The organism is Brevundimonas sp. AVps5 (assembly GCF_058681515.1).
Map to the genome: position 1 here is coordinate 853,113 of NZ_CM178740.1, position 439,354 is coordinate 1,292,466.

The 439,354-nt window shown below is 67.1% G+C and carries 459 protein-coding genes, 7 tRNA genes and 3 pseudogenes (2 of these 469 only partly in view); 264 read left to right on the forward strand and 205 right to left on the reverse strand.

Going from position 1 to position 439,354, the window contains the following annotated elements:
• From ACW18A_RS04250 to ACW18A_RS04280, 7 genes are all read right to left on the reverse strand, one after another.
• A protein-coding gene (locus tag ACW18A_RS04250; RefSeq protein WP_492023564.1) for an exopolysaccharide biosynthesis protein crosses the window boundary here: on the reverse strand, positions 1-113 show its beginning. The gene continues 523 nt to the left of window position 1, outside the view; 113 of the gene's 636 nt are visible here — the first part of the coding sequence; the start codon lies at positions 111-113; its stop codon lies beyond the left edge, outside the window.
• 241 nt (positions 114-354) lie between these two features.
• Complete coding sequence (locus ACW18A_RS04255; protein ID WP_492023565.1) at positions 355-819, reverse strand: hypothetical protein; 465 nt, start codon at positions 817-819, stop codon at positions 355-357.
• Positions 820-1,200: 381 nt separating this feature from the next.
• On the reverse strand, positions 1,201-2,361 hold the full coding sequence (locus tag ACW18A_RS04260) for an isovaleryl-CoA dehydrogenase (protein ID WP_492023566.1): 1,161 nt from the start codon (positions 2,359-2,361) through the stop codon (positions 1,201-1,203).
• A 55-nt stretch (positions 2,362-2,416) separates the two neighbouring features.
• Positions 2,417-3,937 (reverse strand): lysozyme, encoded by a 1,521-nt coding sequence (locus ACW18A_RS04265; protein ID WP_492023567.1) that lies wholly within the window; start codon positions 3,935-3,937, stop codon positions 2,417-2,419.
• A 126-nt stretch (positions 3,938-4,063) separates the two neighbouring features.
• On the reverse strand, positions 4,064-5,467 hold the full coding sequence (mgtE, locus tag ACW18A_RS04270) for a magnesium transporter (protein WP_492023568.1): 1,404 nt from the start codon (positions 5,465-5,467) through the stop codon (positions 4,064-4,066).
• A gap of 65 nt (positions 5,468-5,532) precedes the next feature.
• Positions 5,533-5,617, reverse strand: a tRNA-Leu gene (locus ACW18A_RS04275).
• A 42-nt stretch (positions 5,618-5,659) separates the two neighbouring features.
• The gene (locus ACW18A_RS04280) at positions 5,660-5,911 is read right to left on the reverse strand and encodes a FliM/FliN family flagellar motor switch protein (RefSeq protein ID WP_492023569.1); all 252 of its coding nucleotides are present in this window, start codon (positions 5,909-5,911) and stop codon (positions 5,660-5,662) included.
• A 76-nt stretch (positions 5,912-5,987) separates the two neighbouring features.
• On the opposite strand from ACW18A_RS04280, the gene lipB reads away from it, so the two are divergent.
• The 3 genes from lipB (at position 5,988) to ACW18A_RS04295 (ending at position 8,816) form a co-directional block, all read left to right on the forward strand.
• Positions 5,988-6,797 carry a lipoyl(octanoyl) transferase LipB gene (lipB, locus tag ACW18A_RS04285; RefSeq protein ID WP_492023570.1) on the forward strand — a complete coding sequence of 270 codons (810 nt, stop codon included), beginning with the start codon at positions 5,988-5,990 and terminating at the stop codon, positions 6,795-6,797.
• 51 nt (positions 6,798-6,848) lie between these two features.
• Entirely contained in the window at positions 6,849-8,429 is a 1,581-nt protein-coding gene (locus ACW18A_RS04290; protein ID WP_492023571.1) for an ATP-binding protein, read from the forward strand.
• Positions 8,430-8,573: 144 nt separating this feature from the next.
• Positions 8,574-8,816 carry a hypothetical protein gene (locus tag ACW18A_RS04295; protein ID WP_492023572.1) on the forward strand — a complete coding sequence of 81 codons (243 nt, stop codon included), beginning with the start codon at positions 8,574-8,576 and terminating at the stop codon, positions 8,814-8,816.
• Here the strand turns inward: ACW18A_RS04295 and ACW18A_RS04300 are convergent.
• The gene (locus tag ACW18A_RS04300; RefSeq protein WP_492023573.1) at positions 8,813-10,597 is read right to left on the reverse strand and encodes a PHA/PHB synthase family protein; all 1,785 of its coding nucleotides are present in this window, start codon (positions 10,595-10,597) and stop codon (positions 8,813-8,815) included. The two genes, ACW18A_RS04295 and ACW18A_RS04300, sit on opposite strands and share 4 nt — an antisense overlap.
• 15 nt (positions 10,598-10,612) lie before the next feature.
• Positions 10,613-10,801, reverse strand: a complete 189-nt coding sequence (locus ACW18A_RS04305) for a hypothetical protein (protein WP_492023574.1) — start codon at positions 10,799-10,801, stop codon at positions 10,613-10,615.
• Positions 10,802-10,914: 113 nt separating this feature from the next.
• Here ACW18A_RS04305 and ACW18A_RS04310 point away from each other — a divergent pair, with 113 nt between their 5' ends.
• Positions 10,915-11,814: a LysR family transcriptional regulator gene (locus ACW18A_RS04310; RefSeq protein WP_492023575.1), complete on the forward strand. Its 900-nt coding sequence runs from the start codon at positions 10,915-10,917 to the stop codon at positions 11,812-11,814.
• Positions 11,815-12,603: 789 nt separating this feature from the next.
• Positions 12,604-13,455, forward strand: a complete 852-nt coding sequence (locus ACW18A_RS04315) for an alpha/beta hydrolase (RefSeq protein WP_492023576.1) — start codon at positions 12,604-12,606, stop codon at positions 13,453-13,455.
• 166 nt (positions 13,456-13,621) lie between these two features.
• On the opposite strand, the gene ACW18A_RS04320 is transcribed toward ACW18A_RS04315, so the two are convergent.
• A complete protein-coding gene (locus tag ACW18A_RS04320; protein ID WP_492023577.1) occupies positions 13,622-13,930 on the reverse strand; it encodes a hypothetical protein in 309 nt (102 codons plus the stop codon).
• Between the two features lie 652 nt (positions 13,931-14,582).
• Between ACW18A_RS04320 and ACW18A_RS04325 the strand changes: the two genes are divergently transcribed.
• On the forward strand, positions 14,583-15,416 hold the full coding sequence (locus ACW18A_RS04325) for a flagellin (RefSeq protein WP_492023578.1): 834 nt from the start codon (positions 14,583-14,585) through the stop codon (positions 15,414-15,416).
• 340 nt (positions 15,417-15,756) lie between these two features.
• A complete protein-coding gene (locus ACW18A_RS04330) occupies positions 15,757-17,598 on the forward strand; it encodes a terminase large subunit domain-containing protein (RefSeq protein WP_492023579.1) in 1,842 nt (613 codons plus the stop codon).
• On the opposite strand, the gene ACW18A_RS04335 is transcribed toward ACW18A_RS04330, so the two are convergent.
• A complete protein-coding gene (locus tag ACW18A_RS04335; protein WP_492023580.1) occupies positions 17,595-19,052 on the reverse strand; it encodes an alpha/beta fold hydrolase in 1,458 nt (485 codons plus the stop codon). The genes ACW18A_RS04330 and ACW18A_RS04335 overlap by 4 nt on opposite strands.
• 111 nt (positions 19,053-19,163) lie before the next feature.
• Between ACW18A_RS04335 and ACW18A_RS04340 the strand changes: the two genes are divergently transcribed.
• A complete protein-coding gene (locus ACW18A_RS04340) occupies positions 19,164-20,591 on the forward strand; it encodes a LytR/AlgR family response regulator transcription factor (RefSeq protein ID WP_492023581.1) in 1,428 nt (475 codons plus the stop codon).
• Here ACW18A_RS04340 and ACW18A_RS04345 read toward each other — a convergent pair.
• Positions 20,588-20,854: a type II toxin-antitoxin system Phd/YefM family antitoxin gene (locus ACW18A_RS04345; RefSeq protein ID WP_492023582.1), complete on the reverse strand. Its 267-nt coding sequence runs from the start codon at positions 20,852-20,854 to the stop codon at positions 20,588-20,590. The two genes, ACW18A_RS04340 and ACW18A_RS04345, sit on opposite strands and share 4 nt — an antisense overlap.
• A gap of 328 nt (positions 20,855-21,182) precedes the next feature.
• Positions 21,183-23,165: an ATP-binding protein gene (locus ACW18A_RS04350; RefSeq protein ID WP_492023583.1), complete on the reverse strand. Its 1,983-nt coding sequence runs from the start codon at positions 23,163-23,165 to the stop codon at positions 21,183-21,185.
• 162 nt (positions 23,166-23,327) lie between these two features.
• Here ACW18A_RS04350 and ACW18A_RS04355 point away from each other — a divergent pair, with 162 nt between their 5' ends.
• Positions 23,328-24,818, forward strand: a complete 1,491-nt coding sequence (locus tag ACW18A_RS04355) for a hypothetical protein (RefSeq protein WP_492023584.1) — start codon at positions 23,328-23,330, stop codon at positions 24,816-24,818.
• Between the two features lie 90 nt (positions 24,819-24,908).
• Here ACW18A_RS04355 and ACW18A_RS04360 read toward each other — a convergent pair whose 3' ends face one another.
• A complete protein-coding gene (locus ACW18A_RS04360) occupies positions 24,909-25,442 on the reverse strand; it encodes a MarR family winged helix-turn-helix transcriptional regulator (RefSeq protein ID WP_492023585.1) in 534 nt (177 codons plus the stop codon).
• Positions 25,443-25,569: 127 nt separating this feature from the next.
• On the opposite strand from ACW18A_RS04360, the gene ACW18A_RS04365 reads away from it, so the two are divergent.
• The 3 genes from ACW18A_RS04365 to ACW18A_RS04375 all read left to right on the forward strand — a co-directional run bounded on the left by ACW18A_RS04365 (position 25,570) and on the right by ACW18A_RS04375 (position 27,759).
• On the forward strand, positions 25,570-26,484 hold the full coding sequence (locus ACW18A_RS04365; protein WP_492023586.1) for a CPBP family intramembrane glutamic endopeptidase: 915 nt from the start codon (positions 25,570-25,572) through the stop codon (positions 26,482-26,484).
• Between the two features lie 107 nt (positions 26,485-26,591).
• Positions 26,592-27,083 carry a peptide-methionine (R)-S-oxide reductase MsrB gene (gene msrB / locus ACW18A_RS04370; protein WP_492024330.1) on the forward strand — a complete coding sequence of 164 codons (492 nt, stop codon included), beginning with the start codon at positions 26,592-26,594 and terminating at the stop codon, positions 27,081-27,083.
• A gap of 73 nt (positions 27,084-27,156) precedes the next feature.
• Positions 27,157-27,759 (forward strand): hypothetical protein, encoded by a 603-nt coding sequence (locus ACW18A_RS04375; protein WP_492023587.1) that lies wholly within the window; start codon positions 27,157-27,159, stop codon positions 27,757-27,759.
• A gap of 65 nt (positions 27,760-27,824) precedes the next feature.
• Here ACW18A_RS04375 and ACW18A_RS04380 read toward each other — a convergent pair.
• Positions 27,825-27,899, reverse strand: a tRNA-Thr gene (locus tag ACW18A_RS04380).
• A 94-nt stretch (positions 27,900-27,993) separates the two neighbouring features.
• Here ACW18A_RS04380 and ACW18A_RS04385 point away from each other — a divergent pair.
• The 15 genes from ACW18A_RS04385 to ACW18A_RS04455 all read left to right on the forward strand — a co-directional run bounded on the left by ACW18A_RS04385 (position 27,994) and on the right by ACW18A_RS04455 (position 36,684).
• Positions 27,994-28,170: a hypothetical protein gene (locus ACW18A_RS04385; protein WP_492023588.1), complete on the forward strand. Its 177-nt coding sequence runs from the start codon at positions 27,994-27,996 to the stop codon at positions 28,168-28,170.
• 135 nt (positions 28,171-28,305) lie between these two features.
• Positions 28,306-29,610 (forward strand): UDP-N-acetylglucosamine 1-carboxyvinyltransferase, encoded by a 1,305-nt coding sequence (gene murA, locus ACW18A_RS04390; protein WP_492023589.1) that lies wholly within the window; start codon positions 28,306-28,308, stop codon positions 29,608-29,610.
• Positions 29,600-30,100: a DUF2948 family protein gene (locus ACW18A_RS04395; protein ID WP_492023590.1), complete on the forward strand. Its 501-nt coding sequence runs from the start codon at positions 29,600-29,602 to the stop codon at positions 30,098-30,100. Before murA ends, ACW18A_RS04395 begins: the two co-directional genes overlap by 11 nt.
• Complete coding sequence (locus ACW18A_RS04400; protein ID WP_492023591.1) at positions 30,097-30,561, forward strand: UPF0262 family protein; 465 nt, start codon at positions 30,097-30,099, stop codon at positions 30,559-30,561. Before ACW18A_RS04395 ends, ACW18A_RS04400 begins: the two co-directional genes overlap by 4 nt.
• A gap of 76 nt (positions 30,562-30,637) precedes the next feature.
• A complete protein-coding gene (locus tag ACW18A_RS04405; protein ID WP_492023592.1) occupies positions 30,638-31,003 on the forward strand; it encodes an endonuclease domain-containing protein in 366 nt (121 codons plus the stop codon).
• Positions 31,004-31,179: 176 nt separating this feature from the next.
• Positions 31,180-31,398 (forward strand): translation initiation factor IF-1, encoded by a 219-nt coding sequence (infA, locus tag ACW18A_RS04410; protein WP_008261544.1) that lies wholly within the window; start codon positions 31,180-31,182, stop codon positions 31,396-31,398.
• Between the two features lie 13 nt (positions 31,399-31,411).
• A complete protein-coding gene (locus ACW18A_RS04415) occupies positions 31,412-31,987 on the forward strand; it encodes a Maf family protein (RefSeq protein WP_492023593.1) in 576 nt (191 codons plus the stop codon).
• Complete coding sequence (locus tag ACW18A_RS04420; RefSeq protein WP_492023594.1) at positions 31,984-33,015, forward strand: ribonuclease E/G; 1,032 nt, start codon at positions 31,984-31,986, stop codon at positions 33,013-33,015. The genes ACW18A_RS04415 and ACW18A_RS04420 overlap by 4 nt, the downstream gene beginning before the upstream one ends.
• Before the next feature lie 4 nt (positions 33,016-33,019).
• On the forward strand, positions 33,020-33,187 hold the full coding sequence (locus ACW18A_RS04425; RefSeq protein WP_492023595.1) for a DNA gyrase inhibitor YacG: 168 nt from the start codon (positions 33,020-33,022) through the stop codon (positions 33,185-33,187).
• 74 nt (positions 33,188-33,261) lie between these two features.
• Positions 33,262-33,337, forward strand: a tRNA-Phe gene (locus tag ACW18A_RS04430).
• A 522-nt stretch (positions 33,338-33,859) separates the two neighbouring features.
• Complete coding sequence (locus tag ACW18A_RS04435) at positions 33,860-34,765, forward strand: MotA/TolQ/ExbB proton channel family protein (protein ID WP_492023596.1); 906 nt, start codon at positions 33,860-33,862, stop codon at positions 34,763-34,765.
• A gap of 5 nt (positions 34,766-34,770) precedes the next feature.
• Positions 34,771-35,220: a biopolymer transporter ExbD gene (locus tag ACW18A_RS04440; protein WP_492023597.1), complete on the forward strand. Its 450-nt coding sequence runs from the start codon at positions 34,771-34,773 to the stop codon at positions 35,218-35,220.
• A gap of 2 nt (positions 35,221-35,222) precedes the next feature.
• Entirely contained in the window at positions 35,223-35,942 is a 720-nt protein-coding gene (locus ACW18A_RS04445) for a TonB family protein (protein WP_492023598.1), read from the forward strand.
• Positions 35,943-36,121: 179 nt separating this feature from the next.
• Entirely contained in the window at positions 36,122-36,325 is a 204-nt protein-coding gene (locus ACW18A_RS04450) for a hypothetical protein (protein ID WP_492023599.1), read from the forward strand.
• Positions 36,326-36,607: 282 nt separating this feature from the next.
• A tRNA-His gene (locus ACW18A_RS04455) sits at positions 36,608-36,684 on the forward strand.
• A 158-nt stretch (positions 36,685-36,842) separates the two neighbouring features.
• Here the strand turns inward: ACW18A_RS04455 and ACW18A_RS04460 are convergent.
• On the reverse strand, positions 36,843-38,600 hold the full coding sequence (locus ACW18A_RS04460) for a patatin-like phospholipase family protein (protein WP_492023600.1): 1,758 nt from the start codon (positions 38,598-38,600) through the stop codon (positions 36,843-36,845).
• A 122-nt stretch (positions 38,601-38,722) separates the two neighbouring features.
• The gene (locus tag ACW18A_RS04465; RefSeq protein ID WP_492023601.1) at positions 38,723-39,223 is read right to left on the reverse strand and encodes an FKBP-type peptidyl-prolyl cis-trans isomerase; all 501 of its coding nucleotides are present in this window, start codon (positions 39,221-39,223) and stop codon (positions 38,723-38,725) included.
• A gap of 329 nt (positions 39,224-39,552) precedes the next feature.
• On the opposite strand from ACW18A_RS04465, the gene rpoB reads away from it, so the two are divergent.
• The 6 genes from rpoB to ACW18A_RS04495 all read left to right on the forward strand — a co-directional run bounded on the left by rpoB (position 39,553) and on the right by ACW18A_RS04495 (position 51,742).
• Positions 39,553-43,668 (forward strand): DNA-directed RNA polymerase subunit beta, encoded by a 4,116-nt coding sequence (gene rpoB, locus ACW18A_RS04470; protein ID WP_492023602.1) that lies wholly within the window; start codon positions 39,553-39,555, stop codon positions 43,666-43,668.
• Between the two features lie 134 nt (positions 43,669-43,802).
• Positions 43,803-47,996, forward strand: coding sequence for a DNA-directed RNA polymerase subunit beta' (rpoC, locus tag ACW18A_RS04475; RefSeq protein WP_492023603.1), 4,194 nt, complete (start codon positions 43,803-43,805; stop codon positions 47,994-47,996).
• Positions 47,997-48,127: 131 nt separating this feature from the next.
• The gene (locus ACW18A_RS04480; RefSeq protein WP_492023604.1) at positions 48,128-48,958 is read left to right on the forward strand and encodes a LytTR family DNA-binding domain-containing protein; all 831 of its coding nucleotides are present in this window, start codon (positions 48,128-48,130) and stop codon (positions 48,956-48,958) included.
• Positions 48,959-49,065: 107 nt separating this feature from the next.
• Positions 49,066-51,285 carry a CocE/NonD family hydrolase gene (locus tag ACW18A_RS04485; protein WP_492023605.1) on the forward strand — a complete coding sequence of 740 codons (2,220 nt, stop codon included), beginning with the start codon at positions 49,066-49,068 and terminating at the stop codon, positions 51,283-51,285.
• Between the two features lie 119 nt (positions 51,286-51,404).
• Positions 51,405-51,569 (forward strand): hypothetical protein, encoded by a 165-nt coding sequence (locus ACW18A_RS04490; RefSeq protein WP_492023606.1) that lies wholly within the window; start codon positions 51,405-51,407, stop codon positions 51,567-51,569.
• Positions 51,569-51,742, forward strand: a complete 174-nt coding sequence (locus ACW18A_RS04495) for a hypothetical protein (protein WP_492023607.1) — start codon at positions 51,569-51,571, stop codon at positions 51,740-51,742. The genes ACW18A_RS04490 and ACW18A_RS04495 overlap by 1 nt, the downstream gene beginning before the upstream one ends.
• Positions 51,743-52,490: 748 nt before the next feature.
• Here ACW18A_RS04495 and ACW18A_RS04500 read toward each other — a convergent pair.
• The 4 genes from ACW18A_RS04500 to ACW18A_RS04515 form a co-directional block, all read right to left on the reverse strand.
• Positions 52,491-53,279 carry a hypothetical protein gene (locus ACW18A_RS04500; protein ID WP_492023608.1) on the reverse strand — a complete coding sequence of 263 codons (789 nt, stop codon included), beginning with the start codon at positions 53,277-53,279 and terminating at the stop codon, positions 52,491-52,493.
• A gap of 60 nt (positions 53,280-53,339) precedes the next feature.
• Positions 53,340-53,741, reverse strand: coding sequence for a DUF5990 family protein (locus tag ACW18A_RS04505; protein ID WP_492023609.1), 402 nt, complete (start codon positions 53,739-53,741; stop codon positions 53,340-53,342).
• On the reverse strand, positions 53,734-54,474 hold the full coding sequence (locus tag ACW18A_RS04510; RefSeq protein ID WP_492023610.1) for an NUDIX hydrolase: 741 nt from the start codon (positions 54,472-54,474) through the stop codon (positions 53,734-53,736). The genes ACW18A_RS04505 and ACW18A_RS04510 overlap by 8 nt, the downstream gene beginning before the upstream one ends.
• Positions 54,475-54,615: 141 nt before the next feature.
• Positions 54,616-55,257, reverse strand: a complete 642-nt coding sequence (locus ACW18A_RS04515; RefSeq protein ID WP_492023611.1) for a hypothetical protein — start codon at positions 55,255-55,257, stop codon at positions 54,616-54,618.
• 159 nt (positions 55,258-55,416) lie between these two features.
• On the opposite strand from ACW18A_RS04515, the gene ACW18A_RS04520 reads away from it, so the two are divergent.
• Positions 55,417-55,932 carry a TetR/AcrR family transcriptional regulator gene (locus ACW18A_RS04520; RefSeq protein ID WP_492023612.1) on the forward strand — a complete coding sequence of 172 codons (516 nt, stop codon included), beginning with the start codon at positions 55,417-55,419 and terminating at the stop codon, positions 55,930-55,932.
• A gap of 17 nt (positions 55,933-55,949) precedes the next feature.
• On the opposite strand, the gene ACW18A_RS04525 is transcribed toward ACW18A_RS04520, so the two are convergent.
• The 4 genes from ACW18A_RS04525 to ACW18A_RS04540 all read right to left on the reverse strand — a co-directional run bounded on the left by ACW18A_RS04525 (position 55,950) and on the right by ACW18A_RS04540 (position 59,937).
• Positions 55,950-56,816 (reverse strand): hypothetical protein, encoded by an 867-nt coding sequence (locus ACW18A_RS04525; protein ID WP_492023613.1) that lies wholly within the window; start codon positions 56,814-56,816, stop codon positions 55,950-55,952.
• Between the two features lie 74 nt (positions 56,817-56,890).
• Positions 56,891-59,221 carry a ribonuclease R gene (gene rnr / locus ACW18A_RS04530; RefSeq protein WP_492023614.1) on the reverse strand — a complete coding sequence of 777 codons (2,331 nt, stop codon included), beginning with the start codon at positions 59,219-59,221 and terminating at the stop codon, positions 56,891-56,893.
• The gene (locus tag ACW18A_RS04535) at positions 59,222-59,677 is read right to left on the reverse strand and encodes a type II toxin-antitoxin system VapC family toxin (RefSeq protein WP_492023615.1); all 456 of its coding nucleotides are present in this window, start codon (positions 59,675-59,677) and stop codon (positions 59,222-59,224) included.
• Positions 59,674-59,937: a type II toxin-antitoxin system Phd/YefM family antitoxin gene (locus ACW18A_RS04540; protein ID WP_492023616.1), complete on the reverse strand. Its 264-nt coding sequence runs from the start codon at positions 59,935-59,937 to the stop codon at positions 59,674-59,676. The genes ACW18A_RS04535 and ACW18A_RS04540 overlap by 4 nt, the downstream gene beginning before the upstream one ends.
• A gap of 126 nt (positions 59,938-60,063) precedes the next feature.
• On the opposite strand from ACW18A_RS04540, the gene ACW18A_RS04545 reads away from it, so the two are divergent.
• The 3 genes from ACW18A_RS04545 to ACW18A_RS04555 are packed head-to-tail and all read left to right on the forward strand — an operon-like array spanning position 60,064 to position 63,425.
• Complete coding sequence (locus ACW18A_RS04545) at positions 60,064-61,467, forward strand: pyridoxal-phosphate dependent enzyme (RefSeq protein WP_492023617.1); 1,404 nt, start codon at positions 60,064-60,066, stop codon at positions 61,465-61,467.
• A gap of 4 nt (positions 61,468-61,471) precedes the next feature.
• Positions 61,472-62,233, forward strand: a complete 762-nt coding sequence (locus ACW18A_RS04550; protein WP_492023618.1) for a dienelactone hydrolase family protein — start codon at positions 61,472-61,474, stop codon at positions 62,231-62,233.
• 13 nt (positions 62,234-62,246) lie between these two features.
• Positions 62,247-63,425: a trans-sulfuration enzyme family protein gene (locus tag ACW18A_RS04555; RefSeq protein WP_492023619.1), complete on the forward strand. Its 1,179-nt coding sequence runs from the start codon at positions 62,247-62,249 to the stop codon at positions 63,423-63,425.
• Positions 63,426-63,467: 42 nt separating this feature from the next.
• Here the strand turns inward: ACW18A_RS04555 and ACW18A_RS04560 are convergent, their stop codons facing one another.
• The 4 genes from ACW18A_RS04560 to ACW18A_RS04575 all read right to left on the reverse strand — a co-directional run bounded on the left by ACW18A_RS04560 (position 63,468) and on the right by ACW18A_RS04575 (position 66,580).
• The gene (locus ACW18A_RS04560) at positions 63,468-64,046 is read right to left on the reverse strand and encodes a fasciclin domain-containing protein (protein WP_492023620.1); all 579 of its coding nucleotides are present in this window, start codon (positions 64,044-64,046) and stop codon (positions 63,468-63,470) included.
• Between the two features lie 112 nt (positions 64,047-64,158).
• On the reverse strand, positions 64,159-64,830 hold the full coding sequence (locus ACW18A_RS04565) for a TorF family putative porin (RefSeq protein ID WP_492023621.1): 672 nt from the start codon (positions 64,828-64,830) through the stop codon (positions 64,159-64,161).
• A gap of 84 nt (positions 64,831-64,914) precedes the next feature.
• Positions 64,915-65,619: a TorF family putative porin gene (locus ACW18A_RS04570; protein ID WP_492023622.1), complete on the reverse strand. Its 705-nt coding sequence runs from the start codon at positions 65,617-65,619 to the stop codon at positions 64,915-64,917.
• Positions 65,620-65,647: 28 nt separating this feature from the next.
• Positions 65,648-66,580, reverse strand: coding sequence for an NAD(P)H-dependent flavin oxidoreductase (locus ACW18A_RS04575; RefSeq protein WP_492023623.1), 933 nt, complete (start codon positions 66,578-66,580; stop codon positions 65,648-65,650).
• 242 nt (positions 66,581-66,822) lie between these two features.
• Here ACW18A_RS04575 and queF point away from each other — a divergent pair, with 242 nt between their 5' ends.
• Genes queF through ACW18A_RS04595 form a run of 4 tightly spaced genes read left to right on the forward strand, consistent with a single transcriptional unit; the run spans position 66,823 to position 69,671 of the window.
• The gene (gene queF / locus ACW18A_RS04580) at positions 66,823-67,284 is read left to right on the forward strand and encodes a preQ(1) synthase (RefSeq protein ID WP_492023624.1); all 462 of its coding nucleotides are present in this window, start codon (positions 66,823-66,825) and stop codon (positions 67,282-67,284) included.
• A 35-nt stretch (positions 67,285-67,319) separates the two neighbouring features.
• The gene (locus ACW18A_RS04585; protein ID WP_492023625.1) at positions 67,320-68,090 is read left to right on the forward strand and encodes a hypothetical protein; all 771 of its coding nucleotides are present in this window, start codon (positions 67,320-67,322) and stop codon (positions 68,088-68,090) included.
• Positions 68,062-68,961, forward strand: coding sequence for a DUF817 domain-containing protein (locus tag ACW18A_RS04590; RefSeq protein ID WP_492023626.1), 900 nt, complete (start codon positions 68,062-68,064; stop codon positions 68,959-68,961). The genes ACW18A_RS04585 and ACW18A_RS04590 overlap by 29 nt, the downstream gene beginning before the upstream one ends.
• Positions 68,958-69,671 carry a class I SAM-dependent methyltransferase gene (locus tag ACW18A_RS04595; protein WP_492023627.1) on the forward strand — a complete coding sequence of 238 codons (714 nt, stop codon included), beginning with the start codon at positions 68,958-68,960 and terminating at the stop codon, positions 69,669-69,671. Before ACW18A_RS04590 ends, ACW18A_RS04595 begins: the two co-directional genes overlap by 4 nt.
• Here ACW18A_RS04595 and ACW18A_RS04600 read toward each other — a convergent pair.
• Positions 69,668-70,276 (reverse strand): nitroreductase family protein, encoded by a 609-nt coding sequence (locus ACW18A_RS04600; RefSeq protein WP_492023628.1) that lies wholly within the window; start codon positions 70,274-70,276, stop codon positions 69,668-69,670. The two genes, ACW18A_RS04595 and ACW18A_RS04600, sit on opposite strands and share 4 nt — an antisense overlap.
• A gap of 46 nt (positions 70,277-70,322) precedes the next feature.
• Between ACW18A_RS04600 and ACW18A_RS04605 the strand changes: the two genes are divergently transcribed.
• From ACW18A_RS04605 to ACW18A_RS04615, 3 genes are all read left to right on the forward strand, one after another.
• Positions 70,323-70,973 (forward strand): NUDIX domain-containing protein, encoded by a 651-nt coding sequence (locus tag ACW18A_RS04605; RefSeq protein ID WP_492023629.1) that lies wholly within the window; start codon positions 70,323-70,325, stop codon positions 70,971-70,973.
• An 18-nt stretch (positions 70,974-70,991) separates the two neighbouring features.
• Positions 70,992-71,813: a serine O-acetyltransferase gene (gene cysE, locus ACW18A_RS04610; RefSeq protein ID WP_492023630.1), complete on the forward strand. Its 822-nt coding sequence runs from the start codon at positions 70,992-70,994 to the stop codon at positions 71,811-71,813.
• Between the two features lie 118 nt (positions 71,814-71,931).
• Positions 71,932-72,129, forward strand: a complete 198-nt coding sequence (locus ACW18A_RS04615) for a DUF3126 family protein (RefSeq protein ID WP_492024331.1) — start codon at positions 71,932-71,934, stop codon at positions 72,127-72,129.
• A gap of 76 nt (positions 72,130-72,205) precedes the next feature.
• On the opposite strand, the gene ACW18A_RS04620 is transcribed toward ACW18A_RS04615, so the two are convergent.
• Positions 72,206-72,679: a hypothetical protein gene (locus tag ACW18A_RS04620; RefSeq protein ID WP_492023631.1), complete on the reverse strand. Its 474-nt coding sequence runs from the start codon at positions 72,677-72,679 to the stop codon at positions 72,206-72,208.
• A gap of 101 nt (positions 72,680-72,780) precedes the next feature.
• Between ACW18A_RS04620 and ACW18A_RS04625 the strand changes: the two genes are divergently transcribed.
• The 6 genes from ACW18A_RS04625 to ACW18A_RS04650 all read left to right on the forward strand — a co-directional run bounded on the left by ACW18A_RS04625 (position 72,781) and on the right by ACW18A_RS04650 (position 77,776).
• Entirely contained in the window at positions 72,781-73,650 is an 870-nt protein-coding gene (locus ACW18A_RS04625) for a 50S ribosomal protein L11 methyltransferase (RefSeq protein ID WP_492023632.1), read from the forward strand.
• 55 nt (positions 73,651-73,705) lie between these two features.
• Positions 73,706-74,167 (forward strand): hypothetical protein, encoded by a 462-nt coding sequence (locus ACW18A_RS04630; RefSeq protein WP_492023633.1) that lies wholly within the window; start codon positions 73,706-73,708, stop codon positions 74,165-74,167.
• A 53-nt stretch (positions 74,168-74,220) separates the two neighbouring features.
• Positions 74,221-76,032 (forward strand): aminopeptidase P family protein, encoded by a 1,812-nt coding sequence (locus ACW18A_RS04635; RefSeq protein ID WP_492023634.1) that lies wholly within the window; start codon positions 74,221-74,223, stop codon positions 76,030-76,032.
• Positions 76,033-76,066: 34 nt separating this feature from the next.
• Entirely contained in the window at positions 76,067-76,324 is a 258-nt protein-coding gene (locus ACW18A_RS04640; RefSeq protein WP_492023635.1) for a type II toxin-antitoxin system VapB family antitoxin, read from the forward strand.
• The gene (locus ACW18A_RS04645) at positions 76,321-76,722 is read left to right on the forward strand and encodes a type II toxin-antitoxin system VapC family toxin (RefSeq protein WP_492023636.1); all 402 of its coding nucleotides are present in this window, start codon (positions 76,321-76,323) and stop codon (positions 76,720-76,722) included. Before ACW18A_RS04640 ends, ACW18A_RS04645 begins: the two co-directional genes overlap by 4 nt.
• Positions 76,723-76,786: 64 nt before the next feature.
• Positions 76,787-77,776, forward strand: coding sequence for an aldo/keto reductase (locus tag ACW18A_RS04650; RefSeq protein ID WP_492023637.1), 990 nt, complete (start codon positions 76,787-76,789; stop codon positions 77,774-77,776).
• Between the two features lie 133 nt (positions 77,777-77,909).
• Here the strand turns inward: ACW18A_RS04650 and ligA are convergent, their stop codons facing one another.
• A complete protein-coding gene (gene ligA / locus ACW18A_RS04655) occupies positions 77,910-80,231 on the reverse strand; it encodes an NAD-dependent DNA ligase LigA (RefSeq protein WP_492023638.1) in 2,322 nt (773 codons plus the stop codon).
• A 114-nt stretch (positions 80,232-80,345) separates the two neighbouring features.
• On the opposite strand from ligA, the gene ACW18A_RS04660 reads away from it, so the two are divergent.
• From ACW18A_RS04660 to ACW18A_RS04675, 4 genes are all read left to right on the forward strand, one after another.
• The gene (locus tag ACW18A_RS04660; protein ID WP_492023639.1) at positions 80,346-81,323 is read left to right on the forward strand and encodes a M20/M25/M40 family metallo-hydrolase; all 978 of its coding nucleotides are present in this window, start codon (positions 80,346-80,348) and stop codon (positions 81,321-81,323) included.
• A gap of 97 nt (positions 81,324-81,420) precedes the next feature.
• On the forward strand, positions 81,421-82,050 hold the full coding sequence (locus ACW18A_RS04665; protein WP_492023640.1) for a methyltransferase family protein: 630 nt from the start codon (positions 81,421-81,423) through the stop codon (positions 82,048-82,050).
• 11 nt (positions 82,051-82,061) lie between these two features.
• Positions 82,062-82,610, forward strand: a complete 549-nt coding sequence (locus ACW18A_RS04670) for a hypothetical protein (protein WP_492023641.1) — start codon at positions 82,062-82,064, stop codon at positions 82,608-82,610.
• Positions 82,611-82,655: 45 nt separating this feature from the next.
• On the forward strand, positions 82,656-83,219 hold the full coding sequence (locus tag ACW18A_RS04675; protein ID WP_492023642.1) for a hypothetical protein: 564 nt from the start codon (positions 82,656-82,658) through the stop codon (positions 83,217-83,219).
• A 44-nt stretch (positions 83,220-83,263) separates the two neighbouring features.
• Here the strand turns inward: ACW18A_RS04675 and ACW18A_RS04680 are convergent, their stop codons facing one another.
• Positions 83,264-83,713 carry a peptidylprolyl isomerase gene (locus ACW18A_RS04680; protein WP_492023643.1) on the reverse strand — a complete coding sequence of 150 codons (450 nt, stop codon included), beginning with the start codon at positions 83,711-83,713 and terminating at the stop codon, positions 83,264-83,266.
• A gap of 70 nt (positions 83,714-83,783) precedes the next feature.
• On the opposite strand from ACW18A_RS04680, the gene ACW18A_RS04685 reads away from it, so the two are divergent.
• Both ACW18A_RS04685 and ACW18A_RS04690 read left to right on the forward strand, forming a co-directional pair.
• A complete protein-coding gene (locus ACW18A_RS04685; RefSeq protein ID WP_492023644.1) occupies positions 83,784-84,512 on the forward strand; it encodes an RlmE family RNA methyltransferase in 729 nt (242 codons plus the stop codon).
• Positions 84,509-85,504 carry a hypothetical protein gene (locus ACW18A_RS04690; RefSeq protein WP_492023645.1) on the forward strand — a complete coding sequence of 332 codons (996 nt, stop codon included), beginning with the start codon at positions 84,509-84,511 and terminating at the stop codon, positions 85,502-85,504. The genes ACW18A_RS04685 and ACW18A_RS04690 overlap by 4 nt, the downstream gene beginning before the upstream one ends.
• Here the strand turns inward: ACW18A_RS04690 and ACW18A_RS04695 are convergent, their stop codons facing one another.
• On the reverse strand, positions 85,505-86,026 hold the full coding sequence (locus tag ACW18A_RS04695; protein WP_492023646.1) for a DUF2061 domain-containing protein: 522 nt from the start codon (positions 86,024-86,026) through the stop codon (positions 85,505-85,507). It lies immediately after the preceding gene.
• A 159-nt stretch (positions 86,027-86,185) separates the two neighbouring features.
• On the opposite strand from ACW18A_RS04695, the gene guaB reads away from it, so the two are divergent.
• From guaB to guaA, 5 genes are read left to right on the forward strand one after another with little or no spacing between them, the layout of a single operon-like run.
• Positions 86,186-87,643, forward strand: coding sequence for an IMP dehydrogenase (gene guaB / locus ACW18A_RS04700; protein WP_492023647.1), 1,458 nt, complete (start codon positions 86,186-86,188; stop codon positions 87,641-87,643).
• Between the two features lie 3 nt (positions 87,644-87,646).
• Positions 87,647-88,048, forward strand: a complete 402-nt coding sequence (locus ACW18A_RS04705; protein ID WP_492023648.1) for an MAPEG family protein — start codon at positions 87,647-87,649, stop codon at positions 88,046-88,048.
• 8 nt (positions 88,049-88,056) lie between these two features.
• Positions 88,057-89,475: an RsmB/NOP family class I SAM-dependent RNA methyltransferase gene (locus tag ACW18A_RS04710; RefSeq protein WP_492023649.1), complete on the forward strand. Its 1,419-nt coding sequence runs from the start codon at positions 88,057-88,059 to the stop codon at positions 89,473-89,475.
• On the forward strand, positions 89,472-90,128 hold the full coding sequence (locus ACW18A_RS04715) for a 5'-methylthioadenosine/S-adenosylhomocysteine nucleosidase (protein WP_492023650.1): 657 nt from the start codon (positions 89,472-89,474) through the stop codon (positions 90,126-90,128). The genes ACW18A_RS04710 and ACW18A_RS04715 overlap by 4 nt, the downstream gene beginning before the upstream one ends.
• Positions 90,125-91,687 carry a glutamine-hydrolyzing GMP synthase gene (gene guaA / locus ACW18A_RS04720; RefSeq protein WP_492023651.1) on the forward strand — a complete coding sequence of 521 codons (1,563 nt, stop codon included), beginning with the start codon at positions 90,125-90,127 and terminating at the stop codon, positions 91,685-91,687. The genes ACW18A_RS04715 and guaA overlap by 4 nt, the downstream gene beginning before the upstream one ends.
• A gap of 10 nt (positions 91,688-91,697) precedes the next feature.
• On the opposite strand, the gene ACW18A_RS04725 is transcribed toward guaA, so the two are convergent.
• Positions 91,698-93,035, reverse strand: a complete 1,338-nt coding sequence (locus ACW18A_RS04725) for an acetyl-CoA hydrolase/transferase family protein (RefSeq protein WP_492023652.1) — start codon at positions 93,033-93,035, stop codon at positions 91,698-91,700.
• Positions 93,036-93,199: 164 nt separating this feature from the next.
• On the opposite strand from ACW18A_RS04725, the gene trhA reads away from it, so the two are divergent.
• The 5 genes from trhA (at position 93,200) to ACW18A_RS04750 (ending at position 98,138) form a co-directional block, all read left to right on the forward strand.
• Complete coding sequence (gene trhA / locus ACW18A_RS04730; RefSeq protein WP_492023653.1) at positions 93,200-93,865, forward strand: PAQR family membrane homeostasis protein TrhA; 666 nt, start codon at positions 93,200-93,202, stop codon at positions 93,863-93,865.
• Positions 93,866-94,149: 284 nt separating this feature from the next.
• Positions 94,150-95,205 (forward strand): NAD(P)-dependent alcohol dehydrogenase, encoded by a 1,056-nt coding sequence (locus ACW18A_RS04735; protein WP_492023654.1) that lies wholly within the window; start codon positions 94,150-94,152, stop codon positions 95,203-95,205.
• A gap of 104 nt (positions 95,206-95,309) precedes the next feature.
• Positions 95,310-95,684, forward strand: a complete 375-nt coding sequence (locus tag ACW18A_RS04740) for a BlaI/MecI/CopY family transcriptional regulator (protein WP_492023655.1) — start codon at positions 95,310-95,312, stop codon at positions 95,682-95,684.
• The gene (locus ACW18A_RS04745) at positions 95,681-97,423 is read left to right on the forward strand and encodes a M56 family metallopeptidase (protein WP_492023656.1); all 1,743 of its coding nucleotides are present in this window, start codon (positions 95,681-95,683) and stop codon (positions 97,421-97,423) included. Before ACW18A_RS04740 ends, ACW18A_RS04745 begins: the two co-directional genes overlap by 4 nt.
• A gap of 76 nt (positions 97,424-97,499) precedes the next feature.
• Complete coding sequence (locus ACW18A_RS04750; protein ID WP_492023657.1) at positions 97,500-98,138, forward strand: glutathione S-transferase family protein; 639 nt, start codon at positions 97,500-97,502, stop codon at positions 98,136-98,138.
• Between the two features lie 273 nt (positions 98,139-98,411).
• Here ACW18A_RS04750 and ACW18A_RS04755 read toward each other — a convergent pair whose 3' ends face one another.
• From ACW18A_RS04755 to ACW18A_RS04765, 3 genes are read right to left on the reverse strand one after another with little or no spacing between them, the layout of a single operon-like run.
• Positions 98,412-99,167 carry a pseudouridine synthase gene (locus ACW18A_RS04755; RefSeq protein WP_492023658.1) on the reverse strand — a complete coding sequence of 252 codons (756 nt, stop codon included), beginning with the start codon at positions 99,165-99,167 and terminating at the stop codon, positions 98,412-98,414.
• 7 nt (positions 99,168-99,174) lie between these two features.
• The gene (locus ACW18A_RS04760; protein ID WP_492023659.1) at positions 99,175-99,666 is read right to left on the reverse strand and encodes a GlcG/HbpS family heme-binding protein; all 492 of its coding nucleotides are present in this window, start codon (positions 99,664-99,666) and stop codon (positions 99,175-99,177) included.
• 14 nt (positions 99,667-99,680) lie between these two features.
• Positions 99,681-100,379 carry a DUF938 domain-containing protein gene (locus ACW18A_RS04765; RefSeq protein WP_492023660.1) on the reverse strand — a complete coding sequence of 233 codons (699 nt, stop codon included), beginning with the start codon at positions 100,377-100,379 and terminating at the stop codon, positions 99,681-99,683.
• Between the two features lie 148 nt (positions 100,380-100,527).
• On the opposite strand from ACW18A_RS04765, the gene ACW18A_RS04770 reads away from it, so the two are divergent.
• Positions 100,528-102,390, forward strand: a complete 1,863-nt coding sequence (locus ACW18A_RS04770; RefSeq protein ID WP_492023661.1) for a phosphoenolpyruvate carboxykinase (GTP) — start codon at positions 100,528-100,530, stop codon at positions 102,388-102,390.
• Between the two features lie 54 nt (positions 102,391-102,444).
• Positions 102,445-103,467 (forward strand): NAD(P)/FAD-dependent oxidoreductase, encoded by a 1,023-nt coding sequence (locus ACW18A_RS04775; RefSeq protein ID WP_492023662.1) that lies wholly within the window; start codon positions 102,445-102,447, stop codon positions 103,465-103,467.
• On the opposite strand, the gene ACW18A_RS04780 is transcribed toward ACW18A_RS04775, so the two are convergent.
• Positions 103,448-104,191: a TonB family protein gene (locus ACW18A_RS04780; protein ID WP_492023663.1), complete on the reverse strand. Its 744-nt coding sequence runs from the start codon at positions 104,189-104,191 to the stop codon at positions 103,448-103,450. The two genes, ACW18A_RS04775 and ACW18A_RS04780, sit on opposite strands and share 20 nt — an antisense overlap.
• Before the next feature lie 192 nt (positions 104,192-104,383).
• On the opposite strand from ACW18A_RS04780, the gene ACW18A_RS04785 reads away from it, so the two are divergent.
• Together ACW18A_RS04785 and spbR are read left to right on the forward strand one after the other, a co-directional pair.
• Positions 104,384-105,175: a transglycosylase SLT domain-containing protein gene (locus ACW18A_RS04785; protein ID WP_492023664.1), complete on the forward strand. Its 792-nt coding sequence runs from the start codon at positions 104,384-104,386 to the stop codon at positions 105,173-105,175.
• Positions 105,176-105,250: 75 nt separating this feature from the next.
• Positions 105,251-106,396, forward strand: coding sequence for a SpbR family protein (gene spbR / locus ACW18A_RS04790; RefSeq protein WP_492023665.1), 1,146 nt, complete (start codon positions 105,251-105,253; stop codon positions 106,394-106,396).
• 401 nt (positions 106,397-106,797) lie between these two features.
• Here spbR and ACW18A_RS04795 read toward each other — a convergent pair whose 3' ends face one another.
• From ACW18A_RS04795 to ACW18A_RS04805, 3 genes are all read right to left on the reverse strand, one after another.
• Complete coding sequence (locus ACW18A_RS04795) at positions 106,798-107,277, reverse strand: RNA-binding protein (protein WP_492023666.1); 480 nt, start codon at positions 107,275-107,277, stop codon at positions 106,798-106,800.
• A 115-nt stretch (positions 107,278-107,392) separates the two neighbouring features.
• The gene (locus ACW18A_RS04800) at positions 107,393-108,172 is read right to left on the reverse strand and encodes an NAD kinase (protein ID WP_492023667.1); all 780 of its coding nucleotides are present in this window, start codon (positions 108,170-108,172) and stop codon (positions 107,393-107,395) included.
• 51 nt (positions 108,173-108,223) lie between these two features.
• Positions 108,224-109,360 (reverse strand): DUF2336 domain-containing protein, encoded by a 1,137-nt coding sequence (locus ACW18A_RS04805; protein WP_492023668.1) that lies wholly within the window; start codon positions 109,358-109,360, stop codon positions 108,224-108,226.
• Between the two features lie 158 nt (positions 109,361-109,518).
• On the opposite strand from ACW18A_RS04805, the gene ACW18A_RS04810 reads away from it, so the two are divergent.
• The 7 genes from ACW18A_RS04810 (at position 109,519) to ACW18A_RS04840 (ending at position 118,604) form a co-directional block, all read left to right on the forward strand.
• Complete coding sequence (locus ACW18A_RS04810; RefSeq protein ID WP_492023669.1) at positions 109,519-110,283, forward strand: class II aldolase/adducin family protein; 765 nt, start codon at positions 109,519-109,521, stop codon at positions 110,281-110,283.
• Positions 110,283-111,068 (forward strand): hypothetical protein, encoded by a 786-nt coding sequence (locus ACW18A_RS04815; RefSeq protein WP_492023670.1) that lies wholly within the window; start codon positions 110,283-110,285, stop codon positions 111,066-111,068. Before ACW18A_RS04810 ends, ACW18A_RS04815 begins: the two co-directional genes overlap by 1 nt.
• 120 nt (positions 111,069-111,188) lie before the next feature.
• The gene (locus tag ACW18A_RS04820) at positions 111,189-112,337 is read left to right on the forward strand and encodes an efflux RND transporter periplasmic adaptor subunit (protein ID WP_492023671.1); all 1,149 of its coding nucleotides are present in this window, start codon (positions 111,189-111,191) and stop codon (positions 112,335-112,337) included.
• Positions 112,337-115,579 (forward strand): efflux RND transporter permease subunit, encoded by a 3,243-nt coding sequence (locus ACW18A_RS04825; protein WP_492024332.1) that lies wholly within the window; start codon positions 112,337-112,339, stop codon positions 115,577-115,579. Before ACW18A_RS04820 ends, ACW18A_RS04825 begins: the two co-directional genes overlap by 1 nt.
• A 90-nt stretch (positions 115,580-115,669) precedes the next feature.
• Positions 115,670-115,942: a FeoA family protein gene (locus ACW18A_RS04830; RefSeq protein WP_492023672.1), complete on the forward strand. Its 273-nt coding sequence runs from the start codon at positions 115,670-115,672 to the stop codon at positions 115,940-115,942.
• Positions 115,943-117,829 carry a ferrous iron transporter B gene (gene feoB, locus ACW18A_RS04835; protein ID WP_492023673.1) on the forward strand — a complete coding sequence of 629 codons (1,887 nt, stop codon included), beginning with the start codon at positions 115,943-115,945 and terminating at the stop codon, positions 117,827-117,829. It begins immediately after the preceding gene.
• A 16-nt stretch (positions 117,830-117,845) separates the two neighbouring features.
• Complete coding sequence (locus ACW18A_RS04840; RefSeq protein ID WP_492023674.1) at positions 117,846-118,604, forward strand: prepilin peptidase; 759 nt, start codon at positions 117,846-117,848, stop codon at positions 118,602-118,604.
• Here ACW18A_RS04840 and ACW18A_RS04845 read toward each other — a convergent pair.
• Together ACW18A_RS04845 and ACW18A_RS04850 are read right to left on the reverse strand one after the other, a co-directional pair.
• Positions 118,601-119,233: a TetR/AcrR family transcriptional regulator gene (locus ACW18A_RS04845; protein WP_492023675.1), complete on the reverse strand. Its 633-nt coding sequence runs from the start codon at positions 119,231-119,233 to the stop codon at positions 118,601-118,603. The genes ACW18A_RS04840 and ACW18A_RS04845 overlap by 4 nt on opposite strands.
• A 343-nt stretch (positions 119,234-119,576) precedes the next feature.
• Positions 119,577-119,653, reverse strand: a tRNA-Asp gene (locus tag ACW18A_RS04850).
• A 258-nt stretch (positions 119,654-119,911) separates the two neighbouring features.
• Between ACW18A_RS04850 and ACW18A_RS04855 the strand changes: the two genes are divergently transcribed.
• The 27 genes from ACW18A_RS04855 (at position 119,912) to ACW18A_RS04985 (ending at position 142,598) form a co-directional block, all read left to right on the forward strand.
• On the forward strand, positions 119,912-120,289 hold the full coding sequence (locus tag ACW18A_RS04855) for an NADH-quinone oxidoreductase subunit A (protein ID WP_492023676.1): 378 nt from the start codon (positions 119,912-119,914) through the stop codon (positions 120,287-120,289).
• Complete coding sequence (locus tag ACW18A_RS04860) at positions 120,259-120,894, forward strand: NuoB/complex I 20 kDa subunit family protein (RefSeq protein ID WP_492023677.1); 636 nt, start codon at positions 120,259-120,261, stop codon at positions 120,892-120,894. The genes ACW18A_RS04855 and ACW18A_RS04860 overlap by 31 nt, the downstream gene beginning before the upstream one ends.
• Positions 120,895-120,905: 11 nt before the next feature.
• The gene (locus ACW18A_RS04865; protein WP_492024333.1) at positions 120,906-121,556 is read left to right on the forward strand and encodes an NADH-quinone oxidoreductase subunit C; all 651 of its coding nucleotides are present in this window, start codon (positions 120,906-120,908) and stop codon (positions 121,554-121,556) included.
• Positions 121,557-121,562: 6 nt separating this feature from the next.
• On the forward strand, positions 121,563-121,991 hold the full coding sequence (locus tag ACW18A_RS04870) for a hypothetical protein (RefSeq protein WP_492023678.1): 429 nt from the start codon (positions 121,563-121,565) through the stop codon (positions 121,989-121,991).
• Between the two features lie 82 nt (positions 121,992-122,073).
• Positions 122,074-123,294 carry an NADH-quinone oxidoreductase subunit D gene (locus ACW18A_RS04875; RefSeq protein WP_492024334.1) on the forward strand — a complete coding sequence of 407 codons (1,221 nt, stop codon included), beginning with the start codon at positions 122,074-122,076 and terminating at the stop codon, positions 123,292-123,294.
• A complete protein-coding gene (locus ACW18A_RS04880) occupies positions 123,294-123,641 on the forward strand; it encodes a hypothetical protein (protein ID WP_492023679.1) in 348 nt (115 codons plus the stop codon). The genes ACW18A_RS04875 and ACW18A_RS04880 overlap by 1 nt, the downstream gene beginning before the upstream one ends.
• Positions 123,638-124,036: a hypothetical protein gene (locus tag ACW18A_RS04885; protein ID WP_492023680.1), complete on the forward strand. Its 399-nt coding sequence runs from the start codon at positions 123,638-123,640 to the stop codon at positions 124,034-124,036. The genes ACW18A_RS04880 and ACW18A_RS04885 overlap by 4 nt, the downstream gene beginning before the upstream one ends.
• On the forward strand, positions 124,033-124,695 hold the full coding sequence (nuoE, locus tag ACW18A_RS04890) for an NADH-quinone oxidoreductase subunit NuoE (RefSeq protein ID WP_492023681.1): 663 nt from the start codon (positions 124,033-124,035) through the stop codon (positions 124,693-124,695). Before ACW18A_RS04885 ends, nuoE begins: the two co-directional genes overlap by 4 nt.
• Positions 124,692-124,964 carry a hypothetical protein gene (locus ACW18A_RS04895; protein ID WP_492023682.1) on the forward strand — a complete coding sequence of 91 codons (273 nt, stop codon included), beginning with the start codon at positions 124,692-124,694 and terminating at the stop codon, positions 124,962-124,964. The genes nuoE and ACW18A_RS04895 overlap by 4 nt, the downstream gene beginning before the upstream one ends.
• Positions 124,965-125,384: 420 nt before the next feature.
• The gene (gene nuoF, locus ACW18A_RS04900; protein ID WP_492023683.1) at positions 125,385-126,698 is read left to right on the forward strand and encodes an NADH-quinone oxidoreductase subunit NuoF; all 1,314 of its coding nucleotides are present in this window, start codon (positions 125,385-125,387) and stop codon (positions 126,696-126,698) included.
• Positions 126,699-126,701: 3 nt separating this feature from the next.
• Positions 126,702-127,241, forward strand: a complete 540-nt coding sequence (locus tag ACW18A_RS04905; RefSeq protein WP_492023684.1) for a hypothetical protein — start codon at positions 126,702-126,704, stop codon at positions 127,239-127,241.
• On the forward strand, positions 127,241-127,489 hold the full coding sequence (locus ACW18A_RS04910; RefSeq protein ID WP_492023685.1) for a hypothetical protein: 249 nt from the start codon (positions 127,241-127,243) through the stop codon (positions 127,487-127,489). Before ACW18A_RS04905 ends, ACW18A_RS04910 begins: the two co-directional genes overlap by 1 nt.
• Positions 127,489-129,534: an NADH-quinone oxidoreductase subunit NuoG gene (nuoG, locus tag ACW18A_RS04915; protein WP_492023686.1), complete on the forward strand. Its 2,046-nt coding sequence runs from the start codon at positions 127,489-127,491 to the stop codon at positions 129,532-129,534. Before ACW18A_RS04910 ends, nuoG begins: the two co-directional genes overlap by 1 nt.
• A 4-nt stretch (positions 129,535-129,538) precedes the next feature.
• Positions 129,539-130,609 (forward strand): NADH-quinone oxidoreductase subunit NuoH, encoded by a 1,071-nt coding sequence (nuoH, locus tag ACW18A_RS04920; RefSeq protein ID WP_492023687.1) that lies wholly within the window; start codon positions 129,539-129,541, stop codon positions 130,607-130,609.
• The gene (locus tag ACW18A_RS04925) at positions 130,606-130,824 is read left to right on the forward strand and encodes a hypothetical protein (protein ID WP_492023688.1); all 219 of its coding nucleotides are present in this window, start codon (positions 130,606-130,608) and stop codon (positions 130,822-130,824) included. The genes nuoH and ACW18A_RS04925 overlap by 4 nt, the downstream gene beginning before the upstream one ends.
• Positions 130,821-131,312 carry an NADH-quinone oxidoreductase subunit NuoI gene (nuoI, locus tag ACW18A_RS04930; RefSeq protein ID WP_492023689.1) on the forward strand — a complete coding sequence of 164 codons (492 nt, stop codon included), beginning with the start codon at positions 130,821-130,823 and terminating at the stop codon, positions 131,310-131,312. Before ACW18A_RS04925 ends, nuoI begins: the two co-directional genes overlap by 4 nt.
• Before the next feature lie 278 nt (positions 131,313-131,590).
• Entirely contained in the window at positions 131,591-132,217 is a 627-nt protein-coding gene (locus ACW18A_RS04935) for an NADH-quinone oxidoreductase subunit J (RefSeq protein ID WP_492023690.1), read from the forward strand.
• A complete protein-coding gene (gene nuoK / locus ACW18A_RS04940; protein ID WP_298161784.1) occupies positions 132,217-132,525 on the forward strand; it encodes an NADH-quinone oxidoreductase subunit NuoK in 309 nt (102 codons plus the stop codon). Before ACW18A_RS04935 ends, nuoK begins: the two co-directional genes overlap by 1 nt.
• Before the next feature lie 2 nt (positions 132,526-132,527).
• Complete coding sequence (gene nuoL / locus ACW18A_RS04945) at positions 132,528-134,624, forward strand: NADH-quinone oxidoreductase subunit L (protein ID WP_492023691.1); 2,097 nt, start codon at positions 132,528-132,530, stop codon at positions 134,622-134,624.
• Between the two features lie 3 nt (positions 134,625-134,627).
• Positions 134,628-136,115, forward strand: coding sequence for an NADH-quinone oxidoreductase subunit M (locus ACW18A_RS04950; protein ID WP_492023692.1), 1,488 nt, complete (start codon positions 134,628-134,630; stop codon positions 136,113-136,115).
• 7 nt (positions 136,116-136,122) lie between these two features.
• Positions 136,123-137,568 (forward strand): NADH-quinone oxidoreductase subunit NuoN, encoded by a 1,446-nt coding sequence (gene nuoN, locus ACW18A_RS04955; protein WP_492023693.1) that lies wholly within the window; start codon positions 136,123-136,125, stop codon positions 137,566-137,568.
• Positions 137,569-137,718: 150 nt separating this feature from the next.
• The gene (locus ACW18A_RS04960; RefSeq protein WP_492023694.1) at positions 137,719-138,480 is read left to right on the forward strand and encodes a biotin--[acetyl-CoA-carboxylase] ligase; all 762 of its coding nucleotides are present in this window, start codon (positions 137,719-137,721) and stop codon (positions 138,478-138,480) included.
• Positions 138,477-139,259 carry a type III pantothenate kinase gene (locus ACW18A_RS04965; protein ID WP_492024335.1) on the forward strand — a complete coding sequence of 261 codons (783 nt, stop codon included), beginning with the start codon at positions 138,477-138,479 and terminating at the stop codon, positions 139,257-139,259. The genes ACW18A_RS04960 and ACW18A_RS04965 overlap by 4 nt, the downstream gene beginning before the upstream one ends.
• On the forward strand, positions 139,256-140,932 hold the full coding sequence (locus tag ACW18A_RS04970; RefSeq protein ID WP_492023695.1) for a ribonuclease J: 1,677 nt from the start codon (positions 139,256-139,258) through the stop codon (positions 140,930-140,932). The genes ACW18A_RS04965 and ACW18A_RS04970 overlap by 4 nt, the downstream gene beginning before the upstream one ends.
• A gap of 4 nt (positions 140,933-140,936) precedes the next feature.
• On the forward strand, positions 140,937-141,872 hold the full coding sequence (locus ACW18A_RS04975; protein ID WP_492023696.1) for a hypothetical protein: 936 nt from the start codon (positions 140,937-140,939) through the stop codon (positions 141,870-141,872).
• Positions 141,873-141,897: 25 nt separating this feature from the next.
• Complete coding sequence (gene mce, locus ACW18A_RS04980; protein ID WP_492023697.1) at positions 141,898-142,335, forward strand: methylmalonyl-CoA epimerase; 438 nt, start codon at positions 141,898-141,900, stop codon at positions 142,333-142,335.
• Positions 142,335-142,598 (forward strand): DUF1467 family protein, encoded by a 264-nt coding sequence (locus ACW18A_RS04985; RefSeq protein ID WP_492023698.1) that lies wholly within the window; start codon positions 142,335-142,337, stop codon positions 142,596-142,598. Before mce ends, ACW18A_RS04985 begins: the two co-directional genes overlap by 1 nt.
• On the opposite strand, the gene ACW18A_RS04990 is transcribed toward ACW18A_RS04985, so the two are convergent.
• Positions 142,595-143,119, reverse strand: a complete 525-nt coding sequence (locus tag ACW18A_RS04990; RefSeq protein ID WP_492023699.1) for a DUF2306 domain-containing protein — start codon at positions 143,117-143,119, stop codon at positions 142,595-142,597. The genes ACW18A_RS04985 and ACW18A_RS04990 overlap by 4 nt on opposite strands.
• On the reverse strand, positions 143,119-143,532 hold the full coding sequence (locus ACW18A_RS04995) for a DUF2141 domain-containing protein (protein WP_492023700.1): 414 nt from the start codon (positions 143,530-143,532) through the stop codon (positions 143,119-143,121). Before ACW18A_RS04995 ends, ACW18A_RS04990 begins: the two co-directional genes overlap by 1 nt.
• A gap of 263 nt (positions 143,533-143,795) precedes the next feature.
• Here ACW18A_RS04995 and proS point away from each other — a divergent pair, with 263 nt between their 5' ends.
• The 9 genes from proS to era all read left to right on the forward strand — a co-directional run bounded on the left by proS (position 143,796) and on the right by era (position 151,754).
• Positions 143,796-145,109 (forward strand): proline--tRNA ligase, encoded by a 1,314-nt coding sequence (gene proS / locus ACW18A_RS05000; protein WP_492023701.1) that lies wholly within the window; start codon positions 143,796-143,798, stop codon positions 145,107-145,109.
• Positions 145,106-146,407, forward strand: a complete 1,302-nt coding sequence (locus ACW18A_RS05005) for a lipoprotein-releasing ABC transporter permease subunit (protein ID WP_492023702.1) — start codon at positions 145,106-145,108, stop codon at positions 146,405-146,407. The genes proS and ACW18A_RS05005 overlap by 4 nt, the downstream gene beginning before the upstream one ends.
• On the forward strand, positions 146,400-147,101 hold the full coding sequence (locus ACW18A_RS05010; RefSeq protein WP_492023703.1) for an ABC transporter ATP-binding protein: 702 nt from the start codon (positions 146,400-146,402) through the stop codon (positions 147,099-147,101). The genes ACW18A_RS05005 and ACW18A_RS05010 overlap by 8 nt, the downstream gene beginning before the upstream one ends.
• Before the next feature lie 54 nt (positions 147,102-147,155).
• A complete protein-coding gene (gene pyrE, locus ACW18A_RS05015) occupies positions 147,156-147,740 on the forward strand; it encodes an orotate phosphoribosyltransferase (RefSeq protein ID WP_492023704.1) in 585 nt (194 codons plus the stop codon).
• A complete protein-coding gene (locus tag ACW18A_RS05020) occupies positions 147,737-148,492 on the forward strand; it encodes a pyridoxine 5'-phosphate synthase (protein ID WP_492023705.1) in 756 nt (251 codons plus the stop codon). Before pyrE ends, ACW18A_RS05020 begins: the two co-directional genes overlap by 4 nt.
• Positions 148,489-148,890: a holo-ACP synthase gene (gene acpS / locus ACW18A_RS05025; RefSeq protein WP_492023706.1), complete on the forward strand. Its 402-nt coding sequence runs from the start codon at positions 148,489-148,491 to the stop codon at positions 148,888-148,890. The genes ACW18A_RS05020 and acpS overlap by 4 nt, the downstream gene beginning before the upstream one ends.
• Positions 148,891-149,365: 475 nt before the next feature.
• On the forward strand, positions 149,366-150,091 hold the full coding sequence (lepB, locus tag ACW18A_RS05030) for a signal peptidase I (protein ID WP_492024336.1): 726 nt from the start codon (positions 149,366-149,368) through the stop codon (positions 150,089-150,091).
• Positions 150,091-150,804, forward strand: a complete 714-nt coding sequence (rnc, locus tag ACW18A_RS05035; RefSeq protein WP_492023707.1) for a ribonuclease III — start codon at positions 150,091-150,093, stop codon at positions 150,802-150,804. The genes lepB and rnc overlap by 1 nt, the downstream gene beginning before the upstream one ends.
• Positions 150,801-151,754, forward strand: coding sequence for a GTPase Era (gene era, locus ACW18A_RS05040; protein WP_492023708.1), 954 nt, complete (start codon positions 150,801-150,803; stop codon positions 151,752-151,754). Before rnc ends, era begins: the two co-directional genes overlap by 4 nt.
• Before the next feature lie 395 nt (positions 151,755-152,149).
• Here the strand turns inward: era and ACW18A_RS05045 are convergent, their stop codons facing one another.
• The 3 genes from ACW18A_RS05045 to ACW18A_RS05055 form a co-directional block, all read right to left on the reverse strand.
• Entirely contained in the window at positions 152,150-152,716 is a 567-nt protein-coding gene (locus tag ACW18A_RS05045) for a hypothetical protein (RefSeq protein ID WP_492023709.1), read from the reverse strand.
• Between the two features lie 1,089 nt (positions 152,717-153,805).
• Positions 153,806-154,510, reverse strand: a complete 705-nt coding sequence (locus tag ACW18A_RS05050) for a hypothetical protein (RefSeq protein WP_492023710.1) — start codon at positions 154,508-154,510, stop codon at positions 153,806-153,808.
• Between the two features lie 308 nt (positions 154,511-154,818).
• On the reverse strand, positions 154,819-155,298 hold the full coding sequence (locus ACW18A_RS05055) for a hypothetical protein (RefSeq protein ID WP_492023711.1): 480 nt from the start codon (positions 155,296-155,298) through the stop codon (positions 154,819-154,821).
• A 453-nt stretch (positions 155,299-155,751) separates the two neighbouring features.
• Between ACW18A_RS05055 and ACW18A_RS05060 the strand changes: the two genes are divergently transcribed.
• On the forward strand, positions 155,752-156,990 hold the full coding sequence (locus tag ACW18A_RS05060; protein ID WP_492023712.1) for a serine hydrolase domain-containing protein: 1,239 nt from the start codon (positions 155,752-155,754) through the stop codon (positions 156,988-156,990).
• On the opposite strand, the gene ACW18A_RS05065 is transcribed toward ACW18A_RS05060, so the two are convergent.
• The 6 genes from ACW18A_RS05065 to ACW18A_RS05090 are packed head-to-tail and all read right to left on the reverse strand — an operon-like array spanning position 156,987 to position 159,805.
• Positions 156,987-157,373, reverse strand: a complete 387-nt coding sequence (locus ACW18A_RS05065; protein WP_492023713.1) for a DoxX family protein — start codon at positions 157,371-157,373, stop codon at positions 156,987-156,989. The genes ACW18A_RS05060 and ACW18A_RS05065 overlap by 4 nt on opposite strands.
• A gap of 3 nt (positions 157,374-157,376) precedes the next feature.
• Positions 157,377-158,015 carry a glutathione S-transferase family protein gene (locus tag ACW18A_RS05070; RefSeq protein ID WP_492023714.1) on the reverse strand — a complete coding sequence of 213 codons (639 nt, stop codon included), beginning with the start codon at positions 158,013-158,015 and terminating at the stop codon, positions 157,377-157,379.
• Positions 158,012-158,452, reverse strand: coding sequence for a VOC family protein (locus tag ACW18A_RS05075; protein ID WP_492023715.1), 441 nt, complete (start codon positions 158,450-158,452; stop codon positions 158,012-158,014). Before ACW18A_RS05075 ends, ACW18A_RS05070 begins: the two co-directional genes overlap by 4 nt.
• Before the next feature lie 22 nt (positions 158,453-158,474).
• Positions 158,475-158,969 (reverse strand): SRPBCC family protein, encoded by a 495-nt coding sequence (locus ACW18A_RS05080; RefSeq protein ID WP_492023716.1) that lies wholly within the window; start codon positions 158,967-158,969, stop codon positions 158,475-158,477.
• A gap of 1 nt (position 158,970) precedes the next feature.
• Positions 158,971-159,474 carry an SRPBCC family protein gene (locus ACW18A_RS05085; protein ID WP_492023717.1) on the reverse strand — a complete coding sequence of 168 codons (504 nt, stop codon included), beginning with the start codon at positions 159,472-159,474 and terminating at the stop codon, positions 158,971-158,973.
• A complete protein-coding gene (locus tag ACW18A_RS05090; RefSeq protein ID WP_492023718.1) occupies positions 159,458-159,805 on the reverse strand; it encodes an ArsR/SmtB family transcription factor in 348 nt (115 codons plus the stop codon). The genes ACW18A_RS05085 and ACW18A_RS05090 overlap by 17 nt, the downstream gene beginning before the upstream one ends.
• Positions 159,806-159,952: 147 nt before the next feature.
• Between ACW18A_RS05090 and ACW18A_RS05095 the strand changes: the two genes are divergently transcribed.
• From ACW18A_RS05095 to ACW18A_RS05105, 3 genes are read left to right on the forward strand one after another with little or no spacing between them, the layout of a single operon-like run.
• A complete protein-coding gene (locus ACW18A_RS05095; protein ID WP_492023719.1) occupies positions 159,953-160,438 on the forward strand; it encodes a nuclear transport factor 2 family protein in 486 nt (161 codons plus the stop codon).
• The gene (recO, locus tag ACW18A_RS05100) at positions 160,438-161,169 is read left to right on the forward strand and encodes a DNA repair protein RecO (RefSeq protein ID WP_492023720.1); all 732 of its coding nucleotides are present in this window, start codon (positions 160,438-160,440) and stop codon (positions 161,167-161,169) included. The genes ACW18A_RS05095 and recO overlap by 1 nt, the downstream gene beginning before the upstream one ends.
• Before the next feature lie 49 nt (positions 161,170-161,218).
• Positions 161,219-162,751, forward strand: a complete 1,533-nt coding sequence (locus ACW18A_RS05105) for an acyl-CoA carboxylase subunit beta (RefSeq protein ID WP_492023721.1) — start codon at positions 161,219-161,221, stop codon at positions 162,749-162,751.
• Positions 162,752-163,026: 275 nt separating this feature from the next.
• On the opposite strand, the gene ACW18A_RS05110 is transcribed toward ACW18A_RS05105, so the two are convergent.
• The 4 genes from ACW18A_RS05110 to plsY all read right to left on the reverse strand — a co-directional run bounded on the left by ACW18A_RS05110 (position 163,027) and on the right by plsY (position 168,212).
• A complete protein-coding gene (locus ACW18A_RS05110) occupies positions 163,027-163,383 on the reverse strand; it encodes an endonuclease domain-containing protein (protein ID WP_492023722.1) in 357 nt (118 codons plus the stop codon).
• 360 nt (positions 163,384-163,743) lie between these two features.
• Complete coding sequence (gene topA / locus ACW18A_RS05115) at positions 163,744-166,392, reverse strand: type I DNA topoisomerase (protein ID WP_492023723.1); 2,649 nt, start codon at positions 166,390-166,392, stop codon at positions 163,744-163,746.
• A 102-nt stretch (positions 166,393-166,494) separates the two neighbouring features.
• On the reverse strand, positions 166,495-167,577 hold the full coding sequence (gene dprA, locus ACW18A_RS05120) for a DNA-processing protein DprA (RefSeq protein WP_492023724.1): 1,083 nt from the start codon (positions 167,575-167,577) through the stop codon (positions 166,495-166,497).
• Complete coding sequence (plsY, locus tag ACW18A_RS05125; protein WP_492023725.1) at positions 167,574-168,212, reverse strand: glycerol-3-phosphate 1-O-acyltransferase PlsY; 639 nt, start codon at positions 168,210-168,212, stop codon at positions 167,574-167,576. Before plsY ends, dprA begins: the two co-directional genes overlap by 4 nt.
• Positions 168,213-168,245: 33 nt before the next feature.
• Between plsY and ACW18A_RS05130 the strand changes: the two genes are divergently transcribed.
• On the forward strand, positions 168,246-169,262 hold the full coding sequence (locus ACW18A_RS05130; protein WP_492023726.1) for a glycerophosphodiester phosphodiesterase family protein: 1,017 nt from the start codon (positions 168,246-168,248) through the stop codon (positions 169,260-169,262).
• Positions 169,263-169,283: 21 nt separating this feature from the next.
• Here ACW18A_RS05130 and gatB read toward each other — a convergent pair whose 3' ends face one another.
• Positions 169,284-170,786 (reverse strand): Asp-tRNA(Asn)/Glu-tRNA(Gln) amidotransferase subunit GatB, encoded by a 1,503-nt coding sequence (gene gatB / locus ACW18A_RS05135; protein WP_492023727.1) that lies wholly within the window; start codon positions 170,784-170,786, stop codon positions 169,284-169,286.
• Between the two features lie 101 nt (positions 170,787-170,887).
• Between gatB and ACW18A_RS05140 the strand changes: the two genes are divergently transcribed.
• Positions 170,888-171,223: a hypothetical protein gene (locus tag ACW18A_RS05140; RefSeq protein ID WP_492023728.1), complete on the forward strand. Its 336-nt coding sequence runs from the start codon at positions 170,888-170,890 to the stop codon at positions 171,221-171,223.
• Positions 171,224-171,414: 191 nt separating this feature from the next.
• On the opposite strand, the gene ACW18A_RS05145 is transcribed toward ACW18A_RS05140, so the two are convergent.
• Positions 171,415-172,920, reverse strand: coding sequence for a D-alanyl-D-alanine carboxypeptidase (locus ACW18A_RS05145; protein WP_492024337.1), 1,506 nt, complete (start codon positions 172,918-172,920; stop codon positions 171,415-171,417).
• Between the two features lie 315 nt (positions 172,921-173,235).
• Here ACW18A_RS05145 and ACW18A_RS05150 point away from each other — a divergent pair, with 315 nt between their 5' ends.
• Positions 173,236-173,727: a phasin family protein gene (locus ACW18A_RS05150; RefSeq protein ID WP_492023729.1), complete on the forward strand. Its 492-nt coding sequence runs from the start codon at positions 173,236-173,238 to the stop codon at positions 173,725-173,727.
• A gap of 64 nt (positions 173,728-173,791) precedes the next feature.
• On the opposite strand, the gene ACW18A_RS05155 is transcribed toward ACW18A_RS05150, so the two are convergent.
• Positions 173,792-174,280, reverse strand: coding sequence for a nuclear transport factor 2 family protein (locus ACW18A_RS05155; protein WP_492023730.1), 489 nt, complete (start codon positions 174,278-174,280; stop codon positions 173,792-173,794).
• A 177-nt stretch (positions 174,281-174,457) separates the two neighbouring features.
• Between ACW18A_RS05155 and clpS the strand changes: the two genes are divergently transcribed.
• Together clpS and clpA are read left to right on the forward strand one after the other, a co-directional pair.
• Complete coding sequence (gene clpS, locus ACW18A_RS05160; RefSeq protein ID WP_303694323.1) at positions 174,458-174,790, forward strand: ATP-dependent Clp protease adapter ClpS; 333 nt, start codon at positions 174,458-174,460, stop codon at positions 174,788-174,790.
• Between the two features lie 17 nt (positions 174,791-174,807).
• Positions 174,808-177,120 (forward strand): ATP-dependent Clp protease ATP-binding subunit ClpA, encoded by a 2,313-nt coding sequence (gene clpA / locus ACW18A_RS05165; protein ID WP_492023731.1) that lies wholly within the window; start codon positions 174,808-174,810, stop codon positions 177,118-177,120.
• 203 nt (positions 177,121-177,323) lie between these two features.
• On the opposite strand, the gene ACW18A_RS05170 is transcribed toward clpA, so the two are convergent.
• Positions 177,324-177,632: a CsbD family protein gene (locus ACW18A_RS05170; RefSeq protein WP_492023732.1), complete on the reverse strand. Its 309-nt coding sequence runs from the start codon at positions 177,630-177,632 to the stop codon at positions 177,324-177,326.
• Positions 177,633-177,781: 149 nt separating this feature from the next.
• Here ACW18A_RS05170 and ACW18A_RS05175 point away from each other — a divergent pair, with 149 nt between their 5' ends.
• Both ACW18A_RS05175 and ACW18A_RS05180 read left to right on the forward strand, forming a co-directional pair.
• Complete coding sequence (locus ACW18A_RS05175) at positions 177,782-178,144, forward strand: phage holin family protein (protein ID WP_492023733.1); 363 nt, start codon at positions 177,782-177,784, stop codon at positions 178,142-178,144.
• A gap of 67 nt (positions 178,145-178,211) precedes the next feature.
• Positions 178,212-178,766, forward strand: a complete 555-nt coding sequence (locus ACW18A_RS05180) for a DUF2239 family protein (RefSeq protein WP_492023734.1) — start codon at positions 178,212-178,214, stop codon at positions 178,764-178,766.
• Between the two features lie 8 nt (positions 178,767-178,774).
• On the opposite strand, the gene ACW18A_RS05185 is transcribed toward ACW18A_RS05180, so the two are convergent.
• The 4 genes from ACW18A_RS05185 to ACW18A_RS05200 form a co-directional block, all read right to left on the reverse strand.
• On the reverse strand, positions 178,775-179,611 hold the full coding sequence (locus tag ACW18A_RS05185) for a DUF2971 domain-containing protein (protein WP_492023735.1): 837 nt from the start codon (positions 179,609-179,611) through the stop codon (positions 178,775-178,777).
• Complete coding sequence (gene cobS, locus ACW18A_RS05190; RefSeq protein ID WP_492023736.1) at positions 179,608-180,612, reverse strand: cobaltochelatase subunit CobS; 1,005 nt, start codon at positions 180,610-180,612, stop codon at positions 179,608-179,610. The genes ACW18A_RS05185 and cobS overlap by 4 nt, the downstream gene beginning before the upstream one ends.
• A 59-nt stretch (positions 180,613-180,671) precedes the next feature.
• Positions 180,672-181,100, reverse strand: coding sequence for an organic hydroperoxide resistance protein (locus ACW18A_RS05195; protein WP_492023737.1), 429 nt, complete (start codon positions 181,098-181,100; stop codon positions 180,672-180,674).
• A 189-nt stretch (positions 181,101-181,289) separates the two neighbouring features.
• Positions 181,290-181,967, reverse strand: a complete 678-nt coding sequence (locus ACW18A_RS05200) for a J domain-containing protein (RefSeq protein ID WP_492023738.1) — start codon at positions 181,965-181,967, stop codon at positions 181,290-181,292.
• Positions 181,968-182,012: 45 nt separating this feature from the next.
• On the opposite strand from ACW18A_RS05200, the gene ACW18A_RS05205 reads away from it, so the two are divergent.
• The 7 genes from ACW18A_RS05205 (at position 182,013) to ACW18A_RS05235 (ending at position 189,998) form a co-directional block, all read left to right on the forward strand.
• Positions 182,013-182,312: a BolA family protein gene (locus tag ACW18A_RS05205; protein WP_492024338.1), complete on the forward strand. Its 300-nt coding sequence runs from the start codon at positions 182,013-182,015 to the stop codon at positions 182,310-182,312.
• Between the two features lie 79 nt (positions 182,313-182,391).
• Complete coding sequence (locus ACW18A_RS05210; protein WP_492023739.1) at positions 182,392-184,218, forward strand: response regulator; 1,827 nt, start codon at positions 182,392-182,394, stop codon at positions 184,216-184,218.
• Positions 184,219-184,312: 94 nt separating this feature from the next.
• Positions 184,313-184,858, forward strand: a complete 546-nt coding sequence (locus tag ACW18A_RS05215; RefSeq protein WP_492023740.1) for an RcnB family protein — start codon at positions 184,313-184,315, stop codon at positions 184,856-184,858.
• Between the two features lie 159 nt (positions 184,859-185,017).
• Positions 185,018-186,715: a cisplatin damage response ATP-dependent DNA ligase gene (locus ACW18A_RS05220; RefSeq protein ID WP_492023741.1), complete on the forward strand. Its 1,698-nt coding sequence runs from the start codon at positions 185,018-185,020 to the stop codon at positions 186,713-186,715.
• Between the two features lie 40 nt (positions 186,716-186,755).
• Positions 186,756-187,049: a hypothetical protein gene (locus ACW18A_RS05225; protein WP_492023742.1), complete on the forward strand. Its 294-nt coding sequence runs from the start codon at positions 186,756-186,758 to the stop codon at positions 187,047-187,049.
• Positions 187,050-187,055: 6 nt separating this feature from the next.
• The gene (locus ACW18A_RS05230) at positions 187,056-188,072 is read left to right on the forward strand and encodes a threonine aldolase family protein (protein ID WP_492023743.1); all 1,017 of its coding nucleotides are present in this window, start codon (positions 187,056-187,058) and stop codon (positions 188,070-188,072) included.
• A 72-nt stretch (positions 188,073-188,144) separates the two neighbouring features.
• Positions 188,145-189,998, forward strand: a complete 1,854-nt coding sequence (locus ACW18A_RS05235; RefSeq protein ID WP_492023744.1) for an ABCB family ABC transporter ATP-binding protein/permease — start codon at positions 188,145-188,147, stop codon at positions 189,996-189,998.
• Between the two features lie 3 nt (positions 189,999-190,001).
• On the opposite strand, the gene ACW18A_RS05240 is transcribed toward ACW18A_RS05235, so the two are convergent.
• The 6 genes from ACW18A_RS05240 to ACW18A_RS05265 all read right to left on the reverse strand — a co-directional run bounded on the left by ACW18A_RS05240 (position 190,002) and on the right by ACW18A_RS05265 (position 196,302).
• Positions 190,002-190,436, reverse strand: a complete 435-nt coding sequence (locus ACW18A_RS05240; protein WP_492023745.1) for a chemotaxis protein CheE — start codon at positions 190,434-190,436, stop codon at positions 190,002-190,004.
• A 35-nt stretch (positions 190,437-190,471) separates the two neighbouring features.
• Complete coding sequence (locus ACW18A_RS05245; protein ID WP_492023746.1) at positions 190,472-191,038, reverse strand: response regulator; 567 nt, start codon at positions 191,036-191,038, stop codon at positions 190,472-190,474.
• Between the two features lie 75 nt (positions 191,039-191,113).
• A complete protein-coding gene (locus tag ACW18A_RS05250; RefSeq protein ID WP_492023747.1) occupies positions 191,114-192,061 on the reverse strand; it encodes an acetyl-CoA carboxylase carboxyltransferase subunit alpha in 948 nt (315 codons plus the stop codon).
• Between the two features lie 60 nt (positions 192,062-192,121).
• A complete protein-coding gene (locus ACW18A_RS05255) occupies positions 192,122-193,732 on the reverse strand; it encodes an ABC-F family ATP-binding cassette domain-containing protein (RefSeq protein ID WP_492023748.1) in 1,611 nt (536 codons plus the stop codon).
• 115 nt (positions 193,733-193,847) lie between these two features.
• Positions 193,848-195,329, reverse strand: coding sequence for a ComEC/Rec2 family competence protein (locus ACW18A_RS05260; protein WP_492023749.1), 1,482 nt, complete (start codon positions 195,327-195,329; stop codon positions 193,848-193,850).
• A gap of 70 nt (positions 195,330-195,399) precedes the next feature.
• Complete coding sequence (locus tag ACW18A_RS05265) at positions 195,400-196,302, reverse strand: site-specific tyrosine recombinase XerD (protein ID WP_492023750.1); 903 nt, start codon at positions 196,300-196,302, stop codon at positions 195,400-195,402.
• A 178-nt stretch (positions 196,303-196,480) separates the two neighbouring features.
• Between ACW18A_RS05265 and ACW18A_RS05270 the strand changes: the two genes are divergently transcribed.
• Positions 196,481-196,984 (forward strand): shikimate kinase, encoded by a 504-nt coding sequence (locus ACW18A_RS05270; protein WP_492024339.1) that lies wholly within the window; start codon positions 196,481-196,483, stop codon positions 196,982-196,984.
• Positions 196,981-198,084, forward strand: a complete 1,104-nt coding sequence (aroB, locus tag ACW18A_RS05275; protein ID WP_492023751.1) for a 3-dehydroquinate synthase — start codon at positions 196,981-196,983, stop codon at positions 198,082-198,084. Before ACW18A_RS05270 ends, aroB begins: the two co-directional genes overlap by 4 nt.
• Here the strand turns inward: aroB and ACW18A_RS05280 are convergent.
• Both ACW18A_RS05280 and tadA read right to left on the reverse strand, forming a co-directional pair.
• Complete coding sequence (locus tag ACW18A_RS05280) at positions 198,081-198,488, reverse strand: MliC family protein (RefSeq protein WP_492023752.1); 408 nt, start codon at positions 198,486-198,488, stop codon at positions 198,081-198,083. The genes aroB and ACW18A_RS05280 overlap by 4 nt on opposite strands.
• A 22-nt stretch (positions 198,489-198,510) precedes the next feature.
• A complete protein-coding gene (gene tadA / locus ACW18A_RS05285) occupies positions 198,511-198,969 on the reverse strand; it encodes a tRNA adenosine(34) deaminase TadA (RefSeq protein ID WP_492023753.1) in 459 nt (152 codons plus the stop codon).
• Between the two features lie 12 nt (positions 198,970-198,981).
• Here tadA and ACW18A_RS05290 point away from each other — a divergent pair, with 12 nt between their 5' ends.
• On the forward strand, positions 198,982-200,553 hold the full coding sequence (locus ACW18A_RS05290) for a pseudouridine synthase (protein ID WP_492023754.1): 1,572 nt from the start codon (positions 198,982-198,984) through the stop codon (positions 200,551-200,553).
• On the opposite strand, the gene ACW18A_RS05295 is transcribed toward ACW18A_RS05290, so the two are convergent.
• Positions 200,530-201,474 (reverse strand): CPBP family intramembrane glutamic endopeptidase, encoded by a 945-nt coding sequence (locus ACW18A_RS05295; RefSeq protein WP_492023755.1) that lies wholly within the window; start codon positions 201,472-201,474, stop codon positions 200,530-200,532. The two genes, ACW18A_RS05290 and ACW18A_RS05295, sit on opposite strands and share 24 nt — an antisense overlap.
• Before the next feature lie 93 nt (positions 201,475-201,567).
• On the opposite strand from ACW18A_RS05295, the gene ACW18A_RS05300 reads away from it, so the two are divergent.
• Positions 201,568-202,227: a TMEM175 family protein gene (locus tag ACW18A_RS05300; RefSeq protein WP_492023756.1), complete on the forward strand. Its 660-nt coding sequence runs from the start codon at positions 201,568-201,570 to the stop codon at positions 202,225-202,227.
• Complete coding sequence (gene rsmD, locus ACW18A_RS05305) at positions 202,224-202,799, forward strand: 16S rRNA (guanine(966)-N(2))-methyltransferase RsmD (protein WP_492023757.1); 576 nt, start codon at positions 202,224-202,226, stop codon at positions 202,797-202,799. The genes ACW18A_RS05300 and rsmD overlap by 4 nt, the downstream gene beginning before the upstream one ends.
• On the opposite strand, the gene ACW18A_RS05310 is transcribed toward rsmD, so the two are convergent.
• Entirely contained in the window at positions 202,782-203,057 is a 276-nt protein-coding gene (locus ACW18A_RS05310; RefSeq protein ID WP_492023758.1) for a YjhX family toxin, read from the reverse strand. The genes rsmD and ACW18A_RS05310 overlap by 18 nt on opposite strands.
• A 448-nt stretch (positions 203,058-203,505) precedes the next feature.
• On the opposite strand from ACW18A_RS05310, the gene ACW18A_RS05315 reads away from it, so the two are divergent.
• Entirely contained in the window at positions 203,506-204,561 is a 1,056-nt protein-coding gene (locus ACW18A_RS05315; protein ID WP_492023759.1) for a hypothetical protein, read from the forward strand.
• Complete coding sequence (locus tag ACW18A_RS05320) at positions 204,558-204,911, forward strand: hypothetical protein (protein ID WP_492023760.1); 354 nt, start codon at positions 204,558-204,560, stop codon at positions 204,909-204,911. Before ACW18A_RS05315 ends, ACW18A_RS05320 begins: the two co-directional genes overlap by 4 nt.
• A gap of 467 nt (positions 204,912-205,378) precedes the next feature.
• On the opposite strand, the gene mutL is transcribed toward ACW18A_RS05320, so the two are convergent.
• Entirely contained in the window at positions 205,379-207,220 is a 1,842-nt protein-coding gene (mutL, locus tag ACW18A_RS05325; protein WP_492023761.1) for a DNA mismatch repair endonuclease MutL, read from the reverse strand.
• A 121-nt stretch (positions 207,221-207,341) separates the two neighbouring features.
• Between mutL and ACW18A_RS05330 the strand changes: the two genes are divergently transcribed.
• Complete coding sequence (locus tag ACW18A_RS05330) at positions 207,342-207,683, forward strand: hypothetical protein (RefSeq protein WP_492023762.1); 342 nt, start codon at positions 207,342-207,344, stop codon at positions 207,681-207,683.
• A 131-nt stretch (positions 207,684-207,814) separates the two neighbouring features.
• Here ACW18A_RS05330 and ACW18A_RS05335 read toward each other — a convergent pair whose 3' ends face one another.
• Together ACW18A_RS05335 and ACW18A_RS05340 are read right to left on the reverse strand one after the other, a co-directional pair.
• The gene (locus ACW18A_RS05335) at positions 207,815-208,972 is read right to left on the reverse strand and encodes a GNAT family N-acetyltransferase (protein ID WP_492023763.1); all 1,158 of its coding nucleotides are present in this window, start codon (positions 208,970-208,972) and stop codon (positions 207,815-207,817) included.
• Positions 208,969-209,427, reverse strand: coding sequence for a RidA family protein (locus ACW18A_RS05340; protein ID WP_492023764.1), 459 nt, complete (start codon positions 209,425-209,427; stop codon positions 208,969-208,971). Before ACW18A_RS05340 ends, ACW18A_RS05335 begins: the two co-directional genes overlap by 4 nt.
• A 99-nt stretch (positions 209,428-209,526) precedes the next feature.
• On the opposite strand from ACW18A_RS05340, the gene ACW18A_RS05345 reads away from it, so the two are divergent.
• The gene (locus ACW18A_RS05345; RefSeq protein ID WP_492023765.1) at positions 209,527-210,453 is read left to right on the forward strand and encodes a hypothetical protein; all 927 of its coding nucleotides are present in this window, start codon (positions 209,527-209,529) and stop codon (positions 210,451-210,453) included.
• A gap of 382 nt (positions 210,454-210,835) precedes the next feature.
• Here the strand turns inward: ACW18A_RS05345 and ileS are convergent, their stop codons facing one another.
• A complete protein-coding gene (gene ileS, locus ACW18A_RS05350) occupies positions 210,836-213,796 on the reverse strand; it encodes an isoleucine--tRNA ligase (RefSeq protein ID WP_492023766.1) in 2,961 nt (986 codons plus the stop codon).
• A gap of 348 nt (positions 213,797-214,144) precedes the next feature.
• Here ileS and ACW18A_RS05355 point away from each other — a divergent pair, with 348 nt between their 5' ends.
• From ACW18A_RS05355 to ACW18A_RS05370, 4 genes are read left to right on the forward strand one after another with little or no spacing between them, the layout of a single operon-like run.
• Positions 214,145-214,702: a DUF3828 domain-containing protein gene (locus tag ACW18A_RS05355; protein ID WP_492023767.1), complete on the forward strand. Its 558-nt coding sequence runs from the start codon at positions 214,145-214,147 to the stop codon at positions 214,700-214,702.
• A 14-nt stretch (positions 214,703-214,716) separates the two neighbouring features.
• A complete protein-coding gene (locus tag ACW18A_RS05360) occupies positions 214,717-215,280 on the forward strand; it encodes a DUF3828 domain-containing protein (RefSeq protein WP_492023768.1) in 564 nt (187 codons plus the stop codon).
• Between the two features lie 42 nt (positions 215,281-215,322).
• Positions 215,323-215,565 (forward strand): hypothetical protein, encoded by a 243-nt coding sequence (locus ACW18A_RS05365; RefSeq protein ID WP_492023769.1) that lies wholly within the window; start codon positions 215,323-215,325, stop codon positions 215,563-215,565.
• Positions 215,546-216,232 carry an ATPase gene (locus ACW18A_RS05370; protein WP_492023770.1) on the forward strand — a complete coding sequence of 229 codons (687 nt, stop codon included), beginning with the start codon at positions 215,546-215,548 and terminating at the stop codon, positions 216,230-216,232. Before ACW18A_RS05365 ends, ACW18A_RS05370 begins: the two co-directional genes overlap by 20 nt.
• On the opposite strand, the gene ACW18A_RS05375 is transcribed toward ACW18A_RS05370, so the two are convergent.
• Genes ACW18A_RS05375 through ACW18A_RS05385 form a run of 3 tightly spaced genes read right to left on the reverse strand, consistent with a single transcriptional unit; the run spans position 216,180 to position 218,528 of the window.
• Positions 216,180-217,151, reverse strand: a complete 972-nt coding sequence (locus ACW18A_RS05375; protein ID WP_492023771.1) for a bifunctional riboflavin kinase/FAD synthetase — start codon at positions 217,149-217,151, stop codon at positions 216,180-216,182. The genes ACW18A_RS05370 and ACW18A_RS05375 overlap by 53 nt on opposite strands.
• Positions 217,152-217,164: 13 nt before the next feature.
• Positions 217,165-217,617, reverse strand: coding sequence for a MaoC family dehydratase (locus ACW18A_RS05380; protein WP_492024340.1), 453 nt, complete (start codon positions 217,615-217,617; stop codon positions 217,165-217,167).
• A gap of 41 nt (positions 217,618-217,658) precedes the next feature.
• Complete coding sequence (locus ACW18A_RS05385) at positions 217,659-218,528, reverse strand: TIGR01459 family HAD-type hydrolase (protein WP_492023772.1); 870 nt, start codon at positions 218,526-218,528, stop codon at positions 217,659-217,661.
• A gap of 79 nt (positions 218,529-218,607) precedes the next feature.
• On the opposite strand from ACW18A_RS05385, the gene lspA reads away from it, so the two are divergent.
• From lspA to ACW18A_RS05455, 14 genes are all read left to right on the forward strand, one after another.
• Positions 218,608-219,135 carry a signal peptidase II gene (gene lspA / locus ACW18A_RS05390; RefSeq protein ID WP_492023773.1) on the forward strand — a complete coding sequence of 176 codons (528 nt, stop codon included), beginning with the start codon at positions 218,608-218,610 and terminating at the stop codon, positions 219,133-219,135.
• A 74-nt stretch (positions 219,136-219,209) separates the two neighbouring features.
• Positions 219,210-219,776, forward strand: a complete 567-nt coding sequence (locus ACW18A_RS05395) for a DUF3035 domain-containing protein (RefSeq protein WP_492023774.1) — start codon at positions 219,210-219,212, stop codon at positions 219,774-219,776.
• A 222-nt stretch (positions 219,777-219,998) separates the two neighbouring features.
• A complete protein-coding gene (locus tag ACW18A_RS05400; RefSeq protein ID WP_492023775.1) occupies positions 219,999-220,220 on the forward strand; it encodes a hypothetical protein in 222 nt (73 codons plus the stop codon).
• 75 nt (positions 220,221-220,295) lie between these two features.
• Positions 220,296-221,732 (forward strand): serine--tRNA ligase, encoded by a 1,437-nt coding sequence (gene serS, locus ACW18A_RS05405; protein WP_492023776.1) that lies wholly within the window; start codon positions 220,296-220,298, stop codon positions 221,730-221,732.
• 233 nt (positions 221,733-221,965) lie between these two features.
• Positions 221,966-222,334: a hypothetical protein gene (locus tag ACW18A_RS05410; protein WP_492023777.1), complete on the forward strand. Its 369-nt coding sequence runs from the start codon at positions 221,966-221,968 to the stop codon at positions 222,332-222,334.
• A gap of 198 nt (positions 222,335-222,532) precedes the next feature.
• Positions 222,533-223,405: a 5'/3'-nucleotidase SurE gene (gene surE, locus ACW18A_RS05415; protein WP_492023778.1), complete on the forward strand. Its 873-nt coding sequence runs from the start codon at positions 222,533-222,535 to the stop codon at positions 223,403-223,405.
• A gap of 58 nt (positions 223,406-223,463) precedes the next feature.
• Entirely contained in the window at positions 223,464-224,108 is a 645-nt protein-coding gene (locus ACW18A_RS05420) for a protein-L-isoaspartate(D-aspartate) O-methyltransferase (RefSeq protein ID WP_492023779.1), read from the forward strand.
• Between the two features lie 221 nt (positions 224,109-224,329).
• Positions 224,330-225,385, forward strand: coding sequence for a peptidoglycan DD-metalloendopeptidase family protein (locus tag ACW18A_RS05425; protein WP_492023780.1), 1,056 nt, complete (start codon positions 224,330-224,332; stop codon positions 225,383-225,385).
• A gap of 113 nt (positions 225,386-225,498) precedes the next feature.
• Complete coding sequence (gene yajC, locus ACW18A_RS05430; protein ID WP_492023781.1) at positions 225,499-225,816, forward strand: preprotein translocase subunit YajC; 318 nt, start codon at positions 225,499-225,501, stop codon at positions 225,814-225,816.
• Between the two features lie 31 nt (positions 225,817-225,847).
• Positions 225,848-227,443 carry a protein translocase subunit SecD gene (gene secD / locus ACW18A_RS05435; protein WP_492023782.1) on the forward strand — a complete coding sequence of 532 codons (1,596 nt, stop codon included), beginning with the start codon at positions 225,848-225,850 and terminating at the stop codon, positions 227,441-227,443.
• Entirely contained in the window at positions 227,443-228,411 is a 969-nt protein-coding gene (gene secF, locus ACW18A_RS05440; protein ID WP_492024341.1) for a protein translocase subunit SecF, read from the forward strand. The genes secD and secF overlap by 1 nt, the downstream gene beginning before the upstream one ends.
• A gap of 197 nt (positions 228,412-228,608) precedes the next feature.
• Positions 228,609-229,226: a hypothetical protein gene (locus ACW18A_RS05445; protein ID WP_492023783.1), complete on the forward strand. Its 618-nt coding sequence runs from the start codon at positions 228,609-228,611 to the stop codon at positions 229,224-229,226.
• On the forward strand, positions 229,219-229,851 hold the full coding sequence (locus tag ACW18A_RS05450; RefSeq protein WP_492023784.1) for a squalene/phytoene synthase family protein: 633 nt from the start codon (positions 229,219-229,221) through the stop codon (positions 229,849-229,851). The genes ACW18A_RS05445 and ACW18A_RS05450 overlap by 8 nt, the downstream gene beginning before the upstream one ends.
• Positions 229,851-231,449 carry a phytoene desaturase family protein gene (locus tag ACW18A_RS05455; protein ID WP_492023785.1) on the forward strand — a complete coding sequence of 533 codons (1,599 nt, stop codon included), beginning with the start codon at positions 229,851-229,853 and terminating at the stop codon, positions 231,447-231,449. Before ACW18A_RS05450 ends, ACW18A_RS05455 begins: the two co-directional genes overlap by 1 nt.
• On the opposite strand, the gene ACW18A_RS05460 is transcribed toward ACW18A_RS05455, so the two are convergent.
• Positions 231,421-231,798: a response regulator gene (locus ACW18A_RS05460; RefSeq protein ID WP_492023786.1), complete on the reverse strand. Its 378-nt coding sequence runs from the start codon at positions 231,796-231,798 to the stop codon at positions 231,421-231,423. The genes ACW18A_RS05455 and ACW18A_RS05460 overlap by 29 nt on opposite strands.
• Positions 231,799-231,837: 39 nt before the next feature.
• The gene (locus ACW18A_RS05465) at positions 231,838-232,098 is read right to left on the reverse strand and encodes a hypothetical protein (RefSeq protein WP_492023787.1); all 261 of its coding nucleotides are present in this window, start codon (positions 232,096-232,098) and stop codon (positions 231,838-231,840) included.
• A gap of 100 nt (positions 232,099-232,198) precedes the next feature.
• Here ACW18A_RS05465 and ACW18A_RS05470 point away from each other — a divergent pair, with 100 nt between their 5' ends.
• The gene (locus tag ACW18A_RS05470) at positions 232,199-233,725 is read left to right on the forward strand and encodes a carboxylesterase/lipase family protein (protein WP_492023788.1); all 1,527 of its coding nucleotides are present in this window, start codon (positions 232,199-232,201) and stop codon (positions 233,723-233,725) included.
• Here ACW18A_RS05470 and ACW18A_RS05475 read toward each other — a convergent pair.
• Complete coding sequence (locus tag ACW18A_RS05475; protein ID WP_492023789.1) at positions 233,722-235,068, reverse strand: GH1 family beta-glucosidase; 1,347 nt, start codon at positions 235,066-235,068, stop codon at positions 233,722-233,724. The two genes, ACW18A_RS05470 and ACW18A_RS05475, sit on opposite strands and share 4 nt — an antisense overlap.
• Positions 235,069-235,335: 267 nt before the next feature.
• Here ACW18A_RS05475 and ACW18A_RS05480 point away from each other — a divergent pair, with 267 nt between their 5' ends.
• The 8 genes from ACW18A_RS05480 (at position 235,336) to ACW18A_RS05515 (ending at position 247,704) form a co-directional block, all read left to right on the forward strand.
• Positions 235,336-236,415, forward strand: a complete 1,080-nt coding sequence (locus tag ACW18A_RS05480) for a LacI family DNA-binding transcriptional regulator (RefSeq protein ID WP_492023790.1) — start codon at positions 235,336-235,338, stop codon at positions 236,413-236,415.
• Positions 236,415-239,384 (forward strand): TonB-dependent receptor, encoded by a 2,970-nt coding sequence (locus ACW18A_RS05485; protein WP_492023791.1) that lies wholly within the window; start codon positions 236,415-236,417, stop codon positions 239,382-239,384. The genes ACW18A_RS05480 and ACW18A_RS05485 overlap by 1 nt, the downstream gene beginning before the upstream one ends.
• Before the next feature lie 93 nt (positions 239,385-239,477).
• Positions 239,478-240,923, forward strand: a complete 1,446-nt coding sequence (locus tag ACW18A_RS05490; RefSeq protein WP_492023792.1) for a glucoamylase family protein — start codon at positions 239,478-239,480, stop codon at positions 240,921-240,923.
• On the forward strand, positions 240,920-242,197 hold the full coding sequence (locus ACW18A_RS05495) for an extracellular solute-binding protein (protein WP_492023793.1): 1,278 nt from the start codon (positions 240,920-240,922) through the stop codon (positions 242,195-242,197). The genes ACW18A_RS05490 and ACW18A_RS05495 overlap by 4 nt, the downstream gene beginning before the upstream one ends.
• A complete protein-coding gene (locus ACW18A_RS05500; RefSeq protein WP_492023794.1) occupies positions 242,194-243,084 on the forward strand; it encodes a carbohydrate ABC transporter permease in 891 nt (296 codons plus the stop codon). Before ACW18A_RS05495 ends, ACW18A_RS05500 begins: the two co-directional genes overlap by 4 nt.
• Positions 243,081-243,896, forward strand: coding sequence for a carbohydrate ABC transporter permease (locus tag ACW18A_RS05505; protein WP_492023795.1), 816 nt, complete (start codon positions 243,081-243,083; stop codon positions 243,894-243,896). The genes ACW18A_RS05500 and ACW18A_RS05505 overlap by 4 nt, the downstream gene beginning before the upstream one ends.
• A 77-nt stretch (positions 243,897-243,973) precedes the next feature.
• A complete protein-coding gene (locus ACW18A_RS05510; RefSeq protein WP_492023796.1) occupies positions 243,974-247,231 on the forward strand; it encodes a discoidin domain-containing protein in 3,258 nt (1,085 codons plus the stop codon).
• A 38-nt stretch (positions 247,232-247,269) separates the two neighbouring features.
• The gene (locus tag ACW18A_RS05515) at positions 247,270-247,704 is read left to right on the forward strand and encodes a hypothetical protein (RefSeq protein WP_492023797.1); all 435 of its coding nucleotides are present in this window, start codon (positions 247,270-247,272) and stop codon (positions 247,702-247,704) included.
• 9 nt (positions 247,705-247,713) lie between these two features.
• Here ACW18A_RS05515 and ACW18A_RS05520 read toward each other — a convergent pair whose 3' ends face one another.
• Positions 247,714-248,988 (reverse strand): lytic murein transglycosylase, encoded by a 1,275-nt coding sequence (locus ACW18A_RS05520; RefSeq protein ID WP_492023798.1) that lies wholly within the window; start codon positions 248,986-248,988, stop codon positions 247,714-247,716.
• 383 nt (positions 248,989-249,371) lie between these two features.
• Between ACW18A_RS05520 and ACW18A_RS05525 the strand changes: the two genes are divergently transcribed.
• The 4 genes from ACW18A_RS05525 (at position 249,372) to ACW18A_RS05540 (ending at position 251,776) form a co-directional block, all read left to right on the forward strand.
• On the forward strand, positions 249,372-249,794 hold the full coding sequence (locus ACW18A_RS05525; protein WP_492023799.1) for a cupin domain-containing protein: 423 nt from the start codon (positions 249,372-249,374) through the stop codon (positions 249,792-249,794).
• Between the two features lie 15 nt (positions 249,795-249,809).
• The gene (locus ACW18A_RS05530; RefSeq protein ID WP_492023800.1) at positions 249,810-250,928 is read left to right on the forward strand and encodes an acyltransferase family protein; all 1,119 of its coding nucleotides are present in this window, start codon (positions 249,810-249,812) and stop codon (positions 250,926-250,928) included.
• 5 nt (positions 250,929-250,933) lie between these two features.
• Positions 250,934-251,347: a DUF1801 domain-containing protein gene (locus ACW18A_RS05535; RefSeq protein WP_492023801.1), complete on the forward strand. Its 414-nt coding sequence runs from the start codon at positions 250,934-250,936 to the stop codon at positions 251,345-251,347.
• A gap of 87 nt (positions 251,348-251,434) precedes the next feature.
• A complete protein-coding gene (locus ACW18A_RS05540) occupies positions 251,435-251,776 on the forward strand; it encodes a leucine zipper domain-containing protein (protein WP_492023802.1) in 342 nt (113 codons plus the stop codon).
• A 16-nt stretch (positions 251,777-251,792) separates the two neighbouring features.
• On the opposite strand, the gene ACW18A_RS05545 is transcribed toward ACW18A_RS05540, so the two are convergent.
• Both ACW18A_RS05545 and ACW18A_RS05550 read right to left on the reverse strand, forming a co-directional pair.
• Positions 251,793-254,000 carry a methyl-accepting chemotaxis protein gene (locus tag ACW18A_RS05545; protein ID WP_492023803.1) on the reverse strand — a complete coding sequence of 736 codons (2,208 nt, stop codon included), beginning with the start codon at positions 253,998-254,000 and terminating at the stop codon, positions 251,793-251,795.
• A gap of 75 nt (positions 254,001-254,075) precedes the next feature.
• On the reverse strand, positions 254,076-254,306 hold the full coding sequence (locus ACW18A_RS05550; RefSeq protein WP_492023804.1) for a hypothetical protein: 231 nt from the start codon (positions 254,304-254,306) through the stop codon (positions 254,076-254,078).
• 91 nt (positions 254,307-254,397) lie between these two features.
• Here ACW18A_RS05550 and ACW18A_RS05555 point away from each other — a divergent pair, with 91 nt between their 5' ends.
• On the forward strand, positions 254,398-255,393 hold the full coding sequence (locus tag ACW18A_RS05555; RefSeq protein ID WP_492023805.1) for a helix-turn-helix transcriptional regulator: 996 nt from the start codon (positions 254,398-254,400) through the stop codon (positions 255,391-255,393).
• A gap of 60 nt (positions 255,394-255,453) precedes the next feature.
• On the opposite strand, the gene ACW18A_RS05560 is transcribed toward ACW18A_RS05555, so the two are convergent.
• Positions 255,454-256,140: a DUF2306 domain-containing protein gene (locus tag ACW18A_RS05560; RefSeq protein ID WP_492023806.1), complete on the reverse strand. Its 687-nt coding sequence runs from the start codon at positions 256,138-256,140 to the stop codon at positions 255,454-255,456.
• A gap of 183 nt (positions 256,141-256,323) precedes the next feature.
• Between ACW18A_RS05560 and ACW18A_RS05565 the strand changes: the two genes are divergently transcribed.
• Positions 256,324-257,535, forward strand: a complete 1,212-nt coding sequence (locus ACW18A_RS05565) for a helix-turn-helix domain-containing protein (RefSeq protein ID WP_492023807.1) — start codon at positions 256,324-256,326, stop codon at positions 257,533-257,535.
• Here ACW18A_RS05565 and ACW18A_RS05570 read toward each other — a convergent pair.
• Positions 257,514-258,941 carry a helix-turn-helix domain-containing protein gene (locus ACW18A_RS05570; protein WP_492023808.1) on the reverse strand — a complete coding sequence of 476 codons (1,428 nt, stop codon included), beginning with the start codon at positions 258,939-258,941 and terminating at the stop codon, positions 257,514-257,516. The genes ACW18A_RS05565 and ACW18A_RS05570 overlap by 22 nt on opposite strands.
• 161 nt (positions 258,942-259,102) lie before the next feature.
• Here ACW18A_RS05570 and aceA point away from each other — a divergent pair, with 161 nt between their 5' ends.
• Together aceA and ACW18A_RS05580 are read left to right on the forward strand one after the other, a co-directional pair.
• Positions 259,103-260,383: an isocitrate lyase gene (aceA, locus tag ACW18A_RS05575; RefSeq protein ID WP_492023809.1), complete on the forward strand. Its 1,281-nt coding sequence runs from the start codon at positions 259,103-259,105 to the stop codon at positions 260,381-260,383.
• Between the two features lie 20 nt (positions 260,384-260,403).
• Positions 260,404-260,622, forward strand: coding sequence for a hypothetical protein (locus tag ACW18A_RS05580; protein WP_492023810.1), 219 nt, complete (start codon positions 260,404-260,406; stop codon positions 260,620-260,622).
• Between the two features lie 101 nt (positions 260,623-260,723).
• Here the strand turns inward: ACW18A_RS05580 and ACW18A_RS05585 are convergent, their stop codons facing one another.
• Positions 260,724-263,012, reverse strand: a complete 2,289-nt coding sequence (locus ACW18A_RS05585; protein ID WP_492023811.1) for an ATP-binding protein — start codon at positions 263,010-263,012, stop codon at positions 260,724-260,726.
• A 173-nt stretch (positions 263,013-263,185) separates the two neighbouring features.
• Here ACW18A_RS05585 and ACW18A_RS05590 point away from each other — a divergent pair, with 173 nt between their 5' ends.
• From ACW18A_RS05590 to phoB, 6 genes are all read left to right on the forward strand, one after another.
• Positions 263,186-264,586, forward strand: a complete 1,401-nt coding sequence (locus ACW18A_RS05590) for a sensor histidine kinase (RefSeq protein ID WP_492023812.1) — start codon at positions 263,186-263,188, stop codon at positions 264,584-264,586.
• 146 nt (positions 264,587-264,732) lie between these two features.
• Positions 264,733-266,172, forward strand: coding sequence for a phosphate ABC transporter permease subunit PstC (gene pstC, locus ACW18A_RS05595; protein WP_492023813.1), 1,440 nt, complete (start codon positions 264,733-264,735; stop codon positions 266,170-266,172).
• A complete protein-coding gene (gene pstA, locus ACW18A_RS05600; protein ID WP_492023814.1) occupies positions 266,165-267,478 on the forward strand; it encodes a phosphate ABC transporter permease PstA in 1,314 nt (437 codons plus the stop codon). Before pstC ends, pstA begins: the two co-directional genes overlap by 8 nt.
• 118 nt (positions 267,479-267,596) lie before the next feature.
• Positions 267,597-268,400, forward strand: a complete 804-nt coding sequence (gene pstB, locus ACW18A_RS05605) for a phosphate ABC transporter ATP-binding protein PstB (RefSeq protein WP_492024342.1) — start codon at positions 267,597-267,599, stop codon at positions 268,398-268,400.
• Positions 268,397-269,134: a phosphate signaling complex protein PhoU gene (phoU, locus tag ACW18A_RS05610; protein WP_492023815.1), complete on the forward strand. Its 738-nt coding sequence runs from the start codon at positions 268,397-268,399 to the stop codon at positions 269,132-269,134. The genes pstB and phoU overlap by 4 nt, the downstream gene beginning before the upstream one ends.
• A 29-nt stretch (positions 269,135-269,163) precedes the next feature.
• On the forward strand, positions 269,164-269,853 hold the full coding sequence (gene phoB / locus ACW18A_RS05615) for a phosphate regulon transcriptional regulator PhoB (protein WP_298161553.1): 690 nt from the start codon (positions 269,164-269,166) through the stop codon (positions 269,851-269,853).
• Here the strand turns inward: phoB and ACW18A_RS05620 are convergent.
• Positions 269,829-270,710: a bile acid:sodium symporter family protein gene (locus ACW18A_RS05620; protein ID WP_492023816.1), complete on the reverse strand. Its 882-nt coding sequence runs from the start codon at positions 270,708-270,710 to the stop codon at positions 269,829-269,831. The two genes, phoB and ACW18A_RS05620, sit on opposite strands and share 25 nt — an antisense overlap.
• Positions 270,711-270,882: 172 nt before the next feature.
• Between ACW18A_RS05620 and ACW18A_RS05625 the strand changes: the two genes are divergently transcribed.
• Entirely contained in the window at positions 270,883-272,688 is a 1,806-nt protein-coding gene (locus ACW18A_RS05625; protein WP_492023817.1) for a gamma-glutamyltransferase family protein, read from the forward strand.
• On the opposite strand, the gene ACW18A_RS05630 is transcribed toward ACW18A_RS05625, so the two are convergent.
• Positions 272,682-273,617 (reverse strand): Hsp33 family molecular chaperone, encoded by a 936-nt coding sequence (locus tag ACW18A_RS05630; RefSeq protein ID WP_492023818.1) that lies wholly within the window; start codon positions 273,615-273,617, stop codon positions 272,682-272,684. The genes ACW18A_RS05625 and ACW18A_RS05630 overlap by 7 nt on opposite strands.
• A gap of 171 nt (positions 273,618-273,788) precedes the next feature.
• On the opposite strand from ACW18A_RS05630, the gene ACW18A_RS05635 reads away from it, so the two are divergent.
• On the forward strand, positions 273,789-275,234 hold the full coding sequence (locus tag ACW18A_RS05635; protein WP_492023819.1) for an SDR family oxidoreductase: 1,446 nt from the start codon (positions 273,789-273,791) through the stop codon (positions 275,232-275,234).
• A gap of 535 nt (positions 275,235-275,769) precedes the next feature.
• Here ACW18A_RS05635 and ACW18A_RS05640 read toward each other — a convergent pair.
• Positions 275,770-276,069: a hypothetical protein gene (locus ACW18A_RS05640; RefSeq protein ID WP_492023820.1), complete on the reverse strand. Its 300-nt coding sequence runs from the start codon at positions 276,067-276,069 to the stop codon at positions 275,770-275,772.
• Between the two features lie 332 nt (positions 276,070-276,401).
• Positions 276,402-277,022 (reverse strand): glycoside hydrolase family 19 protein, encoded by a 621-nt coding sequence (locus ACW18A_RS05645; protein WP_492023821.1) that lies wholly within the window; start codon positions 277,020-277,022, stop codon positions 276,402-276,404.
• Between ACW18A_RS05645 and ACW18A_RS05650 the strand changes: the two genes are divergently transcribed.
• On the forward strand, positions 277,021-277,155 hold the full coding sequence (locus ACW18A_RS05650) for a hypothetical protein (protein ID WP_492023822.1): 135 nt from the start codon (positions 277,021-277,023) through the stop codon (positions 277,153-277,155). The genes ACW18A_RS05645 and ACW18A_RS05650 overlap by 2 nt on opposite strands.
• Here the strand turns inward: ACW18A_RS05650 and ACW18A_RS05655 are convergent.
• The 8 genes from ACW18A_RS05655 to ACW18A_RS05690 form a co-directional block, all read right to left on the reverse strand.
• Positions 277,148-277,420: a hypothetical protein gene (locus tag ACW18A_RS05655; protein WP_492023823.1), complete on the reverse strand. Its 273-nt coding sequence runs from the start codon at positions 277,418-277,420 to the stop codon at positions 277,148-277,150. The genes ACW18A_RS05650 and ACW18A_RS05655 overlap by 8 nt on opposite strands.
• Positions 277,417-277,686, reverse strand: a complete 270-nt coding sequence (locus ACW18A_RS05660) for a hypothetical protein (RefSeq protein WP_492023824.1) — start codon at positions 277,684-277,686, stop codon at positions 277,417-277,419. The genes ACW18A_RS05655 and ACW18A_RS05660 overlap by 4 nt, the downstream gene beginning before the upstream one ends.
• A 133-nt stretch (positions 277,687-277,819) precedes the next feature.
• The gene (locus tag ACW18A_RS05665; RefSeq protein ID WP_492023825.1) at positions 277,820-278,146 is read right to left on the reverse strand and encodes a DUF1353 domain-containing protein; all 327 of its coding nucleotides are present in this window, start codon (positions 278,144-278,146) and stop codon (positions 277,820-277,822) included.
• A gap of 59 nt (positions 278,147-278,205) precedes the next feature.
• Positions 278,206-278,676 (reverse strand): hypothetical protein, encoded by a 471-nt coding sequence (locus ACW18A_RS05670; protein WP_492023826.1) that lies wholly within the window; start codon positions 278,674-278,676, stop codon positions 278,206-278,208.
• Positions 278,676-279,425, reverse strand: a complete 750-nt coding sequence (locus ACW18A_RS05675) for a hypothetical protein (protein WP_492023827.1) — start codon at positions 279,423-279,425, stop codon at positions 278,676-278,678. The genes ACW18A_RS05670 and ACW18A_RS05675 overlap by 1 nt, the downstream gene beginning before the upstream one ends.
• 32 nt (positions 279,426-279,457) lie before the next feature.
• The gene (locus ACW18A_RS05680) at positions 279,458-280,225 is read right to left on the reverse strand and encodes a hypothetical protein (RefSeq protein WP_492023828.1); all 768 of its coding nucleotides are present in this window, start codon (positions 280,223-280,225) and stop codon (positions 279,458-279,460) included.
• A gap of 3 nt (positions 280,226-280,228) precedes the next feature.
• Positions 280,229-281,386 carry a hypothetical protein gene (locus ACW18A_RS05685; RefSeq protein ID WP_492023829.1) on the reverse strand — a complete coding sequence of 386 codons (1,158 nt, stop codon included), beginning with the start codon at positions 281,384-281,386 and terminating at the stop codon, positions 280,229-280,231.
• Entirely contained in the window at positions 281,383-286,926 is a 5,544-nt protein-coding gene (locus ACW18A_RS05690; RefSeq protein ID WP_492023830.1) for a phage tail tape measure protein, read from the reverse strand. Before ACW18A_RS05690 ends, ACW18A_RS05685 begins: the two co-directional genes overlap by 4 nt.
• Positions 286,927-287,030: 104 nt before the next feature.
• On the opposite strand from ACW18A_RS05690, the gene ACW18A_RS05695 reads away from it, so the two are divergent.
• Complete coding sequence (locus ACW18A_RS05695; protein ID WP_492023831.1) at positions 287,031-287,219, forward strand: type II toxin-antitoxin system HicA family toxin; 189 nt, start codon at positions 287,031-287,033, stop codon at positions 287,217-287,219.
• 77 nt (positions 287,220-287,296) lie between these two features.
• A complete protein-coding gene (locus tag ACW18A_RS05700; protein WP_492023832.1) occupies positions 287,297-287,704 on the forward strand; it encodes a type II toxin-antitoxin system HicB family antitoxin in 408 nt (135 codons plus the stop codon).
• On the opposite strand, the gene ACW18A_RS05705 is transcribed toward ACW18A_RS05700, so the two are convergent.
• The 35 genes from ACW18A_RS05705 to ACW18A_RS05875 form a co-directional block, all read right to left on the reverse strand.
• Positions 287,701-288,006, reverse strand: coding sequence for a phage tail assembly chaperone (locus ACW18A_RS05705; RefSeq protein ID WP_492023833.1), 306 nt, complete (start codon positions 288,004-288,006; stop codon positions 287,701-287,703). The genes ACW18A_RS05700 and ACW18A_RS05705 overlap by 4 nt on opposite strands.
• Before the next feature lie 35 nt (positions 288,007-288,041).
• Positions 288,042-288,488, reverse strand: a complete 447-nt coding sequence (locus ACW18A_RS05710; protein ID WP_492023834.1) for a hypothetical protein — start codon at positions 288,486-288,488, stop codon at positions 288,042-288,044.
• 99 nt (positions 288,489-288,587) lie between these two features.
• Complete coding sequence (locus ACW18A_RS05715) at positions 288,588-289,805, reverse strand: phage tail tube protein (protein WP_492023835.1); 1,218 nt, start codon at positions 289,803-289,805, stop codon at positions 288,588-288,590.
• 77 nt (positions 289,806-289,882) lie between these two features.
• Positions 289,883-290,287 (reverse strand): phage tail terminator-like protein, encoded by a 405-nt coding sequence (locus tag ACW18A_RS05720; RefSeq protein WP_492023836.1) that lies wholly within the window; start codon positions 290,285-290,287, stop codon positions 289,883-289,885.
• Complete coding sequence (locus ACW18A_RS05725) at positions 290,284-290,685, reverse strand: hypothetical protein (protein ID WP_492023837.1); 402 nt, start codon at positions 290,683-290,685, stop codon at positions 290,284-290,286. Before ACW18A_RS05725 ends, ACW18A_RS05720 begins: the two co-directional genes overlap by 4 nt.
• Positions 290,685-291,065, reverse strand: a complete 381-nt coding sequence (locus ACW18A_RS05730) for a hypothetical protein (RefSeq protein ID WP_492023838.1) — start codon at positions 291,063-291,065, stop codon at positions 290,685-290,687. The genes ACW18A_RS05725 and ACW18A_RS05730 overlap by 1 nt, the downstream gene beginning before the upstream one ends.
• Positions 291,062-291,214, reverse strand: coding sequence for a hypothetical protein (locus ACW18A_RS05735; RefSeq protein WP_492023839.1), 153 nt, complete (start codon positions 291,212-291,214; stop codon positions 291,062-291,064). Before ACW18A_RS05735 ends, ACW18A_RS05730 begins: the two co-directional genes overlap by 4 nt.
• A complete protein-coding gene (locus ACW18A_RS05740; protein ID WP_492023840.1) occupies positions 291,211-291,723 on the reverse strand; it encodes a DnaT-like ssDNA-binding protein in 513 nt (170 codons plus the stop codon). Before ACW18A_RS05740 ends, ACW18A_RS05735 begins: the two co-directional genes overlap by 4 nt.
• Before the next feature lie 3 nt (positions 291,724-291,726).
• Entirely contained in the window at positions 291,727-292,092 is a 366-nt protein-coding gene (locus ACW18A_RS05745; protein WP_492023841.1) for a hypothetical protein, read from the reverse strand.
• A 65-nt stretch (positions 292,093-292,157) separates the two neighbouring features.
• Complete coding sequence (locus ACW18A_RS05750; RefSeq protein WP_492023842.1) at positions 292,158-293,285, reverse strand: major capsid protein; 1,128 nt, start codon at positions 293,283-293,285, stop codon at positions 292,158-292,160.
• A gap of 129 nt (positions 293,286-293,414) precedes the next feature.
• Complete coding sequence (locus ACW18A_RS05755) at positions 293,415-294,182, reverse strand: DUF6651 domain-containing protein (protein ID WP_492023843.1); 768 nt, start codon at positions 294,180-294,182, stop codon at positions 293,415-293,417.
• 136 nt (positions 294,183-294,318) lie between these two features.
• On the reverse strand, positions 294,319-294,591 hold the full coding sequence (locus ACW18A_RS05760; protein ID WP_492023844.1) for a hypothetical protein: 273 nt from the start codon (positions 294,589-294,591) through the stop codon (positions 294,319-294,321).
• Between the two features lie 67 nt (positions 294,592-294,658).
• Entirely contained in the window at positions 294,659-294,910 is a 252-nt protein-coding gene (locus ACW18A_RS05765) for a hypothetical protein (protein ID WP_492023845.1), read from the reverse strand.
• Positions 294,911-295,096: 186 nt separating this feature from the next.
• Positions 295,097-296,218, reverse strand: a complete 1,122-nt coding sequence (locus ACW18A_RS05770; protein ID WP_492023846.1) for a phage minor head protein — start codon at positions 296,216-296,218, stop codon at positions 295,097-295,099.
• 2 nt (positions 296,219-296,220) lie between these two features.
• The gene (locus ACW18A_RS05775; protein ID WP_492023847.1) at positions 296,221-296,643 is read right to left on the reverse strand and encodes a hypothetical protein; all 423 of its coding nucleotides are present in this window, start codon (positions 296,641-296,643) and stop codon (positions 296,221-296,223) included.
• A complete protein-coding gene (locus ACW18A_RS05780; RefSeq protein WP_492023848.1) occupies positions 296,640-298,082 on the reverse strand; it encodes a DUF4055 domain-containing protein in 1,443 nt (480 codons plus the stop codon). Before ACW18A_RS05780 ends, ACW18A_RS05775 begins: the two co-directional genes overlap by 4 nt.
• Positions 298,083-298,090: 8 nt before the next feature.
• Positions 298,091-299,332 (reverse strand): phage terminase large subunit, encoded by a 1,242-nt coding sequence (locus tag ACW18A_RS05785; RefSeq protein ID WP_492023849.1) that lies wholly within the window; start codon positions 299,330-299,332, stop codon positions 298,091-298,093.
• Complete coding sequence (locus ACW18A_RS05790) at positions 299,316-299,531, reverse strand: hypothetical protein (RefSeq protein ID WP_492023850.1); 216 nt, start codon at positions 299,529-299,531, stop codon at positions 299,316-299,318. The genes ACW18A_RS05785 and ACW18A_RS05790 overlap by 17 nt, the downstream gene beginning before the upstream one ends.
• Before the next feature lie 374 nt (positions 299,532-299,905).
• Positions 299,906-299,979: transfer RNA gene (locus ACW18A_RS05795), tRNA-Gly, on the reverse strand.
• Positions 299,980-299,982: 3 nt separating this feature from the next.
• Positions 299,983-300,057: transfer RNA gene (locus ACW18A_RS05800), tRNA-Trp, on the reverse strand.
• A gap of 159 nt (positions 300,058-300,216) precedes the next feature.
• Positions 300,217-300,447 carry a hypothetical protein gene (locus ACW18A_RS05805; protein ID WP_492023851.1) on the reverse strand — a complete coding sequence of 77 codons (231 nt, stop codon included), beginning with the start codon at positions 300,445-300,447 and terminating at the stop codon, positions 300,217-300,219.
• Positions 300,448-300,449: 2 nt separating this feature from the next.
• A complete protein-coding gene (locus ACW18A_RS05810; RefSeq protein ID WP_492023852.1) occupies positions 300,450-301,259 on the reverse strand; it encodes a hypothetical protein in 810 nt (269 codons plus the stop codon).
• Entirely contained in the window at positions 301,256-302,500 is a 1,245-nt protein-coding gene (locus tag ACW18A_RS05815; protein ID WP_492023853.1) for a DNA cytosine methyltransferase, read from the reverse strand. Before ACW18A_RS05815 ends, ACW18A_RS05810 begins: the two co-directional genes overlap by 4 nt.
• A complete protein-coding gene (locus ACW18A_RS05820; protein ID WP_492023854.1) occupies positions 302,497-303,474 on the reverse strand; it encodes a YdaU family protein in 978 nt (325 codons plus the stop codon). Before ACW18A_RS05820 ends, ACW18A_RS05815 begins: the two co-directional genes overlap by 4 nt.
• The gene (locus tag ACW18A_RS05825; protein WP_492024343.1) at positions 303,471-304,955 is read right to left on the reverse strand and encodes a replicative DNA helicase; all 1,485 of its coding nucleotides are present in this window, start codon (positions 304,953-304,955) and stop codon (positions 303,471-303,473) included. The genes ACW18A_RS05820 and ACW18A_RS05825 overlap by 4 nt, the downstream gene beginning before the upstream one ends.
• Before the next feature lie 178 nt (positions 304,956-305,133).
• Entirely contained in the window at positions 305,134-305,835 is a 702-nt protein-coding gene (locus ACW18A_RS05830; protein ID WP_492023855.1) for a DNA-methyltransferase, read from the reverse strand.
• Entirely contained in the window at positions 305,832-306,191 is a 360-nt protein-coding gene (locus ACW18A_RS05835; RefSeq protein ID WP_492023856.1) for a hypothetical protein, read from the reverse strand. Before ACW18A_RS05835 ends, ACW18A_RS05830 begins: the two co-directional genes overlap by 4 nt.
• Positions 306,188-306,526, reverse strand: coding sequence for a LexA family protein (locus tag ACW18A_RS05840; protein WP_492023857.1), 339 nt, complete (start codon positions 306,524-306,526; stop codon positions 306,188-306,190). The genes ACW18A_RS05835 and ACW18A_RS05840 overlap by 4 nt, the downstream gene beginning before the upstream one ends.
• Positions 306,523-306,708: a hypothetical protein gene (locus ACW18A_RS05845; protein WP_492023858.1), complete on the reverse strand. Its 186-nt coding sequence runs from the start codon at positions 306,706-306,708 to the stop codon at positions 306,523-306,525. Before ACW18A_RS05845 ends, ACW18A_RS05840 begins: the two co-directional genes overlap by 4 nt.
• Entirely contained in the window at positions 306,705-307,043 is a 339-nt protein-coding gene (locus ACW18A_RS05850; RefSeq protein WP_492023859.1) for a helix-turn-helix domain-containing protein, read from the reverse strand. Before ACW18A_RS05850 ends, ACW18A_RS05845 begins: the two co-directional genes overlap by 4 nt.
• Positions 307,040-307,798 carry a GcrA family cell cycle regulator gene (locus ACW18A_RS05855; protein WP_492023860.1) on the reverse strand — a complete coding sequence of 253 codons (759 nt, stop codon included), beginning with the start codon at positions 307,796-307,798 and terminating at the stop codon, positions 307,040-307,042. The genes ACW18A_RS05850 and ACW18A_RS05855 overlap by 4 nt, the downstream gene beginning before the upstream one ends.
• Positions 307,795-308,331, reverse strand: coding sequence for a hypothetical protein (locus ACW18A_RS05860; RefSeq protein WP_492023861.1), 537 nt, complete (start codon positions 308,329-308,331; stop codon positions 307,795-307,797). The genes ACW18A_RS05855 and ACW18A_RS05860 overlap by 4 nt, the downstream gene beginning before the upstream one ends.
• Positions 308,331-308,945: a hypothetical protein gene (locus tag ACW18A_RS05865; RefSeq protein ID WP_492023862.1), complete on the reverse strand. Its 615-nt coding sequence runs from the start codon at positions 308,943-308,945 to the stop codon at positions 308,331-308,333. Before ACW18A_RS05865 ends, ACW18A_RS05860 begins: the two co-directional genes overlap by 1 nt.
• Positions 308,946-309,324: 379 nt before the next feature.
• Positions 309,325-309,576, reverse strand: a complete 252-nt coding sequence (locus ACW18A_RS05870; protein ID WP_492023863.1) for a hypothetical protein — start codon at positions 309,574-309,576, stop codon at positions 309,325-309,327.
• Positions 309,576-310,037 carry a hypothetical protein gene (locus ACW18A_RS05875; protein WP_492023864.1) on the reverse strand — a complete coding sequence of 154 codons (462 nt, stop codon included), beginning with the start codon at positions 310,035-310,037 and terminating at the stop codon, positions 309,576-309,578. The genes ACW18A_RS05870 and ACW18A_RS05875 overlap by 1 nt, the downstream gene beginning before the upstream one ends.
• Positions 310,038-310,117: 80 nt before the next feature.
• Here ACW18A_RS05875 and ACW18A_RS05880 point away from each other — a divergent pair, with 80 nt between their 5' ends.
• Positions 310,118-310,408 (forward strand): hypothetical protein, encoded by a 291-nt coding sequence (locus tag ACW18A_RS05880; RefSeq protein WP_492023865.1) that lies wholly within the window; start codon positions 310,118-310,120, stop codon positions 310,406-310,408.
• A 379-nt stretch (positions 310,409-310,787) separates the two neighbouring features.
• Here the strand turns inward: ACW18A_RS05880 and ACW18A_RS05885 are convergent, their stop codons facing one another.
• Positions 310,788-311,006 (reverse strand): hypothetical protein, encoded by a 219-nt coding sequence (locus ACW18A_RS05885; RefSeq protein ID WP_492023866.1) that lies wholly within the window; start codon positions 311,004-311,006, stop codon positions 310,788-310,790.
• A gap of 93 nt (positions 311,007-311,099) precedes the next feature.
• Between ACW18A_RS05885 and ACW18A_RS05890 the strand changes: the two genes are divergently transcribed.
• Both ACW18A_RS05890 and ACW18A_RS05895 read left to right on the forward strand, forming a co-directional pair.
• Positions 311,100-311,621 carry a helix-turn-helix domain-containing protein gene (locus ACW18A_RS05890; RefSeq protein ID WP_492023867.1) on the forward strand — a complete coding sequence of 174 codons (522 nt, stop codon included), beginning with the start codon at positions 311,100-311,102 and terminating at the stop codon, positions 311,619-311,621.
• Positions 311,622-312,093: 472 nt separating this feature from the next.
• A complete protein-coding gene (locus ACW18A_RS05895; protein WP_492023868.1) occupies positions 312,094-312,384 on the forward strand; it encodes a hypothetical protein in 291 nt (96 codons plus the stop codon).
• 62 nt (positions 312,385-312,446) lie between these two features.
• Here ACW18A_RS05895 and ACW18A_RS05900 read toward each other — a convergent pair whose 3' ends face one another.
• Both ACW18A_RS05900 and ACW18A_RS05905 read right to left on the reverse strand, forming a co-directional pair.
• Positions 312,447-313,301, reverse strand: a complete 855-nt coding sequence (locus ACW18A_RS05900; protein WP_492023869.1) for a hypothetical protein — start codon at positions 313,299-313,301, stop codon at positions 312,447-312,449.
• A 197-nt stretch (positions 313,302-313,498) separates the two neighbouring features.
• A complete protein-coding gene (locus ACW18A_RS05905; protein WP_492023870.1) occupies positions 313,499-313,771 on the reverse strand; it encodes a hypothetical protein in 273 nt (90 codons plus the stop codon).
• Between the two features lie 171 nt (positions 313,772-313,942).
• Between ACW18A_RS05905 and ACW18A_RS05910 the strand changes: the two genes are divergently transcribed.
• From ACW18A_RS05910 to ACW18A_RS05995, 18 genes are all read left to right on the forward strand, one after another.
• A complete protein-coding gene (locus ACW18A_RS05910) occupies positions 313,943-314,221 on the forward strand; it encodes a hypothetical protein (RefSeq protein ID WP_492023871.1) in 279 nt (92 codons plus the stop codon).
• Complete coding sequence (locus tag ACW18A_RS05915; protein ID WP_492023872.1) at positions 314,218-314,562, forward strand: hypothetical protein; 345 nt, start codon at positions 314,218-314,220, stop codon at positions 314,560-314,562. Before ACW18A_RS05910 ends, ACW18A_RS05915 begins: the two co-directional genes overlap by 4 nt.
• A complete protein-coding gene (locus ACW18A_RS05920) occupies positions 314,562-314,696 on the forward strand; it encodes a hypothetical protein (RefSeq protein WP_492023873.1) in 135 nt (44 codons plus the stop codon). The genes ACW18A_RS05915 and ACW18A_RS05920 overlap by 1 nt, the downstream gene beginning before the upstream one ends.
• Entirely contained in the window at positions 314,693-315,718 is a 1,026-nt protein-coding gene (locus ACW18A_RS05925) for a DUF7666 domain-containing protein (protein WP_492023874.1), read from the forward strand. Before ACW18A_RS05920 ends, ACW18A_RS05925 begins: the two co-directional genes overlap by 4 nt.
• Positions 315,718-315,897 (forward strand): hypothetical protein, encoded by a 180-nt coding sequence (locus ACW18A_RS05930; RefSeq protein ID WP_492023875.1) that lies wholly within the window; start codon positions 315,718-315,720, stop codon positions 315,895-315,897. Before ACW18A_RS05925 ends, ACW18A_RS05930 begins: the two co-directional genes overlap by 1 nt.
• A 79-nt stretch (positions 315,898-315,976) precedes the next feature.
• Positions 315,977-316,108: a hypothetical protein gene (locus ACW18A_RS05935; protein ID WP_492023876.1), complete on the forward strand. Its 132-nt coding sequence runs from the start codon at positions 315,977-315,979 to the stop codon at positions 316,106-316,108.
• Positions 316,105-317,097 (forward strand): PD-(D/E)XK nuclease-like domain-containing protein, encoded by a 993-nt coding sequence (locus tag ACW18A_RS05940; RefSeq protein ID WP_492023877.1) that lies wholly within the window; start codon positions 316,105-316,107, stop codon positions 317,095-317,097. The genes ACW18A_RS05935 and ACW18A_RS05940 overlap by 4 nt, the downstream gene beginning before the upstream one ends.
• A complete protein-coding gene (locus ACW18A_RS05945) occupies positions 317,094-318,077 on the forward strand; it encodes a RecT family recombinase (RefSeq protein WP_492023878.1) in 984 nt (327 codons plus the stop codon). The genes ACW18A_RS05940 and ACW18A_RS05945 overlap by 4 nt, the downstream gene beginning before the upstream one ends.
• Positions 318,074-318,694 carry a J domain-containing protein gene (locus ACW18A_RS05950; RefSeq protein ID WP_492023879.1) on the forward strand — a complete coding sequence of 207 codons (621 nt, stop codon included), beginning with the start codon at positions 318,074-318,076 and terminating at the stop codon, positions 318,692-318,694. The genes ACW18A_RS05945 and ACW18A_RS05950 overlap by 4 nt, the downstream gene beginning before the upstream one ends.
• Positions 318,691-319,161 (forward strand): hypothetical protein, encoded by a 471-nt coding sequence (locus ACW18A_RS05955; protein WP_492023880.1) that lies wholly within the window; start codon positions 318,691-318,693, stop codon positions 319,159-319,161. Before ACW18A_RS05950 ends, ACW18A_RS05955 begins: the two co-directional genes overlap by 4 nt.
• Positions 319,158-319,823 (forward strand): hypothetical protein, encoded by a 666-nt coding sequence (locus tag ACW18A_RS05960; RefSeq protein ID WP_492023881.1) that lies wholly within the window; start codon positions 319,158-319,160, stop codon positions 319,821-319,823. The genes ACW18A_RS05955 and ACW18A_RS05960 overlap by 4 nt, the downstream gene beginning before the upstream one ends.
• Entirely contained in the window at positions 319,823-320,539 is a 717-nt protein-coding gene (locus ACW18A_RS05965) for a hypothetical protein (RefSeq protein ID WP_492023882.1), read from the forward strand. The genes ACW18A_RS05960 and ACW18A_RS05965 overlap by 1 nt, the downstream gene beginning before the upstream one ends.
• Positions 320,540-320,964: 425 nt before the next feature.
• Positions 320,965-321,243, forward strand: a complete 279-nt coding sequence (locus ACW18A_RS05970) for a hypothetical protein (protein ID WP_492024344.1) — start codon at positions 320,965-320,967, stop codon at positions 321,241-321,243.
• A 20-nt stretch (positions 321,244-321,263) separates the two neighbouring features.
• On the forward strand, positions 321,264-321,974 hold the full coding sequence (locus ACW18A_RS05975; RefSeq protein WP_492023883.1) for a hypothetical protein: 711 nt from the start codon (positions 321,264-321,266) through the stop codon (positions 321,972-321,974).
• On the forward strand, positions 321,971-322,234 hold the full coding sequence (locus tag ACW18A_RS05980) for a DUF4326 domain-containing protein (protein ID WP_492023884.1): 264 nt from the start codon (positions 321,971-321,973) through the stop codon (positions 322,232-322,234). The genes ACW18A_RS05975 and ACW18A_RS05980 overlap by 4 nt, the downstream gene beginning before the upstream one ends.
• 59 nt (positions 322,235-322,293) lie before the next feature.
• A complete protein-coding gene (locus ACW18A_RS05985) occupies positions 322,294-323,148 on the forward strand; it encodes a hypothetical protein (RefSeq protein ID WP_492023885.1) in 855 nt (284 codons plus the stop codon).
• Positions 323,135-323,419 carry a hypothetical protein gene (locus ACW18A_RS05990; RefSeq protein ID WP_492023886.1) on the forward strand — a complete coding sequence of 95 codons (285 nt, stop codon included), beginning with the start codon at positions 323,135-323,137 and terminating at the stop codon, positions 323,417-323,419. The genes ACW18A_RS05985 and ACW18A_RS05990 overlap by 14 nt, the downstream gene beginning before the upstream one ends.
• The gene (locus tag ACW18A_RS05995; protein ID WP_492023887.1) at positions 323,416-323,622 is read left to right on the forward strand and encodes a helix-turn-helix domain-containing protein; all 207 of its coding nucleotides are present in this window, start codon (positions 323,416-323,418) and stop codon (positions 323,620-323,622) included. The genes ACW18A_RS05990 and ACW18A_RS05995 overlap by 4 nt, the downstream gene beginning before the upstream one ends.
• Here the strand turns inward: ACW18A_RS05995 and ACW18A_RS06000 are convergent.
• Entirely contained in the window at positions 323,552-324,766 is a 1,215-nt protein-coding gene (locus ACW18A_RS06000; RefSeq protein WP_492023888.1) for a tyrosine-type recombinase/integrase, read from the reverse strand. The two genes, ACW18A_RS05995 and ACW18A_RS06000, sit on opposite strands and share 71 nt — an antisense overlap.
• A gap of 179 nt (positions 324,767-324,945) precedes the next feature.
• Between ACW18A_RS06000 and serA the strand changes: the two genes are divergently transcribed.
• From serA to ACW18A_RS06025, 5 genes are all read left to right on the forward strand, one after another.
• Complete coding sequence (serA, locus tag ACW18A_RS06005; protein WP_492023889.1) at positions 324,946-326,835, forward strand: phosphoglycerate dehydrogenase; 1,890 nt, start codon at positions 324,946-324,948, stop codon at positions 326,833-326,835.
• Positions 326,836-326,978: 143 nt separating this feature from the next.
• Positions 326,979-328,799 (forward strand): autotransporter domain-containing protein, encoded by a 1,821-nt coding sequence (locus ACW18A_RS06010; protein WP_492023890.1) that lies wholly within the window; start codon positions 326,979-326,981, stop codon positions 328,797-328,799.
• 218 nt (positions 328,800-329,017) lie between these two features.
• On the forward strand, positions 329,018-329,626 hold the full coding sequence (locus tag ACW18A_RS06015) for a M23 family metallopeptidase (protein WP_492023891.1): 609 nt from the start codon (positions 329,018-329,020) through the stop codon (positions 329,624-329,626).
• Between the two features lie 69 nt (positions 329,627-329,695).
• Positions 329,696-330,661: an ABC transporter ATP-binding protein gene (locus ACW18A_RS06020; RefSeq protein ID WP_492023892.1), complete on the forward strand. Its 966-nt coding sequence runs from the start codon at positions 329,696-329,698 to the stop codon at positions 330,659-330,661.
• Entirely contained in the window at positions 330,658-332,043 is a 1,386-nt protein-coding gene (locus ACW18A_RS06025) for an ABC transporter permease (RefSeq protein ID WP_492023893.1), read from the forward strand. Before ACW18A_RS06020 ends, ACW18A_RS06025 begins: the two co-directional genes overlap by 4 nt.
• Positions 332,044-332,292: 249 nt before the next feature.
• Here the strand turns inward: ACW18A_RS06025 and rpsU are convergent, their stop codons facing one another.
• The gene (gene rpsU, locus ACW18A_RS06030) at positions 332,293-332,532 is read right to left on the reverse strand and encodes a 30S ribosomal protein S21 (protein ID WP_298161710.1); all 240 of its coding nucleotides are present in this window, start codon (positions 332,530-332,532) and stop codon (positions 332,293-332,295) included.
• Positions 332,533-332,717: 185 nt separating this feature from the next.
• Between rpsU and ACW18A_RS06035 the strand changes: the two genes are divergently transcribed.
• Positions 332,718-333,383: a COQ9 family protein gene (locus ACW18A_RS06035; protein ID WP_492023894.1), complete on the forward strand. Its 666-nt coding sequence runs from the start codon at positions 332,718-332,720 to the stop codon at positions 333,381-333,383.
• 261 nt (positions 333,384-333,644) lie between these two features.
• Here ACW18A_RS06035 and ACW18A_RS06040 read toward each other — a convergent pair whose 3' ends face one another.
• Together ACW18A_RS06040 and purE are read right to left on the reverse strand one after the other, a co-directional pair.
• Positions 333,645-334,661: a 5-(carboxyamino)imidazole ribonucleotide synthase gene (locus ACW18A_RS06040; protein WP_492024345.1), complete on the reverse strand. Its 1,017-nt coding sequence runs from the start codon at positions 334,659-334,661 to the stop codon at positions 333,645-333,647.
• Between the two features lie 87 nt (positions 334,662-334,748).
• Positions 334,749-335,240, reverse strand: a complete 492-nt coding sequence (gene purE, locus ACW18A_RS06045; RefSeq protein ID WP_492023895.1) for a 5-(carboxyamino)imidazole ribonucleotide mutase — start codon at positions 335,238-335,240, stop codon at positions 334,749-334,751.
• Positions 335,241-335,363: 123 nt separating this feature from the next.
• On the opposite strand from purE, the gene ACW18A_RS06050 reads away from it, so the two are divergent.
• Positions 335,364-335,930 carry a GGDEF domain-containing protein gene (locus ACW18A_RS06050; protein WP_492023896.1) on the forward strand — a complete coding sequence of 189 codons (567 nt, stop codon included), beginning with the start codon at positions 335,364-335,366 and terminating at the stop codon, positions 335,928-335,930.
• Between the two features lie 41 nt (positions 335,931-335,971).
• Here the strand turns inward: ACW18A_RS06050 and ACW18A_RS06055 are convergent, their stop codons facing one another.
• The 3 genes from ACW18A_RS06055 to ACW18A_RS06065 are packed head-to-tail and all read right to left on the reverse strand — an operon-like array spanning position 335,972 to position 337,353.
• A complete protein-coding gene (locus ACW18A_RS06055) occupies positions 335,972-336,196 on the reverse strand; it encodes a YdcH family protein (RefSeq protein WP_492023897.1) in 225 nt (74 codons plus the stop codon).
• Between the two features lie 39 nt (positions 336,197-336,235).
• Entirely contained in the window at positions 336,236-336,754 is a 519-nt protein-coding gene (locus ACW18A_RS06060; RefSeq protein ID WP_492023898.1) for a TIGR02444 family protein, read from the reverse strand.
• The gene (locus ACW18A_RS06065) at positions 336,751-337,353 is read right to left on the reverse strand and encodes a UbiX family flavin prenyltransferase (RefSeq protein WP_492023899.1); all 603 of its coding nucleotides are present in this window, start codon (positions 337,351-337,353) and stop codon (positions 336,751-336,753) included. The genes ACW18A_RS06060 and ACW18A_RS06065 overlap by 4 nt, the downstream gene beginning before the upstream one ends.
• Positions 337,354-337,491: 138 nt before the next feature.
• On the opposite strand from ACW18A_RS06065, the gene ACW18A_RS06070 reads away from it, so the two are divergent.
• Positions 337,492-337,665, forward strand: a complete 174-nt coding sequence (locus tag ACW18A_RS06070; protein WP_492023900.1) for a YdcH family protein — start codon at positions 337,492-337,494, stop codon at positions 337,663-337,665.
• 195 nt (positions 337,666-337,860) lie between these two features.
• Here ACW18A_RS06070 and ACW18A_RS06075 read toward each other — a convergent pair whose 3' ends face one another.
• Positions 337,861-338,526 (reverse strand): DUF1013 domain-containing protein, encoded by a 666-nt coding sequence (locus ACW18A_RS06075; protein ID WP_492023901.1) that lies wholly within the window; start codon positions 338,524-338,526, stop codon positions 337,861-337,863.
• Between the two features lie 215 nt (positions 338,527-338,741).
• Here ACW18A_RS06075 and ACW18A_RS06080 point away from each other — a divergent pair, with 215 nt between their 5' ends.
• On the forward strand, positions 338,742-339,449 hold the full coding sequence (locus ACW18A_RS06080) for a beta/gamma crystallin-related protein (RefSeq protein WP_492023902.1): 708 nt from the start codon (positions 338,742-338,744) through the stop codon (positions 339,447-339,449).
• A 34-nt stretch (positions 339,450-339,483) separates the two neighbouring features.
• Here the strand turns inward: ACW18A_RS06080 and ACW18A_RS06085 are convergent, their stop codons facing one another.
• On the reverse strand, positions 339,484-340,485 hold the full coding sequence (locus tag ACW18A_RS06085; RefSeq protein ID WP_492023903.1) for an NAD(P)H-quinone oxidoreductase: 1,002 nt from the start codon (positions 340,483-340,485) through the stop codon (positions 339,484-339,486).
• Positions 340,486-340,526: 41 nt separating this feature from the next.
• Between ACW18A_RS06085 and ACW18A_RS06090 the strand changes: the two genes are divergently transcribed.
• Positions 340,527-340,769, forward strand: a complete 243-nt coding sequence (locus ACW18A_RS06090) for a DUF1192 family protein (RefSeq protein WP_492023904.1) — start codon at positions 340,527-340,529, stop codon at positions 340,767-340,769.
• A 117-nt stretch (positions 340,770-340,886) separates the two neighbouring features.
• Complete coding sequence (rcdA, locus tag ACW18A_RS06095) at positions 340,887-341,396, forward strand: protease adaptor protein RcdA (RefSeq protein ID WP_492024346.1); 510 nt, start codon at positions 340,887-340,889, stop codon at positions 341,394-341,396.
• Between the two features lie 37 nt (positions 341,397-341,433).
• Here the strand turns inward: rcdA and ACW18A_RS06100 are convergent, their stop codons facing one another.
• Both ACW18A_RS06100 and rpmE read right to left on the reverse strand, forming a co-directional pair.
• The gene (locus ACW18A_RS06100) at positions 341,434-343,011 is read right to left on the reverse strand and encodes a L,D-transpeptidase family protein (RefSeq protein ID WP_492023905.1); all 1,578 of its coding nucleotides are present in this window, start codon (positions 343,009-343,011) and stop codon (positions 341,434-341,436) included.
• A gap of 194 nt (positions 343,012-343,205) precedes the next feature.
• Positions 343,206-343,430, reverse strand: coding sequence for a 50S ribosomal protein L31 (rpmE, locus tag ACW18A_RS06105; protein WP_309627925.1), 225 nt, complete (start codon positions 343,428-343,430; stop codon positions 343,206-343,208).
• Between the two features lie 139 nt (positions 343,431-343,569).
• Here rpmE and ACW18A_RS06110 point away from each other — a divergent pair, with 139 nt between their 5' ends.
• Positions 343,570-345,420: an ABC transporter transmembrane domain-containing protein gene (locus ACW18A_RS06110; RefSeq protein ID WP_492024347.1), complete on the forward strand. Its 1,851-nt coding sequence runs from the start codon at positions 343,570-343,572 to the stop codon at positions 345,418-345,420.
• On the opposite strand, the gene ACW18A_RS06115 is transcribed toward ACW18A_RS06110, so the two are convergent.
• The 3 genes from ACW18A_RS06115 to efp all read right to left on the reverse strand — a co-directional run bounded on the left by ACW18A_RS06115 (position 345,417) and on the right by efp (position 348,001).
• On the reverse strand, positions 345,417-346,445 hold the full coding sequence (locus tag ACW18A_RS06115) for a glycerophosphodiester phosphodiesterase (protein ID WP_492023906.1): 1,029 nt from the start codon (positions 346,443-346,445) through the stop codon (positions 345,417-345,419). The genes ACW18A_RS06110 and ACW18A_RS06115 overlap by 4 nt on opposite strands.
• Positions 346,446-346,486: 41 nt before the next feature.
• Positions 346,487-347,293, reverse strand: coding sequence for an inositol monophosphatase family protein (locus tag ACW18A_RS06120; RefSeq protein ID WP_492023907.1), 807 nt, complete (start codon positions 347,291-347,293; stop codon positions 346,487-346,489).
• Positions 347,294-347,431: 138 nt separating this feature from the next.
• Entirely contained in the window at positions 347,432-348,001 is a 570-nt protein-coding gene (efp, locus tag ACW18A_RS06125; RefSeq protein WP_492023908.1) for an elongation factor P, read from the reverse strand.
• A 643-nt stretch (positions 348,002-348,644) separates the two neighbouring features.
• On the opposite strand from efp, the gene ACW18A_RS06130 reads away from it, so the two are divergent.
• Entirely contained in the window at positions 348,645-349,640 is a 996-nt protein-coding gene (locus ACW18A_RS06130) for a hypothetical protein (protein ID WP_492023909.1), read from the forward strand.
• Positions 349,641-349,898: 258 nt separating this feature from the next.
• Here ACW18A_RS06130 and ACW18A_RS06135 read toward each other — a convergent pair whose 3' ends face one another.
• A complete protein-coding gene (locus ACW18A_RS06135) occupies positions 349,899-350,141 on the reverse strand; it encodes a helix-turn-helix domain-containing protein (RefSeq protein WP_492023910.1) in 243 nt (80 codons plus the stop codon).
• Positions 350,141-350,647 (reverse strand): DUF2975 domain-containing protein, encoded by a 507-nt coding sequence (locus tag ACW18A_RS06140; RefSeq protein WP_492023911.1) that lies wholly within the window; start codon positions 350,645-350,647, stop codon positions 350,141-350,143. Before ACW18A_RS06140 ends, ACW18A_RS06135 begins: the two co-directional genes overlap by 1 nt.
• Before the next feature lie 94 nt (positions 350,648-350,741).
• Here ACW18A_RS06140 and ACW18A_RS06145 point away from each other — a divergent pair, with 94 nt between their 5' ends.
• Entirely contained in the window at positions 350,742-351,686 is a 945-nt protein-coding gene (locus tag ACW18A_RS06145) for an ABC transporter ATP-binding protein (RefSeq protein ID WP_492023912.1), read from the forward strand.
• Positions 351,686-352,411: an ABC transporter permease gene (locus ACW18A_RS06150; RefSeq protein WP_492023913.1), complete on the forward strand. Its 726-nt coding sequence runs from the start codon at positions 351,686-351,688 to the stop codon at positions 352,409-352,411. The genes ACW18A_RS06145 and ACW18A_RS06150 overlap by 1 nt, the downstream gene beginning before the upstream one ends.
• A 1-nt stretch (position 352,412) precedes the next feature.
• Here the strand turns inward: ACW18A_RS06150 and bfr are convergent, their stop codons facing one another.
• The gene (gene bfr, locus ACW18A_RS06155) at positions 352,413-352,913 is read right to left on the reverse strand and encodes a bacterioferritin (protein WP_426041210.1); all 501 of its coding nucleotides are present in this window, start codon (positions 352,911-352,913) and stop codon (positions 352,413-352,415) included.
• A 144-nt stretch (positions 352,914-353,057) separates the two neighbouring features.
• Positions 353,058-353,243 (reverse strand): (2Fe-2S)-binding protein, encoded by a 186-nt coding sequence (locus tag ACW18A_RS06160; RefSeq protein ID WP_492023914.1) that lies wholly within the window; start codon positions 353,241-353,243, stop codon positions 353,058-353,060.
• Between the two features lie 119 nt (positions 353,244-353,362).
• Here ACW18A_RS06160 and thiE point away from each other — a divergent pair, with 119 nt between their 5' ends.
• From thiE to ACW18A_RS06185, 5 genes and pseudogenes are all read left to right on the forward strand, one after another.
• Positions 353,363-353,995: a thiamine phosphate synthase gene (gene thiE / locus ACW18A_RS06165; RefSeq protein WP_492023915.1), complete on the forward strand. Its 633-nt coding sequence runs from the start codon at positions 353,363-353,365 to the stop codon at positions 353,993-353,995.
• 70 nt (positions 353,996-354,065) lie between these two features.
• On the forward strand, positions 354,066-355,751 hold the full coding sequence (locus ACW18A_RS06170; protein WP_492023916.1) for a sensor histidine kinase: 1,686 nt from the start codon (positions 354,066-354,068) through the stop codon (positions 355,749-355,751).
• 122 nt (positions 355,752-355,873) lie between these two features.
• Positions 355,874-357,319: a cytochrome ubiquinol oxidase subunit I gene (locus ACW18A_RS06175; RefSeq protein WP_492023917.1), complete on the forward strand. Its 1,446-nt coding sequence runs from the start codon at positions 355,874-355,876 to the stop codon at positions 357,317-357,319.
• Positions 357,316-358,352 (forward strand): annotated as a pseudogene (gene cydB / locus ACW18A_RS06180) (cytochrome d ubiquinol oxidase subunit II). Before ACW18A_RS06175 ends, cydB begins: the two are co-directional and overlap by 4 nt.
• A 159-nt stretch (positions 358,353-358,511) precedes the next feature.
• Positions 358,512-359,615, forward strand: coding sequence for a hypothetical protein (locus ACW18A_RS06185; protein WP_492023918.1), 1,104 nt, complete (start codon positions 358,512-358,514; stop codon positions 359,613-359,615).
• Here ACW18A_RS06185 and ACW18A_RS06190 read toward each other — a convergent pair.
• The 6 genes from ACW18A_RS06190 to ACW18A_RS06215 all read right to left on the reverse strand — a co-directional run bounded on the left by ACW18A_RS06190 (position 359,612) and on the right by ACW18A_RS06215 (position 364,515).
• Entirely contained in the window at positions 359,612-360,016 is a 405-nt protein-coding gene (locus ACW18A_RS06190) for a YkgJ family cysteine cluster protein (protein WP_492023919.1), read from the reverse strand. The genes ACW18A_RS06185 and ACW18A_RS06190 overlap by 4 nt on opposite strands.
• A complete protein-coding gene (locus ACW18A_RS06195) occupies positions 360,013-360,354 on the reverse strand; it encodes a VOC family protein (protein WP_492023920.1) in 342 nt (113 codons plus the stop codon). Before ACW18A_RS06195 ends, ACW18A_RS06190 begins: the two co-directional genes overlap by 4 nt.
• A gap of 350 nt (positions 360,355-360,704) precedes the next feature.
• Positions 360,705-361,892 (reverse strand): thiolase family protein, encoded by a 1,188-nt coding sequence (locus ACW18A_RS06200; RefSeq protein WP_492024348.1) that lies wholly within the window; start codon positions 361,890-361,892, stop codon positions 360,705-360,707.
• Between the two features lie 251 nt (positions 361,893-362,143).
• Complete coding sequence (gatA, locus tag ACW18A_RS06205; protein WP_492023921.1) at positions 362,144-363,622, reverse strand: Asp-tRNA(Asn)/Glu-tRNA(Gln) amidotransferase subunit GatA; 1,479 nt, start codon at positions 363,620-363,622, stop codon at positions 362,144-362,146.
• Between the two features lie 2 nt (positions 363,623-363,624).
• A complete protein-coding gene (gatC, locus tag ACW18A_RS06210; protein ID WP_298161500.1) occupies positions 363,625-363,912 on the reverse strand; it encodes an Asp-tRNA(Asn)/Glu-tRNA(Gln) amidotransferase subunit GatC in 288 nt (95 codons plus the stop codon).
• Positions 363,913-363,987: 75 nt separating this feature from the next.
• Positions 363,988-364,515 (reverse strand): hypothetical protein, encoded by a 528-nt coding sequence (locus ACW18A_RS06215; protein ID WP_492023922.1) that lies wholly within the window; start codon positions 364,513-364,515, stop codon positions 363,988-363,990.
• Between the two features lie 72 nt (positions 364,516-364,587).
• On the opposite strand from ACW18A_RS06215, the gene ruvX reads away from it, so the two are divergent.
• From ruvX to pyrC, 4 genes are all read left to right on the forward strand, one after another.
• Positions 364,588-365,067, forward strand: coding sequence for a Holliday junction resolvase RuvX (gene ruvX, locus ACW18A_RS06220; protein WP_492023923.1), 480 nt, complete (start codon positions 364,588-364,590; stop codon positions 365,065-365,067).
• Positions 365,064-365,987 (forward strand): AEC family transporter, encoded by a 924-nt coding sequence (locus ACW18A_RS06225; protein ID WP_492023924.1) that lies wholly within the window; start codon positions 365,064-365,066, stop codon positions 365,985-365,987. The genes ruvX and ACW18A_RS06225 overlap by 4 nt, the downstream gene beginning before the upstream one ends.
• A gap of 23 nt (positions 365,988-366,010) precedes the next feature.
• Positions 366,011-366,991 carry an aspartate carbamoyltransferase catalytic subunit gene (locus ACW18A_RS06230; RefSeq protein ID WP_492023925.1) on the forward strand — a complete coding sequence of 327 codons (981 nt, stop codon included), beginning with the start codon at positions 366,011-366,013 and terminating at the stop codon, positions 366,989-366,991.
• Positions 366,992-367,145: 154 nt separating this feature from the next.
• The gene (gene pyrC / locus ACW18A_RS06235) at positions 367,146-368,423 is read left to right on the forward strand and encodes a dihydroorotase (RefSeq protein ID WP_492023926.1); all 1,278 of its coding nucleotides are present in this window, start codon (positions 367,146-367,148) and stop codon (positions 368,421-368,423) included.
• 255 nt (positions 368,424-368,678) lie between these two features.
• On the opposite strand, the gene ACW18A_RS06240 is transcribed toward pyrC, so the two are convergent.
• A complete protein-coding gene (locus ACW18A_RS06240) occupies positions 368,679-368,921 on the reverse strand; it encodes a DUF2164 domain-containing protein (RefSeq protein ID WP_492023927.1) in 243 nt (80 codons plus the stop codon).
• Positions 368,921-370,801, reverse strand: a complete 1,881-nt coding sequence (locus tag ACW18A_RS06245; protein ID WP_492023928.1) for an ABC-F family ATP-binding cassette domain-containing protein — start codon at positions 370,799-370,801, stop codon at positions 368,921-368,923. Before ACW18A_RS06245 ends, ACW18A_RS06240 begins: the two co-directional genes overlap by 1 nt.
• Before the next feature lie 149 nt (positions 370,802-370,950).
• Between ACW18A_RS06245 and ndk the strand changes: the two genes are divergently transcribed.
• On the forward strand, positions 370,951-371,370 hold the full coding sequence (gene ndk, locus ACW18A_RS06250; protein WP_492023929.1) for a nucleoside-diphosphate kinase: 420 nt from the start codon (positions 370,951-370,953) through the stop codon (positions 371,368-371,370).
• Between the two features lie 84 nt (positions 371,371-371,454).
• Here the strand turns inward: ndk and ACW18A_RS06255 are convergent, their stop codons facing one another.
• The 3 genes from ACW18A_RS06255 to ACW18A_RS06265 form a co-directional block, all read right to left on the reverse strand.
• Complete coding sequence (locus ACW18A_RS06255; RefSeq protein ID WP_492023930.1) at positions 371,455-373,515, reverse strand: M13 family metallopeptidase; 2,061 nt, start codon at positions 373,513-373,515, stop codon at positions 371,455-371,457.
• A gap of 71 nt (positions 373,516-373,586) precedes the next feature.
• Positions 373,587-374,189, reverse strand: a complete 603-nt coding sequence (purN, locus tag ACW18A_RS06260) for a phosphoribosylglycinamide formyltransferase (protein ID WP_492023931.1) — start codon at positions 374,187-374,189, stop codon at positions 373,587-373,589.
• Positions 374,186-375,562, reverse strand: coding sequence for a M28 family peptidase (locus tag ACW18A_RS06265; protein WP_492023932.1), 1,377 nt, complete (start codon positions 375,560-375,562; stop codon positions 374,186-374,188). The genes purN and ACW18A_RS06265 overlap by 4 nt, the downstream gene beginning before the upstream one ends.
• Positions 375,563-375,834: 272 nt before the next feature.
• Between ACW18A_RS06265 and ACW18A_RS06270 the strand changes: the two genes are divergently transcribed.
• Genes ACW18A_RS06270 through ACW18A_RS06280 form a run of 3 tightly spaced genes read left to right on the forward strand, consistent with a single transcriptional unit; the run spans position 375,835 to position 378,935 of the window.
• Positions 375,835-377,499: a DNA methyltransferase gene (locus ACW18A_RS06270; RefSeq protein ID WP_492023933.1), complete on the forward strand. Its 1,665-nt coding sequence runs from the start codon at positions 375,835-375,837 to the stop codon at positions 377,497-377,499.
• Positions 377,496-377,993, forward strand: coding sequence for a hypothetical protein (locus ACW18A_RS06275; RefSeq protein WP_492023934.1), 498 nt, complete (start codon positions 377,496-377,498; stop codon positions 377,991-377,993). Before ACW18A_RS06270 ends, ACW18A_RS06275 begins: the two co-directional genes overlap by 4 nt.
• Before the next feature lie 3 nt (positions 377,994-377,996).
• The gene (locus ACW18A_RS06280; protein WP_492023935.1) at positions 377,997-378,935 is read left to right on the forward strand and encodes a DUF5655 domain-containing protein; all 939 of its coding nucleotides are present in this window, start codon (positions 377,997-377,999) and stop codon (positions 378,933-378,935) included.
• A gap of 32 nt (positions 378,936-378,967) precedes the next feature.
• On the opposite strand, the gene purM is transcribed toward ACW18A_RS06280, so the two are convergent.
• On the reverse strand, positions 378,968-379,999 hold the full coding sequence (gene purM, locus ACW18A_RS06285; RefSeq protein WP_492023936.1) for a phosphoribosylformylglycinamidine cyclo-ligase: 1,032 nt from the start codon (positions 379,997-379,999) through the stop codon (positions 378,968-378,970).
• 80 nt (positions 380,000-380,079) lie between these two features.
• Here purM and rnd point away from each other — a divergent pair, with 80 nt between their 5' ends.
• On the forward strand, positions 380,080-381,228 hold the full coding sequence (gene rnd / locus ACW18A_RS06290) for a ribonuclease D (RefSeq protein WP_492023937.1): 1,149 nt from the start codon (positions 380,080-380,082) through the stop codon (positions 381,226-381,228).
• A gap of 3 nt (positions 381,229-381,231) precedes the next feature.
• Here the strand turns inward: rnd and ACW18A_RS06295 are convergent, their stop codons facing one another.
• From ACW18A_RS06295 to ACW18A_RS06315, 5 genes are all read right to left on the reverse strand, one after another.
• Entirely contained in the window at positions 381,232-381,597 is a 366-nt protein-coding gene (locus ACW18A_RS06295; protein WP_492023938.1) for a VOC family protein, read from the reverse strand.
• A 40-nt stretch (positions 381,598-381,637) separates the two neighbouring features.
• Positions 381,638-383,059: a Ppx/GppA phosphatase family protein gene (locus ACW18A_RS06300; RefSeq protein WP_492024349.1), complete on the reverse strand. Its 1,422-nt coding sequence runs from the start codon at positions 383,057-383,059 to the stop codon at positions 381,638-381,640.
• 62 nt (positions 383,060-383,121) lie between these two features.
• Positions 383,122-385,338 carry an RNA degradosome polyphosphate kinase gene (locus ACW18A_RS06305; RefSeq protein ID WP_492023939.1) on the reverse strand — a complete coding sequence of 739 codons (2,217 nt, stop codon included), beginning with the start codon at positions 385,336-385,338 and terminating at the stop codon, positions 383,122-383,124.
• Positions 385,339-385,604: 266 nt separating this feature from the next.
• Positions 385,605-385,919 (reverse strand): GIY-YIG nuclease family protein, encoded by a 315-nt coding sequence (locus ACW18A_RS06310; RefSeq protein ID WP_492023940.1) that lies wholly within the window; start codon positions 385,917-385,919, stop codon positions 385,605-385,607.
• 119 nt (positions 385,920-386,038) lie between these two features.
• The gene (locus ACW18A_RS06315) at positions 386,039-386,722 is read right to left on the reverse strand and encodes a P-loop NTPase family protein (RefSeq protein ID WP_492023941.1); all 684 of its coding nucleotides are present in this window, start codon (positions 386,720-386,722) and stop codon (positions 386,039-386,041) included.
• A 386-nt stretch (positions 386,723-387,108) separates the two neighbouring features.
• Between ACW18A_RS06315 and aspS the strand changes: the two genes are divergently transcribed.
• On the forward strand, positions 387,109-388,935 hold the full coding sequence (gene aspS / locus ACW18A_RS06320; RefSeq protein WP_492023942.1) for an aspartate--tRNA ligase: 1,827 nt from the start codon (positions 387,109-387,111) through the stop codon (positions 388,933-388,935).
• A gap of 41 nt (positions 388,936-388,976) precedes the next feature.
• Here the strand turns inward: aspS and ACW18A_RS06325 are convergent, their stop codons facing one another.
• The 4 genes from ACW18A_RS06325 to ACW18A_RS06340 all read right to left on the reverse strand — a co-directional run bounded on the left by ACW18A_RS06325 (position 388,977) and on the right by ACW18A_RS06340 (position 393,676).
• Positions 388,977-389,876, reverse strand: coding sequence for a pentapeptide repeat-containing protein (locus tag ACW18A_RS06325; protein WP_492023943.1), 900 nt, complete (start codon positions 389,874-389,876; stop codon positions 388,977-388,979).
• A gap of 74 nt (positions 389,877-389,950) precedes the next feature.
• Positions 389,951-390,382 (reverse strand): pentapeptide repeat-containing protein, encoded by a 432-nt coding sequence (locus ACW18A_RS06330; RefSeq protein ID WP_492024350.1) that lies wholly within the window; start codon positions 390,380-390,382, stop codon positions 389,951-389,953.
• Positions 390,383-390,483: 101 nt separating this feature from the next.
• Positions 390,484-390,909 (reverse strand): acyl-CoA thioesterase, encoded by a 426-nt coding sequence (locus ACW18A_RS06335; RefSeq protein ID WP_492023944.1) that lies wholly within the window; start codon positions 390,907-390,909, stop codon positions 390,484-390,486.
• A 1-nt stretch (position 390,910) separates the two neighbouring features.
• Positions 390,911-393,676, reverse strand: coding sequence for a TSCPD domain-containing protein (locus ACW18A_RS06340; protein ID WP_492023945.1), 2,766 nt, complete (start codon positions 393,674-393,676; stop codon positions 390,911-390,913).
• Between the two features lie 205 nt (positions 393,677-393,881).
• Here ACW18A_RS06340 and ACW18A_RS06345 point away from each other — a divergent pair, with 205 nt between their 5' ends.
• Positions 393,882-394,274 carry an NADH:ubiquinone oxidoreductase subunit NDUFA12 gene (locus ACW18A_RS06345; protein ID WP_492023946.1) on the forward strand — a complete coding sequence of 131 codons (393 nt, stop codon included), beginning with the start codon at positions 393,882-393,884 and terminating at the stop codon, positions 394,272-394,274.
• Positions 394,271-394,948 (forward strand): DUF2155 domain-containing protein, encoded by a 678-nt coding sequence (locus tag ACW18A_RS06350; RefSeq protein ID WP_492023947.1) that lies wholly within the window; start codon positions 394,271-394,273, stop codon positions 394,946-394,948. The genes ACW18A_RS06345 and ACW18A_RS06350 overlap by 4 nt, the downstream gene beginning before the upstream one ends.
• Here ACW18A_RS06350 and aat read toward each other — a convergent pair.
• From aat to aroQ, 4 genes are read right to left on the reverse strand one after another with little or no spacing between them, the layout of a single operon-like run.
• Positions 394,915-395,610, reverse strand: coding sequence for a leucyl/phenylalanyl-tRNA--protein transferase (gene aat / locus ACW18A_RS06355; protein WP_492023948.1), 696 nt, complete (start codon positions 395,608-395,610; stop codon positions 394,915-394,917). The two genes, ACW18A_RS06350 and aat, sit on opposite strands and share 34 nt — an antisense overlap.
• A gap of 1 nt (position 395,611) precedes the next feature.
• Positions 395,612-396,964 (reverse strand): acetyl-CoA carboxylase biotin carboxylase subunit, encoded by a 1,353-nt coding sequence (gene accC, locus ACW18A_RS06360; RefSeq protein WP_492023949.1) that lies wholly within the window; start codon positions 396,962-396,964, stop codon positions 395,612-395,614.
• Positions 396,965-396,968: 4 nt separating this feature from the next.
• Positions 396,969-397,481, reverse strand: a complete 513-nt coding sequence (accB, locus tag ACW18A_RS06365) for an acetyl-CoA carboxylase biotin carboxyl carrier protein (RefSeq protein ID WP_492023950.1) — start codon at positions 397,479-397,481, stop codon at positions 396,969-396,971.
• A 25-nt stretch (positions 397,482-397,506) separates the two neighbouring features.
• On the reverse strand, positions 397,507-397,968 hold the full coding sequence (aroQ, locus tag ACW18A_RS06370) for a type II 3-dehydroquinate dehydratase (protein ID WP_492023951.1): 462 nt from the start codon (positions 397,966-397,968) through the stop codon (positions 397,507-397,509).
• Positions 397,969-398,098: 130 nt separating this feature from the next.
• Here aroQ and thiS point away from each other — a divergent pair, with 130 nt between their 5' ends.
• The 4 genes from thiS (at position 398,099) to ACW18A_RS06390 (ending at position 401,483) form a co-directional block, all read left to right on the forward strand.
• Positions 398,099-398,296 (forward strand): sulfur carrier protein ThiS, encoded by a 198-nt coding sequence (thiS, locus tag ACW18A_RS06375; protein WP_303695557.1) that lies wholly within the window; start codon positions 398,099-398,101, stop codon positions 398,294-398,296.
• Positions 398,297-398,336: 40 nt separating this feature from the next.
• Positions 398,337-399,143, forward strand: coding sequence for a thiazole synthase (locus tag ACW18A_RS06380; protein ID WP_492023952.1), 807 nt, complete (start codon positions 398,337-398,339; stop codon positions 399,141-399,143).
• 57 nt (positions 399,144-399,200) lie between these two features.
• Complete coding sequence (locus ACW18A_RS06385) at positions 399,201-399,704, forward strand: DUF3224 domain-containing protein (RefSeq protein WP_492023953.1); 504 nt, start codon at positions 399,201-399,203, stop codon at positions 399,702-399,704.
• 69 nt (positions 399,705-399,773) lie between these two features.
• Complete coding sequence (locus ACW18A_RS06390; RefSeq protein ID WP_492023954.1) at positions 399,774-401,483, forward strand: tetratricopeptide repeat protein; 1,710 nt, start codon at positions 399,774-399,776, stop codon at positions 401,481-401,483.
• A 4-nt stretch (positions 401,484-401,487) separates the two neighbouring features.
• Here the strand turns inward: ACW18A_RS06390 and ACW18A_RS06395 are convergent, their stop codons facing one another.
• From ACW18A_RS06395 to ACW18A_RS06450, 12 genes and pseudogenes are all read right to left on the reverse strand, one after another.
• Positions 401,488-401,901: a hypothetical protein gene (locus ACW18A_RS06395; protein ID WP_492023955.1), complete on the reverse strand. Its 414-nt coding sequence runs from the start codon at positions 401,899-401,901 to the stop codon at positions 401,488-401,490.
• 155 nt (positions 401,902-402,056) lie between these two features.
• Positions 402,057-402,635, reverse strand: coding sequence for a hypothetical protein (locus tag ACW18A_RS06400; RefSeq protein ID WP_492023956.1), 579 nt, complete (start codon positions 402,633-402,635; stop codon positions 402,057-402,059).
• 340 nt (positions 402,636-402,975) lie between these two features.
• A complete protein-coding gene (locus ACW18A_RS06405; protein ID WP_492023957.1) occupies positions 402,976-403,422 on the reverse strand; it encodes a response regulator transcription factor in 447 nt (148 codons plus the stop codon).
• 84 nt (positions 403,423-403,506) lie between these two features.
• A complete protein-coding gene (locus ACW18A_RS06410) occupies positions 403,507-403,905 on the reverse strand; it encodes a response regulator (RefSeq protein WP_492023958.1) in 399 nt (132 codons plus the stop codon).
• 51 nt (positions 403,906-403,956) lie between these two features.
• The gene (locus ACW18A_RS06415) at positions 403,957-404,328 is read right to left on the reverse strand and encodes a response regulator (protein ID WP_492023959.1); all 372 of its coding nucleotides are present in this window, start codon (positions 404,326-404,328) and stop codon (positions 403,957-403,959) included.
• Positions 404,329-404,352: 24 nt separating this feature from the next.
• Entirely contained in the window at positions 404,353-404,718 is a 366-nt protein-coding gene (locus ACW18A_RS06420; RefSeq protein WP_492023960.1) for a response regulator transcription factor, read from the reverse strand.
• An 83-nt stretch (positions 404,719-404,801) separates the two neighbouring features.
• Positions 404,802-406,679: an ATP-binding protein gene (locus tag ACW18A_RS06425; RefSeq protein ID WP_492023961.1), complete on the reverse strand. Its 1,878-nt coding sequence runs from the start codon at positions 406,677-406,679 to the stop codon at positions 404,802-404,804.
• An 8-nt stretch (positions 406,680-406,687) separates the two neighbouring features.
• Positions 406,688-407,506 (reverse strand): alpha/beta fold hydrolase, encoded by an 819-nt coding sequence (locus ACW18A_RS06430; protein WP_492023962.1) that lies wholly within the window; start codon positions 407,504-407,506, stop codon positions 406,688-406,690.
• A gap of 193 nt (positions 407,507-407,699) precedes the next feature.
• Positions 407,700-407,852 (reverse strand): annotated as a pseudogene (locus ACW18A_RS06435) (ribosomal protein L7/L12); the annotation flags it as partial.
• A gap of 198 nt (positions 407,853-408,050) precedes the next feature.
• Positions 408,051-408,866, reverse strand: a complete 816-nt coding sequence (locus ACW18A_RS06440; protein WP_492023963.1) for a DsbA family protein — start codon at positions 408,864-408,866, stop codon at positions 408,051-408,053.
• Positions 408,867-408,886: 20 nt separating this feature from the next.
• Positions 408,887-410,311, reverse strand: a complete 1,425-nt coding sequence (locus tag ACW18A_RS06445; protein WP_492023964.1) for a M48 family metalloprotease — start codon at positions 410,309-410,311, stop codon at positions 408,887-408,889.
• A gap of 56 nt (positions 410,312-410,367) precedes the next feature.
• Positions 410,368-413,055, reverse strand: a complete 2,688-nt coding sequence (locus ACW18A_RS06450; protein ID WP_492023965.1) for an Rne/Rng family ribonuclease — start codon at positions 413,053-413,055, stop codon at positions 410,368-410,370.
• A gap of 522 nt (positions 413,056-413,577) precedes the next feature.
• Between ACW18A_RS06450 and ACW18A_RS06455 the strand changes: the two genes are divergently transcribed.
• From ACW18A_RS06455 to prfB, 3 genes are all read left to right on the forward strand, one after another.
• Positions 413,578-414,804: an N-acetylmuramoyl-L-alanine amidase family protein gene (locus ACW18A_RS06455; protein ID WP_492023966.1), complete on the forward strand. Its 1,227-nt coding sequence runs from the start codon at positions 413,578-413,580 to the stop codon at positions 414,802-414,804.
• 150 nt (positions 414,805-414,954) lie between these two features.
• Positions 414,955-417,381 (forward strand): penicillin-binding protein 1A, encoded by a 2,427-nt coding sequence (locus ACW18A_RS06460; protein WP_492023967.1) that lies wholly within the window; start codon positions 414,955-414,957, stop codon positions 417,379-417,381.
• A gap of 155 nt (positions 417,382-417,536) precedes the next feature.
• Positions 417,537-418,659, forward strand: a protein-coding gene (gene prfB, locus ACW18A_RS06465; protein ID WP_492023968.1) for a peptide chain release factor 2 whose coding sequence is annotated in 2 segments (ribosomal slippage) — positions 417,537-417,605 and positions 417,607-418,659 — 1,122 coding nt in all. Because the reading frame shifts where the segments join, the coding sequence is not laid out codon by codon here.
• A gap of 67 nt (positions 418,660-418,726) precedes the next feature.
• Here the strand turns inward: prfB and ACW18A_RS06470 are convergent.
• The 3 genes from ACW18A_RS06470 to ACW18A_RS06480 all read right to left on the reverse strand — a co-directional run bounded on the left by ACW18A_RS06470 (position 418,727) and on the right by ACW18A_RS06480 (position 421,112).
• Positions 418,727-419,326 carry a bactofilin family protein gene (locus ACW18A_RS06470; protein WP_492023969.1) on the reverse strand — a complete coding sequence of 200 codons (600 nt, stop codon included), beginning with the start codon at positions 419,324-419,326 and terminating at the stop codon, positions 418,727-418,729.
• Complete coding sequence (locus ACW18A_RS06475; protein ID WP_492023970.1) at positions 419,316-420,458, reverse strand: peptidoglycan DD-metalloendopeptidase family protein; 1,143 nt, start codon at positions 420,456-420,458, stop codon at positions 419,316-419,318. Before ACW18A_RS06475 ends, ACW18A_RS06470 begins: the two co-directional genes overlap by 11 nt.
• 198 nt (positions 420,459-420,656) lie before the next feature.
• On the reverse strand, positions 420,657-421,112 hold the full coding sequence (locus ACW18A_RS06480; RefSeq protein ID WP_492023971.1) for a peroxiredoxin: 456 nt from the start codon (positions 421,110-421,112) through the stop codon (positions 420,657-420,659).
• 213 nt (positions 421,113-421,325) lie between these two features.
• Between ACW18A_RS06480 and ACW18A_RS06485 the strand changes: the two genes are divergently transcribed.
• Positions 421,326-422,252, forward strand: a complete 927-nt coding sequence (locus tag ACW18A_RS06485) for a hypothetical protein (RefSeq protein WP_492023972.1) — start codon at positions 421,326-421,328, stop codon at positions 422,250-422,252.
• Here the strand turns inward: ACW18A_RS06485 and tyrS are convergent, their stop codons facing one another.
• Positions 422,253-423,509: a tyrosine--tRNA ligase gene (gene tyrS, locus ACW18A_RS06490; protein ID WP_492023973.1), complete on the reverse strand. Its 1,257-nt coding sequence runs from the start codon at positions 423,507-423,509 to the stop codon at positions 422,253-422,255.
• A gap of 191 nt (positions 423,510-423,700) precedes the next feature.
• Here tyrS and ACW18A_RS06495 point away from each other — a divergent pair, with 191 nt between their 5' ends.
• Genes ACW18A_RS06495 through ACW18A_RS06505 form a run of 3 tightly spaced genes read left to right on the forward strand, consistent with a single transcriptional unit; the run spans position 423,701 to position 426,140 of the window.
• Positions 423,701-424,207: a DOMON-like domain-containing protein gene (locus tag ACW18A_RS06495; protein WP_492023974.1), complete on the forward strand. Its 507-nt coding sequence runs from the start codon at positions 423,701-423,703 to the stop codon at positions 424,205-424,207.
• Complete coding sequence (locus tag ACW18A_RS06500) at positions 424,204-425,403, forward strand: exo-beta-N-acetylmuramidase NamZ family protein (protein WP_492023975.1); 1,200 nt, start codon at positions 424,204-424,206, stop codon at positions 425,401-425,403. The genes ACW18A_RS06495 and ACW18A_RS06500 overlap by 4 nt, the downstream gene beginning before the upstream one ends.
• A gap of 53 nt (positions 425,404-425,456) precedes the next feature.
• Complete coding sequence (locus tag ACW18A_RS06505; protein ID WP_492023976.1) at positions 425,457-426,140, forward strand: DUF6624 domain-containing protein; 684 nt, start codon at positions 425,457-425,459, stop codon at positions 426,138-426,140.
• Between the two features lie 19 nt (positions 426,141-426,159).
• Here ACW18A_RS06505 and ACW18A_RS06510 read toward each other — a convergent pair whose 3' ends face one another.
• Positions 426,160-426,810 carry an alpha/beta hydrolase gene (locus ACW18A_RS06510; RefSeq protein WP_492023977.1) on the reverse strand — a complete coding sequence of 217 codons (651 nt, stop codon included), beginning with the start codon at positions 426,808-426,810 and terminating at the stop codon, positions 426,160-426,162.
• A gap of 156 nt (positions 426,811-426,966) precedes the next feature.
• On the opposite strand from ACW18A_RS06510, the gene ACW18A_RS06515 reads away from it, so the two are divergent.
• The 14 genes and pseudogenes from ACW18A_RS06515 (at position 426,967) to ACW18A_RS06580 (ending at position 437,657) form a co-directional block, all read left to right on the forward strand.
• Positions 426,967-427,437: an Rrf2 family transcriptional regulator gene (locus ACW18A_RS06515; protein ID WP_492023978.1), complete on the forward strand. Its 471-nt coding sequence runs from the start codon at positions 426,967-426,969 to the stop codon at positions 427,435-427,437.
• Entirely contained in the window at positions 427,434-428,576 is a 1,143-nt protein-coding gene (locus tag ACW18A_RS06520) for a cysteine desulfurase family protein (protein WP_492023979.1), read from the forward strand. The genes ACW18A_RS06515 and ACW18A_RS06520 overlap by 4 nt, the downstream gene beginning before the upstream one ends.
• 4 nt (positions 428,577-428,580) lie before the next feature.
• On the forward strand, positions 428,581-430,047 hold the full coding sequence (gene sufB, locus ACW18A_RS06525) for a Fe-S cluster assembly protein SufB (RefSeq protein ID WP_492023980.1): 1,467 nt from the start codon (positions 428,581-428,583) through the stop codon (positions 430,045-430,047).
• Between the two features lie 12 nt (positions 430,048-430,059).
• Entirely contained in the window at positions 430,060-430,809 is a 750-nt protein-coding gene (gene sufC, locus ACW18A_RS06530) for a Fe-S cluster assembly ATPase SufC (RefSeq protein WP_492023981.1), read from the forward strand.
• Positions 430,810-430,984: 175 nt separating this feature from the next.
• Positions 430,985-431,998, forward strand: coding sequence for a Fe-S cluster assembly protein SufD (gene sufD, locus ACW18A_RS06535; RefSeq protein WP_492023982.1), 1,014 nt, complete (start codon positions 430,985-430,987; stop codon positions 431,996-431,998).
• 137 nt (positions 431,999-432,135) lie between these two features.
• Complete coding sequence (locus ACW18A_RS06540) at positions 432,136-433,350, forward strand: aminotransferase class V-fold PLP-dependent enzyme (RefSeq protein ID WP_492024351.1); 1,215 nt, start codon at positions 432,136-432,138, stop codon at positions 433,348-433,350.
• 5 nt (positions 433,351-433,355) lie between these two features.
• Entirely contained in the window at positions 433,356-433,742 is a 387-nt protein-coding gene (locus ACW18A_RS06545) for an SUF system Fe-S cluster assembly protein (protein WP_492023983.1), read from the forward strand.
• Between the two features lie 7 nt (positions 433,743-433,749).
• Entirely contained in the window at positions 433,750-434,169 is a 420-nt protein-coding gene (locus ACW18A_RS06550) for a HesB/IscA family protein (RefSeq protein ID WP_492023984.1), read from the forward strand.
• Position 434,170: 1 nt separating this feature from the next.
• Entirely contained in the window at positions 434,171-435,166 is a 996-nt protein-coding gene (locus tag ACW18A_RS06555; RefSeq protein WP_492023985.1) for a methionine ABC transporter ATP-binding protein, read from the forward strand.
• On the forward strand, positions 435,166-435,828 hold the full coding sequence (locus tag ACW18A_RS06560; RefSeq protein ID WP_492023986.1) for a methionine ABC transporter permease: 663 nt from the start codon (positions 435,166-435,168) through the stop codon (positions 435,826-435,828). Before ACW18A_RS06555 ends, ACW18A_RS06560 begins: the two co-directional genes overlap by 1 nt.
• A gap of 24 nt (positions 435,829-435,852) precedes the next feature.
• Positions 435,853-436,656, forward strand: coding sequence for a MetQ/NlpA family ABC transporter substrate-binding protein (locus ACW18A_RS06565; protein ID WP_492023987.1), 804 nt, complete (start codon positions 435,853-435,855; stop codon positions 436,654-436,656).
• A gap of 3 nt (positions 436,657-436,659) precedes the next feature.
• On the forward strand, positions 436,660-437,028 hold the full coding sequence (locus ACW18A_RS06570) for a TfoX/Sxy family protein (protein ID WP_492023988.1): 369 nt from the start codon (positions 436,660-436,662) through the stop codon (positions 437,026-437,028).
• A gap of 43 nt (positions 437,029-437,071) precedes the next feature.
• A pseudogene (locus ACW18A_RS06575) lies at positions 437,072-437,205 on the forward strand (MetQ/NlpA family ABC transporter substrate-binding protein); the annotation flags it as partial.
• A gap of 47 nt (positions 437,206-437,252) precedes the next feature.
• Positions 437,253-437,657 carry a hypothetical protein gene (locus ACW18A_RS06580; RefSeq protein ID WP_492023989.1) on the forward strand — a complete coding sequence of 135 codons (405 nt, stop codon included), beginning with the start codon at positions 437,253-437,255 and terminating at the stop codon, positions 437,655-437,657.
• 51 nt (positions 437,658-437,708) lie between these two features.
• Here ACW18A_RS06580 and ACW18A_RS06585 read toward each other — a convergent pair whose 3' ends face one another.
• Positions 437,709-438,488 (reverse strand): lysophospholipid acyltransferase family protein, encoded by a 780-nt coding sequence (locus ACW18A_RS06585; protein WP_492023990.1) that lies wholly within the window; start codon positions 438,486-438,488, stop codon positions 437,709-437,711.
• A gap of 66 nt (positions 438,489-438,554) precedes the next feature.
• A protein-coding gene (locus tag ACW18A_RS06590; protein WP_492023991.1) for a GGDEF domain-containing protein crosses the window boundary here: on the reverse strand, positions 438,555-439,354 show its 3' portion. 256 nt of this gene lie beyond the right edge of the window; the window shows 800 of its 1,056 coding nt (coding positions 257-1,056); the start codon falls outside the window, past its right edge — the gene reads right to left on this strand; its stop codon occupies positions 438,555-438,557.

Below are 439,354 nucleotides of genomic sequence, written 5' to 3' on the forward strand. Positions count from 1 at the left end.
AACGCCTCGACGATCTCGCCGAGGAACAGCTTCTCGCCCCCATGGGCGCCCAGCCGCTCCAGAGTGTCGGAGAAACGGCGGGGGCGGCCGGTCGAGGTCTCCGTCAGGCTCATGGAATGACCCTAGGGCCGGGAGGCGACGGTTGCGAGCCGGTCAATCGCCGCCTTCAGTCATCGACTTGCACGGGTTTGGCATCGCGCTTCGTTTGGGCGAAACCCTTGAGCTGTGTCTCGGGCGTGGACGCCTCCATTCGACTTCGGAGTATCGCCTTCGGGACGGCGACGGGGCCTTCTGCCGGGCATGACAGGCTCGTTCTCTTGAGCCTTCAACGGCAAGACGGGCGGCCGTGTTCCTTCACCCCAAGTTTGCCTGTAGCCACTCAGCGGCAAAGTAGCGTCGTTCATTGAAGGTCAGGTTATCACCGTCTTGCAACGCTGCAGCAGCCAGTTCGGGCAGATCTTCACAGAAGCGTTGGTAAAGCGCCCAGATTGCAGCTTCGCCGGGTATCAACTGCCCACGCCTTACTTGATGGGAAAGCCAAGCGCGCGTCTGGTTGGACGCCAGCTGTGGACTGCAATCATGGGCTCGGATGTCTTGCCCGGCGATGTCCGACAAGGCCCGCTGGTAACGAAACGCTTCGCGATCAAAGATCGTACATGCCTTCTTGCTGCTCCAACCTTCACCGAAGCGCTGCGCGCCAAGGAACAACCCAAGTTCAAACGGCATGTTGAAGCGTGGCAAGCCGTTGTCCAACTCCATGAACGAGATGTCGTGAACGCCCAAACGACAGTCGCGGATCAGGTCCGCAATCTTGTCCATTCGAGCTTGGCCCGCATCATCTAGTTCCCGGGCGCACCTAGGCGCAAAACCGCAAGCCTGAACCGTGAACACAATGGCGTTGAATAGGTCCCGGCGATCCGGAGTGAACGGGGCATTGATGAAGACAGACTTGCGATAGCCGTTCGGCGCTCTCGCCACGAACGTGCTACTTCTTCTTCGCGAGCGTGGCTGCCAAACGCGTTTCTTTTACGCCTTTGGGGGGAGCAAACTCAACAATCCTAAAGCCTGTGCCCGTGGTTGTTTGGCCGATAGGACCGGTGAACTGTCCTGAAACGGCACTGCGCTTCACCCATCCTGAATAGTGGTTGGCCGATTTGCTCATAGGCGAAAGATAACATCGTTGAGTTGAATATGAAATGGCTACCCCAGCAGCTCCCGCCCGATCAGGAACCGCCGGATCTCGTTCGTCCCCGCGCCGATGTCGTAGAGTTTGGCGTCACGGACCAGCCGCTCGACCGGCCATTCTTTGGTGTAGCCGGCGCCGCCCAGGGCCTGGACGGCCTCAAGCGAAACCTTCACCGCGTTCTCGGAGGCCAGCAGGATGGCGCCGGCGGCGTCATAGCGCGTTGTCTTGCCCTGATCGCAGGCGCGGGCGACAGCATAGACATAGGTCCGGGCCGAGTTCAGGGCGACGTACATGTCGGCGACCTTGGCCTGCATCAGCTGGAACGAGCCGATGGCCTTGCCGAACTGTTTGCGCTCGCGGACGTAGGGCAGGACGACGTCCAGCGCAGCCTGCATGATCCCCAGAGGTCCGCCCGCCAGGACGGCGCGCTCATAGTCCAGACCGCTCATCAGAATGCCGGCGCCGCCGCCGATCGGGCCCATGACGTTCTCTTCCGGGACCTCGCAGTCCTCGAACACCAGTTCTGCGGTGTCGGAGCCGCGCATACCCATCTTGTCCAGCTTCTTCGAGACGCTGAATCCCTTCATCCCCTTCTCGATCAGGAAGGTTGTGACGCCGCCGTTGCCGTCGCCTGTGCGGGCATAGACGACCAGGGTGTCGGCTGTCGGGGAGTTGGTGATCCAGAATTTGGTCCCGTTCAGGACGTAACGGTCGCCCTTCTTTTCCGCCCTGGTCCGCATCGACATGACGTCGGAGCCGGAGCCCGCCTCCGACATGGCCAGCGACCCCAGATGTTGGCCGGAGATCAGCCCGGGCAGGTATTTCGCTTTCTGTTCGGCGTTGCCCCAGCGGCGGATCTGATTGACGCACAGGTTGGAGTGGGCACCGTAGCTGAGGCCGATCGAGGCGGAGGCGCGGGAGACTTCCTCCATCGCCACGACGTGCTCAAGGTAGCCCATGCCGAGGCCGCCGTCCTCTTCGGGCACGGTGATCCCATGCAGGCCCAGCTCGCCCATCTCGGGCCAAAGGTCGCGGGCGAAGGTATTGGTCTCGTCGATCTCGGCGGCGCGGGGCGCCAGGCGGTCGGCGGCCCAGCGGGCGGTGGTCTCGCGGATCATGTCGGCGTTCTCGCCGAGGCCGAATTCCATCGATTGGGGTGCGTTCGGAATGCTCATGCGAGCGGGGTAGCACGATCCCGCGTGACGAGGGGAGGGGGGTGCAGAGCGGGGGTCAGTCTCCGCCCGGCAGACCGAAGCGACGGTAAAGGTTGATCGACGAGACGCCGACACAGGCCAGGCCGATCAGGGCCAGGACCCAGCCGATCAGGGTCAGCTCATTGCCCCCGGATTGCTCCGCCGCGCGCCGGAAGGCCGCCATCGAGGCGCCGAAGGACACCAGACCCACGCCGCCCATGAAGATGAAGGGGCCGGTCTCGCTCCAGTCGAAACGTGCGGGCGGCTCGAACTCGATGTCGTTGCGCAGGATCGACCCACCCTGGGTCAGAGCGAGGTCCTCGCCGAATAGATTGGTCTCTGAGGCGTCCGGTGCGTCGCGTTCCTCGGGCGTCCACAACGGGCGCTCGATGGCGGGCTCCGGGGCGTCCTCCGACGGGGTCAGGACCAGTTCGACCGGAGTCGACGGTGCCAGAACGGGCTCCGGGGTCTGCTCGGGCGCGATCAGGATCAGTTGGGGGATCGGTGCGGGATCGACGGCGGCCGGTTCTACCGCAACCGACTGTGTCTCGATGACGACAGGCGCGGACCGATCGGCGTCGGGCCTGCTGTCGGTCAACTCTGGCGCGGGGACTTCGACCACCGAACGGGCGATCGTGCGAACCTCGGGCTCGACGGGCGCTTCGCGCGGTGTCGCCGGCTGGAGGAAGGGCAGGGGGCCGACCATTGCCGCGCTGTAGGGCGCGTAGCGGGTCGCAGTCAGGACGACGGGATCAAGGACCGGGGCAGGAGCGGGAGTCGGCTCCCGGGCGGGTTCGACCTCGGCCGGGGCGTCAGCCACTGGGTCAGGGGCGTATGGCTCGTCGCTCGAATGTTCTTCTGCGGGTTCCGGCGGGACGGCTTGAACTTCGTACGGGGTATCGGCCGGAGGATTGTCGTTGGAGAGTGCCGGCGGCTCGTCGACCTCGACCAGACCGGCGGTCGGCTCGCCCAGCAGGGCTGCGACGGCGGCGCTTCGCGGGTCGATCGCGGTGGCGATCTCCACGTCCTGGGCCGGAACAGTGTCGGTCGTCGTCACGGTCTCTGCCGGGATCTCGACCTCAACCTCTGCCGGTGGCGCTGAGACAGCGGGCGGAGGCAGGGGAGCAGACAGCAGGTCGGACAGGGCGACCGGTGCCAAAGGGTTGGCCACGAACAGGGCGCGCTCGGCGGCTCGGCGGCGAAGGGCGGTTTCGGGCAGGGCTGGCTCAGGCCATCCCATCATGGCGTCCGCGGCCTCCCTGGGCGAACCGGCATTCAGGCGCTGGCGGACGTCGGAGCCGGCGAACCGGTCAATGCCGACGGAGAAGGCGAAGCTGACGAGGGCGTCGAACTGGTGTTGGTTCAGATCGCCGGGGACGGTGTCATTTACCGTCATCTCCACCGGAAGGAGATCGTAGCGGAGCAGCAGCTCGGCGTCGGCTTCCGACACCGTCGCGCCTTCGCGGGCGGACAGGGTGTGGCCGTAGCCGATGATCCAGCCGCCGTCCTCGCGCCGGATCGCCCGGGGCCTGAAACCCTCGAAGCTCTTGATCAGCACGATCCCCTCGCGGGAGACCTTCAGAGTTTGCCTGGACGCGTCGGACACCGGATTTGACCCAAATCGAGACAGGGCGCGATCGCCCCATGGGGGAGAGAGCAAAGGTCGCGCCGTTCGATGGCGTCTCTACAGCAGGACGATCGTCGCAAGGCCGAGGAAGATAAGGAAGCCGAAGAAATCCGTGGTCGCGGTGACAAAGACGGCTGACGAGACCGCAGGGTCGAACTTCAGCTTGGACAGCGTCAGCGGGGTCAGCACCCCGACGGTGGCGGCGACCATCAGGTTCAGGATCATGGCGGAGGCGATGACGCCGCCCAGCCGCCAGTCTCCCGACCACAGGCCGGCGGCCACGCCGATGAGAGGGGCCAGGACGAACCCGTTCGCCCCGCCGACGACGAACTCGCGCCAGAAGGTCCGGGGGGCGTTGGAGCTGTTCAGTTCGCGCGTGGCCAGCGCCCGGACCGTAACCGTCAGGGCCTGGGTGCCGGCGTTGCCGCCGATGGCAGAAACGATAGGCATCAGGACGGCGAGGGCCACGATCTGCTGGATCGTGGCCTCGAAGACCGAGATGACACTGGCACCCAGAACCGCCGTCGCCAGGTTGATGGTCAGCCAGGGTACGCGGCTGCGGACGATCTCGAACACGCTGGAGCCGCGATCCTCGTCGGACACGCCGGCCAGGCGGAGAATGTCCTCCCGGTTCTCCTCCTGAATGATGTTGACGATGTCATCGACAGTGATCTGGCCAACCAGCCGGCCGGCCGCATCGATCACGGGTGCCGAGATCAGGTGGTATTTCTCGAAGACGTAGGCGACTTCTTCCTGATCTGTGTCGGAGGCGATGGCGTTCACCGGCTCCATCAGGTCGGACAGCTTGACCGTCCGCGCGGCGCGCAGCAGGCCGCTGATCGGAATGCCGCCGACCGGCTTGTTGTGCGGATCGACGACATAGATGTCGAAAAACAACTCCGGCAGGTCCTCGCCCTGGGCCCGGACGTGGTCGATGGTATCGCCGACGCTCCAGAACAGGGGCGCAGCCATCACCTCGCGCTGCATCAGACGGCCGGCGGAGTCCTCTGCATAGCCCAGCGAGCTTTCGATCGCGGCGCGATCGGTCGCCGGCATGGCGGCCAGCACCTTCTCGCGCTGGTCGTCCTCCAGGTCCTCGACGACGGCGGCGGCGTCGTCGGAATCCAGTTCCTGCAGGGCTTCGGCCAGCGTGCCCGGGGCGACGCGTTCCAGCACCTCCTCACGGATGCCGTCGTCGAGCTCCGGCAAGGTCTCGGCCAGCAGTTCGGGCGGCAGCCACAGGACCACCACGCCGCGATGCTCGGCGGTCAGGAAACCCATCAGGTCCGCGACGTCGGCGGGGTGCAGATCTTCCAGCAGGGAGCGCAGCCGCATCCCGTCGCCGTCGTCGGCGGCGTCGACCACCTTCTCCACGAAGGACGCCGTCAGGACATAGTCCTCGTCCAGCGCCTCGTGGTCTTCGTTGACGTCGGGATCGAGAGTGGCGGTTCGTTCGCTCACGCGGGGGCCTCCCTCTCTCGATGTGAATCAGCCTGGTAGTGCCGGATTCTTAGTCCCTAGTCTGATGGTGCGGTCGAGAAGACTCGAACTTCCACGGGTTGCCCCACAGCGACCTCAACGCTGCGCGTCTACCAATTCCGCCACGACCGCTCGCATCGGAGGGGGGCTGATAGCGGAGAGAGTCGGCGGCGTCTAGGCCGCGCCGGCCATGAAGTCGTAGACATCGGCGGGGCGGGTCACGGTGATGGCGATCCGGTCGTCGTGGATCTCGATCTGGCCACGCGCCACCGGGTGGTTGTTGGCCAGGATCCAGACCTCGTCGTGTTCGGACGCATCGAGCGGAATCACCGCGCCCCGACCCATTTTCAGCAGCTGGGACATAGGCAGCACGGAACGGCCCAGTACGATGGACAGTTCGACGTCGACGGCTTCGATCTGGCTCAAGGAATCTCCGGATACGCTGGAGGGTACTGGCGGCAAAACTTGCATTGACGGCCCTCGGCCTCACATTGGGGGCATCATGCTTGCCGAGCCGTTAAGCCCCGCTGTTTCATCGCTGATTCGCCCCGATGGCCGCGCCGTCGAATGGGTCACTGCGCCCGGCCCTGTTCCCTATGAGGACGCCGTCGCCGGGATGGAGGCGCGGGTCGCCCTGATCGCGGCCGGAGAGGCGCCGGAACGGGTCTGGCTGCTGGAGCATCCGCCGCTCTACACCGCCGGGATTTCGGCCAGGGACGAGGACCTGATCGACGCCGGCCGGTTCCCGGTCCACCGGACGGGGCGGGGCGGGCAGTTCACCTATCACGGGCCCGGCCAGAGGGTGGCCTATGTGATGCTGGACCTGAACCAGAGGGGCAGGGACGTGCGCGGCTTCGTGCGGGGTCTGGAACAGTGGCTGATCGGGGCGCTGGGCGAACTCGGGGTGAAGGCCGATGTGCGCGAGGGCCGGGTCGGGGTCTGGGTGGAGCGTCCCCCGGTCCGGGCACCGCTCGGCCGGAAGATGACGACCGGCCCTGTCCCGGATAGGCCCCCCCTCGTCGGCTTCGCCGACACTCCCCCCGCGAGCGGGGGGAGAGAAGACAAGATCGCCGCCATCGGGGTCAAGGTCCGGAAATGGGTCAGCTTCCACGGGATCAGCCTGAACGTCGAACCGGATCTGGATCATTTCGGCGGCATCGTGCCGTGCGGTATCGTCGGGCACGGTGTGACCAGCCTGCTGGACCTGGGCGTCACCGCGACGATGGACGAGGCTGACGCGGCCCTGAAGGCCAGTTTCGTGCGGGTTTTTGGCGCCGTGGGAAATTCCTCGCCAGACGAAACACGGGCTTAACCGCTGGGGTGTACGGCTGCGGACGTCACGGTTGTATCAAAGGTGCGTGCGATGGACGGAGCGACAACGGCACAGAGGCTCGAGGCCCCCGCCTCGATCGCTCCCGCCGACATGTCGACCTTCTTCGACGTCAGCCTGGACATGCTGGTCATCCGCGATCTGGACGGCACCATCCTCAAGGTCAGCCGCTCGTGGGAGACCCAGCTAGGCTGGCGGACCGACGAGCTGGAGGGGACGCGGCTGCTGCGTCTGGTCCATCCCGACGACAGGGCCGCGACCGAACGGAGCGCGACCGAGGTTGAGGCACGCTGGCCCGGCGACCCGATCCTGGGCCAGATCAACCGCTATCGGCATCGCGACGGCTCCTACCGCACCCTGGAATGGCGGGCCCACCGGTTCGGCGACCGCATCTACGGCGTCGGGCGCGACGTGACCGACCGGGTCGCGGCCGACCAGGCGCTCATCAACGCCAAGGCGGCGGCCGAGGCGGCCAGCCTGGCCAAGACCGACTTCCTGGCCAATATGAGCCACGAGATCCGCACCCCCCTGAACGGGGTCATCGGCATCGTCGATTCCCTGCGTCGCACCGCGCTGGACCCAGAACAGCGCGAGATGGTCGATCTGATCCAGGGCGCCGGGGTCACGCTGGAGCGGCTGGTCTCCGACATCCTCGACGTGTCCAAGATCGAGGCCGGGCGGCTCGACTTCGAGTCCCGCCAGTTCGACCTCGGCGAGGCCCTGGCCGGCATCATCGACCTGTCGCACAGCCGCGCCGCCGAAAAGGGGCTGATGTTCGAGGACCGTCAGGGCTCGGGCGCGCGCGGCGTCTTCATGGGCGACAGCACCCGGATCGGCCAGATCGTCAACAACCTGTTGTCCAATGCGGTCAAGTTCACGAGCGAAGGCAAGGTCTCGGTCGACTGGGACGTGAGCGGCGACGAGGTCGGCGAGGGCGTCCTGACCCTCGCCGTGTCCGACACCGGGGTCGGCTTCGACGCCGCCACGGGCGCGACCCTGTTCCAGCGGTTCAACCAGGCCGACACCTCGATCACCCGCCGCTTCGGAGGCACGGGCCTGGGCCTCTCGATCTGCCGGTCCCTGGCCGAGCTGATGGGCGGGAAGGTCGAGGCGCGGTCCTGCCCCGGCGAGGGCTCGACCTTCACCCTGACCCTGCCGCTGCAGCGGGTGGTGGCGCTGGAGGAATACGACGGCCTGGCCGCGCCGGCGGCCATGGGGCCGGTCCCGATCTTCATGCCCGAGCGGTCGCTGCGGGTCCTGCTGGCCGAGGACCATCCGACCAATCAGCGCGTGGTCCAGCTGATCCTGGGCGCGGCGGGGGCCCAGGTCGTCACCGTCGAGAACGGCGCCCTGGCCGTCGAGGCCGTGGGCCGGTCACGCTTCGACGTCATCCTGATGGACATGCAGATGCCCGTCATGGACGGCCTCACCGCCACCCGCGCGATCCGCACGGCCGAGCGCGGCGGGCCGCGCACCCCGATCATCATGCTGAGCGCCAACGCCATGGCCGAGCACCGCTACGAGGCCCTGGCGGCCGGGGCCGACCTGCACGTCGCCAAGCCGGTGACGGCGGCCAGTTTGCTGGCCGGGATCGCCCAGGCGGTGGTGGAATAGGGGCGACGAAAGCGGACCCTGTGAGGGTCTGTTCGGGGTGGGACCTGGTCATCCCCGGCCCGCCCGCCTTGCGCCTAAGCTCCATTCCGCGAAACAGCACGGCGAGCTGGCTGACTGGCTCCTCCGCGCCTGGCCTTCCCGATCATGGCCAGCGCCTGCGCCTTCCTGATGCCGACCACGGGCTTCCGCTACATCAATGCCGAACGGATCGACCTGAGGATCGTGATTGGCATCGCCCTCGGCGGCATTCCGGCCGTCCTGGTCGCCGCCGTCCTGGTCAAGGAAATGCCGATCGAGCCGTTGCGCCGGGCGGTCGTGGTGGTGGTCCTCTACGCCGTCGCCCCGCTGCTGCGGACCGCGAGCAAGGGAGATATCACGAAGGCCTAGTGGCGAACGCGGACATAGTCGCCCGGAGCGGCCACGCCGGCCTTGAGCTTGCCTGAGCCGACCTTGCGCGCCTTGACCTTGTCGTCCTCTGCGGCGGCGTCGAGCCAGCCCTGCCATTCCGGCCACCAGGAGCCGGGCTTCTGCTCGGCACCGGCCAGCCAGGCCTCGGCATCGGCCGGGGCGTCGTCATTGGTCCAGTAGCCGTGCTTGTTGGCCGCCGGCGGATTGATCATCCCGGCGTTGTGGCCTGAACCGCCCAGCAGGAAGCGCGTCGGCCCGCCGAAGAACTGGCGACCGGCATAGGTGTTCTTCCAGGCCGAGACATGATCGTCCTTCAGGGCCACGAACATGATCGGGGTCTCGATGGCCTTGAGGTCCAGCGTCACGCCGTCGATCTGGACGCCGCCGTCCTTGAGCTGGTTGCCGCGCAGGATCTGGCGGCCGTATTCCTTGAGCATCCGCGCCGGGATGCGCGAGCCGTCGTCGAACCACCACAGCAGATCCGAGGCGCGGGCCTCGTCGCCCAGCAGATAGTGGTTCACCACCGACGACCAGATCAGGTCGTTGGCGCGCACCGCCGAGAACAGCTTGGTCAGGTCGTGCGCCTCGACATAGCCCTTCTCGTCAAGATAGCGGTCGAAGGCCTTCAGGTCATCCTCGCCGGTGAAAACCGACCATTCGCCCATGTCGCCGAAGTCGACGAGGGTCGCGATGAGCGTCGCCGAAGCGATACGGTCCGCCCGGCCCATCTGGGCGAGGTATGCCAAGGACATGGCCGACAGGGTGCCGCCGAGACAGTAGGAGACCAGATCCGCGTCCGGCTCGCCCGTGGCCGCCTCGACGGCGTCCAGCGCCGCGATAACGCCGTCCTTCACATAGGAGTCCATGCCGATGTCGGCGTGGCTCTCGTTCGGGTTGGCCCAGGAGATGACGAAGACGGTGTGACCCTGATCCACCAGCCATTTCAGATAGCTGGCCTTGGGCGTCAGGTCGAAGAGGTAGTATTTGTTCACCAGCGGCGGCACGAACAGCAGCGGGCGACGATAGACCTGATCGGTCGTCGGCGCATACTGGATCAGCTCCATCAGGTCGTTCTGGAACACCACCGCGCCCGGCGTCGCGGCGACATTGACGCCCAGTTCGAAATCATTCGGCGCGCGGCGGCTGACCAGCCCCTGCCCCGTGCCGATATCTTCCAGGAGGTTCGACAGCCCGGTCATCAGGTTCAGGCCGCCGCTCTCGATGGTGCGACGCGCGACCTGCGGATTGGTGTGAGGGAAGTTGGTCGGTGCCAGCGCATTCATCATCTGCCGGCTGGCGAAGTCGACCTGGGCACGGGTCGCGTCATCGACCGGCGCGGCGGCGACAAAATCCTGCAACTGGCGCGCGGCCAGCAGATAGGCCTGTTTCAGGTAGTCATAGACCGGCTCGTCGCTCCAGGCCGGATCGACGAAGCGGCGGTCACCCTTGGCGGGGGCCGCGATGGGGGCGGTCTCCTGACCCGTGGCCCGCTGGCCCATGGTGCGCCACAGGGCGGTCCAGTCGCTCCAGTTCTTGGCCTGGGCCTCGAACAGCGCTGCCGGCCGGATCATCACGGCGGTGTTGAAATCGATCATCGCCCGCGTCAGCGTCGTCGGATCATAGGGCAGCGCCCGGGGCGTGGCGGCCTGGACCATGGTGGTGCGCACCGCCGCGGCGGCGTTCTGCATCAGGGTGGTCAGGGTCTCGGCCACGACGGTCGGATCGGGCAGCTGGGGAACCCGCGGCTGGGAGACGGTCATGGGCAGGCTTTCCGCTTACAGCGAGACGAGGACATCGACGGCCACGCAATCGCGCGGGGCCACGAACAGCAACGCCAGGGCGCGATCCGGATTCTCGGCCGCCCAGATCGGGCAAGGAGCGTCAAACGCGTCGATCAGCGCGGCTGTCGGCGTCGGAATAGCGGTCCGGGCGGCGGGCGTATAGGCGGCGGCGTCGAAGGCCATGACAGTGTCCTCGGAACGGAGACGTTCGGATGTCGTCGTTATGTCATGGCTTTTCTGTTCTTACGATGCCACGATCTGAGCAATCATTGTGCATTTTTGCACAGGAGCGGATCGTGGCCGATTTCAACTGGAACGACCTGCGCGCCTTTCTGGCCGTAGCCCGCACCGGCCGCCTGACCATGGCGGCGGCGCGGGTCGGCATGGACCACACCACCGTGGCCCGGCGTATCGCCGCGCTGGAGGACGGTCTGGGCGCCCGCCTGTTCGACCGCAGCCCCCAGGGCTACGCCCTGACCCCGCATGGCGAGCGCCTTATGCCCACCGCCGAAAAGATCGAGAGCCTGACCCTGCTGGCCGCCAATGAACTGGGCGAGGCTGACCAGGCCCTGTCCGGCACGGTGCGGATCGGGGCCCCCGAAGGCTTCGGCAGCTATGTCCTCGCCCCCCTGATGGCGAAACTGGCCGACCGGCATCCCGGACTGGATATCCAACTGGTGGCCATTTCGGGCGTCCTCAGCCTGTCAAAGCGCGAGGCCGACATCGCCGTGACCCTGAGTGCGCCGCGCGAGGGCCGGCTGATCTCGCGGAAACTGACCGACTATGGCCTCAGCCTCTACGCGGCCCCCGCCTATCTCGACACCCACCCGGGGATCCGGACCCGCGCCGACATGGCCGGGCAGCGCTTCATCGGCTATATCGGCGACCTGCTCTATGCGCCCGAGCTCGACTATATGCAGGCGCCCGACGTCGACATCCATGTCGCCCTGCAGAGCTCCAACCTGATCGCCCAGCTTCAGGCCACGCTCGCCGGTGCCGGCCTGTGCGTCCTGCCCGACTTCATCGCCGCGCGAGAGAGCGGCCTACTGCGCGTGCTGCCCGACGCCGTGCATCTGGACCGCAGCCTGTGGCTGGTCACCCATGCCGATCTCAAGCCGCTGGCCCGGATCCGGGCCGTAACGGCGATGATCGTCGAGGCGGTCAGGGCCGACCGGGCCATGTTCACCGGCGGCTGAGGTTCTGTCAGGGTAGCTTCGCCAGGTCGAAGGGCTTCCCAACCTGCCTGAAATCAGGCAACGGCGGCCGCGCAAGCGGCGTCGGCTTGGGCGCGGAAGCGGCGACGTTTGGGTCTGCTGATCAGATGCCGTTGGATGTTGAAGGTGTTGTAGATCGCCGCGTGGGTGGTGAGGAATCTCTGGGCTCAGGCTTGGGATTTGAACCGCTGCTACTGACGTTCTCGTCGTCGGATCGGGAGGTGGGAGTTCTCGGCCCGAATGTGCTCCCGAAGCCGGCCGGGTCGATGCGGGTGGCTAACATCCAGTCGTTCACTACCGGGAGCGGACACTCCCAACCGCCGCAATGGGTTGGACCCAGCGGTTGGCGATCTGCCCCAAACCAGACGTTGGGATATCCGCCACAAGCCAGACGCGCCGAAAGGCGGGTCGGGGCGGGGAGCGGACACAATGACGGCCCCGCCGTCGCCGGCGGTGCCGTCCGCTGCGTTCATGCGACGCTACGGGCCAGAACAGCCCGGTCAGGCCCGACAGGGATGAAAGGGTCTGGTCGGAAAACAGGCCGATCGAAATCCGGACGATGACGCTCAAACAAGACCGCGCAAAACGTTTCGGTGCCGCTGAACGGGGGAAACGGACATGGCCACATTCAAGGAGAGCCGCCGGCCACGACTCTCGATGGGACAGAAGGCGATGTGTTCATACACGCACGGCCAGTGGCCGGTGGCGCAAATCGGGGTGCACAAGACGAGGGAGGCGTGAGGATAGGCACAACGAAGCGAGGGGAAATACATGACTATTCGTCTGAACCTGATCGGAACGGTCGCGGCCCTGTTGCTGGTCGGCTGCGCGCCGGCGTCGGCGCAGGGTCTGGCCCAAGGCGTTGCGGCCGGGCAGGTCGTGCGTCTTCCGGCCTCAGCCGGCCGCGAACTGGAAGTCAGGGTCTGGCCTGCCAGCAACCCGGGCGTCGTCGTCGTGTTCAGCCCCGGGGGCGGCGGTCAGCCTGCTGCCTATGAGCGGATGATGCGAGCCCTGGCACGGGAAGGATTTACGGTGATCGCACCGGTTCATGATGACGCCCTGGCGCGGGGTGATATCTCCGGTTCAGGCGGACCGACGAGCTTCATGGCCCGACTGGAAGACCTTGCGATCACCCGTGGCTATGCCCGGTCGGCCTATGCCGGACTGCCGCTTGTCGTGATGGGCCATTCGTTCGGCAGCCTGATGTCCTCACTGGCCATCGGCGCGTCGACGCCCGTCGGTGCCCAGGGCGATCCCGGCGTAAAGGCGCTTGTCGCCTTCTCCAGCCCCGGCATCATTCCGGGGCTGATGAGCCCGGAGACCTATCGAAACCTCAGCGCACCGGTGCTGGTGGTGACGGGCGAACAGGATGTCGTTCCGGGCGTCGTTGCGGACTGGCGCAGTCACCGCGCCCTGTACGATCACAGTTCAGTGCCAGGCAGCGCGCTGGTGACCGTTGCGGAGGCCGATCACAACCTGGTTGTCAGCGCCGACGATGCGACGTTTTCCGCGGTGGTTGACCTGACGGCCAGCTTTATCCGGGCGGAAGCTCTGGGTGACGCAGCGGCCCGCGCCCGGCTCTCCACGATCGAAATCAGCGGGGCGACCATCGAGCGACGCTGAATACCCGTCCACGCGGCCCGCGACCCGTGGTGTGTCAGCTCCAACAGCAGACAGCGTTGGTTCCGCCTGGAGTCCAGGCGTCGGCGGCGAGCCTGCCGGCCGGGACCGCGACCGGGCCGGCGGACGCGGTTTCGGGGGCTGGACTCCAGCCCCCGAACGCGAGGGATCAGCCGCCCTGCCAGTAGCAGTACCAGGAATAGGCGTCGTACCGGTCCTCGACCGCAGAGGCCCAGTCCTCGGCGTACTGTTGCTGGCAGGCGAGGTCCATCGAGACATCGACGTCACCCGAGCAACGCCAGGAATAGGCGTCTGCGCGATCATAGAGTTCGGCGTTCGTATTGTGGTTATACTCGCAGTACGCCTGGACATCGATCGGATTGTCCACCCGCATCGGAGCCGGCGATACGGCGAGGGACGGACCCGCCGTCAGCGCCAGTGCTCCTGCAAGACCGAGAACAAATCCCGAAATTCTCATGACAACCTCCCGTCCCTGTTGGACGATAATCCGTAACAGCGGGCCGGTGACTACGGCAATGGACATATGGCCACGCTTGCCTGTCGAATCCTGACGGTCAAAGACAAGATCCCTGCCGGAGCTGAAAATTTCTTCAGGGTCAGTCGGTTGTTCTGACGGGTTTGATTTCGCAACAACCTTTCGACCGGGCCGCAGCGACACCGAAGACAGTTGAAGCAAGATATCCGGTCAACAGCTCGAAGAACGCCGCATCCACCTCGCGGCCGGCCCCGTCTGCAATCCGGTCCGCGAGCAGCGGCATGACCGCAACGGGTCGGGGCCGGTCGAAAGGACCGGGTCCGACAGCGGACGGACGAGCCTCGCGCCTGACGCAGGGTCGATTGTCGGTCTTGATCAGCCTGGTTCCAGGGATGTCCAGCCTCGACCTGAATAACAGCTAAGGAAAAAATGCCAGAGTTAAACAGTTTTACAGTATATTTACGATAACCGATCGTCCAGATATCGTGATTACTGAAAGATTAAAGCCTCAATTTTACATTCTGTTCAGTTCTTGTTCTCAGTTGGTTAGCTGGTCGTGGATAGTCTGTCAGAGGGCAAAACGCTCACGGGGTCAAAATGATCTCCGGACACCTTGAAACAAGGACTACCTGTCATGGCTTTGAACAGCGTGAACACGAACTCGGGCGCCCTCGTCGCCCTGCAGAACCTGCAATCCACCAACACCGAACTGGCGACCACCCAGAGCCGCATCAACACCGGCAAGAAGGTCAACTCCGCCAAGGACAACGGTGCTGTCTGGGCTATCGCCCAGGGCCAGCGTTCGGAAGTCACCGCCCTGGGTGCCGTCAAGGACAGCCTGGCGCGCGGCTCTTCGGCCGTCGACGTTTCGATTGCCGCGGGCGAATCGGTCTCCGATCTGCTCCTGCAACTGAAGGAAAAGGCCCTGTCCGCGACCGACAAGTCGCTGACCACCGCGGCTCGCAGCGCCCTGAACGAAGACTTCAAGGCGATCCGCGACCAGGTCACGACCGTGGTCTCCAACGCCAAGTTCAACGGCGTCAACCTGCTGGACAACTCGACCGGCACGGGTGGCTACAAGGCCCTCTCGAACACGACCGGCTCCACCATCAAGGTGGCGGGTGAGAACCTGTCGCTGGGCGGCGCCAACGTGACCGTGGCCGCCGCGACCACGATCGGCACCTCGACCCTGGCCACCACGGCCCTGGGTCTGGTCAATGCCTCGATCAACAACGTGTCGGCCTCCCTGGCGCGTCTGGGAACCGGCGCCAAGGCGCTCGATACCCACGCCTCGTTCGTCGGCAAGCTGTCGGACGCGCTGGAAAACGGCATCGGCAACCTGGTCGATGCGGATCTGGCCAAGGAAAGCGCACGACTGCAGTCGCTGCAAACCAAGCAACAGCTGGGTGTGCAGGCTCTGTCGATCGCCAACCAGTCGTCTTCGATCCTGCTCGGCCTGTTCCGATAGGCATAGATGGAAGGGCGGGGTCTCGGCCCCGCCCGACCGTTTCCTGAAATCTGCATGGCCGCCCGGCGGCCGGACAGAACATCGATGGTCCGCCCGGAACCGGACGGCCATCCGGGTGCGCGAACGTTGACGCGCCGAATTCCGGCCAGGGGTCGGGAGCCGACGTCAGGTCCGGGTCCGTGTTCGGACGCTGCACCTGCGGCGAAGCGTGAGGGTCGGCGTTGCGCCCATCCGCCGATACCCATCAACGGATCGGCCCAGGACCCCAATGAATTCAATATCCGGCTCTAACCAGAGCCTTTAAGCGCGCCCTGCCATCCCGTGCCCCGATACTGTCGGCATGGGGAGACTGCACGACAGGGAAGACGACCGGCCGCTGAAACAGAGCCCGTCGGGCATGTCGCCGAAGCAGTGGCATGAGCTGCTCGACCGCTGGCTGGCGGGGGAGGCGACGGGGGCTCTGGCGGTCGAATACGGGGTCAGGCCGACCTCCATCCATCGCAACGCCTGTGTGCTGGGCCGGCGCAAAAAGGATCAGCCGGACGCCGTGCGGCGGCCCAAGGGACCGGCACCGGCGGTGGCCGAGGCGCGGGCGGACGGCTCGGTGCGGATGACCTGTGGCGACCTGGCCATGATCATCGACCGACGCGATCCCGGGGCGACGTGCGAGGCGGTTCTGGACAGTGTGTCCGACGCGGTCGCGGAGGGGCGGATCGCCGACGGGCGGGGACTGGTGACCCTGGGCAAGGGGGTGCTGGACCTGATGGAGCGCGGGTGCCGGAAGCCGAGGCTGCGCTGGATCGGGGAGCCGCCGGAGGACGAGGTTCCGAAAGCGGTCGCGGTGCCGGTGGAGCTGAGGACGGCGCAAAAGCCGCCCGACAAACTTCCTGACGGGGGCGACTGGGCCACCTGGCTGTTCCTGGGCGGGCGCGGGGCGGGCAAGACCCTGGCCGGGGCGATGTGGCTGAGCGACCGGGCGATGGAGGGTGCGGGAGGCCGGCTGGCGCTGATCGGCCAGACCCTGCACGACGTACGCGAGGTGATGATCGAGGGTGTGTCGGGGATCCGGTCGCTGGCGCGCTGGAGCCGGTCGGACCGGCCCCGGTTCGAGGCGTCGCGGCGCAGACTGCTGTTCTCGAACGGGGCGGTGGCCCAGACCTTTTCGGCGGAGGACCCGGACAGTCTGAGAGGGCCGCAGTTCTCGGCGGCCTGGGCGGACGAGTTCTGCGCCTGGCCGGCGGCGGGTGCGCGCGGGGCGGGGGAGACCCTGGCCCTGCTGCGGATGGGGTTGAGGCTGCCTCATGCGCCGGACCGCGCTCAAGCAGCGAGCGGCCGCGCCGGGAGCGGTAGCGCCCCACGATTGCTGGTCACGACGACGCCTCGACCGACGCGGGCGCTGATCGGGTTGCGGGACGAGGGGTCCTGCGTGACCACCCATGCGACGACGGCGGAGAACGCAGCGCATCTGTCACCCGGCTTCCTGGAGGAGCTGACGGCCCGCTATGGCGGGACGCGGCGGGCGGCGCAGGAACTGGAGGGGCGGGTCGTGGAGATCGACGGAGCCCTGTTCACCGCGGAGATGATGGCGGGGTGCCGGGTGGAGGAGGACTTCCGGCCGTGGGGGACGCTGGGGGCGCGGAGCGCGGCCGAGGGCGGCTCCCTGCCCGCCGGGTTCGAACGGGTGGTCGTGGGGGTGGACCCGACAACGACGGCGGGCGGCGACGCCTGTGGCATTGTGGTGGTGGGGCGTCGGCGGGTCGACGGGGTGACGCGGGCGGTGGTGCTGGCGGACCGGTCGGTCAGGGGGCTGTCGCCGGACGGCTGGGCGCGGCGGGCGCGGGCAGCGGCCGAGGCCTGGGGCGCCCAGGCCATCGTGGCGGAGGTCAACCAGGGCGGGGAGATGGTCCGGGCGGTGTTTCAGGCCGTGGGCTGTCGGACCCCGGTGATCGACGTGCGGGCCAAGGTCGGCAAGCGGGCGCGGGCCGAGCCGGTGGCGTCACTCTACGAACAGGGCAGGGTGACGCACGCGGCGGTGTTCGGGGCGCTGGAGGAGGAGTTGATGGCGGTCGGGGCGGAGGACGACGGGGGCCTGTCGCTCGACCGGGCCGATGCCCTGGTGTGGGCGGTGACGGCCCTGATGCTGAACGGGGCGGGCGAGGGGCCGAGGATCCGGATGCTCTAGGACAGGACGAAGGTCGGGGGCGGGAGGGTCAGGCGGGTGTCGGCGGCGGTCTCTCCGCCGAAGAAGCGGACCAGCAGGGGCGAGACGTCGGGGTGGGACTCGAAGACGTTGTGGCCGGCGTTCTCGACGTGAATCTGGGACTTGTTGTGGAACTGGGCGATGATCTCGGCCTGTTCCTCCAGCGGGGTGCGGCCGTCGAGGGAACCCGCGACGAGCAGGGCCGGGGTGTCGATGACGATCGGGCGGCGGAAGTCCTTGCCCAGATCGAGGCCGGGAATGGCCCCCAGCAGATGGGGCATGGGGTAGTTATGGGCGTCACCCATGACGGCGGTGCGCGCCTCCTGTTCGACCAGGGCGAGGCGGGCCGGGGAGATGCCCGAGGCCATGTCCATCGCCTCGTTCATGCCCGAGACGCCGAACACGCGCGAGACACCCCCGAAGTATGCCGCGGCACCGTCCGTCTGACCGGCGTCGAGGGCCAGATACAGGCCGGGGAGGCGGGCGAGGGTCGGGGGATTGGCGACCATGGCGGCGCTGATCAGCTGGACCCCGAATCCTCCGAGCTTCAGCGCGACCGGGCCGGCGGGGGAGGCGAGGGTGATCGGGGCTGGGTCGGCCTCCAGCCGGGCATGGACGCGGCGCATCAGGGCGGGCAGGTCGGGGACGGCGGCGCGGGCGACCGGATCCTGACCCAGCACGGCGTCGACCCGGTCGAGGAAGGCGTCGATATGGGCCGGGCGTTTGACTGTCTGGTCCTGACCCTCGAGGCTGGCGAGGGCGACGCGGCCGATCGAGTCCGGATGCCGCTTCAGCACCGACAGGGCCAGATGGGTGCCGTAGCTGATGCCCCACAGATTGATCCGGTCGACGCCCAGATGGCGGCGCAGATCCTCGATGTCGTCGGCGTTCTGTTCGGTGGTGTAGCCGGCCATGGCGACGCCGGACCGGGTCCAGTCGACCCAGGCCTTCTGGATGTCGTCGCGATAGTAGCCGGTCAGGCCCGCGCGGGTCAGGTCGGGGAAGGGGCCGGTCGGGTCAGGGCGCGCAGGGATATGGGCGGACAGACCTGTGCCGCGCTGGTCGAAGGCGATGACGTCAGCGACGGCGCGCAGGGCCATGAAGATGGGGAAGCGGGGGCCGGTCGCCGCGTCCGCGCCGCTGCCGCCCGGGCCGCCGGCCAGATAGACGATCGGCGGGCCGGGATTGGGCGAGGTCGAGGGGAAACGGACGTAGCCGAGACGGATCCAGCGCGAGCGCGGATCGCGGCGATCCTCGGGCACGTCGAAGAAGCCGCGTTCGGCCGGGGTGGTCTCGCCCGCGCGGCTGGTGAAGGTGAAGGGCCCGGCCGGGGTCTCGGTCCGGGTCTGGGCCAGGGTGCGGCCGGCGAGGCCGAGGGCCGGGAGCGCGAGGCCGGCGGCGAGGAGGGAGCGGCGGTTCAGGGCGATGTGGGTCATGGCGATACCCAGCCCCGGCCCGGCGGGCTTTGCAGCCCCGCTTCGGCGAACGGTGCCGCTGGATCGGTGAGCGGTGGCGAATTCCGGTGAACGGCGCGGTAGGGTGTCGGAATGGTTCGCGCGCTTCTTTTCACCCTGTTTCTGATCTGGCTACCCGGGGTGGCGGGGGCGCAGGACTGGGAGGCCTGTCGCGGGGCGACCGGCGCATCGGGGCCGGTGCTGAGCGACTGTCGTCCGATCAAGGGCGTGATCGATCCGCAGGGACGCGAACTGTGGCTGAAGGCCGTCATCGGCCGGCCCACGGGGGCGGAGCCGCAGGCCTTCTATATCGGGGGCATCGCCTCGTCCGAGGTCTGGCTGAACGGGGTGAGACTGGGGGCCAACGGACAGCCCGGCGGAACGTCGGCGGCGGAGACGCCGGGGCGCTACGAGGCCGCTTTTCCGGTCGGGACGTCGGCGTGGCGCACCACCGGCAATGTGCTGGTGGTGCGGATGTCGTCCTTCCACGGGGGGCTGAGGCTGGACGGGCCGGTCGCGGGGATGGGGGTGGCAGGATGGCCTGCACCCTCGCGGGCGGGGCCGCTGGCCCTGACTTTCCTGATTGCCGGTGCCCTGTTTGCGGCGGCGTTCGGGTTCGGGGTCATCCACGCGTTGCGGCAGACAGGGTCCAGCCTGATCCTGACGGGGATGGCGGGGGTTGCGGGGGCCCAGGCGGTGCTGGAGACCCTGAGGACGCTGGTGAACTATGCCTATCCGCTGCACGTCTGGCGGCTGGTCGGGATCTGGGGGCTGACGGCGGTCTTTGCGGTGCTGCTGGTGGCCTGGGTGGCGGGTCGGTTCTGGCCGGGGGCGCGGCGGGGCCTGATCGGGGTGGCGGTGGCGGGGGCCGCAGCGAGCCTGCTGATTCCGGGGTTCGATCTGAAGACGATCGCCGCCCTGACGGTCGGGGTCGGGCTGTCGGCAGTGGCGGCGGGTGTGGCGGTGCGGCGGGGCGAGACGGGGGCGCGGCTGACCCTGGCCTATCTGTTGGCCTTTGTGGCGGTGGGGGTGGCGCTGCCGCGCTGGCTGATTGACCTGTCCTATTTCGTGTTCGCGGCCGGTCTGGTGCTGCCGCTGCTGATGACCGAGGTGGTGCGGCTGGGGCGGGACGATCGGGGGCGGGAGGTCGCCCTGACCCGCGCTGCGGCCCGGCCGAACTGTCTGACGGTGGCGTCGGCACGCGGGGTGCTGCGCGTGCCGCTGGCGGAGATCACCGCCGTGGTCGGGGCGGACGACTATGTCGAGCTGAGGCTGGCGGACGGGCGCAGGCTGCTGCACGCGGCGCGGCTTGACCGGCTGGAGACGGAACTGCCCGCCGGCTTCCTGCGGGTGCACCGGTCGGTGATCGCCAACCTGGCCCATGTGCAGGGCTATGAGCGCGACGGCGGCCGGGGCCGGCTGCTGATGGGCGAGGGCGCGCCGCTGCCGATCAGCCGGAACCGGCTGCCGGCGGTAAGGGATGCGCTGGAGGGGGCGAGTCCGGGCGGGGTGGCGGCTTAGGTGGGCGGGTCGTCGTCGCCGTTGAACATCCGTTCGATCTCTTCGCGGCCCATTTCGTTGAAGTCGTCGGGGATGGTCATCTGACCTTGCAGGAAGCCGAGGCGGCGCTTCGGGGCCACACGGGCGGTGTCCTCAGCTGCGAGCGGGGTCAGTCTGGCGACCGGCTTGCCGTCGCGGGTGATGATGATGGTCTCGCCCTGCTCGACGCGCTTGAGAAGGCGCGAGAGATGCGTCTTGGCGGTTTTGATCTCGACGACGTTCATGCACGTAGGGGTAGTATTTCTTCAGTTCAAGAGCAACCGAGCTTGGGATGAAACGGCCGGGTCAATCAGCACGGCTGTCTTCGGACCTACTCCGCGTACCTGACCTATCTTTCGTCATTCCGAGCGGAGAGGCAAAGCCTCGCAGACCCGGAACATTCGTCATCCTCCGGCCGAGCGGAGCTCGGACCGGCGGGCGGCTCGCGTGAGCGCGAAACTGTCGCGGACACAATCGGCTGACCCATCGCCTCCGCTTCGCTTCAGCACCGCCTTGTTCCGGGTCTGCGGCGCAAGAGCGCCTTCGCCCGGAATGACGAAAGGAAGGAAGGTTCTAGGCGAACTCCACCAGCACATCATCCGCGGCCACCGGATCGCCGGCCTTCGCCCCCACAGTCTTCACCACCCCATCCCGCTCGGCCTTGAGGATGTTCTGCATCTTCATGGCCTCGATGACGGCGACGGTCTCGCCGGCCTTGACCTCCTGGCCGACCGTCACGGCGATGGAGACGACGAGGCCGGGCATGGGGGACTGGATCAGCTTCGAGGTGTCGGCCGCCTGTTTCTCGGGCAGGCGGGCGAACAGCTCGGCCATGCGCGGGGTGAGGACGCGGACGCGGGCGCGGGTCGCGCCGGTGCGGATGTTGAAGCCGTCGGCGATGCGGGCGACCTCGGCGGTGAAGGGCTCGTGATCCAGAACGGCGCGGAACTGGGCCAGGCCGGGGCGCCAGTCGATGTCGGAGAGGTGCAACGAGCGGTCCTCGCCGGCGAGATCGAGGGTCAGGGCCTCCTCCTCGTCGTAGCCGAGAGAGACGCCGTGCGCGTCGCGTTCGATCAGGACGATCCAGTCGGTGCGGTCGGACGGGTCGCCGGACTGTTCGGTGATGATCTCGTTCATCGCGGCGGCCGTGGCGATCAGGATGTCGGTGCGGCGACGGTCGGGGGCTGCGCCTTTGAAGCCGTCGGGGAACTCGTCCTTGATATAGGAGGTCGACAGGGCACCGGAGCGGAACCGCTCCTGATCCATGACGGCGGCGAGGAAGGGGACGTTGTGGCCGACGCCCTGCAGGTGGGTGTCCTCGAGCGCCCGTTTCATCCCGTCGATGGCGGCGATGCGAGTCGGGGCCCAGGTGTTCAGCTTGGCGATCATGGGATCGTAGAACATTGAAATTTCGTCGCCCTCGCGGACGCCGGAATCGTTCCGGACCGTGTAGCCGTCGTGCTGGCCCTCTTCGGGCTGGTCGTAGCGGACGAGGCGGCCGATGGAGGGCAGGAAGCCGCGATAGGGGTCCTCGGCATAGATGCGGCTCTCGATGGCCCAGCCGTTGATCTTCAGGTCGTCCTGACCGAAGGCCATCCGCTCTCCGGCGGCGCTGCGGATCATCTGTTCGACCAGGTCGACGCCGGTGATCAGTTCGGTGACCGGGTGTTCGACCTGGAGCCGGGTGTTCATCTCGAGGAAGAAGAAGCTGCGGTCCTGACCGGCGACGAACTCGACCGTGCCGGCCGAGTCGTAATTCACAGCGCGGGCGAGGGCGATGGCCTGTTCGGACATGGCCTTGCGGGTGGCGTCGTCCAGAAGCGGGGAGGGCGCCTCCTCGATGACCTTCTGGTTCCGCCGCTGGATCGAGCACTCACGGTCGAACAGGGAGACGATGTTGCCGTGCTTGTCGCCCAGCACCTGGATCTCGATGTGGCGCGGGTCGATGATGAACTTTTCCAGGAAGACCCGGTCGTCGCCGAAGGCGGTCAGGGCCTCGGCCTTCACGGCGGAGAAGCCCTCGGCCATGTCGGCGTCGGAGTGGGCGACGCGGATGCCCTTGCCGCCGCCGCCGGCCGAGGCCTTGATCATGACCGGATAGCCGATCTCGTTGGCGATCTGGATGGCGTGTTCGTCGGATTCGATCAGGCCCATATAGCCGGGGACGGTGGAGACCCCGGCTGCTGCCGCAAACTTCTTGGAGGTGATCTTGTCGCCCATGGCCTCGATGGCGTGGGGGTTGGGGCCGATGAAGGTGATGCCCTCGGCCTCCAGCCTGCGGGCGAAGACGGGGTTCTCCGACAGGAAGCCGAAGCCCGGATGGACGGCCTCGGCGCCCGAGCGGCGCACGGCCTCGACGATCCTGTCCTGGAGCAGGTAGCTCTCGGCGGCGGGCGAGGGGCCGATATGGATGGCCTCGTCGGCCATCTCCACGGCCATCGAGCCGGCGTCGGCGTCGGAGTGGACCACGACGGTCGATATGCCCATGCGGCGGGCCGTCTTGATGATACGGACGGCGATCTCGCCCCGGTTCGCGATCAGGATCTTTGAGAACATGCGGCGATCCGTAGGCGGGCCTCGCGAGCCTGTAAACGGGGGCCGCATTCGCTCGCCCAATGGACGAACCGTCACACGGGCGCCGTTCTCACTTGGCAAGATGAGGCCTCATCGGCTTTAACTCGCGGCCGAGCCATCCGCATCCCCCGCCTGGAGTTCGTTATGATCCGCTTTTTGACCGCAGTTTCGGCGGCCGCCTGCATGCTGTCGGCGACCGCCGCTGTCGCGCAGGACTTCCGCGCCCTGGCGCGCACGGACCTGCAGGCCGCGCATGACGCGCTCCGCGACAATCACCCCGCCGCCGCCATCCCCGGCGCGCCCGGCGACACCTTCCGCAGCTGGCTGGACGCCGGTCTGGCGGACGCCAACGGCCGCATCGGCCAGGTCAATTCGGGCGACGCCCACGCCTATCTGATGCGCTACTACGCCGGCGGCTTCCGCGATTCGAACATCGCCATCACCCCGTCGTTCGAAGGCCTGGGGCCCTATTTCGGTATCAGCTGGCCCGGGATCACCACCGGCTGGCGCAACGGCCACTATGTCGTGACCTATGTGAAGCCGGGCACGCGCAACGCGCCGCGCCTCGGCGAGATCGTGGTCAGCTGCAACCTGACGCCGATCGAACAGTATGCCCGCGCCAAGCTCGACAAGTGGGAGGGCAACCTCGACACCGAGGCCGGCCGCGTCACCTCGGCCCCGTATCTGCTGTGGAACCGCAACAACCCGTTCGCCGCCGGCACGCCCTCGACCTGCGAGTTCAAGCGCGACGCCCGCGCCCGGCCCCGGGCCGTGGAACTGCGCCCCGTGCCGCTGGTCGCCGGTGATCTGGAAGCCGCGTATCGCGCCACCGTCTATATGCCGCCGGTGACGCCGCTGAACGTCGAGACGGTCAACGGCCGTCCGTGGGTCCATGTCCACTCGTTCGCCGACAGCGCGGGCTGGGACGCCTTCAACTCGCTGGTCGAAGGCCAGGCCGCGGCCCTGCGCGGACCGCAAGGCTTCGTGCTGGACCTGCGCGCCGCCTCGGGGGCCTCGGCCTACACCTCCACCGCGCGCGGCTATGGCCTGGCCAACCGCATCTGGACCCCTGAGTTCACCGTCAGCCGCCAGCCGGCCGCCGGGGCCATCACCTATCGCGCCACCCCGGGCAACCGCACCTGGTACAATGACACGCTCGGCCGGATGCAGGCCGACCCGCGCTTCGTCCAGGAAGCCGGTTCGGTGATCGTCCAGACCCAGGAAGTCGTGGCGGCCTTCGACGCGGCCCTCGCCTCGGGCCGGCAGACCTTCACCCTGCCGGGACGTGCTGCCGTCGGCGACACGGGCGCGGCCAACCCGGTTCAGGGTCCGGTCGTGGTTCTGGTGGACGCGGGCTGCTCGGGTGGCTGCCTGGACACGCTCGACCTGCTGTCCAAGCTGCCGAACGTGCGCATCGCCGGGTCGACGACGGCGACCGACACCATCTTCATCGAGCCGACGCAGGCCCGCCTGCCGTCGAACTATTCGGACCTGAGCTACGGCCACAAGGCCTGGACCAGCCGCGAACGCCCGAACAACGCGCCCTTCACCCCGGCGCAGGGCCTGGCCTACACGGGCAACCCGGCGGACGAGAATGCCGTCCGGACCTGGGTCGGGACGCTGTTCGGCGGCTGATCCGGTCGCAACCAAAGACGACCATCGGGCCGGTCAGGGGAAACCCTGGCCGGCCTCCGTTGTTTGAGCCGATCTGGACAAAAATTCAGGTCAGGAAGCTGCCGTTCGGGCAGGGGCGAGCTTCGGCCCCGACTCACGATCAAGTCGTCGCAGGAGCGCGATCAGATCATCTGTCTGCTTTCCGCTGAGGCCATCCAGCGAGTCTTCGGCAAGGGCGAAGCGGCGCGATATCAGTTGGTCGACCATGTCCAGACCCTTTTGGGTCAGCGTCGCCGCCGAGCGCCGCCGGTCGTCCGCGTCCTCCGAGCGGCTGATCAGCGATTGTCGCTCAAGGCGTCCGAGACAGGCGGTCATCGCGCCGGACGTCAGCAGGACGCTCTGCTGCAACTGCGTGGGCGTCCGCGCATAGGGCGGACCCGAGCGGCGGAGCGTCGCGATCACGTCAAAGTCGGAATAGGACAATCCCCAGGGCCGAAGCATGGTCGAAACATCGTCCTGATAGGCGCGACCGAGCCGGATGATGCGGCCCACAACCTGCATGGCGTCGGCGCACAGAGCGGGATTCTCCCGCCTCCAGTCTGCGACCAGCGCATCGACCCGATCAGTGGCGATAGTCTTCTTCATTGGCGCGCTCCATCCGACCCGGCCCCGGGGGGCTTGCGGCAGGTTAAATTATCTTCATGTGAAGACAGTTATTGACACAGAAATCTTCACATGAAGATATCTTGCCAGAGTTTCACGGAGGCGGGCAATGGCGACGGACATCGTTTTGGGGAATGCCGGATGGTTGGCGCCGGGCCGGCTCCGCTGGCTGAAAGCCATCAGCTGGATGCTGGTTCTGGCGGTCCTGTGCATCCTGGCGTTCAATGTCGCGGCCGACGCCACCCTGCGCCTCTCGGCCATGGCTTCGGGCGACGTGTTCACCTCGCGCGCCGAGGCGCCGACCGGCGCGCGGTTGCTCGCCGTCATCATCGGCTCGATCGGGATGCTGGCGATCTATGCCTTGTCCGTCGGCCTGGTCGAGCGCCGCCGGATCCCAGAGCTCGGACTGCGTCGCGTGCTTCCCGATCTCGCGGCCGGCACAGTCATGGGCGGGCTGCTCATCGCTGCGATCATCGGCGTTCTGTGGGCCGCCGGCTGGGTTACTGTGGCCTCCACGCCGATGACCGAGATCGCCGAGTCCCTCAAACAGTCGGTGCAGTCCGGAGTGATCGAGGAAGTTCTGATGCGGATCATCGTGTTCCGCCTGCTTTGGCGCGCCGTGGGCGTGCTGCCCGCCCTGATCGTCACCGCATTGCTGTTTTCCGGTCTCCACCTGTCGAATCCTGATGCGACCGTGTTTTCGGCCTTGTGCTTGCTCGCCGGAGAGGGGACCGGCGCGGGACTTTACCTGCTGACTGGCCGGGTCTGGATGTCGATCGGCATGCACGCGGGCTGGAATTTCGCCCAGGGCTGGCTCTTCGGCGGCGCGGTTTCGGGGCTGGATGTTTTCGCCGGGGGCCCGCTGCTGACCCGTCCGGTCGAGGGTATCGCCGCGACGCTGAGTGGGGGCGGCTTTGGCCCCGAGTCCTCGATGGCGGCGCTGATCATATCGCTGCTGGCCAGTTTGAGCCTGCTCGGCCTGGCCTGGAAGAGAGGGCGATTCACACCGGCGGCGGATCGCTGACGGGCGTTCCCCACCCGGACCACCTGTCGCCGCTCTCCTTCCCCCGAGGGGGAGGGAGAAGATCGGGGCCTCTTGGAACCATGGGTGACGGTTCCCATTTCCCGACCATGACCGACATCACCGACACCCGCCCGAACCTGTCCGCCGCCGGCTATGACCTGACGCCGCCGTCCGAAGGTCAGCGCGTGGCGCTGGAGGCGGATCTGAACGCCGAGGAGAAGCGGGTCCTGCTGTCGCACGGCACCGAGGCGCCGTTCTGCGGCGTGCTGCTGGGCGAGAAGCGGGCAGGGGTGTTCGTCTGCCGTCAGTGCGGCCTGCCGCTGTTCAAGGCGACGACCAAGTTCGAGAGCGGCACGGGTTGGCCCAGCTTCACCCAGCCGGTCAGCGAGGACCACGTCACGGCCATCGAGGACCGCGCCTATGGCATGGTGCGCGTCGAGACGACCTGCGCCCGCTGCGGCAGCCATCAGGGCCATGTCTTCCCGGACGGGCCGCCGCCTACGGGTCTGCGCTACTGCATCAACTCCGTGGCCCTGTCATTCGTGGAGGAGGGCCGGCCTCTGCCCGATCCGCTGGGGCGCGGCGACGGGGTGGCGTGACGCGATTGAATCTTCGCCATCACGGTCCGGCCTCAATCCGGGTTAGGATGGTCGTCAGTCCGGAGTCCCGCCCATGCTGACCGCCCTCGCCCTGGCCACCCTGTTGGGTTCGGAGGACCCGGACGGCGTGGTCACGACCGCGCGGCACGGCGACGGCGCGGTGATGGTGGGGGCCGAGGCTCCCACGACCGAAGCCCGGCCCGACGCGGCCCAGGTGGTCGCGGTGACGCCGCACAACCTGACCACCCGCGAACAGATCAGCCGCTGGGTCGCCGCCCGTGCGCCCGAATCCGAGCCGTTCGCCGAAGAGGCCGGGCCGCGCGACGACCGCCAGATGCACGGCTTCGTCAGCGGTTCGATCGGGACGAACGATTATTCGTCGGTGTCGGTCGGCGTCTCCCTGCCGATCGGCGAGAACGGTCGGCTGGACCTGGCCTACAGCCAGACCAAGAACGGCTACGGCTATCCGGGCTACGGCTACGGTTACGGGGCCTGGGGTTATCCGGGCGGGTACGGGTTTGGCGACGTCGGCTACGGCGCGCGGATACGGCCCTATGGCTCCTACGATTCGCTCTATGGCGCGCCCGGTCGGTCGCGGTCGATGTCGGTGGGCTTCAGCTGGGATGAGGACAAGGAGCGGCGCGAGCGGACGCCGTTGATCACTGCTGAGGACTAGAAATTTCACGGTCGAGGTGAAAGCAAAAAGGCCCGGTCTCGCGACCGGGCCTTGTCGTTTCGGAATGGTGCCGCCGGGGGGAATCGAACCCACGACCTCAGCCTTACCAAGGATGCGCTCTACCACTGAGCTACGGCGGCCTGTTCCGAGGAAGCGGCCGTATAGCCACTCCACCGTCGGGGGGGAAGCCCATTTTCCCTTGCCCCGAAACTTTTCCCGGGGCTGAGTGAAGTCATGACCAAGCCGCCCGAGTCCCCGACGCCGACGTCCGCCGATGCGACGCCGCCCGCGCCCCGGACGCCGGCAGAGATCGAACGGGCCGAACGCACGGTACGGCTCGCCAGGGCGCTGCGGGACAATCTGAGGCGGCGCAAGGCGGTTCAGCCGAAGCGTGACAGGCCGGAGAACTGATTCTCCCTCCCCCGAGGGGGAGGGAGAAATTGTCGTCACCCAACGTGAACGTCGGCGGCCCTTTCGCGACGTGGGGCGACCGCGCTAGATAGCCGGCTCGCCGGGACAGTCGATCCTTGCGGCTTCAAGGACGACATGGACAGCATCACGGTTCACGGCAACGGCCCGCTTCACGGATCGATTCCGGTCAGCGGGGCCAAAAACTCGGCCATCAAGCTGATGGCGGCGTCGATCCTGACCGACCAGACGCTGCTGCTGACCAATATGCCGCGGCTGGCGGATACGAAGTTTCTGGGCCGGTTGCTGCAGCAGTTCGGCATCGCAGTGACCGAGAACGGGCACGGCGCCGGGCAGGAGACCCTGTTCGACGCCAAAGTAATTAGATCGACCTTCGCCCCCTATGACTTGGTGCGTCAGATGCGGGCCAGCTTCAACGTGCTGGGACCTCTGCTGGCGCGGACCGGGCACGCCAAGGTGTCGCTGCCGGGCGGTTGCACCATCGGGGCGCGGCCGGTGGACCTGCACATCGACGCCCTGACGCGTCTGGGGGCGCTGATCGAGCTGGACGAGGGCTATGTCTCCGCCACGGCGCCGAAGGGGCTGATCGGGGCCGAGATCGAGTTTCCGTTCGTCTCGGTCGGGGCCACCGAACACACCTTGATGGCCGCGACGCTGGCGCGGGGCACGACGGTGCTGAGGCGGGCCGCGCGGGAGCCCGAGATCGGCGACCTGGCCCGCTGTCTGGTGATGATGGGTGCCAGGATCGAGGGGATCGACACCGACACCCTGGTGATCGAGGGCGTGACCTCGCTGAACGGGGGAGAGTGGTCGGTGATCCCGGACCGGATCGAGATGGGCTCCTATGCCTGCGCCGCCGCCATGGCGGGGGGCGAGGTGCGGCTGACCAACAGCCGGGCCGGGCTGATCACCGCCCTGACCGACCGGCTGGTCGAGGCGGGCGTCGAGATCATCCCGACCGAAGACGGGGTGATCGTAAAGCGCGACCCCTCACAGCGTCTGAAGGCCGTCAATGTGGCGACCGAGGTCTATCCCGGGTTCGCCACCGACCTGCAGGCCCAGTTCATGGCGTTGATGACCACCGCCGACGGGGTCAGCGTGATCCATGAGAACATCTTCGAGAACCGGTTCATGCACGCACCGGAGCTGGCGCGGCTGGGGGCCGATATCTCGGTCCATGCGGGCGAGGCGCGGGTCACCGGGGTCGAGCGGCTGAAGGGCGCGCCGGTGATGGCGACGGACCTGCGGGCCTCCGTCAGCCTGGTGATCGCGGGTCTGGTCGCCGAGGGTGAGACCAATATCGGCCGGGTCTATCATCTGGATCGCGGTTTCGAGCGTTTGGAAGAGAAGCTCGGCGCGTGCGGGGCGGATATCCGGCGGGTCAAAGGCCCGCCCGTTGAAGGACCGGGTGATGACCACTGAGGCGGTCGAAAGAGACGAACAGGAGGCGATCCGGGCTGCGAACAGCGGCGGGGCGAACGAGCCCCTGCGCCTGCTGGCCGAGGACGGCGAGGATCTGGCCATCATCTCGGCCGCCTTGCAGGACGCGATCCTGAGGCCCGCGGACATCGTCTGGGAGAAGGGTGCCCGGCGGCTGACCATCGAGCTGAGCCGGTTCTGCTGGGAGTGCGGCGGGACGCGCGTCAGGGCCGCGATGCAGTTCGGCGACGTGCTGGCGGTCAAGAGCCGGGGCTTGCCGAGGCTGCCCGACGCGCCGCTGGAACTGCTGGCCATCCATTTCTTCGAAGGCGAGGCGCCGGGCGGGCGGGCGATCCTGATGTTCGCGGGCGGCGGGGACCTGAGGGTCGACGTCGAATGCCTGGACGCGGTGGTGACGGACCTGTCGGAACGCTGGCCCGCCCGGGTTGCGCCGACGCATCTGGATACTCCTCCCGATGGGGCTGAGGCGTGAGCAATCACCGGCTCGCCTCTGTCGATCTGGATGAGGCGACCCTGCCGTCGGCCACGGCCGAGATCGAGCACGAGCGCCGGGTCGCCATTTTCGACCTGATCGAGAAGAACGTCTTCGAGCCGGAAGGGTCGGAGGGCGGACCCTACGGCTTGAAACTGTCGCTGCAGGACAACCGGCTGGTCTTCGACATCACCGGCGTCGACTACACCCGGACCTATGCCCTGAGCCTGACGCCGCTGAAGAGCGTGCTGAAGGACTATCTGATGATCTGCGACAGCTACTATGAGGCGCTGCGCGGGTCGTCGGCGACCCAGATCGAAGCCGTCGACATGGGCCGGCGCGGGCTGCACAACGAAGGGGCCGAACTGCTGAGGGCGCGGCTGGACGGCAAGGTCCGGATCGACCACGAGACGGCGCGGCGGCTGTTTACGCTGGTGTGTGCGTTGTACCGGCGGGGGTAGTTTTCTCCTCCCTGTCGCGAAGCGATGGGGAGGTGGCACGGCGCTTCTTCAGCGCCGTGACGGAGGGGGCGACCGGGTGGCGGACGGGATCAGCTATCAACGCGCACGCGCTTTCAGAAGGGCGCTTACGCCGCCCGAAGCGCGGCTGTGGCGCTGCCTGAAGGGCGACCAACTCGGCGGGCTGGGTTTTCGCAAACAACATCCAGTCGGGCCGTACATTCTGGATTTCTACTGCGCGGCCGCGAAGCTGGCGGTTGAGGTGGACGGTGCGACCCACGATCAACCCGACCAGATGGCGCACGATGCGAGGCGAACGGTCTGGCTCGTGGGGAAAGGCATCCGGGTCATTCGGGTTCGAGCGCTGGACGTCCGTGACGAGCTGAATGGGATCCTAGAGTATATTCGGCGAGAGGCCGAAGCGCGGATAAACCCCTCTCTTTGATATCGCGTCGCCCCCTCCGTCACGGCGCTAAGGGGCGCCGCGCCACCTCCCCATGCTGCGCACGGGGAGGAGAACTCGACTAGCCGCCGGTTTTGGTGCATTAGCGCCGACTTCTTACGGCTCGCGCTTTCGTCCGGCGCGGGCCTTGATTCGTATTCAAGGGCGCGAGAGGCCGCATGGCTAAGGAAGAACTGCTCGAGTTTCCCGGTACGGTCAGCGAACTGCTGCCGAACGCCACGTTCCGCGTGACGCTCGAGAACGATCACGAGATCATCGCCCACACCGCCGGCAAGATGCGCAAGAACCGCATCCGCGTGCTGGCGGGGGACAAGGTGCTGGTCGAGATGACGCCCTATGACCTGACCAAGGGCCGCATCACCTATCGCTTCAAGTAAGGACGGGCTCGCAATGAGCCGTCCTGAACTGGTGCTGGCCTCGGCCAGCCCGCGCCGCATCGAACTGCTGGCGCTGATCGGGATCACCCCTGATCGTATCGATCCCGCAGACATCGACGAGACCCCGCTGAAGGACGAGACGCCCTCGCGGCTGGCCGTGCGGCTGGCCCGGACCAAGGCGCAGGCGGTCGCCGCGCGGGCGCCGGATGCCGTCGTTCTGGCGGCCGATACGGTGGTGGCCGTGGGACGCCGGCTGCTGGAGAAGCCTGCCGATGCGGCGGAGGCCGAGAAATTCCTGCGTCTGCTGTCGGGCCGGAACCACCGGGTCTTCACCGCGGTGGCCGTCGCGACGGGCCAGACCGTGAGGCATCGGGTCGTGGACACCCGCGTCGCCATCAAGCGGCTGTCGGACGCCGAGATCGCCGACTACGTCGCCGGCGGCGACTGGAAGGGCAAGGCCGGGGGCTATGGCATCCAGGGGCCCGCAGCGGCCTTCGTGCTCAGGATCATCGGCAGTCATCCGGCCGTGATGGGCCTGCCTCTGCCCGAGACCGTCAACCTGCTGGCGGGCGCCGGCTGGCGCAAATGAGCGAGGTCGAGATCTTCCTGGACGACACGCCCGGCGAGATCCGGGGGGTCCTCGTCCGCGACGGACGATTCGAACGGCTGATCATCCACAGGGACGACGATCCGCCGCAGCACCGGCTGGGCGCGCGCAGCGTCGGTCGGGTGATCGAGGCCGACGCCGCCTTCCGGGCCGTCTTCGTCGATCTGGGCTGCGACGGGCCTTCGGGCTTCCTGCCGCTGGGCAAGGGCGAGAGCCTGCGGGCGGGCGAGATCGTCGAGGTCGAGGTGACGGCCGAACGGCGCGAGGCCAAGGGGCCGGCGCTGAAGCGTCTGGGGGCGGGAGAGGGCAGGCCCCGTCTCATCGCTGCCGGGCCTGATGTCGCCGAACGGCTGCGACTCCTCGCGCCGGGTGTGGTGCCGATCACCGGCATAGAGGCGATCCAGGCGAGCCGGGACGCCGAGGCGGAGGCGCTGGATCCGGGCGAGGTCTTCGCCGGGTGGGCGCTGGACCTGGCGGTGCAGCGGACCCGGGCCCTGATCGCCGTGGACATAGACTATGCGCACCTGCCGGGGCGCGATGCACGCAAGGGCAGGGCGCAGGCCAATCGACAGGGTCTGATTCACGCCGCGCGGATGATCCGGCTGAGGGGCTGGGGCGGGCTGGTCGCCGTCGACCTGGTCGGGACGACGCTGGATCCGGCCCGGGTGACGGAGATGGCGAAGACGGCCTTCGCCGGCGATGACGCGACCCTGGGGCCCCTGAGCCGGTTCGGCCTGCTGCAACTGGCCCTGCCGTGGCAGACGCGGCCGGTGGAGGAGATTCTGCTGGAGACCGGCCGGCGTCGGTCCCTGACGACGCGGGCGATCGATGTCGCGCGGTCCCTGAGGCACAGTATGCTGTCCGACACCGCGACGCCGCGCTTCACCGCCCGCTGCGCGCCCGATGATGCGACGGCCGCCGTGCCGCTGGTCGCCCGGCTCGGCCCCCGCGCGGCGGTGAAGGCGGACCCGACGGCCGCGCCCGGGCGATTCACGGTCGAGGAGGGCTGAACGCATGGCGACCTGTCCGATCTGCCGCAAGAATCCGACCGTCGAGGCCTACAGGCCCTTCTGTTCGAAACGGTGCGCCGATGTCGACTTGCAGCGCTGGCTGGTGGGCTCCTATGTCCTGCCCGACACGGACGAGGGCATCCCCGACGCCGATCCTGAAAACGAAGACTGATCCCCACTCGATCCGGCTCTGGACACCCCGTTTCGGCTCGCCTATAGACCCGCCTCTCGCGTTTTCGCGCGGGCGCCTGGATAGCTCAGCTGGTAGAGCAATGGATTGAAAATCCATGTGTCGGTGGTTCGAACCCGCCTCCAGGCACCACTTCCCTTGTCCCTCAGGATAGATGGTCGCCCGACCGGAGCCGCCCGGCCGCGCGGGACGGTATCGTCGCGCGAACAGGGTCGCCGGGACGATGGAATCCGGATCGGGGCGGCCCCGTTCCGCAACGTAAGCCTGCAAGGCCCGTTCGGCATCGGCGGGGTCGATTAACCTAACGCCGAAATGCAGCACTGGTAAGACATTGCGGGGTTTCGGGTCGGGGGCTCGCCTGCGGGGCGAAAAGCACCTCTGAAGCCTTGACGCTCTGTTATCGGTTCGCCAAAGGAGCTTGACCGCTTTCTTTGCGTGAGCGGCCGAACGCCCCGTGAGCACCGTGCTCGAAGGCTTCGACCAACCCGCCTATGGGTGCCCTCGGGCAACCGGATGCGACAGAAGGCGTTCCGCTGTTGGCCATTCCGGCCGGACGGCGGGACACAACCGTTTTCATAGAGGGCGGAGCGCCCCTGACGCGCTCCGATCCTTGGGTTCCACGAGTCAGACCAAAAAAGCAGGAACTGGCGACACATGATTAAGACCAACACCCTTCTCGCCCTGGCCGGCGCCGCCGTCCTGATGGCGGGCTCGCCGGCTCTGGCGCAAGCCCCGGCAGCCCCTGATGCGTCCGCGGCTACCGCCGCTGCCGCTACCGCCGCTCCGGCCACCGCCGCCCCGGCTCCGGCCGCTCCGGCCGCTGAAGCCGATCCGGAATCCGTCGGCGACGCCGTTTCGGGCGGTCACGGTTCGGAAGGCATCACGCCGATCTCGATGTTCCTGGAATCGGGTATCGTCGTTAAGATCGTCATGATCGGCCTGCTGCTGGCCTCGATCTTCACCTGGACCCTGCTGCTCATCAAACTGATCGAGTTCGGCGGCCTGAACCGCAAGACCGACCAGTTCCTGGAAGCCTTCCGTGGCACCCGCACGATCGCTGACATGCGTCGTGTCGCCACCGCCGACGAGTTCGACGGCAACCCGCTGGCCGACATGGCCGCTGCGGCGACCGAAGAAATCGAACTGTCCCGCCAGGCCGGCCTGAACGTCCACGGCGACCACAGCGACTCGGCCCTGCTGCGCGCTCAGCAAGCCGTCGCCGCCGTGCAAGCCGGTCTCGCCGCCCGCCTCTCGGGTGGTCAGCAGTTCATGGCCTCGACCGGATCGACCGGTCCGTTCGTGGGTCTGTTCGGCACCGTTTACGGGATCATGAACTCCTTCATCGGTATCGCCCAGTCCAACACGACCAACCTGGCCGTCGTCGCCCCCGGTATCGCCGAGGCCCTGCTCGCCACCGGTATCGGCCTGTTCGCCGCTATCCCGGCGGTTATCTTCTATAACTACTTCAACACCCGCATCTCGGCGTATGGCACCCGTTCGGACGGCTTCAACGCCGAACTGATCAACGCCATCTCGCGTCAACTCGACAAGGGAGCGTAAGACGGATGGCCGCCAAACTTTCAGGCGGCGGCGGCGGCAAGTATCACGTCGAGCAGAACAGCGAAATCAACGTCACGCCTTTCGTTGATATCATGCTGGTCCTCCTCATCATCTTCATGGTGGCGGCTCCGCTAGCCACCGTGTCGGTGGAGGTGAAACTGCCCACCGCCGTGGCCCCGCCGCAGGAGAATCCGCCCAAGCCGGTGTTCATCTCCATCCAGAGCGATGGCGATGTCTTCATCGGCGACGGACGCAGCAGCCCCGAACAGCTCGGGGACGACCTGCGGCTCCTGATCCGGACGCGCAATCCGGAAGAGGAGCGTATCTTCATCCGCGGCGACCAGCAGACCCGCTACGGCGACTTCATGCAGGTCATGAACGCCTTGCAGGACAACGGCTTCTACTCCGTCGCCCTGGTCGGCGAAGACAACTCGCCTACGTCGACGGGAGACTAAGGATGACAGACGCTCCCGTTGAATATCATCGCAGTCGCTATGACGCCCCTCGCAAGAAGGGTTTCATGGGGGTCTCGCCCGGGATTTGGTTGATCTCTCTCGGAACGGTCACCGTTCTGTTTGCGATCATGATCTTCTACCTGCAGAAGACCAAGTTCGAGCTTCGCATCCAGGAGTATTCGGACGATGCCGTGGACGTCGAGATCGTTGAACCGATCCCGCCGCCCCCGCCGCCTCCGCCGCCTCCGCCTCCGCCGGACGCCCCGCCGCCGCCCAAGCTGCAGGTTCGTCCGCCGGTGTTGAACACCAACGCGCCTCCGCCGCCGATCACGCTTCCGATCGAGCCGACGAAGAAGGAAGACCGGGTCGAATATCGGGGTCCCCCCGTGATCGTCCCCGGACCTCCGCCGCCGCCGGCCCCGCCGGCTCCGGTTCGCCCGCCGATGATCGTCAACCCGAGTTGGGCAAGTGCGCCTCGCCCGGCCTACCCGGATCGTGCTCTCGAGCGTGGGATTTCGGGCAGCGCCGATCTGAGCTGCACCGTCAACCCGAACGGCAGCGTCAGCGGTTGTTCGATTGTTTCGGAAACGCCGTCGGGTGCCGGCTTCGGCCGGGCCGCCATGGCCGCAGCCCGCAGCGCCCGTCTGTCGCCCCGTTCGGTCGACGGCGTGGCCACCGGGGGTACGGTTCGCTTCACCGTCAGGTTCAACCTGCCGGACTAGGACATGGCCCGGAAACGGACCAGGGAAGACGCCCCGGGGGAAACCCCGGGGCGTTTTTCGTTTGGTTGGCGGAAGGAAAAATACACCAATAGCGATTTCGACACCCCTGATGGTTGCGTTGGGGGGGGGGCGAGGCGGCTAAGCTCGGCAAGCTAAATAGTTAGCACGGGAGCAAGCCTATGAAAAAATTTGTGCGTTCAGTCGTTGCCCTTCTCGGCGTGTCCTGCCTTGCGTTCTCCGCCAGCATGGTGGTGGCCCAAGAGGTGCCCGAGCAGGTGCCTGAAATTGGCAGGGTATGCGAAAATGGCCAGCAGACGGTTCACCACTACACTGTCGATCGCAAAACGGGCGAAACGATATTCCAAGGGACAACCTGCCACTAAGCGTTGCGCGGAACGGCCGACTTCGGAAGGCGCCCCTAGGGAAACCTCGGGGCGTTCTTCGTTTCAGGCTCGCGTCGGGCCCCGTTAACCGTGTTCCGGCCTTCAAGCGCTGGCCGCCGTGTGATCGATCACCGGAGTCGGCCGGCCGGGTGTTCGGGCATGCCCCCTGGAGTGAGCTGTGTTTTTCTTCGTCTGTTGGGGCTGCACGGCCCAGACTGGCCTTGATCGACGGATGCGGCGCCGCTAGAGAACGCGGCTCGCGTCGCCCTACGGGGTCGCTGCGCCGCCTTAGCTCAGTTGGTTAGAGCGCCGGTTTGTGGAACCGGAGGTCCTCAGTTCAAGCCTGAGAGGCGGTACCATCCTTTCCTTTTCATCCTGATCCCTCTCCTGGCGGGAGAGGGCTTGAGCGCACGACGCCCGGCGTCGTCCTTGCGCGAAAGGGTGAGGGGACAGCGCCAACCGTTGGGGGCGAGCCCCTCACCCTTTCGGCTTGACGCATCGCTTCGCTCTGCGAGCCTCAAGCCCTCTCCCCAAGGGAGAGGGAGTCAAGTGTCGCATCCGGCCGTCGACGTTTCAGGTCCGAGATCGGCCGGTCGAGGCTTTCCAACGCCTCGACCGCCGCAGCGTGGCCGGCCGCGACCACGGGTTCGTAGACCCTCCAGTCGCGGATGTCGGAGCCCTCGGGCTCGGGCAGGATCAGGAGGTCGGCCTCTGCCCGGGAACTCTCCATGTCCGCGTCCGTGGTGATGGTGGCTGCGCGCATCAGCACCGCGACGATCGGCGGCCCCTCCTTCCAGGCGCCCGAGACGATCCAGCGCCACCAGGACGGCGGATTGGCGAGGGTGGCGGGATCCACGCCGCGCATCTGGGACATGTCGACGCCGACAATGGGACCGGCGTTCAGCTGGCGCATGACGTCCGTGGGGAAGTTCTTGATCACCGCGCCGTCCACCAGCACCTGGCCGTCGATCACGACCGGCGGCATGACGCCGGGAATCGAGATCGAGGCGCGCATGGCCCGGCGCAGCAGGCCCCGGCGGTGCACCTCGATCCGGCCGCTGGTCAGGTTTGACGAGACGGCGAAGAAGGGCAGGGGCATGTCGGCGATGTCGATCTCGCCATAGGCCTCCTGAAGCAGGCGCGCGACCTTGCCGGCGCGGGTCATGGCGATGATCGGGAAGGCGAGGTCCGACAGCGGATCGGAGCGGACGAAGGCGGTGCGGATGCGGGCGTCCAGCTCCTCATCGTTCCAGCCCATGGCCGGGCCGGCAGCGATGACGGCCCCCATGGAGGAGCCGCCGAGGAAGTCGAACCGGACTCCGGCTTCGTGCAGGGCGCGCACGGCGCCGATATGGGCGTAGGCGCGGGCACCGCCGCCGGAGAGGACCAGGCCGACGGCCGTGCCGGTCACGATCCGGGCGATACGGGCTGCATCGGCGGCGTCGCCCTCGATGGCGTGGAACCAGCGACCGGGGTTGATCGCGTCCAGCCAGACCGAGGTATTGGCCGGGCGGCGCATGCGCGGGTCGCGCAGCAGGATCAGGTCGGTGAACTGCTGCAGCCCATGGGCCGTGCGGATCGGGATGTTCGACGGCGGCGCGGTCAGGGCGTCTCCGACGAGGAACAGCCGGTCGACCTGGCGGGCGCAGAGGTTGGCCCAGGACGGCTCGTCCAGTTCGGCGACATAGAGGACGAAGTCGTGGCTGTCCTCCATGCGCGAGAACCACTCGGAAACGGACGACAGGGCCGAATGGTCGATGACCTGACAGGTCCTGCCCTGGGCCTCCACGGCCGCGGCGACGCGATCGACGAAGGGGCGGATCGGCCGCCCGCGCACCGAGATGAAGCCGAAGACGCTGGGCTCGGTGACGCCCGGCGCGCGTTCACGGGCCCGGTGCAGCATCAGGCGCGACAGCTCGATCATGACCTCGGGCTGGGTGCGCACGGCCTCGAAGAAGACCTCGCGCGGCAGGGCCAGGATCTCGGAGTCGCGCAGGGCCACGACGCTGGCGGAGTGCGGCCTGCCGGCGATCAGGGCCATTTCGCCCACGGGCTCGCCGGGCTTGATGACGCCCAGGAACTGGGGCGGCTGGTCGTCCTCCTGACGGAAGACGCCGAGGCGGCCGGAGCGGACCAGATAGAGGCTGTCGGGTTCGTCCCCGGCCGAGAACAGAAGCTCTCCGCCGGTCAGGGCGAACCAGCTTGCCTTTGTGTTCTGATCCTCGAAGACCCGCGCCAGCGCCGCTTCGAGATTGTCGTGGCGGGAATGGGCCATGATCGCATGTCACCGCTGCTGGCGGCCGGTCAATGCCCGGCCGGCTGATCTGGATTAGCGGCGGTTCGGGGGGAGGGGCAAGGGGGAGTTCCCTCTCCCGGCGGGAGAGGGAACCGATTGCGCTACTTCACTTCCAGCAGTTCGACCTTGAACAGCAGGGTCGAGTTCGGCGGGAGCTCGTCGCCGCCGACCCAGCGGTCGCCGTAGCCGAGCGAAGCGGGGATAGCGAAATAGAAGGTCTCGCCGACGCGCATCAGGGCGACGCCCTCGGTCCAGCCCTTGATGACGCGGTTCAGCGGGAACTCGGCCGGTTCGCCGCGGTCGTAGGAGCTGTCGAACTTGCGGCCGTCGATGAAGGTCCCCTCGTAATGGACGCGGACGGTCGAGGTTTCGGTCGGCTGCGCGCCCTCGGGGTGGGCGGCGCCTTCGCGGCGGTACTGGAGGCCCGAAGCCGTGGTGGTCCAGCCGCGACGGGCACCGTTCCAGGCGAGGTAGGCGGCCTGGCCGGCGGTGTATTCCGCCGGGGTCGAGTGGGCGACCGGGGCGTCGACCGCGACCGGTTCGGGCGCGGTGGCGCAGGCGGCGAGGGCGGTAGCGGCAGCGAAGATGGGGATGAATTTCATGCCCGGACGCTAGCAGCCAGGATTGCGCTTGCGAAGCCGGCGAAAATCGGTGTGACGGCCTTTATTTCGTCGGGAAAGCGAGTATACGTCCCGGTTCCGCATCACTCCCCATGAGTCTGCGCGAAAGCGCCGAGGCCCGGTCCGTTGCCCTCCGACCGAGCGAAGGCGTGGCTCCTTCCCCCAGGGAGCTTCTCAGATTTCAGGCCTCCTGATCCTGCAGGGATCGAGGGTGGAGGCCGAAACCGATTGTCACGGCATGCCCGCTCGCATCGCCGTGGCTACTGCATTTTGCGCGTGGTCTCCCCCGGATCCGCGAATGGGAAAACAGAATGACTGACGTCCTGAACGGTCTCACCATCAATGGTCAGATCGCATCGGCCACGACCTTCACCGGAAAGAAGCGCATCCGCAAATCCTTCGGGCGTATCCCCGAAGCGGTGGCGATGCCGAACCTGATCGAGGTTCAACGCGCCTCCTACGAGCAGTTCCTGCAGCGCGAGGTTCGTCCGAACGTCCGCAAGGAACAGGGTATCGAGGCGGTCTTCAAGTCGGTCTTCCCGATCAAGGACTTCAACGAACGCGCCGTGCTGGAGTACGTCTCCTACGAGTTCGAGAACCCGAAATACGACGTCGAGGAGTGCATCCAGCGCGACATGACCTATGCCGCGCCGCTGAAGGTCAAGCTGCGCCTGATCGTGTTCGAGGCGGACGAAGAAACGGGCGCGCGCTCGGTTAAGGACATCAAGGAACAGGACGTCTATATGGGGGACATCCCCCTGATGACGGACAAGGGGACCTTCATCGTCAACGGCACCGAGCGGGTGATCGTTTCGCAGATGCACCGCTCGCCAGGCGTCTTCTTCGACCACGACAAGGGCAAGACCCACTCGTCGGGCAAGCTGCTGTTCGCCGCCCGGGTGATCCCGTACCGCGGTTCGTGGCTGGACTTCGAGTTCGACGCCAAGGACGTGGTGTTCGTGCGTATCGACCGTCGCCGCAAGCTGCCGGCGACCACCTTCCTCTATGCCCTGGGCATGGACGGCGAAGAGATCCTGCGCACCTTCTACGAGACCGTTCCCTACGAGAAGCGCGGCGAAGGCTGGGTCACCCCCTACAAGGCGGACCGCTGGAAGGGCGTGAAGCCCGAGTTCGACCTGGTTGACGCCGACACCGGTGAAGTCGTCGCCTCGGCCGGCCAGAAGATCTCGGCCCGCGCCGCCAAGAAACTGGGCGACACGACCAAGTCGCTGTCGCTGGCGGCCGACGCCCTGGTGACCCGCTATCTGGCCGCCGACGCCGTCAACTACGAGACCGGCGAGATCTACGCCGAGGCCGGCGACGAGCTGGACGCGCCGACCATCGAACTGCTGGAAGGCAAGGGCTTCACCACCATCGACGTGCTGGACATCGACCATGTCACGGTCGGTGCCTACATGCGTAACACCCTGCGCGTCGACAAGAGCACCGGCCGCGAGGACGCTCTGTTCGACGTCTATCGCGTGATGCGTCCGGGCGAGCCGCCGACCCCGGAGGCCGCCGAAGCCATGTTCAACTCGCTCTTCTTCGACAGCGAACGCTACGACCTGTCGGCCGTCGGCCGGGTCAAGATGAACATGCGTCTGGAAACGCCGGAAGTGTCCGACGAGATCCGCGTCCTGCAGAAGGATGACGTGCTGAAGGTCCTGCAGATCCTCGTCGGCCTGAAGGACGGCCGCGGCGAGATCGACGACATCGACAACCTCGGCAACCGCCGGGTCCGCTCGGTCGGCGAACTGCTGGAAAACCAGTACCGCGTCGGCCTGCTGCGCATGGAACGCGCGATCAAGGAGCGTATGTCGTCGGTCGATATCGACACGGTGATGCCGCACGACCTGATCAACGCCAAGCCGGCCGCCGCCTCGGTGCGTGAATTCTTCGGCTCGTCGCAGCTGTCGCAGTTCATGGACCAGACGAACCCGCTGTCGGAAATCACGCACAAGCGTCGCCTTTCGGCACTTGGCCCGGGCGGTCTGACCCGCGAGCGCGCCGGCTTCGAAGTCCGCGACGTTCACCCGACCCACTACGGCCGCATCTGCCCGATCGAAACGCCGGAAGGCCCGAACATCGGCCTGATCAACTCGCTGGCCACCCACGCCCGCGTGAACAAATACGGCTTCATCGAGAGCCCGTACCGTCGCGTGAAGGACGGCAAGGCCCAGAACGAGGTGGTCTACATCTCGGCCATGGAGGAATCGAAATACACGATCGCCCAGGCCAACATTGCGCTGAAAGACGGCGAGATCGTCGACGATCTGGTCCCCGGCCGGATCAACGGTGAATCCCAGCTGCTGATCAAGGCCGACGTCGACATGATGGACGTGTCGCCGAAACAGGTCGTTTCGGTCGCCGCCGCCCTGATCCCGTTCCTGGAAAACGACGACGCCAACCGCGCACTGATGGGCGCGAACATGCAGCGTCAGGCCGTGCCGCTGGTGCAATCCGACGCGCCGCTGGTCGGCACGGGCATGGAAGCCGTGGTGGCCCGTGACTCCGGCGCCGTGGTCGTGGCCCGCCGCGACGGCGTGGTCGAGCAGATCGACGGCACCCGGATCGTGGTTCGCGCCACGAACGAGCAGGACGCCGGCCGTTCGGGCGTCGACATCTACCGCCTGTCGAAGTTCCAGCGTTCCAACCAGTCGACCTGCATCAACCAGCGCCCGATCGTGCGCGTGGGCGATGAAGTGAAGGTCGGCGACGTTATCGCCGACGGCCCGTCGACGGACCTGGGCGAACTGGCCCTTGGCCGGAACGCGCTCGTCGCCTTCATGCCGTGGAACGGCTACAACTTCGAGGACTCCATCCTGATCTCGGAGCGCATCGTGCGCGACGACGTCTTCACCTCCATTCACCTCGAAGAGTTCGAAGTGATGGCGCGTGATACGAAGCTCGGGCCGGAAGAAATCACCCGGGACATCCCGAACGTCGGTGAGGAAGCCCTGCGCAACCTCGACGAGGCCGGCATCGTGGCCATCGGTGCCGAGGTCCAGCCGGGCGACATCCTGGTCGGCAAGGTGACGCCCAAGGGCGAAAGCCCGATGACCCCGGAAGAGAAGCTGCTGCGCGCCATCTTCGGCGAGAAGGCTTCGGACGTCCGCGACACCTCCCTGCGCCTGCCGCCCGGCGTCGCCGGAACGATCGTGGACGTGCGGGTCTTCAACCGCCACGGCGTCGACAAGGACGAGCGCGCGATGTCGATCGAGCGCGACGAGATCGAACGCCTGGGCAAGGACCGCGACGACGAGCTCGCGATCCTGGAACGCAACGTCTACGGCCGCCTGCGTCCGCTGCTGACCGGCAAGAACGCCGTCTCGGGTCCGAAGGGCCTGGGGCGTGGTGAAGTCACCGAAGCCAAGCTGGGCGAACTGTCGCGCGGCCTGTGGTGGCAGATCGCCCTCGACGACGAGAAGGCCATGGGCGAGCTGGAGGCCATGAAGAAGGCCTTCGAGGACCAGCGCAAGGCACTGGACCGTCGCTTCGAGGACAAGGTCGAGAAGCTGCAACGCGGCGACGAACTGCCCCCGGGCGTGATGAAGATGGTCAAGGTCTTCGTGGCCGTGAAGCGCAAGCTTCAGCCCGGCGACAAGATGGCCGGCCGTCACGGCAACAAGGGCGTCATCTCCAAGATCCTGCCGATCGAGGACATGCCGCACCTGGCAGACGGGACCTCGGTCGACGTCGTTCTGAACCCGCTGGGCGTGCCGTCGCGCATGAACATCGGCCAGATCTTCGAAACCCACCTCGGCTGGGCGTCGGCGGGCCTGGGCAAGCAGATCCAGGGTCTGCTGGAAGCCTGGCAGGGCGGCGGCCAGAAGCAGGCGCTGATCGATCACCTGACCGGCATCTACGGCGAGGACACCCCTCTGCCGCAGGAAGAGCACGAGCTGGTCGAGCTGGCGCAGAACCTGTCCAAGGGCGTTCCGTTCGCCACCCCGGTGTTCGACGGCGCGCACATCTCGGACATCGAGGACCTTCTGGAGAAGGCAGGCCTGGAGCGCTCCGGTCAGTCGATCGTCTATGACGGTCAGACCGGCGAGCAGTTCAAGCGTCCGGTCACGGTCGGCTACATCTACATGCTGAAGCTGCACCACCTGGTCGACGACAAGATCCACGCCCGCTCGATCGGCCCCTACTCGCTGGTCACCCAGCAGCCGCTGGGCGGCAAGGCGCAGTTCGGTGGTCAGCGCTTCGGGGAGATGGAGGTCTGGGCTCTGGAAGCCTACGGCGCCGCCTACACCCTGCAGGAGATGCTGACGGTGAAGTCCGACGACGTGGCCGGCCGGACCAAGGTCTACGAGGCCATCGTCCGCGGCGACGACAGCTTCGAGGCCGGCATTCCCGAGAGCTTCAACGTTCTCATCAAGGAAATGCGTTCGCTGGGTCTGAACGTGGAGCTGGAGAACAGCTGAGGTTGAAGTGGCGAGTGACGAGTGGCGAGTGGCGAGAAATCGCTCCTCCCGCCCGGTGATCACTCGCCACTAACCACTCGCTACTCGCCACTCCCTCACTATTTCGCGGCCCCCGCCGCAGCAAGGAACTCAAGATGAACCAGGAAGTCCTGAACATCTTCAACGCGGTCCCGGTCACCCCGACCTTCGACCAGATCAAGATCGCCCTGGCCTCGCCCGAAAAGATCCGCTCGTGGTCGTTCGGCGAGATCAAGAAGCCCGAGACCATCAACTACCGCACGTTCAAGCCCGAGCGTGATGGCCTGTTCTGCGCCCGGATCTTTGGCCCGACCAAGGACTACGAATGCCTGTGCGGCAAGTACAAGCGCATGAAATACAAGGGCATCATCTGCGAGAAGTGCGGCGTTGAGGTCACCCTGGCCCGCGTTCGGCGCGAGCGGATGGGCCACATCGAACTGGCCTCGCCGGTCGCCCACATCTGGTTCCTGAAGTCGCTGCCGTCGCGCATCTCGCTGATGCTGGACATGGCGCTGAAGGACGTGGAGCGGGTGCTCTACTTCGAGAACTACATCGTCACCGAGCCGGGCCTGACCCCGCTGAAGCAGAACCAGCTGCTGACGGAAGACGAGTTCTATCGCTATCAGGACGAGTTCGGCGATGACGGCTTCACCGCCGAGATCGGTGCCGAGGCCGTGCGCAACCTGTTGATGGGCATCGACCTGCATTCGGAGGCCGAGCGCCACCGCGGTGAACTGGCCGACAGCCCCTCGGAAATGAAGGCCAAGAAGGCCTCCAAGCGTCTGAAGCTGATCGAGGCCTTCCTCGAAAGCGGCAACAAGCCCGAGTGGATGATCCTGACGGTCGTGCCGGTCATCCCGCCGGAACTGCGTCCGCTGGTGCCGCTGGACGGCGGGCGCTTCGCCACCTCCGACCTGAACGACCTGTATCGCCGGGTCATCAACCGCAACAACCGCCTCAAGCGCCTGATCGAGCTGCGCGCGCCGGACATCATCATCCGCAACGAAAAGCGGATGCTGCAGGAGTCGGTCGACGCCCTGTTCGACAACGGCCGTCGCGGCCGCGTCATCACGGGCGCCAACAAGCGTCCGCTGAAGTCGCTGGCCGACATGCTGAAGGGCAAGCAGGGTCGCTTCCGTCAGAACCTGCTCGGCAAGCGCGTCGACTACTCGGGTCGTTCGGTCATCGTCGTGGGCCCGGATCTGAAGCTGCACGAGTGTGGCCTGCCCAAGAAGATGGCGCTCGAGCTGTTCAAGCCGTTCATCTATGCGCGTCTGGACGCCAAGGGCCTGTCGGGCACCGTCAAACAGTCCAAGCGCATGGTCGAGCGCGAACAGCCCCAGGTGTGGGACATCCTCGAAGAGGTGATCCGCGAACACCCGGTGATGCTGAACCGCGCGCCGACGCTTCACCGTCTGGGCATCCAGGCGTTCGAGCCCAAGCTGATCGAGGGCAAGGCCATCCAGCTGCACCCGCTGGTCTGCGCCGCCTTCAACGCCGACTTCGACGGCGACCAGATGGCCGTCCACGTGCCGCTGTCGCTGGAGGCGCAACTCGAGGCGCGCGTCCTGATGATGTCGACCAACAACATCCTGTCGCCCGCCAACGGCAAGCCGATCATCGTGCCGTCGCAGGACATCGTCCTGGGGCTCTACTACATCTCGCTGGTCAAGGACGGTGAGCCGGGCGAAGGCAAGCTGTTCGCCAACATGGGCGAGATCGACGCCGCGCTCGACGCCGCCGTGGTGACCCTGCACACCCGCATCAAGGCGCGCTGGACTGAACAGGACGCCGAAGGCAACGAGGTGACCAAGGTCATCGACTCGACCCCGGGCCGGATGAAGCTGGGTGCCCTGCTGCCGAAGAACCCGCAGGTCGGCTACCGCCTGCTGGAGAAGAACCTCACCAAGAAGGAAATCGGCAACCTGATCGACGTGGTCTATCGCCACTGCGGTCAGAAGGCGACGGTGATCTTCGCCGACCAGATGATGGGCCTGGGCTTCAAGGAAGCGGCCAAGGCCGGCATTTCGTTCGGCAAGGACGATATCGTGATCCCGGCCAAGAAGGTCGAGATCGTCGCCGCCACGCGCACCCTGGTCGAGGAATATGAGCAGCAGTACGCCGACGGCCTGATCACCAAGGGCGAGAAATACAACAAGGTCGTCGACGCCTGGGCCAAGGCCACGGACCGGGTCGCCGACGAGATGATGGGCGAGATCGCGCAACCGCGCGTCCTGGCCTCGGGTCGTACCGCCGAGATCAACTCGGTCTACATGATGGCCAACTCCGGTGCCCGGGGTTCGCAGGCCCAGATGAAGCAGCTCGGCGGGATGCGCGGCCTGATGGCCAAGCCGTCCGGCGAGATCATCGAGACCCCGATCGTGTCGAACTTCAAGGAAGGCCTGACCGTCCTCGAATACTTCAACTCCACCCACGGTGCCCGTAAGGGTCTGGCCGACACCGCGCTGAAGACCGCCAACTCGGGTTACCTGACCCGCCGTCTGGTGGACGTGGCGCAGGACTCGATCGTCACCGAGGAAGATTGCGGTTCCACGCGGGGCATCACCCTGCGCGCCGTGGTCGAGGGCGGCGACGTCCTGGTCTCCCTGGGTCAACGCGTCCTGGGCCGCTACAACGCCGAGGACATCAAGGAGCCGGGCACCGAGAACGTGCTGTTCCCCGCCGACACCTATCTGGTGGAGGACGTGGTCGAGGTCATCGACCGCGAGGGCGTGCAGTCGGTCAAGGTCCGTTCGGCCCTGACCTGTGAAGCCGAAGCCGGCATCTGCGGCATGTGCTACGGTCGTGACCTGGCCCGCGGCACCAACGTCAACATCGGCGAAGCGGTGGGCGTTATCGCCGCCCAGTCGATCGGCGAGCCGGGCACCCAGCTGACGATGCGGACCTTCCACATCGGCGGCACGGCCCAGGTGGCGGAAACCTCGTTCTACGAGGCGACCAACGCCGGCACGGTCAAGATCGTCGGCCCCACCGTCACCGGCACCACGGGAGACCTGGTGTCGATGAGCCGCAACGTCGTCGTCACCGTCATGGTCGATGGCAAGGACCGCGAGTCGTACAAGATCCCGTACGGCGGCCGTCTGCGCGTCAAGGAAGGCGACGAAACCAAGAAGAACCAGCGTCTGGCCGAGTGGGACCCCTACACCACCCCGATCATCACCGAAGTCGGCGGCATCGTCCGCTTCGAGGATCTGACCGAGGGCCTGTCGTTCCGCGAGGAAACCGACGAAGCGACGGGTATCGCCCAGCGCGTCGTCATCGACTGGCGCGCCTCGCCGCGGGGTTCGGACCTGCGTCCGGCCATGGGCATCACCAGGGGCGATGAGTTCGCCAAGCTGGCCTCGGGCTCCGACGCCCGTTACCTGCTGCCCGTCGGCGCTATCCTGTCGGTCGCCAACGGCGACGAGGTGAAGCCCGGCGAGATCCTGGCCCGTATCCCGACCGAAGGCGCCAAGACGCGCGACATCACCGGCGGTCTGCCGCGGGTGGCCGAGCTGTTCGAAGCCCGTCGTCCCAAGGACTGCGCGGTCATCGCCGAGATGGACGGCCGCGTCGAATTCGGTCGCGACTACAAGAACAAGCGCCGCATCAAGATCACGCCGGAGCCGGATGCCGATGGCAACCAGGGCGAACCGGTCGAGTTCCTGATCCCCAAGGGCAAACACATCTCCGTCCACGACGGCGATCTGATCCAGAAGGGCGACTACATCATCGACGGCAACCCCGATCCGCACGATCTGCTGCGCATCCAGGGCGTCGAGGCGCTGGCCGAGTATCTCGTGAACGAAGTGCAGGAGGTCTATCGACTGCAGGGCGTGCCGATCAACGACAAGCACATCGAGGTGATCGTTCGCCAGATGCTGCAGAAGGTCGAGATCCTCGACTCGGGCGAAACCACCCTGATCCGTGGCGACACGGTCGAAGTGGCCGAGGCCGTGCTTGAGAACGAGAAGGTCGAGAAGCGTGGCGGCCGGATCGCCACCACCCAGCCCGTCCTGCTCGGCATCACCAAGGCGTCGCTGCAGACCCGCAGCTTCATCTCGGCGGCCTCCTTCCAGGAAACCACCCGCGTCCTCACCGACGCGTCGGTCCACGGCAAGAAGGACATGCTGGAAGGCCTCAAGGAAAACGTCATCGTCGGCCGACTGATCCCGGCCGGTACGGGTGCCTACCTGCGCGCTCTGCAGAAGATCGCCAACGAGCGCGACGCGGTCCTGACCAACAACCGCGAAGCGGCGGTCGAGCCCCTGCCGGCCGATCTGCAACTGGAGCTGGCCGAGAGCGAGTAGTCGCTTTCACCAGCTGAAGACTGAAGAGGGCGGTTCCGGCAGCGGGGCCGCCCTTTTTCGTTGGCGTGTCCGGACGCGCATCGACGGGCCGGATTGTTGGCGTAAGGTCTGTCGAGGGAAACGGGGGGCGGATGAACGACCGGAGCACCAGTTCGAGGGAGCGTATTCCGCCGCTTTCGATCCGTCGGGTGACGCTGGCGGCCGGTCTGGTGTTCGCCGCCTATACGGTCGTGTTGCTGGTCGCACGCGGCGGGGGCTTTCTCGAAACGGTGGCCGGAGGCGTGGCCAACACCATTCCCACCGTTCTGCTGGGACTGGCGGCGCGAAGCCTGATCATTCGCCACGTGGCGGGCCGGTCGCCGATGCAGACCGTCTTCGGTCATGTGGTCGTGGGTTTGCTGTTCGTGGTGATGACCTATTGGTCGCTGCTGGTGCTGCTGGGTCTGATCAACGGCGTCTCGGCGACAGAGTTCGATGTCCGTCCCTTTGATCAACGCGCCATGGCCTGGCAGTCGCTGCAGAATGTGACGATCTACGGCTTGATCGCGGCGCTGACGCATCTGGAGATGCGGCCGGCGGGGGATGTCGCCGCGGAGGAGCTTCAGGTCGCAAAGGCGGCCGACCCTGGAACGGGCGATCTGTCGCGCTATTTCATCCGCAGCGGAGAGGACATCCGCCCGATCGACGTCGCCGGCATCGTGAGCATCGCCGGAGCCGACGACTATGCCGAGGTCAGGACCGTCAACGGTCGTCATCTGGCCCGCATGACCCTGGCGGAGTTCGAGGCGGCGCTGGATCCGGATCGCTTCGCCCGGGTGCACCGGTCGCGCATCGTCAACCTGGATCGCATCGTGCGGGCCGAGCCGGCGGGGAACGGCCGGCTGTTGCTCCACATGGAGGACGGCGACCTGATCCAGACCAGCCGTGCGGGTTCGAAGCGGGTCCGCGACCGGGTTCTCTAACCGCCGCAGGCGGTTCGTTCACCGACACCGGATGTCGAACCGCCGCTTTCCGGCCCGGGTTCCCGTGCCGACGCTATCCAGCGGTCAGCCATGGAGGTTTCCCGTTGATGATCCGTCTTTCCGCACTCGGCCTGGCCTTCCTGCTGGCGACGGGCCTGTGTCCTGCAGCCGCCGCCCAAACGGCCGATCCGTCCGCCGCGCGCTTCAGGCTCGCCGCCGGGCAGTTGCTCGATCGGTCCGCTGCCCCGGCGCCGACGAGCCAGCGGATGCGGCTGCAGCTGGCCGCAGGGCGCTACGCCGAGGCCGAAGAGACGGCGTTGCGGCTGGCCGACCAGTTGCGGCCGCAGCAGCCGGGGCGTGCCGCCGGCCTGACGCCGTGGCGCATCTATGCCCGGGCGCGGCTGTACGAGACCCGGGGCGCGGATCGGACGGCGGCCCTGGCCCGGGCGTTTGACGAACTCTACGCCCGGCTGCCGGACCGGGAGATGTCGGCGGTGTTGCCGACCTATGGCGCCAACCTGGAGCCGATGCGCGAGCGGGCGATCCAGACCGCCGCCGCCTGCGTGGGCGTGGTTCTGATCGACTGCGAGACTGCCGCCCAGGCCGTGGCGGCCCAGGCGACGCTGGAGGCCTGGAGCTATCTGGTACCGGCGTCAGAACCCCTGATCCGAGCGGACGCGGAGCGTCGCTTCGTTGTCGACGACGGACTATTGGTCCCGGTCGCCGACGGCGCGGGGATCGCCGTGCTGCTGGTTCGACCGCGATCGGCAGGCGGCGAGCGGCTGACGACCCTGATGAGTTTCACCATCTACAATCGCGACGACTGGAGCTTCGCCGATGCCGTGCAGATGGCGGCCAGGGGCTATGCGGGCGTGGTCGCCTATTCGCGTGGGAAGGGCCGGAGCACTGGAGAGCCGCTCCCCTATGTGAACGATGGAGCTGACGCAGCGACTGTGATCGACTGGCTGGCGGCGCAGGACTGGAGCGACGGCCGGGTCGGGATGTTCAGCGGCAGCTACAACGCGTTTACCCAATGGGCCGCCCTGAAGCACCGGCCAAAGGCGTTGCGCGCCATCGCCACCAATGCCTCGAGTGCACCGGGGATAGACTTTCCGATGCAGGGCGGCGTGTTCCAGAACTTCAGCTACCCTTGGCCCCTGTACGCGGCCAGCGGCTCGGCCCTGGATGAGACGACCTATTCCGACAACGACCGCTGGCAGCGGCTGAACCGCGAATGGTTCCTGAGCGGCCGTCCGTATCGTGACCTGCCCAGGATCGACGGGCGCGCCAATCCGGTGTTCGCCTCCTGGCTGGATCACCCGGACTATGACGATTTCTGGCAGGCGATGACGCCGCAGGGAGCGGAGTTCGCCGACATCGACATCCCCGTCTATGTCCAGACGGGCTATTTTGACGGAGGCATGGTCGGGGCCCTGCACTATTTCAGGGAGCACACTCGCCATCGGCCCGATGCGGATCACCGGATGATCATCGGCCCCTATCATCATACGGCCCAGCAGTCCGGGGTCCTGCCGTCGATCAACGGCTATGATCTGGATCGCAGCGCCATGATCGACTTGACGGAGACCCGCCTGCAGTGGTTCGACCATGTGTTCCGCGGTGCGCCCTTGCCCGAGGTCCTTGGCGACCGGGTGAATTTCCAGGTCATGGGCGCCGACATCTGGCGTCATGTTCCGACCCTGGAGGCGATGGCGGAGGACCGGTTGCGGCTCTTCCTGGGTCCGGTCGGGGAGGGCGGAGGCCATGCCCTGTCACGAACCGCGCCGGACGCGGCCGTCGTGATCGATCTGGAGGTGGATATGGCGGACCGCAGCGGGCTGGATGCGGAAATACCCCCGGGCCAACTGGACACGACGGCGACCCTGATGTTCGAGACCGAGCCCTTCCCGGAGGGGCTGGAGGTGGACGGGGCCTTCCTCGGACGGCTCGATGTCGTGGTCAACAAGCGCGACCTGGATCTGGAGGTGATCCTGTTCGAGCATCGGGCGGACGGCGGTTATTTCCGGCTGGCCTCCTTTCTGGGCCGCGCCAGCTATATGGGCGACCGGCGGACACGCAGGCTTCTGACGCCCGGAGAACCGCACCGGCTCGAGTTTGAAAGCGAGACGGTAGCGGGGATTCGACTGGCCCCCGGCAGCCGGATCGTCGCCCTGGTCGGCGTGCCCTTCCGGCCCGAGGTCCAGATCAACTACGGCACCGGTCGTGACGTCAGCGACGAGTCGATCGCCGATGCTGGAGAGCCGATGGCGTTGCGCTTCCTGCCGGGCAGCTATCTGGACCTTGGGACCAGAGAGGCGGGTCGGTGACAGGCGGGTTCGCCGCGGGACGCCTCGCGCTCGAGCGCCGATACCTGCAACCTGTCCGCGCTATTGACGTCGCCCAGACAACCGGACAGTCTCGACGCTCAGTTCAAACGGTGCGGTTCATGATCAGGACGCAGAACTCGAAGTCGTCGGCGGATCGCGCCGCGTGGATCACCTATGCCGTCATCATGGCAGGGTTCGCCTTCATCGTTCTGGCGACCGGGGCGATGCAGATGGGCGAGATGGCCCACGACGCCTACTGCCCCGAGCACGGCTGGGCTGTTTGATGACCGGTACGCGCCGCGAGACACGGATGGGGACGGGTGCCTGGATCGCCTGCGGCGTCATCGCCGCCGGGTTCCTCTATATCGCTGCGAACAGCTATGCGCTGGATCTCGGCGCCGCTCACCACGACGCCTTCTGTCCGGAGCACGGCTGGGCCTCTGACGGGTCTGCCTAAGACACTACCGCGCGGCACGCGGCGGCGCGCTGGTTGAGCGTGGAAATTTGCGCCAACTCTCGGCTCGCATAGGCTTCGCGGCCTGCACGCGACTATTGCTGTCCCGGAACGGGCCGCATGGCGTCGGGCCTTTCCTGACGCATGCCCGTGTTGCCCACGGTCCTGGCACCCTGACGGATGGCGGGATCCAGATGAGCGCCCGCGCAGCCGACACCGAGGTTTGAGCCGGGACAATCGCCGGAGCCGATGATGCTGACGCCCCCGGCAAGCCCGCGACGACGCGCCTCGTACTGGGCCAGGGCCTGTGCGCCGTCGCGGGCGAACCGGGCGTCACCTGCCAGGGGTCTGCGGAGGTCGGGGGAGGTCCGACGGGAGGACTGGCACCCATGCGCGGAACCGGGACGCTGGGCCGGTCGTCGTCGTCCTCCTCGCGCGTGCGGTCGTGGGTCAGGGACGGGATGGTTTCGCCCAGGACCGGAGCCGCCTCACGAGCGGCGGCGCTGGCGGGCATGGGCTCGCGCGCGGTCTCGCCTTCCAGGGGGGGGCGGGGCTCCATCTCGACGAAGATCGGAGCGGAGGCGGCGCCGGTGAAGACCCGCAGGTGGTCGGCGAACAGACCCCGGGGCCAGCGGCGTCAGCACTGCCGTATGCAGGACGATCGAGCCCGCCAGGACCGCCGCGCGGCGAGGGTCGGCGGGTGAGCGCCAGGACGCGATACCCGGGCCGGCGTTCGACACAGGTCCTCCGCCTATTCCATCTTGCGGTTGTTGCGCAGGCGTTCGTCGGTCATCTCGAACCCGGGCCGCAGGTGGGCACCGGCACAGGTACTGCGCAGGTTGCCGCCCGGGCAGTCGGGGCTGGACATGACGATGCCGACGCCGGAGCGGTTTTCGCGCAGGGCATCATGGGCGGCCAGGGCGGCGGCGCCGTCACGTGCGAATTGGGCGTCGCGGCGCTGTTCGGAGGCCGTCAGGGTGCGCGGGCCGAGTGGACCGGCGCGGCCGGCAGCCGCGTTGAACCGGTCGTCGCAGAGTTGCTGTTCCGAGGCGGACAGGCGGCCGTCCATGGTCCGGCAGCCGCCGGCGCCGAGGCGCATCGAACGGCCGACTGCGGCGGCCATTCCCTCGGGCGTCACCCGCCAGGGATCGACGGACGCCGGGGGAGGACCGACAAGGGGGCTGGCACCGATCCGCGGAGCCGGGGGGGTGGGACGGTCTTCCTCGTCCTCCTCACGCGTGCGGTCGCGCGTGACGGAGGGGACGACTTCGCCGAGCACCGGGACGGTCTCGCGGGCCGCGGCGCTGGCGGGCGCGGGCTCGCGGGCGGTCTCGCCTTGCAGCAGAGGGCGCGGCTCCATCTCGACGAAGATCGGGAGGTCAGGGGTCTCGGTGAAGACCGGGGGATCGCCCGCGAACAGGCCGATGGCCAGCGGCGTCAGCACGGCCGCGTGAAGCAGGATCGAGCCCGCAAAAATCGCCGCGCGGCGGCGATCTGCAGGTGAGCGCCAGGACGCGATACTCAGGCCGGCGTTCGACACAGATCCTCCCCGTCGGTCACGCCACGCTGACGGCGGACCGTGGCCGGAACAGGGCCGCAATCAGTCGATAGCACGCCATGGAGAGAGCGGACGCACGGTCGCGCAGGCGGGGGTGCCGTCCCTGCCGCGGCCGGGGAGGGTGGTCGCGATCACGGCACCGGGTTTCAGCAGGTCGGCGGGGATGTCGTGGACGTCGATCTTGGCGCGGCGGCTGACGACAGCCAGCCCCGCCATCGACCCGCCGATGGCGATATAGACGAAGCGGCGTTCCTTGCCCTCTCGCCGCACGAAGGTCCCGCCCAGCCTGCCGTCGGGGCGCAGGTCGACGGGCATGTCGAAGGTCAGGGGCGCCTCGGTCGACAGGCGGATGTCGTGAGGCGCGTTCTTGGCGTCCTGGCGCCAGTAGTGCAGGCCGGGCACCGGATCGGCGATGGTCAGGCGCAGGGTGACGGTCTCAGTCATGGCTCACCAGATGGGCCCCGCGCACCATGCGGACGAAGGGCAGGGGGCGGTCCTTCCCGGCTCGTCGCTCTGCGCCGTCCGGGATGACAATCCGTTCGGCCACCTCGGCCAGGACGAAGCGGGTGATCGCGGGCAGGTCGAGGGCGCGGGCCTCTTCGAGGGGCAGCCAGGCGATCTCGTCCAGTTCGCCCGATCCGGCGGTCGGTTCTGGGGTCAGCAGCGCCGAGGCGTCGGCCATGAAGAAGCGGGCGTCGAAGCGGCGGGTGCGGCCGGGCGGGGTGATAGCGCGGGCGATGTAGGACAGGGCGGCGAGGTCGGGTAGGGCACCGGCCTGACGGAACTCCCGCCACGGTCCGGCGACGGAGGCGGCAGGCGCGGCGTGACCGAGGATCAGGCCGGTCTCCTCGAATGTCTCGCGCACGGCCGTCAGGCACAGGGCGCGGGCGCGATGCGGCGGCAGTTCGGCCTCCAGCCGGGCGCGGGTCGGGCCGGTCGGGTCGGTCGCCGAGGCGGCGGCGAAGTCGGCGCGGTCAATGCGGCCGCCGGGGAAGACCCATTTCGACGCCATGAAGACATGGCCCGGCGCGCGCCGGCCCATCAGCACGTCGGGGGTCTTGCCCTCGCGGACGAGGATCAGGGTGGCGGCGTCCTTGGGGCGCTGGCGTGGGCCTGACGCCCGGGGGGCGTCGCGGAGGTCCTGGGCGGCGTCGAAGGGCTGGAGGGGCGACGGCATCGGAAACGGATGCCACGGCGACCCCGGCAATGAAAGCGGGACCGCCGCGCGGTCAGCCGCGAACGCGGCCGACGCGGACGAGCCTTCCGCCGGCGCCGATGTCGAGGGCGGGGAGGATGGCCGCCGCGTGATGCTGTTCCGTCATTCGATCTCTGTGTCGCGGCGGGCGAGAATCATGGTCGCGGCGACGGCCAGCGACCAGACGGCGAAGGCGGCCATGGCGGCGACCGCCACCTGCAGGCCGAAGCCGCCGTCCGTGGTCGTGTGCCAGAGGGCCAGGCCCAACAGCGCGATACCCAATACCGCCGCAACACGGCCCGCATTGGACAGGTGCCAGAGCCCGGGAGACCACGAGGCGGCACCAACTGCGAGCAAGACCGTGCCGAGGGCGGTGAGGCTCTGGTTGAGCGCCCAGAACGCTCGTCCGCCGGCTTCGCGGATGACGGGGTCGGAGGTCGAGGCCAGCAGTCGCCCGGTCGCGAATCCGTTGACCAAGGCCGCGCCGGCCAGGGCGAGGAAGCCCGCGCCGAGCAGGAGCGCGCCGGTCCGGGTCAGGATGCGGGTCTGGTCCAGCCGCCGTTTTACGCCATCGAACCCGATGGCGAGGGCGAGGAGGCAGCCGATCATGGCGGCGTGAACGAAGCCATTGCTCCAGTCGCTGAGGAACTGTCCGTCGTCGTGTGTGGTCGAGAGTGAGGTCGGATGGTGCAGCATCAGGACGAGGGCGAGTCCGGTCGCTGCGGCGATGACGGCGCCGTCGGCGCGGGTCTGGTTGGTGGTCATGAGAGTTCCCTGTTTCAGAGGCTCTCTGTGCCGGTAGGGCGCAAACCGGGCGACGGGCGAAGGCGGGCGGAGTCCGGTAACGGACGAATACGGGCAAAAGTCCGGAACCAGGGTCGGCTTCGGGCTGAACCCCGGCGGGGGATCGGCTAGAGTCCGGTCATGACCGAGGCCGTCGAGGACCTGGACCGGCGCAGCCAGAGAACCCGCAAGGCGGTGTTCGACGCCTTCACGCGCCTGGTCTTCTCGCGTCGCTACAGCGCGATCCGGACGTCGGACCTGATCGAGGCGGCGGGCGTCGGGCGCTCGACCTTCTACGAGCATTTCCGCAACAAGGACGACGTGATGGTCTGGGCCATTGACCCGATCTTTGCGCCCCTGGCCGAGGCGGCGGCCGGTCAGGCGAGCCTGCCCCGACTTGGTCTCGTGCTGGACCATCTGTGGGAACGCCGGGCGCTGGCGCGGGTGATGTTCGAGCCGCCGCTGTCGCCGAAGATGCACAGGAAACTGGCGGCGATGATCGAGGCGCGGCTGGGGGAGGGGAGCGACGGCATACCGGCGGCCATGACCGCCGCCGCCTCAGCCGCCGCCCAGCTGGCCCTGCTGCGGATATGGTTGAGTGGAGAGGCACCGTGCGAGCCGGAGGTGCTGGCGCGCAGGCTGGCCGAGGGACGCTGATCGCCGTTCAGCAGGCTTCAATCGGTGCTACGTCGCCAATAGGTGACGAGGATGACCGTCTGCGCCGTATCCGTCATCGTTCGAGTAAGGGTGCGTTCCAGGTCAAGGCCGAGAGCGTTGCCGGTCAGCGTCAAGAAGCGCAGCTCAGCCATCAAATCTTCGTCGAGGGCGAGAGGGCTGATACCCGTGACCTCGCAGAGCGTGGCGCTGCAACGGGCCTGTAAGGAGTCCGCGCCTTCGGCGAACCACGGATGGGCGCGATAGGCGGTCAGCAGGCCCGCCTCCGTGGTCGATGACCATGCCGGGTCCCTCCTTCCGGCCGCGACCTCGTCGGCAAGGGCGGCCCAATCGGGTCGGGCCGCGACCTCAGCGGCAACGGCGGCCAAATAGGGTCCGGGTGGGACATCTTCTGCAAGGGCGGCCCAATCGGATCGGGGCGCGTCCGTCGTGAACACGGAATGGGAACTATCGACGCTCTGGCCAGGTGAGGCGAGCGGGACGGCGGTCTGCTGGGCGAGGATCGCGGCGGCGAGAAGGACGGCGGCGGCCATGGGAAGTCTCCATCGTTGGGACGCACGTCGGTGTGCGTCGGGACGAGGGAGTTCTGGCGGTGTCGCGGCGGGGCGGGCGAGATCGATAAAGTCGTGACGATTTTCTCGGGCCACGATCAGGCGGGCGATCTCGCGGCTGGAGCCGATTCCGGTCTTGCGGCGGGCGGAGCGGAAGCGCTCGTTGACGGCCGCCTCCGAGACCGACCGGAGCGTCGCGATCGATTTTGCCGTGTGGCCACGGCCCAGAAGGCCCAGCAGATCACGCTCTACGGCGTTCAGCCGGTCGAGGGCGCTGTCGGTCTCCGGAATCGTTGGCGGCTGGCTCGTGGTCATGCGCCATGCTGGACCGACGGGATGACGCCGGGCAGGCGGGGGCGTCCGCTGCGGCGGGCGTCCGAGACCGGCCTCTAACGCCGCTTGCCCTTGCGGACGCCCTTGGGTGTGCCGCCGCGCGGGGGTTTGGGACCGCCGGGGCGGCCGAGGCCGCGTTTGGGCGGACCGTTTCCGCCTGTGCCGGGGCCTCGACCCCGGAGGCCGAGGCGGGGGGCGGTGGCGTTGGGGTCGCGGGGTTCGGCGTCACTGAGCATCTCGAACAGGAGGCCGCCGGTGATCGGGGTGGCCTCCTTGAGCTTGACCTCGACCGTGCGGCCCAGGGTGTAGCGCTGGCCCGAGCGTTCGCCGACGAGGGCGTGGGCGCGGTCGTCGTGGGTGAAATACTCGTTGCCCAGTGACGAGACGGGCACGAGGCCGTCGGCCCCGGTCTCGTCGAGGCGGACGAACAGGCCGAACCGGGTCACCCCGGTGATCCGGCCGGTGAAGGTCGCGCCGACGCGATCCTGCAGGAAGGCGGCGACATAGCGGTCCATGGCGTCGCGCTCGGCGGCCATCGAGCGGCGCTCGGTCAGGGTCACCTGATCGGCGATGGCCGGCAGTTCGGCGATCTCGCGGTCGGTCAGGCCGTCACTGCCGAGGTTCAGGGCGCGGATCAGGCCCCGGTGGACGATCAGGTCCGAGTAGCGGCGGATCGGCGAGGTGAAGTGGGCGTAGCGGTCGAGGTTCAGGCCGAAATGGCCGACGTTGTCCGGCGAGTAGATGGCCTGCATCTGGGAGCGCAGGACGACCTCGTTGACGACCTCGGCGTGGGGGCCGTCGCGGGTCTCGTCCAGCAGCTTGTTGAACCGTTTGGTCGTCGGGGCCTCGCCCTTGTTCCACGGCTTGCCGATGGTCGAGAGGAAGTCGGCCAGGTTGAAGACCTTCTCCTGGCTCGGCGTGTCGTGGACGCGGAAGATCAGCGGCGTCTTTTTCTGCTCCAGGGTCTCGGCGGCGCAGACATTGGCCTGGACCATCATCTCCTCGATCAGGCGATGGGCCTCGAGGCTGACGCGCCTCTCGATCGAGGCGATGCCGCCGTCGGGGGACATGCGGATACGGCGTTCGGCGCTGTCGATCTGCAGGGGCGCGCGCTTGAGGCGCCCCTTCAGCATCGTGTGGTAGGCGTTCCACAGCGGATACAGGATCGTGTCCATGATCGGGCCGGTCGCGTCGTCGGTCCCGCCACCCTTTTCAACGCCGTCGATGGCCGCCTGGGCCTGCTCGTAAGAGAGTTTGGCGTGGCTGCGCATCAGGCCGCGATGGAATTTGTGCCCCAGTTTGCGGCCGTCCCTGTCGAAGACCATGCGCACGGCCAGCGTTGCGCGGTTCTCGCCCTCCTTGAGGCTGCACAGGCCGTTCGACAGCCGCTCGGGCAGCATGGGCTCGACGCGGTCGGGGAAATAGGTGGAGTTGCCCTTGGCGCGGGCCTCGCGGTCGAGGCTGGTGTTGGGGCGGACGTAGGCGGCGACGTCGGCGATGGCGACCCAGACGATCCAGCCGCCCTCGTTCTTCGGATCGTCGTCGCGCTGGGCGAAGACGGCGTCGTCGTGGTCGCGGGCGTCGGCGGGGTCGATGGTGACGAAGGGGATGTCGCGCAGGTCGTCGCGGCCCTTGAGGGTCGGCAGGTCCTGGTTTTCGGCCTCCTGTTCCACGGCTTCCGAGAAGCCCATGGGGACGCCGTGGGTGTGGATGGCGATCAGGGAGGCGGCGCGGGGGTCGTCCTCGCGGCCGACGGTCTCGAGGATCTTGCCGCGCTTGTGACCGTAGCGCTGGTCGGACTTCTCGATAGCGGCGAGCACGAGATCGCCGTCCCGCAGATCGCCAGAGAGGATCTGCGGAATGATCAGGACGTCCTTCGAGCGTCGGTCGACGGGCTCGACACGGGTCTCCTTGTTGGACTTGCGGATGACGCCGAGGACGCGGTTGTTGTTGGTGTCCAGTTTCTTGATCAGCCGGGCTTCCCAGCCGTTCGGACCGTGTTCGAACCTGGCCAGGACGCGGTCGCCGAGGCCGGGGGCCGGGCCGGGCTTGCCCCTGTCCGGGACGAGCAGGGCCTTGGGCGCGTCGGCCGAGGCCTCGACCATACGGACGTAGAGTTCGCCGTCGATGTCCTTTTCAACTACGTCGGCGACGCCGACGGGGGGCAGGGCCCCGGCTTCGGAGAAGCCCTTTCTGCCCCGTTTGCCGAGCTTGCCGTCCGATTCGAGGCCTCGGATCATTTCGCGCAGACGACGTCGATCTTCGCCCTTGAGGCCGAAGTGGCGGGCGATATCGCCCTTTTCCGCACTTCCGGCATCGCGCAGGAAGGCCAGCAGAGTGGCCTCGTCCGGCAATCCGGCGGCGGGTTTTCCGGGTGTTTTCGTCATTCAGTCTTTCGGTTCACCGGGCGTGTCGGCCTCGGCGGGATTGAAACAGGATACGCCCAGTGAGGCGGCGGCGCGCGCCATACCGCGATCGAGCGTGAGGAGGGTGGCACCGAGGCGGTGGGCGGCGGCGATGTGGATTGCGTCGGGCACCCGGAGAGAAAGCGCCGGCGTTCGAACAAGAAGACTTGCCCTGGCGATATCGGACGGTTCGATTTCAACGGCGTCAGTCAGCAATCTCGCCCAGGCGTCGAGTTCCTCGAAGAGGGTCGTGGCCTGGTCGAAGGACCATCGCTCGATCCGGCCGAGCTTTGCCAATGCGGCCGCACTTTCCGCCAGGGCGAAGTCGCTTGCGAGCAGGGTCTGCGAAGGACTGCGCGCAAAAGTGTCAGTCAGTCGGCTGGCTTCTTGTCTCGCGACAGACGCGACGATCACGCTCGCATCGGCGTAGAGCGTCACTCAGGAACGCCGTCTCTCATGGCCGTGACCAATTCAACAGCGTCGATCGACGCCATCGGCCGGGCTTCACGTCTCTTGACGAATGCGTCGTACCAGGCCTGCCGTTCCGCGCCGCTGAGCTTTGGGGATGGTACAGGCGTCCCACGCAGCTCCGCGATCGGCTTGCCGTGGCGGGTGATGGTGATGCTTTCGCCCGCCTGCACCCGGTCCAGCAGGTGGGTGAAGTTGTTCTTGGCTTCGGCGACGCCGTAGCTGGCCATGTGCGCCCTCAGGAATTATGGCCATAAATATAGCCATAAATCGCGCCGACGGCAACAGCCCCACGGTGGGTTGTCCGGGCCGGGCGGCACGCCTAGCTTCCGCCCTCGAATCCGGAGCTCTGTCACATGTCCCTGTCCGCCCACCCGACCCTGAGCGCGCCCACCGGCTCGTTGCTGGACCTGATCGGCAAGACGCCGATGGTTGAGGTCTCGAAAATTGACACCGGGCCTTGCCGACTGTTCCTGAAGCTCGAGGCGCAGAACCCGGGCGGGTCGATCAAGGACCGCATCGCCCTGTCGATGATCGCGGCGGCGGAGGCGGAGGGATACCTGAAGCCCGGCGGAACCATCGTCGAGGCGACGGCCGGAAACACGGGCCTGGCGCTGACGCTCGTCGGTCAGGCCAAGGGATACAAGGTGTTGCTGGTCATCCCGGACAAGATGTCCAAGGAAAAAATCCAGCATCTGCGGGCCATGGGGGCCGATGTTCGCCTGACGCGGTCGGATGTCGGGCACGGTCATCCCGAGTACTACACCGACATGGCGGAACGGCTGGCGCAGCAGATTCCAGGCGGCTATTTCGTCAACCAGTTCGCCAACGCTTCCAACTCCGAAGCTCACGTCCGGACGACCGGCCCGGAGATCTGGGACCAGATGGGCCACGACGTCGACGCCTATGTGGCGGGCATCGGCTCGGGCGGGACGATCACGGGCGTGGCCCAGTATCTGAAGAGCCAGGGCTCGAAGGCGCAGATCATCCTGGCCGATCCGGTCGGATCGGTGCTCGCAGGGATCGTCAACACCGGCGTGCCGAGCCCCGAGGGCAGCTACACCGTCGAGGGTATCGGCCAGAATTTCGTGCCCGAGACGGCGGACATGAGCCTGATCGACAAGGCCTATTCGATCCCGGACGCCGAGGCCGTAGCGACGGTGCGCGAGCTGCTGCTGAAAGAAGGCATCCTGGCCGGGTCTTCGTCGGGCACGCTGATCGCCGCGGCCCTGCGCTGGTGCCGGGAGCAGACCGAGCCGAAACGCTGCGTGACCTTCGTCTGCGACACCGGGGCCAAATATCTGTCCAAGGTCTACAATGACGCCTGGCTGGCGGATCAGGGGCTGGGCGCGCAAGAGCTGCATGGCGACCTGTCGGACCTGATCTCGCGCAAATACGAGAAGGGCGACGTGGTCACGGCCGGGCCTGACGACACCCTGGACACCGTCTTCAAGCGGATGCGCGGCGCCGATGTGTCACAGCTGCCGATCATCCAGGACGGCCGCCTGGTCGGTATTCTGGACGAGAGCGATCTGGTCCATGTGATGAACACCGACGAGATCACCCGCAAGGAGCGGTTCGCCAAGCCGGTGTCCTCGGCCATGACGCGCGATCTCGACACGGTCCAGGTTTCCGAGCCTCTGGACGCCCTGATCCCCCTGTTCGACCGCGACCGGGTGGCGATCGTGCTGGACGGCGAGAAGTTCGTCGGGCTGATCGCGCGGGTCGACCTGATCAACCACCTGAGTCTGAACCGGTAGGACCATGGCCGGACGCGCTTGGGCGAGACGGCGGATGGTGGTGTTCGGCCTCGCCTCGGTGGTCGCCTGCCCTGCTGCAGCTCGAAGCCAGGAGGACCCAGCTCCGGTTGAGGCAAGCTACGAGGGGATCACCTTCGATAGCGGCGGGCGCACCATCCGGGCCATCGACTATCGGCCCGCCGGCGAAGGACGCCGGGCCGCGATCGTGATGATGCATGGCTCCGGCGGTCGGATCACCAACCGCGGCCCGTGGCACACCCTGGCCGTCCGTTTCGCCCAGGATGGCTATCGCGTGCTGACGCCGCTCTTCACAGATGCGATGGAGGACAACGGATTTCGGCCGCCACAGATGATGACCCGGTGGAGAAACGTCGGCAATGACGCCATCGACGCGTTGATCGCTGAGGGCTACGCGCCCGAACGCACAGGCCTGTTCGGCTACTCGCTGGGATCCTATGTGGCGGTGGACGGCGCATTGGGGCAGGGTCGTGCCGCCGTCGCGGTGGGACTGGCCGGGGGCGTGGATGTCTATCCGCCTCGCATCCCGCGGCGACGCATACCGGTCCTGATAATTCGTGCGGAGCATGATACCCACGTTCTTCCGAGGAACACGGCGCTGTGGGTGGAGTTTCTTCGGGACAACGGGATCGATGTCAGGGTGCGGGTTATCGGGGACTCCGACCACCTGTTCACACCCGAGAAATGGGCCGAGGTCCACGAGGTCGCGGCGACCTTCTTCAACGGCAACATCGGCCGTATCGACTAGGCACAGGATCTCCATGACCTCTATCAAGAACAGCCAGGGCTTCTCGACCCGCGCCATCCATGCGGGCCAGCGGCCGGACCCGACGACAGGCGCGGTGATGACGCCGATCTACGCTACCTCGACCTACGCCCAGGAGAGTCCGGGCGTGAACAAGGGCTATGAGTATGCGCGGGGCAAGAACCCGACGCGCGAGGCGTTTGAGGCCTGTATCAACGACCTTGAGGGCGGGGTTCAGGCCTTCGGCTTCGGCAGCGGTATGGCGGCGACCTCGACGGCGCTCGAGCTGCTGGACGCTGGCGCGCATATCATCACCGGCGACGACCTTTACGGCGGCTCGTGGCGGCTGTTCGAGCGGGTCCGGCGGCGCTCGATGGGGCTGGATTTCGCCTATGTCGACATGGCGGATCTGTCGGCCGTCGAGGCGGCGATCACGCCGAAGACGAAGATGATCTGGGCCGAGACCCCGACCAATCCGCTGATGAAGCTGGCGGACATCGCGGGGCTGTCGGCGATCGCGAAGACGCACGGCCTGCTGCTGGTGGTGGACAACACCTTCGCCACACCGTGGAGCCAGCGGCCGCTGGCGCTGGGCGCCGACGTCGTCATGCACTCGGCGACCAAATACCTGAACGGCCATTCCGACATCATCGGCGGGGTTCTGGTGGCGGGGTCTGAGGAGGTCGCGAAGGAGCTGAAGTTCCTCCAGAATTCGATCGGCGGGGTGATGGGGCCGTTCGACGCCTTCCTGGCCAACCGGGGGCTGAAGACCTTGGGGCTGCGCATGAAGGCGCACAACGAGAACGCCTTGGCCATCGCCCGCTGGCTGGAAGATCGCATCGGCAGGCCGGGCGGCGGCGTGGCGAGGGTCATCTATCCGGGCCTGATCAGCCACCCCCAGCATGAGCTGGCGACGCATCAGATGAACGGTCGCTACGGCGGCATGGTCACGATGATCATCGACGGCGACCTGGCGCGCACGAAACAGGTGCTGGAACGGGTGCAGGTCTTCACCCTGGCGGAGTCGCTGGGCGGGGTCGAAAGCCTGGTCAACCACCCGGCCATCATGACCCACGCCTCTGTGCCGAAAGAGCTGCGCGAGGCGGGCGGGGTGACCGAGAACCTGATCCGGCTGTCGGTCGGGGTCGAGGACCTCGACGACCTGATCGCTGATCTGAATCAGGCGCTGGGGTAGCCGAAGACGGAGGGGGCGAACCCCCTCCGTGAATGCGTCGAGCTACTGCGGGATCGAGACGGCGTCGGTGACGTGGATCACGCCGTTCGACTGGAACACGTCGGCCTGGGTCACGGTGGCGACGCCGCCGTTCTCGTCGGTCAGGATGACCGAGCCGCCGCGCAGCGAAGCCGTCAGCGTGTCGCCCGAGACGGTGGTGATGGCGGCGGATCCGCCGCCGGCCTGGATCATGGCGATGACGTCGGCGGCGGCCACGCGGCCGGCGACGACGTGATAGGTCAGGATCCTGGTCAGCATCGCCTTGTTGGCGGGCTGGACCAGGGTCTCGACCGTGCCGGCGGGCAGGGCGGCGAAGGCGGCGTCCGTCGGCGCGAAGACGGTGAAGGGACCCGGGCCCGACAGGGTCTCGACCAGACCGGCGGCCACGACGGCGGCCACGAGGGTAGTGTGGATCGGCGAGGCGACGGCGTTCTCGACGATGGACTTGTTGGCGTACATGGCAGCGCCACCGACCGTGACGGACTGGCTGTGGCCACCACCATGATGGTCGGCGAAGGCGGCCGGGGCGGCGGCGAGCAGGGCGGCGGCCGAGACAGCACCGGCGAGGGCGGAGAGCTTCATGAGGAGGTTCCTGGGCGGATCGCGTGGGTGCGATCGCAGACAGGAACGAAGTTTCGGCACCCCCGGATGCGGAGCAGAACGACGTGCGGCATCTGGCCGCTGGTCGAGTCGATCAGAAGGCCCAGCTGACGGCCGCCACCAGCTGACCGTCGCCGCTTTCGCCCAAGGCCGCGGCGTTATCGGTGTCGTACCAGTGCAGGTCGCCGCTGATCGACGAGGTGAAGGCATAGGTGATTCCCGCCTGCCACCAGCCGTAGTCGGGCGCGCCCTGCTGATCCTGGAAGCCGCCGCCGATATCGGCCGACAGCTTCGGCGTCAGAGCCCAGGCGAGATTGGTGTTGGCCCACACCGCGTCCTCGGCCGCGCCCTCGTAGTCGGGGGAGCCGCCGATCAGGGCGACGGCGGTGAGGGGGCCGATGGAACGGGTGGCCTGGGCGTAGAATTCCCAGTGGTCGACGTCCCCGGATCCGCCGAAATAGCTGACCCGTTTGGCGTTCAGATCCCAATCCCAGCCGGCCCAGGTCGGCTGGTAGCCGACATAGAGATCGACCTCGTAATCGCTGTCGCCGACGGCGGCGGTGTTGGCGGCCGCGCCGGCATAGATGGAGCCTTGGGTGTATTGGAGGCTGGCGGTCGCCTCGACGTCCTCCTGGCCCCTCACGGCGCCGCGCCTGACGTAGTCGGTGGTCAGGCCGAGGCTGCCGGACCAGGGCGAGGGGGTCTGGGCATGGGCCGCCCCTGCCAGGAGGCAGAGGACCGTGATTATCGGAAATCGCAAACCCATGGTCGTCTCCCGTTGCGCAGAGACGAAATGCCGCCGACCGGGGTGAAGGGTCAAGTGCGTTGGACGGCCGTCGGCGCGTCGGGTCTAGAAGGCGACCAGCACACTCGCGACCAGGGCGGATTCATACTGCCGACCCTGATCCGACGCATCGGTAGCGTGCCAGCGCAGGTCGAGGGCGGTGGTGTCGGTGACGGCCCAGGCGACGCCCGCATTGCCGCCCGTATAGTCCGGGGCATTGTCCTGCTCACGCCGCCCGAGGGTAAGGCTGGCTCTCAGCCGGTCGGCCAGCGGCCAGCGCAGCCGGGCCTCGACCCAGGTCGTGGCGCGGGTCGAGCCGAGGCCGTCAGGCGAATGCTCAAGCCGCAGCCGGGTGTCGACGGGACCGAAGTCGCGCAGGATGTCGAACTGGTACTCCCAGGCCTCGTCATCGGTGCCGGCGTCGGCCCCGAGCCGCCATTTGCGCGAGACGGAGGCGTCGAAGTCCAGGCCGGCCGCCGCGAACTGCCAGCCGGCTTCCAGTTCGGTCTCGAGGCGTGAGCCGGAGGAGTCGATGGTCTCGAACTCCACATCCGCATAGAAGCCGGCGGTGGCCCACTCGACTTCACCGAAGACATAGGGGGCGTCGCCGCTCTTGGTTGCGCCCTTGGAGCGGTTGTCGGTGCCCGCCCCGGCCTCGAACGACCAGTGGGAGGGCCGTTCGGCGCTGTAGCGCGGGTCGTCCCGGTCCTGCGCCATCGCCGGAGCCGCAGCCCACAGGAGGGCGGTCAGGGCGGACAGAACGAGACGCATCGAGGCTCCGGGAAAGGGAGCCTCTCCCTTAGCGGACGATCGCCTTGGCGGCGAATTGATCCGTCGCCTGTGCATATTCGTCGCGCAGGCGCTGAACCAGTTCCGCCGCCGGAATGACGTCGTGGATCGCGCCCGCGCCCTGGCCGGCGGACCAGACGGTCTTCCAGGCCTTGGCCTCGTCGCCCATGTCGAGCTTGTGATCGGGCAGGACCTTCGGGTCGATGCCGTTGGCCTGCAGGGACCTGGTCATGAAGTTGGCGGGGATGCCGGAGACGGCGGCGGTGTGGACGATGTCCGTGGCCCCGCTCTCGATGATCATCTCCTTGTAGGCGTCGGGGGCCATGGCCTCGGTCGTGTTGATGAACCGGGTGCCCATATAGGCGAAGTCGGCCCCCAGCATCAGGGCGGCGGCGACGTCCTGGCCGTTCGACAGGCAGCCGGACAGGATGATCGTGCCCTCGAAGAAGCTGCGGACCTCATTGACCAGGGCGAAGGGGTTGATGATGCCCGCGTGACCGCCGGCGCCGTTGGCGACGAGGATCAGGCCGTCGACGCCGCTCTCGGCCGCCTTGCGGGCGTGGCGGACGTTGGCGATGTCGTGGAAGACCACCCCGCCATAGCCGTGGACCGCATCGACCACGTCGCGCACGGCACCCAGGGAGGTGATGATCAGCGGCACCTGATGCTCCACCGAGACCATCATGTCGGCCATCAGGCGCGGGTTGGTCGGATGGACGATGTGGTTGACGCCATAGGCGGCGGCGTCGGGGTTCAGGCGGGATTTGATCTCGACCAGCCACTCGGCATAGCCCTCGGTCGTGCGGGCGTTCAGGGACGGGAAGGTGCCGATCACACCGGCGTTGCAGCACTCGACCACCAGGTCCGGCCCGGAGACGAGGAACATCGGCGCCTCGATGACCGGCAGTTTGAGACCCTTCTGGAGGGAGGCGGGGATGGCCATGGCGTTTCCTGTGCGTCTTGTTTGACTACGCTTAGCCGGGTGTCGCGGGGGAAGGCAAATGTGCAACGTCTCCTCCCCGCCGCCGCAGGCGATGGGGAGGTGGCTGCGAGCCCTTGCGAGCAGACGGAGGGGCTCTTCGTGCGGCAAGAACCCCTCCGTCACTCCTCTGCGCTGCGTGCCACCTCCCCATCGCTACGCGACAGGGAGGAGACAGGATAACCGGGCGACGCTATCTGACACCCATGACCACCGACACTTCAGGCCTCTCACAGCTCGGCCAGCATATCGTCCAGCCCGCCACGCCGGAATCGGCTGTGCTGGAGCGCGTGCCCAACCCCCATCCCGACGCCCTGTACCTGGCGCGGTTCACCGTGCCGGAGTTCACCAGCCTGTGCCCCGTGACGGCCCAGCCGGACTTCGCCCATATCGTCATCGACTATGCGCCGGGCGACTGGCTGGTCGAGTCCAAGTCGCTGAAGATGTACCTGACCGCGTTCAGGAACCACGGGGCCTTCCACGAGGACTGCACCGTCGCCATCGGCAAGCGGATCGCCGACCTGCTGGCCCCGAAATGGCTGCGCATCGGCGGCTACTGGTACCCGCGCGGGGGCATCCCGATCGATGTCTTCTGGCAGACGGGCGTGGCGCCGGAGGGGTTGTGGCTACCGGACCAGGGCGTGCCGACCTATCGCGGGCGAGGATGAGTCGGTCAGCGATAGGGTAGGCATTCAGAGGGGATATGGTGCCCTACACGCGCGAGCAGATTGAGCAGATCGAGCAAATGCTCGACGAGTGGCGAGAGCGCGAAAACGCTTTGTCACGTGCCCTATTCGCATATCGCTTTCGCGACGCTCGTGCTCGCGAGATTATGCAGCACGGGCTTAGTCGCAGGATAGCCGACCTAAAACACGGGCTTGAGCGGGTCTTCGAGATATTGCCTGCTGATGCGGTAGTGCCCACCCAGCGAGACCTGCGAGATACCACGGCTTTCCTCCAAGCCTTCGTGATCAATACATTTGGGGCGATCGATAATCTGGCCTGGATTTGGGCTTGTGAAGCCGATGTTCGTGACAATCGAGGGCTACGGCCAAGGGGCGGCAGGATCGGTTTCACGCCGGACCACCACTTGTTGCGCGACAGTGTTTCCCAGCGAACACGGGACTACCTTCAAGGAACCGACGAGTGGTTTGGATATCTCGAAGGCTACCGGCACGCTCTGGCTCATAGAATTCCACTCTACATCCCTCCAAAGACTGTAGACGAAGCGGAGGCGGCGGAATTCAGAAGATTAGAGGCTCAGGCTGAAGCATTGGGCTGGGACCCAGCAGGGTGGCCGGAAATCCTTGCCGCACAGCGCCAATTGGGCACCTTTGAACCTATGATGATGCATTCGTTCGGAGAGGGTGCCCGCCCAGTTCGCTTCCACGTTCAAATTGTTTGTGACTTTGCGACGGTTGTCGAGATCGCTGAGCACGTCGTTCATGATCTTCAGGCGCTCGTGGTCCAGTGACCCTCTCGCCGACATGATCGAGCCCGCCCGCCTTCCGCTTGAGGTTTGGGGCAGGCATTTGCTCGAAAGTGTCCAGACCGCTTCCGACCGCACACCGCTCACCCGCTTCGCCTTCGCCTTCCTGATGTTCGGGCTGAAACAGGCGTATGCTTGTCTGTTCGGCGGGGCGATGCTGGGGCTGATCCTGCTTACCTTCCTGGTCTGGCCGGACGACAGCCCGGTGTCGCGCTATGACTTTCTGGTGGTCGGGGCGGTGCTGATCCAGGCGGCGATGCTGGGGTTGAAGCTGGAGACCTGGGCCGAGGCGCGGGTGATCCTGCTGTTCCACATCGCCGGGACGATCATGGAGCTGTTCAAGACGGCGCACGGGTCGTGGCTCTATCCGGAGGACTCGGTGCTCAGGATCGGTGCGGTGCCGCTGTTCTCGGGCTTCATGTATGCGGCGGTGGGCTCCTATATCGCGCGGGTGCAGCGGATCTTTCACATCCGGGTGCGGAACTATCCGCCGGTGTGGACGACCTGGGTGCTGGCGGCGGCGATCTACATCAACTTCTTCGCCCATCACTGGCTGCCGGACATTCGGCTCGGATTGTTCGTGGCGACGGCCCTGCTGTTCGGGCAGGGATGGTTCTGGTTCACGGCGAACCGGACGCGGCTGAAGATGCCGTTGCTGGTGGGGTATTTCCTGGTCGCCCTGTTCATCTGGTTCGCGGAGAACCTGGGCACCCTCGGGCGGGCCTGGGTCTATCCGGGGCAGGAGGCGGGGTGGGAGATGGTCTCGCTGGCCAAGCTGGGCAGCTGGTTCCTGTTGATGATCATATCGGTGGTGATGGTGTCGCTGGTCCACCGGCCGGAGGAGGAACCGCGATGAGCGATGGATGGGCGGAATCGGCCGACGCCTGGGTCGCGTCCCAGGGGGACGAGGGCGACTTCGGGCGGCGCTGGGTCATGGATGCGCCGATGCTGGAGCGGGTGCGGCTGAGGCCGTTTTCCCGCGCGCTGGACGTCGGCTGCGGCGAGGGGCGGTTCTGCCGGATGCTGAGGGCCGAGGGGGTGGCGGCGGTCGGGATCGATCCGACCGTGGCCCTGATCGACCATGCGCGTCGGCTGGACCCCGGGGGCGACTATCGGGTGGAGGCGGCCGAGGCCCTGGGGTTCGAGGACGCGGCGTTCGACCTTGTGGTCAGTTATCTGTCGTTGATCGATATCCCGGATGTGCGGGCCGCGATCGCCGAGATGGCGCGAGTGCTGGCACCGGGCGGCCGCCTGCTGATCGCCAATCTGGCGGGGTACAACTCGGCTGCAGACGCCAACGACCTGGGGTGGGTCACCCTGCCGGACGGGCGGCGGGCCCATGCGATGGACCACTATCTGGAGGAGAAGGTCGGCTGGATCGCCTGGAAGGGCATCCGCATCCAGAACTGGCACCGGCCCCTGAGCACCTACATGACCCTGCTGCTCGATCAGGGGCTGACCCTGACCCATTTCGCCGAGCCGCCCGCGCACGGCGGCGATCCGGTCCGGCAGGCGGGCTATAACCGCGTGCCCTGGTTCATGATGATGGAGTGGACGAAGGTCTAGGGAAGGGTGGTCGTCAGGCTCGCGACGTTCGGCCGGTCCCGTTCCAGCAGCGGCTCGACCACCGTGCCGAGGTGGATGAAGCCGGCGACCTGCTCGCCTTCGCCCACGCCGAACAGGGGCAGGGCGTCGGTGTCATAGCTGTACCAGTCGGTGATCCAGCTGGAGGCGAAGCCGAAGGCGGAGGCCGCGTGCTCCAGGTTCATGCAGACGGCACCGGCGCTCAGCTGCTGTTCCCAGACCGGCTTCGATCCAGGCGCTGCCGTGGAGATCACCAGGACGGTGGTGGGGGCTGCGGTCAGTTTGGCGAGGACGGCCCGGGCCTTGGATGGCAGACCCTTGTCGACGGCCAGGGCGGCGAGCGTCTCCGCGATCGCGGCGCGGCTGGCCGGACCCATGACGACGAACCGCCAGGGGAAGAGTTTGCCATGGTCGGGCGAGCGGGCGGCGAGGGTCAGGATGTCGGTGATCTGCGCCGCGTCGGGGCCGGGGACCGTCAGGGCCTGGGCCGGGGCCGAGCGGCGGGTGGCCAGCCGGACCAGCATCTCGGGCGACGGCGTCGGCGAGGGCAGGGGTGCGCCGAGATCGACGGGAGGAGGCAGGGACATGGCGACTAGCTAGGCGTTCGGCCGGTGCGGCGCCATATGCGCGGGGATGAGCGACTCCCGCGACGACTTCGACGCAGACCGACCCATGCCCTCCTGGGACGTGGACCCGCCCGCGCGGCCGGCGTGGAAGAGCGACGGCGAGGCGACGGTGTTCGAGAACCCGTGGATGAGGCTGACGTCGCATCCGGCGACGGCGCCCACGGGGGCCGAGGCGACCTATGTCGTGATGCGGCCGAAGAACCTGTCGGTCGGGGTGCTGCCGATCCATTCGGACGGGACGGTGACCCTGGTCGGTCAGGCCCGGTTCGCCCTGGCCAACTATTCCTGGGAGATGCCGGAGGGCGGGGCACCCTATGATGAGGACCCGCTGGACGGGGTCAGGCGGGAGCTGGCCGAGGAGGCCGGCCTGGCGGCGAGATCCTGGCGCGAGGTGCTGCGGATGGAGATGTCGAACTCCATCACCGACGAACGGGCCATCGCCTGGCTGGCCTGGGACCTGTCGGAGGTCGAAAAGGCGCCGGATCCGACCGAGGTGATCGAACTGGCGCGCGTGCCCTTCATGACCCTGATGCGCGAGATCGACCGGGGCGCGGTGCGTGACACCTTTACGGTGGTTACAGCCCTGAGGGCCTACCATATGGCCAGGGAGGCGCTGATCCCGGGCTGGCTGGCGCACGCCATGCTGACGCGGGTATGATGACCTATGGAGCCCCTGATGCCCAAGCTTGAAGTCGTCGCCTCGCAGGACGGCGTGTGGACCCAGTTGCGGGCCTCCGCAGAGGACGCCGCGCGCAGCGAGCCGCATCTGGGGTCGCTGATGAACGCGACCATCCTGTCGCACAACGACCTGGCCAATGCCCTGAGCTTCCAGATCGCGCGCAAGATCGGCGACGCCGAACTGGCACCCATGAGCGTGCGCGAGGTCTGCGCCTTCGCCTACTGGTCGGACCCGACCATCGTGGTGGCGGCGGAGGCCGATCTACAGGCGGTGGCCGAACGCGATCCGGCGATCAAGACGCTGTTGCAGCCGTTCCTCTACTTCAAGGGCTTCCAGGCGCTGCAGGCGTCGCGGGTGGCCCACTGGCTGTGGACCCAGGGGCGCGAGACCCTGGCCTTCCACTTCCAGAGCCGGATCTCCGAACTGTTCCAGATCGACATCCACCCGGGCGCGCGTCTGGGCTCGGGCCTGTTCCTCGACCACGGCACCGGCATCGTCATCGGCGAGACGGCGGTGGTCGGCGACGAGGTGTCGATGCTGCACAATGTGACCCTGGGCGGCACGGGGGCCGAGCGCGGCGACCGGCATCCGAAGATCGGCCGGGGCGTCCTGCTGGGCGCAGGTGCCAAGGTGCTGGGCAATATCGTGGTCGGCGACTACGCCAAGGTGGCCTCGGGTTCGGTGGTGCTGAAGCCGGTGCCGGCCGGATGCACCGTGGCGGGCGTGCCGGCGCGGCTGGTCAACTGTCCGACGGACGCGACGCCCGCCCGGACGATGGACCATACGCTGGCCGACGCCGTCTATGATTTCGTGATCTGAGCCGGGTGTCCCCCCATTCGCTACGCGAACCGGGAGGAGACGTGACAGGCCGATCCGGCTTCTCTAGGGTCCGCGCCTTCCATCCAGACCACCGAGGCCCGCCGTGAACGAAGCAGATATGAAGCGTATCGAGACGCACCTGAAGCGCACCTTCAATACCGGCGGCATCATCGTGAAAGCGCGCGCCAAGGTGAACGATTCGGCCGAGGTCTATGTCGGTGACGAGTTCATCGGCATCGTCTTCGACGACGAGGACGAGGACGGCAGCTTCATGTTCGAGATGGCGATCCTGGCCGAGGATCTGCCCGCCGACTGATCCGGCGCAGGATACCAGACACGAAAACGCCGGGCGGTGCGAAACGCCCGGCGTTTGTCGTTTCAGGCCGCCGGGTTCAGCGCTTGCCGAAGATCGCGTCGGCCAGCTTGTCGAAGAAGCCCTTCTTCGGCTCGGGCGCGGCGGGCTTTGCAGCAGGGGCGGCGGCGGGCTTCGCAACCGGGGCGGCGGCGGCAGCAGGCCTGGCGGCCGGAGCAGCCTTCGCTGCGGGTTTCTCGGCCGGCGTCTTCGCGGCGGCCTTCGGAGCAGCCTTGGCCGGCGTCTTCGTGGTGGCGGGCTTGGCGGCGGCCTTCGCTGTGGTCTTGGGAGCAGCGGCCTTGGCGGCGGGCTTCGCAGCGGCCTTCGGAGCCGGCTTTGCGGCCGGTTTCGCAGTGACCTTGGCGGCCGGGGCGGCCTTCACCGCTACGGGCTTGGCGGCGACGGCGGGCTTTGCTGCAGCGGGCTTGGCCGTTTTCGCAGTCGACTTCGCGGCTGCTTTAGGCTTGGAAGCGGCGGACGCTTTAGGCGACGCAGTAGACGGTGACTTGGCCATGTATTCCCCGACCCCTCGGTTGGAACGATCGCGACCGATGCGGGAGAGCATGGGCGCAAACTCAATAGTATCGATTCGCAATGATACCGGTGTTTGAATAAATGTCCCACAACCCTGTCCAGATAATCGCGCGCGGCACTCGCGCCGCTGCCGAAGTGGCCGCCGAAGCCATCGATTCCGACATCCTGCTGGAAGGTGCGACCTATTCGATCCTCGAGGAAGACGAGGATCGTGACATCTGGCGCATCGACGCCTTCCCGACGTCCGAGGAAGAGGTCGAGGCGCTGACGACCCGTCTGGCCGAACATCCGGGCGTGACGGTGAAGGTCGAGCCCCTGGCCGACGCCGACTGGCTGGCTATGTCCTTGTCGGGCCTGCCGCCGGTGCGGGCGGGACGGTTCTTCGTCTACGGCGCCCACGACCAGGGACGGGTGCCGCCCAATGCGGTGAACCTGAAGATCGACGCGGGCGCCGCCTTCGGGACGGGGCACCACGGGACGACGGTCGGCTGTCTGGTGGCCTATGATGAACTGCTGAAGCGCGAACGGTTCGAAAAGGTGCTGGACGTCGGCTGCGGCACGGGCGTCCTGGCCATTGCGGCGGCGCGGACGGGGGCGGCCCTGGCCGTCGGGACCGATATCGATGCGCCCTCGGTGCGGATCGCCAACGAGAACGCCAGGCTGAACCAGGCCAATGCGCGCTTCGTCCACGCCTCGGGCCTGAACGACATCAAGGTGCGGGCCGGCGCGCCCTATGATCTGGTGTTCGCCAATATCCTGGCCCCGCCTCTGGTCGCCCTGTCGCAGGACATCAAGATGAGCCTGCGCATCGGCGGAGTGGCGATCCTGTCGGGTCTGCTGCGGACGCAGGAACGGCGCGTGTCGGCGGCCTATCTGTCGCGTGGCTTCAGGCTGGAACGGCGGATCCATCGGGATGCGTGGAGCGCTCTGGTGCTGAGGCGGATGGCGTAGGCGGAACAACCGGCAAGCGGCGCCGTTCCTCCAGCTTGATTGGAGAGACTGCCCCGTGACCTATGACCCCAACCTGCCGCCCGATCCCGTCGTGCGCGATCCGATCTATCCCGAGACGGTGATCGTTCAGCGCGAGTCGAGCACCGGATGGTGGATCGCGGGCGGTCTGGCCGCCGCGGTCCTGATCGCCGTGCTGTGGATCCTGGCAACGGGCGGGCGGGATGACGAAACCGACGCCCTGCTGGCCGAGGCCCAGGCGGACGCCGTGGCCGCTCAGGCCCAGGCCGACCAGGCGGTGCTGCAGGGACAGATCACCGGGGCGCAACAGAACGTGGACATCGCCAGGATGGACGCCGCCCGCGCCCAGGCCGACGCGGCTCGTGCGACCAGTCAGGCCCGTGCCGAGATCGCCCGCGCGGCCGTTCAGCCGGCCCCGGTCATCATCACCGTCCCGGCCGCCCCGGCGCAGCCCTCAGACGACCCGTCGAAGATCACGAGCCCCTCGCCGCAGAACTGACCCTGGGCGTTCGCCCCTTCCCCAAAAGCGGGAGGGGGCGCTATGCGTGCGGCATGCGCCAGTCCTTCGATGAAACCACCTCGCCGTCCTTCGGGGCGAAACATCTTCCGCTCGTACGCGCCGCCATGGCCCGGCAGGGGCTGGACGGGTTCCTCGTCCCGCACGAGGACGAGCATCAGAACGAATACCTGCCCGCCGCCAATGACCGGCTGGCCTGGCTGACCGGCTTCACCGGCTCGGCCGGCGCGGGCGTGGTGATGAAGGACGGGGCGGCGGTGTTCGCCGACGGCCGCTATACGGTGCAGGTCCGGGCCCAGGTCGATGCGGGCCAGTTCGAGATCCTCGATCTCGTCGAGGGCGGGGTGCCCGCATACCTTGAACGCGCGCCGAAAGGGGCCGTGATCGGCTACGATCCGCGCCTGCACAGCCCCGACGCCCTGGCGACGCTGAAGCGCGCGGCGGCGAAGGCCGGTGCCAGCCTGACGCCCGTCGACAGCAATCCGGTTGATGCCGCCTGGGCCGAGGCCCGCCCTGCCCAGCCGCAGGCGCCGGTCGTGCCGCACGAGGACCGCTATTCGGGCGAGAGCAGCGCATCCAAGCGCAAGCGCATCGGCGAAGCCGTGGCCGCCGCCGGCGCCGAGGCCGTCGTCCTGACCGCGCCGTCGTCGATCGCCTGGCTGTTCAATGTGCGGGGAGGGGACGTGATCCGTTCGCCCCTGCCGCTGGCCCAGGCCATCGTCGCAGCCAACGGGACGGCAATGCTGTTCCTTGATCCGGCCAAGTTGACCAACGAACTCCCCGGCTGGCTCGGGGACGACGTGACCCTGATGACCCCGGACGCCCTGCCGCAGGCGCTGGAGGGGATGAAGGGGTTCAAGGTCCTGATCGATCCGGCCCAGTCCTCGGCCTGGTATTTCGATCGGCTGGATCTGGTCGGGGCCACCGTCGTGCGGGGCATGGACCCCTGCGCCCTGCCGCGGGCGGCCAAGAACGCGGTCGAGATCGAGGGCTCGCGTCAGGCCCATATCCGCGACGGCGCGGCCCTCGCCCGGTTCCTGCACTGGGTCGATACGGTCGCCCAGGTCGAACTGCCCGACGAGCGCGGTGTGGTCGAGGCTCTGGAGCGGTTCCGCGAGGAGACCGGGGCGCTCAGGGACCTCAGCTTCGACACCATCGCCGGGGTCGGGCCGAACGGGGCCCTGCCGCACTACAAGCCCGTCACCCGCACGATCCGCAAGATGGAGCCGGGCTCACTGCTGCTTGTCGACGGCGGCGGCCAGTATCTGGACGGCACCACCGACGTGACCCGGACCATGGCCATCGGCGACCCCTCGGCCGACCAGCGCCGGATGTTCACCCTGGTCCTGAAGGCGCATATCGCCATGGCCGTGATCCGCTTCCCGGTCGGGACCAGCGGGCATCAGCTGGACGCACTCGCGAGGGCGCCGATGTGGATGGCGGGCCATGACTATGATCACGGCACCGGCCATGGTGTCGGCTCCTATCTGGGCGTGCATGAAGGGCCGCAGCGGATCGCCAAGGCGGTGAACTCGCAGCCCCTGCTGACCGGCATGATCCTGTCGAACGAGCCCGGCTACTATCGCGAAGGCCACTGGGGCATCCGCATCGAGACCCTGCAGGTCGTGACGGCGCCCGAGCCGATCCCCGGCGGCGAGCGACCGATGCACGGGTTCGAACAGCTGACCTTCGCCCCGCTGGACCGCAAGCTGATCGATGTCACGGCCCTGAGCGCCGACGAGCGGGCCTATGTCGACGCCTATCATGCGGAGACGCTGGCGAAGGTGGGGCCGTTGCTGGACGAGACGGTGCGGGCGTGGCTGGAAGGGCAGTGCGCGAGACTTTGAGAGGCAGCGCGCCTGTGGTAGACGCAGTTCTACCATGCTGAACATCAAGAACCCGCGCGCGCACACTCTGGCGGTCGAGGTGGCGGCAGTCACCGGCGAGAGTCTGACTGACGCTGTGATCCATTCTCTTCAGGAACGGCTGGATCGGGTAAAACCGAAACGCGAACCCCTGGACCTGGAGAAGATCGAGGCGTTGACGCGGGAAATCCGCGCTCGGCTTCCGCAGTCGTTCCTGGATGATCCCGATCCTACGGCCGATCTCTACGATCCCGAAACCGGATTGCCCGCTTGATCGTCGATACCTCAGCGCTCGTCGCCATCTTGCGACGGGAAGAGGACGCTGATCGCTATGTCGCCGCTCTTGCCGCCGCAGATCGTCGTGGGGAGCGACTGGCCATTGGCGCGGCGACGCTCTTCGAGTTGATGCTCGTGATCGATCGGCTGCGAGACCCGGAACTCTCCACGGCGACGGACCGGCTTATCCAGCTCTTGCGGCTTGAAATCGTCGATGTGAGTCCTGAAACAGCGGCTGAAGCGAGACTGGCGAACCAGCGCTATGGAAAGGGCTTCCATCCCGCCCGCCTGAATTTCGGCGACTGCTTCGCCTACGCCCTGGCCAGACAGACCGGCGAGCCCCTGCTGTTCAAGGGTGACGACTTCTCTCAAACGGATATCGTTTCGGCGGTCTGACCTTGCGGACCGGTCGGGCGGCACCGACGTTCCGGTCTCGGCCCAGCCCCAAGGAGATCGCCCCATGAAGACCCGTCGTCTCGGACCGAACGGTCCCGAAGTTTCGGCCATCGGCCTGGGCTGTATGGGGATGGCGTCCTTCTACGGCACGCCGTCGGACGAGACCCAGGCGACGGCGGTGATCCACCGCGCGCTGGAGCTGGGGATCACCTTCTTCGACACGGCCGAGATGTACGGGCCGCACACCAACGAGATCCAGATCGGCAAGGCGCTGGCCGACCGGCGCGACAAGGCCTTCGTCGCGACCAAGTTCGGCATCGGCTACAACGCTGACCGCACGGCCTTGAAGATCGACGGGTCGCCGGCCAACGTCCGCCGCGCCATCGAGGGCAGTCTGACGCGCCTCGGGATGGACCACGTCGATCTTTACTACCTCCATCGGGTCGATGCGGACACGCCGATCGAGGAGACGGTGGGCGCGATGGCCGAGCTGGTGACCGAGGGCAAGGTCCGTTTCCTCGGCCTGTCGGAGGCGGCGCCGGAGACGATCCGTCGAGCCCATGCGACCCACCCGATCACGGCGCTGCAGACGGAGTATTCGCTGTGGAGCCGCGAGCCGGAGGACGAGATCCTGTCGACCGTGCGTGAGCTCGGCATCGGCTTCGTACCCTACAGCCCGCTGGGACGCGGCTTCCTGTCCGGCGACATCAAGTCGATCGCCGACCTCGAGCCGGGCGACTTCCGCCTGTCCAACCCGCGCTTCCAGGGCGAGAATTTCCAGAAGAACCTGAACCTCGTCGAGGCGGTCAAGGGCATCGCCGAGACTCGCGGCGTCACGGCCGCCCAGCTGGCGCTCGCCTGGGTGCTGGCCCAGGGCGACGATCTGGTCCCGATCCCGGGCACGCGCCGGATCGCGACGCTGGAGGACAATGCCGCTGCCGCGGACATCACCCTGACGGCCGCGGACCTCGAGGCGATCGAGGCGGTCTTCCCGAAGGACGCCGCCTCCGGCCACCGTTATGCGGAGGCGGCCCGCAGTGCGCTGAACCGGTAGCTCGTAATCCTCCCCCGACGGGGGAGGGGGACCGCGAAGCGGTGGAGGGGGCCAGCGGCGGACCCCGGGTGTGGGGTGAGCCCCCCTCCGTCTCTTCGCTACGCTTCGAGCCACCTCCCCCGTCGGGGGAGGATTAGCCAATCAACGCCAGCCACTCGTCCTCGGTCAGCACCGTGACGCCGTGTTTCTGGGCCTCGGCCAGTTTGGAACCCGCGCCGGGCCCGGCGACGAGGTAGTCGGTCTTCTTCGACACCGATCCGGAGACCTTGGCGCCGAGGCTTTCGGCGCGGGCCTTGGCCTCGTCGCGGGTGAACCGTTCGAGCGAGCCGGTGAAGACCACGGTCTTGCCGGCGACGGGGGTGTCGGCCTTGGGCCGTTCGGCGTCCTCGATTCGGTCGAGCTGTCCGACCAGGGCGGAGACGACCTCGCGATTGTGCGGCTCGTGGAAGAATTCGGCGACGGCGCGGGCGGCGACGGGGCCGACACCGGCGATGCCCGCGATCTCGCCCAGCGTCATCGACGGGCCTTCCACGCGGGCGACGCGGGCCAGCTCGACGATGCTCGGCCAATCGGTCGTCAGCCCGGCCAGGGCGCGACGGGCGGGGGCGGCGACGCCGGGGAAGGCCAGGGCCAGCTTCTGGTCCAGCGGCGCCTCGGGCCAGGGATCGGCAGGCGACAGTTCGGCAGCGGCTATGACCGAAAGGGTGCGGGCGGAGACGCCGTGGCCCTCGGCCAGTTGCGTCCATTCGGACGAGGGCATGCCGGATGCGGCTTCGAGCGCGGCGGCGTGGAATGTCTTCCAGTCGCCGAAATGGCGGGCCAGCAGCAGGGAGGTCTGGTCGCCGATGTCGCGGATGCCGAGGCCGAACAACAGCCTTTCCAGAGCGATGGTGCGGCGGGCGTCGATACCGGCGACGAGGTTCTTCACGCTCAGCTCGCCGTAGCCGTCCTCGGAGCGCAGGGCGTCCAGCGTCTCCGCGTCGCGGGCGAGGCGGAAGATATCGGCAGGCTCGTGAATCCAGCCGCGCTCGTGGAAGGCGATCAGCTGTTTCTCGCCCAGACCCTCGATGTCGAACGCACGGCGCGAGACGAAATGTTTGAGCCGCTCGACCAGCTGGGCCGCGCAGATCAGGCCGCCGGTGCAGCGCCGCCGGACCTCGCCCTCGGGTCGGACAGCCTCGGAACCGCAGACCGGGCAGTGGGTGGGGAAGACGTAGGAAACGGCGTCAGCCGGGCGTCTGTCGGCGACCACCGAGACGATCTGGGGGATGACGTCGCCGGCGCGTTGCAGGACGACGGTGTCGCCGATGCGGACGTCCTTGCGCGCGATCTCGTCCTCGTTGTGCAGGGTGGCGTTGCGCACCACCACGCCGCCGACGGTGACGGGGGCGAGGCGGGCGACCGGGGTCAGTGAGCCGGTGCGGCCGACCTGGATGTCGATGCCCTCCAGCACGGTGGTCGCCTGCTGCGCCGGGAATTTGTGCGCGATGGCCCAGCGCGGGCTGCGAGAGACGAAGCCGAGGCGGGCCTGCCAGTCCAGCCGGTCGACCTTGTAAACGACACCGTCGATGTCGTAGCCGAGCCCGGCGCGGTCGGTTTCGAGACCGTGGTAGACGCCGATCAACGCCTCGGCGCCTTCGACTCGGACAGAGCGCGGATTGGTGGGGAAACCCCAGTCCTTGAGCTTGTCGAGAGCGCCAGACTGTGTCTCGCTGAAGCCCTCGACCGGCTCACCCCAGGCATAGGCGAAGAACTCGAGTGGACGCTCCGCTGTCACCTCGGGGTTCTTCTGGCGCAACGACCCTGCGGCAAAGTTGCGAGGGTTGGCGTATGTCCGCTCGCCCTTTGCTTCAGCCTCGGCGTTGAATCGGGCAAATCCGTCGTTGGGAGCGTAGACTTCACCGCGCACTTCGAGCCGCGCGGGCCAGCCGGAACCGTGCAGACGACGCGGGATATTGCGCTCACCCAAGGTTATCAGGTTGGCGGTTACGTCCTCACCGGTCCGTCCGTCGCCGCGAGTGGCTCCGACCGCCAGCTCCCCGTCGACATAGAGAAGGTTGGCGCTGAGACCGTCGATCTTGGGTTCGGCGACGAGCGCGATCACCTCGTCCGACGGCAGGTTCAGGAACCGCCGGATGCGGGCGACGAAATCGGTCACGTCGCCATCGTCGAAGGCGTTGTCAAGCGACAGCATGGGCACGCCGTGGCGCACTTCGGCGAACTGGCTGGAGACCGGTGCGCCGACCTTCCTCGACGGCGAATCCTCGCAGACCAGGGCGGGGAAACGCGCCTCGATGGCGAGGTTTCGCGCGCGCAGGGCGTCGTAGTCGGCGTCGGAAATCTCGGGCGCGGCCTCGGCGTAGAGGGCGTCGTGGCGCGCCATCCCGGCGGCGAGCCGGGCCAGCTCGGCCCTGGCTTCGGCTTCGCTCAGGGATTCGACGGACGGTTCGGTCATGGTGTCGGTTTAGCACCGCGCGCGGTCGCGGCCAGCCGGGTGGATGACACGAATTTAAGCGGACGCGGCGGTCGGGTGGGGCTATTCCGGAAAGGACGTATCCAGAGAGCCTCCATGTCCCGATTCCTTCGCGCCGCCGCCCTGGCCTCCGTCGCCACCCTGATCCTGTCCGGCTGTGCGGGCATGACAGAGACCCCGCCTGCGGCCGAAGCGCCGGTCGAGGCTTCCACAGCGGCGTCCGTCAACTACGATCAGCTCATGGCCGATGTGCGCATCCTTTCGGCCGATGACATGGAGGGCCGTGACACGGGCGCTCCGGGCGGCGAGCGGGCGCGGGCCTATATCGTTTCTCGGCTGGAGGCGCTCGGCGTCGCCGCCCCGCCCATGGGCCGACTGCAGCCGTTCGAGGCCCAGGGCCGCACGCGCGAGGGGCCCAGGACCTTTAACGGAGTCAATGTCCTCGGGTTGATCGAGGGTACGCGCGCGCCGGATCGCTACATCGTCATCACCGCCCACTATGACCACGTCGGTTCGAACGGCGGCCAGATCTACAACGGTGCCGACGACAATGCTTCGGGCGTTGCGACCATGCTTGAGATCGCCCAACGCCTGAAGGCCACCAGGCCCGAGCACAGCGTGATCTTCGTCGCCTTCGACGGTGAGGAACGTGGCCTTCTGGGTGCCGAACATTTCGTCCAGGCGCCGCCGGTGCCGCTGTCGTCCATCGCCATGAACCTGAACTTCGACATGATCGCGCGGGCCGAGACGGATGGATTCCTGTGGGTCACGGGAACCTATCAGCACCCGACCTTCCGGCCGCTTCTGGAGGGGATCCCGGCGAACGGCGCGGTGTCGCTCGCCTTCGGCAAGGACACGCCGCAGGACACCGGCGAAGACAACTGGGTCGAGGCCTCGGACCAGGGCGCGTTCTTCAACGCCCAGGTGCCCTTCCTGTATCTGGGCGTGAACTACCATGCCGATTATCATCGCCCGTCCGACGATTTCGAGCGGATCAACCCGTCGGTGTTCCAGAGCGCGGTCGAACTGTCCTGGTCTGCGTTCCGGGCGCTGGATCAGGGTCTGGACCGTTGATCGCAGGCGATTTTCACTTGCAAAGATAGTCCTTGCGCGGACTGGCGCATCGGCGCTTCGATCTCCTGATAAAAAAAGCGGGGGCTTGGAAGCGGCTATGACGACGGTGAGTACCGACGCGTTCGATCTTCAGCGAATCCAGAGGATCCGGAAATGGGCCATCGGCCTGTCCCTGCTGGTGGCTGTCGTGCTGGCCATGTTCAGCGCCACCTGGTGGGGCGACGGCCCGACCCATGAGGCGGTGGAGTCCGTGGGTCTCGCCGCGATCGTTCTGAGCATCGTCGGACGCGCCTGGTGCTCGCTCTATATCGGCGGGCGCAAGAAGGCGGAGGTGGTCTCGGCCGGTCCCTATTCGCTGTCCCGCAATCCGCTCTATCTGTTCAGCTATGCCGGAGCCTTCGGCGTCGGCGCCCAGACGGGCAGTATGGTCATCACCGGCCTGTTCGTGCTGATCGCCGTCGTCGTCTTCCACTTCACGATCGAGAAGGAGGAGGCCTGGCTGACCGCCGAATTCGGCGACACCTACAGGGCCTATACGGCGCGGACGCCGCGCATCGGGCCCGACTTCTCGAAATGGCGCGACCAGGAGGATCTCAGCATCAAGCCGCGCTTCTTCCTGACGACGATCCGCGACGGGCTTGTCTTCCTGCTGGCCATTCCGATCTTTGAAGGCGTCGATATGGCCCAGGCCGCCGGCTGGCTGCCGGTTCTGCTGCTTCTGCCCTGAGGACAACCGCCATGCGCACCGCAATCCTGTTGACCGCCGTGGGCCTGACGCTGGCCGGATGCGACCTGTTCAACACGCCGTCAAAGCCCGCCGGTCCCGGCGGCGATACGCCGGCGACCGCACCCGCCAGCGGCGGAAACTTCGCCCACAGCCAGGGCGAAGACCTGTCCGGCTACTACCAGGTCGGCGACGCCCAGGTCGGCCCGGGGGATTTCTACCTGATCCACCTGTTCGTCGGCCAGGCGCAGGCGTTCACCGACTGGGAGGCGGGCAAGCGGTCCGCGACCTTCGCCCCGGTGATGCTGGAATTCCAGGTTCCCGGCGAGACGAGCGAGCAGGTTTTGCCCGACTCCTATTCCGTCAGCGACGGTCGTATCCGCATGACCGGGACCAGTTCGAACGGCGACCGCATCACCTTCGACGGCCAGTTGAACGCCGGGACCCTGGCGACCGCGCGGCGCAATCTGGGCGGCTCCGAGGAGCCGGCCGTCACCGCGACGATCCGGATCGGCGACCAGAGCTGGTCCGGGGTCAAATTGAACTGGTACGGCGGCGACTGATCGTCGAGGCCGGGATTGCGGCCACACGGCCGGGGAAGAAACACAATGAACGTTACAAGGCTCTCCGCCCTCGCCCTGATGGCGACCCTGGGCCTCGCCGGTTGTCAGCCGGCCGACAAGGCACCGCCGGAAGCGCCCGTCGCGGCCGCTGCGACTCCAACGCCTGCGTTGCACGGGGAGTATTCGGTCAACACGCCGACCGGCGTCGACGCCGGCCGGTTCGTGTTCATGGGGCTGTCCATCCAGGAGCGGCGCGCGTTCGGTGCCTGGGAGGGTGGCGACCGCTCGGGCCCGCCGCCGATCGCCCTGCAGATTCTCGACGAACAGTCGCCGGCCATGGTCGGCTACGCGGATGGACCGTATCCGGATGCGGCCATCATCACCGTGGCGCCCAGCCGGTACGCTGTCGTCGGCAACACGGTGTCGTTCGCGGGAACGAGTCCGGCGACAGGTGAAATCCTGTTCGAGGGAGCCGTAGATCCCGCTGCCCTCGACCAGAGTCAGGCGGTTGATAATGCCGGGATGACGGTGATGACGGGCACCCTGACGCTGGGCGGCAAGGCCTATCCGGGCGTGACCTTCGGCTGGAACAACTTCAACCCGAACTGAAGACGACCGCCCTTCCCCGATCGCGTGGAAGGGCGGGACCGGTTCTAGTTGACCGTCGCCTTGACGATCTTGCCCGGCGCGCGGGGCGGCTCGCCCTTGGGCAGGGCGTCGACGTGGTCCATGCCTTCGATCACTTCACCCCAGACCGTGTACTGGCGGTCGAGGAAGGTGGCGTCGTCCAGGCAGATGAAGAACTGGGAGTTGGCAGTGTCGGGCTGGTTGGTGCGGGCCATCGAGCAGACGCCGCGCACGTGCGGCTCCGACGAGAACTCGGCCTTGAGGTTCGGCTTCTTGGAGCCCGAGGTGCCGGTGCCGGTCGGATCGCCGCCCTGGGCCATGAAGCCCGGGATCACGCGGTGGAAGACGACCCCGTCATAGAAGCCTTCGCCGGCCAGCTCAGTGATGCGGGCGACGTGGCCGGGTGCCAGGTCGGGGCGCAGCTTGATGACGACGTCACCGGTGTCGAGGGTCAGGGTCAGGGTCTGGTCGGCCATGTGGCGCTCCATTTTCGGATGATTGGCGGGGGTCATAGCCGCTGAGGGCCGCGGGCGCTATGTGGGAGCGATGAGTGACGACGAAAAGCCCACATCCCCGCCTGTAGAGCCTGCGCGCCGTCGCATGGTCCGTCCGCCGACCGGCGGCACGGCGGCCGGCCGGGGCATGGGCGGCAAGATCAAGACGGCCGAGAAGAAGTCGATCTCCTCCATCGAATGGATCAAGCGCCAGCTGGCCGATCCCTGGTCCGAGAAGGCGCGTGCCGAGGGCTGGCGTAGCCGGGCGGCCTTCAAGTTCAGCGAGATCGACGACCGCTTCCGCCTGGTGAAGAAGGGGTCGCGGGTCATCGATCTGGGCGCGGCGCCCGGCGGCTGGATCCAGGTCTGCGTCAATCGCGGCGCGACCTCGGTGGTCGGCGTCGACCTGCTGCCGATCGAGCCGATCCCCGGGTCGATCCTGATCCAGGCCGATTTCACCGAGCCCGGCGTTGACCGGCAACTGATCGAGGCCCTGGGCGGGCCGCCGGACCTGGTGCTGTCGGACATGGCGCACAACACCGTCGGACATCGCCAGACCGACCATCTGAAGATCATCGCCCTGATCGAGATCGCCTCGGAGTTCGCGATCCGGACGCTGAGGCCCGGCGGACATTTCGTGACGAAGAATTTCCAGGGCGGCGACGCGGGCCACGTGCTGGCCGACCTGCGCGCCAACTTCCAGGACGTCAAATACGTCAAGCCCGCCGCCAGCCGGAAGGGCTCGTCGGAGGTCTATCTGGTGGCGTTGAACAAGCGATGATCCTGATGGTCGTCCTTCTCGCTGTCGCCCTTCAGGGGACGCCTGAAGAAACGCGGGTCCCTCTGGACGACCTCACTGGCCTCACTGTTGCCGAGGTCGAGGCACGCATGGGGGCTGCACCGGGCGCAGTGCCGCGAGACGCCATAAGGATTGTCGAAGGCGGCCGAACTCTCGACCTCTATCCGCTGCGTCGATTCTGGCGACAACCGACCCGCGAGGATGAGGGTTGCCTGACCGGCTTCGAGGAAGGGCCGCCCGGGGACGATCCCGTCGAACGGAGCCGCAGTTTGGCGACCAGTGCCGCCGGCCTGCTTGCGTTCGAGAATGGTCGGCTGTCAGGCGTCTATCGGGATCGGCCGCCGTCCCCACTGTCATTCACCCGCCCTCCGGGCACGGTAACCGCCCTGCGGGAGCAGTTGCGCCAGCCGCGACCACCTTCGGCGCTGGCGGTCGGTCCGGGTCGTTTGCCGCTTTCCGATGGAGCGGCGGTGCTGGGGCGCCTTGAGCCATCTCCCGTCGGCTCCACACTTGTCAGCCTCTGCAGAACACTCCCGGCATCGACCTACCGCAGCGATCCGGGCATGGACCTTATCTGGGGACTCGTCGGTCTGGCTGCCTTGCCTGCCCTGCCATTCCATCGGGCCGAGGACGCACGCGCTGATCGGGAGGGCGGAGCCCTGCTGGCCTCCGTGACGGCGGGGGCTGACCTCGACATGCCGGCCGAAGTTTGGGTCGGCCGGGTGCGCGGTACAAGGGTCTATCGTGATCCGGCCGCTCCGGAATTTGCAATCATCGCGATCAGGCTCGGATCCGGTACAGACACGGTGGCGAAGGTCGGTCTGCTGGGAGTGCGCGACCGGACTGTGCTCTGGAAGGTCGAGCGTGAAGCGGCTGACCAGACCGGCCTCAGGTCCCTGATTTGCAGGGATTCGGAAAACCGGTCGACGAACGCACGTCCCGGCTGTTCGACGACGGGGTTCCTGTTGCCCTGATCAGGCGGAGGCCATCCCCGTTGATCGAGCGGCTTTCCTTGCCTCGGTTCGGCGCCAGACCCCGTCGTGGATAGCGAAGAAGACCATCTGGACCAGCGGCTCGATAACTCCGACCGTCAGGGCGATGCGCCAGTCCCGGGTGATGGCAAAGGCCACCGCCACCGCGACCACGAAATGCATCACGCCATAGGTGACCGTCTTCAGCGCGATGTTCTTCAGCGAAGGCAGGGCGTGGCTGTGGCCGTAATGGCCGTGGGCGCGGGACTGTTCCCCGGCGTTCATGACGTCGAGGCGGGCGGTGAAGGCCTCGGCGGTCTCTTCCATGCCGCTGCGCATCCGGCGGCGCTCGATCCGGTGCCAGATCCGGTCGTGGAAGGAGTAGGCGATGGTCTGGAAGAAGGGTTCGATCACCCCGATGGCCAGGGCCATGCGCCAGTCGCGGGTAATGGCGAAGGCCACCAGCATGGCGACGACGAGGTGCATCACGCCGTAGCTGGCGATCTTGAGCGCGAGGCTCCGCACGGATCTGGCAAGATTGACGACCATCTGGAGGATAGAATGTTAGCTCAGGCTGAAAGTTTCAAGTGGGGCTGAAAAAGTCTCATGACGGCCGGGGAGGCCTGTCGCGGTTGACTTCGCACCCGCGAAAGAGGATAGGCGGCCCGCAAAACGGAGACTCCCATGGAGATTCGCGAAGGTCTCACCTTCGACGATGTTTTGCTTGAACCCGGTCCGTCAGAGATCATGCCCGCAGACGCGGACGTCTCGACCCGGCTCACTCGCGACATCAGGCTGAACATCCCGCTGACCTCGTCCGCCATGGACACGGTCACCGAAAGCCGGCTGGCCATCGCCATGGCCCAGGCCGGCGGTCTGGGCATCGTCCACCGCAACATGACGGTGCAACAGCAGGCCGATCAGGTCCGCGAGGTGAAGCGGTTCGAGAGCGGCATGGTCATCAATCCGGTGACGATCCGCCCCGAGACCACGCTCGGCGAGGTTCGCGCGATCGTGGCGGCCCGCAAGATCAGTGGTTTCCCGGTGGTGGACGCCGGCGGCAAGCTGGTCGGTATCCTGACCAATCGCGACATGCGGTTTGACCGGGACCCCGGCCACACCGCCGCCCAGCTGATGACCACGGGCGACCTGGTCACGGTTCGCGAGGGCGCGTCCAGGGAAGAGGCGCGCGAGCTTCTTCGCACGCGCAAGATCGAGCGGGTCATCGTCGTCGACGAGGACTATCGCGCCACCGGCCTGATCACGATGAAGGACATCGAGAAGGCCCAGGCCCACCCGCACGCGGCCAAGGACGAACAGGGTCGCCTGTTGGTCGGCGCGGCCTCGACCGTCGGCGACGCCGGCTACGAGCGGGCCATGGCCCTGGCCGACGCCGGTTGCGACGTCGTCGTCATCGACACCGCCCACGGCCACTCGGTCCAGGTCGCGCGCGTCGTCGAGCGCATCAAGCGCGAGAACAACCGCCTGCAGATCATCGCCGGCAATATCGCCACCTATGACGCCGCCAGGGCCCTGATCGACGCGGGCGCGGACGCGGTGAAGGTCGGTATCGGCCCCGGCAGCATCTGCACCACCCGTATCGTCGCCGGCGTGGGCGTGCCGCAGCTGACCGCTATCATCGACGCGGTCAGGGCGGCGAAGGACTCCGGCGTGCCCGTCATCGCCGACGGCGGGATCAAATATTCCGGCGACCTGGCCAAGGCCATCGCGGCAGGCGCCTCGGTCGCCATGATGGGCTCGATGTTCGCCGGAACCGACGAGAGCCCGGGCGAGGTCTTCCTGTACCAGGGCCGAAGCTACAAGTCGTATCGCGGCATGGGCTCGGTGGGCGCGATGGGGGCCGGTTCGGCTGACCGCTATTTCCAAAAGGACGTCGAGGACACCCAGAAGCTGGTGCCCGAAGGCATTGAAGGCCAGACGCCGCACAAGGGGCCGATCGCGCCGGTGCTGCACCAGATGGTCGGGGGGCTGCGCGCCGCCATGGGCTATGTCGGGGCCGCCACCATCGCCGACTTCCAGGAGCGGGCCCGGTTCGTCCGGATCACCGGCGCGGGCCTGCGCGAAAGCCATGTCCACGACGTGATGATCACCCGCGAGGCACCGAACTATCGGCAGGGGTAGCAGATGTTCAACATGACGCCCGAACTGACCTATGCGGCTCTGAGCATCCTGCTGGCGGTGGTGCAGATCTTCCTGCCCGCCACCGGCCGGACGTTCCAGCATGGGCCGAAGTGGAACGCCGGGTCGCGCGACGCCGCCGTCCCGCCGTCCACCGTCATCACCGGACGTCTCGAACGGGCCCAGGCCAATCTGTACGAGACCCTGCCTCTGTTCCTCGGTGCCGTGCTGATCGCCCATGTCGCGGGCGAGGACGGATTTCTGACGCACTGGGGCGCTACGCTCTATTTCTGGGCCCGCGTCGTCTATGTGCCGCTGTACGCTTTCGGCGTGACGGGCGTGCGCAGCCTGGCCTTCCTTACATCGCTCGCCGGTCTCCTGATGATCGTCGCCGCCCTGTTCATCTGAAAGTTTAAGTGACCCCAGCCGCTCGCCTCGCCTCCGCCGCCGCCATCATCGACCGCATCAGTGCGGGCAAGGCTCCGGCCGAGGCCGTCCTGAAGACCTGGGGGACCGAGAACCGCTACGCCGGTTCCAGGGACCGCCGGGCCATCGCCGATCAGGTCTACAAGGTCATCCGCGCGCGTGGTCGTCTGGTCTGGGCCATGGGCGGGCGCGAGGACGGCCGTGCCCTGGTCATCGGCGCCCTGAGCCTGATCGACGGCCTGTCGGTCGAGGAGATCGAGGCCCTGCACAACGGCGACGGATACGGTCCCAAGCCCCTGTCCAAACAGGAACGCAGCCGCATCAGCCTGACCGACGACGAGGTGCCGGGCTGGGTCGCGGCCGGCCTGCCCGAGTTCGTGGTCGAGGATTTCAGGAACACCTTCGGCGACCGCTGGGCCGAGGAGGCCGCAGGCCTGATGGTGCCGCGCGCGCCGATCGACCTGCGCGTCAACGCCGCCAGGGCCACGGTCGACGAGGTCGTGGCCGAACTTCGCGAGGCCGGCCTGTCGCCGGAACGCACACCCTGGTCGGCCTGGGGCCTGCGTCTTTCGGCCGAGCCGCCGCCCAACGTCCAGGCGCTGGAAGCCTTCAAACAGGGCCGTATCGAGATCCAGGACGAGGGCAGCCAGATCGTCTGCTGGCTGGCCGGAGTCGAGCCCGGCATGACCGTCGTCGACTATTGCGCCGGGGGCGGGGGCAAGACCCTGGGCCTGGCGATGCAGGGCCTGGCCGTCGGCGCCTCGCGCGTCGAGGCCGCGCCTGCCGAGCCCGAACGGATCTGGACCCCGACCGGCTGGGTCGATGCGCCGAAGTCGAAGCCCAAACCGGCGACCATTGCCCAGGCCGAGGGCCGTCTGATCGCCTGCGACGTCGTGCAGAAGCGGCTCGACAACATCCGGCCCCGGCTGGCGCGCGCCGGCGTGGAGGCGGAGCTGATCCACCTCGGTCCCAACGGCGGCGGAGTCGAGGACATCGTCGGCATCGCCGATGTCGTCTTTGTCGACGCCCCCTGCACAGGCTCGGGCACCTGGCGCCGTCGGCCCGAGGACGCCTGGCGTCTGAAGCCTGAAGAGGTCGACCGCATGCACTCGCTGCAGATGGCCATCCTGGCGCGGGCGGCAAAGCTGGTGAAGCCGGGCGGGCGACTGGTCTATGTGACCTGCTCGATGCTGCGGGTCGAGAACGAGGCCACCCTGGACCACTTCGAGGAGGATCATCCATCCTTCGAGCCGGTCGCTATCGCCGACGCCTTGTCGTCGTCCGGCTTCACCGACGCCGGCCGCAACAAACTGGCCGAGCTGGCCGCCGGCGGGCATCGCCTGCGTCTTTCCCCGGCTACGGCCGATACCGACGGCTTCTTCGCCGCCGTCTATGAGCGGCAGGCGTGAGCGAGACCTTCGAACTGACGACCTTCGGGCCGCTGACGGTGCTGTGCGTCATGGCGGCCCATGCCGAATACGGCCCGGACCTGAGGGCGCGCATCAAGCCATTGTTCACCGGCGTCGGGCCGGTCGAGGCGGCCGTTGAGACGACGGCGGCGCTGGCCCGGCTGGCGGCCGAGGACCGGCTGCCGGACGTCCTGATCTCGCTCGGCTCGGCCGGCTCGCAGAAGCTGGAACACGCCCGCGTCTACTGGGTGGATGAGGTCGCCTATCGCGACATGGATGCCTCGGCGCTCGGCTTTCCCAAAGGCGTCACCCCCTTCCTCGACGAGCCCGCCAGCCTGACCCTGGCCAGCGGCCCGGCGGGGCAACCCTATGCGCGGCTGGCGACCGGCGGCAGCGTCGTCACCGGCGAGGCCTATGACGACATCGACGCCGACATGGTCGACATGGAGACCTATGCCGTGGTCCGCGCCGCTGCGAAGTTCGGCGTGCCGGTCATGGGCCTGCGCGGCATCTCGGACGGCAGGGCCGACCTGACCGGCCTGTCCGACTGGACCGACACCCTGTCGGTGATCGACGAGGGACTGGCCGGGGCGCTGGACCTGCTCAAAGCCGAATTCGAACGCCTGACCGCCGATCCCATGGAGCCCGCATGACCGCCGCGACTGATCACCAGAAGGTCCTCATCGTCGATTTCGGCAGCCAGGTGACGCAGCTGATCGCACGCCGCCTGCGCGAAGCCAGCGTCTATTGCGAGATCCATCCCTATGCGAAGGCCGAGGCCGCTCTGGCGGCCCTGAGCCCGGCGGCGATCATCCTGTCGGGCGGCCCCGAGAGCGTGCACGAAGAGGGCAGCCCACGTGCGCCCCAGGCCGTGTTCGAGGCCGGAGTGCCGGTGCTGGGCATCTGCTACGGCGAGATGACCATGTGCGAGCAGCTGGGCGGCAAGGTCGAGGGCGGCCACACCCGCGAGTTCGGCCGCGCCGGGATCACCGTGGCAAAATCCTCGCCCCTGCTGGCCGGTCTGGCCCCGGTGGGCGAGGACGAGACCGTCTGGATGAGCCACGGCGACAAGATCGTCGCTATCCCGGAGGGCTTCGACGTCGTCGCGACCTCGGCGGGCTCGCCCTATGCCGTCATCGCCGACGAGACCCGCCGCTTCTACGGCGTCCAGTTCCACCCCGAGGTCATGCACACTCCGCGCGGTGCGACCATGCTGAAGAACTTCACCCACGGCATCGCCGGGCTGAAGGGCGACTGGACCATGGCGGCCTATCGCGATGAGAAGATCGCCCAGATCCGCGAACAGGTCGGCTCGGCCAAGGTGATCTGCGGCCTGTCCGGCGGGGTCGACAGCTCGGTTGCCGCCGTCCTGATCCACGAGGCGATCGGCGACCAGCTGACCTGTGTGTTCGTCGACACCGGCCTGTTGCGCAAGGACGAGGCCACCCAGGTCACCACCCTGTTCCGCGATCACTACAACATCCCGCTGATCCACGTTGATGCGTCGAAAGAATTCCTCGGCGCACTGGCCGGGCAATCGGACCCTGAGACCAAGCGCAAGACCATCGGCCGCGTCTTCATCGAGATCTTCGACCGCGAGGCGAACAAGATCGACGGCGCCGAATTCCTCGCCCAGGGCACCCTCTATCCCGACGTGATCGAGAGCGTCTCGTCGTCCAGCGGCAAGGCCCATGTGATCAAGAGCCACCACAACGTCGGCGGCCTGCCCGACTATATGAAGCTCAAACTGGTCGAGCCCCTGCGCGAACTGTTCAAGGACGAGGTCCGGGCTCTCGGGCGCGAGCTGGGTCTGACCGACGCCTTCGTGGGTCGCCACCCCTTCCCCGGACCGGGCCTGGCCATCCGTATCCCCGGCGAGATCACGCCCGAGGCCGTCGAGACCCTGCAGCAGGCCGACGCCATCTATCTGGAAGAGATCCGCAAGGCCGGTCTCTACGACAAGATCTGGCAGGCCTTCGCCGTCCTGCTGCCGGTCAGGACCGTCGGCGTCATGGGCGACGCCCGCACCTACGAAAAGGTCCTGGCCCTGCGCGCGGTCTCGTCCACCGACGGCATGACCGCCGACTTCTTCGAGTTCCCCTGGGACGTGCTGGGCAAGTGCGCCACCCGGATCGTCAACGAGGTCCGGGGCGTCAACCGCGTGGTCTATGACGTGACGTCGAAGCCCCCGGGCACGATCGAGTGGGAGTAGGGGGCGTCCCTTAGGTCTGCGCCTGGCCGATCAGGGCCATCGCCTTCGCCTGCGCCGTCAGCTCCTCGCGGAACCGGGGCGCGGCCAGGGCGATCAGGGCGTGGGCGCGCTCCGAGGTGCTGAGCCCCTTCAGATTGGCGACGCCGTATTCCGTGACGACCTTGTGCACGTCGTTGCGTGGCGTGGTCACCGGCCCGCTGAGTTTCGACACGATGCGCGACAGGGTCCCCGACTTCGCCGTGGCATGACAGGCGATGATCGACTGGCCTCCGGCTGAGGCATAGGCGCCGCGGACGAAGTCGAGCTGGCCGCCCGACCCTGTGAACTGCAGGCCGTTCAGGTGCTCGGAACAGCAGGCGCCGTTGAGGTCGATTTCCAGCGTCGCATTGACCGAAACCATCCGGTCATTCTGCGCGATGACAGACACATCGTTGATGTAGGAGACCGGGTAGGCCTCGATCGCCGGGTTCTCGTGCAGATAGGCATAGGTCGAACGGTCGCCCATGCAGAAGGCGAAGGCGGTAACGCCCGGATGCAGGGTCTTGCGGGCGTTGGTCACGACCCCGGCCTTCATCAGCTCGACCAGACCGGGTGTCAGCATCTCGGTGTGGATGCCGAGGTCCCTATGGCCCGTCAGGGCCGCGCAGACGGCGTCGGGCAGGGCGCCGATCCCCATCTGGAGCGTGGCTCCGTCCTCGATCAGGGCCGCGATCAGGCCGCCAATGACGGTGTCGGCCGGTTGCGGCGCGGCCTTGGGGATTTCCAGCAGCGGGACCGCGTTCTCGACCACGGCCGTGACACGCGAGACGTGGACGGTCGACTGGCCGAAGACGCGCGGCATGTGAGGGTTGACCTCGAGGATCAGCCGTTTCGCCGTCTTCGACACCGGCTCGGCGTAGTCCGTATTGGTCCCGAAACTGAAGTTGCCGTCTGCATCCATCGGCGAGACTGTGGCGACGAGGGTGTCGACGCCGATCTCCTGGCACAGGACCCGCGGGGTCTGCTGGAAACCGGTCGGGATGAACTCGACCACGGGCGGGCGACCCTCGGCGAGGGCGCGAGCGTCCAGGCGGCGCTCGATGGCGCTGTGGAACAGGCTGCAGGGACGGATCCGGTCCATCAGGTCGTAGCGCAGCACCGTCTCGCCGGCGATGGCGGTGGACAGCAGGTAGTAGAAGCGAAGGTCCTCCACCTGTCCCGCCCCGGCCCGGTCGGCGATGGCCTTGAGGATGGCGGGCGGCTGGCCGACGCCGAGCGACATGACGATCCTGGCGCCGGCGGGGATCAGGGCGGCGGCTTCGGCCGGCGGCATGAGGCGGGAGGCATAGACAGAATCGAAGTCGGTCATGGCGTCTCGCGTCCGCTGGTTCGATGCTTCCTAACCCCATCGTCGGCGGCGCGCTCACAAAACGTCGTGGCCTGTCGGGCCGCCGCGCCCCATTTCGAGCACCGGGGCCGGTCATGTATAGAGAAGAACAGGCGACAGGGATCGTCTTCTGCTAGGCTGACGCCATGACACCGACGCCTCTTCCGCCCCGGCACTATCCGACGCCACGCGCGAAATGCGCGGACCTTGTGGTCCATCTGTCGGGACTGGCCTTCGCCCTGTTCGGCGGCGGGGTCCTGCTGGGTCTTTCGGTGGCGCGGGGCGATCTCGGTCTGGTGCTCGCGGTCGGGGTCTATGCGATCGGGATGCTGGCGATGCTCGGTTTTTCGACCGCCTATAATTTCGCCAAGCCCCAGTGGCGGCCCCTTCTGCGCCGTCTGGATCACGCCGGCATCTTCCTCATGATCGCGGGCTCCTACACGCCGTTCACGACCCACAACCTGGAAGGCGCCTGGGCCTGGGCGATGACCGGCGCGGTCTGGGGGCTGGCGACGCTCGGTGCCCTCGGCAAGCTGTTCCTGCCCGGCATCGGCAAGGGGTTCTGGGTCGGGGTCTATATCGCCCTGGGCTGGCTGGTGGTGATCGCGTTTCAGCCGATGGTCGCCCACGGTTCGTGGATCGCCCTGGTTCTGCTGGCGATCGGCGGGGTCCTCTACATGACCGGGGCCGTCTTCTATGTGCGCAAGAAGCTGAAGTGGTTCCGGGCCATCTGGCACGGCCATGTCGTGGCCGCGGCCAGTGTGCACTGGGCGGCCGTGCTCGTCGGCGTGGTCCTGACCACCCACCACTAGGCACGCCTTACGGCCATCGATACCGCAAGGCGTCGATCAGGGCCGTAAACGCGGGCCTCAGCTGTCGGCGGCCCATGTGAAGCGGCGCTCCCCGGCCACGGCCAGGACGGCGGCGAGGTCGCCCGGCTCCTCCCGCTTCATTCATGATTGCCATTCACAGGATCATGCCGATTATGGCGGGTAACCGGATGCGCAATCGCGGCCTGTTCTGGATCGATCGACAGGGTCGGCGCGTTCCGGACATGGGGCGCCGGATCGCGTCCGCCGTTTCAAGGACCGCTCCCATGAAGACCATCGGTTATGCCGCCCAGTCCACCACCTCGCCGCTGGTGCCGTGGGCGTTCGACCGCCGCGACCTGCGCGGCAATGACGTGGCCCTTGAGATCCAGTATTGCGGGGTCTGCCACTCCGACCTGCACCAGGCGCGCAACGACTGGGGCTGGTCGTCCTATCCGGTCGTGCCCGGCCACGAGATCGTCGGCGTCGTCACCGCCGTCGGTCCCGAGGTGACGAGGTTCAAGGAAGGCGATCGCGTCGCCGTCGGCTGTATGGTCGACTCCTGCCAGCACTGCGACCAGTGCGACAAGGGCGAGGAGCAGCTCTGCCGCAACGGCAACACCCAGACCTATAACGGCAGGGACCGTGTCACGGGCGAGCCGACCTACGGCGGCTATTCCAGACATCTGGTGGTGCGCCAGGAGTTCGTCCTGTCGGTGCCCGACGCGCTGGACATGTCGAAGGCCGCGCCCCTGCTGTGCGCCGGCATCACCACCTGGTCGCCGCTCAAGACCTGGGGGGTCAAGGAAGGCACCCGCGTCGGCGTCATCGGCCTGGGCGGCCTCGGCCACATGGCGGTCAAGCTGGCGGCCGGTCTGGGTGCCCGCGTCACCGTGCTGAGCCGTTCCGCCGACAAGGAGGCCGACGCAAAGGAACTGGGCGCGCATGAGCTGCTGGTCTCGAGCGACCGGGCGGCCATGAAGGCGGCGGCCAACAGCCTCGACCTGATCATCGACACCGTGCCGGCGAAGCACGACCTCAACCCCTATATGCCGCTGCTCGACATCGACGGCACCCTGGTCATCGTCGGCCAGCTGGGTCCGATGGAGGAAATGTCGACCCTGCCGCTGCTGGTGGGCCGTCGCCGCGTCTCTGGCTCGCCCATCGGCGGCATCCGCGAGACCCAGGAGATGCTCGATTTCTGCGCCGAGAAGGGCATCCATCCCGACGTCGAGATGATCCGTATGGACGAGATCAACCACGCCTTCGAACGGATGGAGAAGTCCGACGTCCGCTACCGGTTCGTCATCGACATGGCGACGCTGGACGCCCTGGCCGCCTGACTTCTGCACCTGTCAAAAGCTTCATCTTCGTCGCCCCAATCCCGCCCCATTCCGCTACATATGTAACGCTACAAATGTAGCGGACCGGGTCGGGAGAGGGTGCCATGATCGAAGGCTTGCCGAGGCGGGAGCGAGAGGTGTTCGAACTCCTCTGTCGCCTGGAGGTGGCGACCGCCGCCGCCGTGCGCGCGGCCCTGCCTGACACGCTGAGCGACTCCGCCGTGCGAACCCTGCTGAAGCGACTCGAAGATCGCGGGCTGGTGTCGCGGGCGGCGGGCGGGGACGGGTTCGATTATCGGCCCGTTCCCCGCACCGAGACCGTCGCCGCAGGCGCCCTGAAGCGGATGGTCGACACCTTCTTCGCCGGTTCGGCCGCCAGCGCCGCCACCGCCCTTCTGGGCATGGGCGAGCCGCTGAAGCCCGACGAGATCAGGGCGCTTGAGAAGCTGCTCGACGCCGCCCGGGAGCGGGACCAGTGAGCGCCGCCCTCATAATCGCCCTTCTGGCCAAGTCGTCGGTCGTCGCCGGCCTGGGTCTGGCCCTGTCCGCAATCGTGGCCCGCGGCGCCGTCGACCGGGTCGACGTGCTGCGCGCCACGGTCTGTATCCTCCTGGCCCTGCCGGTGCTGATGGCCTTCGGTCCGGCGCTGAGCTTCGCCCTGCTGCCGGCCATCGCTCCGGCCGCGCCGTCGCCCTTGCTGTGGAGCGGTGACCTGCAGCCGATCGAGGGGGTGACAGTCTCCGGTGCCCTGCTGCTGCCGTCGGCGGGACAGACACTGGCCCTCGTCTGGACCGTCGGGGCCCTGCTCGTCGCCGGCCGGTTCGCGGCGGGGGTCTGGACCCTGTCGCGCTGGACCGGGGCCGGCAAGCCCGTGAAGGCCGAGGTCTGGGTCGAGACCCTGAGCACCCTCGCGCCCGCCACCCGTCCGCAACTGAAGTCCAGCGACCGGATCACCAGCCCGCTGAGCTGGGGCCTGCCCCCGGGCGCCGTCCTGATCGACCCCGCCACCCTCTCGCGACCCGGGATGGCCGCCGCCGTCATGGCCCACGAGATGGCCCATATCCGCCGTCGCGACTGGCTGTTTCTGGTCCTGTCGCGGCTGGCTCTCGCGTTGTTCTGGTTCAACCCCCTGATCTGGATGCTGCATCGCAGCCTGATCGAACGCTCCGAGGAGGCGGCCGACGCCGTCGCCGTCGGACAGGTGGATCGTCACGCCTACGCCCGCGCCCTGATCGGCCTCGCCGCCGCTCCGGGGCCGCTGACCACGTCTTTGGCCGCGACCGCGATGGCGGGCGACGGCCGCTCCCTGAAACGAAGGATCGCAACCCTCATGACCGACAAGACACCCGCCCGCCGGCCCGCCGTCATCCTGACCGCCGTCGCCGTTCTCGCCGCCGTGGCCACCCCCATCGCGGCGCTGGAGCTGCATTCCCGGGCGATCCAGGTCTCTAGCGACGGCTTCATGGCCGTGCCGCCGCTTCCGCCGCGTCCTCCGCGTCCGCCGGCACCGCCTGCACCGCCGGCGCTGTCCGGGTGGGCCCTGAACGCGCCTGCCGCGCCGCCGGCTCCGCCTGCGCCACCTGCGCCCCCGGCCCCGGCCCCGCCGCAGGACGGGCGCGCAGTCCATATCTTCCGCAACTGGTCCGACCTGACCCCCGAGGAGCGGGCTCACGTCGAGGAAGCGCGGCAGTCCGCCGTCGAAGCCCGTCAGGCCGCCGCCGAGGCCCGTATCCAGGCCGGACGTGACCGCGAGGCGGCCTTTGCCGCCCGTCGTCAGGCCGGTGTCGAACGCGGCTTGGCTGACGCCGCCCGGGCACAGGCGGCTTCCGCCCGCATCGCCGCTGACCACGCCCGCGCCGCCGGCGAACAGGCACGCCAGATCGGCCTCGCCCATGCCGCCGACGGTCGTCGCGCCGCAGAGCAGGCCCAGGCCCAGGCCCGTGTGGCCGTGGAAGGTGCGCACCAGGCCCGGGCCAACGCCCGCGTCAACATGCGAACGGGCGCAGAAAACATGCGTCGCGGCGCTGACCAACTCAGGCAGGAAAGCCGTCGCCTTGCCGATCCGGCCTACCGCGCCCAACAGATCCGCCAGAACGCGGCGCGCGGCAACACCGTCACGGATGCCGAACTGCAAGCCGCAGCCCGCAGAATGCCCGGCCAGGCCGCAGAGATGGACCGGCGCGCCGACGAACTGGCCGCCCGCGCCAACGGCGTCTGAGTGACCGGCGGGCGGCCGGGCTGGACCCGGTCGCCTGCTCTCGCTACGCCGAACGCAGTGGTCTCGGGAGGGATGGATGCTGCTGATCGGTCAATACGACTCGCCGTTCGTGAGGCGGGTGGCGGTGACGCTGAATCTTTACGGCGTCTCTTGCGAGAATGCCCCGCTGTCGACCTTCGGCGATGCAGAGGCCATCGCGCTGTATAATCCGCTACGGCGGGTTCCGGTGCTCGTCATGGACGACGGCGTGGCCCTGACCGACAGCATGGTCATCGTTGAAGCCATTGACCGGATGGTCGGACCCGACGCTGCCACACTCGACCGGGCCTGGCCGGAGCGTCGCGAGATGTTGCGGCTCGCGGCCCTGACCGCCGGTGTCGCCGACAAGGGGGTCAGCCTGCTCTACGAGCGGGCCTTCCGCGAGACGGCCCTGGACATGTGGGTCGCGCGCTGTCGCAGTCAGGTCGGTGACACCCTGGCTGTGCTGGAGGGGGAGCGGGCGGCGCGGACCACGCCCTGGCTGTTCGGCGACACCCTGAGCCACGCCGACGTCATCCTCGCCACCGTCTATCGGTTCATGACCGAGGCGCTGGAGGGGGCGTTCGACATGGCGGGCCACGGGGCACTGACCGCCCATGCCGACGCCTGCGAGGCGATGCCGGCCTTCGCCTCGGTCTACAAGCCCTACACCTTGACCCGCCCCGGCGAGGGGTAAACCCGCCACGTCGGAGGGTCGGGTCGGGCCGGCTCCGTCAGGGTCAGGGGCGGCGCAAGGGAATTTATTCCGAAGAATGTCTTGCAGTCCCGCCACGCGGTCGCCATTTGCCGGAACCGGTCTTTGAAAGGTCTAGTCCTCGTCGCGCCGTCGTGAGGCCGCTCCGGCCGCTTCGGTCTCTTCGGACGCTTCGGACTGTGTTCTGGAGCCCGGGGGGCGTCCCCGACGAGACTCTACGGACTATCTGGACTCTGAATTCCGGAGTCTGAACGCTTAACCGACCAGCGCCGCCCGCTCCTCGGCGGTCAGCATTCGCCAGGTGCCCTCGGGCAGATTGTTCAGATGGATCGGCCCGATCCGCACACGGAGCAAATCAACAACATCCAGATCCGCATGCTCGCACATGCGCCGGATCTGGCGGTTCCGCCCCTCGGTCAGGATGAAGCGCAACCGCTGCTGCTCCATCCGTGACACCCGCGCGTGTTTCAACTGGCGCCCGTCCAGCATGATGCCGTGGCGGAGCAGATTGAGCTTCTTCTCGGTCACGTCTCCGGCGACACGGACGAGGTATTCCTTGTCGAGCCGCGACCCCGGCCCGATCACCGCCTTGGCCACCACCCCGTCCGAGGACAGCATCAACAGCCCCCGCGAATCTTCGTCGAGGCGACCGATCGGAGGCAGTGAGGCGTCGGCGGCGGGCGTAAGGCCCTCGCCGATCCGGTTGGCGTCGGTCAGGAGGCGCACCGCCGGAATCTTGTCGGGCTCGGGCTGGCCGGAGACATAGCCGAGCGGCTTGTGCATCACGATGGTCACTCCGGCCGCCAGCGCCGTCGTCGCATGGTCGGACAGGGTCAGGGTCTGGCCCGCCTCGATCTTGCGCCCTGCGTCGGTGACCACCTCTCCGTCGATGGAGACCAGGCCGTCGGCGATCAGGGCATCAGCCTCGCGCCGCGAACAGACGCCCGACTGGCCCAGCCATTTGTTGATCCGGCTGGGCTCGGCGCCGTCATAGATCCGCGAGAAGGCCAAGGCGTGCTCAGTCTTCCGCGAGCGCGGCAGTGGCGACGGCAGCGTCTTCGGCGGCCGAGGCCCCCGACACGCCGATGGCACCGACGATGCGGCCGTCGATGACGATCGGAATGCCGCCGGCGATCGGCAGGGAGTCGTCATTGGCCAGGATCACCGTCCGGCCGGCCAGGGTCCGCTCCTCCATTGTCGAGGTGGCCAGTCGATAGCGGGCGGCGGTCCAGGCCTTGCGCTGGGCGACGCGGATCGAGCCGTACTGGGTATCGTCCATCCGGGCGAAGGCGACCAACTCGCCGTTGGGCTCGACGACGGCGACGGCCATGCGGTGGCCCGCCGCGCGGGCGGCCGTGATCGCACGGTCGATCAGGGTTTCGGCGGCGGCGATCGAGATCGGCGCGCCGTAGGACGGAGGGCTGGCCTGTTTGGAGATCCCGGGCGTCGTCTGGGCCATCGCGGCGGGCGCAACGGCTGTTAGGGCCAGGGCGAGGATCAGGGCTTTCATGGTCGAAACTCCGGTCAGGCGCGGCGGAAAAGAAGCATCAGGTTGTTGGCGGGCATCTCGACCCGGCGGGTCAGATGCAGGCGGTGGGGCCTGGCCAGGGCGACGACATCGTCCAACTCCCGGAGGCCCCAGGCCGGATCGCGGGCCTTCAGGCTGTCGTCGAAGGCGGCGTTGGACGTTGCCATCGGGACATCGGTCTCGCGGTAGGGGCCATAGAGGACCAGCAGTCCGCCGGGATCCGGCAGGACGCGGCCGGCGCCGGCCATCAGCCCCTCGGTCGCGACCCACGGGCTGATGTGGATCATGTTGGCGCAGAAGATGACCTGCGCATCGACCTCTGGCCAGCCGTCCGGATCGGCGGCGTCCAGCGTCAGTGCCGGAGCGACGTTCGGCAGGGCGGCCTCTGCGGTCCAGGCGGCGATGCTGGCGCGGGCCTCCGGCGACGGGTCGCTGGGCGTCCAGGTCGTGGCGGGGAGGGCGCGGGCGAACGCGATCGCGTGCTCGCCCGAGCCGGACGCGATCTCCAGCACGCCGGCGCGGGCCGGCAGATGGGCGCGCAGCACCTGAAGGATCGGCGCGGCGTTGCGGGCCACGGCCGGGGAGGCGAGGGCACCTTGCGGAGCGGCGGTCTGGACGGAATCGAGCGTCTGCACAGAAGGCAGATACAGCCGCCGACGCCGTCGCGCGACCGGATTCGGCCTGCGGACGTGCATGGCGGCGCGAGGGGGGCAAAATCTTGCGACGGTTGACGTAACGTCGCGTCGGGTGTCTTTGCGGCGTTACAGCCCGTGAGGTCTTGTAACATTGGGAGAGGCCACGGCGGCGACAGACCAGCCGGGCCGACGCATCAGGAGAGTTCGCGTGGATTCCAGCACCGCCGTACCGGGCCTTCGCCCGGCCCGAACCCGTCACCAGGGGCTTATCGCCTGGGTCGAACAGATCGCCGCACTGACCAAGCCGGCGCGGGTCCACTGGTGCGACGGCTCGGAGGCCGAGAAGGCCGCGATCGTCGCCGACCTGATCGACAAGGGCACGCTGAAAGCGCTGGATCAGACCAAACGGCCCGGCGGCTACTACGCCGCCTCCGACCCCCGTGACGTGGCCCGGGTCGAGAGCCGAACCTTCATCTGCTCCGAGCAGGAACAGGACGCCGGCCCGACCAACAACTGGTCCGACCCGGTCGAGATGCGCGCCCGCATGAACGGCCTGTTCGACGGCTGCATGGCCGGTCGCACGATGTACGTGGTGCCCTTCTCGATGGGCCCGCTGGGCTCGACGATCAGTGCCCTGGGCGTCGAGATCACGGACAGCGGCTACGTCGCCGTGTCGATGGGGATCATGACCCGGATGGGTCAGCAGGCCCTGGACGTGCTGGGCGAGGACGGGGTCTTCGTCCCCGCCGTGCACACGCTCGGTGCTCCGCTGGCCGAGGGCGAGGCCGACGTGCCCTGGCCCTGCAACGCCGACAAGTGGATCGTCCATTATCCCGAGACGCGCGAGATCTGGTCCTATGGCTCCGGCTACGGCGGCAACGCCCTGCTGGGCAAGAAATGCTACGCCTTGAGGATCGCCTCGGTCATGGCCCGCGACGAGGGCTGGCTGGCCGAGCATATGCTGATCCTCAAACTGACCAGTCCCGAGGGCCAGGCCAAATACATGGCCGCCGCCTTCCCCAGCGCCTGCGGCAAGACCAACCTGGCCATGCTGCAGCCGTCCATACCGGGCTGGAAGGCCGAGACCATCGGCGACGACATCGCCTGGATGCGCTTCGGCGATGACGGGCGTCTGTACGCCGTGAACCCGGAGGCCGGCTTCTTCGGTGTGGCGCCGGGCACGAGCCGGAACACCAACCAGAACGCCCTGGCGACCCTGGCGACCAACACCGTCTTCACCAACACGGCCCTGACGGCCGACGGCGATGTCTGGTGGGAAGGCCTGACCAAGGTCGCGCCCGATGGCATGACCAACTGGAAGGGTCAGCCGCACGATCCGGCGTCCGGAGAGCCGGCGGCTCACCCCAACGCCCGCTTCGCCGCGCCGGCCTCCCAGTGCCCGACCATCGCGCCGGAATGGGAAGACCCGAAGGGCGTGCCGATCGACGCCATCCTGTTCGGTGGTCGTCGCGCCTCGGCCGTGCCTCTGGTGACCGAGGCCTTTGACTGGGAACACGGGGTCTTCCTGGGCTCGACTGTCGCGTCCGAAGGAACGGCGGCGGCGGAGAACGCCATCGGGACCCTGCGTCGCGACCCGTTCGCGATGCTGCCCTTCTGCGGCTACAACATGGGCGACTATTTCGCGCATTGGCTGGCGCTGGGCGAAAAGGCTGATCCGGCCAGGCTGCCGGGCATCTATTTCGTCAACTGGTTCCGCAAGGACGAGGACGGCCGTTTCGTCTGGCCGGGCTTCGGCGACAACGCCCGCGTCCTGAAGTGGATTTCCGAGCGCCTGGACGGCAAGGCCGAGGCGCTGGACACGGCGGTCGGCCGGGTGCCGACACGGGCAGCACTGGACCTCGAAGGCCTCTCGCTGACGGACGCCGCCCTGGCGACCCTGCTGGATGTCGATGTCGACGTCTGGTCCGAGGAGGCCGCGCTGATCCCGGAGTTCTACGCCCTGTTCGCCGAGCGCCTGCCGACCGCCCTGTGGCGTCAGCACGACGCCCTGGTTGACCGGCTGGACGAGGCAAAGGACGAACGCGAGGCGGCAGAGCTGGCCGCGGAATAGGACAAGCGCAGTCTGAGGCTTGAAATCCCCGCCCGGGCGGTCGAAGGACCGGCCGTGGCGGATCTCTCCTCTGACATCCTGGTGATCGGGGCCGGCGTGCTGGGCCTGTCGGTCGCCGCCGAGCTGGCCGCGCGCGGGCATGATGTCCGGTTGGTCGATCCGGGCTTGCCGAACACCTCATCGGTCGCGGCGGGCATGATCGCACCGGCGTTCGAGAGCCTGCTGGACGGTGTTGGTGCAGAGCGGGCGGCGTTGCTGCGGGACGCGGCGGCGATGTGGCCGGCCTTCGCCGAACGGTCGGGACTGGCGCTGGACATGACACCGGCGGAGTGGCGCGGGTCGGATGCGGGCAAGGTCGCGGCAGCACTCAGCCGTCTGGGTTTCCCGGTAAGATCAGAGGCCGATGTCGTCAGGGCCGGAACCGACGGCCGCATCGATGCGGAGACCGCGCTTGAAACGCTGCGGGCAGACCTGGGCGAGTCCTTCGTCGTCGCTGAGGCGCGGGTCGTCGAGCGGAGTCCCGAGGGTTGGCGTGTCAGGACGACGGCTGGCTGGATCGACGCTCGCCAATTGATCGTCGCCACCGGGATCGCCGCCGCCCTGCCGGGACTGCCGCAAGCGGTCACGGACATCATCAACGGGATCGAGCCGATCGCCGGCCAGATCGGTCGCACCGAAGCCTCTCTGACCGATCGGGTGGTGCGTGGCGTCGGGGGCTATGTCGTGCCGGGGGCGGCAGGGTCCCTGATCGGGGCGACGATGGTCCACGGCAGCAGGGAAACCGTGTCCGATCCTGCGGCTGCGGCGAGGCTGATCGAGATCGCCATGCGGCTGTCCGGGGGCGCAGCACCCGGGACGGTGGACTGGCGGACAGGCGTGCGCGGGGCGGCGGTCGATGGCCTGCCGCTGGCGGGGCCGGTGGGCGCAGGACTTCATCTCGCCCTGGCACCGAGGCGGAACGGCTGGCTGCTGGGGCCGCTCGTCGGGCGGACCGTGGCGGACGGGGTCGAAGGGCGGCCACGCGGATCGCACGCGGCCGCCCTCGATCCGTTGCGGTTCAGCCCTCAGGCAGGGTGAAGCGGATGCCGATGCTGACCTGCGCACCGTCAACGGCCTGGCCGTCCACCGTCTGCGGGCTCATGCGGAAGTAGCGCGAGAGCTGCTGGGCGGAGCGACCGAAGCCGTAGCCTGCCGGCGTTTCCGACACGATTTTGCAGCCCGTGACCGTGCCGGCCGCCTGAACGCGGCAGCTGAGGGTGGCCGAGCCCGCAACCTCGGCGCCGAGAGCCCGCGAGGGGTAGGCGCGGGTCAACTGTTCGCCGTTCGGGCGGCTGATCCATTGCGGCGAGCGGATGACCGGAGGACCGCGAGGCGCTTCAACGGCGGGTTCGCTGGCCGTGCCGGTCGCGGTCGTCGGATCGATGAGGACGGTCGTGTTGATCACCGTGCCGGTCGCGGCCGCCGGGATGTCGGGGATGACCGTGGTCAGGGTCTCGACGTTCGCGGGAGGCGTCTCCGGACGGTGCACCGGCGGGTTCGGGGCGAGAGGCGTCGTGGTGACGACGGGCGGCGGAGGCTCGCGGTGGAGCACGATCACGCTGCCGGCGATGACCCGCGGCTCGCTGCGATCGGGCAGAGTCTTGAGTTCGAACCGCTGATAGTAGAGCGCCGTCCCGACGCCGACATGGGCAAGGGCGACGACGCTGATCGCGATCCACGTTGAACGCGGCAGGGGCTTGCGCCGCTCGGCGAAATCGATGGGGCTGACCAGTCCGGGGCCGCCCGCGGTTTGTATCATCATGGCCGTCACTTCCCTCTCAGTGCCGCTCCCCAGCAACCCATGGGAGCATGACGCGCGCGGCTGATGGCGGGATTGGGGCGGCCGAAATCACCGTTTCTGATTGAAGATCGATCAGTCAGCCGTGGGGGCGGAAGCGGGGCCGTTAACGGACATTAACGCTCGGTTAACCATGATCTCCGAGCCTAGACCCCCATGAGCGTCAGAGCGATTCCAGCGTCGGGAGGGGTGGAGGCCGCGATCCGTCGCGCCTCGAACTCGACCGGCGTGGACTACGACTTCCTGATGCGCACGGCGCGGCGGGAGAGTTCGTTCAACCCGAATGCGCGGGCTCCGACGTCCTCGGCTTCGGGCCTGTTCCAGTTCATCGAACAGACCTGGCTGGCGACGGTCAAGCAGCACGGGGCCAAGCATGGATACGGCCAGTACGCCGACCTGATCCAACGGGGATCGGACGGGCGCTGGCGCGTCGAAGGCTCGGCGCGGAACGTGGTGCTGGACCTGCGCTTCGATCCACAAGCCGCCTCGACCATGGCGGGGGAACTGACGGCCTCGAACGCCGCCTATCTGCGCGGCCGGACGGGGCGGGAGCCGGGTGCGGGCGACCTCTACGCCGCCCATTTCCTCGGACCGGCGGGCGCGGCCCAGATCATGGAGGCCATGGCCACGCGGCCCGGGTCGAGCGCCGTCGCCATGTTCCCGCAGGCCGCAGCGGCCAACCGGTCGATCTTCTATCGTGACGGGCGAGCGGCGACGGTGGCCGAGGTTCACGCCAACCTGCAGCGGTCGGCGGGAGAGGGATCGGTCGTGGCTCCGGCCGGTCCATCGGTTCCTTTGCTGAGCGAGCAGGACCAGGCCCTGGCGGCACGACTGGACCGGTTGAAGCAGGACCAGAGCCTGCTGGCGCTGCTGCTGGGCCAGGACGGCGACGGGAAGGCCGGCGGCTTCGGCGGGGCGTTCTCGCCCGAAGCCAAATCCGGCGTCTGAGCCCATAGTAAACCGGGCGTTAAGCCTGCAGGTTCACCCTGAGGTCGTCCGACCGCGACTCGCCAGAAGAATCCCATGACCGCCCACCGCGCCCGCCTGACCGAGTTAGACATCCGCCGCCTGATCAAGGCCACCGACGATGACGAACGCGCCTCGGCCGCGCACAAGCTGTGCCGCAGCATGGACAGGGCCGATCTGACCGATGATGACCGCGAGGCCGCGCAGAAGATCATGCGTGTCCTGGCCAACGACGCCGCCGAACTGGTGCGTCGGGCCCTGGCCGTGACGCTGAAGAGCTCTGATCTCCTGCCGCGCGACGTGGCCCGGATCCTGGCCGCCGATGTGGATTCCATCGCCCTGCCGATCATCGGATCGTCGCCTGTGTTCAGCGACGAGGACCTCATCGAGATCGTTCGGGCCGGCTCGGCCGTGCGGCAGGTCGCGATCGCGGCGCGTCCGACCGTATCGCGCGACGTGGCCGATGTGCTGAGCTCCGACGGTTGCGAGACTGCCGTGCGGACCCTGGCGTCCAACGACAACGCCGACATTTCCGAAGGCGCGATGGGCAAGGTGGTCGACCGGTTCGGCCAGACGCCCGAGGTCGTGGCCGCCCTCGCCTATCGCCAGGTCCTGCCGCTGGACATCACCGAACGGCTGGTGGCCCTGGCGTCGGATGCGGTGCGAGAGCATCTGATCACCCGCCACGCCGTGGCACCCGAGACCGCGATCCGCCTGTCCAGCTTCGCCCGCGAACGCGCCACCGTGGATCTGATCGACCAGGCGGGCGCCAGCGCCGATCTGGCGACCTTCGTGTCACAGCTGAATGCGCGCAAGGCCCTGACGGCATCTCTGCTGTTGCGAGCCCTCGCTCGGGGCAAGATGACCCTGTTCGAGCACGGAGTGGCGGAGTTGTCGTCCACGCCGCACCAGCGCGCCTGGCTGATGGTGCACGATGCCGGGCCTTTGGGACTGAAGGCGATCTATGACCGGGCCGGCCTGCCGCCGCGCCTGTTCCAGGCCTTCCGGGCAGGCGTCGACACCTGGCGCCAGTTGTCGGCCGAAGGGGCGGATACCTCGGGCGAGGCGTTCCGTGAACGGATGCTGGAGCGGTTCCTGACCCAGCGCCCGAACGCACCGAGGGACGACCTGGCCTATCTGATGGAGCGGCTGGATCAGCCGGCCGCGGCCCCCGCTCGAACGACGGCGGCCAACGCAGCCTGAGGCTTTGGTCCGTGGAGTCCGGACGAAAAACACCCTGACGAAACGGACGAAACGACTAGTCGTTTGAGGAAAATCAGAGACTTAACCTAAAGCGTTTGTCGGGGTATCTTGTTCGGACGATTTTTCTCGCGGCGTGGGGCTGAGTTGTCAAAGGCCCGGGCGTGGACGTGGGTGTCGCCAAGATGACAATCAAGGCCCTCATAAGAATAAATTCCGCTCAGATCCCCCTCGTTCCCTTCTCCCCCTTGCGGGAGAAGGTGGCAGCCGAAGGCTGACGGATGAGGGGTCGTGCAGGCGGCTGAAGTGAGGAGATCGAGCGCTGACTTCAGGAGTCAGCGTGACCCCTCATCCGACCTCGCTGCGCTCGGCCACCTTCTCCCGCAGGGGGAGAAGGGAATCGGTCAGCCAGCCCTGTGCGCAGCAACCTTGCCTTCGAGTGTTTCCGACAGGACGCGGCCCGTGGGGTGGTCGTCGGTCTGGATCTGGTCGCGGACGACGGCGCGGATGGCGTCGATGTGGGCGTCGATCAGCATCATCGGGGCTTCCAACCGCTTGATGGGATCGTCCATCAGCTTGCACAGCGAGCCGGCGAGGCGGGTGACCAGCGGATACTGGTAGGTGGCGCCGAGACCCTTCAGGTCGTGGGCGCGGAAATACAGGCCCTCGGCGGTCCGGGCGTTGTAACCCTCGGCGCGAATCGCGGCCTGGGCCGCGTCGAGCTTGGTGATCTCGTCCTGGAGCCACTGGCCGAATTGGCCGGACATCGCCTTCAGGGCCTCTTCGGCCTTGGCGATGGCGTCGGCGTTGATACCTCCGAAGCCGCCGCCGACCTTGGCGCGCAGCAGGTTGGGCGGGCGGATGACCTGGGCCGGGTTGCTCACGACGACTCCTGAGAACGAACTCGCACAAGATGCACGGTGGCCCTTAAGAACCCGTGACTCGATTCAAATGCCAAGATCCGACCGGAAAACCGATTACACTGTTCCGGATCGGGCCTTACCCCGTGAACTGTTCCGCCAGCACGCGTTCTTCAAAGGAGCGGCCGGCGTCGAACAGCATGGTCAGGCCGACGTCGCGGCGTTCCTTGACCGCGACCTTCATGACCTGCCGGATCTCCAGCCCGTCCGCCACGGCACTGACGGGGCGTTTGTCGGCTTCCAGCACCTCGAACTCCACCCTGGCGCGGTGGGAAAGGAGGGCACCGCGCCAGCGTCGGGGGCGGAAGGCGCTGATCGGCGTGAGCGCCAACATCCTTGCGTTCAGCGGGATGATCGGGCCGTGAGCCGAAAGATTGTAGGCGGTGGAGCCGGCGGGAGTGGCCACCATGCAGCCATCGCAAGTCAGTTCCTCCAGCCGGACCTTGCCGTCGACGCTGATCTTCAGCTTGGCTGACTGACGGGTCTGGCGCAGCAGGGAGACCTCATTGATGGCCAGGCCCGTGTGCATCTCGCCAGTCACGGTCACTGCGTCCATCTGCAGCGGATGAATGAGTGCGCGGCCGGCGGCGGCGATCCGTTCAGGCAGATCGTCCTCGTCGTAGTCGTTCATCAGGAAGCCGACCGATCCCCTGTTCATGCCGTAGACCGGAATCTTGCGCATCAGGTTGGCGTGCATCGTCTCAAGCATGAAGCCGTCGCCGCCCAGGGCCACGATGACATCGGCCTCGGCCTCGGGAACCCCTTGGTAGCGTTCGGACAGCCGTTCGCGGGCCTGCGTGGCCTCGGGCCGGTCGCTGGCGCAAAAGGCGATCCTGAGAGAGGAAGGGTCAACGCTCACCCGGTCACGAGAAGCCGAGCCGGGCGGGGAAGTCAAATGCGACGCGGTCGATCAGGACCCGATGTGACCCATCAAGGCGCGGAACTCGCGCATCGCTGCGGACGGCGGCAGGGTCATACGACCCGCATAGCCTTCGTCGCCGTCGCCAGGCCAGCCGCCGTTCAACTTGCGAATCTCATCGAGCACGGCCGGGAAGACGGCGCGGTCGATGCCGACGGCGGCGCAGGCCAGGAACAGGGCGTCCGGGCTGGGGCGCACGATCGCGGCGCGGATATGGCTGATCGGGAAGCCGCCGAGGGCCGCGATGCCGTGTTCGAACAGGCTCAGGCGTTGCTCGCGGACGGCGCGGATCAGGAATCCGGCACGCAGCTGGCCGGCGCTCTGCAGCTTGGCGACGAGACGGCGTTCCATTTCCTCCGGATCGGAGACTTCGGCGGCCGCTATGCCGATCGGCTCGGCTGCCGCCGGAGGAGCGGGACGGACCACAGCGTCTATGGCGTCCGCGAGCGCGCTTTCGTCGACGCGGAAACGCTCGCCGATGGCTTCGCGCAGGGACTGGCCGACCCATTGATAGAGTTGCGTCGCCAGGGCGTCGTTCAAACGCGGGTGGCGGGTCAGTGGCGCGCGCAGGGCGGCGACGCGCCGCGACTGTTCGATCAGGCGGCCGAGAGCGTCTTCGCTGACCTCTGCGGTCTTGTTGCCTGCAAGTGCCGTCAGGCTGGCCGGTTCGCCGCGGTCGATGATGGCGTCAGCGACGCGGCCGCTGATGTGGGGACGACGGGCGACCTCGATCTGATGCTCGATGGTGGCCTCGACCAGCACGCGCAGGAGGTCCTGATCCTTGAGGAGCGGGCTCCGGGCGATGACAGGGCGGGCGATCTCGATCTCGTCGAGGGCCAGCATGGCGATCAGGGCGGGCGGGGCCCATTCGGCGGCAGCGAGGCTGTCTGACAGGGCCATGCGGATCTCGCGCTCGGCCTGACGGGCGATGACCATGAAGATCTCGCCGAGGATGGGGGAGGCCTCGGCGCCCGGCGGAGTCGCGTCGCACAGGGCGGCGATGCCGAGCAGCAAACGGCGACGATCGTCCACACCCTTGCCGTGCGCCAGCTCAAGCAGATGTTGCGCGGAAGACAGGGTCTCCGCCTCCGAAGAACGATGGGGCTCAAGCTGGATGACTGCGGTCACGGCGAACTCCGGCCGGATTTTGGCATCCGACTCTTCCACCTTGGTCGACGGTGGTGAAAACTCGGTTAATCAACCTTGAATGTCGTTAACCTTGACCCGACCGGACGTTGGCGCGACGGTGGCCGCCTCGCCCGGCAAGCGGCGATGGAGGAGTTAGTATGGCCGACGGTGCCGCCCAGTCCCTGAAATCGCGAGTGTCCGCCGAGGAGTGGCAGGCGCGGGTCGATCTGGCTGCCCTGTACCGGCTGGTCGCCCTGCACGGTTGGGACGACATGATCTTCACCCATGTCTCGGCGCGGGTTCCGGGGCCGGAACACCACTTCCTGATCAACCCCTACGGCTACTATTTCGAGGAAATTACGGCCTCGTCGCTGGTGAAGGTCGATCTGGAAGGGAACATCGTCCAGGAGACGCAGAGCTTCATCAATCCGGCCGGCTTCACCATCCATTCGGCGATCCATGCGGCGCGGGAGGATGCACATTTCGTCATCCACCTGCACACCGTGGCCGGGGTCGGCGTGGCGGCGCAGCAGGAGGGCCTGCTGCCGATCGGCCAGAACGCCTGTCTGCTGCAGCATCAGGTCGCCTACCATGGCTACGAGGGACTGGCGCTGAACCACGACGAGCGCGAGCGTCTGGTGGCGGATCTGGGCGACAAGTCGCTGATGCTGCTGCGGAACCATGGGACGCTGGCGGTCGGTCAGACCGCGGCGGCGGCCTGGGTCGGGATGTTCTTCCTGGAGCGGGCCTGCGCCCAGCAGGTCGCGGCGCTTTCGGGCGGACGCGAGCATGTGCTGATGGCGCCTGACGCGGCCCAGGCCGAGACGAAGGAGCAGGGCCGGGGGATCGGCTTCATCTCCGCCCTCGCCTGGCCGGGTGCCCTGCGTCTGCTGGATCGGAAATCACCCGGTTACGACGCCTGATGCTGCCTCGCTGCCTCGCTGGCCTCTTGCTCGCGACGGCGGCGACCTCGGCTTCGGCCAACGCCTGGACCCAGCCCAGGGGCAAGGGACAGGTGATCGTCAAGGCGGAGGCGATGCGCGCGAAGGAGGGTTACGATCCGACCGGCGTCGTTCAGCCCTTGCCGGCTGTGCGCGAGGATCGGTCGCTGGGGATCTTGGCCGAATACGGGCTGACCGGGACGCTGACCGTCCAGTTCAAGGGCGACTGGCAGCAGGGACAGGACGCGTTCGTCGACTATGACGGGCGGGGGCCGCTGGAACTGGGCCTGACGTGGCAGGCGTACCGCGATGACCGCAACGCCGTCAGCCTCTACGCCGGCTATTCGATATCGGGCGACGGGCGCAACGCGGGCTACGCCGCGCCGGGCGTGGGCGAACAGGACTGGGAGGTCCGTGTGTCCGCCGGCCGGTCGCTCGGCGGGCCGGGCCGAGGGCTGGCGGGTGGATGGGGGCCGGACCGGTCGTTTGTGGAAATCGAGGCGGCCAGGCGGATGCGCGACGGCCTGCCGGACGAGACGCGGGCGGACTTCACGATCGGGAGCCACTTCGGCGAAGGCTGGATGGTGCTGGGTCAGGCGTTCGGCGGGATGACGGACGGTAGTGGCGCGCGCTGGCTGTCGGTCGAGACCTCGGTGGTGCGCAATCTCGGCCAGTGGAGCCTGCAGGCCGGGTGGCGACGGACCGTCGCGGGACGGGAGACGCCGCTCGCGGAAGGCGCGGTCATCGCGCTGTGGCGAAGATTCTGATCCGCGACCTATTGGCGCGACGGAAACCGGAACAGCGGACGTTACAAGCTCTTTCAGGTTGCCTCGGGGGGCGGAACGGCTATTCCGGGCCCGCCCGCTTGCTTACAGAGACTGCGCCGCGTGATCAGACGTCATTTGTTCCTCATCATCGCCGCCGCCGTGCTCGGTCTGATGATCGTCGCGGCGGTTCTGCGGGTGGCCTTCGCCGGTGACGAAGGCGGCGCGGGCGGACCGGGCGGAGGTCGGGGCGGGCCCGGCGGCGGACGCGGCCAGACCGTTTCGGAAGCCGTGGTCACGCTGAGGCCCTTCAGCGACCAGATCAATGTGCTCGGCGTGGCGCGCGGGCGACGCTCGGTGAACGTCACCTCCAGCACCTCGGAGCTGATCACCGCCGTCCTGTTCAGTGACGGGCAGCGCGTGGCGGCGGGGACCCCTCTGGTCCAGTTGCAGGCGCGCGAGGAAGACGCCAGCATCATTCAGGCCCGTGCCCAGGTGGCGCAGGCCCAGCGCGAATACGACCGGTTCAAGGAACTGGCCGAGCGGGGGGTCGCCCCCCGGGTTTCGGCCGAAGACGCCGAGACCGCGCTGGAAACGGCCCAGGCCTCGCTGTCCGCCGCCGAGGCGCGTCGCGGCGACCGGATGATCCGGGCCCCGTTCGCGGGAACCCTGGGTCTTTCGACCGTCACGGCCGGCACGCTGATCAGCCCCGGGGCTGTGATCGCGACGCTGGACGACACCTCGGTCATCCGCGTCGATTTCCCGGTGCCGGAACGCTATCTCGCCGTGCTGCGACAGGGTCTGCCGATCGTCGCCACGGCCGACGCCTACGGGGCGGAACAGTTCTCGGGCCGGATCGCCCTGATCGACACGCGGATCAACGAGACGACCCGCGCGGTGACCGCCCGCGCCGAATTCCCCAATCCCGGCGGGCGTATCCGGCCGGGCATGCTGATGCGCGTCGGCATCCAGCAGGGCCAGCGGCAGACGCCGTCGGTGCCTGAATCCGCGATCCAGTATGAGGGCGACGGCGCTTTCGTCTATCGCATCGCGGCCGGCGAGCGCGGCTCGACCGCCCAGCGGGTGACCGTCGAGACCGGAGCGGTCGAGAACGGCTTCGTCGAGATCATCTCCGGTCTGTCCGCAAACGATCGCGTTGTCGGCTCCGGCCTGAACCGCATACAGCCGAATGCGCCGGTGACGGTTGCGGGCGGTGGTCAAGGCGGCGGCGCGGCCCAGGGCAATGCCCAGACCCCGGCGGCCGCGCGATGATGCTGTCCGACGTCTCGGTCCGGCGGCCGGTGTTCGCGGCAGTGGCCGCGATCGTCCTGTGCGTGATCGGAGCGGCGGCGTTCTTCTTCCTGCCCGTGCGGGAACTGCCGGACGTGGATCCGCCGATCGTCTCGGTCTCGACCGCCTATGCGGGCGCCTCGGCCGAGGTCATCGAGAACCGGATCACCGAGCCGATCGAGCAGCAGGTCGCAGGCATCCAGGGCGTCGAACGGATCACCTCGTCCAGCCGTGACGGCCGCTCCAACGTGACCATCGAGTTCGCCCTGAACCGCGACATCGACGTCGCGGCCTCCGACGTGCGCGACCGGGTCAGCCGGGTGCAGGGCCGCCTGCCGGATCAGGCCCAGCCGCCCGAAGTTTCCAAGGCGGATTCCGACAGCGCCCCCATCATGATCCTTTTCCTGCGGTCGTCGTCGATGGACCGGCTGGAACTGACGGACTACGCCGACCGCAACCTGCTGGATCGTCTGGCCACCGTGCCGGGCGTCGCCCAGGCCCAGATCTATGGCGAGCAGCGCTACGCGATGCGGATCTGGCTCGACGCCGCCGCCATGGGCGCGCGCGGCCTGACCGTCTCGGATGTCGAACAGGCCCTGACGAGCCAGAACGTCGAATTGCCGGCCGGCGCGCTGGAATCGACCGACAAGGATTACACCGTCCGCGTGGCTCGCACCTATGCCCGGCCGCAGGATTTCGCCCAACTGCCGATCGGGACGGCTGGTTCGGCGTCGATCGGGTCCAGCGGCGCCTCCGGCTCGGTATCGACCGGGTCCATTCCCAACGGCTCGGGAGCGACCGGCGCCCTGCAGACGCGCGCCACCTATGTGACGCGTCTGGGCGACATTGCCCGCGTCGAGGAAGGCCCCGCCGAGGTGCGTCGCCTGTTCCGCGGCAACGGCCTCGATCAGATCGGTCTGGCCGTCACCCGTCAGGCCCAGTCCAACGACCTCGAAATCTCCAAGGGTGTCACAGCCCTGGTCGAGGAGTTGCAGGGCACCCTGCCGCCGGGAACCGAACTGGTCGTGGGTTCGGACAACTCTATCTTCACCTCCCACGCCATCGACGAGGTCTGGATCACGATCGGCATTTCCATGGTGCTGGTGGCCCTGGTGAACTTCATCTTCCTCGGCAGCTTCCGGGCAGCGTTGATTCCGTCGATCGTGGCCCCGATCTGCCTCCTGGCGACCTTCATCGTCCTGGCCCCGTTGGGCTTCTCGCTGAACCTGTTGACCCTTCTCGCCCTGGTTCTGGCCATCGGGCTGGTCGTCGACGACGCCATCGTCGTGACCGAGAACATCCAGCGTCGCCTCGACCACGGCGAACCGCCGCTGGTGGCCGCAGAGCGTGGCACGCGTCAGGTCTTCTTCGCCGTCATCGCCACGACCGTGACCCTGCTGGCCGTGTTCGCGCCGCTGCTGTTCCTGCCCGGGTATGTCGGGCGGTTGTTCGTAGAGCTGGCGGCGGCCATCGCTGCGGCCGTGGCCTTCTCGGCCTTCCTGGCGCTGAGTCTGTCGCCGATGCTGGCGTCCAAGATCCTCAAGCCTGCCGCCGGCTCCGGCTGGCTGGCGCGCAACGTCGACAAGGCGATGGACGGGCTGAAGCGCTCCTACGCTCACTCGCTGGACGCCATGGTCGGCAAGCGGATCGCCGTGGTCGGGGTCTCCCTGCTGATTCTGCTGGTCGGTGCGGGAGCCGCCGGTATGTTCCTGACCCTGCCCGACGAACTGGTGCCGCCGGAAGATCGGGGCCGGGTGCAGGTTCGTGTGGCCGGGCCTGAAGGGGCCGGGTTCGATTACACGCGCCAGATCATGATGGGCCTTGAGCCCATCCTGGCCGAGTACCGCGAGAAGGGTGAGGTCGACAGCTTCCTGGTGGCCGCGCCCGGCTTCGGCGGCGGCAGCTTCAACTCCGGCAACGCTTCCCTGATCCTGAAGGACTGGTCCGAGCGTGATCGCACAGCCGACGAGATCGCCCAGGAGCTGAACGGCAAGCTGCGCACCCAGACAGGTGCCCAGGTCAGCGCCTCGGTCCCCGGGGCCTTCCAGCGCGGCGGTGGCGGCGGGGGCGGCAGCGGAAACTCGATCGAGGTGATCGCGACGGGTCAGGAGTATGAGGAAATCTACAACTGGCTGCAGCCGATCCTAGCGGCGGCGCAGGAGAACCCGGGCTTCTCGCGTCCGCGTCTGAACTATGAGCCGAATGCGCCGCGCCTGCTGGTTGATGTCGACCCGGAGAAGGCCGCAGCGCTCGGGGTGTCGTCGCAGGAGATCGGGCGGACGCTTGAGACAATGTTCGGCTCTCGACGGGCCACGACCTATATCCGTGGCGGGCAGGAGTATGACGTGATCCTGCAGACGGATCGCGCCGACCGGACGTCGATCGCCGACCTTGAGCAGCTCTATGTCGGAGCGGGTTCGGGGGCGCTGGTGCCGTTGTCTTCGGTGGTGACGACCGAGACCTCCGGCGACACGCCGGACCGGCGACGCCTGGATCGGCAGCGGGCCATCACGATCAGCGCCGACCTGAACCCGGGCACGACCATCGCCGATGCCGTCGCCTTCATGGAGGCGGAGATGGCCAAACAGCCACAGGGCGTTGTGAGCATCCAGTACGGCGGCGCGGCGCGCGACCAGCAGGAGGCCGGCGGTGCCGTAGCCTGGGCCTTCGGCCTGGCGCTGCTGCTGGTCTTCCTGGTGCTGGCGGCCCAGTTCGAGAGCTGGATCACCCCGGCTGTGATCATGCTGACCGTGCCTCTGGCGGCGGCCGGGGGTCTGTTCGGCCTGTTGATGGCGGGGTCTAGCCTGAACATCTATTCGCAGATCGGGCTGATCATCCTGATCGGGGTCGCGGCCAAGAACGGTATCCTGATCGTGGAGTTCGCCAACCAGCTGCGGGATCAGGGACGCTCCATCAAGGAGGCGATCGTCGAGAGCTCGGCGCTGCGCCTGCGCCCGATCATCATGACCTCGATCGCGACCGCCTTCGGCGCCCTGCCGCTGGTGTTGTGGTCGGGCGCGGGGGCGGGGAGCCGCCAGACCATCGGCGTGGTGATCTTCGCCGGGGCCATGTTCTCCACCATGCTGACCCTGTTTGTGGTGCCTGTGATCTATGGGGCGCTCGCCCGGTTCACCCGGTCGCCCGAGTATACGGCCCGCAAGATCGAGGCGTGGGAGGCCCAGGAAGCGACCGCCAATGATTCGATCCCGGCGGCCGTAGAATAGGTCCCGAGGCTTCTCCGGCCCGACAAGGGGGACGGGAAGGTGTGTCGTGTCGCCGCTGGACTTTCTGGTCGCTCATGATAAGCGTTCGCAATGAGCAACGTCATTTCCCTGAGCGACGCGCGGCTGGGCGACCGGGGTGTCATCACCCGGGTCGGATCTGTCGGCGGAGACGAGCACGGCGCTGAACTGGAGCGCCGCCTGCTGGAACTGGGCCTCGTCGAGGGCGCGCGCGTCCAGCTTCTTCACCAGGGCCTGTTCGGCCGTGATCCCATGGCCCTCAAGGTCGATGACATGCGTGTCGCCCTGCGTCGGCATGAGGCGCGCGGCCTGACGGTCGAGCTGTTCGCGGAAGCCGCTGAATAGATGGATGTCGCTGTTCGGCCCGTCCGGGTCGCCCTGGTCGGCAACCCCAACTCGGGCAAGACCGCCCTCGTCAACGCCCTGACCGGCGCCCATCAGAAGGTGGCCAACTACGCCGGCGTCACCGTCGAGCGTAAGGAGGGTCGCATCCAGTCCGCCTCGGGCCGGTCGATCTCGGTGCTGGACCTTCCGGGCACCTACTCCCTGCGGGCCCGCAGCCCCGACGAGGAAGTCACCCGTGACACGGTCCTCGGTCGGCTTCAGGGCGAGGCTGTGCCTGATGTGATCGTGGCCGTGGCCGATGCGACCAACCTGCGGCTGGTGCTGCGGCTGATCCTCGAGCTGAAGGCCGTGGGCCGTCCCATGGTGCTGGCCCTGAACATGTACGACATCGCCCAGCGGCAGGGTCTGCGGATCGATCTGGAGACGCTGCGGACTGAACTGGGCGTGCCGATCGTGACCACGGTGGCGACGCGCAGGCGCGGCATTGAGGAGCTGGTCGGCGAGATCGAGACGGCTGCCGGACCGGGGTGGAGCTCCGGGGCTGAGACCTGGACCGTGCCGGATGCCGAAGCCATTCGTGGCGCACACAGGCGGGCCGAGCAGATCATGCGGGCGGCGGTGCGCGCGCCGGAGCGCCCGGACACATTGACCGGCAAGATCGACAGCGTCCTGCTGCACCCGGTGGTCGGCCTGGTCATCCTGATGGCCCTGCTGTTCGTCATGTTCCAGGCGGTGTTCGCCTGGGCGACGCCGGCGATGGACGGGATCGAGGCGGGCTTCGGATTTCTGGGGGCCGGCGTCAGCGCCGTCATGCCCGACAGCGGGCCGGTGTGGCCGCTGGTGCAGAGCCTGATCGTCGATGGGGTCATCGCGGGCGTCGGCGGGGTGTTGGTCTTCCTGCCGCAGATCGTGATCCTGTTCGCCTTCATCATCCTGCTGGAAGACTTCGGCTATATGGCCCGGGCGGCCTTCCTGATGGACCGGATCATGGGCGGGGCGGGGCTGCACGGGCGGGCCTTCATTCCGCTATTGTCCAGCTTCGCCTGCGCCATTCCGGGCGTGATGGCGGCGCGGGTGATCGACGCCAAGCGGGACCGGCTGACGACCATCATGGTCGCGCCCCTGATGACCTGTTCGGCGCGGATTCCGGTCTACACATTGATCATCGGCGCCTTCATTCCGCAGCAGACGGTCTGGGGTTTCGCCAATCTGCAGGGGCTGGTGATGTTCGGCCTCTATGCGGCGGGCATCGTGTCGGCGCTGCTGGTCTCCTTCGTGATCCGCAAGATCTTCTGGCGGGGGGCGGTGGAGCCCTTCATGATGGAACTGCCGGCCTACAAGCTGCCGGACGCGAAAAATATCCTTTTCAATCTATGGCTTCGCGCCAGAATCTTCATGGAGCGCGCAGCGAGGATCATCCTGCCGCTGATGATCGTCGTCTGGGCCGCCTCGACCTTCCCCTATCCGCCGGATGGGGCGACACAGCCGGCCATCGACTATTCCTTCGCCGGAATGATCGGGCATGCGCTGGAGCCGATCTTCGCGCCCATCGGCTTCAACTGGCAGATGGTCGTGGCCCTGGTGCCGGGGATGGCGGCGCGTGAGGTCGCGGTCGCGGCGCTCGGCACCGTCTATGCGATCGCCGACGCCGAGAGCGCGGGCAGCCTTCTGGGCGCGACCCTGGCGGCGCAGTGGTCGCTGGCGACAGGGCTCAGCTTCCTCGCCTGGTATGTCTTTGCGCCGCAATGCGTGGCGACCCTCGGCGTCGTGAAGCGGGAGCTGAACAGCTGGAAGTGGATGTGGGTCATGGTCGTCTACATGTTCGCTCTGGCCTATCTGGCGTCGTTCGTGACGTATCGGCTCGCGGTGGCGCTCGGAGGGGGCTGAGGGGTAAGGGTGGACCATGACCCCCGTCGTCTTCGCCATCGTCATGGGCCTGCTGGGCCTGATCTTCGGAAGCTTCATCGCCGCGGTGACGGTGCGCCTGCCGAGGGACGAGGAGATCGTCCTGACGCCGTCGCACTGCATGAGCTGCGGCGAGACGCTCAAGCCGTGGCAGCTGGTTCCGGTGATCAGCTGGCTGGTCCAGCGCGGCAGGTGCGCCCTGTGCGGTGCGGCGGTGTCGCCGCGCTATATCCTGATCGAATGCGGGGCGGCGGCCATCGGGGTCTGGGCCGCGCTGTGGGGCTATGACGGTGGCTGGCTGCTGGTCGCTGCGACGGCGGCTCTCGGGTGGCAGCTCTTGCTCATCGCCCTGATCGACGCAGAGAATTTCTGGCTGCCGGACGAGCTGACCCTGCCTTTGATCGGGACGGGGCTGGTCGCAGCGGCATGGCTGGCCCGGGGCTGGCCGATCCTGCAGCTGATCGGCGCGGTGGCCGGGTTCGGCCTGTTGTGGCTTCTGGCCGAGGTTTATCGCCGGGTGCGGGGCAGGGAAGGGCTCGGCGGGGGTGACCCGATCCTGTTCGCCGGAGCGGGTGCCTGGGTTGGATGGACGGGGTTGCCGACCGTGCTGCTGTGGGCCTGTGCGGCCGGGTTCAGCATCGTGCTTACGTTGTTGATCACGCGCAGGACGGTGGAGATGACCCGGAAGCTGCCGTTCGGGACGTTTCTGGCGATCGGGATCTGGCTGACCTGGCTCTACGGGCCGCTTGGCCTTTAGCGCCCCGTCACCAGTTTGACGACAATATGGGCCGTGGTGTCGATGATGGCGTCGGGCGGGGTGTCGCCGCGTCGCATCAGGTCGAAGCCGGCGGCGACCGATTCTACCAGGTTGGCGACCTCATAGGAGGTCAGGCGCGGATCGAGGCCTGCCGCATGGTAGCCGGTCGCGTGGGCCACGGCGATGCGGCGTTCCAGAGACAGGTGGACCCGGCGCAGTCGGCGGATCCGCGCCTCGACGAAGCCGGCCTCGCCCTTGTCGGCCAGCATATGCTCGACGCGCAGGACCGGGCCATGGCTGCGCCAGATCAGCAGCACATCCATGACATAGGCGCGGGCGGCTCCGAAGGCCTGATCCGCCGACCAGTCGCCCTCGAGATGGCGTGACAGGGGAGCGAAGTCGACCGCCGCGGCCTCGCACAGGGCCAGAACCGGCTCCTCCACCGTCTTGAAATAGGTGTAGAAATTCGATGGCGACACGCCCGCCTCGAGGGCCACGTCGGCGACCCGGATCTCGCCCAGATGCTGGCGGTCCAGCAAACGCCGGGTGGCGTCCAGGATCGCTGCGCGCGTCTTTCCGCCCCGCGCGCCGATGCGGTGTCCCAGCTTGTTGATCGCGTGTTCGGCCATAGGGATGAGGCCCGGAAGGAAGTGGTGCCGGCTGCGGACGACGAACCGGCGACATCCTGCCCGGACGCCAGCATCATCGCGTTTCGCATGGTTGACCGGGACCGTCAAAGCCGTGCTCCGCGCCGTCGCGGGCAGGGTCCGGCTCATTCGCGAGGCGTTCGACGCTTCACGACCGGGCTTCGTCTCGCGGTCGTTTTACGGGGCGCGTCGCCCCGGGAACGGTGGGCGGCTGACAGGCCTTCCGGGATTTTCTCGGCGATCGCTGCGGCGGGACTGACTGAGCATCATGATCGTGAACAAGGTAAGGGGGGGCGGACGCGCCACTTTCTGCAATCACAGAAAGTGGCGCGAGTGACGGGACTCGAACCCGCGACCTCCGGCGTGACAGGCCGGCACTCTAACCAACTGAGCTACACCCGCATTTCCCGCCGCGGCGTTTCCGTCGCGGCGAGGGGCGTCGTTTAGGCGGGGGGTCGCCCCGGTGTCAAGCGACCTTTCGGGCCTTTGCGACAGTTTTCGGCCTGGACGTCATGTCGCGGAACAGGGGCTTCTGAAAGTCGCCTTTGTGCGAACCACTCGCAAGAAAAATCCTTTGGCCGCTTGGGTTTGAACCGGGCCAAGGTTGGGTCTAGAAAGCGCCGAATCCGCCGCCCTCCCTCGCGGCCCGGACCCGATTCTATGAACGCATTTCTCCTCCAGTATCTGCCGATCGTGATCTTCGTGGGCATCGCCACGATCATAGGTGTCGGCTTCATGGTCGCGTCCTGGGCGATGGCCCCGTCCAGCCCCGACTCCGAGAAGCTGTCGGCCTATGAGTGCGGCTTCAATGCCTTCGACGACGCCCGGATGAAGTTCGACGTGCGGTTCTATCTCGTGTCGATCCTGTTCATCATCTTCGACCTGGAAGTGGCCTTCCTGTTCCCCTGGGCCGTGTCGATGTTCGATCTGGCCCGGCCCGAGATGATCTTCGCCTTCTGGTCGATGATGTCCTTCCTGGCCATTCTGACCGTCGGCTTCATTTACGAATGGAAGAAGGGCGCGCTGGAATGGCAGTAGTTTCCTCCACCGGCCTGATCGCCCCCGCTGCTTCAGGTTTGGCGTCGCCGCTGCCGACCGCCTTCGGTCAGGGCGCACGGTCGACGGTCCAGGGCTATGACCCCAAATTGCACGACAAGTTCTTCGAGGCGGTCAACACCGAGATCGCCGAGCAGGGCTTCCTCACCGCGTCTCTGGATGACGTCATCAACTGGGCCCGCACGGGTTCGCTGATGTGGATGACCTTCGGTCTGGCCTGCTGCGCCGTCGAGATGATCCAGGCCTCGATGCCGCGCTATGATCTGGAGCGATTCGGCATGGCGCCGCGCGGCAGCCCGCGCCAGTCGGACCTGATGATCGTCGCCGGCACCCTGACCAACAAGATGGCCCCGGCGCTTCGTAAAGTATACGACCAGATGCCGGACCCACGTTACGTGTTGTCGATGGGTTCTTGCGCCAACGGCGGCGGATATTATCACTACAGCTATAGTGTCGTGCGCGGTTGCGACCGAATTGTGCCCGTCGATGCTTATGTACCCGGCTGTCCGCCGACGGCGGAGGCGCTGGTCTATGGCCTGCTGCAGCTGCAGAAGAAGATCCGTCGCACCGGGACGATCGAACGATGAGCGTTCCTTCGATGAACGGCCACCTCGCGACGGTTGCGCGCAACACCGAGACCCTGACCCCGCTGGGTCAGGAGATGGTCGCCGAGCTGCAGGTCGATGCGAGCCTGGCCTGGGGCGAGCTAACGATCACCTGTCACCGCGACCGCATCGTCGAGGTCCTGACCGGCCTTCGCGACAGATTCGGCTTCCAGCAGCTGCTGGACGTCTGCGGCGTGGACTATCCGGACCGGGCCGAACGGTTCGACGTCGTCTATCACCTGCTGTCCCTGACCCGGAACGCGCGGATCCGGGTCAAGGTGACGACCGACGAGGTCCGGCCCGTCCCCAGCGTGATCGAGGTCTATCCCTCGGCCGGCTGGTTCGAGCGCGAGGCGTTCGACATGTACGGCATGCTGTTCTCGAATCATCCGGACCTGCGCCGGCTGCTGACCGACTACGGCTTCCAGGGGCATCCGCTGCGCAAGGACTTCCCCATGACGGGCTATGTCGAGGTCCGCTACGACGAGGAGCAGAAGCGGGTGGTCTATGAGCCCGTCAAACTGACGCAGGAATTCCGTAGCTTCGACTTCCTGTCGCCGTGGGAAGGGGCCGAGTATCCGGCACCCGTCCTGCCCGGCGACGAGAAGGCTCTCGGGGCTGGCCCGGGGCCCAAGGCGGGATGATCGACCATGGCAACCTCCGCGCTCCAGTTGGCTTTCACCAGGACCGCGCTGCAATCGGCGACGTCGTTCTTTCTGGTGACCTTCTCGACGGCCTTTCTGTTCACCCTCGGCGCCCGGCTGACGGGATGGTTCACGCGTTCGCCGGTGATTCCGCCGGAACAGACCCAGACCCTCGGCATCGCCATCATGGTGGCCGTGATCTGTCTGGCCGTCGGCGCCAGCATTCGCCGGCTGTCGGCCGCGGAGCTGCAGAGTGCGCTACTGGGCGCCTCGGCCATCCTGTTGTCGACTCCTTTGGCCCTGGCCGTCCTGACAGGCGACTGGCAGCTGTCGACCGCAGCCGTGTCGGGCATGGGCGTGGTGACGCTGGCGGTCGGCTGGTTCGTGGCGATCACGCGCCGGCCCGATGCATCGGAGAAGTCCACTGATGGCTGACGGACACCCCATCGCGAACGCGACCCCCGAGAGCGCCGACCTGAACCTGGTCGCCGACGACCTGGGCCATATGTCCCACGACATGGGGGCCTTTGACGACGGCCGGACCGCGCATGCGCGCGAGATGGACGACCGCAAATTCACCATCAATTTCGGTCCGCAACATCCGGCCGCCCACGGCGTGCTGCGTCTGGTGCTGGAGCTGGACGGCGAGGTGGTCGAGCGTGTCGATCCGCATATCGGCCTGCTGCACCGCGGCACCGAGAAGCTGATGGAGGCGCGCACCTATCTTCAGAACGTGCCCTATCTGGACCGGCTCGACTATGTCGCGCCGATGAACCAGGAGCACGCCTTCTGCCTGGCCATCGAGCGGCTGCTGGAGATCGAGGTCCCCTACCGCGCCCAGCTGATCCGGGTCCTGTATTCGGAAATCGGCCGCATCCTGTCGCACATGCTGAACGTGACGACTCAGGCCCTCGACGTCGGCGCCCTGACGCCGCCGCTGTGGGGGTTCGAGCAGCGCGAGAAGCTGATGGTCTTCTATGAGCGGGCCTGCGGCGCGCGTCTGCACGCCAACTATTTCCGTCCCGGCGGCGTCCACGGGGACCTGCCGATGGCCCTGATCGACGACATCGGCCGCTGGTGCGCCGAGTTCCCGGCCGCGCTGAAGGACATCGAGAGCCTCGTCACCGAGAACCGCATCTTCAAGCAGCGCAACGTCGACATCGGCGTGGTCAGCAAGGAACAGGCCCTGCAGTGGGGCTTCACCGGGGTGATGCTGCGCGGCTCCGACATCGCCTGGGACCTGCGCAAGTCGCAGCCCTACGAATGCTATGCCGAGCTGGAGTTCGACATCGTCGTCGGCAAGAACGGCGACTGCTGGGACCGCTACCTCGTGCGCATCGAGGAGATGAAGCAGTCGGTGCACATCATGGAGCAGTGCATCCACAAGCTCCGCAACTGCCCCGGCGACCCGGTGATGGTCGAGAACAACAAGATCGTTCCCCCGTCGCGCGGCGAGATGAAGCGGTCGATGGAAGCCCTGATCCATCACTTCAAACTCTATACCGAAGGCTTCCACACCCCGGCCGGAGAGGTCTATGCCGCCGTCGAGGCCCCCAAGGGCGAGTTCGGCATCTATCTGGTCAGTGACGGCACCAACAAGCCGTACCGGGTCAAGATCAGCGCCCCCGGCTTCCGCCACCTCCAGGCCATGGACTGGATGAACCGCGGCCACATGCTGGCCGACGTCTCCGCCATCCTGGGCTCGCTCGACATCGTCTTCGGTGAGGTCGACCGCTAGTGACCAGACTGCTCGCCGACATCACCCTGGGCACTGTCATCGTCGCCGGTCTGGTCATGATCGCCGGCGTGATCTTCGTCGCCAACGTGAACGACCCTCGGAATGTCATGCATCCGGGCGGCCGCATGGGGCGGCTGAAGGATGAACTGCTGTCGGTCGGCCCCATGGCTCCGTTCCTGGTGATGATCGCGGCGGGAGGGTTCTTCCCGGATCTTCGCGATGGAGCCTGGTGGTTGCCCGTTCTCCTCGCGGTGTCGATCATGGGAGTGGCGGCCAGTTTCTGGGCGCCCCCGGTTCGCCGGGCGCGCGCGCGCGTCGAGGCCCTGCGCACGAAGGCGTTCTCATGAGCGCCTTCGCCGTCGATCCCGTCTTCACCCAGCTGCAGGTCATCGCCTTCGTCGGCTTCCTGCTTTTCGGCGTGGCCGCGCAGGTCTTCTTCTCGCCGCGTCGCCGCGAAGTGATGGGCTCTATGAAGTTCGCGCTCGCCTCGACCGTGATCGCGACCCCGGGCATCGCCGGCGTGACGCTTGTGCGCGGCGCCTATCGCGCCGGCTATCTGGCCGAGGGCAGGGGCTTTCTGGAAGCCAACCTGCGCTCGATCGTCTGGATGAGCGGCTTCATTTTCCTCAGCCAGCTGGCCGTGCGGTTCCTGCCGCCGATGTCCTGGCTTTCCCGCGACCTTTCGAACGCCGGCAAGGCGGTCTGGGGCGCGCGCCTGAATCGTTGGATGGGTAGAGCATGAGCGTCCGTCGTCTCGCCAAGGAACAACCCGCCTCGTTCGCCTTCTCGAAGGCGACGAAGGCCAAGTGTGACTGGTGGATCGCCAAATATCCGGCGGACCGCGCGCGTTCGGCCGTGATCCCGATGCTGTGGCTGGTCCAGAAGCAGGAGGGCTGGGTCTCCGAGCCCGCCATCCGCGCCATCGCCGACCGGCTGGACATGGCCTATATCCGGGTGCTGGAGGTCGCGACCTTCTACACCATGTTCATGCTGGAGCCGGTCGGCTCGGCCGCCCTGATCCAGGTCTGCGGCACCACGCCCTGTATGCTGCGCGGCTCTGGCGAGCTGATGAAGGTCTGCAAGAGCCGGATCGGGCCGAAACAGACCCTGTCGGCCGACGGCAAATTCTACTGGGAAGAGGTCGAGTGCCTCGGCGCCTGCGTCAACGCGCCGATGGCCATGATCAACGACTACTATTTCGAGGACCTGACGGCCTCGGACATGAACCAGATCATTGACGACTTCGCCGCCGGCAAGACGCCGAAGCCGGGGACGCGCGTCGACCGCGTCAACTCGGCGCCGGAGGGCGGGGCCCTGACCCTGACCGATCCGAAGCTGTATGACGGCTCGGCCGCCAAACCGATCAAGACGCTGCCGAACTCCGAGCCGGTGACGGCATGACCGACGCCCAGACCGACGCGAAAGTGGCCGCCTATCGGGCGGAGATCCGCACCGTGGGCCGCACCCAGCGGCTGGCGGGCTTCGGTCTGGTGTTGCTCGGGGCTGTCCTGGTCTGGGCCGCGAACCGCGCGGGCGGGCTCTCCGAAATCGCGCAGATGGCGGGCTATGCAGCACTGGCGGCCGGTTGGGCCCTGATGCTGGCCGCCATCTTCCTGCGTACCCGATATCATCGCCGCCGCCTGGCCGAGCTGGACGGAGGCGCCCAATGAGCGCCCTGCTTCGCGCCGACGGTGAACCGTCGCGTGTTTGTCCGACGACCCGGGCAGTATTCGTGATCTCAAGACGTTCGGGGGGCCGTCGTGACATCCAGACCAATGGGCAAACCACCGAAGCGCGGCGTCGCCGGCCTGTTTATGGCCAATCTGATGGGCGCCAGCGCCCTGCCCCTGGGCGGGGCGTCCGCGCAACCGCCCCAGCCGGCACCGGCGGGGGCGACACCGTCGCCAGCCGCGCCGTCCCCTCCGTCTCCTCCCGCCGGTTCCCCGAATGCGCCTGATCAAACACCCAAGAATTCAGGCGGCCAGCGTCCGCCGCCGCCAACCGAGCGCCAGACCGGCGATCGTCGCAGCGAACTCTCGCGCCCGCGCGGCAGGGGCGTCGGCGGCTCAGGTCGCGGAGGGCCCCCGCTGATGGCCGGCCTGTTGCAAGACAAGGATCGCATCTTCACCAACCTGTACGGGCTCCAGGACTGGGGCCTCGAGGGCGCGAAGACCCGTGGCTGCTGGAACGCCACGAAAGACATGCTGGACATGGGCCGCGACTGGCTCATCACCAACGTCAAGAACTCCGGCCTGCGCGGACGCGGCGGCGCCGGCTTCTCGACGGGTCTGAAATGGTCCTTCATGCCCAGGGAGCTGAAGGATCGTCCGCACTATCTCGTCGTCAACGCCGACGAGTCCGAGCCGGGCACCTGCAAGGACCGGGAGATCATGCGCCATGATCCCCACCTGCTGATCGAAGGCTGTTTGATCGCCTCCTTCGCGATGCAGGCCCACGCCTGCTACATCTATCTGCGCGGCGAATATGTGCTCGAGCGCGAGCGCATGGAGGCGGCGGTCAAGCAGGCCTATGAGGCGAAGCTGATCGGCACGAACAACGTCCACGGCTGGGACTTCGACGTCTATATCCACCACGGTGCCGGGGCCTATATCTGCGGCGAAGAGACGGCCCTGCTGGAAAGCCTCGAAGGCAAGAAGGGCCAGCCTCGGCTGAAGCCGCCGTTCCCGGCCGGGGCCGGCCTCTACGGCTGCCCGACCACGGTGAACAATGTCGAGTCGATCGCCGTCGTGGGCACGATCCTGCGTCGCGGGGCGGAGTGGTTCGCCGGCTTCGGTCGCGCCAACAACACCGGCACCAAGCTGATGTCGATCTCGGGCCACGTGAACCGCCCGTGCAATGTCGAGGAGGCCATGTCGATCCCGCTGCGTCAGCTGCTGGAAGAGCATTGCGGCGGCGTTCGCGGCGGCTGGGGCAACCTCAAGGCCGTGATCCCGGGTGGCGTCTCCGTGCCGCTGATCACCCGCGAGATGTCCGAGACGGCGCTGATGGACTTCGATTCCTTGCGCGACATGAAGTCGGGCCTGGGCACCGCGGCCGTCATCGTCATGGACAACGACACCGACCTGGTGAAGGCGATCGCCCGCATCAGCTATTTCTACAAGCATGAGAGCTGCGGCCAGTGCACCCCCTGCCGCGAGGGCACCGGCTGGATGTGGCGCGTGCTGGAACGCATGGCCGTGGGCGAGGCCGATCCGTCGGAGATCGACCTGCTGCTGGACGTCGCCGGACAGGTCGAGGGCCACACCATCTGCGCCCTCGGCGATGCCGCCGCCTGGCCGGTCCAGGGCCTGATCCGTCACTTCCGCCACGAGATCGAGGACCGGATCTCGGCCTACCGCAGCCGCCGCGCGAACTTCGCCGGCCACGCAATAGCGGCGGAGTAGGGGATGCGGCACTTTTCCCTCCCCATCGTCATCCTCGGGACAGGCCCGAGGATGACGATGGTTGGATTGATGGGCGCGCTCTCGCTTTCGGCGTGCGGTCAGCCTGCTGAGAAAGAAGCGCCGACGCCGACGGAGATCGTCGCCGCCGAGGCGCCGGTCTCCGACGCCGTAGCCCGGACGCCGGCCGTGCTGACGGCCGTCGACCTGCGCCGCGTGTGCAAGGCCGGCCTCGCTGCCATCCACGGCCAGGAGGTGGCCTCCATCGAACTGACCGGCATCGAAGGTCAGGTCGTGAACGCCCAGTGGCGCGCCCCGGTCGACGGCGGTCTGATGAAGGCCCAATGCCGCGCCGCCGACGGACTGGTCGTGTGGAAGCCGCTCGAACTGCCTGACCCTGCCTCCGTGCGGTGGATGAATGAATCCGGTGATCCGGTCGTGCGCTACGCCATACGCGGCGACGAGGTCGAGATCACCCAGACGCTGCCTGACGGCACGACGCAGACGGCCACCGAGGTCGTTGCGCCGAGCGGGGAGGTCGGCTGATGGCGGACGAACCCGACAACCTGGTCCTGCAAATCCTTCGACGCGTCGAGGCGCGCCTGACGACGATCGAAACCAAGCTGGATCGCGTGGGCGAGGATGTCCACGGTGTGAAGGTGCGCATGACCCATGTCGAGGAAGGTTTGGCCGGCGTGAACCGGCGGCTGGATCGAATTGAAGAACGCGTGGACCGGATCGAGAAACGCCTCGATCTGGTCGATCACCATCCCTACGGCGGAGTCCGCGAATAATGCCCGTCGCTAAAGTCAACGGCGTCGACGTCGAGTTCGAGCCCGGCATGACCGTGCTCCAGGTCGCCGAGCGCGCCGGGCACGAGATCCCGCGTTTCTGCTATCACGAGCGGCTGTCGATCGCCGGCAACTGCCGCATGTGCCTGGTCGAGGTAAAGCCCGGACCGCCGAAGCCCCAGGCCTCGTGCGCGCTTCCGGCCGCCGAGGGCCAGATGATCTTCACCGACACGCCGATGGTGAAGAAGGCGCGCGAAGGGGTGATGGAGTTCCTGCTCATCAACCACCCGCTGGATTGCCCGATCTGCGACCAGGGCGGCGAGTGCGACCTGCAGGACCAGGCCATGGGCTATGGCCGCGACGGTTCCCGCTATGCGGAGAACAAGCGCGCGGTCGAAGAAAAGCACATGGGTCCGACCATCAAGACCTTCATGACGCGGTGCATCCAGTGCACCCGTTGCGTGCGCTTCATCAGCGAAGTCGCCGGCGTGCCGGACATCGGCATGATCTCGCGCGGCGAGGACGCGGAGATCACGACCTATCTCGAGCAGGCGGTGAACTCCGAGCTGTCGGGCAACGTCAACGACCTGTGCCCCGTCGGCGCCCTGACCCACCGCCCGTGGCAGTTCCACTATCGTCCGTGGGAGCTGAAGAAGACCGAGACCATCGACGTCATGGACGCCCTGGGCTCCAACATCTCGGCCCAGTCCAAGGGTGCCGAGGTGATGCGTATCCTGCCGCGGGTGCACGAGGGCATCAACGAGGAGTGGCTGTCGGACAAGAGCCGCTACGTCGTCGACGGCCTGCAGGCGCGCCGCCTGGATCGCCCCTACGTCCGTGAAAACGGCAAGCTGCGCGCCGCCTCATGGGACGAGGCGCTGAACGCCGTGGCGTCGAAGCTGAAGGCGGCCCCGGCAGACAGGATCGGCGTCATCGCCGGCGACCTGCAGGACGCGGAATCGATGAAGGCGGCGCTGGACCTGTTCCGCGCGCTGGGATCGTCGAACACCGACTGCCGCCAGGACGGATCGGCGATGGGCTATGGCCCGCGCGAGGGCTGGCTGTTCAACACCGGCCTGCAAGGTCTGGAAGAGGCCGACTCCATCCTGCTGGTGGGCGTCAATCCGCGCACCGAGGCTCCGCTGCTGAACCAGCGGATCCGCAAGAGCTGGCTGGCCGGCAAGACCAACGTGGGCATCATCGGCGAGTCCGCTGACCTGACCTATGACTACGATGTCGTGGGTCGGGGAACGAAGACCCTCGCGAAGCTGCCGAAGGTCGCCTCTGAGGCCCTGTCGAACGCCGAACGTCCGGCCATCGTGGTCGGTGCCGGCGCCCTGTCGGGCCCGGACGGCGCAAGGGTGCTGAACCAGCTGGGCAAACTGGCCGCCAAACTCGGCGTCGTTAAGGACGGCTGGAACGGCTTCAACGTCCTGCACCACGCTGCCGCCCGCGTCGGCGGCCTGGACATGGGCTTCGTTCCTGCCACAGGCGGCCTGTCGGCCCACGCGATGGTCCAGCGCGACGCGTTGGACGTCCTGTTCCTGCTGGGTGCCGACGAGATCGAGACGGGCCCGTCGAAGGCCTTCAAGATCTATCTGGGCAGCCACGGCGACCGGGGCGCACACACTGCGGACGTCATCCTGCCGGGCGCGGCCTGGACCGAGAAGTCGGGCCTCTATGTCAACACCGAGGGCCGGGTGCAAATGGGCGAACGCGCCGTCTTCCCCAAGGGCGATGCGAAAGAGGACTGGGCCATCATTCGCGCCCTGTCGGAACGCGTCGGCCACACCCTGCCGTACGATACGCTGGACCAGTTGCGCACAAGGCTGATGTCCGATCACCCGACCTTCGGCCGCATCGACTATCTGGCCCCGGCCGGGTCGTTCGACACCTCCAGCCTGGGCCAGAAGGGCGAGCTGGGCGATGTCGCCTTCGCCTCGGCCGTGGTCGACCCCTATCTGAACAACCCGATCGCGCGCGCCAGCGCGACCATGGCCGAGCTCAGCGCCCAGCGCATGGCTCCGGCCCTGCTGGCGGCGGAGTAGACGCATGGAACCGAATTTCTGGACCACGCCTCTCGGCTGGACCATCGCCACGACGGGTGCCGTGCTGCTCGTGACCGTCGGCGTCCTGATCTCGGTCGCCTTCCTGCTGCTGGCCGACCGCAAGATCTGGGCGGCCGTGATGATGCGGAAGGGCCCCAACGTCGTGGGTCCGTTCGGCCTGCTTCAGTCCTTCGCCGACATGATCAAGTTCGTGCTGAAGGAGATCGTCGTCCCCGCCGGCGCGGACAAGGTCGTCTTCCTGATGGCGCCGATCATCACCGTGATCATGGCCTTCATCACCTGGGCGGTCATTCCGTTTGCCCCGGGCTGGGTCATCTCCGACCTGAACGTCGGCATCCTGTACGTGTTCGCGATCAGCTCCCTGGGCGTCTACGGCATCATCATGGGCGGCTGGGCTTCGAACTCGAAGTATCCGTTCCTCGGCTCGCTGCGCTCCGCCGCCCAGATGGTGTCCTATGAGGTCTCCATCGGCCTGATCATCATCAACGTCATCCTGCTGGCCGGGACGATGAACCTGTCGGCGATCGTGACGTCGCAGGAAGGCTGGATCTGGAACTGGTATGTCTTCGGCGGCGGCGCCGACACCTGGCCGCTGGTGCTCGTCATGTTCCCGATGATGATCATGTTCTTCATCTCCGCCCTCGCCGAAACCAACCGCCCGCCGTTCGACCTGCCCGAGGCCGAGTCCGAACTCGTGGCCGGCTATCAGGTCGAGTATTCGTCGACGCCCTATCTGCTGTTCATGATGGGCGAGTATGTGAACATCATCTTCATGTGCGCGATGATCTCGATCCTGTTCTTCGGCGGCTGGAGCCCTGGCTTCCCGATCGACTTCACCGCCGACTGGAACCCCTTCCTGGTCAACCTGCTGCTGTTCGGTGTGCTGTTCATCAAGATCCTGTTCTGGTTCTTCATGTTCGCGATGGTGAAGACCTTCGTGCCCCGCTACCGCTACGACCAGCTGATGCGTCTGGGCTGGAAGATCTTCCTGCCGACCTCGCTTGTCGCCGTGGTCGCCGTCTCGGCCTGGCGCGTCTTCGCGGTGGGGGCATGATCCGCATGGCCCTTCTCGCCCTGACCGCAGTCACTCTGGCCGGCTGTCTGCCGCCCGCCTATGAGGCCGAACCCGCCTCGCCCTATCAGTGGCAGCGTCGCCAGGATGACATCCAGCGCCGCGAGGCCGAACGCGTCCGCCTGTGCGCCATCATGAACAAGGATACGGATCGCTACGAGCGCGATTGCACGCGTCCGGGAGACCCTGTCCGATGATCACCCGTATCGCCCAGGCCGCGAAGGGCGCGATGCTGATCGATCTGGTCGGCGCGTTCGGCCTGACCCTGCGCGAGTTCTTCCGTCCCAAGAAGACGGTGAACTATCCGTTCGAGCGCAATCCGCAATCGCCGCGGTTCCGGGGCGAGCACGCCCTGCGCCGCTATGCGAACGGCGAGGAGCGCTGCATCGCCTGCAAGCTCTGCGAGGCCATCTGCCCGGCCCAGGCCATCACGATCGAGTCGGAACCCCGTTCGGACGGCAGCCGCCGCACGACCCGCTATGACATCGACATGGTCAAATGCATCTACTGTGGCCTGTGCCAGGAGGCCTGCCCGGTGGACGCCATCGTAGAGGGACCGAACTCCGAGTTCGCGACCGAGACGCGCGAGGAACTCTACTACGACAAGGCCCGACTGCTGGATAATGGCGACCGCTGGGAACGGCAGATCGCGAAGAATCTGGAGTTGGACGCGCCGTATCGGTGACGATTTTTCCCTCTCCCGGTGGGAGAGGGCTTGAGGCTCGGAGAGCGAAGCGATCCGCCAAGCCGAAAGGGTGAGGGGTTACGGTGGCAACCGTTGAGCGCATGACCCCTCACCCTTTCGCGCAAGGCCGATCGCCTGACGGCTCTCGGGCGCTCAAGCCCTCTCCCGCCGGGAGAGGGAGGTAGAGTAGGAATTGCTCGCTTCATTTTGGGGCGAACGCTGTCTAAGAGATGCGGCGATTCCGCCGTGCTGAATTTCGGAAAGGGCGAAAGCCTCCCATGCTGCAAGGCATAGCCTTCTATCTGCTGGCGGCGACAGCCGTGGTGTCCGGCCTTCTGGTCGTGACGGCGCGTAATCCCGTGCACTCGGTCCTGTGGCTGATCCTGGCCTTCTTCTCGTCGGCCGGGCTGTTCGTCCTGCTGGGCGCGGAGTTCCTGGCGATGCTGCTGGTGGTCGTCTACGTCGGTGCCGTCGCGGTGCTGTTCCTGTTCGTCGTGATGATGCTGGATGTCGACTTCGTCCGCCTGCGCGAGGGATATGCGACCTACCTGCCGCTGGCCGCCATCGTGGCGGGCATCCTGCTGGCCGAGATGATCATGATCTCGATCGTGGTGGTCCAGGGCGGCGCGGCTGCAGAGGCCGTGGCTCCGGCCGTCGCCGGCCCCGAAGCCTCGAACGTCGAGACGATCGGGCGGGTGCTCTACACCGACTACGTCTACTTCTTCCAGGCCGCCGGGATCGTGCTGCTGATCGCCATGATCGGCGCCATTGTCCTGACCCTGCGCAAGCGGACCTCCGTCCGTCGCCAGGATCCGGGCGACCAGACCAACCGCGACCGCAAGACATCGGTCGAGATCAAGGGCGTCGTCACCGGCGTCGGCGTGACGGGCGAGGAACTGCGCTGATGGAAGTCACCCTGCAGCACTATCTGGCGGTGGCGGCGATGCTGTTCACCATCGGGGTCTTCGGCATCTTCGTGAACCGCAAGAACGTGATCATCATCCTGATGTCGGTCGAGCTGATCCTTCTGGCCGTGAACATCAATTTCGTCGCCTTCTCGGCCTATCTGCACGACGTGCAGGGGCAGATCATGGCGATGTTCGTCCTGACCGTGGCCGCCGCCGAGGCCGCTGTAGGCCTCGCTATTCTGGTGACCTTCTTCCGCAACCGCGGCGATATCGCGGTTGACGACGCCAGTGTGATGAAGGGCTGATCGTGTCTCTCGAACTGCTCGTCACCCTGGGGGTCTTCGCCCCCCTGCTCGGCGCGGCGATCGCCGGCTTCTTCGGCCGCCGCATCGGCGACATTCCGTCCCAGACGGTCACCACCGGTCTGCTGTTCTTCTCGTGCGCCGTGGCCTGGACCGTGTTCAGCCAGTGGACCTGGGGTCATCTGGAGGCCTTCACCGTCGTCGTCTCGCCCTTCATCAATGTGGGCGATTTCCAGTCGAACTGGTCGATCCGCATCGACGCCCTGTCGGCGACCATGCTGGTCGTGGTCACGACGGTCTCCTCGCTCGTGCACCTGTATTCCTGGGGCTATATGGCCGAGGACGACTCGAAGCCGCGCTTCTTCGCCTATCTGTCGCTGTTCACCTTCGCCATGCTGGCCCTGGTCACTGCCGCCGACTTCATGCAACTGTTCTTCGGCTGGGAAGGGGTGGGTCTGGCCTCGTACCTTCTGATCGGATTCTGGTTCAAGAAATCGACCGCCAGCGCCGCCGCCATCAAGGCCTTCGTCGTCAACCGCGTCGGCGACTTCGGTTTCGCCCTGGGCATCATCACCGTCTTCTGGATGTTCGGCACGATCCAGTTCGCCGAACTGTTCCCGCTGATCGCCTCGAAGGCCGGCACGGGCTGGGAGTTCCTCGGCTACACCTGGTCTGCGCTCGATCTGGCCGGCGTGCTGCTGTTCATCGGTGCGATGGGCAAGTCGGCCCAGTTCTTCCTGCACACCTGGCTGCCGGACGCCATGGAGGGCCCGACCCCGGTTTCGGCCCTGATTCACGCGGCGACCATGGTCACCGCCGGCGTCTACATGGTCTGCCTGCTCAGCCCGATCTACGAATACGCCCCGACGGCGTCGCTGTTCATCGCCATCACCGGCGCGGTCACGGCCCTGTTCGCCGCGACGGTTGGTTTGATGCAGAACGACATCAAGCGGGTCATCGCCTATTCGACCTGTTCGCAGCTGGGCTACATGTTCTTCGCGGCGGGCGTGGGCGTGTACGAATCCGCCATGTTCCACCTGTTCACCCACGCCTTCTTCAAGGCCCTGCTGTTCCTGGGCGCCGGCTCGGTGATCCACGGCATGCATCACGAGCAGGACATGCGGAAGATGGGCGGGCTGTGGAAGCTGCTGCCGGTGACCTACGGCGTGATGATGATCGGGACGATCGCCATCACCGGTCTGGGCATCCCCGAGATCGGCGGGTTCGCCGGCTTCTACTCCAAGGACTCGATCATCGAGAGCGCTTACGCGGCTGCGACCAGCGGTCACTCCGCGGCGGGGTATTTCGCCTTCATCGTCGGCATCTTCGCCGCGGCCCTGACCAGCTACTATTCGTGGCGGCTGATCTTCATGACCTTCCACAACAAGCCCCAGTGGACGGAAGAGGCGATGGCGGCGCACGCGCATGACAATGGTCACGACGACCATGCGTCGCACGCGCAGCCCGAGACCCATTCCGGGCCGGACGCGCATGATGATCATGCCCACGACGACCACGGCCATCACGGCCCGCTGAAGCCCCACGAGAGCCCGTGGATCATGCTGGTTCCGCTGATCGCCCTGTCGATCGGTGCCATCGCGGCCGGCTTCGTCTTCGCTCCGAGCTTCATCGGCCACCACGAGGCCGAGTTCTGGCGCGGTGCCATCTTCTCGGGCCCGACCAACCACGTCCTGCACGACAGTCACGAGGTTCCGAAATGGGTGAAGTGGTCGCCGCTGGTGGTGACCCTGCTCGGCGCCTTCATCGCCTTCTACTACTACGTCCTGCGTGAAGGCCTGGCGAAGCGGATGGCGGCCAAGGAGGGGCCGCTGTGGAGCTTCCTCGCCAACAAGTGGTATTTTGACGAGATCTACGACTTCATCTTCGTGCGCGGCGCCAAGGGCCTTGGCGACCTGTTCTGGAAGATCGGGGACGTGAAGATCATTGACGGGCTGGGGCCGAACGGCTTCGCCTGGGCGTCGCTGAAGTCCGCCGCGCGACTGGCCAAGATCCAGTCCGGCTATGTCTACCATTATGCGTTTGTGATGCTGCTCGGCGTGGCCGGTCTGCTCGCCTTCGCCATCTACACCTGGGGTGCCTGAGTTATGGGTACGATCCCCAACATCCTGAGCGTGGTGACGTTCCTGCCGCTGGTCGGCGCGGCCCTGATCCTGCTCGCCAAACTGATGGCCAGGTCCAGTGAGGACACCATCGCCCGCTGGGTCGCCATGGTCACCACGCTCGTCGTGCTGGCTGTCTCGACCTTGCTGGTGCTGCAGTTCGACAGCTCAAACGCCGCCTATCAGTTCGTCGAGAACTACGTCTGGTTCGCCGGCGCGAGCTATCACCTCGGCGTCGACGGGGTCTCGATCCTGTTCGTCCTGCTGACCGCCTTCCTGATGCCGATCTGCATCCTGGCCAGCTGGAAGTCGGTCGAGACCCGCGTTGGCGACTATATGATCGCCTTCCTGGTGCTGGAGACCCTGGTCATCGGCGTGTTCACGTCGCTGGACCTGTTCCTGTTCTACATCTTCTTCGAGGGCACCCTCGTTCCGATGTTCATCATCATCGGGGTGTGGGGCGGGGCCAACCGGATCTACGCCGCCTACAAATTCTTCCTCTACACCCTGCTCGGGTCCGTCCTGATGCTGCTGGCCATGCTGTGGATGGCCAATGAGGCCGGCACGACCTCGATCCCGGCGCTGAAGGAATACGCCTTTGGTCCCTGGGCCCAGTCGATCCTGTGGCTGGCCTTCTTCGCCTCCTTCGCCGTCAAGATGCCGATGTGGCCGGTCCACACCTGGCTGCCCGACGCCCACGTCCAGGCGCCGACGGCGGGCTCGGTCATCCTGGCCGGCATCCTGCTGAAGCTGGGCGGCTACGGCTTCATCCTGTTCAATGTGCCGATGTTCCCGGATGCGTCGGTGATGTACCGGCCGCTGGTTTTCACCCTGTCGGTGATCGCCATCGTCTACACCTCGCTGGTCGCCTTCCGTCAGACAGACATCAAGAAGCTGATCGCCTATTCGTCGGTCGCCCACATGGGCTTCGTGACCATGGGCATCTTCGCCGGCAACGCCCAGGGCATGCAGGGCGCCGTCTTCCAGATGCTGAGCCACGGCCTGATCTCGGGCGCGCTCTTCCTCTGCGTCGGCGTCGTCTATGACCGGATGCACACCCGTGAGATCGCCTTCTACGGCGGCCTGACGAACCGGATGCCCTGGTATGCCGCCATCTTCCTGATGTTCACCATGGCCAATGTCGGCCTGCCGGGAACCTCGGGCTTCATCGGCGAGATCCTGACGCTGACCGGTGTGTATCAGGCCTCGACCTGGGCCGCCTTCGTGGCCACGACCGGCGTCATCCTTTCAGCCGTCTACGCCCTGACCCTGTACCGCAACGTCATGTTCGGCGAGATCACCAACCCGGCCCTGGCCACGATCAAGGACATCGACCTGCGCGAGCTGGTCATCTTCGTTCCCCTGATCGTCGGCACCATCTGGCTGGGCGTGCAGCCGGACCTGGTCCTGAACTACACCGCAGCCTCCGTCGACGTCGTCGTCAACGGCTGGCAGCTCGCGACCGGCGGGTGAGAGAATAATGCCTGACCTGTCCTACGCCCTGAACCTCGCCGCCTCCGAGCTGACGCTCGCGATCGGTGCCCTCGTGCTGCTGCTGCTCGGCGCCTTCATCGGCGAGAAGTCGGCGCGGCTGATCTCGATCCTGTCGGTGGCCCTGCTGGTCGCCGCCTCGGCCGTGGCCGCCACCGGCCCCCTCGGTCAGGCCTTCAACGGGGCCTATGTCGCCGACCCGCTGGCCCTCTACGCCAAGGTTGCGATCTACATCGCCTCGGCCTTCGCCGTCGTTCTCGGCGGCGGCTGGATGCAGCGGATGAAAATCGCCCGCTTCGAGTTCCCGATCCTGATCGTTCTGGCTGCTGTCGGCATGGGGATGATGGTGTCGTCGGGCGACCTTATCTCGCTCTACGTCGGGATCGAGCTGCAATCTCTGGCCCTCTACATCCTCGCCGCCTATCACCGCGACGACCTGAAATCGTCCGAAGCCGGCCTGAAATATTTCGTCCTCGGTGCCCTGTCGTCGGGCCTGCTGCTCTACGGCTCCAGCCTGATCTACGGCTTCGCCGGTTCGATGCGGTTCGAGGATATCGCCGCCTACGCCGCCGCCAATCCGGGGCCCGGCCTGATCTTCGGTCTGGTGTTCCTGATCTGTGGGCTGGCGTTCAAGGTCTCCGCCGCGCCGTTCCACATGTGGACGCCGGACGTCTATGAGGGCGCACCGACGCCGGTCGTGGCCCTGTTCGCCACGGCGCCGAAGATGGCGGCCATGGTCCTGTTCGCCCGCGCCCTGTCTGAAGGCTTCCTCGGCGCCCACGACCAGTGGGCCCAGGTCCTGATCCTGATCGCCCTGGCCAGCTTTGTGGTCGGGGCCTGGGGCGGTCTGGTCCAGAAGGATATCCAGCGCCTGCTGGCCTATTCGTCGATCGCCAACATCGGCTACGCCACCCTCGCTATCGCCGCCGGCACCGAACAGGGCCTGCAGGCCATGATCACCTTCATGACCCTGTACATGATCGACACCATGGGCTTCTTCGCCATCCTGCTGTCGCTGAGCCGGAACGGTCGTCCGATCCGCAAGATCGCCGACCTGGCGGGGCTGAAGAAGGACCGGCCGCTGACAACGCTGGCCATCACCATCCTGTCGCTGTCGGTTCTGGGTATGCCGCCGTTCGCGGGCTTCTGGGGCAAATACTATGTCTTCGGCGCCGCGGCCTCGGCCGGCTACTGGATGGTGGCTGCAGCGGGCCTGGTGGCCTCGGTCGTGGCCGCCTTCTACTATCTGCGCATCATCAAGCTGATGTGGTTCGACCCGGCCCCTGAGGGTACAGCGCCGACCGACAAGGCACCGGTGGAAGCCCAGTGGATCGGCTGGGCCTGCGCGGCCTTCTCCTTCCCGCTGGTCATCGTCGGCCTGACCTGGCTGGAGCCCCTGACCCGTATCGCCGCGACCGGTTTCGGAGCGGGGTAGGGGCGTGAACGCCCGCCCTGTGATCCTCCCCCATCGGGGGAGGGGGACCACGAAGTGGTGGAGGGGATCAACCCCGGACGCCGAGCTCGCGTTGGCCCCCTCCGTCTCTCCGCTCCGCTCCGAGCCACCTCCCCCGACGGGGGAGGATTTATGACGCCGCCCATTCAGGTCCTCGACGAGATCGATTCCACCAACGCCGAGGCCCGCCGGCGGGCTGAGGCCGGCGATGTCGCGAGCCAGTGGATCGTCGCCCGCCGCCAGTCCGCCGGGCGCGGTCGGCGCGGTCGGGAGTGGAACAGCGACACGGGTAATCTGTTCGCCACCCTGCTGACCCTGACGGCCAAGGCCCCGGCCGAGGCGGCTCAGGTGACCTTCGTCGCGGCGCTCGCCGTCGCCGACCTGTTCGACGCCTTCGCCGTTCCGGGCGTGGTGTCGATCAAATGGCCCAATGACGTGATGATCGGGGGCGACAAGGCCTCAGGGATCCTGATTGAATCCGGCGTCCATGCGAACGGCGCCCTGTGGCTGGCCGTCGGCATCGGCGTGAACCTGGCCCATGCGCCGAAGGGGACAGAGCGGCCCGCCACCAGCCTGGCCGCCCATCTGCGTTCGGATATCGCCTATCCGCCGCCGGTCGAGGCCGCCGCCACAGTTCTGGCCGAGGCCTTCGCCGTCTGGCAGGCGCGTTGGGAGCTGTTCGGCTTCCAGCCAGTCCTCGACGCCTGGACCGCGCGCACGAGCGGCCTCGACGGCCCCTGCGTCGCCCGGCTCGGGCATGAGACGGTCGAGGGGATCGCCGAGGGCGTGGCCCCGGACGGCGCGCTGCGCCTGCGTACCGTCGACGGGACGCTCCGCCTCATCTCGGCGGGCGATGTGTTCTTCGGCGCTGACGCTCACGAGAGGGCCGCCTGATGCTGCTCGCTATCGAACAGGGCAACACAAACACGCTGTTCGCGGTCCATGACGGCGAAAGCTGGATCGCCCAGTGGCGCACCGCCACCGAGGCCAGTCGCACGGCCGACGAATACGCCGTCTGGCTGACCCAGCTGCTGGCCATGCGGAAGATAGACCTGGCGTCGCTGAACGGCTGCATCATCTCCAGCGTCGTGCCGCAGTCGATCTTCAACCTGCGCAACCTCGCGCGCCGCTATCTGTCGGTCGAGCCCCTGGTCATCGGCGATAATGTCGAGCTCGGCATTCCCGTGCGGATCAGGAAGCCGAGCGAGGCGGGCGCCGACCGGCTGGTCAACGCCATCGGGGCGCATCTGGTCTATCCGGGCGACCTGATCGTCATCGACAGCGGCACGGCGACGACGTTCGACGTCATCGCCGCAGACGGGGCGTTCGAGGGCGGGGCGATCGCGCCCGGCATCAATCTTTCCCTGCAAGCGCTGCACGAGGCGGCGGCCATGCTGCCGCGCATCGCCATCCAGAAGCCGGACACGGTGATCGGCAAGGACACCGTCTCCAACATGCAGTCCGGCGTCTTCTGGGGCTATGTCGGCCTCATCGAGGGCATGGTCGCACGCATCAAGGCGGAGTGGGGCAAACCCATGACCGTCATCGGAACCGGAGGCGTCGCCTCCCTGTTCGAGGGGGCCACCCCCGCCATCGACCGGTTCGATCCGGACCTGACCATCCGCGGCCTGCTCGAAATCTGGCGCCGCAATACCCATCTGACGGACACATGACAAAAGTAAAACCCAACGACGAACTCGTCTTCCTGCCGCTCGGCGGCTCGGGCGAGGTCGGTATGAACCTGAACTGCTACGGCTACGGCCCCGAAGATGATCGCCAGTGGATGATCGTCGACGTGGGCGTGACCTTCGGCGACCTGTCGACGCCCGGCGTGGACATCATCGTGCCGGACCCGTCCTTCCTCGACGGCGAGAACATCCGTGGCATCGTCCTGACCCACGCCCACGAGGACCATATCGGGGCCCTCCCGTGGCTATGGGAGCGGATGAAGGCCCCGCTGTATGCAACCCCGTTCACCGCCTTCCTGATCCGCGAGAAGCTGCGTGAGCGGGGTCTGAGGGACGTCAAGATCGTCGAGGTGCCGATCGGCGGCCATGTCGATCTCGGCCCGTTCCAGGTCGACTTCGTCACCATGACCCACTCCATCGCCGAGCCGAACGGCCTGAAGATCACCACCCCCCTGGGCACGGTCTTCCACACCGGCGACTGGAAGCTGGATCCCAACCCCGTCATCGGCAAGCCGACCGACATCGCCACGATCACGAAGATGGGCGACGACGGCCTGCTGGCCATGGTCTGCGATTCGACCAACGTCTTCGTCGAGGGTGAGGCCGGGTCGGAAACCGAGGCCCAGGAAGGCCTGATCGAACTGATCGGCAGCCTGAAGAAGGGCCGCATCACGGTCGGCTGTTTCGCTTCCAACGTCGCCCGGATGGTCAGCGTCATCAAGGCGGCCGACAAGGCCGGGCGCCGCGTCGCCCTCGCGGGCCGGTCGATGCACCGCATCACCGCCGCGGCCCGTCACGTCGGCCTGTTCAATGATTCGCAGCGCATCCTGACCGAGGACGAGGCCCGTCACTGGCCGGCGGACGAGATCCTGTATCTGTGCACCGGCAGCCAGGGCGAGGACCGGGCGGCCCTGTCGCGCGTCGCCGACGGCTCGCACCCCTTCATCAAACTGGGGTTGGGCGACCACTGCATCTTCTCGTCGCGGGTCATCCCCGGCAACGAACTGGCCATCGCCAACCTGCAGGACCGGATGGCCGATCGCGGCGTGCGCCTTTACACCGAGAAGGATCACCCCGGCATCCACGTCTCCGGCCACCCCTGCCGCGACGAGATCAAACAGATGTACGCCTGGGCCCGGCCGCGCATCTCGGTCCCGACCCACGGCATGCGTCGTCACCTGATGGAGCACGCCGCCTTCGCCCGCGATCTGGGCGTCGAGGAGACGGTGACGCCGAGGAACGGCGACCTCGTCCGCCTGGCCCCCGGCAAGGCCGTCATCATCGACGAGGTTCCGAACGGCCGCCTCTATGTCGACGGCGGCATGGTCGTCACTGAGAAGGGTGAGGCCCTGCGGGAGCGTCGCCACGCCTCGACCAACGGCGTGCTGGTGGTCAGCTTCGCCATGGACAAGCGCGGCAAGATCGTCTCCGACATCGATGTCCGCGCCATCGGCCTGCCGGGCGACGAGGTCACGCCGCTGGGCGATGCCCTCGACGATCTGGCCGAGCGCGTCGAACAGGTCGTCGGCTCGCTGAAGGGCGAGGCGCGCGATGACGACGATGTGGTCGAACAGGCCGTGGCGCGGGTGCTGAAGAAGGCCAGCCAGCAAATCTGGGATCGCCGTCCGATCGTCGAGACGGTTATCCTCAGGCTGTAGGTCGATGGCGCGCCCTTCGTTCGAACGGGTTCAGGACAGGGCGCGCCGCCTCAAACACCGGATCCGCCATGCCCGCCATCCTCTCACAGGTTGGCGAAAATGGGGGGTGATCGCAGGGCAGGGGCTGGCGGGGATCGTCGCCCTGTTCCTCGCCATCAATCTGGTGCTCAGCCTGTCGACCTTCCGGGGCGAGGACCCGGCGTCGCGCACGGCGCACGAGCTGGCCGTCCTGTGGTTCAGCACCACGGGCGACCGGCCGACCTCGGACGAGGCCTTCCGCATCCTTCACGGCGGGAATCTCGGGGACGACCCGACCGCCGGCCAGATCCGGGCCCATTTCGAGCGGGCGGCTGAGGGAGGCACCTTCCTGCTGGATCAGGTGATGATCGACCGGATCCAGGCCATCAATGGCCGGGTCGACAGTCGCGTCCTGCCGCCCGGCGTCTACGTCGGCGCGCACGCTCTCGGGCCGGACGATGCGCCGCTGGTCTGGGTGACCAAATGGATGGCGCACTATCTGCTGTTCCCCCGCCACGCCTATATCCTGGTGGTGCCGGAGCAGGGTGAGGCGCTGGCCTTCTCCGCCAGCCAGGAAGGCAAGTTCCCGGGCGACACCGATGCGCCCGACCGCCTGTCGGCCCGGCTCACGCCCTATGACGACGCCGCCTACGATTTCCCGAGTTCTGGAGAGGCCCTGCATGAGATGACCATCGTCAGCCGCGATCCGGCCGTCGTGCGTGCCGCACCCGCCACCCTCGACCGGGCCCGGCGCGAGCTGGAGGCGAAGAACGCGGCCTACGGCCTGCTGGCCCCCAACTCCAACACCGTGGTCGGCTGTATCCTCGAGGGCTCCGGGCTAATGTCGGCCGAGGTGCGACGATCCACCCTGCTGGCTCTGCTGGCTCTGCGGGCTCCCGGCATGGGCGCGGCTTGCCCGTGATCGGGCGAGGGCTCATAGCGTCGGCATGATCGGCAGACTGAATCACATCGGCGTCGCCACGCCCTCGATCGAGACCAGCGTCGCCCTTTATCGCGACATGCTCGGTGCCGCGTCGGCCGGAGAGCCGTTCGACCTGCCGGCCCAGGGGGTGCGCGTCTGTTTCATCGACCTGCCCAACGCGCAGATCGAACTGATCGAACCGCTGGGCGACGACAGTCCGATCCACGGCTTCCTGGCCAAAAACCCCAGGGGCGGCCAGCACCATGTCTGTTTCGAGGTCGAGGACATCCTTGTCGCCCGTGACGCCATGCGGGCCAGGGGCGCGACCCTGCTCGGCACGGGCGAACCCCGTATCGGCGCCCACGGCACCCCCATCCTGTTCCTGCATCCGAAGGACATGGGCGGGGTGCTGGTCGAACTGATGGAAACTCCGCCCCATTCTGCTGAAAGCGAAGCCCACTGATGCCCATCGGCCCCCTGACCATGTTCGCCATCTACATCGTCGTCTGGTGGGTGGTTCTGTTCACCGTCCTGCCGCTGGGCACGTCCAGCGAGACGCACGAGCCGCCGACCGACGGCAGCCAGTGGGGCGCGCCGAAGACGCCGAACCTGAAGCGCAAATTCATCACCACTACCTGGGTGTCGTTCCTGCTGTGGCTGTTCGTGCTGTGGCTGGTCTTCGTCGGCTGGATGCCGCTGCCGGATCTGGCGCCGCCGGTTCCCTAGGCGACCGACGGGGTTGCGCGTCGGCGACGGCGCAACATCATCCGCACGATCTCGGATGCGTTCCAGCCCAGAAGCAGGATCAGGAACACCAGCATGACGATGCCGTGGGTCATGCCGATCAACTGCGGACCCTCGCGGTTCAGGATGGCCTTCAGCGCGTCGATGCGCAGATAGACCTCGTTAACCCCGCCACCGATCAGCATGTAGTAGCTCACGATCATGCTGGAGAGATGGACGTGCTTCCAGCCCCCGTGCCGTCGGATCAGTCGGGCAGCCCCCCAGCCCAGGGCGATCAGAACCAGCGTCGCGATTGCCAGCACATGGGGAAAAAAGAAGACGCCCAGTTGATAGACACCCAGCGCGGTGACGTTCAGCACCAACATCGACACCAGATACCACTGGCCGACCAGACGATGCCTGCGCGTGCCCTTGGGCGTGACGAAGATGAAGGCCCCGGCCGCCAGGGCGACAAGGCAGGCGAGGCTGTGAATCCAGCCGAGCGGGACGAGATCCAGAGTCATCAGAGCACGAGCCGGACGGGGATCACGCCGCCGGCGGCGGTGACGGTCACCGCTGCGTCGCTGAAGCTCGGCGGACCCATAACTGCGGGCGCGTCACGGCTGTAGCCCCAGGGCTCGTTCGGTCGGCCCATCATGCCGAAGCCGAGGCGGCCGTTGGAATCCACATCCTGGAAGGCGGCGACGCCCCAGCGCCCGGCCGGAACGTTTTCGAACCGGGCCACGGCCTCACCGTTGCTGACGGTGACCCGGGCGGTTCTGGCGCAGCGCATCAGACCCTCGGCCTCGGAACACAGCTGAACCATGACCGGACCGCCGGGAACGGTTCCGGTCAGGCGGACCTCGACAGTCCCCGCCATGGCGACGGCGGGCAGGGCGACAGCAGCGAGCAGGGTGGCGGCGAAAATGCGGGTCATCGATCTCTCCATGAAGAACTTTGAAAAACAAAGCACACTGCGATCATGGTGTCAAACGCGCCGCCATTGCGTTGCCAAGGTTTGCCCGCACGGGCTAGAGCATGATCGTTTCTGGTGGACCCGCTTCGCGGGTCCGGCATGAAGCGTGAATCAGGCTCTCGCTTCAATCTGGAGCCTGATTCACGGCATCAGCGGAATCGCGAAGCGATTCCTCCTCAGCCGATCAGGCTCTAGACGAGACGACCCCGAACAAGGACCGAACAATGCGCCTGTCGCGCTATTTCCTGCCCACGCTGAAAGAGGCGCCTTCGGACGCCCAGATCGTCTCGCACCAGCTGATGCTGCGGGCCGGGATGATCAAACAGGAGGCCGCCGGCATCTATGCCTGGCTGCCGCTGGGCCTGCGCGTCCTCAACCGTATCGAGCAGATCGTGCGCGAGGAGCAGGAGCGGGCGGGGGCGGTCGAGCTGCTGATGCCGACGCTGCAGCTGGCCGATCTGTGGCGCGAGTCGGGTCGCTACGACGCCTACGGCCCCGAGATGCTGCGCATCACCGACCGGCACGAGCGCGAGCTGCTGTACGGCCCGACCAATGAGGAGATGATCACCGACATCTTCCGGGGCTTCGTTAAGAGCTACAAGGCCCTGCCGCTGAACCTGTTCCACATCCAGTGGAAGTTCCGCGACGAGCGCCGGCCTCGATTCGGCGTGATGCGCGGGCGCGAGTTCCTGATGAAGGACGCCTATTCCTTCGACATCGACGAGGCCTCGGCGCGTCGGGCCTACAACCGGATGTTCGTGGCCTATCTGAACACCTTCGCCCGTATGGGTCTGAAGGCCGTGCCGATGCGCGCCGACACCGGCCCGATCGGCGGCGACCTGAGCCATGAGTTCATCGTCCTGGCCGACACGGGCGAGAGCCAGGTCTTCTGCGACAAGACCCTGGTCGAGATGCCGGCGCCCGGCCCCGACGTCGACTGGAACGATCTGCAGGCCATCGTCGACGGCCGCACCTCGCTCTATGCCGCGACCGAGGAAATGCACGATGCCGCCCAGTTCGAAAGCCAGACGGCGGAGGGCGACCGCCTGACCGCGCGCGGCATCGAGGTCGGCCATATCTTCTATTTCGGCACCAAATATTCGGCCCCGATGAAGGCGAAGGTCGCCGGCCCTGACGGCGTGGATACCGAGGTCCACATGGGCTCCTACGGCGTCGGGGTGTCGCGTCTGCTGGGCGCCATCATCGAGGCCAGCCACGACGACGCCGGCATCATCTGGCCCGACGCGGTGGCCCCATTCGACGTCGTGGTCATCAACCTGCGGGCCAATGATCCGGATGTCTGCCTGGCGTGCGAGGCGGCGGTCGAGGCTCTGGAAGCGGCCGGCAAGTCGGTCCTCTATGACGACACGGACGAGCGCCCGGGCGGCAAGTTCGCCACCGCCGACCTGATCGGCATTCCGTGGCAGCTGGTCATCGGACCCAAGGGCGTGGCCGAGGGCGTGGTCGAGCTGAAGCGCCGGGCCACCGGTGACAAGTCGACCGTGCCTCTGGCCGCCGCGCTGGAGGCCATCGGTTGACGGTCAGCACGACGACCCCGCCGCCCAAACCCGCCGGTGCCTTCTCCGCCTGGGAGATTGGCCTGGCGCTCCGCTACCTCCGGGCAAAGCGCAAGGAGGGCGGGGTCGCGACCATCGCCATCATCTCCTTCATCGGCATCATGCTGGCCGTGGCCGTGCTGATCAGCGTGATGAGCATCATGGCCGGGTTCCGGAACGAGCTTCTGGGCCGGATGCTGAGCTTCAACGGCCATATGTACGTCCAGGGCGAAGTCCTGATCGCCCCGAACCGCGACGCCATCGTCGACCGCCTGCGCGGCGTCGAGGGCGTGATCAGCGTCACCCCCCTGACCGAGTCCCAGGCCATCATCCGCGCCGGCGGCCAGACGACCGGTGCCTTCGTGCGCGGCATCGCTCCGGCTGACCTTGATACCATGTCGTATGTCTCGGCCAGCATGTCGGCCGAGGCCAGGGCCAGCTTCGGCCGCGGCGCCTACGGCGGCGACAACGTCCTGATCGGTCAGGCCCTGGCTGACTCTCTCGGTCTGCGCGTCGGCGATCCGATTGAGATCTATTCGCCCACCGGGGCGGACTCCGCCTTCGGTAACCTCGGCGGGCTGAACAAGACCTACACCGTCGGCGGCACCTATTCGTCGGGCACGGCCGACTACGACCGCGCCTTCATCTTCATGCCGCTGGAACAGGCCCAGCTGTTCTTCGGCAAGGAGGGCGTCTGGGACGTGATCGAGATGAAGGTCAAGGACCCGGATCGCGTCGGCGAATACCTTGCCCCCGTGCGCGAGGCCGCCGGGCCGGGCGGTTTCGTCGTCGACTGGCGCGACAAGCTGGCCGCCTTCTGGGGCGCGCTGAAGGTCGAGCGGGTGGCCATGAGCATCATCCTGGGCCTCGTCGTCGCCATCGCGGCCATGAACATCATCTCCGGCATCGTCATGCTGGTGAAGAACAAGGGCAGGGACATCGCCATCCTGCGGACTATCGGGGCCAGTCCGTCGTCGATCCTGCGGATCTTCTTCATGGCCGGGGCCACCATCGGCGTGGCCGGGACCCTGGCCGGGCTTACGCTGGGCCTGCTGTTCTGCCTGAACATCGGCGCGATCCAGCATTTCCTCGAGGCGATCACCGGGGTCCAGCTGTTCAACGCCGACGTCTATATGCTCGACGCCATCCCGGCCGAGGTCGATCCGGTCGACGTTATGTGGGTCGCCTTCTGGTCCCTTCTGATGAGCTGTTTCGCCAGCCTGCCGCCGTCGTGGAATGCGTCGCGGATCGATCCGGTGGAGGCCCTGCGCTATGAATAGCCCGGTCCTGTCCCTGCGCGGCGTGACCCGCACCTACACCACCGGCACCGGCGACCTGACGGTGCTGAAGGGTGTCGACCTCGACATCTTCCCTGGCGAGCTGGTCGGACTGATCGGGCCGTCAGGTTCCGGCAAGTCGTCCCTGCTGCATGCCGCCGGCCTGCTGGAGCGTCCGACCTCGGGCGAAGTCCGCATCGACGGCGAGGACGTGGGCCAGCTCGACGAACGCGCCCGCACGCGGCTGCGCCTCGGCCGCGTCGGCTTCGTCTACCAGTTCCACCACCTGCTGCCGGAGTTCGACGCGCGCGACAACGTGGCCCTGCCGATGCGGATCGCCGGCTATTCTCTGGATCAGGCCCGCGCCCGCGCCGAGGAGGCCCTGGGCGCGCTCGGACTGTCCGAACGCATCCTGCACCAGCCGGCCCAGATGTCGGGCGGGGAGCAACAGCGTGTCGCCCTGGCTCGCGCCCTGGCCAACAGGCCGCGCCTGTTGCTGGCCGACGAACCGACCGGCAACCTCGATCCCGCAACCAGCCAGACGGTGTTCGAATCGCTGCAAAAACTGGTCAAGGAGACCGGCGTGGCCGCCCTGATCGCCACCCACAATATGGAACTGGCCGGCCATATGGACCGCGTCTTCGCCCTGAAGGACGGCCATCTGGAAGAGCGCCAGGCCGAGAGCCGGGAATACTGACGCAGGCGCAAGGCCACGCTTCACCTGACGGGGTTCACGTCCTAGAACGGCGCCATGAACACCGAAGACGTCCTGAACGAGTTCCGTGCCGCCGGTGCCTTGCGCGAAGGCCATTTCGTGCTGTCGTCCGGCCTGCACAGCCCGGTCTTCCTGCAGAAGAACCTGGTCTTCATGGACGGCGCCCGCTGCGAGCGGCTGTGCAAGGCCCTGGCCGAGAAGATCGTCGCCACCGTCGGGCCGGTCGATGTTGCCATCTCTCCCGCCGTGGGCGGCATCATTCCCGGCTATGAGACCGCGAAACACCTGAATGTCCGCTCTATGTATGTCGAGCGCGAGGGCGGGGCCTTCAAGCTGCGTCGCGGCTTCCATGTCGAGCCGGGGGAGAAGGTCGTCATGGTCGAGGACATCGTCACCACGGGCCTGTCGAGCCGTGAATGTATCGCCGCGATCCAGGAGGCCGGAGGCACGGTGGTCGCTGCCGCCTGTATCGTCGATCGGTCCGGCGGCAAGGCCGATGTCGGGGTGCCGCTGATCGCCCTGGCGTCGCTGGAGGTGCCCGCATACCCCGCCGACGCCCTGCCGCCCGAACTGGCAGCCCTCCCGGTCGAGGACCCGGGTAGCCGGCGGTTGAGCAAGTGAGCCACCCGCCCGTCCGCCTCGGCGTCAATATCGACCATGTCGCAACGGTCCGGAACGCGCGTGGCGGCGTTCATCCTGATCCCGTGCGCGCTGCCAGGGAGGCGATCGGCGCCGGTGCGGACGGCATCACCGCCCACCTGCGCGAGGATCGTCGGCACATCGGCGACGCCGACATCGAGGCCCTGACGGCCCTCTGCAAGACCGCGGGCAAGCCGCTCAATTTCGAGATGGCCGTGACCGACGAGATGCTGGCCATCGCCCTGCGCCATCGTCCCCATGCCGCCTGTCTGGTGCCCGAGCGGCGCGAGGAGGTCACGACCGAGGGCGGGCTGGCCGTGGCCGGTCACGAGGCGACCATGGTGCCCGTGGTTCGGGCTTTAAGCGACGCCGGCATCCGCGTCAGCCTGTTCATCGATCCCTCGGCCGACCAGGTCGAGGCCGCCGCTGCCGTCGGTGCCCAGGTCGTGGAGTTCCATACCGGCCGCTACTGTCACCTGCCGGCCGGAGAGCGCGGCGTGGAGTTCGATCGCCTCGCCGCCGCCTGCGCCCAGGCCGACATGCTCGGGCTTGAGGTTCACGCCGGCCACGGCCTGGACTACGAGACGGCCGCCGAGGTGCTGGCCATCCCGGAGATCCGCGAGCTCAACATCGGCCATTTCCTGATCGGGGAGGCGGTGTTCGTGGGGCTCGAGGCCGCGATCCGGCGCATGCGCGGGGCGATGGAAGCGGCCCGGACCGCAACAGACAAGTGATCATCGGCGTCGGCGCGGACCTGTCGGACATCCGGCGCATCCAGGCGTCGATCGACCGCTTCGGCGACCGCTTCAAGACCCGCTGTTTCACCGAGATCGAACGCACCCGTTCGGAGCGCAAGCCGGACGCTGCCTGGAGCTATGCCAAGCGGTTCGCGGCCAAGGAGGCCTGCGCCAAGGCCCTGGGCACCGGGATGCGTCGCGACGTCTACTGGAAGGACATGGGGGTGGTGAACCTGCGCTCCGGCCAGCCGACCCTGGCCCTGACCGGACCGGCGGCGGAACACCTCAAACGCCTGACGCCGCCCGGCCACACCCCGCATATTCACCTCACCCTTTCCGACGAACACCCCTACGCACTCGCCTTCGTGGTGATCGAAGCCTTGCCCACGGCGTAATCGGCCTATACCGCTGCGCGTATGCGAGCCGCGTTCGGCGGCCGGGGACGAGCTTCACACGATGAGCGACAACAAGCCCGAAGACGGCGAAAAACCTGTGGTCGACGCGGCGGACGGCGAGTCGTCCGCGGTCGTGAGCCATGACGTCTCGCCCGACGATGTCGAGCTGGCCCCCGCCGAGCCCGAAGCGGACGCCGGTGCGGTGACTCCCGAGGCCGAATTCGCCGCCTCCGAAAGCGATCAGCCGGTCGCGCCCGAACCTGAGGCTGAGCCCGATCCCGATCACGCGCCCGAGCCTGAGCCCGAGCCGGAGCCGGAGCCTGCCCCCGTAATCGCCGCCGCGGCGGCCGCAGCGTCACAGCCCATCTGGAGCGACGCCGGCGACGCGCCGTTCGACGACCGCAAGGTCAAGATTCCCGGTGCCGCCAAGGTTCGCGTCAAGGATGACGACGACGGGGGGTCGGCCGCCTCGGAGATGCTGGAGATCGTCAAGACGGTCGTCGTGGCCCTGGCCATCGCCTTCGTCCTGCGTGTTCTGCTGTTCCAGCCCTTCACCATCCCGTCGGCCTCGATGGAGCCCAACCTCTATGAGGGCGACTACATCGTCGTGTCGAAGTGGGCCTACGGCTATTCGAAATTCTCGTCGGGCCTGCCGATCAACCTGCCGCTGGGCGACGACCGGGTGTTCGGCCGCGCGCCGAACCGTGGCGATATCGTCGTGTTCAAGCTGCCGCGCGACGACAAGACGGACTACATCAAGCGCGTGATCGGCCTGCCGGGCGACACGATCCAGATGATCCAGAACACGCTCTACATCAACGGCCAGGCGGTCCAGGACGTCGTCGTCAGCGCCGGCGAGGTCAACGACATCTTCGGCCCGCGTCCGGTGACCGAGGTCCGCGAGACCCTGCCGGGCGGCAAGACCATCACCATCCAGGACTTCGGCCCCGGCGGCGATCTGGACGATACCCCGGTCTACGAGGTTCCGGCCGGCCACTATTTCATGATGGGCGACAACCGCGACAACTCGATCGACAGCCGCGTGGAACAGTCGGCCGGCGTGGGTCTGGTTCCGGATGAGAACCTGGTCGGCAAGGCCGAGATCATCATGTTCTCGTGGGAGCCGGGCGCCTCGCTGTTGAATCCGGTCAGCTGGTTCGCCAACGTCCGGCCCAGCCGCTTCTTCCGCGTCCTCGACTGATGGCGAATGCACGGGCCGAGGCGGTGGCCGCGCTGGTCGACCGCATCGGCCACGCGTTCCGCGACCCCGCCCTTCTGGAGCGGGCCCTGACCCATTCCAGCGTAGGGGAGGGGGCCGACAAGGCCGCCGGCAAGCCCGCGCGCCACAACGAACGGCTGGAGTTCCTCGGCGACCGCGTCCTCGGCCTGCTGGTCGCGCGGCGTCTGCACGAGGACTATCCGTCCGCCGACGAGGGTGAGCTGTCGTCCCGTCTTCATGCCCTGGTCGACAAGCACGCCTGCGGGCGGGTGGGCGACCGTCTCGGCATCGGCGAGGCCCTGCGTCTCTCGCCCGGCGAGACCAGATCGGGCGGCCGCCGCAAGGAAGGGGTCGTCGCCGACGCCGTGGAAGCCCTGCTGGCCGCCGTCTTCCTCGATGCAGGGCTGGACGCCGCCCGGACCGTGTTCGATCACGCCTGGGCCGAGGAACTGGCGACGCCGGCGCCGCGCGCCCTGAACAATCCCAAATCCGCTCTGCAGGAGTGGGCGCAGGGGGCGGGCCGTCCCCTGCCGACCTACCGGGTCGTGGGCCAGACCGGCTCCGACCACGCCCCGACCTTCAAGGTCGAGGTTTCCATCGAGGGCGTCGAACCCTTGACCGCTGCCGGACGTTCCCGTCAGGACGCGGAGAAAGCGGCCGCCATGGCCATGCTCCAACGTGAAGGCGTGATTTGACCGATACCAACCCCCAGCAGCACCGCGCAGGCTTTGCCGCCATCATCGGCGCGCCGAACGCCGGCAAGTCGACGCTGGTGAACCGGCTGACGGGGTCCAAGGTCTCCATCGTCACCCAGAAGGTCCAGACCACCCGCTTCCCCGTGCGCGGCATCGCCATCGAGGGCGACGCCCAGATCGTGCTCGTCGACACGCCCGGCATCTTCACCCCGCGCCGACGGCTGGACCGGGCCATGGTCGCTTCCGCCTGGGGCGGGGCCCAGGACGCCGACGTCGTCGTCCACCTGATCGACGCGGCCTCCCACATCGCTTCGGAAGGCAAGGACGGCACCGGTGCCGATCGCAAGTCGGCCGAGGACACCGAGACCATCATCGCCAACCTGACGTCCACCGGGACCAAGGTCATTCTGGTGCTCAACAAGATCGACGGCATGCGCCGCGACACCCTGTTGGCCCTGTCGCACAGCCTGTTCGAAACCGGCGTCTATTCCGAGGTCTATATGATCTCGGCCCTGAGCGGCGACGGCGTCGACGATCTGAAACAGCGGCTCGCCCTCGGAATGCCTCTGGGCCACTGGCTCTATCCCGAAGATCAGTCCGCCGATGTGCCGATCCGCGTCCTGGCGGCCGAGATCACGCGTGAAAAGGTCTATCTGCGCGTCCACGAGGAACTGCCCTATTCGGCGGCCGTGGAGACCACTGCCTTCGACGAGAAGGCCGACGGCTCGGCCCGGATCGAACAGACCATCTATGTCGAGCGCGAAAGCCAGCGGCCGATCATCCTCGGCAAGGGCGGCCAGACCCTGAAATGGATCGGCCAGAAGTCGCGTGAGGAGCTGACGGAACTGCTGGACCGTCCGGTCCACCTGTTCATCACCGTCAAGGTCGATCCGAAGTGGCAGGACAGCCGCGCGCTGTATGCGCAGTTCGGCCTGGACTTCAACGCCTAGGGTTTCCGCCCTCTGTCATCCTCGGGGCGCGTCGCGAACCCGGGACTCCGGCCCGTTGCAACCCCAGCAATGCGTCCGTGACGGGCTGATCCCAACAACCAGGGCTGCGCAGAGCGGACGGCCGACAGGTCTGGGAGGGGTGGTTTTCTGACATTACCGCACCCGGTCTAAAGACCCTGGACTGACCGCACCCAGCCGTCTCACCACCTCGGCCCGGTCCGCCGCTGACAGGTCCATGCGCGAGGCTTCGGTGTATTTCTCGCGGGTCTGATCGCGCCGTCTCTCGGGTTGAAACCCACGGCCCCACGAGGGATGCAACCAAGGAGACCGGTGGCGCGGAAACGAAAACGGCGGCCCCCGCAGGAGCCGCCGCTATCTGGCTTACGAAGGAGCGATCACTCGTCCTCGTCGTCCTCGTATTCCTCGTCTTCCTCGTCGTCCTCGTATTCTTCGTCTTCCTCGTATTCTTCGTCGTCCTCGTATTCTTCGTCGTCCTCGTATTCCTCGTCGTCCTCGTAGTCTTCGTCGTCCTCGTATTCCTCGTCTTCGTCCTCGTATTCCTCGTCTTCGTCTTCGTCTTCCTCGTCTTCGTCTTCGTCTTCCTCGTCGTCTTCCTCTTCCTCGTCAAAGTCATCGTCCTCGACGGTGAGGTTGCTCAGTCGGCAGAGATCGACGTTGAACACCTCTTCGGTGTCGCCGTCGTCATACACGGCCTGCACGTCGTATTCGCAGTCTTCCAGGTCGTCCTCGACCGAGATGTCGGCGGTCTCGCCCGGGTCAATCGACTCGCCGTCCAGAATGTCTTCATCCCAGGTCTCGTTCGACGATTCACCGACCATCAGCTCGACCAGGGTGGCGTCACTGTTGTTGGTCAGAGAGAAGGCCATGTCCTGGGCGACCGAGCTGGTGCCGAACAGGATGGCGACCACCGAGGCCGCCGCAAACAGTCTGGTTTTCTTCATCCTATAGTCCCCCGTGGCGGCAGAACGCCGAGCTGAAAAGCAGTGATTGGTCAGGTTGGCCCGACGTGTCCCGGTGACGTTGCCCGCACGCCCTCGCGATCGTTCCTGACGCCTTACTCCGGCTCGGCCGGATCACTGTCGTAGGTTACCTGGCTCCGCCGGATACCGGTCTCACCCTCGTCAGCCTCGGCCTGGGGTTCATCCGCAGACGGCGCTTCGTCCGTTGCGGGTTCGGCCGTTTCCTCCTCAGTCGCGGCTTGGTCCGTAAAGTCACTTGCAGGCGCGTTGCGGAGCGAGCCGCCCGGGGATAGTGCACCACTGTCTCTCAGCGAGCCGCCCGTGGATGATCCACCAGTGAGGCTCCCTGCGCCAAGAGAGCGGCCTGTCAATGTGCCTGTCTGGGCGTAAGCCGACCCGCCGAGTGCCATGACCGTGACAGCGACCGTGAGGCTCAAGGCAACCCGTGAGGATTTCGGCAAACGCGAGGTCATAAGTCCGCTCTTTCCTGAAAGCGCCATAGAGGTCTGACCCGTCGAGGCGTCGCTTGGTTAGGTCACACTGATTGCCCGCAAAGTGCGCGTCAAGGTGATCGGCCTGACGGGACCTGTCAGCCCGCTGTCGGCCGGGCGTACAGAATGACCGCATGGGTCGAACCACGACATCGGCACCAGGCCGAAAACCAGACATTCACTGCCAGGCCCAAGAGCAGACCTTCCGCAGGTCTCTTTCGGGTGGAGGCTGTGTAAAAACTCACTGCACCGAAAAACTCGGGCAAGGTCCTTCGGCGTGACCGCCACTCTGGATAAAAATTTTCCAGTCAACGAGGCCTTCCTGCCTCTAATTGGGATAGAATTACATGTAATTTCAGCGTCGTGGGGTTTTTACACAGCCTCGGTGGACATCAGACATCGGTGAGGCTGACGTCCAGAGCCTGACGCCAGGCCGCCCCCTTGCCCTCGCACTACTTCGGCCCGGCCCGACGCCCGCCCTTTTCCCGGACGGAGAGGAACAGCGCCGAGGGGGCGACTGCATGGGCGGTCGCTGTTGCCTGATTTCAATCGGGGCAGGGTCGCTTGAGTGGGTGCCGCCTCAGTCCGGCTCGCCCGCCTCGTCGTCGAGATCAGGGTCATACCCTTCGTCGAGATCAGAGTCATAGGTCGCCCGGCTCCGCCGGATCCCGGTCGTGCCCGCGTCTGTCGCGGGTTGGCCCGCGGCTGCGTTACCGGGCACGTTGCGGGGCGCGTCGCAGCCGTCCGGCAAGCCTAGCAAGTAGCAGCTGGGCTGCGTTGGGGGGCGGCGACCGCCGGAGCCGCCGCGGTTGCTCCTTTCCGCACGCGATTCGGCATCCCACGAGGCCAGCAGGGCGGAAACGGCAAGGTCGCCGTCACTGCCACGCCTCAGATATTCACCTTCGGCATCGGGACCGGCGATAAGGGACCGATGCGCCAAAGCAAGGGCAAAATACTTTTCCGATTCCTCCCCCCCTATGGATACGAAAACCGGGCCGATCCCTGTTCGGATAAAGCGTTGCAGATCACCCCTGATGCGCTGTTGCGCGGCCTCTCCGCTCAAGCCAGCAGCCTCGGCTGCTCTCACAGCCCCAAGGATTACGTCATAAAATTGTCTCCTGAACATCAGCTCCCTATTTGCGGCTGCTTCCACGGACAGCCGCTCGCGCCCGTCGTCTGAATTCTGACGATGAGGCTCAATGACAGGCAGTGCGGAGGCCGCCACTGTCCCCGCCATGGCCGCCATCGCGATCACGGCAGCGCTGACCAGACCGATGTTCCGCATCCCAGGCTCCTGCAAAGTTGACCAACGATACACGGCGCAAGCGCAGAAGATAGCCACAGGGGGTCTGTTTCGCCGTGGAGTCTGGCCCCCTTGACGGCGCGTTTCGCGGGTCACAGGGGCCCGTCAGTCCCGGCACAGCGCGCCGGCGGTGCCGGGGTCGGGGGGCGGACCGTCAGGGTTCCGGATCTTTCAGGCCTTGCAGCGAGCCGCGCGGGAGCGGATGCCGGCGACCTGGCCGCCGGTGCCGGCACCGAGGATCAGGAGTTTGGTCCACTGGGTCCGGGACAGGCGACCCTGGACGTTTGAGGTCAGGGTTGGGCCGCCGTCGCCTGAGCGATCAGGGCCTCGAACTCGGGCGTGGATTGCAGGATGGCTCGAACCTCGGCGCTAGGGCGCTGGGTGACGCCGTCGCCGATCAGGACGACCACGACATCGCCGACGACCGGGGTCCAGCCCACGTCGCACAACGGCTGGGTATTCCAGTCGACCACGACCGGAGTCTCGACGAGTTCCTCGCCCTTGGCGACCAGGATGGAGTCCAGGGTCGCCTTGCCGAACGCCTCGCAGCTCCGGCTGCCCGGCATGCCGTCCTGGATACCGGCGCGACGCAGGTCGCGCTCGCAGGGCGCTGACGGCAGCCGCTCGGTTTCGGTGACACGCGCCACGAAGACCGCCCTGGCCCGCTCGATCTCGGAGGCACCATGCGGCATCATGGGCATGCAGGCCCAGGCGGGGGCGGCGGCGAACAGGGTCGCGGCGGCTGTCATGGTCGTCAGGACGCGGTTCATGGCCTTCTTCCCTCGCGGATCGGAGGTCCATGAACGCCATCCGGCGCCGGGCCGCAAAGCATTTTGTCTGACGAAAGCCGCCATGAGGTCACGCCCTGGAAAGCAAGGGTCGCCTGAACGCGGTTCGGCGTCAAACCCCAAGGCGTGCCTCTTTCCTCAGAGGCCACAGGCAGGCCATCGCCTGATCGCGTCTGTCCTCAAGGCCGTTGGCGGGTGCCCGAAAGCAGAGGTTGCCGACGGCTCCAATGGGTCGGTTTGCGAAATCGGAGCCTTGCCCCGGCGCGGACATCGCCACCCTTGCAGGTTCCTCCGGCATGTCAGGTGAGGGCGACCAATCTCGTCCGCCATCCACGCCGTACCGCCACGCCGGCGGCCTCTGATGAAATTGGAGGATGACGCAAACGGGATCGGCCGATGGGGTGACGAATCCTCCGGACCCGTTACCAAGCCCCGATGTTTGACGTTCCGCGTACCGCCGGGAACCATCCCCGGCTCTTCCTCGGCCTGATCGCCGCCGTCGTCCTGATCGGCGGCGCGGGTCTCGCCGCCGTCCTGACCTCACAGCCTCAGCCGGTGGCCTCGTCGCGTCTCGCGCCCCTGCCGCCACGCCCGCCGCTCGAGGTCGTGGAGGCCCTGCCGCAGCTGACCGCCCGCCTGCAGCGCGAAGCCGGGGCCGGCCGGTTCATGGGGGCGGTCCTGGTCGCGCGCGGCGACGAGATCCTGTTCCGCCAGGCCTATGGGACCGCCGATGTCGCCACCGGCGCGCCGCTGCGGATCGGCTCGCGCTTTCGCCTCGCCTCGATCTCCAAACAGTTCACGGCCGCCGCCATTCTCAAGCTGCAGGACGAGGGGAGGCTGACCGTCGACGACCCGGTCTGCCAGTGGATCCAGCCCTGCCCGGCCGCCTGGGGGCCGCTGACGATCCACCACCTGATCTCCCACACCTCGGGCATTCCGGACCTGATGGCCCGGCCCGGCTGGGGGACTCGCCGCGTCACCCCCGCGACGCTCGATGAGCTGACGGAAGACTCGAAACTGTTCCGCCTGTCGTTCGAGCCGGGAACGGACCTCCGATACAACAACGCCGGTTTCAACCTGGCCGCCGCCATCGTCGAGACGGCCAGTGGCATGGCCTTCTCCGACTATCTGAAGACCGCCTTCTTCCACCGGTTGGGGATGGCTGACACCGGCTTCGAAGGCGAAGGCGACCACGGCATCGTCACCGGCCATGCCAACTTTCCCGAAGGTCTGACGGCGCAGCGTCAGCCCAATGTGTCGATCGTCGCCGGCGCGGGAGCCCTGTATTCGACGCTCGATGACATGCTGGTGTGGGAACGGGCGCTGCACGGCGGACATGTCCTGAGCCCGTCCAGCTATGCCCGGATGACCATGGACCATTCGCCGCCGGAGCAGCCGAAGATTCGGGACGGCCGCCGCCGCCGCGACTGGGGCTACGGCCTGATGGCCAACCGGCTGGGCGAGCGGGTGGTGCCGGCGTTCCAGGACTGGGAAATCTACCACACCGGCAGTTGGTCAGGATTCCGCAACCTGGCGGCCTGGCAGCCGGACGCGAAGGTCGCGGTCATCGTCCTGTCGAACAACTATCACCAGCAGGAAGAGGTGCTGCTGATCTCGCAGCAGGCCATGGCCGAGGCCCTGGGGCACCCGTTCCCGACGGGTCTCGCCGACTAACGCAGGACCGGAAAGACCGCCCGAACGCGCGCGTCTCTGAGCCAGAGCCCGCCCCACATGACCAGACCCAGGTAAACGCTGAACAGGGTGAAGCCGAACAGCGGGTTGTCGACCCGCAGGTTCGTGGCCAGCGCCCCGCCGAGGTAGCCCATCATCAACACGGCACCGAACACGGCCGTACGAGGGATCAGATAGAGCACCAGACAGGTCAGTTCGATGATCCCCAGCAACAGCGTCTTGTCCGGTGTCCACCCGGACCGGCCCATGTTCGCCGCGACCATGTCGGGCATGAAGAATTTCGGGTAGATCGACGCTCCCAGCATGAACACAGCGAACAGGCCGGTCAGGACGCGACCGGACCAGACCATGGGCGAGGCCGTCATCGTTCAAACTCCTCGAGCGGCATCGGCACCCGCGAAATGAGCCATCTGGTCAGCGTGGGCCTTTTCGAAAGACGGTCGCGCGGTGATCCGGGTCACATAGGCCTCGGTCGCGGGTCGGTCCCCGAACGCGCGGACGTCCGGGACGCGCAGGACGTCCGCCATGAGCAGGTCGGCGGCCGTGAACCGTCCGGCCGCCAGCCACTCCCGGTCCTTCAGAACCGTCTCGAGGTGGCCGAGACGCTTGCTCAGCCAGTCCGTCAGTCCGGTCTCTGCGGCTCCCGTGATTTTCAGGAACCACCAGGGCAGGCTGACCATCTCGACGGAGTTGAGCGCGGCGAAGATCCATTGGACTGTCGCCGCTTCTCCCGCCGCATCGCGCGGCATGAGGGCGTCGCTTTTTTTCGCCAGATGCAGCAGTCCGGCTCCGCTCTCGAACACCTCCAGTTCACCGTCGCTCAGGAACGGGATCTGGCCGAACGGCTGGTGAGCCAGGTGTTCGGGCCCTCGGCCGTCGAAAGGCACGGTTCCCGTCGCATAGGAGAACCCGGCCTCCTCGCACGCCCACCTCAGTCTGAGATCGCGCACGAAGCCTCGCGGCATCGCTGGAACCCAGTCATAGGTCCAGATCGTCAGGCCGCTCATGCCCCGGGTTTCCAGCCTTCAGCAGGCATGACATTGACCATCCAGGGAATACCGAACCGATCCGTCAAACTGCCGTAGCCGGGCGACCAGAAGGTTTCGCCGAAGGCCATCCCGACCTTGCCACCCTCAGCGAGGGCGTCGAACACCCGACGCCCCTCGGGCGCGTCCGCGATGTGGATCGTGACGTCGAAACCGTTCTTGGGCTTGTCGATGTTGGGCGCGAATTCGGGCGGCAAGTCCGCGCCCATGATCGCCTGATCACCGACGTCCAGCCAGCAATGCATCAGCCAGTCCTTGTACTGGGGCGCGATCGGCATGTCGGGCGGGCCATCGCCGAAAGGCATGGCGGCGCTGATCTTGCCACCCAGCACTCTGGCGTAGAAGTCGAAGGCTTCACGACAATTTCCCTGAAAGCTCAGGCTCGTCACGATCTTCATGGTCGTCTCTCCTGCTTGGATTTCAGTCGGGGTTGGCAGCCAGCCAGGCCTCAAGCCTGTCCAGGGTGGAGTTCCAGCCGTATTCGTGGCCCGTCAGGCTGCGTTCGGACTTCAGGCCCTGGTGGGTGAACTCCATTCGGGTCCGGCCGTCCGCCGTCTCATGTAATTCGACGGTGACCAGGGTGTCGGCCGGGGGCCCGTCCTCGTGGCTTTCGTCCCACTTGAAGGTGAAGACCAGCCGCCGGGGTTCGTCGATCTCGCGGTAGTGACCGCCCTGCCAGAGGTCTTCGCCCGTCTCGACCGAGCGCAGACAGGCCCGCCATTCGCCGCCGACCCGCAGGTCGTTGGTGCCGGACGCCATCGGCCATTCGACCGGGCCCATCCAGTGAACCCGCATCTCCGGCCGGGTCCAGGCGGCCCACAGGAGCGGTCGTGGGGCATCGAACGTCCGGCTCATGTCGAGACGGCGCTCCAGCAGCGGCGGCAATGGCGGCAGGAGGGTTTTGACCTGCGCCATATCAGACCGTCTTCAGAATGGCTTCGAGCTGGTTCGTCGCCTGCCCCCAACCTTCGTGGAAGCCCATGTCTTCATGCTGCTTCATGGTCTCCGCGTTCCAGTGACTGGCCGTGGCGGTGTATATCGTCCGGCCCTCGCCGGAGGGCTCCATCTCGATCCGGCCGGTCATGAAGGGCAGGCCGGTCGGCTTCCAGTCCGGCGTGAAGGCGTCTGTAGTGATCAGCCGCCGGTTCGGGACGACCTCGAGGAACACGCCAGAATTCGGAAGACGCTCACCCTCCGGACCGTGCATGACGAAGTTGAAACGACCACCAGCGCGCGGCTCGATGACGGCGTCAGTGATGGTCCACGGTTTGGGCGCGAACCACTGGCTGAGGATCGCGGGGTCCGTATAGGCCCTGAAGACCTTCTCCGGCGAGGCGTCGAGCACGCGCTGCAACACCAGGTCGAAGGCGTGCGGCACGCCCGGCGTGTTGCAGGGGTTTTCGTCAATTGAGTTTGTCATTTTCGTTCCCTTTCTGAATCTTGCGGAGATAGTCTTCCAGACGGTCGAAGCTCTTGTCCCAGTAGCGGCGGTAGTGTTCCAGCCACTCGGCCACGCCCTTCAGGCCCATCGGTTCCAGCCGGGCGGGGCGCCACTGGGCCTCCTTGCCGCGAGAGATCAGTCCGGCCTTCTCCAGCACCTTCAGATGTTTGGAGACCGCCGGCAGACTCATGTCGAAGGGTTCCGCCAGGTCGCTGACCGAACACTCACCCTCGGTCAGCCGCGCCAGGATGGCCCGACGGGTCGGGTCGGCCAGGGCGGCGAACTTGGCGGAGAGCGGGTCGGTCTGCATGGCGGGTTTCGAATTGAACTGATCGGTTAAATGACGGGCCGGCAACCGGTTGTCAACCGCTCGGTTAAATAGCGCGGCAGAGCGCCGGCGCGGTTCCGGAATGCGGCGATCAGGGCTAGGACTGGGGCACATCCGCCGGAGGTCCCCATGTTTGCAGCCATCGCCCTTGCCGCCGCGCTCCAGGCCACGCCCGAGGCCCCCGCCGAGGCGCAGGTCGCCGCCGTCCTCGACCGGCTGAACGTCGCCTCGGCCGCCGCCGACGCCGACGCCTATTTCGGCCTCTATGCGCCCGGTGCCCGCTTCGTCGGCACGGACGCCGGCGAGCACTGGACGCTCGAGGAACTGCGCGGCTACGTCGGTCCCTATTTCGCGCGCGGTCAGGGCTGGTCCTATCCGGCGACGTCGCGAGTCATCACCATCGCCCCGATCGAGTGCCGCTGCATCGCCTGGTTCGAGGAACAGCTGACCAACGACAGCTATGGCCGCACGCGCGGGTCCGGCGTGATGCGTCTGACCGACGACGGCTGGAAGATCGAACAGTATGTCTTGAGCCTCGCCGTACCCAACGACCTGGCCAGTCCCATCGCCCGCATCATCAAGACCTACGAGACGGCGAAGGCGCCCGCGCCCTGATGGAGTTCCACGAAGAGGCCTTCGTCCTTTCGGCGCGGGCCCACGGCGACACCGGCGTGGTCGTCGACCTGCTGACCGAGACCCACGGCCGCCACGCCGCCTTCGTCGCCGGCGGGGCGTCGCGGCGCATGAAGCCCTTCCTGCAGCCGGGCGCGCGGGTCATCGCCGACTACCGCGCCCGCACCTCGGACCACCTCGGCTCGGCCCGTCTGGAGCCGGTGGGGGAGGGGCCGAGCGTCCTGTTCGATGACGGCCTGGCCCTGACCGGTCTCGCCGCCGCCGCTGCGGTGGCGCAAGGCGCATTGCCCGAACGCGAGTCCCACCCCGGCGCCTTCCTCGCCTTTGAGGCCCTGATGGCGGCGTTCCAGATCCCCGCCGTCTGGCCCGCCATCTTCGTGCGCTTCGAGGCGGGGCTGCTGGACGATCTGGGTTTCGGTCTGGACCTCAGCCGCTGCGCCGTCACCGGCACGATGGACGACCTGATCTGGGTCAGCCCCCGGACCGGCCGCGCCGTCTCCCGCGAGGCCGGTGCCCCCTATGCCGACAAGCTGCTGAACCTGCCGCCCTTCATGCTGGGGGCCCAGGCCGGCCTGTCCGAAGGCGACGTCCGCGCGGGCCTCGACCTGACCGGCCACTTCCTCGAACAGTTCGTCTTCCACCCCCAGAACAAGCCGATCCCGGCGGCCCGCGTCTGGATGGTCGACAAGCTGGCGGAGCAGGGGCGGCTCTAGCGCGCCTCTGCGGCTGCAGCTAATCCAGAGCGACACGGAGACCGCCCCCATGAAAGCCATCCTCGATCAGCTGGAAGCCCGCCGCGAAGCCGCGCGTCAGGGGGGCGGCGCCGCCCGCATCGCCTCGCAGCACGCCAAGGGCAAGCTGACCGCGCGCGAGCGGATCGAGGTGCTGCTGGACGAGGGTTCGTTCGAAGAGACGGACATGTTCGTCGAGCACCGTTCGCACCAGTTCGGCATGGAGAACCAGCGCGTCCCCGGCGACGGCGTGGTCACCGGACGCGGCACGATCGGCGGCCGTCTGGTCTATGTCTTCTCCAAGGATTTCACCGTCTTCGGTGGCTCTCTTTCGGGCGCGCATGCGGCCAAGATCGTCAAGCTCCAGACCATGGCCCTGACCAACGGCGCCCCGATCATCGGCCTGTTCGACGCCGGCGGGGCGCGCATCCAGGAGGGGGTCGAGAGCCTCGCCGGCTATGCCGACATCTTCCTCCAGAACACCCTGGCCTCGGGCGTCATCCCCCAGATCAGCGTGATCATGGGGCCGTGCGCGGGGGGCGACGTCTATTCCCCGGCCATCACCGACTTCATCTTCATGGTGAAGGACACGAGCTATATGTATGTGACCGGCCCCGACGTGGTCCGCACCGTCACCAACGAGGTCGTCAGCCACGAGGACCTGGGCGGTGCCCGCGTCCATGCCGGCAAGTCGGGGGTCGCCGACGGCGCCTTCGAGAACGATCTGGAGGCCCTCAGCGAGGTCCGCCGCCTGATCGGCTTTTTGCCTTTGTCGAACCGCGAGAAGCCCCCGGTCCGCGACTCCTACGACGACCCCGACCGCGACGAGGCCAGCCTCGACACCCTGGTCCCGGCCAATCCGAACCAGCCCTATGACATCAAGGAGCTGATCCTGAAGACGGTCGACGAGGCCGACTTCTTCGAGATCGGCGCCGACTTCGCCAGGAACATCGTCTGCGGTTTCGGCCGTCTGGACGGCCAGCCGATCGGCATCGTCGCCAACCAGCCCCAGGTCCTGGCGGGCGTGCTGGACATCGACAGCAGCCGCAAGGCCGCCCGCTTCGTCCGCTTCTGCGACGCCTTCGACATCCCGCTGGTGACCTTCGTCGACGTGCCCGGCTTCATGCCCGGCACGCGCCAGGAATACGGGGCCCTGATCAAACACGGGGCCAAACTGCTGTTCGCCTATGCCGAGGCCACCGTGCCCAAACTGACCGTGATCACGCGCAAGGCCTATGGCGGTGCCTATGACGTGATGAGCTCCAAACACCTGCGCGGCGACGTCAACTACGCCTGGCCCTCGGCCGAGATCGCCGTCATGGGCGCCAAGGGCGCGGTCGAGATCATCTTCCGCAAGGAGGCGGGCGACCCCGAGGCCCTGGCGGCGCGGGAAGCCGAGTACAAGGAACGCTTCGCCAACCCCTTCGTCGCCGCGGGCCTCGGATACATCGACGACGTGATCATGCCGCACGGCACGCGGAGAAGGCTGATCCGGGCGCTACGGACGCTGAAGAACAAACAGCAGACGAACCCGTGGAAGAAGCACGATAATATTCCACTGTAGTCGCCCAACTCTTCCTCTGCTCCCGCAACCGCCTCCGCTCGCCGACGGCGGAGCCGGTGTTCGCCGCCTGGCCGGGGGTGGAGACGGCGTCGGCCGGGTCTTGCCTCTCCCATAGGGAGAGGGCTTGAGGCTCGCAGAGCGAAGCGATGCGCCAAGCCGAAAGGGTGAGGGGTTTTGCCCTCACCGGGACGCGCCGAAACCCCTCACCCTTTCGCGCAAGTCTGATCGCTGGCGCTCTCAGGCGCTCAAACCCTCTCCCTCCGGGAGAGGGAAGGCTAGGGGCGCGCCAGTTTGGCGTGGGCCCGGATGGCATCCACCACATCGGACAGCCGCGCCATCACCTCGACGTTCGGAAACCGGAGCACGGACCAGCCGAGGGTTTCGAGATGCTGCTGTCTGAGGTGATCCTTCAAAACCTGCTCGTCGTCGTCATGCACCCCGCCGTCCAACTCGATGACGAGCATCAAGGCTTCGCAGGCGAAGTCGGCGAAGTACGGGCCGATGGCATGCTGGCGGCGGAACTTGAGACCGTCCAGACGGCTGGACCGGAGCGCCTGCCAAAGCTTGGCCTCGGCCGGCGTCTGCGCCTGTCTCAGCGCGCGGGAGAAGGCGGTTGGCGTCACACGCGGCATGCAACGTAACCCCTCACCCTTTCGCGTATCCAATCGCTTCGCTCCTGGACGCTCAAGCCCTCTCCCTCCGGGAGAAGGAGAAACAGCCCAATACCCATCAACACATCGTCCGAATCCGCCTTTGAAATCAAAGCCCGGCTCTGACGAGAGGCCTTTTGTCCATCACCCCCTGAAACGCCCGCATACTGATCCCTTTCGTGCGCAGGGGATCACCATGGGCGAACGGTTCGGACGCATCGAACGCTTCGGACGGTGTTTTCGCGTTCGGGCCGGTGGGACTCAGTGGACGATCTGTAATGAATTCTCCGGAGTCCCGAAGGCCCGGACCCCGCCGGCCGGAGCCGGCGGGGAACCCGGCGACTACTCCGCCGCCGACTTCTTCGCGGCGGGCTTCTTCGCAGGAGCCTTCTTTGCGGCCGGCTTCTTCGCTGCGGGTTTTTTCGCCGCGGCAGCCTTCGGAGCCGCCTTCTTGGCCGGGGCCTTCTTGCCCTTGGACGGGGCGGCGAGGGCGCGGGCGGCCAGCAGGGGGACCGCAACGTCCATGGTCATGTCCTCGGGCGCCGTGCCCTTGGGGAGGGTCGCGTTGATCTTGCCCGACTTCACATAGGGGCCGAAGCGGCCGGCCATGACGTGGACCGGTTCGCCCGTCTCCGGGTGGGCGCCCAGGTCCTTCAGGGGAGCCACGGCGGCACCCCGGCCCTTGAACCCGCCGGCCCGCTTTTCGGCCAGCAGGACCACGGCGCGGTTCAGGCCGATCTCGAACACCTCGTCGATATCGGCGACATTGGCATAGGTGCCCGCGTGCAGGATGAAGGGCCCATAACGACCCAGGCCCGCCGTGATCGGCTTGCCGTCCTCGGGGTGGTCGCCGACCGGCCGCGGCAGGCCGAGCAGCCGCACCGCCTGGTCCAGCGTCAGCGACGCCGGGCTCCAGCCCTTGGGCAGGGAGGAGCGTTTCGGCTTCTCCTCGCCCTCGACGGCGGTTTCGACATAGGGGCCGAACCGCCCGATCTTCAGCTGCACCGGCAGGCCGGTCACCGGATCGACGCCCAGCTCCCGGTCGCCGCCCTCGGCACCGCCGTCGGCCGCATCCGGGGCCGCCACGGGCCGGGTGAATTTGCAGTCGGGATAGCGCGAACAGCCGACGAAGGCGCCGAACCGGCTGGTCTTCAGGCTCAACTGGCCCTGTTTGCACAGGGGGCATTCGCGCGGGTCCGAGCCGTCTTCCTTCATCGGGAAGATGTGCGGGCCGAGGCTCTCGTTGAGGGCGTCGAGGATGGCCGTGGTGCGCAGTTCGCCCGCCGCCTGGGTCGCGACATGGAAGTCTGTCCAGAACTCGCGCAGCAGCACCTTCCAGTTCAGCTCGCCGGCCGAAACCTCATCGAGCCGGGTCTCCAGCGCCGCGGTGAAATCGTATTCCACCCATTTGCGGAAGAACTGCTCGAGGAAGGCCGTGACCAGCCGTCCCTTGTCCTCGGGATAGAAGCGGTTCTTGTCCATGCGGACATATTCACGGTCGCGCAGGGTCGTCAGGATCGAGGCATAGGTCGAGGGCCGGCCGATGCCGAGCTCTTCCAGCTTCTTGACCAGGGTGGCCTCGGAGAAGCGCGGCGGCGGCTCGGTGAAATGCTGTTCGGTGCGGATCGCCTCGACCTTCGCCTTCGCGCCTTCCTTCAGGGTCGGCAGGCGAGCGGTGTCGTCGTCCTCCTCGCTCTCGGCGCCCTTCTGCTTCTCGTCGCGGCCTTCCTCGTAGACGGCCAGGAAGCCGTCGAAGGTCACGACCTGGCCGGTGGCGCGCAGGCCGGTCTGGCCGTCGGGCGTCTCGACCTCGACTGTGGTCCGGTCCAGGCGCGCAGCCTCCATCTGGGACGCGACCATCCGTTTCCAGATCAGCTCATAGAGGCGCTGCAGGTCGCTCTCGAGCCGCAGGGAGTCGGGGCGGCGGGCGATATTGGTCGGACGGATCGCCTCGTGCGCCTCCTGGGCGTTCTTGGCCTTGGTCTTGTAGAAGCGGGCCTCGGCCGGGACGAAGGCCGGGCCGAAGGTCTCGCCGATGACTTCGCGGGCCTGGGCGATGCCCTCGGGCGTCGTCTGGACGCCGTCGGTCCGCATATAGGTGATCAGGCCGCCGGTCTCGTCGACGCCCTCGTACAGCTTCTGGGCCGCGCGCATGGTGCGCTGGGCGTCGAAGCCGAGCTTGCGCGACGCCTCCTGCTGCAGGGTCGAGGTGGTGAAGGGCGGGGAGGGGAAGCGGCGGACCGGCTTCTTCTCGATCGACCGGATGGTGAACTCGCCGGCCTTGATCGCGTCGCGGGCGGCGAAAGCCACGGCCTCCGACGGGATGTCCAGACGCTGGATCCGCTTGCCTTCGTGCTTGACCAGACGGGTGGTGAAGGGCGGGCTGTCGGCGGCCAGATCGGCCTCGACCGACCAGTATTCCTGGGCCTTGAACCGCTCGATCTCCATCTCGCGATCGACGACGATCCGCAGGGCGACCGACTGGACCCGGCCGGCCGACCGGGCACCGGGGAGCTTGCGCCACAGCACCGGCGACAGGGTGAAGCCGACCAGATAGTCCAGCGCGCGGCGGGCCAGGTAGGCCTCGACCAGTTCCATGTCGAGCTGGCGCGGATTGGCCATGGCTTCGAGCACGGCCGACTTGGTGATGGCGTTGAAGGTGACGCGCTCGACGTGGGTGTCCTTCAGCGCCTTCTTCTTGGTCAGGATGTCGAGCACGTGCCAGCTGATGGCCTCTCCCTCGCGGTCGGGGTCGGTGGCCAGGATGACGCGATCGGCGCGTTTGGCCGCCTCGGCAATCTCGGACAGGCGCTTGGACGCCCTGGCGTCCACCTCCCACTCCATGGCGAAGTCCTCGTCCGGCTTCACCGATCCGTCCTTGGACGGCAGGTCGCGAACATGCCCGTAGGAGGCGAGAACCTCGAAGTCCGGGCCGAGGTATTTATTGATGGTCTTGGCCTTCGCGGGGCTCTCGACGATAACGAGATTCATTACGGCTCAGTCTGGGAGGAGGGGGTTGGAACGTGGTTGGGGTTGCGAACCCTGTCAACCGACCAATCTGCACAGGCCCTCGGCGGGGCGGTCCATGTCGGCCTAGAGCGAGGCCGATCCGCCCGGAAGCAGGGTCGCCCGACCGACCAGGCTGAGCTCCAGCAGGGCGGCTGCGACTTCACCGATCGGCGCCTTCAGCGCCCGGGCGATCTCGTCGCGCGGCGTCGGCGTCGGGGACAGCAGTTCGGCGACCCGGTCGAGAAAGGCGGCGTCGATCTCGTCGGGGACGCCGTCGAAGGGATGGTCGACCGGGGGCTCGCCCAGGGTCCTCAGGGTTTCGAAGGCGCGGCGAATGTCGTCGATCCCTTCGCACAGGATGGCCCCCTGACGCAGCAGTTCGTTGGGACCTTTCGAGCGTGGATCCAGCGGCGAACCGGGCACGGCGAAGACGTCGCGCCCCTGTTCATTGGCCAGGCGGGCGGTGATCAGGGATCCCGACCGCAGTTCGGCCTCGACGACGATCACCCCCCGCGACAGGCCGGAGATGATCCGGTTGCGCCTCGGGAAATCCCGCGCCTGGGCCCGCGCGCCCATCGGGCTTTCGGAGACCACACAGCCCCGCTCGACGATCTGGTCATAGAGGCCTGCGTTCTCGGACGGATAGACGTCGTCCACGCCGCCGCCCAGGACGGCGACCGTGCCCGTCTCCAGCGATCCGGCATGGGCGGCCGCGTCGATGCCCCGGGCCAGACCGGAAACGACGACGAATCCCGCCTGTCCCAGTTGCTGGGCCAGGCCGCGGGCAATCCGCTGGCCGCCCGCCGAGGCGATCCGGGCACCGACGACGCCGACGGCCTCTCGCGAAAGCAGAGCCATATCGCCACGGGTCCACAGAAGAGGCGGGGGCGGATCGACGGCGGCCAGCATCGGCGGATAGGCGGCGTCGCCGAGCACCAGAAGAACGGCTCCGGCGCGGTCGCCGGCGGCCAGCTCCTGGTCGATCTGCTCGACAGGCGGCAGGCTGTAGCCGTGGCCGCCGCCTTTCCGGATCAGGTCGGGCAGGGCGTCCAGCGCCCGCTCTGCGCTGCCGAACCGGTCCAGAAGCTGGCTGAAGGAAACCGGGCCGACCCGCTCGACGCGCGCGAGGCGCAGGCGGGCGAAGCGCTCGGCTTCCGGCAGGCTCACGTCTTCGCGGCGCCGATGCGAGGTTCGGCCCCCTTCAGCAGGCGGCTGATGTTCTCGTGATGGCGGATGTAGATCAGGACGGCCGTGACGAACGCCAGCACGAAGATCGGCTGCGGCGCAGGCAGGCCGAGGGCGGCAAGAGGCAGGAGGGCATAGGCGGGTGCGGCCGCGGCGGCCACGAGCGCAGCCAGGGACGAGTAGCGAAGGGCAAAGGCGACAACCAGCCAGGTCGCTCCGGCCATGAGGCCCAGCGGCCAGCAGGCGGCGATCAAAAGACCGAAGAAGGTCGCGACGCCCTTGCCGCCCTTGAAGCCCAGCCAGACCGGGAACAGGTGGCCGAGGAAGGCTGCGCCGCCCGCGATGGCACCCGCGGCTTCCGATCCGAACAGGTAGCGGGCGATCAGGAGGGCGGCGGCACCCTTGCCCGCATCGAGCAGCAGGGTGGCCAGAGCCAGGTCCTTGCGACCGGTGCGCAGGACATTGGTCGCGCCGATATTGCCGGAGCCGATGTTGCGCACGTCGCCGGCACCCGCCGCGCGGGTGATCAGCACGCCGAACGGGACGGAGCCCAGCAGGTAGCCGCCGACGGCGACGGCCGCGAGCGTGCCCAAGGCTGGCGCCACAAGATCCTGCAACCGATTCTCTCCCGATGTTTCCCGGCTGCGAACATGCGTCGGCCCGCAGGCTCGGGCAAGGGATGTGCCTGTCTTACGCCGGTCGATCCGGAGGGCTATGAGGACGATCCCGATCGTACAGGCCGCCTCATGACCCGCTTCCTCGCTCCCGCGCTGATGACCGCCCTTCTGGCTTCCGGATGCGCGGCCACGCCGATGCGGAGCGCATCCGGCGATCCGGCCCTCGCAGCCTATTTCGACTGTGTGAGACAGGGCGGCGGCGTTGCCGTGTCCGCCCACCGTGCCCAGTCGGCCGATGATCAGCCGGAAAACTCCATCGCGGCAATCGAGGCGACCGGCCGGGCGATTCCGGGGGCGATCCTCGAAATCGATGCGGTCCTGACCCGCGACGGCAGGCTGGTGCTGATGCATGACGAGACGATGGAGCGGACCTCGACGGGGACAGGCCGGGTCGCGGATCTGACCTTTGCCGAGGTGCGCAGGGCGCGGCTTGAAGCGACCAACGGCGATGTGACCGACGCGCCGCCGCCGACGCTGCGCGAAGCGCTGGACGCCGTCGGGCGGGTCGGGGCGATCGCCAGCATCGACCTTAAACCCGCCGATGAGGCGGCCACGATCACCCTGGCGCGGGCCGTGATCGCCGAGGTGCGGGCCGCGGGCGCCGGAGACCGGGTCATCCTGATCACCTATTCGCCGGAGACGGCGCGCGCCGTGGCCGCATTTGCGCCCGAGATGATGATCTCGGCCGGCCTGAACGACGTCGCGGATCTGCAGGGGCTGAGTGCGCCGCAGATCCTGGCCTGGACCGGGACGCGGACAGCGCGGCCGGCGCTGTGGCGCTCGCTGGCCGAGGCGGGCGTCGAGGCCCAGTTCGGCACGCTCGGGGCGCCCGGACGGAGGCTGGACGACCAGTATGCGGCGGACGGCGATCCGTCCGAGTATCGCGACCTGTTCGACCAGGGCGCGGTGGTCATCGCCACGGATGCGCCCCTGGTGGTCAAGGCCGTGCTGGCGGACCAGGTCGCCGCCGCCGCCCGTTGTCCGCGTTGATTCCGGGCGGGCCTTGTCCCGTCAGAGCCCCAGCTTCGCCTTCAGGATGTCGTTGACCGAGGCCGGGTTGGCCTTGCCGCCGGTGGCCTTCATGACCTGGCCGACGAACCAGCCGAGGGCCTGGGGCTTCTCGGCGACGGCGGCGGCCTTGTCGGGGTTGGCGGCGATCAGTTCGTCGACGGCCTTCTCGATGGCGCCCGTGTCGTTGACCTGGACCAGGCCGCGGGCCTCCACGACGGCGCGGGGTGAGCCCTCGCCGTTCCAGACGTGGTCGAAGACTTCCTTGGCGATCTTGGAGGAGATGACGCCCTCCTCGATCAGGGCGACCAGTTCCGCGACGTAGGCGGCGGGCAGGGGGCTGGCGTCGAACTCCAGGTTCGCGGTCGCCAGACGGGCCGACAGTTCGTTGGTGACCCAGTTGGCCACCAGCTTGGCGTCACGGCCTTTGGCGGCCTCCTCGAAATAGTCGGCCTTGGCCTGTTCTGAAATCAGGACGACGGCGTCGTATTGCGACAGGCCGTAGTCGGCCATCAGGCGGCGGCGCTTGGCGTCCGGCAGTTCGGGCAGGCTGGCCTTGATGGCGTCGATCCAGGCCTGTTCCAGCTCCAGCGGCAGCAGGTCAGGGTCGGGGAAGTAGCGGTAGTCGTTGGCCTCTTCCTTGGACCGCATCGAGCGGGTCTCTCCGGCCGTGGGATCGTAGAGGCGGGTCTCCTGGATGATCTTGCCGCCGTCCTCAAGGATCTCGATCTGGCGACGGGCCTCATAGTTGATGGCCTGGGAGATGAAGCGGAACGAGTTGACGTTCTTGATCTCGCAGCGCGTCCCGAGGAATTTGAAGTCGCCGCTCGCCTTGAACTTCTCGTAGTTGCCCGCGCGGCAGACCGAGACGTTCACGTCGGCGCGCAGGTTGCCCTTCTCCATGTCGCCGTCGCAGGTGCCGAGGTAGATCAGGATGGTGCGGATCTTCTTGACGTAGGCGACCGCCTCTTCGGGCGAGCGGATATCGGGACGCGAGACGATCTCCATCAGGGCGGTGCCCGCGCGGTTCAGGTCAACGTAGGAGGCAACCGGGGACAGGTCGTGGATCAGCTTGCCCGCGTCCTGTTCCAGATGCAGCCGCTCGATGCCGACGTTGAAGAAGGAGCCGTCCTCGGCCTCGACCTCGACCACGCCCTCGCCGACGATGGGGAAGTAGAGTTGGGAGATCTGATAGCCCTGCGGCAGGTCGGGGTAGAAATAGTTCTTCCGGTCGAACTGGCTCTTCCTGTTGATTGCGGCGTTGAGGCCGAGGCCGGTCTTCACGGCCTGTTCGACGCAATGTTTGTTCAGGGTCGGCAGCATGCCGGGGAAGCCCGCGTCGATCAGGGACACCTGCTCGTTCGGCCCCGCGCCGAAGCCGACGGCGGCGCCGGAGAACAGCTTGGCCTTCGAGGCCACCTGGGCGTGGATTTCCAGGCCCATGACGATTTCCCAGTCGCCGGTGCGGCCCTGGATCAGTTTCGAGGAGGAGAGGGTGTCGGTCATCCGGCTTTCCTAGCGCCGCGTGCGCCGCAACGAAAGTTCCTGTCTTGAGCCTGTCGCGATTTCGGGGTCATCTGGTACCTCAACCCCTCCGGAGTGTTTCCATGATCAAGACCGTCCTCGCCGCCGCTGCCCTGGCCGCCCTGTCCACCGCCGCCGTTGCCCAGACCGCGCCGGCCCAGGATCATTCGGCCCACGCCGGCCACGCGGCCCCGGCCGCCGCCCTGCCGACCATCACCAGCAGCATCAAGGACCTGCTGGCGAATCCGGCAACGGCCGCCGTGCTCGAGAAGCACCTGCCCGGCGTTTCGCAGCATCCGGCCCTGCCGCAGTTCCAGGACATGACCCTGGGCCAGGTCGCCCCGATGTCGGAGGGTGCCGTCACCCCGGCGATCATTGCCGCCATCGACACCGACCTGAAGGCCTTGCCGGCCACCTGATCGAACACGGTCCCTCGCCCTCTCCCGGTGGGAGAGGGCTTGAGGCTCGCAGAGCGTAGCGATGCGTCTTTAGCCGAAAGGGTGAGGGTCATGCCTCACCGGTTGGTGCCGGCCCCTCACCCTTGCGCGCAAGGACGACGGCAAGCCGTCGTGCGCTCAAGCCCTCTCCCGCCGGGAGAGGGAAGCCGCCCTCAGCCGCCCGGGCGGACGACCATGCAGGTGACGCGGCGGGCGTCGAGGGCTTCGCAGGCGCTGCGAGCGGCGGCTTCTGTCATGCCGGTGAAGCGCGAACGATGCCAGCCGGCGGCGGTGACGACATTGCGTTCGGCACTGGTGAACTGGGTGCGGAAGCGGCGGTTGACCTCGGCCAGCCAGTCGCGGGCCACGGTTGAATTGCGGAAGGCTCCGACCTGGACCGACCAGCGGCCGGCCGGGGGCGTCGCCGCGCGCGCCGGGGGCGTTGCGGCAGGACGGGGCGGATTGGCGACGGTGCCGCGGTTAAGAGTGGAGGCCGAACCGGCGGGAGGGGCGACGCCGCCATTGAGGCTGGCAGTCAGATTGCCGGTCGCGTTCCCGGTCCCTGGAGCCGGTGCGACCTCGGCGCGGCGAACCGGCGGCGTGGCCGCGGGCGGCACGGGCGCGGCGCGGGTAAAGACCGGAGGCGAGGGGGCCGGCGTCGGCAATGCGGTCCAGGCGACGGTGCTGGAGCCCTGGCCTTCCTCGACCGGGGCTGGGGCTCCGTTCAGGGCGGCGTAGGCGACCGCACCGCCGGTGTCGGGACCGCCGATGCCGAAGCCGCGCGCCTCGAAGAAGGTCTGGGCTGTCTGGATACGCTCGCCGGCGGCGCGACGGGTCTCGACCTCGAAGCCGGTGTCCATCAGGGCGGCGACGTGGGCGTTGCGGGTCGGGCTGGAGCGGCCGCCGAGCACGATGGTGATCACGCGTTTGCCGTTGCGCACCGCCGAGGCCGCAAGGTTGTAGCCCGAGGCGTTGGTGAAGCCGGTCTTGATGCCGTCGTAGCCCTGGCCGCTCAGCAGCAGGCCGTTGGTGTTGCGGTACTCCCGGCCCTGATAGGTCCAGTCATGCAGACCGAAGTAGCTGTAGTACTGGGGGTAGTCCCGCATGATGGCGCGGGCCAGGATGGCCAGGTCACGGGCCGAGGTCAGCTGACGGCTGTCGGGCAGGCCGTTCGGATTGACGTAGCGGGTCTGGGTCATGCCCAGCTCCTCGGCCTTCAGGGTCATCATCGAGGCGAAACGGGCCTGGGAGCCGCCGACGTGTTCGGCGAGAGCCATGGCCATATCATTGGCGGATCGCACCGCGGTGGCCCGCATGGCGTCGTCCAGGCGAATCGTCTGGCCGGCGGCGAGACCGAGCTTGGACGGGGGTTGCGAGGCGGCGAGGGGGGAGATGGTGATGACATCGTCCAGGGTCGCACTGCCCTTCTCCAAGGCCTCGAAAACCAGATAGAGGGTCATGACCTTGGTGACTGAAGCCGGGTAGCGGCGGCTGTCCGCGTGACGGCCGAACAGGACCTCGCCCGTGCCGGCATCGACGACGATGGCGGCGTAGCGGCTGTTCTCGCCCGACTGGGCCTGAACACGGTTCAAGCCGAGGCCGGCGAGACCGACCAGCAGCGTCAGTGCGCAGAGGCCCGCAATGAGGCGGCGGAGTGGGGTCGATACGGTACGCATCATCGCCAAGCGAAGCCTCTTAATCCCGTGACACGACGACGGCCCCCCGGCGCGGCGCAAGTGATGAGCCTAGCATGGGGGACGCAGGTTTCACGGTGGTTAAGCAGGTATCAACGCGGATTTGAACGCTCCAATCCTGACACGCGAGCTCTGTCCGGGGCCGCTGAAGAGTGTGATCGACGATCATATGGTGCAGCGCACCAAAACTCTTGACGCTTGTTCGCACTTGCACCATAAGGGCGTCATCGAACCGGGAATCGTCCGGGGAGAGACACATTCAGGCGGGCCAGCCGGCCCATCAGGTTCAGGAGACTTACCATGGCTGACAGCGCAGAAACCGTGAAGAAGACCATCGAACAAGCCACCGCGACCGCCAAGGTCCAGGGCGAGCAGTTCAAGGCCCAGGCCGAAAAAGCCCAGGCCGCCGGTACGCAAGCCCTGCGCGAAGGCGTCGAGAAGACCTCGGCCACGATCGCCGAACTGTCGGCCCAGTCGAAGCAGAACCTCGAAGCCCTGACCGCTTCGGCCGCCGCCGCCCAGAAGGGTGCCGAGGCCCTGTCGGCCCAGGTCGTTTCCTACTCGAAGTCGAGCTGGGAAACCGGCGTCGCCGCCGCCCAGACGCTCTCGCAGGCCCGTTCGATCCAGGAGCTGATCGAGCTGCAGACCAACTTCGCCAAGTCGGCGATGGAAACCTACCTCTCGGAAGTCACCAAGATGACCGAGACCGTGACCGGTTCGGTCAAGGACAGCTTCAAGCCGATCAACGAGCGCGTCACCGCCTCGGTCGAGAAGTTCCAGGCTGCCCGCTAAGGCGACCTGAAAAACCAGTCGCGTAACGATAAAGGCCCCCCGGATCGCTCCGGGGGGCCTTTTGTCATTCCGCCGCGGCGTGATCGATGCTGAAGGCCCGCGATAGCCGCCACTGGCCGTCCTCCAGCTTCCACAGAATCGAAAACCGCGCTCGCCCGACCAGGGTCTCGGGTCCGTCGCCCTGGCGTTCATAGAAGACGTGGCTGCCTTCCTCGACCGCGCCGAAGCCCGGGATGGCGTAGACCCGCATCGATCCGGCCACGAGCGCGCGCCGCGAGCGGAAGGCGTCCGGTGCCTGCCTGGCCTCGCAGCCCTTGCGATAGTCCTCGACGAAGGCCGCCCGCGTGGCCATTCGCCCGGCCCGGTCGTGATAGAATTCGATGTCCTCGGTCACCAGCGCGCCCAGCGCCGCCGGATCGCACTGGTCGAACATCACCGCGAACAGCGCCGTGTCGCGCGCGGCTATGGCCTCGGCCAGCGCCGGTGGGTCCGGCACGACGACGGCCGTGGATTGCGCCAGGATCATCGCGGCGAACAAGGCGGTCACGGACATGGGCGGGGTCTCCGCCGTCGGGACGACGGTCCCGCCAAGCCTGTGTCCTGACCGTCTGCGAGTCCCGTGAATCTTTGGTCATGGTGTCCGCTCACGCATGCTGTGACTGGACGTCGCTTCAATTCAGGCCATCATTGCCTATCTAGCGTTACGACTCCCCCGAAATGACGGACGACGATGCCAACCAAAAGGCCAGGTGAAGGACAGGATCAGGGCTTCGGCGCTGGCACCATCACCGAGACGAAACCCAAGCTTCAGAAGCCCTCGCTCTATCGGGTGCTGATCCTGAACGACGACTACACGCCGATGGAATTCGTCGTCTATGTGCTGGAGCGGTTCTTCCAGAAGAGCCGCGAGGACGCGACCCGCATCATGCTGCATGTGCATCAGCATGGCGTCGGGGTGTGCGGCGTCTTCACCTACGAAGTGGCCGAAACCAAGGTCGCCCAGGTGGTCGAGACGGCGCGCCGTCACCAGCATCCGCTGCAATGCACTATGGAAAAAGACTAGAAAGAGGATCTGTTCGAATGCCCTCGTTTTCACGTCCTCTCGAAGAGACCCTGCACCGCGCGGTCTCCTACGCCAACGAACGCCGCCATGAGTATGCGACGCTCGAACACCTGCTTCTGGCCCTCGTCGATGACGCCGACGCCGGTGCAGTGATGAAGGCCTGCAACGTTGACCTGACCGCGCTGAAGACGGCGCTGACGCTCTATGTCGACACCGACCTGGCCGCGCTCGCGACCTCGGACGGCGAGGACGCCAAGCCGACCGCCGGCTTCCAGCGGGTGATCCAGCGCGCTGTGATCCATGTGCAATCCTCGGGTCGCGAGGAAGTCACCGGGGCCAATGTGCTGGTCGCCATCTTCTCCGAGCGCGAGAGCCACGCCGCCTATTTCCTGCAGGAGCAGGACATGACCCGCTACGACGCGGTCAACTATATCGCCCACGGCATCGCCAAGAAGGCGGGCATGAGCGAGCAGCGTCCGGCCAAGACCGCCGGCCAGAGCCCGGAGGAGGCCGAGGACGCCGCCGTCGTGAAGTCGGGCGGTGAGGCGCTGGAAGCCTATTGCGTCGACCTCAACGAGAAGTCGCGCAAGGGCAAGATCGACCCCCTGATCGGTCGTCAGGCAGAGGTGGATCGCTCAATCCAGATCCTGTGCCGCCGGACCAAGAACAACCCGCTGCTGGTCGGCGAACCCGGCGTCGGCAAGACCGCCATCGCCGAGGGCCTGGCCCGCAAGATCGTCAACCACGAGGTCCCGGCCGTGCTGGAAGGCGCGACCATCTACAGCCTCGACATGGGCGCCCTGCTGGCCGGCACCCGCTATCGCGGCGACTTCGAGGAACGGCTGAAACAGGTCGTCAAGGAGCTGGAAAACCACGAGAACGCGATCCTGTTCATCGACGAGATCCACACGGTGATCGGCGCGGGTGCGACCAGTGGCGGGGCGATGGACGCGTCCAACCTGCTAAAGCCCGCCCTGGCGTCCGGCACCCTGCGCTGCATGGGGTCGACGACCTACAAGGAGTACCGCCAGCATTTCGAGAAGGACCGCGCCCTGGTCCGTCGCTTCCAGAAGATCGACGTCAACGAGCCGACGGTCGAGGACACGGTGAAGATCCTCAAGGGGCTGAAGACCGCCTACGAGGGGCATCACAAGCTGCGGTATACCGATGCGGCGATCCGCTCGGCCGTGGAGCTGTCGGCCCGCTACATGACCGACCGCAAACTGCCCGACAAGGCGATCGACGTGATCGATGAGGCGGGGGCATCGCAGATGCTTCTGCCCGAGAACAAGCGCAAGAAGGTCATCGGCCAGAAGGAGGTCGAGGCCGTCGTCGCAAAGATGGCACGCATCCCGCCGAAGTCGGTGTCCAAGTCCGACGTCGAGGGCCTGCGCGAGCTGGAGAAGGACCTGAACCGGGCCGTCTTCGGTCAGGACGCGGCGATCGAACAGGTGGCCTCGGCCATGAAGCTGGCCCGTGCCGGTCTGCGCGATCCGCAGAAGCCGATCGGCTCCTTCCTGTTCGCCGGGCCGACCGGGGTCGGCAAGACCGAGGTGGCCAAACAGCTGGCGTCGACCCTGGGCATCGAGATGCTGCGTTTCGACATGTCGGAATACATGGAGCGGCACACGGTCAGCCGCCTGATCGGGGCCCCTCCGGGCTATGTCGGGCATGACCAGGGCGGGCTGCTGACCGACGCCGTCGACCAGCATCCACACGCCGTGGTCCTGCTGGACGAGATCGAGAAGGCCCACCCGGACGTCTACAACATCCTGCTCCAGGTCATGGACAACGGGATGCTGACGGACGCGGTCGGCAAGAAGGTCGATTTCCGCAATGTGGTCCTGATCATGACGACGAACGCGGGTGCCGCCGACAACGCCCGGGCCTCGATCGGCTTCGGGCGCGGCAAGGTCGAGGGCGAGGACGAGAAGGCCATCCAGCGCCTGTTCGCGCCGGAGTTCCGCAACCGTCTGGACGCGGTGGTCTCGTTCAAGTCGCTGCAGCCCGAGGTGATCCGCCAGGTGGTGACCAAGTTCGTCCTGCAGCTGGAAGCCCAGCTGGCGGATCGCAACATCACCATCGAACTGACCGACGACGCGGCCGACTGGCTGGCCAAGAACGGCTTCGACGAACTGTACGGCGCGCGTCCCCTGGCCCGCGTCATCCAGGAAAACATCAAGAAGCCGCTGGCCGACGACATCCTGTTCGGACGTCTGACGCGCGGCGGCCATGTGAGGGTGGAGCTGGTCGACGGCAAGATCGTCTTCGACATCAAGCCCGCCAGCGGCGGACCGGTGAAGGAAACCATCGAGGGCGTGGCGGTCTAGGGAATCGGTCTCTCCCCCATTGGCGAATGCCGATGGGGGAGTGGATCGGCGCGATCAGCGCCGAGACGAGGGGGGCGACTCCGACGGCTGGAGTGGGGGCGACAGCCCAAGCCGGAGATATCACCTCGCCCCCTCCACCACCCGCCAAGCGGCGGGCGGTCCCCCTCCCCATCGCCCAAGAGCGACGGGGAGGAGACTTTCAATCAGTACCGACGGCGGCCCGAGCCGGCCATCAGGAAGGCGATGCCGGCGAGGATGCCGGTGGTCAGAAGCGGCTTGCGACGGGCGAAGTCGAGGCCGGTCCTGACCGGGCCACGCAGGTCTTCGGGGGCGCGGTCTGACAGGGTTTCCAACTGGTCGATGGCGCGGCCGTAGTAGTCGAGGGCCTTGCCCTTGACCTCGTCGAACCTGCCCTCGAGCTGGAGCTTTGTATCGCCGGTCAGGGTGCCGAGGCCGCTTTTCAGCTTGCCGTTCAGGCCGGTGGCGGCGCCTTCGATGCGTTCGTCGGTCATGGGAGGAATCCTTGCAGAATGGTGGGCCGGGGAGGCGTTTCGGGATAGCGCACATCAACCGCTACAGTTCCCCTGACGTCGGTGGTTGCGGGCGGGGCGCGGCAGCCCGATATCTGCACCTCGAAAATGGCGAAACCGGGAACGACGAGATGTTGAGATTCATCCTTCAGGCGGTGGTGACGGCCCTTGGGCTGTGGCTGGCGGCGTATCTTTTGCCGGGGGTGGTGTTCCTGTCGACCGGGTCGTTGATCGCGGCGGCGGTGCTGCTGGGTCTGGTCAACGCCTTTGTGCGGCCGGTGCTGGTGTTCGTGACCTTCCCGCTGACGATCATCACCTTCGGCCTGTTCCTGCTGGTCGTGAACGCGGCGACAATCGGGATCGTGGCGAGCGTCCTCGGCGGGTTCGTGGTCGACGGCCTGTGGGCGGGCGTGGGCGCGGCGGTCGTGACCGGGTTGGTCAGCTGGGTCGCCGGCTCGGCCATTCCCGACGACCGGCGCGCCGCCCGGGATTAACCCGGGCGATATTGACGGCAGGATTTCGCCCGGATAAATCTGTCCTCGATTTCGAGGAGATCCCGTCATGTCCGCCGCCACCATCCAGTCCTGCACCGCCTTCGCCGGCCACCGGCTGATCGCGTCGGGAACGCCGCGCGAGATCGTCGGCGCGGTGAAGTCGGCGGTCGAGGCGGGCGAGAGCGTGCTGGTCTTTGACGATGCCGACGCCCGTCCGGTCGAGTTCGACCTGCGCGGCGACCTGGAGGCCGTGCTGGCGCGCCTGGCACCGCCGGTCGAGGAGGCGAAGCGGGGGCCGGGACGGCCGAAGCTGGGGGTGACGGCGCGCGAGGTCACCCTGTTGCCGCGTCACTGGGACTGGCTGGCCGGCCAGCCCGGCGGCGCGTCGGTGGCGCTGAGGAAACTGGTCGAGGCGTCGCTGAGGGAGGCCGAGGGGCCGGACCGGGTGCGCCAGGGCCGGGAGGCGGCCTATCGCTTCATGACCGCCGTGGCGGGGGACCTGCCGGGCTATGAGGAGGCGACGCGGAGCCTGTTCGCGGGGGATGCGGCGGGGTTCGAGGCGGCGGTGGCGGGGTGGCCGGAGGGGGTGCGAAAATTCGCTTCGCTACAAATTGCGAAGTAAATCGCCGGCTAACGATAAGGGGTTTGCGAACAGGATCCTTCTCGCCAGTCAATTCCATACGACTGGATTGCAGCCAAGATCGCATTTTGCCTGCGCGTAAGATGGTCTCCTGGTCCAGTCATGATGTGACGTAGTCCGATATCCACCTTGGATTTATCTTCAGACGAATCTGAAAGTTTCAATTTGAAGATCGGTACCAGTTCACCGCATCGAATGATAAAATCGTAGCGGCGGTCGGATTTTTTCGAAGCATCCGAGTATATTCTCCACTCTTGTTCTTCGGTGAATCCCGGATGTTTAATAAGCGGGGCGATGCTGACTATTCTCATCATCGTCTGCCAAAATGGATCGAACTTTCCGTTGTCCAGACTTATCGATGCTGGAGTCTCAAAAATTTGAATCAAGTCTTCAATGATCGGGGTGATCATGGAGCGTTGCATTTCAGGCTCGTAGCAAACAAATCCGGTTCTCATGCCGCCAGCCCGGGCAGCGGCTTTCTCCAGCGAATCTACAGAAAAGCCCATAGCATAGCCGCCTGCGCCCCCGTATCCGCGCCACTGACTGAGGACGTCCCTATCTTTGGAAAAGCTGGTTGCGAATATATGGGTCTCTTGGACTTGCTCCTGAGACTTTTCAAACCGGGCGATTAATTCGTCGCGACGAGCAGTTGAAAGACGAGCCGCCTGACTATGGAGAATGGAACGCGCGATTCTCTGAGCGTAGTGTATCTCTTGGCTATCATTCAGGTGATAGACGAGAGTCATCCAGATTTCCTTGGAGTTTAGAACTCCAAGGGCACCAGAACCGTTGGTATAGTGGAATACCAATTGTTCTTCAGCGTTCACCCCACCTTCACCCGCGTCGCGGCCTCCGGCAAGTCTTCCCCGAACGCCCGCTGGTAGAACTCCGCGATCGTCGGCCGTTCCAGCTCGTCGCACTTGTTCAGGAAGGTCAGGCGGAAGCTCAATCCGATATCGCCGCCGAAGATCGTCGCGTTCTGGGCCCAGGTGATGACGGTCCGCGGGCTCATGACGGTCGAGATGTCGCCGTTCATGAAGGCGTTGCGGGTCATGTCGGCGACGCGGACCATGGCGGCGATGGCGCGCTTGCCGTCGGCGGTGTTCCATTCCGGTGCCTTGGCGACCACGATGTCGGCCTCCACGTCGTGGTCGAGATAGTTCAGGGTGGTGACGATGTTCCAGCGGTCCATCTGGCCCTGATTGATCTGCTGGGTGCCGTGATACAGGCCCGAGGTGTCGCCCAGACCGATGGTGTTGGTCGTGGCGAACAGGCGGAACCATTTGTTGGGGCGGATGACGCGGTTCTGGTCCAGCAGGGTCAGGCGGCCCTGGGCCTCCAGCACGCGCTGGATCACGAACATCACATCGGGGCGGCCGGCGTCGTATTCGTCGAAACACAGGGCGATCGGGCGTTGCAGGGCCCAGGGCAGCATGCCCTCGCGAAACTCGGTAATCTGTTTGCCGTCCTTCAGGACGATGGCGTCCTTGCCGACCAGGTCGATGCGGCTGACGTGGCTGTCCAGGTTCACGCGGATCATCGGCCAGTTCAGCTTGGCGGCGACCTGTTCGATATGGGTCGACTTGCCGGTGCCGTGATAGCCCTGGACCATGACGCGACGGTCGAAGGCGAAGCCGGCGCAGATGGCCAGGGTCGTCTGGGGGTCAAACCTGTAGGCCGGATCGGTCTCGGGGACATGGCTGTCGACCGTGTCGAACATGGGCACGATCATGTCGGACTCGATGCCGAAGACCTCGCGCACGGAGACCTTGCGGTGGGGTTCGAACGTCAGCAGCGGATCGGGGGTCGCGTCGAGGAGAGGAGCCATGGGCCTCATCTAGAGGCGCCGCGCGCGCGGCTCAACACGCGCGCGGCCCGGTGCGTCAGTTATTCCGCCGACAGGTCCACCTCGACGTTGCCGCGGGTGGCGTTGGAGTAGGGGCAGACCTGATGGGCTGCCTGGATCAGGGCGTCGATGGTCGCCCTGTCGAGGCCGTGGTCGGTGACCTTGATGGCGATGTCGAGGTTGAAGCCTTCGCCGCGCGTGTTCGGACCGATGCCGACGCTGGTGTGGATCTTCGTGTCGGGACCGACCGGCGTTCCCGCCTTGCCCGAGACCAGACGCAGGGCTCCCATGTAGCAGGCGGCATAGCCGGCCGCGAACAGCTGTTCCGGGTTGGTGCCGGCGCCGCCCTTGCCGCCCATCTCGGCGGGGAGTGACAGCAGGACGTCGATCTTGCCGTCGTCGGTGGCCGAGCGACCTTCGTCGCGACCGCCGCCGGTCGAGGTGGCGTGGGCCTTGTAGAGGATGTTCATGGGAAAGCTCCTGAGTGTGAGGAGCGCTTACGTAGTGTCTCCTCCCTGTCGCGCCAGCGATGGGGAGGTGGATCCGTAGCGAAGCGGAGGAGACGGAGGGGGTCTTGACGGCGGCAAGGCCCCCTCCGTCAGCTCGCAAGAGCTCGCTGCCACCTCCCCGCTGCTGCGCAGCAGGGAGGAGAGCTGGATTCAGGCGGCCAGACCCGCCTTTTTCAGGGTCTTGTAGGCCTTGATGACGCGCTGGAGCTTGGCTTCGGCGCCGCGGTCGCCCTGGTTAAGGTCGGGGTGGAAGCGTTTCAGCAGCTCGTGATAGCGCGCCTTGATGCCCGGCTTGTCGGTCCGGAGGTCCAGATCGAGGTCGGCCAGGGCCTGGCGTTCCAGCTTGCCGATTCGCAGGGTGTCTTCCTCGTTGACCGCCTGTTCGCGGACACGGCGACCGAACAGGCCGAAACTGTCCTGCCACGACCCTGCGGCGCCTTCTGCCCGGGTCGTGCCCATCTTCGAGGCGAAGGCGGCGGCTTCACGCGAGTTCTTTCCGGCCTTCATCTCCCAGGTGGGACGGCCGCCGGTCATGGCCTCGTTTTCCTTGGCCGCCCGGACCTGGGCCTCGTTCATGCCGGCATAGAAATTCCAGCCCTTGTTGTACTCGGCGGCGTGCGGCTGGCAGAATTCGTAGAAGTCGTTCAGCCGCTCGCGCGACTTCGGCGCCCTGGCCGTCGCGGCCTTCAGACAATCGGGCCAGTCGCACGGCTTCTCGCCGGGCTTGAGGCGCAGGACATCGGCCTCGGCTTCGGCTTCTTCGCCGGCCTTGGGCGGTTTGATCCGCATGTCCTTGAAACGGGGTTTGTAATCGAATGACGCTGGCATTGACCCCAGTGTAGGGTCGAATTGGTCACCATCAAGGAAACCGACATGCCGGAAGGCCGTATCGCGTCGATTATGCGGGAAAAACTGACAGCCGCGTTCCAGCCGACACGGCTGGAGCTCGAAGATGACAGCGCCAGGCACGCCGGACACCATCACGAAGGCGGAATGGACGCGAAGCCGGGCGGCGAAAGCCACTTCAATCTGACCATCGTGTCACAGGCCTTCGCGGGCGTCGGACGGGTGCAGCGGCAGCGCGCCGTCACCGCCGTGCTGGCGGAGGAGCTGGCCGGACCCGTGCACGCCCTGTCGATCAGGACCCAAACGCCCGATGAAACCGGTGATTGAGGCGAAATCGGCGTTCACTTCGTCTTAGAAGGTTCGTCATAGCGTTGCGTCTGTTCGTTTTTGGGACGTTGGGGGACGTATGGTCGGGTCCGAGGATATAGGTAAAAGCCTCGACTCGGGTCGGTCGGCGGGTGTCAGCGCCAGCGAGGCCGCCCAGGCCCTGACCGCGATTCTGCAAACCCAGTATCTGCGCTACATCATCATCGGCAGCTGGGCGATCGGCCTGCTGGGCACGGTCGGCTGGGTCGAGGCCATCGTCTGGTTCATCGGCACGGTCGGCGCCGGCGCGATCCGCGGCAGGGTCGAAAAGAGCATGACGGGTCGGGTCGATGCGGGCTGGGGCCTGGTGTTCCCCGCCGTCGCCACCGTGACCACCGCCGCCTGGGCCTCCGCGCCCCTGCTGGCGTGGTTCTCGGGCCATCCGTTCGGGCATCCGCTGGCCGTGGCCCTGCTGGTCAGCGGCTATGTGCTCGTGTTCGCCCAGCTTAGAAGCTCGCCGAAACAGGCGATGGTGATCTCGTCGCCCTATACAATGGCGGCGGTGATCATCGCGGCCAGCCTGTGGGGCGGGCCGCTGTTCTGGCCGTTCGTGGCCATCCTGCCCTTCACCGGGGCCGGCATGTTCGTTCTGGTGACCATGACCATGCTGCGCGAGGAGCGGATTCGCGCCTTCCAGGAGCATCAGGCCCACCTGATCGAGGAGCTTCAGACCGCTCGCGACAAGGCCGACGCCGCCAGCCAGGCCAAGTCGAACTTCCTCGGCGTGATCTCCCACGAGTTGCGCACCCCGATGAACGGCGTGCTCGGCGCGGCCCAGTTGCTGGGCGCGACGCGGCTGGAGACGACGCAGCGGGAATACCTTTCGATCATCCGCAACTCGGGCGACAACCTGCTGAGCCTGCTGAACGACATCCTCGACATGACCAAGATCGAGGCGGGCAAGATGACGTTCGAGATGATCGACGTCTCGCTCGATGACCTGCATCGCCGCGTGACGGGCCCGTTCGTGGCCCAGGCAGCGGCCAAGGGGCTGGAGTTCCGCTCTACCTTCGTCGGCGAGACCCCGGCCGTGGTGAAGGGCGATCCCCTGCGCGTATGCCAGGTGCTCCAGAATCTGCTTTCGAATGCGGTGAAGTTCACTGACGCCGGTGTGGTCGAGTTCCGCACCGAATCAACCCGCATCAACGACCGCCGGGTGGCCTTCGCCTTCTCGGTGACCGACAGCGGTTCGGGCATCGCCGAGGGCGATCTCGAACGCCTGTTCCAGCCCTTTACCCAGGCCGACGTCTCGTCGACCCGCCGGTTCGGCGGCACGGGTCTGGGTCTGACCATCGCGCGGCGCATGGCCAACATCATGGGCGGCGACATCACCGTGACCTCAACGGTCGGGCGGGGCTCGACCTTCACCCTCGTGGTCGAGGCGGACGTGGTCGAATGGGACGCGGTGATCGAGGCCGAGGCCCTCGACGCCGAGGTCGGCGACGGGCAAAGCCTGAACGTGCTGGTGGTCGAGGATCACCCGGTCAACCGCATGATCCTGGAAGCCTGGCTGGGTTCGGCCGGCCACTGCACCGCCACCGCCGAGAATGGCCAGATCGCCGTCGATATGGCGAGCCAGAACCGGTTCGACCTGATCATCATGGACGTCAACATGCCGGTCATGGACGGTCTGAGCGCGACCCGGCTGATCCGCACCAGAGGCGTCAACGCCGATACGCCGATCGCCGTCCTGTCCGCCTCGGCGCGGAATGAGGACCACGAGGCGGGCCTGGAAGCCGGGGCGGACGCCTATCTGAACAAGCCGATCGACTTCGCCGGCCTGGCCCAACTGATGCAACGCGTGCGCGGCGGCCGGTCCGGCCTGCGGTCGCCGGCCGAAATCGACGAAACTGCGGCGGCCGCATGAACCTGACATGAGCGGCGTCGTTCAGACGTGGCTCAAACGCGAGATCCTAGTGTGGGGGCAAGTCGGAAGTCCCCGACCACCAGGAGAGTTCGCCTTGAAGACGTTCACCACAGCCGCACTGGCCGCCCTGATCGCCGCCGGTTCCATGGGCGTCGCCTCGGCTGCCGACGCCCAGTCGCGCTACGAGCGCAATGACCGTCAGGAGCAGCATCACGACCGCCGCGATGATCGGTCGGACCGCCGTGACGACCGTCAGGAATGGCGTCAGGACAATCGCGACAACCGCCGCGATGATCGCTGGGACCGTCGTGATGACCGTCAGGAATGGCGCCGGGACAACCGGGACGACCGTCGCGAATATCGTCAGGAAGTCCGCGCCTACGAACGCTGGCAGCGGTCGGAGCGTCGCTACAACGCCGGCCGCTACAGCCCGCCGCGCGGCTATCAGGTCCGTCAGTGGAGCTATGGCCAGCGCATGCCCGGCTACTATTCTCGCGGATATGTCTTGAACGACTACAACCGATACGGCCTGCGCGCGCCGCCCCGTGGATACCAGTATGTCCGCAGCGGCAATGACGTGGTCCTGGCCGCCGTCGCCGGGGGTCTGATCACCGCCGTCATCGCGGGACTGTTCAACTAGGATTCGCCCTGCGTCGGCGTTCGGCACCGCGTGGTTTTGGTACTGGCCTGCCGCGCTTTCGCGCGACTTAGGGCCGGTGCGCCGGTCACCGAATTCGCCCCGGGGGGAGACCTCCGGGGCGTTTTCGCGTTTGGTGTTGGCCCACCCCTACGAGGATGAATGCGCGCCTTCGCCGAACTGCTGGACCGCCTGGCGCTGACCGGGTCGCGGAACGCCAAGCTGGTGTTGCTGAGGGACTATCTGCGCGCCACGCCCGATCCGGACCGGGGCTGGGCCCTGGCGGCGCTGACGGGCGAACTGGTGTTCGACGCCGCCAAGCCGGCGATGATCAGGAAGGCCGTGGAGGCCCGCGTCGATCCGGTCCTGTTCGGCTGGTCCTATGACTATGTCGGCGACCTGGCCGAGACTGTGGCCCTGATCTGGCCGGCCGACCCGGCGTACCGACCGAACCGGGAGCCGGACCTGGGCGAGGTGGTCGATGCGTTGACCCGGGCGAAGCGCGGCGAGGTTCAGGGGCTGATCGAGGGCTGGCTGGACGCCCTGGTGCCGAAGGGGCGGTGGGCACTGCTGAAGCTGGTGACCGGCGGGATGCGGGTCGGACTGTCGGCGCAGCTGGCGCGGACGGCGGTCGCGATGATGCGGCCGGAAACGGTCACCGACGCGCCGGAGCCGGACGGCGGGGAGGCAACGACGGCGCTGGAGCCTCTGACCGCTGCCGACATCGTCGAGGTCTGGCATGCGGTGAAGCCGCCCTACGCAGAACTGTTCGCCTGGGTCGAGGGGCGGGCCGAACGGCCGGACACCGAGGCACCGGGCCGGTTCCGTCAGGTCATGCTGGCTGTCGCCATCGACGAGGCGGTGGACTTCGACAGGCTCGATCCCGCCGACTACGCCGCCGAATGGAAGTGGGACGGTATCCGGGTCCAGGCGGTGCGCGAGAACGGGGTGGCGCGGCTCTACTCGCGCCACGGCGACGAGGTGACGGGCGCCTTCCCCGACCTGATGAACGCCCTGACCTTCGAGGGGGCGATCGACGGAGAACTGCTGGTCTTGCGCGACGGCGTGGTCGCGTCGTTCGGGGAACTGCAGCAGCGGCTGAACCGCAAGACCGTCGATGCGAAGCTGATGGCCGCCTTCCCGGCGTCGCTCTATGCCTACGATCTGCTGGGCGAGGCGGGGAAGGACCTGCGCGGCCTGCCGCTGAGAGGGCGCCGGGCGAGGCTGGAGGCGGTGGTCGCCGGACATACCGGTGAGCGGCTGCATTTGTCGCCACTGGTCGATTTCGACAGTTGGGAAGGTCTGGGCCTGCTGCGCGCCGACCCGCCGGTGGGGGCGGCGGCCGAGGGGCTGATGCTGAAGCGGTGGGACAGCCCCTATGTCGCCGGGCGACCCAAGGGGCCGTGGTTCAAGTGGAAGCGCGACCCGCACACGGTCGACTGCGTGATGATGTACGCCCAGCGCGGGCACGGGAAACGATCGAGCTTCTATTCCGACTACACCTTCGGGGTGTGGACGCCGGAGGGGACGTTGACGCCGGTGGGCAAGGCCTATTTCGGCTTCACCGACGAGGAACTGAAGCAACTCGACAAGTTCGTTCGCGATCACACGGTGGAGCGGTTCGGCCCGGTCCGGTCAGTCAGGGCCGAGCGTGAGTTCGGCCTGGTGCTGGAAATCGCTTTCGAAGGCCTGCAACGGTCGCCGCGGCACAAGTCCGGGGTCGCCATGCGCTTCCCCCGCGTCAGCCGTATTCGCTGGGACAAGCCGGCGCGGGAGGCCAATACGCTGGACGATGTGATGGACTTGCTGGACTCGCTGGAGGGCGGCGGCGGTCGGGTGGGGAAACCGGCTCCGGAATAGGCGGGGTTTCAAATCGCACCTGAAGCGTTAGACCCCGCTCATGTCTTCAGGCGCCGCCACTCTCGACTCCCTCGTTGCCACGGTGTTCGCGGCGCGCTGGACGAAGTCCGGGGACGACTGGCAGGCCCGGGCGGATGTCTTCCAGGCCGCGAAGGAGGCGCTGGACGCCGCCGGGATCGAGATTCCGTTCCCGCATCAGGTGGCCGTGCCCTATGGCGACGAGGACGCGCCCATGCCGAAGGCGGTGGAGGGGCGGCACGGTTTGCGCGGCCGGACGAATCCCCGCAGCGCCGGTTTCCAGACCCACCCCGACGAAGACCAGAACGAGGCCTGATCCGCGATGCGCTACGACTTTGGATCGGACAATACGGCCGGTATGGCGCCGGCCGCCCTGCAAGGGCTGATCGAGGCCAATGCCGGGTTCGTCCGCGCCTATGGGGCGGATGACGTCACGGCCCGCGCGGCCGATCAGATCCGGCGCAGGCTGGATGCGGACGCCGAAATCCGGTTCGTCTTCTCCGGCACGGCGGCCAACGCCATCGCCCTGTCGATGCTGGCCTGGCCGCATGAAGCCGTGATCGCCCACAACGCCGCCCACGTCTGCACCGACGAGACCGGCGCGCCCGGCTTCTTCGGCCAGGGCGTGGGCCTGATCGGCCTGCCGGGCCTGTCCGGCAAGATCGACCAGAAGGCGCTGGAAGCCGCGCTGGAGGAACCCGAGGTCGGACATCGCCAGCCGCCGGCGGCCCTGTCGCTGACCCAGTCCACGGAGTACGGCACGGTCTATACCGAGGAAGAGCTGCGCCACCTGATCGAACCGGTGAAGGCGCGGGGATACGGCGTGCACCTGGACGGCGCCCGACTGGCCAATGCGGCGGCGGCCGGGTTCGACCTGACCCGGATCGCGCGACTGGGCGTCGATGTGCTGGTGTTCGGCGGCGCCAAGGCCGGAGGGCTGTGCACCGAAGCCATCGTGATGTTCGACAAGTCTTTGGCCCGGCGCGTGGACAACCGCCTGAAACAGGCCGGCCAGACCGCGTCCAAGGGGCGGTTCCTCGCCGCGCCCTTCCTGGGGATGCTGGAAACCAACGCCTGGGAGGACGGAGCCGCCCACGCCAACCTGATGGCCCAACGGCTGGCGGCCGGCATTGTCACGCGCTCGCCCTATGTGCTGGCTCACCCGGTCGAGGCCAACGCCGTCTTCGTGCGGATGCCGCCCAAGGCGCATGCGAAGCTCAACGCCCTGGGCTGGGCCTGCTACCGCTTCGACGACGGGTCGGTCCGGTTCGTCTGTTCCTGGGCGACCGGGGAAGCGGCGGTGGATGAAGTCATCGAGGCCATCGCAGGCCTTTCGTGAGCCACCGACGCAGTCCATATCCACGCCATGGCGCGTGGTGAACGATCGGGACAACGGGGCGGCGGTGGCGGCATGGAGGCGAAGGCGCTGAGCGCCGGCGTTGCGACCGAACCGCCGGCCGATCCCGCGACGATCCCGGCGCTGATGGATCTGATCCGGCTGGTGGGGCGATCCGGCGCGCCGCAGCTCCGACTGAGACTGGTCGTTTCGATCCTGCTGACCATCGTCGGCAAGGCGTTGGGCGTGCTGGCGCCGCTGGTGCTGGGGGCGGCGGTCAATCATCTGGCGGCCGGTCAGCCGACGGGAGTATCGATCGGGCTCGGGTTCGCCGGCTTCGCGGTCGGTTGGGCCATAGTGCGGTTCCTGTCGTCAGCGTCACCGCAGCTGTCGGACGTGGTGTTCGCCCCCGTGCGGGCGGCGGCGCAGCGGACCGCGGCGACGGAGACCTTCGCCCACGCGCTGAGCCTGTCGCTGGACTTCCATCAGACCAAGCGGTCCGGGGCCCTGTCGCGGACGGTGGACCGCGGATCCCGCTCAGTCGACTTCCTGCTGCGTATCCTGGCGTTCAACCTCGTGCCGACAGGGCTGGAACTGATCCTGGCCGCCGCTGTGCTGGGCGGCGCCTATGACTGGCGGTTCGCGGCCGTCGCCGTGGTGGTGGTGATCGTCTACACGGTCTTCACCTTCTCGATCTCCAACTGGCGGATCGAGCATCGACGGACGATGAACACGGCCGATACCGAGGCCGCCGGCCAGGTCGTGGACGCCCTGATCAACTATGAGACGGTGAAGTCGTTCGGGGCCGAGACGCGGGCGGCGCTCGGCTATGACCGGGCCTTGGGTGCCTACAACGCCGCGGCGCTGAAGGCCAACAGTTCGCTGGCCCTGCTGAACGCGGTCCAGGCCCTGATCATGAATGTGGGTCTCGGCGTCATGGCCGTGATGGCCGGGTTCGAGGCGGCGGCCGGGCGGATGGGACCGGGCGACGTGACGGCGGCGGTGCTGATCCTGATCTCGCTCTATGCACCGCTGAACATCCTCGGCTTCGCCTATCGGGAAATCCGCCAGTCCTTCATCGACATGGAGGAGATGCTGAAGGTCACGCGCCAGACGCCGCAGGTCGCCGATGTGCCGCACGCACAGGATCTCTTGCGGCCCGAGGGGCAGAACGGCGGGGCGCTGGCGTTCGAGGACGTGTCCTTCCGCCACGACGCGCGGGCCAACGGGCTGGAGGACGTGTCGTTCACGGTGCGGCCGGGGACCACGACAGCGCTGGTCGGACCGTCAGGCTCCGGCAAGTCGACGATCGTCAAGCTGGCGTTGAGGCTGCTGGACCCGCAGGTCGGACGCGTGGTGATCGACGGGTCCGACGTGCGCAACGTGACCCAGGCCTCTCTGCGCCGGGCGGTGGCCCTGGTTCCACAGGACGTCGCTCTGTTCAACGACACCCTGACCACAAACATTGCGTTCGCCCGTCCGAACGCGACGGAGGCCGAGGTCTGGGCGGCGGCCGAGGCGGCCGAACTGGCGGACTTCATCCGGAGTTTGCCTGACGGGATGCAGACGCGGGTCGGTGAGCGCGGCCTCAAACTGTCGGGTGGTGAGCGTCAGCGGGTCGGCATTGCCCGGGCGCTGCTGGCCGATCCGGGCATTCTGATCCTGGATGAAGCGACCAGTGCCCTCGACAGCCGGACAGAGGCGGCGATCCAGAAGACGCTGCGCAAAGCCAGGGCCGGGCGCACCACCCTGGTGGTCGCTCACCGCCTGTCCACCATTGCTGACGCCGAACAGATCCTGGTGCTGAAGGCCGGGCGCATCGTCGAGCGTGGAGCCCACCACGAGCTGGTCGCGCGGGTTGGCGGCGAATACGCAGCCCTCTGGCGCAAGCAGACGCGCGGGGCGCGGCCGGAAGTCACCCGGGTCTGAAGGTCAGTCGCGGGGCGACAGTTTACGCGCCAGCATGGCGTCGATCCCGTCGCGGACCTGCCGACGCTGGTCGCAGGCCTCCGCCGGCAATGCCATCAGCAGGGCCAGGGCCCCTGCGTAAACCGCCGGGACCCGCCAGTCGAACGGGCGCTCCGCAGAGACATCGACGACAAGATCACAAAGGCCCGCGGCGACGACGCAAACATCATCAAGCTCGAACAGGCCGGCCTTATTGATGATCGTGGCGGCGTGGAAGTAGACTTTCTCAAGTGTTTCGGACGGATCGTGTGGCCGCGGCTGGTCTATGATCTTAAGGGCGGCGATATGCTCCTCGATCCGCCGCACGGCCTCATCTCTATAGGGCTCGATATTCGCCGCTGCCTGTTTCAGGGCGACCTCCGCCGTCAAACCTCCGGGCATGTCGATCATGAGCGACATGCGAGAAGGCGTTTGCCTGTGCAGGCGGACGACCATCAGGGTGCGCCACCCTGGGCCTGCGAGGGGCGCGCAATCGTCTCGGCTCTCGAGACCCTGCGATCGGCCCCAGGGAACGGGATGATCCGGACCCGCCGATCCGGCCCGAAATAGTCTGTCAACTCAATGAAGGGCCGCAGATCCCGGGCTGCCCAAAGGATGCGGTTCAGAAGGGTTCGGGGACTGAAGGGTTTGATCAGGACAAGGCTGGCACCACAGTCCCGGACAAGGGTCAGGCCGGATGGGCGCATATGGGCCGCTGTCATGATCACCGGGACGAAGGCGTTGTCCTCGACAGCCGATCGCCTCAGCCATTTGACCAGGCCGTAGCCGCCGATTCCCGGAAGATCGCAATTGACGAGAACCAGATCGACGGAACGTTCAACCAGGATCGCCTTGGCCTCGTCCGGTGTCCGGCAGATGCATCGAGTGCGAATGCCCAGCCCGCCAAGGAGGCTGGACGTCAGTTCGAGGACGAACGGAGACTCCTCCACGACCATTGTGACGGCGCCCGTCAGATTGATCGTGGCGTTCTCACGCAGGACACTGCTGGTCTGGGCCGACACTCATCACCATCATAGCTGGTATACCGCACACGAATCGATTGTATTCGACTTCGTTGATCGGTGGAACCGCAGCCTTCAGGATCGGCCGATGGCGTAAAAGCGGTCGGCGCGTTGCTTCCGCAACGCTGCGGGAGTGAGCGGTACAAGGGCCTGCAGTTCATCCCATACGGCGTCGCCGACGGCCCGCATCGCAGCCTCGGGATCTGCGTGCGCCCCGCCGACGGGCTCGGGAATGATCCGGTCGACGATCTTCATCGCCAGCAGGTCGGGGCCGGTGATCTTCATGGCGTTGGCGGCGTCCTTCGCCCGCGCCCCGTCGCGCCACAGGATGCCGGCGGCGCCCTCCGGCGAGATCACCGAATAGATCGAGTGTTCGAGGATCAGCACACGGTTGGCGGCGGCCAGGGCGATGGCGCCGCCGGATCCGCCTTCACCCGTGACCGTGGCGATCATTGGCGTGCCCAGGATCAGGCCGCGCTCGGTCGAGCGGGCGATGGCCTCGGCCTGGCCTCGCTCCTCGGCGCCCAGGCCCGGATAGGCGCCGGCGGTGTCGACGAAGGTCAGGACCGGCAGGCCGAACCGGTCGGCCATGTCCATCAGGCGCACGGCCTTGCGATAGCCTTCGGGCCGCGCCATGCCGAAATTGTGGGTCAGGCGGGTGGCGGTGTCGTGGCCCTTCTCATGGCCCATGACGACGACGGCCTGGCCGCGGAAGCGGGCGAGACCGCCGAGGATGGCCTGGTCATCGCCGAATTGGCGGTCGCCCCGCAACTCGACATAGTCGCTGAACAGGGCGTCGAGGTAGTCGATAAAGTGCGGGCGCTGGGGGTGGCGGGCGACCTGGGTCTTCTTCCAGGGGTCCAGCTCGGCATAGGTCTTCCTGCGAAGCTGCTCGGCCTTTTTACGCAGGCCGTCGATCTCGGTCTCGAACGAGCCGGAGGTGGCCGACAGCAGGCCGAGCTCCTCGATCTTGGCCTCGAGTTCGGCGATCGGCTTTTCGAATTCGAGATAGTGGGTGGCCATGAGGCGTCCGGAAGGGGCGGGCGAAACGGCCCTGTCGCAAGGCGGCGGAACCTAGAGAGGTCAAGGCGCGGGGGCAAGCGGGGGTTCAGGAGAACAGAGGTCGATGCGGCGCGTTATCCCGATGGCGTCGAGGAAGGCCTCGTCGTGGCTGACGACCAGAAGCGCGCCGTCATAGGCTCTCAGGCCCGCCTCCACCGCCTCGATCGAGTCGATGTCGAGATGGTTGGTCGGCTCGTCCAGGATCAGGAAGGGCGGCGGCGTGGGCCCACCGAGCACGCAGGCGAGGCCGGCGCGGAGCCTCTGGCCGCCGGACAGGTCGGCGACGGTCCGGAGCGCGGCGTCGGCGCGGAACATGAAGCGGGCGAGGGCGGCGCGGCAGCCGTTCTCGTCCACGTCCGGGTGCAGACGGCGGAAATTGTCGCGGATCGACAGGGCAGGATCGAGCACGGCGACCTGCTGGTCCAGCATGGCAGCAGGCGTGGACAGCCGGACGCTGCCCGACGTAGGGGAGAGGGCGCCGATGATCAGGGCGAGCAGTGTGGTCTTGCCGGAGCCGTTCGGACCGGTGATCGCGACACGTTCGGGACCGGCGATGCGCAGGGACAGGCCGATCAGGACGGGGTGGCCGGGGACATAGCCGGCGATCACCCTGTCGAGGGCCAGGATCTCCCGGCCGATGGGCAGGCCGGTCGGGGGCAGGGTCACGCTCAGAGGTTGGAGCACCTCAATCCGTTCACGGACGATTGCAGCGTCGCCCTCGGCCTGTTCGCGTCGGCGTTCGACCAGGCGGGCATTCTCGCCGCCGGTGTCCTCGGCACGGTCCTTGCGCAGGCCTAGAAGGATTTTCGGCTGGCCGCCGCGCGCGGCACCCATGCGCCCGGCCCTGTCGGTGCGGGCCTTGCGTTCGGCGGTCTGCCGGGCCGTGCGGGCGAGGTCGTTCAGCCGCTTGTCGGCGTCGGCGAGGTCGCGCTGCACCGCCTGAAGCTCCAGCGCCTTGCGGGCGCGATACGCCGGCCAGTTCCCGCCGTAGCGGGTCGCGCCGAGGGTGGTCAGCTCGACGATGGCGTCCATCGTCTCCAGCAGTTCCCGGTCGTGGCTGACCACGATGGCTCCGGATCGCCACTCGGCCAGCAGGTCGATCACCGCCTGTCGCCCTTCGCGGTCGAGGTTGTTGGTCGGCTCGTCGAGGATCAGCCAGTCCGGCTCTTCGAACAGCAGGGCTGCGAGACCGGCGCGGGTGCGCTGGCCGCCGGACAGGGTTGCGAGGCGGGTCGCCGGCGTCGCGTCGAGCTTCAGCCGGCCGAGGGCCGAGGCGATACGCGCCTCCAGCGTCCAGTCGGCCTGCGCCAGGTCGTCGGCGTCGGCCAGCCCCGCCTCGGCACGGGCGAGGAGGGCGAGGGCGTCCGTTGCATCGAACAGGTCGGCGACGGTCTCGGCCTCACCGAACTGGACCGTCTGGCGCAGAAGGGCGACGCGGCCCTTGACGGTCACGGTCCCGGCCTGAGGCTTCAGACGGCCGTCGATGAGGCGCAGGAGGGTGGTCTTGCCCACGCCGTTGCGACCGACGAGCCCGGTGCGTTCAGGCCCGAAGGCGAGGTTGAGGTCGGAGAAGAGAGGCGATCCGCCGGGCGGTGCCCAGGCGAAATCGTGCAGAACGATGGAGGCGGACATGGCTTTCCCGATGCAAGGCTTCGAAGGGCGGTTGCGGTCGGGAAGGGATCACATGGTCGGCGCGGGTCTTCGTCTGGGGTTGAGCCTCACAGGCTAGGGGAGGGGCGGGGCGGGATCAAGGCTGTGGCGGATTGGCGGTCGCCGCCGGTGCACTGACCTTCGAGACCCTGCGCGCGAACGTGACCGCGCCCGTTGTGGCTACCGTGAAGCGATAGGCTTCGTTGACGCCTGCCTTGCCGGAATGGGTGAAGGCCAGCACCCGCTCGCCGTCGGTGCGGATGTGCACGATGCCGAAATTGGTGCGCTCGAAGGCGAAGAAGGTGTCGCCGGGTGGGCGGTCGAGGGTGGCGTTCCCGCGCGTCTTGAAGAAGGCGACCAACTCGGTACAGAAGATCACGGCGGGCGACGACCGCGATGCCTTGCCCAGGGCCGCCATCAGGGTGGCACGGGGATGGATGTATTCCTTGGTCTCGTTCTCGTCGCCTGACGAGATCATCGACACGACCGGCCCGACCTCATGCAGGAAGGCCAGATCGAAGTCGTGCGAGCCGTGGTGCGGGGTCTTGAAGATCTCGGCGCGCAGGGAGGCGTTGGGCAGGGCTTCCCTCAGCATCTGCATGGCCTCCTGGTTCATGTCGCCGGTGAACAGGAATCGGACATTGCCGTAGCGCAGGCGGAACGCGATGGAATGGCCGTTGATGGTGTGGGACACCGACATCGTTGAGGACGGCGTTCGGTCGGGATCGCCCAGTTCAATATTCGCGTCATTCGGCGGGGCGCCCAGTCCGAGCAGCGCGGGCTTGCCGCCGACATCCCGGGTGATCGGCCCCAGCACCTCGACGTCAAGGTTCGGCTCCCGCAGGAAATCGAAGGCGCCGTCCGTGTGGTGGTCCAGCCGATGAATGGCGATCGCAGCGCCGGGCTCCAGGGCCCCCAGTCGGGTGTTCCAGGTCTGGAGCGTGCGCTTCCACTTCAGGAACGGCGCGTTCATCTCCGCGTCCGGCACGGCGAGCAGGTCATCGTGCAGATCGACGCACCAGGTCCGGCCGTCGGCCTTGACCGTCGGCCCCAGCCTTTCCTTCTCCGGCACGCTCGAGCCCCGCTTGACCAGACCGTTGTGCAGCACGCGGCGCGTGGTGGCGAACAGGCGTTTCCTCGGTTCCGAATGGGTCTCCGACGCCAGGATTTCGCTCAGGCCGTCGAAGTGGTCGGCATCGCCATGGGTGACCAGGATGGCGTCGAACACGATCGGCTCGGTGGCGCTGGAGCCCCGGAAACGGGCGGCGACATGGCGGGCGAACAACTGGTTGTCGCCGCCGTCGATCAGGACGCGCTTGCCGCCCGGCGTCTCCAGCACAAGGCCGTCGCCCTGCTGCACATCGACCATCGACAGGCGCAGGATCGGTGTGTCGCGAAGCGCGGCCGAGCCCTTGACGCGGCCCTCGGTCGGGACGCCGTTGCGAGTGAAGCGGATGCGCCGGGTCTCTGCGCCGGCCGGTTCGAGCGGTTCGACCGCGTCGCCCCAATAGAGCTGGAAGGCCGTCCGCTCGCCGTCGATACGGACATCGACGATGTCGTCGTCAAGGAAGTGGGTCACGCGCTGTCTCCGTCGAGGTCAGGGAACGCGAACTGGAACCACCTTGGGCTGTATGTGCGACGTTCTCGTGTCAGTCCTCCCGCGCCAGGGGATGGTGCCGGTTGACCACCTGCGTCAGGCGATCGGTCGCCACGTGGGTGTAGATCTGGGTCGTGGCGATGTCCGCGTGGCCGAGCAGGGTCTGGACGACGCGGAGGTCGGCGCCGCCCTCCAGCAGGTGGGTGGCGAAGGCGTGGCGCAGGACGTGGGGGCTGACGCGGGCGGGGTCGATGCCGGCGTCGAGCGCAGCCTGATCCAGCATCTGGGCGAACCGGCGCGGGGTCAGGTGGCTGGCGGTCGTGCCCGAGGGGAAGAGCCAGGGGCTGTCGGGGGCCTTATCGGGGCGTGCTGCGTCGCGGACGATCAGCCAGGCCTTCACGGCTTCCCGCGCCGAGCTGTTGAGGGGGGCGAGCCGCTCCTTGCCACCCTTGCCGCGCACGATCAGCCAGGCGGGATCGCGGCGGACGGCCTCGACGCGCAGGGCCAGCAGCTCAGACACGCGCAGGCCGGAGGCATAGGCCAGTTCGACGAGCGTGATCATGCGCACGCCCGAGGCACCGTCGCGGGCCGCGGAGACTGTCAGCAGGCGGACGACCTCGTCGCGACCGAGCGTGCGGGGCAGGGAGCGACCCTGTTTCGGCGCGTCGAGGCGGCGGGACGGATCGTCCGTGCGCCAGCCCTCGCCGAGGGCGAACCGGTAGAACTGGCGCAGAGACGAACGACGGCGCGCGGCCGTGGCGGCGGACAGGCCCCGGGTCGACAGACCGGCGAACCAGGCCTCGATGGCGGTCTCGTCGGCGCCCATGAGGCCGCCGCCGCCGAGAGAGGCTTCCGCATCGGCGAGGTCGCGGGCGTAGGCGCTCAGGGTGTGGGGCGAGGCGTCCCGCTCGACGGCCATCATCTCCAGGAAGGCTTCGACCTGTGGCGTGGTCATGGGGGCGTGATCATCGCGTGGAAGCGGTCCCTGGGCGCTGGCGAGCGGCGACGCTTGGTGTAGAGACTGAAGCGACCATGGCTTGCCTTAACTCCTCCCGCCGAGACCGACTGTGAGCGCCAGACCTGCGGCCGCCGCGATTCCCGTGCCGGCCCGTACCATAGCGCTGGTCGGGCTCATGGGCGTGGGCAAATCGACCGTGGGTCGCCGGCTGGCGCAGCGGCTGGGTCTGCCCTTCGTCGATGGCGATGACGCGATCGAGACGGCGGCGCGGATGACCGTCTCCGAGATCTTCGTTCAGCTGGGAGAAGCCGAGTTCCGGGCGGGGGAGGCGCGGGTCATGCGCCGCCTGCTGGAAGGGCCGCCCATCGTGCTGGCGACCGGCGGCGGTGCCGTCCTGAACCCCGAGACGCGTGAGCTGATGAAGGCCCATGCGACCTCGGTCTGGTTGAGGGCCGACCTGAGTATCGTGGCGCAGAGGGTGCAGCGCCGTGACACGCGGCCCCTGTTGCGTGGCAAGGATCCCCTCGTCGCGCTGAAGGCGATGGCCGAGGTGCGCTACCCCCTTTACGAGGCGACGGCCGATGTTGTCGTGGACGTCGGCGCAGGGGCGCACGCCCAGGCGGTGGAGGCGATCCTCTCGGCGCTGAACGAGTACTGGACAAGCGGAGCGACGGCATGAAGACGGTTTCGGTCTCCGGCGCGTCGTTCGCGACCTATGACGTGGTGGTCGGACGCGGGTTGCTGGCCGAGGCCGGCGCGCGGATCGCACTGATCGCGCGCGGGCGCACTGTAATCGTCTCGGATGAGACGGTGGCGGCGATCCACGGGCCGGCGCTGCAGGCCTCGCTGGCGGGGGCGGGTGTGCGGTCGGAGATCGTGGCCGTCCCTGCGGGCGAGGCGTCGAAGTCCTTCGCCGAGCTGGAGCGGCTGATGGACCGGCTGCTGGCGGCCGGACTGGATCGCAAGGATGTGGTCGTGGCCCTGGGCGGCGGCGTGGTCGGCGATCTGGCCGGTTTGGCGGCGGCCCTCTACATGCGGGGAATCGACTTCGTGCAGGTCCCGACGACCCTGCTGGCCCAGGTGGACTCATCGGTCGGCGGCAAGACGGCGATCGATACGCCGCGCGGCAAGAACCTGGTCGGTGCCTTCCACCAGCCCAGGCTGGTGCTGGCCGATATCGACGTGCTGGCGACCTTGCCGGAGGTGCAGTTACGCTCCGGCTGGGCCGAGGTGCTGAAACACGGGCTGATCTGCGACACGGGGTTCTTCGACTGGCTGGCCGGCGAGGGCGCGGACGGCGTGCGCGGCGATCCGGCGGCGCTGGAACGGGCCGTTGTGCGCTCGGTCGAGATCAAGTCCGCCATCGTCGGCGAGGACGAGAAGGAGGCGGGCCGGCGCGCCCTGCTGAACCTCGGTCACACCTTCGGCCACGCCATCGAGGCCGAACTGGGCTTCGAGGCGGCGGCGCTGGCGCACGGCGAGGCCGTGGCGCTCGGCTGCTGCATGGCGTTCCGGTTCTCGGTGCGACAGGGGTTGTGCGCGGTGGCGGACGCCGAACGGGTCGAGGCCGTCATCGCGGCGGCAGGCCTGCCGACGCGGCTGGGGCAGGCCGGGGTGTTCGAAGCAGATCGCCTGATCGCTCTGATGGCCGGGGACAAGAAGGCCGAGGCCGGGGGGATCACCCTGGTCCTCGCGCGCCGGATCGGTGACGCCTTCGTGCAGAAGTCCGTCGATGCGGGCGAACTGGCGGCCTTCCTGCGGGAAGTGGGCGCGGCCTAGTCGATCGCCCGGCACTCCGTCGGCTGACGGCCGTCGGCGGTCCAGGTGGCGCGGATGCCCTTGCCGCGCAGCTCATGGGCGCTGGCCTTGTACCAGATGCCGTCGGCCGCCCGTTCCTGATACAGATCGACCGCTTCACCGCTGGAGTTGCGGACCGTGGCCATGGCGCGCGGATTGTCGAAATCGACCGACAGCCGCTCCCCGTTATCGCACAGATAGACGGTGCGGATCACGCGGGTCTGGGCCTGGTCCTGAAGCTCGGCCCCGGTGCGGCGCTGCGCGGTCTGGGCGTCGAGGGCGCGCTGGCGCACAGCCTCGCCGTCGTTCGGAGCCCTGGCGGGTTGTGGCTGGCTGCAGGCGGCGAGGAAGGACGCCGCGGCGGCGATCAGGATCAGGTGACGCATCAGTGTCTCTAGCGCGTTACGGTCAGGCCTGGCTAACGGGCCTGGCTGAGCGTCGTTCCCGGAAGAAGCCCCGCAGCATCGCCGCCGCTTCGTCGGCCAGCAGCCCGCCCTCGGTCGTCGGTCGCGAATGCAGGGTCGGTTGTTCGAACAGGCGAGGGCCGTGAACCACCGCGCCGCCCTTGGGATCGTCGGCGGCCCAGACCACGCGGCCGATTCGGGCATGGCTGATGGCCCCCGCGCACATGGCGCAGGGCTCCAGCGTCACATAGAGGGTCAGGCCGGTCAGGCGATAATTCCCGATCGCCAGAGCGGCCGCGCGCAAGGCCACAATCTCCGCGTGGGCGGTCGGATCATGGGCTACGACGGGACCGTTGGCCCCCGTGGCGATGACGGTTCCGGTCGCTTCATCGACCACGACGGCGCCCACGGGCACCTCTCCGGCGTCCGCCGCCGCTTGCGCCAGGTCCAATGCCATGCGCATGAACCGCTCATCATGGCCCGCCATACCGACGACAACGACAAGAAGCGCAGCACCAGTCAAGACCTGCGCGCCCACAAGCCCGGGGACAGGCCCAAGAGCGGGTCCGCGCGACCCGGCTCCGCGTCCGCCGCGCAGTTCCAGACCAGCACGAAATCGCTCGAGGGCGGTCGTGGCTCGACCGGTCGCGCCTATGCGCCCGACAAGGGCGCGCGGCCCGAGAAGCCGGTCAAGGGCAAACGCTATTCGGACGATTCGAAGGGCGCGGGTCCCAAGGCGGGCGGCAAGCCCGCCGGGGGCAAACCGGGCAAGGACGCGGCTCCGGCCGAGCCGAAACGCAGCGAGCGGATCGCCAAGGCCATGGCGCGCGCGGGCATCGCCTCGCGCCGCGAGGTCGAGCGGCTGATTGGGCTGGGCAAGGTGGCGGTCAACGGCCGCATCCTGGACACGCCGGCGACGCTTGTGACCCGCGACGACGTCATCACCGTGGACGGCAAGCCGATCGCGGCGGCCCAGGCCACGCGCGTCTGGCGCTACAACAAGCCGGTCGGGCTGCTGACTTCGCACAACGATCCGCAGGGACGCCCCACGGTGTTCGACGCCCTGCCCAGCGGCCTGCCGCGCGTCATCTCGGTCGGGCGACTGGACATCAACACCGAAGGCCTGCTGCTGCTGACCAACGACGGCGAGCTGTCACGGGCGCTGGAGCTGCCGGAGACGGCGCTGGTGCGTCAGTACCGGGCCCGGGCGCGGGGTCGCGTCACCCAGGCGGACCTCGACAAACTGAAGGACGGCGTCACCGTCGACGGCGTCCGCTACGGTCCGGTCGAGGCGACCATCGACAAGGCCACGACCAAGGAGGACGGCTCCCAGGCCGCCAACCTGTGGATCAGCGTCCAGATCGCCGAGGGCAAGAACCGCGAGGTCCGCAAGGTGCTGGAGTCGGTCGGCCTGACCGTGAATCGCCTGATCCGCCTGGCCTATGGGCCGTTCCAGCTGGGGACGCTGGCGACCGGCTCGGTCGAGGAGATCGGCCCGCGCGTGATCCGCGAGCTGCTGGGCGAACATATCCGCCCTGACAATCTGCCCGAGGGCAACACCGTGGCCACCCCGGCTCCGATCCCGGGTCGCCGGACGAGCACGCCCAAGGTGGCGGGCGTCTCCGGCTCGGCCATGTCCGACCCGTCGCGCAAGCCCAGCCGCGTGCGCGCCGCCGAGGACGCCCATGTCGAGGGCGTCGAACGCGCCAACCGGCCGCCCAAGAAGGCCGGCTGGGCCAAGGCCGGCGCTCCGAATCCGCGCGGTCCGTCGATCAAGAAGGCCTGGACGCCGCGCGAAGGCGCCGCCGACGAGCGGCCGGCGCGGGTGTTCAAGCCGCGTGAGGACAAGATCATCGGTCCGAAGTCCGCGACCTGGGCTCGCGACGGAGACAAGGCCGGCAAGGCCGGGCCGAAGCGCGAGTTCAAGCCGCGTGACGGCGCCGCGCCGCGGTCCAGCGGACCGAGAGCCGGCCCCGCCGGTCCTCGCCCTGCCGGCCCCCGGACCGGCGGCAAGCCCGGCGGATCACGCGGCCCCTCGCGGGGCTAGTCGCGCCAGTCGCCAGTCGCGAGGACCGTCGGCCAGCCGCTCGATGACGACCAGCATGACAATGGCGACGAAGACCTCGGGCGCCAGTTCGATCCAGTCCGAGTCGCGGCCGACTTCCATGGCCGAGAGGGGCTGCCAGAACAGGCAGATCATCAGGTTGTTGGCCAGATGGGCGCCGATGGCGAATTCCAGCCCGCCCAGCCGGATCGCCGCCCAGGTCCAGATCGCGCCGGACAGGGCGCGGGCGACGAAGGCCACGGGATCCGGGTCGAGATGCAGCGCCGAGAACAGCAGGCCGTTGATCAGGCACAGGACGACGGGATGCTGGGTCAGCTGGGTGGTGAGACGCAGCAGGACGCCGCGGCAGATGACTTCTTCCGCCGCCGCCGCGCCCAGCAGGCCGATGACGCCCGCGACGACGAAGACCGGCCGTGTCCAGTCGGCATAGATCGGGTTGAGAAGCGGCGGCGCCCAGTCTCCGCCCATCAGCAGATAGACGGGAAACAAGATCACGCTGACACAGGTCATGGCCAGGAAGCCGACGCCGAGATCCCGGGCGTTGAACCTGCGGCCGGGCCACAGGAAGTCCCTGAGCGGACGGAGGTAGATCATGGCCGCCGCCGCGAGAATGGCGAGCGCCAGGCCTCCGAGCACCGGCACGCTAGCGAGCATCAGCACGCTTTCGTCGATCAGTCTCACAGGCGTGTCCGGCAGAGGTTCCAGCACCTGCATGCTGTCCAGGAAGCCCGGTACGATCCCGGCCACGATGGCCAGGACGATCGTCACGACGAGCATCAGCAACAAGGCCAGGGCGATGAAGCCGCCCAGCTTGAGCCAGGGCCGTTCCGGTTCGAAGCCGGTGACCATCGGCGACCGGCGCGCGAGGGGGACGGCGCGGATCAGGGCTTCATACGGGGACATGGGTGATCGTTGCCCGGTGGCGCCGTTTCGGTCCAGAGGTTGCGTGTCTGCGACGCTTGCGCAATGGCTGCGACGAACGCCGGGGAGGGGACCATGAGCGACTTCGAACACGATCACAGCCACGCGAGGGACAACAGCCTGGACCGGTTGCTGTTCTTCTCCGACGGCGTCTTCGCGATCGCCATCACCCTGTTGTCGATCGAACTGCATGTTCCCCACGACTGGGACGGGACCTTGGCGATGCTCGTCAGCGAAGGCTGGCAGATGTTCGGGGCGTTTCTGATCAGTTTCGCCGTAATCGGAGTGTTGTGGAACTCTCACCGCCGGGCCTTCCTGCGGATGACGCGGTTTACGACGGGCGTTTTCGTGCTGAACCTGGGCGTGCTGGGCGGGATAGCCTTGATGCCGTTTGCCACCACCCTGCTGTACGTTAACGGTCCGAGAGGCGAGGCGGTCACGATATACCTGCTGTTGGTCTCGGCGGTCGGCCTGATGCAGGGGCTCGGATATGGCTATGCGGCTTTCATCGCCGATGCCGTCCGGCCCAGACAGCACTGGATGATGCGACTGTCCGCTCTTTTGATGCAGGCCTTGATGCCGGGTTTGTGCAGCGGGGTGTGCATCCTCTTCATCGGCTATCTCAATGGTCAGTTCGGGTTTGGTATCGTGGTTGTGCTGGCCGTCGCACTGGCTGCGCTGGTCACCTTCCGCATCGTCACCAACCGTCGGTTCGGGAACGCCGTCCCCACATGAGGATCGTCGCCGGAAAACTGAAAGGTCGCGCCATCGTGGCGCCGGAGGGACAGGGCACGCGCCCGACCTCGGATCGCGCGCGTCAGGCCGTGTTCAACGTGCTGGAACATGCCGCCTGGGCCGAGCCGCTTCAGGGGGCGCGGGTCATGGATCTGTTCGCCGGGTCGGGGGCGCTGGGCTTCGAGGCCATGAGCCGGGGTGCGGCCTTCTGCGTCTTCGTGGAGATCGACGACGAGGCCCGCGGCGCCATCCGCGAGAACGCCGACGCCTATGGGGTGATGGGGGCGACGCGCGTCCATCGACGCAGCGCCATCGAGATGGGTGTGCGGCCGGGCTCCGACGGCGAGGCCTTCGACATCGCCTTCCTCGACCCGCCCTACGGCAAGGGGATGGGTGAACAGGCGCTGCAACGGCTGCTGGACGGCGACTGGCTGAAACCCGGCGCCATCGTCGTGTTCGAGCGCGGCTCGGACGAGCCGGAGATCGACACGCCGGGGTATGACCGGCTGGACGCGCGCGACTATGGTGCCGCGCGCGTCCTCTTCCTCAGGCGCTCACCAGCCGCGACTTGAGACGCGGTTGTCGAACTGGCTGCGCAGGCGCGCCAGTCCCTCGCGATTGACCCGATAGGGTCCGCCGTTGAGCGAGTGGATCAGCCCCTTGGTCTTCAACTTCTTCCACACCGAGTGGGTGCAGTCGGTCAGCTGGAAGCCGTCGCGGGTGAAACAGTCGGCCTTGAGGATACGGCCGTCGGGATCGCGCTCGAGCACGATCGCGCCGCCTTGCGCCAGGGCGTGCAGCGTCCGCTGCTCCGCACGGGAGATGTTCATTTGAGAATGTCCGTGATGTCGTGAAGGCTCTCGCCGGCGCAGTCACGCCGACGGGTGATCAAAGGCTTCGACGAGGAGCCTGACCTTGGTCAGGCTCTCACGCTTGAGTGAGCAGGATCGGAGATCATGCTCGGGCGCCGTCGGCCTCAGGCCTTTCGCGCAATCTCGGACATAGGCATTCCAGGTCGGATGATCCGACGCGCCGATGATAGCGCGCCCGGCCTGGCCCCGCCAGTCCGGGTGCCTCACCCGCCATCAAGGCGAGAACGGCCGTCCTAGTTCGCGCGCCACTTGCATATCGCCGATACTCAAATATGGTCCCGCTTCTGGTTCGAGCGGGGAGGCGCCGATCATGCGTGTAGCTTTGGTTGTCATGGCGTTGGCGCTCGCAGGGTGCAGCGCAGGGGCCTACACAGAGGAGGTGACCAGTCTGGCGACGGCAGGACGGGTGCTGGCCGCCGCTCCGGCGACCTATCAGACGGCCCGGTATCAGATCGCACTGCAGAACTACCAGGTCGCGCTGATCGATGACGTCTTGAACGGTGAGGACCGGACAGGCGGACCCGACTGCATGGCGGATTCTATGGAGGTTGACACCGCCTTTCAGGAGGCCACCGCCGCAGGCGCCGAAGCTGCGGCCGTTACATCTGTTTTCGAGCGCTTCGCGAAAGTCCCGTCCTGCGGACTTGGATCGGCCGAACCCCTGCCGGGCGATTCTGAGGTTAATCCGCAGGAAGCCCTGCTGACGCGGCTTCTTGGCGAGTATCTAACCGGACTGGAGGCCATCGCGGGCGGGAAGACGGTGACCGAGATCAACACGGCGCTCGCGGAGGCGAAGACCGCCAGCAGCGCCGTGGCAGGGGCCGTCGGGGCGACCGCGCCGGTCGGGGCGGCCACGAACCTGGCCTTCGACTTGTTTGCGGCAGGCCTTGAGCACCGCCGTTACCTCGCCCTGCGCGACGCGATCACAGCGTTTGACCCCGCATGGCGCCGAGCGGCCCCTCAAATCATTCAGGCGCTTCGGGACCGGCATAGAAGTCTGATCGCCGACAGGGCGAGTGCGGCGCACACGGCTCGCCAGACCCTTTTGGCTTCGCTGGATCGGAGCGTCATCGACGGCTGCGACGAAGCGGCGGCGGAGGCCGGGCTGTCGGACGGGAAAGTGCGGACTGAACTCACCCTCGGCTGCAATGTCAGGGTCTTGGAGGCCAGGCTAATGCTCGACGGCTCTGTCGGGCGATCAGAGACGGGCTTTGCTTCGGCCGCCAGCCTGGAAGTCTTCGACAGATTGAATCCGACTTTGTCCGCCCGCAATGCGGAACTGCGCGGCGCGTTGGCGATCGATCCCGCCACTACGGTGGAGGCCTTCACCAAAGCTCATGGAAAGCTGTTCGAGGCGATCCAGGATCCCGATCGGCAGGTTGCGGGTGTTTTGCAGTCCATAGGCGATCTGGTCACCAGCGCGAGAGCGCTTGAACAGGCCATTGAAGGAGATGATGCGTGACCTCACCTAAGGAAATCACCGACACCATCGCCCAGGCCAACGCAGCTGTCCTGAAAGCGACGGAGGTGCGCGACAAGGCCCTCGCTGCAAAGCCGCGCGTAAAGGGCGTTGTGCCGGCCGCGCGTGACGCCCTCGACAAGGCCGAGAAAGCGCGACAGGCCGCCTACGACGCCAAGGTCGCGGCCGACCTAGACGTGCAGAGCGTCAAGGATTTCCTCGCCGCGCTGGCCGTGATCAACGGAAACCTCAAGGAAGTTACTGATAATCTTAAGGAAACTCTCGAGGATCTTCAGCGCTTCGCCAAGGTCGCCAAGGGTCTCGCCGGCTTTCTGAAAGCCGTCCTCGGCTGAACCGATGCCTCTTCCACCGTCCGCAAAAATCCCGGTTGACCCTCACGCGGCGTGAGACCCCCTAGGTCTGTCCATGCGGAATGACGCGCGCCACCCGATCCATACCGTCAGCCTGTTGGCCATGCTGTCCGGGACCTCGGTCCGGACGCTGCATCACTGTGACGCCATCCGGGTTCTGCTGCGAGCATCCCCGCCTTCGCGGGGATGCTCGGATACTGGCCATACCCATCAACGGATCGTCCAGATCCGCCTTTAAAATCAATGCCCGGCCCTAACGAGAGGCCTTTTGTGCATCACGCTCCAGAACGGCCCCATACTGGTGTGTCGTGAACCGCAGACTGCAAAGGATCGACCATCACCGCCGCTGAGGTCTGCGGGCGCATCTGACCTGAATGGACTCTTTGCACCTTTTGGACGGTGTTTTTTAGAGTCCAACGTCCAACCCGCCACGGGCCGGGTAAGCGTTTTCAACGTCTTCCGAACAACTTCTCAAGATCGTTGAGCTTCAGCTCCACATACGTCGGCCGCCCATGATTGCACTGACCGGAATGTGGCGTGGCTTCCATCTGGCGCAGCAGGGCGTTCATCTCGGGTGCCGACAGCACCCGCCCGGCGCGGACGCTGCCATGGCAGGCCATGGTGCCGCAGACCTCGCCGAGCCGCTCCGACAGGGCGAGCGCTGCGCCGTGCTCGGCCAGGTCGTCGGCGATGTCGCGGATCAGGCCCTGAACGTCGGTGTCGCCGAGCAGGGCGGGGGTCTCGCGCACCAGCACCGCCCCGCCGCCGAAGGGTTCGACGATCAGGCCCAGCTGCGCCAGTTCATCGGCGCGGGCGACGACGCGGTCGGCCTCGGCCGGGTCCAGTTCGACCACCTCGGGGGTCAGCAGGGCCTGTCGGGTGACCGAGCCCTCGGCCATCTGGGTCTTCATCCGCTCGTAGACGAGGCGTTCGTGGGCGGCGTGCTGGTCGACCACGACGATGCCGTCGCGGGTCTGGGCGACGATATAGGTGCCGTGGACCTGGGCCCGGGCGGCGCCGAGGGGCTGGTCGATCGGGTCGGCGGGGTTGGGGGCACCGGACTGTTCGGGCCAGGCGGCGAAGCCGGACGGCGGGGCCTCGACGCGGACGGACATCTCCGACAGGCCGGGGATGTCCTGATTGGTGGCCAAGGGCCGGTCCCAGCCGGTCCAGCCGCTGAAGCCCCGCGCAGACGGCGAAGACGGGCTGTAGGCCGGGCCGGTGTGAGCCGTGAAGCCGGCCAGCACATTGTCCGCGACCGTGGTCGAGGCGCGGTGGCCGGCGGCATGCAGGGCGTGCCTCAGGGCCCCCACGATCAGGCCACGCACCAGGGCCGGGTCGCGGAACCGGACCTCGGCCTTGGCCGGGTGGACGTTCACATCGACGAACAGCGGGTCGATCTCGAGGAACAGCACCGCCGCCGGATGCCGGTCGCGGGCGAGGAAGTCGGCATAGGCCCCGCGCAGGGCGCCCTGCAGCAACCGGTCGCGCACCGGGCGGCCGTTGACGAACAGATACTGGTGCCCGCCGTTGCCGCGCGAATACGTCGGCAGACCGGCATAGCCCGACAGGCGGATGCCTTCGCGCGACTGGTCGATCAGCAGGGCATTGGCCTCGAAGTCCCGGCCGAGCAGGGCGGCGAGCCGCTTCAACCGGCCCTCGTCGCCGGGATGTTCGGCGGGCAGGCGCAGGGTCGTCTTGCCGTCGAGGTCGAGGGTGAAGGCGACGCCTTCATGCGCCATGGCCTGTCGCCTGATCTCCTCGGAGATGGCCATGGCCTCCGACCGCTCGGACTTCATGAATTTGAGCCGGGCCGGGGTGGCGTAGAACAGGTCGCGGACCTCGACCCGGGCTCCGTGGGGGCCGGGGAAGCCGGCGGGCGCGACCGGACGCTGGTCGCCGCCCTCGACGGTGATCTGGTGGGCGTCTCCGCCGGGCGCGCGGCTGGTGATTGTCAGGCGGGCGACCGAGCCGATCGAGGGCAGGGCCTCGCCGCGGAAGCCCAGGGTCGAGATCCGCAGCAGGTCGACGTCGCCCGCGTCGTCGGGCTCCAGCTTGGAGGTCGCATGACGCTCGACCGCCAGGGCCAGCTGGTCCGGGGCCATGCCGTGGCCGTCGTCGGCGATCAGGATCCGCGACAGGCCGCCGCCGTCGGCCTGAACCTCGATGCGCGTGGCCCCGGCATCCAGCGCGTTCTCGACCAGCTCCTTGATGGCGCTGGACGGCCGTTCGACCACCTCGCCGGCGGCGATGCGGTTGACGGTCTCGGGCGGGAGGCGGCGGATGGGCATGGGATTCGTGATCCTAGCGCCTAAAGCCTGCGAGGTCGTCAGATTGCGTGGCTTGCTCCCGGCGAAAACCGGTGTAGCCATATGCGCCAGGGGTCCGCGTCGGGCCCGGGGAGACCTGATCATGACCATCAAACTTCTGTCGGCGGCCGCTGCGCTCGCCTTCACCTTCGTCGCCTCCAGTGCCTCGGCCCAGACCGGCCCGCTGGACTTTACCCTGGCCAACACCACCGACGGCGTCGTCGTCCAGATCTTCATCTCCGTCCCGTCCACGAATGACTGGGAAGAAGACATCCTGGGCAGCGAAGTCGTCGGCAGCGGTGAGAGCGTGCACGTCACGATCAACGACGGTCTGGAAGACTGCGAATACGACATCAAGGTCGTGTTCAACGACGACACCCCCGACCTGGTCGTCATGGGAGTCGATTTCTGCGCCGTCAACGGCGAGACCCTGACCATCGGCTAAGGCTGGACTTCGGACGACGGCCGGGACGGAAGTCCCGGCCGTTTTCAATTGCGAGGACGCCTGTGAAACCCGCCCCCCAACTGACCGGGCGGTTGGATGGGGGGCGGACGTGCCACGGCGGCGCCTGGCGATCAGGCGGTTCGATACGGCGACAACTCTTCCGTCATCGCCGCGATCTCCGCCTCCACCCCCGCCCGTTCCTGCTCCAGATACCGCGCCACGGGCGTCCTCAAAGCCGGGTCTGCGATCCAGTGCGCTGAATAGACGGGCGAGGGCAGGTAGCCGCGCGCGATCTTGTGTTCGCCCTGGGCACCGGCCTCGACCCGGGACAGGCCGCGCGAAATGGCCAGCTCGATGGCCTGGTAGTAGCAGAGCTCGAAATGCAGGAAGGGAACCTCTTCCAGCGCGCCCCACTGGCGCCCGTAGAGGGAGTCGCGGCCGATGAAGTTCAGGGCCCCGGCGATCGGCGTGCCGTCGCGGAAGGCCATGACCAGGGCGATACCGTCGGCCATCGTCTGGCCGATCAGGCTGAAATAGGCCCGCGTCAGATAGGGGCGGCCCCATTTGCGCTCGCCGGTGTCCTGATAGAAGTCGAAGAAGGCGTCCCAGTGGGCCTCCGTGAGGTCGGATCCGGTCAGGACACGGATGTCGAGGCCGGCCTGTGCCTCGCGGCGTTCGCGACGGATGGTCTTGCGGCGGTTGGACGACAGGGCCCCGAGGAAATCGTCGAAGGTCTGGTAGCCCTCATTGCGCCAGATGAACTGCATGTCCTGACGAAGCAGCATCCCGGCCTCGCCCATGGCGGCCCATTCGGGCTGTGTCGGGAAGTTTACGTGCAGTGACGACACCCCCAGTCGCTCCGTCAGGGTCAGGGCACCCTGAATCAGGGCGGCCCGGACGACATCTTCATCCGTGCCCGGAGCATGCAGGAAGCGCGGGCCGGTGGCGGGGGTGAAGGGGACGGCACCGAGGAGTTTCGGGTAGTAGCGACCGCCCGCGCGCTGGTAGGCCTCGGCCCACGAATGGTCGAAGACGTATTCGCCCTGGCTGTGACCCTTCAGATAGAGGGGCATGCAGCCGAGGATGCTGTCGTCCGGTCCCATCAGGGTCAGGTGGCGCTGGCCCCAGCCTTGGCTGGCGACGGCGCTGCCCGAGGCCTCGCAGGCGTTCAGGAAGTCGTAGCTGACGAAGGGATCGCCGGTCGGGGCGGCGCAGGCGTCCCAGGCCTCGCGACCGATGGCCGCGAGACTGTCATGGACCTGGAGCGTGAACTCAGGCTGTGGGCTCACCGCACCTCGACGATGGCGTCCACCTCGACGGCGAAGCCGAGGGGCAGCTGGTAGACGCCGACGGCCGAGCGGGCGTGGCGGCCGGCGTCGCCGAACACCTCGACCATCAGGTCCGAGCAGCCGTTGATGACGGCGGGGATGGCGATGAAGCCGGGGCCGGCCTGGACGAAGCCGCCGAGCTTGACGACGCGGACGACGCGGTCGAGGTCGCCGTCGAGGGCGGCGTTCAGCTGGGCCAGCAGATTGATGCCGCACAGGCGGGCGCCGGCGGCGGCCTGTTCCGGGGTGACGTCCTCGCCGACCGTGCCCTTGAGGCCGCCCGAGGCGTCGTTCGACAGCTGGCCCGAGATGTGGACCAGGTTTCCGGTGCGCACGAACGGGACATAGTTGGCCACGGCCGCTGCGGGCTGGGGCAGGTCGATGCCGATTTCGGCGAGGCGGGCGGCGATGGTCATCGTAGGCTCCATATAGGTGTTGCGGGCGGTTTAGCGCGGGGGCGACGCAGGTCGCCAGCCCTTAAAGGTTCGCCAACCGGCGTGTGCCATGATCCCGGCATGGAAACTCTGACCCAAAACCAGATCGAGGCCTTCAAGGCCATCCGGGCTCGCCTCACCGCCGAAGAGCGGGCGCGGGTCGATATCGCCTCGGTCGAGGCCGTAGATCCGGCCGTGGCCTCGGCCTCGCACTGGAATTTCGACCTGCCGGCCCACGCCGCGCAGAAGGCGATGGGCGAGGACGCCACCGATGCCATGCGCCGGGCCCTGGTCGCCACCTGGGCGCTGGAGTTGCCGGGGCGGGCGAAACAGGCGGCCCTGCCGGGCGAGGTCATGGAACTCTATCCCTACTGGATGGACAGGATGGCCGAGTTCCTGACGGGAGCCGCCGATACGGATGCCGCTTACGACCCGGACCACTGGGCCAAGGATGTGCGCATGGCTCTGGCGCTCAGCGTGCCCGGTGCCCTGACCCAGACCATCGACCTGTCGTCGCCCATGGGTCCCGGCCAGGTGGTGCGGAACGGGCGCGAGGGGCATGGCTGGTCGCAGCTGGTCTCCTATGTGCGGGCCCAGGGCTGGAAGAAGCCCTGGCTGGAGGTCCATACCGAAAGCCGCCAGCTGGCCGATTTCAACGAGGCCGGCTGGGACCGCGCCTGGGCGACGGCCGCGGCCATCTGCAAGACACGGCCGGCGCTGGCCGGGATGATCGGATCGAGCTGGTTCTACGATCCGCCGCTCGAGACCATCAGCCCGCGACTGGCCTATCTGAGACTGAACCCGCTGAAGGGCGGGGCCTTCATCATCCATCAGGGCCCGGCGCCGATCCATTCGGAACGGGCCTCGGCCTCGTCGCCGACGCGCAAGGCGCTGATCGACAGCGGTGAATACACGCCGAGCTCGTGGCTGGTGGCCTGGCCGAAGTCGACGCTGATTCCGTGGGCGGAACAGCGCAAGGCCGCCATGGAGATGGCCGAGGCGGCCTGAGGACGGCGCGACTCCAGAATAGACTCGACAGAGTCGACAGAGTCGCGCGGGGTGGATTTTGCTGTGCGCTTCCCTGAATGAGCGCGACAGTTTACGGCCGTTTCGGACCGTGATGGGTAGAAGGCGTCTCCTTAGGGTCGGGCGTTGAATTCGTTCGGCGAATTGGGGCGTCCGTTGATGGGTATGGCCTACTTTCCTTCTCCCCTTGCGGGAGAAGGTGGCTGAGCGAAGCGAAGTCGGATGAGGGGTCAAGTTGACCTCACCCATGATCGTTGAGGACGCCTACGCCAAGCGCCGGTGTAACCCCTCTCCCGCCCGCGCCAGGACGACGGCTGCGCCGCCGTGCGCGGTCTCCCTCTCCCGCAAGGGGAGAGGGGCTGAATCAGCCGTGCTTGCTGTCCCACCACCGGACGGCGTCGGCGTCGCGGGCGGACAGGTCGGGGTATTGCGGGTCGGAGCCGACGTCGGGGACGCGGCGCCAGGAGCGGGCGCACTTCGGATGTTTGGCGAGCGCCACAATGACTGTCGCAGGCCCGACGCCAAGGCTGACGTTTGCTCCAGAAGTGCGGAAAACCTCCGCCGGATCGACCGGCGTCAGCATGGTCCCGTCAGACAACCTGCCTTCGAACAAGTCGAGAAGCGGTTGGGACAACTGAATATCCGGCCAAGCGTCCAGAGCGCCGCCGATGAGCTTCTCTTTGCGCGCGGCTTCGAGCGCTTCGTTCACCACCGCTACGACGGTGTCGATGTTGGTCCAGCGCTGGGCCTCCTCGGGATTCCGCCACTCATCCGGCGTCTGCGGAATGACCCGCGCGCAGTTGGTCCCGCCGTCTGGATAGAGGGTCGTCCAGGCCTCTTCCATGGTGAAGGGTGTCAGCGGGGACAGCCATGCGGTCAGGCGCACGAAGACCTCGTGCATCACCGTCCGCGCCGCACGACGGCGGATGGCGTCGGGGCGGTCGCAATAGAGGCTGTCCTTGCGGATGTCGAAATACAGGGCCGAGAGGTCGCCGGCACAGAACTCCAGCACCGGGCGGACCACGTCCTGGAAACGATAGGTCTCGTAGGCGCCGCGCACCTGGAGATCGAGTTCCCACAGGCGGTGCAGGATGAACCGCTCCAGCGGCGGCATGTCGGCGTAGTCGACGCGTTCGGCCTCGTCGAAATCGGCGAGGGCGCCCAGCAGGTAGCGGACGGTGTTCCGCAGCTTGCGATAGGCGTCGACCGTGGTCTGGAGGATCTGTTTCCCGATCCGCTGGTCCTCGGCATAGTCCACCAGGGCGACCCACAGGCGCAGGATGTCGGCGCCGGATTCCTTGATGACGACGGCGGGGTCGGTCGTATTGCCCCGCGACTTGGACATCTTCTCCCCGTTCTCGTCCTGGGTGAAGCCGTGGGTCAGGACGGCGTCATAGGGGGCGCGGCCGCGGGTGCCGGAGCCTTCGAGCAGGTTGGACTGGAACCAGCCGCGATGCTGGTCCGAGCCTTCGAGATAGAGGTTGGCCGGCCAGTGGCTGGGGCGGTCGCCGGTGTAGCCGTGGGCCGGGTCGCGGGTTTCCAGCGCGAAGGCGTGGGTGCAGCCGGAATCGAACCAGACGTCGAGGATGTCCTCGATCTTCTCGTAACTAGCCGGGTCGTGCAGGCCGAGGAAGTCGCTGTCGGGTTTGGTGTACCAGGCGTCGGCGCCGCCTTCCTCGATCGCGGCGACGATACGGGCGTCGACTTCGGCGTCATGCAGGGGGTGGCCCGTGTGCTTGTCGACGAACATGGCGAGCGGCGTGCCCCAGGCGCGCTGGCGGCTGACCAGCCAGTCGGGGCGACCCTCGACCATCGAACGGATGCGGTTCTTGCCGGCGGCGGGGTGGAAGTCGGTCTGGTCGATGGCGGTCAGGGCTGTTTCGCGCAGGGTCGCCCCGTCGGCGTGATCCAGTGCCTTGTCCATCCGGATGAACCACTGGGGCGTGTTGCGGAAGATGACCGGGGCCTTGGAGCGCCAGGAGTGGGGGTAGGAGTGCTCCATCCGGCCGCGCGCCAGCAGGGTGCCGGCCTCGATCAGCCTGTCCATGACCGCGGGGTTGGCACTGCCGAACTTGCCGGTCTTCTTGCCCTCGGTCTCGAGCACCTTGAGGCCGGCGAACAGGGGGACGGACAGGTAGTAGGCCCCGTCGGGGTCGACGGTGTCGGGCACCTCGTGATGACCGTGGGCCTTCCAGACCTCGAAGTCGTCGGCGCCGTGGCCGGGCGCGGTGTGGACGAAACCCGTGCCCGCGTCGTCGGTGACATGGTCGCCGTCCAGCAGGGGCACGTTGAAACGGTAGCCGTCGTCCAGCTCCGCCAGGGGGTGGGCGCAGACGAGGCCGGACGGATTGATGTCGTCCAGACGGGTCCAGGTCGCGATCTTCGCGGCCTTGAAGACCTCCTCGGCCAGTTTGTCGGCGAGGATCAGCCGGTCGCCCGGTTTGGCCCAGGGGGCGAACTCCAGGCCCGTCTCCATCGACTGGACCTCATACAGGCCATAGGCGATCTCGGGGCCATAGCTGATCGCGCGGTTGGCCGGGATGGTCCAGGGGGTGGTGGTCCAGATGACGATCGACGGCGTCTGGTGGCGGAAGGCCAGCAGGTCGTCCGGATGGTCGTCGGTCGCGGCGATGACCGGGAACTTGACCCAGATCGTGGGGCTGACGTGGTCGTGATACTCGATCTCGGCATCGGCCAGGGCGGTACGCTCGACCGGCGACCACATGACAGGCTTTGAGCCGCGATAGAGCTGGCCGGAGTTCTTGAACTTGTGGAACTCCTTCACGATGGCGGCCTCGGAGCCATAGTCCATCGTGGCGTAGCGGTTCTCGAAGTCGCCGGTGATGCCGAGGCGCAGGAACTGGGCCTTCTGCACCTCGATCCAGCCGGCGGCGTATTCGCGGCAGGCAGAGCGGAACTCGGCCTTGGAAACCTCGTCCTTGCGACGCCCCCTGGCGCGGTACTGTTCCTCGATCTTCCACTCGATCGGCAGGCCGTGGCAGTCCCAGCCGGGCACGAAGTCGACGTCGTACCCGAGCAGGAAGCGGCTGCGGACCACGAAGTCCTTCAGCGTCTTGTTCAGGGCGTGGCCGATGTGGATGTCGCCGTTGGCGTAGGGCGGGCCGTCGTGGAGGACGTAGAGCGGGGCCTTCTCGGCCTGACGCCGGGCGCGCAGGGTCGAATAGAGGTCGCCCCACTGTTCCAGGATCAGCGGCTCCTTCTGGGGAAGGCCGCCGCGCATGGGGAAGGGCGTCTCCGGCAGGAAGACGGTCTCGCGATAGTCGCGGGCGGTGGGGGAATCGGGGCTCTGGGCGTCGTCGGCCATGAAGTCGGTCTTTTCGTCTGTGTACGTTCGATGTCGTGCGGCGCTTTCGAAGCCGAGCGGCTGGCGGGCGCGGTCTGCGATCCCGGCGGGCACGGGGACGAGCGTCCCTGGCGCTACGCCGGGCGGCTAATCGAAATAGGGCGGAACACGCGAGCAGTCATGATGGGGGCGGGATAGCAGAGCCCGTGCGCCCTGCACAGTCAGCAATGGTCGCTTCAGCCCGCGCAGCCTCCGAGGGCGCTGATCAGGAAGGAAATCGTCAGAGGTCAGGGGTGGGAAACGCGGCGGCTTGCGATATCGTCCTTTCCGAGCGGCGCACCGGCGATCCGCCGAGGAGCGAGACAGACCATGCGGACTATCCTGATACCAGGCGCCGCCGCGCTGGCGCTGGCGCTGGTCGGATGCGCCCAGCCCATGGAGAAGGCTGAGGCCTGGCCCGCGACAGCAGCCTCGATGGCAACCGCACAGGTTTCGATGTCGCCGGAAGCTTTCATCCGCAGTCTGTATGGAGAGTCCGGGGACAATGTGGAGTACGTCGAAGAGAGCCCGATGTGGTCGGCGCGGACACGGGCGCTGCTGGCCGAAACCGTCCGATTGACGCTGGAGGGCGATCAGGGCTTCTTCGACGCCCAGCCGATCTGCGACTGCCAGGATGGAACACCGGTGCTGGAGTCGGCGACTGCGACCTCGACAGGTCCGACGACCGCCGACGTGGCGACGGTGCAAGGCTTCGCCGAGCCGGGCAACGCCGTGCACAACAAGACCTACAGACTGGTGCTGGAGGAGGGGCGGTGGAAGATCGACGACATCACCTATCAGGACATGGGCGACGAGTTTGAACGCGAGCCACTTGTCAAGCGCTTGAACACCTGGATCGCTGAGGCCAAGGCCCAGCCGGCGGCCTGAAACGGAGAATGACGATGCACAGACTGATGATGATCTCCGCGGCCGCGATAACGCTGGCGGCCTGTTCCCAGGGCGAGGAGGCGAAGACGCCCGAGACAGCCTCAACCTCGGCGACGGCCGGAGCGGCGTCTTCGACCGGGTCGGGCACGCGCGAGGATGTCTATGCCGCCCAGAGCCAGGGGCCGGATCCCTTCGTGCGGGCCCTGTATGCCCAGTATGTGGCGGGTGGCCCCAGGGGCGAGCAGCCCGCACCGGGGCAGGAGCCGTTGTTTTCGCGCATCCTGAACGCCCTGATCGGGGCCGACTTCCGCGCGGCGAACGGGGAAGTTCCGACCCTGAACTACGACCCCCTCTGCAGCTGTCAGGACCAGGGCGATTTCGTCGTCACGGCGCTCGTTGTGGCTCAATCGGACCTGAACACCGCCGAGGCCAATGTCGCCTTCACCAATATGGGCGAGCCGAGGACGCTGAAGCTCAAACTGGTGCGCGAGGGACCAAACTGGAAGGTCGACGACATCATCGACGGCACGGACTCCCTGCACGACACCCTGATGGCGGTGGCCGAGGCGGCGGGGTAGGCGGCAGTTGTCAAAGGGCAGGCGAGGGCCGATATTGCTGTCATGACCGACGTCCAGATCATCAAAGGCAAAAATGCAGGTCGAGCCGGGAAAAAACCGGCCGGGGTCACGACTCGTCGCGTGACCACGCCGAATGGCGAGAAGGTAACCATCCGGGCGATAGACGCGAACAGTCCGGATTTCGGCAAGGACTTCCTCTACGTCTTCACCAAGAACGTTGAAGCTGCGCGCGAAGAGAACAAGCGTCTCTTCGGATCGGCGTCGGGTGTCCGGGGCGGACGCTAAGCGACCTACGCTCTGGATCATTGCGGGACCGAATGGGTCCGGCAAAAGCAGCGCCTATGGCATGTCCGCCGTCGACGAACCGCTGGGTGCTGTCTGGATTATCAACCCTGACCTTTTGGCCAAGCGAATCGGAGAACAGGAAGGTCTGGAAAGCTGGCCGGCCAACCTCCAAGCCGTACAGCGTATCGAAGACTGGCTGTACGCCTCCGTGGAAGCCCACCAGACCGTAGGCGTCGAAACCGTGCTCTCGACCCCCAAGTATCAGGCGCTGGTCCAGCGTGCACAAAGTCGCGGTTTCGCGGTGAAACTGATCTACGTCTATCTTGAGAGCGTCGAGACCAATATCGAGCGGGTCGCGACACGAGTCGAGAAGGGTGGGCACCCTGTGCCCGAGGATCGCATCCGGAATCGCCGAACCAAGTCCCTCGGCCAGTTGCCGTGGTTCCTGACGACGGCCGATTACGTCGAGATTTACGATAACTCCGGGGCCCGCCCCCGCCTGGTGTTCTCGAAATCACCGGACGAGATGATCGCCTATGGCCGAATGATCCCGGAAGTCGTGTCGGCCATCGATCAGTCGTCGCCGGGCTTCGCCGACGATTACCGAGCGGCTTTTAGGCCAGCACAGCTCTCGCCGCCGCCGCGTCGGCCGCGATCTGGGTCTTGAGGGCGTCCAGACTGTCAAAATGCAGTTCACCGCGCAGGAGGGCGACGAGCTCGGTTTCGACCGTCTGGCCGTAGAGGTCGCCCTCGAAGTCGAACAGCCAGACCTCGAGCAGGGGTTCGGCGATCTCGAACATCGGGCGGACGCCGAGGTTGGCGACGCCGTCGATGACGCGGCCATCCGGCAGGCGGGTCCGGGTCGCATAGACCCCGTAGGCCGGGCGCATGTAGTCGCCGAGGCGGACGTTGGCGGTGGGAATGCCGATGGTGCGCCCGCGCTTTTCGCCGTGGACGACCTCGCCCTCGATGGCGAAAGGACGGCCGAGGATGGCGGCGGCGCGGGCCATGTCGCCGGCGTTGAGGGCCTCGCGCACGGCGCTGGACGACAGCTTCAGGCCGCCCCTGTCGTCGACCCGTTCGGTGACGGCGACCGAGAAGCCCAGATGGCGGCCGCTGCGGGCGAGGGCCTCGGGCGAACCGGTGCGGCCCTTGCCGTAGGTGAAGTCGAAACCCACCGAGGCGTGGACCAGGCCCAGGCCATCCTTGTGGCCTGCCGCGCCTGGCGCTGTTTGAGGCCGGCCCGACAGCACATCGACCGCGAACGCCTCGTCCGACATGGCGGCCATGTCGGCGTCGAAGGGCAGGAGATAGAGTCGGTCGACGCCCAGAGGTTCGAGCGCGCGTGCCATCTGGCCGGCCGTCATCAGGCGGAAGGGGGCGGCGTCGGGCTGGAACCAGCGGCGCGGGTGCGGGTCGAAGCTGACGACGGCGAGAGGGGCCTTGAGGCGGTCGGCGGCCTCGCGGGCCGAGGCGATCACCGCCTGATGCCCCCGGTGGACGCCGTCGAACGCGCCGAGGGCGGCGGCAGCACCGCGCTGCGAGTCGGGCAGGTCGCGCCAGTCGCGGATGATCTCGATGGGCACGGTCGGGCCTCGGTCAGTCCCTGGCGGGGCGGCGGCGGCGGGGAACGCGTACGATCGCCTCGCCCCCCATGATCAGCTCGTCCCCGACATAGCCCTCGGTCAGCAGGGTGACGCGGGCCGACTCGGCATCGACGGCGGCGACGGTGATCCGGGCTGTCACCACGTCGCCGATCCGGACCGGTTTGTGGAAGGCGAGGTTCTGGGACAGATAGATCGCCCCGGCGCCGGGCAGGATGGTGCCGACCACGGCCGAGCCGAACGAGGCGCTGAGCAGACCGTGGGCGATCCTGCCGCGATAGGCGGTCTTCGACGCGAAGGCCTCGTCCATATGGACCGGATTGAAGTCGTCGGAGGCCTCGGCGAACTGCTGGATGCGGTCCTCGGTGATGATCACGTCCTTGACGGCCACCATGCCGGGCGAGAGTTCTTCGAGGATGTAGCCGCCCGAGGGGTGAGGTCCGGTAATCATCCGATGGTGTTAGACGCGCTTCGCCGATTTGGCGAGAACTACCACTTCAGATCAAGTGCAGCGTAGCGGGCCCAGGCCGTCTCGGGCGTCAGAAGGGCGGCGGCGCGGGCGGGATCGATCAGGCCGTTGTCGCCTCGCGCGGCGTCGCCGTGGATGCCCTGGGCGATGAACAGGCAGTCGAGCGCCTGCCGGTTGGCACCGAGGACGTCGGTGATGACGCCGTCGCCGATGCAGAGGACGCGGGCGCGGTCGACGGGCCTGCCCATCAGCTGTTCCGCCTCGGTCAGGGCCAGGGCGTAGATCGGGCCGAAGGGCTTGCCGGCCATGGTCACCCGGCCGCCGAGCGACTCATAGACATCGGCCAGGGCGCCGCCGCAGTAGATGATTGTGTCGCCGCGCTGGACGATGCGGTCTGGGTTGGCGCAGATCAGCTCCAGATCGCGCGAGGCGGCCTCGGACAGCTGTTCGAGATAGTGCTGGGGCGTCTCGGTCTCGTCGTCGATCATGCCGGTGACGGACAGGAAGGCGGCGTCGGCCACGCCGGTCGCGCGCTGCAGGTTCAGGCCTTCGTAGAGGATGTCGTCGCGGGCGGGACCGATGATCAGGGCGGGGCCGGGGGCGCGGCGGGCCAGTTCCATCCGGGTGGCGTCGCCCGAGGTGACGAAGGCCTTCCAGCTGTCGCGGGGGACGCCGAGATGGTCGAGCTGGGCGACGACATCGTGGGACGGGCGCGGCGAGTTGGAGATCAGGACGACGTGACCGCCCTGTTGATTGAATTTCGTCAGGGCCTCGCAGGCCTCGGGCCAGCTCTCCCGGCCGTTGTGGATTACGCCCCAGACGTCGCACAGCAGGACGTCATAGTCGGCGGCGACGGCGCTGAGGGCCGGGAGGGCAGTGGGGAGGATCATGCAGGGGTGACTAGCCCGTCCGTGCGAAAGGGTGAAGCGAGGGTTTGGCGGCGGGCGCCGGGCCTGCTAACCGACCCGCATGAAAATTCCTCGTATCGCCTGGGCGGCCTATGGATTGGCCCTCCTCGTCATCCTGCTGGACCAACTGACGAAATACTGGGTTCTCGGATCCGCCGACGTGTCGGATCCGTCGATGATCCCGTCGGGCTATCGGTTCGCCGAGGTGATTCCGGGCATCCTGGACATCACCATGGTCCGCAACACCGGCGTCAGCTTCGGCCTGTTCGGCGGCGGAGAGGCCCGCTGGGCGCTGAGCATCTTCTCCCTGCTCGTTGCGGGCGCGCTGATCTGGTGGGCGCTCAGGGCGGAACGCCGCACCCTTGTCGCGGCCATCGGCCTGGTGATCGGCGGCGCCCTGGGCAACGCCATCGACCGGATCCAGTTTGGATATGTCGTGGACTTCATCGATTTCTCGGGGACCGGCGTGTTTCCGTGGGTCTTCAACATCGCCGACAGCGCCATCACCATCGGCGTCCTGCTGCTGATTCTGGACAGCGTGATGTCGGAACGGACGCAGGCCGTTGGCGCGGCCCACGAAAAGGCGTAATCACCCGCTCTTTCCTGAACGCCTCACACTCGTCTGACCTGGGCGCTGTATCCGCGCCGGAGCCGAACCGACCCATGCGAACCGCCCGTATCCTGACCGTTTCCGCCATCGCCGTCTCGGCCGTCGCCCTGACCGCCTGTGGGGGCCTGCGCCAGTCCATCGGCCTGACCAAGGTCGTGCCCGACGAGTTCCTGACCGTGGCCTCTGCCCCGCTGACCGTTCCGCCGGAATACGGCCTTCGTCCGCCCGCGCCGGGCCAGCCGCGCCCGCAGGAGCTGGCGCCGGAAAGCGCCGCCCGCCAGATTCTTCTGGGCCAGCGTCAGGCCGTCACCCGCAGCGCGGGCGAACAGGCCTTCGTCACCGCGGCCGGCGCCGATCGCGCCGACCCCCTGGCCCGCTATGTCGTCGACGACGAGTTCGGCGACCTGGCGCACAAGGAAGAGAGCTTCGCCAACCGCATTCTGTTCTGGCGTCGCGACGACTCGGCCACCCAGGCCCCGACCCAGACCCAGACGGCCCAGGGTGCCGTCACCATCGACGCCGCCAGCGAGAACGCTCGACTGCAGGCGCTGACCGGCACGCAGGGCACCATCGTGATCGCGCCGCGCCGCTCGAGCGGGTTCAAGCTGCCGGGTCTTTAAGACACTCAATCCTCCCCCATCGGGGGAGCCATCGACCGCGTCTTCGCGGTGGAGGGGGCAGCCCCGGACTCCGGCATGTGCGGCTGGCCCCCTCCACCACTTCGTGGTCCCCTCCTTGCCGCAGCTCCGCTGCGTCTGCGTCGACCCCCAGCGGGGGAGGATTGGCTTGCATTGGTTGCGAGACAGTCCTTATTGCAACCGGACGTCTCCCGGGACCTTCGCATGATCGACCTTCGCACTCTCAGCCACCTGTCGGGCATCGAACAACTGCGGCTCGGCTTCCTGGCGGACCGGGACACCGCGCCGATCGCGCGGACGCTGGACTATCGTATGACCGAGGTCGAGGATGGGCCGGCGGGCTTCGCCGAGGCGGACCTGAAGGGTCTCGACGGCAAACTGTATGCGACGGCGACCTCGACCTGTCTGGTGATGGACCTCGGGTAGGCGGGGGCGTTTGCCCCATGCGGCGACGCCCGCTAGAGCATCCGCTTTCCTGAAGCCTGCCCCAAAGACCGCCCCATGCACGATATCCGAGCCATCCGGGACAACCCCGGTCATTTCGTCGCCGGCTGGTCGTCGCGCGGCGTGGAGGATGCGCAGGCGCTGGTCGACCGGATCCTGGGCCTCGACACCGAACTGCGGGCCGCCCAGACGGCGGGGCAGGAGGCGCTGGCCAAGCGCAACGCCGCCTCCAAACTGATCGGTGCCGCCATGGGCCGCAAGGACATGGAGGAGGCCGACCGGCTGAAGGCCGAGGTGGAAACGCTCAAGGGCGACATCGCCGGCCACGGCGAGGTCGAGGCGGCCAAAGGCAGGGCGCTGCGCGACCTGCTGGCGGCGCAGAAGAACCTCGCGGCCGACGACGTGCCGGACGGCGAGGACGAGGCGGGCAATGTCGAGACCGCGCGCTGGGGCACGCCGCGCGCCGGTGGACCGGCCAAGGATCACGCCGACCTCGGCGAGGCCATGGGCCTGCTGGACTTCGAGGCGGCAGCCCGGATGTCGGGCGCGCGGTTCGCGGTGCTGAAGGGCGGGCTGGCGCGGCTGGAACGCGCCATCGGCCAGTTCATGCTCGACGTGCAGACGACCGAGCACGGCTATCTGGAGGTCAATCCGCCGTATCTGGTGCGCGGACATTCAATGTTCGGCACAGGCCAACTCCCCAAGTTTGAAGAGGACTTGTTCGCTACTGCAACGACCGTCTCCGCTGAATCGGTCGAGTCGCTGAAGAAGGCGATGATCGAGAAATGGGGTGCCTTCGAAGGAAGTGATGCGCTTCCTGATCTCAATGACTTTTTCGACGAGTTCTTCATCGACGTCCTCCGTGGAGGAGGCGGCACCTATGCGGCGGAGCGCAACTTTTATCTCATCCCCACCGCCGAGGTCTCCCTGACCAATCTCGTGCGCGAGCAGATCACGCCGGAGGAGGAGCTGCCGTTGCGGCTCACGGCCCTGACGCCCTGTTTCCGGGCCGAGGCGGGGTCGGCGGGGCGGGATACGCGAGGGCTGATCCGCCAGCACCAGTTCCACAAGGTCGAGCTGGTCTCCATCACCACGCCGGACCAGTCCGACGAAGAACACGAGCGGATGGTCACCTGCGCCGAGGTGGTCCTTCGGAAGCTGGAACTGCCCTATCGCCGCATGCTGCTGTGCAAGGGCGACATGGGCTTTTCGGCACGGAAGACGTTCGACCTGGAGGTCTGGCTGCCGAGCCAGAATACCTATCGCGAGATCAGCTCGGTCTCGAACTGCGGGGACTTCCAGGCGCGGCGGATGGACGCGCGGTTCAAGCGCAAGGAGGGCAAGCCGGAGTTCGTGCACACGCTGAACGGCTCGGGCCTCGCGGTCGGGCGGACGCTGGTGGCGATCATGGAGAACTATCAGGACGAGGGCGGGCGGATCGCCGTGCCGGCGGCCCTGCTGCCGTATATGGGCGGGGCGACCCACGTCGGTTGAGGTTCAGTCTCCTTCTCCCCTTGCGGGAGAAGGTGCCCCGGAGGGGCGGATGAGGGGTGACTCCCGGTCTCGCCGGTGACCGCCACCGACCGCCCATTCGACGGCCCGGTGTCACCCCTCATCCGACCTCCCCCGGGTCAAGCCCGGGGTCGGCCACCTTCTCCCGCAAGGGGAGAAGGACTTGCGATGGATGGTCGGCTAATGTTGGCCTCTGAAACCAAGGGAGTCCCGAGATGAAGATGATCCTTGCAGCCCTGGCCCTGACGCTGGCTGCCCCCGTCACGGCCGAGGTCCAGCCCGCCCCGCCGATCACCTTCGAAGGCTGGATCAATTTCTCGGGCGAGGAATTCCAGTTGGTCGAGAACCAGAACCGCTATGTCGCGGGCAGGAGCAGGCCCTGCGTCTCGGGTGCCCTGCCGCGGGACCTGCAACGGATGTCGGCCGCGACCATCGGCCGCCAGAAGGTGCGCGTCACCGGCACGACGATGGCATGGTCCGACGACCTTCCGGGCGATCGCTATGAGTACGAGGGATCGGTCCTGCGCAACGAGTGCGAGGGTGCCGTCGTGATCCTGGGCACGGACATCGCCGTCATCCAGTAGTCAGCTGCCCTTGCGGATCAGCCCCGTTTTCGTCATTCCGGGCGGAGGCGCGCAGCGCCGCAGACCCGGAATCCAGCGGCGCGCGAGAGCGCGAAACTGTCGCGCACGCGCTCGCTGAGACATTTCGCCTTCGCTTCGCTTCGGCGCCGCTGGGTTCCGGGTCTCCGCTGCGCTTCGCCCGGAATGACGAAAGAAAAGATGCGCATCCTGCTGACCAACGACGACGGCATCGAGGCCGAGGGCCTGGCCTGTCTGGAGCGGATCGCGCGGACCCTGTTGGACGACCTGGGCTCAAGTCGCGCGACGCGCGATAGCCCCAACGAAATATGGGTGGTCGCGCCGCACGAGGAACAGTCGGGCAAGGGGCGGGGGATCACCCTGACCGAGCCGCTGCGGGTCAACCGGTTCGGGGACAGGCGGTTCTCGGTCACGGGCACGCCGACCGACTGCGTCGTCCTGGCCGTCAACGACCTGATGGACGCCAGGCCGGATCTGGTGCTGTCGGGCGTCAATCGCGGGCACAATGTCGGCGAGGACTGCTCCTATTCCGGCACGGTCGCCGGGGCCCTGCAGGGGATGGCCTTCGGCATCCGCTCGATCGCCCTGTCGCAGTCGCTGGAGCGGTTCCACGACGAGGTCAACGCCCACTGGGAGACGGCCGAGGCCTATGCCCCGGCGATCATCAGCCGGCTGCTGGCCGAGACCTGGCAGGACGGGGTGGTGATGAACCTGAACTTCCCGGCGCGGCCGCCCGAGGCGGTCAAGGCGGTCGAGGTGACCGTGCAGGGCTTCCGCCAGGCCGGAGAGATGCACGCGGTCAAGCGCACCGACCTGCGTGGCCGCGACTACTACTGGATGAGCTTCCGGGGGTCGAAACAGGACCATGCGCCAGGCACCGACCTGCGCGCCATGGACGACGGCAAGATCTCGGTCACGCCGCTGCATATCGACCTGACGCACCGGGCCAGCGTCCACGACCTGAAGGGGGTGCTGGGTGGGGCGCCGCCGAAGGAAATCTCCCCCCGCCGGGGGGAGACAGGACGCGAAGCGTCCAGAGGGGGGGCCGTTTGAACGGACACGCCCCCCTCGGCCTCGCCAGCGCGAGGCCTCTCCCCCCAGGGGGGGGAGAATGAACCTCAAGGATGACCGGGCGGGGCGGCTGATCCTGTCGCTGCGGCAGCAGGGGGTCACCGATCCCAAGGTGCTGGCGGCGATGGAATCGATCGACCGCGCCGTGTTCGTGCACCAGAAATTCCTCGATCAGGCGTGGGAGGATCAGGCCCTGCCGATCGACTGCGCCCAGACGATCTCCCAGCCCTATATCGTCGGCCTGATGACCCAGGCGCTGGAAGTCGAGCCGCGCCACCGGGTGCTCGAGATCGGCACCGGCAGCGGCTACCAGTGCGCGGTGCTGTCGCGGCTGGCGCGCTATGTCTATTCGGTCGAACGCTACCGCAGCCTGCTGGTCGAGGCGGAGGCGAAGTTGCGGCGGCTGGAGATCGACAATGTCATCACCCGGCACTCCGACGGGGGGCTGGGCTGGCCGGAACAGGCGCCGTTCGACCGGATCATGGTCACCGCAGCCTCGCCCAACGAACCGACCGAACTGCTGAAACAGCTGAAGCCCGGCGGGGTGCTGGTCGCGCCCGTGGGCCGGACCTCGGTGCAGATGCTGCATCGCTATACGGGGCAGGAGGACGGGAGCTTCCGCCGCGAGAGCCTGTGCGAGGTCCGGTTCGTGCCCCTCGTCGAGGGGACGGCCAAGGAGGGGTAGGCAAGGCAGCAGGCAGTAGGCAGTAGGCAGTAGGCAGTTAGAGCAAGGATGCCGGGGTCGCTGCCGATGTCTGAAACACGGCGTTGTGCCCCCTTTGCCTACTGCCTACTGCCTACTGCCTCGACCCCCGTTAACCTCTCCGCCCCACTTTGGCGCGCTTTGGCGGGTTGGCTTATGGTTGACGGCGGGGCATGTCGGGCAGGGTGAACGGGGAGCGGCGGATGAGCATTTCGAACTGGATCAGGGCGGCGGCGATCGCCTTCGCCGGGATGGCGGCCACGGCCTGCGCCAGCTATCCGGAGGCCCCGCGGTATTCGACGCGGCCGATGGACGGCTATGGCGCGACCGGCGTGCGCCCGGCCGATCCCTACGGTGCCCAGCCGCAGCCGCCGGTCTATGAGGCACCGCCGCCGATGACCGCGCCGACCGAGCGGATCGAGGGCGGAGCCCTGCCGCCGCCTTCGTCGTCGGCTTCGAACAATTATCCGCCGTCCCCGGCCTACACCCCGCTGCCGCCCGCGACCTCGCCGTCCTATGTGACGCCCGGCGCGCCGATGAGCGTCAATGCGGGCGCGGCCTATGTCATCCAGCCGGGCGACACCATCTCGGGCGTCGGGCGCCGCTTCCAGACGCCGGTGCAGAATCTGATCGATCTGAACGGCCTGGGGCCGCGCGGCGCGATCACCGTGGGTCAGTCGATCATCCTGCCCGACAGCGCGCTCGACACGGGATCCGACCCCTATGCGACCGGGCCCGCGCCGGTCGGTGTGATGGTGCCCGAGAACGGGGTGATTCCCCCGCCGCCCCCGCCGCCGTCCGGCAACCCGGCTGCGCCGCTGCCCGCGCGACAACCCGCTTCGACCGGATCAACGGGCGTAGCCCCCCCGGGACCCGCCGTGTTCCAGTGGCCGGTGCGCGGTGACATCCTCCGTCGGTTTGGCCCTGTCGGTCTGGGCGAACGCAACAACGGCATCAATATCGGAGCGGCGGCAGGCGCCCCGGTGGTCGCGGCGGCCGGAGGTCGAGTTGCCTATATCGGTGACATCGTGGAGTTGGGGCTCACCGTCATCATCACGCACCGGGATGGCTGGCGCACCAGCTATAGCCATCTGGGCTCGGCCACGGTCGATGACGGAGCCGATGTGCGGGCGGGCCAGCAGATCGGCACGGTCGGTCTGACCGCCGGCGACGGGCGTCCTTCGATGCATTTCGAGACCCGTCGGATGCAGGCCGATCAGCCGACCGCCATCGATCCATTGACCGTTTTGCCACGGTAGGGACGCCGAACCAACACGCCGCGTTGCAATCCCGGAGTCTCGGCCCTAGGTTCCGCGCCTTGTTTTAAACGGGCGCCCGGAAGCGGCTGCCTCATTCCCCGGGGAACGACCAAATGACACCCACTGGTGAAGGCGGCCTGATGGCCATGATCGTGCAGTTCCTGCCGTTCGTCGCGATCTTCGTCCTGTTCTACTTCCTGCTGATCCGTCCGCAGCAGAAGCGCGCCAAGGAACATGCGGCCCTGATCGCGGCCGTGAAGCGCGGCGACACCATCGTCCTGTCGTCGGGCCTGATCGGCAAGGTGACCCGCGTCGAAGAGACCGAGGTCAACGTCGAGATCGCCCCGAGCGTCAACGTCCGCGTGGTCAAGAGCCTGATCGCCGAGGTCCGCAACCGCACCGCCATCGCCGCCAACGACGCCAAGGCGTGAGCCTCGGCTCGCTGAACCGGAACCCCCGTCCATGATTCAGCTGTCGCGCTGGAAGATCATCCTGGTCGTGCTTGCGCTCGTCTTCGGCGTGCTGCTGGCCTTCCCGAACGCCCTGTCGCCGGCCCAGCGCGCGTCCTTGCCGGGCTGGCTGCCCAAGAACGCCCTGAACCTGGGTCTCGACCTGCAGGGCGGATCCTATCTGCTGCTGGAAGTCGACGTGGCCGCGATGCGCACCAAGCGCGTCGACAACCTGATCGAGGATGTCCGTGTCACCCTGCGCGGGGACGGGATCGCCACCAACCAGATCTCGCGCGAAGCCGGGGGCGCGATCATCACACTGGCCGACCCGACCCGTCAGGACGCGGCCTATACGGCGCTGCAGGGCCTGATCGGCCCGGTGAACGCCAGCGGTGCCGCGGAACGTCAGGTCCAGCGCGTCGGAAACGACCGCGTTCGCCTCGCCTTCACCCAGGCGACCCTGGATTCGATGGGCGCGACGGCGGTGGACCAGTCCATCGAGGTCGTGCGCCGCCGCATCGACAGCCTGGGCACCCGGGAACCCTCCATCACCCGCCAGGGTGCCGAACGGATCGTCGTCCAGGCCCCCGGCGAGAGCGATCCCGCTGCCCTGGAACGGGTCATCGGCCAGACGGCGCAACTGACGTTCCAGATGGTCGATGCCGAGAACTCGGTCGAGGACGCAGTCGCCGGCCGCGTGCCGCCGGATTCGCAACTGCTGCTGGGTCCCGACGGGATCACCCCCTATCTGGTCAAGAAACGCGTGCTGGTCTCGGGCGAGAACCTGACCCGGGCGACGGTCGACGCCGATCAGAGCGGCCGGCCCGCGATCGGTTTCCGCTTTGACAGCCGTGGTGGAGCCCGGTTCCGTGAAGCGACCACGGCGAATATCGGCAAACCCTTCGCCATCATTCTGGACGGCAAGGTCATTTCGGCACCGACGATCCAGACGCCCATTGTCGATGGATCCGGTCAGATCACCGGCAATTTCTCGATCCAGGAGGCGTCCGAACTGGTGAACCTGCTGAACGGCGGCGCCCTTCCGGCTCCGCTGTCGGTCGAGGAACGCCGCACCGTGACCGCCGAACTCGGCGCCGATGCGGTGGCCGCCGGAGCCCTGTCGACCGCGATCGGCTTCGTCATCATTCTGGTCTTCATGATCCTGTCCTACGGCTTGCTGTTCGGCGGCATCTCGGTGCTCGGCCTGCTGTTGAACGGCCTGCTGATCGTCGCTGCGATGTCCTTGACCCAGGCTACGCTTACCCTGCCAGGCATTGCGGGCCTGATCCTGACATTCGCAGTGGCGGTGGATGCCAATGTGCTGATCTATGAGCGGATGCGCGACGAAGCGCGGGCTGGGCGCTCGGTCATCGCGTCGATGGACGCAGGCTTCAACAAGGCCTGGGGCACGATCCTGGACGCCAACCTGACGACTTTGGTAGCGGCCCTGATCATGTTCATCTTCGGTGCCGGCCCTGTGCGTGGCTTCGCCTGGACCCTGACCATCGGGGTGTTCACCTCGGTGTTCGCCTCGGTGCTGGTGGCACAGGTGCTGCTGGCTTACTGGCTCAAGACGGCCAGACCCAAAAAACTGCCGATCGCGGAGTGATTGCGATGAGCTGGTGGCCCCTGATCAAGATCATTCCGATCAAGACGAACCTGCAGTTCGTCCGCTTCTCCAAACTCTTCGGTGCCCTGTCGGCGGTGCTGTGCATCGCGTCGATCGTCAGTGTCTTCTATCCCGGCATGAACATGGGGATCGATTTCCGAGGCGGCGCGGCGATGGAGCTGACGACCACGGACGGTCGGACGCTGGACCTTGAGCAGGTGCGCGGCGCGGTCGACACCCTGGGGATGGGCGATGTCGGCGTGCAGGGCATTGACGACGATTCCAGCGCCATCCTGAGATTCCAGATTCCGGAGGGCGAGGCCCAGGCCGCGACCGTGGAGCGGGTCCAGAACGCCATAAGCGCCGAGGTCGGCGAGCTCACCTATTCCGGCGTCAGCATCGTCGGGTCAAAGGTCTCGGGCGAGCTGTTCGTTTCCGGGCTCATGGCCCTGGGTGCGGCGATCGTGCTCATGTTCGCCTACATCTGGTTCCGGTTCGAGCCCCAGTTCGGATTCGGTGCCGTAGCCGGACTGATCCACGACGTGATCCTCGTGTTCGGCCTGATCGTGCTGTTCCGGCTGGAGTTCAACCTGAACATGGTCGCCGCCATTCTGACGGTTATCGGCTATTCGATGAACGACACCGTCGTCGTGTTCGACCGTCTTCGCGAGAACCTGCGCAAGTACAAGACCATGCCGCTGCGCGAGGTCATCGACCTGTCGATCAATGAGACCCTGTCACGGACCATCATCACCGGGATCACGGCGATCATGGTGCTGGCGGCCCTGGCCGTCTTCGGCGGCGTCGCCCTGTTCGGATTCTCCATCGCCCTGATGGCGGGCATCATCATCGGCACCTATTCGTCGGTTTATGTGGCCGCGCCGATCATCCTGCTGTGGGGCGTCAAACGGGGCGAGTTCGCCGAGGACGCCAAGCCGATCAAGCTGGGCATGGCATCGCGGCCGTAGACATCGTTTCCTCCCTGTTCGCTGCTTGGCAAACGGGGAGGTGGCAGCGAGTTCTTGCGAGCTGACGGAGGAGTTCTTCGTGCGGCAAGAACCCCTCCGTCTCTTCGCTTCGCTACGAGCCACCTCCCCATCGCTTCGCGACAGGGAGGAGACAGGCTAGGGTGAGCGACAAACACCGACTCGGGGGGACCGAACACATGGCCAATCTGCTTTCGAATTTCAGGAACACACTGATCCTCAGCCTCGTGCTGGCGGCGGTGATGATCTTCGCCTTCTTCCGGATTGCGGAGGTCGACGCCTTGCAGTTCTGGCAGGCGGTGGCCCGCTGGTTCCACGTCGGCTTCGGCATCCTGTGGATCGGGCTGCTGTACTATTTCAACTTCGTCCAGATCCGCGTCATGCCGACCATCCCGGGCGAGCTCAAGCCGGCCGTGACGAAATACATCGCGCCGGAAGCCCTGTTCTGGTTCCGCTGGGCGGCCCTGTTCACCGTGCTGGCGGGCGTCGCGGTCATGCTCCTGAAGGGCCACGTCTATTCGATGGAGGTCCTGAGCTTCGGCTTCGCCGGGGGTCTGGTCCAGGGCGATCAGGGCTTCGCCCTGATGGGTGTCGGCGTCTGGCTGGCCATCGTGATGTTCCTCAACGTCTGGGGCATCATCTGGCCGAACCAGAAGCGGGCCCTGGGCATCGTCGTGGTCGACGACGACAAGAAGGCGAAGGCCGGGCGCATCGCCATGCTGGCCAGCCGCACCAACCTGCTGCTGAGCCTGCCCATGCTGACCTCCATGGCGATGTACCAGACCCTGTTTGGCTGATCCGGCTACCAGTCTCGACGATCAGGTCCGCGAGGCCGATCCCGACCGCTGGCTGTCCAGCCGGTTCGTCGGCGATGCGCAGGTGCGCGCGGACCTGATCGCGCTCTACGCGTTCGAGGCGGAGCTGATGAGCATCCCCACACGGGTGACCCAGCCCCTGTTGGCCGAGATGCGTTACGCCTGGTGGCGTGAGCAGATGGACGGCGTGTTTTCAGGGACCGCGAGGAAGGGCCATCCCGTGCTGGAGGCCCTGACCGATCTGGTCGCGCGTCGCAGCCTGGACCGCGGACCGTTCGACGCCCTGATCGAGGCGCATATCGACAGGGTGAATGGCGAGCCGCACGATCTGGATGCCTTCTATGTCGGGCCGATGCAGGCTGCTGTGCGGGTGCTGGCCGGAGCGGGCCATGAGGCCTCCGTCGCCGACGCCGGACGGGTCCGGGGGCTGTTCCAGGTAGGCCGCAAGGATGAGGCAGCCGCCTTGCGGCCGGCTGCGAATAGGGCGCTCCGGAACCTTCCCGCCGTGGCCTTTCCAGCCGTGGCGCACGCGGCGTTGACGACCGGGGCACCGGATTCAGTCAAACGGCTGAATTTGATCTGGGCGACGCTTAGGGGACGGATCTGATGGCGGTGACCGGGACCGATGTCGTCATCCTCGGCGGGGGCCACAACGGGCTGGTGTGCGCCTTCTACCTCGCGCGGGCCGGTCTGAAGGTCACGGTGCTGGAGCGGCGCGGCGTCGTCGGCGGAGCGGCGGTGACGGAGGAATTCCATCCCGGATTCCGCAATTCGACCGCCAGCTACACCGTCAGCCTGCTGAACCCGAAGGTGATCGGCGACATGGACCTGGCCCGCCATGGGTTGAAGATCGTCGAGCGGCGGATGTCGAATTTCCTGCCGCTGGACGGGGACTATTTCACGGCGGGGGAGGGGCGGACCCAGGGGCAGGTGGCGCGGTTCTCGGCGCGGGATGCGGAGCGGCTGCCGGAGTATGAGGCACGGCTGGAGGCGGTGGCGGCGGTGCTGCGAGCGCTGGTGCTGGAGACGCCGCCGAATCTTCCGACCGGCGGCTGGCTTGAGGCCCTGCCGGAGATGCTGAAGTCAGCGTCGCTGGCGAAACGGCTTGGCGGGCTGGATCTGACCGGACGGCGCGATGTGCTGGACCTGTTCGCCAAGTCGGCAGGCGACTGGCTGGACGGCTGGTTCGAGAGCGATCCGATCAAGGCCCTGTTCGGGTTCGACAGCGTCGTGGGCAACTACGCCAGCCCCTATACGCCCGGGTCCGCCTACGTCCTGCTGCACCACGTCTTCGGCGAGGTGAATGGGCGCAAGGGCGTCTGGGGCCACGCCATCGGCGGCATGGGGGCGATCACCCAGGCCATGGCGGCTGCCTGTCGCGAACAGGGTGTCGAGATCCGACTGGAGACCGAGGTCACGGAAGTCCTGACCGAAAAGGGCAGGGCGGTCGGGGCGGTGACGACGGCGGGTGACACGGTGCTCGGTCGAGCCGTCGTGTCGAACCTGCATCCGCGGTTGCTGTTCGAACGCCTGGTCGATCCGGCCGTCGTCCCGGCGGATTTCACCGAGCGGATGAGCCGCTATGCCTCGGGCTCGGGCACCTTCCGCATGAACGTCGCCCTGTCGGAATTGCCCCGCTTCACGGTCTTGCCGGAGCCCGGCGATCACCACACGGCCGGCATCATCATCGCGCCCAGCCTGACCTATATGGACCGGGCCCATGCGGAGGCGCGGCTGACCGGCTGGTCGTCACGGCCGATCGTCGAACTGCTGATCCCGTCGACCCTGGACGACAGCCTGGCCCCGCCGGGACAGCATGTCGCCAGCCTGTTCTGCCAGCACGTCGATCCGATGCTGGGCGACGAACACCGCGAGACGGTGGCCGACCTGATGATCGAGACGGTCGAGGCCCACGCTCCGGGCTTCAAGGCCTCGGTGCTGGGGCGGCTGGCCTTGGGCCCGCGCGATCTGGAGCGGCGCTTCGGTCTGGTGGGAGGCGACATTTTCCATGGCCGTCTGACCCTGGACCAGTTGTTCAGTGCCCGGCCGGTGCTGGGGCATGCCGACCACCGGATGCCCGTACCCGGCCTCTATCTGTGCGGATCAGGGGCCCATCCGGGGGGCGGGGTCACCGGCGCGCCGGGCCATAACGCGGCGAAGGCCGTGCTGAAGGACCTTAAACCTGGGCGACGCCCAGCGCCTTGAACAGGGCCGCTCTCACGACGTCCTCGGTGAAGGGCTTCTGGATCGTGGCCTGACCGCGCCATTGCTCGGGCAGGCCGCCCTCGCCGTAGCCGGTCGAGAAGACGAACGGGATGCCCTTGGCGGTCAGCGCTTCGGCGACCGGGAAGACCAGCTTGCCCGCCACGTTCACGTCCAGCAGGGCGGCGTCCAGCAGGGGATCTCCGGCGACGATTTCCAACGCCTCGTCGACCGTGGCGACGGTGCCGACCGCCACCGCGCCCATGTCTTCGAGGATGGTCTCCAGCAGCATGGCGACCAGCGACTCGTCCTCGACCACAAGGATGCGGCGGCCCGTCAAACCCTCAGCCATGCTGTTGCCTGTCCCTATCGAGTGGAATGCAGAATTCTGCTATAAAACAGTCGCTTGCGTAGCCATTTTTGACTTCGCTCGCCAGATCGTGACGGACGTTCCAGGCCCGGCCCCGGTCGGTCTGCCGGTGAAGACCTCGAAGATCTGCTGCTGCATCAATCTGTCCCGCGTCATGCCGACCACGGCGAGACAGGCGGCGCTCATCCCGGCGTAGCGCCGATCAGGCGTCGGCGGCATACAGGGGTTGCTCCAGGCCTCGAAGGTCGCCGCCAGGTCTATCGTCTGATCAAGTGCCCGCACGCGTGACGTCTCCCCCAATCCGAACGAGCGCTCAGCCCGAGTTTTGGTTCCCGACCACGGTGATGATTGTTTCAAGAACCCGTGCAGTTAGGATCGCCGGATGTTCCTCGCAACTCTTGCCCTGACCGCCCAGATGACCCTGTCACCCGTCCCTCCGGCCAATCCGCAAGTCCAGGTGGCGCAAGGATGGCTGGTCGGGCTGCAGGCCGACGACATCGATTCCTTCAAGGGAATCCCGTTCGCCGCGCCGCCTGTCCGGGCCCTGCGCTGGCGTCCGCCGCAGCCGCCTGCCGGGTGGACGGGAGAGCGGGATGCGAGCCGCGTCGGCGCGATCTGCATCCAGGCGCCGGCCAACGGCGACCCGGGCGTGGGGCCGGGACCGGCGAGCGAGGACTGTCTGACGCTGAACGTCTGGCGACCGTCGGCGTGGGCCGCCGAGCCGCTGCCGGTGATGGTCTGGATTCACGGCGGCGGATACAACAACGGGTCCGGCACGCCGCCGCTCTACGACGGGGCGAATCTGGCGCGACGCGGCGTGGTGGTGGTGACGATCAACTACCGGCTCGGGCGGCTGGGGTTCTTCGATCATCCGGCGCTGGCGTTCGAGCGCCGGTCTGACGAGCCGGCCGGAAACTACGGGGTGATGGACCAGATCGCGGCCCTGGAATGGGTACGCGACAATATCGCGTCGTTCGGCGGTGATCCGGGGCAGGTCACCCTCTTCGGCGAGTCGGCCGGAGGGGTTGCAGTCGCCCAGCTGATGGTCGCGCCCGCTGCGCGCGGTCTGTTCCGGCGCGCCGTGATGCAGTCGGCTCTGGGGCGGCAACGGTCGGCGCTGTTGGCCGACGACCGTCCGGGGCGCCCCTCAGCCCAGTCACTGGGTGTCGCTTTCGCGCGGTCGGCGGGGTTGCCGGATGCGACGGCGGACGACCTTCGTGCCTTGCCCGCCGAGCGGTTGCTGTCGCCGATGCCGGCCTTGTACAGCGACAATCTCGTCGTCGACGGCACGGTCGTGCCCGAGGATGTGGTCGAGGCCTTCGCGGCCGGACGGCAGGCGCGCGTCCCTCTGATGATCGGGACCAACAGCGCCGAGTTCTGGTGGATCCGGCCGACGGACGCCGGTGCCTATGGCCGGACCGACGACGCGATGACCGACGCTGAGTATGACGCCCTGGTCGCTGCCTATTCCGGTCAGGCGGGCTATGACGCCCATGTGGTCAGCGACCTGATCTTCAACGAGCCGGCGCGACATCTGGCGCGACTGCATGCGCGAGCCGGACAGCCGACCTGGCTCTATCGGTTCGACGTGGTGCCCGGGTCGAACCCGGAGCCGAGCGGCGGCGCGACCCACGCGTCGGAGCGGCCCTATGTGTTCGACAATCTTCACACCGTCGGGCGGCCGATGGGCGAGCGGGACGAACGGGCGGCCACGGCCATGGCCGACTACTGGACCAGTTTCGCGAAGGCGGGCGATCCGAACGGCGGCGACCAACCGGCGTGGCCCGAGTTCGGCGCCGAACCCGACCGGCTGCTGGAGTTCACCAACGACGGCCCGGTCGGGAAACCGGTCCCGTTCCCCGAGCGGCTCGATCTGATCGAGCAGTTCTACGCGCGGGTCCGGCCCTAGAGGCAGGCGCCGTTGGTCCTGATCGCCTCGGCGTAGAGCAAACCCGAATCCTTGATCGTCCGCTCCTGGGTCAGGAAGTTGACGTGGGTGATGCCGAACCGCTTCGAATAGCCCAGTGACCATTCGAGATTGTCGAGCAGCGACCAGGCCATATAGCCCTCAAGCTTCACACCCTTGCCGAGCGCGTCATGGGCCGCCTTCAGATGGTTCCTCAGATAGTCGACGCGCATCGGGTCGTGGATGCGTCCGTCGATGGCGTGGGGCGGATCATACCAGGCCGAGCCGTTCTCGGTGATCATCAGCGGCAGGCCATGGGTCTGTTCGTGGAGCCAGACCAGGGTGTCGGTCAGGGCAGGGGGATAGACCTCCCAGCCGGTCTCGGTGTGAGCGTGCTGGACCTGTTTCACCGGCCGGGCGCGGACGGGCCAGGCGTCGGGCGCGTTCTCGGGCACCGCGCGGGTGTACCAGTTCAGACCCATCCAGTCGGTCGGCGTGGCGATCAGGTCGAAGTCTTCGGGCGGGAAGTCGCGCATGGCGTCGCCGTAGACTTCGTGCAGCTCCGCTGGATAGCCGCGGCCCATCAGGGGATCCAGGAACCAGCGGTTCATCTGGGCCTCGGCGCGCTTGCGCGCGGCCTCGTCCTCCGGCCTGTCGCTGGCCGGGTATTTGGGCTCGATGTTGAGGACGATGCCGATCCGGCCTTCGCCGACTTCGCGGAAGCGACGAACGGCGGCGCCGTGGGCGCGCAGGACGTTGTGGCCGGCGATGACGGCCTCGTAGTGGGACCTGTGGCCGGGGGCCAGGGTGCCGTGAAGGTAGCCGCCGTCGACGATGACCCAGGGCTCGTTGATCGTGCCCCAGGTCTTCACCCGACCCTTGAATCGTTCGAACAGGACCTGGCCGTAGTCGGCGAACCAGTCGGCGATGTCGGGGTTCAGCCAGCCGCCGCGATCATCGAGTGCCGCCGGAAGATCCCAGTGATAGAGGGTGCACAGCGGCTCGATTCCCGCCTCGATCAGGGCGTCGATGAGGTTGTCGTAGAACCGGAGCCCCGCCTCGTTCAGCCGCCCCGTGCCGTCCGGCATGACCCGGCTCCAGCTGACCGAGAACCGGTAGGCCTTCAGGCCCAGCCGCTTCATCAGTTCGACGTCCTCGCGCCAGCGATTGTAATGGTCGCAGGCCACGTCGCCGGTGTCGCCGTCCTTCATATTGCCGGGAATGTGGCAGAAGCGATCCCAGATGGACTCGCCCGCTCCGTCCGCCATGGACGAGCCCTCGATCTGATAGGCAGCCGTCGCCGCGCCCCACAGAAAACCATCTGGAAACTGGTAGTTGGCGATCATCGAAAGGCTTTCATCAGGGGTCGGAACGAAGGCTTCAGCGGGGAGCCGGGGAGCGATGCCGTGGGGTCACGCCCGGAGAATTCCGTCGCGTGACCAAACTAGGGCACTTGCGGGGTGCATTACCAGTGTGCGATGTAACCGATTACAGAATTTTGTCGACGGACCTTCGATAAAGAAGGCCGGTACGATCGGGACGTTTCAGGACACACACGTGAATCGCAACTTGACCCACAGCCCAGACGGCCGTGCGCCGATCGGCCCCGCGGCGTGAAGCCGGCGACGATCCGTGACGTGGCGGAGCGCGCCCGGGTTTCCGTGGCCTCGGTATCGCGCGTCCTGACGGGCGCCGGCGCCGTGACGGAGCCGACCCGGCTGAAGGTCCTGGAGGCCGTCGAGGCCCTGTCCTATGTCCCCCATTCCGGCGCCCGGAGCCTGTCGACCAGCCGGACGGACACGGTCGGCGTCATCCTTCCGGATCTGTTCGGCGAGTTCTTCTCGGAGTTGATCCGCGGCATGGACCTGGCCGCGCGGTCGCTCGGCTATCACCTGATCGTCTCCAGCTCGCACGATGACGCGGAAGAGGCGTCCGCCGCCATTCGCTCGATGCGTGGCCGGGTCGACGGCCTGATCGTGCTTTCGCCCCATCTCGACGCCGCCAACCTCGCCGCCGGCCTTGCGGGCCGCACGCCGATCCTGCTGATGAACGGCGGCGCTGACGCCGGCCGGGCGTCGATCGTCGTCGACAATCACGGCGGGGCGGTGCTGGCGGTCGAGCATCTGTTGGCCACGGGTCGCAGTCGTATCGCCCATATCGCCGGTCCCGCCGGCAACCTGGAGGCCGAGGCCCGACTGTCGGGCTATCTGGAGGCCATGGCGCGGGCGGGCCTGCCGACCTCGGTGGTCGAGGGCGCGTTCACCCAGGCGTCCGGCCATGCGGCAGGCGTGGAACTGGCGCGGCGCGGACTGCGCCCGGACGCCGTCTTTGCGGGCAACGACAACATGGCCGTCGGTGCGATGCTGGCGCTTCAGGACGCGGGTCTGCGCGTCCCGGAAGACATCGCGATCGTCGGCTTTGATGACATTCCGCTCGCCGGCCTTGTCCGACCCGGCCTGACCACCCTGAGAATCCATATTGCCGAAACCGGTCGGAGTGCGCTCGAGCGCCTCGTCCGCCTCATCAACGCAGCGGGCGAAGCCGTCGCCGACACCGCCTGCGAGATCGTGCGCCCTGAGCTGGTCGTACGCCCGTCAAGCCAGTCGGCGACACCGGACCAGGTCCAGACACACTCCGGCGGACGCCTTCGCGCCCTTGCCGAAACGCCATCTCTGAAGGGGGAGAATTCCTGATGAACCGCAAATCCACCGAATATCTGGGGGCCGCCTCGGCGCTCGCCATGGCCGTCTCTCTGGCCTGTGCCGGCGGGGCGTCGGCCCAGGGTGCCACCTCGACCCTTCGGGGAACGATCTATGAAGGCCAGGCGGTCGAGACCGGCGGCAGCATCACGGCCACCGAGGTCGCCACCGGCTATGTCAGCCGGGGCCGGATCGGTGCCGACGGCGGCTATGTGCTGTCGGGCCTGCGCCCCGGCACCTACCGCATCAACGCCACGTCGGCGGACGGCCAGACGGTCGAGGACCTGATCACCATCTCGCTGGGCCAGGTGGCCACGCTCGACCTTGATGTGACCCCGATTGTAACCGGTTCCACGGATGGCTCCCGAGTGGACGATGTGATCGTCACCGGCCGGCGACTGCTCGAGGTTCGCACCTCGGAAGTCGCGACCAACGTCAGCCAGGTCCAGATCAACAACCTGCCGCAGATCAGCCGCAACTTCCTGAACTTCGCGGCCCTGGCGCCCGGTGTGCGGGTGACCGAGGGCGAGACCGAGCGCACCATCTCGGCCGGTGGCCAGGGTGCATCGGCGATCAACGTCTTCATCGACGGGCAGAACCAGAAGTCGACCATCATCGACGGCGGTGTCGGCGGTCAGGACGACAGCCGCGGCAACCCCTTCCCGCAGGTGGCCATCCAGGAGTTCCGGGTCATCTCCCAGAACTTCAAGGCCGAGTATGAGCAGGCCTCGTCCTCGATCATCACCTCGGTGACGCGTTCCGGCACCAACGAGTTGAGCGGTGACGCCTTTGTCACCTACCAGGACAGCGACTGGACAGCGGAAGACTACCAGGGCCGCGCAGTCGGCGTCGAGCGGCTGCAGTACGGCGGTTCGGTCGGCGGACCGATCATTGAGGACCGGCTGCATTTCTTCGCTGCCTATGAGCGCAAGGATGAGACCCGCTACAACACCGTGCAGTTGTTCCGCGCGGCCTATGCGCCGCTGTTCGGTGCTGACACAGGCGTGTTCGAAGCTCCGTTCGAGGAAGACCTGTTCTTCGGCAAGCTGTCGTGGTCGATCGACGATCGTCAGCGGCTGGACCTGAGTGCCACCTATCGGACCGAGGCCGACATTCGCGACTTCGGAGGCAACAGCGCCTACAGCCGCGCCAACGAAATCAATACGGACGTGGCCTCGGTCGTCCTGCGCCATCAGTACCAGGGTGAAGGTTTCCTGAATGAGGCACAGTTTGATTTCTATGAGTACAACTACAATCCGACCGCTCTGAACTTCTCTGACTACGGCCGGTCCTACGTCATATTCCGGGACGACAACGGTGCTCCGGGCTTCCAGTACAATGTGTTCAACCGTGAAGACACGGTGTTCAACGCCGGCGGCCAGAGCAACAATCAGGATATCCGCCAGCGCAGCTTCACGGTCCGGGACGACCTGACGTTCAACGACATCGACTGGAACGGCCAGCACACCATCAAGATGGGCGTCAAATTCTCTGCCCAGAACATGTATGTGAACAAGCAGTTCGGCCGGAACCCGCAGTTCATGTTCGACGTCGACGCGCGTCCGGAAATCAACGGCAACCGCGACATTCCGGTCCGTGTCGAACTGGGCGCACGTGTCGCTCCCGCCGATGTCAATAACAATGTCTTCGGCCTCTATATCCAGGACGACTGGCAGATTTCCAGCCAGCTGGAGATCAACCTCGGCCTGCGCTGGGACTATGAGGATAATGCCGTCAACAACGACTATGTGACGCCGGCCGCGATCCGCGACACGCTGAACCGGATCCAGGCCCTGCCGGGCTACGACTTCCCATCCTACTTCAATCCGGCGGACTATATCACCGATGGCCGCGACGCCTTCACCGGCGCCTTCCAGCCGCGCATCGGCTTCTCGTTCGATGTCTTCGACGACGAGCGGACGGTGATCTTCGGCGGTGCCGGCCGCTACTATGACCGGGTCGGCTTCAACTTCGCCTTCGATGAGCGCTTCAAGCCCTTCCAGTTCAACAAGGAGATCTTCTTCTCCGTGGCCGGCGGCATGCGCGGCGGCGTCAACACCGTCGCCTGGAGCCCGACCTATCTGACCCCGGCCGGGCTTGATCCCCTGCTGGCCGCGACGCCGGGCTCGGGCGAGATCTTCCTGCTCAACAATGAGATGGAGCCGCCCCGGACCGATCAGTTCAACTTCGGCGTCCGTCAGAAGTTCGGCGATTTCCAGACCGCCCTGACCCTTGCCTATGGCAAGACCGAGAACCTGTTCGCCTGGTATATCGCCAACGCCGGGTCGGAGACGGGCAACCGCTTCTCCGGTCCGACCCCCGGCTCGGTCGGCCATCCCGAGTTCCGCAACCTGATCTTCTTCGGCAACAACGATGCCGAACAGACCTTCAAGGCCCTGTATCTGACGGTCGACAAGCCGTTCGACAGCGACAGCGGCTGGGGCATGCAGTTCACCTACACCCTGTCCGAATCCGAGCGGAACGGCAGCCGTGACGGCGGCCTGACCGGCTTCGACTTCGACTACAACCGTCCGGGCCTGTCGCCGACCTTCCCGACCAACCAGGACGAACGGCACCGGATCGTGGCCACGGGCATCGTCGCCCTGCCTTACGACTTCCGCCTGTCGGGCATCCTGACGCTGGGATCGGGCCTGCCCTTCCACCAGTTCGTCTGCCCGACGGCGTCCAATCCGGACATCTGCTGGAACGGTGGCCGGCCCGGGAAGGAGGATTTCATCGTCTCCAACGCCTTCTCCTTCCGTCAGATCGACCTGCGCCTGACCAAGTCGTTCGACGTCTTCAACGGCCAGTCGGTTGAGCTGATCCTCGACGCGATCAATGTGTTCAACTTCGAGAACTATTCGAACTTCGAACAGTGCCTGTGCTCGGCGCAATACGGCGAGCCGCGGGGTCAGTATCTGCCGACCCGCAGCGTCCAGCTGGGCCTGCGCTACCGCTGGTAGCGGTCTCCTGAGACTGGCGGCCGTCCCTCGATCCTGTCGGGGGGCGGCCGATTTTTTTGACGCGCGCGAGTTTTGCGTATGAGGATGGAGTCCATGGATCGTCGCCGGTTTCTTATGGGTTCCACCGCCGCCGGCGCGGCGAGGCTTGGGCTGTCCGGAATCGGGGTCGCCGGCCTGGTCGACGTCAGGGGCGGGTCGGCGCCGACTGTCGATCCCGAGATTGATGAGCTTCAGCGGCGGACCTTCGACTGGTTCGTCCACGTCACGGATCGCGAGACCGGCCTGACGCCGGATCGCTGGCCGACCGAGTCCTTCTGTTCGGTCGCGGCCGTGGGCTTTGCCCTGGCCTGCTGGCCTGTGGGGGTGGAGCGCGGCTGGATGACCCGGGCCGAGGCGCGCGAGCGGACCCTGATCACCCTGCGTTTCTTCGCCGCCCTGCCGCAGGGCCCTGAGCCGACGGGCATGGGCGGCTACAAGGGCTTCTTCTACCACTTCCTCGATATGAAGGCCGGCCAGCGGTTCGGCACGACCGAGCTTTCGACCGTCGATACCGCCCTGCTGCTCGGCGGGATGCTGTTCGCGGCGCGGTTCTTCGACGGTCGCCATGCCGGGGAGGTCGAGATCCGTCAGATCGCCCAGACCCTGTACGAGCGCGTGGAATGGGACTGGGCCATGGTGCGGCCCAACCGTATCTCGATGGGCTGGCATCCGGAGACGGGCCACATCCCGCATGACTGGTGGGTCTATAATGAGGGAATGCTGGTCCTGCTGCTGGCGATCGGCAGTCCGACACATCCGGTCCCGGCCGGGGTCTGGGACGAGTGGGTCCATGCCTACGAGGAGAGCTGGACCGACCGCTGGGGCGACTGGCACCTGCAATTCGCGCCGATCTTCGGCCACCAGTATAGCCATGTGTTCGTCGACTTCCGCGGCATCCGCGACGCCTGGATGCGGGGCCAGTCGATGATGACGAGCCAGTCGCTCGACTATTTCGAGAACAGTCGTCGCGCCGTCCACGCCCAGCGCAAATACGCCGTCGACAATCCCGGCGGCTGGGACGGCTATTCGGCCGACATCTGGGGTCTGACGGCCTGCGACGGACCGGGCGACTTCAAACAGGTCATCGACGCGCGCGAGCGCGAATTCTTCTCCTACTCGGCGCGTGGCCCGGGCGATCGCGACGACGGCACCCTGGCGCCGACGGCGGCCATGGCCAGCTATCCGTTCGCGCCGGTCGAGGTGACCGCCGCCCTGAAGGCGATGAAGACCCGCTACGGCGACGACATCTACACGCGGTGGGGCTTCCTCGACTCGTTCAACCCGACCCTGACGGAGCGGGAAGGGCGGCTGCAGCACGGGCGGATCGTGCCGGGCGTGGGCTGGGTCGACAGCGACTATCTGGGCATCGACCAGGGACCGATCGTGGTTATGATCGAGAACGGCCGTTCCGAACTGGTCTGGCGTCACATGCATGGCGAGCCGAACCTGAAGCGCGGACTGCAACGGGCCGGGTTCACCGGCGGCTGGCTGGAGGCATGATCCATCGCCGGTCCGCGCTGGGACTGATGGCCGGGGCGGGCAGTCTGGCCCTTTCCGGGAGCCTGGCCGGGTGCGGCCGCGAGGACGGGATCACCCGGTTGACCTTCTGGGCCATGGGCAATGAGGGGACCCATGTGCCCGATATCCTGCCTGCGTTCGAGGCGGCCAATCCGGGCATCAAGGTCGTGGTCCAGCCCCAGCCCTGGAGTGCCGCACACTCCAAACTGCTGACCGCCTATGCGGGTGGCTCGCTGCCCGACGTCAGCCAGATCGGCAACACCTGGGTGGCGGAGCTGGCGGCCATCGGCGCCCTGTCGCCGACGCCGGAGGCCGCCGCGGACCTTCTGACCGATCAGTTTCCAGCGGTGCTGGAGACGAATGCGATCGCCGGCCGGGCGATGGCGACACCCTGGTATGTCGATACGCGGCTGATCTTCCTGCGCACCGATATCCTGGCCCGTGCCGGTTACGACGCCATGCCGACCGACTGGGCGGCGTGGAAACGGGCGATGCATGCGGTCAAACGCGTATCGGGCGACGGAAACTTCGCAATCCTGTTGCCGGTCAATGAGTTCGAGCAACTTCTGACCTTCGGTCTACAGGGCGATCAACCCTTGCTCCGCGACCAGAACACGCGTGGCAATTTCTCCAGCCCGTCCTTCCAGGCCGCGCTCGCCTTCTACAAGAGCCTGTTCGACGAAGGCCTCGCCCCCCTGGCCTCCGCGGCGCAGATTTCCAATGTCTGGAACGAGTTCGCCAGGGGCTATTTCACCTTCTACTTCTCCGGCCCCTGGACCATCGGCGACATGAAGACCCGGCTGCCGGCCGAGGTTCAGCCGCACTGGACCACGGCCGGGGTGCCCGGTCCGACCGGCCCCGGCGCCTCGGCCCCCGGCGGGTCGTCCCTGGCCGTGTTCCGCTCGTCGCCGCATCAGGAGGCGGCCTGGAGACTGGTCCGCTATCTGTCCGATCCGGCGGTGCAGGCCGGGTTCAACGTCATCTCCGGCGACTTGCCGGCGCGCCGTTCCGCCTGGGCCGCGCCGAAGGTGGCGTCCGACCCCTATGTGGCCGCCTTCAACGGCCAGCTGGCGCGCGCGAAAGCCGTCCCCAAGGTGCCCGAGTGGGAGCGGATCGTCACCGAGATGCAGATCGTGGCGGAGCGGATGGTGCGCGGCGAGTTCACCGTGCAGCAGGCCGGCGCCGAGATCGACCGCCGCGCCGATCGGCTGCTCGAGAAGCGCCGCTGGATGATCGAACAGGGGCGTGCGGCATGATCTCTCGCCGGGAACGCGCCGCCTGGGGCTTCGTCGCCCCGTCGCTGATCGCCATCGCGGTCTTCTTTGTCATTCCGGTCGTGTCGTCGATGCTGCTCAGCCTGACCGACTTCGACATCTATGCCTTGGCCGATCTGCGCAACATGCGCTTCGTCGGCTTGCAGAACTACGAGCGGCTGCTGACCCATCCGCTGTTCTGGCAGGCGATGACGAACACGATCTGGTTCAGTGTTCTGGGCGTGCCCCTGGCCATCATCGCCTCGCTCGGGGCGGCCATCATTCTGAACGCGCGGACGGTAAAGTGGCGGCCGGTCTGGCGGGTGATGTTCTTCGCTCCCTATGTGACGACGCTGGTGGCCACGGCGGTGCTGTGGAACTATCTTCTGCACACCCGCTACGGCGTCATCAACTGGATGCTGACCAGCGTGGGCCTGCCCGCGGTCGACTGGCTGGGGAACCCCGACACCTCGATTCCGGCCATCCTGATCTTCGTCGTGTGGAAGATCTTCGGCTACAATATGTTGATCTTCCTGGCGGTCCTCCAGACCGTGCCGGACGACCTCTACGAGGCCGCGCGGATCGACGGTGCCGGCCCATGGGCGCGGTTCACCAACGTGACCCTGCCGGCCATCGCGCCGACCCTCTTGCTGGTGTCGATCATCTCGGTCGCGGGCTTCTTCCAGCTGTTCGCCGAGCCCTATGTGATGACCCAGGGCGGCCCCGCCCAGTCGACCGTGACGGTGCTCTACTTCATGTACGAAGAGGGCTTCAAATGGTGGAACCTGGGCTCGGCCAGCGCCGTCGCCTTCATCCTGTTCCTGTGCATCTTCGCGGTGACCATGGTGCAGCTGGCCGTGTCGCGGCGGCTGGGCGGAGACCATACGTGAAGCCCCGGACCCTGCTGCTGAACCTCGGCGTGGCCCTGATCGGCTTGATCGTCCTGTTCCCGCTGCTGTGGATGCTGTCAGTCAGCTTCATGGCGACGGGCGAGGCCGCCGTCTTCCCGCCGCCCCTGCTGCCCCGCGCCCCGACACTGGAGCATTACCGCGACCTGTTCGTGAACCAGGGTATGGGCCGCTACATGTGGAACAGCTTCGCCCTGGCGACCCTGGCGACCGGGCTGGCGTTGGGATTTACCGTTCCCGCCGGCTATGCCTTCGCCAAACTGACCTTCAAGGGGCGGGACCGGCTGTTCCAGCTGCTGATCGGCGCCCTTGTCATCCCGGCCCAGATCGGCACCCTGCCGCTGTTCCTGATGCTGAAGTCGATGGGGCTGGTGAACACCTATGCCGGGGCGCTGGTGCCCTGGCTGGCGTCGATCTTCGGCCTGTTCCTGGTGCGCCAGTACGCGCTGTCGATCCCGGACGAGATGCTGGAGGCCGCGCGCGTCGACGGCGCGACCGAAGGCCAGATCTTCCGCCGCATCGTCCTGCCGACCCTGACGCCGATCCTGGTGACGCTCGGGCTGTTCGTCTTCCTGGGCAGCTGGAACGACTTCCTGTGGCCGCTCATTATCCTGACCGACCAGTCGAACTATACGCTGCCGGTGGCGCTCGCAGCCCTGTCGCGCGAACATGTGCAGGATGTCGAGCTGATGATGGCGGGCGCCGTGATCACGGTGGCACCGGTGTTGGTCCTCTTCCTGGCGCTGCAGCGGTTCTACATACGCGGCATGCTGGCGGGCAGCGTAAAGGGTTGAGTATGTTCTTGTTCCTCCCCCGTTGGGGGAGGGGGACCACGAAGTGGTGGAGGGGGCTGGCCCCAGACACCGGGTTCGTGGCCAGCCCCCTCCGTCACGGCGCAAAGCGGCACCGCGCCACCTCCCCCTTTGGGGGAGGAATAGGCCTCATCGCCGCGCTTCTGATCGCCGCGCCGGCGCAGGCCCAGTCTTCGCGGACCCTGGATGCGTTCGAGGACCTCGCGCCCTGGACCGCCGACGCCTCCACCGACGTGACCTCGACCCTTTCGGCCGTGCCCGGGCATCGCGGCGCGGCCCTGCGGCTGGACTATGATTTCAACGGTCGATCCGGCTACGCCTTCGCGGCCCGCGACCTGTCATTCGAGGCCCCTGAGAACTACGAAATCAGCTTCCGGGTCCGCGGCGCGGGGCCGAGCAACACCTTCGAGGTCAAGTTCACGGACGCGAGCGGTGAGAATGTCCACTGGCACCAGACCACCCGCTACGAGTTTCCGGACGGCTGGACCCTGTTCACGATCAAGAAGCGGCAGGTCGCCTGGGCCTGGGGCCCCAAGTCGGACCGCGCCTTCAGGGGTGCCGAGCGGGTCGAGTTCGTGGTCACGGCCGGGGAGGGGGGCAGGGGCTTCATCCAGATCGACGACCTGACCCTGAGGACCCTGCCGCCGGAACCCTCTGTTCCGCCGCGCCCGGTCGCCGGGGCGACGAGCGAGGATGGAAACTCGGTCGCGTCCCTGAGTGTGGATGACGACCCACTCAGCGCATGGACCACCGTCGGAGCGGGCGAGCAGAGCCTGACGCTGGATCTCGGCTACGAGCGCGAGTTCGGTGGCCTGACCCTGCTGTGGGCCGAGGGCAGGGCCGCGTCCGCCTATCGTGTTATGGCCTCCAGCGACCGCCGACAGTGGCGAGAGATCGCCCGCGTGCGCCAGGGCGACGGCGGCACGGACTGGCTGCGGACGCCCGAGGCATCCTCGCGATGGCTGAGGCTGGATCTGACCGGGCCCCAGACGGCTTCCGGATCGGGCCAGATGGGCGCAGGCTTCGGCACGACCGGCGCAGCGGCGACGGCCTATTCGCTGGCCGATCTGCGCATCGAGCTGCTGGCGTTCGGGGAGGACGAGACCGCCTTCCTGACCGCGATCGCGGGCCAGAGCCGGCGCGGCCTCTATCCGCGCGGGTTCCGGGGGGAGCAACCCTACTGGACGCTGGTCGGGGTCGATGGGGGCGGCGAGAGCGGCCTGATCTCCGAGGACGGCTCCATCGAGCTCAAGCGCGGCGGGCCGTCGATCGAGCCGTTCGTGTTGGACAACGGCCGGCTGGTGACCTGGGCGGATGCGCGCATCGAACAGGCCCTCGTCGAGGACGATCTGCCGATCCCGACGGTGACCTGGACCCATGACGACTGGACGCTGAAAGTCACGGCGATGGCCGAGGGGACGCCCGACGCCGCCGCCCTCTATGGCCGCTACGACCTGACCAACACATCGGCGCAGGCGCGGACCCTGACGCTGGCGCTGGCGGCGCGGCCGATCCAGGTCAACGGGCCGATCCAGTTCCTGGCCGTGCCGGGAGGCGCCGCGCCCATCCCCCAGATGCAATGGACCGGCGCGGAACTGGTGTTGAACGACGCGCTGCGGGTCCATCCGCTGGTCGCACCTGACGAGGTGCGGCTGGCGACCTTCGCCGCCGGGGCTGATCCGCAGAGCCTGCTGGCGCGGGGGCCAGACGCGGCGCGTGATGCGGCGGTGGAGTCCGACCGGACCGGTCTGATGGCCGGTGCCATGCTCTACACCGTGACCCTGAGGCCGGGCGAGATGCGGACCTTCGGCTGGGTTTCGTCGCTCGACGGGCCGCGACCGGCCCTTCCGGCGACAGCCTCCGGGGAGGCGGCGCTCGACCTGATCCAGATCCGCGTCGCCGCCGGCTGGCGCGAGAAGCTGGACCGGTTCGACCTGATCACCCCGCCCGAGGGCCAGCGGATCGAGGACACGATGAAGACCTCGCTGGCGCACATGCTGATGTCGCGTCAGGGCCCGGCCCTGCAGCCCGGCACCCGCAGCTACAACCGCTCCTGGATCCGTGACGGGGCCATGATGGCGGAGGGTTTGAACCGGCTGGGCCACGCCGACCTCAGTCAGGACTATCTGCGTTGGTACGCCCCCTATGTCTTCGACAACGGCAAGGTCCCCTGCTGCGTCGACAGCCGGGGCGCCGATCCGGTGCCGGAGAACGACAGCCACGGGGAGTTCGTCTTTTTGGCCGCCGAGACATATCGCTACACCGGTGACCTGACCCAGTTGCGCGCCGTCTGGCCGCAGGTGAAGGCCGCCATCGGCTATATGGACAGGCTGCGCGCCTCGACCCGCACCGAAGCCAACCGCACGCCGGCGACGCGGCATTTCTACGGCCTGCTGCCGCCCTCGATCAGTCACGAGGGCTATTCCGACCGGGCGGCCTGGTCCTACTGGGACGATTTCTGGGGCCTGCTCGGCTATCGCGACGCCATCGAGATCGCGGAGGCCTTAGGCGAGACCGAGGCCGCCGAACGGTTCACGGCGGCGCGGGCGGAGTTCGCGGCGGATGTGACGGCCTCCATCACCGGCACAGCCATACATCACCGTATCGACTGGATCGCGGGCGCGGCCGACCGGGGCGATTTCGACGGGACCTCAACGACTATCGGCCTGTCGCCCGGCGGCCTGCAGGACCAACTCCCGCAGGATCTGCTGGTCCGGACCTTCGAGATATACTGGGAGAATTTCACGGCGCGTCAGGCCAACCGGACGGCCTGGCGCGACTACACCCCCTATGAGTTGCGCACCGTCGGGGCCTTCGTGCGGCTGGGTCAGCGCGAGCGGGCGATGCAGGCTCTGGACTTCTTCTTCGCCGACCGCCGGCCCCAGGCCTGGAACGGCTGGGCCGAGGTGGTGGGGCGCGACCTGCGCGAGCCGCGCTTCATCGGTGACATGCCGCACGCCTGGATCAGCTCGGACTACATCCGCTCGGCGCTCGACCTGTTTGTCTACGAGCGGGACGCGGATCACGCCCTGGTGCTGGCCGCTGGTCTGCCGATGAGCTGGATCGACAGCACGACGGGTGTGGGTGTCCGGGAGGTCCGTACGCCCTATGGACCGCTGACCTATGCCCTGCGTCGTCGGGCAGGTCTGACCGCCCTGACCCTGTCGCCGGGGGTGTCGCCGCCGGGCGGGTTCGTCCTGCAGTGGCCGGAGGGGCAGGACCTGCCTGCGCGCATCCGTATCGACGGACGGAGCGGCGAGTGGATGGGTCGCGAACTGGTCATCCCGGCGGGCGCGCTGCGCGTCGAGCTGCGCTGACGCTTTTCGAGGCGCAGCGGAGGGGATAGATCGTCGTCATGACCCAGACTCACCGCCGCCTTCTCGACCTCCCCGGTGTCGCCGACCTTGAAGCCAGGGCGCTGATGAAGCCCGGCTATGCCGACCCCTCGCGCCGCGACGAGTTTCCCGATGTGGACGAGGCCCTGGTCGCCGTCTTCGGCCTGACGGCCGAACAGGCCGAGGAGGCGGCCCGTCCCGACGACTGGGACGGGATCGAGCGGCTGTCTCCGCTGGATCAGGCGGACCTGTTCGAGGCGGAAGGCTGGGACGTGCGCGATGCGAAGCGGAAACCGCTGCGCATGCTGGCTGTGATGGCCGAACCTCTGGCTCTGGCAATGCGTGGCGTTGCCGGCACGCTACCGGAGGCAGCCTTCGTTCCGGAACCGGCCGAGGAGAAGAGCGACTGGGGCTCCGGCATGGCCGCCGAGGCGGCGCGGTTCAGGAAGCGCTGACCGCTCGGGTCACATTCCCCGCATCAGCTCATCGGCCAGGGCCGCCGTCAGGTAGCCGTCGGGGATGCGGCTGTGAGCGATCTGCCATTGCTTGAGCGCGCGCCGGGTGCCCGAGCCGATGACGCCGTCGATGACGCCGGGATCGAAGCCGGCGCGCGCCAGGGCGGTCTGTGCGCCGAAGCGTTGTTCGCGCGAGATCGGACCGTCGTCGGGCCAGGTCCCGACCAGACCGGGACGCCCGGCGATGCCGTCCGCGGTCAGACCGATGGCCAACGCATAGCTGACCGAGTTGTTGTAGCGCCGGATGACATAGTGGTTCGGCAGGGCCAGGAAGGCCGGACCGCGTGCGCCTTGCGGCAGCAGGACGATGCCGTTCTCCAGCGCCTCCTGCGACGTCGGCGTGCCGCTGCGGGCCAGGGTCACGCCGCGCTGGGCCCAGAAACTCCACGGACGGCCGTCGGCCTCGGCCAGGGCATAGTCGAAATTGGCCGGCAGGCTGATCTCGTAGCCCCAGGCCTGACCGCGCTTCCAGCCGGCCTGGGCCAGCAGGTTGGCGGCGGAGGCGAGGGCGTCGGCGTCCGAGCCCCAGATGTCGACATGGCCGTCGCTGTTTTCATCGACGCCCAGACGCAGATAGTTGTCCGGCATGAACTGCGTCTGGCCCATGGCCCCGGCCCAGCTGCCGAGCAGGCCCGAACGTTCGCGGCGGCCGTCGACGACGATGTCGAGTGCATTCTTCAGCTGGTCCTCGGCCCAGTCGCGGCGCCGGCCGTCAAAGGCGAGTGTGGCGAGGGAGCGGATGACGTCCTTGTCGCCCTGGATCTGGCCGAAGCTGGACTCATTGCCCCAGATGGAGACCAGGATCTCCGCAGGCACCCCGAACCGCTGGGTCACGGCCCAGGGCACGGCGTCGATGCGACGACGCGCCTCGGCGATCCGCGCGGCCGAGGCGGCATTGGAAATATAGGTCCCGGCCGGACGGCTGAACTCGGGCTGGTTGCCGTCCAGACGAATGACCTCGGGATCGGGCGTGAGATCGGCCAGCTGTTGCTCGTAGAGGGCGCGACGCGCGCCGCCCTTGCGCGACAGGAAACCCTGTTTCCAGCCCTCGAATCCGGCGGCATCGACCTGCGGCAGGGTCACCGGAGCGGGCTCAGTCGCGCGACGCTCGGGCTCGGGCTGGCCGGGCGTCGACCAGCCGGTCGCGTTCACCGGCGGCGGCGGCAGCATCGGCGCGCAGGCCGAAACGCAGGCGATCAGGGCGAGGCGGTAGTCGAAACGCATGAGCCGAAGGTTTCCCGAATAGATCCGACCGGATCAAGAGCCTGCAAATAGCGCAGCAGTATGACCGAGCGTTGCGGCGAAAGGATGAACGCCTTCTCAACCGTGTTCGATTCCACGATCTTAGGAAATCTGCGACATTCTGTCCTCGCTCTCGGACACGGCCTGGTGGCGGAGGGGCGACGCAACGGGTGTGCAAACCCGTAGACCCTCCGTTCAACTCGGAGGCCAGGCCTCCAGGCACTCTCGTCAAGTGCGCTAACGCTCGCGACGCGGTCGCTCGCTGCTTGAGCTACTCTGTAGGGCGCTACCGCTCGACGCGCGGCGTCTCGCTGCTTGAGCGCGGACTCCCTCACATTCGACGATGAACGCGCTACGGTGCGGCCATGCCCTCCGCCGCCGAGATCATCGCCCTGCTGGACCTGAAGCCTCATCCGGAAGGCGGCCACTATCGCGAGACGTTCCGCGATCCGCGCGAGGTCGACGGCCGGTCCGTCGGGACGGCGATCTATTTCCTGCTGGCTGAAGGCGAGAGTTCGCACTGGCATCGCGTCGATGCGGGGGAGATCTGGCACTGGCACGCCGGCGCGCCGCTGGAGCTCAGGATCGCCGACCCGATTGAGCAGAGGGTCGTGCTGGGGCCAGACCTGATCGCGGGACAGCGGCCGCAGGGTGTCGTGCCGACGGGGGCCTGGCAGGCGGCCCGAAGTCTGGGGGGCTGGACGCTCGTGGGCTGCACCGTCGCGCCGGGATTCGACTTCGCCGGGTTCGAGATGGCACCGCAGGGCTGGTCGCCGCAGGGAGTCTGACTGTATCACGCAGGCGTGACCGCCATCGCCCCCTCCGCCACCGCCGTACCGCGCCGTTTCGAGGCCCTGGATTCCCTGCGAGGGATCTGCGCCGTGCTCGTGGTGATGTTCCACATGCCCGTGGCCAGCCACTGGCGCGACTGGGGTCTGGTCCAGCACGGCTATCTGTTCGTCGACTATTTCTTCGTGCTGTCGGGCTTCGTCATCGCCCATGCCTATGCCGAACGGCTGAAGACCGGACGGGACGCCGGACGGTTCATGGTGCGTCGTCTGGGGCGGGTGTGGCCGCTGCATGTGCTGATGCTGGGCGCCTTCATCGGGCTGGAGCTGGCCCGGCTATGGTTCCAGATCGACTTCGCCACGCCGTTCACCCGCGACCGGTCGGTGGAGGCGATCTTCGCCAACCTTTTGCTGATTCAGGCGTGGCACATCCTGCCGTCCCTGACCTGGAACGGCCCGGCCTGGACGCTGAGCGCCGAGGTGGCCTGCTATCTGATCTTCGCCGGACTGGTGCTGGCCGCGCCGAAACGATTCCGCTGGATCGGCGCGGTGCTGGCGATCATCGGCGGGATCATGGTCGTCATGTTCGCCAAACGCTGGATGAACACGACCTATGATTTCGCTGTGCCGAGGGCAGTCTACGGCTTATTCCTCGGTTGTCTGCTTCAGGGTGTATGGATGCAGATCCCGAGGCTGAAGGGCCGGGCGGCGACCGCGCTCGAGGTCGCGACCGTCGTGGCGATCTGCATCTTCATCGGCTGGGCCGAGGGGCCGGTCACGGTCGCCGTGACCCTGTTGTTCATCGGCGTGGTCTGGGTGTTCGCGGGCGAGGACGGGGCCCTGTCGAGGGTGCTGGACCATCCGGCGCTGGTGACCCTGGGGCGGTGGTCGTTCGCGATCTATATGGTGCACATGTTCCTGCTGACGGTGATGATGATCATCGCCCGCAAGCTGGACTGGATGCCCGGCGGCCGCCGGATCGACTTCGGCTCCGTCTGGCTCAACGATCTGTTCGCCGTCGCGATGTTCGGCCTGATCGTCGTGGTGGCGGTGGCCGCGCATCGTCTGGTGGAGCGGCCGGCCCAGAGGCAGATTGATCGCTGGACCGCCGTGCAGAAACAGGGAGCGGGATGACGACCGTGCAGAAGACAAAACCGACGGCCGTGTCGGTCGAGGCGTTCATCGCCTCGGTCGAGGACCCGAAGCGTAGCGAGGATGCCCGGGCGCTGGTCGCGCTGTTCGAGGCGGAGACGGGCGAGATCGCCACAATGTGGGGCCCTTCGATCGTGGGCTTCGGCCGGTACCACTACCGGTATGAGAGCGGCCACGAGGGCGACGCCTGTCTGGTCGGTTTCTCGCCCCGAAAGGCGAACCTGGTCCTCTACATGGCCGCCGAGGAACCGACGCGGGCGGACATGCTGGCCCGTCTTGGCAAGCACAGGTCGGGCAAGGGCTGCATCTATCTGAACCGCCTGTCCGATGTGGATGAGGCCGTGCTGCGAGAGATGGCGCAGGTCTCGGTGGCGACCCTGAAAGCGCGCTACCCGGCCTAGGTGTCGAAGCTATGAAGGTTGTTCACCCGAGGGGGTGCTGAGAAGCTGGGGTTGCGAAGCCAACCAACCCTTAGCGGAGCCTCTCGGATGAACATGCACAGGAATGCCCGGCTGACGCCGTCGGGTCGAGCCTTGCTGACGGATCGGATCGAGGCGGGCTGGCGAGCAAACGTAGCCGCCGAGGCCGCGGGCGTGTCGGTTCGCACGGCCCGCAAATGGCTGAAGCGACATCGTCAGGGGGCTGGCCATGCGGATCGCAGCTCGGCACCCCGGCATTGCCCGCACCGGACGTCGGAGGAGCGCGTCGCCGAGATCGAGCGGCTCAGACGCGAGCGCCTGACCGGTCCCCGGATCGCACGGACCCTGGGCATGGCGCGTTCCACCGTCGGCGCGGTGTTGCGCCGGCTGGGCCTGAAGCAGGCGGAGTGACGGTTTGGCGTGTGGCTCAGGCCGCCAGGCGCGCCGGGCGGGACTCGATCTGGTCCACGCGGAAGCGCGACACCAGTTCGCTGAGCTGATCGGCCTCTCCGGACAGGGCGTGGCTGGCGGCGCTCGTTTCCTCGACCATCGCGGCGTTCTGCTGTGTCACGGAGTCCATCTGGGTCACCGCTATATTGACCTCATGCAGGCCGGTCGCCTGCTCCTGGGCCGAGGCGGCGATGGTCTGGATCAGGCCCTCGATACGGGTGACATGGCCTGCCACGGCCTTCAGCGTCGTGCCCGCCTGACCGACCAGGTCCACGCCGCTGGCGACCTGACTGGTCGATTGATGGATCAGCTGCTTGATCTCCTTGGCCGCCTCCGCTGACCGCTGGGCCAGGCCGCGAACTTCCTGCGCCACCACCGCGAAGCCACGACCGGCGTCGCCGGCCCGGGCGGCCTCGACCCCGGCGTTGAGGGCCAGCAGGTTCGTCTGGAAGGCGATCTCGTCGATCACGCCGATGATCTGGCTGATCTGCTGGCTGGACTTCTCGATGTCGGCCATGGCCTCGACAGCCTTGACGACCACGACGCCGGAATTTTCGGCGGCGACGCGGCTCTCGGTGACGACGCGACGAACGTCCTCCGCGCCCTTGGCCGTCTGGCGAACCGTGGCGGTGATTTCCTCGAGGGCGGCAGCCGTCTCTTCCAGGTTGGCGGCCTGCTGCTCGGTGCGGCGCGACAGGTCGTCGGTAGCGCCGGTGATCTCGCCCGCGCCGGACTTCACGGCGCCTGCGCTTTCAACGATGATCCGCATGGTGGCGCCCAGGTCGTTCACTGCCGCGTTGAAGTCCGCGCGCAGGGCCTCGTATTCCTCGGGAAAGACATCGTCGATCCGCGCGGACAGGTCCCCCGCAGCCAGTTGGCCCAGACCGGTCCCCAGCGTCGTGATGATCTTTTGCCGCGACACCTCCTGGTTCTGCCGCAACTCCTCCTGGGCGTGACGGTCACGTTCGATGGTGGCGGCCTGCGCTTCCTGGAGGCCGCGGGCCTGGCGGCGATCCAGGATGGCGTCGCGGAACACCTCGACCGACTGGGCCATTTCGCCGATCTCGTCGCCGCGCGCGGTGTAGGGGACGGGCTTGTCGTAATCGCCGGCCGCCAGTCCGCCCATGTAGCGTGTCATCATCCGCACGGGCTCGACGATCAGCCTGGAGCCGAACCACAGCAGCACACCCGCCAGCACGAGCAGCAGGAGGGCGGCAAGGAGCATCTGATTGAGGGCCTGGTTCGCCCCGGCCATCACGGCGCTGTGCGGCGCCTCGATGATCACCCACCAGCGGTCGGCCGTGCCGGGAATGACGATGGGGGCGGCGGCGCGAAGCAGCTTGCCGTTCGGGCCGGCGATGATTTCCTGCGCATAGTCGTCCTCGGCGGCCCGTGCGATCAGGGCCGTCAGGGTCTCGTCCTCGACGGGCTTGCCGAGCTTGGAGGCGTCGGGATTGGCGACCCACAGTTCGCCGCCGCCGATGATGCTGACCACACCCTCGCCGAAGGGACGCAGCTGACTGGCGCGCGTCGACAGTTCGTCCAGAGCTACGTCCGTGGTCACCACCCCGATCGGGGTGCCGTTTCGGTGCACCACTGCGACGGCCGACGTCATAAGCACCGGCTCTCCGTTGACCGGATACACATACGGTGCCGTCAGAAGGGTCCGATCCTCGGCCATGGGCGTGGTGTACCAGGAGTCGATGCCGGCCTCGGCGGTCATCACCAGCTTGTCCGTCAGCACCGTCCGGTCCGGACCCCAGTAGAAATAGGGCACGAAGCGGCCGGAGGCGTCGGAATAGGGATGGGCGGTGAAGGCACCATCGCGGCCGTCCAGACCGTTGGCCTCGAACACGGGCGTCATGCCCAGGATATCGCGATTGCTCTTGACCAGGTCGATGAAGATTCGGCCGATCTCATCCCGATCGACGCGCGCCGGATTGGCGACCAGGCTTTCGACGACGGTGGCACCCACCGACACGTTCTTCACCGCCTGACCGATCTCCTTGCCGATCCGTTCGCCATAGCCAGCCATCAGGGCCTCGCCCTGATCGGAGGCGTTGCGCTGGGCTTCCGCTCGCATGGTGGACCAGCCGACCAGGGTCACGCCGACACCGGACGCCAGGAGGACCGCGCCGACCGCCAGGACCAGAGTCAGGCGAAGCGAGAGTTTGGGCCGTTGCATCGAAATCCCTCTCAGATGTTCGACAACCCTATGGTGAAGCTGTTAACGTTGAGTATGTCGCCCGACCTGACGTGATCAGGCCGCCATGCGGAAGTCGTCATGGCAGGCGTCGGCGGCGCGGGCCTCGTCCCACAGGGCGTCCTCGTCCGAGTAGCGGGCGCTGGCGCGGGCGTCGATCACATCGACGACCTGTTCCTCCAGCCGGTCCCAGATCACGGCCAGGTCCCCGCAACCGTCGGCCTCGCACGGGACGATCAGATAGCGAGCTGCGTTGACTTGGGTCAGGGGAGCGAATGCGCGGGCCATGGGGTGTCTCCGGTCTTCTGTGTGCTTGCCGATGATCATGAGATAGGACAGTGTTGCGTCAGTTTCGGACGTATCCTTGGGAGGCAGGCGCTTGCGGCACGACAAGGCGGTGATGGTCATCGAACTGGCCCGGCGCATGGCGGCCTCGGCCGAGGGGCTGACGCTGGACGAGATGGCGCACGAATCGCGGGTTGGTCGACGCACAGCCGAGCGGATGCGCGACGCCGTGATCCTGCTGTTCCCTTCGGTGGAAGAGGTTTCGGACCCGCCGACCAAGCGCTGGCGTATTCGCGGCGGACTGTCGGCCTTCGAACAGGCACCGACGGCGACCGAACTGCTGGAACTGTCCAAGGCGGCGCAGGGCCTGCGGGCGGCCGGCGAGCCGGGACGGGCGGCGGCGCTGGAAGGGCTGGAGCGCAAGCTCAAGTCGGCGATGCGCTCGACCACCCTGAACCGTCTGGCACCCGATCTGGAAGCGCTTGTCCGGGCCGAGACCATCGCCGTGCAGGCGGGGCCCAGACCTCATGCCGACGAAGCCATGCTGGCCACCATCCGGGGTGCGGTTCTCGCGCAATCCCCGCTGGGCTTCACCTATTCACGGCCGGGGGCGGAGGCGCGCAGGCGTTCCGTCGCACCCTGTGGCGTCATGTTCGGGCGCGCCAACTATCTGGTCGCGGCGGACCGGGAGAGCGGCCGGGTGCAGACCTTCCGCCTCGACCGGATGAGCGCCGTCGAGGCCCAGGCCGGCTTTGCCCCGCCGCCGCCGGAGTTCGATCTGTCCGTCTTCGCCAGCCAGTCCTTCGGCATCTATCAGGACGAGATCGAGGACGTGGTCCTGCGCGTCTCGCCCGAAGGCGCGGCCGAGGCACGCGGCTGGCGCTGGCACCCGACCCAGACACTGGAGGATCAGGCGGACGGCTCGGTCGTGGTGCGTTTCCGCGCCTCGGGGATGCGCGAACTGGCCTGGCATCTGTTCACCTGGGGCGAACAGGTGACGATCGTGGCACCGCAAAGGTTGAAGGCGGTGATGGCGGGCGAACTGGCGGCGGCGCAGCGCGCGCTGGCGGGGCGTGGGTCGCCCGCATAGGCGGGCCTGCCTTGACTCGTCCCCGGCTCAGTCCGGGCGATCGGGGAGACCGTTCTTGCGTCAGGTCGCCGGCTTCGGCCCGCCGTACCAGCGGGTGAACAGGACCCGGGTCAGCCAGAAGACCATCAGGAGAAGGATCAGGAGGGTTGGCAGGGACAGGACACCCGACTGACGGATCAACTCCGGCAAGGCCTTGGCTCCCGGGCCCTCGAACAGGGAGCCCGCCGCAATGAACAGGGCGAAGGCCATGCGCCAGAGGTGTCGGGCGATCCTCTGTCGACCAGACACTCCGCGGCGCAGCAGCATGGCCGCGTCGAGACCCCCCGCCAGCACGGCCACGCCGCCGAGGAAGAAATAGTCGGCTGCGGGATAGCCCTTCATCAGGCCGCTATCGCTGGCCATCGCCTCGAGGCCGAGAAAGATCAGACCGGCCCCCGTGGCGACGATCGCCAGGAACAGGAACTGTTCCGCAAGGCCGGCGCGGCCTTCGGGCCGTCGCACCGTCAGCCAGGCTGTGGCCGTCAGATAGAAGGTGAGCACGCCCGCCAGGAAGGCGATGAACTGATGCGGAATGAAGAAGGCGATCCAGGCGCCGGCCGCCGCCGATGTCAGCATGGAGACGAAGAAGACATGACCCGCCGCCCTGTGCGTCGGTCGACCCTTGGGGGCCAGAAGGGCGATGAAGCCGGACAGCACTGCGATCGTTCCTGACCCGACATGGAGCATCATCAAGGGCGACATCGACATGGATTCTCTCTGGCGGCGGAGCTGGCGCTGATCCGAACTGATCTGCACGCGCGCCGATGTCCCGTCGTCCGGGCCAGACGGCACGGACACCTCCGACTGTCCTCGCCTGTGGGATCGGACAAGGCTGGTTGCCATGACGACTGCCGACCGTTCTGATGGCGAAAGCTGAAGGGATTATCGCTGTTGGATACCGCCGTCCTCGCCCTCGCGATGGCCACGCTGGGCCAGGTCGCCCTGTGCGTCACCGTCCTGCTGATGCGGGGGCTGAGAACGCAGGTCTATCTGGCCCTGACGGCCTTCTTTCTGTCCGCCGGGATCATCATGGCGGGTCCGCCGGTGGTGGCCTTTGCTCCCGGATCTGAGCCGCTGTTCGTCGCCCTGACCCTGCCGGCCTGGTTGCTGCTGGGTCCGGCCCTGTGGCTCTATGTCGAGGGCCTGACGTCGGAAACGCCGTGGCGTCTGCAGCAGCGGCACGGTCGGCACTTCATTCTGTTCGGTCTGGGCCTCGTCGCTGTCGGCCTGCTCACGGGCCTGCCGCCGGAGGCCCGCCGGACCATGCTGGTCGAGGGCCAGGAGGTCGGGACGGCCCATGCCGCCGCCGTCGTGCTGTTCGTCTTCGCGCTGATCCTGGCCTGGGTCGTCCAGTCCGGCTGGTATGTCGTGGCGATCGTCCTTCGGCTGGCCCGCTATCGCGCCCGATTGAGGGACCTGTTCGCGAGCAATGAGGACAGCGAACTGCGCTGGATCGGCGGGCTGCTGGTGGTTGTCGTTGGGGTCTGGACGCTGGCGGCGGCGACTGTGGTGAGCGAGAATTTGTTTGGTGAGGTGCTGGTCACCCGGCGCGGGGGAGCGGTCATCGCGCTGTTGCTGGTCTGGTCGCTGGCGGTCTGGGGCTTGAGACAGAAGCCGGGCTTCGAGGGCCGCTATCTGCCGGCGGCGGCCGATACGGAACCAGCGGGTCCCGGCCAGACCGGGCCGGGCCGGAAATACCAGCGCTCGGCTCTGGGGGATCATCAGGCCCGGCGGATCGCCGCCAGGATCGAGGCTGCCATGGAGCGGGACCGTCTGTATCTCGATCCCACCCTGTCGCTGCACAAGCTGGCCCGACACCTGGCGGTCTCTCCCAACCATGTGTCCCAGACGTTGAACGAAACGATCGGGACCAGCTTCTTCGACTATGTGAACGGCTGGCGGGTGTCCGCGGCCGAGCCGCAAATCCTCGCGGGTCGCGAAACCATTCTCGCCATTGCCCTGGCCGTCGGGTTCAACACCCGCTCCTCATTCTACAAGACCTTCGGCCGTGTGACGGGGCAGACGCCGCAGGCCTATCGGGCGGCCCGGTTGGCGGCGACGACCTCGGAGACCCGCCAGGATCAGGCCGCGCCGAACGGATAGGGACTGACCGATTTCGACCAGTCATCGACGCGCAGCGGCCGATCCACGGGCGGAGCGGCGCGTTCGGCGCAGGGGTGGCGGTGGCACAGGCGGCAGGCGGGACCGATCGGGGTGACCTCGGGTGCCGTCAGGTCCAGGCCCCGGGCGTAGATCAGTCGATGCGCCTCCTTGAGCTCACAGCCCAGGCCGATGGCGAGGTCGTGGGGCTCACCGTATCCGTCGTGTCCCTGGCGATCGACGGTGCGGGCCAGGGTGAACCAGCGCTGACCGTCGGGTGTCTCGATGATCTGGGTGACGAGCCGCCCGGGCGTTCTGAACGCGCTATGCAGTCGCCAGCGGGGGCAGGCGCCGCCGAAGCGGGCGAAAGGGAAGGCACCTGAGGCATAGCGTTTCGAGACGTTGCCCGCCTGATCCACCCGCATCAGGAAGAAGGGCACGCCGCGGGCGGTGGGGCGCGACAGGGTCGTCAGCCGATGGGCGACCTGTTCGAAGGAGACCGAAAACCGGGTCTGGAGGCGGGCGATATCATAGCCGGTCTGCTCTGCCGTCCGCTGGAAGGCGGCGTAGGGCATGAGGATGGCGGCGGCGAGTGTGTTGGTCAGGGACACCTTGAGTAGGGCCCGCGTCGTCTCGTCGGGCGGCCGAGCGGCGTCTGCCAGCGCCGTCAGCTCGGCCTCATGTTCCGACAGGGCCAGCTGATAGGCGATCGCGAAGGCGCGCGACGAGGAATCCAGCGTCTCGGACAGGAGCAGGCGACGGCGGTGCGGGTCGAAGCGGCGGGTCCATTCGACCATGACCTCGGCCGGCATGACACGGACCGAAAGGTTGTGGCGAACCTGCAGCCGGGCGCGGGTCAGGGCCTCGAACCCGTCGCCGGTCTGGTTCGGGTCCAGGGCGGCGTGAAGGGCCTCGCCCAGGGTGTCGAGCTCGGGGAAGTGGTTGGCACGGGACTGGATATGGTCGCGAACCCAGTCGGCGGGGGACGGGCCCGAGGACGCGTCGCCGCCGTCGATCAGCGCAGCGCGGGATCGGTCCCGCTGTTCGGCGAAGGCGCGATAGAGCCGCAGCAGGGCCTCTGCGGCGGCAGGGGCCTCATCCGTGAGCTGCAACAGTTCGTGGCGGGGAACGTCAAGGTCATGGAACAGGGGATCGGCCAGCACCTCGGCCAGTTCCGCCTCGCCGGCCGCGCCCGACTGGCCGAGCTGGCGCAGGTCGACGTCATAGGTCTGGGCCAGCCGGAGAAGGAGCTGGGCCGAGACGGGGCGCTGGTTGCGCTCGATATGGTTCAGATAGCTGGGCGAGACGCCCAGGTCGCCGGCCATCGCGGTTTGAGTCAGGCCCCAGTCGCGCCGCAGTCGTTTGAGGCGGGCACCCAGGAACAGTTTGCGATCGGCCGAGGCGTCCATGATCGCAGAATGTCACATCATGACTGAAATGCAAGAGTCATGATATGACAACATGACACGAACCGTCTGCCTGCAACTGTATCAAAAATGACAGCGACGTGTTTTCTGTCCTGACCGAACCGAAGCGACGTTCGCCTCGGTCAGACCCTGAGCAGAGCGCCATGACCACCTTCGCCGATCTCGTCCCTTCGCCCAAAGGCCGCTTTGACGGCATCGAGCGCCCGTACACGCCGGAAGATGTTCTGAAGCTGCGCGGATCGGTGCCGATCACCCACACCCTGGCAGAGCGTGGTGCCAACCGGCTTTGGGAGCTGCTGCACACCGAGCCCTTCATCAACGCCCTGGGCGCGGTCACCGGCAACCAGGCCATGCAGATGGTCCGCGCCGGCCTGAAGGCCATCTATCTGTCGGGCTGGCAGGTCGCCGCCGACGCCAACACCGCCGGCGCCATGTATCCGGACCAGTCGCTGTACCCGGCGAATGCCGCGCCGGAGCTGTGCCGTCGTATCAACCGCACCCTGCAACGCGCCGACCAGATCGAGCATGCCGAGGGCGGGGCCAAGCGCGACTGGTTCGCCCCCATCGTCGCCGACGCCGAGGCCGGTTTCGGCGGGCCGCTGAACAGCTTCGAGATCATGAAGGCCTTCATCGAGGCGGGCGCCGCGGGCGTCCACTTCGAGGACCAGCTGGCCTCGGAGAAGAAGTGCGGCCACCTCGGCGGCAAGGTGCTGATCCCCACCCAGGCGCATGAGCGCAACCTCGTCGCCGCCCGTCTGGCCGCCGACGTCATGGGCACGCCGACGATCACGGTCGCCCGCACGGACGCCGAGAGCGCCCAGTTGATCACCTCCGACGTCGACGAGCGCGACCAGCCCTTCATCGACCGCGACAACCGCACTCCGGAAGGCTTCTTCCGCCTGAAGGAAGGCACGGGCCTGGACCACTGCATCGCGCGCGGCCTGTCCTACGCCAAAATCGCCGACCTTCTGTGGTGGGAGACCAGCCATCCGTCACTGGAGGACGCGAAGAAGTTCGCAGAGGCCGTGCAGAAGGAGCATCCCGGCAAGCTGATGGCCTACAACTGCTCGCCCTCCTTCAACTGGAAGGCAAAGCTGGACGACGCCACCATAGCGAAGTTCCAGCGTGAGCTTGGGGCCATGGGCTACAAGTTCCAGTTCGTGACCCTGGCCGGTTTCCACAGCCTGAACAACTCGATGTTCGAACTGGCGGACGGTTACCGGGATCGCGGCATGGCGGCCTACTCCGAGCTGCAGCAGCGCGAGTTCGCCAACGAAGCCATCGGCTACACCGCCACGCGCCACCAGCGCGAGGTCGGCACCGGCTATTTCGACACCGTCGCCACCGTCATTTCCAACGGGCAGTCGTCCACGACCGCCATGAAGGAATCCACCGAGACCGCGCAGTTCGTCGCGGCCGAATAGCCAACTGAGGAGAGACGCATATGGAACCGTTGAGCCGCCCCCAGGCCATTATCGACTTCTGCCTGGCGCCCCTGGCGCTGGACTCAGGCACCGAGGCCGAACGTGAGGTCCGTCGCCGCCTGGAACACGTCATCAAGACCTATCAGACCAAGCTGGCGGTCGCCTCGGCCCCCACAGCCGTGGACTTCAGCCGGATGCCGTCACAGGTGATCAACGAAGCCGCCCACGGCTACGAGTAGACGGACCAGGCCGCCGACGCTTCGCAGTGTCGGCGGCTTTTGCCGTTCGGGACCGCCCGGATTGGCGCTCTCGGCGGTTCACGTCGCCGATTTTTGGCAGTTCACGCCGCCGCCGCTCTTTGCTGGTTCTCACCACCAAGCTCGGCCACCAACGCCAGGAGTTCGGCGGCGTCGAACGGCTTGGCCAGGTGGCGATCGGCACCGGCCGCCTGACCCGCCGCGATATGGTCGGGCAGGGCGTTGGCCGTCAACATCACGATCGGCACGCGGTCCAGCCCCATGGCGGCTTCATGCAGGCGAATCTCGCGTACGGCGGTCAGCCCGTCCATGACCGGCATCTGCATGTCCATCAGGACCATGTCGAAGGTCTGGGCGCGGCAGGCTTCCAGAGCCTCGGCTCCGTTCTCGACCTGAACCAGATCGATCGGTGCCTGCGACAGGATCAGCTCGACGACCTTTCGGTTGGTCGGATGATCGTCGGCGACGAGGACGCGCAGACGCTGAGCCGAGGGGTCCTGCGGTGCCGCCGCCTGGGCGACAACCGTCGCCGGGGCCTCGGCCACGAGCAGGGGCAGGGTGAGGATGAAAGCCGAGCCGCCGCCGGGCTCGCTCTCGCAGTCCATTTCGCCGCCCATCATGTCCGCCAGCTGGCGGCAGATGGCGAGGCCGAGACCCGTGCCGCCGAAGCGACGGGTGATGGTGCCGTCGGCCTGTTCGAAACGCGTGAACAGGCGCGCCTTGGCGGCGGCGTCGAAGCCTACCCCCGTGTCCTCGACCGTGAAGCGCATGATGGGCGCGCCGGCGCGGTCCTTGCCCATGCAGGCGGTCAGGCTGACGAATCCGGTGGTGGTGAACTTGACCGCGTTGGAGACGAGATTGGTCAGGATCTGTTTCAGGCGGACGACGTCCCCGCGCACCCAGACGGCGGCCTCCGGCTCGATCTCGACGAAGAACTGCAGCCCCTTGTCCGAAGCCGGTTCCCGATAGAGCTGCGCCGCGTCTTTGACGGCGCGGGTCAGGTCGAAGACCTCGTCGGCGATCTCCAGACGGCCTGATTCGACGCGGGCCAGGTCCAGGATGTCGCTCAGAAGGGTTTGCAGCGTCTGGCCCGACGACTGGATCAGATCCAGCATCTCGCGCTGTTCGGGGGCGAGATCGGTGCGGGCCAGCGCCTGCGTCAGGCCGATGACACCGTTGAGGGGCGTCCGGATCTCATGGCTCATGTTCGCCAGAAACTCGGACTTCGCCCGGTTCGCCGCCTCCGCCGCGTCCCGCGCCTCGGCCAGGGCCTTCGCGTCGCGCTTCAAGTCGCTGATATCATTGACAACTGTGACGAGGCCGCCGTTTGAGGTGCGACGGTCCTGGACGCGAAGCCAGCGATCGCCCGAGATCTGCTGCTCCGTGGTGTTCGACAGGAGACGACGGGCGGCGAGGCGTTCCTCCACCCATTCCTGTTCCCGGCCAAAGGCCTCTTCGTACAGGCCCTGATCTACCCCCAGCTGAAGCATGTCACGGAAGCGGACGCCGACGGCGGCGGCGGCGACTTCCGGGTTTACCTCCGCATAACGGGCGTTCCAGATCAGCAGGCGGTCGTCGGCGTCGTAGAAGCCAAGGCCGTCAGGCATAGCGTCCAGGGCTTCGCGCAGATGTTTGAGGGCGGTCGCACGTCCCCACAGGCCCAGGCTCGTGACGATAGAGGCGATGATGACCACAAGGGTTGCGCCGCCGACGACCCACAACAGCAGGCCCGATTCCGTGATCAGGCTGGCCGCCATTATGGAGGACGGATCAGGCGTGACGGTCATCGTTGACATACCGCCGAAATGCAGAGTGATGACGCTCAGCACCGCGAAGGTCGTGTTCGCCGGAATCCGCCACCAGCCGTCGCGGTTGATCCACAGGGCGGTGCAGAGCGCGAGAAGGATGCTTAGGCCTACGGCCGCGGCTGCGCCTCCGGTGTTCCAGGCCAGAATGCCGCCCTCGATCCGCATCGCGGCCATTCCGACGAAATGCATCGCGGCTATGCTGGAGGCCGCCAACGCAGCGACCAGGACTCTTGTCAGCCTCGAACTGCCGTTCAGGGCGACGGCGACGCCCAGGATCAGGCCGATGATGACGATGCCCAGGGACAGCAGGGTCTCGACTGCAGCATAGCGGATCGGGGCATCGGACTGATAGCCGAGCATGGCCAGGAAATGGGTGGCCCAGACCGCCAGGCCGCTGACCACGCCGGCGGCTGCGCCATAGAGCATCCGCATGCGCCGGGTGTTGTGGCGCGCCATACCGACCAGGGCGATACTGGTTGCCAGACCGACCACGCAGACGGTCGCCGCCAGCAGCGTGAGCCGCCAGTCGTGCTGCACCATCAGGCAGTTCAGGATCCAGTTCAAAGGCGCGTCTTCCCCGACACTCGGGATCACTCTGAACGCCATAGGTAAAAAAACAGGCCTATGACCGTGGCGGGCCCCGGGGGCTCGAAACCGCTCGCCTTTCCGGGGCCGCTCGGTCTAGAAAAAGAAGACGTCGGAGGGGCCGGGCGTCGGACCGGAGGCGCGACGACACCATGCCGTTCGACGAGTCTCTGTCCCCCGTCGCCCCGCTCGCCACCTCCAGGCTCTGGACAAGCGGCGCCACCGGCGGGGTCGCCGTGACCATCATGCTGGCTCTGACGTTCGTGCGCCCGGACGCGGCACCGTGGCTGCTGGCAGGGGCCGCAGTCATCTGTCTAATGACGCTGATGGGTCTGAGAGCGCCGCGCAAGGTCGCGGACGAGACCTCGGCGGTCGCCGTCGGCGCTCGCCTGTCGGCGCCCGAGGATGCAGGTCTGCTGGACAGTGTGTTCGAGGCGCTGGACGACCCGGTCCTGATCGTCAGCGGCGGGGAAGCCGACGACATTGCCGGCCGGCGCATCGTGCTGGCCAATCGCGCGGCCCGCGATCTGCTGCGGATCCAGCGGGAAGGGGCGCTGCTGGTCTCGGCCGTTCGGGATCCGAACGTACTGGAAGCGGTGGACGAGGCCCTGTTCGGCGGGGTCAGCCGGACGACGGACTACAACGCTGCGGGAGCTCGGACCCGGCACTGGAAGGCCTGGGTGCGACCGTTGCCTTCGCCGGTCGGCGCGACCATGGCCTTGCTGGGCCTGCGGGACGAGACCGACGTGCGGCGGATGGAGCTGATGCGCGTCGACTTTCTTGCCAACGCCAGCCACGAGTTGCGCACGCCCCTGGCGTCGCTGAGCGGCTTCATCGAGACACTGAAGGGACACGCCCGGGACGATCCCAAGGCGCGGGACAAGTTCCTCGACATCATGGCGGCCCAGGCTGACCGGATGGGGCGGCTGGTCGCGGACCTGCTGTCGCTGAGCCGGATCGAACTGAACGAGCACATTCCGCCCTCGGGGAAGGTGGACCTGCCCCGAGCGGCGTCCGACGTCGTCGATGCGATCAGTGTGCTATCCCAGGAGCGGGGGGTCACCGTCTTGCTGGACGTCCAGACCGGCGACGCGAGGATCATCGGCGATCGTGACGAGATCGTTCAGGTCATCCAGAACCTGACCGACAACGCGATCAAATACTCCCCGATGGGCGGCACGGTCGACCTGACGGTGCGGCATGGGCTGGACGTTGAGGCGGCGGCCGGTGCGCGGGTGCCGGGCGCAACGCGGCTGTCGCTGCTGACACCCGACCGGGAGGCCGGTGCGCGCTATGTGGTGGTGACGGTGCGCGATTACGGTCCCGGCATGGCGCGCGAACATTTGCCACGGCTGACCGAGCGGTTCTATCGCGTCGAGGGCCAGAAGAGCGGGGAGCGGCCGGGGACGGGGCTGGGGCTTGCGATCGTCAAACACATCGTCAACCGCCACCGCGGCGGAATGACAGTCGAAAGCGCGCCCGGCGACGGGTCGCTTTTCAGTGTCTACTTCCCGATGGTGACCGCAGCGGCGAGCGCATCCGGGCCAGCCTGACCTTTGAAAAACACCGGTCGGTTACGGCGTCGCAGAACTGTCATCCAGTCGTCTTAATCCGCTGACCATCCAAGGGCAGGTTCCGCGCCGAGACGGGCCGGACTTCCGAGCACGCTCTGATTCTTGCGCGTGCGCTCCGGGGCCTGATGATCTGGCTTGCTATTCCTCTCGTGGCGGTGTTCGCCGTGCTCGCCTATCTGGCCGGGCGCGGTCAGGCGCAGCGTCGTGCCGCGGCCCTGGATGGCCCGCTCGCGCATTCACGCCCGGAACAGCACGGCTATTACGCCATGATCTGGGTCGCCGTGCCTGCGCTGGTCGTGACGATCCTGGCCGGCGTCTTCTCCGATCCCGTCGCGCACCACCTGCTGGCAGCCGAGGCGCCGCCCGCTGTGCAGGAACTTGAACAGTTTCGTCGCGAAGCCTTCTTCAATGATGCGCGTCTGACAGGGGAAGGCCAGCGCGCCTTTCAGGTCTGGTCGGGCGAACTGGGTGAGGCCCTGACGACAGAGGCGGCGCGTTCGGCCCGCGTGCATCAGACCCTGACCTGGGGCGGTGTGGTCGCGGCGATCCTGGCGGCGGTGATGGGCGGCCTGTTCGCCTCGACGCAGATCCGGCCGACCCTGCGGGCCCGCAATCGGGTCGAGGACTGGATCGGCGGCCTGCTGTTCGCCTGTTCCGCCGTGGCCATCCTGACGACCATCGGCATCGTGTTCTCCTTGCTGTGGGACAGCCTTCGCTTCTTCCAGGCCGTCCCGGTGACCGAGTTTCTGTTCGGGACCCAATGGAGCCCCCAGATCGCCATCCGGGCCGATCAGGTCGGTTCGTCCGGAGCCTTCGGGGCCGTGCCGCTGTTCGCAGGCACCTTCCTGATCATGCTGATCGCCATGGTGGTGGCGGCACCGGTCGGATTGTTCTCGGCCATCTATCTTTCGGAGTACGCCAGCGCTCTGTCTCGGGGCGTGGTCAAGCCGGTGCTGGAGATCCTCGCCGGCGTACCGACCGTGGTCTACGGCTTCTTCGCCGCCCTGACGGTGGGGCCGGCGTTCCGCGAGTTCTTCAACGGCATCGGCGCGCTTCTTGTCGGTGGACCGCTGGATGGCATGGGCCAGTACCTGATGCTGGTGCAGAACCAGATGGCCCTGGTCGCCGGCGCGGTTATGGGGATCATGCTGATCCCGTTCGTCTCCTCCCTGTCGGACGACATCATCAACGCCGTGCCGCAGTCGCTGCGTGACGGCTCCTACGCCATGGGCGCGACCAGGTCCGAGACGGTGAAGCGGGTGCTGCTGCCCGCGGCCCTGCCGGGCATCGCCGGTGCCTTGCTGCTGGCTATGTCGCGGGCGATCGGGGAGACGATGATCGTGGCCATGGCAGCGGGTCTCGCTGCGAACCTGACCCTGAACCCGCTCGACACCGTGACCACGGTGACGGTCCAGATCGTCACCCTGCTGACCGGCGACCAGGAGTTCGACAGCCCGAAGACGCTCGCCGCGTTCGGCCTCGGACTGACCCTGTTCCTCGTGACCCTGCTGCTCAACATCGTCGCCCAGCGGATCGTCCAGACCTATCGGGAACAGTATGACTGACACCGGCGCGGACAAGATGTGGGCCCGTCTGGCGGCCGAGGATCCCGCGCGCGCCGCACGGCTCCAACGTGGGCTCAAGAAGCGCTATGCCCGGGAGGGACGCTTCAAGCTGTACGGTATTCTCGCCGTCTCCGTGGCCATCGGCTTCCTGCTGCTGCTGCTCGGCCGGATTATCGAGCAGGGCCACACGGCCTTCTACGCCAACCAGCTCACCGTGTCGGTCTACATGGACCCGGCGCGCATCGATCGCGCCTATCCGCAGGGCACCAATTTCCAGCAAATGGTCGCCCAGCAACAGCTGGCGCGGCTCGGAGAGACGGACGATGCACAAGGCACGAAAGCAACGGCCTATCGTTCGCTGCTGTCATCGGAGCTCAAGTTCCGCGCCGCCGACCTGATCCGCAACGACCCGTCGCTGATCGGCCGGACGATGGACATCACCGCTCCGGTCTCGGACGAGGCGGACCTCTACTACAAGGGCGAAATCACCCGGGAAACGGCCGCCGACCAACGCCGGGTCAGTGACGAGCAGATGGCCTGGCTCGACGACTTGAAGCGTCAGGGGCATGTTTCGACCACGTTCAACGCTCAGTTGTTCACCAAGGGCGACTCGACCGAGCCCGAGCTGGCGGGCGTGCTGGGCGCTGTGGTCGGCTCGGCCCTGATGCTGCTGGTCACCGCCCTGATCGCGATTCCGCTCGGCGTCGGCGCGGCGGTCTATCTGGAGGAGTTCTCGAGGAAGGGCCGGATCACCGACCTGATCGAGGTCAACATCAACAATCTCGCGGCCGTGCCGTCGATCGTCTACGGCCTGCTGGGCGTGGCCCTGTTCATCAACTGGATGCACCTGCCGCGCTCGTCGCCTCTGGTGGGCGGTCTGGTGCTGGCCCTGATGGCCCTTCCGACCATCATCATCGCCACCCGGTCGGCGCTGAAGGCCGTGCCGCCGTCGATCCGTGAGGCGGCCCTGGCCATGGGTGCGAGCCGTACCCAGACGGTGTTCCACCATGTCCTGCCGCTGGCCATGCCGGGCGTCATGACCGGCACCATCATCTCCATGGCCCATGCGCTGGGCGAAACCGCGCCGCTGCTGCTGATCGGCATGGTCAGCTTCGTGCCGGGCATTCCGGGGGCGATCGATGAGCCGGCCGGTGCCCTGCCGTCTCTGGTCTACATCTGGGAGAACGCTTCGGAGCGCGCGTTCCACGAGCGGACCGCTGCGGCCATCCTGGTTCTCCTCGCCTTCATGATCGTCATGAACGCCGCCGCAATCCTGCTGCGTCGGCGGTTCGAACGTCGGTGGTAAGTCAATGAAAATTCCTTTCTTTCGTAGCCCTGACGGGCATGAAGGCGGCGGCCCCGCCGATCCGGCCGAGCGCCGTGACGAATCCGTCCTGACGCCCGTAGCTGAAGCCGCCGGCGTCATGGCCGGGCGTGTGCCCGAGGTGAAGTCGCCGTCGGCCCCTTCCGGGCCGACCAAGATCGCGGCGCGCGACGTCTCGGTCTTCTACGGGGACAAACAGGCGCTGTTCGACGTCAGTCTGGACATCCCTGACAAGACCGTGACCGCCTTCATCGGTCCGTCTGGCTGCGGCAAGTCGACCTTTCTGCGCTGTATCAACCGGATGAACGACACCATCCAGGGTGCCAAGGTCACCGGAAAGATCCTGCTCGACGAGCAGGACATCAATGCGAAGTCGGTCGATCCGGTGCTGCTGCGCGCCCAGGTCGGGATGGTGTTCCAGAAGCCGAACCCCTTCCCCAAGACGATCTACGAGAATGTCGCCTACGGACCCAGGATCCACGGTCTGACGACATCGAAGTCCGAGCTGGACGGCATTGTCGAGAGCTCGCTGAAGAAGGCCGGTCTGTGGGACGAGGTCGCCGACCGACTGCATTCGGCCGGCACCGGCCTGTCGGGTGGTCAGCAGCAGCGTCTGGTCATCGCGCGCGCCATCGCGGTGAACCCCGAAGTCATCCTGATGGATGAACCCTGCTCGGCGCTGGACCCGATCGCCACGGCCCGGATCGAGGAGCTGATCGACGAGTTGCGTGAGCGCTACTGCATCGTGATCGTCACCCACTCGATGGCCCAGGCGGCCCGCGTGTCGCAACGCACGGCCTTCTTCCATCTCGGCCGTCTCGTCGAGCACGGCAACACCGAGGAAATCTTCACGAATCCCCGTGAACGGCGCACGCTCGACTACATCACGGGACGCTTCGGTTGAACCAACACACGGTCAAGGCCTACGGCGACGAACTGAACCAGCTGACCGCCGAGGTCGCCCGGATGGGCGGTCTGGCGGAGGCCCAGGTTGCGGACGCCGTCGAGTCGGTCGCGCGGCGCGACATCGCCCTGGCGCGTGCGGTCGTCGAGCGTGACGCCAAGGTCGACGCGATGCACCGCGACATCGAGAGGAAGGCCATCCGGCTGATCGCCCTGCGTCAGCCCGTGGCCTCCGACCTGCGCAAGACCCTGGCGGCGATGAAACTGTCGGTCGATCTGGAGCGCACGGGCGACCTGGCCAAGAACATCGCCAAGCGTGCCCTGTCTCTGGCCGAGACCGAGCCAATGCAGCCCCTGACCCGCTCGATCGAGCGGATGGGCAAGCTGGTGTCGATGCGGCTGCGCGACGTTCTGGACGCCTATACGGCCTCCGAGATCGATCGGGCCATGGCGGTCTGGGCGTCGGACGACGAGGTCGACGAGCACTACAATGCCCTGTTCCGCGAACTGCTGACCTACATGATGGGCGATCCGCGCACGATCAGCGCCTGCACCCATCTGCTGTTTATGGCCAAGAACCTTGAGCGGATCGGCGACCACGCCACGAACATCGCCGAGGTCATCCATTACGAGATCACGGGCGACGAGATGACCGGGGAGCGGCCCCGCTGGACGCCTTCTCCGGGCGACTGGGACGCCGACACCGGACATTTGCCGACCCTGCCGACGACCTGACGGCGCGCTGACGACGACGGAGACTAGACGTGCAGCCTTATATCCTGGTGATGGAAGACGAGGACGCCCTGGCGACCCTGCTTCAGTACAACCTCGAAAAGGAGGGCTACGACGTCGTCGTCGCCGCCGACGGAGAGGAGGGGCTGGTCCAGATCGACGAGCGTCAGCCGGACCTGGTCCTGCTGGACTGGATGTTGCCCAAGGTGTCGGGCATCGAGGTCTGCCGTCGCATCCGCGGGCGCCCCGAGACACGCAACCTGCCGGTCATCATGCTGACGGCGCGCGGCGAGGAGAGTGACCGGGTGCGCGGCCTGGATACCGGCGCCGACGACTATCTGACCAAGCCCTTCTCGATGACCGAACTGATCGCCCGCATCCGCGCAGTGCTGCGTCGCATCCGTCCGGGTCTGGCCGACGACCGCGTGGGCCACGGCGACATCATCATCGACCGGGTCGCCCACCGGGTGCGTCGCTCGGGCAAGGAGGTCCATCTGGGCCCGACCGAGTTCCGCCTGCTGGACCATTTCATGCGCCACCCGGGCCGGGTGTTCAGCCGCGAACAGCTGCTGGACGCCGTCTGGGGTTCGGACGTCTATGTCGAGGCCCGCACCGTGGACGTCCACGTCGGCCGCCTGCGCAAGGCCCTGAACGTCGAGGACAGCGCCAACCCGATCCGCACCGTCCGTTCGGCGGGTTATTCGCTGGATCTGGAAGGCTGAGCCCTCGCTGATCTGCGCGTGATCATCACCCCGAAGGCCGCGGCCAGCGGGAACATCAGCACACCGTAGACGGCGGCCGGCATGGACATGTCCGGATTGCGCAGCACCGACTGGGCGATGACGATGGCCAGGGTGGCGTTGTGCAGCCCGACCTCGAAGGCGCTGGCGATCGACTGCGGACGATCGACCTTCAGCAGGCGCGGAACAAGGAAGCCGATCCCAAGGCTGACCACGCAGAAGGTCACCACGACACCGGCGATCGCGGCGAAGTGGGCGGTCAGGATATCGATCTGGGCGGCGACGGCACCGATGATGACCAAGGTCAGGATCACGACCGATGCGATGCGCACAGGCTTGTCCATGGCCGCCGCGAAGGCGGGCCTCAAACTCCGCACCAGCATACCCAGAGCCACGGGGCCGAGCACGATCAGGAAGACCTCGATGGTCTTCTTCAGCTGCAGCCCGACCTGACCGCCGCCCGGATCGAAATAGGCCAGCGACAGGTTGACCACGATCGGCAGGGTGATCACGGCGACGAGGGAGTTGATCGCGGTCAGGCTGATGTTCAGCGCCACATCACCCCGGAACAGGTGGCTGTAGAGGTTCGCCGTCGTCCCGCCCGGGGACGCCGCCAGCAGCATCATGCCCACCGCCAGAACCGGCGGCAGCCGGAACAGCAGCACCAGGCCGAAGCAGACCACCGGGAGGAGAATCAACTGGCAGGCCAGGGCGATGGACACCGCCTTGGGCCGTCGCCCGATCCGGACGAAATCACCCGGCGTGAGACTGAGCCCCAGGCCGAACATGATGATCCCGAGCGCGATCGGCAGGCCGATGACGGTGATGGCTGAACCCATGCGCGTGTCCCCGAATGCGCTGTCTCGCGCGTTTGGTTCGAACCTGTCATGTCCCGCCGTCGGCACCAAGGCACGGCGCGTCGCATCGAACGACGCATACGCCTATCGGAAGCCTTTCCTCCGCTCCTGAAACCGCTACGGTCCCGGCCTCAGTCTCACGGGAGTCTCGCCCATGCGCCGCCGCACCTTCCTGTCGACCCTGCCCGCCGGGGCTTTTATGGCGGCGGCGGGGGTGCCGGCCGCCGCCGCGCTGACGAAGGCCCAGGCCTCGCCGGAAAACCCCTTCGCCGGCGTGACCATGGGCGACCGGATCACCGGCGCGCCGTTCGCGGGGCGGTCGACCGTGTGGGGCATGAATGGCGCGGCCGCGACGGCGCATCCGACCGCGACCCTGATCGGGATCGATACCCTGAGGCGCGGCGGCTCGGCCATCGATGCGGCCATCGCCATCAACGCGGCCCTCGGCTTCCTCGAGCCGACCGCCAACGGCATCGGCGGCGACGCCTTCTGCATGCTGTGGGATCCGGCCCAGCGGAAGGTCGTCGGCTTCAACGGCTCGGGGAACAGCCCGATCGGCCTGTCACTTGAGACGGCACGGGCTAGGGCGATCGACGGCTATCTGCCGCGCTACGGAGCGGTGACGGTCAATGTGCCCGGGACGGTCGACGCCTGGTGGAGCGCGCACCAGCGCTACGGCAAGCTGCCGTGGAAGGACGTACTGATCCCGGTCGCCGAGCTGTGCGAGCAGGGCGTGCCCATGCCCCAGACCATCGCCTGGTACCTCGAACGGAACATGGCGGGCTTCGATCGCTCGACTGTCATCGAGGAGAACGACAACCGCAGGGCCGTCTACGCGCCGGGCGGCCGAACGCCGCGCGTCGGCGAGGTTTTCGCCAATCCGGACCTCGGCCGGACCCTGAGGCTGATCGCCGAGGGCGGTCGCGACGCCTTCTATGAGGGGGAACTGGCCGAACAGATGGAGCGCTATTTCCGACGCATCGGTGGCTGGCTGACCCGCGCCGACCTGGCCGCGCATCGCACCGAATGGGTCGAGCCGATCCAGACCAACTATCGCGGCGTCGATGTCTATGGGTTAGGTCCGAACACCCAGGGCCTGTCGACCAATCAGATCCTGAATATTTGCGAGCAGTTCGATCTCAAGGCCATGGGCTTCCAGTCGGCCGCCTCGATCCACCATCAGGCCGAGGCCAAGCGGCTGGCGTTCGAGGACCGGGCGCGCTGGTTCGCCGACGAGCGTTTCTCGCAGACGCCGGTCGAGCGGCTGAACTCCAAGGCCTATGCCGCCGAACGGGCGCGGCTGATCCGTCCGGACCGGGTCATGGACCGGGCCTTCCCGGGCGATGCGCCGACGCAGGGCGACACGACCTATTTCAGCGTCGCCGACAGGGACGGGCTGATGGTCAGCTGGATCCAGTCCAACTACCGCGGCATGGGCTCAGGCCTGGTCCCTGACGACGGCGAACGGCCACTGGGCTTCATGTTCCAGGACCGGGGCGAGCTGTTCGCCCTGACCGACGGCCATCCGAACGTCTATGCGCCGGGCAAGCGACCGTTCCACACCATCATCCCGGGCTTCGCTTGCAAGGACGGCGAGCCGTGGATGGCGTTCGGCGTCATGGGCGGCGGCATGCAGCCGCAAGGGCAGGCCCAGATCATCATCAACATGGTCGACTACGGCCTGGACCCGCAGGAGGCCGGGGACAGTCCGCGCTGGCAGCATGAGGGATCGTCCGAACCTACGGGGCAGGCGGCCGAGGGCGTCGGAGTTCTGCACCTAGAGAACGGCGTACCGCAGACCACACGGGCCGGGCTGGAGCAAAGAGGCTGGGTTCTGGGGCCGACGAACGGCGGCTTCGGTGGGTATCAGAACGTGGTCATGCAGCAGAACCCCGGCGGCCGCTGGACCTATGGTGCAGCCACCGAGATGCGCAAGGACGGCATCGCCCTCGCTTACTGAGCTTCTGCCGCCGCTTCCACGTCGTCGGGCGCCAGTTTGTAGACTGTGGCGCAGTACTCGCACGTGACGTGGATCTTGCCGTCGGGCTCGACCATCTCGGCGCGTTCTTCGGGATCGAACGAGGACAGGACGCCGCTGATGCGGTCGGCGGAGCAGCGGCACTGGGCCTTCAGCGCACGGGCGTCCTCCAGCCGCACGCCGTCCTCGTGGAACAGGCGGAACAACAGGGTCTCCGGCGTGATCGCCGGATCGACCAGTTCGTCGTCGCCAAGGGTCTGGAACAGGGCGCGGGTGCGGTCCCAGACTTCCTCGGTCGAGCCGCGCGCATCGTCGGCGGCGATCAACTGGATCAGGGCACCGCCCGCGCGCCAGGTCGTGCCCGTCCCGTCGGTGACGGAGCCGACGGCGAGGCGAACCTTGGTCGGGATTTGCTCGGACTGGACGAAATAGTGTTCGGCCGCCAGCGACAGGCTCTCGCCCTCGATCGGGGTGATGCCCTGGGTGCGCTCGAAATCGGGGCCGCGATCCAGGGTCATGACGAAGACGCCCTGGCCCAGCAGCGTCCGGGCACCCGGACGCGCGAAGCCGGAGGAGGCGGCGGCGACTTCGTCTTCGTCGAAGCGGCAGTAGCCGCGCAGGTGGCCGGCGGTGTCGTAGTCTGCGACCACATATTTCACCGGACCGTCGCCCTGGGCCTGGACGATCAACCGGCCTTCGAACTTCAGCGCCGAACCGACCAGGGCCGCGAGCGCGCAGGCCTCGCCCAGTAACGCCGCGACAGGCTCTGGATAGGCATGGGCGGACAGGATCCTGTCGATGGCGTCGCCGAGACGGACCAGGCGGCCGCGCACGGGCCAGCCTTCGATCTGGAAGGCGGCCGCGAGATTGTCGGTCGGCGCGGAAACGGCGGCGGGCTCGTGATCGGTCACGGCGGGTCCTTGAACGATAGGCTGTGGAGAACGGTGCAAGATAGGAAACGCGAGGGCGGTTGGTAAGGGCGACCGCCTGTCGTCTCGCGCGGGCGCGTTAGCGTGCTATCTGTCGCAACCGGGCGCACGGCCAGCCCGTTCTCGATGCCGACACTGACGAAAGCCTGTCCCATGCCCGCCAAGCCGAACCTGAAACCCGTGAGCCAGCAGGCCATCGTCATCACCGGCGCCACCTCCGGCATCGGTCTGGCCACCGCCCGCCGGGCGGCGAAGGCCGGGGCGTGCGTCTTCCTGATCGCGCGCGGTGAGGGTGATCTGAAGGCCCTGGTCGAGGAACTGCAACAGGAGGGCGCGCGGGTCGCCTATGCCGTCGCCGACGTCGCCGATTACGACGCCCTGGCCGAGGCGGCGGACAAGTGCCGGCGGCTGTTCGGCGGCTTCGACACCTGGGTGAACAATGCCGGCGTCTCGATCTATGGTCCGATCCGCGAGACGACGTTGCAGGACCAGCACCAGCTGTTCGAGACCAACTACTGGGGCGTCGTGAACGGGTCGCTGATCGCCGCCGAGCATTTGAGGGCGCGTCCGGACGGCGGCACGATCGTCAATGTCGGATCGGTCCTGGGCGACGCGCCCATGCCGGTGCAGGGCGTCTATTCGGCGTCTAAGCATGCGGTGAAGGGGTTCACCAACGCCTTCCGCATGGAGCTGATGCGCGAGGGCGCGCCGGTCGCCGTCAGCCTGGTCAAGCCCGCGGCGGTGGATACGCCCTATCCGAAACACGCCCGCAACCTGACCGGATATGCGGTCCAGAACCCGCAGCCGGTCTATGCGACCCACGTCGTCGCCGACACCGTCCTGTGGTGCGCCGCCCATCCGATCCGGGAGATCACCGTCGGCGGGGGAGGGCGCGTCATAGCGTCCTTCTACGCACTCCTGCCGGGCCTCGCGGAACCACTCTTCGCCCGGTTCGCTCCTAGCCTCATGCGGGACAGGGGTTCCGCCTACCAGCCGTATGACGACGGGCTCTATGATCCGACCGACGACGGCCTCGACGAAGAGGTTCACTATCCCATGGTCCGACAGTTCAGCGCCCTGGCCGAAGTCCGCAAACATCCCGGCGTCACTGCGGGATCGCTGGCTCTGGTCGCCACGGCCGCGCTTGTTACGTATCTGTTGACCCGGCGGACCGGGTCGCGCCGGATCGAGGGACTGCGGGACCGGTTCGATCCGCGCGGCTGGATCGACGCCGACGCCCTTCGTCACAGGCTCGACGACATCTCGCGCGGCCTGACCGAGCGGGCCGGGGAGGTCAACGACCGCGCCGGTGATCTGGGGGACGATGCCCGTCGTCAGGCGAGGAAGCTGTTGAAGCGTGGCAAGCGGGCCGTGTCGGACAAGCAGCGTCAAAAATATGCTCGTGACGCGCGCCGTTACGCGGAAGAGACCGGTCGTTCGGCGCGTCGCTATGCCGGTGATGCCGGCCGCTACGCCAGGGATCACGCCCGTGAGGGCGGTGCCTTGCTGGCCGTGGCGACGATCGCGGCAGCCATCGGCGCGGCGGCTCTGGAAAGTCGGCGGCCGGACAGCCGGGTGCGTCGCCTGACGGGGCTCTAAAGGCCCACAAACCCGTTGCTGCGACTGCGAAGGTCGCGGCAGTGTAGGCGGAAGGCGCTGTATTGATTACGGAAAGTCGGGGCCGGTTTTCGTCGGCCCCACTTAGCGCCCCATCGGCTGCAATACTTGTTCCCCGTCCGTTCACGGAGCGCCTCAACGCAAAAAGGCCCTCCCCGGTGAAGGGAAGGGCCTAGCTGCACAGACTTGCCGTGCAGGGGGATCTATGACCGGTGATCAATCCGGCCAGCCTGCCGAGACAGGTCTTTCAATGCGAGGGCTTCGTCAGCAGGGCCGACTGGTTGTTCTCGTCCATACGGCAAGCCGCGTAAAACGTTGGGAACCATCCCTCTCCGCTCGCCCGTAGATTCTACGCCTTCCCCTGGTAGGATCAAGGGCTAGGCGGCGAGGCGGTCGTCATTGATCGCCCGTGGCCTGAAACGGCAAAAGGCCCCCGCCTCCGAAGAGACGAGGGCCAATGATGCGGAGCCAGGGCTCGACGCTGGAAGCATTTTCCCGATGTCGGGAAGAAGGTCGGCTAGCCCGGATCGGGTCGTTCTGGCGGCGGGCACTTGAGTCCAGGTTGTCCGAGCTCGTCGAAGAACCGGCAGAGCCGCCCGACCGCCAGCCAGCCGTCCTCACCCCAGATGAACAGGTCGGTCTCGTAGCGGTCCAGAGCGGCTTCCGAGGTCAGGCCAGAGGCGTCAGCGACCGGCCGGGGCTTGACTGTCAGGTCGGCGGCACTCGGGAAGGCCGGCCCCGCCGTTTGGCAGGCGGAGGCAGTGCCGAGCACGGCGGCGATCAGAAGGAACCGCGTCAGGAAGGGGGGCGAGCGCATCGTCGGTGGCCTTTCGTTGGAGGTTGAGGGAGGCTTGGTCGTTCAGGCGCTCAGTTGCGGCCGTTTCCCGCGCCGTGGAGGCCTGCCGTTCGATCCTGACGGCAGCGGCGGCCTGCCGGTCTCGCTCGCCCTGCGCTGCCCTGTGAGAGCAATACGCGCCAAAGCCGAGGAACAGGATCAGGACGCCGACCGCCAACCATCCCTTGAGGGGCAGCAGGCCGGGGATCGATCGGAGAAAGGCGAGGGCGGCGATCATCGCGTAAGCCTCCAGAGAGACCAGCCCCAAACCACGGCAACAGCTATGGCGAAGGCGTAGAACGCCAGCCGGGGCGTCACAGCCCGACGACCTTCTTCGCCGCTGCCGTGGCCGTGACGCGGGCCGCCAGGCCGTTCGAGCCCCCGTTGACCTTCAGGGTCACGCCCGGGACGTCATCGCGGGTCGCTGGGCCGACGCAGCCGTGTTTGACGAAGAACCCGGCGGCGGCCTTCGCAGAGGCCGCGGGATCGTTCCGCAGCGCCTCCGGGCTGTCCTCGTATCCGGCCTCCCGATAGTTGGCGCGGCCAGTGATCTGCTTGTCGCCGCCGCCCCGGTATCGCCAGCCGTCGCCCGGCTCGGTGTTGCCCAGGTTCTTCCGGCCCCACTCGCCGCCGTAGATGATGTTGGCGATCGCGTTCTGATGGGCAGGACGCCCCGGCGCCCGGCCGAACTTGCGGGCGTCGGCCTCGCTGATCCGGTGGCGGCCGAACGTCTTCAGCAGCCCCGCGACCGAATAGTTCAGGTTCTCTTCACGGGTCGCGAAGCCCGCGCTCTCGACAAACATCTGGCCCAGCCAGTGGGCGAGGACGAGACCCGAGAACCCGGCCTCGGCCGCCGCCTGTTCAAGGGCCACGCGGGTTTCGTCGGTGGCCCGAGGCGCGAACGCGCGAAAGCGATCAGCCGGGATGAGGCTCATGGTGGTCTCCGATGTTCAGGGATGGCAGGATCGGGCGATGGGCCGCGACCGCATGGAACTGATCTTGACCGGGCTTCTGATCATCGCCGTGGGGCTGTTGATCGGGCTGACGGTCTGGTCTTGGGTCAGGTAGTCGGGGGCGTGGCGTTCGTCTTGGCGATCTCGACCTCGGCCGATCGCTTGGCGGCGTTGATGTTCTCGGCGGCCCGGGCACCAATCAGGAGGCCGATCAGGACGCCCACGGCACCGAAGAAGATGGCCCCGTCGTTCCCGTTCTCGACCCGCCGGGCCACGATGACGACGCCGGCCGCAGAGGCCGCAGAGGTGACATAGATGGCGAAGGGCCGCGCCAGATTGCCCAGCGCAGTGACGACACGCTCAAATCGGGGATCGGTCATTCCGGGGCCCTCCTGCGACGGGTGTTCGGTGCGGCCTCAGCAGGCCGTTTCATCCAGTCCTTCAGTTCGTCGATCGACTGCGTCATGTGCCGGATGTCCGACTTCATGGCCGCCATGTCGTTGCCCATCGTGGAGACGGTGTCGTGGCCCTTCTCAACGGTCGAGACCCGTTGGAACAGCCGCCCCATAGCGAAGGCGATCACGGTCGTCTGAAGCAGGACGAAGCCTGCAAGCGAGGCGAGGGGGATCCAGGCGGAAGGGTTCATCAGCGGTCACTCGCTATTTACAGGGAAGGGGCGCAAGGGTCCGCCGCCGCGCGTGGCTCGGCTGCCGGGACCGTCACTGGTCGTGGGGGTCGAGGCCGGGGGAGGTGGTGAGACACCTTCTCCGGTTGCGGTTTCAGTCGCGGGTGAAGTTCAGCAGGACGGCGGCAAACGCGACGAGGCGAAGCGCAGCCGGGACGCCGTCGACGCCCATTGCCTCGAAAAAGATCAGGTCGCCCTTGAACTTCGAGATGCGGGGATCAGCACGGCAAAGGTCGTGAACGATGGCAGAGCGCGCCAGCTTGTCGGCGACATAGTCCCGGATCCAGAAAGCCCAGCGTGGGGCCCATGATGGCAGGACGGGGACGCTGGCCAGGTCCGTCTCGAAGCCTGCCCGAGCTGGCAACTTCCAGCCGGAGTCGAGATACCCGACCTCATACGCAAAAGGGGAGGTGAGCCTCACGACCACCCTCCCCCTCTGCTTTCGGGCTGTCACCTCAAAGGTGGCATCCGTGAACCGGCTCATAGCGCGGTGATTGTCTCGATCTGGGCCGGAGTGCAGCCCACGGCCTCCAGGACGCCGATCAGGCCCTCGTCGTCGAAATAGACGTTCGGCCAATCTGGCGCGAACCAGCGGGCGAAGTAGATGGCCTGACTGTTCAGCACGGACAGCACGGCGTTGAGCTTGCCGATCGCGTTGACCCGCTCCTGCACGACAGACTTGGCGATCAGGCGGCGAGGTGGTGCCGGCTCCTCGGTCAGGCCGTTCGGCTCGACCGCCCATTGCTGGACGCCTCCGACCGGCGCGATCTCCACGGCCTTCTCGTTCCAGGCAGTCGCGGGGGACGAGGCTTCTGCGTATGCTTGGAAGCCGAAGCTGGTCAGGTCCGCTGCCGCGAGGTTCTCCGGTAGCGAGTGCGCCGACAGGGCCAGCCGGACGGCCGCCTCGGACAGACCGAACTCGCTTGTGTCCGAGTTTACGTAAAGGGTCATCAGTTGGCTCCGATGGCGGTCAGGAAGGTGTTCAGGCGGTTGTAGAGGGCGGCGGCTTGGGTGTCGTCCAGACCCGACCCAATGGTTGCGGCGGCGACGCGAAGATCGGCGGCGTTGGCGCCGTTCGTGATCAGCTTGACCGAGTTATTTACGGGCGCACTCGACGACCCTGCGCTCGACGTTCCGGGCGCTCCGTTAACATACCCATTGCTGGCATTCGACGCGGTCCGCGAGATGATGCGGTGGCCCAGGTTGGTCGAGAGCCCGGTTGCGTAGGTTAGTTCTGAGCCGTTGATGGCCGCGAGGAATTCATTTCCCCCGCCCCGCGGATAGATGGAAAGGGGCGAACCGTTGACGACGGCCTGGCGCGAATAGCTCCCGGCGTTACTGGTGGCTGCGTTGAGCCACGCTGAGACGTGCGCGCTGTTCTGGACAAACTGTGGCGAGGATGCCGTCGTGGGGTTGAACCCCGTATCCATGTTTCCGCTTGCGCCCGCGCCGATGTAGCCGCGATCGGTCGTGAAAGAGTAAGCGGTCAGGCTCGTCAGCGTGAAGTTCGCCGGGGCCTTGGCGTTGATCGTAGCGGCCTGACTGTCGTGGGCGGCGACGAGCCACAACGCATCCAGCTTCGTCCAAAGGCCATCAGTTTTTAGCCCGGTGATCAGGGTGTTGATCAGGCCCTTGCGGGCGCCGCTCGGCTGGACCGACATCGCCGCGAAATAGGTAACGGCGGCGGCGTCATAGGCCACGCTACTGATCAATCCGGCCCGCGCAGCCCCTATCACGACGCCATTCCCCCGGAGGCGTAATACTCCCAGACCGAGCCGGTCCACGACGCGACCAGAGTCACGACCAGACGACCGGCGGCGATGGTTGGCGCGGCCCCGCCGATCCAGCGAGTGCTGCCCGGCCAGGTCAGGATGGGCGTGCCGGTAATCGTGGCGAGGATGGTCGCCGTCACCGTGTCGCCGGTTGAGGGCGAGCCCGGAAGGCTCGAGAGGCTGACGGTCGTATTGGCGGACCACGATGGCCGGAAGATCGTGCCCGCGTTGACGCTCAACGCCCCGGTCGTGACCGTTCCGGCGCGCTCGGTGAGGCCCAGAAGGCGAAGCGTGCCCGATACGTCGCCGCCGCCCAGCGTCGCGTCGCGGCCGATCAGCGAGATCGTCCAGGCCGTCAGGGTGCCCGAGCCGCCGATTGACAGGACCGAGGCCACCATCGCCCCGGTGCCGGAGTTGTAGGACGTGATCTGCGCCGCCATGAAGTTCGTGGTCGGCGCGGCGGTGTCGGCGATGACGATGAAGGCCCCGGCGACGAACGCTCGCCCGGTCTGGATCGTGAATGACTTAGAGCCGGTCCCGACCGCCATGCTGGTCGTTGATGTCGCGGTGAACCCGGCGACAGCCAGGATCGCCATCAGGGCCGCGCCCTCCGCGTTTACCTCGGTCGCAAAGGTCGGGAGGGCCGCCAGAAACGCATCGGCGCGGGCGGCGAAATTCGTCGGGTCGCTGGTCTGCGGAACCGGGGTCGGGAGCGCGGTGATGGGCATGAGTCAGACTTCCTCGAGTTCGAGAGCGATCATCGCGTGGTTCGGGTGGGCGAGGTTGATGCCGAAACTTTTGTAGATCCCGAGGATCAGGACGGCCTCGAAATAGTCGCTCGCTGCGTCGTCCAGCCCCGACCAGAGCGCAGGCGTGGCGTTCAGGTCGCGGCGAAGGTCGCGGACCTTGTTCACGTCCGCCTTGGCGCATTGGACGCGGCAGTTGACCCTGGGGATCGACCGACGCTTGACGAGGATCGACTCACCGAAGGCGTCCCGGTCGATGCGGGAGAAGTTCAGTTCCTCGGTCTCGGCTTCGTATTGCGTCTCGCCCAGATAGACCGACGAACCGAGGATCAGGCCGCCGCAGGAGACCATGCCCGAAGTCCGGGCGATCGTGACGGTGATGATCGCGTTGGTGAACGGCGGAAGGTCGAACAGCCCGAGGCTGGGGGCCGTCGTGAAGGGCTCGAAAAAGTAGTCATACCAGGTCGTGACCTCGCGAGTGCGGAGGTCGCGCGTCGCGGAATACACCGACGAGCCGCCGGACGTGATCGAGATCGTCACGCTGTCCGCGACCAGGCCAACGAGGCCGATGCTGTCGACCCGAACGCCCGGTGTGACGACCACGGTCAGGGGCGACGCGCCGGTCGTGGCCGTGTTCCGCAACAGGTCGAACATCGCCCAGCGGTTCGTCGGCCCGACGTCCTGCCATTTGGTCGAGGACGCCGCGAGGGCGGGGTAGTTCCCGAGGTTCGACGCGATCAGGCTTTCGTAGATCCGGTTCAGCTTCGTCGTGGCCGTCTGGGTGCCGGACTGCGAACCCGTCGTGATGATCGGTGCGCCGCCGGGTGTCGCCGAGACCGTGAACGTCCCCGCTGCCGGGCGCAGGACGTAATAGATCACCCCCGCCGTCAGGCCCGTTGGCAGGGCTCCCGAGGTGGTGAACACGACCGGCGTTCCCTCGGGCTGGCCGTGCGTTGCCCACGACACCACGGCCGGCGAAGCGATGGTGATGGTCACCGTGGACGTCGGTGCGCCCAGAATGACCTGATCTCCGACCGCATACGACGTGCCGGCGTTATAGGCGGCCTCGCCGGGGCCGGGTTCCGCCGCCGTGCTGGAGGTCAACCGGGCCGGGGTGATTTCAAGCGGCGGAATCACCCTCATGCGGCTACCTGGGTCTGCATGGCTCGGCCGCCTTCGGTGACGTTGGTCAACGTCTTCTCCATCTTCGCGTTCGTGCGAACCATCTCGGCGACCTGGGCTCGCAAGGCCTTCAGTTCGGCGACCACGGCGGCGTTGTCGTTTGATCCCATCGCCCGGACGCCCAGGCCGTTCGGACCACGGGTCAGCGGCATGATCGCTTCCGGGCCGGCCTCGCCCATCAGCCCCATGTCGAACGTGGTCGGCTGACTGACGATGCCGTTCGAGAACATTCCGCCCTTGGCAAAGCCGGAGACCCGCTGCGCCTGCCCGTTGGCTTCCAGCAGGAAGCGGGCGGTCGTCTTGGTCTGGGCGTCCTGCTGGACAATCCACGACTGCCAGCCGCCGGAACCGAAGTCGCCCATGTAGCCGGTCGCGAAGGCGAGAAGCCTGTTGACCTCGGCGTTTTCCGGGGAGCCCCAGTTGCGGCCTTGATTGAACGACAGGCCCGGGTCCGTGTAACGCCCGGCCCCGACGCCTTCAATGTAGCGGAATGGATCGCTTGACGCGCCGGCCGCACCGCCCCCCCCAGGCACGGCCGCGACACCAGAAACAACCCCCGATCCCGCTGTCGGCACAGCCGCCATGGCAGAGCCAAGCGCATTGATGGCGTCCCGCACAGAGATGACGCTGCCGTTGACGGCCAGCAGCCCGGCGACTGACGAATCCAAGGCGTCAAGCTGCCTTTCGGCAATGCTGGCCTGACGCCCGGCCGTGGTCTCTGCGGCCTCAACGGCTGCCCTGACCTGGCCGAGGTTGCGCAGGTGCTCGAGGCTGGTCTTGCTGTAGCCCTTGGACTGTTCGAGGTAGGCCTCGGAGACGCCTTGAAGCTGGCCGAGGGCCTCCTCGTTGCCGATCCGGGCCAGTGCCGACGTGCGCTCGAAGTCGGCCTTGCTGACCGTGAACGATGTGCCGGTCGACAGACCTTCCAGACCCAGGTTGCGGCGGAACGCGCCGAGGGCATCCGAGAAGCCCCGGAAGCGGTCGATCGTCGTCTTGAGCGCCCCGGCTTCCCGCTCATAGGCTTGGGTCAGGACGCCGCGCGCATCCTCGACACGGGACAGGGCTTCCTGCCGGACCTGTTCAGCCGCGGCGGCTGCCAGACGCGAAGCCTCCGCGCCGGCCACGTTCGCAGCGTTCAGGTCGGTCTGGGCATAGATCAGCCGTTGAAGCGGGACGAGGCTGGCGTCGAGACCGCCGATCAGGTCCGCCCGGCGAGCGGCCTCGGCCCCGGCGGCATTGCCCGACAGGTCCATCAGGGTGATGTCCATTTCCCGACGCTGGCGCGCGATGCCGGCCATTCGGTCGGCGTGTTCCTGAGCCAGCCGGGCGGCTTCGTCAGCGGCGGCCCGCGCGGTTGCAGCGGCCTGTTCCTGAGCGGTGGCGAGAGCGGCGCTTGCGGCGGCAAGGTCGAGGGCGGCCCAGATCGAGTCTTGAAGCGGCCGCAGGGTCGCGTCCAGCGCCAGCCGTTCGTCGTGGCGGCGGGCCGTCAGAGCGCCGATGGTGTCGCCCTGGGCTTCCATCAGGGCAATCTCCAGCGACCGGCGCTGGCGGCTGAGGTCGATGGCGTCCGCAACCTCGGTCACGACGCCCGTGAGTTCGTCGTTATAGGAGATGACCCGGTCCAGCGCGGGCGCGAGGTTCATCAGGCTGGCGAACATCGCCGCGCCGGCCGCCGTCGAGACGTCCAGACCCAGCACCAAATCGGCGAACCCGGTGCGGGTGATGTCGGACGCGACGCCAAGCCGGGCGAGTTCGGCCGTGACCGCCGCCTGAACGGGGGCGATTCGTTGGGCATCACTCAAGAAGTTTTCCGCGAAGAACGAGGCGCTCTCGGTGAAGGCCTCCAGCCCGCCGGACAGCCGAACCAGCCGGTCGCGGGCCTCGATGCTGGCCAGACCCACGGCTCCGAACGTCAGGCCGATGCTGGCGAGCGTGGTGTCGATCACCTTGTATTCGGTGGAGAGGCGCGACAGGGTCTCGAACAGCCCTTCCCCGGCCCGCTGGAAGGCGCTGAGGCCCGGCAGGATCGAGGCGGCCATGTCGTCGCCCACGGCACTGAACACGGCCGACAGGGTCTCGCTGATCTCGGAGTTCGACAGGCCCTCGAACGAGATGCGGCCGATGTTCACCTGGAAGGCGTCGAGGATCGCCTCAGCCCCGGTCACGCCGATCTCGGAGGCCGCCGTCAGGACGCCATCGCGGAGGCTGGACAGGAGCCGGGTCAGTTCGGTCGAGAGGCCAGAGCCGAGGCCCGAGGTCGTCTCGTTGTTCCGGGTCCGGGTCGAAGCTCCGATGCCGAAGAAGCCGTTGTTCGTCGAGGTGGTCTGCGTGATCTGGTAGAGGCCGCCGCTCACCCCTTGCGCGATCAGGTCCGCGAGCGATCCGCCCGACAGGTTGATGCCCTGATCCGCCAGGGTGGTGTTCCGCGTCGTCGCCCCGATCCCAAGGAACCCGCCGGAGGTCGTGGCGCCGAGGCCGAGGCTGGACGCATTGAGCCCGCCGCCGACGCCGGTCTGGCGCGCAATGGCCGTGGTGACCGAGCCGATGTTGTCCTGAATGGACCGCAGCGAAGAGACCATCTTGCTGCTGAACTCAAGGTCGCGGTTGTAGTATTTCTCGGCCATGTCGAGGCTGTTGCCGAGGCTCTGGCTCTGACCGCCCGCATCCCCGAGGACCGTTCCCGTGCCGGTGTTCGTGGTCGGGAGGGTCGGGGCCGACACTGAGCCGCCCTTGCCACCCAGCCCGCCCAGAACGGCCAGCATCGCGCCGACGACCGGGAAGGCCCACATTCCCAGCTGCGAGAACATTTTGGCCCCGCCGGCAGCGGTATCCGCCGCACCCTTGACCCCGGCCTGTGCGACCGATTGCGAGGTCTCCATCCAGCCTTGGGCAATGGCCGCCGCCGACGACGCCAGTTCGAAGGCCCGGAAGCCCATCTCGACGCCTTGCAGGATTTTGTAGCCGGCGGACTTCTCGTCGAAGAACTCCTTCGCGGATCCGGCCATGTCGCCATAGGCCTGAACCTCAAGGAGCGCGGCCTTCTTCGTGGCCTTGGCTCGCGCCTCCTCGCTCTTGCCCGCGTTGGCGAACAGTTCAGCGACCTCGGTGCGATAGCCGGTCATGGTCGAAACGATGTCGCCGATGGCCTGGCCGGAGCGGCCGAACGTGCGCGACAGGGATTGGCCGAGGCCTTGGGCGATCTCGTCGATCTCCCGCATCTTGTCCGCTACCTGCTGGAGCGGGCCGATGATGTTGTCGGGCTGCCGGTAGGGGGTCTCGGTGATGTTCAGCGGCTTGGGCTCGTCGAACACCTCGGTCAGCATCCGCTGGCGGGCGATCAGGGCCTCTGTCGCGGTGATCAAGGCGTTGGCCAGGACGATCTCGTCTTGCAGCCAGCCGTTGGCGGCGAGGGCCTGAACCTGCTGCGTGGTGCGGTAGCGCAGAAGCGCCTCATCGGTCATGCCGAAGGTCGCGGCCTCCTCGTTCAGGCTGTCGATCATCGACTGCGAGGCTTTGACGGCTTCGTCGTAGGCGCTGGTCTGGGCACGGGTCGCCGCTGTCGCTGCTGCCCGGGCGGGAACGGCCCGCGTGTCGGCTGCCGTCACTGAATCGGCCATCGCCGCGCTACGGGCCAGCGCCACGTTCAGGTCGCGGGTCGCTGCTGTCGTCGCCGCCGTCTCAATGTTCAGGTCGCGGGTTGCCTCCGCGATCCTCTCGCGTGAGATGCGGCCGCCCTCATCATTGGCCACGGCATCGGACAACCTCGCTTGGGCCTGGCGAAGGCCAAGCAGCGCCAGCTTGTTCGCGGTGTATTCCGTCTCAATGCCGAGTGCGGTCATCTGACGGGTGAGCCGTTCAGCCGCCGACATGGATTCGATCATGCCCGCCGCCGCGCCGCGCGCGTTACCGTCCAGATTGCCGTTGGCGTTGGCCGCCGCTTCGGCTTGGGCCCGCAACTCAAGATACCGCTGCCCGCCCGCGCCGGCCGCCGCCGCTGCCGCATTCATGGCGTCCTCGGCCTTGCGCCCCTCCTGGTCGAGAAGGCTCCAGCCGGTCGCCAGCAGGCCGACGGCGGTAATGGCGAGCCCGATGGGGCCGAGAGCGAACCGGATGGCCGTTCCGAGTGCAGTCGTGGCCACCGTTGCGACCGTCGCCGCAGGCCCGACCATTGCGACCGACAGGGCAAGGGCTCGGAATGTAGTCGAGGCCAGAACCGCCGGGACGATCATGGCATAGAGCGAGCGGGTCATAACGACCCCGGCCGTAATCGCGACCGCCTTCATGGCGATGTCCAGAGCGAGGGCCGGGCGCTCGGCACCGGTCAACAGGTCGGCGAGATAGGTCAGCGCCGGGTTCATCTCGTCCGCGACCGCCGCGCCGAAGCCGATGGCGTTGGCCGTGAGGGTGGCGAAGATCCGCGAGACCTGAAACGCCGAGCCGCCAGCCACCTTGGCGAAGGCCTCGTCGGTTGCGCCGGCCTTGGTCGCCATGTCGCCGAGGATGACGTTGAAGTCCTCGCCCGCCTGCCCGCTGAGGGCCAGCACAGGGACCAGCGCCTCTACGCCGCCGAAGAGTTCCGCAAGGGCTTCGGTGTTCCCGCCGGTTTTCGTGGTCAGGTCGGCGAGGAAGCCGGACAGTCCCTTGGCCTCCAGTGCGCTTGCGTTGAACGCAATACCCAGGGACGCCGCGCGCTTGGCTGCTTCCTCCGATGGGCTGGCGACGGCGGCGAGAATGGCCCGCAGGCCGGTAACAGCAACGCTCGTCTCGACACCGCCCTTGGTCAGGGCAGAAGTCGCCGCGGCCAACTCGTCGAACGAAACACCGACCTGAGCAGCGAGAGGCGACACAGCGCCCATACTCGACGACAGTTCGGCGATGGTCGTCTTGCCGCTCTTCATGGCGACGAAGAGCGCGTCAGAGACCGCCGAAGCGCCCTCGACCTTGTCGCCATAGGCGTTGAGGATCGAGGTCAGGCCGTCCGCCGCGACGGAGACGCTCGTGACCCCACCGACAGCGAGCTTGTTCGCCGCCGTCAGGGTGTCGATCGCCTCCGCAGCCGTGGAAGCGCCGGCCGAGATGATCTGATAGAGCGCCTTGGTCTGTTCGATGGGGGTCGAACTGAAGGCCCCCGCCTGCTGGATCGCAGCGGCCGAAAGCTGGTCCATGCTGACCTTGGTGGTGTCGATCAACGTCGAGATTTCGTCGAGGCTGGCGCTGTATTGCAGCGTCGCCCTTTGAAGCTGGGCGAACGCCGCCGTGGCCGCCGCCAGGCCAAGGGCGCCGATCGCAAGACCGAGTCTGCCGGCCGCCAGAACCGCGCGGTCGAGGTCCGCCCCCATCTGGGCAGTGGCGGACCCGGCCCGGCGGCTCGACCCGCCAAGCGCGTCCGTGGCCCTCTCTGCCCGGCCGGAGGACGCCGCCAGCTTTTCGAGGGAGTTCGCCGCCGGGTCGGCAGACTTGGCGTTGACCTCAATCGCGAGGGAGGCGAGCGTTTCTGACATATCTCAGCCTCCCGCATCGGGCGCAGAAAAGTGCGCCGTTTATTGTTGACTACTGGTCAGGTCAGGCGCAATAATGTGCGCATCATCTATCGGATCAGGAGCGAATGCCGAGACCAGAAACGAACCGCCGCCGCATCGTTGACCGCCTCAACCAAGAGGGATGGATCAACGAAGGTGGAAAGGAGCACGACATCTACCGCCACTCGACAATACCGGCGGTGATCTCAGTTCCCAGACACCGAGAACTATCACCGGGCGTCGCCCGACAGATCGGAAGGACGGCGGGGTGGTAAGCCCCGCCGCTACCGGCAGCGGATCGAAACAGACAGTCTGGCAGAGCGTCGGATCATTCGTATTGGACAAGAAATCTATGCATTACATCGCGCTGATCGACGGCAAGGCCGGAGCCTATGGCGTCGTCGTTCCCGATCTTCCCGGCTGCACCGCTATGGGCCGCACCCTCGCCGAGGCGCGAGTCAACGCCATGGACTCCATTCGTCACTGGATCGAGGTTACCCGGGCGGCTGGGCGCGAGGTGCCCAAAGCGCGGTCTATCGACGAGCTGAACGCTGATCCCGTTTTCATCGAGGACCGTGCCGACAGTTTGATGGTCACCGAGATCGTGGCTGTCGAGAAGTTAGGGCGGGCGGTGAAGGCCAACCTTTCGCTCGACTCTGGAGTTCTGGCAGCGATCGACGAGACGGCCGGCAAACTTGGGATCACCCGTTCTGCCTTGGTTGAACGGATGGCCCAGGAGCGGCTTCCCGAATACGCCTAGGCCTTCTTGGTCTCGGCGATGATCGTGAGGTGCAGGGCGTCCAGCGCCATGATTGCCCGCCGTTCCCAGCGTTCGAGGCGGATGCCTTCGTCGTGTTCCCATGCCTGGATTTCCAGGCGGGTCAGACGGTTCGGCCCCATCCCGTAGGAGCGGGTCGAGGCAAGGTCGACGTAGTCGTCCCAGAGATGAGCAATGCTCGGCTCTAGCGGCGGGGGGTTGTCCAGCCGCCACCTGTCCTCGACGTCTCCCTGTCGGGCCGAGCTTTCGAGGTGGACGCGGAGCGGTGCGCCGTCTTCTTGCACCGCTCCGAGTTCAAACTGTTCCCGCGCGAAGGCGATCAGGCCTTCGGCGAGGTCTTCAAAAAATGGGCGCGTTCGCCGATGAACTCGTCCACCTGATCCCGAAGCCAGCGAACGCCCGGATTGCCGTAAAGGCTCGCCGCCGCCTCGGTCGAGAACGGAGCGGGCTTTTCGTCCGTCCCGCCCGACTCCAGCCACGCGGCCGGAATGCCCGACCATGCCGTGGTGCAGGCCGCCAATGCGGCTTCGGCAGCGCGGTCTTCGTCGGCCGGCGAGTAGGGCTGGCGCTTCATGACCGCGTCGCGCTGGACCTTGCGGTTCCGCCGCTCGGCGCGGTTGAACTCTTCGCTGTCACGGCCGAGGAGCGTGATGGTGACCGGGGTTCCGTCCGCCTGTTTCAAGGGGGTGCGGTCGGTGGGGTGAAGGACGGTCAGGACGGCCCCGGCGTTGGCGGCAGAGGCGGTGTTGAGGCTTGCGAGGTTCATGGTTCAGGCTTTCGGAAAAAGCGGCGGGAGCGACCCGGCCGTAGAGTTTCGGGGGAGGAGAGAGGGGCGGGGCGGCCTGCGTGGACCGCCCCGTCAGGTTCAGGCGGCTTGCGAGTCCTGGATGGACACGATGGTCGCGTGGCTTGCCACCGCCGCACCGCCGGAGCCGTAGTATTGGGCGGTGAAGTTGTAGGAGCGAACGATCTCGGTCTCGCCGTCGTTGGCCTCGTCGGAGAACAGCTTCACGGCCGGCATCACGAAGGTCATGAAGTCCGACGTGCCCGTGGTGTTGTTCGCCACGACGAGGATCAGCACGACCGGCGTCTGGGCGAGGCGGATGGCCTGCAGGGTCGAGCCCGAGAACTTCGCCGTGAGGGTGCCGGAGACCATGACGCGCCCGACCTGGTGGTCAGAGCGGGTGCTGGACCCGACCTCGGCCTCGCCGGGGGTGATGGTGCCGTTGATGGTCAGGTTGGCGCCCGTGACCGGGGTCACGACGCCGTTGACGATCACCTTGCCCTGAACAGCCGTGAGAACTTCCGTCGCGCTTTCGGCGGTTGCGGAGGTCAGGACTTCGGCAGTGCCGTCCGTCCGGCCGAGGCCCGGCAGATCGAAGTTCACCGTTGCGTTGCCGGTGGCCGGCAGGGTCAGGGCGGCCGAGGCCACCTTGACGTCGGTGTAGAGTTCCGAGATCGCGACGTCGGGGAACCACTTCTCGACCGAGAAATAATCGTTCGTGTGGCCCGTGGTCGGCACCCACGACTTCTTGCCGACGACGGTGACGGTGTTGCCGGCGATGGGGCCTTCGGCGACCAGGGCGACGCCGTTGAGCGGCAGAACCTTGGCGGCGGTGGCGGAGGTGATCTCCGTCACGATCAGGTTCTTGGCGAGGTTGGCGGCGTTCATCGACCCGACCGAAATGCGGATGATGTCGCCGACCTTCAGGCCGTCCGAGAGCCACGAACCGGCGCCCCGGGTCAGGGGATAGATGCCCGAGGACGCTGCACCGATCGTCAGGCCCACCGAGGTCATTGCCGTGGTCGCGGCGAAGTCCTTACGCAGCAGTGCGGCCAGTTCCAGCGAGTAGGTGCCGGGGGACAGTTCGCAGTTCAGGGCGCCCGTGGTGGCGCTGACGCCCTCGGTGGCCCCGGTGGACTGCTGGTGCGAGGCGATTTCCGCCGACGTGTAGGTGTCCGACACCTTGTTGAAGGTGGCGGTGACGCGGCGGACGAGTTGGCTGCCGGACGAACCCGGAACGGCGAGGCCGGACTGTTTCACGCGCTTGATCTTGGTCTTGATACCCTGGGCGACTGCCATGGTCTTGATCTCCGATTTCTGGGGGGTTGCAGGCGGGGGACAGCCGGAGACCGGCGGTCATGACTGACGAAGGGCCGTCAGAGCTGGATTTGGGCGCGAAACTGGACGCGCACCGGGATGCAGAACCGGTCACCGTCCACGAAGCCCGGCATGATTTCCGGGGTCCGCATGATGGTGGTGGTCACGCCGCCGGACGCGAAGGTCTGGCCGCGGCGGAAGGTGGTGCGGATCAGTTCGGCCCGCGTGGTTGCGGCTCCCGGCCCGACGTTGAGCGGGTAGCAGAGCGTCACCTGCATGAACCCGACCTCGTCATAGGACGGGCTGTTCTCGGTGTTCTCCGGGGTGCCGAAGAGGACGTTGACCCGCTGATAGGCGGTGCCGGCCGTAGGGGTGAAGGCGACGTTTTCGTATGCCGTCGAGACCGGGGGCGGCATCGCCGCAAGGGCGGTCTCGAGGGCGGCGCGCACGCTGACCGAGCTCATCCGGCAACCTCCGCAACGGCGTTCCGCATGAAGTCGTTGAACTTGAGGACCGTGAGCCCGACCATCCCGGACGGAGCCTGTTTCGAGTGGCCGGTCTCGAGGCGGTAGGCGTATGGCAGATTGTTGGTGATGAAGTGGACCTGACCCATGCCGGCGGCTGAAACGTCGGGTGATGCGGGTGCCGACGAGGGGCTTTCGGTCGTGCCGTTGACCGCGACCGTTCCTCGGGCCGGGCTCATCTCGCTGTAGATCCAGTTTGCCCGGAAGCGGCCGGTGTCGACCGGCGAGCGCATGATCAGTTCACCGAACACATCAACGAGCACCTTCCTGACGACCAGATCGGCGTTGTCCTTGGCCTTCTCGGCAAAGGCGCGGATCTGGAGTTCGAACGGCCCCATCAGGTCCGCCGAAGCTGGAGGGTGTAGATCAGCGCCGTCCCGCCGGGCGACAGGGGCTCAACGGCCTTCACCGTCCAGACCGAGCCGTCCGCGAAGGTGATCGTGCCCTCAACGGCCGGCGCCGTGACGGCACTTCCCGCAACGGTCTGAACCGACAGGATCAGTTTCTTGTCGCCCATCAGGATCAGGGCGCCGTCGATCGATCGTGCGGAGTAGGCTTCCTCGACGCCGAGGCAGTTCTGCGTCGTAACGGTCGGGGATCCGGAGGTTCCGGTCGCGGTGCCGTAGTCGCCCGGGACCGAATGGGTCAGGGTCACGGCCTGTCCGAGCTCTGCGATCAGTTCTGCAGCCGTCCCGGCCATGTCGGCGTAGAAGGTCAATGCAGCGTCCTTCCCCGATGGCCCAGCACGACGAACCCGTCGTCGGTGATTTCGAGAAGCACCAGATCGCCGAAGGTGACGGGCATCAGATGGCCGGTCGGCAGTTCGACCGTTCCATCCGGGGCTTCCCAGACGAACCATTCGGTCACGCCCGGACGATCCTGAGACCGCCGCCCGCCTTCAGCACGGGGGCCAAAAGCCGGTCGATGGCGCGATAGGTCTTCGTGGCGCGGGAATAGTCCTGATAGGTGATCGACACCGGCCCAACGGTCTTGGACGCGACGGCCTGGCCCTCGTCGGGGATCAGCGGCGAACCAGCGCGGGTGGCGGCCTCGATGTTGGCGCTAACCACGACGGCCGGGACCGTGTTGTTCGGATAGTAGGAGACCGAAATGCCGGTGCCTGGTCCGTCGCGCATCGGCATCAAGTCGCGGGGGAAGTCGACGCCTTGGGTGGTCGAGACCCGCTGCCCCGCCCAAGCCTCGCGATAGGTCGCCGTCAGATAGTCCCAGCCGAGGCGGAGGCGCTGTTCGATCTGGGCATCCGACAGGGCGGAATAGGAGATGCCCCGGGCGTCGCAATAAGCCTTGTAGGCGGCGACGGAGGCACAGACCTCGCTGCTTGCCGCGCCCGAGCCGGTTTCGACGACCAGGGCCACGTCTTAGGCGTCCAGCGCGGCGGCGATCTTCGCGGCCTTGGCGGCAGGGCCGTCAGCCGGGTCGATCTCGATGCCGAGGTTTTCGCAGTCGGCGTTCAGTTCACGGATCGACTTGCCGCCCGCATCCTGGTGGGGAGCGTCAAGCAGTTCGTCGACGGCGGCCTGGAGCTTCTCAACGCCCGCCTTGTGGTGGAACGAGCCGCCCAGCGCCGTGATCTTGGCGCGGAGGAAGTCGGCCTCGTCGGTCGGTGCGCTTTCGGCGCGGGCCCAGCCGTTTGCTTCCCATGCCTCGACGTTGTCGGGGTGGACGTTGGCGTTGTGGCTGTCGGGGTGTGCGTCCGCATCGCGGATCATGGCGATCAGCTTCATCGGGTGTTCTCGCTGTCAGAGGAAAGGGTGAAGGCCCAGAGCCGAAGCCCCGGGCCTCCGGTCGATCAGCCCAGGCCGACGGCGATGAACTCGCTGTTGACGGCTTGGAAGCCCCAGGCCAGGTGCAGTTCCCAGCTGGTCTGGCCATACTGGTCGAGTTGGGCCAGCAGGTAGGTCATGCCCTTCTCATCCGAGACGAGCATCTTCTGGATCGTGGCGTTCTCCGGGAAGATCGGCGGACGCATGATGCCAACGACGGCGTTACGCTCGAAGGCAAGCGACGGGGTGAAGTCGTTCCCGATCGTGATGGCGTCGTTGTCGGCTTCCGCGACCCGGAGACCGGGAGCGCCGAAGTTGAACACGTTCGCGGCCAGCGTGGTGTTGGCGACGTACTTGTGCGCGCTCGTTCCGGCGATGGTCACGATGTCACCGGCCAGCAGGGTGCCGGAGCCGGTGTCGACGGTCGCGGTCGTTGCGCCGACGGCCAGCGCACCGTTCAACAGGTAGCTGGTGCCGGTGCCCTTGGTGACGGTCGAGATGCCCGCCGACTCGCGGATGGCGAAGCCCATCTGCGGCAGGAAGCGACCCGAGCGACGCTCTTCCTCGGAGCCCGCCTGATAGGCGTTCTGCAGCACACCGAGGTTGCGGAGGTTCAGACCCGCGTTGGTGTCGCAGACGTACTGGAGGTCCGCCAGCGGGGCGCCGTTGTCCTGCAGGATCTTGCGCAGGTTCGTCAGCATCGACAGGTCCGACGCGAACGGGGTCGTGCCGGCCGTGCCGAAAGCGCGAGAAGCGCCCCGGCGGATGGCCGCGACGCAATCGACCTCGGCCTCGTTTCGCAGGGTGCGCATGCCCTGGGCCAAAAGCTGACGGATCCAATCCTGATCGGTCGTTCCGTTCTGAAGCGACCGAAGCTGCTCGCCGGTGAGGTTCCACGAAACCTTGCGGCTCTTGGTGATTTCGACCTCGATGTTCGAAGCGGTTGCGTCCGTGCCTTCCGGGTTGGTCGCTCCGGGCGTGAAGTCGGCTCCGGCGCGGGTCGGCGCGACGGGGACACGGACCTTGTCGCCCTTGGCCACGCCCTTGTCGTCGAAGGACATGTTGATGGCGCCGATCGCGGCGGTGGGTTCGGCGGCGACTTCCTTCGCGGCGCTGTAGGCGACCGGCTGGAGGGCGGTGAGAGTGTTAGCCATGGCTGTGAAGCCCTTTCAGGATGGGGAGGGGAAAAGAGGATGTCTGGGGTTCGGAGGGACGGCTGACCTGCCGCTGTAGGGAGCCATCCGGCCCAGGCGCCCGCCCCCATCCGGGGAAGGGCAAAACTGTTAGTCGGGCACGACCGCGAAGCCGGTCTCAGCGAACTTGGCGGCGCGTTCCTTGGCGGGCAGGGCGTCGAACGCCGACTGCTTCATGGTCTTGCCGCTTCCGCCGCCGCCGGGCTGCTGAGAGCCGCCGCCGCCTTTGATGTCGCCCTTCAGGATGTGGTCCTTGTGGGGGTACTTCTCGACGAAGGCCTCCACGACCTCGTCGAAGTCAGCGAGTTCGCCGGGGCGCGAGCGGGAATAGAGTTTCTGGCCGTTCTCGTCGTAGCCGATGGGCTTGCCGCCCTCGACCTTGACGCGGTCGGCATAGAGGGTGCGGATCAGGTCGGCACCGGCCGGGGTCAGCTTCTCGGTCACGAACCTGGACCGGCCGAAGTTGCCGCCGATGACTTCACGGTTCAGGTCGCCGTTCAGGCCTTCGATGGTCTTGTTGGCGGCGAGGAGTTGCTCCTGCACCGGCTTGAGCGCGGTCGAGATCGCCGCATCCATGTCGCCGGACTCGACCAGCTTTTTGGCGTCGATCTTGGACAGCTTGTCCATGGCGTCCCGGGCGGCGGCGGGGTCCAGACCTTCGAAGGCTTTCAGCGCCCGCTTCGCCTCGTCGAGGTTCTCACGGTGGCGCATGGCCTCGCCGTTTCGGGCCGTGATTGTGTCCGTCGCGCCCTTAGCGTCGAATGGAATTTCCTTGCCGTCGTCGTGAACATAGACGGGCTTGCCGTCCTGCACTTCGGCATAGGTGACACCGTCTTTTTCAATGGTCTTGAGCTTCATGGTTCGGCTTTCTGGGCATCCGCCCTGGCTGTTGGGCTATCCCGCCCGGACGCCCCGCCGATCCCGGCTGAGGGCATGAAAACGGCGGCCAAGTTGCCCGGGCCGCCGCTCAATCGTCTCGTGGTGGTGGAGCGCTCTAGGCGGCGACGAACGCCGACGACATGGGAGCGCGGTTTCGATCCAGCCCGATACGGGCGCTGAACCGTTCAAGGAACGAACGGGTCTGGGGGCGACCCATGACGCGCGGCGCCACGATGGTCTCGGTGGCCAGCATCAGGTCGGCGCGGGCCGGGAAGGCGACGGCGATGACCGCGGAGACGATGCCGCCGACCGCTGCAGCGAAGGCGAAGAAGGCGGAGGCGATCAGAGACAGCACGCTGAGACAGCGCGCGAAGGACGGAAGGGCCATGAAAGGCTCCATTTTCAGGGTGCGGGCATCTGGCCGCCCGCGATGCCTTCAACGCTAGGCGTCGATCTCAGAGGACCGCGACGCGCTCGCCGCTGGTCAGGCAGGGGACGCAGATCAGCGCCTTTGTCCCGCCGGATGGTTTGCCGGCCCGGTTCATGATCCCGGTGCGGCTTTCGATGAACTCGTGACCGCCACAGCGACGGCACTGAACCATCTCGGCAGGGGCAGGCATGGCCTTCACGCGCTTGCGGCTCGCCGTGACCGGGGTTTCCGGCTCGGGCGTGGTCGGGACCACATGAAGGCGGGGCGGGTTCGTCACGACGAGGCGGACGGGGGCGGCGGCACGAGCGGAGGCCCGAAGGCTTTGATCCGATCGTTCCTGATATCCAGTTCGCTCCCGCAAACGAACCATGAGCCGATCGACGGGCACCAGTCGGCAGGCTCCCATCCATTGCCGAGGTCGATCCAGTAGTTTCCTGCGGGTCGCGGAGCCTCGGTCATGGTATCAATCTAACCCAGCCCGCCGAAACGCGGAAGAGTCCCGGGCTCTGAGCTGTTCGAGGGTCAGGAAATCCCCGCGGGGTGAATACAGATGGTCGGCCGGCAGACCGCCTTGGCGAAGCAACCGACCCCGAACCGGGCCGAGAATGTCATCCTGCCGGGCCGCCGACTGTCTGGCGATCCATTGCGAATAGGTGGTCTCGGCGGGGACCTGGCCGTCCATGCTGGCGCGGGTCGCGGGGCTGATCTCGTCGATGTCGAGGCCGAGCTCGCGGAAGCTCTTTGTCACGGGTGCTGAGGTGGACCGACAGGCGAAGTGGAGACGGCCGGGACCTTGCAGCCACGGCACCGAATGACCGATCGGCTTGTGCTTATCGTCCGGGGTGTAGCGGAGCCCGTCCCTGACCCGGCACATCGGCGAGGTCCGGCCGTCCAGCGTCGAGACCCAGGCCACGGCCTTGATGATGTCTTCGTTGGCCCGGTAGACCTCGTTCCGCGCCGTTCCCGCCGTATGCGAGAGGGCCGTGCGGACCATCGTCTCGACCGAACGTCTGGACCTGTCGAGAAGGCCATCCTTGAACTGCTTCGCCTTCGTCCCCGCAATGGAGCGGACGATCTGGTCCGTGGTCTTGCCCTCGAGATACCCGGCCCGGATGGCGTTGCGAACGGCCTGCATCCGGCCGGCCTCGCCGCTGGTCTGCCAGTCCCGCAGGAGACCTCCCTGGAACGGGCGCGACATCGCGGCGGCATAGGCTTGTTCGACCGACACCGCGTTGAACCGGACGAACGCCCGAGCACCCGCCGGGAAGGCCGCCCGCAGGTTCATCGCCTGCCATTCGGCCTCATACCCGGCCAGTTCCCGCATGGCGGCTGGCATCGCACCGTAGGCCGCCTGATAGGCCCTTGCGTTGATCTCCCGAACCGATGACAGCAGCGCCTCGAGCCGGGTGATGGTGAAGCTGTCCGGCTCCAGTTGAAGCAGGGCGGCGGCGATCCGATCACGAAGGTCGGCGTCAAACCGGTTCAGGGCGGCGATGATCCGACGAACGACGCCGGTCGAATACCTCTGGAGGTCGATGGCGTGATCGATCGCCGCGTCGAGAAGGCGCTCGTTGACCGTCGGCATGGTCAGCGCCGAAGGACGGTGATCTCGCCGCCGGTCTCAGGATCGATTTCGATGGCGATAGCCACGGCGCGCTCGGCGTCCGCGCCAGCCGCCAACGCACCGCGAGCGATACGTTCGCCCGAGCCCCAAGCATGGAACGGAGACGAGACCTCAATCCAGCCTTCGCCCCACCACTCACGGACTACGCCGTCGGGCGAAACGAGGACGCCGACGCCCGCTTCATCCCATCGAGCGGGAGAGCTCTGTCGGTCGCCGTTGGCCCAGGCGGCGAATGCCTCTTGGTGCTGCGTCGAGCCGCTGTAGCCCCACCAGAAACCGTCGGGCGTGACGCCGATCTTGATGACGGAGCCGCAGCGGGCGTTGTTGCCGCTGGTAATCTGGGTGTCCGCCGCGAGAACGCCGTCGCGGTATGCAATGGTGGTCACGCCGCGACCTCTTCGTCGGCCGAACCGCTCAGAGGCTCCGGCTTGTCGAGGCCCGGATTATCCGTGATCGCGCCCAAGGCCGGGCCCTGGTCTGCGATCTTCTCGCGCTCTTCTTCGGCGTCGACCTCGTTGGCCAGCTCGCCCCGGCGCTTGAGTTCAGCGATGGCCGTGTCGTGGGAGATCAGCCCGCCTTGCTCCAGTGCGACGATCAACTGGCCCGATGCGCCCGAGAGGGTTGCCGCGCCGAAGTCCTTGAACAGCGAGACATGCCCACCGGAGGGGAGCGAGGCATAGTCCGCCATCATCTGCAGGGCGGCGTCGACGCTGTCCTCGAACCCTTCGGCCATGCGTTGAAGGTCGGACTTGTTCGCCTCGGCGTCGTTCGCGGCCTCAGTGGCGCTACGGTCGCCGGGCTTCTTGACCAGCAGTTCAGCGCCGGCCTGGATCATCTGCTGCTCGAGGGCCTCGAGCGAGGTCTGCCCCGCATTGATTGCCGCTCCGGTATTCTCGACGAACTCCAGCGTCGCTCCCGTGGGGGCCTGAACTGCAGACGAGCCGCCAACGGTGAGGGTGGTCTTCTCGTCCGCTCCGGTCAGGAACAGGATCGGCACCCGGGCGACATGGAGGATCGTGTCCTGATCGCTCTGCGACTGCCAGTGCTTCACATTCAGATAGGCCAGGTCACGAAGCGGCGGGGAGCCGTTCATGTAGCCCAGCCGGTGGCCGTAGATCGGAGTAAATGAGATATAGTCGAGACCGGTCGTGCCGGAATCAATCTCTATCCAGCCATCCGTGCCGGCGCCGTCCTTCTGCTTCTCCAGCACTCGGAATGAGCCGGGCTCAAGGATGCGGACGCGCTCGACAGCCTTCTCGCCATAGTCGCCATCGGGAACGGTCGCGTCGGCCGAAAGACGAAGCTGGGCCAACGTGCGGACCCCGTTGACCACTGCGATGCGCCAGCCGAGGATCTGGTTATGCATGACCCGGACGAAATAGGGGCGTGCGCCGGCATCCCTTTGAGCCGCCTTGGTGACCACGCCGCCGATCTCCCCGACCTTGGGGGCGTCGACGAGAATGCCGCAGAGGCCGAAGAAGCTCTCCTGGAACATCTCGGCGCAGAAGGTGTGGAGGTTGACGCCCTCCCGGTCGATGTCTTCCGACCACTCGACGATCCGGGGCGGGACATCATCGCCGAGGGTCAGGGCCCTGGAGAACAGCTTGCCCGCCATGACCGAGACGGTGCGGCGGTAGGCCGGGAACAGGGTGGCGACGTTCGTGCGGGCTTTCAGGGCCTCGACATCCTCGTTCGGCCACTTCGGCAAGAACGTGGTTCCCGCCTTCCGCATCGCTGCCGTGCCGCCCATCAGGGCCTCCAGCATCGGCCATTCCTCGCCCATGGTGGAGACGGCCCCGGATTTGGTGTTCGCCTCCGCTGTCATGGGGTCTCCTACATTCGCAGCGGGGTGACGCTGACGACGCGCTTCACGACGGGGAACTTGTGGGCGATGAAGTAGCCGCCGGCGTCCAGTAGGTGATCGAGGCCGGCCGTCTTGTCCGGCTCGCCGCTCTTGGCGTAGGCCTGCTTTTCCAACCCCTCGACGAAGCCGGGGCATCCGTCGATGTTGACCCGCAGTCGGCGGCTGCCCGCGACGTGGATCATCTGGTTCATCGACAGGACGCGATCCTTGACCGCCGGGTTGGCCGGGTTGGCCAGGACCGTGAACCTGGCCTGCCGAAGCAGCGACAGATCCGACTCCGATGCGTTGTTCGACTTCCGCGCCTGACCCGACGCATCGGGATAGACAAAGATCGGATGGCCGTCGTAGCGATCCTTGAGCCTGACGATCATCGCAGGGGTATCGAGAAGCCCGGCCTGTTCTTGAACCGCGTGCGGCTCGCCGTCCCTCAGTACGAACACGACCGCCGCCATCTGGCCGACGTTGAAGTCCATGCCGACGTGAAGCGGCTCGTTCGGCTTGATCGTCTCGGTGCTGGCGTTCAGCGCCCGGTCGAAGTCGGGATAGACGCTGCCGGCCGTGAGGTTGACGAACTCGCCGTCGAGGTAGGCCGACAGCAGGTTGGTCGGGTAGGTGTTGCGAAGGCTGTCGATGTAGCCTTCAGGCAGGTTTTTGGCGTTGCTCTGGGTCGTCGCCTTGATGAGCCGATAACCTGGGGTCGAGGCCTTCTGCCATCGTTCATAGACGAAACGGAACCCTTCAGGCGTGGTGACGACGCCGACCGTGTTCAGCGAGCCATCCGGCTTCTTCTGGCGGTTCCGGGCGATGATTTTGTTCCAGACCTCCCGCGCCTTTTCGGTCGGCAGGGTGTCCAGCTCGTCGGCAATGCTGTCCGCGACCTCGTAGGCCACGATCCGCGCCGGGTTATCCATGGTCCGGCAGATGATCTGCCCGCAGCCATGAATGTCGATCAGGGCCTCGTTCTTGTTGATCGAGTGCTTCAGCCCGATCTCGTTCAGCGTCTCCTCAAACCGAGGAAACGCGGTGCGGGCGACCAGGTCATAGGTCGGCAGGTAATAGGCGACGCTCTGCTTCGGATACGCCAACTTCTTCGTCAGCGCCCGCCAGATGCCCGCGTGGGTCTTTCCGGCTCCGAAGCCCGCCACCATCGCAGGGAACTGCTCCGGCGCGGCCACGAACTCGAACTGCGGCCCGCTAAGCGGGATCTGCATCGCGGATCAGGTTGATAACCGGCGGGACGAACGCGAGGTTGCCGTCCACGTCGATCGCCTGCTTGGGCTTCCCATACGCCCGATCAAGGATGGCGTTCGCTGCGGCCACGCGAGCGGCGGCCGGCTGCGTCGCGCCTTGCATGATCAGCGCCAGCGTCGATAGGGCGGCTTGCGCGTGGTCAAGGGCCGCTGACTTCACGTCCGCAGTCGCCTTGCTAACCACTCCCGGCTTCCGGCCAGCGCCGGGTCTAGCGCCTCCACGGGCCATGTTTGATTCCGTTGATTGTTTTTCAGGCCGTCCGGCACCACTTCGGCAGCACGACTCCGAGGCCGGTCCGCCCGAGAGCCTGGGCCATCTGAACCGCTTCGCGGACGGGCAGCGTGTCGGGGATCACGATGAAGACGCGCATGGTGGTCTCCGATGTCCGGGCATGACCGCCTTCTCCGTCCAATGAACCCGGCCGAAGCCGAGCCCGCGCCACGGAGTTCACGCCTTGAGGCGTCAGGTCGATCGGTTGGTTCCCAGCCCTTTGCCGGCGATGGTCGCTGGGGGAATTGGCGCGGTGAATGAGGTGGAGCGTTCAGCGGGAATCGAACCCGCGTCCTCAGCTTGGAAGGCTGTGGCTCTGCCATTGAGCTACGAACGCAAATGGCACCCGACCGAGGACTCGAACCTCGCCAACCGGTTTTGGAGACCGGCGCTCTACCTGCTGAGCTAGTCGGATTGAAAGGTGTTGAGGTCGCTCCGCTTCCCAGAGCCAACCCTTGCCGCAGCGCCGGTATGGACGGGTGACGGGAACGAAAAACGGCCCGCTCCGGTTGGGAGGGGCCGTTCTGGGGCGCGTCTTGCGCTATGGCCTTCTGCACACGTTACCGTTCCGGTGTCAACGGGCCTCCCGCTTCGCCTTCTCGTCATCGATGATCGCGGTCATCTCCCGGACGACCCGCTCATTGTGGGCGATCGACTCGTCCGTGACGTCATTGGCCTGATTGTGAGCAGCGCCGTGGAAGACCTTCAAGACCCCGGAGCGCATTAGCTCGAGGCTCTTCTCGGCGTCGTCACGCTCGCGCTCGCACCAAGCGATGAAGCGCTGCATCGGCGTCTGATCTACCATGTTCACTCCAGTCCGTAGGCGATAGCGCACGCATCCAAGGCGAAGATCAAGTCCTCTCGGATGCGAGCCTTCACCGACCCAGAGGTGGTCATGTCTGCCAGGTTGTCCCCCCGCCCGGCGATATGGTTGAGGGCATAGATCGCCCGCATCGCAGGGTGCCCGGCCGGCAGCGAGGGTAGGGCGGCCCGCTTCCCGTCCCTAGGCGGCTCCACGTCACAAATCATGCAGTGGATCCCGAACACCCGCTCCTCGATCTCCCGGCGCTTGGCCGCGTAGCCCTCGCCGCCTCGGGAGACGTTGCGGGTCTGGTCGATCGAAGGAGGGGTGAGGCCCTTCTCGGGGTCGATGGCCTCGTAGTCAGTGCGGTAGCGGAGGCCGGCGGCGTTCTGGATCGAGCTGATCGAGTGGGTAGTCCGCAGGGTCTCCAGCCCGTCTCGCGAGGCGATGCGCTTCCGGCCCCGGTGATCCTGCCGGTCGCTGGTCTCGATGATCGATCCCCGGCCCAGCTCCAGCCCGACCAGTTCCGCTTCGTCCGCCTGACGCCGCCGCTCGGCGAGGGTCGCCTCGATCTCCGCATCCAGCGCGACCATCGCATCCCGTCCGGCCTTCTGGAGGCCGAGCTCTTTCGACTTCACCCGGGCGTCCGCGACCTGAAACCGATGGGCCTGGTTCACCGTCAGGGTCACGCCCCGGATCACCACGGGGCTGTTGTCGTTCGCGCCGTCGACGTGGTTGTCATTCGCCCCGATGACCCTGGGTGCGCTCGGGCCCTTGCGGGATAGGCGCTTCTTGCGTTGGCGGGCGGAGGTCATGCGGCGGTTTCCTTTGCGAGAGGGGCGGGGTCGTTGGCGGGGAGGTGCAGGGCAGCATAGGCCGCCTCCACACGGAGGATGGCCCGGCCTATGGCTTCGGGGATTTGCGGGAGGACGGCGTCGCCGAACGCCTCGACGACAAGGCTGGCCGCAGACTGCCCCTTGCCATCGCCGACATCAACGCGCGTGCCAGCCAGCCGGGCGGATAGCCCATCATCCAGCCGTAGGTGACGGGCAAGGTCATCGAGGGACCAGTCAGCCCGGCGTCGGAGAGCATGGTCGAGATCTGGCGCGCATAGGCCCATTTGTCCGGGGCTTCCGTCGCCACCTGCAACTGGTGCCGAACCGTCCCCATCCGGCCCGTGTCGCCGTGACCGCCCGCCTTCATGTCCGAGGCCCGAGGCGTCGACAGCATCCCAGCATGACGGTTGTTCTGGCCCTGTATTTGCGCCAGCACATCGCCCCGAAAGCCCCGAAAGCCCCGATCCGCGTCCGTCTTCCGCGGCGTGGCCAGTATTCTGCGGAACGGATGGGTCGAGCCCGCCCCGCCCCCCTTGCCGTCCGACATGCCGTCCGACGCCATCGGGGTCGGGAGCATCCCCATTGTCAAGGTCGTGACCAGCGAGACGCCAGTCGATCCGGGCGTGTTCGCCTTGGCGATCTCCGGGCCGTGCGCGGCATCCGACGCCCTGGGCGTCGGAAGTGAGTTGGTCGAGGTCGACCCCGATGATCCACGACCGCTTGCGCTGGTGGTTCGCCCCGACGTCGTCGCCACCGACCACGAACGACCAGCAGGTGTAGCCGAGGCCTTCCAGCGAACTGAGAACCCGGTCTGCGCCTCGAGTTCGCAGGTTAGAGCTGTTCTCAAGAGCGACCCAACGAGCGCCGCCCGTTCCGCGTTCGCGGCCGAGGCGCTGGACCTCCCCGATGATGCGGATGGCCTCGAAATAGAGCCCGCTTCGCTCCCCGTCGACGCCCTTCCCTTTGGTGTTGGCGCTGCTGATATCCTGGCAGGGCGGGGAGCCAGCGACGAGATCGGGAAAAGCTCCAACGTCGGCAAGCAGTCGTTCGCCGGTAAGCGTGCGGACGTCGTCATAGATCAGGACTCCGGGGTTGTTTTCGGCATAGAGGGCGCGGCGCCAAGCGATCCATTCGCAGGCGGCGAGGGTTTGAAATCCGGCCCGGTGAAGGCCAAGCGACCAGCCACCGGCCGCCGCGCTGAAAAGGTCGAGAACCTTCATGCGGCGGCTCCTTGGGCAAACAGGGGGGCGTCGTTGGCGCTGGCCAGCCGGACGGTGAATTTCCACCGGGCCGTGATGTCGGCGAGGTCTCGGGCCAGCTTGCTCTCGGCGAACGGGTTGGCGGCGAGCAGGGCGCGGTTCGCGGCATCCCATCGGGCCGGGTCGACGTAGGACCGGGCGTAGGGCTCGCCGTGCTGGGTGGCGACCCAGGCGCGGATCTCGGCCGGGCCGTCGAACACGGCTTCCGGCGCCGGGGCGGCCGGGCTTCCCGCCTCGACGAAGCTGGCCCAGCGATCCTTGTCGATCAGCCGGTGAACGCCCTTGGCCTTGTCGCCGGAATAGGTCTCGGAGCGGTAGGCGGCCAGCAGCCCGGCGAGGACGGCTTCCGGTTCGTGGCCCCGGCGCAGCGCGGCGTTGAGCGAGGTCTCGACGTCGGCGACGCTGGACCGCTGCTTGGCGATCGTAGGACAGGCGGACCAGATGGCTTGAACCTGGGCCTTCGAGACCTTCGGGCCTCCCGTCCCCCTCGGGGGGACTACAGGGGGTTCTTTATCTGGTTCTGGTTCTGGGTTTGGAAACGCGCCCGCGTGTGCTGGCAAAACGGCAGCATTGCTAGGATCAGTTTCGTTTGTTTTCAGTGCCTTGGCGTCGCCTCCCTTTTTCCCGGCTTTGGCGCGCGCGGATTTCTTACGCGAGATGTCATCGTATTCGGCCTTCAACCGCTTCTGGATGAGACGCCCTCTGGAGACCTTGAAGAACTCCTCGACGACGGGCTTGGCGACGCGCTCATAGTCGGCGGTCGAGAGGCGAACCTTGCGGGCGATCCAGGCGGCGTCGTTCGGCAGCGAGCATCCCGGGGTGCGCCAGCAGAGCCGCAGGAGGCGGTTGTAGATGCCGTCCTCTTCCGGGGTCAGGTGAGCGGTCGCGGCCTCGTAGTCATCGACGTAGAGCGGGAGGTAGGGGTGCGTGCTCATTGGTCACCGTAGGGCATGCGGGCGGTCTCATAGTCGGAGCCGCGCGCGAGGTTGCCGAACCGGGTCGTGTCGGCGTCGAAGGAGAGTTTCACCGTGCCGATGGGGCCGTGGCGCTGCTTGCCGATGATGACCTCGGCCTCGTGTTCCTTGACCGCCATCTCGGCCTGCCAGAGCAGGTGTTCCGAGGAGCCTTCCTTCGGTTCGGAGCGGCCCAGGTAGTAGCTCTCCCGGTAGACGAACATGACACAGTCGGCGTCCTGCTCGATCGATCCCGACTCCCGCAGGTCCGACAGCATCGGGCGCTTGTCATCCCGGCTCTCGACCTGGCGGGAAAGCTGCGAGAGGGCCAGAACCGGGACGTTCAACTCCTTCGCCAGCGCCTTGAGTGCGCCGGTGATCTCGCTGATCTCCTGCGTCCGGTTGCGCTGGCTGTTGCCGTTGCCGGTCGTGGCCAGCTGCAGATAGTCGATGATGATCAGATCGAGCGGCGCCTTCCGATGCTGGCGCCGGGCGATGGCGCAGAGCCGGCCGATGGGGATGCCCCCCGTGGCTTCGGTCAGGAGCGGGATCTCGGCGAGCAGGGCCTCGACCTCCTTCATCCGGCCGAACTCCTCGCGGCTGATCCTGCCCTTGCGGATGCGGTCGCCGGAGATACCGGCGGCGTCGGCGATAATCCGTAGCGCGAGCTGTTCGGCGCTCATCTCCAGAGAGAAGAACAGGACCCTGCCACCGTCGAGCCGGCGGATACCGCCCGGCGCTCCGGCGTCGGTCTCGGATCGGTAGGTCTTCGCGACGTTGAAGGCGATGTTCGTCGCCAGGGCCGTCTTGCCCATGGAGGGCCGGCCGGCGAGGATCAGGAGGTCCGACGGGTGCATCCCGCCCAGCTTCTGGTCCAGGTCGGTCAGATGCGTCGCCAGCCCGGCGAGCGCGCCATCCCTGCGGAAAGCCGCCTCAGCCATCGTCAGAGCGCCGCTCATGGCCTCCCGGAAGGATACGACGCCCCTGGACTGCTCACCGGTCTCTGCGAGCGTGAAAAGGGCCCCCTCGGCGTTTGCGAGGTGTTCGGCGGCCGGGACGTCAGGGTCGGTGGCCTTCGCAGCGATCTCGCCGCCGATACGGATCAGGTCGCGGCGCATGGCGAGGTCGTAGATCGATCGCGCATAACCCGGGGCGTTGGAGCCCGCCGGGGCGCGGTCCCAGAGGTCGACAAGGTAGGACGCGCCACCGAACTGTTCGAAGGCCGGGTCCGCGGTGAAACGGTCACGTAAGATCGTCGGCTCGGCGGTCAGGCCCTGGCTGATGGTCAGGCTGATCGCGTCATAGAGCCGCTGGTGGAAGGGCTCGAAGAAGTGGGAGCCCCGGAGCTTTTCGGGCAGCCGTTCGAACACGGCATTGTCGAACATGACGGCGCCCAGCAAGGCTTGCTCCGCCTCGAGGTTAGACGGCAGGGCGGGGGAGGTGTCGAAGTCGCGCGGGTCCATCACTCAGGCGCTCCCGAGAACAGAGGCCCACACCGGACGGTCTCAGCCCGCGCCACCGCAGCATCAGCCCAGCGGTCCAATTGATCGGCGATCCTGGGGTAGCGCGGACGTCGAGCCTTGGCCTCCCGCCGAAGCATGGAGGCGTAGTGCTGCTCGAAGGCGACCAAATCTTTTCTGTTCACGCTGCCCCCCGATCTTGGTTTGAGTCGTTGGCGGCGAAGATGTCGGTCTGAACGGGCTTGGGGATTGGCTCGGCGAAAAGCCGGGGCTGCTTGTAGGCTTCAGCGATCCGGCGGCAGGCGATGTCGAAATATGACGGCTCGCGCTCTATGCCGATGAAGGCGCGGTCGGTCAGGGCGCAGGCGACGCCAGTGGTGCCGCTACCCATGAAGGGGTCGAGGATGGTGCGGGCGCTGGGAAGGAAGCCGAGACACCACATCATCAGCTCGACCGGCTTCTGCGTCGGGTGAACCTTGCCGCCCGACTTGTTGCAGTGGGTAAACTGGCGAAGCGCGCGGTCAAGGCTGGACCATGCCAGCTCGCCATCCGCAAAGTCGCCGCCCATCAGCTTCTGCCAATAGAGCCAGCCCTTCGACGGAGGCAGGAGGTCGGCGAAGTAGTTTCCGCCCCAGATGATCTGTTCGTCTGTGCAAGCGAGCATTGCGCCGAAGACTTCGGAGGCCGGGCGCTCGCTATCCCAGCCCATCTTGGGCAGGACGCGATGTCCGCCACCCTTGCGGTCACGAAACCGGCCGCCGTCCTCACCGATCCCATAAGGCGGGTCCGTCACGACCGCATCGACCTTGCCCAGCGTGGGCAGCACGTCCCGGCAGTCGCCCAGATACAGGGTGCAGTCGCCTATGACCTCGACCCGGCTCATGCTTCACCCCGATCGTTCGCAGCGTTCGTGAAGATGCGGCTGTGTTCCTGTTCCGCCCTCGCCTTCGCGATAGCCTTTGGCAGGACGCTATCGGGCGCCGACGCGAGGGAGCCGAAGAAGGCGCAGGCCCCGGCGTCGTCCTGAACGGAGACGAACAGGGCGCGGAGCTTCCATGCGGCGGCCTTCAACCATTCCAGCCGTTCAGCGGGGTCATCGTAGCCCATGGCGGTGCAGTTGATGCGGGCCCGGGCGTCCTCACCGATCTGGAGGCGGCGCAGTTCACGGACCTTGTTCGTAGCCTTCCGTTCCCGGCGGCGATCGATGCCGTCGATGATCCGGTTCTCGGCGCGGTTCATGACAGGGCCTCGACGATGATCTCGTGCAGCTTTTCGCGCGGGACGTTGACCCCTTCGCGCTTGAGAACCCAGACGCGGTGGCAGATGGTGTTCGCAATCTGGGTCTTCGTTTTGGTCGTCGCAGCGTGTGCGACGACCTCCAAGGCGCGGGATCGGTTTTGATAGCGGCGAAGATGGCCACGGTGGACGAGGGCATCGATCATCCGACAGACGGAGCTCTTGCCGCTGATGCCGATGTGAGTGGCGATCTCCTGATAGGTCGGTGAGACTCCATCGACCGTCAGCTCGTCGATAGCCCGCAAGCAGTCGGCTTGGCGCTTGGTCAGCCCGATCATGCGACCCATCCATCATTGTCATTGGACGCCCGGCAGACCCGCTTGAGCGCGGCCTCGGCGGCAAGTTTGGCGGCGTTGAACCCGCCTAGTGATTTGATGACGCCCAGGCTGCCTTCGATCTTCACGGACTCGATCCGGATGGTGTCGGCGATGTGCTTGGCGCGCTCGTGGGGTTCGGTCATGGCGCCACCTGAATGGTCAGCTTCCCGAGCAGGAAGAGCCGCTTGACCGTTGTGGCCACCTTCTCGGGTTCAGCCCCGAACCAGTCGGTCAGAACGTCGAGGGTGATCGGCTCCCGGAACTTCGGGAGGTCGGCGATCAGCTCCTCCGCGAAGGTGCTGGCGCGTTCCCGAGGCAAACGCTGGCCACGCGGGCGAAGATCGATGCCACTGCGCTTTAGGAGTTTGCGGATGCCCTCGTGGCTGTAGCCCGAAGCTGCACCCACCTCTCGGATGCTCTTTCCCGCCTCATAGGACGTGATGATCTGGGCCGCCGTCATCTTCTTCGGGCCGGTCATGCCGCCCTCCGAACCGACCGGGTCAGGTCACGGACGGACGGGACGCCAGCCGGGGAGGCACGGAGCCGGTGCTGATCACAGTAGGTGGCCGTCGACTTGGTCCGCTCACCTATGACGCGCTGGCCGCAGCAGAGTTGATCGGCCGGGCGCTCCGGCTCGCCGACCGGCCAAGAGCATTGACCGAAGCGGCGGTCGATCAGGGGGATCGCGTCGTCATTGGCGGGGAAGGAGAAGCTCTTGATGTGGTTGGCGCCGGCAACAGCCGCCCGTTCCCGCTGCACCGTCGCCTCGGCGTGGGTGGTCGCGTGGACCTTGCCGAAAACGACGGGGATCTTGATCTGGGGGGCGGGGCGCGGCGGGGTGCGGCTGGCACCCCTGGGGCTGGCCGGGCCCTTCCGAACGGCGGGAGCCCTTGTGGAGGTCGTGAAAGTAGGTTCGGCGCGACCCAGATGCTGGAAGCCCTGCCGGTGAACGACGCCGATGATCGCCGCGCGCGTCCGGCCCGGGAAGGCTCGCGCGATGGTCGCGGCGCTCTCGCCCTCCTGCCAGCGGTGTTTGACCTCCTCGAGGTCGTCCGGCTTCCAATGGTTCTTGGCCCCCGGGATCGGGCGATCAAGCAGCCCCAGCGAGACCCGGTAGTCGTAGGTCGCTGACTTGCCCATGCCGAGGGCCTTGGCGATGTCATGGACCTTCTCGCCAGCGTGCCAGAGGCGGCGGAACTCAGCGTCGATTTCAGGCGTGCGGGGATGGGTCATGCTGCTCTCGGGGATTGGAAGTTGATGGGATCCCAGCGGCTGGCGTGGGGTCGATGTCTGAGACGGACGGTGTGGAGCCAGATGCCAAAGGCGTCGGCCTCGTCGGGAACCTGGGGGGCGAAGCCGTAGGCAACGGCGGCAGCGACCATGGCGGGCTTCTTGGCCCGGCCGGACCCGGTCAGGGCCTTCTTGACCGTGACGGGATAGACTTCGCAGCACTCAATCCCGGCGCGCTTGGCCACCATCTCGGTGATCCCGGCTTGGGCATGGAGCTTGCGGGTGACGTGGGGGGTGGCCCCGGCCGCGAGGATCGGCGCTTCCATGACGATGATGCCGGGCGTGAACTCACGGACCCGATCCATCAGCCACTCCTCGTATTCGATGAGGAAGGCCCCGACGTCCGAGCCGGTGGACTTCAGCCTCTTGTGCCCAAGGGTCGGGCGCTCATCGGCCTCGCCCACACAGAAGCCGGTGCACGTCGCCAGATCCAGCGTCAGGATCGGTCGGTAGTTGGAGACGTGCACCGCTTCCATCAGGCGGCGTCCTGCTGTTGCTCGGTGTCGTCACCGTCTTCATCCCCGGCCGGGTCGTTCGCCGCTGCCGCCGCGTTCTGGGCAAGGCGCAGTTCAAATGCGCGCCGGACCGTGGCCTGGCCCTCTTCGTGGCCCTCGCCGTAGGACTGGACACAGTCGAAGGGAGCGCCCTCGGGAGGCTGATCTGCCCAGCCGCGACCGGCGAGGCCGTCCTTGAACCCGATGTTGCGCCAGCGAAGCTGTTCCTTGACAGGGTCCGGCGTCGCGTCGGTGCCGTAAAGCTCAAGCTGCGACCCGATGGGGAAGCGCATCGCCTCGGCATACCAATCGCGCTCTGCGTAGTTCTTCTTGATGTCCTCGGGCGACCAGTCGAGCAGCTTGATCTGGGCATCGAGGACGCCGAGCGTGAAGCCCTTGGCCTTGAGCCCTTTGCGGAAGGTGCTGATCTTGGCGTTGTGAGCCTTCCTGATCTCGATCAGGGCCAGCATCTCGTTGACGGCCATGCGGATGTCGTCATGGCTGGGCATCCCGTTTCCGGGTTCGTTCGGGATTGATCCGACCGTACCCTGGATGGGCTCGTAGTCGTCGTCGACCGCTTTCAGTGTCTTGGCCATCTGGCCCTCCTGTTCGACCGGTCAACGGGCCGGTCGGTCCCGTTGGTGGATCAGGCGGCGACGGGTTGTCGGCGGCGTTTGTCGAGGTGAGGGGCTGGGGCGGCGGTCTGTAGCCATTCGCCGAGGTCACGGCGCTGGACCTTGCGGAAAGAGCAAGCCGAGTATTCCCAAGTTCCACACGGGTGTTCGTAAAGGTCGGATGGAACGCCCTCGACACGAACGCCACAGCAGCAACCGCAGTCGCCGCATCCGTATGGCGACGACACTTCAGAGATGACGTAGACCGCCCCGACCGTGAGGAGCGGAAGAGGGCAGTCAGGGTATTCGTGTCCGCCGTCATCAACGGCAACCACCTCATCTCCCGGCTTGAATTCGCACATCACGCGGCCCTCTCGACGGTCTTGGCTTGGTTGGCCCGGAGCGCGGCGTGGACGGTGTCGCGCTGGCGCTGATCGATGTCGCGGGTGCACTGGTGCTTGGCCCGGCGGGCTTCGCGCTGGCGCTTCACGTCAGCCTGAAACCGGACCCAGGCCCGGCGGGAGTAGATGCTGAGAATGATGGGATCGGTCGGCGCGGAAGCCGGGCGCGAGGAAAACAGGCGGGACAGGACGCGGCGGACGGCGGACAACATCAGGCGGCCCTCCGGACATCGTGAGCGGCGAGCATCTTGCTGCGGAGACCGGCCCGGACGATCGGGATACGGGCTTCCAGTTCGGCCAGCTCGGTTTCGCAGGCGGTGAACTCGGCGGGAGAGACCACACCGTCGGCGACCGACCGCTCGATGGCGGTGAGGGCGTCCGATGACTCTTTGATCAGGCCGCAGGCGTGGTGGAGCGGGTCGGCGCTGACGATCGCGGGCTGATCAACCTCAGCCGACAGGGCGTCCGAGTACTCAGTTGTTCCCCCGACGATCTGGAGCGCGCTGATCACGTCAGCAGGCATGATCCGGTCTGGCCGGTTGGGGTTCTGGTACAGCGACAGATCGCTCTCACCGACGCGGCAGTGAACCGCCGCCCGCTTCGGCCCACCGAGATTGTCGATCAGCCGGCGGGCAAGCGCGGCGTGCTCCAGGAAGGTCAGGCGTTCGGCCATGCTTTGTTCTCAGGCTCTATTGGAGTGACAGGGTGTCGCAGTCAGGCGATTGAAGGCGCGGGTTCAGAAGGGGCCGCGAGATGGTCGTCATTCACGGCGTCAGGATGTGGTTCGGAACCACGGCCGAAGAACCGGGAGAGGGTTGTCTGCGTCCGGTGAAAGGCCTCTGCGGCATCCGCCTGGGCAGCGATGACTTCGAGAGCAGCGAGGTATTCGGGGGTGATTTCCCGGCGGATGAGCGACAACGCTTCCCGCGCCCCCGCCTCGTTTCCGTCCGAGAAAGCCCGCTCGATGTGGACAATCCCGTTCAGGACAGCCCTGAAGTTCAGGATGGCGGCAGCCTCAGCGCGACGCATCAATGGCTCCCGTGATGGAAGGAGCCCCGGCCGGTGACACAGGGCGGAGGACCCAACCGGCCGGGGCTGACGCCGACGCGGGGGAGCGCGGGGCGTGTCTGGTTAACCAATTGAAACAATTCGACTTTACAGGCGTCACCATAGGATGCACCTCTACACGCCTGAGTGTGTGTGGGGGTGCTGGCGTTGGCGAAGTCGAAGAAGCGGAAACGCTGCTTGAAGTGCAGGCTCCGGTCGGAGATCGAGGCCGGGATATACCCGCCGAACGTGGTGCCGATCCGGCCCTTGGCCCCGACGCCTGCTGTGACGTTGGAACTGCTGGACGTGCTGAGACGATCCTGCGCCCGGTGCAGTCCGGTCGTCGCGATAGCAATGACCTTTCCGCACTGAGACATCAGGCGGCCACGTCTTGGGGTTCGGCGTCATTGGCCGGCGTCGTCATCGCGGCCTGGGCAACACGTTCAAAAGTCTGGAGCGCCTTGGGGCGCCAACCAGCCTTCCGCCACTCAACCAGCGTCGTGTACGGAACCCCGCACCGGCTGGCGAATGCTGGAAGGCCCTCGGCTTCGGCAGCCGCCTTGATGCGGTCGATGACTTGGTTCAGATCTTCCATGCGCCAAGATATACGAAAGATCGTATTTTGATGCAAGCGATATACGAAACATCGAAGTTACGGATTGTCGTATCGCATGGCACAGAATGTCCCATGCAACTCGCAGAGCGTCGCAGAGCGCATTTCCTCGATTGGCTCGAAACGTCCGACTGGAACGCCAAGTCGCTCGCGGAGCATGCGGGCATCCCGTACACGACGCTTCACAGCTATACGAAGTCCTCGGGCAGTGCGACGCGGAGCCTTCGGGGCGACACGGAAGCACAGCTGGCCAACGCGCTCGGCATTTCCATCGAAGATCTGTTCGGAAGCCCTTCGCAGGGCAACTTCATCAAGGCTTGGCGCGAGGGCAAGTTTTGGACCCAGGCCGAGCTGGCGGACATGATCGGCTCTGATGCGGGTTACGTGGCAGGCGTCGAGGCCGGCGAAATACCGCTTTCCCCAAAAGTGCTGGCTCGGTTCGCAGACGCATTTGGAGTGAAAGCTGGGCGGCTGAAAGAGAACCCAGAGGACGTGAATCGCGAAGCGGCAGAGCTTTTCTCCGACATTGCTCCGGCCGATCGGCCTCGAGCCTTGGAGATGCTGCGCGTGTTCAAGCGGACGGGGACTGACGGTTGACATCCCCGTCGTGTCTGCCGGGAAACGCTGACGTCCTGACGGGCATTCGATGGCTCGGAACCCTAGACCAACACACCCGTCCTGAGTGCGGCATTCGGGACGGCAAGCTCTATACGGCCTCACATGCTCCCGAGCCGATCGGTCATCGCTTTCCGTGGGGCGCGGGGCCGGGCGGGCATGTCGTCAAATGCCGCTGCACCTCGGTGCCCGTGACGAAAACCTTCCGTGAACTCGGCTTAGACATCGACGAGATGCCGCCTGGTGAACGCTGGACTGACAAGGGCATGGTGAGCGAGACCGTGACCTTCTCGGACTGGATTCTTATTCAGTCCCGACAGGTGCAAGACGCAGTTTTGGGGCAGCGCGGGGGTGATCGGTTGAGGGGCACCGGGCGGCTAGATGATTTGTTCGGTCTGGACGGGACCTATGACTGGGGGGACGTATGATCCGGCGTGTGACCATTGCGTCCGCCATGATCGTGGCTCTGACGGGGTGCGAAAGGCTCCCATGGACCGCCGAGCACAAGGCTGCCGAAGCGGTGCGCCAGCGCCTATCAGACCCGGCGTCGGCGCAGTTCAGGAACCTTCGTCCGGGCAAGACGGCAGGCACCATATGCGGGGAGGTGAACAGCAAGAATCGCCTTGGCGGCTATGTTGGCTTCCTGCCGTTCGTGGCGTCCGAAACTGAGGTCATCATCGCGCGAGAACCTGGCGATCTGGCATTCCAGATGACGCAACCGCTTTTTTGCGAGCTCGACCAATGACCCCCGCCTATCCGGCCGTCTGATAGCGGGGTAGGCGCCGGCCGAAGCCGACGCCCTCTCCGTCAGGCAGCGTGAACGAGGTGCAGGCGGCCTTGGCCTGTGACCTTGTCGATGTGATCACGGATCAGCGCGTCGCCTTCCAGCGCGATCCAACCGGCGACGGCGTCGACATGGAACAACCAGCGGCTCGTCTCGTGGCTTGAGCGCATGGGGAACTGCCGATCAACTGAGAAGCGGCGAAGGCGGTTGGAGACCTTGTGGGAGAAGCCCCGGCGGCCCTTGGACGGCACGCCGCGCTCGGTCAGAACCTGCAGGGCAGGCTTGAACGTCGTGGCCAGGACCCGAGGGTCGCTTTCCACCAGAGCTGTCAGGAACTCCGCCCGCATCTGCGGCATCGCCCTCTCGATCTCGGTCACCTTGTGGGACAGCATGCGCGCGATCCCGTCGGTGCGGCGCAGCAGTTCCAGCGCCTGGTCGTCGAGGCCCTGCACGAGTTGGCCGCGCCGATAGGCGGTGAAGGTGCGGATGAGAGCCGATCGGACCGACGGAGCCTTTGGCGCATTCGATAGGACCGAGACCAGCAGAGCCTGTTCCTCGTTGAGGTAGTACTCCTTCGACGGTCGCCCGCGGCCGCCGCCATGATTTTGCGCCACGGTGGCGCAAATACCCATGTCCGTGATCTCGGCCATGTTGCGCTCGATCAGCTTTCTGATGTCGCGAGTCCGATCGAAGCCGAGGCGCTCAGCGAGATCGAGGTCGCGGATCCGGGGCTCGTCGTCGATCTCGGCGACACCGAACTGGTAAACCGGGGTTGCGTCATTCGCGGCTGTTGGCGGGGCTGCCGGCGGCGGCGATCCAGCCTTGAAGGCTTTGCTTTTCTGAGGCGGCGTCTGGACGGAATCGAGGGGAGGTGTCATATGCACTTTGCCTTATGCGATGGCGGAGGGGGACGTTTCTGAGGCGAACCCTCCGCCGGATGCGCGAGCGGAATCAGACCGTCGCGTTTGCCGGGTGGCACGCAACGGAACTCCATTTTGGGTTACCGAACAAGGGTCGAGCGGTTCCGTTTCTGTTCACGGTCCCCGGAAGCCTGCAACCGTCCCCACATTTCCATCTAAGCCGCGTCCGCCTCCCAAGGGTCGGGGGCCGGCTGCCCCGGTGATCCGGGCGCTTCGCCGAATGTCGCGATCAGGACCGGCTCATCCCAGAAATCGACGTCAGGCTCGCCTGTCAGGCTGAACACGGCCGCGCCATCTGCCGCGCCGGCAAGGATTTCGCCCCCCGCCATCGCCCGGCCCTCGGTGTGGAATTCATGCACCGTCCCGGCCTCCAGTCGCCCCTGTCGGCGCCAGAAAGGCTGGGCGCAGTAGATCGTCTTTCTGGGCATCCTGGTCTCCTCTCCTGTTAACGAATCGCCAGATCGAACCCCATGTCGAGTCCCAGAGGGAGAGCCCGCGACCGAAACTGACGCATTCCGGCAATACGGACAATCGTATTTACCGCTTGCGATGATACGAAAGATCGTATTTAATCTCCTCACACCCCGAGGAGAACCCGCATGTCGCTTCACCACCTCCAGACCCCCGCCGCCGACGTCCGGTATCTGCTGTCTTATGACCGCGCGGTTCAGGTCTGCGTCCCGAACACGCCCGAGCTGTTCCGCATGGCTTGGGGCCAGAACTACTCGACGCACCCCTTCGATGCGCCGTTCATCGAGATGGACGCGGCTTCGTTCATCGCGGCCAACCGGGCGGCTCGCACTGCGGATGCCAGAGGCGTCCTGACGGCGGCCCTGACTGCCGAACTGTACGGCCAAGAACTGGCGGTGGCGGCATGAACGCGATCACCACCATCCGCTCGGACATCGGCGTCGGCGGCTTCCGTCCGCTGGCGTCCATCCTCCCCAGCGTCGTCGGCGATGTCTTCGCCAAGCTGACCAGCTTCGAGCCGCGCTACGGCGTGCAGGACGGGATGATCGTCACCCTGTCCACCGGCCGCCGCCAGACCACGGAGCAGGCCCGCCGCGCGCTGGGCCACTACCTCGAGGACGCCTTGACCGTTCCGCAGTCGGACTTGGTCGACATCGACCTGATCCATGTCGTGCATCTGGTCCGGGCGATCCGGGCCGCCGAGGGCACCGATCCGACCGAGCCCGCTTCGATGGCGAGGGCGGCTTGATGAGCCTCCACAACATCATCGGCTCCGAGCGGTCGGGCGCCCACGTCGTCATCCGGCAGGCCGCCTCCCGAATGTCCACCCGTCTCAACCGTGAAGAACGGGAAGACGCCGAAACCCAGAAGGAAGCCGCATGATGACCCGCGCAAAGAAGACGCCCGCCGCTGAACCGGTCCCCGTCACCGTCGTCGCCTATAAGGGCTTCGACAAGAACCTCCAGTGCCGGGGTTATCAGTTCGAGGTCGGCAAGACTTACGACCACGCCGGCAAGGTGGAGGCCTGCGCCCAAGGCTTCCACGCCTGCGAAAACCCGATGGGCGTCCTCGGCTATTACGGGATCGGCGACGGCAATCGCTTCGCCCGCGTGACCCTGGCTGGCGAACTGTCGCGCCACGGTGAGGACAGCAAGATTGCGGCGGGCCGCATCACGCTGGACGCCGAACTGCGCCTGCCCGATTTCATCAGCGCCGCCGTCAAGTGGATGATCGCAAACACCGCGAAGGGAGCCGGGGGCGAGAAGGTTCAAGCCGCGTCGGGGCACTCCTCCCAGCTCGCCGCGTCGGGGCACTCCTCCCAGCTCGCCGCGTCGGGGCACTCCTCCCAGCTCGCCGCGTCGGGGCGCCACTCCCAGCTCGCCGCGTCGGGGGACTCCTCCCAGCTCGCCGCGTCGGGGCACTACTCCCAGCTCGCCGCGTCGGGGCACTCCTCCCAGCTCGCCGCGTCGGGGCGCCACTCCCAGCTCGCCGCGTCGGGGCACTACTCCCAGCTCGCCGCGTCGGGGCACTCCTCCCAGCTCGCCGCGTCGGGGCACTGCTCCCAGCTCGCCGCGTCGGGGCGCCACTCCCAGCTCGCCGCGTCCGGGCACTACTCCCAGCTCGCCGCGTCGGGGCACTACTCCCAGCTCGCCGCGTCGGGGCACTCCTCCCAGCTCGCCGCGTCGGGGGACTCCTCCCAGCTTGAAATCACTGGCGCGTCGAGCGCCGCCGCCGCTGTCGGCCCCGGCTCGCTGGTCAAGGCCATCGAAGGAACGCCCATCGCTATCTGTGAATGGGTCAGCGGCAAGCCTGTGGGGTTCGCTACAGGCATCGTCGGGCAGGGCGGCATCAAGGCCAGGGTTTGGTATCGCGCCGAGGGCGGCAAGCTGGTGGAGGCGAAGTGATGGACCCCCGTTTCGACGCCGCAACGAAGACCAATCAATCCGGCGACCGGGGCTGGGCCTTTGAGCCCGATCCCAACGAGTTCGACGCCCGCGAGGAACCCGCCCGGTTCACCATGTGGATTGCCGTCGTGGCCGTCCTGCTGATCGGCCTTTCCCTCATTGCATCCGTAGGAGCCTGACTATGACCGATCAACCGATCAACGCCGCTGCCATGTTCGACCCCGGCGACGGCTTCCCCGTTGAGCCGGAGGTGCTGACGTGACCGTCGCCGAAGCCATCATCGCGATCCCTCTGTGGGTCGCCGCCGGGGCCTTCGTCGCCGTGGTCGTCGCCAAGATTGTGTGCCGCCTGGCCCGTCCCGAGAACCCTGAAAGCCCATACGACCTATGAACGTCATCCAATGGAACGGCGAGCCCATCAGCGCGCCCGGCATCTATTCGGGCGTTCCGATGGAAATCTATCATTCGGCTGACCTGTGTGTCGGGCCGTCGATCTCTTCGTCCGGCCTGCGGACCATCTTCGACCCGTCACAAGGTCCGATGGCCTATTGGGTCTACAGCCCGATGAACCCGCTTCGTCAGGAGCGTCCCGACAGCGACGCCTTCATCCTCGGTCGAGCCGCGCACCACCTGTTCCTGGGTGAAGCGGACTTCGCAAAACACTTCACCGTCGAGCCCGAGACCTACCCGGACAGCAAGACGGGCCAGATGAAGCCGTGGAGCAATAACTCCACCTTCGCGAAGGAGTGGCACGAGCACGTCGCCTCCGAAGGCCTGACGGTCCTGACGCGGAAGCAGATGGAGCAGATCAAGGGGATGGCCGGCGTCCTGCCTTGGCAGAAGGGGCTGGAGGATAGCGGTCTCGCCAACAACGCCGTCGTGGCGGCCGGCGCGCTTAAGGGCCTGATCGAGCACTCCATCATCGCCCAGGATCGCGAGACCGGCGTCTGGCTGAAGTCGCGGCCTGACGTCATTCCGACCGCCTCTTGGGAGTTCAACGACTTCAAGACCTCCGCCGACGTGTCGGACGATGCGATCCGCCGGACGCTCGACAGCTTTCGCTACGACATGCAGGCCGATCTCGCGTCGGAGTGCTTGGAACAGGCGGCGGGCCAACGGTTCGAAAGCCACGCCTTCATCTTCGCAGCGAAGGGTGTCCCGCACGCGACCAACGTCGCCGAACTCGACGACGAAGACTTGGGCGAGGCCGCCAAGGACAACCGTGTCGCGCTCCGCACATTCGCCCGCTGCATCGACTCCGGTCGTTGGCCCGGCCCGGCCGGAACGCGCGGCGACGCTGCCGTGATCGGCCGCTCCGGCTTCAACCGCACCCGCGCCGCAGATCGCCGCGCTCACCTTGAACGAGAGCTTGCCGCATGACCGAAGCCGCCACCCAACTGACCGTCGTCGAGCGCCAGCCGCGCTCGGTTCTGGTCGATATGTCCAGCCGCTACGGCATGGAACCGGCCGCCTTCGAGGCGACCCTTCGCGCCACCGTCTGCAAGGGCAACGTAAGCCGCGAGGAGTTCGCCGCCTTCCTGCTGGTCGCAAAGGAATACGGCCTGAATCCGATGACGAAGGAGCTCTACGCCTTCCTGGCCAAGGGCGGGGGCATCCAGCCCATCGTGTCGATCGACGGCTGGGCAAGGATCATCAACGACCACCCAATGTTCGACGGCATGGACTTCGAGGACGTCCGCGAGGGTGACGACATCATCGCGATCACCTGCCGCATGCACCGGAAGGATCGTAGCCGGTCCATCGAGGCGACCGAATACATGGGCGAGTGCCGCCGGAGCACCGACGTCTGGAAGACCTGGCCCCGCCGCATGCTCCGCCACAAGGCAATGATCCAGTGCGCCCGCTACGCCTTCGGCTTCTCAGGCATCGTCGATCCCGACGAATACGAGCGGATGGAAGGCGTGCGCGACGTCACGCCCCGCACGACCGGCATGCGGGCGCGTCTGGAAGCCCGCACCGATGCGTCCGAGGGCTTCGACCCGGCGCGCGTGGTCAGCGACATGGCGCCCCTCACCGACGACGACATTCCTGACTTCGAGGCGGAGGCCGATACCTCTCCATCCGACGACAGCTTCCCCGGCGACCGACCCGCCGGTGAGGGGAGCGCAGCCGGTCCCGCAGAGCCAGAAGGCGATGACCCGGGATCGGCTGACGACCTGACCATATGGGCCAACGATCTGCTGACGGCGGTCGAAGGCTACGACATGGCCGCTTTCGAGGCGCTGGAGGGTAGCCGCATCGATCTGGCGCGGTTCGCCCAGCTCAAGGTCGTGAACCTCCCCCTGGCTGAGAAGATCGAATCCGCGATGAAGGCCCGGAAGAAGGCGCTGGCGGAATGAGTGACGCCCCATCCGCCTATCCCCTCTCATGGCCAGCCGGGAAGCCCCGGACGCCCGCCGCTGCCCGCAAGGCCGGGAAGTTTAGCCATCGCGGTTCTGACCTGACCGTCGCCGTCGCGGCCGGCCGGGTTGAGGACGAACTGCAGAAGCTGAACGCCCGCTGGCCCCTGATCTCGAGCAACGTCGAACTGACTCTCTCGGGCCGTCCCCGGTCGGGCCAGAGTGAGCCGGCGGACCGGGGCGTGTGCGTCTATTTCCAGCTCGGCGACAAGCCCTTCGCCATGGCCTGCGACCGCTATCTGACGGTCGCCGACAACGTCGCCGCCATCGCTGCCCATCTGGATGCGACGCGGACGCAGGAACGGCACGGCGTGGCCACCGCTGCCGAGACGTTGATGGCGTTCCAGGCCCTTCCGGCACCCGGTGCGCAGGCCCAGGATCGGACGTGGCGCGAGGTGCTGGCCATTCCCCCCGGCCCTGTGACTACGGGCGAAGTGCAGGCCAGCTATCGACGCCTTGCCTCCGATCGCCACCCTGATCGCGACGGCGGGTCCGCCGATGCCATGGCCGAGCTTAACGCCGCCCGTGACGCAGCGCTGAAGGACATCGGCGCATGACCCGCCCCCTCTGGGAGATCGCCAACGACCTGACCCGGCTGAGGGCGGAGAAGAAGGCCGCACGGGGTTCGCAGACGTTCAAGCCGGGCTTCCAACGGTCCCGGTCGTTCAAGCCGGAAGGGGACGGGCAACGCCAGCCGCGCGAGCGTGACCCCGGCTATCTGGCGTTCCTCCGGCGCCAGCCATGCGCGGCTCGCCACGTCGGCGGATGCTCGGGCCCCATCCAGGCTGCGCACATCCGGTTCCGGGTCGCCGGGATCCAGAACAGCGCCGGCATGGGCGTCAAGAACCACGACCGGCACGCAAACCCCCTGTGTGCCGGTCACCATGCCCTGCAGCACCACGTCGGCGACGAGGCCCGGTTCTGGCAGTCGATCGGTCGGGACGCATACGCGACCGCCGCGGCTCATTTCGCTGCCTATCAGTCGGCCAACGACAACCCGGACGCCCGGGAGAAGTCCGCATGACCGCGCGCATCCTGATCGGCTGCGAGACCTCTGGAGTCGTCCGCCGGGCCTTCGCCGCGCGTGGTCATGACGTGTGGTCCTGCGACATCCTTCCTGCCGAGGACCGGTCGAACCGCCACATTACGGGGGACATCCGCGACGTCCTGCATGACGGCTGGGATATGCTGGCGGTGATGCACCCGCCTTGCACCCGGCTCTGCAACTCAGGCGTCCGGTGGCTCCACACCCCGCCGCCGGGGAAGACGGCCGATCAGATGCAGCGCGAGCTTGAGGAGGGTGCCGCGCTCTTCTCCGACTGCTGGAACGCTCCGATCCCGCGCGTGGCCGTCGAGAACCCGGTGATGCACCGGCACGCCAAGGCGCTGATCGAGAACTTCCAGCCCGCGGCCCAGACGGTGCAGCCATGGTGGTTCGGCGAGCCGGCGTTCAAGGCGACGGGGCTCTATCTGCGCGGCCTGCCGGCGCTCACCGCCACGAACCGCCTGACCCCGCCAAAAGCCGGGACGCCCGAGCACAAGGCGTGGTCGGCGATCCACCGCGCACCGCCGGGCCCGAACCGCTGGGCCATCCGGTCCCGAACCTTCCAGGGACTTGCGAACGCGATGGCCGATCAGTGGCCCGGCGAGGACCTTTTCTCCCACCCCCAACGAAAGACCGCGTGATGACAGACACCATCCCCGAGCGCCTTGAGCGCCTGCCGGAAATCACCCTCAAGCGCGGCAGCAGTGCCGAGAACGAAAAGGCTATGTGCGTTATGGAGGCCGTCGCATATGTGGCGGGCGAGCCGTGGTCCGATCATCCGGCCTGCACCTGTCCTGTCATCACGGCCTTCATGGTCTCGTGGAACGACGGGCTTCCGAATGACGAGGACCGCGCCCGGCTCCTGATGCCGCTGATCCCTCACTTGATCGGGACGAGGGGGTCGAAAGCCCTGCAGGCTCGCCGGGCAACGATGGCCGCCGACTGGTATATCCGCGTCCAGACCCCCGCATGGCTGCGCCTCGCCGGGCTGAACGACCAGGCGGACGCGCTGGCGAACTTCCCTGAAATCACCGACTTCGCCAAAACGCCCACGCTGATGCCGGTTCTAGAAGGCGTCAGAAAAGACGCGGTCGCCGCAGGGGCCGCCGCAGGGGCCGCCGCAGGGGCCGCCGCAGGGGTCGCCGCAGGGGCCGCCGCAGGGGCCGCCGCAGGGGACGCCGCATGGGCCGCCGCATGGGACGCCGCATGGGCCGCCGCAGGGGACGCCGCATGGGCCGCCGCATGGGCCGCCGCAGGGGCCGCCGCACGGGACGTCCTCGCCGAAACCACGGCCGCCTTACAAGCCGCTGCCGCCGATCTCGTCATTCGCATGTGCGCGATGAAGGATGAAGCGTGATGACCGACACCCCTGAACAGACGGTAGGGACGGGGCTGCTTGTGGCGTTCCCGACTGAGCGGACCCGAGCAGCTTGCTATGCGTGCTTTGATTTCGCGGCGGGAGACATGGCCTGCCCTGTATGTGGGCGCGGATTAGGTAGCCGCATGGCTGTCGAAAGGCGTCCAGCGCGGCCGTCGATGCTCGCCGCCATCCTTCGCGCCACGGGTGCCCAATGAGCGGGGCACAGACTGAGAGGGTGAGGCGTTCGAGCGTGACCACAAAGCACACAAAGCATGGGCCGACGACCGCTACGGCGAGGGCAAGGAAATCATGTCCCTGACCCGCCAAATCCTCACCCAATACCGCCAAGGAGACCTGTGATGACTGATCTGGAGCCATGCCCGTTCTGTGGGTCGCGCGAAATCTCGAACCACCCAGAGGGCATGAGTGGTCATAACTGGCTCCTATGCGAAGGCTGCGGCACTGAGGGGCCAACAGGCAAAACCCACGCCGCAGCCTTCGCAGCATGGAACACCCGCGCTCCTTCCCCAGCAGCCCGTGAGCGTGATGAGATGAGGGAGCGGCTGGCACGGCTTTCGAGGTTCGTATGCCACGACGACGACTGCCAACTAGTGCTGCAAGCGGGGCCGATCCCGCCGCGACGCTGCACCTGCGGGCTAGAGCAAGCCCGCCAAACCCTCAACCAGGAGCAACCAGCGTGAGCGAAGCTAAAATCAACGACATGGTCGCCCGCTTCCTGACGTGGAAGCTACCCGAGAACTTCAGCCCGGATGCGGGTATCAGCTTCAAGCGTGAGTTCAACGAAGGCACCGCGCACCAGATGAACCACGAGCCGCGCGGGACAAACCTTCTCGACGCGACCCAAGCAGAGGCGATGATCCGCCACGTTCTCGGAGATCAAGCTGCCTCCCCCTCTGACACCCCTGCGTCCGCCGTGAAGGGGGAGGGAGAACTTGAAGCGTATGACGCTGGGCTGATGAGCGACTACGGCGGCGGCGATGTCGGCTGGTGGCAGGACTATATCCGCGCCGAACTTGATCGCGCTCACGACTTCTATCAGTCGCAGGTCCAACCCCAACCCAGCCAGCAGGCCGGGACGGAGGGGGTGGACGCCTTGGCGCAGGAAATCCGCCGCGTCGATGGCTCCAATACTCTCGGAGCGGGTGCGCTTGCCGAGGCCCTGATGCCGTTCCTCTCCTCCCTCACGTCCGAAAAGCCCAGCCAGCAGGCCGGGGCGGAGGCGCTGGAGCGGTTCGGCAAAGACACGACCCTGGAACTCAGCTTCGGTTACGATGGCGCGGGCTCCGAAGGATTGTGGATGGTCCATCGCAGGCGCGGCATCGTAACCGAAGCTGAGTGGACCCTGCTGTCGTCGGAAGAGACACCTCTCGCCGCCATCCTCGCCTCCCTCGCGTCGGAGGCGAGGGGATGAGCGTCGTTCATTGCAAGGTCGCGCCCTATGACGTTTACATCGGCCGCCCGTCGAAATGGGGCAACCCGTTCGAGATCGGTCGAGACGGAACGCGCGATGAGGTGATCGAAAAATATCATCAACACCTCACCGAAAGGCCGCTGCTTATGGCCGCTCTGCCTGAGCTGGCGGGCAAGACGCTCGGTTGCTGGTGCGCCCCGCGTGCCTGCCACGGTGACGTGCTGGTGAAACTTTCTAGCCAAATCGAGGCCTCCCGATGACCCCGACAGAACCGAGGGGCGGGGAGGGGCTGAAGCCCTGCCCGTTCTGTGGAGAGGCCTTGAAAATCTCGAAAGGCCTTAACCCTAACGCGCAATGTGAAACGGAAGGCTGCTGGATGTGCGAGCGCCGCATTGCGATCTCACCCGAGATTCCGTCGAACGTCGCGGCCTGGAACCGCCGCCCCCCTGTAGTTCATGGATGGCCGGATAGGGAACAGATCGCGCGGGTGATCGATCCGCTGCTGTTCGAGCTTAAGGACGCCCTGGACAATGCCGAGGGCGAGCCGGAACAACTGCGTCGAGACGCGACCGAGCACCATGACCGCAAGGCCGTCCTCGCATACGCCAGGGCCGACGCCATCCTCTCCCGCCTAGCCTCTCAGGAAGTCGAAAACGCTCGCCTCCGCACGGCCCTCTCGCGCCAGAACGAGGACATCAGCCAGACGCTCGGAAAGGCGCTTGGCTATCCTTGGTTCGCGGACGATGCGGTCAACTTCCCCGGCTCGACCGAGGCGGATGGCGTCTGCGTCGGGGACCATGTTGCGGAGAGTATCGCAGACGAAGCGGCCCGGCGGATCAGGGCTCAGGAAGAGACGATCAGGGCGGACGGGGAGGCCGCTGCACGGTATCGCTATTTGCGCGGGCGTGATCCTGGCCCTGAGAACGAACTGCCCGACGCCGGTCCATTCATCGGGCTGGTTCCCGAGAACATGATCCTGACCGAGGAAGACGCTGACGCTGCCGTTGACGAAGCCCGCGCCCGTCTCTCAGCACGACAGACTCCCCTTACCGATGGAGAGGGGGGCAAAAGAGCCGCCGCGCTGTCCGAGTTGGCGGCGCTGGATGGTGAGACCCTGGATCTTCCCCTCCGCGACCACCCCCTGAAAGGACCGAGCCCCGATGACCGACAATAGCCGTGACGGGCACGAAGGCGCAGCCGTAGTCTCCACTGACTCCCCCGATGAACTGGCGATGGCCGTAGAGCTATTGAACGGCGTGACGACCGCTGCGGGCAAGTTCGTCTCGCTTTCGACCCGAGGACACGTCGCTGCGTGGCGAATCCACAAAGCCATCCGTCTCATCCTCTCCCGCCTAGCCTCTCAGGAAGCCGAGAACGCCCGACTGCTGAACGCTTTCGACGGGCTGGGATTTGAACCCCCTACCTCCGGGGAGAGCGGGACATGACCGCGAACGATAACAAGGTCCGTGCGCCTGCCCCCGATCCGCTGGCCTATGGGGTGAAGGATGCAGCCGCCGCCATGTCCGTCAGCGAGTCCACCGTCTGGACCTGGATCAGGGAGGGGCGGATCGTCGCCGTCAAGCTGGCGGGGCGGACGGTGATTGCGCGGACGGAGCTGCTTCGCCTGCTGGGGCAAGAGGCGGCCTGATGAAATCCGCCCAATCCGTCAGCAGCAGGCGGCGCTTCCGCAAGGCCTCGCCCCGGCGATAGGCCCGCTCGGTCGCGTCGCCGAACAGGTGCGCCAGCGCGGCCTCCACAATCTCGCGCGGGTGATCCGTCTCCTCGTAGGCCCAATCCCTGAACGTGGACCGGAAGCCGTGCGGAACGGCCCGGCCCCCGACGATGCGGGCGACCAGCGCATCCATCGTCCGCGCCGACATCGACCGGCCCCGCGCCTGCCCCGGAAAGATCAGCGCGGCCGGGTCGGCTTCCATTATGATGACCGCCTCACGCGAGGCGAGAGCCTGGGGCGTCAACGGGATGCGGAACTCGCGCGGGTTCTGTCCCTTCATATGATCGGCCGGAACCGTCCAGACGCCGTCCGCGACTTCGGCATGACGGGCCAGCAAGGTCATCCCCTCTCGCGCGACGGTGTAGATCGTCCATTCGAGCGCGCGGGCGGATGATTCCGTCTTCGCCTGCAATTCGAGCATGAACGCGGGCATCTCCTGATAGGGGAGGGCGGGATGGTGTTTGACCTTGCGGGTCTGCTTCGGCAGCAGCCGGTCAAGATGGCCCTTGAGCCTCGCCGGGTTCCTGATCTCGCCGTCGCGCCAACCCTTCACCGCCGCGAAGTCCAGCAGGCTTTCGATCCGCTGGCGCAGCTTGCGGCCGGTCTCCCCGCTTTTCCAATAGGGGCGAACCGCCTTCACCACGTCGTCGGTGTCGATCACGTCAACCGGCTTTTTCTCCAGCGATCCGGCATGGACAAGAAGCGACCGGGTCCAGAGGCTTTCCGTGTTTCCGCTCCAGCCGGACGCCATCTCGGCTATCATGACCGTGGCGGCGTCAGAGAACGTCGGAGACGGGCCGCGCGGGGCTTTGGGGTCGTCGCCGCGTCGGATGGCTTGCCGGGCGTCCTGCGCCTTCTGGCGGGCATCCGCGAGGGAAACGTCCCGCACGTTCCCCAGGCCGAACTCCCGCCGCCTGCCGTGAACCGCGATCAGCAGCGACCATCGCTTGGCCCCGCCGTCGTCAACGACTAGATAGAGGCCGTCGCCGTCAGCGTGGCGACCGGGGCGGGCGATCGTCTGCACCGACCGCGCCGTCAGCCTGTTAACCGCCCTCGCCATTCCGCCCCACTTTGAACCCCACCCGGTGACGCCCCATTGGATTGCAGGACATTGAACCGGGCCGATACGCCTAGAGCCGGACAGGCCCGCCGCGCAAGGGTTTCAGGCCAGTTGTCCGCACCGGACTGGAGTGGTTCACAGGGTGTTTACAACACTGCGAAGGTCGGCGAAAGAGGGGCATGACTGCCCTGACGCTGATTTTCGACTTCGATTCGACGCTTGTGCGCATCGAAACCCTCGAAGCCCTCGCAGATATCGCCCTTGAGGGGCATGTCGATGCTGCATCGATCCGGGCGCAGATTGCCTCCCTGACCGATCGCGCCATGGCCGGCGAGATCGATTTCGGCGAGGCGTTGCGGGCCCGCCTGGCCATGCTGCCCCTGACCCGGGCGCATGTTCTGGCTCTGGCGGACCGCATCCTCGACGAGGGCACCCCGTCGGTACGGCGGAACCTGCGCTTCTTCAACGAGAACGCGGCGAACATCATCATCCTGTCGGGCGGCTTCCGCGAGGTGATCGCGCCCGTGGCCGAGCGCCTGGGTGTGTCGCCGGACCGCGTGATCTGCAACGACCTGATCTACGACGCCGACGGCGTGGTGACCGGCGTGGACGACGCCAACCCGCTGTCGCACGAGAACGGCAAGCCGACCGTGATCAAGGCCTTGGGCCTCAAGGGCCCGGTGGTCATGGTCGGCGACGGCTGGAACGACGCCGAGGTCAGGCTGGGCGGGGCCGCTGACCGGTTCTACGCCTTCACCGAGATCGCGCGCCGCGACAAGGTCGTGGCCGTGGCCGACGGTGAGGCGAAATCCATCGACGAACTGCTGCACGCCGAGGGCCTGGCCGGGCGCTGGTCCTATCCGCGCAGCCGCATCCGCATGCTGTTGCTGGAAAACATTCACCCCGCCGCCGTCGAGCGGCTGGAGGAGGCGGGCTATTCCGTCGAGACGATAAAGGGGGCGCTCGACGAGGCAGACCTGATCGAGAAGATCAAGGGCGTCCATGTCCTGGGCATCCGCTCCAAGACCAATGTCACTGAGGCTGTGCTGGAGGCGGCGGACCGGCTGCTGGCCATTGCCGCCTTCTGCATCGGCACGAACCAGATCGACCTCGACGCCGCTGCCGCCAGGGGCGTGGCCGTCTTCAACGCGCCCTACTCCAACACCCGCAGCGTTGTCGAACTGGCCATCGGTCTGACCATCACCTTGATGCGCGACGTGGTCGACAAGTCGGCGGCCATGCACACCGGCAAGTGGAACAAGTCGGCCGACGGCTCGCGCGAGCTCCGGGGCAAGACCCTGGGCATCGTTGGCTACGGTGCCATCGGATCCCAGCTGTCGGTCCTGGCCGAGGCCCTTGGGATGCGCGTCATCTTCCACGACCTGTCAGAACGGCTGGCGCTGGGCAATGCCAAGCGAATGCGGTCGCTGGACGCCCTTCTGGCCGAGGCCGACGTGGTCACCCTTCACGTCGACGGGCGGCAGGAGAATACCAATCTGATCGGCCCGGCCCAGTTCCAGATGATGCGGGAGGGGACCCTGTTCCTGAACCTGTCCCGCGGCCATGTCGTCAACGTCGGGGCCCTGGCCCAGGCGATCCAGGGAGGCCGGATCGGCGGCGCTGCGCTCGACGTCTTCCCCGAGGAGCCACGTACCAACGCCGACCCCTTCGACAGCCCGCTGATGGGGCTGAAAAACGTCATCCTGACCCCCCACATCGGCGGTTCGACCGAGGAGGCCCAGGAAGCCATTGCCGAGTTCGCGGCCGAACGGCTGCTGGGCTATCTGAACCGGGGCGACACCACCTTCTGCGTCAACCTGCCTAACGTGCAGCTGGCCGAGGTTTCGGGCGGCCATCGCATTCTGCACATCCACAGGAACCAGCCAGGCGTCATGGCCGAGTTGAACCGTGAGCTGTCGGCGGCCGGGCTGAACATTCTCGGCCAGCACCTGAAGACCGACGAACGCACTGGCTACGTCATCACCGACGTGGACCGCGACTATGACCCGCAGGCGCTCCGTGTCCTGAAGGGTGTGGCAGGAACGCTGCGCTTCCGGCTTCTGCACTGATTTTTCGCCTGATCTGGCCGGAAAACCGCTCACACTGTTCCGGATCAGGCGCGAAGCTTCCCCGGCGGCATCTTGCACTCCCGCAAAACGGGCGCAGACTGTGGTGGAACGGTCGTGCTCAATCGACCGACGGGAGGAAGACCATGTCACGCTATCTTCGCGGCGCAGCCCTGGCTGCGTTGACGCTCGCTGCATCCGCCGCGCTCGCCACCACTGCCTCGGCCCAATCCTATGGTCGCCTGGTCGTTTTTGGTGACAGCCTGAGCGACAACGGCAACCTGTTTCTGGCGAGCGGCCGGACCCAACCCACATCGCCCCCCTATTTCCAGGGCCGATTCTCCAACGGTCCCGTCTTTACCGAACGGCTGGGCTTCAACACCTCAAACTTCAATGGCCCGGTCACGGGCAACATCAACTACGCCTACGGCGGGTCGCGGACAGACAACAACGTCGCCTTCCCGCCCGGCATGCGCCAGCAGCTGACGACCTATACGGCTGCGGGCGGGACGTTCGGCAGCCGCGACCTGGTCAGTGTCCTGGGCGGCGCCAACAACATCTTCCAGGCGCTGGGCGCGTTCGCGGTTCTGCCGCCGGCGTCGCAGGGCAATCCCACGGGCTTCATGAACCCGGTTCTGAACGCTGCCGTCGCCGACATGAGCTTCATCGTCAACGACATCGCCTCGCGTGGTGCCGGGACCATCCTGGTGACCAACCTGCCGCGCCTGGGCACCACGCCCCAGTTCCGGCCGACGCCTCTGGCGGGCCTGGCCGATTACTCCGGTTCTACCTTCAACAGCAGCCTGCAGACGGCGCTGATCGCGCTGGCCCCGACCCGGCCGGGCACCAACATCATCCTCTTCGATCTGGCCAAGATATCCGACATTCTGACCGCCGACCCTGCCCGGTTCGGACTGGCCAACACGACCGATTCCTGCCTCGTCGGAGCCACGGTGTGTGCCAATCCGAACAGCTTCCTGTTCTTCGACGGCGTTCACCCGACCTCGGCCGGGCACGCGCTGCTCGCCAGCCTTTCGGCCGACTACCTCTACTATGCCAACAGGGCTGCGGAATCGACGATCCAGGGCGAGACCGCCTATCGCCACCGCGAGGATGCGCTTGAGGCCGCGACCGATCGCCTGGCAGGCCAGGGTCCCTGGGAAGCCGGGACGTCGGTCTCGGTCGGTGCGACTTATGATGCCGGCGGCTTCGACCAGCGGGGCTTCGTCTCGCAGGGCAAGACCGAGAGCCGTGGCGTGCGCATGATGCTGGAATCCGGCACCGAGACGATGCGCGTCGGCATTGCCGGCAGCTATCGCAATGCCGAAGTCGCGGCCGGCCCCGCGAGCTTCGACCTGAACACGCTGGCGTTCGACGCCTACGGCGGCCTGCGGTCCGGCAATCTGTTCGTGAACGCGGCCGCTGGCGTGGCCAGCGAGGACTTCAACGACATTACGCGCGTCAGCTCGCTGGCGGCATTGGTGATGAAGGGATCCACGCGGGGCTTCAGCACCGGCGCGCGTCTGCAAGGCGGCCTGTGGTTCGACGCCGGCGGCATCGCGATCTCGCCGCGCGTAGCGGTCACCTATGCCAACGCCGACATCGACGGCTACACCGAACAGGGCCTGGCCGCGTCGTACGAATACCGCGACCGCTCGGTGAAGGGCACGACCGCCGAGGTGTCCGTGCGGGCCGAGGGCGACATGGGCGGCTTTGGCGTCTTCGTCGAGGGCGGCTATCGCGACAGCCTGGACGACAGCTCCGACGCTGTCCGTGTCGGCATCGCCGGCAACTCGGCCCAGGTTCTGGCGCGCAGCTACGAGGAGCCGTTTGGCGGCTCGATGCTGGCTGCCGTGGGGGTCTCCGGCCAGATGGGTCCGATCAACGTCGAGATCGGCTATCGCGGCCGCTTCGGCGACAGCGCCGACAGCCACACCGGCGCGATCACCCTCACTCTGCCGCTGTAAGGCCAAGCCTTCGAAGTCATTGGAAAGCGCGTCGGCCCCAGCGGTCGGCGCGCTTTTCGCTTGCCCGGTTCCGAGGGTGCGACTCCTTGGCACCATGCCTGCCCCAAAGTCGCCCCAGGGATCGTTAATACGGGCGTTCGCCGAAGCGCGCGCCGGTCCTCGATCTGTGCCCACTGGCGTCCATTGCTTTTCAAAAGCGCCACCGAGCCGACGACTTCATGCGCCGACTGTTTCCGACCGCCCGTGCCTTCCTGACCCACTCCGGACAGACAGCCGCCCTCATCGGCGTCGCCGTCCTGGCCATGGCCATGGCGCCTGCGGACCGGGAACCCCGGACCGAGACCCTGGTCCTGCCGGAGCTGCCGCCCGTGACGGCTGTAGCCGAGCCGGCGGGACCTCTGACCCGTCCCATGACCTTTGAGGAGCCGGTGCGTGGTTTCGCCATCAATTCCAGCTTTGGCATGCGCCGCCTGGGGGGCGAGCCAGGGGCCCGGATGCACAAGGGCGTCGATATCGCTGCGCCGCGGGGCACTGCGGTCTATTCAGCGGCCGAGGGCGAGATCGTCCGTATCGGTCATCAGCCTGCGGGCTATGGCAACTTCATCGAGATGCGCCACCCGAACGGCATGACGACGATGTACGCCCATCTGAGCCGCATCGACGTGGCGTCCGGCGACCGCGTGCTGACGGGCGAGCGGATCGGCCTGGTCGGCTCAACCGGCTATTCCACCGGTCCCCACCTGCATTTCGAAGTCCGTCGCGGTGGAGCCCAGGTGAACCCGTCCCGTGTCGTGGGCCAGACCTTCCAGGTCGTCGTCGCCGACTGACGTCGAATCCGGTTTCCATGTAAAGCGTCCTTTGCTACCCCTAGGTCTGAAGTTGACCGGGGGATGAGTATGGCGGCCTTGACGCTCGAAGGCGTGAGCAAGCGCTACGGCGACTTTCAGGCGGTGAAGGATCTGAGTTTTCAGGTCGGAAAGGGTGCCATCTGCGGCTTCCTGGGGCCCAACGGCGCCGGCAAGACCTCGACCATCCGCATGATCCTGGGCCTGCAGTCTGCGTCGTCGGGTACGATCGACATCCTCGGGGCCTCTGACGGGCGCAAGGTCCGAGATCGCATCGGCTTCCTCCCGGAGGAGCGTGGCCTCTACAAGAAGATGACACCCGTCGAGGCGATCGCCTTCTTCGGCTCACTGAAGGGCCTGCCGACGCGTGAAGGCAAGCGCCGCGCCCGTGAGATGCTGGAGGCCCAGGGCCTCGGCGCGTCTCAGAAAAAGAAGATGAAGGAGCTGTCCAAGGGGATGGCGCAGAAGGTCCAGTTGATCGCCTCGGTCGTGCATCGGCCGGAGTTCGTGATCCTCGATGAGCCTTTCTCCGGCCTCGACCCCGTCAATCAGCAGGGGCTGGAGGCGGTGATCCGCGACCTGGCGGCCAACGGCGCGACCGTCCTGTTCTCTACCCACGTGATGCAGCACGCCGAACGGCTGTGTGACCAGGTTGTGCTGATGGCGCGGGGGCGTAAGGCGTTCGACGGCACGGTGGCTGAGGCGCGGGCGACCTCGCGACGGTTCCTCGAGCTGGAAGGCGAAATCACGGCCGAGGCCGTGGCGGCCCTGCCGGGCGTGACTGGCGTCGAGGTCGTTTCGGATCAGGGCGGTGTGCGGGTGCTCAAGGGTGCCCTGGCCAGCGGGGCCGGCGGGCAGGAGGCGTTGAAGACCGCCTTCATCAGCGGCCTCGACGTGCGCCGGTTCGAGCTGAAGGAACCGACCCTTCATGACGCCTTCATCGACCTGACCGGCGACCATCCGGATCAGGACCAGAGCGTGGCCCGACCTGCCGCCAAATCGGAGGTGAGCCAATGAACCGCATCCTGCTGATCGCCCAGCGTGAGTTCCTCGCCTACGCCAAGACGGTCGGGTTCTGGCTGTCCTTGCTGGCCTTCCCCCTGTTCGCCGTGCTCGGCGGGGCCGTGCCTTTGCTGATGCGCGGCGCCGATCCTGTGCGCGCCGTGGTCCTGATTGAAGAGGGCCCGGCCGCGACCGGCCTGGCCGCCGCGGTGAAGGGTGCGCTGGCCGCCGACGCCGAACGACAGGCGGAACGCGCCCGCGAAGCCGCCGAGAAGGCCGCGGCATCGTCCGGGGCGCCTCCCGGTGCGGCGGAGAGCGCGATCGCCTCCATGACCCGGTCGCGCATCCGGTTTGTCGATGCCCCCGCCGATCTGGCGGGTGCGGAGACCGGCGCGGCCCAGGAGGTCGTGGTGCGCCGCTATCTGACCGACGAGACGCCCAAGGCGCAGCGGCTGGACGCCGTCGTCTTCCTGAGTCGATCGGACGACGGGCCGGCGGCCCGGGTCTGGGCGGCGCGGGCGACCGACGACACGGTCGAGGACTTCGTGCGCCGGACCTTGCGGGACGAGAACCGCGACACGGTCCTGCGTGAGGCCGGGATTGACCGGGCCGTGGTCGAGCGGGTCGACGCCTTCCGACCCGAGATCAACGTCTTCTCGCCCCGGTCAGCCGGAGGAGGGGAGGTGTCGTTCAAGGATCGCCTGCCCGGCATCATCGGCCTGGCCTTCAGCTTCATCCTGTGGTCGCTGATCATCACCGGCGCCTCGATCCTGCTGAACAGCGTGATGGAGGAGAAGTCGAACAAGATCCTCGAGGTCCTGCTGTCGTCGGCCTCGGCGACCGAGATCCTGACCGGCAAGGTGTTGGGCGTGGCGATGCTGACCCTGTCGGTGCTGGTCGTCTGGGGCGGAATCGGAGCGGCGGGGCTGATCACGGCGGCACCCTCGGTGGCGGGGGACGTGGCCTCGGTGCTGATGACCGACGGGCTGATCTTCTACTTCCTTGGCTATATCGTCGGCGGCTATCTGATGTACGCGGTCCTGTTCGCGGCCATCGGGGCCTTCTGCGAGACGCCACGCGACGCCCAGACGCTCATGGGGCCGATCATGATGGTGCTGGTCGTGCCCTTGCTGGTCGTCCAGATGGCGCTGGTGAACCCGGATGCGCCGGCGGTGAAGTTCCTGTCCTGGGTGCCCTTCTTCACCCCCTTCCTGATGAGCGCCCGGGCACCGTCGGGGCCGCCGATGATCGAGATCATCGGCACGATGGCGGGGATGTTCGCGGTGGCGCTGCTGATGGTGTGGCTGGCCGGGCGGGCGTTCCGGGCAGGGGCGCTGTCGGACGTGAAACTGAGCTGGAAGAGCTTCGGTCAGGCGATGAGCGGCGGGGGAAGGTAGGCCTGTAACCCTCTCCCCTTGCGGGAGAGGGAGGTCGCGCACGGCGGCGTAGCCGTCGTTCTGGCGCGAGCGGGTGAGGGGTGTCGCCGGGCGCTCACCGGTTAGGCGGGGCGACCCCTCACCCTTTCGGCTTGGCGCATCGCCGCGCTCTGCGAGCCTCAAGCCCTCTCCCGCAAGGGGAGAGGGCAAATAAAAAGGCCGCCCCGGTTTCCCGGGGCGGCCTTTGAAATCTTGACCTGCGTCGCGGCCTCAGGCGCGCGGGACGCGGGGCTTCGGAGGCGGCAGCAGGCCTTCGCGCTGCATACGCTTGCGGGCCAGTTTGCGGGCGCGACGAACGGCCTCTGCCTTCTGGCGAGCGCGCTTCTCCGAGGGCTTCTCGTAGTGCACGTGGCGCTTCATTTCACGGAAGCTGCCTTCGCGTTGCATCTTCTTCTTGAGGGCTTTCAGCGCTTGATCGACGTTATTATCGCGAACGAAAATCTGTACCAGGTTGAACTCTCCTTTGGCCGCCCGCCGCGTCCTTGAGAGGCGGGCAGACAAATAAAATCGGTTCCCGCGGGCGACAGCCCGGCGAGCGAAGGCGTGCGGATACACCAAGCCCCGGCCTCTGTCCAGATCGTCACAGCGCTTCCGTAGCGCTCGCGATCCCGCTGTGACGGGCGTATCATGGCGAAATGATCGATGCGCCACACCTGTCGAACGCGCCTGAGGCCGATTGGGCTGACCGGATGGAGCAGACCGTGCTCGATTCGGCGCTGGGCCTGGCTCCACGGCTGGGCTGGAACGGCCGGATGGTGCGCGAGGCCTGCGCGGCGAACGGGCTGAGCGAAGGCGATCAGGAGCTGCTGCTGCCCAACGGCGCGCGCGATCTGGCGGTCCTGCTGTGGCGTCGGCATGACGATCAGGCCCTGGCGGCGCTGGGCGATCCGGCTGCGCTGAAGATCCGCGAGCGGATCGCCAGAGCCGTCTCGACCCGGCTGGAGGTCGCGGCGGCGGATGCGGAGGCCGAGAAGCGGCTGTCGGGCTTTCTGGCCCTGCCGACCAATGTCGATCTGGTGCCGGGCCTGACCTGGGCGACGGCGGACCGGCTGTGGCGCTGGGCCGGGGATACGGCGACCGACTGGAACCACTATTCGAAGCGGACCATCCTGTCGGGCATATTGATCCCGGCGATGACCTTGCGCCTGTTCGACGGCAAGGATGCCGCCGACGCCTTCGTCGCCGCCCGGATCGAGAACGTCATGGCCTTCGAGAAGTGGAAGGCGGGCAAGGACTTTGATGCGCCGGTGCGCAGGGTCACCGAGATGCTGAGCCGGCTGCGGTATCCTCAGCGGAGCTAGCGGCTGCCTCTGCGGCCGCGCGGGCATCGGCTCTGTTATCCCTCAGCGCTGCGTCACGCCCCGCCTGTGAGCCGAGACTGTAGGATGCGAGATAGATCGCACCCAGACCGACAAGGCCGGCCACGATCTTCGCATGGGGGTGGCTTCTGACCGTGGAGCTCGTGAGCGAGACCGGGATCAGCAGAAGCAGGGCGAGGGAGATGACGATCGGCAACGGCATGATCGCACTTTGGCATACATCTCGACACATGCAAGGGTAGATCAGGCGAGCGGTTTCACCCGGTTCACGTGCGCCATCTTGCGGCCGGGGCGGGCCTCGGCCTTGCCGTAGAGGTGCAGGCGCTGGTCGGGTTTGGCAGCCAGTTTCGACCATTGCTCGACCTCGTCGCCGAGCAGGTTGGTCATCTCGACCCTGGCGTGGGCCTTCGTCGGTCCGAGCGGCCAGCCGGCGACGGCACGGATATGCTGTTCGAACTGGTCGCAGACACAGCCGTCCTGGGTCCAGTGGCCGGTGTTGTGGACGCGGGGGGCGATCTCGTTGACCAGAAGTTCGCCATTGCCGAGATCGAACAGCTCGATGCCCACGACGCCGACATAGGCGAGGCCTTCCAGCACGGCCGTGGCGATGGCCCTGGCGCGCTTCAGGGTTTTCGCATCGACCTGGACCGGGGCGTGGGTGGTGCGCAGGACGCCGCCCGAGTGGTGGTTCTCGCCCAGGGGATAGACGGCGATCGCGCCGTCACGGCCCCGGGCAGCAATGATCGACAGTTCGCGCGTGAAGGCGGCGCGGGCCTCGAGGATGGCGGGACGGCCGCCGAGCTCGGCGAGGGCGGCCCCGGCCTGTTTCGGTGACTTGATCCAGACCTGGCCCTTGCCGTCGTATCCGTCACGGCGGGTCTTGAGCAGGGCGGGCGTGCCGAGCGTCTCAAGCGCGGCTTGGAGGTCATCGAGGCTGTCGACGGCGGCGAAGGCGACCGTGGGGGCGCCGACGGCGTTCAGGAAGGTCTTCTCGTCGACCCGGTCCTGGGCCACGGCGAGGGCCGTCGGCCCGGGGGCGACGAGGGCACCGGCCCCGGCCAGCCGCTCGACCGAGGCGGCGGGGACGTTCTCGAACTCGAAGGTGACCACGTCGCAGACGCGGCCGAAGACGTTCAGGGCCGTCGGGTCGTCATAGGGGGCGACAATCTGGCCGCGCGAGACGCGACCGGCGGGGCTGTTCTCCTCCGGGTCGAGGATGACGACGTCGAAGCCGAGCCGCGAGGCGGCCTGGGACAGCATCCGGCCGAGCTGGCCGCCGCCGAGGATGCCGATGGTCGAACCGGGCGGGAGAGGGGCGGGCAGGGCTGATTCAGACAGAACGGACACTCAGTCTTCGACCGTCTCTTGGACCGACCCGGTCAGGGCTTCGCGGAAGGCGTCCAGCCGACCGGCCAGGGACTCATCGTTCAGGGCCAGGATCTGGGCGGCGAGGATGCCGGCGTTCTTTGCGCCTGCCTCGCCGATGGCCAGGGTGGCGACCGGGACGCCGCCGGGCATCTGCACGATCGACAGCAGGCTGTCGAGGCCATTCAGCGCCTTCGACTGGACCGGCACGCCCAGCACCGGTAGCGGCGTCATCGAGGCGGCCATGCCGGGCAGGTGGGCAGCTCCGCCGGCGCCGGCGATGATGACCTTGAAGCCCGCAGCCTTCGCGCCGCCGGCGAAGTCGAACAGGCGCTGCGGCGTGCGGTGGGCCGAGACGACGCGCGCGTCCCAGGCGACACCCAGACGGTCGAGCATATCGGCCGCGTGCTTCATGGTGGGCCAGTCCGAGCGGCTGCCCATGATGATCGCCACCGGCGGGGTCGTCGTCGCCATGCTGTGTCAGCTCTCGCGAGGAAAGCGGCCGGTTACAGCACGCGCGTTGCGCCCGCAACCAACGGCGTTAGCTTGGGCGCCGAAGGCGCACGCAGTGAGTCGCGCCCGGAGTTCCTTCTCGACGTGACCGACGCGCCGGACATCGAAGACCCCCAGGCGGAGATCGCCCGGCTGCGCGCCGAGGTGGCGGCCCTGACCGCGCGCGCCGAGGCGGCCGAGGCGGCGGCGGAGCACGACGTTCTGACGCCTGTGCTGAACCGGCGTGGCTTCGTGGCGGCCATGAGCCGGACGATGGCCTACTGCACCCGTTACAAGGTCCCGGCCGTGCTGCTGTATCTGGACCTCGACGGGTTCAAGGCGGTCAACGATGCGCTGGGCCATGCGGCGGGAGACGCGGCCCTCGTGCGGGTGGCGGAGCTGTTGCTGGAGAATGTCCGGGCGACCGATGCCGTCGGACGGCTGGGCGGGGACGAGTTCGCCGTCCTGCTGCTGAACGCCGACATGGATACGGGCAAGGAGAAGGCGGCGGGGCTGAAGGCGGCGCTGGAACAGGCTGCGTTCCAGTGGGACGGAGCCCCGGCGTCTCTGGGCGGATCCTTCGGCGTTCGGGCCTTTGCCGGGCAGGCGGACGTCGAGATATGGCTGGCCGAGGCCGATGCGGCGATGTGGGTCCGCAAGCGCGGACGTTGACCGCGAATTCCCTTCTCCCCCTTGCGGGAGAAGGGAAGGGATCAGGCGATGATGTCCGGCAGGATCCGGCTTTCGATCTGTACGATCTCGTCGCGGAGCAGGAGCTTCTTGCGCTTCAGCCGGGCGATCAGGAGCTGGTCCGGGATCGGCATATGCGACAAGGCCTCGATGGAGGCGTCGAGGTCGGCATGCTCCAGACGCAGTAGCTTCACCTCTGCGTGCAGGGCGATCTCGTCATCGGTCAGAAAGGGTTGGTCGTCGTTCATGCCGGTCCCCGCGAAGGCGGGCTTATACCCGAGGCCGGCTCAGGCCGGAAGGCATTCGGCGAGGATCGTCAGCGCCGGGCGCGGCACGACACGGCTCCAGACCCGGGCGACGGCGGCCAACGCGTCTATTGCGGGGCGGGGCGGGCCCGTGGGCGCGGGCGCCAGGGCCTCCAGTCCGGCCATCAGGTGACGTTCGGCGGCCAGTTCGACGGCCTTGACGGCCTCGCGCAGGCTCTCGCGCGCGCCGTTGTCGATGTCGGGATTGGTGTTCCTGAGCGTGCGGCGAAGGGTGCGCAGCGGCGTGACGGCGGCGGCGTCCCAGGCCCGGGCGCAGTCGCAGGCGCCCTCGATGGCGTCCTCGTCGAGCACGCGGCCGGTCTCGGCGGTCCAGCCGGCCCAGAGCAGCAGGGGGACGTTCTGGCCGGTTCCGTCCTGAAGCTGAAGGCAGGCCTCCGGTACCCCGGGGGCGGCATAGGCTTTCAACGCCCAGTCCCAGAAGCCATTCTGGTCGCTATCGCTCCCGACTCGGTCGCTCGCTGCTTGAGCGTGGTCGCTCACTCCGATACCGGGCTCCTGAGCCCCTCCCAGCGTTTCACCGGCGCCCAGTCGAGGCCGAACAGGTCCAGCGTGCGGCCCACGGACTGGTCGACCATCTCCGCGATCGAGGCGGGTCTGGCGTAAAAGGCCGGCAGGGGCGGGGCGATGGTCGCGCCCATTTCGGCCAGGGCCGTCATGGTGCGCAGGTGGCCGACGTGGAAGGGCGTCTCGCGCACCATCAGGACCAGAGGACGGCGTTCCTTCAGCACCACGTCGGCGGCGCGGGTCAGAAGGGTCGAGGTCACACCGGTGGCGATCTCGCTCATCGTCCGGACCGAACAAGGGGCGATGATCATGCCCAGGGACCTGAACGAGCCCGAGGCGATCGAGGCACCGACATCGTTGAGCTTGTGGACCACCGAGGCGCGGCCGGTCAGGTCGTCAGCGCTGAAATCGGTCTCCTGCGACAATGTGAGCAGGGCGGCGCGGGTGACGACCAGATGGCTCTCGACACCGAGCTCCGTCAGGGCGTCAAGCACCCGGAGTCCGTAGATCACCCCCGATGCGCCGGAGATTCCGACCACGAGGCGGGTTGGCGGGTTCCGTACGGCCAAGTTCACATCATGGTCCAGGTTGGGGGTCAGGGTCTGCCTTGTCCGGAGGATTTTAACGGTCTGTTGACGTCACCGAACCGTGATTTCACAGACCGCAAATCCGGGCGTTCACTGTGTGGTCCGTTAGACATGGAGGCGCAAGCCATGACCATCGAAGCTCGTATCCGCGAACTGGGAAACCGTCACCGCCAGCTGGATGAGACCATCCGCCAGGAGTTCGGTCGGCCCGCCGTGGATGAGTTGCAGGTCAGGGAGCTCAAGCGAAGGAAGCTCCGGCTCAAGGAAGAAATCACCAGTCTGGAGGCCAGGGCGGGCTAGCCCCGGTCTCCGCCAGAAAAGCGAACGGCCCCGGGAGCGATCCCGGGGCCGTTTTCATTCCTCCCCCAAGCGCAGCACAGGGGGAGGGGGACCACAGCGCGCTTGCGCTGTGGTGGAGGGAGCCGGTCCACGTGCTGTGTCCGGGGCTGGCCCCCTCCACCGCTTTGCGGTCCCCCTCCCCCGATGGGGGAGGATTTATTCGTTCGTGCCGAACACCGACGCAGCGGTCGGTTCTGCGGTGCGGCGTTCGCGTTCTTCGGGGACGAACTCCGGCTCGGCGGGTTCGGCCTCGATCGGCTGGAGGGCGGCACCGCCCTTTTTGGCGTCGTCCTTGTTCTTCTTGTCGGCGGCCTTGGAGACCAGTTCGTCCAGCACCAGCTGGCCGACCAGGCCCAAGGTGACCGGGTCGACCGGCTTGATCTGGGGGCTGTTCCAGTGGGTGCGGTTGCGCACGCTGTCGATGGTGGACTTGGTCGTGCCCAGCAGTTTGGCGATCTGGGCGTCGGTCACCTCGGGGTGATTCTTGACGAACCACATGATGGCGTCCGGGCGGTCCTGACGGCGCGAGACGGGCGTGTATTTCGGTGCCGGCTTGTGGGCCTTCAGCAGTTCAGCGTGGCGGCTTACGACGGCCTTCATCCGGTAGGCGTCGTTATCCTGGGCATTGTCCAGTTCCTCGCGGGTCAGCTGACCGCCGGTGATGGGATCCACGCCCCGGATGTCGCGGGCCACGTCGCCGTCGGCGATGCCACGCACTTCCAGCGGATGCAGGCCGCAGAATTCGGCGATCTGTTCGAAGGTCAGTGAGGTGTTGTCCACAAGCCAGACCGCGGTGGCCTTGGGCATCAGGATGTCGGTCATTGGGGCAGTCCCGGAAATGAGGGGCCCGGCGATCGCGGGCTCTGGATACGACGGCGCCCGACCTTTCGGCCGGGCGCTGATGATTTGATATAGGCCTGTTCGGAGCAAAAGAAAACGACGTCTGTCGGTGTCATACAGCAACGGTTCATGCTGATAGTTGGACACTGTCATATCGGACGCGTTCAGCGGCCTCAGAGATCATCTGGAGGAAGACCATGTCTATAGCACTCACCTCGATCGCCGCTCTGGCGATGCTCGCAGGCGGCGCTCAGGAACGCGCCCCGTCGGTGGGCGACGGCAGCGGGCCACAAAGGGTCGCTCCGCGCGGCAGCTTCGCGGACAGCTGCAGTGGATCCTATGTCAACCAGGGTCGGCTCTATGCCGACTGCCGCGACATGCGCGGCAACATCCGTGGCACCTCGATCGAACTGGCGCGCTGCTCGTCCAGCGACATCGGGAACAACGACGGCCTGCTGGTCTGCGGCAATGTGCGCGGCGAGTATGAGCGTGGCAGCGGCGGCGGAAACAACGGCGGCGGCTGGGGTAACGGCGGCAACAACGGTGGCGGCTGGGGCAACGGCGGCAACAACGGTGGCAACAATGGCGGCGGCTGGGGTAATGGCGGCAACAACGGCGGCGGCTGGGGCGGCAACAACGGCCGGAGCAGCATCACCGTCTATGCCGACAGCAACTATCGCGGCTACTCGCAAACGTTCCGCGGTGAGGTCTCGAACCTGAACAGCTCGGGTCTGAACGACCAGATCAGCTCGATGGAGCTGAATGGGGCCTGGGAGGTCTGCACCGACTCCAACTATCGCGGTGAGTGCCAGATCGTGACGAACAGCATCCGCAATCTGAACAGCACGAGCTACAACGACCGCATCTCGTCGATGCGTCCGGCTCGCGGCGGTGGTCGCTGGTAGGAGGCTTCCCCGCAAGCCCCGGCTCGTGACACGGTCACTCGCGGCCTGTGTTGATCGTCAGAACGATCTTGCCGACATGCTCGCCCGCCTCCAATCGGAGGTGGGCGAGTTTCGTTTCGGCCAGGGGGAAGGTCGCCTCGACCGGCGGACGCAAGGCTCCCGAAACGACCCAGGGCCAGACCAACGCCTCCACCGCCGCCGCCAGACGGGCCTTCTCGTCGGCCGATCGGCGGCGCAAGGTCGACCCCGTCAGGGTCGCCTGTTTCATCATGATCCGCATCAGATCGACCTGGGCGAGCGCGCCGCTGAGCGTCGCGATCACGACCCAGCGGCCGCCGGTCTTCAGGGCGTTCAGATTGGCCTCCGCATAGGCCGCGCCGACCATGTCGAGAATGACGTCCGCGCCGCCGGCGTTCCGGATCGCGGACTCAAGGTCTCCTGCCGAGGCATCGAGGCTGACGTCTGCCCCGAGAGCGAGCGCTGCCGCAGTCTTGGCCGCACCCCGCGATGTAGCGATGACGCGCGCACCTGCCGCCCTCGCCATCTGGATCGCCGTGACCCCGATGCCGGAGGTGGCTCCGTGGACCAGCAGGGTCTCGCCGGCCTTCAGCCCGCCGGCCTCGAACATATTGGCGAAGACGGTGAAGACGGTCTCGGGCAAGGCCGCCGCCTTTATGAAGTCCAGACCGTCGGGGATCGGCAGGGCGTGGCGGGCGTCGACGACGGCGTAGTCCGCATAACCGCCGCCGCCCAGCAGGGCGCAGACCCGGTCGCCGACCCGCCAGCGGGCGACGGCCCCTGGCCTGGAGTTTGGGCCGACCTGATCGACCTCACCGGCGACCTCCAGACCCATGATGTCGGACGCGCCAGGCGGGGGAGGATAGCTGCCGGCGCGCTGGAGCAGGTCGGGGCGATTGACCCCGGCGGCGCGCACGCGGATGCGGATTTCACCGACCCCGGCCTGCGGATCGGGGCGTTCGGAGAGGCGCAACGCTTCGGCGGAACCTGAGCCGCCGTCGATCTCGATGACCCGCATATCCGTCCAAGCCTTGCAATCGTCCGTGTCCGGGAGCGTAAATGGGCTTCTTCGGGGTTCTGGCCAAGGAGGCGACGATGACGTTTGAGGATCTCGAACCGCGTCCGCAACGCGGAGCGGCCGTGTCGGCCCTCGGTCGCGAGGATCTCGACCTGTATTCGGTCGATGAACTCGGCGAGCGGATAGAGGCGCTGGAAGCCGAGATCGCGCGCGCTCGTGCGGCCATCGCCGGCAAGGCCGCCAAGAAGTCCGCCGCTGACGCCCTGTTCAACTTCGGCCGCTGATGCGGTTCCGCAGAGGCCCTTTCCGTGGCATGGCGGTTGCAGGCGGACGGCGTGCGGTGCCTTTCCGGCCCGATAGACGAGCGGACCTTCCGGATCACGATGAGTATGGTTGAGTTGATGGGCGACGAGAATCACGCGCCGAACACGGCGTCGCGCGCCGGAGAGATCCGCGATTTCGCGCGCTCCGAACTGTTCGAGCGCACCTTCCAGGAGGGCATGGACCTCGTTGAGGAGACTGCCGCCTATCTGGATGGCGACGGCCGCCGGGACTCCAGGCTGTTGTCGCGCTCCGCCGCCCTGGCCTACGCCGCCGAGAGCATGAAACTGACGACGCGCCTGATGCAGGTAGCGTCGTGGCTGCTGGTCCAGCGCGCGGTGCGCGAGGGCGACATGGCACCGGAGGCGGCGTGCGAGCCGCGCTATCGCCTCAACGAACGCAAGGTCGAGGTCGAGCCGAGCCATCCCGAGATGCCGATCGCCCTAGTCGAATTCCTGGTCCGGGCCGAGAAGCTGCACGACCGCGTCCTGTATCTGGACAAGCGGATGTACCTGGATGCCGCGCCCGAGCCGGACGCGAATCCGGTGTTGAGCCAGCTGGGGATGCTGGAAGCCGCGTTCCGGCCGTAGGTCCGCTACCCTCTCCCCCTGGGAGAGGGTAGCGGACCTACGGCCCGACGTCGTTGGCGACAGCCGTCCCGTCATCCACCACGGTCGGCAGGCTGACGGCGATGCCGAGCGCCTCGGCCAGCTTCTGGTCGCGGCGGTAGACGTCCTCGCGGAAGGCGACGCGACCCTGGCCGTCGACGAATGCGGTCCAGTAGAGCAGGCGCACGGTGATCTCGCGGCCGGTCTGGATGCGTTGCGTGTCGCGGCTGATCTGGGCGTCGTCGAACTCACCGAGCAGTTGCGGATCGGGCGACAGCAGCAGGCGGGCGAACTCCACCGCATTCTGGACGCGGACGCAGCCGTGCGACCGCTGACGCATCGACAGGTTGAAGGCGGCCTTCGACGGGGTGTCGTGCAGGAAGATGGCGTAGCTGTCGCGCAGCTCGAACTTCACATAGCCCAGGGCCGCTCTCGGCCCGGCGCGCTGGATGACGGTGCCGTTGGAGACATACATGTTCTGGCTGGCCAGATAGCCGGGGCCGCGGGGCAGAATCTCGCGCCGGGCGATGCCGGCCGGCACGTACCAGGGCGGGTTGGCAACGACCGAGGCGAAGGGCTTCTCGAGGCTCGGGGTCTGGGTCGCCGGGGCGCCGCAGACGACCCGGTTGGAGTGAACCGGCCGGCCGTCCTTCCAGTAGACCATGATGGCGGCTGCGGTATTGACCTCGATCCGCTCGGGATTCAGGTCGCGCTTCAGCCAACGACGACGTTCCAGGTTCAGGGCGATCTGGCGGGCGCGGTCCTCGGCCGAGGCGCCGAGCGAACTCTGGGTGCCGGCACCGATCCGGCCGTCGGCGGCGAGGCCGTGACGGCCCTGGAAGCCGCGCATCGCGGTCTGCAGTTCCGGGCCATAGACCAGACCCTCGGCGGTCAGGCGAGCGCCGTCGGCGGCGCTGAGGTCGCCCTCGGCCACCAGACGGGCGATCATGACGGGCACGCGGTTGTCGCTGGCACCCGGCTCGATCGTGCCCGAACGGGCAGTGAAGCGCGGCCAGCCGCCCTCGCGGATGATTCGGCGATAGCGGACGTAGCCGGCCGACAGGTTGGTGTAGCCGATGTCGGTCGGGGCGAGGCCCTCGTACCATTCGACGATCTTGTTCTGGACGAGGGCGTCGTTGAGCCCCACCGGCAGATCGACCCGGTTCTTCTCCATCTCCCACAGGTCCTCGACCGTCTCGGGGCGGACGCGGCCCTCGGCCAGGACACGGGCGTAGGTGATGGCCGCGGCAGACGTCCGGATATCCGCGCTGTCGGGATCGGCGGCCAGGCCCACGAAGTCGAAGAAGTCGGAACGTGACAGGCCATGACGCTCGGCGCGAGCCGAGGCCTGGTTCAGGGTGCGCAGGCGGGCGGCGGTCCACATCGGGCGCCAGCCGTTCAGCTCGTAGAAGGTGCGCACGTCGGGCTGGATCGCGGCGGGCAGGCGGGCCAGCTGGGCGTTGAAGGCGGCATAGTAGGGGCTGGTCGGCGCGGTGACGGCGGCCTGGGGCGGGGCACCCATCGGCGCCGTCTGGGCGGCAGCCGAGCCGGCAAGGGCTGAAACGGCGGCACCGAGGGTGAGTTCGCGTCGATTCATGGTCTCTTGTCGCCTTCGTTCGACGCCTGGTGGAGCCCCGTGTCCACGCCCGTGCGTCGGACAGGGCCATGTTATCGACGTTCCGGACAAACAAAAAGCGCCGGTCGGGCGACCGGCGCTCTTCGTGTCGACTATGTCGCACCCGTGGGGTGCGCCAGCTTCCAGGAGACAGCCTGGCGGAGCCAGGCCCGGTCCTACTTCTTGATGAAGCCGCCGAACTTGTTGTTGAAGCGCGAAACGCGACCGCCGCGGTCCAGCATCTGCTGGTTGCCGCCGGTCCAGGCCGGGTGAGTCGAGGGATCGATGTCCAGGTTCAGCACGTCGCCCTCTTTGCCGTAGGTCGAACGCGTCTTGTACGTGTCGCCGTTCGTCAGGGTAACGGTGATGAAGTGGTAGTCGGGGTGCGTATCGGCCTTCATGGTCGTATTCCGGTCTCTGTACGCGGTGACGATGCCGACCGTCGGTGCGTGAAAAATGAGAAAACCCGCCAGAGTCCGGCGGGAATGAGCGACGGCGTTTACACCGCAGGGCGTTCCGGGGCAAGAGCCGCGCATGAGCATGCCCTCGCCGAGCCCTGACGCCTATTCCAGCACGGAGGCGGTCGGACGGCCTGGTGCCGGTGCCGTCCTGGCCGAACAGATGGGCGAGGCGGGCGAGCGGCGCGAGAAGCGCAAGGACGTGCGGCCTCTGCTTCGGCTCTGGCCCTATCTGATGCAGCACCGGCTGGACGCGCTGATCGCCGGGTTCTGGCTGCTGGGCTCGACGGCGGCCTCGCTGGCCCTGACGGCGACGGCGCGGGGCGCGATCGACCACGGGTTCGAGAACGGCGGTGCCGACATCAATCGCTGGTTCCTGTTCCTGGGCCTGAACGCTGTGATCCTGGGCGTCGCGACCGCGGTCCGCTATTTCTACGTCACCAAGACCGGCGAACGGATGATCGCGGACCTCCGGAAGGCCCTGTTCGACCGCATCCTGACGCTTGATCCAGCCTTCTTCGCCCGGATGCGGACCGGGGAGGTGCTGAGCCGGCTGACGACCGACATCGCGCTCGTGGAGACCCTGCTGACGACCTCGGTGTCGTTCGCATTGAGGAATTTCCTGACCCTGCTGGGCGGCGTCGCCCTGCTGTTTGTGGTCAGTCCCAAGCTGACCGGGCTGGTCCTGCTGACCGCCCCGCTGCTGATAGCGCCGATCTTCCTGTTCGGGCGCAGCGTGCGGAAACTGACCGTGAAGTCCCAGGACCGGTTCGCCAACGCCGTGGGCTTCGCGGGCGAGAGCGTCGACGCCATCGAGACGGTTCAGGCCTTCGGCCGGGTGCGCAGCGCCGTCGACCGGTTCGGGGCGGTTGTGGAGGAGGCGTTCGGGGTCTCCATCGTGCGGATGCGCGCGCGGGCGTGGATGACCGCCGTGGTCATCGTCGTGATCTTCGGCGGGGTGACCCTGGTGCTCTGGCTGGGGGCCCAGGACGTGGTGCGCGGCACCATGACCCCCGGCGCCCTGCTGCAGTTCGTCCTGCTGTCGGTGTTCACGGCCGGCGCCGTGGGCGCGCTCGGCGAGAGCTGGGGCGATGTTCAGAAGGCGTCGGGCGCCATGCAGCGGATCGACGAGTTGATGAAGGCCGTGCCCTCGATCAAGGCTCCGGAGGCGCCCGTCGCCCTGCCGAGCCCGCCTGAAGGCCGTGTCGCGATGGCGGGCGTTCGGTTCGCCTATCCGGGGCGGCCGGACTTGCCGGCGCTGAAGGGATTCGACCTGACGGTGCGGCCGGGAGAGACCGTGGCCCTGGTCGGGCCGTCCGGGGCCGGCAAGTCGACCGTCTTCCGCCTTCTGCTGCGCTTCTACGACCCGCAGGAAGGCGCGGTCAGTGTGGACGGGGTCGATGTGCGCGCGGCCGATCCCGCCGAGGTGCGCGGCCGGTTCGCCTGGGTGTCGCAGGAAGCGCCGCTGTTCTCGGGATCGTCATTGGAGAATATCCGCTTCGGCCGCGAGGCGGCTTCGGAAGACGAGGTGCGCCGGGCGGCGGAAGAGGCGCAGGCCCTGATCTTCATCGACGCCCTGCCGGAAGGGTTTGCCACGCCTCTGGGCGAGCGCGGCAAGAGCCTTTCGGGTGGACAGCGGCAGCGTCTGGCCATCGCCCGGGCCCTCGTGCGCGACGCGCCGATCCTGCTGCTGGATGAGGCGACCAGTGCGCTGGACGCCGAGAATGAGCGGCTGGTTCAGGCCGCTCTGGATCAGGCGATGGAGGGGCGCACGACGCTCGTCATCGCCCACCGTCTGGCCACCGTCCTGCGCGCTGACCGGATCGTGGTGATGGAGGACGGTGTCGCGGTCGAGGAGGGCACCCACCACGAACTGGTGGCCCGGGGCGGCCTCTATGCCCGACTGGCCGAGCTGCAGTTCCGCGAGGGTTAGTCCCGCGCCTGAACCGCCACGCCCGGGAAGTCGCTGAATACGGCGTCGACGTCGAGGTCGTAGAACCGACGGATCCAGCCGGAAAGGTCGTCGCGGTAGTCGGTCGGGACAAACATGTCCTCCGCGCGGAAGGTCCAGACGACGACCTTCAGACCCGCCGCGTGCGCATCCTCGACCAGGGTCGTCGGCGTTCCGGCGGTGTCGGCGGGCGTGCGAGGGATGATCAGGGTGGTCTCGACCCCGACGGCGTCGGCATAGGCGGCGATCCCGGCGAGGCCTTCCGGCGTGGCCATGGCGGCGTAGGTCATGTCGGGGTGATCGGCCGGGCCGCCGGACGCCGACATCAGCTGGAGCAGCGGCGCTTCGGTCTGCTGGTTCAGGGACCGCAGGCAGTCGATCTCGAAACACTGGATCATGATCGGACTGTCGGCCGACATCAGGTCGTTGGCGCGCAGAGCCTCGACCAAGGCGGGCTCCATGGGCAGGCCCAGGCCGACGAAGTAGCCCGGATGCTTCAGCTCGGGTGCCACGCCGATGATGCGGCCGGTGCGGGCCGTGGCGGTGCGGGCGATATCGACAACCTCCTGGAAGGTCAGGATCGTTTCGTCGGCCCAGGCCGTGTTGCCGGGCCGCAAGGTCGGCAGCCGTTCGCGGGCGCGCAGGGTCCGCAGCTCGGCGAGGGTGAAGTCCTCGGTGAACCAGCCGGTGGTCGGGACGCCGTCGATGGTCTTCGTCAGGCGTCTGGACGCGAACTCGGGATGTTCGGCGACGTCGGTCGTGCCGCTGATCTCGTTTTCGTGCCGCACGACGAGAGCGCCGTCCTTCGACATCACCAGGTCGGGCTCGATGAAGTCGGCGCCCTGTTCGATGGCCAGTTCATAGGCCGCAGCCGTGTGCTCGGGCCGCTCGCCGGAGGCACCGCGGTGGGCGATGACCAGGGGATGACTGGGCATGGCCAGCTCTTCAAAAGAATGGGCGTTGGCCGGGCCGGCGAGGAGCAGAGCGGCGAGGATGAACCGGATCATGCCGCAGCGGTAGGGGAGGGGTGTGACGCCCCTGTGAACCTCTACGAAGCCTGCAACACCTTGCGCAGCTGCGGGTGCAGTTCGGGGTTGGACGCCAGGACCGAGACCCCCGTCTTCGGATCGCCGTCGTTCTCGATGGTTGTGACCAGACCGCCGGCCTCGGTGACGAACAGGATGCCCGCCGCCACGTCCCAGGGCTTGAGGTTGCGCTCGAAGAAGGCGTCGTAGCGGCCGCAGGCGACCCAGGCGAAGTCCAGCGATGCGGCGCCCAGGCGGCGGATGCCGGCGGTGCGCTGGCCGATGGCGTGGATGTCCTTGATCGACTGGGCATGGCCGGTCTTGCCGATAAAGGGCAGGCCGGTGGAGACCAGGCTCTCCGACAGGTCGCGTCGGCCGGAGACGCGGATGCGCTGGTCGTTCAGATAGCAGCCCTTGCCCTTCTCGGCCCAGAACAGCTCATTGGCGATGGGGTTGTAGGTGACGCCGGCGACGATCTCCGACGAGCCGTCCGGCGCATAGCGCTGCAGGCCCACGGTGATGGCGAAGTGGGGCATGGCATGCATGAAATTGGTCGTGCCGTCGATCGGATCCACGACCCAGGTATGGGACTTGTCGGTCCCCTCGATCATGCCACGCTCCTCGCCCAGGAAGCCGTAGCCGGGACGGGCCTTCATCAGCAGTTCGTAGAGGGTATCCTCGGCCTTGATGTCGGCGGCGGTCACGAAATCGCCGGGCCCCTTGCGCGAGACCTGCAGCTGGGCGACCTCGCCGAAGTCGCGCAGCATCGGGCGGGCGGTCTTGCGGACCGCGTCGATCATGACGGAAACGAGGGCGGAGGCGAGGGCCATTGGGGGGGTGCTTTACGATGTCGGATGTCGGGAGGGACAGAAGTCAGGAGTGCCAGTGCGAGTGAGCAGGGCCGGGCTTTTCTGGCTCACCAGCACTATACACCAGCACCTCGTAGCACGCACGACCCCACCGATCGCCTATTCGGCGCGGCGGACGTATTCGCCGGTCGAGGTGTCGACGATGATGCGCTCGCCGGCCGACATATAGGGCGGGATCATGATGCGCACGCCGTTGTCGGCGAGGGCCGGCTTGTAGGACGAGGAGGCGGTCTGGCCCTTCACGGTCGGCTCGGTCTCGGCGACGGTCAGAACGACCTGGTCGGGAAGGTTGAGGCCGATCGGACGGTCGTCGTGCATCTCGATGACGACCTTCATGCCGTCCTGGAGGTAGGGGATCGAATCCTCGCCGACCCAGTCCTTCTGCAGTTCGATCTGCTCGTAGGTGGCGTCGTCCATGAAGACCAGGGCGTCGCCCTGTTCGTACAGGAAGGAGAAATCCTTCTGCTCGAGCGTGACGCGCTCGACCTTGTCTTCCGAGCGGAAGCGTTCGTTCAGCTTGTTGCCGGTCTCGAGGTTCTTGGCCTCGACGTTGGCGAAGGCGCCGCCCTTGCCGGGCTTGACGTGGCTGGCCTTGGTCACGACCCACAGGCCGTTGTTGTGTTGCAGGACCATGCCCGGCTTGATGGTGTTGCCGTTGATTTTCGCCATGGGAATCACAGGGGTTGGGGCGCTGCCGGTACGGCGCGCGAAATCGGGCGCGATCCCTAGAGGAAGCCGTCCCGGAGGGCAAGCTGAGGCGGGTGGGCGGTGCAGCCCCCTGGCGGCTAGCCGGCCATGGCCAGATGGAAGGCCGCCGCCCGCGCTTTCGCCCGAGCGGCGGCGAAGTCAACTCCGAAACGGGTTATGGATCGACGCAGTTTGCGTAGGTCTCAGGCTCGGCGCACACCCAACTCGTGCCGTTCCAAGTGCATCCGGCGATAAGCAAACAATAGGTTGGATCAGGATTGGCCTGAACCGAGACAGGCGTGAAAGCGGCGGCGAAGACCAAGCCCAGCATAATCTTCCTGAACATCGTGCTTCTCCATCAACAGCGGGATGCTGTCTGAGGAACGGAACCATCTATTGGACAGCTTCAGACAGTAAAAAATGTGATCCGCGGCTTGTTGATTTGCCTTGCGTCTCAACCAAAGGTTATAGATCAGTAATGCGGAAGGATACTCGATCGTAACCGTCCCGCTTCCTGCACGGGCTGGCCAAACACGCCTCCGCCAGTGATTGCCCAAACGGGAATCCGATCTGACCGGTAAACGGCCGTCGCCTATTCGCTCAAACGTACGTCAGGAGTCCGCCCATGTTGATTGCAGCGTTCGCCCTGCTTCTGGCCGCCGCACCTGCGGCCAATGTCATCGGCTCACAGGGGCTTTCCGGGGGTTCGGGGCAGATCGGGTCGGTCGCCCAGGCGACCGACCCGACCGCGACGGAGCTTGAGGACATCGTGGTCGAGGGGCGGCCGCTGGCCGAGGCCACTGCGGACTTCATAGACCGGATCGCAGCCCCGGCTCCGGATCGAGGAGCGGCGACCTGGCATCGGACCGTGTGTATCGGCGTGGGCAATCTGCAACGGGACGCGGCGGAGTATGTCATCGCCCGGATCTCGACCGTGGCCGACAGCCTCGGCCTGGAGCTGGGCCGGCCGGGCTGTGAGCCCCGCGTCTTCGTCGTCTTCGCCACCGACGCTGACGCGGCGGCACGGGACCTCGCGGAGGCCCGGGGGCGACGCCTCCGGATTGGCGTATCGGGCACCGATCTGGGCTCTGCAGCGGTTGACGCATTTGTGGAGTCCGACCGTCCGGTTCGCTGGTGGCAGTCGAGCATCCCGGTCGACGCCGCCACAGGTCGCGTGGTCTCGCGTCTGCCAGGCCAGCGCCCGTTTGAAGCCCCTAGAGAAATGACGAGGCCGGTCGAATTCGGTCCCCAGGGAATCACCGACAGTGCTTCCCGCCTGCGCAGCCCCCTGCGCGACGATCTGGCCCAGGTCATCATCATCGTCGATGTGGACCGGGTCGAGGGGGTCGAGATCGAGGCCCTGTCGGACTATCTGGCCATGATCGCCCTGGCCCAGATCGATCCGGAGGTCGATCCCGGCGCCTATGACAGCATCCTGTCGCTGTTCGCCCCAGCGCGAACGGCCCCGCCCGGCCTGACCGACTGGGACCGGGCCTATCTGCGGGGCCTCTATGACGCCGAACAGACCGCCGAGACCGGCAGCGCGCGGCTGAGGGATGTCTCCACCCAAATGGAGCGGGTCGTCCGGGGACAACAGCAGGGCGAGGACCAACAGGACTGAGGGCGGGCGCGGCAGGGACTTCCCGCCATTGTTAGCCGCTCGTGGTCGCCGGCGTGGGCCACGCAGGCGACCACGGCGTCGCGACCGCCCAGTTCCAGCTGCAGGTCGGCAGCGATGCGATCGATCGCCGACTCGCCGATCCACTCGTCTTGAATGATCTGGTCAAGGTGCTTTGGGCCCCAGCTTTTCGCCACTGGCAGTTCATGACCTCGCTCATCCAGCGGAGCAGGAAGGGTCAGCAGGCCGAGCGGTTCCGGTTCAGATCGGCCCATCGTCGGTGCGCGCGAGATCGGCCGGATCGTGGTCGTAGTCGAGCAGATCGCCGGGGCGGCAGTTCAGGGCCGCGCAGATGCGGGCGAGGGTGGAGAAGCGGATGCCCTTCACCTTGCCCGAGCGGAACAGCGACAGCTGGGTCTCGCTGAGACCCACCTCGGCCGCGAGATCGCGCGCCTTGATGCCGCGCGCGACGATCAGCCGGTCCAGGGTGACGCGGACCGGCATCAGATCATCTCGTCCAGCTCGGACTGGATGCGATCGGCCTGATCCACGACGCGGCCGAGCAGGAACAGGGCCCCGCCGATCATGCCGAGGGTCATCGAGGCGACGTCGAAATAGGCATAGCTGCCATGAGCGCCGCCGAACACGCGCACGATATTGGTGATCACGAAGACGCTCAAGAGGCCGCCGAGACCAAGCGCAATGCCGACTTTCCGCAAGGCCTGGGCGAGGATCGGCTGAATCAGGCGGCCCCTGGCGACCTGTCCCATCGCCGATCCGATCGACCAGACAGCGAACAGATAGAAGAGGGTCGGCGTAGCCCACAGAGCCTGCTCAAGCACCGCTTCCACACGCGCGCCCGCCGGTGCCTCTCCCCGCAGCGTCACGACGACCGGTGCGATGACGTACATCAGCACGAGGACCGCTGCCACGCTGCAGACCATGAAAAATGCCAGCCAGCGATAATGCCCGCAAAGGCGGCGGAAGCGGGTGAAGTCCTGGGTCGTCATGGATCGCTGATATCCTGTCTCATCTTTAATCTTGACTTAAAGACGCCGGTTTCGCAACTTTATATCTAAGTTAAACGAAACGAGGGGTCCGGACATGAAGGCGGCGATCGAGACCGAGGGGCTGACACGACGGTTCGGCAGGCATCTGGCGGTGGACGCCGTGTCGATGATCGTGCCGGAACGGGCGGTCTATGGCTTCCTCGGGCGCAACGGGGCGGGCAAGACCACGACCTTGAAGATGTTGCTGGGCCTGCTCAAGCCGACGGCGGGCTCGGCCCGGATCTGCGGCGTCGACGTGGCGCGGGACCGGATCGGCGCCGCGCGTCAGGTCGGGGCCCTGCTGGAGGCCCACGGCTTCTACGGCAACCTGACGGGGCGCGAGAACCTCGACCTGACGCGGGCGCTGCTCGGCCTCCCGGCGACAGAGATCGACCGGGTGCTGGAGGTCGTCGACATGACCGGGAACGGCCGCCGGAGGGTCTCGGACTATTCGCTCGGCATGCGCCAGAGGCTCGGTCTCGCGCGGGCCATGCTCGGCGCGCCGCCGGTGCTGGTTCTGGACGAGCCGACCAACGGGCTTGATCCCGACGGTATCGCCGACATGCGACGCTTCCTGAAGGACCTACCGGATCGCACGGGTGCGACAGTGCTTTTGTCGAGCCACCTGCTGGGCGAGATCGAGCAGACAGCGACCCATATCGGCATCGTCCACGACGGGCGGCTGGTGCTCGAGGGCGAACTGGCGGTGCTGAAGGCGGATCTGGTGCCGGAGATCGGCCTGCGCGTCGACGATCCGGAACGGGCGAGCCGGGTGCTGAAGGGCCACGACCTGACCCTGGCAACCGACGCCGCCGGACTGGTCGCACGGCTGAGGCCTGGCGCTGACCACGATGCGGCGACCGCCGCCCTGAACCGCGACCTGGTCGATGCGGGGGTCGGCGTCTTCGCCATCGGCCCGCGCAGCCCCTCGCTGGAGGGTATCTATCGCAACGTCACCGCGCCGCGAGACACGGCCGCACGCCAACCGGAGACCGTCTGATGCTCGCTGTCCTGTCCGTCGAAATTCGCAAACTGAACCGGTCCCTGGCCGCCGTGCTGGCGGTCGCCGCCCCGTCGCTGATCGCCGTCTTCGACTTTTTCATGATGCTGCGCGGCACCGCGCCCCAGCCGTTGGAGATGTGGATGTTCAGTTCGATCGGCATCTGGGCCTTCTTCATGCTGCCGATGAGCGTGACCGCCCTGACGGCCCTCGTCGCCCATATGGAGCACGGCCCGAAGTCATGGGACCACCTTCGCAGCCTGCCCCTGCCGCGCTGGCGCCTCTATGCGGCCAAGGCGGTGATGGTTCTGGCCGTGGTCGCGATCATGAGCGTGCTGACCCTGGTCCTGAGCTGGGGCGCGGTCATGCTGGCCGCGACGATCAAGCCGGACCTGACGCCCACGGGGCCGTTCGAGCTGGGCCGATACGCCGCGACCATGGGCAAGGTCTTCCTCGCCGCCATCCTGATGGTCTCGATCCAGCTGTGGATCGCCCTGCGGTTCGCCAGTTTCGTGCCGGCGCTGGTGGTCGGGATCGGCGGGACCTTCTTTGCGGTCGTGGCGACGTCGGCGAAGCAGGGGGTCTTCTTCCCCTGGCAGATGCCGGTGAACATGCTGGGGACCGAGGCCTGGCGCGTGAACACGGCGCTGGGGCTGGGCTGCGGGCTGGGGCTGGCCGTTCTGGTCCTCGCGGTCGCCCATCTGAGCCGCCGCGAGGTGTTGTAGGTCAGTTGCCGGTGGCGGACTTGTCCGGGGCGATCTCGGTCATGGCCGACTGCAGATAGTTCTGCTCACCCAGCTGTTCGATCAGTTTGAACTGGGCCTCGAGGAAGTCGATGTGCTCCTCGGTGTCGTTGAGAATGCGCATCAGGATGTCGCGGCTGACAAAGTCGCGGGCGGCCTCGCACTGGGCCACGCCGGCCATCACCGTCTCCCGCCCACCCAGTTCCAGCTGCAGGTCTGCGCCCAGGCATTCGACGGCGGTCTCGCCGATCTTCAGCTTGTGCAGGTCCTGCATGTTGGGCAGGCCGTCGAGGAACAACACCCGCTTGATCAGCATGTCGGCGTGTTTCATCTCGCCGATGGATTCGTCGTAGATGATCTGGCCGAGGTGCTTCAGGCCCCAGCTCTCGAACATGCGGGCATGCAGGAAGTACTGGTTGACCGCCGTCAGCTCGTTGGTCAGCACCGCGTTCAGGGTGCGGATGATCGCGGGGTCGCCCTTCATGGCCGTCTCGTCCTTGCTCTCGGTGCGGCCCCGTCGGAGCCGTTCATGTTCGGGGCATAGCACAGGGAAAACGCCTGTGTTCAGTTGCGAGTGCTTATCGGAACATTGATATTGCGAATGATTTTGGCCCGCAGGACGCCGAACCTACTCGGCGGCGAGGGCGTAGGTTTCGCGGGTCTCCGAAATCATCTGGCGCATTTCGCAGACGCATTTGGCGCACTGGGCTTCGCATTGATTGCGCTGGAAAACTTCGCGCGGGCGGGTCGCGCCCGCCTCGATCGCGCGCGCCACGTCGCGTTGTCTCAGACCGTTACAGTTACACACGTACAAGGTGGGCCGCCCCGAAGCGTCAGTTGCGATTGGTTCTCTATAGCAGGTCTTCGGGCGATTGCAACGCGTTCGCAACGCAGATGGTTGACGGCGGGCTCCGTCCGTCGCACCTGCCCCTCATGTCCGCGCCCGCCTGCCAGCTCTATCTGATCACCCCGCCCGTCATCGACGACCTGGAGGCGTTCGCCGACCGGCTGGAGGCGGCCCTGGATGCGGGACCGGTCGCCGCCTTGCAGATCCGTATCAAGCCGGCGAGCGACGAGGCGATCATGGCGGCGGTGCGACGGCTCGCCCCGGTCGCCCAGAGCCGGGGGGTGGCGGTGATCCTGAACGACCGGCCTGACCTCGCGTCGGCGCTCGGCTGCGACGGCGTGCACGTGGGGAACGGCGACGCCTCGGTGGCCTCGGCGCGCCGGATCATGGGCAAGAACGCGATGATCGGCGCGACCTGCCACGACAGCCGCCATCTGGGCATGGAGGCGGCGGAGCAGGGGGCCGACTATGTCGCCTTCGGCGCCTTCTATCCGACCCCTACCAAGGACACTGCTTATCGGCCGGAACCCGACATCCTCACTGTCTGGCAGGAGACGATGGAGATCCCGTCGGTGGCCATCGGCGGCATCACGATCGACAACGCCGCGCCCCTGGTGGCCGCAGGCGCGGACTTCATAGCGGTCAGCGCCGGGGTATGGTCGCATCCGCGGGGACCCGCGGAGGCCGTCCGCAGGCTTACGGCCATCCTGGTTGGTTGATCCTGCTTCAGGGGATATTAGGAAGCTGTGGTTAAGGGACCATCAGTCTCCCCACCCAGAGTTGCTTTCAATGCCTCAATCCCGCGCGATAACCGCGACCGATGCGGAGGCCATCGAGTCCGCCGCAACCGCGCGTTCGGGCCGGACATCCACGGCCGCTGCACTGTTCGCACAGCCTCTGGTCCCGATGCTGACGGTTCTGGCCGTCACTGCGCTGGTGATCGTGGCGATTTCGACGGCCCGCACGGCCGACACGGTCGCGGCTCTGTGGGCGGCCAACGGTCTCGCCGTCGCCGTCTGGCTCAGAAGCGGCCGGGGCGTCGGCTACGATCTGGCCTTCGGCGGGCTGATCGCCTTCGGGGTCCTCGCCGGTGAGTTCCTTGCCGGCAACGGCCCGATCCTGTCCGTCGGGTTTACGGCGATCAACATGCTGGAGATCGTACTGGCCGTGTGGCTGGCCCGGCGGTTCGCTCCCACCCTTAACCTGGCCACAGTCGAAGGCGCATGGCGGTTCATCCTTTGCACCGCGGTCGTCGCCCCCGCTGTCGCGGGACTTGCCGCCGGGGCCTTCCTCATGGTGACCCGAGGGGCGCCGTTCATGCCCACCTTCCAGACCTGGTGGTTCGGCCACGCCCTGGGCCTGGCGGTGGTCGGATCGTTCATTCTGGCCGTCGACAAGCGGGCTGTCAGGGCCATGTTCAACCCGTGGCGCGCGGTCGAGACTGTGCTGATCTTCAGTCTGCTGATCGTCGTCTGCGTGACGATCTATTTCGTGGTCGACATGCCGCTGGGCTTCGTCATGGTGCCCCTGCTCATCGTCATCGCGGCCCGACTGAGGGTCATCGGGGCGACCGCCGCCCTGGTGGTCATTTCCGTGATGTCGCTGAGCTCCCTGAAGGCAGGCGCTGGCTCCTGGCATCTGGTCACCGGTGATCTGACCGAGCGCGCCGTTCTGTTGCAACTGACGATCCTGTTCGGGTATCTGCCGATCCTGCTGGTCGCCTCGCTGCTGGAGGAACGCGACCGTCTGTCGGCGCGGGCCAGGGCGGGTCAACTGCGGGCCGAAAAGGCCTCGGCCGCCAAGTCACGCCTGCTCGCCAACGTCGCCCATGAGATCAAGAGCCCCATCGGCGGCGTCATCGGCATCGGCGACCTGTGGTCGACCGGCCAGCTCGGCCCTGTGACCGAGACCCAGGCCGAGATGGCCGCCATGCTGGTCAAGACGGCCCGTCAGGTCGAGGCCCTGTCGCACGACCTGCTGGACGTCGCGCGCGCAGAATCCGGTGCGGTCAAGGTCGAGATGCGCCCGACCGACATCCCGGGCATCCTTGAAGACGCGCGACGGACGACGGCGATGCGGCCGGAAGCCCGGATGCTGTCGATCCAGGTCATCTGCGAGGGCGACGGTCTGGTGGCCCTGGCCGATTCCCAGCGCCTGGCCCAGGTGATCGACAATCTGGCTACGAACGCCGTCAAATACGGCGCGGCCGGCGGAGAGGTGCTGTTCCGTGCCCGTCGTGTCTATGACGGCGTCCGCATCGAGGTCGTCGACAAGGGGCCCGGACTGTCTCCCGAGAAGCAAGCCCAGCTGTTCGAGCCCTTCAACCGGCTGGGGCTGGAGCGGTCGGCGATCGAGGGGCACGGCATCGGCCTGGCCCTGGCCAAACTGCTGGTCGAGCTGCAGGGCGGGTCCATCGGCGTGGAGTCCCTGGCGGGCGAAGGCGCGACCTTCTGGATCGAACTGCCCGCCGCCTGACCCCTGATATTCACTGATGGATGAAATATCGCGACGGACTGTCGCGCGTCGTGGCCTGCGCTGGACAAGCCCGCCCCGCAGGCCCACCCCGCTTCCCACATACGGCCATCAGGATACCGCCCGTGGACCTCGACGCCCTCTTGCTGTCACGACTGCAGTTCGCCTTCACCATCGCCTTTCACATCCTGTTCCCGGCCTTCACGATCGGGCTGGCGGCCTATCTGGCGGTACTGGAGGGGCTGTGGCTGTGGACGAAACGCGAGGCGTTCAAGGTCCTCTACCTGTTCTGGGTCAAGATCTTCGCGCTCAGCTTCGGCATGGGGGTCGTGTCGGGCGTGGTGCTCAGTTATCAGTTCGGCACCAACTGGAGTGAGTTCATCCGCCTGACCGGCGGGGTGATCGGGCCTCTGCTGGCCTATGAGGTGCTGACGGCCTTCTTCCTGGAGGCCTCATTCCTCGGCGTCATGCTGTTCGGCTGGAAGAAGGTCGGGCCGAAGCTGCACTTCGCCGCGACCGTGCTGGTGGCCGTCGGCACCACGATTTCGGCCTTCTGGATCCTGTCAGCCAACAGCTGGATGCAGACGCCCCAGGGCTTCCAGATCATGGCCGACGGCCGGTTCGAGGCGACCGACTATATGCAGGTCATCTTCAACCCCAGCTTCCCGACCCGACTGGCGCACATGCTGCTGGCCGCCTTCCTGACGACCGGGCTCGTGGTCGGCGGCACCTCGGCCTGGCGCCTGCTCAAGGACCGCGCCGCCGGAGTCAAGACCGAAGGCTGGAGCGAGAGCCGGATTTCGCTGGTCATGGCGGTCGGGCTGATCGCCGTCCTGGCACCGCTGCAACTGGTGGCGGGTCACGCGTCAGGTGAGGCCACGCACAAATACCAGCCGTCGAAAACCGCCGCCATCGAGGGCTATTGGGAGACCAAGGCCGACCAGCCGCTGCACCTGTTCGGCATCCCCGACCGTGACGCGCAGAAGAACCATTTCGAGGTCTCCATCCCCGGCGTCGGCAACCTGATCCAGGGCGTGGCCAGGGACGAGGTCATCACCGGGCTCGATCAATATGCGCCTGAGGATCAGCCCCCGCCATTCATCCCCTTCTTCGGCTTCCGCATCATGGTCGGCCTGGGCCTGCTGATGATCGGGCTCGGCGTCTGGGGCGCGGTGCTCATCTGGCGCAGGAAAATCTTCGACAGCCCGCTGTTCCTGCGTTTCGCCGTGCTGATGGGACCGGCCGGCTTCATCGCGGTGCTGGCCGGCTGGATGGTCACCGAGGTCGGGCGCCAGCCGTGGGTCGTCTATGGCGTGCTCAGGACCCGGGACGCGGTCTCGCCGGTGATCACCAGCCAGGTGGCGACCTCGCTGATCGCCTACATCGTCGTCTATTCCGTCGTGTTCACCGCCGGGGCCATCTTCATCCTGAGGCTGATGGCCGAGGGACCGGTCTCTGCCATCGCGGAAGCGCCGCCGCGCGGGCAGAGACCGCCGGGCACGGCCCTGGCCGGAGCGCCTGAGGACACGACCCCCGACGGACCCGACAGCGTCCCGGGAGGACCGCAATGACCCTCGACCTGCAACTGATCTGGGCCGGGCTGATCGCGACCGCCGTTCTGCTTTACGTGACACTGGACGGGTTCGACCTCGGCATCGGCATCCTGTTCCCGTTCGCGAAGTCGCCGGGCGAGCGCGACGTGATGATGAACACGATAGCCCCCGTGTGGGACGGCAACGAGACCTGGCTGGTGCTGGGAGGCGGGGGGCTGCTGGCCGCGTTCCCGCTCGCCTACTCGGTGCTGATGCCGGCCCTGTACCTGCCCATCCTTCTGATGCTGGCGGGCCTGGTCCTGAGGGGGTGGCGTTCGAATTCCGCTTCCGGGCGCGCAACAAGGGTCGCAAATTCTGGACCCAGATGTTCGCCGGCGGCTCGATCCTGACGGCCGTGGCGCAGGGGCTGGTGCTGGGCGGTTTCATCCAGGGGGTGACGGTCCGCCACGACCGGTTCGCCGGCGGCCCGTTCGACTGGATGACGCCCTATACGCTGCTGGTCGCCGCGGGGCTGGTGGCCGGTTACGCCCTGCTGGGCGGGACCTGGCTGATGATGAAGACCAGGGACAATCTGCATGGCGATGCGAAGCGCTGGACCCGTATTTCGGCCCTGATCGTGACCGGTCTGCTGGCGGCCGTCAGCGTGGCGACCCTGTTGATCCATCCCCGAGTGGCGGCGCGCTGGGGCTTCGATCTGCAGGACGGGCTCGCGCTGGAACTGGCAGATATGCTTCCGCTTTTGCCAATCCCCCTGCTGGGACTGTTCGGGCTGGGCGTCGTCTTCGTGATGAGCCGCAAGGGCTCGCATCGCTGGCCGTTCGTGGGCGCGCTGCTGGTCTTTCTGTCCGGCTATCTGGGGCTGGCGGCGGGGTTCGCGCCGTACATCGTGCCCTATGCCCTGGACTTCCGGCAGGCCGCCGCGCCGGACAACGCCCTGGGGCTGATGCTGGTGGGGACAGCAGTGATCCTGCCGCTGATTCTGGCCTACACCGCCTGGGTCTACTGGGTGTTCCGCGGCAAGATCGACGAGGAGGCCGGCTATCATCATTGATCCCGTTCCCCCGCCCGAGGCGGGCGAAGACAGCGGTCCGCTGTGGAAGAAGCTGGCCTGGTTCGCGGCCCTGTGCGTGGCCGGATCCGTGACGGTCGCAATCGTCGCCTATGTGCTGAGAAGCTTGCCGTTCTTGGGCTGAAAGGCGATGGTCGCGCCATGTCACACGCGCTCGTCCTCGCCACCCTCCTGATCGCCGGATCCGGGCAAAGCCAGACACCGGCCCCGTCCGCGCCGTCCGTCAGCAGCGCTCTGACCCGCAGCCTGAACGCGGCGCCGCCCGTGGGCACCCTCGCGCCGCGCCCGACCTCGCCCATGTCGCCCCCGGTCTTGATCCTGCCGCCTCCGGGACGGGTCGCGCCGATCCCTTCGCCTCCGGTCACGACGCCGCTGAGGACGCAGCCCCTGACCCCGCCGGCGGTCGCCAATCCGCCCCGCACCCGGCCGTTGGCGACGCCCTCGCCCGTTACGGCCGAGCCTGTCGCTCCGATTCGAGCGCCCGGCCCGGCACCGACGCCGACGCCGACGACGGCTCCGCCCTCCGTGGCCGCACCGAGACCTTCGACCCCCGTGACGGCGGCTCCGATGCCGCGCCCGACAATGCCTGCGCCGGCTCCAGCCGCGCCGACGCTCCGTCCCGCGACGGTCGCCCCGACGACGGCGGCTCCGGCTCCGCGTGCCACGGTTCCCGCGCCCGCTATAGTGGCTCCAGCTCCGGCTCCGCGCACGACGACTCCGGCGACGGCCGCTCCTGCACCGACCCCGCGCCCCGCGGCGCCGACCACGATCGCTCCGGCTCCCGTGCCGCGAGTGACGCCGTCTGTAGCGGCCGCTCCGGTCACGGCACCTCCGGTCGCAGCGCCGGTCGTCGCCCCCGCCGCGCCGCCTCCGCCGCCGGTGACGGTGCTGGACGCGCCGGCGATCCGCGCCCTGCCGTTCATGGTCGACTTGCCCGCCGGGTTCACGATCACGACCGGCAGGCCGGGGCCGAACTTCAACATCTGGACGATCCGGCGGGGGCAGCAGGCCTTGGTGATGGTCTATGCCGGACCGGCGTCACAGTTCCCGATCTACTCGGGCGAGATGGTCGAGGTCGGCCCTCGCGCCACGGTCGTGGCGACGGAGGACGGCCGTCGCGTGGCGCTGGAGCACCTGTTCACCCGTACGACCGCGCCGCAGGAGGTCCACGTCTGGATCACCAGCGTGGAGGGCACCGACCGGACCCTGGCCGAGCAGATCGGCCAGTCCGTGGATGTCCGCTAGGCTCTTCTGACAGGGGTGTCGGTCGCGCCCAGCCGGACCCCGCGCTTGCCGGCGAAGACCAGGACTTCCTGACCCTCTGCGGCGGCCCAGCGGCGCAGTTGGGCCTCATAGGGTTCGCGTCGCCAGTCATGGGGACGCGCCGCGTCGCATTCGACGATCAGCCGCGCGCCGCCCTGTTCCGAATGGAGAACGAAGCCCGAGGTGGTCGGCTTCCAGCTGTCGTCCAGCGCCTCGGTCAGCAGCCAGAGGCAGTTGAACACCCGGCAGTCGTTCGGGCGATCCTCGTAGATCGCGCAGCCGGTCTTCTTGCCGAAATGGCGGCACCAGCGACCCGCGGGCTTCTCAAGGGCAGTGACGCCCATGATCTTGCAACACAGGCCGCAGTCGCCGCAGGATTTCATCCGCCCTCGGACCAGACCGCCAGCTCGTTTCCGGACGGGTCGCTGAAGTGGAAGCGCTGGCCGCCGGGGAAGTCGAAGATGGGCTTCAGGATGGTCGCACCGGCCGCCTCGACCCGGGCGAGCATGGCCGGAAGGTCCTGGGCGTAGAGGACGGGGAGGGGGGCTTTCGGGCGGTCCGTATCGGCGCCGAAGCCGCCGTCCAGACCCTGGTCGAACGCGGCGTAGGTGGGGCCGTAGTCCTGGAAGGTCCAGCCGAAGGCGGCTTCATAGAAGGCCTTTGTCTCCGGGAGGCCGGCGGAAGGCAGCTCCAGATAGTCGAGTTTTCCGTCGCTTCGCATTGTCGTGATCCGATGAAAAAACCGCCGGACACCGGCTTGCCACGGCGCGAAAGTCCAAGCAATCTTGCGAACGGTTCTCAAAGAAGGGGTGCCCCGTGATCGTTCTGTCGACAGGACCAGAAGTCTTGATCCGCCTGATGCGGGAGGCGAAGCCGCTCCACTCGTCCATGCAGCCGAAACCTGTGGACCGCGCCTCCAGGCGCTGAGCAGTCGTTGCGGCGGCCGAACGCCAGCACCAGTTCCGGCCAGACGGCGTTGGCGGCGTTCAGGGCTTCACAGGTCGCGTCGGACCGGGCGGCCAGCAGCCTGGTCCGACGCGCCGAAAAGGGAACGACGGCCGAGATCGATCGTCAGGCCAGCTCGACCGCCAGGGCCACCGCCTCGCCGCCGCCGATGCACAGGGACGCCATCCCTTTCGACTTTCCCCGGTTTTGCAGGGCCGAGATCAGGGTCGTCAGGACGCGGGCACCCGAGGCCCCGATGGGGTGGCCGAGAGCCGTGGCTCCGCCGTTCACGTTCAGCTTCGCGTGGTCGATGCCCATCTCCTGCATGGCGATCATCGGCACGACGGCGAAGGCCTCGTTGATCTCCCACAGGTCGACGTCCTCGACGGACCAGCCGGCCTTCTTCAGCGCCTTGCGCATCGCAGGCACAGGGGCGGTGGTGAACAGGCCCGGCTCGTGGGCGTGGGCGGCGTGCGACACGATGCGGGCGACGACGGGCAGGTTCAGGGCGCGGGCCACGCTCTCGCGCGTCATGACCAGGGCGGCGGCCCCGTCACTGATCGAGGAGGCGTTGGCGGCGGTGATGGTGCCGTCCTTGCTGAAAGCGGGTTTCAGGGTCGGGATCTTCTCCGGCATGGCCTTGCCGGGCTGTTCGTCCTCGGTGACCGTGACGGTCCCCTTGCGGCCCGCGACCTCGACGGGGGTGATCTCGGCCCTGAAGGCGCCGGTCTCGATGGCCTTCAGCGCGCGGCTGAGGCTTTCCAGCGCATAGGCGTCCTGCTGCTCGCGCGTGAACTGGTACGTCTGCGCCGAGTCCTCGGCGAAATTGCCCATCAGCTTGCCGGGCGTATAGGCGTCCTCGAGCCCGTCCATATACATGCTGTCGACGATGACATCGTGGCCGATGCGGGCGCCGCCGCGGTGCTTGTTCATCAGATAGGGGGCACCGGTCATCGACTCCATGCCGCCCGCCACGATGATGTCGGCGCTGCCGGCAGCAAGGCTGTCGGACGCCATCATCACGGCCTGAAGACCCGAGCCGCACATCTTGTTCACGGTCGTCGCCTCGACATGCTGGCCGAGACCGGCGCCGATGGCCGCCTGACGCGCCGGTGCCTGACCGAGGCCGGCCGGCAGGACACAGCCCATGTAGATCTGATCGATCCTGTCCGGGGACACGCCCGACCGCTCGACCGCCGCGCGGACCGCAGTGGCCCCCAGTTCGGTCGCCTTCACGCCGTTGAAGGCCCCCTGGAAGCCGCCCATGGGCGTGCGGGCGAAGGCGACGATGACGACGGGATCGGACATGGACAGGCTCTCACGATGACGTGGAGCGGATGTAGCGTTCACCGAGCGCGATTGCGAGGGCGGGGAAATCCCTTCTCCCCTTGCGGGAGAAGGTGGCCGAGCGAAGCGAGGACGGATGAGGGGTCACGCTGACGTCGACGGTCAGCGTTTGATCCGGCCATTCCAGCTGCCGGTGTGACCCCTCACCCGACCGCGCAAGGACGACGGCTACGCCGCCGTGCGCGGGCTCCCTCTCCCGCAAGGGGAGAGGGAAGAGATCACCACCAGCGCTCCGCCCGACCCACGCCGCCAGCCGCCTGTTCCAGCGCGGCGCCGACCTGGAGCACGGTGGCCTCGTCCAGGGCCTTGCCGATCACCTGCAGACCCAGCGGCAAGCCGTTAGAATCGATCCCAGCAGGCACCGAAATCCCCGGCAGGCCGGCGAGGTTGGCCGTCACCGTGAAGACGTCGTTGAGGTACATCGTCACGGGATCGATCTGCCTGTCGCCGATGGCGAAGGCGGCCGAAGGGGTGGATGGCGTCAGGATGGCGTCCACCTGGCCCCAGACCTTGTCGAAGTCCTCGGCGATGCGACGGCGGACCTTCAGAGCCCGCACGTAATACGCGTCGTAGAATCCGGCCGACAGCACATAGGCCCCGATGACCAGGCGGCGCTGGACCTCCTTGCCGAAGCCCTCGGCGCGGCTGGTCTCATAGAGGTCGGTCAGGCTGGTCGCCTTTTCCGCCCGATGGCCGAACCGCATGCCGTCGTAACGGGCCAGGTTCGACGAAGCCTCGGCGGGCGCCACGATGTAATAGGTCGGCAGGGCGTATTTGGTGTGGGGCAGGGAGATGTCGACGATCTCGCAGCCCGCGTCGCGCAGCCAGGCCACGCCCTGGTCCCACAGGGCCTGGATCTCTGCGGGCATGCCGTCGACGACGTATTCGCGCGGCACGCCGATGCGCAGACCCTTGACCGACTTGCCGACCGAGGCGGACCAGTCGGGCGTGGGGATGTCGAGGCTGGTCGAATCCTTGACGTCGAAACTGCACATGGACTGCAGCATCAGGGCGGCGTCCTCGACCGTCTTCGTGATCGGTCCGGCCTGATCCAGCGAGGAGGCGAAGGCGACCATGCCGAAGCGGCTGGCGCGGCCATAGGTGGGCTTGATCCCGACCGTGCCGGTGAAGGCGGCGGGCTGGCGGATCGAGCCGCCGGTGTCCGAGGCCGTGGCGGCCAGGCACAGGTCGGCGGCAACGGCCGAGGCGGACCCGCCCGAGCTGCCGCCCGGTGTCAGGTCGGCGTTAGAAGCCTTTGACTTCCATGGGTTGACGACCGGACCGAAGGCCGAGGTTTCGTTCGACGAGCCCATGGCGAACTCGTCCATGTTCAGCTTGCCCAGCATGACCGCCCCGTCGCGCCACAGGTTGGCGGTCACGGTGGATTCATAGGGCGGGACGAAGCCACGCAGCATGTTGGAGCCGGCCGTCGTCTGGACGCCCTCGGTGCAGAACAGGTCCTTGATGCCCAGCGGGGCACCTTCCAGGGGGCCGGCGGTTCCGGCCGCGATACGGGCGTCGGACGCTTTCGCCATGTCGATCGCCTTGTCGGCGGTGACCACGACAAAGGCGTTCAGGGTCGGGTTGGCGGCCTCGATATTCGCCACAAAGGCGCGGGTGATCTCTTCCGAAGAGAAGGCCTTCGCCTTGAGGCCGTCGACGGCGGCCTTGAGGGACAGTTTGGTCAGGTCGCTCATGACTATTCGACCACCTTGGGCACGACGTAGAAGCCGTCGGCGGATTGCGGGGCGTTCGACAGGACGGCCTCGACCCGGGCGCCGTCGGTGACGACGTCGTCGCGCAGACGCAGGGGCTGGGCGACGTTGGAGGTCATCGGTTCCACGCCGGCCACATCGACCTCATTGAGCTGGTCGATCCAGGCCATGATGCCGTTCAGCTCGCCGGCCAGGGGCTCCAGCCGGTCTTCGGCGGTCTTGATCCGGGCGAGGTGCGCGACCTTCCTCACCGTCTCTGCGTCGATGGCCATCCGGCCCTCCGATAGTCTCAGTGCAAGCGGGCGGGATTAGCCGCCCGTGCCGCGCCGCACAAGGACCGGAGCGGCCTACTGCGCCGGGGTGATCGTCACGCCGGTTGGGGGCGCGCCGTCGTCGCCGGGCGTCCAGGACACGATCACCTTGCGGTGGCGGTCGCCGATGTTGCCGGTCGCCTCGTCCATCGTGCTCTCATGAAGGTCCAGATCGACGCTCCCGATCTCCGAGGCCAGCACAGTGTAGTCGAGTATGTTTCCCAGGCTGTAGACTACCCAGCCGTCGGAAGGCTCTCCGAAGAAGGCGATGTAGGTGTAGAGGCCGTTCATGGCCGGATCGCCGCCCGCAGTGCCGAACATCTTGGCGCTGCCGGCACCGACCCAGTCGATCCGGACGACGCTGGCGGCGTGCTGGATGTTCTCGTCGGTTTCGGCCTCGGCAGTCAGGGGCGTCGCGGGGCCCGAAGGTGTCAGTGGCGCAGCCTGGACAGCAGCCGCCGGCGCTTCCGTCGTGGTCGATTTGGCCGCCGGCATGGCGTCGCAGGCGACAAGCGAAAGGGCGGCGACGATGGTGATGCTGAGACTCGAAGAACGCGCGGACATGGACCCCTCCGTAACCGATGATAGGCCACAGTCGCCTTTGACAGGCGGAATGGCAACGCCTACCGCCCTCGAATGCCTGTTGTGGATATCGTCGACCTGCCTGAAGCCTGCCCGCCGGGCACGGCGTGGATGGGGCTGGACCTCGGCGAGGCCACCATCGGCGTGGCTGTCTCGGACACGACCCGGCTGATCGCCAGCCCGCTTCAGCTGATCCGGAAATCGAAATTCACCGCGGAGGCCCAGGCCCTGTTCAAGCTGATGGACGCACGGAAGGTCTCTGGGCTGGTGATCGGCCTGCCGGTCAACATGGACGGGACCGAGGGGCCGAGGGCGCAGTCGTGCCGGGCCTTCGCCCGGAACCTGGACAGGCTTCGACCCACAAGCGTCGCCTTCTGGGATGAGCGGCTGTCGACCAGTGCGGTCGAGCGCTTCCTGATTGACGAGCTGGATCTGTCGCGGAAGCGCCGGGCGGGCGTGGTGGACCGGACCGCGGCCGCCTGGATATTGCAGGGCGCGCTTGACCGGGTTCGCGACCAGAAGAGCTGGATATGAACGCCCTGTTCGCCGGGGTCGTCCCGGTCTTCATCCTGATCGCCCTGGGCTATGGCCTGAGGAAGTCCGATTTCCTGCCCGATGCGACCTGGCGGCCGATCGAGAAACTGTCGATCAACCTGCTCTACCCCGGCTTCCTGATCCCGGCGATCTGGAACGCGGACATCTCCGGCGGCGGAGCCAGCGCGGCAGGGGCGGCAGCGGTCAGTTCGGTGGCGATCATTGCGGCGGTGACCTTGCTGGCCCGGCCTTTGATGAGGCTGGAGGGTCCGGCCTATACCTCGGTCTTCCAGGGGGTGATCCGCTGGAACAGTTTCGTCTTCCTGCCGGTGATCCAGGCCGTCTATGGTCCTGACGGACTGGCTCTGGCGGCGGTCGTGATCGCGTCCCTGATCCCGGTGACGAACATCCTGTGCGTGATCGTTCTGGAACATTGGGGGGCCGACCGGCAGGAGATATCGCCGTGGTCCCTGGCCAAGGCGATTCTGTCCAACCCCATCCTGATCGCCTGTCTGATCGGCCTGGCGCTGAACCTGACCCACGTGCCGCCCATTCCCGGGATTTCCGAGACGCTGAAGCTGCTGGGCGGCGCGGCTCTGCCGCTGGGGCTGATCGTCGCCGGGGCCGGCCTGAGCTTCGCCGAGGTCGCGCGACGCAGGGTCACCATCACGGCCGTGTCCTTCGTCAAACTGGTCATCACCCCCATGCTGATGTGGGGCCTGTGCCGGCTGTACGGCGGGGACGAGACGGCCCAGGGAATCGCCCTCCTGTGCGGGGCGGCTCCGGGGGCGGCGGCGTCCTACATCCTGGCGCGACAGATGGGCGGGGATGCGCCCCTGATGGCCGGTATCGTGGCCCTGACCACGGTCGGCAGCGCCGTGGGCATTCCCCTGCTTCTGGCCCTCTTCCATCTGGTGTGAGCGGGACGTATAGCCGGGCGTTGATGACCCAGACCGATGCAGCCGCCGACCTGATCGCCGACCGGCTGGTCCCGTTCCCGAAACCGCATTTCCTTGCCGCCGGCGATCTGAACCCGCCGTTCGTGCTGAGCCTGCTCGATCTGGCGGATGCGTTCGTCGACCTGAACCGTCAGTCGACCAAGCAACTCGACCTGTTGCGCGGCAGGACGGTCATGAACCTGTTCTTCGAGAATTCGACCCGGACCAGTTCCTCGTTCGAGATCGCGGCCAAGCGTCTGGGCGCCGATGTGGTGACCATGCCGGTACAGGCCTCTTCGGTGAAGAAGGGCGAGACCCTGATCGACACGGCGGTGACGCTGAACGCCATGAAGCCCGACATTCTGGTCGTCCGGCACGGCGCGTCGGGCGCGGCGGCCCTGCTGTCCCAGAAGGTCGGCTGTGCGGTGGTCAACGCGGGCGACGGGCGCCACGAGCATCCGACCCAGGCCCTGCTGGACCTCTTGAGCCTGCGCCGGGCCTTCGGCGACGTCGGCGGGCTGACCGTGGCGATCTGCGGCGACATCGCCCACAGCCGGGTGGCCCGTTCGAATGTCGCCCTGCTGTCGATGATGGGCGCGCGGGTGCGGCTGATCGGGCCTCCGACCCTGGTCCCGGGCGACGCCGACCGCTGGGGCTGCGAGGTCTTCCATGACATGCGCGAGGGTCTGGCCGGCTGCGACGTGGTCATGATGCTGCGGCTGCAGCTGGAGCGGATGGATGGGGCCCTGGTCCCGTCGACGCGCGAGTATTTCCGCTTCTGGGGTCTGGACCGCGAGAAGCTGGCCTGGGCCAACGCGGGTGCCAGGGTCATGCACCCGGGGCCGATGAACCGGGGCGTGGAGATCGATTCGGACGTGGCCGACGATCTGACGGTGTCGCTGATCCAGGACCAGGTCGAGATGGGCGTCGCGGCGCGGATGGCGGTGCTGGCCTCGCTGTCGGCTCGTCTGGAGGGCGCGGCATGATGAAGATCTTCACCCGTAGGGGGAGGGGGACCGCCGCGCGCTTGCGCGGGGGTGGAGGGGGCTCACCCCAGACTTCGGCGTGTGCGGTTGGCCCCCTCCGTCACGGCGCAAAGAAGCGCCGCGCCACCTCCCCCAACGGGGGAGGATTTAAGGGATGACCTCGCTCGCCATCATCAACGCCCGGCTGCTGGACCCGGCGAGCGACTATGACGGTCCCGGCTCGGTGGTCATCGAGGACGGGGTCATCACCCGGGTCGAGCGCGGCTCGGTCGCGGTTTCGGCCACGGAGATCCTCGATGCGCGCGGCCTGTGCCTCTCGCCCGGCCTGATCGACATCCGCGTCCGCACCGGCGAACCGGGCGCGGAGCCGAAAGAGACGCTGAAGTCTGCCAGCCTGTCGGCGGCGGCCGGCGGGGTCACCACGGTGGTCATCCAGCCCGACACCGATCCGGCTGTGGATGACCCGGCCATGATTGATTTTATCCAGAGGCGGGGCGCGGCCCTGAACCTGGTGAACGTGCGCGCGGCGGGCGCGGCGACGAAGGCTCGCGACGGCAAGCGGATGGCCGAAATCGGCCTGATGCACGAGGCCGGCGCCCTGTATTTCACCGACGGCGACCATGTCATCGCCGACAGCCGGGTGCTGCAGCGGATCATGGCCTATGCCACGGCCTTCAATGCCCTGATCGCCTGTCGTCCGGCCGATCCGTGGCTGACGGAAGGGTCGGTGGCGACCTCGGGCGAACTGGCGACACGGCTGGGCCTGTCGGGCGCTCCGGCCATCGCCGAACGTATCCAGCTGGAGCGCGACCTGGCCCTGGTCGAACAGACGGGCGTGCGGTTCCTTGTGGATCAAATCTCGACCGAGGCGGCGCTGGAGGTGCTCGCGCGGGCGCGGGGCAGGGGGCTGGAGGTCGCGGCCTCGGTCTCGATCAACCACCTGTGCTTCAACGAGATCGACATCGGCGACTACCGCACCTTCTTCCGCCTCGACCCGCCGCTGCGGCCCGAGAGCGACCGGCGCGCCCTGATCGAGGCGGTGCGCGACGGCCTGATCGAGGCCATCACCTCGGCCCACACCCCGGCTCCGGCCGAGGACAAGCGCCGTCCGTTCGCCGAGGCCGCGCCGGGCGCCGTGGGTCTGGAGACCCTGCTCCCGGCCGCCCTCAGCCTGCACCACGAGGAGGGTCTGGATATCCTCGATGTGCTGCGGCCGCTGACCCACGGCCCGGCGGCCCTGCTGGGTCTCGATGCCGGCGTGCTGCAGGCTGGAGCCCCGGCGGATCTGATCCTGTTCGACCCCGGCGCGCCGGTGATCGTCGACGCGGCGACCCTGCGATCCAAATCGAAGAACTCGCCATTCGACGGGCGCAGGCTTCAGGGACGGGTCGAGATGACGATCGTCGGCGGGCGGGTCGTGTTCGAGCACTAGGCTCGCGCAGTGCGAGTGAGTTTTCGTCCGTCCGTCCGGACGAAAAACACCCTGACGAAACGGACGAAACGGACCAAATCCGGCGCTCGCCCTCTCCGCGAACCGTGATTGGGGAGTATAGGGCCGCGGCGAACCAAGGCGCGTAAGTCGCAGAGCGGGTCCCGCTGTGACTGACCAGATCGGGATTTCAGCGTCGCATAGAAAAGTTTGCGCGGCCTGATTCGGCCCCTGGCACCGATCGATCCTCCGTGGGAGCTAGGGCTTCTGCTCCAGCGCATAGAGAGCCTCGGCCATCTCGTCGGCCTTCGCTGCGATCAACGCCTGGGCGTCGTAGATCGCGCGATTGTAGACCGCATGGCCCAGCTTCTCGGCGAAGAAGTCCATCAGCATCGACGCCTGCAGGTCGCCGATCTCCAGATCCAGTTCGTCCCGCACGAAGGCCTTGATGCGCGGAATCAGGTCGCGCTGCTCTTCCTTCGAGAAGACGATCGGCTTCATCAGGAGACCTCGGCCAGGGCTTCCTCGGCGTCCATCCACGCAGCCTCGGCGGCGTCGAGGTCGGACTGCGACTTGGCCCGCGCGCGGGTCAGGCCTTCCAGCGCCTTCGGATTGGACACGGCGGCGTTGGCCAGGTCGTCGTCGATGCGGGAAATCTCTGCCGTCAGGGCGACGACGCGTTCTTCTGCCTTCTTCACAGCATGACGCAGGGTTGAGGGCGAAGGGCCGCCCTTCTGCTTCTGGGGCTTGGCAGCCGGAGCGGAGGCGACAGCCGCCTCTTCCTTCTTGATCTGACTTGGCTTCACCGCGGCCTGTTTGGCGCGGTCGAGGACGAATTTCGCATAATCGTCCATGTCGCCGTCGAACGGCTTCACCGTGCCGTCTGCGGCCAGCCACAGCCGGTCGGCCACCATCTCCATCAGGGAGCGGTCGTGGGTGATCAGGATGACGGCACCGGTGTAGTCGTTGAGCGCGTCCAGCAACGCCCGACGGCTGTCGATATCCAGGTGGTTGGTCGGTTCGTCGAGGATCAGGACGTGGGGGGCCTCCATGGCCACCATGTTCAGCAGCAGGCGCGCCCGCTCGCCGCCGGACAGGCTGTCGACCGTGGTCTCCTGCTTGTCGTAGTTGAGGCCGAACTGGGCCAGCTTGGATCGACGCCCGGCCTCGGTGGCTTCGGGCATGGCGCGGCGGATGATCTCCAGCGGCGTGTCGGTCGGGTCCATCGCCTCAATCTGATGCTGGTGGAACCAGCCCACCCGCATCTTCCTGTCGCGATGCAGTTCGCCGTCGGTGACCTTGAGCGCGCCGGCGATCATCTTGGCGAAGGTCGACTTGCCGGCGCCGTTGACGCCCAGCAGGCCGATGCGGTCGTCGAGGTCCATACGCAGGTTCAGATTGCGCAGGATCGGCCGGCCGGTCTCGTAGCCGACATTGGCGCGCTCCAGCCGGATCAGCGGCGGTGCCAGGGGCCGTGGCGGCGAGGGCAGGGTGAAGGGGGCGACGCGTTCCTCGATCGTCGTCGAGACGGGCTGCATCTTGGCCAGCCGCTTCATCCGCGACTGGGCCTGGGCGGCCTTGGAGGCCTTGGCCTTGAACCGGTCGACGAAGGACTGGAGGTGGGCGCGTTCGGCGTCCTGCTTGGCCTTGGCCGACAGCTGCAGACGGGCCTTTTCGGCGCGCGCCTGTTCGAACTGGTCGTAGTTGCCGGTGTAGATCTCCAGCTTGCGGTTCGCCAGGTGCAGGATGTGGGTGCAGACCTCGTTCAGCATCTCGCGGTCATGGGAGATGATCAGGGCCGTCGCCGGGTATTTCTTCAGCCGCGCCTCGAGCCACAGGGCGCCTTCCAGGTCGAGGTAGTTGGTCGGTTCGTCGAGCAGCAGCATGTCGGGCTGGGCGAACAGGGCGGCGGCCAGGGCTACGCGCATGCGCCAGCCGCCGGAGAACTCCGACATCGGCCGCTGCTGGTTCTCGTGGTCAAAGCCGAGGCCGGCGAGGATTTCGGCCGCCCGGGAGGGGGCCCCGTCGGCGTCGATCTCGATCAGCCGGGTCCAGATCTCGCCCATCTCCTCGGGCTCGGCGGTTTCGAGACGGCCCAGCAGGTCGTGGCGCTCGGTGTCGGCCTCCAGAATGGTCTCGACCACGCTGACGGGCGTCGCCGGGTGTTCCTGATCCACCGAGCCGATGCGGGCCGTCTTCGGCAGCGAGACTTCGTCGCCGTTGCCGGCGAGTTCGCCGAGGATGATCTTGAACAGGGTCGACTTGCCGATGCCGTTCCGCCCCACCAGCCCGACCTTGGAGCCCGGCGGCAGACTGACCGAGGCGTCGTCCAGAAACTGGCGACCCCAGGCGTTGAACGTCAGGTTGGTGATCTGGAGCATGGCGAAGACAAACGTCCGTAGGGCGAAAATCCGCTCCTCAAGCAGCGAGACGCCGCGCGGAGAGCGATAGGAGCCAACATCATGTTGGAAACCGGGGAGGCGGCGTCTATAAGCCCGCGACCTTCAAACTCCCAACAAGAAGTCTCCTCATGACCGACCGTACCTTCTCGATTATCAAGCCCGACGCCACGCGCCGCAACCTGACGGGCGCCATCAACGCCGTGATCGAGGGCGCCGGCCTGCGTATCGTGGCCCAGCGCCGCGTCAAGCTGACCGAGGCCCAGGCCAGGAAATTCTACGAAGTCCACGCCGAGCGTCCGTTCTACGGCGAACTGGTCGGCCAGATGATCGCCGAGCCGGTCGTCGTCCAGGTTCTGGAAGCCGAAGGCGCGGTCGCCAAATACCGCGACGTCATGGGTGCCACCAACCCCAAGGACGCCGCTGACGGCACCATCCGCAAGCTGTTCGCCCTGTCGATCGGCGAGAACTCGGTCCACGGTTCGGACTCCGAAGAGAACGCCGCGCTTGAGATCGCCCAGTTCTTCACGGATGCCGACATCGTCGGCTAACGCCCGGGCAGTGCGCGACCGCGTCGCGCGCGTCAGCGCCACAAAGAAGAAAGGCCCCGGATCGCTCCGGGGCCTTTTTCGTAATTACCAGATCCGGGCCCGGGCTTCGGGGGCCAGATACTGTTCGTCGCCGGGTGCCACGCCGAAGGCGGCGTACCAGGCGTCGATATTCCGGGGCGGGACGGCGGCCCGGTACATGGCGGGGGCGTGCGGGTCGGTCGTCACCTGTTGGCGCAGATAGGCGTCGCGGCTGTTGGTCCGCCACACCTGGGCCCAGCCGAGGAAGACGCGCTGATCGCCGGTCAGACCATTGATCACCGGGGCCGGCTGGCCGTCCAGCGACATGCGGTAGGCGTCCAGCGCCATCAGCAGGCCGCCCAGGTCGGCGATGTTTTCGCCCATGGTCAGGTCGCCGTTGACGGTGGCACCTTCCACCGGCGACAGGGCTGAATACTGGGCTCCCAGAACTGCTGCCCGCTCCTCGAACTTGGCCGCGTCCTCGGCCGTCCACCAGTCACGAAGCACGCCGTCGCCGTCGGTCTTGCGACCCTGATCGTCGAAGCCGTGGGTGATTTCGTGGCCGATGACGGCACCGATGCCGCCGTAGTTGACCGCCGGATCGGCGCGCGGGTCGAAGAAGGGCGCCTGCAGGATGGCGGCCGGGAAGACGATCTCGTTGCGCGGCGGGTTGTAGTAGGCGTTCACGGTCTGGGGCGTCATGCCCCATTCCAGCGGGTTCACGGGGCGATCCAGTTTGGAGAGGGCGAACTCCCACTCGAAGGCCGACGAGCGTTCGACGTTGCCGTACAGATCGCCGGCCACGAGGTTCAGTCCGTCATAGGAGCGCCATTCATCGGGATAGCCGATCTTCACCCCGAACCGGCTCATCTTGTAGAGCGCCTGCGTCTTGGTTTCCGGGCTCATCCAGTCGAGGTTCTGGATCCGGACGGTCATGGCGGCGCGCAGGTTGGCGACCAGTTCCTCCATCTGGGCCTTGGATTCGGCCGGGAAGTGACGGGCGACGTATTCGCGACCCAGCGATTCGCCCAGCGACCCCTCGACGAGGGTGACGCCGCGCTTCCAGCGGGGCTGGATCTCCTGCTGGCCGCTGAGGGTCTTGCCGAAGAATTCGAAGCGGGCCTCGATGAACGGCTGCGACAGATAGGGGGCGGCCTGGTCGATGACGTGGAAGGCTTCCCAGGACTGCAGGGTCGAGATCGGGGTCTCGGCGAAGACGCGGGCCATGCCGGGGAAGGCGGTGTTGTTGGCCGCGATCAGGGTACGGTCCGTGCCGAGGCCTGCGGCGGTCGCCCAGGCGGTCCAGTCGAAACCGGGCGCGGCCGTGTTCAGTTCGGCCACGGTCATCGGGTTGTAGATCTTGTCGATCTGGCGGTTCTCGACCTGGGTCCAGTGCTCCTGGGCGATCGCGGTCTCGAAGGCCAGGATGGCGTCGGCGGCGGCCGCCGGCTCGGGCCAGCCGGCCAGGGTCAGGGCCTGTTCGATATAGGTGCGATAGGCGGCCTTCTGGGTCACGAACCGGTCTTCCAGATAATAGTCGCGGTCGGGCATGCCGATCCCGCCCTGGACCACATAGGCCGAGGTGCGATCCGGGATGCGCAGATCCTCGAAGGTCTGAACGCCGAAGAGGCTGGCGCCGAAGCCGTACTGGGTGCGGCCCATCAGGGTCGCCAGCTTCTCGCGCGTGTCGGCCGCGCGGACTTCGGCCAGATCGGCCTGCAGCGGCGAGGCGCCCAGGGCATTGATCGCAGCCTCGTCCAGGAAACTGGAGTACATGGAGCCGATCCGGGTCGCATCCGCGCTTGCGCCAGGGTTGGCGGCGCTTTCGTCGATGATGGTGCGCAGATTGGTGTCCGAACGGTCCCGCAGCACGGTGAACATGCCGTAGGAGGCCTTGTCAGCCGGGATCGGCGTGTTGGCCAGATAGGTTCCGCTGGCGTAGCGGTTGAAGTCCTGACCTGGCCGGATCGACGTGTCCATGCCGTTCAGGTCGAAGCCGAAGACGCCGATCTCGGCCTGATCCTCGGACGGGATCTCGACCGGCTGTGGCGCGGTCTGGGCAAGGGCGGGCGAGGCGAGCATGAGGGCGGCGCCGGCGGCGCACGCCATGAGGCGAAGTCTGGACATGAAAGATCCCTGTCTGAATTTCGCGGACACTGACTCCGGTGCGGCCGGATGTCGCGGACAAAGCGCGATGATTACGAACTTCTCATCCGCGTCCGGCAGAAATCGGCGAGCGCGCGGGGGTAGAGGGCGTGTTCGGCATTGAGGACGCGCTGCGCCAGGGTCGCGGCCGTATCGCCGGGAACGACGGGCACGGTCTGCTGGTCCAGGACGGGGCCTTCGTCGACCCCCTCGGTCACCAGATGGACCGTGCAACCCGCTTCGGCGTCGCCCGCTGCCAGCGCCCGGGTGTGGGTGTCGAGCCCGGGGTAGTTCGGCAGCAGACTGGGGTGGATGTTCAGCATCCGACCCGCCCAGCGGTTCACCAGGAAGGGCGTCAACAGCCGCATATACCCGGCCAGGGCGATGACCTCGACTTCCGCCGCGTCGAGTTGCGCCTGTAGGGCGGCCTCGTGGGCGGCGCGGTCCTTGCCGAAGGGTTTGTGGTCGATGGCAGCCTTGGCGACGCCCTTGGCGCGCGCGACAGCGAGGCCGCCGGCTTCCGGGTCGTTGGACAGCACCAGGACCACCTCATACGGCGCGTCAGCGGCCTGACCCGCGTCGATCAGGGCGGCCATGTTCGACCCGGCCCCGGAGATCAGCACAGCCACGCGCACGCGGCCCTCAGGCCGGCTCATCGGGCGGCGGGCGCCGGCGGGTCGCCGACCGAGACGAAGGCGCCGGCCGGACCGGGATAGACGACCGGGCTTTCGTAGCCGTCGTCGGAAATCGACGAGACGCCGAAGAAATAGTCGTCGATCGGCACGGCGGTCAGGACCAGCGACGTCGCCGTCCCGGCCGAGCGGTTGAAGGTCCACTGCGGGGACGTCGTCGAACGCCACCAGACGCGATAGCCGGCCGCCCCGGGCACGGCGGACCAGCGCAGGGTGGTGTCCGGCTTGACCGCCCCCTCGATCGTCACATCGGCGGGGACCATGGGGGCGGAGGCGAGCGCCGCCATGGTGGCGATGTTCAGCCGCGCCACCTGGGCCAGATAGTCGAAGTCCACGCCCTCGAGCGTGTCGCCGTATTCGATGCCGTTCTCGGTGCGCAGGTCCTGGTGCTGGCGGTCGTAGTTCTCGGCCCCCTCGGAGATGCGGACGGCGGGGAAGCCGGCGCGCAGCATCTCGACCTGGTCGCCGCCGCGGCCGAACCGGTCGGTGCGATAGATCATGTCGACGTCGAAATTGACCAGATAGCGGTCGGCGATCCCGTCGATGTAACGGGCCAGGTTGCGCGAGGAACTGTCGACCTCGCCGCCGTTGTAGCGACGCCGGTCGGCCTGGAGCGCGGTCTCGACCGTCTTGGTGCCCTCGGAGAAGACGCGGACCCGGGTGGTGTCGCGGATGCCCGACTGGCCTTCGGAATTGCCGACGATGTCGTTGTTGAGGTTCGCCTCGACCACCCAGCCCTGGGCCTTTGCATAGTCGGCCAGGATGCGGCCGCCGAACAGGCCCTGTTCCTCGCCGGACAGGACGGCATAGACCAGCGTGGCGTCGAACCGGTGATGCGACAGGACCCGGGCGGCTTCCAGCACGGCGGCCACGCCCGAGGCGTCGTCGTTGGCACCCGGTGCATCAGCGGTGAAGTTCATCACATCAGTGACGCGGCTGTCGATATGGCCCGAGATGATGATGACCCGGTTGGGATCGCCGCTTCCGCGCTGGATGGCGACCACATTGACGACCTCGGTCGGCGTCGGGACGCGCGGACCGGTCACCGTTTCGGCGGGCAGGGCGATCTCGAGACAGGTCCCGCAGTCGGCCGAGATGCGGCGGAACTCCCGCTCGGTCCAGCGGCGGGCGGCACCGATCCCGCGGGTCTCGGAGACTGTGTCCGACATCGTGTGACGGGTGCCGAACCCGACCAGGGCGGTGATGTCGGCCTGCATCCGGTCGGCCTCGACCTCGGACACGACGGTGTGGAGCAGCGGTTGTTCGACGGCGGCGGGCGTCTGGGCGTGAGCGACGGCGGGCAGGGCCAGCAGGGCGGCGAGGGCGATCAGGCGCATGGGCGACTCCGTGTTCGGCGGCAACCTAACCATATCCCTCTCCCGGCGGGAGAGGGCTTGAGCGTCCAGGAGCGAAGCGATTGGAAACGCGAAAGGGTGAGGGGTTGGCGATCATCGGTGAGGGCACGACCCTCACCCTTTCGGCCAGGACGCATCGCTAACGCTCTGCGGGCCTCAAGCCCTCTCCCACCGGGAGAGGGAGTAGAGGGAAGACAGGGCGGCAAGGGGGTCATTGCCAGCGTGGCGCGAAGCAGGCGACAACCGGGGCTCGATTGATCCACCGGGGCACCATGGTCACCACGCCGAACGCCAACACCCTGTTCTATGGCGACAACCTCGCCATCCTGCGCGAGAATGTGGCGGACGAGAGCGTGGACCTGATCTACCTGGACCCGCCGTTCAATTCGAACGCCAACTACAATGTCCTGTTTCGCGCGCCGGGCGGCGAGCAGTCGCAGAGCCAGATCGAGGCCTTCGAGGACACCTGGCACTGGAACGTGACGGCCGAGCGCGCCTATGCCGAGGTGCTGCAGTCGGGAAACTCGGACGCCGCCAATATGCTGGCGGCCATGCGGTCCTTCCTCGGGACCAACGACATGATGGCCTATCTGGCCATGATGGCGGTGCGGCTGATCGAACTGCACCGGGTGCTGAAGCCGACGGGGTCGCTCTATCTCCACTGCGACCCCACCGCGAGCCACTATCTGAAGCTGCTACTGGACGCGGTGTTCGGGCCGACGAACTACGCCAACGAGATCATCTGGCAACGTTCGACCGGCAAGAGCCTGATGACACGGCGCATGCCGACCAATCACGATGTCATCCTGTTTTACCATAAGACCTCGGATGCTTTCTGGAACGGGGACGCTTTGTTTGCCGCGTATGACCCCGAAAACCTTCCCGAAAAGACGCTCGAAAAATATGGGCAGATGGACGCTGATGGCCGTCGCTATCAGATGGACAATCTAATCAATCCCAATGCGAACAGACCTAATCTGACCTACGAGTTTCTTGGGGTCACACGCGTTTGGCGCTGGACGCGTGAGCGGATGCAAAAGGCCTATGAGGAGGGACTGGTAGTTCAGTCTGCACCTGGCCGGGTGCCGCGCTTCAAGCGATATCTCGACGAACAACGCGGCGTGCCGCTGGGCGACGTCTGGACCGACATCCCACCCATCAACTCCCAGGCCCAGGAACGCCTCGGCTACCCCACCCAGAAGCCCCTCGCCCTCCTCGAACGCATCCTCGCCGCCTCGTCGAACGAGGGCGACGTCGTCCTCGACCCCTTCTGCGGCTGCGGCACCACCGTCCATGCCGCCCAGAAGATGGGCCGCCGCTGGATCGGCATCGACGTCACCCACCTCGCGGTCGGCCTGATCCAGCGGCGGCTGCGCGACGCCTTCCCGATGGCCGAGTTCCAGGTTCTGGGCACCCCGCGCGACCTCGGGGCGGCGAAGGCTTTGTCGGACGCCGACAAGCATCAGTTCCAGCTCTGGGCCCTGTCGATGATCGACAACGCCGTCCCCTACAAGGGCGGGCGCAAGGGGGCCGACGGCGGGGTGGACGGGTTCGTCTATTTCCAGGTCCCGTCCGACGACGGCGCGGGGTCCAGGACCGTCACAGGCAAGGCCATCGTCTCGATCAAGGGCGGCGGCGTCACCGACAGTCACGTCAAGGACCTGATCACCACCATCGACCACGAGGGCGGCCAGATGGGCCTGTTCGTGACCCTGACCCCGCCGACCAAACCCATGGTCGCCCGCGCCGCCGCCGCCGGCTTCTACGAAGCGGGCGGGCGGACCTATCCCAAGGTCCAGATCCTGACCATCGAACAACTGTTCGACGGCAAGCGTCCGGAGATGCCGTGGCTCGATCCGTCGGTGTTCAAGAAGGCCAAGCGCGAGGCAGGGCCGGACAAGCAGGGGTCGCTGCTGTGATCGTCGGCCCGATGTTCGAGGGCGATGACTATGAGGAACTTCAGAGGCACCAACACGACGCCTATGGTCAGGGGCTATCGATCATCGTCAACGAGGCGAAGGCCAGGTTGCATCGCGCAGAAGCACTCGTCGGACCAACGCCCCTTGGCGATGAGGTCCGACTGGATCGGTTCGACCACCATGTGCTGCAGGATGCGCACGATTTCCTCGCCGCAATCTGGCGACTGGAAACCGGCCAGTTTCAGCCGCCCCTGCCACTGTCAGGTCTTCATGTGGAAGCGTTCGTGACCCAATGGCTGGAGTGGCTCCGAACAAGGGTGTCGGGCATGGAGGATCACCGCATGCGGGACGTGCTCTTGTTGGGCTACATGGACCCCGATCCCGACCACTCAGCCGAAGAGCGTCTGTTGTCGTCGCTTCACGATGAGCTGACGCTATCGGCTCGTTCGCGCGGCTTGCGTGTCACCACCGGACGCGGCCGACAGGAAGGATAGACCATGGCGGACATTGAGCTCTTCCGGATCGGATCAGGCGTCGAGAAGCTGCCGACACAAAGCCCGCAGGTCGAGCGGGCACTTCAGGTGCTGTTCGAAAAGAACCTTGAGGCGATCCTCGGCATCCGGTTTCTGGCGACCGAGTACAGCACGGGCGCTGTCCACGGCGGTCGCATCGACACGCTCGGCATCGACGAGGACGGCAGCCCGGTCATCATCGAGTACAAGCGACTGACCAATGAGAACGTCATCAATCAGGGCCTGTTCTACCTTGACTGGCTGATGGACCACAAAAAGGAGTTCCAGTGGCTGGTGCTGGACGTGCTCGGCAAGGAGGTCGCCGACAAGGTCGAATGGGCGGCCCCACGGCTGGTCTGCATCGCCGGGGATTTCACCAAATATGACGGCCACGCGGTCAAGCAGATCAATCGCAGCATCGAACTGATCCGCTATCGCCGCTTCGGTACGGACCTGCTGATGATCGAGTTGGTCCACAATCCGCGTGTGGCGGCGAAACCGTCTGTGGTCGAGGCGGCGCAACCAACCGCAGCACAGGGCGGCGTCCCGGCCAAGGACCCGTATCTCAGCCAGCGGATCGATTATCGTCTCGGCAATGCCTCGCCGGAGCTGCGGCAGTTGTGGGATTCGGTTTCAGACTTTCTGATGGGCCTCGGCGACGACGTGCAGATGAAGGAGGTGAAATTCTACGTCGCCTTCAAGCGCATCAAGAATTTCGTCTGCCTTGAGATCTATCCGCAGGCCAAGTCAGTCGCCGCCTATCTGAAACTGAACCCTGACACGGTGACAATCGAACCGGGGTTCACCCGCGACGTGCGCAAGGTCGGCCACTTTGGTACCGGCGACCTTGAAGTCAGCATGCGGACGCCCGCCGATTTCGCCAAGGCCCAGGCCCTGTTCCAGCGCGCCTACGACGAAAGCTGACCCCTCTCCCGGGGGGAGAGGGTGACGGAAGGTTAAACCAGTTGCCCGCAGACGAACGCCGCCTCACCCGCTTCCAGCAGCCCGGCCAGCACATCCTCGGCGTTCTCCGGCGCGACGATCAGGATGAAGCCGACGCCGCAGTTGAAGGTCCGGCGCATCTCGTGATCCGAGATGCCGCCCGTTTCGGCCAGCCACTGGAACACCGGCGGCACAGGCCAGGCGTTCCAGTCGAACTCGGCCGTCAGGCCCTCTGCGATACAGCGGGGCGGGTTCTCGATCAGACCGCCGCCGGTGATGTGGGCCGCGCCCTTGATCAGGCCCGCCTTCATCAGCGGCAGGACCGGCTTCACATAGATGCGGGTCGGCTCCATCAGGGCCTGGGCCAGCGAGCGGTCCTGCGCGAAGGGCGCGTCGTCGCCCCAGGCCAGACCCGAACGCTCGACCACCTTGCGGATCAGCGAATAGCCGTTGGAGTGCGGGCCTGAGGACGCCAGGCCGATGATCAGGTCGCCTGTGTTCTGCAGGTCCAGCCGGGGCAGGGCGTGGCCGCGCTCCACGGCACCCAGCGAGAAGCCGGCCAGGTCGTAGTCGCCGCCCGAATACATGCCCGGCATCTCGGCCGTCTCACCGCCGACCAGGGCGGCGCCGGCCTGACGGCAGCCCTCGGCGATGCCCGAGACCACCCGGCGCGCCGCGTCGATCTCCAGCTTGCCGGTGGCGTAATAGTCGAGGAACAGCAGCGGCTCGGCGCCCTGGGCCAGCAGGTCGTTGACGCACATGGCCACCAGATCGATGCCGACGCCGTCATGACGGCCCGTTTCGATGGCGATCTTCAGCTTGGTGCCGACGCCGTCGGTGGTGGCGACGATCAGGGGATCGACGAAACCGGCCGCCTTGAGGTCGAACAGGGCCCCGAATCCGCCCAGGGACGGCTCCGAACCCGGACGTGCCGTGGACTTCGCCAGCGGCTTGATATGCTCGACCAGCATGTCGCCGGCGTCGATATCCACGCCCGCATCGGCGTAGGTCAGGCCGTTCGGCAATGGGTCTTTATTGTCGCTCATCGCTCACGGGCCTGGAATCGGTGCGGAAATATGGTTGCGGCTCTTGCCACGACCGCGTCGCGGGGGGCTATAGCATTTCAATGACGCCGATCACCACCACTGACGCTCTGGCTGCCTTCTGCGCCGCCGTCGCCGAAGCTCCGTTTATCGCCGTGGACACCGAGTTCATGCGGGAGACGACCTACTGGCCCAAGCTGTGCCTGATCCAGGCCGCTACGCCCGAGCATGAGGCCATCATCGATCCCCAGGCCGAGGGGCTGGATCTGGAGCCGTTCCTGGACATCCTGCGCGATCCGAAGATCGTGAAGGTCTTCCATGCCGCGCGTCAGGACACGGAAATCTTCGTCAAGCTGGGCGCCATGCCCCGGCCGATGTTCGACACCCAGGTCGCCGCCATGGCCGCCGGGTTCGGCGATCAGGTCGCCTATGACGGGCTGGTCCGTCAGATGCTGCGCATCGACCTGGACAAGGGCAGCCGGTTCACCGACTGGTCGCGCCGGCCGTTGTCGGACGCCCAGCTGGTCTATGCGATCGGCGACGTGACCCATCTGGCGGCGCTCTATCCGAAACTGCGCGACCGGCTGAACAAGGACGGACGGCTGGACTGGGTCACCCAGGAGATGGAGGATCTGGTCGATCCGGCCCTCTACGACACCGATCCGGAGAAGGCCTGGAAGCGGCTGAAGCCCAAGAAGTACAACGCGAAATACCTCGCCGCCTTCAAGGCGACGGCGGTGTGGCGCGAGCGAGCGGCCCAGGATCGCGACCAGCCGCGCGGCCGCATCCTGAAAGACGAGGCCATCGACGAGATCGCGACCCAGACCCCGATGGACGTCGAGGCCTTCAACCGCCTGCGTTCCGTGCCCAAGGGGTTCGGTGGTTCGCGTCTCGGCCTTGAGCTGACCGAGGAACTGAAGCGGGTCATGGCGGACCCGGAGGCGCACGCGCCCAAGCTCGATCGTCCGGCCCACAACCAGCCGGCACCGCCGTCGGTGGTCGAACTCCTGAAGGTTCTGCTGAAGGCCAAGAGCGACAATGCCGGCGTGGCATCCAAGCTGATCGCGAATGTCGCCGACCTCGAACGAATCGCCATCGACGACAACGCTCCGGTCGAGGCCCTGACCGGCTGGCGGCGTCAGCTGTTCGGCGAGGACGCTCTGAAGCTCAAGCGTGGCGAGATCGCCCTGGTCCTCAACGGTGCCCGCGTCGAGGTCGTCGAGATCGAGTAGACGTTACGGCTGTACCGCCGGCTGCCACAGCTCAATCGGGTTGCCCTCGGGGTCGTGGATCCGGGCGAACTGACCGACCTCCGGCATGGTGTCCCACTCCGGTTTGGTGATGACCTCGATCCCGGCGGCCGCCAGACCGGCCTTCAGCCCGTCCAGATCGTCGACCCGCAGGTTCATCATCCACTGTTTGTCGTCCGCGAAATAGTCGGTGTCCGCCTTGAACGGCGAGAAGACGGTCGGCCCCGCCTCCTGATCCCAGACGTAGACGCCCTCGGGCGCGCCCACACCGAGATGCTCCAGATACCAGGCCGCGAGGGCCTTCGGGTCCGTGGAGCGGAAAAAGAACCCGCCGATGCCCGTGACAGCCATGGTCGTCTCCCTGTGACGGCGCACGATGGGCCCGGTCGCGTCAGATTTCCAGCCTCAGCCCCATCGCCTCGGCCAGGGCCTTGGCCCGGCGCCGCGTCTGCTCGCCCAGAAGAACGTCGGCATAGCCCGGCGATGCGGTCAGCCTCAGGGCCCCATTCGTCACAGTGACCGAGGCATTGGCCAGCAACTGCGGCGAACGTCCCGAAAGGTCGCAGCCCAGCCGCATGGCCAGACCCAGGGCCCGGGCGCTGGCGCGGGCGTCGTCGCTGAGAAGCCGGTCGACGATAGTCGCCGCGGGGGTGGAGGCTCCGCCGCCGTAGCGGCCGTTCAGGGCGCAGGCCAGCCAGACCCGCTCCGAATGGGTCTGGCCGGGGATCGGCGCGCGCAGGACCTGGGCGAATACCAGTTCCAGCCGGTGATCGGGATGCAGCCGCGCGCCGAGGTCCGCCAGCCGACAGGCGGCTGCGGCCAGTACGGCGTCGCGCTCGCGGCCGAAAGCCTCGGGCAGGGCGGCGATGACATCGCCCAGCCAGGCGTTGAGCGCAGCGGGCATGGCCGGAGAGATCCCCTGGCGTGCGCCCAGGGCGGCAGCGCCGGCGATCAGCGGATCCGCCGGCACCTCGTCCTGATCCAGCGTCTCGTAGAGCAGGCCCTCGCGCAGGCCCCAGGCGGAGAAGGTGATGGTCTTCAGGCCCAGGGTGTCGATCAGACCCTCAAGCACCAGGGCGGCATAGGGGAGCGTCTCTGCGCGCCGTTTGGATATGCCTGGCAGGCGGTCGAGCGAGGCCCGGGATTGCTGCGCCACCAGCCGGGCGACGCCGCGCGCGTCCTCGGCGCTCATCGTGTACTGGTGTACGATGCGGAGCGGATAGTCGCTCATCTCCATGTGCAACTGGGCCAGCGAGCGCCAGCCGCCTCCGACGGCGTGCAGTTCGCTCGCCGAAAACTGCGTCGCCGCCGGCTTCAGGCGGTGCGCGATCGCGGCGCGCAGCCGTCCGGCGTCGAACCCCCCGGGATCCGCCAGGCTGAACGGCCCGAGCGGCAATGTGATGCCGGACGACGCCATCCCGTCCCCGACCTTGATCAGCTCCAGGCTCGACCCGCCCATGTCGGCGGCGACGCCGGTCGAGCGTGGCTCTCCGGCCAGCACGCCGAGCGCGGCGTATCTGGCCTCTTCCTCCCCGGTCAGGACGCGGACGTGCAGGCCCGTGGTGGCGGCCACGCGGTCGCAGAAGTCCTGACCGTCCCGGGCTTCACGCACGGCGGCGGTGGCGGCGACGAAGGTGTAGGTGGGCCGAACCCCCTCCAGTACCGCGGCGAAACGACGGAGGGTCGTCATCGCCATCTCGACGCCCGCTGGTGACAGCCTGCCGGTTTCGGGCAGGTCGCGACCGAGGCCGGCCAGGACCTTTTCGTTGAACACGGTCCAGATAGCGCGGCCTTCCAGCCGATACAGCACCATACGGATGGAGTTCGACCCTATGTCGATCACCGCCGCCTCGCGCGGCGTCCCGTAGAGTTCGCTCACTGACCGGGCCGATCGTAGCGCAGCGCTTCCGGCCGGGTCTTCACCTTGCGGCCCCGGCCCGAAAGGCTGGGGTTGGTCATGAAATACTGGTGCGCCGAGAAGGGCCGCGCCGGATCGGCGGGAGCGACGCGGGTGTAGCCGCCGTCCGGTCCCAGGGTCCAGCTCTGGGCGTCGTCCTTCAGGTTGGCGACCATGATCTGGTCCAGAACCTGATCGTGGACCGTGGCGTTGGTCACCGGCGTCATGATCTCGACCCGGCGGTCGAGGTTGCGCGTCATCCAGTCGGCCGACGAGATAAACACTTTCGCCTTGTCGTGCGGCAGTTCCTTGCCGTTGGCGAAACAGATGATCCGGCTATGCTCCAGGAAGCGGCCGACGATCGACTTGACCCGGATGTTCTCCGACAGGCCCGGCACCCCGGGACGCAGGCAGCAGATGCCGCGCACGACCAGCTCGATGCGCACGCCCCACTGGCTGGCGCGGTAGAGGGCGTCGATGATCTCGGGATCGACCAGGGCGTTGAGCTTGACCCAGATGGCCGCCGGCTTGCCCTTGACCGCCGCCGACATCTCCTTGCCGATCAGCTCGATCAGCGTCGCCTTCATGTTGAGCGGAGAGACGACCAGCGCCTCCAGATCCTCGGGCTGGGCATAGCCGGTGATGTAGTTGAACACCCGCGAGGCATCGCGCGCCAGGACCGGGTCCGAGCTGAACAGGCTGAGGTCGGTGTAAACCTTGGCCGTGATCGGGTGATAATTGCCGGTGCCGAAGTGACAGTAGGTCTTCAGCGCGTCGCCCTCGCGACGGACGACAACGCTGAGCTTGGCGTGGGTCTTGTACTCGACGAAACCGAAGACGACGTGGACGCCGGCCCGCTCCATGGCGCGGGCCCAGCGCAGGTTGGCCTCCTCGTCGAACCGCGCCTTGATCTCGACCAGGGCCACGACGTTCTTGCCGTTCTCGGCCGCCTCGATCAGGGCCGCGACGATCGGGCTGTCCTTGGAGGTGCGGTAGAGCGTCTGTTTGATGGCGATGACGTTGGGGTCGCGCGCCGCCTGACGCAGGAACTGCACGACGACGTCGAAACTCTCGAACGGGTGGTGGATCAGGATGTCCTTCTCGCGCACCGCGGCGAAGACGTCACCGCCCTGATCGCGGACCCGCTCCGGATAGCGGGGCTCATAGCCGGGGAACTTCAGGTCCGGGTGGCCCGAGGGAATCAGTTCGCCCAGCTGCGCCAGACCCAGCATGCCGGCGACCAGCACAACGTCCTGCGGCGAGGCTTCCAGTTCTCCGACGATGAACTCGCGCAGATCGGCGGGCATGGACGCCTCGATCTTCACCCGCACCACCGAACCCAGGCGACGCTGTTTCAGCGCCTCCTCGAACTCGAGCACCAGATCCTCGGCCTCTTCCTCGATCTCGATGTCACTGTCGCGGATCAGGCGCAGCACGCCCTTCTCCAGCACCTCGTGGCCGGGGAACAGGTGTTCGATGAACAGCAGCAGGACGTTTTCGAGCGAGATGAACCGTCTGCGCCCCTTCACCGACCGCCCGTCGCCGGTCAGTTCCCAGAAGCGCCGCACCTGGGTCGGCACGGGGACAAGGGCATAGAGGGTCTTGTTATCCCGTTCGCGACGCAGCTTCAGCGCGAGCGAGAAGCCCAGGTTGGGCAGGAAGGGGAAGGGATGCGCCGGGTCGATGGCCAGCGGCGTCAGCACGGCGAACAGTTGGTTCAGGAACTCCGGCTCCAGCCGATCCTTGTCGGTCTTGGTGATTCTGGCCGGATCGACGACCTCGATCCCGGCGCCGGTCAGTTCCTTGCGGAGTTGACGCCAGCGTTTCTGCTGTTCGGCCATCAGCTCGCCGGCGGCGATATTGACCTTCTCCAGCTGTTCGGCGGCGGTCAGGCCGTCGGCCGACAGAACCCGAACCCGCTCGCGAACCTGGCCCTTCAGGCCGGCCACCCGGGTCATGAAGAACTCGTCGAGATTGTTGGCCGAGATCGACAGGAACCGCAGCCGTTCCAGCAACGGGTGGCTGGGGTTCGCCGCCTCTTCCAGAACCCGGGCGTTGAAGGCCAGCCAGCTGATCTCGCGATTGAAGAACCGCGCAGGCGAGGCCATCAGGTCCTCGTCCAGGTGCAACTGGGGCGCTCGTGAAGAGGGGACTTCCTCGCCCCGGGTGGCGTCGGATATGGCGGCGTCGGACATGAGCCGGTTGTGGGGCGCGATTGTTACGGCTGCAACCCTTCCCATAACTCTCCGTCATCCCCGTCCCCCTTAACCTCCGTCATCCTCGCCCCCACCCTCCGTCATCCTTGGACGAGCGCAGCGAAGATCCGAGGACCCAGCTGCACAGGCTCCAACGCAACGCCGACGTCAACACGGCGCGGCTGGGTCCTCGGGTTCGCTTCGCGCCCCAAGGATGACGTAGGTTAAGGGGGAGGGCGGATGACGGAGCCAGGAAGGGCAGGCGTTCAATCCTCGTACCAACCGTCCGACAGGTCCCGCCACTCGGGGTTCTCGTTCTCGATCAGGTCGAGCTTCCACTTCCGCAGCCAGTGCTTGATCTGTTTCTCCCGCTTGATGGCGGCGATGACGGTCTGGGACGTCTCGTACCAGACCAGGGTCCTGCACCGATGATCCGCAGTGAAGCCATCATGATCGCCGCGCTTGTGCTGGAGCACGCGCTTGGGAAGATAGGTCGCCATCCCCGTGTAGATCGTGCCGTTGCGCCCGCTGGCCATGATGTAGGTCGCGATGAACTGACGGTGCGTCTCTCGTTCGAGCATTGGCTTACCCACCCCTTCGTCATCCTTGGGGCGCACAGCGAACCCGAGGACCCCGCCGCACGATGCATAACTCAGAGTGGTATCGTCAAACGCCGCCCGGCTGGATCCTCGGATCTCCGCTACGCTTCGTCCGGGGATGACGTAGATATGAGGTCGAGAACCTCGCGCGCCAGCGCCCGGTTTACCGGTCGATGCTCGGCGTCCAGGCGCTCCACGACGGTTGCAGCAGCAGCAGCGGACCGGTCGATCCGCATCACCAGATAGTCGATCACCCCGTCTCCGGGCGTGATGCTGCGCTCGGCGAACCGGGCGTTGAGGATGGCCGACAATACCGCGTCGTCGGGCGCCTCCATCGCGATCACGCGCACGGCGTCGAGGCGCGAACGCAGGTCCGGCACGGCGACCTGCCAGCGACGGGGAGAGGGCCGCGACACCATCAACAGGGCACCGCCGTCCTGCTGGGCCAGGTTGATCAGGTGGAACAGGGTCTCGTCATCGGCCTCCTCGGCGATGTCGAGCAGGACGGGCCGACCTTCCAGCTCCCGCGGATCGGCCAGGGCGGCCTCGGCACCGTTCAGGGGGATGGCGCCGATCCGTTCGGCCCAGACGGCGGCCAGATGGCTCTTGCCGCATCCGGCGGGGCCGCAGATGGCCATGACCTGTCCCGCGCTGTCCGGCCAGGCGGCCAGGGCGTCGACGGCATAGGCGTTGGAGGCCGAGCGCACGAAGGCCGTCGCGCCGTGAGGTGCCTCCCGGGTCAGGGGCAGCCTGAGCTGTTCGCGATGGGGACGGCGCGCTGACATGGGGTCACCATAGCAGATCGGCCGGATTGTCCTGATACGGGATCACGATGCGACGGGGACAGACGATCGGCCCCTGTGGACCGCTGCGACCGCTTCTGACGTTGCACAAATAAAGTCATGTGACGCGGAAATGGCCGTCCCGTCCCGCCGGGCGGCCTTGCCGGAGCCCTGACGCGTCCTGGTGTCGTATCGGGTTAGACTATCGGAGAGTCCGGCCAGGAGGCGTTCGCGCCTGACCATCCGGACTCGGCGGACTCGGCGGACAGTGTTTTCGAGTCCGCCGCCACGGCCCGATCCGACCGCCGACCTTGACTTTCGGGGGCGCGGATGCGCCTTACGCCGCTTCCAATTCCCGCCGTTTTGCGGCCGATTCAGACGATTTCCTCATGCACGCCTATCGCTCCCACACCTGCGGTGCCCTCCGGTCCTCGGACGCGGGCTCCAATGTGCGCCTGTCCGGCTGGGTACACCGCAAGCGCGACCACGGCGGCCTGCTGTTCATCGACCTGCGCGACCACTACGGCCTGACCCAGCTGGTCTTCCACCCGGAGACCCCGGGCTTCGCCGCCGTCGAGCGTGTGCGCGCCGAGAGCGTGATCCGCGTCGACGGTGAAGTGGTCGCCCGCGACGCCTCCGTGATCAATGCAAGCCTGCCGACCGGCGAGATCGAACTGCGCGTCTCGGGCGTCGAGGTCCTGTCCGAGGCCGCCGAACTGCCGCTGCCGGTCTTCGGCGAGCCTGAGTACCCTGAGGAAATCCGCCTCAAGCACCGCTACCTCGATCTGCGCCGCGAGACCCTGCACAAGAACATCGTTCTGCGCTCGCGGGTGATCTCGTCGATCCGCCAGCGTATGGTCGGTCAGGGCTTCCTGGAGTACCAGACGCCGATCCTGACGGCTTCGTCGCCGGAAGGCGCGCGTGACTTCCTGGTGCCGTCGCGTCTGCACCCGGGCAAGTTCTACGCCCTGCCGCAGGCCCCGCAGCAGTTCAAACAGCTGCTGATGGTCTCGGGCTTCGACCGCTATTTCCAGATCGCCCCCTGCTTCCGGGATGAGGACCTGCGCGCCGACCGGTCACTGGAGTTCTACCAACTCGACGTCGAGATGAGCTTCGTCACCCAGGAGGATGTTTTCGCGGCGATCGAGCCCGTCATGCACGGGGTGTTCGAGGAGTTTGCTGACGGCAAGCCTGTCTCGCCGATCGACGGCGCCCATACCTTCACCAACGACTTCGGCCAGACGTTCGAGCACGCCGGCTTCGAGCGCCTGACCTACGCACAGTCGATGAAGTGGTACGGCACCGACAAGCCCGACACCCGTAACCCGATCAAGATGCAGGACGTTTCGGAGCATTTCCGCGACGGCGGCTTCGGCCTGTTCAACAAGATCCTCGCCGCCGACGAGAAGAACGCCGTCTGGGCCATCCCGGCCCCGACCGGCGGCTCGCGCGCCTTCTGCGACCGCATGAATTCCTGGGCCCAGGGCGAAGGCCAGCCGGGCCTCGGCTATATCTTCTGGTCGGATGACAACAACGCCTGGGGCGGCCCGATCGCCAAGAACCTGGGCGAGGCCACCGACGCACTGATGACCGCGCTGGGTCTCGGCAAGGGCGACGCCGCCTTCTTCGCCGCCGGCTTGCCGTCAGTGTTCGCCAAGTTCGCCGGTCTGGCCCGCACCCGCGTCGCCACCGAGCTGAAGCTGGTCGACGAAGAGCAGTTCAAATTCTGCTGGATCGTCGACTTCCCGATGTTCGAATGGTCCGAGGAAGAGAAGAAGGTCGACTTCTCGCACAATCCCTTCTCGATGCCGCAGGGCGGGCTCGAGGCGTTGGAAGGCCAGGACCCCCTGACCATCCGCGCCTATCAGTACGATATCGTCTGCAACGGCTATGAGCTGTGTTCGGGCGCGATCCGGAACCACAAGGCCGAGATCATGCTCAAGGCCTTCGAGATCGCCGGCTACGACGCCTCGGTGGTCGAGGAGCAGTTCGGCGGCATGCTGAACGCCTTCCGCTACGGCGCGCCGCCGCACGGCGGTCTGGCCCCCGGCATCGACCGCATCGTCATGCTGCTGGCCAACCAGGTCGCGATCCGGGAAGTCATCGCCTTCCCGTTGAACCAGCAGGGCCAGGATCTGCTGATGAGCGCGCCGGCCGAGGCTCAGGAGCGCCAGTACAAGGAACTGCACATCCGCCCCAGCCTTCCGCTGAAGTAACCCCGCCGCTCAAACAGGGGCCGGGTCGACGGCGGTCGCGGTCAGTGGCGGTCGGCGCTGGCGAAGTCACGGCGCGGTGACGGCGCGGCCGGTGGCGCGGGCAGAGCCGGGGGTGCCGGCATCCGGATCATGCCCCGCGTGCCGCAGGACCGGACGCTGAGCCCGCGCGGCAGACGTGTCGAGGAGTCGCCGCAGGCCTGGGAGATCTGGGTCTGGGTCAGGCCCGCGGCCCCCGACAGGTCGGCGCCCCGGATATCGGTGCGGCGTAGCGAGGCGTCGGTGAAGACGGCCCTGCCGAAGGTCGCCTGGGCCAGGCGGGCACCGTCCAGTTGGGCGTTGCTGAAGTTGGCGGCACTGAAGTCGCCGCCGGCCATGTTGGCCGCGTTCAATTCGGCGTTGGCGAAGGAGGCACCGCGCGCACTGACATTGGCCAATGTGGTGCCGAAAAGCTCTGTGTTCGACAGATTGGCACCTGAAAGGACCGCGCCGTTCATATTGGCGCCCATCAGTTCCGTCCCTGACAGGTTGGCCCGGCTCAGGTCCGCCCGGCTGAAAACAGCGCCCTGGGCTTCCGCGCCGCTGATGTTGGCGTCGCGGAAGGCCGCCCCGCTGAAGTTCGATCCCTGGAGTTCGGCACCGGCCATGTTGGCGCGGCTGAAGTCGCTGCCCGAGAAGTTCGAGCCGACCAGTTCGGCGCCGCGCAGGTCCGCGCCGATCAGGGTCGCACTGGTGAAGGTGGCTCCCGTGAAGGTCGCGCCGGCCAGGTTGCGGCCTGACAGTTCGCAGCGGTTGCAGGTTCCGCCCAGCGAAATCATCCGCGTCACGTCGGGTTCCTGGATCGACAGCCTGACCTCGGCCGCAGCCGGAGCCGCGAGCGCCGAGAGGCCGGCCAACAGCGCCAGCGCGGGCAGGGTGGCGGAGAGGCGGCGGGAAAGAGTCATCGTCTGTTTCACGCCACCTAGATGATCCCTGATCACCGGAAACCCTACTTAAATCGCGGTAAGACTGGAGGTCGTCAGCAGGCAGGAATGCGCAGGCTTCCGGGCAGGGTGGTCGCGGCGTCGCCGCAAGCCCGGTTGAGCTGGCCCTGGGTCAGGCCCGTCGAGCGCGCCAGTTGAGCCCCGGAGAAGTTGGTCCCGGCCAGGGTCGCGCCCGAAAAGCTGGAGCCTTCGAGGTAGGCGCCGACGAAGCTGGCGTTGGTCAGATCGGCCCTGTTGAAATTCGAGCTGGAGAAGACGGCGCCATAGGCCTCGACGTCACGCAGATCGGCACCGGAGAACCGGGTGCGGTTCATCACCGCCAGGCTGAGGTCGGCCTGGCGCAGTCGCGAGCCGCCCAGGTTCAGGCCGCGCGCCTCCAGACCCGAGAAATCGCCCTGGAACAGGTTGCAGCCGGAACAGCTGGCACCACCGCGCACACGGGCGATCTGACCCGCGTTCTGGGCCATGGAAGGGGCGGATACAGCGCATGAGAGAACGATGGCGAGGATCAGGCGATGCAAGACGATACTCCGAAGCTGGCCAGCCAGCAGCAGTCAGGCGTCATAGTCTAGGGCACAGGGTTTACGATCTCCTGAACCGGCGCCGCCATCCCGGCGAGGACGGCGCGAAACCCGTCGGACAGGGGCCGCGAGACGCCGTCCACGGCCCGCACATAGGTCAGGGCGACCTCGACCAGGGTCTGGTCGTCGCGGGTGACATCGACCCGGATCGCATAGCTGGATCGGCCCAGTCGGGTCATCCCGACACGCAGATCGAGCCGGTCGTCGAACCGGGCCGAGGCACGAAAGGTCGCGTGGGCGTCGACGACGTAGCTCTGGCCCATGTCGCTTTCGGGGTCGCTTGGGACGCCGGCGGCGCGGAAGAACTCGAGCACGGCGACGTCCGCAAAGACGAGATAGTTGGGATTGAAGACGACACCCTGGGCGTCGACCTCGCTCCAGCGGACACGCAGGGGATGGCTGAAGGCGGACATTTCAGCCCCGCATCTGGGGCGCGATCCCGCAGGTGTCGCAGATCCAGGCCCCGCCGCGCTGCTGAAGGGTGAAGTCGCCGCAGGCAGGGCAGGCGTCAGCCTCACCGTGATCACCGCTTCGGCCCGACGTTTCGGCCTTCCGGCCGAACGGCAGGACCACGAGATTGTCCGGCGTGGCACCCCGGGCGAATCCCTTCGAGATGAACCGGGCGGCGGGGACCAGTTCGTCGGCCTTGCCCGAACCGAGGCCATCGGCGTCCAGCGGCTCCGCGTCGGCGTTGGCCAGTTCGTGGCGGTCGAGATAGGACACGCCCAGTTCGCGGAAGATGTAGTCCAGAATCGAGGTCGCGGATCCGATGGAGTCGTTGCCCGTGACCCGCCCTGCAGGCTCGAACCGGGTCAGCAGGAAGGCGTCCACGAACTCGTCCAGCGGCACGCCGTATTGCAGGCCGATGGAGATCGCGATGGCGAAATTGTTCATCAGGCTGCGGAAGGCGGCACCTTCCTTGTGCATGTCGATGAAGATCTCGCCGAGCTCGCCGTCCTCGTATTCGCCCGTGTGGATATACACCTTGTGGCCCCCGACAGCGGCCTTCTGGATGTAGCCCTTGCGGCGGTCGGGCAGTTTGCGGCGGGTGCGGACGCGCTCGACGACGCGTTCGACGACGCGCTCTGTCGTCGCCGGGCGTGGCTGCGGCGCGGGCTCCGGCGCGCGCCGGGCGGGCTCGAAATCCGGAAGATGAAGCAGAGGCTGGTTGGAGGCCTGACGGCGCGACAGCCGAATCGCACGACGGCCTTCAGACGCGGCCTGGGTCAGCATGGCCATGGCCGCGCCGATCCCTGCCCGGCTGGGCAGTTCGACGGAGGTCATGTCCGCGACATCGCTGAACGTCTCGGCTGCACGGGTCAGGCTGGCTGAGGCGAGCGCCAGGTCGGCGAGAATGGTCTTCAGCCTCAGCGGCGCGCTGGGCCAGGCGGACAGGTCGCGGTGGCCGAACACATGATCCGTCGCGGCGGCGATCTCTTCCGGGGAGGCCAGCAGGGCCAGCAGTCCGCTATGGCCCACGGTCTCCTGATCGAAGCCGAGGACGTCACGGATGAACCCGGCCTCAAGGACAGGGGCGAAGGCCTCTTCCAGCCGCTCGACATGGGCCAGAGCCTTCTCGACTGCCTCCAGTTCCAGTTCGGTGAAGCCTTTTGCCGCGAGTTCGGCATGACCGAGCGCGGGCGAGTCCATCAGTGTGCGCCGGCCCAGCAGCCAGCGTTCGGCACCCTCGACATCGCCGCCCTGGGCCGTGATGGCGGCGGCCAGCGTCGGGTGCAGGCGACGCACCATGTCGCCGTCCCGGGTCTGGAAGACTTCGATGCCGGAGAGCGCAGCGACGCCGAGTCGCAGATCCCGTTCAGAGTCGGCCCCGAGGGTCGCGATCAGACATTGCCGTCGACCTGATGTGCTGGCGGCGGCGTGGGCCTGGGCGGTTCGCAGGGCGGCCGCCCGCCCAAGCTCGCTCGTCAGGTCGGCGAGGCGGGCCTCGCGCGTCTCCAGGGCGGCCAGGACGGCTTCGGCTGCGACGGGCCAGTCGGCGGCCGGGCGGAGCGTTTCTGCCAGTTCGCTCGACGCGAGGGAGGCCGCCGCCGCGAACAGGCCGGATGCGGCGGCGAATTCGGTCTCGCTGATCGCCCCGTCGGCTTGGGCGACCAGCCAGTCGAGACCGCTTGCCAGCGTCAGAACCACCGGACGCACCGCATGCCGCCGACGCGCCAGCCGCCCGTCCGGGGCGAAGCCGCAGGCGACCTCGATCTCCAGCGCCGTCGTCCACAGCCGGGCGAGCAGGTCGAGGGCCTCGACCATGTCGGGCAGGGTTGCTGCCACGGCGGGGAGCGCAATGGCGCAGCCCGGCGCGATGGCGAGATCCGCAGCGGCCTCTGCATCGCGAACGGAAAAGGCCACGACCAGGTCGTCGGCCAGGCATCCGTCGGCGGCGGCCCTAAGGGGGGCATCCATTGGCGAGGCAGGATCGGCGACGGCGACAACCCGTATCTGCTTCAGCGGCTCGGGCTCCGGCGCGGAGAAGACCCGTCCCGCGATGGCGTCCAGAATGGCCGTGTCGTCGGCACCGGCCCGACGAGCGGCGAGGGCGGCGCGGCCGAGAGCAGGATTGGCGGCAGGGTCAGCGCACACCGGGGTCGGGCCTTCACAGCGCCTGACTGCGTCTGTCACCGCGCGCAGGGTGCGGGTGACGCCGGACAGGGCATGGGCGGTCACACGCGCCGTGCGTCGCCGCGCCGTGTCGCTTTCGAATCGGGCGCGAACACCGGCGTCGCCGAGATCGAAGACGGTCGCGTTGCGCGAGGGGCCGGCCTGGTCATCGGCCGCCGGCGGCGTCCGTGCGCCTTCCAGCAAGACCACCGACGGCGCGGCGAGACCCAAAAGTACGCTGGCGACCAGTTCAGAGGCGAAGGTCTCGGCATCCGGCGCGGACGGGAACACTCCCGTCGAGCGGCCCCACGCCGCAAGACGGGCGGCCCAGCGGTCGAGTGCGCCGTCCAGGACGGGAGGTCCAGCGGCCGCAGTTCGGGAGGGCGCGCCTTCCAGACGAGGCCAGTCGTCGGGTGACTGATCGTGCCAGTCCAGCCACGCTTCCACCCGCGCGTCGCTCCAGCCGGCCGGCGCCATCACGCGGATGACGCGGTCAGCCCGCTCGATCTCGCGCGCTTCGCACACGACGGAGGCGGAAAGGTCGGTCAGGAAGGGGGTGAAGCGCATACGCAGGCCCGAACAGGATCGTTTCGTCAGCCTAGGGCGGTCCGCGCTATCGCCGCAATAGATGTAGCGGTCAGACGACGGGTTACCCCCAAGATGTTGCTGGAGACGATTTGGGCGGGACGCTGGACGCGGAGGCGGCCGGTTTCTATGATCGACGAAGTGGATCGGGCCTCCCGCCGATCCGAATCTGGACTGGAATCGCCTCGTGCTCGGCAGAATCTTCGGTTGGACGTCCGGCGCGACGATCGGCACCCTCTTCACCATCGCCAAACGCGGCGAGTTGATCGGGACCGACGAGAACGGCAACCGCTATTACCAGTCGCGGGACAACGTCAGCTACGACGGCCGCAAGCGCCGCTGGGTTGTCTACGAAGGCTATGCCGAGGCGTCGAAGGTGACGCCCGACTGGCACGGTTGGCTGCATTACACCTTCGATGAGCCCCCGACCGAGGCTCCGCTGCCGCGCCGTCACTGGGAGCTGGATCACCGTCCCAACATGACCGGCACGCCGCTGGCCTGGCATCCGCAAGGCTCGCTGTTGGCCGAGGGCGTGCGCCCGGCGGCCACCGGCGACTACGAGGCCTGGAAGCCCGAATGAACGGTGCCCGCATCCTGCTGATCGGCACGGCGGCCGTCGGGCTGGCCGTGTCCGGCGGCGTGGTCGCCGGCGGCTGGCAGAACGCGCCGGCCCAGGACGCGACCCCGGCTGCCGACACGATCGGCGACGCCCTGCGGGCCGACCCGACGCAGGAGGCCGCTCCGGCTGCAGATCCAGCGCCGGCCGTGCCCATCGCCATCACGCCTCCCCCTCCGGTCGAGATCGCCACGGCCGCTCTGGAAGAGGACAACGCCGACGAACAGGCCGGCGATGAGGATGCGGAGGACAAGGACGCGGACGATGCCGAGTCCGGGGAGGACAAGGCCAAACGCCTCGCCGCCGACACGCCTGTCCCGCGTCAGCGTCGTCGGGTCGCCATCATCGAGGCGATCGACAAGATCACCGCAGAGAGCATGCGGTTCGAGGTCGAGGTCGGCGGACGGCCTGTGCGCTTCAACCAGTCACTGATCTTCACCGCCCGCGCCTGCGAGGTCTCGGCCGAGAATGAACTGGTCGATGACGCCATCGCCTATATCGATGTGACGTTGCAGCCGAAGGCGGCGGGCGCTGCTCCGCGCCAGATCTTCCGGGGCTGGATGTTCTCGTCGACTCCGGCGCTAAGCGGGCTGCAGCATCCGATCTATGACGCCTGGGTCGTGGGCTGCAAGGCATAGGTCACGGCCTCCGCGCCTGAGAGCGGGCGGGTGAACGCTGCCTGGTCCGGTATCGCTTCGAGTGCGACAGCCAGACGCTTCAGATAGGTGCGCTGCGGGATCTCAACCAGTCCGAACTGGTCCAGATGCGGCGTGCGGAACTGGGCGTCGAGCAGACGCCATCCGCCGAGCCGCAGACGGGCCACCAGATGGGCCAGGGCGACCTTGGACGCGTCTGTGGCCCGGCTGAACATGCTCTCGCCGAAGAAGGCTCCGCCCAGGGTCACCCCATAGAGGCCGCCGACCAGCACCTCATCGCGCCAGCATTCGATGCTGTGGGCGTGGCCCCGCAGGTGCAGGTCCAGATAGAGGCCCATGATCGGGTCGTTGATCCAGGTCTCTTCACGACCCGGTCCAAAAGCGGCACAGGCATGCAGGACGGCGTCGAACGCCGTGTCCACACGCACGACGAACGGTTCGCTCCGGATCGTGCGGCGCAGGCGGGTGGGGATATGGAATCCGCCGAGCGGAATGACGCCCCGCTGTTCCGGCTCGACGAGATAGACGCGCGGGTCGTCCCGGTCCTCGCCCATCGGAAAGACGCCGTGGGCGTAGCACTGTAACAGGGCGTGGGCGTCGAACGGGTCCGGCGGCGAAAAGGCGCTGGCCGCCGGATCCGCCACGTCAGGCGTCTGTCTTTTGACGCCTGGCCCAGTTTTCCAGCCAATGGATGTCGTAGTCGCCCGACAGGATGTCCGGCTCCTGCAGCAGCTTCTGGAACAGCGGGATGGTGGTGTCGATGCCGCCGATGACCATCTCGTTCAGACTGCGCTTCAGGCGGGCGACGCACTCGGCGCGATCGCGGCCGTGGACGATCAGCTTGCCGATCAGGCTGTCGTAGTAGGGCGGGATCGAATAGCCGGCGAAGATGGCGCTATCCAGCCGCACGCCCAGGCCGCCGGGGGCGTGGAAGTCGGTCACCGTCCCTGGCGAGGGGGCGAAGGTTTCCGAATTCTCGGCGTTGATCCGGACCTCGATGGCATGGCCTTCGAAATGGATGTCGTCCTGGGTGAAGGACAGCGGCAGGCCGGCCGCGATGCGGATCTGTTCGCGGACCAGATCGACCCCGGTGACGGCCTCGGTGACCGGATGCTCGACCTGCAGGCGGGTGTTCATCTCGATGAAGAAGAACTCCCCGTCCTCCCACAAAAACTCGATGGTGCCGACGCCGAGGTAGCCGATCTTGCCGATGGCCTTGTTGACCGTCTCGCCGATGGCGACGCGTTCGGCGGCCGACAGGGCGGGTGAGGGGGCTTCTTCCAGCACCTTCTGGTGGCGACGCTGGAGCGAGCAGTCGCGTTCGCCGAGGTGGACGACGTTGCCGTGGCTGTCAGCGACGACCTGGATCTCGATGTGGCGCGGCTTCTGGAGGTAGCGTTCCATATAGACCGCGCCGTTGCCGAAGGCGGCCTTGGCCTCGGTCTGGGCGGTCTGGACGGCCTCGACCAGGTCATCGGCGGTCAGGGCGACCTTCATGCCGCGTCCGCCGCCGCCCGCCGCCGCCTTGACGATCAGGGGGAAGCCGATGGTCTTGGAGGCCTCGATGGCGGCTTCGATCGTCTCGACCTCGCCGGCCGAGCCGGGGACGCAGGGGATGCCTGCCTCAAGCACCGTCTGCTTGGCGCTGATCTTGTCGCCCATGATCCGGATGTGCTCCGGCTTGGGACCGATGAAGGTCATGCCGTGAGCTTCGACGATCTCCGCAAAGCGGGCATTTTCCGACAGGAAACCGTAGCCCGGATGGATCGCCTGGGCACCGGTGATCTCGGCCGCCGCGATGATCGAGGGGATGTTCAGATAGGATTTCGCCGCCGGAGCGGGGCCGATGCAGACGCTCTCGTCCGCCAGCCGCACCCACATGGCACCGCGATCGGCTTCAGAGTGCACCGCGACGGTGGAGATGCCCATCTCCTTGCACGCACGATGGATGCGAAGCGCGATTTCGCCGCGGTTGGCGATGAGGACTTTGGTGAACACGGGCTCAGACCTCGAGAACGACGAGGGGTTCGCCGAACTCGACGGGCTGGGCGTCGCCAACGAGGATCTCCTGAACCACACCGTCGCGTGGCGACTGAATCGGGTTCATGGTCTTCATGGCCTCGACGATCAGCAGGGTCTGGCCCTTCTTGACCTTGTCGCCGGCCTTGGCGAAGGGCGGGGCCTCGGGCGAGGCCTGCAGGTAGACGGTGCCGACCATCGGCGACTTCACCGTCTCGCCCGACTTTGCGACAATGGTGGCGGGGTCGGACGGCATCGAGAGCGGCGCGGCTTGTGCGGCGGGCGCAGCCGCCGCCTGCGGGGCATAGGCCGGGGTCGGCGCATACTGCATCACCGGGGCGGCGGTGATCTCGCGGGCGACGCGGATGCGCAGTTCGCCGCGCTCGACCTCGATCTCGGTCAGCGAGGTGTCGTTGAGGATGTCGGCCAGCTGGCGGACCAGCGTGGTGTCGATCTCCACCGAGGGCTCGTTATCCAGTTTCTTGTCGGTCGCCATGAGAGCTATGCCTTGTGGTCTGGGTTCATCGGGCTGGCGACGGGGAGCGTTCCCGCGCCAGCCGGAGGGCGGCCTTGACGGCCAGTTCGTAGGAATGGGCACCGAAGCCCGAGACAATACCCGAGGCCGCCAGCGAGACGTAGGAGTGTCGCCGGAATTCCTCGCGCGCCGCCGGGTTCGAAAGATGGCACTCGACCACCGGAATGGTCAGGGCCTTGAGCGCATCCAGCAGGGCGATGGAGGTGTGGCTGTAGGCCGCCGGATTGATGACGAGCGCGACGGCCTCCGTGCGGGCCTCCTGGATCCAGTCGACCAGTTCGCCTTCATGATTCGACTGGCGGAAGACCACCGTCGCGCCTTCGGCGGCCGTCTCGCACAGGGCCTGGACGTCGGCCAGGGTCTCGCGCCCATAGATATGCGGCTCCCGCACCCCCAGGAGGTTGAGGTTGGGGCCGTTCAGGACGTAGAGGACGGGGGTTTCGGGCATTCGCTCCGGACGGGTTGGCGACGGGCCAATGGATGTGGTCGGCACCGCTTCGGTGGGGCGGCCTTTTAGCGGAACGGCGTCGCTCGTCAAAGCCGAGGTTGCGCCGAACGGATCGGGTTGACGTAACGACATGCGCATTCAAGTCAACGGAGATACGCGCGAGGTCGCCGCGCGGACGGTTCTGGCGCTCGTCGAGGAGCTCGGATTCGACGTCCGCAAGGTCGCCGTGGAGCGCAACCTGGCCATCGTTCCCCGGTCGCTGCATGCCGGGACTGCGCTTGAGGACGGCGACCGGATCGAGCTGGTTCAGTTCGTCGGCGGGGGCTGAGCGGGTTCCGTTTCCAGGCGCACGAGCCTAGATGAGGGGCATGAACGCTCCTTTCGTCGCACCGATCGCCGAAACACCGGCCGATAGCTGGACCGTCGCCGGTCGCACCTTCTCCTCGCGCCTGATCGTCGGCACCGGCAAATACGCCGACTACGCCCAGAACGCCGCGGCCGCCGAGGCCGCGGGCGCCGACATCGTCACCGTGGCGCTGCGCCGGGTGAACCTCAGTGATCCGTCCCAGCCGATGCTGGTCGACTATCTGAAGCCGGAACGGTTCACCTTCCTGCCCAACACGGCCGGCTGTTTCACGGGCGAGGACGCGGTCAGGACGCTTCGTCTGGCGCGCGAGGCGGGGGGCTGGGACCTGGTCAAGCTGGAGGTTCTGTCGAACTCGGCCCACCTGTATCCCGACATGATCGAGACGCTCAGGGCCCTGGACCTGCTGGTCAAGGACGGGTTCGACGTGATGGTCTACTGCACTGACGACGTCGTCATGGCGAAGCGTCTGGAGGATGCGGGGGCGGCGGCGATCATGCCGGCGGCCGCGCCGATCGGATCGGGGCTGGGCCTGCAGAACGCCGTCAATGTGCGGCTGATCGTGGAGCAGGCCGGGGTGCCCGTGCTCGTCGATGCAGGCGTGGGCACGGCCTCGGACGCGACCGTGGCGATGGAGTTGGGGTGCGACGCCGTCCTGACCAACACCGCCATCGCCGGGGCCAGGGACCCGATCCGCATGGCGCGGGCGATGAAGCATGCCGTTATCGCCGGGCGAGAGGCCTATCTGGCCGGGCGAATGGCGAAGAAGATGTACGCCGATCCGTCGTCACCGCTGGGTGGCCTGATCTGAGCTTGACGGAACGCGGGTTCGGAGACAGGGTGTTCCTGTAATGTTCCGGAGCGACCGATGCGCACCCTGACTCTCCGAGGCTATCTCGCCGTGGCTGTTCTCGGCCTGTTGATCGCGATCGGGGTCATGGCCGCCGGAAGCGCCAGAGCTCAGGAGACAACAGTGCATCACGCCGTGGGGACCTTCGAGGTGGCGATGGCGCCCGCCGATGCCGAGGTGATTGAGGCAGGCCTGGGTCTGTCCCGCTACATCCTGTCCAAGACCTTCAGCGGCGGCATCCAGGGCGTGTCGGTCGGCCAGATGCTGACCGGCGGGCCTCCGGGCGACACGACCGGGACCTATATTGCGTTGGAGCGGTTCGTGGGCACGCTCAACGGCAAGGAGGGCGCCTTCCTGCTGGCCCATCGCGGCGACATGAGCCCGGAGGGCTATACGCTGTCGATCACCGTCGTGCCGAACTCGGGCACCGGAGCGCTGGCGGGGATCAGCGGGGACTTCGCCCTGACCCTCGAAGGCGGGGAACACCGCTACGACCTGGGCTACAGCCTGCCCAACCCCTGAGACGATCGCGGCGCTTGGAAGCGCTACTCGACTGGTGCAGGATCGTCGCCTCGGTTCGAGGGGAAGACGATGCGACTGAAACTGCTGACCTTCACCGCCGTCGCCCTCTGTCTGGCGGGGCCGGCCGCCGTGGCGGATGCGACCTCGGCGGCTGCGGATGCGGAGGCGAGCGCCTCCCTGTTGCAGAACCCGCGGGGATGCGGCCGGGTCGGGTCGGTGCTGGACGCCGCGCCGGAAGACTCCATGGTCCTGGTGCCCGGCTTCGGCGAGGTCGCGAGTTGGACGGTCGACACGACCAACCCGGAGGCCCAGGCCTGGTTCGACCACGGGGTGCGGCTGCGCTGGGCGTTCGAGCACAAGGAATCGGTCCGGGCCTTCCGCCGGGCGCGGGCGATCGACCCCGACTGCGGCCTGTGCGCCTGGGGCGAGGCCTGGGCGACCGGGCCCAACATCAACGGCGGCGGCACGGATGACGCCTCCCTGCGGGCCGGATTGAGGCTGGCCCAGCTGGCCCGGCGCGAGGCGGGAGGGGCCACTGCGGTCCAGCGTCAGATGATCGACGCCCTGATCCAGCGCTATTCCGGGGCCAGGGCCAGCCAGGGCGTTCGCTTCGCCCGGGCCATGGACCGGATCGTTCGCCGTAATCCCGACAGCCCCCTGATCGCCGCAATCGCCGCCGACGCCTGGATGCTGCAGGCCGACGAATGGTTCGACGAGGAGGGCCTGCCCAAGGACCGCGGCATCGTCCGGGCCATGGATATCCTTGAGGCGTCGCTGGCGAAGGCACCCGACGATCCCGGCACCATTCACCTGTACATCCACCTGACCGAGTGGTCCGACGACCCGCACAAGGCCATTCCCTATGGCGAGAGGCTGGCCCGGCTGGCACCGTCGGCCAGCCATCTGGTGCATATGCCGTCGCACACCTTCTATCGGGTCGGCCGCTATCGGGATGCGATGAGGTCCAATGTCGAGGCAGTGGCGCTCGACAAGCGCTACGACGAGCTGGCCGCACCTCCGGGCGGGATCACGGGGATGCCGCTGCACGCCCACAACATCCATTTCGGCATGGGCGGGGCCCTGATGGCCGGCGGGGCGGAGGAGGGGCTGAAGCTGGCCGAGGGCTTCCTGGCCACCTATCCCGACATCCCGGCGGAGAACCAGTGGCGTCAGCTGATGGCCAACGACGCCTATGCGATCTACGGCCGGTTCGGCTCGCCGGCCCAGGTCGCGGCCCTGGCCGAGCCGCCTGAAAGCAAGCCCCTGCTGCGCGCAAGCTGGCACTACGGGCGGGGCGAGGCGGCGGCCCGGGCCGGGAACGCGGCGACCGTTCGGGCCGAGGCCGGGGCCATCAAGGCGATCCGCGAGGGCGACTCCCTCACGGGCGACCAGGCCGACGACATGAAACTGTTCGTCGAGGTCTCCCAACGGGTGCTGGAAGGGCGTGCGGCCATGCTGGAGGGCAACGCCTCCGCCGCCGTGGCCGCCTTCACCCGGGCCGCCGAGATCCAGGGCATGGAGGAGGAGGGCGGCGACCCGCCGATCATCTGGTTCCCGACCCGACGCAGCCTCGCCGCCGCCCTGCTGGCCAACGGCGACGCGGCCGGAGCGAAGGCGAAGATCGAGGAACTTCTGACCGACTGGCCGATGGACCCCTACAGCTATTTCGTCCTGGCCGAGGCCGAGACCGCCCTGGGGAACACCGCCGCCGCCGCGGCCGCCCGGGACAAGGCGCGGGTCGAGTGGATCGGCGGGGAGATGAGCCTGAAGCTGGCCTGACCCTCTAGCGACGGGTCATGGCCACGGAGCCGATGTGGCCGCCGATGGGCAGGAAGCGCATGCTGACGCGCGCCGCGCCGCCGAGGCCGGTGCGCGTCCGGCTCGCGATTGTGAAGATCAGACGGGCGCCCCCCGAGCGCGTCGGCATGACCGCGACGAATTCGGCGTTGCGGATGTGACAATCCGCCGGTTCGCTCCGCAGGGTACAGGTCAGACGGCCCGTCGGCTGGCCCGCGACGGTCAGGGGCAGGTCGTCGTCGTCCATCTCGACGTTGATCTCCATCCCCTCTCGCTCGGCAGGGGTGATGACCAGGGTCCAGCTGCCGATCACGTCGCGGTTGGTCAGGGGGCCTGACTGGGCGAGGACGGGTTGGGCGATCGCAAGGACGGCCGCCGCGATCATCGTCAGTTTCAGCATCCCGGGCTCCCACGCTTGCCGAAGGGGCAGGGACGCACGTTCCAGACGCCCTGCCACGTTAATCTTTGGAGAGGTTGGCCTCTGTCCGGTTCCGTCCGTCGGTCCGGACGAAAAACACCCTGACGAAACGGACGAAACGGACGAAACGCCCCGGGTCAGCTCTCCGGAACGTCTTCGGCCTCGCCTTCAGCCTCCTCGGCGAGATTTTCGTCGTGCCCCTCGGCGACGGCCTCGTTGAGACGGCGCAGATAGGCGGCGCGGACGTAGTCGATGTCGCGGAAGGCCGAGGAATCGCTTTCCAGACGGCAGGCGGCGTTGTTCACCAGCTGGACCAGCCGCATCCACGAGACCGCCTGTTGCGGCCGGTCGACGGCGGCGTTCTCGGCCGCCTGACGGAAGGCGAAGCGCCGCAGGGACCGGGCATTCGGATTGAACAGGAGGGCGAAGCGGGACACGGATTCGGCCTCGTCGACCTCCTCCAGCGCCGGGTCGATCTCCATCTCCTCGTCCTTGGTGCGCGGCCCGGCCATCCACGGCGGCGGCGGGGCGAGGCGGGACGGCAGGAAGTCGGGCCGCCGCCAGCCCTCGATAGCGGCGCGACGACGGACACTGCGGTCGGTCGTGCCGTAGCGTTCGGCGATGACGGCGCAGCTGACGCCGGCGATGAAGTCCTCGCGGGCATGGGCCCAGGCTTCGGCGGTAAGACGGGGCGGTCGGTGTTTGATCTCGGTCATGCCCGGCATTGTCCGCCCGTTTCATAGGAAGGCGCGGATAAAGGCTCTCGTCAGAGCCGGGCGTTGAATTCAAAGGGGTTCGGGGAGGATGTGTTGATCACATCGGGGCTATCGGATACATTCACGGCCGGAAAGCAGACCCTTCCAACGTCGGCAACGGGTGGAGGGCGGACATGCGCCCGGGACGTGAGATGGGGCGCATCAGCGCCAGATGCGGACTCGCCGTTCCCGACCGAAACGCGACTTTCAGGATTTCGCCAGAGGCTTCAGAGGCGAGCCCCACTGCATAATGCAGGCATCCGGGAAGAGTTGTCTTTTTCCAATCGGGAATCCAGACGCATCAAACGAAAATTGGATCGCCTACAGAGTTCGGTCCATCGACCGCTCGTCTTTGGCCGATCGCGCACTCTGCAGGCGCGCTCGACAGGAGGCGTTTGACCCGTTTGACCAACTGGTCAGGTCGGAAGGGCTTGGCGATGAAGTCGGCGGCGCCGTTCGATATCGCGCGTCGGACGTGCCGTTCGCCGCCTGATGCGGTCAACATGAGGACCGGCGTGTCTCTATGAAATCGATCGGCCTTCAAGGTGCGCAACACGTCGAAACCATCGAGGACCGGCATCGCTACATCGAGGATTACGAGGTCCGGGAAGTCGATGTCCGCACGGTGAAGTGCGTCTTCGCCGTCTTGGGCAATCGTCACTCTCATGCCATGGCCTTCGAGGGTCTGCCGAACCAGAGCCGCCAGATAACGGTCGTCCTCGGCGACCAGAATTCGGGGCTGGGGCAAGTGAAATCACCGTTCACCGGGACCGATGCGGCCCCCTCTCGGCGAGCAATCTGGTGCCCACAGATGAAGATCGGGTTGCAAGGATCAGGATCCCTTGTGGGCTCGCGTGTAGTCGTCGAGCCAGAGCAGTGTGTCCTGCTCCAACAGATCGCAGACCATGTCCGCCAGGGCGTCGAACTGAATCGGCTTGCAGACATAGCCCGACGCTCCGGCCTGTTTCGCCCGGACGATGTCCTCGATGTCATGGGAGGCCGTGAGCATCAGAATTCGGACATGGTCCCATGAGCGGGCGGCCCGAAGATGACGCAAGACCTCCAGCCCCGGGATGTCCGGCAGCCCGAGATCAAGAAGCACCAGGTCAGGGGGCGCGTCGGCCATACGCGCCAACGCTCCGGCTCCGGTGCCCGCGACTGTTGTCTTTTGCCCCCTCGACGAAAGGATCGCCTGGGCGAGTTGCTGGATAAAGGGGTCGTCGTCGACCACCAGAACCTGGTGAGGGCCACGCGGCTTCTGACCCGACACCATCTCGCGCGCCTAAGATGTAATCATGCGGCCCACCGCATTGATCAGCGCTTCGCCAGAGAGAGGCTTTTGCAGCCACGTCGCACCGAGATATTCGGCTTCGAGACGACCGTCTTCAGATGACCATGCCGTCAATATCAGGACCGGCGTCGTGGAGATGTCTGGATCTGCACGGATTTGTTTGAGGGTCTCGGTGCCGGACAGGTCCGGCATGGAAAAATCCATGACGATTGCCGCCGGCGCCAAGGAACGTGTCTTGACGACACATTCGGCACCCCCGCTGGCCACGGCCACAACATAGCCTGCGCGCTCAAGGTGGATGCGTGCCAAATCTCGCATAAATGGATCGTCATCGACGACCAGGATCGACTGGCGGGTGCTCACTTGAATGTAATCCAAACCCAGGAATCAGGCTGCAAGAGCCATCCAGTTCTTAACAAGTTGGTCTTGAGTGAACGGCTTGGCAAGCTGGACCTTGGCGCCGAATGTCTCGGCGAGTTTCAAATAGAATGCGGGGCCGAGGCGTCCTCCGCCGGTGACCGCAAGAACAGACATGTTCGGCGCGATGGCACCCAGTTGCTGCAACACCTCGACGCCGTCGACTTCGGGCAGGATGATATCCAGCACCATGCTGGCGTCGGGATGCCGGCGGGCCATGTCGAGCGCCTGACGACCGTCCGAGGCATGGAACACTTCAACATCCGCCGACAGGAGAGCCGCACTGATTTCGGATGACCAGAAAGGGTCGTCCTCGACGACAATGCATTTCGGCACGGACTAACCCACTGCGGTGCTAGGAATACGCCCCCCCCCCCCCCCCCCCCGGGGGGGGCGAACATTGTTCACTATAGAAATTTTCAAGAGAGCGCCACCCGGCTTGCTAACTCCTGGATAAGCGGCTCGAGCGTTTCGGGTCCGGCACCCAGATCGCGGCACCGTATGGCCGCCGCTTCGAGATCGAACGCCGCGTTGGAAACCGCCATGAAGCCAAAGCTGCCGGCTGTTCCGGCGATGGAGTGGCTGTAGGCCGCAATGGCATCGGCACGACTGTCCAGGGGCAAGGTGCCGAGGCGAGCGAACTCGCTCTCGAACGTATCCATTTGCGTCCTGTACCTTGCTTTCAGCTCTTGCAGTGGGTCGTGCGTCACCGCGTCTTCAGAGGCCGGTGGGGCAGAGCGATCATTAAACCCTGCCACGCGAGAGAGCAGGCTCAGCAGGTCCTCCTCCTTGATCGGCTTGCCGAGATGATCGTCCATCCCAGCAGCGCGACAGGCTTCAATCTGGTCCGCAAGGACGTTCGCGGTAAGGGCAACGACGGGTATGCGCTGCGCCCCGTTGGCCATCGCGCGGATCAGACGGGTCGCGGCCAGACCGTCCATGCCCGGCATCTGCACATCCATGAGGACGAGATCGAAGCCGGCGTCCCGACCGAGCAATCCGATCGCCTGGTCTCCCGACGTGGCGCAGACGACGGCGTGGCCCGCCTGCGAAAGCAGGATGTCCAGAAGTTCCAGATTCGTCACGACGTCGTCCGCCGCGAGAATCCTCAAAGGCCGGGTCGATGATGCGTTTGTCGATGCCGAAGCCGGCGGCGACTGAGCTTCGGCCGGCGCATACGGCAGGGTAAAAATCGCCGTCGTCCCGACGTCGGGTCGGCTCTCCAGGGTCACGTCGCCTTGCATCAGCCGGGCCAGAGATCGGCTGATATTGAGTCCCAGACCCGTCCCCCCATATCTGCGACCGACCGCTGTGTCGGCCTGGGTGAAGCTCTGAAAGAGACGGGAGAGAGCTTCAGGGGAAATGCCGATCCCTGTGTCTGCGACCCTCAGATCGAGCTGTCCGGCCGAAATCCCGACCGTCAGTGTGACCGAACCCTCATGTGTGAACTTTGCCGCGTTGCCGAGCAGGTTCAAAAGCACCTGTCTTGTGCGTTGCTCGTCACCCATCACCCAGGGGCTGACGCCGTCGTCGAACGCGAGCTGCAGATCCAGTCGCCCGGCCACACTCACCTGCGTCAGGTCGACCACATCGGTCGCGAGCTCTTTCAGATCGAAAGGCTGTCGCTCCATCGTCATCTTGCCGGATTCGATCTTGGAGAAATCGAGGATGTCGTCAACCAGAGCCGACAGCCCCTTTCCTGCCGAGCGGATGCGATCGAGATAGCGCCGCTGACCGTGGTCCAACGCTGTGTTGGACAGCACCTCTGCAAATCCCAGCACCCCATTGAGGGGGGTGCGGATTTCGTGGCTCATATTGGAGAGGAAGTCGGCCTTGGCCTTGCCGGCGGCCTCCGCCGCCTCGCGCGCTGCCTCGGCCTCGCGCCGTGCCCTGAGAATCTCGGCCTCGTACTTCCGGCGATCCGATGCCGGGAACACGGCAAGCCGAATGACGCCCTGGTCTCCCTCCGGCCCGCCGATCAGCACGGCGTTGAGGAGAACCGGTGCCCGGGCGCCGCTGGCCGTGACCAGATCGAAGGCCACCTCATCCACCCGCCCCTGCATCCTCAGAAGCGGCGCGACATGGGTCTCGAAGTAGATCCGCCCAGCCACGGTCAGCAGGCCGGGAAAGCCCGTCACGCCGATCATCGACCCGGGTGATCGCCCCACCAGTCCGCTGAAATAGCGATTGCAGGCCGTCAGGACATAGCCCGGCCCCAGCACGGCCAGGCCGCAGGGCGCCAGGTCGAACAGCGGCTCGAGAGTCGAGCCAGGGGCGGTGGGAGGGGGAAGCGGCACGCGTATTCCTAGCCGGCGCGCAGCCCGTGATCGTCCAGATAGGCTCGCATTGCCGCGATCGTCGCCTCGGGGGCGCTCAGGTGCGGACAATGACCGGTGGTGTCCAGCGTGGTCAGGACGCTGCCGGCAATGGCCGCCTGGACATACCGCCCCACCACGGGCGGGGCGATGCTGTCTTCAAGGCAATCGATGATCAGGGTCGGCGTCGCCACCGCGGCGAGGTCCTCACGGGAATCCGACAGGAAGGTGACGCGAGCGAACTGCCGGGCGATGTCGGGATCGGTGGTGCAGAAGCTGTTCGACAACTCCTCCGCCAGTTCCGGCCGGTCGGGATTGCCCATGATCACCGGGGCCATGGTCGTGGACCAGCCCAGATGGTTGGCGTCGAGGAATTCCAGGAGCTCGTCGATGTCGGTGCGGGCGAAGCCGCCGATATAGTCCGCGTCGTCGATATAGCAGGGTGACGGACAGATCATGATCAGGTGGCTGAACAGGCCCGGCCGGCGCGCGGCGGCCAGCACGCCGATCATGGCGCTGACCGAATGGCCGACAAACACCACATCCTTCAGGTCCAGGGCGTCGCACAGGGCCACGACATCGTCGGCATAGCCGTCGAGCGAGGCGTATTTGTCGCGATCATAGGCCGACAGGTCCGAACGCCCGGCTCCTACATGGTCAAATACGACGGTCCTGAAATCAGCCGCGAAGGCCGGCGCAACCAAACGCCACATGTTCTGGTCGCAGCCGAAACCGTGCGAAAACAACATCGGCCGCACGCCCTGGCCTGAAATCTGGACCGCGTGCTTCTCCACAAGGGTCAAAGCCACTCTCCTGGACGAAACTGACGGAAGGGACGCACACGGATCAGACATGGCAGGCTTTAACATCCGGTCAAGACCTCGCCAGCGCAGCCTGGCAGGCGACGGGAAATGGCCCCGGAGGTTTCCCCCCGGCGCCGTTTCATCGCCCGCTGCCGAGCCGGTGCCAGGCAGCCTCACGCGCGCCGAAGCGCGGCGTGACTTACCTGATCTGGACGGACGCGCCGGCTTCGGTCAGCTTTCTGGCGACTACTTCGGCCTGGGCCTTGGAGACGTTTTCGACGACGTTCTGCTGAGCGCCTTCGACCAGGTCCCTGGCTTCCTTCAGGCCAAGGTCCGGACGGACGCCGCAGACGGTGCTGTTTCGCGGAATGGCGGTTAGGCGCAAAGCGGGGAGGGCGGGAATGAAGGAGTCTGGCTCGCAGTGCCGGTACGGAGTGTCCACTCCTCAACATCGCTCCAAAGACGAACCGCACCGGCTGACAGCGGACCTTCCGAAGGTCTCTTACGGGTCGGAAGCGGACCTTGCCTCCCGCTCCGAACGGCAGCTGCCCTACCCCGCCTTCGCCGCCTCGATCGCCGCGGCGACTTCCTGCGGGTTGATGGTCGCCGTGGTCTTGCCGTTGATGAGGAAGGTCGGGGTGCCGACGAGGCCGAGGGTGGCGCCGGTGGTGTGGATGTCGGCCAGAAGGCGGTCCGTGCCGGTGTCGGTGATGACGGCGGCGGCCTGTCCCATGTCGACGCCGTTGGCGGCGAGGATGCGGTCGACGCCTTCGCGGGTCAGGCCGTTCTCGGCCATCAGGGCCTGGTGGACGGCGAGGTATCGGCCCTGGCGGTGTGCGGCGAGGGCGGCGCGGGCGGCGTAGTTGGAGCTGGTGTCGTCGCCCCGGTCGAGGATGGGCCACTCCTTGAAGACGAAGCGGACATCGGGATTGGCGCGGATCAGGGCCAGATAGTCCTCCGACACCGCCTTGCAGCCCGGGCAGCGGTAATCGAAGAACTCGACGACCGTGACCTTCGCATCGGCGGGGCCGAAGGCGGGGTCGCGCGGGTCCGGTGCCATCAGGGCGGGGTTGGCGGCGACGGCGGCGTTGATGGTGTCGACGCGGGCAGTCTCCGCCTGCGATTCGAACGCGGCCTGGACCTCGGTCATGACCTGGGGGTTGGCGAGCAGGTAGGCGCGGACCTTGCCGCCGAAGTCGCCACCGCTGACGTAGGGGGCGGCGGACAGGCCCAGGGCGACGATGGAGACCGCCACGGCCATGGCTCCCCCCCGGCCGCCGGCGAACCAGGCCAGGGGATTGCGCCCCCCTGGCCTGACTTGGGTCGGTTTTTCGTCCGAAGGCGGGGCAGGGGCTTCGTCGGTCATTCAGGTCTCGGAGAAGGGGATCAGGCGCCCGGCGGGGCGATGACGGTCTGTTGCTCGCGGCGGCGTTCCTGACGCCGGTCCAGGTCGTCGATGTCGTCCATCGTGGCACCGGACGCCAGGACGATGTCCATGGCGCGCCGCCATTCGTTGGAGCCGCGCGGGAGCATGTCGCGGGCGCGCAGGGCGAACTGGGTCGCCTGTTCATCGCCCCCGGCGGCGAAATAGTATTCGGCCGAGGCCAGACGCGCCTCGCCCTCCTTGCCCTGGGAGGCATAGGCCTGACCCAGCAGACGCCAGGCGAGGGTGTTGTCCTCCTCCCGGGCCACGGAGCGTTTCAGCTGGTCGACGGCCTCCTCGAGGTTGGCGCTGTCGTTGGTCTCGATCAGGGCGTGGGCCAGGTTGATGCGCAGCAGGGGGGCGTCGGGCCTGAGCCGGACCGACTCGCGGTGGGCGTCGATGGCCTCGCGCGGGCGGCCTTCCTCGAACAGGATCTGGCCCTTGAGCTCCCACAGATAGGGATTGTCGATGTCCTCGGCGATCAGGGCGTCGGTGGCGTCCAGGGCGCGCTGGGTCTGGCCGTCTCGATACCAGGCGATGGCCCGGGCATAGCGGGCGGGGAAGGACCCATCACTCTCCAGATAGGTGCGCAGGGTCTGGGTCGGCGGGTCCATAAAGGCGTGCACCTTGGCCAGGATCAGGGCGTGCTCGGCCAGCCGCTCCGGGCTGTCCCGACGGCCGTAGCTGGCTGCCGCCTCGACCGGTCGACGAAGGGCCTCGATCCGTTGGCCGGAGAGGGGGTGGCTTCGGAAATAGGGGTAGCGGCGGGCGTCGGAGAAGACTTCCTGACTGCGGAAATTCTCGAAGAACTCGACCAGGCCGCGCCCGGACTCGCCGGCGGCTTCCAGTCCGCGCGCGGCGGTGATGTCGGCCTCGCCCTCCTGGCTCTGCATATAGCGCAGGGCCCCGAGCGTGCCGAAATACTGGCCGGACCCGATCAGCGCCATGCCGGCCCCCGGCTGGCCCGCGGCGATGGCCAGGGCACCGAGCGCCATGGACATGAGGAAGGGCTGGGTGCCCGCGGCCTGGGCGCCGTCGCGCAGGGTGTGGCGGTTCTTGACGTGACCGGCTTCGTGGGCGAGGACGCCAAGGAGCTCGTTGGGGTCGCGCGTGCGCAGGATCAGGCCGGTGTTGATGCCGATGATCCGCCCGCGCGTGGCGAAGGCGTTCAGCTCGGGATCATTGATCAACAGGACCTCGACCTCGGACGGCTCCAGCCCCATGGCGTCGAACACCGGGTCCGACCATCCGCGGATGATGCCCTCGACCTCGGTGTCACGGATCGTCGACTGGGCGGAGGCGGGGCCGGCCGCCGCCATCACGAGGACGGCGGCGGACGCGGCGACCCACCCGAGGAGGGAGGACGCAACGCGGGTCGGCCGGATCATGGCGAACTCCTTCGACTGGCGCCCCCGCCACATCGCCCTAACCTAGGCGCTGATCGTCACAGACGCCACCATCCGCGTTTCGGCTTGGCGGGCGGGGCGGTGATCTGGGCCGGGTCGTTGGCGATGATCGCGCTGAGATCGGCCTCGGGAGCCGGCGGCGCGACATCTTCGGCGGCGACCAGGGTCTCCGGCGGGACGGGTTCAGGTTCGACCTCAGGCTCGACGACGACCGGTTCCGGTTCGGCTTCCGCGTCTACGACAGCGATCTTGGGCTCCAGCGGCGGGGACACAGCCTCGACTGTGTCGGGGGCGACGACCTCGGTCTCCACCGCCGAGGCGGCCGACTTGCGACGAACCCGACGACGCTGGGGCTCGGCGGCCGGAACCGGGGCCGGTGCATCGGGTGCGGCTTCCGGCAGGATCACGGCCATCGGCGCATCGGGATCGCCGTCGGCGGGCATGCCTTCGTTGGTGGCCCGACCCTCGACCCTCAGGTCTTGCGGAGTGGCGCGTTCGCCGCGGCCCCGGCCGCGACGGCGACGACGCGAGCGACCGCCTTCGCGATCTCCGTCCAGTTCGCCCTCGGGACGTTCGCCGATCCGCTCTTCCCCATCGTGGGCGGCTTCCGCCGCGTCGCGTACCGGTGCGGCCGGACGCTCGGCGCGCGGGGCAGGGTTGATCGGATCGAACCAGACATAGGGGTCGTCCAGCGAAGGCGTGCGGCCCCGGACCCAGAAGAAGGACCCCGTGCCCGCGCCGGCTCCGGCCGTGTCGCCGTCCTCGCGGATGCGACGTCCGCCGCGACGTCCACGACGGCGGCGGCGACCGGCTTCGCTGTCATCGTCGTCGGCGGCCAGACCTTCGGTTTCGGCGTCGGCAGCCACCGGAGCGGCCTCCTCGTCGCGGCGACCGCCGCGACGGCGACGGCCCCGACCGCGACCCCGATCACCGTCCGAACGTTCGGCGCGCTCTTGCGGCTCGTCGTCGTCGGACTCCTCACGATCCAGGGCGTCTTCGTCGTCGTCATCGGCGATGAGGTTGTCTTCGTCGTCGTTGTCGTCTTCGTCCTGCCAGGCGTTGTCGTCGAAGTCGTCGTGGAGGTCGGCCAGGGTCACGGCGGCCTCGGGCGCGACGAAGTCTTCGTTGGTCTCGGTGCGCTCGATGGCGCTTTCGCCCTGACCCATGCGGTCGTCGATCTGGATGATGACGGCCAGACCGCGACGCTCCAGCAGGCGCTGCAGATAGTCGCGCTTGTGGTTCAGGATGTAGAGGGCGACGGCCGAGGAAACCTTCAGGTTGATCGAACCCGCGCCGCTCTTGCCGGCTTCGATATCGACCGCGCGCAGCACCATCAGGGCGGCGGATTCGGCCGACCGGATGCGACCGGCACCCTGGCAGTGGGGGCAGACCTCGGTGGCGCCTTCCAGCACGCCCAGACGGCGACGCTGGCGGCTGATCTCCATCAGGCCGAAGCCGGAGATACGGCCCATCTGGATGCGGGCGCGGTCGTGGCTCAGCTCATCCTTGAGGATGCGTTCGACGGTCCGGTTGTTCTTGGACTCGTCCATGTCGATGAAGTCGATCACCACCAGGCCGGCGAGGTCGCGCAGGCGCAACTGGCGGGCGGCCTCGACGGCGGCCTCGCAGTTGGTCTTGAAGGCGGTGGCCTCGACGTTGCGTTCCTTGGTGGCGCGACCCGAGTTGACGTCGATCGCGACCAGGGCCTCGGTCTGGTTGATGACCAGATAGCCGCCGGACTTCAAAGGCACGACCGGCTGGTGGATCTGAGTCAGCAGCTCCTCGATGCCGTTGGCCGCGAACAGGGGCCTGGAGCCCTGGTACAGGTGCACCTTCTTCGCCTGCGAGGGCATCAGCACACGCATGAAGTCGCGCGCCTCCTTGAAGCCCTCGACGCCCTCGACCTGGATACCGTCGAAATCCTTGTCGAACATGTCGCGCACGGCGCGGCGGACGAGGTTCTCTTCTTCGTAGATCAGCGACGGGGCGTGGGAGGCGAGCGTGGTCTCGCGGATCGTCTCCCAGAGACGCAGCAGATATTCGTAGTCCCGCTTGATCTCGGCCTTGGTGCGCTTGGCACCGGCCGTGCGGATGATCAGCCCCATGCCGCGCGGCACGTCCAGGGCGGCTGCAGCAGCCTTCAGACGCTTGCGATCGCTGGCCTGGGTGATCTTGCGGGAGATGCCACCGCCCTTGCCCGTGTTGGGCATCAGAACGCAGTAGCGGCCGGCCAGAGACAGCCAGGTGGTCAGGGCCGCGCCCTTGCCGCCGCGCTCGTCCTTGACGACCTGGATCAGCAGGATCTGGCGGCGCTTGATGACGTCCTGGATCTTGTAGCGACGCATCAGGCGACGCTTCAGCCGTTCCTCTTCGGCCATGCCGCCTTCGGAATCGCCGTCGTCGGAGTCACGGGCGTGCTCGTCGTCGTGATCGTCCTCGGCCGAATGGGCCTCGGCCATGATCGCGTCGCGGTCGGCGGCCGGGATCTGGTAGTAGTCGGGGTGGATTTCGTTGAAGGCGAGGAAGCCGTGGCGGTTGCCGCCGTACTCGACGAAGGCGGCCTGAAGGCTGGGCTCTACGCGGGTGACCTTGGCGAGGTAGATGTTGCCGCGAAGCTGGCGTTTGGTTTTCGACTCGAAGTCGAATTCCTCAACCTGGCGGCCGTCCACGATAGCGACGCGGGTTTCTTCCGCGTGCGCTGCATCGATAAGCATCGTCTTTGACATTGAAAGTATCTCTCTGGCGCGCTCGGCCGTTGCCGGGGGAGGCAACGGCGGCTCGCCGAACGGGGTAAAAGGCGGACGCATGCGTCATCCCGTCGTCGCGGCGATGGCCGAAGACGACTGCGACCGGCCCGAAGGGGGCTGTCGTTTCAAGGGAGAGGCAGGCGGAAATGCCCATGGGTTATGGTCGGTCCTGGACCCGCGCCGACAGGCGTCGCAAGGTCCGGTTCGGAATAGGCCCGGCTTGTTCGATCGATGGGCCAGTCAGTCAGTGACCACGGTCAGAGACAGGGGGCGACACGATCCGCGAAGGCGGGAAGTCGGCGCCGCGCCGGGGCCTCGCCAGACCGACAAAGCGGCGGCGCGATCGTTCGCGGACGGACACAAGCATAAGCATCAAGTCACGGAATGGAAAGGCGGCGCTCCGCTTTAGCCAACAATGCGCGGAAAGTGCCGCCGCTTAACCCAATCCAAACCGGACCCTGCCACAACGGGATCAACGATAAAGGTAGGCCCGCCGTCAGAATGACCGGTCGCAAGTATTTCAGCCTGTCCTGCTGGGGCCCGCGAGAGTGGGCCATGACGGCGCTCGCCTTGCTGGTACTCGCCGCCATGCTGATGATTTCCACTCGCGGACTGGCCGCCGGCGCGACCGGCGACGTACGCGCGGTGCGTTTCGGTGGCGACGTCCAACGGACCCGGATCGTCATTGATCTGGACCGCTCTGCCCGCGGAGACGTGATCGAGAGCGGCGATCGCGGCTCGGTCGTCCTGACGCTCGCCGGGGTCGGAGCGGGCCGGGGCGTGAACGGCGCGGGCTCGGGTCTGGTGCGTGACTGGCGTGTCAGCGCGTCGGGAACGGCGTCGCGGGTGCAGCTGGGTCTGGCCCGGACCGCGCGGATCGAACGCCGCTTCCTGCTGCCGCCCGGCGACGGCGTCGCCTACTATCGCTACGTCATCGACATCGCCGCGACCGGCTCTGCGGCCCTGCCCGCGACGGAGCGCCAGGCACCGCGTCCGGAGCCGCGTCGCACGGAACGGCCGCTGATCGTCATCGACGCCGGTCACGGCGGCCGCGATCCGGGCGCACAAGGGGCGGAGCGTAACGAGAGCGAGGTCACCCTGGCCGCCGCCCTGGCCCTGCGTGACGAGCTCAACCGGACGGGCCGCTATCGCGTCATGCTGACGCGCGAGACCAACGTCTATGTCGACCTGAACCGCCGCGTTCGCATCGCCCGTCAGGCGGACGCGGACCTGTTCATCTCCCTGCACGCCGATGCTGGCGCCGACCCGGCCACGCGCGGGGCCTCGGTCTATACGCTGTCCGAACAGGGGGCGACGCGGGCGGTCCGCGAGGTCACCCGCAGCGACGACTGGCACCGCGACCTGCACCTGCCCGGGCGCGACCCGTCGGTGGACCGTATCCTGCTCGACATGACCCAGCGCGCGACCCAGAACCGCTCGGCCCAGTTCGCGCGTGTCCTGCTGAGCCATCTGGAGGCGGCGGACCATCCGCTGCTGCGCCGCAGCCACCGCGATGCGGGCCTGGCCGTGCTGCTGGCCCCCGACGTGCCGGCCGTGCTGCTGGAGATGGGGTTCATCACCAATCCCGACGACGAGCGGGCCCTGGGCGACACGGCGCAGCGTCGCCGGCTGGTCCGGGCCGTGGCTCAAGGCATCGACCGGTATTTCCGCGAGCCCTCGGGCTCGATGCAGATCGCCTCCAACGGCGTGTCCGGCGGCCAGCCCTGAGACCTCGCGTCCGATCCTGACGCCACCGGCCTTGCCATGCCGCTGATTGACTATATCGACGGCTCGCGCCGAACCCGAACGGCGAAAAGTCAGCTAGCCCCGTAGGGCGGCGCGGGCTACATCGGGCCGGGCGCGTAGCGGAGAGTCTTGGTGAAGGTTGCCGAACGGTGGTTCGTGATGGCGGGCATCGGCCTATTGGGCGCGATCGCGCTCGCAGGGCTGATCGTGGCGGTCTACGCCGCCTGGCTGTTCCATGACCTTCCCGATGCGTCCGAGCTGGCCGACTATCGGCCGCCGACCGCGACGCGGGTCTATGCCGGCGACGGCACCCTGATCGGCGAGTTCTCGGACGAGCGGCGCATCTATGTGCCCTATGAGCAGATCCCGACGCCGGTCGTGCAGGCCTTCCTGGCCGCCGAGGACCGCAACTTCTTCCAGCACGGCGGCATCGACGTGTCGGGGCTGGGCCGGGCGATGTTCAAGAACGTCTTCAACTTCGCCACGGGGCGCAGGCTGGAGGGCGGATCGACCATCACCCAGCAGGTCGCCAAGAACGTCCTGCTGACCAATGAATCGACCATCGGCCGCAAGCTGAAGGAAGCGATCCTGTCCAGCCGCCTGGAGGCGACCCTGTCCAAGGAGCAGATTCTCGAACTGTATATGAACGAGATATTCCTGGGCTACCGGTCGTATGGCGTGGCCTCGGCCGCCTACAACTATTTCGGCAAGTCGCTGGCGCAGCTGACACCGGACGAGGCGGCCTTCCTGGCGGCCCTGCCCAAGGGGCCGAACAACTATCATCCGAAACGCCACCCCGAGGCGGCCAAGGGCCGTCGCGACTGGGTTCTGGGCGAGATGGCGCAGAACCAGTTCATCACCCAGGCGCAATATGCCGAGGCGATCGCGCGCCCCCTGACCACCCGGGCCGCGCCGCGTCGCGCGGAATACCAGGACGCCGACTTCTTCGTCGAGGAAGCGCGCCGTCAGGCGGCGGCGAACCCCGAGTTCGGCGACCAGCTGAACGCCGGCGGCTTCTATATGCGCACAACGCTCGATCCGTCGCTGCAGACGGCGGCGCGCGACGCCCTGATGCGCGGGCTTGAGAACTATGACCGTCGTCACGGCTGGCGGGGCGCATGGGGCACGACCGATTTCGCGCCGGGCTGGCAGGCCGTGGCCCTGCGCCAGACGGCGCCGCCGGAACGCCGGGAGTGGCGCGCCGCCGCGGTCGAGAGCGTGTCGGGCAACACCGTCCAGATCCGCACCGCCCGCGACGACACGACCGGCAGCCTGATTGCTTCGGACGCCGCCTGGGCCAACGCCAACCGGCCGTTGAAGCGCGGCGACCTGATCTTCGTCGAGCCGCGCAACGGGCAGTTCGCCCTGAAACAGGTTCCGGCTGTCAACGGTGCCATGGTGGCCATCGAACCTCAGTCGGGACGCGTCCTGGCCATGGTCGGCGGATATTCCTACGCCTTGTCGAGCTTCAACCGGGCGACCCAGGCCCAGCGTCAGCCGGGGTCCTCGTTCAAGCCCTTCGTCTATGCCGCCGCGCTGGAAGGTGACTTCACACCCGCCTCGATCGTGGTCGACGGGCCGATCAGCTTCGCCGGCGGGGCGAATGGCCGACGCTGGACGCCCGAGAACTACAGCCGCCGCTATTACGGTCCCTCGACCCTGCGTCGCGGGCTGGAGCTGTCGCGGAACGTCATGACCGTCCGCCTGGCCAATACCATCGGCATGGACCGGGTGGTCGAGCTGTCGGCGCGGATGGGCGTGGCCGACAATCTGCAGCCCAATCTGTCGGTGTCGCTGGGGGCGGGAGAGGTCACGGCCTATCACCTGACCGCCGCCTATGCCGCCTTCGTCAACGGCGGGCGGCGCGTCGATCCCTATCTGATCGAATACGTCCAGGATCGGGACGGGGAGACCATCTATCGCGCTGACCAGCGTCGCTGCCGCGACTGCGGACGCGCCTTCTCCGGCCAGGCCTCGCCCTTCCTGGACCCGCGCGGGACCCAGGTCATCGATCCGATCACCGCCTATCAGATCTCCTCAATGCTGGAAGGCGTGATCCAGCGCGGTACAGCCGCCAGTGCGCGCGGCCTGGGCCGCTGGGTCGGCGGCAAGACCGGCACGACCAACGAATACCGTTCGGCCTGGTTCGTGGGCTTCACCACCGATATCGTGGTCGGGGTCTATATCGGCTTCGACGACAACCGGTCGCTGGGATATGGGGAGGCCGGTGCCTCGGCCGCCGTGCCGATCTTCGTTGACTTTATGGAGGATGCCCTGCGTGAGCGTCCGGCCCGCCCGTTCGTGCGACCGCGCGGCGCCATCTTCCGCACCATCAATGGCTTCGAGGAAGCCTTCCGCCCCGGTACCGAGCGCCGCCGCGAGGAGGAGACCCGCGAGACGGGTCCAGCCGTGCCGGAAGGCCCGCAGAACTACAACGAAGTCATTCGTCGCGAGCAGGATGCCGCCGCCGGGGTCACCCCCGGGCCGTCGGCACCCCCGCCGACCGCGCCGCCTGCGCCGAAGCAGGAACCGGCGGCGGATCTCGACGGGTTGTTCTAGGAAGCGGGGCAGCAGGCAGTAGGCAGTAGGCAGTAGGCAGTCGATGGAGGCCGTGCCTCTCCACCGCCAGAAAACAGCCCCTACTGCCTGCTGCCTATTGCCTACTGCCTCCCAACCCCCCTATCTCCGCGCCTTCGCACCGTAAGGATTTGCACATGAGACCGGATGTCGAGGCCATGAAGGCCGACATCGAGCAGAGCGTCGCTCTGCTCAGGAGGCGTCTTTGACTGGGATGTCGCCAACCGAAAGCTCGATGAGCTGAACGCGCGGGTCGAGGACCCGACGCTTTGGGACAAGCCCGACGAGGCCCAGGCCGTGAGCCGGGAACGTTCGAAGCTGGAAGCCCAGATCAACACCGTCAGGGCCATGGAGCGCGAGCTCGAGGACGGCGTCATGCTGTCCGAAATGGCCGATGAGGAAGGCGACGAGGCGACCCTGGAAGAGGCGCGCGCCCAGCTGAAGGCCATCAAGGATCGCGCCGCCCGGGCAGAGCTGGAGGCCCTGCTCTCCGGCGAGGCCGACGGCAACGACGCCTATCTGGAAGTGAACTCCGGCGCCGGCGGCACGGAGAGCTGTGACTGGGCCGGAATGCTGCTGCGGATGTATTCGCGCTGGGCCAGGGCGCACGGCTACGAGGTCGAGATCGAGGCGTCGGAAGACGGTGACCAGGCCGGCATCAAGTCGGCGACGATCCTGGTCACGGGGCCGAACGCCTATGGTTGGTTGAAATCGGAATCGGGCGTTCACCGGCTGGTGCGCATCAGTCCCTACGACGCGGCTGCGAAAAGGCACACGTCGTTCGCCTCGATCGGCGTCTCGCCCGTGGTGGACGACACGATCGAGATCGAGATCAATCCCTCGGATGTGCGGACGGACACCTATCGCGCGTCCGGCTCGGGCGGCCAGCACATCAACAAGACGGACTCCGCCGTCCGGCTGACCCACATCCCGACCAATACCGTTGTGGCGTGCCAGGCAGGGCGGTCGCAGCACCAGAACCGCGAACAGGCGTGGAAGATGCTGCGCGGCCGCCTGTACGAGCTGGAACTGCAGAGGCGCGAGGCAGCGGCCCAGGCCATGGCCGATGCCAAGACGGACATCGGCTGGGGTCACCAGATCCGAAGCTACGTCCTGCAGCCCTATCAGATGGTCAAGGACCTGCGGACCGAGGTCGAGACCTCGGACACCCAGGGCGTGCTCGACGGCGACCTGGACGCCTTCATGGGCGCCGCGCTTGCGCAGCGGGTCGGCGAGACGCGGGGGTCGACGGTCGATTAGGCAAGGGCTCAAAAGAAAAGGGCGGCTCCCTGAAGGAACCGCCCTTTTTGCGTTCGTGGAGCGTGGTTCAGACCGACTTCAGATCGATGATCTGCGGCTTGTCCTCGACGGGAGGCGCGATCGGCGCCGGGGCGGCCGGGGCTTCGAACTCCGAAACAGCGGGGGCCGCAGCGGCCGGACGCGGAGCGGGGGCGACGGGCGCCGGGGCTTCGCGGCGGCTCTGCAGGACGCGGCCCTGGAAATATGCGCCGATGTCGATCGACAGCTGTTCGGCCGTGATGTCGCCGTCGACATAGGCGGTCGAGACCAGTTTGACCTGCTTGCCGGTGACCGCGCCGACGATGCGGCCGCGAACTTCAAGATAGTCGGCGGTGACATTGCCTTCGACAGCGCCGGTCTCGCCGACGATCAGGCGGCCGACGCGGACGTCGCCCTTGACCGAACCGTCGACCTGGAGGTCGCCGGCGCCCGAGACATTGCCCTCGAACTGCAGGTCCGATGACAGGGTCGACAGACCGCGTGAGGAGGCGATGGGCGAAGGTGCCGGGGCCGGTGCGGCACCGCGGTTCATGCCGGGCGACGGCAGATCCGGCAGCGGCGGGATCGGCGGTGCGTTCGACGCACGGTCCGGCGTGGCGGGGGCGGGGGATTTGGTCTTATTGAACAATCTGGTCTCCTGCTCGGAAGAAGCGGGCGGGGTTCTGGGGTCGGCCATCCATCCACACTTCATAGTGCAGGTGAACGCCGGTGGAGCGTCCTGTGGTGCCCATGGCGCCGATCCTCTGGCCCAGCGCGATGCGCTGACCAGGCTGGACGGCCATGGCGTTCAAATGGGCGAAGCGGGTCTTGAAGCCGCGACCATGGTCTATCTCAACGGTGTTGCCATACCCTGAACGAACGCCGGCGAAAGACACGATTCCGGGAGCGGTGGCGTAGATCGGCGTGTTCAGGGGGGCGGCGAAATCCTGTCCCTGATGCACCGCCGGGCGGCCGTTGAACGGATCGAAGCGGACGCCGAAGCCCGAGGTGGTGCGCGCCTGTGTCGGGCGATCGAACGGCAGGTGTTCGGCGGCGTCGGACAGGTTGCGCATCTCCGACAGGTTGTCGGCAGCGTGGCGGATGCGGACGGCGAAGGGCTCGTCCACGTCGAGGATGGTCGCCAGGGCCTTGGGATCGCTGGCCTCGACCAGAGGTCCGCCGAGGGCGGATCCGGAGGCGGCACCATAGGCGGCGGGGTTCAGGCCCGCGAGGCGGAAGGCGAGGCGCAGGCGTTCGGCGCGGGTCTGGGCGAAGTCGCCGGCCCGTTCGATCAGTCGTTCCTGGTCCATGCGGACCGCGACGATACGCTGAACCGGACGGGCTTCGCCGGCGCTGAGGGCGGGGGCCAGGGCGGCCTCGGCACCGTCGACGCCACGGAACATGCCCATGACGTTCGTCAGGGCCGCATGGCGGCGCTCGACCATACGGGCCATCTCGTCCAGGCCGCCCGTGGTGGCGGACATGCGGACGACGGCGGTCTCGAGGCGGGCCTGCAGGTCGGCGTTCAGTCGCTCGGAGGCGGCGCGGGCCTGCATGACCTCGGCGTCGGCCCGGGAGCGGGCAATCAGGTCGAAGATGAAGCCGCCCGAGGCGACCAGGGTCCAGGCGACGGCGGCGACGGCGATGCTCGCCAGGGCCATCTGACGGCCGCTGGTCAGCACATAGCCGTGCGTGTCGCCGTTCGAGCGCAGATAGACGTGCCGCTCCGGAAACCAACGCTCGACCAAAGAGCGCCTGACCACTCCCTGTTCTTCATTCATTTGAACACGCCCCCACGTACCGGCAAGCGTTATCCGTGAAGTGTTGCCCGACGGCAATACCGTTTACGCAATGTTAATCACGTTGCCCCTCTCAGGCGGTCAAAACGAATCTACTCAGGCCCTGATTCGCGTGAGGGGCGTATTCCGCTAGACTGTCGACAGGCCCGGCTAGACTTCACCCACCCGTCCGCCTTCGGATCAAACCTCTTTCGCGGCCGCAAGAACGGCCTCAGCGTGACCCTTGACCCGGACCTGACGCCAGACCCGGCGGACGATGCCTGCACCGTCGATCAGGAAGGTGGCCCGCTCGATGCCCATATACTGACGGCCGTAGAGGGTCTTCTCGACCCAGACGCCGTAAGCCTCGGTGACGGCCTCGGCTTCGTCGGAGCCGAGCATGACCCTGAGGTCGTGTTTGGCCTTGAACCGGTCGAGCTTCCTGACCGGATCGCGCGAGATGCCGATCACCTGAACGCCTGCCGCCGTGAAAGCGTCGATATGGGCCGAGAAGTCGATGGCCTCGTTGGTGCAGCCGGGCGTGTCGGCCTTCGGATAGAAGAAGACGACCGTGGGGCCGGACAGGGTCGCGCGGCCGCCGCCGTCGGCGGGGATGTCGAACGCGGGGGCTTTGCAGCCCTCGGTGATCTCGGTCATCGATCTTGCCCATCCTTGCGGCACCGCTTGGCTGCAATCGTGATCATTCGCTGGAAGGTTGGTCAACGCAACGGGTCCTGCGCAGATTACCGAAGGTTAAGATGCGGCCGCTGACTGTCTCGGATATGCCAATCGAACAGAACGAGGGGGAAGGCTATGAAATCTGTCGCATTGACGGCTCGGTTACTCACGCTTGTGCTGGCGTCTCTTCTGATGGGCGCCTGCAGCTATTTCGCGAGGCCGAACGAACTGACCTTGGCGAACACCAATCGCGAGATCGAGTTCCAGTGGGTGCCAAGCACCTTCGGCGATCGCGTCGAGCCCCATTCGGCCGTCATCGTGCCCGTCGTCATCGAAGGCAGTCCCAAGACCCTCTACATGCAGTTCGACCTGGGCACGCCCTCCACGGTGCTCAAGAAGAACATGGTCGACAGCCTGGCCGCCCGGCTGCCCGGCTTCGCGGTCGTGTCGGAGGGATCGGACGACTATGTCCACGATTTCACCTTCGCCATGGGAGACATCCGCGCCACGGCCGGGCGGGTGAAGATCAGGGAGGTCAATTCGGACGCGGGCATAGCCTGGGACGATCCCGATCAGATCGACGTCATCGGCACCCTGGGCTCCGACTTTCTGGACGGGCGTGTGCTGGCCATCGACTATCCGCGCCGGAGCATCTTCGTCGGCGACGCCGTGCCTCCGGGCCTGGTCCTGCCCGGCCAGATGCGGCCGTTCAGCTTCTCCCAGCGGCGCATCATCCTGGACGATGTGATGATCGACGGCGAAGCCAACAAGATCATGCTGGACACCGGGTCCAGCGCCTTCGCCCTGCTGACCGACCGCGGCGACTGGCTGCGCAAATCGAACGACGGGGCCGGGGCGACCCAGTTCGCCGTCAACTCCTGGGGAAACAGCCTGACCGCCCATGTCGCGCCCACTTCAAGTCAGATTCAGTTCGGCGAGACAGTCCTGCCCCTAGGTTCGGTCGCCTATATCGAGGGGACCAGCGCCATGCAAAATATGATGATGCGGGTCTCCGGCATGGGGGGCATGACAGGCAACAAACTGTTTCTGGACAACGTGCTGGTCCTGGACGCCGTCAATCTGACCTATGCCGTGATCCCGTCCCCCGCTCCGCGATGATCAGACCGGGCGGACCAGCAGAAGCTTCTTCTTGCCGGCGGCCAGCTTAAGAACACCGTCGGTATTGACGTCCGTCGCCTCGATCAGGCGCGCGCCGTCGGCGATCGCCTCGTCATTCAGTCGCAGGCCGCCGCCCTGGGCCAGGCGCCGGGCCTCGCCGTTGGAAGCCGTCAGGCCCGCACGGGTGGCGACGGCGGCCAGCATGGCGCCGAAAACGTCCGACGAGGGCAGTTCAACGGTCGGTAGATCGGCGGACAGCGTGCCCTGTTCGAACGCGCCTTCCGCCGCCGCCCGGGCCGAGGCCGCCGCCTCCGCCCCGTGCAGCATCGTGGTGGCCGCATCGGCCAGCGCCTTCTTGGCGTCGTTGATCGCGGCCCCCTCCAGCGCCTCGAACCCGGCGATCTCGTCCAGGGGGATGTCGGTGAACAGGCGCATGAAGCGGCCGACGTCACTGTCTTCGGCATTGCGCCAGAACTGCCAGTAGTCGTAGGGGCTCAGCTGTTCCGCGTTGAGCCAGATGGCGCCCTGGGCCGTCTTGCCCATCTTGCCGCCGGACGCGGTCGTCAGCAGCGGCGTGGTCAGGCCGAAGGCGGCCTTCTGATCGACACGACGCACCAGATCGACGCCCGAGACGATATTGCCCCACTGGTCCGATCCGCCCATTTGCAGAGTCACGTTCTGGCGGCGGTTGAGCTCCAGGAAGTCCACCGACTGCATCAGCATGTAGTTGAACTCGAGGAAGGTCATCGGCTGCTCGCGCTCGAGGCGCAGCTTGACCGAGTCGAACGCCAGCATCCGGTTGACCGTGAAATGGGTCCCGTAGTCGCGCAGGAATTCGACGTAGCCGTATTTCGACAGCCACTCGTCGTTGTCGATCATGATGGCGTCGGTCGGACCGTCGCCGAAGGTCAGGAATTTCTCGAACACCGTCTTGATGGAGGCGATGTTCGACTGGATCGTCTCGTCGGTCAGCTGCGGGCGCGAGGCGTCCTTGCCGGTCGGGTCGCCGACCTTGGTCGTGCCGCCGCCCATGATGACGACCGGCCTCCCGCCCGCCTGCTGGAGACGGCGCAGCATCATGATCTGGATCAGACTGCCGACGTGCAGGCTGGGCGCCGTGGCGTCGAAGCCGATGTAGCCGGAGACGACGCCGGCCCTGGCCGCCGCGTCCAGCTCCGCCGGATGGGTGATCTGATGGATGTATCCGCGCGCCTGAAGCGTCTGCAGGAAGTCGGACTGGAAGGTCGTGTCGGTCATGGTCGGCTCCGTTAGCAGGGAGGCCGGCGCTCTGTCTCGGGTGTCGCGCCGGCAAAATGCGGCGCAGGGGTTCGCGGCCGCTCGCTAGATCAGCGGGAGGTAATACAGGCCGGGCAGGGCTCGGGTCGCGAACATGAGCCGTTCCTAGCGCCCGGCGTTGACCGGCGTCAACCAGCCGCTATCGGTTCAGGATGATCGTGAACCTGATCCCGCACCCGACCACGCCTGATGGGCCGATCTCCTCCGTAGCCGTGCATCTGGACCGCAAAGGTGGACGCCTGTGGGTCCGGTTCGTGGCCGAAGGCGCGGTGAATGCGGTGCAGTGGCCGGGGCCGACGGACGGCGGCCGGACAGACGAGCTGTGGCGCCACACCTGTTTCGAGGTCTTCCTCATGGCAGGGGAGGGCTATCGCGAGTTCAACCTGTCGCCGTCCGGACGGTGGGCTTCGTATCGGTTCGACGGGTATCGTGAAGGCATGGCCGAAGCGGTCGAGGTCGCGGATGTCGCGCCGCTGGATCTGGCGGAGGACATGCTGGCGCTTGAGGCGGATCTGGATCTGCCGTCACCAGTCGGCCTGTTGGCCCTGTCGGCCGTGATCGAGACCGTCGACGGGGCGAAGAGCTATTGGGCGCTGGCCCATCCGTCCGATAAGCCTGACTTCCACCACCCCGATTCCTTCGTTCTGGACCTGCCATGAAATTCGGCATCGACCGACTGCTCTCCGAGCCTGATCTTCAGGCCGCGCTGAAGGGGCGGCGGGTGGCGCTGGTGGCGCATCCGGCCTCGGTGACGGCGGACCTGACCCATTCGATCGACGCCCTGATCGCGGCCGGAGTGAACATCAGCGCCGCCTTCGGCCCCCAGCACGGGATGAAGGGCGACCTGCAGGACAATATGATGGAGAGCCCGGACGAGACCGATCCGGTCCACGGCTTTCCCGTCTTCAGCCTGTACGGCGAGGTGCGCCGCCCGACCGGCCAGATGATGAGCACCTTCGACGTGGTGCTGATCGACCTCCAGGATCTGGGCTGCCGCATCTACACCTTCATCACGACCCTGCTCTACGTGCTCGAGGCCGCGGCCGAACACGGCAAGGAGGTCTGGGTGCTGGATCGGCCCAACCCCGCCGGTCGGCCGGTCGAGGGCACGACCCTTGTCGCGGGCTGGGAGAGTTTCGTCGGTGCCGGGCCGATGCCGATGCGGCACGGCATGACCCTGGGCGAACTGGGCCACTGGTTCATCGACCACTTCAGGCTGAAGGTCGCCTATCGCGTCATCGAGATGCAGGGCTACGACCCCGAGGCCGGGCCGGGCTTCGGCTGGCCGCTGGGCGAGCGCGCCTGGATCAACCCCAGCCCCAATGCACCGAACCTGTCGATGGCGCGGGCCTATCCCGGCACGGTGATGGTCGAGGGCGCGACCCTGTCAGAAGGCAGGGGCACGACCCGGCCGCTGGAGCTGTTCGGGGCCCCGGACATCGACGCCCGTGCCGTGATCGCGGAGATGAGGGCCTTCGCCCCGGAGTGGATAAAGGGCTGCGTCCTGCGCGACATGTGGTTCGAGCCGACCTTCCACAAACACGTCGGCCAGCTGTGCAGCGGGGTGCAAATCCACGTCGAGGGCCCGCATTACGACCACGCCGCCTTCCGGCCGTGGCGGGTTCAGGCCCTGGGGTTCAAGGCGATCCGACGGCTGTATCCCGACTACGACCTGTGGCGGGACTTCCCGTACGAATATGCGTTCGGGAAGCTGCCGATCGACGTGATCAACGGCGGGCCGGCGTTGCGGGCGTGGGTCGATGACCCGGCCTCGACCGCGGCCGATCTGGACGCGATCGCGGGGCCGGACGAGGCGGCCTGGGTCGCTGAGCGGAAGCCGTTCCTGCTCTACTGAAGGCCATATCCTGGCCATGATCTGAAGCCGTTTTCCTGCAACGGAGGTGCGTCATGATCGCGATGGTAATTGCAGCTTTTCTGGCCTTTCAGGAGCCCGTTTCTCTGAGTCCGGAGGCCCGCGTGCTAATCGCGCCGGTGGCCGAGGCCATCGCCGCTGAGGAAGCGAGGCAGGCCGCCCTTCCGCCCCCGGCCACCGATCGCGAACGGCTTGAGCGGATGGGCGTCCTGGACCAGGTCGGGCGACGGGCGGAGTCCCCCATCGACCTGAGCGTCCTGCCGGAAGCGGAGCAGCAGGCGGCCAATGCGGCCATCTGGACGCAGCTCAGGGCGCTGGACGCGCGTCTGATGGAGGAACTCCTCACCATGGTTCCGCCGGAGGGCTGGTTCCTAAAAAGCGTCTATGGCGACCGGGCGGCTCTGGCCGCCTTCCTGATCGTGCAGCACTCAGACATCGAATACTGGCGTCGATTCGTGCCCGTGCTGGAACCGCTGGTGGCGGCCGGCGAAGTCGACGGGCAATCTTACGGGTTGATGTACGACCGTCTCGCCGACAACGAGGGCAGGCCCCAGCGTTACGGCACGCAGATGACCTGCAAGGCGGGCAAATGGGTCATCGACCGCGAAAATCTCGAGGATCCGGAGAACGCGGATGCCCGACGGGCTGCTATGGGTTTTCCTTGGACGTTGGCTGAATACGAGCAGGTTTTCGCCCGCTATCCCCCGTGCGAGGAATAGTCCTGAGCGAACGAGCGATCTAGGCCGGCTTTTCTTCCAGCCGCTTGTCCAGATAGAGGCCCACGCGGCGGTCGACGGCACCGATATGGTCCTGCCAGAAATGGCTCGCGCCTTCTTCCAGTTCGTAGTCGATGACGATGCCCTTCTGGGTGCGCAGCTTGTTGACGACGCGCTCGACCTCGACCGGCGGGACGATGGTGTCGGCCGTGCCGTGCAGGAACAGGCCCGAGGCCGGGCAGGGGGCCAGGAAGCTGAAATCGTACATGTTCGACGGCGGCGAAACCGAGATGAAGCCGTCCGTCTCGGGGCGGCGCATCAGGAGCTGCATGCCGATATAGGCGCCGAACTGATAGCCGCCGACCCAGGTCTGGGAGGCGGCCGGATTGTTGGACTGCAGCCAGTCCAGGGCGGTGGCCGCGTCCGCCAGTTCGCCGATGCCCGAATCGAACTCGCCCTGGGACTTGCCGACGCCGCGCGAGTTGTAGCGCAGGGTGGCGAAGCCGCGCTTCTGGAACAGCTGGTAGAGGGTGACCGTCACCGGGTTGTTCATATGCCCGCCCGCCTTGGGGTGCGGGTGCAGGATCAGGGCGATGGGCGCGTTGGCGCGCTTGCCGGGGGAGTAGCGGCCTTCGATGCGACCGGAGGCGCCGGGCAGGATGACTTCAGGCATGGGGCTCTGGAATCCGTTCAACTGTCGTTTCGGGCCCGCCGAATACTTGACTACAGGGGTAGGACTTTCTAAGTCCGGTCTGCGTTCGGCCGCCTCGAGAAGCGGCGGGTCATAGCACAAGACCCCTGAAAAGCGCGCGATTTTTGAGGATGGGCGATGCGACTGTCGACCAAGGGACGATACGCCGTGATGGCGATGGCCGATCTGGCCCGCCACGGCCGGGCCGAAGGCGGCGAAGGCCGGGCCGTATCCCTGGCCGAAATCGCCACGCGGCAAGAAATTTCATTGAGTTACCTGGAACAACTATTCGCTCGCCTGAGAAAAAGCGGACTGGTGCGCAGCGTGCGCGGTCCGGGCGGCGGCTATCGTCTGGCCAAGACAGCCGGCGAAACCGTGGTGTCCGAAATCGTCCTGGCCGTCGACGAGCCGATCCGGGCGGTGCGCTGCACGGCCCACGGTACGCCGCGCGGCTGCATGCTGGGCGGCGAGCGCTGCATCACCCACAATCTGTGGGATGACCTCGGCGACGAGATTCATCGCTATCTATCCAGCGTGTCGCTGGAGGACGTGATCCTGAACCGCACGAGCCGTCGGTCCGCGTCGAGCGAAGTCGGGGTAGCGGCATGAGCGGCGTCTATCTGGACTACAACGCCTCGGCCCTCGTTCGCCCGGAAGTCCTCGCCATCATGGCCGAGGCCCTGGCCGACAACGGCAATCCGTCGGCGGTTCATGCGGCCGGTCGGCGGGCGCGGGCGCGGGTCGAGACGGCGCGCGCCAGGGTCGCCGAGCTCGTCGGCGCCGATCCGACGGCCGTCGTTTTCACCTCGGGCGGCACGGAGGCCAATGCCCAGGCCCTGCAGAGCGCGCTGGCGGCCGGGTGCGAACGGCTGATCGTCTGCACCACGGAGCATCCCTGTGTGGTCGAGGCGGCCATCGCGTCGGGCAAGTCGGTCAAGCCGCTGCCGGTCGACGAACGCGGCGTCATCGATCTGGTCAAGCTGGGTCAACTCCTGAACCAGACCGGCGGCCGGGCCGTCGTCGCCATCCACCACGCCAACAACGAGAGCGGCGTGATCCAGCCGATCGCAGAGGCCGCGCGTCTGGTGCGGGCGGCGAAGGGCTGGCTGCATGTCGATGCCATCCAGTCGGCGGGCAAGATCCCGGTCGACATGCGCGCCCTGGGCGCCGACAGCCTGACCCTGTCCGCTCACAAGCTGGGCGGACCGCAGGGCGTGGGTGCCCTGGTGCTGGGCGAAGGTTCGTCCGCGGTTCGCATCCTGCACGGCGCAGGTCAGGAGCGCGGTCTGCGGGCGGGAACGGAGAACGTGCCGGGCATCGCGGGCTTCGGCGTTGCGGCTGACTGCGCCGCGCGGGACCTGCCGCTGGCCGAGACGCACAAGGCCTGGCGCGACGTGGCCGAGGCCGCTGTCGAGGCTGCGGGTGCGACCATCCTCGGCAAGGGCGCGCCGCGTCTGCCCAACACATTGTTCCTGTCGGTCGCCGGCTGGGACAGTCCGCAGCAGCTGATCGTGCTGGATCTGGACGGCGTCATGGTCTCGGCAGGCAGCGCCTGTTCCTCCGGCAAGACCAAGCCCAGCCGCGCCATCGTGGCGATGGGCCGCATGGATCTGGCGACCGGAGGCGTGCGCGTCTCGGGCGGCTGGGGCACCACGCAAGACGATTGGTCACGCTTCGCTGCGGCGTGGACCAAGGCATACGAGACACATCGCGCGCGTCAGTCCGCCCGCGTGAAGGAAACCGCGTAAAATCATGGCCGCCGTTCAGGAAACCATCGACGCCGTCGCCGCACTCGAGAAATACGAGCACGGGTTCACGTCCGACATCGAGACCGAATACGCGCCTCGCGGGCTGAACGCCGACATCGTCCGCTTCATCTCCGAGAAGAAGGGCGAGCCGGAGTGGATGCTGGAATGGCGTCTGGCCGCCTATGAGCGCTGGCTGGCGATGGAGGAGCCGACCTGGTCGTCGGTCAAATACACGCCGGTCGATTACCAGTCGCTGTTCTACTACGCGGCCCCCAAGAAGAAGGACGGGCCGAAGTCGCTGGACGAGGTCGATCCTGAAATCCTCGAAATCTACAAGAAGCTGGGCATCCCGCTGAAGGAGCAGGAGGTGCTGGCCGGTGTCGAGGGCGCGCCGCGCTACGCCGTGGACGCGGTGTTCGACAGCGTCTCGGTGGTCACCACCTTCAAGGCCGAGCTGGCCAAGGTCGGCATCATTTTCATGCCGATTTCCGAGGCCTTGCGCGAACATCCTGAGCTGGTGCGCCAGTATCTGGGATCGGTGGTGCCGGTCTCGGACAACTATTTCGCGGCCCTGAACAGCGCGGTCTTTTCGGACGGATCGTTCGTCTACATCCCGCCGGGCGTGAAATGCCCGATGGAGCTGTCGACCTATTTCCGCATCAATGCGAGCCAGACCGGCCAGTTCGAACGCACCCTGATCATCGCCGACAAGGGCAGTTACTGCTCCTATCTGGAGGGTTGCACGGCCCCGATGCGCGACGAGAACCAGCTGCATGCGGCGGTGGTCGAACTGGTCGCCCTGGACGACGCCGAGATCAAATATTCGACGGTCCAGAACTGGTACCCCGGCGACGCCGAAGGGCGGGGCGGCATCTACAACTTCGTCACCAAACGCGCCGACTGCCGGGGCGACCGGTCGAAGGTCAGCTGGACCCAGGTCGAGACCGGCTCGGCGGTAACCTGGAAATACCCGTCCTGCGTCCTGCGCGGCGAGGAGAGCTCGGGCGAATTCTATTCGATCGCCATCACCAACGGACATCAACAGGCCGACACCGGCACCAAGATGATCCATCTGGGCAAGAATTCGAAGTCGCGGATCATCGCCAAGGCGGTCTCGGCGGGCAAGTCTGACTCGACCTATCGCGGCCTGGTCTCGGTGCATCCGAAGGCGACGGGCGTGCGCAACTTCACCCAGTGCGACAGCCTGCTCATCGGCGGCGACTGCGGGTCGCATACCGTGCCCTATATCGAGGCCCGCAACGGCTCGGCCCAGCTGGAGCACGAGGCGACCACGACACGCCTGTCCGACGACCAGCTCTTCTACGCCCAGCAGCGTGGTCTGTCTCAGGAAGAGGCGGTGGCCCTTCTGGTCAACGGATTCGTCCGCGACGTGATGCAGAAACTGCCGATGGAGTTCGCCGTCGAGGCCCAGAAACTGGTGGCGATCAGCCTTGAAGGCTCGGTCGGATAACAAGAAGAAACAATGCTCAAGATAGAAAACCTCCACGTCTCCGTCGGCGACAAGCCGATCCTCAAGGGGCTGACGCTCGACGTTCCCGCCGGCGAGGTGCACGCCATCATGGGGCCGAACGGGGCCGGCAAGTCGACGCTCGGCTATGCCCTGTCGGGGCGGCCCGGCTATGAAGCCGTCGAGGGTTCGGTCGAATGGCGGGGCGAGAGCCTGCTCGATCTCGATCCGGCTGCGCGGGCGGCGAAGGGCGTCTTCCTGTCGTTCCAGTATCCGATCGAGATCCCCGGCGTGCCGGCCCTGACCTTCGTGCGCACGGCGCTGAACGCCCAGAAGCGGGCGCGGGGCGAAGAGGAGGTCTCGGCCCCGGCCTTCCTGAAGCTGGTCCGGGCGGCGTCGGCGGCGCTGAAAATGGATTTCGAGATGCTGAAGCGGCCGCTGAACGTCGGCTTCTCCGGCGGCGAGAAGAAGCGGATGGAGATCCTGCAGATGGCCCTGCTGGAGCCGTCGCTGCTGATCCTCGACGAGACGGATTCCGGCCTTGATATCGACGCCCTGCGGATCGTGTCGGAGGGGGTGAATGCCCTGCGCTCGCCCGAGCGGGCCATGCTGGTGATCACCCACTATCAGCGGCTGCTGGACTATATCAAACCCGACCGGGTCCATGTGCTGGCCGCCGGCCGGATCGTGGCCTCGGGCGGGCCGGAACTGGCGCATCAGCTGGAGGCGGAAGGGTATGACAAATACCTGCCGGTGGCGGCTTGATCATCCTTCTCCCCTTGCGGGAGAAGGTGGCCCGCGAAGCGGGTCGGATGAGGGGTCACACCGGCGTCGCCAATGAGGGTTCTGCAAGCCAATCGGACGAGGCCGTGCGACCCCTCATCCGTCAGCCCCCGATCAAGTCGGGGACTGCCACCTTCTCCCGCAAGGGGAGAAGGACATGAGTTTGGTCGATCTGAAGGACCCCTCCACCTTTCCGTCGCGGCGGGTCGAGGCGTGGAAATACACCGACCTGCGCCGCGTCCTGCGCGAGACGCCGCCGCCGTCGCCCGCCGTCGAGATCCTCCCGGGCGGGCCGTTCGAGGCCCTGGGTGGCGAGGAGCTGGCCTTCGCCAATGGCCGGGTGGTCGGGGCCGACGCCTTTGTGGCCTCGGGCGAACAGACGCTGCGGCTGCGGTTCGTGTCCGACGCGACAGGCACCGGACACAGCGCCTCGGTGCGGATCGCAGTACGGCCCGGGGCGCGGCTGACCCTGCTGGAAAGCCATGAAGGCGTGGGCTCAGGATATGTCGCCAACTCCCGGATCGAGCTGGATGTTCCCGCCGGAGCCGAGGTCACGCGGGTCGTTCTGGTCGACGAACCCGCGGACGCGATCTCGATCGCCGTGGCCCATGTGAAGACGGCACCCGGTGCGATCTATCGCCAGACGACGATCACCAGCGGCGCGAAGCTGCAGCGTCATGAAACCCATCTGGCCCATGGCGGTGAGGCGACGGCGGTGACGCTGGACGGCCTCTATGCCCTGTCCGGCGAGCGGCACACCGACCTGACCAGCGTCGTGCGCCACAACGGCCTGAACGGCGTCACCTCTCAACTGACCAAGGGCGTCGTGCGCGACACCGCGCGGGGCGTGTTCCAGGGCAAGATCGTCGTCGAACGCGGCGCCGACGGCACGGACGCCCGCATGGGGCACCATGCCCTGATCCTCGGAGAACGCGCCGAGATCGACGCCAAGCCGGAGCTCGAAATCTACGCCGACGACGTGCAGTGCGCCCACGGCAATACGATCGGCAACCTGGACGAAAGCGCCCTGTTCTACATGCAGTCGCGCGGCATTCCGGCGGACGAGGCGAGGGCGCTTCTGACCCAGGCCTTTCTGTTCGAGGTCGTCGACCGTATCGCGCATGAGGGCGCGAGAGAGGGGGTGAGGTCATGGCTGACGGCTCGACTGTAAATCCTCCCCCCTTGGGGGAGGTGGCACCGAAGCGCAGCGAAGGAGACGGAGGGGGCTTGCCCCAGCCACTGTCTTCGCGGCTGGCCCCCTCCGTCACGGCGCAAGCGCGCCGCGCCACCTCCCCCGATGGGGGAGGATTGTTCGATCCCTACGCCGCCCGCGCCCAGTTCCCGATCCTGTCGCGGACGGTGAACGGCAAGCCGCTGGTCTATCTCGACTCGGCCGCCTCGGCGCAAAAGCCGCGCGCGGTGATCGACGCCCTGACGGCGGCGATGGAGGGGAGCTATTCCAACGTCCACCGCGGTCTGCACACCCTGGCCAACGAGACGACGGAAGCCTTCGAACAGGCGCGCGAAACGGTAGCCCGTTTCCTCAACGCCGAGAGCCCCGACCAGATCGTCTGGACCAAGGGCGGGACCGAGGCCTTCAATCTGGTTGCAGCGGGTCTGGGGCAGAGCCTCAAGCCCGGCGACGAGATCGTCACCACACAGATGGAGCACCACGCCAATATCGTGCCGTGGTCGATGCTGAGGGACCGTCTGGGCGTCGTTCTGAAATGGGCGCCGGTGCTGGACGACGGTTCGCTGGACATGGCCGGGCTGGCCTGCCTGATCGGGCCGCGCACCAGGCTGGTCGCCGTGACCCATATGTCCAACGTGCTGGGCACGGTGAACGATGTGAAGGCCGTCGCCGACCTGGCCCATGCGGCGGGCGCGCTCGTGCTCGTCGACGGTTGTCAGGGGGCGGTGCATTGCAGCCCGGATGTCCAGGCGCTGGACTGCGACTTCTACGTCTTCACCGGCCACAAATTGTACGGCCCGACCGGCATCGGCGGTCTCTACGGAAAGCGCGCGGCTCTGGAGGCCCTGCCGCCTTATCAGGGCGGGGGCGAGATGATCGCCACCGTGACCGAGGACGCGGTCACCTATGCCTCCATTCCGCACCGGTTCGAGGCGGGGACGCCGCCGATCCTTGAGGTCATCGGGCTGGGCGCGGCGCTGGAGTGGTTCATGGCCTTCGACCGCACGGCGATCGCGGTTCATGAGAGGGCGCTTTACGATCACGTCGTCGCCCGGCTGTCCGGTCTGAACTGGCTGCGGATCATCGGCGAGGCCCCCGGCAAGGGCGCGATCCTGACCTTCACGGTCGAGGGGGCCCACGCCCATGACGTGGCGCAGATTCTGGACCGGTACGGCGTCGCCGTCCGGGCCGGGCTTCACTGCGCCGAGCCTCTGTCGAAGCGATTTGGCGTCACCTCGAGCGCCCGGGCCAGCTTCGCCCTATATAACACCACCGAGGATGCAGATGCCTTCGTGGACGCGCTGATCAAGGCGCGGGAGTTCTTTGTGTGAGCGAAATGGACGGAAAAATCAGCAGCAGCGGGACCTTCGCCGAGACCTGGGCGGAACCGCAGACGGCTTCTCTGCCTCAGGCGGAGCTCGACCGGCTGACCGACGAGCTGATCACGGCACTGAAGACCGTGTTCGATCCGGAGATCCCGGTCGACGTCTACGAGCTGGGCCTGATCTACAAGGTCGACCTGTCGGACGACCGCGACGTGTTGATCGACATGACCCTGACGGCACCCGGATGCCCCGTGGCTGGCGAGATGCCCGGCTGGATCGAGGACGCGGTGATGAAGGTCGAGGGCATCAAGTCGGCGCGGGCCAATCTGGTGTTCGACCCGCCGTGGGATTCGTCGAAGATGAGCGACGAGGCGAAACTCGCCTTGAACATGTTCTGAGGACGCGATGACAGACTTTGAAACATCGTCATCCTCCGGCTTGACCGGGGGACGCCCCCGCCGCCCACGCCCCAGGGTAGTGACACTGACCGACGCGGCCGCAGAGCGCGTGCGCGAGATCATGGCCAACGCCGAAAAGACCTACGTTGGCCTGCGTGTGGGCGTGAAGAACGGCGGCTGCGCCGGGCAGGAATACACCTTCGCCTATGCCGAAGAGATTGGTGCGATGGACGAGGTGGTCGAGGACAAGGGTGTCACCATCCTGATCGAGCCCAAGGCGATCCTGTTCCTGATCGGGTCGGAGATCGACTACGAGGCGACGAAACTGGCGTCCAAATTCGTGTTCCGCAATCCGAACCAGACCGACGCCTGCGGCTGTGGCGAGAGCGTCACCATCATCCCGGCCGCGGCTCTAGAGACCGACTGACATGATCCGGCTCGAGGGTGTCACGAAGCGCTATCGCAGCGCGGCGGGCGAACGCGTGGCTCTGGACGCGGTCGATCTGCATGTGGCCAGGGGGCAGGTGTTCGGAGTGGTCGGCCGCTCCGGGGCCGGCAAGTCGACCCTGATCCGGACCATCAACCGGCTGGAGACCCCGGACGCGGGCAAGGTGTTCGTCAGCGATCAGGAGATCACGGCGATGAAGCCGGCCGAGCTGCGCGCCGCGCGCCGGCGGATCGGCATGATCTTCCAGCATTTCAACCTGCTGAACGCCAGGACCATCGCCGAAAACGTCGCCTTTCCCCTGCAGCTCGAGGGCCGGCCGGCGGCGGAGATCGAGCGACGGACGACGGACCTGCTGGACCAGCTCGGTCTGGCGGAACATGCAAAAAAGCATCCGGCCCAGCTGTCGGGCGGACAGAAGCAGCGCGTCGGCATCGCCCGGGCTCTGGCCTGCGGACCCGACGTCCTCCTGTGCGACGAGGCGACCAGCGCGCTCGACCCGGAGACGACCGACGAAATCCTCGGCCTGCTCGACGGGCTCAACCGCGACCTCGGCCTGACCATCGTCCTGATCACCCACCAGATGGAGGTGGTGCGTCGCGTCTGCGACCGGGTCGCCGTGCTCAAGGACGGGCGGCTGGTGGAGGAGGGGGCGACGGCCGATGTCTTCCTGCATCCGCAGTCGCCGGTGACCCGCGCCATGCTGGCCGAGGGCGAGGGCGGCGAGACCTATGACGCCTCGGTCGTGCCGGCGGGCGGGCGGCTGGCGAAACTGACCTTCCGGGGCGGTTCGACCTACGAGCCGGAACTCAGCCGTGTCGCGCGGACGACCGGCGTCGACTATTCGATCCTGTCGGGCCGGATCAGCCGCATCCGGGGCGAGCCCTACGGTCAGATGGTCGTGGCCTTCACCGGCGGGGATGCCGATGCGGCGGTGGAGCAACTGACCGCGCGCGGCGTCGCGGTGGAGGCGCTGTGATGGAGTTCTTCGTCAATATCGACTGGCCCGAGATCCTCAGGGCGACACGCGACACCCTCCTGATGCTGTTCGGCGCCATGGCGCTGACGGTCGTGTTCGGGATCCCGTTGGGCGTGCTGTTGTATCTGTCCGGCAAGGGGCGGCTGGCGGCCAACCCGGTGCTGAACGGGGTGCTGTCGCTGGTGGTCAACATCCTCCGGTCCGTGCCCTTCATCATCCTGCTGATTGTCATGCTGCCGGTGACTGTGCTGCTGGTCGGGACGTCGCTGGGGGTGGCCGGAGCGATCCCGCCGCTGGTCGTCGGGGCCGCGCCCTTCTATGCGCGCCTGGTCGAGACGGCGCTGCGCGAGGTCGACAAGGGCGTCGTCGAGGCGACCCAGGCCATGGGCGGCTCGACCTTCCAGATCGTCACCCGAGCCCTGCTGCCCGAGGCCATGCCCGGTATCATCGCCGGCGCCACCGTCACGGCGATTGCCCTGGTCAGCTACACGGCAATGGCCGGTGTGGTCGGCGCAGGCGGGCTCGGCGACCTGGCGATCCGCTTCGGCTATCAACGGTTCCAGACCGACGTCATGGTGGTGACCGTAGTTCTGCTGCTGGTGCTCGTACAAATTCTGCAGATGCTCGGCGACCGTCTGGTCGCTAGGGTCTCGCACCGCTGACTTCAGACTGACTGAGAGACTTCCATGCTTCGACGCACCCTGATCCTCGCCGCCGCTTCTCTGGCGCTCGCCGCCTGCGGCCAGGGAACAGAGAAGGCCGCCGACGGGTCTGCGCCGCTGATCGTGGGCGCGACGGCCGTCCCGCACGCCGAGATCCTGGAGTTCATCAAGCCGACCCTGGCGGCCGAGGGCTTCCCGATCGAGATCAAGGTCTTCAACGACTATGTTCAGCCGAACACCCAGCTGGCCGAGCGCCGCATCGACGCCAACTATTTCCAGACCAAACCCTATCTGGATGAGTTCAACGCCGCCCGGAACGCCGATCTGATCACGGTCGCCGGCGTCCACGTCGAGCCTCTGGGCGCCTATTCGCGCAGGTTCAGGACGCTGGCCGAGCTGCCGAACGGGGCTGATGTGGCGGTCCCCAATGATGCGTCTTCGATCGGGCGCGCCCTGATCCTCTTGCAGACGGCGGGGTTGATCCGCCTGAAGGATCCGACCAACCCGCTTCAGAGCGTGCGGGACATCGCCGAAAACCCAAGGGCCCTGCGCTTCCGCGAGCTTGAATCGGCGACCCTGCCGCGCGTTCTGGACCAGGTCGATCTGGCCGTGATCAACACCAACTATGCGCTGGACGCGGGCCTTAAGCCGAAGACCGACGCCCTGGCGCTGGAAGGCGGCGACAGCCCCTATGTGAACTATCTGGTCGCGCGGCCGGACAATCAGAACGACCCGCGCATCCAGGCCCTGGCGCGGGCCCTGCGCAGCCAGGCGGTGAAAGACTTCATTGCGCAGAAGTACGACGGCGCAGTGGTGCCGGCGGCCTGACGCATGGCCTATGATCCCGACTTCGGCGAGTGGGTGCGGGAGCATTTTGCGGCCCTGGGTCCGCTGGAGATCAAGCGGATGTTCGGCGCAGGGGCGGTCTATGCCCATGGCCTGATCTTCGCCCTTCTGGACGACGGGACGGTCTGGCTCAAGGCTGACGAGGTGAACCAGCCTTTGCTTGAGGCGGCCGGGTCGCGCCAGTTCACCTATCCGACCAAGGACGGTGAGACCATGACCATGGCCTACTGGTCGTTGCCCGAGGTCGCGCTCGACGATCCGGACGAAGCCGTCGACTGGGCGCGCCAGTCGATCGATGCGGCGATGCGGAAGGCGGCGGCAAAGAAGCCGCGCAAGGCCAAGCCTAAGCCGTAGCTGTAGCTGTAGCCTTTGCAGCGTGGGTGGCGACAGCCCCTAGGTTAACTACCTGGTCCTCGGCCGGACAATCAGAACGACCCGCGCATCCAGGCCCTGGCGCGGGCCCTGCGCAGCCAGGCGGTCAAGGACTTCATCGCGCAGAAGTACGACGGGGCGGTTGTGCCTGCTGCTTGAGATTGTAGTCGTGTCGGTCTAGCGTCGGTTTTCGATTGGAGCCGGCGATGACTTTCCCGATGCGTCGTGTTGTCCGTGCCGTCGGGATGGCGCTGGTTGCGATGTTGCTCATCGCGCTGTTCCATTTCCTGCGAGGCGAGCCCGCTTCGCCGTTGTGGACCCAGGCTGCCGGGTTTGCAGTTGGAACCCTGTTGGGCGATCTGATCAGTCAGATCTTTGGTCGACGCAGGAAATCGGCAGCTCGTCGGCGCTCCCTGCGTCTTTGGGCTTTCGGGTTCGGCATTGTTGGCTCGGCCTTGTTCGCGGCCATTGGACTCCTCAATGGCGCTGGATGGACGGCTTCCCAATTCACCATCGCGGCGGTGTTCGGTGGGGTCGTCGGGTTGTCCCTCGGCGCGGTCCTGGCTGTGGGTTGGAACACCGCCTATGTGGGCAGATCGCGGTCCGCCTGACGCTTGAGCTAAAGATATCCGTGTATCCCCGCCTTCGCGGGCATGCACGGATCAGGTTGGCATTGCCTGCGCTCTTCGGACTTCATCCGGCGCGAGAACGCGGACATTCGGGATGACCGGCCCGCCCCGGGCCTCGGCGATCAACTCGGCCGTGCGGTCCTCGACCAAGGCTTCGAGCCGGGCGAGGAACGCCTCCTTGCCGAGGCCGGTCGGAATTGGGTCGAGGAACTCCAGCGTCGCCATGCCCGGATGCTTCGCATAGGCCTCCTGCGGCCAGAACAGGCCGAGGTTGGACGCCAGGGGCACGACCGGCATGTCGAAGTCGCGGTACATGTGCCAGACGCCGGAGCGGTATCTGAACTTCTCGCCGACCTTGGCCAGATTGCCCTCCGGATAGATCAGGATCCTGCGGCCCTCGGCATGGGCGGTCGCGCCGCTCTGTTTCAGCGAGTCCCGCGCTTCGCGGCCACCGCAGTTGTTGACGACGATGGCGCCGAGCTTGCGCAGGACGGTCCCCAGGAGCGGAAACTTCTCCAGATGGTCGCCGGTGACGAAGGCGAGGTCGTCGAACTGGTCATAGGTGGCGAAGCCGTCGCCCCAGCTCTGGTGTTTGGAGGCGATGATGAAGGCCCCGGAGGGCAGGCGCTCCCTGCCGCGCACCTCGATCCGGATGCCGGCGAAGATCCGCATGGCCTGGACCATACGCTTCACATAGCGGCGGATGACCCAGGCGGTGGCGTGACGACCGGGCGTCAGGGCAGCGAAGGCGGCGGTCAGCCCATAGCCGATCGACAGGAACCAGTAGGCGATGTTGAACGTCAGACTGCGCATGCCGTCAGCCTAGCAGACTGACTCGATCAGGTTCACCAGATTGGTGTCCGACCTTGACCGGTTTGATCAGGCCGCTTTTTCGAGCTGTTCGCCGTTGGTGACCTTGTTCCGGCCGGTGCGCTTGGAGGCGTACAGGGCCTCGTCGGCGCGGCCGAGCAGTGACGATCCGCTCTCGCCCGGGCGGCGCTGGGCGACGCCGGCGGAGACGGTCACCGCGCCCAGTTCGTCGTTGGTCGAGCGGCGGCGCAGGGCGCGGGTGCCGATTTCCTCGCGCATGGTGTTGAGCGCGGTCTCGACGACGGAGGCGTTCTCCGACGGGAAGATGATGGCGAACTCCTCGCCCCCGTAGCGGGCGGCGACGCGGGGCGCCTTGGAGACCCGGCCTATGACGCTGGCCACGTAGCGCAGGACCTGGTCGCCGGTCTGGTGGCCCCAAGTGTCGTTGAACCGCTTGAAATGGTCGATGTCGAGGACCGCAAGGCTGAGCGTCTGATGCTTTTTCTCGGCCTCGTCGCAGGCGCGTAGCAGTTCCTCGTCGAACGCCTTGCGGTTCGCCAGGTTCGTGAGGGCATCCGTCATGGCGTCGCGGCGCACCTGTTCCAGGTGTTCGCGCAGACGGGCGACTTCCTTCGTGGAGGTCTCCAGACGCTTCTCGAGGGTGGCGTTTTCGGCCTGGATCTGGCTCGTGGCCCTGGTCAGGGTGGAGACGACGCCGAGCAGGGTGCTCGGCTCCGACACGCCTTCCAGATCGGCGGAGGCGCCGGCCAGGGTCTCGCCATAGGAGGCCTGCGACCGCTGGGCCTTGGCGATGGCTTCGGAGACGGTCGACAGTTCGCGGTTCAGGACAGCGCCGGCGTCGCGGATTT

What these genes read in the sequence shown, in the direction of transcription:
- ACW18A_RS04255 (WP_492023565.1), bottom strand. Translation starts at nt 819, where the DNA reads ATGGACAAGATTGCGGACCTGATCCGCGACTGTCGTTTGGGCGTTCAC.
- ACW18A_RS04260 (WP_492023566.1), bottom strand. Translation starts at nt 2,361, where the DNA reads ATGAGCATTCCGAACGCACCCCAATCGATGGAATTCGGCCTCGGCGAG.
- lipB (WP_492023570.1), top strand. Translation starts at nt 5,988, where the DNA reads ATGCTTGCCGAGCCGTTAAGCCCCGCTGTTTCATCGCTGATTCGCCCC.
- ACW18A_RS04290 (WP_492023571.1), top strand. Translation starts at nt 6,849, where the DNA reads ATGGACGGAGCGACAACGGCACAGAGGCTCGAGGCCCCCGCCTCGATC.
- ACW18A_RS04295 (WP_492023572.1), top strand. Translation starts at nt 8,574, where the DNA reads ATGGCCAGCGCCTGCGCCTTCCTGATGCCGACCACGGGCTTCCGCTAC.
- ACW18A_RS04300 (WP_492023573.1), bottom strand. Translation starts at nt 10,597, where the DNA reads ATGACCGTCTCCCAGCCGCGGGTTCCCCAGCTGCCCGATCCGACCGTC.
- ACW18A_RS04305 (WP_492023574.1), bottom strand. Translation starts at nt 10,801, where the DNA reads ATGGCCTTCGACGCCGCCGCCTATACGCCCGCCGCCCGGACCGCTATT.
- ACW18A_RS04315 (WP_492023576.1), top strand. Translation starts at nt 12,604, where the DNA reads ATGACTATTCGTCTGAACCTGATCGGAACGGTCGCGGCCCTGTTGCTG.
- ACW18A_RS04320 (WP_492023577.1), bottom strand. Translation starts at nt 13,930, where the DNA reads ATGAGAATTTCGGGATTTGTTCTCGGTCTTGCAGGAGCACTGGCGCTG.
- ACW18A_RS04325 (WP_492023578.1), top strand. Translation starts at nt 14,583, where the DNA reads ATGGCTTTGAACAGCGTGAACACGAACTCGGGCGCCCTCGTCGCCCTG.
- ACW18A_RS04330 (WP_492023579.1), top strand. Translation starts at nt 15,757, where the DNA reads ATGGGGAGACTGCACGACAGGGAAGACGACCGGCCGCTGAAACAGAGC.
- ACW18A_RS04335 (WP_492023580.1), bottom strand. Translation starts at nt 19,052, where the DNA reads ATGACCCACATCGCCCTGAACCGCCGCTCCCTCCTCGCCGCCGGCCTC.
- ACW18A_RS04340 (WP_492023581.1), top strand. Translation starts at nt 19,164, where the DNA reads ATGGTTCGCGCGCTTCTTTTCACCCTGTTTCTGATCTGGCTACCCGGG.
- ACW18A_RS04345 (WP_492023582.1), bottom strand. Translation starts at nt 20,854, where the DNA reads ATGAACGTCGTCGAGATCAAAACCGCCAAGACGCATCTCTCGCGCCTT.
- ACW18A_RS04350 (WP_492023583.1), bottom strand. Translation starts at nt 23,165, where the DNA reads ATGTTCTCAAAGATCCTGATCGCGAACCGGGGCGAGATCGCCGTCCGT.
- ACW18A_RS04355 (WP_492023584.1), top strand. Translation starts at nt 23,328, where the DNA reads ATGATCCGCTTTTTGACCGCAGTTTCGGCGGCCGCCTGCATGCTGTCG.
- ACW18A_RS04360 (WP_492023585.1), bottom strand. Translation starts at nt 25,442, where the DNA reads ATGAAGAAGACTATCGCCACTGATCGGGTCGATGCGCTGGTCGCAGAC.
- ACW18A_RS04365 (WP_492023586.1), top strand. Translation starts at nt 25,570, where the DNA reads ATGGCGACGGACATCGTTTTGGGGAATGCCGGATGGTTGGCGCCGGGC.
- msrB (WP_492024330.1), top strand. Translation starts at nt 26,592, where the DNA reads ATGACCGACATCACCGACACCCGCCCGAACCTGTCCGCCGCCGGCTAT.
- ACW18A_RS04375 (WP_492023587.1), top strand. Translation starts at nt 27,157, where the DNA reads ATGCTGACCGCCCTCGCCCTGGCCACCCTGTTGGGTTCGGAGGACCCG.
- ACW18A_RS04385 (WP_492023588.1), top strand. Translation starts at nt 27,994, where the DNA reads ATGACCAAGCCGCCCGAGTCCCCGACGCCGACGTCCGCCGATGCGACG.
- murA (WP_492023589.1), top strand. Translation starts at nt 28,306, where the DNA reads ATGGACAGCATCACGGTTCACGGCAACGGCCCGCTTCACGGATCGATT.
- ACW18A_RS04395 (WP_492023590.1), top strand. Translation starts at nt 29,600, where the DNA reads ATGACCACTGAGGCGGTCGAAAGAGACGAACAGGAGGCGATCCGGGCT.
- infA (WP_008261544.1), top strand. Translation starts at nt 31,180, where the DNA reads ATGGCTAAGGAAGAACTGCTCGAGTTTCCCGGTACGGTCAGCGAACTG.
- ACW18A_RS04415 (WP_492023593.1), top strand. Translation starts at nt 31,412, where the DNA reads ATGAGCCGTCCTGAACTGGTGCTGGCCTCGGCCAGCCCGCGCCGCATC.
- ACW18A_RS04420 (WP_492023594.1), top strand. Translation starts at nt 31,984, where the DNA reads ATGAGCGAGGTCGAGATCTTCCTGGACGACACGCCCGGCGAGATCCGG.
- ACW18A_RS04425 (WP_492023595.1), top strand. Translation starts at nt 33,020, where the DNA reads ATGGCGACCTGTCCGATCTGCCGCAAGAATCCGACCGTCGAGGCCTAC.
- ACW18A_RS04435 (WP_492023596.1), top strand. Translation starts at nt 33,860, where the DNA reads ATGATTAAGACCAACACCCTTCTCGCCCTGGCCGGCGCCGCCGTCCTG.
- ACW18A_RS04440 (WP_492023597.1), top strand. Translation starts at nt 34,771, where the DNA reads ATGGCCGCCAAACTTTCAGGCGGCGGCGGCGGCAAGTATCACGTCGAG.
- ACW18A_RS04445 (WP_492023598.1), top strand. Translation starts at nt 35,223, where the DNA reads ATGACAGACGCTCCCGTTGAATATCATCGCAGTCGCTATGACGCCCCT.
- ACW18A_RS04450 (WP_492023599.1), top strand. Translation starts at nt 36,122, where the DNA reads ATGAAAAAATTTGTGCGTTCAGTCGTTGCCCTTCTCGGCGTGTCCTGC.
- ACW18A_RS04460 (WP_492023600.1), bottom strand. Translation starts at nt 38,600, where the DNA reads ATGGCCCATTCCCGCCACGACAATCTCGAAGCGGCGCTGGCGCGGGTC.
- ACW18A_RS04465 (WP_492023601.1), bottom strand. Translation starts at nt 39,223, where the DNA reads ATGAAATTCATCCCCATCTTCGCTGCCGCTACCGCCCTCGCCGCCTGC.
- rpoB (WP_492023602.1), top strand. Translation starts at nt 39,553, where the DNA reads ATGACTGACGTCCTGAACGGTCTCACCATCAATGGTCAGATCGCATCG.
- rpoC (WP_492023603.1), top strand. Translation starts at nt 43,803, where the DNA reads ATGAACCAGGAAGTCCTGAACATCTTCAACGCGGTCCCGGTCACCCCG.
- ACW18A_RS04480 (WP_492023604.1), top strand. Translation starts at nt 48,128, where the DNA reads ATGAACGACCGGAGCACCAGTTCGAGGGAGCGTATTCCGCCGCTTTCG.
- ACW18A_RS04485 (WP_492023605.1), top strand. Translation starts at nt 49,066, where the DNA reads ATGATCCGTCTTTCCGCACTCGGCCTGGCCTTCCTGCTGGCGACGGGC.
- ACW18A_RS04490 (WP_492023606.1), top strand. Translation starts at nt 51,405, where the DNA reads ATGATCAGGACGCAGAACTCGAAGTCGTCGGCGGATCGCGCCGCGTGG.
- ACW18A_RS04495 (WP_492023607.1), top strand. Translation starts at nt 51,569, where the DNA reads ATGACCGGTACGCGCCGCGAGACACGGATGGGGACGGGTGCCTGGATC.
- ACW18A_RS04505 (WP_492023609.1), bottom strand. Translation starts at nt 53,741, where the DNA reads ATGACTGAGACCGTCACCCTGCGCCTGACCATCGCCGATCCGGTGCCC.
- ACW18A_RS04510 (WP_492023610.1), bottom strand. Translation starts at nt 54,474, where the DNA reads ATGCCGTCGCCCCTCCAGCCCTTCGACGCCGCCCAGGACCTCCGCGAC.
- ACW18A_RS04515 (WP_492023611.1), bottom strand. Translation starts at nt 55,257, where the DNA reads ATGACCACCAACCAGACCCGCGCCGACGGCGCCGTCATCGCCGCAGCG.
- ACW18A_RS04520 (WP_492023612.1), top strand. Translation starts at nt 55,417, where the DNA reads ATGACCGAGGCCGTCGAGGACCTGGACCGGCGCAGCCAGAGAACCCGC.
- ACW18A_RS04525 (WP_492023613.1), bottom strand. Translation starts at nt 56,816, where the DNA reads ATGACCACGAGCCAGCCGCCAACGATTCCGGAGACCGACAGCGCCCTC.
- rnr (WP_492023614.1), bottom strand. Translation starts at nt 59,221, where the DNA reads ATGACGAAAACACCCGGAAAACCCGCCGCCGGATTGCCGGACGAGGCC.
- ACW18A_RS04540 (WP_492023616.1), bottom strand. Translation starts at nt 59,937, where the DNA reads ATGGCCAGCTACGGCGTCGCCGAAGCCAAGAACAACTTCACCCACCTG.
- ACW18A_RS04545 (WP_492023617.1), top strand. Translation starts at nt 60,064, where the DNA reads ATGTCCCTGTCCGCCCACCCGACCCTGAGCGCGCCCACCGGCTCGTTG.
- ACW18A_RS04550 (WP_492023618.1), top strand. Translation starts at nt 61,472, where the DNA reads ATGGCCGGACGCGCTTGGGCGAGACGGCGGATGGTGGTGTTCGGCCTC.
- ACW18A_RS04555 (WP_492023619.1), top strand. Translation starts at nt 62,247, where the DNA reads ATGACCTCTATCAAGAACAGCCAGGGCTTCTCGACCCGCGCCATCCAT.
- ACW18A_RS04560 (WP_492023620.1), bottom strand. Translation starts at nt 64,046, where the DNA reads ATGAAGCTCTCCGCCCTCGCCGGTGCTGTCTCGGCCGCCGCCCTGCTC.
- ACW18A_RS04565 (WP_492023621.1), bottom strand. Translation starts at nt 64,830, where the DNA reads ATGGGTTTGCGATTTCCGATAATCACGGTCCTCTGCCTCCTGGCAGGG.
- ACW18A_RS04570 (WP_492023622.1), bottom strand. Translation starts at nt 65,619, where the DNA reads ATGCGTCTCGTTCTGTCCGCCCTGACCGCCCTCCTGTGGGCTGCGGCT.
- ACW18A_RS04575 (WP_492023623.1), bottom strand. Translation starts at nt 66,580, where the DNA reads ATGGCCATCCCCGCCTCCCTCCAGAAGGGTCTCAAACTGCCGGTCATC.
- queF (WP_492023624.1), top strand. Translation starts at nt 66,823, where the DNA reads ATGACCACCGACACTTCAGGCCTCTCACAGCTCGGCCAGCATATCGTC.
- ACW18A_RS04585 (WP_492023625.1), top strand. Translation starts at nt 67,320, where the DNA reads ATGGTGCCCTACACGCGCGAGCAGATTGAGCAGATCGAGCAAATGCTC.
- ACW18A_RS04590 (WP_492023626.1), top strand. Translation starts at nt 68,062, where the DNA reads ATGATCTTCAGGCGCTCGTGGTCCAGTGACCCTCTCGCCGACATGATC.
- ACW18A_RS04595 (WP_492023627.1), top strand. Translation starts at nt 68,958, where the DNA reads ATGAGCGATGGATGGGCGGAATCGGCCGACGCCTGGGTCGCGTCCCAG.
- ACW18A_RS04600 (WP_492023628.1), bottom strand. Translation starts at nt 70,276, where the DNA reads ATGTCCCTGCCTCCTCCCGTCGATCTCGGCGCACCCCTGCCCTCGCCG.
- ACW18A_RS04605 (WP_492023629.1), top strand. Translation starts at nt 70,323, where the DNA reads ATGAGCGACTCCCGCGACGACTTCGACGCAGACCGACCCATGCCCTCC.
- cysE (WP_492023630.1), top strand. Translation starts at nt 70,992, where the DNA reads ATGCCCAAGCTTGAAGTCGTCGCCTCGCAGGACGGCGTGTGGACCCAG.
- ACW18A_RS04615 (WP_492024331.1), top strand. Translation starts at nt 71,932, where the DNA reads ATGAAGCGTATCGAGACGCACCTGAAGCGCACCTTCAATACCGGCGGC.
- ACW18A_RS04620 (WP_492023631.1), bottom strand. Translation starts at nt 72,679, where the DNA reads ATGGCCAAGTCACCGTCTACTGCGTCGCCTAAAGCGTCCGCCGCTTCC.
- ACW18A_RS04625 (WP_492023632.1), top strand. Translation starts at nt 72,781, where the DNA reads ATGTCCCACAACCCTGTCCAGATAATCGCGCGCGGCACTCGCGCCGCT.
- ACW18A_RS04635 (WP_492023634.1), top strand. Translation starts at nt 74,221, where the DNA reads ATGCGCCAGTCCTTCGATGAAACCACCTCGCCGTCCTTCGGGGCGAAA.
- ACW18A_RS04640 (WP_492023635.1), top strand. Translation starts at nt 76,067, where the DNA reads ATGCTGAACATCAAGAACCCGCGCGCGCACACTCTGGCGGTCGAGGTG.
- ACW18A_RS04650 (WP_492023637.1), top strand. Translation starts at nt 76,787, where the DNA reads ATGAAGACCCGTCGTCTCGGACCGAACGGTCCCGAAGTTTCGGCCATC.
- ligA (WP_492023638.1), bottom strand. Translation starts at nt 80,231, where the DNA reads ATGACCGAACCGTCCGTCGAATCCCTGAGCGAAGCCGAAGCCAGGGCC.
- ACW18A_RS04660 (WP_492023639.1), top strand. Translation starts at nt 80,346, where the DNA reads ATGTCCCGATTCCTTCGCGCCGCCGCCCTGGCCTCCGTCGCCACCCTG.
- ACW18A_RS04665 (WP_492023640.1), top strand. Translation starts at nt 81,421, where the DNA reads ATGACGACGGTGAGTACCGACGCGTTCGATCTTCAGCGAATCCAGAGG.
- ACW18A_RS04670 (WP_492023641.1), top strand. Translation starts at nt 82,062, where the DNA reads ATGCGCACCGCAATCCTGTTGACCGCCGTGGGCCTGACGCTGGCCGGA.
- ACW18A_RS04675 (WP_492023642.1), top strand. Translation starts at nt 82,656, where the DNA reads ATGAACGTTACAAGGCTCTCCGCCCTCGCCCTGATGGCGACCCTGGGC.
- ACW18A_RS04680 (WP_492023643.1), bottom strand. Translation starts at nt 83,713, where the DNA reads ATGGCCGACCAGACCCTGACCCTGACCCTCGACACCGGTGACGTCGTC.
- ACW18A_RS04685 (WP_492023644.1), top strand. Translation starts at nt 83,784, where the DNA reads ATGAGTGACGACGAAAAGCCCACATCCCCGCCTGTAGAGCCTGCGCGC.
- ACW18A_RS04690 (WP_492023645.1), top strand. Translation starts at nt 84,509, where the DNA reads ATGATCCTGATGGTCGTCCTTCTCGCTGTCGCCCTTCAGGGGACGCCT.
- guaB (WP_492023647.1), top strand. Translation starts at nt 86,186, where the DNA reads ATGGAGATTCGCGAAGGTCTCACCTTCGACGATGTTTTGCTTGAACCC.
- ACW18A_RS04705 (WP_492023648.1), top strand. Translation starts at nt 87,647, where the DNA reads ATGTTCAACATGACGCCCGAACTGACCTATGCGGCTCTGAGCATCCTG.
- guaA (WP_492023651.1), top strand. Translation starts at nt 90,125, where the DNA reads ATGACCGCCGCGACTGATCACCAGAAGGTCCTCATCGTCGATTTCGGC.
- ACW18A_RS04725 (WP_492023652.1), bottom strand. Translation starts at nt 93,035, where the DNA reads ATGACCGACTTCGATTCTGTCTATGCCTCCCGCCTCATGCCGCCGGCC.
- trhA (WP_492023653.1), top strand. Translation starts at nt 93,200, where the DNA reads ATGACACCGACGCCTCTTCCGCCCCGGCACTATCCGACGCCACGCGCG.
- ACW18A_RS04735 (WP_492023654.1), top strand. Translation starts at nt 94,150, where the DNA reads ATGAAGACCATCGGTTATGCCGCCCAGTCCACCACCTCGCCGCTGGTG.
- ACW18A_RS04740 (WP_492023655.1), top strand. Translation starts at nt 95,310, where the DNA reads ATGATCGAAGGCTTGCCGAGGCGGGAGCGAGAGGTGTTCGAACTCCTC.
- ACW18A_RS04750 (WP_492023657.1), top strand. Translation starts at nt 97,500, where the DNA reads ATGCTGCTGATCGGTCAATACGACTCGCCGTTCGTGAGGCGGGTGGCG.
- ACW18A_RS04760 (WP_492023659.1), bottom strand. Translation starts at nt 99,666, where the DNA reads ATGAAAGCCCTGATCCTCGCCCTGGCCCTAACAGCCGTTGCGCCCGCC.
- ACW18A_RS04765 (WP_492023660.1), bottom strand. Translation starts at nt 100,379, where the DNA reads ATGCACGTCCGCAGGCCGAATCCGGTCGCGCGACGGCGTCGGCGGCTG.
- ACW18A_RS04780 (WP_492023663.1), bottom strand. Translation starts at nt 104,191, where the DNA reads ATGATGATACAAACCGCGGGCGGCCCCGGACTGGTCAGCCCCATCGAT.
- ACW18A_RS04785 (WP_492023664.1), top strand. Translation starts at nt 104,384, where the DNA reads ATGAGCGTCAGAGCGATTCCAGCGTCGGGAGGGGTGGAGGCCGCGATC.
- spbR (WP_492023665.1), top strand. Translation starts at nt 105,251, where the DNA reads ATGACCGCCCACCGCGCCCGCCTGACCGAGTTAGACATCCGCCGCCTG.
- ACW18A_RS04810 (WP_492023669.1), top strand. Translation starts at nt 109,519, where the DNA reads ATGGCCGACGGTGCCGCCCAGTCCCTGAAATCGCGAGTGTCCGCCGAG.
- ACW18A_RS04815 (WP_492023670.1), top strand. Translation starts at nt 110,283, where the DNA reads ATGCTGCCTCGCTGCCTCGCTGGCCTCTTGCTCGCGACGGCGGCGACC.
- ACW18A_RS04825 (WP_492024332.1), top strand. Translation starts at nt 112,337, where the DNA reads ATGCTGTCCGACGTCTCGGTCCGGCGGCCGGTGTTCGCGGCAGTGGCC.
- ACW18A_RS04830 (WP_492023672.1), top strand. Translation starts at nt 115,670, where the DNA reads ATGAGCAACGTCATTTCCCTGAGCGACGCGCGGCTGGGCGACCGGGGT.
- feoB (WP_492023673.1), top strand. Translation starts at nt 115,943, where the DNA reads ATGGATGTCGCTGTTCGGCCCGTCCGGGTCGCCCTGGTCGGCAACCCC.
- ACW18A_RS04840 (WP_492023674.1), top strand. Translation starts at nt 117,846, where the DNA reads ATGACCCCCGTCGTCTTCGCCATCGTCATGGGCCTGCTGGGCCTGATC.
- ACW18A_RS04845 (WP_492023675.1), bottom strand. Translation starts at nt 119,233, where the DNA reads ATGGCCGAACACGCGATCAACAAGCTGGGACACCGCATCGGCGCGCGG.
- ACW18A_RS04855 (WP_492023676.1), top strand. Translation starts at nt 119,912, where the DNA reads ATGAACGCATTTCTCCTCCAGTATCTGCCGATCGTGATCTTCGTGGGC.
- ACW18A_RS04860 (WP_492023677.1), top strand. Translation starts at nt 120,259, where the DNA reads ATGGAAGAAGGGCGCGCTGGAATGGCAGTAGTTTCCTCCACCGGCCTG.
- ACW18A_RS04865 (WP_492024333.1), top strand. Translation starts at nt 120,906, where the DNA reads ATGAACGGCCACCTCGCGACGGTTGCGCGCAACACCGAGACCCTGACC.
- ACW18A_RS04870 (WP_492023678.1), top strand. Translation starts at nt 121,563, where the DNA reads ATGGCAACCTCCGCGCTCCAGTTGGCTTTCACCAGGACCGCGCTGCAA.
- ACW18A_RS04875 (WP_492024334.1), top strand. Translation starts at nt 122,074, where the DNA reads ATGGGGGCCTTTGACGACGGCCGGACCGCGCATGCGCGCGAGATGGAC.
- ACW18A_RS04885 (WP_492023680.1), top strand. Translation starts at nt 123,638, where the DNA reads ATGAGCGCCTTCGCCGTCGATCCCGTCTTCACCCAGCTGCAGGTCATC.
- nuoE (WP_492023681.1), top strand. Translation starts at nt 124,033, where the DNA reads ATGAGCGTCCGTCGTCTCGCCAAGGAACAACCCGCCTCGTTCGCCTTC.
- ACW18A_RS04895 (WP_492023682.1), top strand. Translation starts at nt 124,692, where the DNA reads ATGACCGACGCCCAGACCGACGCGAAAGTGGCCGCCTATCGGGCGGAG.
- nuoF (WP_492023683.1), top strand. Translation starts at nt 125,385, where the DNA reads ATGGCCGGCCTGTTGCAAGACAAGGATCGCATCTTCACCAACCTGTAC.
- ACW18A_RS04905 (WP_492023684.1), top strand. Translation starts at nt 126,702, where the DNA reads ATGCGGCACTTTTCCCTCCCCATCGTCATCCTCGGGACAGGCCCGAGG.
- ACW18A_RS04910 (WP_492023685.1), top strand. Translation starts at nt 127,241, where the DNA reads ATGGCGGACGAACCCGACAACCTGGTCCTGCAAATCCTTCGACGCGTC.
- nuoG (WP_492023686.1), top strand. Translation starts at nt 127,489, where the DNA reads ATGCCCGTCGCTAAAGTCAACGGCGTCGACGTCGAGTTCGAGCCCGGC.
- nuoH (WP_492023687.1), top strand. Translation starts at nt 129,539, where the DNA reads ATGGAACCGAATTTCTGGACCACGCCTCTCGGCTGGACCATCGCCACG.
- ACW18A_RS04925 (WP_492023688.1), top strand. Translation starts at nt 130,606, where the DNA reads ATGATCCGCATGGCCCTTCTCGCCCTGACCGCAGTCACTCTGGCCGGC.
- nuoI (WP_492023689.1), top strand. Translation starts at nt 130,821, where the DNA reads ATGATCACCCGTATCGCCCAGGCCGCGAAGGGCGCGATGCTGATCGAT.
- ACW18A_RS04935 (WP_492023690.1), top strand. Translation starts at nt 131,591, where the DNA reads ATGCTGCAAGGCATAGCCTTCTATCTGCTGGCGGCGACAGCCGTGGTG.
- nuoK (WP_298161784.1), top strand. Translation starts at nt 132,217, where the DNA reads ATGGAAGTCACCCTGCAGCACTATCTGGCGGTGGCGGCGATGCTGTTC.
- ACW18A_RS04950 (WP_492023692.1), top strand. Translation starts at nt 134,628, where the DNA reads ATGGGTACGATCCCCAACATCCTGAGCGTGGTGACGTTCCTGCCGCTG.
- nuoN (WP_492023693.1), top strand. Translation starts at nt 136,123, where the DNA reads ATGCCTGACCTGTCCTACGCCCTGAACCTCGCCGCCTCCGAGCTGACG.
- ACW18A_RS04960 (WP_492023694.1), top strand. Translation starts at nt 137,719, where the DNA reads ATGACGCCGCCCATTCAGGTCCTCGACGAGATCGATTCCACCAACGCC.
- ACW18A_RS04970 (WP_492023695.1), top strand. Translation starts at nt 139,256, where the DNA reads ATGACAAAAGTAAAACCCAACGACGAACTCGTCTTCCTGCCGCTCGGC.
- ACW18A_RS04975 (WP_492023696.1), top strand. Translation starts at nt 140,937, where the DNA reads ATGGCGCGCCCTTCGTTCGAACGGGTTCAGGACAGGGCGCGCCGCCTC.
- mce (WP_492023697.1), top strand. Translation starts at nt 141,898, where the DNA reads ATGATCGGCAGACTGAATCACATCGGCGTCGCCACGCCCTCGATCGAG.
- ACW18A_RS04985 (WP_492023698.1), top strand. Translation starts at nt 142,335, where the DNA reads ATGCCCATCGGCCCCCTGACCATGTTCGCCATCTACATCGTCGTCTGG.
- ACW18A_RS04990 (WP_492023699.1), bottom strand. Translation starts at nt 143,119, where the DNA reads ATGACTCTGGATCTCGTCCCGCTCGGCTGGATTCACAGCCTCGCCTGC.
- ACW18A_RS04995 (WP_492023700.1), bottom strand. Translation starts at nt 143,532, where the DNA reads ATGACCCGCATTTTCGCCGCCACCCTGCTCGCTGCTGTCGCCCTGCCC.
- proS (WP_492023701.1), top strand. Translation starts at nt 143,796, where the DNA reads ATGCGCCTGTCGCGCTATTTCCTGCCCACGCTGAAAGAGGCGCCTTCG.
- ACW18A_RS05010 (WP_492023703.1), top strand. Translation starts at nt 146,400, where the DNA reads ATGAATAGCCCGGTCCTGTCCCTGCGCGGCGTGACCCGCACCTACACC.
- pyrE (WP_492023704.1), top strand. Translation starts at nt 147,156, where the DNA reads ATGAACACCGAAGACGTCCTGAACGAGTTCCGTGCCGCCGGTGCCTTG.
- lepB (WP_492024336.1), top strand. Translation starts at nt 149,366, where the DNA reads ATGCTGGAGATCGTCAAGACGGTCGTCGTGGCCCTGGCCATCGCCTTC.
- rnc (WP_492023707.1), top strand. Translation starts at nt 150,091, where the DNA reads ATGGCGAATGCACGGGCCGAGGCGGTGGCCGCGCTGGTCGACCGCATC.
- ACW18A_RS05045 (WP_492023709.1), bottom strand. Translation starts at nt 152,716, where the DNA reads ATGAAGAAAACCAGACTGTTTGCGGCGGCCTCGGTGGTCGCCATCCTG.
- ACW18A_RS05050 (WP_492023710.1), bottom strand. Translation starts at nt 154,510, where the DNA reads ATGCGGAACATCGGTCTGGTCAGCGCTGCCGTGATCGCGATGGCGGCC.
- ACW18A_RS05055 (WP_492023711.1), bottom strand. Translation starts at nt 155,298, where the DNA reads ATGAACCGCGTCCTGACGACCATGACAGCCGCCGCGACCCTGTTCGCC.
- ACW18A_RS05060 (WP_492023712.1), top strand. Translation starts at nt 155,752, where the DNA reads ATGTTTGACGTTCCGCGTACCGCCGGGAACCATCCCCGGCTCTTCCTC.
- ACW18A_RS05065 (WP_492023713.1), bottom strand. Translation starts at nt 157,373, where the DNA reads ATGACGGCCTCGCCCATGGTCTGGTCCGGTCGCGTCCTGACCGGCCTG.
- ACW18A_RS05070 (WP_492023714.1), bottom strand. Translation starts at nt 158,015, where the DNA reads ATGAGCGGCCTGACGATCTGGACCTATGACTGGGTTCCAGCGATGCCG.
- ACW18A_RS05075 (WP_492023715.1), bottom strand. Translation starts at nt 158,452, where the DNA reads ATGAAGATCGTGACGAGCCTGAGCTTTCAGGGAAATTGTCGTGAAGCC.
- ACW18A_RS05080 (WP_492023716.1), bottom strand. Translation starts at nt 158,969, where the DNA reads ATGGCGCAGGTCAAAACCCTCCTGCCGCCATTGCCGCCGCTGCTGGAG.
- ACW18A_RS05085 (WP_492023717.1), bottom strand. Translation starts at nt 159,474, where the DNA reads ATGACAAACTCAATTGACGAAAACCCCTGCAACACGCCGGGCGTGCCG.
- ACW18A_RS05090 (WP_492023718.1), bottom strand. Translation starts at nt 159,805, where the DNA reads ATGCAGACCGACCCGCTCTCCGCCAAGTTCGCCGCCCTGGCCGACCCG.
- ACW18A_RS05095 (WP_492023719.1), top strand. Translation starts at nt 159,953, where the DNA reads ATGTTTGCAGCCATCGCCCTTGCCGCCGCGCTCCAGGCCACGCCCGAG.
- recO (WP_492023720.1), top strand. Translation starts at nt 160,438, where the DNA reads ATGGAGTTCCACGAAGAGGCCTTCGTCCTTTCGGCGCGGGCCCACGGC.
- ACW18A_RS05105 (WP_492023721.1), top strand. Translation starts at nt 161,219, where the DNA reads ATGAAAGCCATCCTCGATCAGCTGGAAGCCCGCCGCGAAGCCGCGCGT.
- ACW18A_RS05110 (WP_492023722.1), bottom strand. Translation starts at nt 163,383, where the DNA reads ATGCCGCGTGTGACGCCAACCGCCTTCTCCCGCGCGCTGAGACAGGCG.
- topA (WP_492023723.1), bottom strand. Translation starts at nt 166,392, where the DNA reads ATGAATCTCGTTATCGTCGAGAGCCCCGCGAAGGCCAAGACCATCAAT.
- ACW18A_RS05130 (WP_492023726.1), top strand. Translation starts at nt 168,246, where the DNA reads ATGCGTCGGCCCGCAGGCTCGGGCAAGGGATGTGCCTGTCTTACGCCG.
- gatB (WP_492023727.1), bottom strand. Translation starts at nt 170,786, where the DNA reads ATGACCGACACCCTCTCCTCCTCGAAACTGATCCAGGGCCGCACCGGC.
- ACW18A_RS05140 (WP_492023728.1), top strand. Translation starts at nt 170,888, where the DNA reads ATGATCAAGACCGTCCTCGCCGCCGCTGCCCTGGCCGCCCTGTCCACC.
- ACW18A_RS05145 (WP_492024337.1), bottom strand. Translation starts at nt 172,920, where the DNA reads ATGATGCGTACCGTATCGACCCCACTCCGCCGCCTCATTGCGGGCCTC.
- ACW18A_RS05150 (WP_492023729.1), top strand. Translation starts at nt 173,236, where the DNA reads ATGGCTGACAGCGCAGAAACCGTGAAGAAGACCATCGAACAAGCCACC.
- ACW18A_RS05155 (WP_492023730.1), bottom strand. Translation starts at nt 174,280, where the DNA reads ATGTCCGTGACCGCCTTGTTCGCCGCGATGATCCTGGCGCAATCCACG.
- clpS (WP_303694323.1), top strand. Translation starts at nt 174,458, where the DNA reads ATGCCAACCAAAAGGCCAGGTGAAGGACAGGATCAGGGCTTCGGCGCT.
- clpA (WP_492023731.1), top strand. Translation starts at nt 174,808, where the DNA reads ATGCCCTCGTTTTCACGTCCTCTCGAAGAGACCCTGCACCGCGCGGTC.
- ACW18A_RS05170 (WP_492023732.1), bottom strand. Translation starts at nt 177,632, where the DNA reads ATGACCGACGAACGCATCGAAGGCGCCGCCACCGGCCTGAACGGCAAG.
- ACW18A_RS05175 (WP_492023733.1), top strand. Translation starts at nt 177,782, where the DNA reads ATGTTGAGATTCATCCTTCAGGCGGTGGTGACGGCCCTTGGGCTGTGG.
- ACW18A_RS05180 (WP_492023734.1), top strand. Translation starts at nt 178,212, where the DNA reads ATGTCCGCCGCCACCATCCAGTCCTGCACCGCCTTCGCCGGCCACCGG.
- cobS (WP_492023736.1), bottom strand. Translation starts at nt 180,612, where the DNA reads ATGGCTCCTCTCCTCGACGCGACCCCCGATCCGCTGCTGACGTTCGAA.
- ACW18A_RS05195 (WP_492023737.1), bottom strand. Translation starts at nt 181,100, where the DNA reads ATGAACATCCTCTACAAGGCCCACGCCACCTCGACCGGCGGCGGTCGC.
- ACW18A_RS05200 (WP_492023738.1), bottom strand. Translation starts at nt 181,967, where the DNA reads ATGCCAGCGTCATTCGATTACAAACCCCGTTTCAAGGACATGCGGATC.
- ACW18A_RS05205 (WP_492024338.1), top strand. Translation starts at nt 182,013, where the DNA reads ATGCCGGAAGGCCGTATCGCGTCGATTATGCGGGAAAAACTGACAGCC.
- ACW18A_RS05210 (WP_492023739.1), top strand. Translation starts at nt 182,392, where the DNA reads ATGGTCGGGTCCGAGGATATAGGTAAAAGCCTCGACTCGGGTCGGTCG.
- ACW18A_RS05220 (WP_492023741.1), top strand. Translation starts at nt 185,018, where the DNA reads ATGCGCGCCTTCGCCGAACTGCTGGACCGCCTGGCGCTGACCGGGTCG.
- ACW18A_RS05225 (WP_492023742.1), top strand. Translation starts at nt 186,756, where the DNA reads ATGTCTTCAGGCGCCGCCACTCTCGACTCCCTCGTTGCCACGGTGTTC.
- ACW18A_RS05230 (WP_492023743.1), top strand. Translation starts at nt 187,056, where the DNA reads ATGCGCTACGACTTTGGATCGGACAATACGGCCGGTATGGCGCCGGCC.
- ACW18A_RS05235 (WP_492023744.1), top strand. Translation starts at nt 188,145, where the DNA reads ATGGAGGCGAAGGCGCTGAGCGCCGGCGTTGCGACCGAACCGCCGGCC.
- ACW18A_RS05240 (WP_492023745.1), bottom strand. Translation starts at nt 190,436, where the DNA reads ATGTCGCTCATGATCGACATGCCCGGAGGTTTGACGGCGGAGGTCGCC.
- ACW18A_RS05250 (WP_492023747.1), bottom strand. Translation starts at nt 192,061, where the DNA reads ATGGCCACCCACTATCTCGAATTCGAAAAGCCGATCGCCGAACTCGAG.
- ACW18A_RS05255 (WP_492023748.1), bottom strand. Translation starts at nt 193,732, where the DNA reads ATGTCCGCCTCCATCGTTCTGCACGATTTCGCCTGGGCACCGCCCGGC.
- ACW18A_RS05265 (WP_492023750.1), bottom strand. Translation starts at nt 196,302, where the DNA reads ATGACCACGCCACAGGTCGAAGCCTTCCTGGAGATGATGGCCGTCGAG.
- ACW18A_RS05270 (WP_492024339.1), top strand. Translation starts at nt 196,481, where the DNA reads ATGGGCGTGGGCAAATCGACCGTGGGTCGCCGGCTGGCGCAGCGGCTG.
- aroB (WP_492023751.1), top strand. Translation starts at nt 196,981, where the DNA reads ATGAAGACGGTTTCGGTCTCCGGCGCGTCGTTCGCGACCTATGACGTG.
- ACW18A_RS05280 (WP_492023752.1), bottom strand. Translation starts at nt 198,488, where the DNA reads ATGCGTCACCTGATCCTGATCGCCGCCGCGGCGTCCTTCCTCGCCGCC.
- tadA (WP_492023753.1), bottom strand. Translation starts at nt 198,969, where the DNA reads ATGCGCATGGCATTGGACCTGGCGCAAGCGGCGGCGGACGCCGGAGAG.
- ACW18A_RS05290 (WP_492023754.1), top strand. Translation starts at nt 198,982, where the DNA reads ATGGCCCGCCATACCGACGACAACGACAAGAAGCGCAGCACCAGTCAA.
- ACW18A_RS05295 (WP_492023755.1), bottom strand. Translation starts at nt 201,474, where the DNA reads ATGTCCCCGTATGAAGCCCTGATCCGCGCCGTCCCCCTCGCGCGCCGG.
- ACW18A_RS05300 (WP_492023756.1), top strand. Translation starts at nt 201,568, where the DNA reads ATGAGCGACTTCGAACACGATCACAGCCACGCGAGGGACAACAGCCTG.
- rsmD (WP_492023757.1), top strand. Translation starts at nt 202,224, where the DNA reads ATGAGGATCGTCGCCGGAAAACTGAAAGGTCGCGCCATCGTGGCGCCG.
- ACW18A_RS05310 (WP_492023758.1), bottom strand. Translation starts at nt 203,057, where the DNA reads ATGAACATCTCCCGTGCGGAGCAGCGGACGCTGCACGCCCTGGCGCAA.
- mutL (WP_492023761.1), bottom strand. Translation starts at nt 207,220, where the DNA reads ATGCCCATCCGCCGCCTCCCGCCCGAGACCGTCAACCGCATCGCCGCC.
- ACW18A_RS05330 (WP_492023762.1), top strand. Translation starts at nt 207,342, where the DNA reads ATGACCATCAAACTTCTGTCGGCGGCCGCTGCGCTCGCCTTCACCTTC.
- ACW18A_RS05340 (WP_492023764.1), bottom strand. Translation starts at nt 209,427, where the DNA reads ATGACCATCGCCGCCCGCCTCGCCGAAATCGGCATCGACCTGCCCCAG.
- ACW18A_RS05345 (WP_492023765.1), top strand. Translation starts at nt 209,527, where the DNA reads ATGGAAACTCTGACCCAAAACCAGATCGAGGCCTTCAAGGCCATCCGG.
- ileS (WP_492023766.1), bottom strand. Translation starts at nt 213,796, where the DNA reads ATGGCCGACGACGCCCAGAGCCCCGATTCCCCCACCGCCCGCGACTAT.
- ACW18A_RS05355 (WP_492023767.1), top strand. Translation starts at nt 214,145, where the DNA reads ATGCGGACTATCCTGATACCAGGCGCCGCCGCGCTGGCGCTGGCGCTG.
- ACW18A_RS05360 (WP_492023768.1), top strand. Translation starts at nt 214,717, where the DNA reads ATGCACAGACTGATGATGATCTCCGCGGCCGCGATAACGCTGGCGGCC.
- ACW18A_RS05365 (WP_492023769.1), top strand. Translation starts at nt 215,323, where the DNA reads ATGACCGACGTCCAGATCATCAAAGGCAAAAATGCAGGTCGAGCCGGG.
- ACW18A_RS05385 (WP_492023772.1), bottom strand. Translation starts at nt 218,528, where the DNA reads ATGATCCTCCCCACTGCCCTCCCGGCCCTCAGCGCCGTCGCCGCCGAC.
- lspA (WP_492023773.1), top strand. Translation starts at nt 218,608, where the DNA reads ATGAAAATTCCTCGTATCGCCTGGGCGGCCTATGGATTGGCCCTCCTC.
- ACW18A_RS05395 (WP_492023774.1), top strand. Translation starts at nt 219,210, where the DNA reads ATGCGAACCGCCCGTATCCTGACCGTTTCCGCCATCGCCGTCTCGGCC.
- ACW18A_RS05400 (WP_492023775.1), top strand. Translation starts at nt 219,999, where the DNA reads ATGATCGACCTTCGCACTCTCAGCCACCTGTCGGGCATCGAACAACTG.
- serS (WP_492023776.1), top strand. Translation starts at nt 220,296, where the DNA reads ATGCACGATATCCGAGCCATCCGGGACAACCCCGGTCATTTCGTCGCC.
- ACW18A_RS05410 (WP_492023777.1), top strand. Translation starts at nt 221,966, where the DNA reads ATGAAGATGATCCTTGCAGCCCTGGCCCTGACGCTGGCTGCCCCCGTC.
- surE (WP_492023778.1), top strand. Translation starts at nt 222,533, where the DNA reads ATGCGCATCCTGCTGACCAACGACGACGGCATCGAGGCCGAGGGCCTG.
- ACW18A_RS05420 (WP_492023779.1), top strand. Translation starts at nt 223,464, where the DNA reads ATGAACCTCAAGGATGACCGGGCGGGGCGGCTGATCCTGTCGCTGCGG.
- ACW18A_RS05425 (WP_492023780.1), top strand. Translation starts at nt 224,330, where the DNA reads ATGAGCATTTCGAACTGGATCAGGGCGGCGGCGATCGCCTTCGCCGGG.
- yajC (WP_492023781.1), top strand. Translation starts at nt 225,499, where the DNA reads ATGACACCCACTGGTGAAGGCGGCCTGATGGCCATGATCGTGCAGTTC.
- secD (WP_492023782.1), top strand. Translation starts at nt 225,848, where the DNA reads ATGATTCAGCTGTCGCGCTGGAAGATCATCCTGGTCGTGCTTGCGCTC.
- ACW18A_RS05445 (WP_492023783.1), top strand. Translation starts at nt 228,609, where the DNA reads ATGGCCAATCTGCTTTCGAATTTCAGGAACACACTGATCCTCAGCCTC.
- ACW18A_RS05455 (WP_492023785.1), top strand. Translation starts at nt 229,851, where the DNA reads ATGGCGGTGACCGGGACCGATGTCGTCATCCTCGGCGGGGGCCACAAC.
- ACW18A_RS05460 (WP_492023786.1), bottom strand. Translation starts at nt 231,798, where the DNA reads ATGGCTGAGGGTTTGACGGGCCGCCGCATCCTTGTGGTCGAGGACGAG.
- ACW18A_RS05470 (WP_492023788.1), top strand. Translation starts at nt 232,199, where the DNA reads ATGTTCCTCGCAACTCTTGCCCTGACCGCCCAGATGACCCTGTCACCC.
- ACW18A_RS05475 (WP_492023789.1), bottom strand. Translation starts at nt 235,068, where the DNA reads ATGATCGCCAACTACCAGTTTCCAGATGGTTTTCTGTGGGGCGCGGCG.
- ACW18A_RS05485 (WP_492023791.1), top strand. Translation starts at nt 236,415, where the DNA reads ATGAACCGCAAATCCACCGAATATCTGGGGGCCGCCTCGGCGCTCGCC.
- ACW18A_RS05490 (WP_492023792.1), top strand. Translation starts at nt 239,478, where the DNA reads ATGGATCGTCGCCGGTTTCTTATGGGTTCCACCGCCGCCGGCGCGGCG.
- ACW18A_RS05495 (WP_492023793.1), top strand. Translation starts at nt 240,920, where the DNA reads ATGATCCATCGCCGGTCCGCGCTGGGACTGATGGCCGGGGCGGGCAGT.
- ACW18A_RS05500 (WP_492023794.1), top strand. Translation starts at nt 242,194, where the DNA reads ATGATCTCTCGCCGGGAACGCGCCGCCTGGGGCTTCGTCGCCCCGTCG.
- ACW18A_RS05515 (WP_492023797.1), top strand. Translation starts at nt 247,270, where the DNA reads ATGACCCAGACTCACCGCCGCCTTCTCGACCTCCCCGGTGTCGCCGAC.
- ACW18A_RS05520 (WP_492023798.1), bottom strand. Translation starts at nt 248,988, where the DNA reads ATGCGTTTCGACTACCGCCTCGCCCTGATCGCCTGCGTTTCGGCCTGC.
- ACW18A_RS05525 (WP_492023799.1), top strand. Translation starts at nt 249,372, where the DNA reads ATGCCCTCCGCCGCCGAGATCATCGCCCTGCTGGACCTGAAGCCTCAT.
- ACW18A_RS05540 (WP_492023802.1), top strand. Translation starts at nt 251,435, where the DNA reads ATGAACATGCACAGGAATGCCCGGCTGACGCCGTCGGGTCGAGCCTTG.
- ACW18A_RS05545 (WP_492023803.1), bottom strand. Translation starts at nt 254,000, where the DNA reads ATGCAACGGCCCAAACTCTCGCTTCGCCTGACTCTGGTCCTGGCGGTC.
- ACW18A_RS05550 (WP_492023804.1), bottom strand. Translation starts at nt 254,306, where the DNA reads ATGGCCCGCGCATTCGCTCCCCTGACCCAAGTCAACGCAGCTCGCTAT.
- ACW18A_RS05560 (WP_492023806.1), bottom strand. Translation starts at nt 256,140, where the DNA reads ATGTCGATGTCGCCCTTGATGATGCTCCATGTCGGGTCAGGAACGATC.
- ACW18A_RS05570 (WP_492023808.1), bottom strand. Translation starts at nt 258,941, where the DNA reads ATGGACGCCTCGGCCGATCGCAAACTGTTCCTGGGTGCCCGCCTCAAA.
- aceA (WP_492023809.1), top strand. Translation starts at nt 259,103, where the DNA reads ATGACCACCTTCGCCGATCTCGTCCCTTCGCCCAAAGGCCGCTTTGAC.
- ACW18A_RS05580 (WP_492023810.1), top strand. Translation starts at nt 260,404, where the DNA reads ATGGAACCGTTGAGCCGCCCCCAGGCCATTATCGACTTCTGCCTGGCG.
- ACW18A_RS05590 (WP_492023812.1), top strand. Translation starts at nt 263,186, where the DNA reads ATGCCGTTCGACGAGTCTCTGTCCCCCGTCGCCCCGCTCGCCACCTCC.
- pstC (WP_492023813.1), top strand. Translation starts at nt 264,733, where the DNA reads ATGATCTGGCTTGCTATTCCTCTCGTGGCGGTGTTCGCCGTGCTCGCC.
- pstA (WP_492023814.1), top strand. Translation starts at nt 266,165, where the DNA reads ATGACTGACACCGGCGCGGACAAGATGTGGGCCCGTCTGGCGGCCGAG.
- pstB (WP_492024342.1), top strand. Translation starts at nt 267,597, where the DNA reads ATGGCCGGGCGTGTGCCCGAGGTGAAGTCGCCGTCGGCCCCTTCCGGG.
- ACW18A_RS05620 (WP_492023816.1), bottom strand. Translation starts at nt 270,710, where the DNA reads ATGGGTTCAGCCATCACCGTCATCGGCCTGCCGATCGCGCTCGGGATC.
- ACW18A_RS05625 (WP_492023817.1), top strand. Translation starts at nt 270,883, where the DNA reads ATGCGCCGCCGCACCTTCCTGTCGACCCTGCCCGCCGGGGCTTTTATG.
- ACW18A_RS05635 (WP_492023819.1), top strand. Translation starts at nt 273,789, where the DNA reads ATGCCCGCCAAGCCGAACCTGAAACCCGTGAGCCAGCAGGCCATCGTC.
- ACW18A_RS05640 (WP_492023820.1), bottom strand. Translation starts at nt 276,069, where the DNA reads ATGCGCTCGCCCCCCTTCCTGACGCGGTTCCTTCTGATCGCCGCCGTG.
- ACW18A_RS05650 (WP_492023822.1), top strand. Translation starts at nt 277,021, where the DNA reads ATGGTGGTCTCCGATGTTCAGGGATGGCAGGATCGGGCGATGGGCCGC.
- ACW18A_RS05645 (WP_492023821.1), bottom strand. Translation starts at nt 277,022, where the DNA reads ATGAGCCTCATCCCGGCTGATCGCTTTCGCGCGTTCGCGCCTCGGGCC.
- ACW18A_RS05655 (WP_492023823.1), bottom strand. Translation starts at nt 277,420, where the DNA reads ATGACCGATCCCCGATTTGAGCGTGTCGTCACTGCGCTGGGCAATCTG.
- ACW18A_RS05660 (WP_492023824.1), bottom strand. Translation starts at nt 277,686, where the DNA reads ATGAACCCTTCCGCCTGGATCCCCCTCGCCTCGCTTGCAGGCTTCGTC.
- ACW18A_RS05670 (WP_492023826.1), bottom strand. Translation starts at nt 278,676, where the DNA reads ATGACCCTTTACGTAAACTCGGACACAAGCGAGTTCGGTCTGTCCGAG.
- ACW18A_RS05680 (WP_492023828.1), bottom strand. Translation starts at nt 280,225, where the DNA reads ATGCCCATCACCGCGCTCCCGACCCCGGTTCCGCAGACCAGCGACCCG.
- ACW18A_RS05685 (WP_492023829.1), bottom strand. Translation starts at nt 281,386, where the DNA reads ATGAGGGTGATTCCGCCGCTTGAAATCACCCCGGCCCGGTTGACCTCC.
- ACW18A_RS05690 (WP_492023830.1), bottom strand. Translation starts at nt 286,926, where the DNA reads ATGTCAGAAACGCTCGCCTCCCTCGCGATTGAGGTCAACGCCAAGTCT.
- ACW18A_RS05695 (WP_492023831.1), top strand. Translation starts at nt 287,031, where the DNA reads ATGCCGAGACCAGAAACGAACCGCCGCCGCATCGTTGACCGCCTCAAC.
- ACW18A_RS05700 (WP_492023832.1), top strand. Translation starts at nt 287,297, where the DNA reads ATGCATTACATCGCGCTGATCGACGGCAAGGCCGGAGCCTATGGCGTC.
- ACW18A_RS05710 (WP_492023834.1), bottom strand. Translation starts at nt 288,488, where the DNA reads ATGAACCTCGCAAGCCTCAACACCGCCTCTGCCGCCAACGCCGGGGCC.
- ACW18A_RS05715 (WP_492023835.1), bottom strand. Translation starts at nt 289,805, where the DNA reads ATGGCAGTCGCCCAGGGTATCAAGACCAAGATCAAGCGCGTGAAACAG.
- ACW18A_RS05720 (WP_492023836.1), bottom strand. Translation starts at nt 290,287, where the DNA reads ATGAGCTCGGTCAGCGTGCGCGCCGCCCTCGAGACCGCCCTTGCGGCG.
- ACW18A_RS05725 (WP_492023837.1), bottom strand. Translation starts at nt 290,685, where the DNA reads ATGGGGCCGTTCGAACTCCAGATCCGCGCCTTTGCCGAGAAGGCCAAG.
- ACW18A_RS05745 (WP_492023841.1), bottom strand. Translation starts at nt 292,092, where the DNA reads ATGAAGCTGATCGCCATGATCCGCGATGCGGACGCACACCCCGACAGC.
- ACW18A_RS05750 (WP_492023842.1), bottom strand. Translation starts at nt 293,285, where the DNA reads ATGGCTAACACTCTCACCGCCCTCCAGCCGGTCGCCTACAGCGCCGCG.
- ACW18A_RS05755 (WP_492023843.1), bottom strand. Translation starts at nt 294,182, where the DNA reads ATGAAGCTCAAGACCATTGAAAAAGACGGTGTCACCTATGCCGAAGTG.
- ACW18A_RS05760 (WP_492023844.1), bottom strand. Translation starts at nt 294,591, where the DNA reads ATGGCCCTTCCGTCCTTCGCGCGCTGTCTCAGCGTGCTGTCTCTGATC.
- ACW18A_RS05770 (WP_492023846.1), bottom strand. Translation starts at nt 296,218, where the DNA reads ATGCCGACGGTCAACGAGCGCCTTCTCGACGCGGCGATCGATCACGCC.
- ACW18A_RS05780 (WP_492023848.1), bottom strand. Translation starts at nt 298,082, where the DNA reads ATGACAGCGGAGGCGAACACCAAATCCGGGGCCGTCTCCACCATGGGC.
- ACW18A_RS05785 (WP_492023849.1), bottom strand. Translation starts at nt 299,332, where the DNA reads ATGCAGATCCCGCTTAGCGGGCCGCAGTTCGAGTTCGTGGCCGCGCCG.
- ACW18A_RS05805 (WP_492023851.1), bottom strand. Translation starts at nt 300,447, where the DNA reads ATGGTAGATCAGACGCCGATGCAGCGCTTCATCGCTTGGTGCGAGCGC.
- ACW18A_RS05810 (WP_492023852.1), bottom strand. Translation starts at nt 301,259, where the DNA reads ATGACCTCCGCCCGCCAACGCAAGAAGCGCCTATCCCGCAAGGGCCCG.
- ACW18A_RS05815 (WP_492023853.1), bottom strand. Translation starts at nt 302,500, where the DNA reads ATGAAGGTTCTCGACCTTTTCAGCGCGGCGGCCGGTGGCTGGTCGCTT.
- ACW18A_RS05820 (WP_492023854.1), bottom strand. Translation starts at nt 303,474, where the DNA reads ATGAGCACGCACCCCTACCTCCCGCTCTACGTCGATGACTACGAGGCC.
- ACW18A_RS05825 (WP_492024343.1), bottom strand. Translation starts at nt 304,955, where the DNA reads ATGGACCCGCGCGACTTCGACACCTCCCCCGCCCTGCCGTCTAACCTC.
- ACW18A_RS05830 (WP_492023855.1), bottom strand. Translation starts at nt 305,835, where the DNA reads ATGAGCCGGGTCGAGGTCATAGGCGACTGCACCCTGTATCTGGGCGAC.
- ACW18A_RS05835 (WP_492023856.1), bottom strand. Translation starts at nt 306,191, where the DNA reads ATGAACCGCGCCGAGAACCGGATCATCGACGGCATCGATCGCCGCCGG.
- ACW18A_RS05840 (WP_492023857.1), bottom strand. Translation starts at nt 306,526, where the DNA reads ATGATCGGGCTGACCAAGCGCCAAGCCGACTGCTTGCGGGCTATCGAC.
- ACW18A_RS05845 (WP_492023858.1), bottom strand. Translation starts at nt 306,708, where the DNA reads ATGACCGAACCCCACGAGCGCGCCAAGCACATCGCCGACACCATCCGG.
- ACW18A_RS05850 (WP_492023859.1), bottom strand. Translation starts at nt 307,043, where the DNA reads ATGACCGGCCCGAAGAAGATGACGGCGGCCCAGATCATCACGTCCTAT.
- ACW18A_RS05855 (WP_492023860.1), bottom strand. Translation starts at nt 307,798, where the DNA reads ATGACCCATCCCCGCACGCCTGAAATCGACGCTGAGTTCCGCCGCCTC.
- ACW18A_RS05860 (WP_492023861.1), bottom strand. Translation starts at nt 308,331, where the DNA reads ATGGAAGCGGTGCACGTCTCCAACTACCGACCGATCCTGACGCTGGAT.
- ACW18A_RS05865 (WP_492023862.1), bottom strand. Translation starts at nt 308,945, where the DNA reads ATGGCCAAGACACTGAAAGCGGTCGACGACGACTACGAGCCCATCCAG.
- ACW18A_RS05870 (WP_492023863.1), bottom strand. Translation starts at nt 309,576, where the DNA reads ATGTTGTCCGCCGTCCGCCGCGTCCTGTCCCGCCTGTTTTCCTCGCGC.
- ACW18A_RS05875 (WP_492023864.1), bottom strand. Translation starts at nt 310,037, where the DNA reads ATGGCCGAACGCCTGACCTTCCTGGAGCACGCCGCGCTTGCCCGCCGG.
- ACW18A_RS05880 (WP_492023865.1), top strand. Translation starts at nt 310,118, where the DNA reads ATGGTCGTCATTCACGGCGTCAGGATGTGGTTCGGAACCACGGCCGAA.
- ACW18A_RS05885 (WP_492023866.1), bottom strand. Translation starts at nt 311,006, where the DNA reads ATGGAAGATCTGAACCAAGTCATCGACCGCATCAAGGCGGCTGCCGAA.
- ACW18A_RS05890 (WP_492023867.1), top strand. Translation starts at nt 311,100, where the DNA reads ATGCAACTCGCAGAGCGTCGCAGAGCGCATTTCCTCGATTGGCTCGAA.
- ACW18A_RS05895 (WP_492023868.1), top strand. Translation starts at nt 312,094, where the DNA reads ATGATCGTGGCTCTGACGGGGTGCGAAAGGCTCCCATGGACCGCCGAG.
- ACW18A_RS05900 (WP_492023869.1), bottom strand. Translation starts at nt 313,301, where the DNA reads ATGACACCTCCCCTCGATTCCGTCCAGACGCCGCCTCAGAAAAGCAAA.
- ACW18A_RS05905 (WP_492023870.1), bottom strand. Translation starts at nt 313,771, where the DNA reads ATGCCCAGAAAGACGATCTACTGCGCCCAGCCTTTCTGGCGCCGACAG.
- ACW18A_RS05910 (WP_492023871.1), top strand. Translation starts at nt 313,943, where the DNA reads ATGTCGCTTCACCACCTCCAGACCCCCGCCGCCGACGTCCGGTATCTG.
- ACW18A_RS05915 (WP_492023872.1), top strand. Translation starts at nt 314,218, where the DNA reads ATGAACGCGATCACCACCATCCGCTCGGACATCGGCGTCGGCGGCTTC.
- ACW18A_RS05920 (WP_492023873.1), top strand. Translation starts at nt 314,562, where the DNA reads ATGAGCCTCCACAACATCATCGGCTCCGAGCGGTCGGGCGCCCACGTC.
- ACW18A_RS05925 (WP_492023874.1), top strand. Translation starts at nt 314,693, where the DNA reads ATGATGACCCGCGCAAAGAAGACGCCCGCCGCTGAACCGGTCCCCGTC.
- ACW18A_RS05930 (WP_492023875.1), top strand. Translation starts at nt 315,718, where the DNA reads ATGGACCCCCGTTTCGACGCCGCAACGAAGACCAATCAATCCGGCGAC.
- ACW18A_RS05940 (WP_492023877.1), top strand. Translation starts at nt 316,105, where the DNA reads ATGAACGTCATCCAATGGAACGGCGAGCCCATCAGCGCGCCCGGCATC.
- ACW18A_RS05945 (WP_492023878.1), top strand. Translation starts at nt 317,094, where the DNA reads ATGACCGAAGCCGCCACCCAACTGACCGTCGTCGAGCGCCAGCCGCGC.
- ACW18A_RS05950 (WP_492023879.1), top strand. Translation starts at nt 318,074, where the DNA reads ATGAGTGACGCCCCATCCGCCTATCCCCTCTCATGGCCAGCCGGGAAG.
- ACW18A_RS05955 (WP_492023880.1), top strand. Translation starts at nt 318,691, where the DNA reads ATGACCCGCCCCCTCTGGGAGATCGCCAACGACCTGACCCGGCTGAGG.
- ACW18A_RS05960 (WP_492023881.1), top strand. Translation starts at nt 319,158, where the DNA reads ATGACCGCGCGCATCCTGATCGGCTGCGAGACCTCTGGAGTCGTCCGC.
- ACW18A_RS05965 (WP_492023882.1), top strand. Translation starts at nt 319,823, where the DNA reads ATGACAGACACCATCCCCGAGCGCCTTGAGCGCCTGCCGGAAATCACC.
- ACW18A_RS05970 (WP_492024344.1), top strand. Translation starts at nt 320,965, where the DNA reads ATGAGTGGTCATAACTGGCTCCTATGCGAAGGCTGCGGCACTGAGGGG.
- ACW18A_RS05975 (WP_492023883.1), top strand. Translation starts at nt 321,264, where the DNA reads ATGGTCGCCCGCTTCCTGACGTGGAAGCTACCCGAGAACTTCAGCCCG.
- ACW18A_RS05980 (WP_492023884.1), top strand. Translation starts at nt 321,971, where the DNA reads ATGAGCGTCGTTCATTGCAAGGTCGCGCCCTATGACGTTTACATCGGC.
- ACW18A_RS05990 (WP_492023886.1), top strand. Translation starts at nt 323,135, where the DNA reads ATGACCGACAATAGCCGTGACGGGCACGAAGGCGCAGCCGTAGTCTCC.
- ACW18A_RS05995 (WP_492023887.1), top strand. Translation starts at nt 323,416, where the DNA reads ATGACCGCGAACGATAACAAGGTCCGTGCGCCTGCCCCCGATCCGCTG.
- ACW18A_RS06000 (WP_492023888.1), bottom strand. Translation starts at nt 324,766, where the DNA reads ATGGCGAGGGCGGTTAACAGGCTGACGGCGCGGTCGGTGCAGACGATC.
- serA (WP_492023889.1), top strand. Translation starts at nt 324,946, where the DNA reads ATGACTGCCCTGACGCTGATTTTCGACTTCGATTCGACGCTTGTGCGC.
- ACW18A_RS06010 (WP_492023890.1), top strand. Translation starts at nt 326,979, where the DNA reads ATGTCACGCTATCTTCGCGGCGCAGCCCTGGCTGCGTTGACGCTCGCT.
- ACW18A_RS06015 (WP_492023891.1), top strand. Translation starts at nt 329,018, where the DNA reads ATGCGCCGACTGTTTCCGACCGCCCGTGCCTTCCTGACCCACTCCGGA.
- ACW18A_RS06020 (WP_492023892.1), top strand. Translation starts at nt 329,696, where the DNA reads ATGGCGGCCTTGACGCTCGAAGGCGTGAGCAAGCGCTACGGCGACTTT.
- ACW18A_RS06025 (WP_492023893.1), top strand. Translation starts at nt 330,658, where the DNA reads ATGAACCGCATCCTGCTGATCGCCCAGCGTGAGTTCCTCGCCTACGCC.
- ACW18A_RS06035 (WP_492023894.1), top strand. Translation starts at nt 332,718, where the DNA reads ATGATCGATGCGCCACACCTGTCGAACGCGCCTGAGGCCGATTGGGCT.
- ACW18A_RS06040 (WP_492024345.1), bottom strand. Translation starts at nt 334,661, where the DNA reads ATGCTGTCCCAGGCCGCCTCGCGGCTCGGCTTCGACGTCGTCATCCTC.
- purE (WP_492023895.1), bottom strand. Translation starts at nt 335,240, where the DNA reads ATGGCGACGACGACCCCGCCGGTGGCGATCATCATGGGCAGCCGCTCG.
- ACW18A_RS06055 (WP_492023897.1), bottom strand. Translation starts at nt 336,196, where the DNA reads ATGAACGACGACCAACCCTTTCTGACCGATGACGAGATCGCCCTGCAC.
- ACW18A_RS06070 (WP_492023900.1), top strand. Translation starts at nt 337,492, where the DNA reads ATGACCATCGAAGCTCGTATCCGCGAACTGGGAAACCGTCACCGCCAG.
- ACW18A_RS06075 (WP_492023901.1), bottom strand. Translation starts at nt 338,526, where the DNA reads ATGACCGACATCCTGATGCCCAAGGCCACCGCGGTCTGGCTTGTGGAC.
- ACW18A_RS06080 (WP_492023902.1), top strand. Translation starts at nt 338,742, where the DNA reads ATGTCTATAGCACTCACCTCGATCGCCGCTCTGGCGATGCTCGCAGGC.
- ACW18A_RS06085 (WP_492023903.1), bottom strand. Translation starts at nt 340,485, where the DNA reads ATGCGGGTCATCGAGATCGACGGCGGCTCAGGTTCCGCCGAAGCGTTG.
- ACW18A_RS06090 (WP_492023904.1), top strand. Translation starts at nt 340,527, where the DNA reads ATGGGCTTCTTCGGGGTTCTGGCCAAGGAGGCGACGATGACGTTTGAG.
- rcdA (WP_492024346.1), top strand. Translation starts at nt 340,887, where the DNA reads ATGGGCGACGAGAATCACGCGCCGAACACGGCGTCGCGCGCCGGAGAG.
- ACW18A_RS06100 (WP_492023905.1), bottom strand. Translation starts at nt 343,011, where the DNA reads ATGAATCGACGCGAACTCACCCTCGGTGCCGCCGTTTCAGCCCTTGCC.
- rpmE (WP_309627925.1), bottom strand. Translation starts at nt 343,430, where the DNA reads ATGAAGGCCGATACGCACCCCGACTACCACTTCATCACCGTTACCCTG.
- ACW18A_RS06110 (WP_492024347.1), top strand. Translation starts at nt 343,570, where the DNA reads ATGCCCTCGCCGAGCCCTGACGCCTATTCCAGCACGGAGGCGGTCGGA.
- ACW18A_RS06115 (WP_492023906.1), bottom strand. Translation starts at nt 346,445, where the DNA reads ATGATCCGGTTCATCCTCGCCGCTCTGCTCCTCGCCGGCCCGGCCAAC.
- ACW18A_RS06120 (WP_492023907.1), bottom strand. Translation starts at nt 347,293, where the DNA reads ATGGCCCTCGCCTCCGCCCTCGTTTCCGTCATGATCGACGCGGTCCGC.
- efp (WP_492023908.1), bottom strand. Translation starts at nt 348,001, where the DNA reads ATGGCGAAAATCAACGGCAACACCATCAAGCCGGGCATGGTCCTGCAA.
- ACW18A_RS06130 (WP_492023909.1), top strand. Translation starts at nt 348,645, where the DNA reads ATGTTGATTGCAGCGTTCGCCCTGCTTCTGGCCGCCGCACCTGCGGCC.
- ACW18A_RS06135 (WP_492023910.1), bottom strand. Translation starts at nt 350,141, where the DNA reads ATGCCGGTCCGCGTCACCCTGGACCGGCTGATCGTCGCGCGCGGCATC.
- ACW18A_RS06140 (WP_492023911.1), bottom strand. Translation starts at nt 350,647, where the DNA reads ATGACGACCCAGGACTTCACCCGCTTCCGCCGCCTTTGCGGGCATTAT.
- ACW18A_RS06145 (WP_492023912.1), top strand. Translation starts at nt 350,742, where the DNA reads ATGAAGGCGGCGATCGAGACCGAGGGGCTGACACGACGGTTCGGCAGG.
- ACW18A_RS06150 (WP_492023913.1), top strand. Translation starts at nt 351,686, where the DNA reads ATGCTCGCTGTCCTGTCCGTCGAAATTCGCAAACTGAACCGGTCCCTG.
- bfr (WP_426041210.1), bottom strand. Translation starts at nt 352,913, where the DNA reads ATGAAGGGCGACCCCGCGATCATCCGCACCCTGAACGCGGTGCTGACC.
- thiE (WP_492023915.1), top strand. Translation starts at nt 353,363, where the DNA reads ATGTCCGCGCCCGCCTGCCAGCTCTATCTGATCACCCCGCCCGTCATC.
- ACW18A_RS06170 (WP_492023916.1), top strand. Translation starts at nt 354,066, where the DNA reads ATGCCTCAATCCCGCGCGATAACCGCGACCGATGCGGAGGCCATCGAG.
- ACW18A_RS06185 (WP_492023918.1), top strand. Translation starts at nt 358,512, where the DNA reads ATGTCACACGCGCTCGTCCTCGCCACCCTCCTGATCGCCGGATCCGGG.
- ACW18A_RS06190 (WP_492023919.1), bottom strand. Translation starts at nt 360,016, where the DNA reads ATGAAATCCTGCGGCGACTGCGGCCTGTGTTGCAAGATCATGGGCGTC.
- ACW18A_RS06195 (WP_492023920.1), bottom strand. Translation starts at nt 360,354, where the DNA reads ATGCGAAGCGACGGAAAACTCGACTATCTGGAGCTGCCTTCCGCCGGC.
- gatA (WP_492023921.1), bottom strand. Translation starts at nt 363,622, where the DNA reads ATGAGCGACCTGACCAAACTGTCCCTCAAGGCCGCCGTCGACGGCCTC.
- gatC (WP_298161500.1), bottom strand. Translation starts at nt 363,912, where the DNA reads ATGGCCATCGACGCAGAGACGGTGAGGAAGGTCGCGCACCTCGCCCGG.
- ACW18A_RS06215 (WP_492023922.1), bottom strand. Translation starts at nt 364,515, where the DNA reads ATGTCCGCGCGTTCTTCGAGTCTCAGCATCACCATCGTCGCCGCCCTT.
- ruvX (WP_492023923.1), top strand. Translation starts at nt 364,588, where the DNA reads ATGCCTGTTGTGGATATCGTCGACCTGCCTGAAGCCTGCCCGCCGGGC.
- ACW18A_RS06225 (WP_492023924.1), top strand. Translation starts at nt 365,064, where the DNA reads ATGAACGCCCTGTTCGCCGGGGTCGTCCCGGTCTTCATCCTGATCGCC.
- ACW18A_RS06230 (WP_492023925.1), top strand. Translation starts at nt 366,011, where the DNA reads ATGACCCAGACCGATGCAGCCGCCGACCTGATCGCCGACCGGCTGGTC.
- pyrC (WP_492023926.1), top strand. Translation starts at nt 367,146, where the DNA reads ATGACCTCGCTCGCCATCATCAACGCCCGGCTGCTGGACCCGGCGAGC.
- ACW18A_RS06240 (WP_492023927.1), bottom strand. Translation starts at nt 368,921, where the DNA reads ATGAAGCCGATCGTCTTCTCGAAGGAAGAGCAGCGCGACCTGATTCCG.
- ACW18A_RS06245 (WP_492023928.1), bottom strand. Translation starts at nt 370,801, where the DNA reads ATGCTCCAGATCACCAACCTGACGTTCAACGCCTGGGGTCGCCAGTTT.
- ndk (WP_492023929.1), top strand. Translation starts at nt 370,951, where the DNA reads ATGACCGACCGTACCTTCTCGATTATCAAGCCCGACGCCACGCGCCGC.
- ACW18A_RS06255 (WP_492023930.1), bottom strand. Translation starts at nt 373,515, where the DNA reads ATGTCCAGACTTCGCCTCATGGCGTGCGCCGCCGGCGCCGCCCTCATG.
- purN (WP_492023931.1), bottom strand. Translation starts at nt 374,189, where the DNA reads ATGAGCCGGCCTGAGGGCCGCGTGCGCGTGGCTGTGCTGATCTCCGGG.
- ACW18A_RS06265 (WP_492023932.1), bottom strand. Translation starts at nt 375,562, where the DNA reads ATGCGCCTGATCGCCCTCGCCGCCCTGCTGGCCCTGCCCGCCGTCGCT.
- ACW18A_RS06280 (WP_492023935.1), top strand. Translation starts at nt 377,997, where the DNA reads ATGGCGGACATTGAGCTCTTCCGGATCGGATCAGGCGTCGAGAAGCTG.
- purM (WP_492023936.1), bottom strand. Translation starts at nt 379,999, where the DNA reads ATGAGCGACAATAAAGACCCATTGCCGAACGGCCTGACCTACGCCGAT.
- rnd (WP_492023937.1), top strand. Translation starts at nt 380,080, where the DNA reads ATGACGCCGATCACCACCACTGACGCTCTGGCTGCCTTCTGCGCCGCC.
- ACW18A_RS06295 (WP_492023938.1), bottom strand. Translation starts at nt 381,597, where the DNA reads ATGGCTGTCACGGGCATCGGCGGGTTCTTTTTCCGCTCCACGGACCCG.
- ACW18A_RS06300 (WP_492024349.1), bottom strand. Translation starts at nt 383,059, where the DNA reads ATGGTGCTGTATCGGCTGGAAGGCCGCGCTATCTGGACCGTGTTCAAC.
- ACW18A_RS06305 (WP_492023939.1), bottom strand. Translation starts at nt 385,338, where the DNA reads ATGTCCGACGCCGCCATATCCGACGCCACCCGGGGCGAGGAAGTCCCC.
- ACW18A_RS06310 (WP_492023940.1), bottom strand. Translation starts at nt 385,919, where the DNA reads ATGCTCGAACGAGAGACGCACCGTCAGTTCATCGCGACCTACATCATG.
- ACW18A_RS06315 (WP_492023941.1), bottom strand. Translation starts at nt 386,722, where the DNA reads ATGTCAGCGCGCCGTCCCCATCGCGAACAGCTCAGGCTGCCCCTGACC.
- aspS (WP_492023942.1), top strand. Translation starts at nt 387,109, where the DNA reads ATGCACGCCTATCGCTCCCACACCTGCGGTGCCCTCCGGTCCTCGGAC.
- ACW18A_RS06325 (WP_492023943.1), bottom strand. Translation starts at nt 389,876, where the DNA reads ATGACTCTTTCCCGCCGCCTCTCCGCCACCCTGCCCGCGCTGGCGCTG.
- ACW18A_RS06330 (WP_492024350.1), bottom strand. Translation starts at nt 390,382, where the DNA reads ATGGCCCAGAACGCGGGTCAGATCGCCCGTGTGCGCGGTGGTGCCAGC.
- ACW18A_RS06335 (WP_492023944.1), bottom strand. Translation starts at nt 390,909, where the DNA reads ATGTCCGCCTTCAGCCATCCCCTGCGTGTCCGCTGGAGCGAGGTCGAC.
- ACW18A_RS06340 (WP_492023945.1), bottom strand. Translation starts at nt 393,676, where the DNA reads ATGCGCTTCACCCCCTTCCTGACCGACCTTTCCGCCTCCGTCGTGTGC.
- ACW18A_RS06350 (WP_492023947.1), top strand. Translation starts at nt 394,271, where the DNA reads ATGAACGGTGCCCGCATCCTGCTGATCGGCACGGCGGCCGTCGGGCTG.
- accB (WP_492023950.1), bottom strand. Translation starts at nt 397,481, where the DNA reads ATGGCGACCGACAAGAAACTGGATAACGAGCCCTCGGTGGAGATCGAC.
- aroQ (WP_492023951.1), bottom strand. Translation starts at nt 397,968, where the DNA reads ATGCCCGAAACCCCCGTCCTCTACGTCCTGAACGGCCCCAACCTCAAC.
- thiS (WP_303695557.1), top strand. Translation starts at nt 398,099, where the DNA reads ATGCGCATTCAAGTCAACGGAGATACGCGCGAGGTCGCCGCGCGGACG.
- ACW18A_RS06380 (WP_492023952.1), top strand. Translation starts at nt 398,337, where the DNA reads ATGAACGCTCCTTTCGTCGCACCGATCGCCGAAACACCGGCCGATAGC.
- ACW18A_RS06385 (WP_492023953.1), top strand. Translation starts at nt 399,201, where the DNA reads ATGCGCACCCTGACTCTCCGAGGCTATCTCGCCGTGGCTGTTCTCGGC.
- ACW18A_RS06390 (WP_492023954.1), top strand. Translation starts at nt 399,774, where the DNA reads ATGCGACTGAAACTGCTGACCTTCACCGCCGTCGCCCTCTGTCTGGCG.
- ACW18A_RS06395 (WP_492023955.1), bottom strand. Translation starts at nt 401,901, where the DNA reads ATGCTGAAACTGACGATGATCGCGGCGGCCGTCCTTGCGATCGCCCAA.
- ACW18A_RS06400 (WP_492023956.1), bottom strand. Translation starts at nt 402,635, where the DNA reads ATGACCGAGATCAAACACCGACCGCCCCGTCTTACCGCCGAAGCCTGG.
- ACW18A_RS06440 (WP_492023963.1), bottom strand. Translation starts at nt 408,866, where the DNA reads ATGACCGACGAAGCCCCTGCCCCGCCTTCGGACGAAAAACCGACCCAA.
- ACW18A_RS06445 (WP_492023964.1), bottom strand. Translation starts at nt 410,311, where the DNA reads ATGATCCGGCCGACCCGCGTTGCGTCCTCCCTCCTCGGGTGGGTCGCC.
- ACW18A_RS06450 (WP_492023965.1), bottom strand. Translation starts at nt 413,055, where the DNA reads ATGTCAAAGACGATGCTTATCGATGCAGCGCACGCGGAAGAAACCCGC.
- ACW18A_RS06455 (WP_492023966.1), top strand. Translation starts at nt 413,578, where the DNA reads ATGACCGGTCGCAAGTATTTCAGCCTGTCCTGCTGGGGCCCGCGAGAG.
- ACW18A_RS06475 (WP_492023970.1), bottom strand. Translation starts at nt 420,458, where the DNA reads ATGAATGAAGAACAGGGAGTGGTCAGGCGCTCTTTGGTCGAGCGTTGG.
- ACW18A_RS06480 (WP_492023971.1), bottom strand. Translation starts at nt 421,112, where the DNA reads ATGACCGAGATCACCGAGGGCTGCAAAGCCCCCGCGTTCGACATCCCC.
- ACW18A_RS06485 (WP_492023972.1), top strand. Translation starts at nt 421,326, where the DNA reads ATGGGCGCCTGCAGCTATTTCGCGAGGCCGAACGAACTGACCTTGGCG.
- tyrS (WP_492023973.1), bottom strand. Translation starts at nt 423,509, where the DNA reads ATGACCGACACGACCTTCCAGTCCGACTTCCTGCAGACGCTTCAGGCG.
- ACW18A_RS06495 (WP_492023974.1), top strand. Translation starts at nt 423,701, where the DNA reads ATGATCGTGAACCTGATCCCGCACCCGACCACGCCTGATGGGCCGATC.
- ACW18A_RS06500 (WP_492023975.1), top strand. Translation starts at nt 424,204, where the DNA reads ATGAAATTCGGCATCGACCGACTGCTCTCCGAGCCTGATCTTCAGGCC.
- ACW18A_RS06505 (WP_492023976.1), top strand. Translation starts at nt 425,457, where the DNA reads ATGATCGCGATGGTAATTGCAGCTTTTCTGGCCTTTCAGGAGCCCGTT.
- ACW18A_RS06510 (WP_492023977.1), bottom strand. Translation starts at nt 426,810, where the DNA reads ATGCCTGAAGTCATCCTGCCCGGCGCCTCCGGTCGCATCGAAGGCCGC.
- ACW18A_RS06515 (WP_492023978.1), top strand. Translation starts at nt 426,967, where the DNA reads ATGCGACTGTCGACCAAGGGACGATACGCCGTGATGGCGATGGCCGAT.
- ACW18A_RS06520 (WP_492023979.1), top strand. Translation starts at nt 427,434, where the DNA reads ATGAGCGGCGTCTATCTGGACTACAACGCCTCGGCCCTCGTTCGCCCG.
- sufB (WP_492023980.1), top strand. Translation starts at nt 428,581, where the DNA reads ATGGCCGCCGTTCAGGAAACCATCGACGCCGTCGCCGCACTCGAGAAA.
- sufC (WP_492023981.1), top strand. Translation starts at nt 430,060, where the DNA reads ATGCTCAAGATAGAAAACCTCCACGTCTCCGTCGGCGACAAGCCGATC.
- sufD (WP_492023982.1), top strand. Translation starts at nt 430,985, where the DNA reads ATGAGTTTGGTCGATCTGAAGGACCCCTCCACCTTTCCGTCGCGGCGG.
- ACW18A_RS06545 (WP_492023983.1), top strand. Translation starts at nt 433,356, where the DNA reads ATGGACGGAAAAATCAGCAGCAGCGGGACCTTCGCCGAGACCTGGGCG.
- ACW18A_RS06550 (WP_492023984.1), top strand. Translation starts at nt 433,750, where the DNA reads ATGACAGACTTTGAAACATCGTCATCCTCCGGCTTGACCGGGGGACGC.
- ACW18A_RS06555 (WP_492023985.1), top strand. Translation starts at nt 434,171, where the DNA reads ATGATCCGGCTCGAGGGTGTCACGAAGCGCTATCGCAGCGCGGCGGGC.
- ACW18A_RS06560 (WP_492023986.1), top strand. Translation starts at nt 435,166, where the DNA reads ATGGAGTTCTTCGTCAATATCGACTGGCCCGAGATCCTCAGGGCGACA.
- ACW18A_RS06565 (WP_492023987.1), top strand. Translation starts at nt 435,853, where the DNA reads ATGCTTCGACGCACCCTGATCCTCGCCGCCGCTTCTCTGGCGCTCGCC.
- ACW18A_RS06570 (WP_492023988.1), top strand. Translation starts at nt 436,660, where the DNA reads ATGGCCTATGATCCCGACTTCGGCGAGTGGGTGCGGGAGCATTTTGCG.
- ACW18A_RS06580 (WP_492023989.1), top strand. Translation starts at nt 437,253, where the DNA reads ATGACTTTCCCGATGCGTCGTGTTGTCCGTGCCGTCGGGATGGCGCTG.
- ACW18A_RS06585 (WP_492023990.1), bottom strand. Translation starts at nt 438,488, where the DNA reads ATGCGCAGTCTGACGTTCAACATCGCCTACTGGTTCCTGTCGATCGGC.